General features: G+C 71.6%; 420 protein-coding genes, 7 pseudogenes and 1 riboswitch (2 of these 428 running past the window's edge). Of the genes and pseudogenes, 189 read left to right on the forward strand and 238 right to left on the reverse strand.

Annotation, left to right across the window (positions count from 1 at the left end; translation table 11 throughout):
- Positions 1-940, forward strand: the 3' portion of a protein-coding gene (locus OG990_RS11580; protein ID WP_406080352.1) for a sensor histidine kinase. Its footprint begins 191 nt before the window's first position; only the last 940 of its 1,131 coding nucleotides appear in the window; its start codon lies beyond the left edge, outside the window; the stop codon is at positions 938-940.
- Positions 937-1,599, forward strand: coding sequence for a response regulator (locus OG990_RS11585; protein ID WP_406080354.1), 663 nt, complete (start codon positions 937-939; stop codon positions 1,597-1,599). The genes OG990_RS11580 and OG990_RS11585 overlap by 4 nt, the downstream gene beginning before the upstream one ends.
- A gap of 25 nt (positions 1,600-1,624) precedes the next feature.
- On the opposite strand, the gene OG990_RS11590 is transcribed toward OG990_RS11585, so the two are convergent.
- From OG990_RS11590 to OG990_RS11600, 3 genes are all read right to left on the reverse strand, one after another.
- Complete coding sequence (locus tag OG990_RS11590) at positions 1,625-1,996, reverse strand: metalloregulator ArsR/SmtB family transcription factor (RefSeq protein WP_328416840.1); 372 nt, start codon at positions 1,994-1,996, stop codon at positions 1,625-1,627.
- A 16-nt stretch (positions 1,997-2,012) separates the two neighbouring features.
- The gene (locus OG990_RS11595; protein ID WP_406080356.1) at positions 2,013-2,906 is read right to left on the reverse strand and encodes an MHYT domain-containing protein; all 894 of its coding nucleotides are present in this window, start codon (positions 2,904-2,906) and stop codon (positions 2,013-2,015) included.
- Positions 2,907-3,070: 164 nt separating this feature from the next.
- Positions 3,071-5,872 (reverse strand): DEAD/DEAH box helicase, encoded by a 2,802-nt coding sequence (locus tag OG990_RS11600; protein WP_406080358.1) that lies wholly within the window; start codon positions 5,870-5,872, stop codon positions 3,071-3,073.
- Positions 5,873-5,958: 86 nt separating this feature from the next.
- On the opposite strand from OG990_RS11600, the gene OG990_RS11605 reads away from it, so the two are divergent.
- On the forward strand, positions 5,959-6,729 hold the full coding sequence (locus tag OG990_RS11605) for an HAD family hydrolase (RefSeq protein ID WP_386991274.1): 771 nt from the start codon (positions 5,959-5,961) through the stop codon (positions 6,727-6,729).
- A 50-nt stretch (positions 6,730-6,779) separates the two neighbouring features.
- Here OG990_RS11605 and OG990_RS11610 read toward each other — a convergent pair whose 3' ends face one another.
- On the reverse strand, positions 6,780-7,634 hold the full coding sequence (locus OG990_RS11610; protein WP_328416846.1) for a LysR family transcriptional regulator: 855 nt from the start codon (positions 7,632-7,634) through the stop codon (positions 6,780-6,782).
- Between the two features lie 70 nt (positions 7,635-7,704).
- Here OG990_RS11610 and OG990_RS11615 point away from each other — a divergent pair, with 70 nt between their 5' ends.
- The gene (locus OG990_RS11615; protein WP_328416848.1) at positions 7,705-8,619 is read left to right on the forward strand and encodes an EamA family transporter; all 915 of its coding nucleotides are present in this window, start codon (positions 7,705-7,707) and stop codon (positions 8,617-8,619) included.
- On the opposite strand, the gene OG990_RS11620 is transcribed toward OG990_RS11615, so the two are convergent.
- The 6 genes from OG990_RS11620 to OG990_RS11645 all read right to left on the reverse strand — a co-directional run bounded on the left by OG990_RS11620 (position 8,582) and on the right by OG990_RS11645 (position 13,482).
- On the reverse strand, positions 8,582-9,520 hold the full coding sequence (locus OG990_RS11620; protein ID WP_406080361.1) for a diacylglycerol kinase: 939 nt from the start codon (positions 9,518-9,520) through the stop codon (positions 8,582-8,584). The two genes, OG990_RS11615 and OG990_RS11620, sit on opposite strands and share 38 nt — an antisense overlap.
- A gap of 168 nt (positions 9,521-9,688) precedes the next feature.
- A complete protein-coding gene (tatC, locus tag OG990_RS11625) occupies positions 9,689-10,642 on the reverse strand; it encodes a twin-arginine translocase subunit TatC (RefSeq protein WP_328416852.1) in 954 nt (317 codons plus the stop codon).
- A gap of 18 nt (positions 10,643-10,660) precedes the next feature.
- The gene (gene tatA / locus OG990_RS11630; RefSeq protein ID WP_252414657.1) at positions 10,661-10,954 is read right to left on the reverse strand and encodes a Sec-independent protein translocase subunit TatA; all 294 of its coding nucleotides are present in this window, start codon (positions 10,952-10,954) and stop codon (positions 10,661-10,663) included.
- Between the two features lie 182 nt (positions 10,955-11,136).
- A complete protein-coding gene (locus tag OG990_RS11635) occupies positions 11,137-11,382 on the reverse strand; it encodes a hypothetical protein (RefSeq protein WP_328416858.1) in 246 nt (81 codons plus the stop codon).
- Between the two features lie 10 nt (positions 11,383-11,392).
- Positions 11,393-12,487 carry a helix-turn-helix transcriptional regulator gene (locus OG990_RS11640; RefSeq protein WP_406080362.1) on the reverse strand — a complete coding sequence of 365 codons (1,095 nt, stop codon included), beginning with the start codon at positions 12,485-12,487 and terminating at the stop codon, positions 11,393-11,395.
- Positions 12,484-13,482: a WYL domain-containing protein gene (locus OG990_RS11645; protein WP_328416862.1), complete on the reverse strand. Its 999-nt coding sequence runs from the start codon at positions 13,480-13,482 to the stop codon at positions 12,484-12,486. Before OG990_RS11645 ends, OG990_RS11640 begins: the two co-directional genes overlap by 4 nt.
- A 127-nt stretch (positions 13,483-13,609) precedes the next feature.
- On the opposite strand from OG990_RS11645, the gene OG990_RS11650 reads away from it, so the two are divergent.
- Complete coding sequence (locus OG990_RS11650) at positions 13,610-14,629, forward strand: cation diffusion facilitator family transporter (protein ID WP_406080363.1); 1,020 nt, start codon at positions 13,610-13,612, stop codon at positions 14,627-14,629.
- A gap of 60 nt (positions 14,630-14,689) precedes the next feature.
- The gene (locus tag OG990_RS11655) at positions 14,690-15,775 is read left to right on the forward strand and encodes a DUF3866 family protein (RefSeq protein ID WP_406080364.1); all 1,086 of its coding nucleotides are present in this window, start codon (positions 14,690-14,692) and stop codon (positions 15,773-15,775) included.
- Positions 15,776-15,992: 217 nt separating this feature from the next.
- Here the strand turns inward: OG990_RS11655 and OG990_RS11660 are convergent, their stop codons facing one another.
- The 4 genes from OG990_RS11660 to rfbA form a co-directional block, all read right to left on the reverse strand.
- Positions 15,993-16,187 (reverse strand): hypothetical protein, encoded by a 195-nt coding sequence (locus OG990_RS11660; protein WP_355604758.1) that lies wholly within the window; start codon positions 16,185-16,187, stop codon positions 15,993-15,995.
- Between the two features lie 67 nt (positions 16,188-16,254).
- Entirely contained in the window at positions 16,255-17,613 is a 1,359-nt protein-coding gene (pafA, locus tag OG990_RS11665; RefSeq protein ID WP_328416871.1) for a Pup--protein ligase, read from the reverse strand.
- A gap of 68 nt (positions 17,614-17,681) precedes the next feature.
- On the reverse strand, positions 17,682-18,305 hold the full coding sequence (locus OG990_RS11670) for a dTDP-4-dehydrorhamnose 3,5-epimerase family protein (protein ID WP_328416873.1): 624 nt from the start codon (positions 18,303-18,305) through the stop codon (positions 17,682-17,684).
- Positions 18,302-19,189: a glucose-1-phosphate thymidylyltransferase RfbA gene (rfbA, locus tag OG990_RS11675; RefSeq protein ID WP_406080366.1), complete on the reverse strand. Its 888-nt coding sequence runs from the start codon at positions 19,187-19,189 to the stop codon at positions 18,302-18,304. The genes OG990_RS11670 and rfbA overlap by 4 nt, the downstream gene beginning before the upstream one ends.
- 87 nt (positions 19,190-19,276) lie before the next feature.
- Here rfbA and rfbB point away from each other — a divergent pair, with 87 nt between their 5' ends.
- The 6 genes from rfbB to OG990_RS11705 are packed head-to-tail and all read left to right on the forward strand — an operon-like array spanning position 19,277 to position 24,556.
- Positions 19,277-20,278, forward strand: a complete 1,002-nt coding sequence (gene rfbB, locus OG990_RS11680) for a dTDP-glucose 4,6-dehydratase (RefSeq protein ID WP_386991260.1) — start codon at positions 19,277-19,279, stop codon at positions 20,276-20,278.
- On the forward strand, positions 20,275-21,162 hold the full coding sequence (rfbD, locus tag OG990_RS11685) for a dTDP-4-dehydrorhamnose reductase (protein WP_328416879.1): 888 nt from the start codon (positions 20,275-20,277) through the stop codon (positions 21,160-21,162). The genes rfbB and rfbD overlap by 4 nt, the downstream gene beginning before the upstream one ends.
- Positions 21,159-21,530: a DUF2304 domain-containing protein gene (locus OG990_RS11690; protein ID WP_328416881.1), complete on the forward strand. Its 372-nt coding sequence runs from the start codon at positions 21,159-21,161 to the stop codon at positions 21,528-21,530. Before rfbD ends, OG990_RS11690 begins: the two co-directional genes overlap by 4 nt.
- Positions 21,523-22,224, forward strand: coding sequence for a glycosyltransferase family 2 protein (locus OG990_RS11695; RefSeq protein WP_328416883.1), 702 nt, complete (start codon positions 21,523-21,525; stop codon positions 22,222-22,224). Before OG990_RS11690 ends, OG990_RS11695 begins: the two co-directional genes overlap by 8 nt.
- Positions 22,221-23,531 carry a lipopolysaccharide biosynthesis protein gene (locus OG990_RS11700; RefSeq protein WP_406080369.1) on the forward strand — a complete coding sequence of 437 codons (1,311 nt, stop codon included), beginning with the start codon at positions 22,221-22,223 and terminating at the stop codon, positions 23,529-23,531. The genes OG990_RS11695 and OG990_RS11700 overlap by 4 nt, the downstream gene beginning before the upstream one ends.
- Positions 23,528-24,556, forward strand: coding sequence for a glycosyltransferase family 2 protein (locus tag OG990_RS11705; protein WP_328416886.1), 1,029 nt, complete (start codon positions 23,528-23,530; stop codon positions 24,554-24,556). Before OG990_RS11700 ends, OG990_RS11705 begins: the two co-directional genes overlap by 4 nt.
- A 95-nt stretch (positions 24,557-24,651) precedes the next feature.
- Here the strand turns inward: OG990_RS11705 and prcA are convergent, their stop codons facing one another.
- The 7 genes from prcA to arc all read right to left on the reverse strand — a co-directional run bounded on the left by prcA (position 24,652) and on the right by arc (position 32,861).
- The gene (gene prcA / locus OG990_RS11710; RefSeq protein ID WP_355615193.1) at positions 24,652-25,473 is read right to left on the reverse strand and encodes a proteasome subunit alpha; all 822 of its coding nucleotides are present in this window, start codon (positions 25,471-25,473) and stop codon (positions 24,652-24,654) included.
- A gap of 61 nt (positions 25,474-25,534) precedes the next feature.
- Entirely contained in the window at positions 25,535-26,374 is an 840-nt protein-coding gene (gene prcB, locus OG990_RS11715; RefSeq protein ID WP_406080371.1) for a proteasome subunit beta, read from the reverse strand.
- Positions 26,293-26,910 carry an endonuclease VII domain-containing protein gene (locus OG990_RS11720; RefSeq protein ID WP_406080372.1) on the reverse strand — a complete coding sequence of 206 codons (618 nt, stop codon included), beginning with the start codon at positions 26,908-26,910 and terminating at the stop codon, positions 26,293-26,295. Before OG990_RS11720 ends, prcB begins: the two co-directional genes overlap by 82 nt.
- 56 nt (positions 26,911-26,966) lie before the next feature.
- Positions 26,967-27,182, reverse strand: coding sequence for a ubiquitin-like protein Pup (locus OG990_RS11725; RefSeq protein ID WP_030332902.1), 216 nt, complete (start codon positions 27,180-27,182; stop codon positions 26,967-26,969).
- Between the two features lie 104 nt (positions 27,183-27,286).
- Positions 27,287-28,804, reverse strand: a complete 1,518-nt coding sequence (gene dop, locus OG990_RS11730; RefSeq protein ID WP_406080373.1) for a depupylase/deamidase Dop — start codon at positions 28,802-28,804, stop codon at positions 27,287-27,289.
- Between the two features lie 110 nt (positions 28,805-28,914).
- Positions 28,915-30,930 (reverse strand): hypothetical protein, encoded by a 2,016-nt coding sequence (locus OG990_RS11735; protein ID WP_406080375.1) that lies wholly within the window; start codon positions 30,928-30,930, stop codon positions 28,915-28,917.
- Between the two features lie 149 nt (positions 30,931-31,079).
- Positions 31,080-32,861 carry a proteasome ATPase gene (gene arc / locus OG990_RS11740; protein ID WP_121653287.1) on the reverse strand — a complete coding sequence of 594 codons (1,782 nt, stop codon included), beginning with the start codon at positions 32,859-32,861 and terminating at the stop codon, positions 31,080-31,082.
- Between the two features lie 178 nt (positions 32,862-33,039).
- Here arc and OG990_RS11745 point away from each other — a divergent pair, with 178 nt between their 5' ends.
- Positions 33,040-33,330 (forward strand): ferredoxin, encoded by a 291-nt coding sequence (locus OG990_RS11745; protein ID WP_386991246.1) that lies wholly within the window; start codon positions 33,040-33,042, stop codon positions 33,328-33,330.
- A 54-nt stretch (positions 33,331-33,384) separates the two neighbouring features.
- Here the strand turns inward: OG990_RS11745 and OG990_RS11750 are convergent, their stop codons facing one another.
- Genes OG990_RS11750 through OG990_RS11760 form a run of 3 tightly spaced genes read right to left on the reverse strand, consistent with a single transcriptional unit; the run spans position 33,385 to position 36,093 of the window.
- Positions 33,385-33,957 (reverse strand): hypothetical protein, encoded by a 573-nt coding sequence (locus OG990_RS11750; RefSeq protein ID WP_328416897.1) that lies wholly within the window; start codon positions 33,955-33,957, stop codon positions 33,385-33,387.
- Positions 33,958-34,003: 46 nt separating this feature from the next.
- Positions 34,004-35,005, reverse strand: coding sequence for a tRNA (adenine-N1)-methyltransferase (locus tag OG990_RS11755; protein WP_386991244.1), 1,002 nt, complete (start codon positions 35,003-35,005; stop codon positions 34,004-34,006).
- A complete protein-coding gene (locus tag OG990_RS11760; RefSeq protein ID WP_386991559.1) occupies positions 35,002-36,093 on the reverse strand; it encodes a site-2 protease family protein in 1,092 nt (363 codons plus the stop codon). The genes OG990_RS11755 and OG990_RS11760 overlap by 4 nt, the downstream gene beginning before the upstream one ends.
- Positions 36,094-36,222: 129 nt before the next feature.
- On the opposite strand from OG990_RS11760, the gene OG990_RS11765 reads away from it, so the two are divergent.
- The 5 genes from OG990_RS11765 (at position 36,223) to OG990_RS11785 (ending at position 42,274) form a co-directional block, all read left to right on the forward strand.
- Positions 36,223-37,137, forward strand: a complete 915-nt coding sequence (locus tag OG990_RS11765) for a RecB family exonuclease (protein ID WP_406080377.1) — start codon at positions 36,223-36,225, stop codon at positions 37,135-37,137.
- Between the two features lie 238 nt (positions 37,138-37,375).
- A complete protein-coding gene (locus tag OG990_RS11770) occupies positions 37,376-38,062 on the forward strand; it encodes a response regulator transcription factor (protein WP_328416903.1) in 687 nt (228 codons plus the stop codon).
- Positions 38,063-38,416: 354 nt separating this feature from the next.
- On the forward strand, positions 38,417-39,184 hold the full coding sequence (locus tag OG990_RS11775; RefSeq protein ID WP_328416905.1) for an ABC transporter ATP-binding protein: 768 nt from the start codon (positions 38,417-38,419) through the stop codon (positions 39,182-39,184).
- Positions 39,184-41,739, forward strand: a complete 2,556-nt coding sequence (locus OG990_RS11780) for an FtsX-like permease family protein (protein WP_355614025.1) — start codon at positions 39,184-39,186, stop codon at positions 41,737-41,739. The genes OG990_RS11775 and OG990_RS11780 overlap by 1 nt, the downstream gene beginning before the upstream one ends.
- Before the next feature lie 157 nt (positions 41,740-41,896).
- The gene (locus OG990_RS11785; RefSeq protein WP_328416908.1) at positions 41,897-42,274 is read left to right on the forward strand and encodes a carboxymuconolactone decarboxylase family protein; all 378 of its coding nucleotides are present in this window, start codon (positions 41,897-41,899) and stop codon (positions 42,272-42,274) included.
- A gap of 44 nt (positions 42,275-42,318) precedes the next feature.
- Here OG990_RS11785 and OG990_RS11790 read toward each other — a convergent pair whose 3' ends face one another.
- Both OG990_RS11790 and OG990_RS11795 read right to left on the reverse strand, forming a co-directional pair.
- Complete coding sequence (locus tag OG990_RS11790) at positions 42,319-42,972, reverse strand: HAD family hydrolase (RefSeq protein WP_386991557.1); 654 nt, start codon at positions 42,970-42,972, stop codon at positions 42,319-42,321.
- A 121-nt stretch (positions 42,973-43,093) separates the two neighbouring features.
- On the reverse strand, positions 43,094-43,897 hold the full coding sequence (locus tag OG990_RS11795; RefSeq protein WP_406080380.1) for a neutral zinc metallopeptidase: 804 nt from the start codon (positions 43,895-43,897) through the stop codon (positions 43,094-43,096).
- Positions 43,898-43,991: 94 nt separating this feature from the next.
- On the opposite strand from OG990_RS11795, the gene OG990_RS11800 reads away from it, so the two are divergent.
- Positions 43,992-44,369 (forward strand): hypothetical protein, encoded by a 378-nt coding sequence (locus OG990_RS11800; protein ID WP_328416910.1) that lies wholly within the window; start codon positions 43,992-43,994, stop codon positions 44,367-44,369.
- A gap of 4 nt (positions 44,370-44,373) precedes the next feature.
- Here the strand turns inward: OG990_RS11800 and OG990_RS11805 are convergent, their stop codons facing one another.
- Positions 44,374-44,583, reverse strand: coding sequence for a hypothetical protein (locus OG990_RS11805; protein ID WP_328416912.1), 210 nt, complete (start codon positions 44,581-44,583; stop codon positions 44,374-44,376).
- 279 nt (positions 44,584-44,862) lie between these two features.
- Here OG990_RS11805 and OG990_RS11810 point away from each other — a divergent pair, with 279 nt between their 5' ends.
- Complete coding sequence (locus OG990_RS11810; RefSeq protein ID WP_328426647.1) at positions 44,863-45,255, forward strand: YciI family protein; 393 nt, start codon at positions 44,863-44,865, stop codon at positions 45,253-45,255.
- Positions 45,256-45,267: 12 nt separating this feature from the next.
- Positions 45,268-46,509, forward strand: coding sequence for an RNA polymerase sigma factor (locus OG990_RS11815; RefSeq protein WP_406081730.1), 1,242 nt, complete (start codon positions 45,268-45,270; stop codon positions 46,507-46,509).
- Between the two features lie 50 nt (positions 46,510-46,559).
- On the opposite strand, the gene OG990_RS11820 is transcribed toward OG990_RS11815, so the two are convergent.
- Positions 46,560-47,660, reverse strand: coding sequence for an ionic transporter y4hA (locus OG990_RS11820; RefSeq protein WP_328416914.1), 1,101 nt, complete (start codon positions 47,658-47,660; stop codon positions 46,560-46,562).
- A 168-nt stretch (positions 47,661-47,828) separates the two neighbouring features.
- Here OG990_RS11820 and OG990_RS11825 point away from each other — a divergent pair, with 168 nt between their 5' ends.
- Together OG990_RS11825 and OG990_RS11830 are read left to right on the forward strand one after the other, a co-directional pair.
- Entirely contained in the window at positions 47,829-48,191 is a 363-nt protein-coding gene (locus tag OG990_RS11825; RefSeq protein WP_406080382.1) for a metalloregulator ArsR/SmtB family transcription factor, read from the forward strand.
- Positions 48,188-48,712: an SRPBCC family protein gene (locus tag OG990_RS11830; RefSeq protein WP_406080384.1), complete on the forward strand. Its 525-nt coding sequence runs from the start codon at positions 48,188-48,190 to the stop codon at positions 48,710-48,712. Before OG990_RS11825 ends, OG990_RS11830 begins: the two co-directional genes overlap by 4 nt.
- Here OG990_RS11830 and mug read toward each other — a convergent pair.
- Positions 48,709-49,284, reverse strand: a complete 576-nt coding sequence (gene mug / locus OG990_RS11835; protein WP_328416920.1) for a G/U mismatch-specific DNA glycosylase — start codon at positions 49,282-49,284, stop codon at positions 48,709-48,711. The two genes, OG990_RS11830 and mug, sit on opposite strands and share 4 nt — an antisense overlap.
- 104 nt (positions 49,285-49,388) lie before the next feature.
- Here mug and OG990_RS11840 point away from each other — a divergent pair, with 104 nt between their 5' ends.
- From OG990_RS11840 to OG990_RS11850, 3 genes are all read left to right on the forward strand, one after another.
- Positions 49,389-50,129, forward strand: coding sequence for an SAM-dependent methyltransferase (locus OG990_RS11840; RefSeq protein WP_406080386.1), 741 nt, complete (start codon positions 49,389-49,391; stop codon positions 50,127-50,129).
- A 122-nt stretch (positions 50,130-50,251) separates the two neighbouring features.
- Positions 50,252-51,082: a CPBP family intramembrane glutamic endopeptidase gene (locus tag OG990_RS11845; protein ID WP_406080387.1), complete on the forward strand. Its 831-nt coding sequence runs from the start codon at positions 50,252-50,254 to the stop codon at positions 51,080-51,082.
- Between the two features lie 27 nt (positions 51,083-51,109).
- Entirely contained in the window at positions 51,110-51,772 is a 663-nt protein-coding gene (locus OG990_RS11850) for a class I SAM-dependent methyltransferase (protein WP_406080389.1), read from the forward strand.
- Between the two features lie 19 nt (positions 51,773-51,791).
- Here OG990_RS11850 and OG990_RS11855 read toward each other — a convergent pair whose 3' ends face one another.
- The 4 genes from OG990_RS11855 to OG990_RS11870 form a co-directional block, all read right to left on the reverse strand.
- Positions 51,792-52,376: a hypothetical protein gene (locus OG990_RS11855; protein ID WP_406080391.1), complete on the reverse strand. Its 585-nt coding sequence runs from the start codon at positions 52,374-52,376 to the stop codon at positions 51,792-51,794.
- Positions 52,377-52,477: 101 nt separating this feature from the next.
- Positions 52,478-53,302, reverse strand: a complete 825-nt coding sequence (locus OG990_RS11860) for a phosphatase PAP2 family protein (protein WP_406080392.1) — start codon at positions 53,300-53,302, stop codon at positions 52,478-52,480.
- A 175-nt stretch (positions 53,303-53,477) separates the two neighbouring features.
- Positions 53,478-55,121, reverse strand: coding sequence for an MDR family MFS transporter (locus OG990_RS11865; protein WP_406080393.1), 1,644 nt, complete (start codon positions 55,119-55,121; stop codon positions 53,478-53,480).
- Positions 55,118-55,585 carry a MarR family winged helix-turn-helix transcriptional regulator gene (locus tag OG990_RS11870; protein ID WP_406080394.1) on the reverse strand — a complete coding sequence of 156 codons (468 nt, stop codon included), beginning with the start codon at positions 55,583-55,585 and terminating at the stop codon, positions 55,118-55,120. The genes OG990_RS11865 and OG990_RS11870 overlap by 4 nt, the downstream gene beginning before the upstream one ends.
- Before the next feature lie 109 nt (positions 55,586-55,694).
- Between OG990_RS11870 and OG990_RS11875 the strand changes: the two genes are divergently transcribed.
- The 4 genes from OG990_RS11875 to OG990_RS11890 all read left to right on the forward strand — a co-directional run bounded on the left by OG990_RS11875 (position 55,695) and on the right by OG990_RS11890 (position 60,217).
- Positions 55,695-56,315 (forward strand): TetR/AcrR family transcriptional regulator, encoded by a 621-nt coding sequence (locus OG990_RS11875; protein WP_406080395.1) that lies wholly within the window; start codon positions 55,695-55,697, stop codon positions 56,313-56,315.
- Between the two features lie 245 nt (positions 56,316-56,560).
- The gene (locus tag OG990_RS11880; protein ID WP_406080396.1) at positions 56,561-58,132 is read left to right on the forward strand and encodes an MFS transporter; all 1,572 of its coding nucleotides are present in this window, start codon (positions 56,561-56,563) and stop codon (positions 58,130-58,132) included.
- A gap of 70 nt (positions 58,133-58,202) precedes the next feature.
- Positions 58,203-59,183, forward strand: coding sequence for an Lrp/AsnC family transcriptional regulator (locus OG990_RS11885; protein ID WP_406080398.1), 981 nt, complete (start codon positions 58,203-58,205; stop codon positions 59,181-59,183).
- A 113-nt stretch (positions 59,184-59,296) separates the two neighbouring features.
- Positions 59,297-60,217 carry an NAD-dependent epimerase/dehydratase family protein gene (locus OG990_RS11890; RefSeq protein WP_406080399.1) on the forward strand — a complete coding sequence of 307 codons (921 nt, stop codon included), beginning with the start codon at positions 59,297-59,299 and terminating at the stop codon, positions 60,215-60,217.
- 191 nt (positions 60,218-60,408) lie between these two features.
- Here the strand turns inward: OG990_RS11890 and OG990_RS11895 are convergent, their stop codons facing one another.
- Entirely contained in the window at positions 60,409-60,849 is a 441-nt protein-coding gene (locus OG990_RS11895) for a VOC family protein (protein ID WP_406080401.1), read from the reverse strand.
- A gap of 292 nt (positions 60,850-61,141) precedes the next feature.
- Here OG990_RS11895 and OG990_RS11900 point away from each other — a divergent pair, with 292 nt between their 5' ends.
- From OG990_RS11900 to OG990_RS11930, 7 genes and pseudogenes are all read left to right on the forward strand, one after another.
- Entirely contained in the window at positions 61,142-62,431 is a 1,290-nt protein-coding gene (locus tag OG990_RS11900) for a DUF6236 family protein (RefSeq protein ID WP_406080402.1), read from the forward strand.
- 102 nt (positions 62,432-62,533) lie between these two features.
- Complete coding sequence (locus OG990_RS11905; RefSeq protein WP_406080404.1) at positions 62,534-62,827, forward strand: hypothetical protein; 294 nt, start codon at positions 62,534-62,536, stop codon at positions 62,825-62,827.
- Between the two features lie 83 nt (positions 62,828-62,910).
- Positions 62,911-63,426: a hypothetical protein gene (locus tag OG990_RS11910; protein WP_406080405.1), complete on the forward strand. Its 516-nt coding sequence runs from the start codon at positions 62,911-62,913 to the stop codon at positions 63,424-63,426.
- Between the two features lie 913 nt (positions 63,427-64,339).
- On the forward strand, positions 64,340-65,524 hold the full coding sequence (locus OG990_RS11915; protein ID WP_406081731.1) for a low temperature requirement protein A: 1,185 nt from the start codon (positions 64,340-64,342) through the stop codon (positions 65,522-65,524).
- A 404-nt stretch (positions 65,525-65,928) separates the two neighbouring features.
- Positions 65,929-66,320: pseudogene (locus OG990_RS11920) on the forward strand (hypothetical protein).
- Positions 66,317-67,054 carry a DUF2637 domain-containing protein gene (locus OG990_RS11925; protein WP_406080407.1) on the forward strand — a complete coding sequence of 246 codons (738 nt, stop codon included), beginning with the start codon at positions 66,317-66,319 and terminating at the stop codon, positions 67,052-67,054. Before OG990_RS11920 ends, OG990_RS11925 begins: the two are co-directional and overlap by 4 nt.
- A gap of 157 nt (positions 67,055-67,211) precedes the next feature.
- Positions 67,212-68,495 (forward strand): hypothetical protein, encoded by a 1,284-nt coding sequence (locus OG990_RS11930; RefSeq protein WP_406080408.1) that lies wholly within the window; start codon positions 67,212-67,214, stop codon positions 68,493-68,495.
- A 75-nt stretch (positions 68,496-68,570) separates the two neighbouring features.
- Here the strand turns inward: OG990_RS11930 and OG990_RS11935 are convergent, their stop codons facing one another.
- From OG990_RS11935 to OG990_RS11960, 6 genes are all read right to left on the reverse strand, one after another.
- The gene (locus OG990_RS11935; protein ID WP_406080410.1) at positions 68,571-70,397 is read right to left on the reverse strand and encodes a hypothetical protein; all 1,827 of its coding nucleotides are present in this window, start codon (positions 70,395-70,397) and stop codon (positions 68,571-68,573) included.
- A 223-nt stretch (positions 70,398-70,620) separates the two neighbouring features.
- Positions 70,621-71,457 carry a hypothetical protein gene (locus OG990_RS11940; protein ID WP_406080411.1) on the reverse strand — a complete coding sequence of 279 codons (837 nt, stop codon included), beginning with the start codon at positions 71,455-71,457 and terminating at the stop codon, positions 70,621-70,623.
- Positions 71,454-75,512 carry an AAA domain-containing protein gene (locus OG990_RS11945; RefSeq protein ID WP_406080412.1) on the reverse strand — a complete coding sequence of 1,353 codons (4,059 nt, stop codon included), beginning with the start codon at positions 75,510-75,512 and terminating at the stop codon, positions 71,454-71,456. Before OG990_RS11945 ends, OG990_RS11940 begins: the two co-directional genes overlap by 4 nt.
- A gap of 337 nt (positions 75,513-75,849) precedes the next feature.
- The gene (locus OG990_RS11950) at positions 75,850-76,344 is read right to left on the reverse strand and encodes a hypothetical protein (protein ID WP_406080413.1); all 495 of its coding nucleotides are present in this window, start codon (positions 76,342-76,344) and stop codon (positions 75,850-75,852) included.
- Entirely contained in the window at positions 76,338-76,712 is a 375-nt protein-coding gene (locus OG990_RS11955; protein ID WP_406080415.1) for a hypothetical protein, read from the reverse strand. The genes OG990_RS11950 and OG990_RS11955 overlap by 7 nt, the downstream gene beginning before the upstream one ends.
- Positions 76,709-79,117 carry an AAA family ATPase gene (locus tag OG990_RS11960; RefSeq protein WP_406080416.1) on the reverse strand — a complete coding sequence of 803 codons (2,409 nt, stop codon included), beginning with the start codon at positions 79,115-79,117 and terminating at the stop codon, positions 76,709-76,711. Before OG990_RS11960 ends, OG990_RS11955 begins: the two co-directional genes overlap by 4 nt.
- 299 nt (positions 79,118-79,416) lie before the next feature.
- On the opposite strand from OG990_RS11960, the gene OG990_RS11965 reads away from it, so the two are divergent.
- From OG990_RS11965 to OG990_RS11980, 4 genes are read left to right on the forward strand one after another with little or no spacing between them, the layout of a single operon-like run.
- Positions 79,417-81,303, forward strand: a complete 1,887-nt coding sequence (locus OG990_RS11965) for an SAM-dependent DNA methyltransferase (RefSeq protein ID WP_406080418.1) — start codon at positions 79,417-79,419, stop codon at positions 81,301-81,303.
- A gap of 20 nt (positions 81,304-81,323) precedes the next feature.
- Complete coding sequence (locus OG990_RS11970; protein ID WP_406080419.1) at positions 81,324-82,940, forward strand: N-6 DNA methylase; 1,617 nt, start codon at positions 81,324-81,326, stop codon at positions 82,938-82,940.
- Positions 82,912-84,123, forward strand: coding sequence for a hypothetical protein (locus tag OG990_RS11975; RefSeq protein WP_406080420.1), 1,212 nt, complete (start codon positions 82,912-82,914; stop codon positions 84,121-84,123). The genes OG990_RS11970 and OG990_RS11975 overlap by 29 nt, the downstream gene beginning before the upstream one ends.
- 24 nt (positions 84,124-84,147) lie before the next feature.
- Positions 84,148-87,363 (forward strand): type I restriction endonuclease subunit R, encoded by a 3,216-nt coding sequence (locus tag OG990_RS11980; protein WP_406080422.1) that lies wholly within the window; start codon positions 84,148-84,150, stop codon positions 87,361-87,363.
- A 274-nt stretch (positions 87,364-87,637) separates the two neighbouring features.
- Here the strand turns inward: OG990_RS11980 and OG990_RS11985 are convergent, their stop codons facing one another.
- The 6 genes from OG990_RS11985 to OG990_RS12010 all read right to left on the reverse strand — a co-directional run bounded on the left by OG990_RS11985 (position 87,638) and on the right by OG990_RS12010 (position 93,643).
- Entirely contained in the window at positions 87,638-88,366 is a 729-nt protein-coding gene (locus tag OG990_RS11985; RefSeq protein ID WP_406080424.1) for a BTAD domain-containing putative transcriptional regulator, read from the reverse strand.
- Between the two features lie 152 nt (positions 88,367-88,518).
- Positions 88,519-89,418 (reverse strand): hypothetical protein, encoded by a 900-nt coding sequence (locus tag OG990_RS11990; RefSeq protein WP_406080426.1) that lies wholly within the window; start codon positions 89,416-89,418, stop codon positions 88,519-88,521.
- A 427-nt stretch (positions 89,419-89,845) separates the two neighbouring features.
- Positions 89,846-90,514, reverse strand: coding sequence for an N-acetyltransferase (locus OG990_RS11995; protein ID WP_406080428.1), 669 nt, complete (start codon positions 90,512-90,514; stop codon positions 89,846-89,848).
- Between the two features lie 28 nt (positions 90,515-90,542).
- Positions 90,543-91,217, reverse strand: coding sequence for a GPP34 family phosphoprotein (locus OG990_RS12000; RefSeq protein ID WP_406080430.1), 675 nt, complete (start codon positions 91,215-91,217; stop codon positions 90,543-90,545).
- A 9-nt stretch (positions 91,218-91,226) separates the two neighbouring features.
- Complete coding sequence (locus OG990_RS12005) at positions 91,227-92,240, reverse strand: acetamidase/formamidase family protein (protein WP_406080432.1); 1,014 nt, start codon at positions 92,238-92,240, stop codon at positions 91,227-91,229.
- Positions 92,237-93,643: an APC family permease gene (locus tag OG990_RS12010; RefSeq protein ID WP_406080434.1), complete on the reverse strand. Its 1,407-nt coding sequence runs from the start codon at positions 93,641-93,643 to the stop codon at positions 92,237-92,239. Before OG990_RS12010 ends, OG990_RS12005 begins: the two co-directional genes overlap by 4 nt.
- Before the next feature lie 325 nt (positions 93,644-93,968).
- On the opposite strand from OG990_RS12010, the gene OG990_RS12015 reads away from it, so the two are divergent.
- The 4 genes from OG990_RS12015 (at position 93,969) to OG990_RS12030 (ending at position 98,109) form a co-directional block, all read left to right on the forward strand.
- Positions 93,969-95,306 (forward strand): helix-turn-helix domain-containing protein, encoded by a 1,338-nt coding sequence (locus tag OG990_RS12015; RefSeq protein WP_406080436.1) that lies wholly within the window; start codon positions 93,969-93,971, stop codon positions 95,304-95,306.
- A 34-nt stretch (positions 95,307-95,340) separates the two neighbouring features.
- Positions 95,341-96,216 carry a DMT family transporter gene (locus OG990_RS12020; RefSeq protein WP_406080438.1) on the forward strand — a complete coding sequence of 292 codons (876 nt, stop codon included), beginning with the start codon at positions 95,341-95,343 and terminating at the stop codon, positions 96,214-96,216.
- Positions 96,217-96,364: 148 nt separating this feature from the next.
- Positions 96,365-97,018 (forward strand): HAD family hydrolase, encoded by a 654-nt coding sequence (locus tag OG990_RS12025; protein ID WP_406080440.1) that lies wholly within the window; start codon positions 96,365-96,367, stop codon positions 97,016-97,018.
- A 71-nt stretch (positions 97,019-97,089) separates the two neighbouring features.
- Complete coding sequence (locus OG990_RS12030) at positions 97,090-98,109, forward strand: tryptophan--tRNA ligase (RefSeq protein WP_406080442.1); 1,020 nt, start codon at positions 97,090-97,092, stop codon at positions 98,107-98,109.
- Here the strand turns inward: OG990_RS12030 and OG990_RS12035 are convergent.
- The 4 genes from OG990_RS12035 to OG990_RS12050 are packed head-to-tail and all read right to left on the reverse strand — an operon-like array spanning position 98,102 to position 101,832.
- On the reverse strand, positions 98,102-99,187 hold the full coding sequence (locus OG990_RS12035; RefSeq protein ID WP_406080444.1) for an FAD-dependent oxidoreductase: 1,086 nt from the start codon (positions 99,185-99,187) through the stop codon (positions 98,102-98,104). The genes OG990_RS12030 and OG990_RS12035 overlap by 8 nt on opposite strands.
- A complete protein-coding gene (locus OG990_RS12040; protein ID WP_406080446.1) occupies positions 99,144-100,040 on the reverse strand; it encodes a hypothetical protein in 897 nt (298 codons plus the stop codon). Before OG990_RS12040 ends, OG990_RS12035 begins: the two co-directional genes overlap by 44 nt.
- Entirely contained in the window at positions 100,037-101,029 is a 993-nt protein-coding gene (locus tag OG990_RS12045; RefSeq protein ID WP_406080448.1) for a hypothetical protein, read from the reverse strand. Before OG990_RS12045 ends, OG990_RS12040 begins: the two co-directional genes overlap by 4 nt.
- Before the next feature lie 20 nt (positions 101,030-101,049).
- A complete protein-coding gene (locus OG990_RS12050; RefSeq protein WP_406080450.1) occupies positions 101,050-101,832 on the reverse strand; it encodes a hypothetical protein in 783 nt (260 codons plus the stop codon).
- 462 nt (positions 101,833-102,294) lie between these two features.
- Between OG990_RS12050 and OG990_RS12055 the strand changes: the two genes are divergently transcribed.
- Entirely contained in the window at positions 102,295-102,858 is a 564-nt protein-coding gene (locus tag OG990_RS12055) for an NUDIX hydrolase (protein WP_151491843.1), read from the forward strand.
- Here the strand turns inward: OG990_RS12055 and OG990_RS12060 are convergent.
- A complete protein-coding gene (locus tag OG990_RS12060) occupies positions 102,855-104,228 on the reverse strand; it encodes a helix-turn-helix domain-containing protein (protein WP_406080452.1) in 1,374 nt (457 codons plus the stop codon). The genes OG990_RS12055 and OG990_RS12060 overlap by 4 nt on opposite strands.
- Before the next feature lie 448 nt (positions 104,229-104,676).
- Between OG990_RS12060 and OG990_RS12065 the strand changes: the two genes are divergently transcribed.
- The 4 genes from OG990_RS12065 (at position 104,677) to OG990_RS12080 (ending at position 108,624) form a co-directional block, all read left to right on the forward strand.
- On the forward strand, positions 104,677-105,552 hold the full coding sequence (locus tag OG990_RS12065) for a replication-relaxation family protein (RefSeq protein ID WP_406080454.1): 876 nt from the start codon (positions 104,677-104,679) through the stop codon (positions 105,550-105,552).
- A gap of 426 nt (positions 105,553-105,978) precedes the next feature.
- Positions 105,979-106,227, forward strand: a complete 249-nt coding sequence (locus OG990_RS12070) for a hypothetical protein (RefSeq protein ID WP_387194344.1) — start codon at positions 105,979-105,981, stop codon at positions 106,225-106,227.
- Between the two features lie 86 nt (positions 106,228-106,313).
- Entirely contained in the window at positions 106,314-107,996 is a 1,683-nt protein-coding gene (locus OG990_RS12075; protein WP_406080456.1) for a recombinase family protein, read from the forward strand.
- Between the two features lie 247 nt (positions 107,997-108,243).
- Entirely contained in the window at positions 108,244-108,624 is a 381-nt protein-coding gene (locus OG990_RS12080; protein WP_073837923.1) for a VOC family protein, read from the forward strand.
- Between the two features lie 864 nt (positions 108,625-109,488).
- Here OG990_RS12080 and metH read toward each other — a convergent pair.
- Positions 109,489-112,989: a methionine synthase gene (gene metH, locus OG990_RS12085; RefSeq protein ID WP_406081733.1), complete on the reverse strand. Its 3,501-nt coding sequence runs from the start codon at positions 112,987-112,989 to the stop codon at positions 109,489-109,491.
- Between the two features lie 275 nt (positions 112,990-113,264).
- On the opposite strand from metH, the gene OG990_RS12090 reads away from it, so the two are divergent.
- From OG990_RS12090 to OG990_RS12115, 6 genes and pseudogenes are all read left to right on the forward strand, one after another.
- The gene (locus tag OG990_RS12090; protein WP_328416948.1) at positions 113,265-114,134 is read left to right on the forward strand and encodes a PAC2 family protein; all 870 of its coding nucleotides are present in this window, start codon (positions 113,265-113,267) and stop codon (positions 114,132-114,134) included.
- A 145-nt stretch (positions 114,135-114,279) separates the two neighbouring features.
- Positions 114,280-115,071, forward strand: coding sequence for a GntR family transcriptional regulator (locus OG990_RS12095; RefSeq protein ID WP_328426651.1), 792 nt, complete (start codon positions 114,280-114,282; stop codon positions 115,069-115,071).
- A gap of 179 nt (positions 115,072-115,250) precedes the next feature.
- Positions 115,251-116,471, forward strand: a pseudogene (locus OG990_RS12100) (IS30 family transposase); the annotation flags it as partial.
- Between the two features lie 256 nt (positions 116,472-116,727).
- Positions 116,728-117,183 (forward strand): hypothetical protein, encoded by a 456-nt coding sequence (locus tag OG990_RS12105; protein ID WP_406079112.1) that lies wholly within the window; start codon positions 116,728-116,730, stop codon positions 117,181-117,183.
- A gap of 2 nt (positions 117,184-117,185) precedes the next feature.
- Positions 117,186-117,800: a transposase gene (locus tag OG990_RS12110; RefSeq protein WP_406079111.1), complete on the forward strand. Its 615-nt coding sequence runs from the start codon at positions 117,186-117,188 to the stop codon at positions 117,798-117,800.
- Between the two features lie 14 nt (positions 117,801-117,814).
- Positions 117,815-118,006, forward strand: a pseudogene (locus OG990_RS12115) (transposase); the annotation flags it as partial.
- 119 nt (positions 118,007-118,125) lie between these two features.
- Here the strand turns inward: OG990_RS12115 and OG990_RS12120 are convergent.
- A complete protein-coding gene (locus OG990_RS12120; RefSeq protein ID WP_406078358.1) occupies positions 118,126-119,412 on the reverse strand; it encodes an IS256 family transposase in 1,287 nt (428 codons plus the stop codon).
- Positions 119,413-120,045: 633 nt separating this feature from the next.
- Between OG990_RS12120 and OG990_RS12125 the strand changes: the two genes are divergently transcribed.
- On the forward strand, positions 120,046-120,705 hold the full coding sequence (locus tag OG990_RS12125) for a C39 family peptidase (RefSeq protein WP_406078957.1): 660 nt from the start codon (positions 120,046-120,048) through the stop codon (positions 120,703-120,705).
- Between the two features lie 99 nt (positions 120,706-120,804).
- Here OG990_RS12125 and mshC read toward each other — a convergent pair whose 3' ends face one another.
- The 4 genes from mshC to OG990_RS12145 all read right to left on the reverse strand — a co-directional run bounded on the left by mshC (position 120,805) and on the right by OG990_RS12145 (position 124,350).
- Positions 120,805-122,043 (reverse strand): cysteine--1-D-myo-inosityl 2-amino-2-deoxy-alpha-D-glucopyranoside ligase, encoded by a 1,239-nt coding sequence (gene mshC / locus OG990_RS12130; protein WP_406080459.1) that lies wholly within the window; start codon positions 122,041-122,043, stop codon positions 120,805-120,807.
- 66 nt (positions 122,044-122,109) lie between these two features.
- Complete coding sequence (locus OG990_RS12135; protein ID WP_406080461.1) at positions 122,110-122,928, reverse strand: SCO1664 family protein; 819 nt, start codon at positions 122,926-122,928, stop codon at positions 122,110-122,112.
- Positions 122,925-123,509: a DUF3090 domain-containing protein gene (locus OG990_RS12140; protein ID WP_109819168.1), complete on the reverse strand. Its 585-nt coding sequence runs from the start codon at positions 123,507-123,509 to the stop codon at positions 122,925-122,927. Before OG990_RS12140 ends, OG990_RS12135 begins: the two co-directional genes overlap by 4 nt.
- Positions 123,510-123,627: 118 nt before the next feature.
- Positions 123,628-124,350, reverse strand: a complete 723-nt coding sequence (locus OG990_RS12145; protein WP_406080463.1) for an MSMEG_4193 family putative phosphomutase — start codon at positions 124,348-124,350, stop codon at positions 123,628-123,630.
- Between the two features lie 163 nt (positions 124,351-124,513).
- On the opposite strand from OG990_RS12145, the gene OG990_RS12150 reads away from it, so the two are divergent.
- The gene (locus OG990_RS12150; protein WP_406080465.1) at positions 124,514-125,242 is read left to right on the forward strand and encodes a YoaK family protein; all 729 of its coding nucleotides are present in this window, start codon (positions 124,514-124,516) and stop codon (positions 125,240-125,242) included.
- Positions 125,243-125,280: 38 nt separating this feature from the next.
- Here the strand turns inward: OG990_RS12150 and OG990_RS12155 are convergent, their stop codons facing one another.
- The 12 genes and pseudogenes from OG990_RS12155 to OG990_RS12210 all read right to left on the reverse strand — a co-directional run bounded on the left by OG990_RS12155 (position 125,281) and on the right by OG990_RS12210 (position 137,229).
- The gene (locus OG990_RS12155; protein ID WP_406080467.1) at positions 125,281-126,942 is read right to left on the reverse strand and encodes an ammonium transporter; all 1,662 of its coding nucleotides are present in this window, start codon (positions 126,940-126,942) and stop codon (positions 125,281-125,283) included.
- A gap of 26 nt (positions 126,943-126,968) precedes the next feature.
- On the reverse strand, positions 126,969-127,994 hold the full coding sequence (gene yut, locus OG990_RS12160; RefSeq protein WP_406080470.1) for an urea transporter: 1,026 nt from the start codon (positions 127,992-127,994) through the stop codon (positions 126,969-126,971).
- A gap of 19 nt (positions 127,995-128,013) precedes the next feature.
- Positions 128,014-128,931, reverse strand: coding sequence for an urease accessory protein UreD (locus tag OG990_RS12165; protein WP_406080472.1), 918 nt, complete (start codon positions 128,929-128,931; stop codon positions 128,014-128,016).
- A complete protein-coding gene (ureG, locus tag OG990_RS12170) occupies positions 128,928-129,557 on the reverse strand; it encodes an urease accessory protein UreG (RefSeq protein WP_355607874.1) in 630 nt (209 codons plus the stop codon). The genes OG990_RS12165 and ureG overlap by 4 nt, the downstream gene beginning before the upstream one ends.
- A 66-nt stretch (positions 129,558-129,623) precedes the next feature.
- The gene (locus OG990_RS12175) at positions 129,624-130,301 is read right to left on the reverse strand and encodes an urease accessory protein UreF (RefSeq protein ID WP_355607871.1); all 678 of its coding nucleotides are present in this window, start codon (positions 130,299-130,301) and stop codon (positions 129,624-129,626) included.
- 21 nt (positions 130,302-130,322) lie between these two features.
- Complete coding sequence (ureE, locus tag OG990_RS12180) at positions 130,323-130,886, reverse strand: urease accessory protein UreE (RefSeq protein ID WP_406080474.1); 564 nt, start codon at positions 130,884-130,886, stop codon at positions 130,323-130,325.
- A 60-nt stretch (positions 130,887-130,946) separates the two neighbouring features.
- Complete coding sequence (locus OG990_RS12185) at positions 130,947-132,665, reverse strand: urease subunit alpha (protein ID WP_386991178.1); 1,719 nt, start codon at positions 132,663-132,665, stop codon at positions 130,947-130,949.
- Between the two features lie 171 nt (positions 132,666-132,836).
- Positions 132,837-133,172 (reverse strand): annotated as a pseudogene (locus OG990_RS12190) (urease subunit beta); the annotation flags it as partial.
- Positions 133,173-133,208: 36 nt separating this feature from the next.
- Positions 133,209-133,511 carry an urease subunit gamma gene (locus OG990_RS12195; RefSeq protein ID WP_355607863.1) on the reverse strand — a complete coding sequence of 101 codons (303 nt, stop codon included), beginning with the start codon at positions 133,509-133,511 and terminating at the stop codon, positions 133,209-133,211.
- A 191-nt stretch (positions 133,512-133,702) separates the two neighbouring features.
- Positions 133,703-135,148: a sugar porter family MFS transporter gene (locus tag OG990_RS12200; protein WP_406080478.1), complete on the reverse strand. Its 1,446-nt coding sequence runs from the start codon at positions 135,146-135,148 to the stop codon at positions 133,703-133,705.
- Positions 135,149-135,343: 195 nt separating this feature from the next.
- On the reverse strand, positions 135,344-136,180 hold the full coding sequence (locus OG990_RS12205; protein ID WP_328416961.1) for an undecaprenyl-diphosphate phosphatase: 837 nt from the start codon (positions 136,178-136,180) through the stop codon (positions 135,344-135,346).
- A complete protein-coding gene (locus tag OG990_RS12210; protein ID WP_406080480.1) occupies positions 136,177-137,229 on the reverse strand; it encodes an LLM class F420-dependent oxidoreductase in 1,053 nt (350 codons plus the stop codon). Before OG990_RS12210 ends, OG990_RS12205 begins: the two co-directional genes overlap by 4 nt.
- Before the next feature lie 187 nt (positions 137,230-137,416).
- Between OG990_RS12210 and OG990_RS12215 the strand changes: the two genes are divergently transcribed.
- Entirely contained in the window at positions 137,417-138,388 is a 972-nt protein-coding gene (locus tag OG990_RS12215) for an aldo/keto reductase (protein WP_328416966.1), read from the forward strand.
- A gap of 13 nt (positions 138,389-138,401) precedes the next feature.
- Here the strand turns inward: OG990_RS12215 and OG990_RS12220 are convergent, their stop codons facing one another.
- Genes OG990_RS12220 through OG990_RS12230 form a run of 3 tightly spaced genes read right to left on the reverse strand, consistent with a single transcriptional unit; the run spans position 138,402 to position 140,706 of the window.
- A complete protein-coding gene (locus OG990_RS12220) occupies positions 138,402-139,307 on the reverse strand; it encodes a hypothetical protein (protein ID WP_406080483.1) in 906 nt (301 codons plus the stop codon).
- Positions 139,308-139,327: 20 nt separating this feature from the next.
- Positions 139,328-140,377, reverse strand: coding sequence for a hypothetical protein (locus OG990_RS12225; protein WP_355607856.1), 1,050 nt, complete (start codon positions 140,375-140,377; stop codon positions 139,328-139,330).
- Entirely contained in the window at positions 140,374-140,706 is a 333-nt protein-coding gene (locus tag OG990_RS12230; protein ID WP_406080485.1) for a hypothetical protein, read from the reverse strand. The genes OG990_RS12225 and OG990_RS12230 overlap by 4 nt, the downstream gene beginning before the upstream one ends.
- A 94-nt stretch (positions 140,707-140,800) precedes the next feature.
- On the opposite strand from OG990_RS12230, the gene OG990_RS12235 reads away from it, so the two are divergent.
- From OG990_RS12235 to OG990_RS12245, 3 genes are all read left to right on the forward strand, one after another.
- Entirely contained in the window at positions 140,801-141,220 is a 420-nt protein-coding gene (locus OG990_RS12235) for a YbaB/EbfC family nucleoid-associated protein (protein WP_406080487.1), read from the forward strand.
- On the forward strand, positions 141,217-141,999 hold the full coding sequence (locus tag OG990_RS12240; protein ID WP_406080489.1) for an SseB family protein: 783 nt from the start codon (positions 141,217-141,219) through the stop codon (positions 141,997-141,999). The genes OG990_RS12235 and OG990_RS12240 overlap by 4 nt, the downstream gene beginning before the upstream one ends.
- Positions 142,000-142,119: 120 nt before the next feature.
- Entirely contained in the window at positions 142,120-142,311 is a 192-nt protein-coding gene (locus tag OG990_RS12245; RefSeq protein WP_252414786.1) for a DUF5703 family protein, read from the forward strand.
- An 89-nt stretch (positions 142,312-142,400) separates the two neighbouring features.
- Here the strand turns inward: OG990_RS12245 and OG990_RS12250 are convergent, their stop codons facing one another.
- Both OG990_RS12250 and OG990_RS12255 read right to left on the reverse strand, forming a co-directional pair.
- Positions 142,401-143,063 carry a hypothetical protein gene (locus OG990_RS12250; protein WP_328426653.1) on the reverse strand — a complete coding sequence of 221 codons (663 nt, stop codon included), beginning with the start codon at positions 143,061-143,063 and terminating at the stop codon, positions 142,401-142,403.
- 58 nt (positions 143,064-143,121) lie between these two features.
- Positions 143,122-144,444, reverse strand: a complete 1,323-nt coding sequence (locus OG990_RS12255; protein ID WP_386991167.1) for a M20/M25/M40 family metallo-hydrolase — start codon at positions 144,442-144,444, stop codon at positions 143,122-143,124.
- Positions 144,445-144,618: 174 nt separating this feature from the next.
- Between OG990_RS12255 and OG990_RS12260 the strand changes: the two genes are divergently transcribed.
- From OG990_RS12260 to OG990_RS12270, 3 genes are all read left to right on the forward strand, one after another.
- The gene (locus tag OG990_RS12260) at positions 144,619-145,221 is read left to right on the forward strand and encodes a hemerythrin domain-containing protein (RefSeq protein WP_406080492.1); all 603 of its coding nucleotides are present in this window, start codon (positions 144,619-144,621) and stop codon (positions 145,219-145,221) included.
- An 85-nt stretch (positions 145,222-145,306) separates the two neighbouring features.
- Entirely contained in the window at positions 145,307-146,278 is a 972-nt protein-coding gene (locus OG990_RS12265; protein ID WP_406080494.1) for a LysR family transcriptional regulator, read from the forward strand.
- 71 nt (positions 146,279-146,349) lie between these two features.
- Entirely contained in the window at positions 146,350-146,595 is a 246-nt protein-coding gene (locus OG990_RS12270; protein WP_328416986.1) for a hypothetical protein, read from the forward strand.
- A 53-nt stretch (positions 146,596-146,648) separates the two neighbouring features.
- On the opposite strand, the gene OG990_RS12275 is transcribed toward OG990_RS12270, so the two are convergent.
- Both OG990_RS12275 and OG990_RS12280 read right to left on the reverse strand, forming a co-directional pair.
- Positions 146,649-146,999 carry a DUF3140 domain-containing protein gene (locus OG990_RS12275; protein ID WP_328416988.1) on the reverse strand — a complete coding sequence of 117 codons (351 nt, stop codon included), beginning with the start codon at positions 146,997-146,999 and terminating at the stop codon, positions 146,649-146,651.
- Positions 147,000-147,207: 208 nt separating this feature from the next.
- Positions 147,208-149,760, reverse strand: a complete 2,553-nt coding sequence (locus OG990_RS12280) for an ATP-dependent Clp protease ATP-binding subunit (protein ID WP_328416992.1) — start codon at positions 149,758-149,760, stop codon at positions 147,208-147,210.
- A gap of 141 nt (positions 149,761-149,901) precedes the next feature.
- Here OG990_RS12280 and OG990_RS12285 point away from each other — a divergent pair, with 141 nt between their 5' ends.
- From OG990_RS12285 to OG990_RS12305, 5 genes are all read left to right on the forward strand, one after another.
- Positions 149,902-150,294 carry a hypothetical protein gene (locus OG990_RS12285; RefSeq protein WP_328416994.1) on the forward strand — a complete coding sequence of 131 codons (393 nt, stop codon included), beginning with the start codon at positions 149,902-149,904 and terminating at the stop codon, positions 150,292-150,294.
- A 153-nt stretch (positions 150,295-150,447) separates the two neighbouring features.
- Positions 150,448-150,708 carry a hypothetical protein gene (locus OG990_RS12290; RefSeq protein ID WP_130400840.1) on the forward strand — a complete coding sequence of 87 codons (261 nt, stop codon included), beginning with the start codon at positions 150,448-150,450 and terminating at the stop codon, positions 150,706-150,708.
- A gap of 6 nt (positions 150,709-150,714) precedes the next feature.
- Positions 150,715-151,743: a hypothetical protein gene (locus OG990_RS12295; RefSeq protein WP_406080498.1), complete on the forward strand. Its 1,029-nt coding sequence runs from the start codon at positions 150,715-150,717 to the stop codon at positions 151,741-151,743.
- On the forward strand, positions 151,736-154,411 hold the full coding sequence (locus OG990_RS12300; RefSeq protein WP_406080500.1) for an FtsK/SpoIIIE domain-containing protein: 2,676 nt from the start codon (positions 151,736-151,738) through the stop codon (positions 154,409-154,411). Before OG990_RS12295 ends, OG990_RS12300 begins: the two co-directional genes overlap by 8 nt.
- Positions 154,408-155,073, forward strand: coding sequence for a hypothetical protein (locus OG990_RS12305; RefSeq protein WP_406080502.1), 666 nt, complete (start codon positions 154,408-154,410; stop codon positions 155,071-155,073). The genes OG990_RS12300 and OG990_RS12305 overlap by 4 nt, the downstream gene beginning before the upstream one ends.
- 166 nt (positions 155,074-155,239) lie before the next feature.
- Here the strand turns inward: OG990_RS12305 and OG990_RS12310 are convergent, their stop codons facing one another.
- The gene (locus tag OG990_RS12310) at positions 155,240-156,514 is read right to left on the reverse strand and encodes a cupin domain-containing protein (protein ID WP_406080505.1); all 1,275 of its coding nucleotides are present in this window, start codon (positions 156,512-156,514) and stop codon (positions 155,240-155,242) included.
- Positions 156,515-156,523: 9 nt separating this feature from the next.
- Positions 156,524-156,829, reverse strand: coding sequence for a hypothetical protein (locus tag OG990_RS12315; RefSeq protein ID WP_328417002.1), 306 nt, complete (start codon positions 156,827-156,829; stop codon positions 156,524-156,526).
- 156 nt (positions 156,830-156,985) lie between these two features.
- On the opposite strand from OG990_RS12315, the gene OG990_RS12320 reads away from it, so the two are divergent.
- Positions 156,986-157,774 (forward strand): DUF72 domain-containing protein, encoded by a 789-nt coding sequence (locus OG990_RS12320; protein WP_406080507.1) that lies wholly within the window; start codon positions 156,986-156,988, stop codon positions 157,772-157,774.
- Between the two features lie 34 nt (positions 157,775-157,808).
- Here OG990_RS12320 and OG990_RS12325 read toward each other — a convergent pair whose 3' ends face one another.
- Both OG990_RS12325 and OG990_RS12330 read right to left on the reverse strand, forming a co-directional pair.
- Positions 157,809-158,237 (reverse strand): DUF2267 domain-containing protein, encoded by a 429-nt coding sequence (locus OG990_RS12325; protein ID WP_328417005.1) that lies wholly within the window; start codon positions 158,235-158,237, stop codon positions 157,809-157,811.
- Entirely contained in the window at positions 158,230-158,415 is a 186-nt protein-coding gene (locus OG990_RS12330; RefSeq protein WP_328417007.1) for a hypothetical protein, read from the reverse strand. The genes OG990_RS12325 and OG990_RS12330 overlap by 8 nt, the downstream gene beginning before the upstream one ends.
- A 142-nt stretch (positions 158,416-158,557) precedes the next feature.
- On the opposite strand from OG990_RS12330, the gene OG990_RS12335 reads away from it, so the two are divergent.
- Positions 158,558-159,037 carry a hypothetical protein gene (locus OG990_RS12335; protein ID WP_406080510.1) on the forward strand — a complete coding sequence of 160 codons (480 nt, stop codon included), beginning with the start codon at positions 158,558-158,560 and terminating at the stop codon, positions 159,035-159,037.
- 22 nt (positions 159,038-159,059) lie between these two features.
- On the opposite strand, the gene OG990_RS12340 is transcribed toward OG990_RS12335, so the two are convergent.
- The 8 genes from OG990_RS12340 to OG990_RS12375 all read right to left on the reverse strand — a co-directional run bounded on the left by OG990_RS12340 (position 159,060) and on the right by OG990_RS12375 (position 164,194).
- Positions 159,060-159,932 (reverse strand): DUF72 domain-containing protein, encoded by an 873-nt coding sequence (locus tag OG990_RS12340; RefSeq protein WP_328417011.1) that lies wholly within the window; start codon positions 159,930-159,932, stop codon positions 159,060-159,062.
- Positions 159,933-159,980: 48 nt separating this feature from the next.
- Positions 159,981-160,379 (reverse strand): TraR/DksA C4-type zinc finger protein, encoded by a 399-nt coding sequence (locus OG990_RS12345; RefSeq protein ID WP_203178243.1) that lies wholly within the window; start codon positions 160,377-160,379, stop codon positions 159,981-159,983.
- Positions 160,380-160,543: 164 nt separating this feature from the next.
- On the reverse strand, positions 160,544-161,188 hold the full coding sequence (locus OG990_RS12350; RefSeq protein WP_406080513.1) for a uridine kinase: 645 nt from the start codon (positions 161,186-161,188) through the stop codon (positions 160,544-160,546).
- 41 nt (positions 161,189-161,229) lie between these two features.
- A complete protein-coding gene (locus OG990_RS12355) occupies positions 161,230-161,835 on the reverse strand; it encodes a winged helix-turn-helix domain-containing protein (RefSeq protein WP_328417016.1) in 606 nt (201 codons plus the stop codon).
- A 259-nt stretch (positions 161,836-162,094) separates the two neighbouring features.
- Complete coding sequence (locus OG990_RS12360) at positions 162,095-162,664, reverse strand: winged helix-turn-helix domain-containing protein (RefSeq protein WP_406080515.1); 570 nt, start codon at positions 162,662-162,664, stop codon at positions 162,095-162,097.
- A 51-nt stretch (positions 162,665-162,715) separates the two neighbouring features.
- Entirely contained in the window at positions 162,716-163,204 is a 489-nt protein-coding gene (locus tag OG990_RS12365; protein WP_406080517.1) for a rhodanese-like domain-containing protein, read from the reverse strand.
- A gap of 46 nt (positions 163,205-163,250) precedes the next feature.
- Positions 163,251-163,706 carry a cysteine dioxygenase gene (locus tag OG990_RS12370; protein ID WP_386991137.1) on the reverse strand — a complete coding sequence of 152 codons (456 nt, stop codon included), beginning with the start codon at positions 163,704-163,706 and terminating at the stop codon, positions 163,251-163,253.
- A 110-nt stretch (positions 163,707-163,816) separates the two neighbouring features.
- Positions 163,817-164,194, reverse strand: coding sequence for a signal peptidase I (locus tag OG990_RS12375; RefSeq protein ID WP_328417023.1), 378 nt, complete (start codon positions 164,192-164,194; stop codon positions 163,817-163,819).
- 62 nt (positions 164,195-164,256) lie between these two features.
- Between OG990_RS12375 and OG990_RS12380 the strand changes: the two genes are divergently transcribed.
- Both OG990_RS12380 and OG990_RS12385 read left to right on the forward strand, forming a co-directional pair.
- Positions 164,257-164,649, forward strand: coding sequence for an ankyrin repeat domain-containing protein (locus tag OG990_RS12380; protein WP_406080519.1), 393 nt, complete (start codon positions 164,257-164,259; stop codon positions 164,647-164,649).
- Positions 164,650-164,681: 32 nt separating this feature from the next.
- Complete coding sequence (locus OG990_RS12385) at positions 164,682-165,638, forward strand: DUF3500 domain-containing protein (RefSeq protein WP_406080521.1); 957 nt, start codon at positions 164,682-164,684, stop codon at positions 165,636-165,638.
- A gap of 27 nt (positions 165,639-165,665) precedes the next feature.
- Here OG990_RS12385 and OG990_RS12390 read toward each other — a convergent pair whose 3' ends face one another.
- From OG990_RS12390 to OG990_RS12420, 7 genes are all read right to left on the reverse strand, one after another.
- Positions 165,666-166,424, reverse strand: coding sequence for a class I SAM-dependent methyltransferase (locus tag OG990_RS12390; RefSeq protein WP_406080523.1), 759 nt, complete (start codon positions 166,422-166,424; stop codon positions 165,666-165,668).
- Positions 166,425-166,537: 113 nt separating this feature from the next.
- On the reverse strand, positions 166,538-167,029 hold the full coding sequence (locus OG990_RS12395; RefSeq protein WP_328417030.1) for a DUF2231 domain-containing protein: 492 nt from the start codon (positions 167,027-167,029) through the stop codon (positions 166,538-166,540).
- A 120-nt stretch (positions 167,030-167,149) separates the two neighbouring features.
- A complete protein-coding gene (locus OG990_RS12400) occupies positions 167,150-167,890 on the reverse strand; it encodes a GAF and ANTAR domain-containing protein (protein ID WP_328417032.1) in 741 nt (246 codons plus the stop codon).
- Positions 167,891-168,080: 190 nt separating this feature from the next.
- Complete coding sequence (gene secA2, locus OG990_RS12405) at positions 168,081-170,372, reverse strand: accessory Sec system translocase SecA2 (RefSeq protein ID WP_406080526.1); 2,292 nt, start codon at positions 170,370-170,372, stop codon at positions 168,081-168,083.
- An 86-nt stretch (positions 170,373-170,458) separates the two neighbouring features.
- Positions 170,459-172,210, reverse strand: coding sequence for an ABC transporter ATP-binding protein (locus OG990_RS12410; RefSeq protein WP_355607777.1), 1,752 nt, complete (start codon positions 172,208-172,210; stop codon positions 170,459-170,461).
- Positions 172,211-172,262: 52 nt separating this feature from the next.
- Positions 172,263-173,351, reverse strand: a complete 1,089-nt coding sequence (locus OG990_RS12415; RefSeq protein ID WP_406080528.1) for a zinc-binding alcohol dehydrogenase — start codon at positions 173,349-173,351, stop codon at positions 172,263-172,265.
- Positions 173,344-174,354, reverse strand: a complete 1,011-nt coding sequence (locus tag OG990_RS12420; protein WP_386991127.1) for a Gfo/Idh/MocA family protein — start codon at positions 174,352-174,354, stop codon at positions 173,344-173,346. Before OG990_RS12420 ends, OG990_RS12415 begins: the two co-directional genes overlap by 8 nt.
- Positions 174,355-174,577: 223 nt before the next feature.
- Here OG990_RS12420 and OG990_RS12425 point away from each other — a divergent pair, with 223 nt between their 5' ends.
- From OG990_RS12425 to ctaD, 5 genes are all read left to right on the forward strand, one after another.
- On the forward strand, positions 174,578-175,561 hold the full coding sequence (locus OG990_RS12425) for a glucosyl-3-phosphoglycerate synthase (RefSeq protein WP_328426655.1): 984 nt from the start codon (positions 174,578-174,580) through the stop codon (positions 175,559-175,561).
- A gap of 49 nt (positions 175,562-175,610) precedes the next feature.
- Positions 175,611-176,768 carry a glycosyltransferase gene (locus tag OG990_RS12430; RefSeq protein ID WP_406080530.1) on the forward strand — a complete coding sequence of 386 codons (1,158 nt, stop codon included), beginning with the start codon at positions 175,611-175,613 and terminating at the stop codon, positions 176,766-176,768.
- A gap of 87 nt (positions 176,769-176,855) precedes the next feature.
- Complete coding sequence (locus OG990_RS12435) at positions 176,856-177,314, forward strand: DUF4383 domain-containing protein (RefSeq protein WP_406080532.1); 459 nt, start codon at positions 176,856-176,858, stop codon at positions 177,312-177,314.
- A 108-nt stretch (positions 177,315-177,422) separates the two neighbouring features.
- Positions 177,423-178,151 (forward strand): ATP-binding protein, encoded by a 729-nt coding sequence (locus OG990_RS12440; RefSeq protein WP_386991121.1) that lies wholly within the window; start codon positions 177,423-177,425, stop codon positions 178,149-178,151.
- Between the two features lie 124 nt (positions 178,152-178,275).
- Positions 178,276-180,270 carry a cytochrome c oxidase subunit I gene (ctaD, locus tag OG990_RS12445; RefSeq protein ID WP_386991120.1) on the forward strand — a complete coding sequence of 665 codons (1,995 nt, stop codon included), beginning with the start codon at positions 178,276-178,278 and terminating at the stop codon, positions 180,268-180,270.
- A gap of 76 nt (positions 180,271-180,346) precedes the next feature.
- Here the strand turns inward: ctaD and OG990_RS12450 are convergent, their stop codons facing one another.
- Positions 180,347-181,489 (reverse strand): SigB/SigF/SigG family RNA polymerase sigma factor, encoded by a 1,143-nt coding sequence (locus OG990_RS12450; RefSeq protein ID WP_406080534.1) that lies wholly within the window; start codon positions 181,487-181,489, stop codon positions 180,347-180,349.
- 222 nt (positions 181,490-181,711) lie between these two features.
- Positions 181,712-183,124, reverse strand: a complete 1,413-nt coding sequence (locus OG990_RS12455) for a hypothetical protein (protein ID WP_406080536.1) — start codon at positions 183,122-183,124, stop codon at positions 181,712-181,714.
- Between the two features lie 245 nt (positions 183,125-183,369).
- Here OG990_RS12455 and OG990_RS12460 point away from each other — a divergent pair, with 245 nt between their 5' ends.
- Positions 183,370-183,600, forward strand: a complete 231-nt coding sequence (locus OG990_RS12460; RefSeq protein WP_406080538.1) for a CDGSH iron-sulfur domain-containing protein — start codon at positions 183,370-183,372, stop codon at positions 183,598-183,600.
- Positions 183,601-183,605: 5 nt separating this feature from the next.
- Here the strand turns inward: OG990_RS12460 and OG990_RS12465 are convergent, their stop codons facing one another.
- From OG990_RS12465 to OG990_RS12475, 3 genes are read right to left on the reverse strand one after another with little or no spacing between them, the layout of a single operon-like run.
- Positions 183,606-184,697, reverse strand: a complete 1,092-nt coding sequence (locus tag OG990_RS12465; RefSeq protein ID WP_406080540.1) for an iron-containing redox enzyme family protein — start codon at positions 184,695-184,697, stop codon at positions 183,606-183,608.
- A 50-nt stretch (positions 184,698-184,747) separates the two neighbouring features.
- Positions 184,748-186,502 carry a thiamine pyrophosphate-binding protein gene (locus tag OG990_RS12470; protein WP_355607754.1) on the reverse strand — a complete coding sequence of 585 codons (1,755 nt, stop codon included), beginning with the start codon at positions 186,500-186,502 and terminating at the stop codon, positions 184,748-184,750.
- A complete protein-coding gene (locus OG990_RS12475) occupies positions 186,495-187,619 on the reverse strand; it encodes a Vms1/Ankzf1 family peptidyl-tRNA hydrolase (protein WP_406080542.1) in 1,125 nt (374 codons plus the stop codon). The genes OG990_RS12470 and OG990_RS12475 overlap by 8 nt, the downstream gene beginning before the upstream one ends.
- 142 nt (positions 187,620-187,761) lie before the next feature.
- Between OG990_RS12475 and OG990_RS12480 the strand changes: the two genes are divergently transcribed.
- Both OG990_RS12480 and OG990_RS12485 read left to right on the forward strand, forming a co-directional pair.
- Positions 187,762-188,310: a hypothetical protein gene (locus tag OG990_RS12480; protein WP_355607909.1), complete on the forward strand. Its 549-nt coding sequence runs from the start codon at positions 187,762-187,764 to the stop codon at positions 188,308-188,310.
- 48 nt (positions 188,311-188,358) lie between these two features.
- On the forward strand, positions 188,359-189,219 hold the full coding sequence (locus OG990_RS12485; RefSeq protein ID WP_406080544.1) for an alpha/beta fold hydrolase: 861 nt from the start codon (positions 188,359-188,361) through the stop codon (positions 189,217-189,219).
- Between the two features lie 58 nt (positions 189,220-189,277).
- Here OG990_RS12485 and OG990_RS12490 read toward each other — a convergent pair whose 3' ends face one another.
- A complete protein-coding gene (locus tag OG990_RS12490) occupies positions 189,278-189,616 on the reverse strand; it encodes a DUF3817 domain-containing protein (protein WP_328426663.1) in 339 nt (112 codons plus the stop codon).
- A 182-nt stretch (positions 189,617-189,798) separates the two neighbouring features.
- Between OG990_RS12490 and OG990_RS12495 the strand changes: the two genes are divergently transcribed.
- On the forward strand, positions 189,799-191,277 hold the full coding sequence (locus OG990_RS12495; protein ID WP_406080546.1) for a glutamate--cysteine ligase: 1,479 nt from the start codon (positions 189,799-189,801) through the stop codon (positions 191,275-191,277).
- Between the two features lie 24 nt (positions 191,278-191,301).
- On the opposite strand, the gene OG990_RS12500 is transcribed toward OG990_RS12495, so the two are convergent.
- Entirely contained in the window at positions 191,302-191,874 is a 573-nt protein-coding gene (locus OG990_RS12500; RefSeq protein WP_406080548.1) for a GNAT family N-acetyltransferase, read from the reverse strand.
- A 139-nt stretch (positions 191,875-192,013) separates the two neighbouring features.
- Between OG990_RS12500 and OG990_RS12505 the strand changes: the two genes are divergently transcribed.
- Positions 192,014-193,102 carry an LD-carboxypeptidase gene (locus OG990_RS12505; RefSeq protein WP_406080550.1) on the forward strand — a complete coding sequence of 363 codons (1,089 nt, stop codon included), beginning with the start codon at positions 192,014-192,016 and terminating at the stop codon, positions 193,100-193,102.
- A gap of 26 nt (positions 193,103-193,128) precedes the next feature.
- Here the strand turns inward: OG990_RS12505 and OG990_RS12510 are convergent, their stop codons facing one another.
- Positions 193,129-193,632 (reverse strand): DUF6584 family protein, encoded by a 504-nt coding sequence (locus tag OG990_RS12510; protein ID WP_386991106.1) that lies wholly within the window; start codon positions 193,630-193,632, stop codon positions 193,129-193,131.
- 95 nt (positions 193,633-193,727) lie between these two features.
- Here OG990_RS12510 and OG990_RS12515 point away from each other — a divergent pair, with 95 nt between their 5' ends.
- Positions 193,728-195,539, forward strand: a complete 1,812-nt coding sequence (locus OG990_RS12515) for a hypothetical protein (protein WP_406080552.1) — start codon at positions 193,728-193,730, stop codon at positions 195,537-195,539.
- A gap of 63 nt (positions 195,540-195,602) precedes the next feature.
- On the opposite strand, the gene OG990_RS12520 is transcribed toward OG990_RS12515, so the two are convergent.
- The 4 genes from OG990_RS12520 to OG990_RS12535 form a co-directional block, all read right to left on the reverse strand.
- A complete protein-coding gene (locus OG990_RS12520; protein WP_328417067.1) occupies positions 195,603-195,989 on the reverse strand; it encodes a DUF2267 domain-containing protein in 387 nt (128 codons plus the stop codon).
- 131 nt (positions 195,990-196,120) lie between these two features.
- Complete coding sequence (locus tag OG990_RS12525; protein WP_406080554.1) at positions 196,121-197,431, reverse strand: alpha/beta fold hydrolase; 1,311 nt, start codon at positions 197,429-197,431, stop codon at positions 196,121-196,123.
- 87 nt (positions 197,432-197,518) lie between these two features.
- Positions 197,519-200,335, reverse strand: coding sequence for a M48 family metalloprotease (locus OG990_RS12530; RefSeq protein WP_406080556.1), 2,817 nt, complete (start codon positions 200,333-200,335; stop codon positions 197,519-197,521).
- Between the two features lie 45 nt (positions 200,336-200,380).
- Positions 200,381-200,848: a hypothetical protein gene (locus tag OG990_RS12535; protein WP_406080558.1), complete on the reverse strand. Its 468-nt coding sequence runs from the start codon at positions 200,846-200,848 to the stop codon at positions 200,381-200,383.
- A gap of 130 nt (positions 200,849-200,978) precedes the next feature.
- On the opposite strand from OG990_RS12535, the gene OG990_RS12540 reads away from it, so the two are divergent.
- The 5 genes from OG990_RS12540 to OG990_RS12560 all read left to right on the forward strand — a co-directional run bounded on the left by OG990_RS12540 (position 200,979) and on the right by OG990_RS12560 (position 203,639).
- A complete protein-coding gene (locus OG990_RS12540; protein ID WP_406080559.1) occupies positions 200,979-201,167 on the forward strand; it encodes a hypothetical protein in 189 nt (62 codons plus the stop codon).
- 146 nt (positions 201,168-201,313) lie between these two features.
- Positions 201,314-201,754: a GNAT family N-acetyltransferase gene (locus tag OG990_RS12545; RefSeq protein WP_406080560.1), complete on the forward strand. Its 441-nt coding sequence runs from the start codon at positions 201,314-201,316 to the stop codon at positions 201,752-201,754.
- 239 nt (positions 201,755-201,993) lie between these two features.
- Complete coding sequence (locus OG990_RS12550; protein WP_406080561.1) at positions 201,994-202,272, forward strand: hypothetical protein; 279 nt, start codon at positions 201,994-201,996, stop codon at positions 202,270-202,272.
- Positions 202,273-202,284: 12 nt separating this feature from the next.
- Entirely contained in the window at positions 202,285-202,950 is a 666-nt protein-coding gene (locus OG990_RS12555) for a family 43 glycosylhydrolase (RefSeq protein WP_406081735.1), read from the forward strand.
- Between the two features lie 191 nt (positions 202,951-203,141).
- The gene (locus OG990_RS12560; RefSeq protein ID WP_406080562.1) at positions 203,142-203,639 is read left to right on the forward strand and encodes a GNAT family N-acetyltransferase; all 498 of its coding nucleotides are present in this window, start codon (positions 203,142-203,144) and stop codon (positions 203,637-203,639) included.
- Between the two features lie 534 nt (positions 203,640-204,173).
- Here OG990_RS12560 and OG990_RS12565 read toward each other — a convergent pair.
- From OG990_RS12565 to OG990_RS12575, 3 genes are all read right to left on the reverse strand, one after another.
- Entirely contained in the window at positions 204,174-205,112 is a 939-nt protein-coding gene (locus OG990_RS12565; protein ID WP_406080564.1) for a cyclase family protein, read from the reverse strand.
- A 401-nt stretch (positions 205,113-205,513) separates the two neighbouring features.
- Complete coding sequence (locus tag OG990_RS12570) at positions 205,514-205,717, reverse strand: helix-hairpin-helix domain-containing protein (RefSeq protein ID WP_406081736.1); 204 nt, start codon at positions 205,715-205,717, stop codon at positions 205,514-205,516.
- 143 nt (positions 205,718-205,860) lie between these two features.
- Positions 205,861-206,286 (reverse strand): helix-turn-helix domain-containing protein, encoded by a 426-nt coding sequence (locus OG990_RS12575; RefSeq protein ID WP_328417088.1) that lies wholly within the window; start codon positions 206,284-206,286, stop codon positions 205,861-205,863.
- A 115-nt stretch (positions 206,287-206,401) separates the two neighbouring features.
- Between OG990_RS12575 and OG990_RS12580 the strand changes: the two genes are divergently transcribed.
- The 3 genes from OG990_RS12580 (at position 206,402) to OG990_RS12590 (ending at position 210,636) form a co-directional block, all read left to right on the forward strand.
- Positions 206,402-207,121, forward strand: coding sequence for a DsbA family oxidoreductase (locus tag OG990_RS12580; protein ID WP_328417090.1), 720 nt, complete (start codon positions 206,402-206,404; stop codon positions 207,119-207,121).
- A 103-nt stretch (positions 207,122-207,224) separates the two neighbouring features.
- The gene (locus OG990_RS12585) at positions 207,225-207,830 is read left to right on the forward strand and encodes an isochorismatase family protein (RefSeq protein ID WP_406080565.1); all 606 of its coding nucleotides are present in this window, start codon (positions 207,225-207,227) and stop codon (positions 207,828-207,830) included.
- Between the two features lie 556 nt (positions 207,831-208,386).
- Positions 208,387-210,636: a hypothetical protein gene (locus OG990_RS12590; protein ID WP_406080566.1), complete on the forward strand. Its 2,250-nt coding sequence runs from the start codon at positions 208,387-208,389 to the stop codon at positions 210,634-210,636.
- Between the two features lie 7 nt (positions 210,637-210,643).
- Here the strand turns inward: OG990_RS12590 and OG990_RS12595 are convergent, their stop codons facing one another.
- Positions 210,644-211,735 carry an IS630 family transposase gene (locus OG990_RS12595; RefSeq protein ID WP_406077147.1) on the reverse strand — a complete coding sequence of 364 codons (1,092 nt, stop codon included), beginning with the start codon at positions 211,733-211,735 and terminating at the stop codon, positions 210,644-210,646.
- Between the two features lie 166 nt (positions 211,736-211,901).
- On the opposite strand from OG990_RS12595, the gene OG990_RS12600 reads away from it, so the two are divergent.
- Entirely contained in the window at positions 211,902-212,399 is a 498-nt protein-coding gene (locus OG990_RS12600; RefSeq protein ID WP_406080567.1) for a hypothetical protein, read from the forward strand.
- Between the two features lie 46 nt (positions 212,400-212,445).
- On the opposite strand, the gene OG990_RS12605 is transcribed toward OG990_RS12600, so the two are convergent.
- The 3 genes from OG990_RS12605 to OG990_RS12615 form a co-directional block, all read right to left on the reverse strand.
- Positions 212,446-213,096 (reverse strand): TMEM175 family protein, encoded by a 651-nt coding sequence (locus OG990_RS12605; protein WP_406080568.1) that lies wholly within the window; start codon positions 213,094-213,096, stop codon positions 212,446-212,448.
- 87 nt (positions 213,097-213,183) lie between these two features.
- Positions 213,184-214,011 carry a DUF1963 domain-containing protein gene (locus OG990_RS12610; RefSeq protein ID WP_406080569.1) on the reverse strand — a complete coding sequence of 276 codons (828 nt, stop codon included), beginning with the start codon at positions 214,009-214,011 and terminating at the stop codon, positions 213,184-213,186.
- 340 nt (positions 214,012-214,351) lie between these two features.
- Positions 214,352-214,747: a VOC family protein gene (locus OG990_RS12615; RefSeq protein WP_406080570.1), complete on the reverse strand. Its 396-nt coding sequence runs from the start codon at positions 214,745-214,747 to the stop codon at positions 214,352-214,354.
- Positions 214,748-214,960: 213 nt separating this feature from the next.
- Between OG990_RS12615 and OG990_RS12620 the strand changes: the two genes are divergently transcribed.
- Both OG990_RS12620 and OG990_RS12625 read left to right on the forward strand, forming a co-directional pair.
- The gene (locus OG990_RS12620; protein ID WP_406080571.1) at positions 214,961-215,551 is read left to right on the forward strand and encodes an SMI1/KNR4 family protein; all 591 of its coding nucleotides are present in this window, start codon (positions 214,961-214,963) and stop codon (positions 215,549-215,551) included.
- Positions 215,552-215,619: 68 nt separating this feature from the next.
- On the forward strand, positions 215,620-216,603 hold the full coding sequence (locus OG990_RS12625; RefSeq protein ID WP_406080573.1) for a hypothetical protein: 984 nt from the start codon (positions 215,620-215,622) through the stop codon (positions 216,601-216,603).
- Between the two features lie 67 nt (positions 216,604-216,670).
- On the opposite strand, the gene OG990_RS12630 is transcribed toward OG990_RS12625, so the two are convergent.
- The 5 genes from OG990_RS12630 to OG990_RS12650 form a co-directional block, all read right to left on the reverse strand.
- Positions 216,671-217,579, reverse strand: a complete 909-nt coding sequence (locus OG990_RS12630; protein ID WP_406080574.1) for an XRE family transcriptional regulator — start codon at positions 217,577-217,579, stop codon at positions 216,671-216,673.
- A gap of 23 nt (positions 217,580-217,602) precedes the next feature.
- Positions 217,603-217,908 (reverse strand): helix-turn-helix domain-containing protein, encoded by a 306-nt coding sequence (locus tag OG990_RS12635; RefSeq protein WP_406080575.1) that lies wholly within the window; start codon positions 217,906-217,908, stop codon positions 217,603-217,605.
- Entirely contained in the window at positions 217,895-218,065 is a 171-nt protein-coding gene (locus tag OG990_RS12640) for a hypothetical protein (protein ID WP_406080576.1), read from the reverse strand. The genes OG990_RS12635 and OG990_RS12640 overlap by 14 nt, the downstream gene beginning before the upstream one ends.
- 128 nt (positions 218,066-218,193) lie before the next feature.
- Entirely contained in the window at positions 218,194-219,384 is a 1,191-nt protein-coding gene (locus OG990_RS12645; protein WP_406081737.1) for a helix-turn-helix domain-containing protein, read from the reverse strand.
- A gap of 208 nt (positions 219,385-219,592) precedes the next feature.
- Positions 219,593-222,460, reverse strand: a complete 2,868-nt coding sequence (locus OG990_RS12650) for an NACHT domain-containing protein (protein ID WP_406080577.1) — start codon at positions 222,458-222,460, stop codon at positions 219,593-219,595.
- A gap of 603 nt (positions 222,461-223,063) precedes the next feature.
- Here OG990_RS12650 and OG990_RS12655 point away from each other — a divergent pair.
- The gene (locus tag OG990_RS12655) at positions 223,064-224,155 is read left to right on the forward strand and encodes an IS630 family transposase (protein WP_406077147.1); all 1,092 of its coding nucleotides are present in this window, start codon (positions 223,064-223,066) and stop codon (positions 224,153-224,155) included.
- Positions 224,156-224,430: 275 nt separating this feature from the next.
- Here the strand turns inward: OG990_RS12655 and treZ are convergent, their stop codons facing one another.
- From treZ to glgX, 3 genes are read right to left on the reverse strand one after another with little or no spacing between them, the layout of a single operon-like run.
- On the reverse strand, positions 224,431-226,155 hold the full coding sequence (treZ, locus tag OG990_RS12660) for a malto-oligosyltrehalose trehalohydrolase (RefSeq protein ID WP_406080579.1): 1,725 nt from the start codon (positions 226,153-226,155) through the stop codon (positions 224,431-224,433).
- Entirely contained in the window at positions 226,155-228,476 is a 2,322-nt protein-coding gene (treY, locus tag OG990_RS12665; RefSeq protein ID WP_406080580.1) for a malto-oligosyltrehalose synthase, read from the reverse strand. Before treY ends, treZ begins: the two co-directional genes overlap by 1 nt.
- A 1-nt stretch (position 228,477) precedes the next feature.
- The gene (glgX, locus tag OG990_RS12670) at positions 228,478-230,595 is read right to left on the reverse strand and encodes a glycogen debranching protein GlgX (RefSeq protein ID WP_355607670.1); all 2,118 of its coding nucleotides are present in this window, start codon (positions 230,593-230,595) and stop codon (positions 228,478-228,480) included.
- 330 nt (positions 230,596-230,925) lie between these two features.
- Between glgX and OG990_RS12675 the strand changes: the two genes are divergently transcribed.
- On the forward strand, positions 230,926-232,329 hold the full coding sequence (locus OG990_RS12675; RefSeq protein ID WP_406080583.1) for a glycosyltransferase family 4 protein: 1,404 nt from the start codon (positions 230,926-230,928) through the stop codon (positions 232,327-232,329).
- Positions 232,330-232,540: 211 nt separating this feature from the next.
- Complete coding sequence (locus tag OG990_RS12680; RefSeq protein WP_406080584.1) at positions 232,541-233,185, forward strand: maleylpyruvate isomerase N-terminal domain-containing protein; 645 nt, start codon at positions 232,541-232,543, stop codon at positions 233,183-233,185.
- Positions 233,186-234,016: 831 nt separating this feature from the next.
- Here OG990_RS12680 and OG990_RS12685 read toward each other — a convergent pair.
- The 9 genes from OG990_RS12685 to OG990_RS12725 all read right to left on the reverse strand — a co-directional run bounded on the left by OG990_RS12685 (position 234,017) and on the right by OG990_RS12725 (position 245,478).
- Entirely contained in the window at positions 234,017-235,300 is a 1,284-nt protein-coding gene (locus OG990_RS12685) for a citrate synthase (protein ID WP_328417136.1), read from the reverse strand.
- A gap of 173 nt (positions 235,301-235,473) precedes the next feature.
- A complete protein-coding gene (locus tag OG990_RS12690; RefSeq protein ID WP_406080585.1) occupies positions 235,474-237,534 on the reverse strand; it encodes a sulfatase-like hydrolase/transferase in 2,061 nt (686 codons plus the stop codon).
- Entirely contained in the window at positions 237,527-238,957 is a 1,431-nt protein-coding gene (locus OG990_RS12695; protein ID WP_406080586.1) for a class I SAM-dependent methyltransferase, read from the reverse strand. Before OG990_RS12695 ends, OG990_RS12690 begins: the two co-directional genes overlap by 8 nt.
- A gap of 17 nt (positions 238,958-238,974) precedes the next feature.
- Complete coding sequence (locus OG990_RS12700; RefSeq protein ID WP_328417142.1) at positions 238,975-239,124, reverse strand: hypothetical protein; 150 nt, start codon at positions 239,122-239,124, stop codon at positions 238,975-238,977.
- Positions 239,125-239,390: 266 nt separating this feature from the next.
- Positions 239,391-240,620, reverse strand: coding sequence for a glycosyltransferase (locus tag OG990_RS12705; protein ID WP_406080588.1), 1,230 nt, complete (start codon positions 240,618-240,620; stop codon positions 239,391-239,393).
- Positions 240,617-242,842 carry an ArnT family glycosyltransferase gene (locus OG990_RS12710; protein WP_406080589.1) on the reverse strand — a complete coding sequence of 742 codons (2,226 nt, stop codon included), beginning with the start codon at positions 242,840-242,842 and terminating at the stop codon, positions 240,617-240,619. The genes OG990_RS12705 and OG990_RS12710 overlap by 4 nt, the downstream gene beginning before the upstream one ends.
- Positions 242,843-242,886: 44 nt before the next feature.
- Positions 242,887-244,338, reverse strand: coding sequence for a sensor histidine kinase (locus tag OG990_RS12715; protein WP_406081739.1), 1,452 nt, complete (start codon positions 244,336-244,338; stop codon positions 242,887-242,889).
- 49 nt (positions 244,339-244,387) lie between these two features.
- Positions 244,388-245,134, reverse strand: a complete 747-nt coding sequence (locus OG990_RS12720) for a response regulator transcription factor (RefSeq protein WP_328417148.1) — start codon at positions 245,132-245,134, stop codon at positions 244,388-244,390.
- Between the two features lie 113 nt (positions 245,135-245,247).
- Positions 245,248-245,478 carry a hypothetical protein gene (locus tag OG990_RS12725; protein WP_328417150.1) on the reverse strand — a complete coding sequence of 77 codons (231 nt, stop codon included), beginning with the start codon at positions 245,476-245,478 and terminating at the stop codon, positions 245,248-245,250.
- A gap of 199 nt (positions 245,479-245,677) precedes the next feature.
- Here OG990_RS12725 and OG990_RS12730 point away from each other — a divergent pair, with 199 nt between their 5' ends.
- The 3 genes from OG990_RS12730 (at position 245,678) to OG990_RS12740 (ending at position 248,266) form a co-directional block, all read left to right on the forward strand.
- The gene (locus tag OG990_RS12730; protein ID WP_406080590.1) at positions 245,678-246,625 is read left to right on the forward strand and encodes a serine/threonine-protein kinase; all 948 of its coding nucleotides are present in this window, start codon (positions 245,678-245,680) and stop codon (positions 246,623-246,625) included.
- A gap of 70 nt (positions 246,626-246,695) precedes the next feature.
- On the forward strand, positions 246,696-247,121 hold the full coding sequence (locus tag OG990_RS12735; RefSeq protein WP_328417154.1) for an OsmC family protein: 426 nt from the start codon (positions 246,696-246,698) through the stop codon (positions 247,119-247,121).
- Between the two features lie 299 nt (positions 247,122-247,420).
- On the forward strand, positions 247,421-248,266 hold the full coding sequence (locus tag OG990_RS12740) for a hypothetical protein (RefSeq protein WP_406080592.1): 846 nt from the start codon (positions 247,421-247,423) through the stop codon (positions 248,264-248,266).
- 19 nt (positions 248,267-248,285) lie between these two features.
- Here OG990_RS12740 and OG990_RS12745 read toward each other — a convergent pair whose 3' ends face one another.
- From OG990_RS12745 to OG990_RS12765, 5 genes are all read right to left on the reverse strand, one after another.
- Positions 248,286-248,825 (reverse strand): ATPase, encoded by a 540-nt coding sequence (locus OG990_RS12745; protein WP_355607642.1) that lies wholly within the window; start codon positions 248,823-248,825, stop codon positions 248,286-248,288.
- Positions 248,826-248,937: 112 nt separating this feature from the next.
- Positions 248,938-249,384 carry a response regulator gene (locus OG990_RS12750; protein ID WP_328417160.1) on the reverse strand — a complete coding sequence of 149 codons (447 nt, stop codon included), beginning with the start codon at positions 249,382-249,384 and terminating at the stop codon, positions 248,938-248,940.
- Between the two features lie 67 nt (positions 249,385-249,451).
- A complete protein-coding gene (locus tag OG990_RS12755; protein WP_328417162.1) occupies positions 249,452-249,799 on the reverse strand; it encodes an STAS domain-containing protein in 348 nt (115 codons plus the stop codon).
- Positions 249,800-249,915: 116 nt separating this feature from the next.
- A complete protein-coding gene (locus OG990_RS12760) occupies positions 249,916-250,956 on the reverse strand; it encodes a B12-binding domain-containing protein (RefSeq protein WP_406080594.1) in 1,041 nt (346 codons plus the stop codon).
- Positions 250,957-250,958: 2 nt separating this feature from the next.
- Positions 250,959-252,722, reverse strand: coding sequence for a SpoIIE family protein phosphatase (locus tag OG990_RS12765; RefSeq protein WP_406080596.1), 1,764 nt, complete (start codon positions 252,720-252,722; stop codon positions 250,959-250,961).
- A gap of 229 nt (positions 252,723-252,951) precedes the next feature.
- Between OG990_RS12765 and OG990_RS12770 the strand changes: the two genes are divergently transcribed.
- Entirely contained in the window at positions 252,952-253,290 is a 339-nt protein-coding gene (locus tag OG990_RS12770; protein WP_328417168.1) for an STAS domain-containing protein, read from the forward strand.
- A gap of 76 nt (positions 253,291-253,366) precedes the next feature.
- Here OG990_RS12770 and OG990_RS12775 read toward each other — a convergent pair whose 3' ends face one another.
- Positions 253,367-253,681 carry a hypothetical protein gene (locus OG990_RS12775; RefSeq protein ID WP_328417170.1) on the reverse strand — a complete coding sequence of 105 codons (315 nt, stop codon included), beginning with the start codon at positions 253,679-253,681 and terminating at the stop codon, positions 253,367-253,369.
- 199 nt (positions 253,682-253,880) lie between these two features.
- Here OG990_RS12775 and OG990_RS12780 point away from each other — a divergent pair, with 199 nt between their 5' ends.
- From OG990_RS12780 to OG990_RS12790, 3 genes are all read left to right on the forward strand, one after another.
- Positions 253,881-254,858: a DUF2267 domain-containing protein gene (locus OG990_RS12780; protein ID WP_386991033.1), complete on the forward strand. Its 978-nt coding sequence runs from the start codon at positions 253,881-253,883 to the stop codon at positions 254,856-254,858.
- 190 nt (positions 254,859-255,048) lie between these two features.
- Positions 255,049-255,843: a spermidine synthase gene (locus OG990_RS12785; RefSeq protein WP_406080597.1), complete on the forward strand. Its 795-nt coding sequence runs from the start codon at positions 255,049-255,051 to the stop codon at positions 255,841-255,843.
- Between the two features lie 103 nt (positions 255,844-255,946).
- Positions 255,947-257,047, forward strand: a complete 1,101-nt coding sequence (locus tag OG990_RS12790) for an AI-2E family transporter (RefSeq protein ID WP_406080598.1) — start codon at positions 255,947-255,949, stop codon at positions 257,045-257,047.
- A 20-nt stretch (positions 257,048-257,067) separates the two neighbouring features.
- On the opposite strand, the gene OG990_RS12795 is transcribed toward OG990_RS12790, so the two are convergent.
- Together OG990_RS12795 and OG990_RS12800 are read right to left on the reverse strand one after the other, a co-directional pair.
- On the reverse strand, positions 257,068-258,369 hold the full coding sequence (locus OG990_RS12795; RefSeq protein WP_328417178.1) for an NAD(P)/FAD-dependent oxidoreductase: 1,302 nt from the start codon (positions 258,367-258,369) through the stop codon (positions 257,068-257,070).
- Positions 258,370-258,463: 94 nt separating this feature from the next.
- Complete coding sequence (locus OG990_RS12800) at positions 258,464-260,620, reverse strand: glycogen debranching N-terminal domain-containing protein (protein ID WP_406080600.1); 2,157 nt, start codon at positions 260,618-260,620, stop codon at positions 258,464-258,466.
- A 118-nt stretch (positions 260,621-260,738) separates the two neighbouring features.
- Between OG990_RS12800 and OG990_RS12805 the strand changes: the two genes are divergently transcribed.
- Complete coding sequence (locus tag OG990_RS12805) at positions 260,739-262,187, forward strand: M20/M25/M40 family metallo-hydrolase (protein ID WP_406080601.1); 1,449 nt, start codon at positions 260,739-260,741, stop codon at positions 262,185-262,187.
- 117 nt (positions 262,188-262,304) lie between these two features.
- On the opposite strand, the gene OG990_RS12810 is transcribed toward OG990_RS12805, so the two are convergent.
- Positions 262,305-262,832, reverse strand: coding sequence for a GNAT family N-acetyltransferase (locus OG990_RS12810; protein WP_406080602.1), 528 nt, complete (start codon positions 262,830-262,832; stop codon positions 262,305-262,307).
- 118 nt (positions 262,833-262,950) lie between these two features.
- Positions 262,951-263,673, reverse strand: a complete 723-nt coding sequence (locus tag OG990_RS12815; protein WP_406080603.1) for a VOC family protein — start codon at positions 263,671-263,673, stop codon at positions 262,951-262,953.
- A gap of 238 nt (positions 263,674-263,911) precedes the next feature.
- Here OG990_RS12815 and OG990_RS12820 point away from each other — a divergent pair, with 238 nt between their 5' ends.
- Genes OG990_RS12820 through OG990_RS12830 form a run of 3 tightly spaced genes read left to right on the forward strand, consistent with a single transcriptional unit; the run spans position 263,912 to position 265,383 of the window.
- On the forward strand, positions 263,912-264,253 hold the full coding sequence (locus OG990_RS12820) for a metalloregulator ArsR/SmtB family transcription factor (RefSeq protein WP_168509396.1): 342 nt from the start codon (positions 263,912-263,914) through the stop codon (positions 264,251-264,253).
- A 3-nt stretch (positions 264,254-264,256) separates the two neighbouring features.
- Complete coding sequence (locus OG990_RS12825; RefSeq protein WP_328417189.1) at positions 264,257-264,763, forward strand: SRPBCC family protein; 507 nt, start codon at positions 264,257-264,259, stop codon at positions 264,761-264,763.
- Positions 264,763-265,383, forward strand: a complete 621-nt coding sequence (locus OG990_RS12830; RefSeq protein WP_406080606.1) for a dihydrofolate reductase family protein — start codon at positions 264,763-264,765, stop codon at positions 265,381-265,383. Before OG990_RS12825 ends, OG990_RS12830 begins: the two co-directional genes overlap by 1 nt.
- Positions 265,384-265,438: 55 nt before the next feature.
- Here OG990_RS12830 and OG990_RS12835 read toward each other — a convergent pair whose 3' ends face one another.
- The gene (locus tag OG990_RS12835) at positions 265,439-265,630 is read right to left on the reverse strand and encodes a DUF1737 domain-containing protein (protein WP_328417193.1); all 192 of its coding nucleotides are present in this window, start codon (positions 265,628-265,630) and stop codon (positions 265,439-265,441) included.
- Between the two features lie 60 nt (positions 265,631-265,690).
- Positions 265,691-266,068, reverse strand: coding sequence for a VOC family protein (locus OG990_RS12840; protein WP_355607603.1), 378 nt, complete (start codon positions 266,066-266,068; stop codon positions 265,691-265,693).
- A gap of 162 nt (positions 266,069-266,230) precedes the next feature.
- On the opposite strand from OG990_RS12840, the gene OG990_RS12845 reads away from it, so the two are divergent.
- Positions 266,231-266,821 carry a carboxymuconolactone decarboxylase family protein gene (locus tag OG990_RS12845; protein WP_406080608.1) on the forward strand — a complete coding sequence of 197 codons (591 nt, stop codon included), beginning with the start codon at positions 266,231-266,233 and terminating at the stop codon, positions 266,819-266,821.
- Positions 266,822-266,926: 105 nt separating this feature from the next.
- A complete protein-coding gene (locus OG990_RS12850) occupies positions 266,927-267,571 on the forward strand; it encodes a hypothetical protein (protein ID WP_406080609.1) in 645 nt (214 codons plus the stop codon).
- A gap of 32 nt (positions 267,572-267,603) precedes the next feature.
- Here OG990_RS12850 and OG990_RS12855 read toward each other — a convergent pair whose 3' ends face one another.
- The 5 genes from OG990_RS12855 to OG990_RS12875 form a co-directional block, all read right to left on the reverse strand.
- Positions 267,604-267,897, reverse strand: a complete 294-nt coding sequence (locus tag OG990_RS12855) for a DUF6510 family protein (RefSeq protein WP_328417201.1) — start codon at positions 267,895-267,897, stop codon at positions 267,604-267,606.
- A gap of 32 nt (positions 267,898-267,929) precedes the next feature.
- Positions 267,930-268,694 (reverse strand): ferredoxin reductase, encoded by a 765-nt coding sequence (locus tag OG990_RS12860; protein WP_355607898.1) that lies wholly within the window; start codon positions 268,692-268,694, stop codon positions 267,930-267,932.
- A gap of 7 nt (positions 268,695-268,701) precedes the next feature.
- Positions 268,702-269,301: a sulfite oxidase-like oxidoreductase gene (locus OG990_RS12865; RefSeq protein ID WP_328417203.1), complete on the reverse strand. Its 600-nt coding sequence runs from the start codon at positions 269,299-269,301 to the stop codon at positions 268,702-268,704.
- Between the two features lie 76 nt (positions 269,302-269,377).
- Positions 269,378-270,400, reverse strand: a complete 1,023-nt coding sequence (locus OG990_RS12870; protein ID WP_355607594.1) for a TerC/Alx family metal homeostasis membrane protein — start codon at positions 270,398-270,400, stop codon at positions 269,378-269,380.
- A 216-nt stretch (positions 270,401-270,616) separates the two neighbouring features.
- The gene (locus tag OG990_RS12875; RefSeq protein WP_328417207.1) at positions 270,617-271,027 is read right to left on the reverse strand and encodes a DUF2267 domain-containing protein; all 411 of its coding nucleotides are present in this window, start codon (positions 271,025-271,027) and stop codon (positions 270,617-270,619) included.
- A 161-nt stretch (positions 271,028-271,188) separates the two neighbouring features.
- Between OG990_RS12875 and OG990_RS12880 the strand changes: the two genes are divergently transcribed.
- Entirely contained in the window at positions 271,189-271,461 is a 273-nt protein-coding gene (locus OG990_RS12880) for a DUF2795 domain-containing protein (protein ID WP_355607589.1), read from the forward strand.
- Between the two features lie 42 nt (positions 271,462-271,503).
- Positions 271,504-272,172 carry a DUF1345 domain-containing protein gene (locus OG990_RS12885; protein WP_328417211.1) on the forward strand — a complete coding sequence of 223 codons (669 nt, stop codon included), beginning with the start codon at positions 271,504-271,506 and terminating at the stop codon, positions 272,170-272,172.
- A 262-nt stretch (positions 272,173-272,434) separates the two neighbouring features.
- On the opposite strand, the gene OG990_RS12890 is transcribed toward OG990_RS12885, so the two are convergent.
- From OG990_RS12890 to OG990_RS12905, 4 genes are all read right to left on the reverse strand, one after another.
- A complete protein-coding gene (locus tag OG990_RS12890; protein WP_386991012.1) occupies positions 272,435-273,106 on the reverse strand; it encodes a hypothetical protein in 672 nt (223 codons plus the stop codon).
- A 103-nt stretch (positions 273,107-273,209) separates the two neighbouring features.
- Positions 273,210-274,181 carry a pirin family protein gene (locus tag OG990_RS12895; RefSeq protein WP_406080612.1) on the reverse strand — a complete coding sequence of 324 codons (972 nt, stop codon included), beginning with the start codon at positions 274,179-274,181 and terminating at the stop codon, positions 273,210-273,212.
- Positions 274,182-274,370: 189 nt separating this feature from the next.
- Positions 274,371-274,928: a hypothetical protein gene (locus OG990_RS12900; protein WP_406080613.1), complete on the reverse strand. Its 558-nt coding sequence runs from the start codon at positions 274,926-274,928 to the stop codon at positions 274,371-274,373.
- A gap of 953 nt (positions 274,929-275,881) precedes the next feature.
- The gene (locus OG990_RS12905; RefSeq protein ID WP_406080614.1) at positions 275,882-276,193 is read right to left on the reverse strand and encodes a MazG-like family protein; all 312 of its coding nucleotides are present in this window, start codon (positions 276,191-276,193) and stop codon (positions 275,882-275,884) included.
- Positions 276,194-276,383: 190 nt separating this feature from the next.
- Between OG990_RS12905 and OG990_RS12910 the strand changes: the two genes are divergently transcribed.
- Positions 276,384-277,751, forward strand: a complete 1,368-nt coding sequence (locus tag OG990_RS12910; RefSeq protein WP_406080615.1) for a hypothetical protein — start codon at positions 276,384-276,386, stop codon at positions 277,749-277,751.
- A 97-nt stretch (positions 277,752-277,848) separates the two neighbouring features.
- A pseudogene (locus OG990_RS12915) lies at positions 277,849-279,477 on the forward strand (alkaline phosphatase D family protein).
- A gap of 67 nt (positions 279,478-279,544) precedes the next feature.
- Here OG990_RS12915 and OG990_RS12920 read toward each other — a convergent pair.
- The 5 genes from OG990_RS12920 to OG990_RS12940 all read right to left on the reverse strand — a co-directional run bounded on the left by OG990_RS12920 (position 279,545) and on the right by OG990_RS12940 (position 283,853).
- Positions 279,545-280,258 (reverse strand): hypothetical protein, encoded by a 714-nt coding sequence (locus tag OG990_RS12920; RefSeq protein ID WP_386991006.1) that lies wholly within the window; start codon positions 280,256-280,258, stop codon positions 279,545-279,547.
- A gap of 253 nt (positions 280,259-280,511) precedes the next feature.
- On the reverse strand, positions 280,512-281,636 hold the full coding sequence (locus OG990_RS12925; RefSeq protein WP_406080616.1) for a DUF3626 domain-containing protein: 1,125 nt from the start codon (positions 281,634-281,636) through the stop codon (positions 280,512-280,514).
- Positions 281,620-282,087 carry a VOC family protein gene (locus OG990_RS12930; protein ID WP_406080617.1) on the reverse strand — a complete coding sequence of 156 codons (468 nt, stop codon included), beginning with the start codon at positions 282,085-282,087 and terminating at the stop codon, positions 281,620-281,622. Before OG990_RS12930 ends, OG990_RS12925 begins: the two co-directional genes overlap by 17 nt.
- Before the next feature lie 51 nt (positions 282,088-282,138).
- The gene (locus OG990_RS12935) at positions 282,139-282,768 is read right to left on the reverse strand and encodes an MBL fold metallo-hydrolase (protein ID WP_355612499.1); all 630 of its coding nucleotides are present in this window, start codon (positions 282,766-282,768) and stop codon (positions 282,139-282,141) included.
- Positions 282,765-283,853: an S-(hydroxymethyl)mycothiol dehydrogenase gene (locus OG990_RS12940; RefSeq protein WP_355612496.1), complete on the reverse strand. Its 1,089-nt coding sequence runs from the start codon at positions 283,851-283,853 to the stop codon at positions 282,765-282,767. The genes OG990_RS12935 and OG990_RS12940 overlap by 4 nt, the downstream gene beginning before the upstream one ends.
- A 188-nt stretch (positions 283,854-284,041) precedes the next feature.
- On the opposite strand from OG990_RS12940, the gene OG990_RS12945 reads away from it, so the two are divergent.
- Positions 284,042-284,461 (forward strand): hypothetical protein, encoded by a 420-nt coding sequence (locus OG990_RS12945; protein WP_406080619.1) that lies wholly within the window; start codon positions 284,042-284,044, stop codon positions 284,459-284,461.
- Between the two features lie 86 nt (positions 284,462-284,547).
- Positions 284,548-285,735, forward strand: a complete 1,188-nt coding sequence (locus OG990_RS12950) for a low temperature requirement protein A (RefSeq protein WP_386990994.1) — start codon at positions 284,548-284,550, stop codon at positions 285,733-285,735.
- Between the two features lie 23 nt (positions 285,736-285,758).
- On the opposite strand, the gene OG990_RS12955 is transcribed toward OG990_RS12950, so the two are convergent.
- Both OG990_RS12955 and OG990_RS12960 read right to left on the reverse strand, forming a co-directional pair.
- The gene (locus OG990_RS12955) at positions 285,759-286,658 is read right to left on the reverse strand and encodes an SDR family NAD(P)-dependent oxidoreductase (protein WP_406080620.1); all 900 of its coding nucleotides are present in this window, start codon (positions 286,656-286,658) and stop codon (positions 285,759-285,761) included.
- A gap of 74 nt (positions 286,659-286,732) precedes the next feature.
- Complete coding sequence (locus OG990_RS12960; RefSeq protein ID WP_406080621.1) at positions 286,733-288,232, reverse strand: flavin-containing monooxygenase; 1,500 nt, start codon at positions 288,230-288,232, stop codon at positions 286,733-286,735.
- 112 nt (positions 288,233-288,344) lie between these two features.
- Here OG990_RS12960 and OG990_RS12965 point away from each other — a divergent pair, with 112 nt between their 5' ends.
- A complete protein-coding gene (locus tag OG990_RS12965; protein ID WP_406080623.1) occupies positions 288,345-289,010 on the forward strand; it encodes a TetR/AcrR family transcriptional regulator in 666 nt (221 codons plus the stop codon).
- 1 nt (position 289,011) lies between these two features.
- Here the strand turns inward: OG990_RS12965 and OG990_RS12970 are convergent, their stop codons facing one another.
- Positions 289,012-289,470, reverse strand: coding sequence for a hypothetical protein (locus OG990_RS12970; protein WP_328417245.1), 459 nt, complete (start codon positions 289,468-289,470; stop codon positions 289,012-289,014).
- Positions 289,470-289,949, reverse strand: coding sequence for a hypothetical protein (locus OG990_RS12975; RefSeq protein ID WP_406080624.1), 480 nt, complete (start codon positions 289,947-289,949; stop codon positions 289,470-289,472). Before OG990_RS12975 ends, OG990_RS12970 begins: the two co-directional genes overlap by 1 nt.
- Positions 289,950-289,993: 44 nt before the next feature.
- Here OG990_RS12975 and OG990_RS12980 point away from each other — a divergent pair, with 44 nt between their 5' ends.
- The 7 genes from OG990_RS12980 (at position 289,994) to OG990_RS13010 (ending at position 299,243) form a co-directional block, all read left to right on the forward strand.
- On the forward strand, positions 289,994-290,986 hold the full coding sequence (locus OG990_RS12980; protein WP_406080626.1) for a helix-turn-helix transcriptional regulator: 993 nt from the start codon (positions 289,994-289,996) through the stop codon (positions 290,984-290,986).
- Between the two features lie 105 nt (positions 290,987-291,091).
- Positions 291,092-291,724, forward strand: a complete 633-nt coding sequence (locus tag OG990_RS12985; protein ID WP_328417251.1) for an ATP-binding cassette domain-containing protein — start codon at positions 291,092-291,094, stop codon at positions 291,722-291,724.
- On the forward strand, positions 291,721-293,001 hold the full coding sequence (locus tag OG990_RS12990; RefSeq protein ID WP_406080627.1) for a hypothetical protein: 1,281 nt from the start codon (positions 291,721-291,723) through the stop codon (positions 292,999-293,001). Before OG990_RS12985 ends, OG990_RS12990 begins: the two co-directional genes overlap by 4 nt.
- Positions 292,998-294,764, forward strand: a complete 1,767-nt coding sequence (locus tag OG990_RS12995; RefSeq protein WP_328417255.1) for a hypothetical protein — start codon at positions 292,998-293,000, stop codon at positions 294,762-294,764. The genes OG990_RS12990 and OG990_RS12995 overlap by 4 nt, the downstream gene beginning before the upstream one ends.
- The gene (locus tag OG990_RS13000; protein ID WP_406080628.1) at positions 294,761-297,139 is read left to right on the forward strand and encodes a tetratricopeptide repeat protein; all 2,379 of its coding nucleotides are present in this window, start codon (positions 294,761-294,763) and stop codon (positions 297,137-297,139) included. Before OG990_RS12995 ends, OG990_RS13000 begins: the two co-directional genes overlap by 4 nt.
- A 68-nt stretch (positions 297,140-297,207) precedes the next feature.
- Positions 297,208-297,825, forward strand: a complete 618-nt coding sequence (locus tag OG990_RS13005) for an ATP-binding cassette domain-containing protein (RefSeq protein ID WP_406080629.1) — start codon at positions 297,208-297,210, stop codon at positions 297,823-297,825.
- On the forward strand, positions 297,822-299,243 hold the full coding sequence (locus OG990_RS13010) for a DUF6297 family protein (RefSeq protein WP_406080631.1): 1,422 nt from the start codon (positions 297,822-297,824) through the stop codon (positions 299,241-299,243). The genes OG990_RS13005 and OG990_RS13010 overlap by 4 nt, the downstream gene beginning before the upstream one ends.
- A gap of 96 nt (positions 299,244-299,339) precedes the next feature.
- Here the strand turns inward: OG990_RS13010 and OG990_RS13015 are convergent, their stop codons facing one another.
- Positions 299,340-299,984, reverse strand: a complete 645-nt coding sequence (locus OG990_RS13015; protein ID WP_355612464.1) for a dihydrofolate reductase family protein — start codon at positions 299,982-299,984, stop codon at positions 299,340-299,342.
- A gap of 100 nt (positions 299,985-300,084) precedes the next feature.
- Positions 300,085-301,569, reverse strand: coding sequence for a PLP-dependent aminotransferase family protein (locus tag OG990_RS13020; protein ID WP_406080632.1), 1,485 nt, complete (start codon positions 301,567-301,569; stop codon positions 300,085-300,087).
- A gap of 62 nt (positions 301,570-301,631) precedes the next feature.
- On the opposite strand from OG990_RS13020, the gene OG990_RS13025 reads away from it, so the two are divergent.
- Together OG990_RS13025 and OG990_RS13030 are read left to right on the forward strand one after the other, a co-directional pair.
- Positions 301,632-302,243, forward strand: coding sequence for a LysE family translocator (locus OG990_RS13025; RefSeq protein ID WP_406080634.1), 612 nt, complete (start codon positions 301,632-301,634; stop codon positions 302,241-302,243).
- 7 nt (positions 302,244-302,250) lie between these two features.
- Entirely contained in the window at positions 302,251-302,997 is a 747-nt protein-coding gene (locus OG990_RS13030; protein WP_406080635.1) for a B3/4 domain-containing protein, read from the forward strand.
- On the opposite strand, the gene OG990_RS13035 is transcribed toward OG990_RS13030, so the two are convergent.
- Positions 302,964-303,566 (reverse strand): MBL fold metallo-hydrolase, encoded by a 603-nt coding sequence (locus OG990_RS13035; RefSeq protein ID WP_406080636.1) that lies wholly within the window; start codon positions 303,564-303,566, stop codon positions 302,964-302,966. The genes OG990_RS13030 and OG990_RS13035 overlap by 34 nt on opposite strands.
- Before the next feature lie 18 nt (positions 303,567-303,584).
- Positions 303,585-305,117 carry a multicopper oxidase family protein gene (locus OG990_RS13040; protein WP_406080638.1) on the reverse strand — a complete coding sequence of 511 codons (1,533 nt, stop codon included), beginning with the start codon at positions 305,115-305,117 and terminating at the stop codon, positions 303,585-303,587.
- A 156-nt stretch (positions 305,118-305,273) separates the two neighbouring features.
- Here OG990_RS13040 and OG990_RS13045 point away from each other — a divergent pair, with 156 nt between their 5' ends.
- Positions 305,274-305,702: an archease gene (locus OG990_RS13045; RefSeq protein WP_406080639.1), complete on the forward strand. Its 429-nt coding sequence runs from the start codon at positions 305,274-305,276 to the stop codon at positions 305,700-305,702.
- Positions 305,703-305,741: 39 nt separating this feature from the next.
- On the opposite strand, the gene OG990_RS13050 is transcribed toward OG990_RS13045, so the two are convergent.
- Positions 305,742-307,160: an RtcB family protein gene (locus OG990_RS13050; RefSeq protein ID WP_406080640.1), complete on the reverse strand. Its 1,419-nt coding sequence runs from the start codon at positions 307,158-307,160 to the stop codon at positions 305,742-305,744.
- Between the two features lie 70 nt (positions 307,161-307,230).
- Here OG990_RS13050 and OG990_RS13055 point away from each other — a divergent pair, with 70 nt between their 5' ends.
- The 3 genes from OG990_RS13055 (at position 307,231) to OG990_RS13065 (ending at position 310,268) form a co-directional block, all read left to right on the forward strand.
- Positions 307,231-308,037: an SDR family oxidoreductase gene (locus OG990_RS13055; RefSeq protein ID WP_406080642.1), complete on the forward strand. Its 807-nt coding sequence runs from the start codon at positions 307,231-307,233 to the stop codon at positions 308,035-308,037.
- Positions 308,038-308,184: 147 nt separating this feature from the next.
- Positions 308,185-309,288 carry a DUF5919 domain-containing protein gene (locus OG990_RS13060; RefSeq protein WP_406080643.1) on the forward strand — a complete coding sequence of 368 codons (1,104 nt, stop codon included), beginning with the start codon at positions 308,185-308,187 and terminating at the stop codon, positions 309,286-309,288.
- Positions 309,289-309,371: 83 nt separating this feature from the next.
- Positions 309,372-310,268, forward strand: coding sequence for a pentapeptide repeat-containing protein (locus tag OG990_RS13065; protein ID WP_406080645.1), 897 nt, complete (start codon positions 309,372-309,374; stop codon positions 310,266-310,268).
- A 32-nt stretch (positions 310,269-310,300) separates the two neighbouring features.
- On the opposite strand, the gene OG990_RS13070 is transcribed toward OG990_RS13065, so the two are convergent.
- Entirely contained in the window at positions 310,301-310,822 is a 522-nt protein-coding gene (locus OG990_RS13070) for a MarR family winged helix-turn-helix transcriptional regulator (RefSeq protein WP_406080647.1), read from the reverse strand.
- A 5-nt stretch (positions 310,823-310,827) separates the two neighbouring features.
- Here OG990_RS13070 and OG990_RS13075 point away from each other — a divergent pair, with 5 nt between their 5' ends.
- Together OG990_RS13075 and OG990_RS13080 are read left to right on the forward strand one after the other, a co-directional pair.
- Positions 310,828-312,048, forward strand: coding sequence for an MFS transporter (locus OG990_RS13075; RefSeq protein ID WP_406080649.1), 1,221 nt, complete (start codon positions 310,828-310,830; stop codon positions 312,046-312,048).
- 39 nt (positions 312,049-312,087) lie between these two features.
- On the forward strand, positions 312,088-312,324 hold the full coding sequence (locus tag OG990_RS13080) for a preprotein translocase YidC (RefSeq protein WP_328417285.1): 237 nt from the start codon (positions 312,088-312,090) through the stop codon (positions 312,322-312,324).
- 18 nt (positions 312,325-312,342) lie between these two features.
- On the opposite strand, the gene rnhA is transcribed toward OG990_RS13080, so the two are convergent.
- From rnhA to OG990_RS13095, 3 genes are all read right to left on the reverse strand, one after another.
- A complete protein-coding gene (gene rnhA / locus OG990_RS13085) occupies positions 312,343-312,819 on the reverse strand; it encodes a ribonuclease HI (protein WP_328417287.1) in 477 nt (158 codons plus the stop codon).
- Positions 312,820-312,903: 84 nt separating this feature from the next.
- Positions 312,904-314,187, reverse strand: coding sequence for a lycopene cyclase family protein (locus OG990_RS13090; RefSeq protein WP_406080652.1), 1,284 nt, complete (start codon positions 314,185-314,187; stop codon positions 312,904-312,906).
- Between the two features lie 42 nt (positions 314,188-314,229).
- Positions 314,230-315,501 (reverse strand): MFS transporter, encoded by a 1,272-nt coding sequence (locus OG990_RS13095; RefSeq protein WP_406080653.1) that lies wholly within the window; start codon positions 315,499-315,501, stop codon positions 314,230-314,232.
- Positions 315,502-315,875: 374 nt separating this feature from the next.
- On the opposite strand from OG990_RS13095, the gene OG990_RS13100 reads away from it, so the two are divergent.
- From OG990_RS13100 to OG990_RS13110, 3 genes are all read left to right on the forward strand, one after another.
- On the forward strand, positions 315,876-316,361 hold the full coding sequence (locus tag OG990_RS13100; RefSeq protein WP_328417293.1) for a hypothetical protein: 486 nt from the start codon (positions 315,876-315,878) through the stop codon (positions 316,359-316,361).
- A gap of 89 nt (positions 316,362-316,450) precedes the next feature.
- Positions 316,451-317,062 carry a class F sortase gene (locus tag OG990_RS13105; RefSeq protein ID WP_406080655.1) on the forward strand — a complete coding sequence of 204 codons (612 nt, stop codon included), beginning with the start codon at positions 316,451-316,453 and terminating at the stop codon, positions 317,060-317,062.
- A 110-nt stretch (positions 317,063-317,172) separates the two neighbouring features.
- Complete coding sequence (locus OG990_RS13110; RefSeq protein WP_328417297.1) at positions 317,173-318,279, forward strand: magnesium and cobalt transport protein CorA; 1,107 nt, start codon at positions 317,173-317,175, stop codon at positions 318,277-318,279.
- A 22-nt stretch (positions 318,280-318,301) separates the two neighbouring features.
- Here OG990_RS13110 and OG990_RS13115 read toward each other — a convergent pair whose 3' ends face one another.
- Complete coding sequence (locus OG990_RS13115) at positions 318,302-319,015, reverse strand: MBL fold metallo-hydrolase (RefSeq protein ID WP_328417299.1); 714 nt, start codon at positions 319,013-319,015, stop codon at positions 318,302-318,304.
- Positions 319,016-319,098: 83 nt separating this feature from the next.
- Between OG990_RS13115 and OG990_RS13120 the strand changes: the two genes are divergently transcribed.
- The 4 genes from OG990_RS13120 (at position 319,099) to OG990_RS13135 (ending at position 321,633) form a co-directional block, all read left to right on the forward strand.
- On the forward strand, positions 319,099-319,866 hold the full coding sequence (locus OG990_RS13120) for an SGNH/GDSL hydrolase family protein (RefSeq protein ID WP_406081740.1): 768 nt from the start codon (positions 319,099-319,101) through the stop codon (positions 319,864-319,866).
- A 47-nt stretch (positions 319,867-319,913) separates the two neighbouring features.
- The gene (locus tag OG990_RS13125; RefSeq protein WP_406080657.1) at positions 319,914-320,333 is read left to right on the forward strand and encodes a YchJ family protein; all 420 of its coding nucleotides are present in this window, start codon (positions 319,914-319,916) and stop codon (positions 320,331-320,333) included.
- Between the two features lie 200 nt (positions 320,334-320,533).
- Entirely contained in the window at positions 320,534-321,250 is a 717-nt protein-coding gene (locus OG990_RS13130; RefSeq protein WP_328417303.1) for a hypothetical protein, read from the forward strand.
- Positions 321,247-321,633 carry a VOC family protein gene (locus OG990_RS13135; protein ID WP_328417304.1) on the forward strand — a complete coding sequence of 129 codons (387 nt, stop codon included), beginning with the start codon at positions 321,247-321,249 and terminating at the stop codon, positions 321,631-321,633. Before OG990_RS13130 ends, OG990_RS13135 begins: the two co-directional genes overlap by 4 nt.
- Positions 321,634-321,685: 52 nt before the next feature.
- Here the strand turns inward: OG990_RS13135 and OG990_RS13140 are convergent, their stop codons facing one another.
- From OG990_RS13140 to OG990_RS13155, 4 genes and pseudogenes are all read right to left on the reverse strand, one after another.
- Positions 321,686-323,059 carry an MFS transporter gene (locus OG990_RS13140; RefSeq protein ID WP_406080658.1) on the reverse strand — a complete coding sequence of 458 codons (1,374 nt, stop codon included), beginning with the start codon at positions 323,057-323,059 and terminating at the stop codon, positions 321,686-321,688.
- Between the two features lie 209 nt (positions 323,060-323,268).
- Positions 323,269-324,237 carry a mechanosensitive ion channel family protein gene (locus OG990_RS13145; RefSeq protein ID WP_328417307.1) on the reverse strand — a complete coding sequence of 323 codons (969 nt, stop codon included), beginning with the start codon at positions 324,235-324,237 and terminating at the stop codon, positions 323,269-323,271.
- Positions 324,238-324,280: 43 nt separating this feature from the next.
- Positions 324,281-325,194: pseudogene (locus OG990_RS13150) on the reverse strand (SPFH domain-containing protein).
- A 361-nt stretch (positions 325,195-325,555) separates the two neighbouring features.
- Positions 325,556-326,026 carry a DIP1984 family protein gene (locus tag OG990_RS13155; RefSeq protein WP_406080660.1) on the reverse strand — a complete coding sequence of 157 codons (471 nt, stop codon included), beginning with the start codon at positions 326,024-326,026 and terminating at the stop codon, positions 325,556-325,558.
- Positions 326,027-326,213: 187 nt separating this feature from the next.
- Here OG990_RS13155 and OG990_RS13160 point away from each other — a divergent pair, with 187 nt between their 5' ends.
- From OG990_RS13160 to OG990_RS13190, 7 genes are all read left to right on the forward strand, one after another.
- Positions 326,214-327,344 (forward strand): peptidoglycan-binding protein, encoded by a 1,131-nt coding sequence (locus tag OG990_RS13160; protein ID WP_406080661.1) that lies wholly within the window; start codon positions 326,214-326,216, stop codon positions 327,342-327,344.
- Positions 327,345-327,479: 135 nt separating this feature from the next.
- Entirely contained in the window at positions 327,480-327,893 is a 414-nt protein-coding gene (locus tag OG990_RS13165) for a VOC family protein (protein WP_328417314.1), read from the forward strand.
- A gap of 61 nt (positions 327,894-327,954) precedes the next feature.
- The gene (locus tag OG990_RS13170; RefSeq protein WP_406080663.1) at positions 327,955-329,529 is read left to right on the forward strand and encodes an FMN-binding glutamate synthase family protein; all 1,575 of its coding nucleotides are present in this window, start codon (positions 327,955-327,957) and stop codon (positions 329,527-329,529) included.
- Between the two features lie 57 nt (positions 329,530-329,586).
- The gene (locus OG990_RS13175; RefSeq protein ID WP_328417318.1) at positions 329,587-330,111 is read left to right on the forward strand and encodes an N-acetyltransferase; all 525 of its coding nucleotides are present in this window, start codon (positions 329,587-329,589) and stop codon (positions 330,109-330,111) included.
- Positions 330,108-330,620, forward strand: a complete 513-nt coding sequence (locus tag OG990_RS13180) for a GNAT family N-acetyltransferase (RefSeq protein WP_406080665.1) — start codon at positions 330,108-330,110, stop codon at positions 330,618-330,620. Before OG990_RS13175 ends, OG990_RS13180 begins: the two co-directional genes overlap by 4 nt.
- An 82-nt stretch (positions 330,621-330,702) precedes the next feature.
- Complete coding sequence (gene dinB / locus OG990_RS13185) at positions 330,703-331,890, forward strand: DNA polymerase IV (protein ID WP_406080667.1); 1,188 nt, start codon at positions 330,703-330,705, stop codon at positions 331,888-331,890.
- Between the two features lie 109 nt (positions 331,891-331,999).
- Entirely contained in the window at positions 332,000-332,353 is a 354-nt protein-coding gene (locus tag OG990_RS13190) for a hypothetical protein (RefSeq protein WP_406080669.1), read from the forward strand.
- An 84-nt stretch (positions 332,354-332,437) separates the two neighbouring features.
- Here OG990_RS13190 and OG990_RS13195 read toward each other — a convergent pair whose 3' ends face one another.
- A complete protein-coding gene (locus OG990_RS13195; RefSeq protein ID WP_406080671.1) occupies positions 332,438-333,109 on the reverse strand; it encodes a transglycosylase family protein in 672 nt (223 codons plus the stop codon).
- A riboswitch (cyclic di-AMP (ydaO/yuaA leader) is annotated at positions 333,109-333,278 on the reverse strand. Its footprint overlaps the gene before it by 1 nt.
- 288 nt (positions 333,279-333,566) lie before the next feature.
- Complete coding sequence (htpG, locus tag OG990_RS13200) at positions 333,567-335,483, reverse strand: molecular chaperone HtpG (protein WP_406080673.1); 1,917 nt, start codon at positions 335,481-335,483, stop codon at positions 333,567-333,569.
- A gap of 234 nt (positions 335,484-335,717) precedes the next feature.
- Here htpG and OG990_RS13205 point away from each other — a divergent pair, with 234 nt between their 5' ends.
- Complete coding sequence (locus OG990_RS13205; protein ID WP_406080675.1) at positions 335,718-336,416, forward strand: SDR family oxidoreductase; 699 nt, start codon at positions 335,718-335,720, stop codon at positions 336,414-336,416.
- Between the two features lie 72 nt (positions 336,417-336,488).
- Here OG990_RS13205 and OG990_RS13210 read toward each other — a convergent pair whose 3' ends face one another.
- The gene (locus OG990_RS13210) at positions 336,489-338,246 is read right to left on the reverse strand and encodes a M28 family peptidase (protein ID WP_406080676.1); all 1,758 of its coding nucleotides are present in this window, start codon (positions 338,244-338,246) and stop codon (positions 336,489-336,491) included.
- A gap of 317 nt (positions 338,247-338,563) precedes the next feature.
- On the opposite strand from OG990_RS13210, the gene OG990_RS13215 reads away from it, so the two are divergent.
- Entirely contained in the window at positions 338,564-341,458 is a 2,895-nt protein-coding gene (locus OG990_RS13215) for an ATP-binding protein (RefSeq protein ID WP_406080677.1), read from the forward strand.
- A gap of 34 nt (positions 341,459-341,492) precedes the next feature.
- On the opposite strand, the gene OG990_RS13220 is transcribed toward OG990_RS13215, so the two are convergent.
- Together OG990_RS13220 and OG990_RS13225 are read right to left on the reverse strand one after the other, a co-directional pair.
- Entirely contained in the window at positions 341,493-342,242 is a 750-nt protein-coding gene (locus OG990_RS13220; RefSeq protein ID WP_406080678.1) for a hypothetical protein, read from the reverse strand.
- Positions 342,239-342,742 (reverse strand): SigE family RNA polymerase sigma factor, encoded by a 504-nt coding sequence (locus OG990_RS13225; protein ID WP_406080679.1) that lies wholly within the window; start codon positions 342,740-342,742, stop codon positions 342,239-342,241. The genes OG990_RS13220 and OG990_RS13225 overlap by 4 nt, the downstream gene beginning before the upstream one ends.
- A gap of 138 nt (positions 342,743-342,880) precedes the next feature.
- Here OG990_RS13225 and OG990_RS13230 point away from each other — a divergent pair, with 138 nt between their 5' ends.
- Positions 342,881-343,723 carry a DUF3152 domain-containing protein gene (locus tag OG990_RS13230; RefSeq protein WP_406080680.1) on the forward strand — a complete coding sequence of 281 codons (843 nt, stop codon included), beginning with the start codon at positions 342,881-342,883 and terminating at the stop codon, positions 343,721-343,723.
- 13 nt (positions 343,724-343,736) lie between these two features.
- Here OG990_RS13230 and OG990_RS13235 read toward each other — a convergent pair whose 3' ends face one another.
- The 4 genes and pseudogenes from OG990_RS13235 to OG990_RS13250 form a co-directional block, all read right to left on the reverse strand.
- The gene (locus tag OG990_RS13235; protein WP_406080681.1) at positions 343,737-344,393 is read right to left on the reverse strand and encodes a hypothetical protein; all 657 of its coding nucleotides are present in this window, start codon (positions 344,391-344,393) and stop codon (positions 343,737-343,739) included.
- A gap of 124 nt (positions 344,394-344,517) precedes the next feature.
- Positions 344,518-345,207 carry a S1 family peptidase gene (locus OG990_RS13240; protein WP_406081742.1) on the reverse strand — a complete coding sequence of 230 codons (690 nt, stop codon included), beginning with the start codon at positions 345,205-345,207 and terminating at the stop codon, positions 344,518-344,520.
- An 18-nt stretch (positions 345,208-345,225) separates the two neighbouring features.
- Positions 345,226-345,633, reverse strand: a pseudogene (locus tag OG990_RS13245) (snapalysin family zinc-dependent metalloprotease); the annotation flags it as partial.
- Positions 345,634-345,873: 240 nt separating this feature from the next.
- The gene (locus OG990_RS13250) at positions 345,874-346,821 is read right to left on the reverse strand and encodes a DUF5937 family protein (RefSeq protein ID WP_406080682.1); all 948 of its coding nucleotides are present in this window, start codon (positions 346,819-346,821) and stop codon (positions 345,874-345,876) included.
- Positions 346,822-346,931: 110 nt separating this feature from the next.
- On the opposite strand from OG990_RS13250, the gene OG990_RS13255 reads away from it, so the two are divergent.
- From OG990_RS13255 to OG990_RS13295, 9 genes are all read left to right on the forward strand, one after another.
- Positions 346,932-348,194: an MFS transporter gene (locus OG990_RS13255; RefSeq protein ID WP_406080684.1), complete on the forward strand. Its 1,263-nt coding sequence runs from the start codon at positions 346,932-346,934 to the stop codon at positions 348,192-348,194.
- Positions 348,195-348,347: 153 nt separating this feature from the next.
- Positions 348,348-348,926, forward strand: coding sequence for a hypothetical protein (locus OG990_RS13260; RefSeq protein ID WP_406080686.1), 579 nt, complete (start codon positions 348,348-348,350; stop codon positions 348,924-348,926).
- Positions 348,927-349,015: 89 nt separating this feature from the next.
- Complete coding sequence (locus OG990_RS13265) at positions 349,016-349,696, forward strand: response regulator transcription factor (RefSeq protein ID WP_328417342.1); 681 nt, start codon at positions 349,016-349,018, stop codon at positions 349,694-349,696.
- Positions 349,697-349,709: 13 nt separating this feature from the next.
- Positions 349,710-351,209 carry an ATP-binding protein gene (locus tag OG990_RS13270; RefSeq protein ID WP_406080688.1) on the forward strand — a complete coding sequence of 500 codons (1,500 nt, stop codon included), beginning with the start codon at positions 349,710-349,712 and terminating at the stop codon, positions 351,207-351,209.
- Entirely contained in the window at positions 351,206-352,117 is a 912-nt protein-coding gene (locus OG990_RS13275) for a Gmad2 immunoglobulin-like domain-containing protein (protein ID WP_406080690.1), read from the forward strand. Before OG990_RS13270 ends, OG990_RS13275 begins: the two co-directional genes overlap by 4 nt.
- A 53-nt stretch (positions 352,118-352,170) precedes the next feature.
- Positions 352,171-353,115, forward strand: coding sequence for an inositol-3-phosphate synthase (locus OG990_RS13280; protein WP_406080692.1), 945 nt, complete (start codon positions 352,171-352,173; stop codon positions 353,113-353,115).
- 133 nt (positions 353,116-353,248) lie between these two features.
- Complete coding sequence (locus OG990_RS13285) at positions 353,249-353,878, forward strand: TetR/AcrR family transcriptional regulator (protein ID WP_355613291.1); 630 nt, start codon at positions 353,249-353,251, stop codon at positions 353,876-353,878.
- 35 nt (positions 353,879-353,913) lie between these two features.
- A complete protein-coding gene (locus OG990_RS13290) occupies positions 353,914-355,407 on the forward strand; it encodes an MFS transporter (RefSeq protein ID WP_406080694.1) in 1,494 nt (497 codons plus the stop codon).
- A gap of 105 nt (positions 355,408-355,512) precedes the next feature.
- Positions 355,513-356,304: a maleylpyruvate isomerase family mycothiol-dependent enzyme gene (locus tag OG990_RS13295; protein ID WP_406080695.1), complete on the forward strand. Its 792-nt coding sequence runs from the start codon at positions 355,513-355,515 to the stop codon at positions 356,302-356,304.
- Between the two features lie 51 nt (positions 356,305-356,355).
- On the opposite strand, the gene OG990_RS13300 is transcribed toward OG990_RS13295, so the two are convergent.
- Positions 356,356-357,555 carry an RtcB family protein gene (locus OG990_RS13300; RefSeq protein ID WP_386990896.1) on the reverse strand — a complete coding sequence of 400 codons (1,200 nt, stop codon included), beginning with the start codon at positions 357,553-357,555 and terminating at the stop codon, positions 356,356-356,358.
- A 381-nt stretch (positions 357,556-357,936) separates the two neighbouring features.
- Positions 357,937-359,937 (reverse strand): GTP-binding protein, encoded by a 2,001-nt coding sequence (locus OG990_RS13305; protein ID WP_406080696.1) that lies wholly within the window; start codon positions 359,935-359,937, stop codon positions 357,937-357,939.
- A 199-nt stretch (positions 359,938-360,136) separates the two neighbouring features.
- Between OG990_RS13305 and OG990_RS13310 the strand changes: the two genes are divergently transcribed.
- Positions 360,137-361,096, forward strand: coding sequence for a helix-turn-helix transcriptional regulator (locus OG990_RS13310; RefSeq protein WP_406080698.1), 960 nt, complete (start codon positions 360,137-360,139; stop codon positions 361,094-361,096).
- Here OG990_RS13310 and OG990_RS13315 read toward each other — a convergent pair.
- The 9 genes from OG990_RS13315 to OG990_RS13355 all read right to left on the reverse strand — a co-directional run bounded on the left by OG990_RS13315 (position 361,084) and on the right by OG990_RS13355 (position 371,169).
- Positions 361,084-361,545: a hypothetical protein gene (locus OG990_RS13315; RefSeq protein ID WP_406080700.1), complete on the reverse strand. Its 462-nt coding sequence runs from the start codon at positions 361,543-361,545 to the stop codon at positions 361,084-361,086. The two genes, OG990_RS13310 and OG990_RS13315, sit on opposite strands and share 13 nt — an antisense overlap.
- Positions 361,546-361,569: 24 nt before the next feature.
- Entirely contained in the window at positions 361,570-362,877 is a 1,308-nt protein-coding gene (locus tag OG990_RS13320; RefSeq protein WP_406080701.1) for an RICIN domain-containing protein, read from the reverse strand.
- Positions 362,878-363,088: 211 nt separating this feature from the next.
- The gene (locus OG990_RS13325) at positions 363,089-363,595 is read right to left on the reverse strand and encodes a DinB family protein (protein ID WP_328417365.1); all 507 of its coding nucleotides are present in this window, start codon (positions 363,593-363,595) and stop codon (positions 363,089-363,091) included.
- Between the two features lie 50 nt (positions 363,596-363,645).
- Positions 363,646-364,464, reverse strand: coding sequence for a M15 family metallopeptidase (locus tag OG990_RS13330; RefSeq protein ID WP_406080702.1), 819 nt, complete (start codon positions 364,462-364,464; stop codon positions 363,646-363,648).
- A gap of 30 nt (positions 364,465-364,494) precedes the next feature.
- Complete coding sequence (locus OG990_RS13335) at positions 364,495-365,520, reverse strand: acetylxylan esterase (RefSeq protein WP_406080703.1); 1,026 nt, start codon at positions 365,518-365,520, stop codon at positions 364,495-364,497.
- A 7-nt stretch (positions 365,521-365,527) separates the two neighbouring features.
- A complete protein-coding gene (locus OG990_RS13340) occupies positions 365,528-367,903 on the reverse strand; it encodes a glycoside hydrolase family 3 N-terminal domain-containing protein (RefSeq protein ID WP_406080704.1) in 2,376 nt (791 codons plus the stop codon).
- 97 nt (positions 367,904-368,000) lie between these two features.
- Entirely contained in the window at positions 368,001-368,864 is an 864-nt protein-coding gene (locus OG990_RS13345) for a carbohydrate ABC transporter permease (RefSeq protein WP_386990882.1), read from the reverse strand.
- 2 nt (positions 368,865-368,866) lie between these two features.
- Complete coding sequence (locus OG990_RS13350; protein ID WP_406080705.1) at positions 368,867-369,865, reverse strand: carbohydrate ABC transporter permease; 999 nt, start codon at positions 369,863-369,865, stop codon at positions 368,867-368,869.
- Complete coding sequence (locus OG990_RS13355; protein WP_406080706.1) at positions 369,862-371,169, reverse strand: ABC transporter substrate-binding protein; 1,308 nt, start codon at positions 371,167-371,169, stop codon at positions 369,862-369,864. The genes OG990_RS13350 and OG990_RS13355 overlap by 4 nt, the downstream gene beginning before the upstream one ends.
- A gap of 137 nt (positions 371,170-371,306) precedes the next feature.
- Between OG990_RS13355 and OG990_RS13360 the strand changes: the two genes are divergently transcribed.
- Both OG990_RS13360 and OG990_RS13365 read left to right on the forward strand, forming a co-directional pair.
- Positions 371,307-372,362 (forward strand): LacI family DNA-binding transcriptional regulator, encoded by a 1,056-nt coding sequence (locus OG990_RS13360; protein ID WP_406080707.1) that lies wholly within the window; start codon positions 371,307-371,309, stop codon positions 372,360-372,362.
- A gap of 222 nt (positions 372,363-372,584) precedes the next feature.
- On the forward strand, positions 372,585-373,622 hold the full coding sequence (locus tag OG990_RS13365) for a LacI family DNA-binding transcriptional regulator (RefSeq protein WP_406080708.1): 1,038 nt from the start codon (positions 372,585-372,587) through the stop codon (positions 373,620-373,622).
- A 142-nt stretch (positions 373,623-373,764) separates the two neighbouring features.
- On the opposite strand, the gene OG990_RS13370 is transcribed toward OG990_RS13365, so the two are convergent.
- The 3 genes from OG990_RS13370 to OG990_RS13380 all read right to left on the reverse strand — a co-directional run bounded on the left by OG990_RS13370 (position 373,765) and on the right by OG990_RS13380 (position 376,709).
- A complete protein-coding gene (locus OG990_RS13370) occupies positions 373,765-374,613 on the reverse strand; it encodes a peptidylprolyl isomerase (protein WP_406080710.1) in 849 nt (282 codons plus the stop codon).
- Positions 374,614-374,683: 70 nt separating this feature from the next.
- The gene (locus tag OG990_RS13375; protein WP_406080712.1) at positions 374,684-375,928 is read right to left on the reverse strand and encodes a D-alanyl-D-alanine carboxypeptidase family protein; all 1,245 of its coding nucleotides are present in this window, start codon (positions 375,926-375,928) and stop codon (positions 374,684-374,686) included.
- 10 nt (positions 375,929-375,938) lie between these two features.
- Entirely contained in the window at positions 375,939-376,709 is a 771-nt protein-coding gene (locus tag OG990_RS13380) for a MerR family transcriptional regulator (protein ID WP_406080713.1), read from the reverse strand.
- Positions 376,710-376,873: 164 nt separating this feature from the next.
- On the opposite strand from OG990_RS13380, the gene OG990_RS13385 reads away from it, so the two are divergent.
- The gene (locus tag OG990_RS13385; RefSeq protein ID WP_406080714.1) at positions 376,874-379,168 is read left to right on the forward strand and encodes an ATP-binding cassette domain-containing protein; all 2,295 of its coding nucleotides are present in this window, start codon (positions 376,874-376,876) and stop codon (positions 379,166-379,168) included.
- 250 nt (positions 379,169-379,418) lie between these two features.
- Here OG990_RS13385 and OG990_RS13390 read toward each other — a convergent pair whose 3' ends face one another.
- The 5 genes from OG990_RS13390 to OG990_RS13410 all read right to left on the reverse strand — a co-directional run bounded on the left by OG990_RS13390 (position 379,419) and on the right by OG990_RS13410 (position 384,710).
- Positions 379,419-379,838, reverse strand: a complete 420-nt coding sequence (locus OG990_RS13390) for a protein-tyrosine phosphatase family protein (RefSeq protein ID WP_328417388.1) — start codon at positions 379,836-379,838, stop codon at positions 379,419-379,421.
- Positions 379,839-380,501: 663 nt separating this feature from the next.
- Entirely contained in the window at positions 380,502-381,059 is a 558-nt protein-coding gene (locus tag OG990_RS13395) for a hypothetical protein (RefSeq protein WP_328424600.1), read from the reverse strand.
- A 977-nt stretch (positions 381,060-382,036) separates the two neighbouring features.
- The gene (locus OG990_RS13400) at positions 382,037-382,681 is read right to left on the reverse strand and encodes a response regulator (protein ID WP_406080716.1); all 645 of its coding nucleotides are present in this window, start codon (positions 382,679-382,681) and stop codon (positions 382,037-382,039) included.
- Entirely contained in the window at positions 382,672-383,832 is a 1,161-nt protein-coding gene (locus OG990_RS13405; RefSeq protein ID WP_406080717.1) for a sensor histidine kinase, read from the reverse strand. Before OG990_RS13405 ends, OG990_RS13400 begins: the two co-directional genes overlap by 10 nt.
- Positions 383,833-383,924: 92 nt before the next feature.
- Entirely contained in the window at positions 383,925-384,710 is a 786-nt protein-coding gene (locus OG990_RS13410; protein WP_328417394.1) for a DedA family protein, read from the reverse strand.
- An 82-nt stretch (positions 384,711-384,792) separates the two neighbouring features.
- Between OG990_RS13410 and OG990_RS13415 the strand changes: the two genes are divergently transcribed.
- Genes OG990_RS13415 through OG990_RS13425 form a run of 3 tightly spaced genes read left to right on the forward strand, consistent with a single transcriptional unit; the run spans position 384,793 to position 386,853 of the window.
- Positions 384,793-385,491, forward strand: a complete 699-nt coding sequence (locus tag OG990_RS13415) for a carbon-nitrogen hydrolase family protein (RefSeq protein ID WP_406080719.1) — start codon at positions 384,793-384,795, stop codon at positions 385,489-385,491.
- A 19-nt stretch (positions 385,492-385,510) separates the two neighbouring features.
- Positions 385,511-386,341 (forward strand): MOSC domain-containing protein, encoded by an 831-nt coding sequence (locus tag OG990_RS13420; RefSeq protein WP_406080721.1) that lies wholly within the window; start codon positions 385,511-385,513, stop codon positions 386,339-386,341.
- A gap of 17 nt (positions 386,342-386,358) precedes the next feature.
- On the forward strand, positions 386,359-386,853 hold the full coding sequence (locus tag OG990_RS13425) for a VOC family protein (RefSeq protein ID WP_328417399.1): 495 nt from the start codon (positions 386,359-386,361) through the stop codon (positions 386,851-386,853).
- Here OG990_RS13425 and OG990_RS13430 read toward each other — a convergent pair.
- Positions 386,837-387,175 carry a DUF1330 domain-containing protein gene (locus OG990_RS13430; protein ID WP_328417400.1) on the reverse strand — a complete coding sequence of 113 codons (339 nt, stop codon included), beginning with the start codon at positions 387,173-387,175 and terminating at the stop codon, positions 386,837-386,839. The two genes, OG990_RS13425 and OG990_RS13430, sit on opposite strands and share 17 nt — an antisense overlap.
- Before the next feature lie 40 nt (positions 387,176-387,215).
- Positions 387,216-387,584 (reverse strand): nuclear transport factor 2 family protein, encoded by a 369-nt coding sequence (locus OG990_RS13435; RefSeq protein ID WP_406080723.1) that lies wholly within the window; start codon positions 387,582-387,584, stop codon positions 387,216-387,218.
- Between the two features lie 140 nt (positions 387,585-387,724).
- Between OG990_RS13435 and OG990_RS13440 the strand changes: the two genes are divergently transcribed.
- Complete coding sequence (locus tag OG990_RS13440; protein ID WP_406081743.1) at positions 387,725-388,537, forward strand: helix-turn-helix domain-containing protein; 813 nt, start codon at positions 387,725-387,727, stop codon at positions 388,535-388,537.
- Between the two features lie 55 nt (positions 388,538-388,592).
- Positions 388,593-389,117, forward strand: a complete 525-nt coding sequence (locus OG990_RS13445) for a GNAT family N-acetyltransferase (protein WP_406080724.1) — start codon at positions 388,593-388,595, stop codon at positions 389,115-389,117.
- Positions 389,118-389,131: 14 nt separating this feature from the next.
- Here the strand turns inward: OG990_RS13445 and OG990_RS13450 are convergent, their stop codons facing one another.
- The 8 genes from OG990_RS13450 to OG990_RS13485 form a co-directional block, all read right to left on the reverse strand.
- The gene (locus OG990_RS13450) at positions 389,132-389,764 is read right to left on the reverse strand and encodes a histidine phosphatase family protein (protein WP_328417406.1); all 633 of its coding nucleotides are present in this window, start codon (positions 389,762-389,764) and stop codon (positions 389,132-389,134) included.
- A gap of 33 nt (positions 389,765-389,797) precedes the next feature.
- A complete protein-coding gene (locus OG990_RS13455) occupies positions 389,798-391,264 on the reverse strand; it encodes a serine/threonine-protein kinase (protein WP_406080726.1) in 1,467 nt (488 codons plus the stop codon).
- A 132-nt stretch (positions 391,265-391,396) separates the two neighbouring features.
- Positions 391,397-391,600, reverse strand: coding sequence for a hypothetical protein (locus tag OG990_RS13460; protein WP_328417410.1), 204 nt, complete (start codon positions 391,598-391,600; stop codon positions 391,397-391,399).
- Positions 391,601-391,602: 2 nt separating this feature from the next.
- Complete coding sequence (locus OG990_RS13465; RefSeq protein ID WP_328417411.1) at positions 391,603-392,646, reverse strand: LacI family DNA-binding transcriptional regulator; 1,044 nt, start codon at positions 392,644-392,646, stop codon at positions 391,603-391,605.
- Between the two features lie 123 nt (positions 392,647-392,769).
- Entirely contained in the window at positions 392,770-392,994 is a 225-nt protein-coding gene (locus OG990_RS13470) for a zinc-binding dehydrogenase (RefSeq protein ID WP_406081745.1), read from the reverse strand.
- Complete coding sequence (locus OG990_RS13475) at positions 392,991-393,833, reverse strand: SAM-dependent methyltransferase (RefSeq protein ID WP_406080727.1); 843 nt, start codon at positions 393,831-393,833, stop codon at positions 392,991-392,993. The genes OG990_RS13470 and OG990_RS13475 overlap by 4 nt, the downstream gene beginning before the upstream one ends.
- Positions 393,834-393,940: 107 nt before the next feature.
- Positions 393,941-394,822, reverse strand: a complete 882-nt coding sequence (locus OG990_RS13480; RefSeq protein ID WP_386992541.1) for a helix-turn-helix domain-containing protein — start codon at positions 394,820-394,822, stop codon at positions 393,941-393,943.
- A 146-nt stretch (positions 394,823-394,968) separates the two neighbouring features.
- The gene (locus OG990_RS13485; protein ID WP_328417417.1) at positions 394,969-395,208 is read right to left on the reverse strand and encodes a DUF397 domain-containing protein; all 240 of its coding nucleotides are present in this window, start codon (positions 395,206-395,208) and stop codon (positions 394,969-394,971) included.
- 267 nt (positions 395,209-395,475) lie between these two features.
- Between OG990_RS13485 and OG990_RS13490 the strand changes: the two genes are divergently transcribed.
- Positions 395,476-396,126, forward strand: a complete 651-nt coding sequence (locus OG990_RS13490; protein ID WP_328417419.1) for a GGDEF domain-containing protein — start codon at positions 395,476-395,478, stop codon at positions 396,124-396,126.
- A 24-nt stretch (positions 396,127-396,150) separates the two neighbouring features.
- On the opposite strand, the gene OG990_RS13495 is transcribed toward OG990_RS13490, so the two are convergent.
- From OG990_RS13495 to OG990_RS13505, 3 genes are all read right to left on the reverse strand, one after another.
- Positions 396,151-397,164 carry a phosphotransferase enzyme family protein gene (locus OG990_RS13495; protein ID WP_406080729.1) on the reverse strand — a complete coding sequence of 338 codons (1,014 nt, stop codon included), beginning with the start codon at positions 397,162-397,164 and terminating at the stop codon, positions 396,151-396,153.
- A 95-nt stretch (positions 397,165-397,259) separates the two neighbouring features.
- Positions 397,260-397,733, reverse strand: a complete 474-nt coding sequence (locus tag OG990_RS13500; RefSeq protein WP_328417423.1) for an SRPBCC family protein — start codon at positions 397,731-397,733, stop codon at positions 397,260-397,262.
- Complete coding sequence (locus tag OG990_RS13505; protein WP_328417425.1) at positions 397,717-398,061, reverse strand: metalloregulator ArsR/SmtB family transcription factor; 345 nt, start codon at positions 398,059-398,061, stop codon at positions 397,717-397,719. Before OG990_RS13505 ends, OG990_RS13500 begins: the two co-directional genes overlap by 17 nt.
- Positions 398,062-398,333: 272 nt before the next feature.
- Here OG990_RS13505 and OG990_RS13510 point away from each other — a divergent pair, with 272 nt between their 5' ends.
- Positions 398,334-398,600: a hypothetical protein gene (locus OG990_RS13510; RefSeq protein WP_406080732.1), complete on the forward strand. Its 267-nt coding sequence runs from the start codon at positions 398,334-398,336 to the stop codon at positions 398,598-398,600.
- Between the two features lie 22 nt (positions 398,601-398,622).
- Here the strand turns inward: OG990_RS13510 and OG990_RS13515 are convergent, their stop codons facing one another.
- On the reverse strand, positions 398,623-399,114 hold the full coding sequence (locus OG990_RS13515; RefSeq protein ID WP_328417429.1) for a type II toxin-antitoxin system PemK/MazF family toxin: 492 nt from the start codon (positions 399,112-399,114) through the stop codon (positions 398,623-398,625).
- 94 nt (positions 399,115-399,208) lie between these two features.
- Here OG990_RS13515 and OG990_RS13520 point away from each other — a divergent pair, with 94 nt between their 5' ends.
- From OG990_RS13520 to OG990_RS13530, 3 genes are read left to right on the forward strand one after another with little or no spacing between them, the layout of a single operon-like run.
- Positions 399,209-399,640, forward strand: a complete 432-nt coding sequence (locus tag OG990_RS13520; protein WP_328417430.1) for an OsmC family protein — start codon at positions 399,209-399,211, stop codon at positions 399,638-399,640.
- Entirely contained in the window at positions 399,633-400,148 is a 516-nt protein-coding gene (locus OG990_RS13525) for an NUDIX hydrolase (RefSeq protein ID WP_406080733.1), read from the forward strand. The genes OG990_RS13520 and OG990_RS13525 overlap by 8 nt, the downstream gene beginning before the upstream one ends.
- A gap of 50 nt (positions 400,149-400,198) precedes the next feature.
- On the forward strand, positions 400,199-401,443 hold the full coding sequence (locus tag OG990_RS13530; RefSeq protein ID WP_406080734.1) for a hypothetical protein: 1,245 nt from the start codon (positions 400,199-400,201) through the stop codon (positions 401,441-401,443).
- Positions 401,444-401,519: 76 nt separating this feature from the next.
- On the opposite strand, the gene OG990_RS13535 is transcribed toward OG990_RS13530, so the two are convergent.
- Entirely contained in the window at positions 401,520-402,008 is a 489-nt protein-coding gene (locus OG990_RS13535; RefSeq protein ID WP_406080735.1) for a YcxB family protein, read from the reverse strand.
- Positions 402,009-402,168: 160 nt separating this feature from the next.
- On the opposite strand from OG990_RS13535, the gene OG990_RS13540 reads away from it, so the two are divergent.
- The 3 genes from OG990_RS13540 to OG990_RS13550 all read left to right on the forward strand — a co-directional run bounded on the left by OG990_RS13540 (position 402,169) and on the right by OG990_RS13550 (position 404,646).
- Positions 402,169-402,759: a DinB family protein gene (locus OG990_RS13540; RefSeq protein WP_406080737.1), complete on the forward strand. Its 591-nt coding sequence runs from the start codon at positions 402,169-402,171 to the stop codon at positions 402,757-402,759.
- A 286-nt stretch (positions 402,760-403,045) separates the two neighbouring features.
- Positions 403,046-403,432 (forward strand): YciI family protein, encoded by a 387-nt coding sequence (locus tag OG990_RS13545; protein ID WP_406080738.1) that lies wholly within the window; start codon positions 403,046-403,048, stop codon positions 403,430-403,432.
- Entirely contained in the window at positions 403,432-404,646 is a 1,215-nt protein-coding gene (locus OG990_RS13550) for an RNA polymerase sigma factor (protein WP_406080740.1), read from the forward strand. The genes OG990_RS13545 and OG990_RS13550 overlap by 1 nt, the downstream gene beginning before the upstream one ends.
- Positions 404,647-404,727: 81 nt before the next feature.
- Here OG990_RS13550 and OG990_RS13555 read toward each other — a convergent pair whose 3' ends face one another.
- Positions 404,728-405,453: a TetR/AcrR family transcriptional regulator gene (locus OG990_RS13555; protein ID WP_406080741.1), complete on the reverse strand. Its 726-nt coding sequence runs from the start codon at positions 405,451-405,453 to the stop codon at positions 404,728-404,730.
- Positions 405,454-405,481: 28 nt separating this feature from the next.
- Between OG990_RS13555 and OG990_RS13560 the strand changes: the two genes are divergently transcribed.
- From OG990_RS13560 to OG990_RS13570, 3 genes are all read left to right on the forward strand, one after another.
- Positions 405,482-406,606 (forward strand): FAD-dependent oxidoreductase, encoded by a 1,125-nt coding sequence (locus tag OG990_RS13560; protein WP_406080742.1) that lies wholly within the window; start codon positions 405,482-405,484, stop codon positions 406,604-406,606.
- A gap of 90 nt (positions 406,607-406,696) precedes the next feature.
- Positions 406,697-407,365 (forward strand): HEAT repeat domain-containing protein, encoded by a 669-nt coding sequence (locus OG990_RS13565; RefSeq protein WP_406080743.1) that lies wholly within the window; start codon positions 406,697-406,699, stop codon positions 407,363-407,365.
- A 6-nt stretch (positions 407,366-407,371) separates the two neighbouring features.
- Positions 407,372-408,376 (forward strand): HEAT repeat domain-containing protein, encoded by a 1,005-nt coding sequence (locus OG990_RS13570; protein ID WP_406080744.1) that lies wholly within the window; start codon positions 407,372-407,374, stop codon positions 408,374-408,376.
- Positions 408,377-408,410: 34 nt separating this feature from the next.
- Here OG990_RS13570 and OG990_RS13575 read toward each other — a convergent pair whose 3' ends face one another.
- Together OG990_RS13575 and OG990_RS13580 are read right to left on the reverse strand one after the other, a co-directional pair.
- Positions 408,411-408,596 (reverse strand): DUF397 domain-containing protein, encoded by a 186-nt coding sequence (locus OG990_RS13575; RefSeq protein ID WP_355602672.1) that lies wholly within the window; start codon positions 408,594-408,596, stop codon positions 408,411-408,413.
- Positions 408,593-409,360, reverse strand: coding sequence for a DUF5753 domain-containing protein (locus OG990_RS13580; RefSeq protein WP_406080745.1), 768 nt, complete (start codon positions 409,358-409,360; stop codon positions 408,593-408,595). Before OG990_RS13580 ends, OG990_RS13575 begins: the two co-directional genes overlap by 4 nt.
- A gap of 213 nt (positions 409,361-409,573) precedes the next feature.
- On the opposite strand from OG990_RS13580, the gene OG990_RS13585 reads away from it, so the two are divergent.
- Positions 409,574-409,900, forward strand: coding sequence for a hypothetical protein (locus OG990_RS13585; protein WP_406080746.1), 327 nt, complete (start codon positions 409,574-409,576; stop codon positions 409,898-409,900).
- Between the two features lie 84 nt (positions 409,901-409,984).
- Here OG990_RS13585 and OG990_RS13590 read toward each other — a convergent pair whose 3' ends face one another.
- From OG990_RS13590 to OG990_RS13660, 15 genes are all read right to left on the reverse strand, one after another.
- Positions 409,985-411,046, reverse strand: a complete 1,062-nt coding sequence (locus OG990_RS13590; protein ID WP_406080747.1) for an FUSC family protein — start codon at positions 411,044-411,046, stop codon at positions 409,985-409,987.
- A gap of 260 nt (positions 411,047-411,306) precedes the next feature.
- Entirely contained in the window at positions 411,307-416,892 is a 5,586-nt protein-coding gene (locus tag OG990_RS13595; RefSeq protein ID WP_406080749.1) for an amino acid adenylation domain-containing protein, read from the reverse strand.
- Positions 416,889-420,005 carry a non-ribosomal peptide synthetase gene (locus OG990_RS13600; protein ID WP_406080751.1) on the reverse strand — a complete coding sequence of 1,039 codons (3,117 nt, stop codon included), beginning with the start codon at positions 420,003-420,005 and terminating at the stop codon, positions 416,889-416,891. Before OG990_RS13600 ends, OG990_RS13595 begins: the two co-directional genes overlap by 4 nt.
- Before the next feature lie 55 nt (positions 420,006-420,060).
- Complete coding sequence (locus tag OG990_RS13605) at positions 420,061-420,249, reverse strand: MbtH family protein (protein WP_406080753.1); 189 nt, start codon at positions 420,247-420,249, stop codon at positions 420,061-420,063.
- Entirely contained in the window at positions 420,249-421,202 is a 954-nt protein-coding gene (locus OG990_RS13610) for a TauD/TfdA family dioxygenase (RefSeq protein ID WP_355602684.1), read from the reverse strand. Before OG990_RS13610 ends, OG990_RS13605 begins: the two co-directional genes overlap by 1 nt.
- A gap of 23 nt (positions 421,203-421,225) precedes the next feature.
- Positions 421,226-426,700, reverse strand: a complete 5,475-nt coding sequence (locus OG990_RS13615) for an SDR family NAD(P)-dependent oxidoreductase (RefSeq protein WP_406080754.1) — start codon at positions 426,698-426,700, stop codon at positions 421,226-421,228.
- 14 nt (positions 426,701-426,714) lie between these two features.
- Complete coding sequence (locus OG990_RS13620; protein ID WP_406080755.1) at positions 426,715-430,239, reverse strand: amino acid adenylation domain-containing protein; 3,525 nt, start codon at positions 430,237-430,239, stop codon at positions 426,715-426,717.
- Entirely contained in the window at positions 430,236-432,578 is a 2,343-nt protein-coding gene (locus OG990_RS13625) for a lantibiotic dehydratase (RefSeq protein WP_406080757.1), read from the reverse strand. The genes OG990_RS13620 and OG990_RS13625 overlap by 4 nt, the downstream gene beginning before the upstream one ends.
- Entirely contained in the window at positions 432,575-435,706 is a 3,132-nt protein-coding gene (locus OG990_RS13630) for a thioesterase domain-containing protein (protein ID WP_406080759.1), read from the reverse strand. Before OG990_RS13630 ends, OG990_RS13625 begins: the two co-directional genes overlap by 4 nt.
- Positions 435,703-439,293 carry an AMP-binding protein gene (locus OG990_RS13635; RefSeq protein ID WP_406080760.1) on the reverse strand — a complete coding sequence of 1,197 codons (3,591 nt, stop codon included), beginning with the start codon at positions 439,291-439,293 and terminating at the stop codon, positions 435,703-435,705. Before OG990_RS13635 ends, OG990_RS13630 begins: the two co-directional genes overlap by 4 nt.
- Positions 439,294-439,614: 321 nt before the next feature.
- Positions 439,615-440,022, reverse strand: coding sequence for a DUF2267 domain-containing protein (locus OG990_RS13640; protein WP_386992114.1), 408 nt, complete (start codon positions 440,020-440,022; stop codon positions 439,615-439,617).
- Between the two features lie 66 nt (positions 440,023-440,088).
- The gene (locus OG990_RS13645; RefSeq protein WP_386992116.1) at positions 440,089-440,487 is read right to left on the reverse strand and encodes an NUDIX domain-containing protein; all 399 of its coding nucleotides are present in this window, start codon (positions 440,485-440,487) and stop codon (positions 440,089-440,091) included.
- 56 nt (positions 440,488-440,543) lie between these two features.
- Positions 440,544-441,899, reverse strand: a complete 1,356-nt coding sequence (locus OG990_RS13650; protein ID WP_406080761.1) for an MGH1-like glycoside hydrolase domain-containing protein — start codon at positions 441,897-441,899, stop codon at positions 440,544-440,546.
- On the reverse strand, positions 441,896-442,717 hold the full coding sequence (locus OG990_RS13655; RefSeq protein WP_406080763.1) for a TIM barrel protein: 822 nt from the start codon (positions 442,715-442,717) through the stop codon (positions 441,896-441,898). Before OG990_RS13655 ends, OG990_RS13650 begins: the two co-directional genes overlap by 4 nt.
- Entirely contained in the window at positions 442,714-443,754 is a 1,041-nt protein-coding gene (locus OG990_RS13660; RefSeq protein WP_406080765.1) for a zinc-binding dehydrogenase, read from the reverse strand. The genes OG990_RS13655 and OG990_RS13660 overlap by 4 nt, the downstream gene beginning before the upstream one ends.
- A 116-nt stretch (positions 443,755-443,870) precedes the next feature.
- Here OG990_RS13660 and OG990_RS13665 point away from each other — a divergent pair, with 116 nt between their 5' ends.
- From OG990_RS13665 to OG990_RS13685, 5 genes are all read left to right on the forward strand, one after another.
- Positions 443,871-445,265, forward strand: a complete 1,395-nt coding sequence (locus tag OG990_RS13665) for an ABC transporter substrate-binding protein (protein ID WP_406080766.1) — start codon at positions 443,871-443,873, stop codon at positions 445,263-445,265.
- On the forward strand, positions 445,262-446,221 hold the full coding sequence (locus tag OG990_RS13670) for a carbohydrate ABC transporter permease (protein WP_406080767.1): 960 nt from the start codon (positions 445,262-445,264) through the stop codon (positions 446,219-446,221). The genes OG990_RS13665 and OG990_RS13670 overlap by 4 nt, the downstream gene beginning before the upstream one ends.
- Positions 446,221-447,087: a carbohydrate ABC transporter permease gene (locus tag OG990_RS13675; RefSeq protein ID WP_328417487.1), complete on the forward strand. Its 867-nt coding sequence runs from the start codon at positions 446,221-446,223 to the stop codon at positions 447,085-447,087. Before OG990_RS13670 ends, OG990_RS13675 begins: the two co-directional genes overlap by 1 nt.
- Positions 447,088-447,196: 109 nt before the next feature.
- Positions 447,197-447,811 (forward strand): methyltransferase domain-containing protein, encoded by a 615-nt coding sequence (locus OG990_RS13680; RefSeq protein ID WP_328417488.1) that lies wholly within the window; start codon positions 447,197-447,199, stop codon positions 447,809-447,811.
- A gap of 55 nt (positions 447,812-447,866) precedes the next feature.
- Positions 447,867-448,472 (forward strand): class I SAM-dependent methyltransferase, encoded by a 606-nt coding sequence (locus tag OG990_RS13685; RefSeq protein WP_328417489.1) that lies wholly within the window; start codon positions 447,867-447,869, stop codon positions 448,470-448,472.
- 34 nt (positions 448,473-448,506) lie between these two features.
- Here the strand turns inward: OG990_RS13685 and eccB are convergent, their stop codons facing one another.
- Positions 448,507-449,892 (reverse strand): type VII secretion protein EccB, encoded by a 1,386-nt coding sequence (eccB, locus tag OG990_RS13690; RefSeq protein ID WP_406080769.1) that lies wholly within the window; start codon positions 449,890-449,892, stop codon positions 448,507-448,509.
- Positions 449,893-450,019: 127 nt separating this feature from the next.
- On the opposite strand from eccB, the gene OG990_RS13695 reads away from it, so the two are divergent.
- The gene (locus OG990_RS13695; protein ID WP_406080770.1) at positions 450,020-450,739 is read left to right on the forward strand and encodes a spermidine synthase; all 720 of its coding nucleotides are present in this window, start codon (positions 450,020-450,022) and stop codon (positions 450,737-450,739) included.
- Between the two features lie 149 nt (positions 450,740-450,888).
- Positions 450,889-451,065, forward strand: a complete 177-nt coding sequence (locus OG990_RS13700; protein WP_328417494.1) for a hypothetical protein — start codon at positions 450,889-450,891, stop codon at positions 451,063-451,065.
- 12 nt (positions 451,066-451,077) lie between these two features.
- On the opposite strand, the gene OG990_RS13705 is transcribed toward OG990_RS13700, so the two are convergent.
- Entirely contained in the window at positions 451,078-452,880 is a 1,803-nt protein-coding gene (locus OG990_RS13705) for an acyl-CoA dehydrogenase (RefSeq protein ID WP_406080772.1), read from the reverse strand.
- A gap of 164 nt (positions 452,881-453,044) precedes the next feature.
- Between OG990_RS13705 and OG990_RS13710 the strand changes: the two genes are divergently transcribed.
- Positions 453,045-453,404 carry the 5' portion of an MmcQ/YjbR family DNA-binding protein gene (locus OG990_RS13710; protein ID WP_406080775.1) on the forward strand. 63 nt of this gene lie beyond the right edge of the window, so the window shows 360 of its 423 coding nt (coding positions 1-360); it begins with the start codon at positions 453,045-453,047; its stop codon lies beyond the right edge, outside the window.

Genomic DNA, 453,404 nt, shown 5'->3' on the forward strand with positions numbered 1-453,404 from the left:
CCTGGCCGTCACCGGGCTGTGCGCGGTGGGTTACCAGGCGGTCGGTTTTGACGTGCCCGCCGTCGCGTTCCTGTTCGCGGTGTACGCCGCCGTACGGGCGGGCCACCGCGTCAGCACGGTGCTGGCGGCGGTGCTGATGCTGGCCGCTCTCCCGCTCGCGGCCCTCGCCCTGCCGCAGGACATGTCCGTGGCCGAGGCGCTCGCTCGCGCCCGGGGTGCCCTGGAGGTGGCCTGGCTGGTCGCCGCCGGTGCCGCGGGTGAAGCGCTGCGGCAGGCCGAGCGGCGGGCGGACGAAGCCGAGCGCACCCGGGAGGAGACCGCGCGCCGCCGCGCCGACGAGGAGCGGCTGCACATCGCGCGGGAGTTGCACGACTCGCTCACCCACCAGATCTCGATCATCAAGGTGCAGGCCGAGGTGGCCGTCCACCTGGCCCGCAAACGGGGTGAAGAGGTGCCGGAGGCGCTGCTGGCGATCCGGGAGGCCGGTCGCGAGGCGACCCGGGAGCTGCGAGCGACCCTGGAGGCGCTGCGCGACGACGACACGACCCCGCCGCATGGGCTCGACCATCTCCCGGAACTGGTGGAACGGGCCCGGTTGACCGGCCTGGACGCGACGTTGACGATCGGAGGGCAACGCCACGAGGTGCCGGCCGCGGTGGACCGGACCGCGTACCGGATCGTTCAGGAGTCCCTCACCAACATCGCCCGTCACGCGGCCGCCGCGACGGCGTCGGTCCGGATCGACTACCGTCCGGACGCCCTCGCGATCCGAGTCGACGACGACGGCGAGGCCACGCCGGACACCGCCCCGATGCCTGGCGTCGGGCTGCTCGGGATGCGCGAACGAGTCACCGCCCTCGGCGGTCGCCTGCGGGCGGAGCCGCGGAACGGGGGCGGCTTCACCGTCCACGCCGAACTCCCCGTGGGCCGCACGTCATGATCCGCGTACTGCTGGTCGACGACCAGCCGCTGCTGCGCAGTGGCTTCCGCGCGCTCCTCGACGTCGAAGACGACATCGAGGTGGTGGCCGAGGCCGCCGACGGCAGGGAGGGCCTGGCTCTCGCCAGGGAACACCTGCCCGACATCGCGCTCATCGACATCCAGATGCCGGTCATGGACGGCATCGAGGCGACCCGGCGGATCGCCGCGGACCCGACCCTGGCCCGGGTGCATGTCGTCATCCTGACCAACTACGGCCTCGACGAACACGTCTACCACGCGCTGCGCGCCGGCGCCGCCGGGTTCCTCGTCAAGGACATCGAGCCGGCGGACTTTCTGCACGCCATCCGGGTCGCCGCGCGCGGCGACGCGCTGCTCGCACCGTCGATCACCCGCAAGCTGATCAACCGGTACGTCACCGAGCCGCTCCACACCGGCGTCGGCGCGACGCTGAAAGGGCTGACCACCCGCGAACGCGAGACCGTCGCCCTCCTCGCGCAGGGCCTGTCCAACGACCAGATCGCCGAACGCATGGTGATCAGCCCGATGACCGCCAAGACCCACATCAACCGGGCGATGACCAAGCTCCACGCCCGTGACCGCGCCCAACTCGTGGTCCTCGCCTACGAATCCGGCCTGGTGGTCCCGCGCAACCGCTGACGCCCGCCGACCTCGGTGGTGGCGCTCAGCGGGTCTTCTTCGTTGCCCGCTTGCGAGGCGGCGTCAGCAGGTCGGCGATTGCCGCGATCGCGGAGGGCACAAGGCGGTAGTACGCCCAGACGCCGCGCTTCTCGCGCTCGAGCAGGCCGGCCTCGGTGAGGATCCGAAGGTGATGACTCACGGTCGGTTGGGAGAGGCCAAGCGGCGCGGTGAGGTCAGTCACGGACGCCTCGCCCTGCGGAGCGGCCTGGATCAGACTGAGCAGTCGCAGCCGGGCCGGGTCGGCGAATGCCTTCAGCACTCCCGCGAGCCGCTCGGCATCGGCGCGTTTGATCGGCTCGCCGGCCAGCGGCGAGATTGCAGGCATACCAGTTTTCGCAGCTCCCACGTCTTCCATCGTTTCACAGTCGGCGTCAGCGGGGCGGCATCTCCCGCCGGGACGGGAACGGCGTGCCGGGCTGACCGAGAGTGGATCGGGCGCGCAGCCCGACCGGGTCCGGGGCGGCGGTGGGCGGCGCGACAGCCGACTCCGGGGCCCGCCGGGCGTCCAGGTACGCGGCGGCGGCCCGGTCGTCGTCGGTCGGCGCGGCGAGCAGGGCGTAGAGCAGACCGACCACTCCGAAGATCACCGCCAACACGATTGGCACCAGCAGGGTGCCCATCCCGGTGCCGGCCACATCGGTCACGCCACCCTCAGCCTCGTGCTGGTGCACCGAGAGGGCGCTCATGCCGGTGAAGTGCATGCCGTTCACGGCGACGCCCATGACCAGCGCGGAAGCGAAGATCGCCAGCGGCCGGCGGACGCTCATGGCGAGCCACAGCGCGACGGTGGCCGCCACGACCGCGATCACCACCGAGAGCGCGACCCGGGTGGTGTCGTAGCCGAGGCTGCCGTTCAGGCGCATCGCCGCCATCCCGGTGTAGTGCATGGCGGCCACGCCGACACCGGTGAAGATGCCGCCGGCGACCAGCCGTACCGGGTTCAGCCGGCCGGTGCCCACGATGGCCAGACCGATGCCGACCGCCACCACGGCGATGACCGTACTGGCTGCGGTGAGCGGCACGTCGTACCGGATCCGGGTGCCGTCGACGGCGAAGCCGAGCATGGCCATGAAGTGCATCGCCCAGATGGCGGTGCCGCCGATGGCCCAGGCGGCCAGCAGCCCCCACCAGGCACGCTGGCCGGCGGTTCCGGCCGTACGGATACGCCCGGCGCAGATGAGCCCGAGGACCGAACCGAGGACGGACAGCGCGTAGCTCAGCGCGGGTGTGATCCACCCGTACTCAAAGTGATTGATCTCCGCCACGGCGGCCTTCTCCCCATTCGTTACCGGCGCGTACGGAAGCGCCCGGGCAATGATCGAGGGTGCCCGGAGCAGGCGCAACAGCACCCCGGGCCCAATTCGGGGGGTGCTGTTGCGGTGACCGTGTGATGCGTCGATTGCTCAGCGGCGATGACCGAAAGTGATGATCAGGCGGAGGTGTGGTAGGCCAGCACGCCCCGGTTGATGGCCGAAATCGCCTGCCGGGCGGTGGAGCGCAGCTCCGGCGACGCGCCGCCGGAGTCGGCAAGTTGACCGAGGAGATCGACCACCTGCCGCGCCCACCGGACGAAGTCACCGGCCGGCATCTCCCCGTCGATCTCGTGTCCGCTGCCGAGCACCTTGGCCAGCGCCTCGCCTCGGGCCCACCGGAAGACCGGCCAGGCGAAGCCGAGATCGGGCTCCCGGGTCGCGGTCAGGCCGCGCGCCGCCTCGTCGGCCTCGATCTCGCCCCACAGCTTCAGCGTCTCGTCCACCGCGTCGGCCACCGGCCCGCGGGGCAGCGACGCCCGCTCGTCGACGTCGCGGCGCGCCTCGAAGACCACCACGGACACCGCGGCGGCCAGCTCGGCCGGGGTGAGCCCGTCCCACACACCACGGCGCAGGCACTCGGCGACCAGCAGATCCGCCTCGGTCCAGATCCGGCCGAGCGTCCGACCGGCGTCGGTGACCGCGCCGTCGCGGGCGAGGTAGCCGCGCTCGGTCAGCAGGGCGACGATCCGGTCGAAGGTCCGGGCCAACGAGCCCGTACGCCCGGAGACCCGCTCGCGCAACTCCTCGGTGTCACGCTCCAGGCGCCGGCGCCGCTCCGCCCAGCGGGCGTGCTCCTCCCGCTCCGGGCAGGCGTGACACGGGTGGTTGCGCAGCTCGGTGCGGAGCTGGGTGAGCCGGTGGTCCTCGCCGGTCACCTGCCGGGAGCGGCCACCGCGTCGGCCGCCGTGCCGGTCCAGGCCGGTGCCGCTGACCTCGGCGGCGAGATCGCGCCGGGCGCCCGGCGAGCGGTGGTTGAAGTGCTTGGGCACCCGGATCCGGGCCAGCACCTCGGCCGGGGTGGTGAAGTCGCCGGGGCTGACCCGCCCGGCCCAACGGTCCTGGGTGAGCACCAGGGGCCGGGGCTCGCCGAACCCGCCGGTCGCCGGGTCCAGCACAACGGCCAGCCCGGCCCGCCGGCCCGACGGCACCCGGATCACGTCACCGATCCGCAGCCGCTCCAGAGACGCCACCGCGGCGGCCTTGCGCTGGGACTGCCCCTGCCGGGCGATGGCCTTCTCCCGGTCGGCGATCGCCACCCGCAGCGCGAAGTACTCGTCGAATTCGCCGTGGTGGCAGGCGGCCTCCGCGCCGTACGCCTCGATGGTCTCGGTGTTGCGCTGCACCTGCCGCGCCAGGCCGACCACCGACCGGTCCGCCTGGAACTGGGCGAACGAGGACTCCAGCAGGGCTCGGGCCGGCTCCGCGCCGACCGTGCCGACCAGGTTCACCGCCATGTTGTACGAGGGCCGGAAGCTGGAGCGCAGCGGGTAGGTGCGGGTGGAGGCGAGCCCGGCCACGTGCCGCGGGTCGGTCTCCGGGGACCACACCACCACGGCGTGCCCCTCGACGTCGATGCCGCGCCGGCCGGCCCGCCCGGTGAGCTGGGTGTACTCCCCCGGGGTCAGGTCGACGTGTGCCTCGCCGTTGTACTTGACCAGCCGCTCCAGGACCACGCAGCGGGCCGGCATGTTGATGCCCAGCGCGAGGGTCTCGGTGGCGAAGACCGCCTTGACCAGGCCCCGGACGAACAGCTCCTCGACGATCTCCTTGAACACCGGCAGCATGCCGGCGTGGTGGGCGGCCAGGCCGCGCTCCAACCCGTCGAGCCACTCCCAGTAGCCCAGCACCGACAGGTCCTCGCCGGGGATGGCGGTGACCCGGGACTCGACCACCCGGCGGATCTCGGCCCGCTCCTCGGGCGAGGTGAGCCGCAGCCCGGCGGCGAGGCACTGCTGCACCGCGGCGGCGCAGCCGGCCCGGCTGAAGATGAACAGGATCGCCGGCAGCAGACCCTCACGGTCCAGTCGGTCGACGATGTCCGGGCGCATCGGGCCACGCCAGCGCGGCCCGCGCCGGCCGGCGCCGGGTCCGGCGCTGCGCCCCTCCCCCAGCTCCAGGCGGCGGACGGTGTCGCGGGTGTAGCGCAGCAGCTCCGGGTGCACGTCGTGCTTGCGGGCGGCGTCGGCGTCGTGGAACAGGTCGAACATCCGCTTGCCGACCAGCATGTGCTGCCACAGCGGCACCGGCCGGTGCTCGCTGACCACCACGGCGGTCTCGCCGCGCACGGTGACCAGCCAGTCGGCGAACTCCTCGGCGTTGGAGACGGTCGCCGACAGCGAAACCAGGGTGACCGAGGCGGGCAGGTGGATGATCACCTCTTCCCACACCCCGCCGCGGAACCGGTCGGCGAGGTAGTGCACCTCGTCCATCACCACGTAGGCCAGCCCCTGCAGCGTGCTGGAGCCCGCGTAGAGCATGTTGCGCAGCACCTCGGTGGTCATCACCACCACCGGCGCGTCGCCGTTGATCGCGTTGTCGCCGGTGAGCAGACCGACCTGCGCGGCGCCGTACCGGGCGACCAGGTCGTGGTACTTCTGGTTGGACAGCGCCTTGATCGGCGTGGTGTAGAAGCACTTGCGCCGGACCGGTGGGGTCGCCGGATCGTCGGACGCCGCCGGGTCGCCGGGCCGCCCGCGCAGCGCCAGGTGTACGGCGAACTCCCCGACCACGGTCTTGCCGGCTCCGGTGGGGGCGCACACCAGCACCCCGCTGCCCCGCTCCAGGGACTGACACGCCTCCCGCTGGAAGTCGTCGAGGTCGAACCCCAGGTCAAGGGCGAACTCGTCCAGCGCCGGAAACTCTGAGGCCTGTGCGGCCCGGCGGCGCGCCGCGACGTACCGCTCGGCGGGGCTCGACATGGTTCCAAGATTAGTGCGTGCCGGGACAGGACACCCGACAAGGCCGTCTGGAGGCGCCGCCGGGGGCGGTCGGTAGGGTGCACGGCGTGCCGGACCATGCCGAACCGCCCCTGACTCGTCCGCCGGGCAGCGCCGAAGACGCCGCCGCCCCCCGGGCGTCCCGACGGCCCGTCAAGGCGGTGCTCTTTGACTTCCACGGCACCCTGGCGCAGGTGGAGGAGCCCCGACAATGGGTGCTGTCGGCCGCGGCGGCGTGCGGGGTCACCCTGGATCGGGTCCGGGCCACCTCGCTGGCCGACCGGCTGTTGACCGCCGGGCGAGCGGGCGGCCCACTGCCGGCCCGGGTGCCACCACGGCTGGCCGAGCTGTGGTCCGACCGGGATCTCTACGAGCACGCCCACCGGGGCGCGTACACGGGGCTGGCCGAGACCGTCGACGCGGGCATCGAGGGGTTCGCCGACGCCCTGTACGAGCGACTGCTGATCGCCGAGGGCTGGGTGCCGTACCCGGACACCGCCCCCACCCTGAGCGCGCTGCGCGACGCTGGCGTGCGGGTGGGGGTGGTCAGCAACATCGGCTTCGACCTGCGGCCGCTTTTCGACGCCTGGGGCTTGACCGGGCTGGTGGACGCGTTCGTGCTCTCGTACGAGGTGGGGCGGTGCAAGCCCGATCCGGCGATCTTCCTGCGCGCCTGCGGGATGCTCGGCGTCGACCCGGAGCAGACGCTGATGGTCGGTGACTCGCCGGCGGACGCGGGCGCGGTGGCCGCCGGCTGCGCGGTGCTGGTGCTGCCGGCCGCCGACCCCGGCCGGGAGAACGGGCTGGGCGCCGTGCTGGACCTGGCCCTGACGGCCTGAGCGCGCCTGATCGGCCCGGGCTCACCGGGTCATCACACCAGGCGGTGCGGTCAGCCGGCGACGACCTCGTGGGCGAGTGCGACCAGGTCGGCGACGCCCGGGTGTCGGGGCGGGTGCCGCCAGGCCAGCAGCACGGTGATGTCGGGAGCGTCGGTGAGTGGCCGGTACGCCACCGCCGGAGTGGGATACATCGCGGCGGTCGCGGAGGTGGTGACCCCGACCGCCCGACCGGCGCTGATCGCGGCGAGCCAGTCGTCGGTGTTCACCACCGGCACCACGGTCGCCGGCGCGGCGCCCGCCGGCCAGAGGTCGAGCGTGGTGGTGCCGGTGGCGGTGTTCACCGCGAGCGGCTGGTCGACCAGGTCGGCCAGGGTGAGCACGGCCCGCTCGGCCAACGGGCTGTCCGCCGGCACGGTGGCCAGCCGGGGCTCGGTGAGCAACCGCACGGTGCGTACGTCGGGCAGATCGACCGGCTGGCGCAGCACCGCGACGTCCACGGCGCCCCGGGCCAGCCCTGCGCTGCGGTCGTCGATGCGGAGCAACTCCAGCGGCGTGTCGGGGTGGGCGCGCCGCCACCGGCGCAGCAGGGTGACGGTGTGTCCGCCCAGCGCCGACCAGGCGTGCCCGAGCCGCAGCGGGCGCCCGGCGGCGTACCCCGGGTCCAGCACGTCGTCGACGGCCGCGACCGCGGCGGCGGCCCGGTCACGCAGCGACCGGCCGGCCGGGGTCAGGTGCAGATGGTGGGTGGACCGGTCGACCAACCGGATCCCCAGATGATCCTCCAGCTGGCGGAGCGTGCGCGACAGCGCGGGCTGGGTGACCCGGAGTCGCCCGGCGGCACGGGTGATGCTGCCCTCCTCGGCGATGGCCAGGAAGGCACGCAGGTGCCGCAGCTCCACGGTCATAACTGGGGAGAATAACCGCAGTGGAACCGGCATTTCCCTCCCCCGCGCCGCGTCCCCTAGCGTCGCCACCGTGACCGACACCCTGCTGCCCGACCGGCCGACACCCGCTCCCGCGCCGACCGGCCGAGCCGGTGGCGTCGGCGCGGTGGGCATGGTGCTCGGTGGGGCGCTGTCGGTGCAGTTCGGCTCCGCCGTGGCCGCCCTGCTCTTCCCGCGTAGCGGGGTGGCCGGCGCGGTGACCCTGCGACTGACGATCTCGGCCGTGCTGCTGCTCATCGTCTGCCGGCCCCGACTGCGCGGCCACGACCGGGCGGCCTGGGCTGCGGCGGGCGCGTTCGGGCTGGCACTGGCCGGCATGAACTCGCTGTTCTACCAGGCCATCGAGCGGATCCCGCTGGGCCCGGCGGTGACCCTGGAGGTGCTCGGCCCACTGGCGCTGTCGGTGTTCACCGCCCGCCGGCTGGCCAGCTGGTGCTGGGCGGGGCTGGCGCTGGCCGGGGTGGCGCTGCTCGGGCAGGGCGGCTTCGACCGGCTGAACCCGGCCGGGGTGGCCTTCGCGTTCGGCGCGGGCGCCATGTGGGCCGCGTACATCGTGCTCAGCGCCCGGGTCGGCAGCCGGTTCCCGGGCGCGGACGGGCTGGCCCTGGCGCTGACCCTCGCCGCGCTCGTCACCCTGCCCCTCGGCATCATCGACGGCGGCGCCGCGCTGCTCGACCCGGCCGTGCTGGCGCTCGGCACGGCCCTCGCGGTGCTCGCCTCCGGGCTGCCGTACACGCTGGAGCTGCTGGCGCTGCGCCGAATGCCCACGGCCACGTTCGCGGTGCTGATGAGCCTCGGCCCGGCCATCGCCACGCTGGCCGGTTGGCTGGTGCTGCGGCAGGCGTTGACCCTGTTGGAGTGCGCCGCCATCGTGCTGGTCATCGCGGCCAGCATCGGCGCGGTACGGGTCAGCGCAGCAGCCGCAGGGCGCCCGGCACGGCAGTGATCGTCACCGGCAGGTCCAGCGAGCGCTCGCCGTCGGCGTAGGTGGTGATGCCCTCGGCGGTCAGCTCCACCGTCCGTGCCCGGTACGTGCGGACCAGGGGGTGGCTGACGTGGGTGCCCTGGTAGATGCGCGGCTTGACCCGGATCAGGGTGCGCCGGTTGATCCGGCCACCCACCACCACGTCGAGCAGCCCGTCGGTCGGGTCGGCGTCGGGGCAGATCCGCATCCCCCCGCCGTAGGTCGGGCAGTTGCCCACCGCCACCAGCACCGCGTCCAACTCGTGCGGCTCGCCGTCCAGGCGCAGCGTGTACCGGCGGGGCCGCAACCGCGCCAGCTCGACGAGGATCGCCAGGTCGTACCGGCGAGGGCCACGCGGCCAGCGCATCCGATTGGCCCGCTCGTTGACGATCGCGTCGAATCCGGCCGCGAGGACCGCCCCGTACCAGCGCTGGACGCCGTCAGCGCCGGTCATCGAGGCGAGGTCGACGAGGTGGCTCCGGCCGGCGCGCAGCGCCTCGGCGATCACCGTCACCGCCGCCAGCGGATCGGCCGGGAAGCCGGTGTCGAGGGCGAAGTCGTTACCGGTGCCGGCCGGCACCGCGCCGAACGGCACATCGGTGCCGGCGACAGCCTGCAGCGCCCGGTGCACGGTCCCGTCCCCGCCGACCGCGACCAGCGCACCGGCGCCGTCGGCTACCGCGGCGTGGCAGGCCGCCTCCGCCTCGCCGGGACTGGACGCCGACAGCAGCCGGACCGGTCGGCCGGCGGCGGACAGCCCGTCGAGCAGCCGGGGCAGCAGGGCGCGGTGCCGTCCCCGTCCGGCCGTCGAGTTGATGAGCACGGCGACGGGACCCCCGGTGTGCGGGCCGGGCGGGTGATCGTCTGCGGTCACGGGCAGCACCGTAACCGGTCGGATGCCCGCCGGTCACCGGGGGCGGCGACGTCACCATCGGTGCCGGCGTCCGCGCGCACGGTGCAGCGGGGGTGGCGGTCTCGTCGCCGGCACATGCGGCGACGCCGCCCCCGGGCAAGCGGGGACGGCGTCGGCGGACCGGGCGGCGCGGGGCCGTCAGGTCATGTCGTCGTAGCGACGTTCGATCGGGGCCGGTGGGGCGATCGGATCGGCTGCGCCGACCGGCGTGGCCATGTCGATCCGCTGCCCGGCCTCGACCGGCTCGGCATCGTGCTCCAGCGGCGACACCTCGTCGTCGTCGAGGCCGGCATAGACCTCCTTGCCGCGCCCCCGCCGGCGATCGTTGAGGAACGCGACCCCGACCGCGGCGAAGTAGAGCGCGGAGAGGCAGAGCGCCAGGGCGGTCATCCCGAACGGGTCCGGGGTGGGGGTCACCACGGCGGAGAAGGCGAAGAACACGAAGATCGCCACCCGCCACCAACCGAGCAGCTTCTTCCCGCTGGCCAGGCCCACGAAGTTGAGCATCAGCACGATCAGCGGGAACTCGAACGCCACCCCGAACAACAAGATCAAGTTGGTGACGAACGATATGTACCGGGTGACTTCCAGGTTGGTCGAGATGTCATCGCCGGACACATTCAGCAGGAACTCGAGGCCCTTGGTGGTGACGAAGAAGGCCAGCACCGCACCGGCGGCGAAGAGCGGCGCCGCCAGGGCCGTGAAGATGTAGGCATAGCGCCGCTCGTTGCGGTGCAGCCCGGGCGCGATGAACGCCCAGAGCTGGTAGAGCCAGATGGGCGCCGCGATGATCAGGCCCACCCACAGGCCGATCTTCAGGTTCAACAGGAAGACGTCCGCAACGCCGAGCTGGACGAACTTGCACTTCCCGCTGATCGGGTCCATCGACGCCGGAAGGTCGCAGTACGGCTTCGACAGCAGCACCCGGACCGGCGTCGCCAGCCAGATGCCGATGCCGAAGCCGATCAGGATCGCCAGCGAGGCACGGAACAGGCGGTTGCGCAGCTCGCGGACGTGCTCGATGAGCGTCATCGAGCCGTCGGCGGCCCGTTCGAAACTGCTTGGGCCGCGCTTACGCAGTGCGAAGGCCACGGTGCTCGGGCCTCTCGATCAGTTGTCGCGGACGCGGTGCACCGGGTCGACGACCGGCTGCTGCTGCGGCGGGGCCTGGTACGGCGCCTGCTGCGGCTGCCCGGCGTGCGGCGGCAGCGGCTGGTAGCCGGCCTGCGCGTCGGCCTTCTCGGCGAGGTCGCGGTCGTCATCCTGCAGGCTCTTGGTCTCGGCCTTGATGATCCGCAGCGAACGGCCCAGCGAGCGCGCAGCGTCGGGGAGCCGCTTCGCACCGAAGAGCAGGATCAGCACAACCACGAGAACCGCGATGTGCCACGGCTTGAGGGCACCCATGAGAAGCTCCAGTCGCTCTGTGTGTCCGGGGGGTGGTACGCAGCCCATCGTACGTGCGGATCGGCGGGACGCCACCCGCCGGGGGGTGATGGTCCGGCCCGGCCGGTGAAGTCTTGACCAACGCGGATGATCCGTCAACCACCCGCCGGGCAGCCGCTCGAGGCGCCGTGGACAGGGGTCGATCAGCCGCGCTTGGCCTTGATCACGGCGAGCCGCCGTTGGGCGGTGTCGAGTTGGCGCTGGACACCCTCGGCGCGCTGCTGCAGCGCCTCGGCGGTCTCCCGCAGCCCTTCGGCCTCGGCGGCCCGTCGCTGCAACGCCGCCGCGGCGCGGCGCAGCCGGGGCAGCCGGGTCAGCACCGGACGCACGGCCAGCGCGAGCGCCACGAGCGGGAGCAGCACCACCGCGAGCACGATCCATTTCAGCACGGCGGTCAGCCTACTGGGTGCGGCCGGCCACCGCCGGGTCGCCCGAGGGCGCGCCCGCCCGGTCGGACGGGCCAGGTGTCGCGGATTCGGGCGTCGCCTGGTCGGCCTCGGGCCGCCGGGGTGCGGCGGTGGGCACCGGCACGGCGTACGCGTCCAACGCGGCGGCCGCCGTCGCCCGGACCTGCTCAGCCAGCTCGACCGGGGCGACCACGGTGACGTCCGGGCCGAGGCCGAGCACGAACCGGCGGGCCCACCCCAGGTCGGTCACCCGCAGCGAGACCAGCCACTGGTCGCCGTCGCCGGCCTCCACCCGCTCGCACGGGTAGTACTCGGTGATCCACCGCTCGCTGCGGGCGATCCGCAGGGTGATCAGCGGCAGGTCGGGCGAGGGACGGAAGACACCCTCGGTGAGGTCGTGCGGGACGGCCTGCGGTGGCGCGGCGGCCGGCTCGTCCAGCTCGGTGATCGCGTCGATCCGGTCGGCCCGGAACAGTCGGACCGCCTCGGCGCGCCGGCACCACGCCTCCACGTACGCCCGGCCGCCAACCATCAGCATCCGCAGCGGGTCGATGACACGGTCGGTGGTCTCGTCCCGGGCCGCCGTGTAGTAGGTGATCCGCAGTGCCCGGCCGCCCTCTACGGCGGCGCGCAGCGCCTCCACCCGCCGGGTGTCCCCCGGCAGCCGGACCGCCACCGGCGCGCCCACCAGGTCCCCGGCGTCCTCGATCTTCGCGAGGGCCCGCTCGACGGCCTCCCGGTTGGCCACCCCGGGTGTCTCGGCGAGCATCCGAAGCGCCACCACGAGGGCCAACGCCTCGTCGGGGGTGAGCCGCAGCGGCCGGTCGATGCCGGCGTCGTAGGTGATGGTCACCCGATCGCCGTCGAAGGCCATGTCGATCAGGTCACCGGGGCCGTAACCCGGCAGCCCGCACACCCAGAGCAGCTCAAGGTCCTCGCGCAACTGCCGCTCGGTGACGCCCAGATCGCCGGCGGCCTCGGCGACCTCAATCCCCGGTCGCGCCAGCAGGTAGGGCACCAGGTTCAGAAGCCGGGCCAGGCGGTCGGCGGAGGCCCGGGAGCCGCCGCGGGCAGCCGGCCGGGTCACCGGGCACCCCCGGTGACAGCCAGGTCGTCGTGCCGGGCGGCGATCTCCTTGAGACGCTGGATGACCGCCTCGCGGACCTCCGGCGGGTCGAGCACCCGCACGTCCGGGCCGTACCCGACGAGGTGGCCGGCGATCCCGTCCGGGTCGGCGTACGGCAGGACCAGCCGGTCACCGTCCGTCCCGGCGGTCACCTCCACCGCCCAGCGGCGCAACCCGGCGGCCCGGCCCGGTGCGGCCAGCACGGTGGCCCGGCCGGTGCGCTCCACCGGGCCGGACCAGCGGGCCACGTGGCTGATCAGGTCGACGCCGGCCGGCGGCTGATATCCGCCGGCCGCGCCGGTCACCCGGACCGAGCCGACCACCCGGGACAGCCGGAAGCAACGGGTCGCCGCACGGTCGAGGTCGTGGCCGACCACATACCACCGGCCGCGCCAGCAGACCACGCCCCACGGCTGCAGCCGGCGGCGGCTGGGCGCGTCCCGGTCGGGCACCCGGTAGTCGAAGCCGACCTCGCGGCGATCCCGGGCGGCGGCGGTCAGCGGCGCGAACGCCGGGTCGACGGTGACCATCGGCTCCAGGCCCAGGGTGGCCTGCGGGTCCACGTCCACCCCGGCGGCGCGCAGCTTGGCCAGCCCGGATGACGCGGCGGCGGCGAGCCCGGCGTGCTGCCACAGCCGCGCGGCGATGCCGACCGCGGCGGCCTCGTCCGGTTCGAGGGGGATGTCGGGCAGCGCGTACTCGCGATGGGCGATCCGGTAGCCGGGCTCGGCGTCGAAGACGCTGGCCGTTCCGGTCTCCAGCGGCACGCCCAGCTCACGCAGCTCGGCCTTGTCCCGTTCGAACTTGCGCTGGAACGCCTCGTGGTCGCGCGCGTCGTCGGGATCGTGCTCGTAGCCGGGCACGGTCGCGGCGATCTGCGCGGCGGTCAGGAACCGTCGCGTGGACAGGAGGCAGATCACCAGGTTGACCAGGCGTTCGGTGCGGGTCCGCGACACGGGTAGACGCTAGCAGCCGACGCGCCCGGGACGTGCATCCGCGCGGGCGTGCCGCACATCTGTTCGGATCGGGGTGTCCGGGCCGGCAGCCCGGCGGGGTGTCGTCGCCGGTCATAGGGTGACTCTCATGGCGGAAGTGGGCGTCAAGGCGGAAGCGGGCGTCAAGACCGAGAGCGTCGGCACCGTGGTCGTCGCCGGCGCCGCCAACCTCGCCATCGCGGTGGCCAAGCTGATCGCCGGGCTGATCTCCGGCTCGGCCGCGATGCTCTCCGAGGCGGCACACTCGATCGCCGACACCACCACCGAGGTGCTGCTCTACCAGGCGCTGCGCCGGGGCGCCCGGCCCGCGGACACCCGGCACCCCTTCGGGTACGGCAAGGAAAGCTACGTCTGGGCGTTCTTCGCGGCCATGTTCACCTTCGTCGCGGGCGCCGGTTTCGCCGTCACCCACGGCGTCACCACCATCCTGGTGCACCAGCACAGCGGCGACTATCTGGTCTCGTACATCGTGCTGGGGGTGTCGTTCGTCATCGAGTCCATCTCGCTGGCCCGGGCCGTGCGGCAGGTCCGCCGCGAGTCCCGGCGCTGGAAGACCACTCCCCGGCGGTTCCTGCGGCTGACCGCCGACACCACCGTCAAGGCGGTCTTCCTGGAGGACAGCGCGGCGCTGATCGGTCTGCTGCTGGCCGGGCTCGGGGTCGGCCTGTCCGAGGCCACCGGCGACGAGGTGTGGGACGGCGTCGCGTCGATTCTGATCGGGCTGCTGCTGCTGACGGTCGCCGGGATCCTGGCCAGCAACAACCTGTCCCTGCTGGTCGGCCGCGCGGTCCCGGAGCGGCTACGCCGCGTGATCGAGCAGGAGATGGCCGGGCTGCCCGAGGTGGAGCGGATCGACACCCTGCTGACCATGCAGCTCGGCCCGGACGACATCCTGGTCGCCGCGAAGGTCGATTTCCGTGACGAGGCCACCGGCGCGGCCATCGAGGCCACCGCCGACGAGGCCGAGCGGCGGCTCACCGGGCGGTTCCCGGAGATCCGCTACGTCTTCCTCGACCCGACCCGTTCGCTGCCCGGCGCCTGCGGCCAGGCCCGAAACACCCAGGCCGGCCCGAGCCCGGACGCCGGCGGCGCACCCGACCCGACCTGAACCACGTCGCCGGACCACCCGGGCGCGGGACGCCGGGCCCGCGCGGCTAGCGTGCCCGTCATGGTGCGATGGCGGGCGGGGACGGTGGCGGCGCTGCGGCGGCAGTGGACCGGGGCGATGGAGCTCGACGTCGACCTGCCCGACGGCACCCGCATGCGGGCGCTGGCCTACCCGGAGTTGGTCGGCACGCCCGAGCCCGGCGACCGGGTGCTGCTCAACGTCGGTGCGCTGCTGATGGGGCTGGGCACCGGCGGGTACGCCCTGGTGGTGGCGCTACCGGACCGGCTGCCGCCCGACCCGCCGGCCTCCGGCGACACCCGCGACACCGGGCACCTCGTCAAGGCCCGCTACACCCCGCTGCAACCGATGCTGCTCGGCGTCGACGAGGAGGCGTCCCCGCACCGGGACCTCCTGGCCGACGCCGACGACCTGGGCGGGCTGCCGGTGGTCACCGCCGACCTGCACTCGGCTCTGCCGGCGATCCTGGCCGGCATCCGGGCCGACGCCCCGCACGCCCGGGTGGCGTACCTGCTGACCGACGGTGGGGCGCTGCCGGCCTGGTTCTCCCGCACCCTGGCCGGGCTGCGCGCCGACCTTGCCGGGACGATCACCGTCGGGCAGGCGTTCGGCGGCGACCTGGAGGCCACCACCCTGCACGGCGGCCTGCTCGCCGCCCGGTACGTGCTGCGCGCCGACGTGGCGGTGGTCGCGCAGGGGCCCGGCAACCTCGGCACGGGCACCCGGTGGGGCTTCTCCGGGGTCGCCGTCGGCGAGGCGGTCAACGCGATCGCCACGCTGGGCGGCCGGCCGGTCGGGTCACTGCGGATCTCCGCCGCCGACCCCCGCCCCCGGCACCGGGGCGTGTCCCACCACAGCCTCACCGCGTACGGCCGGGTGGCGCTCGCCCCGGCGGAGCTGGTGGTGCCCGACGACCTGGACCCGGCGCTGGCCGCCGAGGTGGACGCGGCGCTGGTCCCGCTGGCGGCCCGACACCGGATCGTCCAAGTGCCCGTCACCGGCCTCGACGCGGCGCTGCGGGCCAGCGCCGTGCCGCTGTCCACCATGGGCCGTGGCCTCGACGCCGACCACGCCTACTTCCTCGCCGCCGCGGCGGCCGGCCGCCACGCCGCCACCCTGCTGCCCTGACCCGGCCCGGTTCTGGGCCGGAGCGGGTCGGCCGTCGGTCAGCGCACCAGGGGGCGTTTGTCGCGGGGCAGGGCTTCGATCGGCCAGCGGTGGCCCCCCGGGGCCAGCCACCGGCACCGATGCGGAAGCGGCGTCGTCGCGGCAAGCCCGGCCAGGGCGGGGACGCCGGCGCGGTACGGAGTGTCGGCCGGCGGGACCGGCGAGGAAGCCCGTGGGATCAGGCGAGGAAGATCAGGGCGAGCCAGCCGCCCACGATGAGCACCAGCGCCAGGGCCAGCACCCACGTCGGCACGGTGTAATCGCCGCGCCGGTTGCGGTCGATCTCGGCGCGGATCTTGTCCCGGCGGCGTTCGACCCAGTTCTGCCGCTCGGTGCCGCGCTCGGGGCGGTCGGAAGGTCCAGAAGTCGTCATGGCGCGCCCAGCCTACCGAAAGCGCCGGCCCCGCCGGCGGACACCACCGCCGGGGCCGGCGCACCGGTCACATGCTGGCGATCAACCGCTCCACCCGCTCGTCGTACGCCCGGAACGGGTCCTTGCAGAGCACCGTGCGCTGCGCCTGGTCGTTGAGCTTCAGGTGCACCCAGTCGACGGTGAAGTCCCGCCGCTTCTCCTGGGCGTGCCGGATGAACTCGCCGCGCAGCCGGGCCCGGGTGGTCTGCGGCGGGGTCTCCTTGGCCTCGAAGATCTCCGGGTCGGTCGCCACCCGGTCCACCTCGCCACGGCGCTCCAGCAGCCCGTAGAGGCCGCGACCGCGACGCAGGTCGTGGTAGGCCAGGTCCATCTGCGCCACCCGCGGGTGCGACAGCGGCAGGTCGTGCTTGCGCTGGTAGCGCTCGATCAGCCGCAACTTGGTGACCCAGTCGATCTCCCGGGAGACCGGCTCCAGATCCCCGCTCTCCACCGCGTTCAGCACCCGGCCCCACAGCTCGACGACTCGCTTGGCGGCCTGGTCGCCGCCACGGCGCTCCACGAACTCGGTGGCCTTGGCGAGGTATTCCTGCTGGATGTCCAGCGCGCTGACCTCCTTGCCGGAGGCCAACCGGACCTTGCGCCGGCCGGTGATGTCGTGCGACACCTCCCGGATCGCCCGGATCGGGTTCTCCAGCGACAGGTCGCGCATCACCACCCCGGCCTCGATCATCCGCAGCACGATGTCGGCCGTGCCGACCTTGAGGAGCGTGGTGACCTCGTTCATGTTGGAGTCACCGACGATCACGTGCAGCCGCCGGTAGCGCTCGGCGTCGGCGTGCGGCTCGTCGCGGGTGTTGATGATCGGGCGGCTGCGGGTGGTCGCCGAGGAGACGCCCTCCCAGATGTGCTCGGCCCGCTGCGACAGGCAGTAGACCGCGCCGCGTGGGGTCTGCAGGACCTTGCCGGCCCCGCAGATCAACTGCCGGGTGACCAGGAACGGGATGAGCACGTCGGCGAGCCGCCCGAACTCGCCGTGCCGGGAGACCAGATAGTTTTCGTGGCAGCCGTACGAGTTGCCGGCCGAGTCGGTGTTGTTCTTGAACAGGTAGATCTCACCCGCGATGCCCTCGTCGTGCAGTCGCTTCTCCGCGTCGACGAGCAGACCCTCCAGGATCCGCTCGCCGGCCCGGTCGTGGGCGACCAGATCGGTCACCGAGTCACACTCCGGAGTGGCGTACTCCGGGTGCGACCCGACGTCCAGGTAGAGCCGGGCCCCATTGCGCAGGAACACATTGCTCGACCGACCCCAGGACACCACGCGACGGAAGAGATACCGCGCGACCTCGTCCGGGGACAGCCGCCGCTGCCCGCGATAGGTGCAGGTGACGCCGTACTCGGTCTCGAGGCCGAAGATTCGCCGCTCCATGAGGTGACATTAGCCGCCCGGAGGGCCGGTTCGTCACTGTCACAGCACAGGTCGTGCCCCGGGTGCGGTCACATACCGGCTGAGTGCGACATTCCGTCCGGTCCGATGCTCGCCACGAACCTCCGGCAGCTGTCGTACTCCGGCAACAGCCCGCGCTCGCGGGCCTGCGCCAGCGTCGGCGCCGCGTCGTCGCGGGCGGACAGTTGCGGGACGTCGGCCGGCCACTCGATGGCCAACTCCTCGTCCAGCGGGTGCACCGCGTGCTCGCCGGTCGGGTTGTACGTGGTCGAGCAGAGGTAGCTCAGCGTCGCGTCGTCGGTCAGCGCGCAGAAGCCGTGCCCCAGCCCCTCGCTGAGGTAGACCGCCCGGCGGTCGGTGTCGTCCAGCCGGACGCCCTCCCAGCGGCCGAAGGTCGGCGAGCCCACCCGCAGGTCCACCACCATGTCGAGCACCGCGCCCCGCACGCAGGTGACGTACTTGGCCTGCCCGGGCGGGACGTCGGCGAAGTGGATGCCGCGCACCACACCGCGCGCGGAGACCGACAGGTTGGCCTGGGCCAGCCGCAGCGGATGCCCCACCACCTCGGCGAGCCGGTCGAAGCGGTACCACTCCATGAACATGCCGCGCGGGTCACCGTGCTGCTGCGGGGTGATCTCCCAGGCGCCCTCGATGCTCAGCTCCCGGATCTTCACCAGACGCCCCCGTCGCCGCTCTTCTCGGCCAGCAGGCCGAGCAGGTAGTCGCCGTAGCCGCTCTTGGTCAGTGGCTCGGCCAGCGCGCGCAGCTGAGCGTCGTCGATCAGGCCGGCCCGCCAGGCCACCTCCTCGACGCAGCCGATCTTCAGACCCTGCCGCTCCTCGACCACCCGGACGAACTCGGCGGCCTGCATCATCGAGGTGAACGTGCCGGTGTCCAGCCAGGCGGTGCCCCGGTCCAGCACGGTCACCGACAGCTCCCCGGTCTCCCGGTACACCTCGTTGACCGCCGTGATCTCCAGCTCGCCGCGGGCGCTCGGGGTGAGCTTGCGGGAGATGTCGACCACACGGTTGTCGTAGAAGTACAGGCCGGGCACCGCGTAACGGGACTTCGGCCGGGCCGGCTTCTCCTCGATCGAGAGCACCCGACCGTCGGCGTCGAAGTCGACCACGCCGTACTCCTGCGGGTTGGCCACCTGGTAGGCGAAGACGCGACCGCCGATCGGGTCACCGTGGCCGGCGAGCTGCCGACCCAGGCCGACGCCATGGAAGATGTTGTCGCCGAGGATCAGCGCCACCGACTCGTCGCCGATGAAGTCCGCCCCGAGGATGAACGCCTGCGCGATGCCCTCCGGGCGCTCCTGGCTGACGTACTCCAGCCGCAGCCCGAACTGGCTGCCGTCGCCGAGCAGCCGACGGAACTGGCCCTGATCCTCCGGGGTGGTGATCACCAGGATCTCCCGGACCCCGGACATCACCAGGGTGGAGAGGGGGTAGTAGATCATCGGCTTGTCGAAGACCGGCATCAGCTGCTTCGACACCGCCCGGGTGATCGGCCAGAGTCGCGATCCGGTGCCACCGGCAAGTAGGATTCCACGCACCGGCGAAGCCTACCGGCACGAATACGGAACGTGCGCGGGGGTCGCATGCCCCGCGCGACGCGCGACTTGGCGTACACTTCCGGACCCGTGAGGATCCTCGTCACCGGCGGAGCCGGATTCATCGGGTCGGAGTACGTTCGCCTGCTGCTGGGCAAGCCCCTCGGCAGTGCCGACGGCGTGCCGCCGCTCGAGCCGGCGGCAGTGACCGTGCTCGACAAACTGACCTACTCGGGTAACCGGGCCAACCTGGCACCGGTACAAAACGATCCACGGTTGCGGTTCGTGCAGGGCGACATCTGCGACCCGGTCCTGGTCGACCAGGTCGTCGCCGACCACGACGTGATCGTGCACTTCGCCGCCGAATCACACGTCGACCGGTCCATCGCCGGCGCCGCGCCGTTCGTCACCACCAACGTGCTGGGCACCCAGACACTGCTCGACGCCGCGCTGCGCCACCGCACCGGCCGGTTCGTGCACGTCTCCACCGACGAGGTCTACGGCTCGATCGACGAAGGCTCCTGGACCGAGACCTGGCCGCTGGCCCCCAACTCGCCGTACTCGGCGTCCAAGGCCGGCTCCGACCTGCTCGCCCTGGCCTACCACCGCACCCACGGCATGGACGTGGTCGTCACCCGCTGCTCCAACAACTACGGCCCGTACCAGTTCCCCGAAAAGGTCATCCCGCTGTTCGTCACCAACCTGCTCGACGGCGGCACCGTCCCCCTCTACGGCGACGGCGCCAACATCCGCGACTGGCTGCACGTGCACGACCACTGCCGAGGCATCGCCCTGGTCCAGCAGAAAGGCCGCGCCGGCGAGGTCTACAACATCGGCGGCGGCACCGAGCTGACCAACAAGGAACTCACCGGCCTCCTCCTGCAAGCCTGCGACGCCGACTGGGACCGCGTCATCCCCGTCGCCGACCGCAAGGGCCACGACCGCCGCTACTCCCTGGACATCACCAAAATCCACGACGAACTCGGCTACAGCCCCAGCATCGACCTCGACCACGGCCTCGCCGACACCGTCCGCTGGTACCAGGAAAACCGCGCCTGGTGGGAACCCCTCAAGACCACCCCCACCGCATGACCCGACTACTCCTCACCGGTGCCGGCGGAATGCTCGGCCGGGACCTGGTCGCCGTGCTGGCGACCCGGCCCGATCTCAAGGTGACCGCCGCCACCCGGGCCGACCTGGACGTCACCGATCCCACCGCGGTCAGCGCCGCGGTGGCCGGGCACGACGTCGTGATCAACGCGGCGGCGTGGACCAACGTCGACGGCGCGGAGGCCGACGAGGCAGCGGCCACCGCCGTCAACGGCCAGGGCGTGGCGAACCTCGCGGCGGCGTGCGCGACCGACGGAGCCCGCCTGATCCAGGTCTCCACCGACTACGTCCTCGCCGGCGACGCGCACACCCCCTACCCGGAGGACGCGCCCACCGCGCCGGTCAACGCGTACGGCCGCGGCAAGCTGGTCGGCGAGCAGGCAGTCGCCCGGCTGCTGCCCGACACCGGGTACGTGGTCCGCACCGCCTGGCTGTACGGCGCGCACGGGCCGAACTTCGTGGCCACCATGCTCCGGCTCGCCACGCAGCGGGAGCACCTCGACGTGGTGGACGACCAGCACGGCCAGCCCACCTGGTCGTACGCCCTCGCCGAGCGGCTGGTGGCGCTCGGCGACGCGGCACTGGCCGGGCGCGCCGCCCCCGGCGTGTACCACGGCACCTGCGCCGGCCAGACGACCTGGTACGGATTGGCCCGGGCTGCGTTCGCGCTGGCCGGGCTGGATCCGGACCGGATCCGACCCACCACCAGCGACCGGTATCCGCGTCCCGCCCCCCGCCCGGCGTACAGTGTGCTAGGGCACAGCCGCTGGGCGGCCGCGGGTCTCCCGCCGCTTCCGGATTGGCACACCAGCCTGGTTGACGCGTTCGACTCCCCCGCTCCACCCGCCCCGTGGAAGGTCGCATGAAGCTCACCCTCGTCACCGGCCTGACCGGCCTACTGCTGCTCGGCACCATCGTCGAGTTGCTGCGCCGTCGTCAGCTGCGCGAGAAGTACGGCATGCTCTGGCTCGCCGTGCTGATCATCGTGATCCCGCTGTCCCTGTTCCCCCGGCTGCTCGACAACGTCGCCGAACTCCTCGGTGTCGCCTCCGGTGTCAGCCTGGTGCTTTTCCTCGGCATCGTCTTCCTGCTGCTGGTGTGCGTGCACCTGAGCTGGGAGGTCAGCGCCCTGGAAGAGGAAACCCGCACCCTGGCCGAAGACTTCGCCCTGCTCCGCGCGCAGATCGACGCGGACCGGGCGGCCCGAGACGAACTGGTGTCCAGCGATGGTTAACGGCAAGCGCACCTTGATCATCATCCCGGCACTCAACGAATCGGGCTCCATCGCCGACGTGGTCGGCGAGGTTCGCGGCGAGCTGCCCGGTGTCGACGTGCTCGTCGTCGACGACGGCTCCACCGACCGTACCGCGGCCGTCGCCGCCGCCGCCGGCGCCCGGGTCGCCACGCTGCCGTACAACCTCGGCGTCGGCGGTGCCATGCGCCTCGGCTATCGGTACGCACGGGACAACGACTACGACGTCGCCATCCAGATCGACGCCGACGGCCAGCACGACCCCCGGTACGTGCCGAAGCTCGTTGACCTGCTCGAGGACAGCGACCTCGTCATCGGCGCCCGGTTCGCCGGCGAGGGCGACTACAACGTCCGCGGCCCCCGCCGCTGGGCGATGGTGATGCTCTCCGCCGTGCTGTCCCGGGTCGCCCACACCAAGCTCACCGACACCACCTCGGGCTTCCGGGCCGCCAACCGGCGGGTCATCGAGATGTTCGCCAGCTGGTACCCGGCCGAATACCTCGGCGACACGGTGGAGACCCTGGTGCACACCGCCCGGCGCGGCTTCCGCATCCGGCAGGTGCCGGTCGCCATGCGCAAGCGGATGGCCGGCACACCCAGCCACTCCCCCGCGAAGGCAATGATCTATCTCGGTCGCGCGTTCGCCGTGCTCACGCTGGCGCTCATCCGCCGGTGATCCGTCGCCTGCTGCGCCTGATCCCGCCCGGCACCATCGCTGTTGGTGCCGGGCTGGGTCTCCTCGGCCTCGCCTCCTACGTCCACCTCGCGGTCGCCGGCCACAGCCTCACCGAGGCCGACTACTCCTCCCTGTCGGTGCTCTGGTCGATCGTCTTCACCCTCGGCATCGGCGTGTTCATGCCCGTCGAGCAGGAGGTCGCCCGGGTCGTCGCCGCCAGCCACAGCCAGGGGCTACCCCCGGGCCCGGTGCTGGCCCGCGGCGTCGCGGTGGCCGCCGTGGTGCTCGCCGTGCTGGTGCTGGCCGTCACCGCCGGCCGACAGCCGCTCGCCGACCGGCTCTTCGCCGGCGACGGCACCATGGTCACCGTGCTGGTCGGCGCGCTCGTCGCGATGGCCATCGCCTACTCCACCCGCGGCGTCCTCTCCGGCCTGCAACTCTTCCCCTGGTACGGCACCCAACTCGGCATCGACGGCGGGCTGCGCATCATCCTGGTCGCCCTGCTCGGGCTCGCCGGGGTGACCTCCCCGGTCTGGTACGGCCTGGTACTGGTCGCCGCCCCGCTGGTCAGCGTCCTGCTCACTCTGCCGCCGGTGCTCCGCACCATCGGCGGCGGCGTACCGGTGGCCTGGGCCACCCTGCTGCGTGGCCTCGGCCTGCTCACCGTCTCCAGCCTGCTCTCCCAGGTCGTGGTGAACATCGGCGTGATCAACCTGCAGTTGCTCGCCCCTTCCAACACCGCTGCCGCCGGCGCCCTACTCTCCGCCCTCGTGCTGGTCCGCATCCCGCTGTTCGTCTTCGGGTCGATGCAGGCGTCACTGCTGCCCGGCCTGGCCACCACCGCCACCACCGGCGACCGGGCCGGCTTCCACAGCCTGCTGCGCCGCGCGCTCGGCATCGTCACCGCGCTCGGCCTCACCGGAACGATCGGCGCCGTGCTGGTCGGCCCCTGGCTGGTACGCACTCTCTTCGACGCGCCCGACGTCCTCGGCCACGGCGACTTCGCCTGGCTTGGCGTCGCTACCCTCGCCTACCTGTGGGCCATGGTGCTCGGCCAGGCACTGCTCGCCCTCGACCGGCACCGGGCCCAGGCGCTCGCCTGGACCGCCGGCGTCGCCGCTCTGGTGGCCGTGACACTCGTCCCGGCCCCGGTGACCCTGCGGGTCGAATTGGCCTACGCCATCGGCTCCGTCGTCGTGGCCGCCACCATGGCGGTGCTGCTGCGAGACGGCACCCACCGCGCCCCCACCCCCACCCGGCCCCTCGACGAAGCCGTGGCCCCTGCCGTATCCGGAGGCATCCGATGACCCGCCCACAGGTGACCGCGGTGATGCTCGCCTACGGCGCCGAGCCGTACCTGGTCGACGCCGCCCGGGCAGTCCTGGCCAGCACCGACGTCGAGATCGAGCTGATCGTCGTCGACAACGGCTGCACCGGCGACGGCATCGACATCGTCAAGGGCTTCCCCCAGGTCCGCGTGGTCCGGCCCGAACAGAACACCGGCTACTCCGGCGGCTGCCGGGTCGGTGCCGCCGAGGCCACCGGCGACTGGCTCGCCTTCGTCAACTCCGACGCCATCGTCGCCCCGGACGCCCTCGCCAAGACCGTCGCCGTGGCCGCCGACCCCGGCGTCGGCGCCGCGATGGCCTCGATCCGGCTCGCCGATACCCCCGAGCTGATCAACACCTCCGGTAACCCGCTGCACTTCACCGGGCTGTCCTGGGCCGGTGGCAACGGCGAACCCGCAACCGCCCACGCCAGCCGCACCACCGTCCCCTCGCTCAGCGGCTGCTGCTTCGTGATCAGCCGACAGCGTTGGCAGGACCTCGACGGCTTCGCCGCCGAGTACTTCGCCTACCACGAGGACACCGAGCTCAGCCTGCGGCTCTGGCAGCGCGGCCTGCGCCTGGAGTACGTTCCGGACGCCGTCGTCCGGCACCACTACGAGTTCTCCCGCAACGACCTGAAGCTCTACCTGGTGGAGCGCAACCGGCTGGTCACCCTGCTCACCGCGTACCAGACCCGGACGCTGGTGGTGCTCGCCCCGATGCTGCTGCTCACCGAGGCCGCCATGCTCGCCGCCGCGCTCGCCGGCGGCTGGACCAAGCAGAAGACCCGCGGCTGGGGCTGGCTGTGGCGCAACCGGTCCTGGGTCGGCGCCCGCCGCCGTCAGCTCCAGAGCGAGCGCACCGTGCCCGACGGGGTGATCGCCGAGCTGATGACCGCCCGGGTGGCACCGTCGAACGTCGACTCACCCCCCGGGATGGGCGTTTTCAACGCGGTCGCCGCCGGCTACTGGGCCCTGGCCCGGCCGCTGCTCCAGCGCCGCTGACACCCCCGCCGGCAGACACCAGCGCCGCAGACACACTCCCGCAGACACGAGCGCCGGGGACCGCAAAGGCGGTCCCCGGCGCTTCTGTCACACGATCAGCGGTCGGCCTGACCCGGCCGATCCTCCAGGTCGGCGGAGCCCGCGGAACTGGTCGGCTTACCGGACTCCCCGGTCGGCACGCTCGGCGTGTCCGGCAGGTCGCCGGTCGACGGCGCCGTCTCCCCGTCCAGCAGTGCGGTCAGCGCGGCCCCGGTGATCCGTCGGAACGTCCGCCCGACCCGCTGGCGGTCCAGCACGGCCACCTCGAGCTGGTTCGCGGCGATCGTCCGGGCGGCACCGCCCTCCCCGCCGACGCTGCTCAGCGCCTGCACCGCGACCTTCACCGCCTCCCCGAGCGACATGTCCGCCCGGTGGTTCGACTTCAGCACCCCGGTGATCGCCTCGGCCTGGCCGCCCATCGCCATCCGCCCCGGCTCATCGTTGACCGAGCCGTCGTAGGTGAGCCGGTACAGCTCGTCGTCGGCGGCGGTGGCCCCGACCTCCGCCACGCAGATCTCCACCTCGAACGGCTTCGACTGCTCGGTGAAGATCGCGCCCAGGGTCTGCGCGAACGCGTTGGCCAACGCCCGGCCGGTGACGTCCCGACGGTCGTAGCTGAGCCCGTTCAGGTCGGCCATCCGCACGCCGGCCCGCCGAAGGTTCTCGAACTCGTTGTACCGGCCGACGGCGGCGAAGCCGATCCGGTCGTAGATCTCGCTGACCTTGTGCAGGGCGCTGGAGAGGTTCTCCGCGACGAAGAGCACCCCGCCGGAGTAGCTCAGGACCACCGCGCTGCGCCCCCGGGCGATGCCCTTGCGGGCCAGCTCGGAGCGGTCGCGCATGATCTGTTCGGGCGAGGCGTAGAACTGCATGGCCACGGCGGCGGTTCTCCTTACGGCGCGGTGCTGACGACTGCTGACTGGTGGGGGTGGACGGGGCTCAACCGCCCGGGTTCTCCATCCGGCCGGCGACCACGCCCTCGGCGATCGTCGCCGTCTCGGCGTCGGTGAGCCGGTGGGTGCCCTCGGCGGTCGCGGTCATCACCACCGGGTAGATCCGCCGGGTCAGGTCCGGCCCGCCGGTCGCGGTGTCGTCGTCGGCGGCGTCGTAGAGCGCCTCGACCGCGAGCCGGGTCGCTTCCGCGGCGGTGATGCCGGCCCGGAAGCGCTTCTTCAGCGCGGACTTGGCGAAGAGCGAGCCGGAGCCGATGGCGTCGTAGCCGGTCTCCTCGTACGGGCCGCCGGTCACGTCGAAGCTGAAGATCCGGCCGGCCTTCGCCGGGTCCGCGGCGGCCAGGTCGAAGCCGGCGAAGAGCGGCACCACCGCCAGCCCCTGCATGGCCGCGCCCAGGTTGCCCCGGATCATCGAGGCCAGCCGGTTGGCCTTGCCGTCCAGCGAGAGCATCGCGCCCTCGATCTTCTCGTAGTGCTCCAGCTCCACCTGGAACAGTCGCATCAGCTCGATCCCGATGCCCGCGGTGCCCGCGATGCCAACCAGCGAGTACGCGTCGGCCGGATGCACCTTCTCGATGTCGCGCTGGGCGATCAGGTTGCCCATGGTGGCCCGTCGGTCGCCGGCCATCACCACGCCGTCGGCGGCCGCGATGGCGACGATGGTCGTCGCGTGCGGCGCCAGGTCGGCGGCCATGCCCGGCGGCAGCGGCCGCCGACCGGGCAGCATCTCGGGGGCCGCCCGGCTCAAGAACGTGGTGAAGGAGGACGTCCCCGCGTTGGTGAACACATCTGGTAGACGCCCGGATGGATCAAAGCCCGCTGCCACGTGGTTCCTCTCAGGTACGTGATCGCCCTGGCCAGCCTCATGGGACTGTCACGGAACTGGCCAAGACCACCGTTGCAGTTGAAGCAGACTATCCCGCGCACCCATCCGGTGCGATGGCCGTGGTCCAGATGTTGCGGGTCCGCGCCGCCACAGATCGCGCAGACCCCGCCCTGCTCGGCCAGGAGCTCCTGAAACTCCTTCTCCCCGATGCCGTAGCGCCGCCGCAGGTGGTACTCGCGCGTGCCGCCATGCAGACGGAGCTTGCTCTCCTTGCCTCTCGCGTTGTGGCACGGCTTGCAGTAGCTGTGCCGGCCACTGGCACTGGTAGTGCGGGGAAAGTCGTCCAGAGCGTTGATCTGCTCGCAGTCCGGGCACCACTTCAGCCCCTCGCCGATCGGCACGGCGGCCTTGCGCTGCGCAGCGACACCCTGTTTGCGGCGGCTTGCCGCAGAGCGCGCCGCCGCGCAGGTCTTACAGTAAAACGCGAGCCCGTCGGCCCGACGCCGGTTGCGATGGAAACCCGCTGCGGGAAGCAACCGACCACATTGGGGGCAGACTTTGTCCGACACGTTGGACGAGTCGGACATATGCCTCACTGACCCCCTTTCTGCACATACCCTCTCACGAATTCTTCTGCGTTTTCCTCCAGGACGGAGTCGATCTCGTCGAGCAGGTCGTCGACGTCCTCGGTGATCTCGGCGTGCCGCTCGGCCACCTCGGGGTTGGCCTCGGTGGTGACGTCCTCGATCTCCTCGCCCTGGCGGGACTTGCCGGACTGCGACTGGCCGCCGCTGTCATGAGTGGCCATTGCTGCCTCCTCCACGATCGTCTGCGATGAACTTACCTCGCGCAGGCGACGAAAAGCCCGCCGCGCGCCGGCTTGCGGCACCCGACGGGCATCCGGACCCGCGCTCAGCCCCCGGTCAACGTCTCCAGCAGGTCCTTGGCGCTGGCACAGCGGTCGAACAGCGCTCCGACGTGCGCACGGGTGCCCCGCTCGGGCTCCATCATCGGCACCCGGACCAGCGACTCCCGGCCCACGTCGAAGATCACCGAATCCCAGCTGGCGGCGACCACCTCGGAGGCGTACTGGGCCAGGCAGCGGCCACGGAAGTACGCCCGGGTGTCCTCCGGCGGCTCGGTCATCGCGCTGCGCGTCTCGTCGTCGGTGAGCAGCGTCTTCATCGCTCCCCGGGTGACCAGCCGGTTGTAGAGGCCCTTCTCCGACCGGACGTCGGAGTACTGCAGGTCGACCAGCTGAAGCTTGTGCGAGCCCCAGCCGAGCTTCTCCCGCTCCCGGTAGCCCTCGAGCAGCCGCAGCTTGGCCACCCAGTCCAGCTCGTCGGCGCAGAGCATCGGATCACGGCCGAGCCGGTCCAGCACGCTCTCCCAGCGGTCCAGCACGTCGATGGTCTGCTCGTCGGCGTCGGTGCCGTACCGGTCGTCGACAAAGGACCGGACCCGCTCCAGGTACGCCCACTGCAAATCCAGTGCGGTGAGCCGGCGGCCGTCGCGCAGCCGCATCCGGTGCGACAGGGTGGGGTCGTGGCTGACCGCGCGCAGCTCGCTGACCGGGTCGGCGATGCCGAGATCGCCGCCGAGCGCCTTCTCTTCGATCATGGTGAGGATCAGCGCGGTGGTGCCGACCTTGAGGTAGGTGGAGATCTCCGAGAGGTTGGCGTCGCCGATGATGACGTGCAGCCGGCGGTACTTGTCGGCGTCGGCGTGCGGCTCGTCGCGGGTGTTGATGATCGGTCGCTTGAGGGTGGTCTCCAGACCGACCTCGACCTCGAAGAAGTCGGCGCGCTGGGAGATCTGGAAGCCGCTCTGCCCGCCGTCCTGCCCGATGCCGACGCGGCCGGCGCCGCAGACGATCTGCCGGGTCACGAAGAACGGCGTCAGGTACGCCACGATGTCGGCGAACGGGGTCTGCCGGCGCATCAGGTAGTTCTCGTGGGCGCCGTAGCTGGCGCCCTTGTTGTCGGTGTTGTTCTTGTAGAGGTGGATCGGCTGGCTGCCGGGGATGGTGGCCGCCCGGCGGGACGCCTCGGCCATCACCCGCTCGCCGGCCTTGTCCCAGCGCACCACGTCCCGAGGGGTGGTGACCTCGGGTGTGGAGTATTCGGGGTGGGCGTGGTCGACGTAGAGCCGCGCCCCGTTGGTGAGTATCACGTTGGCCAGGCCGAGGTCCTCGTCGGCCAACGCCTCGGCCGGATCGTACGCGGCCCCGGAGTAGGTGAAGCCGCGGGCGTCGCGCAGCGGCGACTCTTCCTCGTAGTCCCAGCGGGCCCGTCCGCCCCGGTTGAGTTCGGGGCGGGCCCCGTAGGCATTGACCACCTGCGACGAGGTGACCATCGGGTTGGCTCCGGCCTGGCCGGGCACGGAGATGCCGTACTCGACCTCGGTGCCCATGATCCGACGTACCGTCATGCGACCACTCGCTTCGCTCGCCCACGGAGCCGGCGTGCCCGCCGCTCACACCATCGAGACTAGTCTGCGTGGTGGCCGACCGCGCGGCCCTGCCGCACGGCGCGGCGCGGCTACCGCGGCCTGGCGGGCTTGAGCGGCACCAGCGTCAGACCCTCCCGAAGGGAGGGGTCGACCTTGAGTGCCCCATCGATGGCCAGCTGGGCGGCCGGGTCGGCCACGATGAGCCGCAGCGGGCGGGGAACGCGACGCAGGATCTCCGCGGTCCGGGCGGGCTCTTCGTAGATCGTGAAGTAGATGCCGGGCTCGGTCTGACCGCTGGTGCCCTGCATCGCGGACAGGAAGATCGACTCCCGGTATCCATGCGGGCCCTGCTTGTCCACCACCAGGGTGACGGTGCCGGGGATCGCGGGGTAGGCCCGGTAGGCGGCGGCGGTGACCGACGCGGGGCGGGTGATGGCCCGCACGTCGCGTCCGGCCCAGTCCTTCGCCCACGTGCCGTTGCTGCCGGTGCGGTGGAAGAAGCCGCCGGTCCAGCCGATCAGACCGGTGCCGGCGAGCAGCGCGATCGTCACCAGAGCGGCGGTGGCGACGGAGGGCAGTGCGCCGGTGATCGGGCGGCGTCGCGGCTCGGAATCGGTGCTCTCCGCGGGTACGGGCAGCAGTCGGGCGAGCGCGGCGGTGCCGATGATGAGCACGACGATGACGAGGTGCGCGGTCTTGCCGAAGTAGTAAGCGGGTTGGGTGCCGTTGGCGAGGTTCACGGCGGCCATGGCGGCGGAGAAGAGCAGGCCGACGGCCAGCACGACGAGGTAGCGCCGCCAGGTGGATTCGCCGCGGTTGGTCTGGACGAAGATGCCGGCGACGACGAGCGCACCGAGGCCGAGCATGGCGTTGTAGGTCTCGACCGGCGGTGTGCCGCCGGGGGCGGCGAGCGCCTCGCTCTGGCCGGCGACGAGCACGCCGAGCAGCGCGGTCAGCGGGGCCAGGGCGGCGGTGAACAACGCGATGATGGCGACGGTGCCGGGGCGGGTGCGCAGCCGGCGCCGGTCGGCGACCAGCCAGCAGAGCACCATGGCACCGATCGGGAACAGGAAGAGGTAGTAGCTGAAGCCGATGCCGATCAGCAGTGCCCCGACCAGGATGAGTTGCTCGCGGAGCCGGTGGAGGGGGCGGACGACGAGGGCGATCAGGATCGCCGAGAGGCTGAGCCCGAACGTCTCGCTGGGGTAGCCGGCGACCAGCAGCCGGGGCAGTTCGGTGCCGAGGACCAGCGCGGTGACGGCGATGATGAGGACCAGTCGGCGCAGCGGGTGCAGGGGGCCGGCGACGTGCTGAGCGGCCCAGATCAGCGCGATGAGCAGCATCCCGAAGGTGGCGAGACACCAGAGCACGTAGTGGTCCATCAGCGCCGGCCCGGTGGGTGCGTCGCCGGCGCTGCGCAGGAAGCCGTCGAGCAGCGCGGTGGTGAAGTGCCAGCCCTGCGGGTAGTGGACCAGGCCGGAGAAGATCTGCTCGCGGGCGGTGTCGGGGTCGAGGAAGAGGTAGCCGCCGAGGCGGCCGATCACGTCGAACAGAGCCGGGTGGCGTCCGTTGTCCTCGCCGACCATGGCGAGGTTGAGCCGCTGGCCGAAGCTGGTGGCGCGCAGGTAGGGAGTGGCGAGGTAGCCGGCGGCGAGGGCGGCGGCGGCCAGCGAGGCCAGGTCGGACCAGCCCGGGCGGGGCAGCCGGGGCGCCCGCCGGGACAGCGCGGCGGCCAGGGTCAGGACGGTGAGCGCCAACCCGGAGACCGGCACCGGGTGCAGGCCCCAGGGCCAGACGCTGAAGAGCAGGCCGGCGGCGCAGGTGAGGCCGGCCAGCAGGGCGAGGGCGAGCACCACCCGGTCGAGCAGGGTACGCCCGGAGCGCAGCAGGCTGGCCGTGCCGAACAGGACCAGCGGGGGCAACAGCCAGGCGGCGTGTACGGCGTTCGCGGCGAGCGGCACCAGCCAGCAGGCGACGAGCACGGCCAGCAGCGGGCCGATGCCGGGGCGCCGGGCGGCCGGCGGCGTGGGGGGGTTTACTAGCGGATCCGGCTTGTCCGTGCCACCCGGCACTGCTGGCATTTCCTTGGTGGCGTCGGCACGCACGGGAGTCCTCGTTCGATCGGTCGGAGAAGTCGCCGCAGTCTAGCTGGAACGGGCGGATCCGTTGGCCCGCCGGTACCGCGTCGCGTCGGGGTGGGCGTCGGACGCACGCAGCGGCGGCACCGGACAGGTCCGGTGCCGCCGCGGCGTGATCAGAGGTACTGGCCGGTGTTGCTGGCGGTCTCGATGGACCGGCCGGCCTCGGCGCCCTTGCCCCCGGAGACGAGCGTGCGGATGTAGACGATCCGCTCGCCCTTTTTGCCGGAGATGCGCGCCCAGTCGTCGGGGTTGGTGGTGTTGGGCAGGTCCTCGTTCTCCCGGAACTCGTCGACGCAGGCGTCGAGCAGGTGCTGCAGTCGCAGCCCCTTGCGGCCGGAGGTGAGGAACTCCTTGATGGCCATCTTCTTGCTCCGGTCGACGATGTTCTGGATCATCGCGCCGGAGTTGAAGTCCTTGAAGTAGAGGACTTCCTTGTCACCGTTGGCGTAGGTGACCTCGAGGAAGCGGTTCTCCTCGGTCTCCGAGTACATCCGCAGCACCACGGCGTCGATCATCGCCGCGACGGTGGCCTGGGGGTCGGCGCCGTGTTCGGCCAGGTCGTCAGGGTGTAGCGGCAGCCCGGAGAGGATGTACTTGGAGAAGATGTCCTTGGCCGCTTCGGCGTCCGGCCGCTCGATCTTGATCTTCACGTCGAGCCGACCGGGGCGCAGGATCGCCGGGTCGATCATGTCTTCCCGGTTGGAGGCGCCGATGACGATGACGTTCTCCAGCCCCTCCACGCCGTCGATCTCGCTGAGCAGCTGCGGGACGATCGTGTTCTCCACGTCGGAGGAGACACCGGAGCCGCGGGTCCGGAAGATCGAGTCCATCTCGTCGAAGAACACGATCACCGGGGTGCCCTCGCCGGCCTTCTCCCGGGCTCGCTGGAAGATCAGCCGGATGTGCCGCTCGGTCTCGCCGACGTACTTGTTGAGCAGCTCCGGGCCCTTGATGTTGAGGAAGAAGCTGGTGTGCTTCTCCTTGCCCTGCCGCTCGGCGATCTTCTTGGCCAGCGAGTTGGCCACCGCTTTGGCGATCAGCGTCTTGCCGCAACCCGGCGGGCCGTAGAGCAGGATGCCCTTGGGCGGACGGAGCTGGTGCTCACGGAACAGGTCCGCGTGCAGGAACGGCAACTCCACCGCGTCGCGGATCTGCTCGATCTGCGACTGGAGGCCACCGATGTCGGTGTAGCCGACGTCGGGCACCTCCTCCAGGACCAGCTCCTCGACCTCGCTCTTCGGGATCCGCTCGTACGCGTACGCCGAGCGGGGCTCGATCATGAGCGAGTCGCCGGCCCGGATCGCCGAGCCGATGAGCGTCTCGGCGAGGTGCACGATGCGCTCTTCGTCCGAGTGGGAGACCACGAGCGCCCGGTCACCCGGCCCGCCGCCTGGCCCCTCCAGGATCTCCTTGAGCATCACGACCTCACCGACCCGCTCGTAGCCGAACGCGTCGACGATGTTGAGCGCGTCGTTGAGCAGGACCTCCTGGCCGCGGCGCAGCTCGGCCACGTCCAGCGAGGGCGAGACGGCGACCCGCAGCTTGCGACCGCCGGTGAAGACATCCACCGTGCCGTCGTCGTGCTTGGCCAGGAAGACGCCGTAACCACTCGGCGGTTGTGCGAGGCGGTCGATCTCCTCCTTGAGCGTCACGATCTGCGTGCGAGCCTCCTTGAGGGTGCTCACCAGCCGGTCGTTGTTCTCGGTCAGCCGCGCCAACTGTGCCTGGGTGGCCGCCAGCCGCTCTTCGAGCTGCCGGACGTGTCGGGGGCTTTCGGTCAACTTGCGCCGCACCAGGGCGAGTTCCTCCTGAAGGAACGCGACCTGCGTGGAGAGATCGTGGGCTTCCTTCTCCCACCGTGCGGCGCGCGAGTCCGCGTCGTCGCTGCGTGCCACGTCCCACCTCCCCGGGGGGCTTGAACGTTCTGCCCTAACACTAGCCGCTATGAGGCCGATTCGGTCCCACGCAACACCCTCGTCACCGAACCTTGATCGCCAAGGGTGGCCTGGCGGGCCGGTACCGGCGTTCGGGTACCGTCGGAGCGTAGGACGCGAGAACATGGGGGGTGCACCGGTGGCCGAGGTCGCGACCGACCAGTTGCAGGTCTGGGTGGACCAGGATCTCTGCACGGGCGATGGGCTCTGCGTGCAGTACGCGCCAGAGGTGTTCGAGTTCGACATCGACGGCCTGGCGTACGTCAAGGGCGCCGACGGTGAGCTGCGGATGGCGCCGGGCAGCCGGGTCGACGTGCCCGAACACCTGCGACTCGAAGTGATCGACTCCGCGAAGGAGTGTCCGGGCGACTGCATCCACGTGGTGCGCGGCGACGGCGTCGAGGTCGCCGGCCCGGACTCCGAGGACTGAGCCACGCCGTCGTGGGGCCGGGCCGCGCGGCCCGGCCCCACGACGGGGTACGCCTCAGAGCATCGGGCGGCCGACCACCGAGGCGACCAGCCGGGCGAACTCCTCCAACCGGGCGATCTGCCCGGCCCCGCCGTCGTCGAGGGTCTTGCCGAAGCGCAGCGCGTCGTGCCGCGGCGTACCGGACATCTCCTCGCTCGGCGGCGCCTCGTCCAGCGAGGTGAGCAGCAGGTAGACGTCGATGCTGTCGACCCGGATCTCACCGCTGTCGGAGCGGGTGAGCCGACGCCGGCAGCCGACCTCGGTGACGGTGGAGACCGGCACCACCCGCAGGGACGACGTCATCGACCCCGGTGGCCCCTCCTCCGGCGGCACGTCCTCGCCGTGCCAGAGGATCAGCCGGCTGCCGTCGCAGACCACGACCTCCTGCCACACGCCGTTGACCTCGTTGACGAAGCGTTCCAGGGTGAAGCCGAGCACCGACGCGCCGCGCAGCACCCCACCGAGCGCCTCCAGGGCGACGTCCGGGTCGCGCAGGTAGGCCCGCGCCGCCGACTCCAGGTCCTGGTAGGGCGACCAGTCGGGAAACACCGCGGGCAGGTCACCGCCGCCGTAGCCCGGTCGGCTCATGCCGCCGCCTCCCCCCGCTCGGCGCCGCCAGCGCCCAGCTCATCGGTCACGGCCTGTCCTTCTCTCCCGTCGCGTCGGGATCCACACCTGCCGCCTGCGCGGCGGCGGCCTGTCGGGCCGCCTCCGCCTCGCGCAACACCTGTCGGCGCTGCACGTACGCCTCGGTGCCCTTGCTGGGCTTACGACGCCGGGGCGGCGCGGTGACCCCGGGGGCCAGCTTGCGCGCGGAGACCAGGAACGCGGTGTGCGCGATCATCCGGTGATCCGGACGGACGGCGAGGCCCTCGGCGTGCCAGTCGCGCACCAGCGACTCCCACGCCCTCGGCTCGGTCCAGCCGCCGCGCTCCCGCAGCGCCTCCACCAGCTCGGAGAGCTGGGGCGTAGTGGCCACGTAACCGATGAACACCCCGCCGGGCACCAGCGCCCGCTCGACCATGTCGAGGGTCTCCCAAGGAGTCAGCATGTCCAGGATGATCCGGTCGAAGCCGGTCTCCTGGCACTGCGCGACGTCGCCGACGTGCAGGTTCCATGCCGGGTGCGGCCCGTTGAAGAACGACTCGACGTTGCGCTTGGCGATCTGGGCGAAGTCGTCACGCAGCTCAAACGAGTGCAGCTCTCCCTCGGTGCCGACCGCGCGCAGCAGCGAGCAGCTGAGCGCGCCGGAGCCGGCGCCGGCCTCCAGCACCTTCGCGCCGGGGAAGATGTCGCCCATCGCAACGATCTGCGCCGAGTCCTTCGGGTAGATCACCTGAGCGCCGCGCGGCATGGACAGCACGTAGTCCGACAGCAGCGGCCGCAGCGCCAGGAACGCGGTGCCGCCGCCGGAGGTGGTCACCACACTGCCGTCGGGCAGCCCGATCAGCGCGTCGTGCGCCAGGATGCCGCGGTGGGTGTGGAACTCCTTGCCGGGCTCCAGCGTCACGGTGTGCATCCGCCCCTTCGGGTCGGTCAGCTGCACCCGGTCGCCGGGCCGAAAAGGCCCGCGGTGCACGGGTGTCAGCGCCGGGGTGGCGGCGTCGGCCGGGACGGTGGAGGGAGTTGCGGTCACGATGTCATCTTCCGGTTGGGTTCGAGGAGCTGCGCCAGGTCCGCGATGTGCAGGATGCCGACGACATCTTCGCCTGCGGTCACCACGTACTGCGCGCCTGGGTGGGTCTGCACGGCCTCCATCACCCGCTCCCCGTCCAGCCCGACCGGCAGCGCCGGGAGCGCGCCCAACGACCGGGCGACGGCGTCCACCGCCAGCCACGGGCGGCGCTCGGCGGGCACCGCCTCGGCGGCGACCGGGTCGACCAGCGCCACCGGCCGGCCGGTGGAGTCGGTGACCAGCAGCGCGGCGCCGGGTTGCCCGCCCTCGGTGCGCCGGCGCTGGGCCTCGGACAGCGGCGTGCCGGTGGTCACCGGCCAGACCGGCCGGGCCAGCCGGGACAGGTCGATCAGCGGGAACCGGCGGCTGACCCGGGCGGCCCGGATCGACTGCCCGGCGCCGCGCCAGAGGGTGACGGCGACCAGCAGCATCAGCGGCAGCGCCAACGGCGCCAGGTAGTCGGCCAGGGTGAGCAGGAGGACCAGGAAGGCGGTGCCGGCGGCGACCACGCGGCCCGTCCAGCCGGCGACCTCGGTGCCCCGGTGCCGGTCGCGGGTGAGCGCCCACACCGCGGCGCGCAGCGCCCGGCCGCCGTCCAGCGGCAGCCCGGGCAGGCTGTTGAACACCGCGACGATGACGTTGCTCACCGCGAGCTGGAAGGCCAGTTGGTGGGCCACGGTCTGCTCGGGCAGGGCGAGCGTGGCGGCCACCGCGAGGACGCCGAGCACCGCGGACACCGCCGGGCCGGCCAGCGAGACCAGCAGGTCGACCCGGGGCGTCGGGGCGTCCCGGTCCATCTCGGTGTAGCCGCCGAGCAGTTCCAGGGTGATCCCGCGCACACCGATGCCGTACCGCCGGGCGGTCAGCGCGTGGCCCAGCTCGTGCAGCAGCACCGAACCGAGCAGCGACACCACGAACCCGAAGCCGATCAGGTAGCCGCTGAGCTGCGACAGATCCAACTGCCGGCGGGCGAATTCGGCGTACAGCACCGCGACCAGCAGGGCGAGCAGGACCATGGAGCCGTTGAGGTGCAACGGCACCCCGAACACCCGGCCCACGCTCAGGCCGGAACGGCGGTCGGGCCGACGCGGCGGCCGGGATGTCTGCTCCATCGCAACGATGCTACGGACCGGGCGGGCGGCGGTCGGTGTCACACCGGTGCCCTAACGTTTGCGGACATGACGGCGGAACCGGTCACCACCCCACAGTCCCCCTCCCCGGCGCAGGTGCCGCCCACGGTGCGGGCCTCGCTGTCCCCGTCGCGGGCGGCTGATTTCAAGACCTGTCCCCTGCTCTACCGGTTCCGCAGCATCGACCGCCTGCCCGAGCGGACAACCGTCGAGCAGGCCCGGGGCACCCTGGTGCACGCAGTGCTGGAGCGACTGTTCGACCTGCCAGCGCCGGGCCGCACGCCGACCGCTGCCGGTGACCTGGTGGCCCCCCAGTGGGACCGGATGGTCACCGAGCAGCCGGAGCTGGCCGGCCTCTTCGAGGGCGCCGAGCCGGCCGGCCCGGTGGAGTTCCTCCGCTCCGCCGCCGCGCTGCTGGAGGGCTACTTCGCGGTGGAGGACCCGACCCGGCTGGAGCCGGCCGAGCGGGAGAGCCTGATCTCGGCGGTGGTCGACGAGGAGCTGCTGATCCGGGGCTACCTCGACCGGCTCGATGTGGCCCCGGACGGCGCGCTGCGGGTGGTCGACTACAAGACCGGTGGCGCCCCACGGGAGGCGTTCGAGGCGCGGGCGCTGTTTCAGCTGAAGTTCTACGCGCTGGTGCTGTGGCGTACCCGGGGGGTGGTGCCCCGGGTGCTGCGGCTGCTCTACCTGCGCGACGCCGAGGTGTTGGACTACACGCCCGACGCCGACGAGTTGGTCCGCTTCGAACGCACGGTGGTGGCGCTGTGGCGGGCGATCGAGCAGGCCACCGCCCAGCAGGATTTCCGGCCCCGGCCGAGCCGGCTCTGCGACTGGTGCAGCCACCAGGCGCTGTGTCCGACCTTCGGTGGCACCCCGCCGCCGTTCCCGGTCGCGGTGGCCAACACCGATCCGCTCCGCGACGCCCGGTCCGGTCCGGCGGCGCCGGGCGCCGACGAGTGACCTCCGGACGCGCCCGCCAGTCACCGTGAGGCTGGCCGCCAGCGGCATCCCCTGACCGCTCGCGCCGGCCGCCCCCCACCCCCGCGACACACCTCAGCCGGAAACCCGACCGGGCTCGTACCGCGCCGGTCGGGACGCGGCGACGAGCCGGCCTCTACGGTGGTCCGCGACGCACGGGCCGGTGTGCGCGAGGATGTCCGGTGCGGCAGCGGCGTCGGCGCGGCGACAGGGAGACGAGATGAGCGATCGGGTGGCCTCGGCGCGGCCGGTGCGGATCCTGCTCGCCGACGACCAGCCGCTGTTGCGCACCGGGTTCCGGATGGTGCTGGGCGCCGAGCGCGACCTGGACGTGGTGGCGGAGGCCGGCGACGGCCTGGAGGCGGTGGAGTTGTCCCGCCGGCTGCTGCCCGACGTGGTGCTGATGGACATCCGGATGCCACGGATGGACGGGGTGGCCGCGACCCGGGCGATCGTCGACGCCCGGCTGCCGGTGCGGGTGCTGGTGTTGACGACCTTCGACCTGGACGAGTACGTGGTAGGCGCGCTGCGCGCCGGCGCCAGCGGGTTCCTGGCCAAGGACGTCCCGGCCGAGGAGTTGATCGCGGCGATCCGCACGGTGGCCGGCGGGGACGCGGTGGTGGCGCCGCGGATCCTGCGGCGGCTGCTGGACCGCTTCGCCGACCTGCTGCCCGACCCGGCGGCGACACCGTCGTCGGCGCTCAGCGCGCTCACCGAGCGGGAACGCGAGGTGCTGGTGCAGGTGGCCCGAGGGCTGTCCAACGCCGAGATCGCGGTGGCGCTGTCGGTCAGCGAAACCACCATCAAGACCCACGTCGGGCACGTGCTGACCAAGCTGCGGCTGCGCGACCGGGTGCAGGCGGTGGTGCTGGCGTACGAGTCGGGGCTGGTCCGTCCCCGGGCGTAGCCCGCACCCGCCCGACTACCCCACCGGGCGTACTCGAAGATCCCTCCGCGGGGTGACGGCCAGGTTGCCGCGCTCACCTACCGTGACCGGAGATGGCTCGGCGCGGTTGACCCTCTCGTGGGGTCAGCTCCTAGCGTCGGGCCCGGCAGCGTTTCGCCGGTCGGAAAACAGGTCGACCGGCCGTCGGGTCAGGGGCAACCCTGAGTCGGCATGGGGGTGCACCCGCAGCGTGAAATCCGCGCCGGGTCACCCCATGGGCGGACGGGTCGGGCGCGTACAGCGCCGATGATGAGAACAGTCGCGCCGGACCAGCGGGGGCGGCGCGTATTGGCAGAGACGGAAGAGGTAGATGACGTGACCGCGACGGTAGGCCAGCAGGCGCAGGCCGCGGCCCGGGCGAACGACGTGTGGAAGGTGTACGGCAGCGGTGAGGCACAGGTCATCGCGCTGAGGGGGGTCAGCGCGGAATTCGAACGCGGCCGGTTCACCGCGATCATGGGCCCGTCGGGTTCCGGCAAGTCGACGCTGATGCACTGCCTGGCCGGTCTGGACTCGGTGACCCGGGGCACGGTGGAAATCGGCGAGACGACCGTCACGGGGCTGGGTGACTCCGGGTTGACGAAGCTCCGCCGCGACAAGGTCGGCTTCATCTTCCAGCAGTTCAACCTGCTGCCCACGCTGACCGCCAAGGAGAACATCCTGCTGCCGCTGTCGATCGCCGGGCGCAAGCCCGACCCGGCCTGGTACGACACGGTGATCGACACGGTCGGCCTGCGGGACCGGCTGGACCACCGGCCGGCGCAGCTCTCCGGCGGGCAGCAGCAGCGGGTGGCGTGCGCACGGGCGCTGGTCTCCCGCCCCGAGGTGATCTTCGCGGACGAGCCGACCGGCAACCTGGACTCCCGTTCCGGCGCGGAGGTGCTCAACTTCCTGCGCAACTCGGTCCGCGAGCACGGCCAGACCATCGTGATGGTCACCCACGACCCGACCGCCGCCGCGTACTCCGACCGGGTGGTCTTCCTCGCCGACGGTGAGATCGTCTCGGAGCTGATCGAGCCGACCGCCGAGACGGTGCTGGACACCATGAAGAAGCTGGACGCTCCGGCCGAGGTGGGCAACTGATGTTCCGGGCGACGCTGAAGAGTCTGCTGGCCCGCAAGGTCCGGCTGATCCTGTCCGGGCTGGCCGTGGTGCTCGGGGTGATGTTCGTCTCCGGTGCCTTCGTGCTCACGGACACGCTGGGCCGCTCCTTCGACTCGGTCTTCGCCGACGGCTTCTCCGAGATCGACGTGAACGTCACGGCGAAGCCGAAGGTCGAGGTCAGCGAGATCGAGGGCGAGCAGACCGCCACCCCGCTGCCCGCCGCCGTGGTGGACCGGGTCAAGCAGGTGCCCGGAGTGGCTTCGGCGACCGGCATCGTCAACGCCGACGGCGCCCGCGTGATCGGCAGCAACGGCAAGGTGGTCACCTCGTTCGGTCCGCCGCAGTTGGGCGAGAACTGGACCGGTGAGAGCGAGCTGTTGCAGCTGCGGGAGGGCCGCGGGCCGCAGGCCGACGATGAGATCGTCATCAACAAGTCGCTGGCCACCGCCGCGAAGGTGCAGGTCGGCCAGAAGGTCGGCGTGCTCACCGCGTTCGAGTCGAAGAAGCGGGACTTCACCCTGGTCGGCATCCTCGGTTACAGCGGTGACCGGGACTCGATCGGCGGGCTCAACGAGGTCTTCTTCACCACTCCGGTGGCGCAGCGACTGATGATCGGCGAGCCGGACGCGTTCAGCAGCATCACCGTGCGCACCGCCGACGGGGTCTCCGATGAGACGCTGCGCGACGACGTGGCCCGCACCCTGGGGGCGGATTACGAGGTGAAGACCGGCGAGCAGGTGGCCGCGGACGCCTCGGCCAGCCTGAAGGAGGGCCTGTCCTTCTTCAACAAGATCCTGCTCGGCTTCGCCGCGGTGGCGCTGCTGGTGGGCACCTTCCTGATCCTCAACACCTTCTCGATCATCGTCGCCCAGCGCACCCGGGAGCTGGCGCTGATGCGCGCGATCGGGGCCAGCGGCCGGCAGATCATCGGTTCGGTGGTGCTGGAGGCCATCGCGGTGGGGCTGATCGCCTCGGTGCTCGGCCTGGCAGCCGGCATCGGGGTGGGCGCGCTGTTGGCGTTCCTGTTCGGCAAGCTGGCCGGTGGCCTCACGCTGGCCGGGATCGGCGTGCCGGCGGCCGCGGTGATCGGCTCGTTCGCCGTCGGTCTGGTGATCACCGTGGTGGCGGCGCTGCTGCCGGCGCTGCGGGCGTCCCGGATCCCGCCGATCGCGGCGATGCAGGACGTGGCCACCCCGGACCGGCCGTTGACCAAGATCACGGTGGCCGGGTCGGTGATCACCGGCATCGGCGCGGTGCTGCTCTTCCTCGGGCTCAGCGGCAACGCCAGCGGTCAGACGCTGCCCACCATCCTCGGTGGGGTGCTGTTCGCCTTCATCGGCGTGGCGCTGCTGACGCCGCTGATCAGCCGGCCGGTGGTGGGCCTGCTCGGCGCGATCTTCTCCTGGTCGGTGCCGGGCAAGCTGGGCCGGCTGAACTCCGGGCGCAACCCGCGCCGCACCGCGATCACCGCAGCCGCGCTGATGGTCGGCATCGCGCTGGTCACCGGCGTCACGGTGATCCTCGACTCGGCCAAGGGCAGCATCAGTGCGCTTGCCGAGGACACCATCAAGGCCGAGTTGGTGATCTCCGGTGTGCAGGGCGGCCCACGGCCGCCGAGCTTCGACCCGGGGGTGCTGGATCGGGCCAAGGCCCTGCCGGGCGTGCAGATGGTCGACGGCGAGTACGGCGACATGGCGAAGCTCAACGGCGAGAGCACCTGGGTCGCGGCGAGCAGCGACGTCGCGTCGCTGCGGCAGATCTTCGGCGCGAAGCCCACCGCCGGTGACATCGACCGGCTCGGGCCGACCCAGATGCTGGTCAGCTCGGATACCGCCACCTCTCGGGACCTGACGGTGGGCTCGACGGTGAACGTGCAGCTGACCCGGGGCGACGCGCGGACGTACACAGTCAGCGGCATCTACGAGTCCTCGCAGCTGACCAACCCGGTGACCCTGCCGGCGGAGGCGGCGAAGGACTTCGCCATCCCCCAGCCCATCCAGGGCTTCATCCAGTTGGCCCCCGGCACCCGGGTCGCCGACGTGCAGCCGCAGGTGGAGGCACTGCTCGCGGACAGCCCTGAGGTGTCGGTGGCCGACCGGGCCGCGTTCATCAAGCAGCAGACCGGTCAGCTCGACGGGCTGCTCACCATGATCCAGATCCTGCTGGCGCTGGCCATCGTGATCGCCGTACTCGGCATCATCAACACCCTGGCGCTGTCGGTGCTGGAGCGGACCCGGGAGTTGGGTCTGCTGCGGGCGATCGGCCTGCGCCGGTCGCAGACCATGGGCATGATCACCGTCGAGGCGGTGGTGATCTCGGTGTTCGGCGCGCTGCTCGGCGTGGTGGTCGGCACCGGCCTCGGCGCCGCGGTGGTCGAGGCGCTCAAGGACGAGGGAATCACCGACCTGATCCTGCCCTGGGGTCAGATGGGGGTGTTCCTCGGTCTCGCCGCGATCATCGGGGTGGTGGCCGCGGTGCTGCCGGCGATCCGGGCGGCCCGGATCAACGTCCTGGGCGCGATCGCCCACGACTGACCGCCTACCCCGAGACCCCCGGCGCCGCTCGCGGTGCCGGGGGTCTCGCACGTTCGGCCTCGGCTGAATCGTCCTCCGGGCCGAGGCCGAGCTGCCACGATGGCGGTGCCGGCCGACCAGCGGCCCCGGGCGGCGGTGGCGAGCCGGGAAGGGTGACATGACCGATCAGGACGCGTACCAGCAGGCCCTGGACAACGCCGAGCGCCTGCTCGGTCAGCCGCTCGTGCTGCCGCTCGGCGCCGGCGAGCCCTCGGTGGGGCAGGATTTCCGCCGCCTGGCCACCGTGCAGACCTTCGGCGAGGCATGGCCCCGGGAGGGGTTGGACCTGCGCAGCCGTTGCCTGGTCTCGGTGGCGATCGCCGCCGCTCTCGGCACCCACGAGCCGTTGCGCGGTCAGCTGCGCATCGCCCTGCAATCGGGGGTGACCAGGGAGGAGATCGTCGAGCTGTTCATCCACCTGGCCGCCTACGCGGGCGCCGCGCGGGCGTTCGACGGCTACCAGGTGGTCACGGCGGTCTTCGCCGAGCGCCCCTGACCCGCGCCGGTCGCGGTCAGTCCGTCGCGGTCAGCCGGCCTCGGTCAGTCGGTCGCGCTGGCGCGGTTGACCAGCAGCGCGGCGAGCAGCTCCAGGTCCGCGCCGGTCAGGCTCTCCAGCTGACGTACGCCGGCCATGACGGGCAGCGCCTCCACGGGTACGGCCAGCACCGCCGCGCCGGCGGCGAGCGCGCTGGCCACCCCGGTCGGTGAGTCCTCGATCGCCACGCAGCGGCCGATCGGCACGCCCAGCAGCCGGGCCGCGGTCAGGTAGGGCTCCGGGTGCGGCTTGGCCGCGACGACCTCGTCACCGCAGACCACCGCGTCGAAGCTGTCCCGGCCCAGGGTGTCCAGGGCGATCTCGACCAGCGGCCGGCCGCTGGAGGTGACCAGCGCGGTGGGGATGTCGGCGGCCCGGACGGCGCGCAGCAGGGCGAGCGCCCCCGGACGCCACTGCAGCCCGGTGCGGAACAGCTCCAGGATCCGGGTGTTGATCCACGCCGCGCTGAGCGCCGGGTCACGTTCGGGCTGCCCCAGGTCGTCGTGCAGGATCCGCATCGAGTCGGCCATGCTGGTGCCGACGATCGACCGGCGGGCGGCGATGGAGAGTTCGCCGCCGTAGTCGCGCGCGAGTTCCTGCAGCGCGACGTCCCACAGCTTCTCGCTGTCGACCAGCGTGCCGTCCATGTCGAAGAGCACGGCGGCGGGGTGTTGGCTGCTCAGCGGATCCTCCAGGGTCGTGGCCGACACCGGCGATCCTGCCAGGGTCGGACGCGGCCGGTGGCGGCGGCGGCCGAAGGGGTGATCCGGGCAACCCCGGTCAGCCCAGGTCGCAGGCCTCCAGGGAGCGCTCGTAGCCGCGGAAGAACGACTCGGTGCGCTGCTCGGCGGTGCCGTGCGAGCCTTCCGCGAACCACGGCTGGTCCGGGTCGTCGCCGACCGCCGCCAGCCCTTCTCTGAACTCGTCCAGGTCACCCTCGGCCAGGCTCAGGGCGCCGGAGCGCACCGAGTCACCGAGGTACGCCCCGGCCATGCAGTCGGCCTGCAACTCCTGCTGGATGGTGAAGTTGTATCGGATGCCGAGCCGCACCTGGACGCCGTGGGCGTACTCGTGGCCGAGCAGGTAGAACACGAAGGCGTCACCGACCTGGCGGAACGCCGCCACCGACCAGGTGACGTCGTAGGCGATGAAGTCGCCCTGCGAGCAGTAGACCGCGTTGTTGCGCGGCAGCGGCTGGCCGCCGCAGGACACCTCACCCGCCCGCTGGTACGGGGTGATCCGGCGGATCGCCTGGAAGCTCTGCCCGGAGGCCTTGAACTGGGCCGCCCAGTACCGCTCGGCGATCGCCTGCGCGTCGGCGACGTCCTGCTCGAACTCGGCGACGCTGGTGGTGCTGTCGGCCCGGGTGGTGCTGGGCCCCGGCGAGGCCGCCGAAGGTCGCTCACCCTCCGGCTCGGCCAGCCCACCGCCGGCGCAGGCTGCCGACACCAGTACGGCGATCAGCAGGCCCGCCAGCGGACCCCACCCGTCGCGTCCTGACCGTGCCCCCACTGCGCCTCCCCTGGTCGTCGGTGCTGCGCTGGCAGTACCCCGACAACACGACCGTAACGCCCGCCACCACATTCACGCATGTCGGTGCCGGACGGTTCACATGTGCCGGACGGTTCACGGCGCGGACGTCGGGCGGCCACAATGGGCCGGGGCGGGTGTCCGTCCGGTGAGGAGGGTCGTGGTGCACGAGCTGGGCAGCCGTCTGCGCAGCCAGCCTGCCCCGGCGCACATCGTGTGGCGCTCGCTCAACGACCCGTACGAGGCCGGCAGCCGGCCCTGGTTGGAGTTGCGCGACGACGAGGTGCCGCCCCGGGTGGTGGCGGGCAACGCACCGGTGCTGGTGGTCTGGTCGTCGCTGTGGCCGCACCGGCCGCTCGACCGGATCCGGTTCGACCTGACCCCCCAGCCGCCGGGCCAGGGCTGCACGCTGCGCTGGACGCTCACCACGGACGGGGACCTGCCGGGCGAGAGCACCCTCGGGTATCTGCGGCACCGGCTCAACTATCTGATCAACGACCGGCTCCGGCTCTCCTACGGACAGTGACCCGTCAGCCGCTGCTGTCGCGCCCGCGCTGCCAGGTCTCGCCCTGGTCGCCGTGCCGCTCGGCCTCGTACCTCTGCTGCCTGGCCCGGGCGTCCCGGCCGGCGGCATCGTCGTCGGCGGAGCTCAACCGCCCCCGATCACGCCACACCACCACTCCGAACGCCCCACCCGCCACCACAACAAAAACCCCCACCACCACCCACACGGTAGTCATCCCCCCACGCTAACCACCCCCCGCCAACCCTCGCCCCCGCGCCCTCCCCCGCCCCGGGCACCCGCCCCGCGCGTCGATCATGAGGTTGTTGCCTCGTGGCGCGGCGTGTCGTGACGCTAACTTCATGATCGACGGGCGGTGAGGGGGGTAGAGCCGGCGGTGGGGGGCGGAAACCGATGGGGTGGGGTCGTAGTTTGTCCGGGTGGGGTTGGTGGTTTCGACGTCTCTGGTGAGGCGGCGCCGTCGTGGCGCCGGAACAGGAGGACCACCGTGAAGTACATGATCATGCTCTATGGCTCGCAGCAGGACTACGACGTGCTGTCCGGCCGGGCGACCGACCGGCCGGCCATGTCGGCCGAGCAGATCGCGGCCATGCACAAGCACATGGAGACGTACCACCAGGCGCTCGCCGAGTCCGGGGAGCTGGTCGACGCCCGGGGCCTCAGCGAGCCGGTGCACGCCCGCCGGGTGCAGGTGCGCGAGGGCGCTCCGGTGGTCACCGACGGCCCGTACCCGGAGACGCAGGAGGTGCTGGCCGGTTACACGATCGTGGAGTGCGCCAGCTTCGACCGGGCCACCGAGATCGCCGCCGGCCTGGTCGATCCGGACGAGCCGGGCGGGTACGTGGACGTGCGGCCGGTGCTGGACGGCGTCGAGGACCTGGCCGGCTGACCGGTGCCGGAGATCGTCCCGCCCGTCGAGGACCTGCTGCGCGAGCTGGCGCCGCAGGTCCTCGGCGCGCTGGTACGCCGCTACGGGCACTTCGACACCGCCGAGGACGCCGTCCAGGAGGCGCTGATCGCCGCAGCGGGTGGCTGGCCGCGCGACGGCGTACCGGAGAATCCCCGCGGCTGGCTGATCACCGTCGCGTCCCGCCGGCTGACCGACCTTCTGCGCCGCGAGCAGGCGCGGATGCGACGGGAGGACGTCGTGGCGCGGTGGGTGCTGCCCGAGCAGTGGCGCGCTCCCGCCGCCGACCGGCCGCCGGCGGACGCCGACGACACGCTCATCCTGCTGTTCCTGTGCTGCCATCCGGCACTCTCGCCGGCCTCGCAGATCGCGCTCACGCTGCGCGCGGTGGGCGGCTTGAGCACTGCCGAGGTGGCTCGCGCGTTCCTGGTGCCGGAGGCGACGATGACCCGGCGGATCAGCCGGGGCAAGCAGCGGATCCGGGACAGTGGGCTGCGGTTCGCCCCGCCCACCGGCCCGGAGCGCGCCGACCGGCTCGCCGCCGTGCTGCACGTGCTCTACCTGGTCTTCACCGAGGGGTACGCGCGCACCGCCGGCCCCGGTCTGCTGCGCGCCGACCTGACCGCCGAGGCGATCCGGCTGACCCGCCTGGTGCGTCGGCTGTTGCCGGACGATCCCGAGGTCGCCGGGCTGCTCGCGTTGATGCTGCTCACCGACGCCCGCGCACCGGCTCGGATCGGCCCGCACGGCGAGCTGGTGCCGATGGCCGAGCAGGACCGCGGCCGGTGGCGGGCCGACCAGATCGCCGAGGGGGTCGCCCTGATCACCGGGGCGCTGCCGCGCGGGGTCGTCGGGCCGTACCAGCTCCAGGCGGCCATCGCGGCCGTGCACGACGAGGCGCCCAGCGCGGCGGCCACCGACTGGGCGCAGATCACCGCCCTGTACGAGGTGCTGCTGGGCATCTCCGACAACCCGGTCGTGGCGCTCAACCATGCGGTGGCGGTGGCGATGAGCCGGGGCGCGCCCGCCGGGTTGACGCTGCTCGCCGAGCTGGCCGATGACGCCCGGTTGGCCGACGACCCGCGACTGCCGGCCGCCCGAGCCCACCTGTGGGAGCTGGTCGGCGAGCGTACCGCCGCTCGGGACGCCTACCGGACGGCGGCGGCGCGGTCGACGAACCTGGCCCAGCAGCGCTACCTGAACGCCCGCGCGGAGCGCCTCGCAGACGACGTTTGACTGAGCCGACGCCGGTCGCGGCCGTCGCTACGGCCGCGACGGTGGCCGGGTCAGGGGCTCGCGGCCAGGAAGACGAAGGCGGCCAGCAACACCAGGTGTACGCCGCCCTGCAACACGTTGGCCCGGCCCGGCACCACGGTCAGCACCGCGGTCACCGCGGTGAGCGCCAGCAGCGCGAGTTGGGTGCCACCGAGGCCGAGCAGCAGGGGGCCGTCCAGCCAGATCGAGGCGATCGCGATCGCCGGGATCGTCAGGCCGATGCTGGCCATCGCCGAGCCCAGCGCGAGGTTCAGGCTGATCTGCACCCGGTCGCGGCGGGCGGCGCGGGCCGCGGCCAGGGTCTCCGGCAGCAGCACCAGCAGGGCGATGATGACGCCGACGAACGCGTGGGGCAGGTTCGCCGCCGCCACCCCGGCCTCGATGGTCGGGGAGACGGTCTTGGCATCGCCGACAACCGCGATCAGCGCCACCAGCAGCAGCCCCAGGCTGACCAGCGCCGCGCGGGTGGTCGGCGGCTTGGCGTGCTCCTCCTCGTCGATCACCCGACCCTGGCTGTCGACCGGCAGGAAGTAGTCGCGGTGCCGACCGGTCTGCACCAGCACGAACAGCCCGTACAGCGCCAGCGATGCGACGGCGGCGAAGGCGAGCTGGGCCGGGCTGAACTCCGGGCCGGGCCGGGCGGTGGTGAAGGTCGGAATGACCAGGCTCAGGGTGGCCAGGGTGATCACGGTGGCCAGCGCCCCGCCGGTGCCCTCGGGGTTGAACACCGCCACCCGGCGGCGCAGCGCCCCGAGCAGCAGGGACAGGCCGAGGATTCCGTTACAGGTGATCATGACGGCGGCGAAGACGGTGTCCCGGGCGAGCGACTGGGTCTTCTCCGGTCCGCTGATCATCAGCGTGACGATCAGGGCGACCTCGATCACCGTGACCGCGACGGCGAGCACCAGGGACCCGTACGGCTCCCCCACCCGGTGGGCGACCACCTCCGCGTGGTGCACCGCCGCGAGCACCGCGCCGCCCAGCAGCACCGCGACCACCACGATGACGGGTCCGGGCAATTCTCGTCCCCAGGTGGCCATGAGCACCAGCACCGCGAGAACGGGTACGGCGACGGTCCAGTCGGACAGGCGGAAGCGACGGAGGGTGGCCATGCATAAAGAGTGCCAGGTCAGGTGATCATGTGCCCACCATCGACGCAGCGACGTCGGTGTCGGAAGTCTCCCTACGGTCAAGGGCCGTGATCAGCGACCGCCTTGATGCCACCCGAGCAGGGCTTCCTGCACCCACGGAAAACGTAACTCATAGGTTACGCTTTGGCGGTGGACGAGGTGGCCGCCGCGATCGCGGACCCGGTACGGCGCCGCATCCTGACCATGCTGCGCGACGAACCGCTGGCCGCGGGCGACATCGCCCAGCGGTTCACGATCAGCCGACCCGCGATCAGCCGACACCTCCGGGTGCTGCGGGACAGCGGGCTCGTCCGCGACGAGTTGGTCGGCCGAAACCGGATCTACCGGCTCGATCCCGGCCCGCTCGCCGAGCTGGTCGACTGGCTCGCCGAGCTCGTTGCCGCCGAGCGGTGGGAGCGGCGCCTCGACGCGTTGGAGACCGAGGTCTATCGCACCCGCCGAGAGCGCCGCAGTCGCGGCCCGGCGGAGCATCGAAGGGAGCACACGGCATGACGCGTACACCCGCCGGACGACTGTTCCGCACCGCCACCGGCCACGATCTCGTCCTCACCCGCACGTTCCGCGCCCCGGCGGCGGACGTGTGGGCCAGCCTGACCGATCCGGAGCGCACGGCCCGCTGGTTCGGCCCCTGGGAGGGCGACGCCGCGCCCGGCCGGACCATCCGGGTCCAGATGGCGTACGAGGAGCAGCAGCCCTGGTGTGAGGTCCGCATCGACGCGTGCGATCCGGAGCAGCGCCTCGCCGTGTCGATGGTCGACAGCTACGGGACCTGGTTGCTGGAGATGGCGCTGTCCGAGACCGACGGCAGCACCGAGCTGCGGTTCGTCCAACACCTGACCAGCGTGGAGGGCATCGCCGAGGTGGGCGCCGGCTGGGAGTACTACCTGGACATGCTCGTCGCCTCCCGGGACGGCTCCCCCCGTCCCGAATTCGACGAGTACCACCCCGCGATGCAGCCCTACTACCAGGCGCTTGCCGCCCAGGAGACGCCCGACGCCGCCCAGCACGCCTAGGCGCGGCGGCGCGTCTCCTGGTGCAGCGCCGCGAACTCGGCGGTCAACGCCGGCAGCGGGAAGTGCGCGTTCAGGCCACTGGGGTTGGGCAGGACCCAGACCCGGGCTGGGCCCAGCCGATCGGGCTGCGGGCCCAGCCCGGCCCGAGGCCGAGCGAAGGCGATCCGGTACGCGGTCACTCCGAGGATGGCCACCCACCTCGGCTGGTACCGCTCGGCCTTGATGGCCAACCCCGTCACCCCGGCCACCAGCTCCGCCGGCGTCAGCTCGTCGGCGCGGGCGGTGGCCCGGTTGCTCAGGCTGGTGATGCCCAGGCCCTGCCGCAGCAACTCATCGCGCTCCCACGGGTGCAGCTCCCGGTCGGTGAAGCCGGAACGGTGCAGGGCCGGCCAGAAGCGGCTGCCGCGCCGCGCGAAGTGCTCCCCCACGGCGGCCGAGTAGAGGCCCGGGTTGAATCCGCAGAACAGCACCCGCAGACCGGGACCGATGACGTCCACCAGTCCCCGGCCGGCCGCCGCCGCCACCTCCTGCGGCGTCGGCCGCCGGAACGGCCCCGACCCGCCCACGTCCATACCACCGATCCTGCCGGATGGCCCGACACCCGGTTACGGCTTCCGATGTCGCCTGGCACCGGACCCGGCGTGCGCCGTCGATCACGGCTTGACACCCTCAACGGATGCAGTCAACCGACGACCTCGCCGCCAGCCGCTACGCACGGATGCGCTGGAACACTCCCCTGTCCGAGGAGCACGCGGCGCTGCTGCTGCAACGACTCGACGTCCGCCCCGGCGCGCGCGTGCTCGACCTCGGCTGCGGCTGGGGCGAGCTGCTGCTCAGGGCGGTCGCCGCCGGCGGTGTGGCCCCGGTCGCGACGAGGGGCGTCGGCGTCGACACCGACGACGCCGCACTCGCCCGGGGGCGGCGGCTGGCCGCGGGCCGGTCCCTGAACCGGCACGTCGCCTTCGTGATGGGGGAAGCGGCGGCCTGGCAGGAGCCGGCCGACCGGGTCCTGTGCATCGGCGCCGCGCACGCCTTCGGCGGCACCGGCGCGGCCCTCGACGCGCTCGCCACCGTGGTGCGGCCAGGGGGCCGGCTGCTGTTCGGTGAGGCGTACTGGGACCGTCCCCCCACGACGGAGGTCGAGCAGATCTTCGGAACGGAGGTCACGGATCTTCCGGGCCTCGTCGAGGCCGCCCGCGAGCGCGGCTGGCGGGTCCTGCACGTGAGCACCGCCGACCAACGGGAGTGGGACGACTTCGAGTCCACCTGGCTCGCGGGCCGGCAGGAGTGGCTGCTGAGGTACCCGGAGGATCCCCGCGCGGCGGGGGTCCGCGCGGAACTCGACGACCGGCTGCGCCAGTACGTCGGTGGCTATCGCGGGGTCATTGGCCTCGCCTACCTCGTCCTCGGTCGCTGACGCCCGAACGGCACGTACGCCGGCTGCTGGCCCTGACCACGGTCTGCCTTTGACGCCGGTGGCTACGCTGCGCCTTGCGGAGCGGTCCGCCATGCCGGGCCATTGCTGGGAGCGAGCCTGACGTGTCTGGTACCCGGACGTCCCCCGACTCTCGTCTCGCCCTGCACTGGCGAATCCTCATCGTGTTCACCGGCACCGTGCTGGCGTGGCTGTTCCTCTACCACGGCCCCCTGCTCGGCCGCGACTACGACCGTCCGACCCATGTCGCGAGGGCCATCCTCACGACGGTGCTCGTCGTCCCCCTCGTGGTGGCTGCCCGCCGCCTGCTCGACCGCCGCCCCTGGACCGGCCTCGGGTTGCCCTCCCTGCGCACCGGCTGGCGGCGCCTGCTGCTCGGGATGGCCTGCTGGCTCATCCCCGCCGCCATCGGGTTCGCGCTCTGCCTCGGCTTCGGTTGGGTCGAGATCAGCCTGCGCACCTCCGCGACGGACGCCCTGCGCGTGGCGGCGCTGCTGGTCGTACTCGTCTTCCTGTACGAGGCGTTGCCGGAGGAGCTCGTCTTCCGCGGCTACCTCCAGCGCAACCTCGCCACCCGGTTGCCGGCCTGGCAGGCCGTCATCGGACAGGCCGTGTTGTTCACCCTGTTCGGGTTCCTCGTCGGTGCCGCCGCCTCCCTCGACAGACTCCTGCTCTTCTTCGTCTTCGCACTGCTCCTGGGCGGCTTCCGTGTCGCCACCGGCGACATCTGGGCGGGCATCGGCTTTCATCTGGCCTTCCAGACCGTCGCCCAACTGTTCGGAGAGGTGGGCGCCGTCTTCGACGTGACGGGATCCGACGTCCTGGGAGTCGTCGCCATGGGCGCCATACCGTTCTCGCTCGGCTGGATGGCCATGGAACGGCTCCACCGGAACCGCCTGAACTGGCAGGCACGGGATCCGGAGCCGATCCGTTGACGAGGACGCGAGGGAGAGGTGGCTACCGTGGGTGAGCTGGACGAGTTACTGCGTACGCAGGCCGCGTACTACCGGGCGCACGCCGGCGAGTACGACCTGGCGTACGAGACCAACGAGGAGTTGCGCTCGCTGGAGGTGCTGGCCGCAGGACTTCCTATCGGCGGGGATGTGCTGGAACTGGCGTGCGGTACCGGCCAGTGGACCCGACTTCTGGCAGCCCGTGGCCGGAGCGTGACCGCAGTCGACGCCGCCCCGGAGATGGTCACCAGGGCACGAGACCGGACCATCGGCCTGGACGTGGAGTTCATCGAGGCGGACCTCTTCGAATGGCGGCCGCCTCGTCGGTTCGACACGGTGTTCTTCGGGTTCTGGTTGTCCCACGTGCCGCCGGAGCGGTTCGGCGACTTCTGGAGGCTGGTGGGCGACGCGTTGGCCCCGGCTGGGCGGGCCTGCTTCGTCGACTCGGCCCCGGGTGACATGGCAAACGAGGATGTTCTCGCCGATCAGCCGGTCCCAGCGGTACGGCGTCGACTGGCGGACGGCGGCGCACATCGGATTGTGAAGGTGTTCCGCGACCCGCACGGTCTCACGCAGGAGCTGGAGGGGCTTGGTTGGTCGGCGCATGCGTGGCCGGTCGGGGCGACACTGATGGCTGGACTGGCCGCTCCACCGACGCCGGCCGAGGGGTGACCGGTCGGTTCGAGGGAGGTCAGGAGTCCGCTGGCACCCCGGCTTCGAGCTGACCGATCGTCGGTGCGAGGAGTTCGTTGAGTTCCCGAGTCAGCACCGTGACGGCTCTGCGCGCCGCGGTCGCCACGGAATCATCCGGACCGTCGGGAGCCGGCGGTAGATCATCGAGCGGGACCGGTGCGTCCACCTGAAGCATCGCGCGTAGATGCGGGCTGCGCGTCTGATCCTGCTCCGAGGGTGTCGTGTACTGGCCGAACAACTGGGGCCAGTCCCGCCAACCACGGTCGCGCTGCCACTGCTTGGTCCAGGTGAGCTCAGCCGGCCAGCGGGAAATCACCGTTACCGCGCAGACCATGCTTCCGTCCCACGGGCTTCGCGTGCAGGTCGCCGAGACGATCCGCCGGTGCCAGCGGACGAAGCCGGGTGACAGCTCGGTGGCCAGCCGCCACGCTGTCGCCGCGAAGGCGACCGGTGCGATGTCGCCCCAGGTGTCGGTGAACTCGTCGATCCGACCGAGCACCTCAGCCTCGTAGCGACCACGCCCGTCGGCGCCGCGCTCGCGGTCGAACTGCTCGTCCAGCCAGAAGGCGCGCGGTTCAGGCATCCTCATCCCCGTTCAGAGCCGTGGCGTCCATTGCTCCCGTCGGCCCGACCGTTTGCGCGGACCGCACGACGGTCGGACGGCCGTTTCGAGACACCCCAACGCTAGCGCCGGCCGCTGCTCGGCGCCGCCTCCTGGCCGGTCACGGTGTTCGAAGGACCGGCGTCGGCGCGCGGGGGCAGTTGGCCGGACGGCGCCTGCGGAACCCGCATGCGCTGGCGGGGCCATCTGGTCGGACGCCGCGTCGGCGGGTCGGTCGACTGGCGATCGGTGCGGGGCGTGGGCAGCACCAGGCAGACGACGGTGAGCAACATCGCTGCGACGATGCCGTCGAGCCAGTAGTGGTTGCCCGTACACACGACAACCAGCGAGGTGACGAGCGGGTGTGCCAACCACAGCCACCGCCAGCGCCGACCGGTCACCGCCATGAGCGCGATGGCGACAGCGAGTGCCCAACCGACGTGCAGCGAGGGCATGGCGGCGTACTGGTTGCTCAACGTGTCCGTGTCGGGTGGGCCGTAGACGGCGGGCCCGTATCGGCTGCCGGTGTCCACCATCCCGGTCAGGGCGGTCAGTCTCGGCGGCGCCAGCGGAACCAGGAGGTGCAGCACCAGTGCCGCCGCGGTGAGCCCGGCGAGCATCCGACGCGTCCAGAGATAGTGCGCCGGGTGTCGCACGTACAGCCAGATCAGACAGATGGCCGTGGCGGGGAAGTGCACGTACGCGTAGTAGCCGTTGGCCAGGTGCACCAACAACTCGTGGGAGAGCACGGGATGTTGGAAGGCGGCCTCGTTGGGCAGGTGGAACAACCGCTCCACCCGCCAGATCCATTCCCCGTTTTCCACTGCGGTCGATCCGCGGTCGGCCCCCGCCACCCGCGCCGCCTTGTAGACGAGGAACAGCGCGGCGACGAGCGCCAGCTCGCGCATCGCCCGACGCAGTGCAGCGGCTCGCCGCCCGGGTGCCGCCGGCCGCGCCGCTGACAGCTCCGCGATATCCACAGACTCCTCGATTCGGTGACGTTCACTCGTGCCGGGCCTCGCTGGACAGACCGGGGCCGCCGCCGTCCTCGGACGGCGGCGGCCCCGGGTCTTCGGCCCGGCGTCAGCGCCGGTGGGTCGCTCCGCCCTGCGCGGCGTCGACGTGCACCTGGTCGAAGGCGGGAGCGCCGTCGACCGCGTCGGCGGCGACGGCCGCCGACGTGGCGGCGTCCGGCAGGTCGAGGCTGGTCCGCAGGGTGACCGGCTTGAGCAGGAGCGCGGCGATGACGCCGACGACCCCGATGGCGGCGGAGATGAGGAAGATGTGTCCGGTGGCATCGCCGTACGCGGCCCGGACGATTTCCTGGATCTGCTCGGGCAGCGCGGTGATGTTGAGGTTGCTGCTGCCACTCCCGTTGCCGGAGGCGGGGATCCCGGCGGCGGCGAGGTCGTGGGTGATCTGGTCGCTGACCCGGCGGGCGAGGACGGCGCCGAGCACGGAGACGCCGATGGTGCCCCCGAGCGACCGGAAGAACGCGACGCTGGAACTGGCCGCGCCGATGTCCTTGAGCGTGACCGTGTTCTGTACGGCGAGAACGAGGTTCTGCATGGTCATGCCGACGCCGATGCCGACGATGAACATGGCGGCACCGACCAGGACGAGCGACGTCTCGTGGTCGATGGTGCCGAGCAGTGCGAACCCGGCGACGAGGAGGATCGAACCGGCGACGATGTACGGCTTGATCTTCCCGCTCTTGCTGATCAGCCGGCCGGCGACGATCGAGGAGCCGAGCACCCCGGCCATCATCGGGATGGTGAGCAGGCCTGCCTCCGTCGGGCTGTAGCCGCGCCCGATCTGGAAGTACTGGCCGAGGAAGACAGCACCGCCGAACATGGCCATGCCGACCGCGAGGCTGCCGAGAATGGCCAGCGCGGTGGTGTGCTGGCGCACGATGCCGAGCGGGATGACCGGCTCGGCCGCACGCGACTCGACCCAGACCGCCAGGGCAAGCAGGACGAGCGTGCCGCCCACCATGGCCGCGGTCTGCCAGGAGGCCCAGGCGAACGAGCTGTCGACGAAGGAGATCCAGATCAGCAGCAGGCTGACGCCGGCGGCGATCAGGCTGGCGCCCAGGTAGTCGATCTTGACGTTCTCGCGCCGTACGGTCGGCAGGTGCAGGGTGGCCTGGAGCAGGATCAGCGCGATGGCGGCTACCGGCACACCGACGAAGAAGCACCAGCGCCAGCCGAGCCAGGACGTGTCGACGATGAGACCGCCGAGCAGCGGGCCGCCGACCGTCGCGACCGCCATGACGCCACCGAGGTAGCCGTTGTAGCGGCCCCGCTCGCGCGGCGGGATCATGGCCGCGATCGCCACCTGGACGAGGGCCTGCAGGCCGCCGACCCCGATGCCCTGGAACGCGCGGGCGGCGATGAGCTGGCCGGCGCTCTGCGAGAAGCCGGCAATGACCGAGCCCAGCAGGAAGACCACGATGGCGACCTGGATGAGGACCTTCTTGTTGAACAGGTCGGCCAGCTTGCCCCAGATCGGGGTGGTCGCGGTCGCGGTGAGCAGGGTCGCGGTGACCACCCAGGTGTACTGGTTCTGCGAGCCGTTCAGCGATCCGATGATCTTCGGTAGCGCGGTCGATACGACCGTGCCGCTCAGCATCGCGACGAACAGCACCAGCAGCAGACCACTGAGCGCCTCCAGCGTCCGCCGATGGGTCATCGGCTCAGCGCCGGCCGTGATGGTGGGTGCGCTCATCGCGCGGCCTCCAGGTTGTCGTGGTTTCCGAGGGCGACCTCAATGTCGCCGGTGAACCGGCCGAGGGCGGCGCTCAGCGCGGCCAGCTCGTCGGGAGTCCAGTCGGCGAGCGCTCGTTCGAGCACCTCGCCGTACCAGCCGTGGGTGTCGGCCAGGGCGGCCTGACCGGCCGCGGTGACCGCCAGGAAGGTCGCCCGCTTGTCGGTGGGGTCGGGCCGCCGCTCGACCAGGCCGTGCGCGACGAGCGCCGCGACGGAGCGGCTGACGGTCGACGGGTCGAGCCGAGTGCGGTGGGCCAGTTCGCGGGCGTGGCAGCCACTGGAGAGCTGATCGATCTGCACGAGCATGCCGAGCAGGCCCGGCGGAATCGCCGGCCGCTCGTCGGCCCGGCGTTGCTTCAGCAGCCGAACGGTTTTGACCAGGTCGTACAGGCGAAGGCCGAGTTCACGAGCGCCGCTGTCCACGTCTGCTCCCACACGCGAGTTGGTTGCCGCAAGCAAGCATCTACCGATCTTGCCCACTAGGCAAGTTTGCACATTGAGAAGTCCGTCACCCCCACGTACTCTCGGAGCGATGGACGAGACCACCGGGCTGCGGGAGCGCAAGAAGGCGGCGACCCGCCTCGCCCTGCACGAGGCGGCCCTCCGCCTCGCCGCCGAACAGGGAATCGACGCGGTGACCGTCGAGGCGATCGCCGACGCCGCCAACGTCTCCCGGCGGACCTTCTCCAACTACTTCTCAGGCAAGGAACAGGCGCTCTTTCACGGCGACACCATGCGCCTGCACCGGCTGTTGCAGCTGATCCGCGAACAGCCCGTCGACGAGCCGCCGTGGACCGTGCTGAGCCGGGCAGCCGAGCGCCTCACCGAGGAGGTTTTCGGCGGGTCGGAGCCTTCCTGGCTGACCCAACGCCGGAAGCTACGCGGGCACCCCGGCCTGGCCCCACACCAGGTCGCGGCGTACGCCGCGATCGAGCGCGAGCTGGCCGCAGAACTCGCCCACCGGCTCACCGGCGCCGACGTTGCACTGCGCTCCCGCCTCCTGGCCGCGATCTTCCTGGCCATCCTGCGGGTCGCCGTCCAGCACTGGATCGAGCACCCGGGCGACCCGCTGCGGGAGACCGTCCGGACCGCGCTCGTCGCAGCCGCTCCCGCGGCGACCGCCGGAGGCCACCGGACCAGCACCGGCACCTAGCGCCGATCTTGGCCGATTCCCCCGCGCGGACGCCCCATGGACCGTCTCGCCGAGGGCTCCCGTCGCTTCGGTTCGCCCGCAGCTCCGGCTTCCGCTGAGCGTACGGGTGTCGGAAAACCCCGGATCACGGGGCGTACCCGTCGGTATTCCGGCATTCGGCGCGATCGGTTAGCGGTGCACCTCAAAGGCCCGGATGCTGACATGTCGGCCGGGCACTCGGTCCGCCGAAGAGGAGCTGCGCGTAGATGGCAACAACGGACAAGGCGTCGGGAGACCGGCTCGGCGCGACACTGATCATGGCATGCCTGGGGGTGTTCGTCGCATACCTGCCAGTGACGACAGTGTCGGTGAGCCTGCCAGCGATTCAACGCGGGCTGAACGCGTCGACCGCCGACCTGTCCTGGGTGTCGGACGCCTTCGTACTGCCGATGGCCGCCCTGATCCTGACCGCCGGCGTCTTCGGCGACGTTCACGGGCGCAAGAAGGTGTTCCAGGCCGGCCTGCTGTTCTGCGCGATCGGCGCGGCCGTCGCGCTGTCCGCACAGTCGATCGCGATGGTCTGGGTCGGCCAGGCGCTCGCCGGTGTGGGAGCGGCCGCTCTGCTGCCCGCCACGCTGGCGCTCATCAGCCACGCCGTGCCGGACCCGAGGAAACGCGGCAAATACATCAGCCTCTGGGCCACCTCCCTGATGCTCGCCCTCGCGCTCGGCCCCCTGCTGGCCGGGGCGATCCTCGAGCACGCGTCCTGGCGCTGGATCTACCTGCCGGCCATCCCGCTCGCGCTGCTCACCGCCCTGATCGCCACTCCGCTGGTGACCGACTCGCGGGCCCCGGGAAAGCGGCACCTGGACTGGCCGGGACAGATCACCGCCGCCCTGGCCATCGTCGCTCTGGTCTTCGCCGTCATCGAGGGCGGCGCCGGCTCGTTCAGCGACCCCATCGTGCTCCTGGCCTTCGCCGTGCCCGCGTTCAGCCTCGCCGCGTTCGTCGTGATCGAGCGGCGTAGCGACTCGCCGATGCTGAGCCCCGCCCTGTTCGCCAGCCGCGGCTTCAACGCCACCGCCGTGATCGCCATGGTCAGCTTCATGGGCGTGATCGGCAGCATCTTCGTGCTCAGCCTCTACCTCGGCCTGGTCCAGCAGCTGTCGACCATGGACGCGGCGCTGCGACTGCTGACCAACACGGCAGTGCCGGTCGTCGTGGGGCCACTGATCGCCCGCCTCATGCACCGCGTGCAGGTGCGCTGGCTGCTCAGCGCCGGCCTGTTCATCGCGGCGATTGCCCTGTACGTCCTCAGCACGGTCGACGCCGACACGTCGTTCGGGCAGCTGAGCTGGCGGCTCGCCCTGTTCGGACTGGGCCTCGGCGCGGTGCTGACCCCGATGACCGCCACCGCGGTCAGCTCCGTGCCGTTCCCGCTGGCCGGCATGGCCGCCGCGGGCAACAACGCGTTCCGCCAGGTCGGCGGCGCGCTCGGCCCCGCCGTCCTGGGCGCCCTGCTGACCAGCAAGGCGGCCAGCGCCCTGCCGGGTCACCTCACCGACGCCGGGGTCAGCGGGGAGCACCAGCAGGCCGCCACCGCGGCGATGGACGACAGCGGCTTCCAAGCAGTCGCCGCCGTCGACTACGGCGCTCAGCAGGACGGCGCGCTGAACGCCCTCAACAAGGCGTTCCTCGACGGCTTCCAACTGTCCCTGACCGTGTCGGCCACACTGATGGTCATCGCCGCGCTGGCCGCAATCGTCCTGCTGGGCCGCCCGCGCCCGGTGCGCGACCCGCAGCCTGCGGCCCAGCTACCAGAAACCGTCCCGGCCTGACCTCCCCAACCCACAGACGGCGGCGTCACCGGCTCTTACGCTGGTGACGCCGCCGACGATCAGGAAGACCGTGACCCGTCCCCTGGACCAGCTCGACCTGCAACTGCTGCAGGCCCTGCAACTCGACGGTCGCGCCCCGTTCAGCCGGATCGCGGCCGCCCTCGGTGTCTCGGACCAGACCGTCGCCCGGCGCTTCCGCCGCCTGCACACGAAGGTGGGCCTGCGTGTGCTGGGCATGGCCGACGAGAGCCGGCTCGGCCGCTCCAACTGGTTTGTCCGGCTGCAGTGCACCCCGGACATGGCCGAGCGGCTGGCCGACGCGCTCGCCCGCCGCCCGGACACGTCCTACGTCGCACTGATTTCCGGCGGCAGCGAGGTGGTCTGCGCGATGAAACCCCGCAGCCACACCGTCCGAGACGAACTTCTACTGGGTCGGTTGCCGCGCACCCAGCGGGTGATCGGATTCAGCGCGCACTGCCTGTTGCACCGCTTCTACGGCGGTCGCCTCGGCTGGCTGCAGAAGGTCAACGCCCTCACGACCGAGCAGGAGGCGGCACTTCGACCCCCACCGGTCGAGGCGGCGCCCGGCACCGTCACGATCGACGACACCGACGAGGAACTGCTTGCCGCGCTGTTCCGGGACGGCCGGGCCGGCCTCGCCGAACTGCAGACAGCATGCGGCCAGTCCGAGGACGTGGTGCGGCGCCGCCTCGACCGGCTGCGCGACAGCGGCGTCCTCTACTTCGCGGTGCAGTACTCCCCGGAACATCTCGGCCACGAGGTGGGCGCGCTGCTGTGGCTGACCGTGGCGCCGTCTGCGCTGGCCGAGGTGGGGAACGCGCTGGCCGAGCACGCGGAGGTGGAGTTCGCCGCCGCGGCCACCGGCCGGGTGAACATCATCGCGGCCGTCCGCTGCCGGGGCACCGAGGAACTGTACGCGTACCTGAACGACAAGATCGGCGCTCTGGACGGCATCCGTACCGTTGAGACCGCGCTGATCCTGCGCCAGATCAAGCAACTGGCACTCGCGCCGGGAGCCGTTCCGGACTGAAGAAAACCAGCAACGGTGCCAGCGGAGGCCAGAAGGTCTCCGGGCTTGGCCTGATTCCGCCGGATGCTGATCGTGCCTTGACAAGCGGTGGGCTCCACGGTGGACGATTCACCGTGCGAATTCTTGTGGTCGGTGGCAGTGGTCTGATCGGCGCCCATGTCGTGGACGTGCTGCGCGAGCGAGGTCATGCGGCGACCACGGTGGCGCGTACGGCCCATCCGGGTGTCGATCACCTGATCGACGTCTCGTCCGCCTCGATCGACGAGCTGCGAACGCTGCTCGCCGGTCATGACGGCGTCGTCTACGCCACCCGCACGGACGAGCAGCGACCGCTGCGTAAGCCGATCTATCCGGTGTTTCGCCGAGACAACGTCGAGCCGGTGGTGCGGCTGTTCACTGCCGCGCGCCTGGAAGGTCTCACCCGCGGGGTCGTCATGGGCTCCTACTACACCTACTACGACCGGCTGCACCCGCAGTGGCGCCTCGCGGGCCGCCACACGTACATCCGATGCCGGGTGGAGCAGGCCCGGGAGGGACGGGAGGCCGCCGGCCCCGATTTGCCGGTTGCCGTACTCGAGTTGCCCTTCGTCTTCGGCCGCGCCGGCGACCGGCTGCCAAACTGGGCGGGCCCACTGGACCGGTGGGCGCGGTCCCGTACACCCCTGGTCGCCCCCACCGGCGGGAGCGCCGCAGCCTCGGCACGCAGCGTGGCCGAGGTCGCGGTCGACGCTCTGGAGCAGCGCCGCGGTGCGGACATCCCGGTCGCTGACGAGAATCTCACCTGGAACGACATGATCGGGCGCATCGCCGAGGCGGTCGGCCGACGCCGCCGGGTCGCTCGCCTCCCGTCCGTCGCGGCAAGGGCCGCCCTACGGCTTGGCGGCGCGCTGCAGGCACTCAGCCGCAAGGAATCGGGCGTCAACCCTACCTACCTCTCCGACCTTTTCCTCGCTGAGCTGTTCATCGAGCCGACGACCGGCCGATCGCTGGACCCGGCGCTGCGCGACACCTTCCCCGACCACGGAGCCGCCTAGCATTCGGTCGGGTGGTTCGTCGCACCTCCACCGGCCGGGGTGCTCGTCGCAACTACCGGTGCGGCCCCGCACCACGCCGCCAAGATCCGCACAACTTCAGGGATGTGGGGGTCTCTGCCGCCTGTGAGGCCCCTACATCCCTGAAGTTGCTGCCGCAGCGGACCACGGCGGCACGCCACGGCAGGTGCCCCTCATCTGAGCTGTTCGGCCAATCCGACGACGATGCCCTCGGGGCCGCGGACGTAGCAGAGCCGATAGCTGTCCTCGTACTGCTCCAGCTCCCCGACGAGTTCGGCCCCGTGGGTGCGCAGGCGGGCAATCACGTCCTCGATGTCGTCGACGGCGAACATGATGCGACGAATGCCGAGCGTGTTCGCCGGTGCATCCTTCGGCTCGGCGCTGATCGCCTTCGGCGTGTGGAACATCGCCAGCTCGACTCGACCGTGACCGTCCGGGGTCCGCAGCATCGCGACGTCCTGTCGGACGCCATCGATCCCGATGACACGCTCCACCCAACGGCCCTCTATCGGCCCCTTGCCCTCCAACTCCATGCCGAGTTCGACGAAGAACGAAATAACAGCGTCAAGGTCTTCGACAACGATGAGGACGTTGTCCATCCGCTGGATCGCCATGCTGGATCTTCTCCCTGGTGTGGTACGGCCACCGTGACCGCATCCTCCCCTGAGACGGAGCCGCCCGGCCGTTCTCGACATCCTCTGCAACATCCTCGACGCGGCAGCGCCCGCCACGCTCCGGCCCGGGTGCGAAGAGCAGGTGCGCTCCCACGCACTCGTCATGGGTAAGTCGCGCGGCCCGCATAGGTTTCAGCGGCAAGCACAACGCCCGTCGCGCACGGGCACGCATGTCAGAGCTTCGATCGGGCTGCCTCTCCGGCTGTAGCGCCAAGAGGGCATTGTGGTACCTGTGAATGACGTTGCCCTCTACTTCCCGTACGTCAACCTGCCCGGCGACAGTTGGGTGAAGGCCGCAGCCCTGCACTGGCCCCAGCTCGGCCGAATCCGTCCACATGGCTACTACGGCCTGCGCGACTCCGACACGGTTAAGCGGCTCCGGGACGAACTCGACTTCGTCATCGACGTCCGACCCGCGCACGGAAGCCGCCGGTCCTGGATGAACGACGACCTCTTCGCGAGGACGGATGGCCGCAGGCTGGACACAGAGAATCAGATTGACGCATTGTTCTACGACTTCCTAAACCGACACAAGGACGAGCTGATACCTCGATACGGGGCCGAGGCGCTCGGTGTCAAGTCGCTTCGTACCCGGGATGTTTACGAGGAACTGCTGCCGCTCGATTCCCACTTAGAAAGGGTCCATCCAGGCAAGATGTCCTACAGGCTGGCGCAACGGCTGGCGGAGGACGGGTTGCTGGTGTCCCGAAGCTACCAATGGCGCCGCGCGTCCGACGGAAAGGTGCTCTATATCAACGACCTGGCGATGCACCCCCGCTTGGCCAGGGTCTACTTGGCGATCTTGGCCGACGTCGTCGCCCGCGAGAACGGAATGACGCCCGTCACCGATCAGCCACTGGTCTCTGCCGCCACCTCGGGCTGGACGATCGAGGCGATGGCACAGATTCTGCTCGCAGACGACACTGAGACGGCGCCGGATGGCCGGACGGACTACAGCCAGGTGTTCGCGGTGCTGGCTCTGCAGACCGTTCTTCCGCGCGACCTGGCCGAAGTGCCGGTCGAGCGGATCATCGAGGCGCGACGGAGGTTGCTGCCGCAGCTCATGCGCTATCGCGAATTCCTCGACTCGCTCACACCGGACTTCGTGGCAATCAGCGAGGTCCGGGACCCGGAGGTGCGGGCGGCCAAACTGCGCAACCATGTGGAGAGCAAGGTTGCGCACCCACTCGAAGAGATGGAACGTACGCTCGGTCGGCTTGGCCTGCTACCGGTCCGAGCCGTACTCAGTCTTCAGACGCTCGCACCGCCGGCGGCGTTGGGTGTGCTGGCCAACACAGTCCACCTGCCGGCAGTGATCACCAGCGCGGGCGTGGTCGCGGGGTGTCTGGTCGGGGCAGTAAGCGCTGCCCTCGACCAGCGAAGGCAGATCATCGCCGGCCATCCCGCTGGCTATCTGTTGGACCTGCGGCACGAACTGGGCCCCTCCGACACTGTTGCGCAGATCCGGTCCGCCCTTCGGCGGTCGGTGCCTGGACCACGACGCACCACAGTGGGCAGCTGAGCACGAACGCTGATGCCGGTCTCGGGACCTGCGTGAAGATCGGTATCCGGACCTGCGTGATACTCCGTCCCTTCCTGCGCGTTCGTCTGGCACGCTGTCCGCGTGACCGACGTGCCAGCCGAGGACATGGTCGAGGGACTAGCCGAACGCCTCAACCCCTACATGCGTCGGATCCTCGACGGCGGTGAAGATCCGCACGATGCCGTCGGCGAGCTGATGTGGACACTGCTCGAGCGGCCGCACTTCGAGCACCTCTGGGGCGTGGGCTGGTTGTACCGAATCTGGGGAGATCGTTCCGACATCGTTGATGCGTATCCCGCTGGCTACGGTCCTGACAGCGAAGCCATAGCGATTCGGGAGTTCAGGCACGCCGCTCAGGACTGGCTAGTGCGCTGACCAAGAACGTTCGCCGGGTTGAGGGCACGCCGTGCGGCGTCCCGCGCGGTCGGGCGGGTCGGGTTGTGAGGGAGACTGAGCCTATGCCGTCTCCACTGCCCGCCTATGCGGTGCCCGATGTCAAGCCCGTGGGCGGCACGGACGACCTGCGTAGGGTCTCGTACTTCGGCGACCAGCTCGCCACCTGTGCAGCAGTCACTGCGGTCCTCGACCGTATCCCGGCGGTCCTGACGACGATTGAGGAGGCGTGGGGGCGGGGGCACACCCTCACGATCACCCGCGCCGATTTCTGCGCTCAGCTCTCGGTCGGCACCTCCGACGGCCTGAACTGGGGGCTGGGCTTCGCCGACGAAGTGGGGTTACTCGTCCAGCCCAATCACGTCCCGCCCAGCCCCGAGTCCGACTCCGACGACCTGCTCGAGGAGGTGCTCGCCGCGCAGCTCGATGTCGACTCCGCCTACCACTACGACCGCGAGTACTTCGAGGTTCGCATGGCCCGGGTGCACCGGGCCGACGAGATGCTCGCCCGCTGGCTCGACGCGATCATCACCGCCCACCGTGCGTTCGCCGGCCGCCGGGGCATCGACCTGCCGTACTGAGCAGCAACCGAGCGTTTCCGGCGGCGACGGCCTGGCGGGGGCGTCCTGTCATCCCGTATGCCATCGATTCGCCCATTGGGGAGCGGGCCGCCGCCCGGCCCGTCAGGTCAAGCGAGCCTTGACGCATGTTCGGACGCTGGCAGGTGGATATGGCCTACCGCGATCACCTACTGACCGCGGCGAGCCGGGTGAAAGTACGGGTCAGAGCACTTGCCCCGACTATTTGGCGTTGTATTGGCTCCGCAGCCGGGCAAAGGCATCCGAACTGGACGAGACACGCTCTGACCTGGCCCGGGACTAGTCATGGGTGGTCATCAGTTGCTATCGCGGGCTTACGTTAGACGGCCTACAGACGGCATGATCTTGATACTGGGTCCAGCCATCGACGCCAGGCAGGCGGACTACTTGAAGACACCGATGACTCCAGTCACGGTGCCGACGACGAAACTGAGGGTTGCCAGCTTCGCTGAAGCTCCGGTCCAGATGCCTTTGGACTTCTGACGCCAGCCTAGAGACCACCAGTCACGCCCGTTCAGCTTGCGGCTGCCGGGGTGCCGCTATGGACCGGTGTTGACCGCTGCATCGGGCACGGCGACCGCTTCGGTGTGAAAGAACGATCGCGGCTCAACGGCATGCCAGGACGCGCTTGCACCGGCCGCGGCTTGCCACACGCCTCATACCACCGCACGGTCCGCTCCGAACCTCTTTGTCCGTACCTCGTTGCACACCGCCCGCAGGGTGCTACGACTGGCCGATAGGCGAAAACCGCAGCGCCCAGTCCAGCGCGCGCGGGTTGGTCCTCGCGCGCGGACCGTTCGCTCACCGTTCCGTGGCGCAGGGCGGCGCCTAGCGCACTGGACCGGTCGGCAGGACGGGGCGAATCGGTAGTGGGGACCGCGAGCTGAAGCATCTCCTGCACAAGGGTGAGGAGACGCACCGAGCGACGTTCCTGGAGCTCTTCTTCGACCTGGTCCTCGTCTTCGCGCTCAACCGGATCACCACTCGGGCGGTCGGGGATTTCGCCGCCGACCCCGGCACACTGGGCGTGATCTTTAGCGACGTCGGCAAGACCCTCGTCCTGCTGCTCGCCCTTTGGGCCATCTGGCACGTCACGGCCTGGACCACCAGCCGGTACAACCCCCGCCACGAGGCGATCCAACTCGTGGTCATCGTACGGCTGTTGGCCGCCATGGTGATGGGCGTGGCGATACCGGGGGCGTTCACCCACCGGGGCCTCGCCTTCGCCGCCGCCTACGTGACCGCACAGGTGTTCCATCCCCTGGTTTTAGCGATCATGCTTCGCGGTTCGGAGCGGCAGAATCTCAAGCTGCGGATGCTGATCACGTTCAGCGCCACCGGCATCTTGTGGATCGTCGGGGCGCTGGTGCCACCGGGGTGGGGCCGAGGAGCGCTTTGGGCGCTTGCCCTGGGCATCGAGTTCGGGGCCGCGCGATTCGGCTGGCCGGTGCCCGGCCTGGGCCGCTCTCCGCTTTGGAAATGGGAGATCCAGGGCGAGCATCTGGCCGAGCGCTACCAGTCGTTTTTCCTCATCGCCCTCGGCGAGTCGGTGCTGGTCATCGGCCTAACCTACAGCGACAACAGCTTCAGTGCCGGCCGGACGATCGCGTTCGCAGCGGCGCTGGCCACCACGGTGCTTATCTGGCGAATCTACTTCTACCGGGCCGGCCAGGTCCTGCCGGAGGCGGTGAGCAAGAGCAAGCAGCCGGCCAGGTTGGGCCGGTCGACCGCCGACTCACACATGATCATGCTAGCCGGCATCGTGACGACCTCCATTGGCTACGAACTCACCATCGACCATCCGTACGGGGAGGTGCCACCGCCCTGGCTCGCGGTGGTCCTCGGCGGGCCAGCGCTGTTCATGGTCGGTCGGTCGCGCTTGGAGTACGAGGTGTTCGGCCGAGTATCGCGCGCCCGGATCGTCGTGCTGGTCGTGTTGGTCGCTCTCTTCCCGCTGTTGATGCCGACGAGACCGCTGGTGGGACTCGTCGCCGCCGCCCTGGTGCTCGGCGGGGCGGCAGTCGCCGACTGGCGGCGGGCGCGAGGGGCGCCGCCCGAGCCAGCCAAACCAGGCAAATAGAACTCTGGCGTTTCTAGGGTGTTTGGACTGCCTGTCGCCCTACCTGAGCCGGCAGGACGTGCCCGTAGGTATCGGCCGTCATCCGGATTCTGGGGTGCCCTAGCAACTCCATCACCGTCCGCAGTTCCTCGCCCTAGTCGAGCAGGAACGTCGCGAAGGCGTGTCGCAGGTCGTGCAGGTGCAGCCAGTCCAGGCTCGCCAGGCTGCCTCGGCAATCGACCGGCTGTTGGGCGAGGAGGGGACGGCGTGACGGCTTGCTGCACGAATGGCTGTACTCGGGACCGAGATCAACCGGTGTTTGTGCTGGTGGGCCGGAGGTACCACCATGCGAACCACACCGCCACGATCGCCGGTGACCCGCTCCCACTGACTTTGCCCAGCTCACGGGCACCGGGCGGTGCCCGATGAACCCGGCCCAACCGTCCGACCCGCCAGTGCGGTTCGCCGATACGGAAGAGATCAACCCGTTCCAACTCCTTCTCGATCTTCATGACCATGCCGTCGCTCGGACGCCGGGAACCGGACTCGATGACGTCCTGACGGAGCTGGCGTGTCCGCTGCGGTTGTGTCCTGGTGGACTCGCTGGCAACCTTCGATGATCCACACCGCGCTGCGGGCGGGCATGGACCTGACGGACATCGCGAAAGCGACCGGTCTCGACGCGGGCGAAGTCGTCGACCGGTGGCGGCGATGGGTCGATGTCCAGACGCGGTTGGACATCGGTGGACGTCCGTCCGTGGACCCCGCCGAGGTTCAGGCCATCGAGCGACAGCTCGGGTCGGGGGTGGTTCGATGACGCCGACCCGGCTCGCCCGAGACGTGAGCACGGTGGCGGTGGCCGGGATTGCTGCCTGGTCGTCGTGGAGTCACATGGTCGCCGTGGCGTTGAGATTCGGTGAGCGTCCCGAGGTTGCCTACGTACTTCCGCTGTCGGTTGACGGGATGCTGGTTGTCGCGTCGGCGGCCATGGTCGAGGACAAGCGCGCCGGCCGGAGGGTGCGCTGGTCGGCCCGGACGGCTTTCGCGGTCGGGGTGGCGGCCAGCGTGGCGGCGAACATCGCCGCCGCCGAGCCGAGCCTCGGCGCTCGGATCGTGGCGGCGTGGCCAGCGGTGGCGTTGCTGCTGGTCGTAGAGATGCTGACGAGATCGCAACCGGCCCCACACAACGACCATCGAACGTCAGACGACACCCGCCCGAAGCAACCGCCGGGCTTCGACGCTACGTATACGCTGCCACCGCAGTCGCGCCCGTCGGACTTCGCGACTGAGGCGAAGCAAGCTCAGCAGGCTTGGGGCACCGACGGCCGGACGACGAGTCAGGTGGCGCCGCCCCTGCGGGGAACCGGGCGACGCAGGCGGATGACGGGGCGCGCGGAGCGGACGGCAGACGTCGTAGCCCGGCTGCGTGCCGAGCGTCCCCTGGCCAGCCTGGCGGAGTTGGCTCTGGCCGCAGGCGTGTCCGAACGTCATGTCCGACGCCTTGTAAAGGAAAAGATTGTGGACGGACAGCCGGCAAAGAGCTCACCTTGACGTGCTGATGACCTTGGAGCGGCCTCCCAAAATTCGGTTTACCCCTCTCCCGCCTTGCGAAATACGGCTTCGGGCCGCAACGGTCGGGACACGAAGAGTGGACCAAAGTCGCTACACTTCCCGGCTGTACCCAACGGCGACGGGGAGACGTGACGCGGTGCGCAAAGCAAATCTGGGCGTGTTCGGCGTAAGCCTGGGCGTCGTTGCCGCCACCATCGGCTGCGGAACCGCACCGGAGGCGCAACAGCCACCAGCCCAAGCGACCGCAAGCGCGCCGAGCGAGCGCCCGACCTTCGACCCGCCGCGCACCTTCGACACGACTGATGCCATCCCGCTACCTGACAGCGCGTCGTTGTCGAAGATCAACCTGGGGGGACAACGCGTCGAGTCGCTACCAGTGCTACTCGAAGGGAAGCGCGTCTGGATCTCATCGGTGGACCGGCTGGAAATCGTTGACGTCACCTCCGGCACGGTCACCGGCACGCTGCGACCCGCGCACGAGCCTGCGCTGTCGCCGTCGACGCAGAACCCGTTCGTCGGCGGCAACCCCGCCCAACCGCCGGTGCTGGCCGACCTCGGTGCGCAGCGCCGTGTGGTGACGGCTTTCGCCACCACCGCGCCCGGTCAAGGCACGACACCGCCGCGCCCGGTTATCGAAGTCCTCGCCGCTGATGCCGGCACCGGGCATGAGGCTCAACGCATCGAGATCGAGCCCAGTGACGACGACCAGCACACGTTGACCCGGAAGCACCCGGTCGTCGTCGGCGCGCACGGCCCCGTGGTCGTCGCCCAGGTCGGCACCGACACCGTCGCCGTGAACCTTGATGATCGACGCGAGGTCTGGCGCCGTCCGGACTTCAACCTCGGTGCCATCGCTAGCGATGTGGCGGTCGGTACCGACGCCAAGAGTGCAGTGGCACGTGCGCTCGCCATCGACAGCGGTGCCGAGCGCTGGCATACCGAGCCGGCAGAGACGATCGCCATCAAGCCGGGCAGCCCGAAAATCGTGACCGCGACCGGAGCGTCGCAAGGCCGCAAGCAGTTCTTCCGCCTCCTCGACGCCGCCACCGGCCGCCTCCTCGACGAGTCAAAGGCCACCAGCAGCACCGCCTACAACATCACCTGCCTACACGACGGCCGCAGCGTCACCATCTGCCAGAACCAACGCCAGGACTGGGCAGGCGCCTTCGACGACAGCGGGAAGTGGCTCTGGGAACTACCCGACAAGAAGGCAAACCGCATCGCCCCCACCGTCACGACCGCCTGGCACGGAGCCGTCTACGGCCGCACGGCGAACGGCCCCGTCATCCTCGACGGCCGCACCGGCGAGGACCGGGAAACCGCTCCCGGCCTCACGCCGTGGCTCGTCAACGAACACGCCGCAGTCGCCAGCCCACCGGATGCCAGCGGCGGGGTGAAGCTCTACCGCGCCACCAGCTGACAGGTGTACGACCCGAGCCAGCAGTGGATGCTCCAGCCCTCCATGTCGTGTCCAGCAATTAGCCTTCGCGTGCCGTCAGTTCGTCTGTCCGGTCGGTAGGTGCCGGCCGATGTAACCGACATAGATCCGGCCGCTCTGCGCCGTGTCGTCGTAGTAGTGCATCCGAGGGCTGATCATGGCGAACTGGACGATCTTGAAATGGGCTCCCATGAAGGCCTGTCCAACCGGAACGACGGAGGTTGGCACGGGCAGAACGCGCCTACTCCGGAACGTTGGGTTGGTTCGCACCTCCTCGCTTTCATCGCGGGCGTGCCGTCGCGTCGGCCATTCGTGGCAGCCATCAGGGGTGTGTTCAAGGAAGCCGTGCACGTCGCGGCCCCAGCGCCCGTCCGCCTTCGCCACTGCATAGTCATGAAGCACCAACAACGCGTCCCACGTCTTCGAAGCCCAGGCTCCCAGGGGGTCGTTGCTGTCGAGGTCCTCAGCGTGGTCAGGATCGCCGGTGAACACGACGTGCTTGAGCTTCGGTAGCCAACGGAGCAACTCGCCGAAGCTACCCGGCCGAGAGACATCCTCATCCGCCGGCTGCGCCGTCCAGGCCACCTCAGCTTGCCCCATCGAGGCCAGCCGATGGCGCAGCGTCCGTACGGTCTCCTCGGACCGGGTCAGAAGGTCGACCGCGTCGCGGTTCTCGATCTGCTCGTCATCCAGCTGCCATTTGACGTCGTGATACGCCTTCTGTGTCTCGTCGAGCTCCGCCTGGAGCTGCGCGAGTCGGGATGCGATGTCTTCCTGTGCCTCCTGCGACGACCGGCCGACCTCGATCAAACGCACGATCTCGTCGATTCGGTCGACGGTCAGATCATCGATGCCGACCTTGATCTTTAGGTAGTCAAGCAACATGCCTTGCTGCGCGTTGACGTCATCTTGGGGACGATCACTCTCGCGCGTCTCGACTGCCGTCGCCCGGGGCTGAGACGGAACGAGCGAACGCCGCTTCGAGCCGACATCCCCGAGCCGGTGCACCAACATGTCGTCGGCGAGGCGTTCCAGCATCCGGTGCACCCGCGCCACCGCTGCGGGTAGCGGCTGTTCGAGGGCCTGAAGTTGGGCGTTGGAGGCGAGTACGCGCGCGAGGCGGGGCTGTTCGTTGTCGTCGATGATCCGTTCGGCGCTCAGGACCCGGTGCCGCAGTCCGTCGACGACTGAGTCCGGCTGAACCTGGGAGCGATATGTCCGAAGCCGGCCGGGCAGTACGGCGTGGGCCTGGCCGAGCCGGTCGTTGAGCAACTGTGTGGCCTCCCCGTCCAGCACGTAGCACGAGGCCATACCGATGGTGAACCGAGTCAGGCTGGCGATCCGGTTCGTCCACGGGACTGACGGCAGCGAGCCGTCGTTGCCGGCGACGAAGACGACACCTCGCCGTTCGGCGTCAATGAGCGCCCGGTGGACCTCGTCGACTTCGTCGCCGCGGATGACGATTGGTCGCGTCGCGAGGCGGGCAGCACCGTCCCAAGCGTCGATGATATCGAGAGTTGGGGCAAGAAAGCGGGGAGTGCCTGCGAGACGGGGGTGGCTGCGTGGGTCCTCGCTGTCAGGGTCGGGAGATTCGATGTCAACCCAGGCCCACGCCGCACGCTCTCTCGCGTTGGGCGAATGTACGGTCAGCTGGGTGATCCACTGTCCGCCCGGCTTCGTCTCGACGATTCGTACGCGCGTTGACGTCGATCCGTCCTGCCCTTCGTGCTGCAGTAGCAGGGCCCTGACGTTGTCACCGATGGTCGCCCACCGGTTTTCACGGAGCGCAGAGGGATCCCAGCCCTTGAGGTCTGCGATCCACCGGTCGAGTTGTTCCCGAACCAGTGGCTGCAGATGGTTACGTTCGCGGTGGGTCGTGAACACAGACCTGAAACCGAGCATTGTGCCGTCCTAAGGGGTTACAGGCGAGAGGGCTCCGCCGTACGCGTCGCCGCACTCGCTCGATGCGGCCCCGCTGACCTCCGCCTGCCACTCCAGCACCTGGTCTTGGTTCGAAAACTGGAGTAGCAGCGGCGGTGTCGAGGTCGGCATCTGGACAAGGAGAGGTCAATCCGCTTGCTTGCTGGTCACCGAGATGAGCTTTTGATCATGATGCGGATTCCAGGTCGTTGAGAAGCGCGTGTACAGGCGCCCAGCACATCCGCACCGTGTCCAGGTCGGGCACGAGTCCGTACTCGATCTGGTGGCGGGGGTGGACAAAATTCCGGTAGTCCCGGACTTTCTCCATGAAGTCCTTCGCGTCGGTCTGGACCCATTCCTGTCGATGCGCGTACTCGAGAAGCAGGTGAAGGCCCGCTCGTTCGGCCGGAACCCGTCGGCCACCCCGGCCGACCAGGCCGTTCCTTCGCACCGTCTCGTCGCGATCAGTCACCACGACGTGCAGCAGCCCTTCGACGAAGCTGCCGATGCCGATGATCGCCAGCGCGTAGGCCCCGTTGTTCTGGCAGATCGACGCTTCGTCGGCGCGCGCCATAAGGACGTCGACCGCCTTGCTGTTCCCGGTTAGTCGTCGCACCCGCTCGTGGAGATCTGGCGGCGGCCCGTACAGGGGAACGTCGCTGCTCTGGCTGAGCTGCCCGAGCACGGGACGCCCGCCGATGTAGGTGATGGTGAGCTGTTCGGGGGCCAGGATGCGGTTCAGCTCCTGCGCGATCGGTTCGGCGGCCTCGACGCCGCCGTCGTACTCCAGAGGATCACCGATGCGACAGAGCAGCCGGTCGAGGGCGGCGGCATCGTCGGCATGGGAACTGAGTACTTCTGTCAGCCAGGGGATCCGCGGAGAGCCGTCGTACTGCGGATCGCCAGGCCACCGAACTCGGTGCAGGAACCGCTCGATCTGCGTACCGGTCCGCTCGTACGGACCATCGACGTCGCAGATCAGACGAGCGACGCGTTCCAGAGTGAGCGGGTCGAGGGCAATCATCGGGACACCTCCCGGTCGGCGCGCTGCTGCGCGATGTCGAGTGCTTCGGTCAGGCGCTGGAGGATGATTGAGCCCCGCTTGCGGAAGCCAAGTTCGCTCATGGCCTCTTGGAGGCGCTCATCCCGATCACGCTGAAGCTGGTCGCTCACCAGCCAGGTGCAGATCTGTACCAGCTGTTCCCGCGTGTAGTCGGTGATCCGCAGACCGATCGGCACGTCGGGGCGTGGGCCGCGGCGGGTCGCCGGCGGCGACGGTGGCTGATCGGGCCGGCGTGCCGGCGGTATGGGGTGGCTCCTCGCGGCGTTGTTGGCGCGGTCGACCGCCTGCTTCCAGCGGGCGATGAGTCGGACTGTCTGGCCTGCCGGATCCACGTACCAGTCGGTCGACCAGATGCGGTGGAACTCCCACCCGAGGCGCTCGAGGTGTTGCTGGCGCAGCCGGTCCCGGTCCCGGGCGCTGTGTGCCTGGTGGTACGAGTGACCGTCGGTTTCCACAGCGAGGACCATGCGGCCGGGCTGCTCTGGGTGGGCGAGGGCCAGGTCGATGCGGTAGCCGGAGACGCCCCACTGCGGCACGGCGTTGATGCCCTGCTGCTGGAGAGCCTTCAGGACGCTGCGTTCGAGGCCGTTGAGCTCGACCCCGTTGTGCTGTCGCGCGCCCAGGTCGCCGCCGAGGTCGACGAACTCCAGGTAGCGGCGGAGCAGTTCGGGTCCGCGGTTCCGTGTTGCCGCGGTCTGGTTCGGGTCCATGTCGTGGTGGGAGAATGCGCTCACCACGGTCATCCGACTCCGCGCTCGGGTGACCGCGACGTTGAGGCGCCGCTCACCGCCCTCCTGGTTGAGCGGTCCGAAGCGCAGCGGAAGTCGACCGTCTCTGGTCTTGGCGTAGCCGATACTCAGGATGATGGCGTCCCGCTCGTCGCCCTGGACGTTCTCCAGGCTCTTGATGAAGAACCGCTGGCTCGCGGCCCGGTCCTGGGAGAAGAAGTCGTCGAGGCGCTCATGCTCTCGGCGTCGGCTGCGCAGGGTCGCCTCGATCCGCAGGGCGTGCTTCTGCCCCATGGTGATGACGCCGAGGCTCTCGGTCGGTCGCTGCTCGGCGTGCTCGAGAATCAGCTCGACCGCCCGGTTGACCTCCTCCGTTGATGAACCGCTCTGCCCGGGGGCGACACGGCCATCCACCGTCTCCAAGCGCAGCGGGCTATCGACCTGCACGCCAGGGAACGTGACGAGGGACCGGTTGTAGATTTCGACGTTCGAGAACGCAATCAGGCGCTCGTCTCGGCTTCGGTAGTGCCAGGTCAAGCGGTACGGGTCCGAGATGAGGCCACCGAGGACGTCAAGAACGGACTCGTAGTCCTCGAGGCTCTCGTCGCCGAGATCATCGTCTTCGCCAGCCGGGCTCTGCTGAACGAGGCGCCGGAAGAACGGCGTGGGTGGGAGTTGCTTCGGGTCGCCGGCCACGACGAGCTGGGTGCCCCGCATGATCGAGGCGACCGCGTCGTGCGGCTCGATTTGGCTCGCCTCGTCAAAGATCACCACGTCGAACGACCGCTCGGGCGGCAGGATGCGGCTGACCACCAGTGGTGACATGGCCCAGCACGGGAACGCGGCGAGGAGCACCTCCGGGGCGCTGCTGAGCAGCTTCCGAAGAGAGAGGTGCCGGCTCTTCTTGGCCGCCTCCCGCCGGACGAGGCCGTTCTGGTCGGGATAGGCGTCTCGGGCCTTCCGCAGGTTCATTGCCACGTTGCGGCGCACGTGCCGGGCGGCCATCTCGATATGCCGGCTGTCCGCAGCGCGGAAGTCCTGGACCACCGCGGCATGCTGCTGCCCGACGAACTGACCGAGGTACGGGACCCGCATGCGCATCTCGTCGAGGACCACCTGCAACCAGGAGCGCAACAGGGTGTCGGCTGCCTCGCCGCTTGAGACCTGCCGGTGGGCCAGGTCATCGAGCATGTGGCTCAGCCCCAACGAGCGGAACAGCTGCTGCTGTTTGTTCAGGTCGGGCATCAGGAACAACGTCCCGCGGTCGGCATTCAACTCGGCGAGCGTGTTGGCCGCAGTGGTCGTGGTTCCACGCTCAAGGCCGTCGATCCGGGCACATGCCGCCACTGCGGCGAGGTGGTTACGCACCTGTGTGAAGGACGACATGCACAGGTCGGCGTCTGCCAGAGCAGTGGGTGCGCTGTCCTGACGGCTGAGCTTCCGCCACCGCTCACGCTGGTCCACTGCGGCGACCAGGCCCTGATACATCTCGGATCGCTTCCGGGGAGCGGCCGGACAAGTTTGCCGCAGCTCGCGGCGCAGTTGAAACCGGCGGAAGATACCGAGCGGCTCCGAGCGGCGCGGCCGGGATCGCCCAGGTGCTGTCGCATAGACGAAGTCGTCCAGATCCGGGCTGAAGACCTGCTCGCCGTAGCTGGCGATGGTGCGGTCGACCTCGCTGAGCAGGTCGAACAGATCCCTCCAGGCAGCGAGGTCGTCCGGCACGTCCAGCCCCGCCCGGTCGACCAAGTCCCGGATCTGGCGCTGCGCGCCCTGCAGGGCACCGGCCGCGAGCTCGTCGAGATGCACCAGCACCTTGCCGACATCGTCTGGAGTGCGGATGGCGGCCTTCGCCCACGGCGACTCCCCGCGCCAGATCCTCAGGCCGCCACGATCCACGAACGTCCGAAGGTCCTCCCGCGCGGACTCGAGCCTCGATCGGTCGAGGTTCCGCAGCTCGGATGCGCGCAAGTTGTAGCCGCTGACATCGAGAGTCGGAAGCGCGAGGAGCTGCTCGATGACCTGAAAAGCGCTCACCCCCCAGGGTTGCCGAACCTCGTGCAGCTCGGCCGGGTGCCGTTTCGCCGCGGCCCGGCGGCTGTGCAGGCGGCGATGCAACTCGTCGGTGTCGACGGGTGGTTCGGCACCGGCTTGGGTGAGGACGTTGGCGATGCGCTGGGCGACCTGCCGCTTGCTGATCTTGCGGTCGTGCAGGTCAAACACCAGATTGTCGAGCCCGACGTCGCCAAGGCGGTTCATCACCGCTTCGATCGCGGCCCGCTTCTCGGAGACGAACAGCACGCTGCGGCCCATCGCGGCCATGTACGCGATGATGTTCGCGATCGTCTGACTCTTGCCCGTGCCGGGTGGACCCTCGATGACCACATGCCGGCCGGCCAGCACCGCGTCAATCGCCGATTGCTGAGAGGAGTCCGCGTCGTGGACCAGGAACTCCTTGGCCGGATCGATCCGATCGACGCTGGAGCTGGACCCCTGAGCTTGTTCAGTGCGCAGCTGTTGCCGAGCGTCGCGGTCGCCCGCCATCGCGCCGATCACCGGATGTGATGCGAGCAGCTCGGCCGAGTTACGCAGGTCCTCGACCATGGGGAGCTTGTCGAAGGTGAAGACGCCGGCAACCACCGCGGGCTCGAGCCGGAGAGACAGGCCGCTGGGAGCGACTGCCTCGGCGATCAGCTGGTAGGCCGCGCTCAACTGCTGGTCCGGTTCAGCGATCTCGGACAACATCGCGCTCAGCTTCTCGCCCAGGGCGCTGATGTCCGCCTCCACGCCGTACTGCCGCTCCAGCGCGTACAGGAGGACGGGATTGATCTCAGGTGACTCTGACAGCTCCAGCGTGAAGTCATTCTCGGTCGCCGTCCTGCTGTCCAGCGCAAGCTGCTGCAGGATCAGCGGTGCCCGCAGCGGTTGCATCGGCACGGACCCGCGGGTGTACGGACCGACCATGCAGAGCAGGCCGCGGGTCACCCAACCGGCCTGGATGCCCTGCTCCTCCTCCAGCTCGACCAGCTTCCGGCGGAGGCTGCGGGCAGTGTTGCAGGCGGTGTTGTGCCGGTCCTGGTCCGGGAACAGCGTCCGTAGGCGAACCTTCTGTCCTCGGAGCAGGTCGGCGACCACGCCGGGAGCCGCGTCAGCGAGATCGAGGGTGGTGGTCTGTCGCTCCTTGAAGTAGAGCAGCGTGTTGCGCGGGCCGAAGTCGATCAGTTGGTCTGCCCACCGGCCAGCGGCCTGTTGAACGAGGTGGAGTACATCCGGTTGGGTCAACAGCATCTCGTCTCCAAGTCAGTCGACGTACGCCAATGCTGATCCGCCGGGCCGTCGGCCCGAGGCAAAGCCCTCCAGGATAGGGCGCATAACACGTTCATCTATGCATCCGATTTCCGACACCCGACGTCATCGGAACGACCTCTCTCAGCAACCTTCACCTCCGCGCCCGGAGCACCGCTGTGCCTTGTCGGCTCATCGAGCAGGCCGAAATGTTGCAGCGCCGCGCGGCTTGACGCAGCTGAAGCCCAACTCGAACAGGTGTTGCGTGCCGCGGAAGAGGCCGTAGCGCGCGATCCTCGCCGGGACTTGATCTTCGACGCATCGATGGGGGAAGTCAGGGTCAGCGGGAGACGGCGGCCGGCGGCTTCGGCGGCTCGTGAAAAAAGTTGGTGGCATCGACGGTGGCACTGACCAGGGCGCACGTCGTCGCGGTGAGGGCGAGCCAGAATGTCACGGTGCTCTTCCAGTCCTCGGCGATCTTCACGGTCACCACTTCGGTGACCTCGGTAGCCTCGGTAGACCGGCTTTGACGATTGCTCGGGTCTGGCTGACGACGCCAACCGAAGCGGGCAAAGAATTTGGCCCAGGTGTGGTTCGACCGGCCGCAGCCGAAGATCACCCCGTTGACCTTTCGTCCGCACCGGCCGCCGTTCTGGGTGGTCACGCCGCACGTCGTCGGCGCCTTCACGGCAAGCAGCCAGGCCGGGATGGCGATCGCGATCGACGCCGACCAGGCAAGGCTGATGAGATCGAGCGTGACGAGGTAGTAGACGACGCCGACGATGGCCAGCGCCTCAACGCCGAGGATCAGCATGGCCTGATCTCGCTTCAGCATGTCGGGGCCTCCGAGTGGTCAAGGAGCGCGACGAGGTCGAGGAGTTCGGCGCGGAGCCGGGTCAGCTCGGCTGCGGTGACGCCGAGTTCGTAGTGGTGGTGGTGACCGGCGCGGGACAGCGCCCACCACAGGTAGCTGGCCCGGCGCCCGAGGTCGGGGCCGGCGTAGTGGGCGAGCAGCAGCAGTTTCGGTCGCTGCACCCGGGTCTGTCCGATCTCGGGGCAGACTCGGGCCCAGTACCGGTCCATCGCTGCTTCCAGTTCGTGGCGAAGCAGCCAGGCGCACGCCCGGGGCCAGGCTCCGCGGGTGCCTCGGATGACGCTGCTGAGCATCCGGTCGGCGGTGGCGAGGTACAGGGACGTCGTCATCGCAACCGCCCCACGAGCGCAGCGGTCTTGGTGACCATCGCTCGGGCGGGCATGCTCCGGTGGCCGTGGACCGCGTCCGCCACCGCTTTGACCGTCCGGGTGGCCTGGGTGCCGTAGTCACGGTCGAGACGAGCGAAGAGCTCCGGGCGGGGTACGAGGCGGCCGAAGAGCCCGAGGCTGAGCCGGTCCTTGACCGTGTGCGCTCGGCTGAGTCCTTCCAGGATCTCCTGGTAGGGCGTGCCACGCCGGTGCTCGGCGGCCCGGTAGCGATCCATGCTCACCGACTCGATCGCGGACCGGCAGAACCCGGCGACCATCAGGTACTTCGCCTCGTCGGGGATGTCTGCGGCGACCAGGGCGCGGGCATCGTCGAGGTAGCGGTCCGCTGGGTCGCAGACCTTCCGGACCTCGACGATCGAGCCCTCGCGGCGAGTGACCTCCCGGACGTCGGCCTCGATGTCGAGGCGGCGGATCGCTTCCGGCAGCCGGTCGTCGTGCGTGAACACGATGACCTGCCGGGTCAGGGCGACCTCTCGCAACACCTCGGCCAAGCCGTCGATCTTGGTGGGGTCCATGCTCTGCACCGGGTCGTCGATGATCACGAACCGGTACGGGCTGGTCTCGGCGCAGGCGCGGGGCAGGAAGACCGCGAGGCCGAGGGCGTGCAGCTCACCCTGGCTCATCACCGCGAGCGCGTTGGTCTCGACGCCGTCGGCGGCCACGGGGAACAGGACCCGGCGGGTGTTGTTCACTCCTTCCATCTGCAGCCGGTGCAGCTCGACGTTGCTTTCCTGCCGCAGCTTCTGCCACACCCGGTCCGACTGGGCGACGAAGTTGCTCAGCCGGTCGGCCCGGATCGCCTTCTCGGCGGTGTCGAGAGCCGCACGAGCCTTGGTGAGCAGAGCCAGGGCCGGCGCCTCGGCGCGGACCACGGCCGCAGCGTCGACCCACCGGCGGATCGCGGCGCCGGGCTCGCGCCAGGCGTCGTGACGCTGGGCGAGCCAGCCGGCCGCCGCCTTCACGAGGGTGGTGTACGCCGCGACGACACTGTCCCAAGCGGCCCGATCGGGGCCGAGGCCGGCGAGAGCTTCGCGCATCGCCGCGCTCTCGCCGGGGATGTAGGGCGCCAGCGCGGCGGCGGCCGGGTCCAGTAGCCGGTGGATGTCACCGAGCAGCCCGTCGACCGTACGCCGGGCGTGCGCGTGAGCCTGCTGGGCCGCGCGTGCCGCCGCAGCGACCGCGGCAATCCTGGCGAGTTCCTCCTCGGCCTGCGTACGCCAGTCCTGGTCCAGGGTCCCGACGCGACACACCGGGCAAGGGCCGTTCCCGCGGTCGTGGTGCACGTCGAGCGCGGCCCGCAGCAGCCGAGCGCTCCGATCCGCGGCGCCGCTGTCGGTTGCGGTCGCCTCACGCATCGCCGCCGCAGACTCGGCGAGGGCATCCAGCGCTGCACCCAGGTCGGGCAAGTCCTGCTCGGCGAGCCGCCGGGCGGCTGCCGCTGCAGGCTCCTCCGACCTGGCGGTGTCGCCGCAGGCGAGTTCGGCCAGCCGGGCAAGGTTCGCGCGGAGCGGACGGGCCCCGAGCGCGCTCAAGGCGTCGCGAGCGCGGTCATCGTCGATCTGGCCGAGCTGTTCGCGTAGCTCGGTGAAGGCCACCTTGAGCGCCTTGGCCCGGTCGTCGTAGACCTTGCGCCGCCGCTGCAGCCGGGCATCGGTGTCGCGTAGCGGGCCCAGGCCGAGGATCGGCGCGATCGCGTCGTACAGTTCGGCCGGCTTGGCGGTGATGACCCGTTCGAGGTCGCGGGCAGACAGGAACGGCCGGTACCTAGCGGCCTGACCGATCCACTGCGGCACCTGACCGGGCGGCATCGCGGCGCCGCCCGTGGTCGTGGTGACCGTCGCGGAGGTCAGATCGGTGGCCCCGGCCGGCCAGGTGCGGTGGGTCGCCACCTGCTGGCCCGAGTCGAGCCGAAGGCTGAGGCGGATCTCCGATGCGCCGTCGTGATGCAGGTTCCGCCAGCCCTCGCGGAAGGCCGGCGGGCGCTGCGCCCAGCGCAGGGAGTCCTCGGTCAGCGCGTACTCGACGGCCTCGGCGATGCTGGACTTCCCGGAGCCGTTGCGGCCCACGAACACGGTCAGCCCGGTCTTGGGCAGCCGCCCGACCGTGACCTGCTGACCGATCCCGCGGAAGCCGGCAACCCGGACCTCTTCTAGGAATGCCTGCGGCGTTGCACCGCCCGCCTCACTCGGCTCGGGCGACGGCGGAAGGGCCTCACCTCGCAGTACGTCATCGAGAACCTGGTCGCCGTGGAAGGCGGCAAGAGCCAGGTCGCTAACCGGGCCGGGCACCTGGGACCGCTGAAAGCGGTCGGTGAGCTCCTGGTAGAGCGTGAGCGTGTCGTTCATCAGACCCCCTGATGTCGTTGGCGCATCGAGGGAACCGCAGATTGGTCGCCTACACTGCCCTACACACTGTTATCCCGGGATAACAGATCCACGTTCTTTTTCGACGCTCCAGGACTCGTACCGTGACCGCCAGAGCGAGGAGGTGAGCCATGGAGGCGGAGCTGATGTCGCAGCGCGAAATCGCGCAGCTCGCGCGCGTCAAAAGGCCTGCGGTCACGACTTGGCGCCGGCGGCACCCCGACTTTCCCGCTGCCGTTCCGGGCAACCATGGACAGCCCTTGTTTCCCGCCGAAGCGGTGGTGGCTTGGCTACTCCGGACCGGGCTCGGCAACGCCGACCCGGACAGCCTGCGCGCCGAGCGGTCCATGCACACGTTGGCGGCGTACGCCCGGCGGCACGGCGGCCGACGCACGATCGTCGTCCTCGGCGCTGCGCTCTGCCTCCGCCACCTCTCCAGCGAGGCACTGCCCGCCGATCCTCTGCCGCTGGCTCGACGCCTCGATCCCGATGACGAGTTTCTGCTGCACGAGCTGGCCGACGCCCCGGAACCGACCGGGCTCGCCCAACTGGTCGAGCAACTGATCGAGGGAGCCTTCGACCCCTGGCACAGCTGCCAGTTCCTGCTCAGCTCCGCCAACCGCCTCGGCTGGCCCGAGCTGACAGCGGATGCACTCACCCCGGAGACGGTGGCCCTAATCCGTCGGGTGGCCGACGTGCCGACCCGGCTGCGCGCCCATCGCGCCGTCACCATCGCCGACGGCAACGCGGGCGCAGGCGACCTCCTGACAGCGCTGGTAACCGATCAGGACCGCGACAATCTGCGATTCAACGCGGTCGTCGCCGACGAGGAACTCGCCCGCCTGGTGCGCCGACAGTTACTCCTCGCCGAGTTGCCCGAGTTCCAGTTCGACGTGCGCGCCGATGAGCTGAACGAGGAGTTCGCCGAACCGGACCTCATCGTCACTCGGCTCCCCTACCAGCCGGCGGAGAGCCGAGACGCCCTCGCCGACCTCGACCGGGTCGAAGCGATCGCTGATCTGCTCGGTCCGAGCCGCACGGCCATCGTCGTCGGCCCTGCCAGCAGCCTCGTTGACCAACTACGGGACGCGCCAGCGGCGTTGCGCCGGTCTGCGCTGCTGAGCAGCGGCATCGTCGAGGCAGTTGTGCAACTGCCGGGCGGCGTCTACCCGGCCAGGCCAGGTCATCGCGCCGCTCTGTGGCTGCTGACCCGAGACCCGCTCCCCACCACCAAGGGTCGCGTGCTGCTCGCCGACCTCAGCGGTCACTCGCTTGACCACACCACTGTCGAGTCCGCAGCCGAGGACGTCCTCCTCTGGCGCGCAGAGGGGCACCGCAGCGACGGCCACGACCCTCGGAACGGCCGAATCGTCCCGCTGGAGAGCCTGGACCTGCGTCGGGCTGCCGCGCTCCGGCCGCCCGGACCAGCGTCAGTTACCCTCCGCGCCCGCCTGGCCGCCGACCGCCCCGCACTCGTCGGCGAGGTCGAGGGGCGTCTCACCGAGGCTGAGCAAGAAGCCGTCCGGTACGGGAAGGAGAACGGCTTCCTGAACACCGGAGCGGTACAGCGCGAGGGAATCAGGCCGAAGGAGCTTTCTTGCGAGGCGCTCCGAACGGCTCGCCGGGTCCGCCCCCTCACCGGGCACCGCCTGAACCCCGAGCATGTCGGACCGCGAGGTCACCACCGGGTCATCGGCGCGGCGGAGGTACTCGCGCAGTCGTCCAAGCGCTGGATGGACCGGCTCACCCTCGCCGCGCAGTACCCGCAGGTCGCCCTCACCGAACCTGGTGACATCGTGGTCACCAGCGTCCCCCGGTTCGGGGTCCTCCTCGACAACGACGGCTTCTCGGTGATCGAGTTCCCCGCCAGAGGCCTGCGCATCTCATTTGGCGACCCGCTCACCCCCCGAGTGCTGGCGGCACTCCTGGGTACCGCCCGCAACATGACACGCAGCCCTGGTGCAGTGCGGGGCCCGAGACTGATGGACGCCACGATTCCCGACCTGGCCTGGGACGAGGCGGCCCGCCTGGACGACGTGCTGCGCCGTCTGGAGGAACGTGATGACCTGCTGCAGCGGCAGGCCGACCTATCGGCCACGTTGCGCGAACTCATCGTGACCGGCTTCGCCGACGGCACCCTCACGACTCTGTACGGTACGAACTCCTGAACGAGAGATCGGAACACACAGTGCCCCCACGCAAACGCGCCAACGGACAGGCCGAGCTGTTCGGCGTGTCCAGCACCAAGCAGATCCAGGACATCCTGTGGAAGGCCGCCGACAAGCTGCGCGGCTCCATGGACGCCGCCCAGTACAAGGAGTTCGTTCTCGGCCTGGTCTTTCTCAAGTACGTTTCGGACGCGTTCGCCGAACGCCGCACCCAGATCAAGGACAGCCTTTCCGGCATCCCGGAGAACCGCCACGCCCAGTTCCTCGACGATCGCGACGAGTACGCCAGCGCTAACGTCTTCTGGGTCCCTGAGACCGCTCGGTGGGACTACCTGGTGGAGAACGCGCCCACCGGCGTCGGCGCGCTGCTCGACGACGCGATGGATGCGATCATGCGAGAAAACCGTGCGCTGACCGGCGTTCTTCCCAAGATCTTTAATCGGGACAACGTTGACCAGAAGCGTTTGAAGGAACTCGTCGACCTCATCAGTGATGCCCGCTTCACCGGACACGGTGACCGGCCAGCCCAGGACGTGCTCGGCGAGGTCTACGAGTACTTTCTGGAGAGGTTCGCTCGTGCTGAGGGTAAACGGGCCGGCGAATTCCATACACCACCGAGCGTAGTGCGAGTCCTCGTCGAGGTATTGGAGCCTTACCAGGGCCGCGTCTACGACCCATGCTGCGGGGCCGGTGGCATGTTCGTGAAGTCAAAGAAGTTTATCGAGGCGCATGCCGGACGCGACCACACCGACGATATCGCCGTCTACGGTCAGGAGGCCAACGAACGCACCTGGCGACTGGCGAAGATGAACCTCGCCATCCACGGCATGGACCCCATCGGCATCGGCAACCGCTGGGCCGACACATTCGTCGACGACAAGCATCCGGACATGCGTGCCGACGTCATCATGGCCAACCCGCCTTTCAACATGAGCGACTGGGCCCGCCGCGAAAGCGACCTGCGCTGGCGTTTCGGCGCGCCGCCACAGAGCAACGCCAACTTCGCCTGGCTCCAGCACATACTCTCCAAGCTCGGCGACCGCGGTACCGCCGGTGTCGTCCTAGCCAACGGATCGATGTCCTCTAAGCAGTCCGGCGAGGGCGAGATTCGCCGAGCAATGGTTGAGGCGGACCTGGTTGCCTGCATGGTGGCCTTGCCACCGAATCTGTTCCGCAACACGGCTATCCCGGCCTGCCTGTGGTTCCTCACCAAGGATAAGTCCCCGCAGGGCGCAAAGGCACTCGCCGATCGGCGCGGAGAAGTCCTCTTCATCGACGCCCGCGCCCTCGGCATCATGGTCGACCGCACCGAACGCGTCCTCACCGACGACGACATCGCCAAGGTCGCCGACACCTACCACGCCTGGCGCGGTACCAAATCCGCCAAAACCAAGGGCCTGACGTACGAGAACCTTCCAGGCTTTTGCTACTCCGCGCGCCTCGATGAGGTTGCCGCCCATGACCACGTTCTCACCCCCGGCCGCTACGTCGGCGCCGTTGAGGCTGACGAAGACCTGGACGCCGAGCCAGTCGCTGACCGCATCGCCAGGCTCACCAAGGAGCTACACGCCCACTTCGACGAATCGTCCCGACTCGAGGCTCTCGTCCGTGAGCATCTTGGAGAACTCAATGTCTGACTGGCAAACGTTGGGCGAGGTGGTCACGCTCCAGCGAGGCACAACCTACTTGAGTCGGCGGCTTGGGGAACCGGGACCCGTTCTACTCGGGCTCGGTGCCATACAGCGCCATGGAGGTTTCAAAAAGGGGCAGTTGAAGACCTACGGCGGTGAATCAGCCGACAAACTACTTCTACGGCCCGGCGATCTTTTCCTATCCCTGAAGGATGTCACACAGGACGCCGCTCTACTTGGTGCCGTGGCGCGGGTGCCCACCTCGGTAGGTGTAGGGCGGCTAACCCAAGACACTGTGAAGCTGACGATTAAGGCCACCGACGTTCGAGCTGACTATCTTTACTGGGTTCTGCGAACACCGCAATATCGTGAGTACTGCCGCCAACACGCCATCGGCACGACCAACCTTTCTCTCTCACGAGAAGATTTTCTGAGCTACTCGATCCCGCCCGCGACCGCTGATCGAGTCAAGTTAATTATCCTTCTCGAGGCCATCGAATCCAAGATCGCGGTAAACGACCGCATCGCCGCGACCTATGACAGCTTATTTCAGGCCAAGTTCGTCGAACTCGGAACGGCAGAGGAGGGTGACTGCCCTGTGACTGAACTGGTCGATTTCAACCCCCGTACGCCACGCCCTTCTCAGGAGGACGCGGTCTACGTCGACATGGCGGCGCTACCCACACGCCAATCATCCATTCGCACCTGGACCCGCCGGCCCCCGAAGGGCGGCAGCCGCTTCCAGAATGGCGACACGCTGCTAGCCCGCATTACTCCCTGCTTAGAGAACCGCAAGACCGGCTACGTCGATTTTCTCAAGGAGAATGAGACCGGAGCCGGATCGACGGAATTTATTGTGATGCGTTCGAGGGAGGGGGTTCCGCCAGAGTTCTCTTATTTCCTCGCGCGAGATGAACGCTTTCGGGAGCATGCGATTCGAAAGATGGTTGGTTCATCTGGAAGGCAGCGAGTGAGTGCTGCCGAGGCGGCGCAGTTCTTCGTGCGTCGGCCGAATCTCGGCCGCCTATCAGCCTTTGGAGCCGAGGTGGGGGCTGCGTTCCGCCATCTGAAGTCCCTGATGGAGGAGTCGCGTGTCCTGGAACGCCTGCGCGACACGCTGCTGCTGGAGTTGATGTCGGGGCGGCTGCGAGTCAAGGACGCTCAGAAGGTTGCCGAAGAAGCCGTTTAGACCAAGAAGGTTTGCGGGGAGGGGTTGAGATTGGACGGGCGGATGAACGAAGCAGCCTGGGAGGCGCTCGCGCTTGAGCAGCTAGGCGAGCTCGGGTGGGAGCCAGCGGCTGGGAAGGACTTTGCTCCGGGGTCGGGGCAGCGGCGGGACTGGGCCGAACTGGTGCTTTTCGAGGACCTGCAGGCGGCGGTCGAGCGTCTCAACCCCGACCTGCCGCCAGCGGCGGTCAACGACACGGTGCGGGCCGCTACCGACGTCGCTTCGCGCGAGGCATTCGCTGAAAACCGGGAGGCGCACAAGCGGCTAGTCCACGGCATTCACTCGATCGTCTACACCGACTCGTTCGGTGCCGAGCACAACCCCACCGTGCGCCTGGCCGACCTGCAAAACCCCGGCCGTAACGTCTATCGGGCGATCAACCAGGTCACGATCATTGACGGTGAATGCCGGCGCCGGCTCGACATCGTTCTCTACCTCAACGGCTTGCCGGTCGCCATCATCGAGCTGAAGAACGCCGCCGATGAGAACGCCACCCTCACCGGCGCGCACGCCCAGCTCCAGACGTACCTCGCGGAGTTCCCGCTCCCCTTCCGGCATGCCGTGCTGTGCCTGATCTCCGACGGGATCACCGCGAAGTACGGGACCCCATTTACCCCGTACGAGCACTTCGCGCCGTGGAACATCGACGACGAGGGTAAGCCCGTCGATGCCACCGCTCCCGACTACGACGGTCCGGAGGCGCTGATCGTCGCCCTCTACGGGCTCTTTAACCAACGGCGCTTCCTTGAGCTCACTGAGGGATTCGTCAACTTCACGTCGGGGAGCAAGCGGATCGCCAAGGCACACCAGTACTTTGCGGTCATCCGGGCCGTCGAGTGCATTGTGCGGGCATCGAAGCGCGACGGAAAGGCGGGCTTCGTCTGGCACACCCAGGGCTCCGGCAAGTCTGAGGAGATGGTGTGCACTGCGGCGCTGACGGCGCGCCACCCCGCTCTGAAGAACCCGACCATCGTCGTGCTCACCGACCGCACCGACCTCGACGATCAGCTCTACGACACGTTCCAGGACAGCCAAGGTCTGCTCGGCCAGAAACCAATCCAGGCCGACTCCCGCGCCGAACTGCGAGACGAGCTGTCGCACCGCAACTCCGGCGGCATCATCTTCACCACCTTGCAAAAGTTCGGACGTACGAGAGAAGAGCGGGAGGCCGGGAGGCCGCATCCGCAACTCTCCGACCGGCGCAACATCCTGGTGATCGTCGACGAGGCGCACCGTAGCCACTACGACAGCCTGGACGGCTACGCTCGGCACCTGCGCGACGCGCTGCCGCACGCCACGTTCGTAGCCTTCACCGGCACCCCGATCGCCACCACCGAGGTGAACACTCGCGCCGTCTTCGGCGAGAGAATCGACTTGTACGACCTCAAGCGTGCCGTTGACGACGAGGCGACCGTGCGGGTTTACCATGAGCCCCGGATCATCCCGCTGGCGCTGTCACCGGACGTCGATCCGGACAGCATCGACGATCAGGTGGCGACGCTCACCGCCAGTCTGGACGACGCGGAACGGCGCAGGGCCGAGGCGTACGCGGCCACCATGAATACCATCTACGGTGCCCCCGACCGGGTCGAGACCCTTGCAAAGGACCTGGTCGAACACTGGGAGAAGCGACGCGAGCTCGTGCGGCCGCAGCTCGGCGGGCCGGGTAAGGCGATGCTGGTCTGCGCGACCCGGGAGATCTGCGTCCGCGTCTTTGACGCCCTCAAGGAGCTGCGGCCCGACTGGGCGGACTCGGCCGTCGACAAGGGCAAGATGAAGATCGTCTTCCACGGGGTGCCGAGCGACGAGGCGGAACTGCGCCCGCATCACCTGCGCCCGTCACAGCAGCGGACGGTCCAGGCTCGCGCCAAGGACCCGAACGACGAACTTGAGCTGCTCATCGTGCACTCAATGCTGCTCACCGGCTACGACGCGCCGCCGATCCACACCATGTATATGGACCGGCCGATGAAGGGTGCCAACCTCATGCAGGCGCTAGCCCGGGTTAACCGGCGTTTCCGGGAGAAGCAGGACGGGCTGCTGGTTGGCTACGCCCCGCTGACCGAGAACCTGCGGAAGGCCCTCACCGAGTACTCCTCCAGCGACCAAGAGGACCAGACCCTCGGTAGGGAGATCGACCGGGCGATCAGCGAGGTGCACAACGAGATCACCGTCATCGAGGCGATGTTGGCTCCGGTGAAGTGGCGTGCGATGCTCGATGACGAGACGCACCCGACCCGCTGGTTGCGAGCGGTACGGAAGGCCGCCAACTTCCTGCGTGACCCCCGGACCCCCGGCAACGTCGTCGAGCCCGGCACGAAGCCGCTGCACCAGCGTTTCCGCGGCTCGGCGGGCCGGCTGGAACGGTTCTACACGCTCTGTGCCACCAGCCGCGACTTCGTCGACCGTGCCGGTGACATCCAGCGCCTGCGCCGCGACATTCACTACTTCCGTGACGTCCGGGTCTGGATCGTCAAGGAGGAGGCCGCCGACCGCGGGGCCAAGGGCCTGCCCAACACGGCTCAGGTGGAGCGCTATCTGTCCCAGCTCGCCGCCGAGGTGGTTGATGCCGCCGACATCACCGACATCTACGAGGAGGCCGGCCTCGGCAAGCTCGACATCACTGAGCTCAACGGGGTCGCCTTGCAGCGCCTACAGAATTCGGAGACCCCGCACCTGGCCGCGTCGGCGCTGCGCCGGCTGATCGAGCGGAAGATGCGGGAGGTCACCAAGCACAATGTGGTTCGTCAGGAGCGGTTCTCCGCCCAGCTCGAAGACTTGATGAACCGCTATATGCGCCAGCAGTTGACCAGCGCGCAGCTAATCGTCGAGCTGGTCGAGCTGGCCAAGCAGGTGTCTGCGGACGCCCGGCGCGGCCAGCAGTTCGACCCCCCGCTCAACCACGCCGAACTGGCCTTCTACGACGCCGTCGCGCAGAATGGCGCGGCCACCGAGCTCATGGGTGTCGGGACCCTGGCGGAGATCGCCCGGCAGTTGGTCAAGTCGATCCAGTCGTCGATCACGGTGGACTGGTTCTCCCGTGAACCGGTACGCGCCAAGCTCCGCAGCCACATCCGCCGCCTTCTGGCTCGCTACGACTATCCGCCGGACCACGAGCGCGCGGCCGTCGACCTGGTCATTCGCCAAATGGAGACGTTCGCGAACGAGTGGGTTCCGGGAGGTCCGGCCTCGCAACGGTGACAGGATCGGGCGTCGTATGTCCCAGTCGATTGGTGGGGCTGCGCATCTCGCTGACGCCAAGTGGATGGTGGTCCGACCGACATCTGGCGATGGTCCTTATGGTGACTGACTGGTGTCGGTTCTGTCGTAATTTGCACCGATCTAGGCGTCAACCTTTTGGATGAATCTTGCAAGATCACAAAGTTGAGGCGTTCGTAGAATCTGACAGAAGCCGTTTTGGTTAGTGCAGAGACCTTCAGGTCGTTCGTGGCAGCGGCGGTGGTGAGGGCGGCAGTCAACCCAGCCGAAGACGGATGGTGGCAGCGGCGGCGGCCAGGATTTCGTCGTCCGGGTGGTGGTGGGCGGCGATGTCGAGGACGGCGTTGGCTTCGGTGGGGCTATCGGCGAGTGCCTCGGCGAGGTTGACGGCCGCGGTCAGGAACTCCCGGGATACGGCTTGCCGATGCCGGACGAGCCATAGGTATCCGGTGTTGGCGGCGAGGGGCCCGCGGTAGGCGGAGAATGCTCGGCGTAGGGCGGCAGTGCTAGCTGCCGGGCTGCTGGCGTGTTGGGCTGCGGTGATGGCGTCGCGCATGGTCCACAGGTCGACATCGAAGGCGTCGATATTGAGGGTGTAGTGGTGTCGGCGTAGCCGCAGGTAGACGTTGTCCCCGCTGATGGAGCGGAAGATCTGGCGCAGGTTGTAGGTGTACGTGTGCAGCCGCTGCGTGGCCAGGCGGTGCGGTGGCTCGGGGATGAGGTCGCCGCGGATGTCGTGCTGGTAGGCCGATCCTCCGCGCACGATTAGGTAGACGAGGAACTCCATCGCCTGTGGGCGGATGTGCTGTCCGTCGGGGACGCCGAGGATGGTAGGTGTGCCGAGCACCTGGACCCGGATCCGGTCCGCTCCGGCATCGGTCTGCCGGCCCGAGGGGTGGGCGGGGACGTGGACGCTCGGCGGTTCAGCGTTGTGACCGCCCTCGGAAGTGATGGCGGGAGGGTTCCCCGGTCGCGAGTCGTTCATGGCTGGGCTCCAGTGACCGCCCTCGAATCCGCTTGTGAGGACTCGTTGCTCATTGACGCAACGGTACAGATCCCGACGGCCTGCGGGTCAGGTCGGACGCGCACCAACTGCTCGACGGTCGGACACGTGACCGTCGGCGGTGCCGAACGGTCTCAGTCCTCCGCGTGGCTGTGCTGCCGCTGGTTTTCCGCGGCATCAAACTCGATGTCGGGGTGGTTGTGTCCGCGGTCTGCGCAGTGCCGCCACAGTTCGTGCAGGTGTTGAAGCATGCGGGCGGTGGCGGGGTGGTGGGGGTGGGCGCGGCGGTGCGTGGTGATGGTGTCGGCGAGGAGGTGTCGGGCGGCGCCGCAGTGGCCGAGGTCGCGCAGGACGAGGGCGAGGGTGGCCTGCGTGGCGAGGGTGGGGTGGGCGTCCGGCCCGACGGTGACGGTGAGTTGGTCGGCGAGGTGCCGGTAGGCGTGGTACGCGCGTTGGTGATGTCCCGCCTGTCGGTGGGCGGTGGCGAGGGTGTGCAGAGTGGTGAGGACGGGCCGGGCGGAAGGTCCGTGCAGGTGCGAGTGACTGTGGTGGGCGTAGCTGGCCCAGCGGATCGCGGCAGCGGAGTTGCCCAGACGGATGAGTAACTCAGCTTGCAGGTGCGCGGCGTCGGCGAGGGCGGGGTTCGCGTCGGCGGCGGCTGGGTCGACGCCGGCGAGGGCATCGCGCAGGACCTCGCGGGCGCGCACGGGGTCGGTGGCGGCGAGGGTTCGGGCTGAGCGCAGCCGTTCGGAAAGGGCCGGCGTGGCGTGGCCCGCCGGGGCGAGGGCGACGCGCCACGTGAAGCGCAGGTCGGTGGCGGTGTGCCCGGCGGTGATGCGGGCGAGGACCCGGCCCACGTGCGCGGCGGCGAGGTTGGCGCTCTTGGGGTGGCCGGTGGCGGTGACGATGGCGGGTGTGTGGCGCAGGACCGCACGACCGACGGTATTGGCGACAGCGGCGGCGTCGAGTCCGCGCGGCCGACAGTTGCCCGGGCATTGGTAGACGAGCCGGTCGCCGTCAGGAGTGCTCGTCATGGGTTGTTCGCAGGTGCGGCAGAGCAGAAGTTCGGCTGACAGAACAACCCGTGACGGGTCTTCGAACGGCTGGGCCTCGGGCGGAGGGGCGGGCGGGGCAGCGCTGGTGGTTCGGGTCCTGCTGACCCAGTCCTGCACGAGACGCCGGTCGAGGTTCAGCTCGCGGGCAACCGCGGAGATCGGGCCGCGGTGCCCGTTGTCGCGTGCGGCGGCCACCCGTTGGACGGCTGCGTCGATGAAGTCGTGAGAGTACTTGCGGGGATAGGCCATCGGCTCGACGTTCCTCGGACAGCTCGTTGATGGTCGGACGTGGGTGGCGTTCACCGCTTGGCCAGCCTGGCGGGAAGGCCCGGCCACGACGACAGGCGTCGACAGCTCGGGCGAAATGCGGGCGTCATGCGCGGCGGCATCCCCTGCCGCTGAAACCTCAACGTCGTGCCGCTGAGGGAGCGGCACTTGTCTGATCGGCTGCGGCGGGGCGGGCACGGTTGGTGGGCCAAGTGTCGGAACTGCGGTCGGGATCGCGGCGCATCGGGCACAGCGTCAACCCGTCGGGCAGCCTGATCGGTGGTCGTGGGGTGTAACCGTGGAGGGTGTACAGAATGTGGGCATCTGTAGTGGTGTCGGTCCAGGAGGGCAGGTCGATGCGGTCGAGTCGGCTGCGGTGGTGGGTGAGCATCGCCGTCGCCCGCCCCGCGCCTCGAGCGTCGGGGTGCACGGCGAGGAACGCCAGGTGGTAGTGCGGCTCGTTGGGCCGAGGCTCGGCCAGCAGGGTGTCGAGCTGGTCGAAGCGGTGGGCGTGGGGGCCGGCGGCGTCGGTGAGCCGGTGGCGGTAGTTGGCCGGTGGTGGGATGGGCCGGTAGCGGTGGAAGCCGACGGTGGCGGCGTTCAGGTCGTCGGTCACGTGGCTGTCGCCGTAGAACATGGCGTGTTCCACCCAGATCGCCAGGACATCGGTCAGTACCCGGCACCGCACGGCCGGGTCAGGTACGAGCCACGCGGCGAGCGGGGTGGGATGCAGGGCGGCAGCGATCAGCGCCGCGACAGGTTCCTTGTCTGCCCAGCGGGCGGCACGGATGCGCATGTCAGTGTCCATCGGTTCGGTCTCCTTGTCCCTCGGGTGGCTAGCGGTAGGCGGCGGTGGCGAGGTCACCGACGGCAGCGTCGACCGCGGCGGTGATGTCGCGTACCTGCCAGTGGTGCTGGGCGGCGATAGCCCGCAGTTGAGCGGTGAGGGCGGCGGTGTCCTCGTCGAGGTAGAGGTGTTCGGTCAGGCCGAGGACGGCGACGAGGCCGGCGAGGGCGGCGGTGTGGTTGTCGGGCTGGTCCCGACCGACGGCGAGGTACCGCAGCCGGGCCCGGGCGACGACGGCCCATTTGGTGTCGGTGGCGAGGTAGCGGTCGCCGCGGGCCAAGCCGCCAAGGCGGCGATGCGTGGTGTGGCGCAGGATGCCGCCGGCGTGCAGGCCCGCGCGGGTGCGTTCGTACAGATCGTCGGCGAACCAGGTCAGCCATCCCCGCAGCGTCGGGGCGGGGTTGGCATAGCGGACGGAGGCGATGGCGGTGTCGGCGATCAAGTCGCCGACGGGCCGGTCCAGGTGCAACCACAGCCGCTGTTGCCCGCCCGGGCGACCGTCGTCGAGGGCGATCCGTCCGGCCAGGAACAGGTCAGTCAGGACCGCGGCAGCCATGCCGAGAGCGAGGGCCTGGCGGTGGACGTGGGGTTGGCCGGTGTCGTCGTTATGGCCGAGCAGGAACAACTCGTCACGCAGCGGCAGCTGAGGGATCGACGCGGTCATCGCCGGCTCCTATCGCAGCCCGGCGGCGCGCTGCCTCAGGCGGGCATGGACCCTGCCGTAGGCGGCGGTTGGGGCCGGGAGCAGCGTCTTGTCGAGGGCGGCGAGGACCGTGTAGTTCGGGTCGCACACGTTGCCGATCGGCGCCCGCCCGGCCTGCGACACCAATTGGTAGGCATCGAGCTGCTCCAAGCCGGTGAGGTCACTCACCCAGCCGACCAGGTCGCGGTGCGCGATCCGGTACGCGTCCTCCAGGGGACGGGCGCAGCCGACCGACATGATCTCCCGGTCGGTTTCCAGCCGGGGCCACACGGAGCCCGCGCCTTTGATGACCTCGATGACCAGCGTGGTGGTCGTGGCGATCTCCACCCCGACCCCACAGGCTTCACCCTCGCCCTGGCGGGCGTGCCCGTCGCCGAGCGCGAGCATCGCCCCATGCACGTTCACCCCCAGGTAAAGGGTGCTCCCGGCGCGCACCTCGGGGGTGTCAAGATTCCCACCATGCGCGTCGGGGACGATCGTGGCGCGGGCCTCGAACCCGCCCGGCGCGACGCCGATCGTGCCGATCATCGGGTCCAGGGGCAGGTCGACGCTGTGGTCACTGCCCGTGGCATGGAAGCGGACCGTTCCGGCCTGCCGGTCGAGGTCGTACACCCACACGCGCTCCTCGAGCGGCGGCTGCAAGGTGGCGGTGTGCGAGGTCGAGGTGAGGGCTCCGAAGTGCGGGAATGTCGACGAGACTCCCCAGTCCCGGGCGGGCTCGATGGCGGCGAGGTGGACCGCGAGGGTGTCGCCGGGTTCGGCGTCCTCGACGAAGAACGGTCCGGAAGCCGGGTTCAGGTACGGCATCCGGCACACCCGCGACGGCAAATCCGCCGGCCCGCGCACGAGACCGCCGAAGCAGTCCTCCGTGAACACTCGCAGCACGTCGCCGGAGCGGACGTGGGCCACCGGCATTCGGCCGCCGAAGGTGTAGGCCAACTCATCGCGAGCCGGACGGTAAGTGATCGTGTCCATGCCGGTCACACCCGTTCCACGTGGCGGGCCTGCGGCTGCGCGGGCGCCAGACCCGACAGCGCGGGCCGGCGGCCGGCCAGGTACAGGCCGGCGAGAACGACCATGCCGAGGGCGAGCCAGGCCAGGCCGAGGCGCTGCGCGGCGATGTTCGCGTTGACCACCACGTAGGCGAGGATCGCGAACCCGATCCCGGGCATGACCAGGTGCGCCCACCAGTTGCCGCTGCGCTGGCGGATGAGGTGGTGCACGACCACGGATACGTGCAGGACCAGGAAGGCGACCATCGCCCCGAAGTTGATCAGCGACGACAGAAGGGTGATCCCGTCGACGCGGGTGGCCATGTAGAGGCCGAGGGCGAGAGACACGGCGCCGGTGAGCAGGGTGGCGTTGAGCGGCACGTTGCGGCGGATCGACACCTTCGCCAAGAAGGCGGGCAGTTGCCGGTCGCGGGCCATCGCGTACAGCAGGCGTGAGGTGGCGACCTGCGCGACCATCGAGTTCGGCAGCCCCCAGGCGATGGCCGTCGCCACCGCGCACAGGGTCGCCAGCCAACTCCCGCCGGCCACGGCGGCGGCGTCGTAGAACGCGGTCCCGCTTGGGTCACCGTTCGCCAGGAGACCGGCTGGGTCGGGGACGAGCATCGCGGCCAGCCACGTCTGGACGATGAACAGCACCCCGGCCAGGATCAGGACGGCGGCCATCGCGCGGCCGATCTGCCGGGAACCGCCCTTGGTCTCCTCGGCCAGCATGCTGATCCCGTCGAAACCGAGGAACGACAGCACCGCGATCGACACCGCGCCCGCGACGAGCGACCAGGTGAAGGTGTCGGCGTTGTAGAACGCCTCCCAGCTGAACCGGCCCCTGCCCGAGGCGAGGGCCCAGCCGGCAATGGCCAAGAAGATCGCCAGGACGATCAACTCGCCGACGAGCATGGCCCGAGTGACCACCGCGGTCATCCGGATCCCGACCGAGTTGACGACCGTGTTGACCGCCACGAACCCGAGCAGCCACAGCCACACCGGCACCGACGGGACCGTGGCGTGCATCGCCATCGACGCCACCAGGTACAGCAGGCCAGGCACGAGCACGTAATCGAGGAGGATCACCCAGCCGGCCAGGAAACCCACCGGCGGGCTGATGCCCCGACCGGCGTAGTTATAGACGCTGCCGCTCATGGGGAACGCCTTGACCATCTGCGCGTAGGAGAACGCGGTGAACACCAGCGCCACCACGCCGATCGCGTACGCCAGGGCCGCCATCCCACCGGAGCCGGCATAGACGCTGCCGAAGATCGCCATCGGCGCGATCGGCACCATGTACACCAGGCCGTACGCGACCAAGTCTCGGAAGCGCAACCTCCGGGCCAACTCCTGGCGGTAGCCGTAGCGAGCTAATTCGTCCTGCTCGTACATCAGTGATCCTCTCTATTGAGATCAACTACACGGACACGGCGCTTCGTGGCGGCGGTCGCGGGAACTTGGTTGAGCGCGACGTCATCCGCACCCGCATTGCGGCCGTTTCTGGATCGCGTGCCGCTAGGCAATGCCCTGTGAACAGGCGATCCGCGTTGTGATCGAGGGTCGCGTCCGGGGCGGGAAAGATCGACCCCCGTTGGTGGGGACCACCGACTCACCGGTACTCCACGGATCACGGGGAGTGCTCGCGCGGATGGCTTCCGTCACAGCGATGGTGATCGCTAACGTGCAACCCACGGCGACCAGGAGGCGGAGGCGGGGGATGGCGAGAAGCGCGCGTAGCTATCAGCGGGAGGCCGACGAGCTTCGCGCCAGCGGTTGGACGTACCGGCAGATCGCCTCGCATTGGCGGCAGCGGTACCGCTTCAACCCGCGAGTGGCCTTCCGCCTCGCTCACGGCCTGACGCAGGCCGATGTGGCGCAACGGTGGAACGAGCAGTGGCCCGACGCGGACGCGCCGAAGACCGCCAAGCAGATTTCTTACTGGGAGATCTGGCCGGGTTCGGCGGGCCGGGCCCCGTCGTTGGACACGTTGAACAAGTTGGCCTTCCTCTACCGGTGCGCCGCCGGCGAGCTGCTCGGCGGGGAGGACCACAGCCACCTCGATACGGCGGTCCTGGGCGCGAGCGAACCGGAGACACACGCCGGTCGGTCGACCAGCGAGCGCCCCACGGGCGCTCCGTTGCCCACCGGCGCGGTCCTGACCCGAGTCACCAATCGGATCGTTGAGGACTTCGAGATCCTCACCGACACCTACCGGCGCCTCGACTACCGAGAAGGCTCAGGCCGGGTGACCGCGGACGTTGGCGCTCACCTGCACCGGATGCTGGAGGTCAGCAACCGCACGACCAACACCAGCACCCACCACAGGCTGCTGCGCGCTGCCGGCGACGCCGCCCAACTCGCGGCCTGGTTCGCCATCGACGCCCAGCGCTACCAGCAGGCGCACGGGTACTGCCGGCTCACGATTTCGCTCGCGGAGAAGGCGAATGACCGCGCCCTGCACTCCTACGGTCTCGGCGTTCTCAGCCAGATCCACCTGCATCGCGGGGACGGCCGCACCGCCCTCAGCCTGCTGGGCACCGCCCGCGAGGTCGGCGGACAGGGCATCCCGGCCGCCGTCAACTCCTGGCTGGGTGAGGCCACCGGTGAGGCGTACGGATTCCTCGACGAGCCCCGCCGGGGCATGACCGCGCTGTCCGAGGCTGAACGGGTCTTCGACGGCGTCAGCGTTGACAACACACCTGCCTGGCTGAGCTTCTTCAACGCCGACTGCCACGCCGCCCGACTCAAGGGCCGATGCCTCACCCGGCTGAACCGCCCCACCGAAGCGACTCGCTCCCTGTACGAGGCACTAACCCTGCTACCCGCCGACTTCGTCCGGGAGCGCTCGGGAACATTCATCGACCTCGCCAGCGCGTACACACAGATGAACCAGATCGAGCAGGCCTGCCACGCCGCCACCCAGGCCGACGTCCTCGCCCGACGCACCGGATCCGAACGCGACCGTAAACGCCTCCGCCAACTCTTGGTCGACCTGCTGCCCTGGACTGGGCTCGACTGCGTGCAGAGCCTCTACCGGCAGGTGCTGATTAACTAGGACGCGTGCGCACGCCGACACGCCCCGACCCGCTGTGACCCGCCGCTCCTGGATCGAACTGGTCACCCTGTCCGCCCTCTGGGGCGCGGTCTATCCGCTCATCACCGTCGCCCTGCGCGACCTCTCGCCAACGCTCGTTGTCCTCGGGAGAGTGTTCCTCGCGGCGCTCCTCCTGCTTCCCCTCGCGGTACGCCGGGACGCCCTTTGGCTGATCTGGCGTAATCCTCGGGCGATCATCGAGACGGTGCTCGTGCAATCCACCGCGCCACTGTTGCTACTCACCTACGGGCAGCAGTACGTCTCGGCCAGCGTCGCCGGCATCCTCGTCGGCGCACAACCCCTGTTCGTCGCGCTCATCGCCCTCCGCTATGCGCCCGACGAACGCCCACAAGGCTGGAAGGGCCTGACCGGCATCATCCTCGGCCTGGTCGGCGTGGTCATGCTCTTCGGCATCGACCTGCGCGGAGGCCGCATGGCGCTGATCGGCGGCGCGCTCATCCTCGTCGCGGCCGTGTGCTACGCCGCTGGCGCGATGATGATCCACCGCCGGTACACCGAGGCACCGCCCCTCGGCGTCGCCACTTCCGCCATGCTCGTCACCACCGCAGCCGTGGTCGTTCCGGCCTCCGCGACGATCCCGACGCGGCTACCCGGAGCGGAAGCGACAGGTGCCCTCCTCGTCCTCGGGATCGTGTGCACCGGCGCGACGCTCGCCCTGTTCTACGCGCTCATCACCCGCGTCGGCCCCGCCCGCGCCGCCCTGGCGTTCTACCTGTCACCCGCTTTCGCCGTCGCCTTCGGCGTGGCCTTCCTCCGCGAGCAGATCAGCGTGTTCGCAATCCTCGGGCTCGCAGCGATCGTCGTCGGGTCCGTGCTCGCCGCACACCGCAGAGAGCCGACACCAGCGTAAAACCCTCTCCCAACCCTCGGTACAGGCGATTCGCCCCGCGTTGCCGGAGCCTCAGGGCATCGGTTGGCGCTGTCCTCGCATCTCGCCGCGGGACCGCTCGACGGGGAAGAATCGAGGTGTGAAGGGTGATCGCGAAGCGGGCAGCGAAGTGACCCATGGACGTCGGCCCGACCTCGTCATCTTCGACTGTGACGGGGTGCTCGTTGACAGCGAGTCGATCGTCGCGGGTGTGCTGGCGGAGCAGCTACGGCAGCTCGGCGTGGAGATCACCGACGCGGAGTGCGAGCGGGAGTTCGCGGGCTTGGCCCAGGACAGGGCCACTGATCGGGTCGTCGCGCTACTGGGCACCTCCGCCCCGGTGGGATGGTTCAACTCGCTCACGCGCTCTGTTGACGAGGCCCTTCGTGCTCGGGTACGTCCGGTGCCCGGCGTGCTGGACGTGATCCGCCTGCTGGATTTTCCGTTCTGCGTAGCGTCGAACGGGCGGGCCGAGAAGGTGGCCCTCACGCTGCGGACGAGTGGACTCGCGGGTTACTTCGAGGACAGGATCTTCACCGCCGCCGACGTCATGCGGGGCAAGCCGGCCCCGGATGTCTTCCTCCTGGCGGCCGAGCGGCTGGGCGCCGACCCACGGCGCTGTGTGGTGGTAGAGGACAGCGAGTCCGGGATCGCCGCTGCTCGGGCGGCGGGTATGCGGGTACTCGGCTTCGTGCCGGCGAGAGATCGGACGCTCGATGGCGCTGACGCGCTCTTCAGCAGCATGGCGGACTTGCCGAGAATGCTCTTCTTGCCGACCAACTGACAGGTCCATCCACCGCTCGCCAAGGCCGACAAGGACATCGACCAGACTCGGCCGCATAGTAATGTCGGGGTATGGGTTCTACGGCGCGTAAGGTCTCGCTGACGGGCATCAAGCCGACGGGCGAGCCGCACCTGGGTAATTACGTCGGTGCGATCCTGCCCGCGCTCGACTTGGCGGACAGCTACGAGTCGATGTATTTCATCGCTGACTACCATGCGCTCACGACGGTCCGTGATCCTGCTCTGTTGCGGCATTACACCCGGTCGGTCGCGGCGACCTGGCTGGCCGCGGGCTTGGACCCGGACCGGACTACCTTCTACCGCCAGTCCGACATCCCGGAGATCTTCGAGCTGGCGTGGGTGATGTCCTGCATGTCCGCGAAGGGGCTGATGAACCGGGCTCACGCGTACAAGGCGGCGCGTGACCGCAACCGCGAGGCCGGTAGGGAAGACCTCGACGCGGGCGTGAACATGGGTCTGTTCAACTACCCCGTGCTCATGGCTGTCGACATCCTGATCGTCGAGGCTGACGTGGTGCCGGTCGGCCGCGACCAGCTTCAGCACGTCGAGTACGCCGCCGACATCGCGGGCTCGTTCAACAGCATCTACGGCGACCGGTACAAGCTGAAGATCCCGAAGCCCGTCGTGCCCGAGGAAGGGACCGCGCACACGCTGCCCGGCACTGACGGCCGGAAGATGAGCAAGTCGTACGGCAACACGATCCCGCTGTTCGCCCCGGAGCCGGCCCTGAAGAAGGTCATCCGTCGGATCACGACAGACAGCGTCCCGGTAGAGGCACCCAAGGAGCCGGACTCCTCTTCCGTGTTCACGCTCTTGGAGCGGTTCGGTGACCCCGCCGTGGTCGCCGAGACCAGGGCTCGGCTGATCGCGGGCGGAATGGGCTGGGGGGAGGTCAAGGCGCAGCTGACCGAGGCGTTGAACGATCGGTTCGCGCCGATGCGCGACCGGTACGAGGCGCTCGTGGCTTCGGGTAGCGAGCTTGACGACCTGCTGGCGCATGGTGCGGACAAGGCCCGCAAGCAGACCCGGCCGGTGCTTGAGCGGGTCCGCGACGCCGTCGGAATCAGCTGAGCTGACGTTCCTGTTCGAGGGCGTTGACGACGCGTTCGGCGCAGTGCCACGCGGTGGTCCACTTGCCGGGCACCGCGACGACCAGGTTGGGGGCTCGACTCCAACCAGCGGGGGGATCACGAAGATCCGCCACGAAGCTGGTCGGAGCAGCGCGAGTTGTCACAGGTTCGCAGACAGTTCCCCATTGCAGGCTGAGATCGGCATCTGACCGGTGCAGCCCGCGCCGGACGAGCGCCGCCCGGATCCGCGCGTACTCGATTTCGTCCGTGCCGTACTCGCCGTTGACGCTTGGCAGGCCGACGCGGGCGTCGGCGTGGTCGGGGCTGATGGCCAGTAGGTCTCCGTCGAGCCAGTAGGTCAGGGCATCCGGTCGGGCACCGGCGTGCCGACTCCACGCGATGCGACGTTGCCGGAGCGTGTGCGCGATGCCCGCCCGAGCCAGCAGGTCGGGAGTGTCGGCACCGGCTGCCAACACGACCAGGGCGGGGCTGTCGCTGAGGTCGGGGACGGTCACCAGCGTCGTCTCCTGGTTGCGTCTCAGCGTGGTCCGGCGCTGCGACAGCAGCGACACCCCGCAGTCGTGCGCGAATGCTCTGGTGCGGGCGTGCAGGATGTCGAGGTTGACGCTGAAGTCCGGGATACGAAAGGCGGCGGCAGCGGGAGGATGAGCCGCCCTCGCGGGTGAGCGGTCCGGGCTGATCTCCTCGACATCGATGCCGATGTGCTGCCAGGCAGTGCGGTACGTGTGCACGGCCTCGGTCTCGGCGAACAGGGCGTAGCCATGCGGCTCGCCTACCAGGGCGGGGCGGAGTAATTCGTCTGGCCAGTCGTTCCTGTACTGCCAGCAGGCCTCGGCGACGTCAGGTAGAACCGGTGCCAGGACAGCGCCGGAGTGCAGTTGTCCGAAGTTCGCCAAGGACGCTCCGGGACGGCCGTCGCCTACGCAAAGGACGTCGAACCCGCGCCGGGCGGCGGTCGTGGCGATAGCCAAGCCGCACAGCCCGGCACCGACGACCAAGACCTTTCTCCTCGAATCAGGCATGAGGTGGCACGCCTCCTCCGTCGGGACGATGGACATCGCGATCTCGGAGAACCGTGACGTGGTAGCGGTCGGCGAAGCGGCGGACGAGCTCCGCGGGTGCGACGTGATGGTCGACTCGACGCCGGATGCGAGCTGGAGACCAACGCAGCCGTCCGCGAGCGGCGCTCCGGTGGGCTTGCATGCTGTCGCGTTCGGTCAGCAGGCACCGGAGGTGAGCCATCAGCACCGCCGACGTCGCTGCGCCGCCCCGCCCGTCACTCGTGGCCGGGTGGTCACCGACAAAGCTGGGCACCTGGACGACGAATCGGGAGCTGAGCGGCGCGCTTGCCGCCACATGGAGCTGGTGCGCGGCGTGGTCGTACGACCACGCCGGCCAGCACGGTGAAGCTGCCTCTTCCTCGCCCGTGCGCAACACGGGGAGCAGCAGTGCCACACCGGGTAGACCGGCGCTGGCGTACGTGATGACCTGACGCCGTTTCGCCAGCCCGTAGGGCGTCTGGTACAGGCCTGGGGCGAGAACGGCGGTGGTGCTGGCAGCGACCAGGTGGGGCTGGGCGGCGCACTCCCGAAGCCGATCCCGCAACCGCAGCACAGTGTCGGTCGCGGCTCGAACGCTGCGCCGCATGCCCTCGACACCGCTGCGGTCGAGGACCAGGTCGATAACGGCCACCCGCTTCGGACCACCGCATCGCAGACCGACGGCGTTGACGACCCTCGTCTGGTCCGCACAGTTCGTGAGGTCAGCGGAGATCCACTCAGCGGCGCTCGGCTTGCCGATGCCGGGTGAGCGTGCCACCGCGATCGTGTCGATGCCAGCGGCCGACAGCAGCGGCACCAGCTGACGGCCCAGGCGCCCGGAGGCGCCGAGGAGCACCACCGCAGTTGTCACGAGGCGGACTGCTTCCACAGCGTGGCGTACCGGTTGAAGGTCGCACAGAACTCGGCTCGGATCTCGTGCCACGGGCCTGGCTGGGCCTCGCGGTGCGCGAACGCCTCGCGGGCGGCAGCGGCGGAGGTGGCATCCCACCCGCTGGCAAGCTCGATCGCGGAGAGCACCGCGGGTTGGCTCGTCTGATCGTCGCGCATCACCCGCTCGGCCACTTCGTGGGGCGACATGTTGAGGTGGATGCTCGACGCCGGAATGCTCTTGGACATCTTGGGGTAGCCGGCGAGCCCTTCGAGCACACGGAAGTACAGCGCGCCGATGTTCCCGGTCCAACCGAGGCCCAACTCGCGGGCGTTGGCCTGACGTTCGAGGACGAGGCGGGCGAGGTCGGTGAAGTACGCCTCTTCCATGCCGGAGACCATGAGGACGTGCTTGGCGCCGTGGTCGAAGGGGCCGAGTACGTCGGCCACGGTGTACAGCGAGTCGGTGACCACTCCGATTTCGCTGCCGAGCAGGCCGTGGTCGGCGTACAGCTCCAGCAGGCTCTCGCGGTGCTCCTGGAAGTCGGCCCGGGAGAGGTATCGGGCGATGCGTCCGGCGCGCACGAGGTTGGCGTGGTCAAGGTGGGACCGCAGGTCGGTGGCGTCGCGGTCCAGCCCGAGTGCGATGAGGAAGGCGAACATCTGGTCGCGGACCTGGACCAGGGTCGACCAGGCGACGTTGCGGGAGTTCCACGCGCCGAGGTCGGAGATGATGACCGTCATCGGCGCGTGTAGCTGCCGCTGAAGTTCCACCGCGCCGAGCATGACCGACAGGGTGCCGGCGGTCGGCGCGTTCGTCGGGCCGAATCCGGTGACGATGGCCATCGAGTCGCGTACGTCAGGGTCCAGGACCGGTACGGCGCCGTCGTTGTGGGTGAAGCGGATCGCGGCCGGTCCCAGGTGTCCGGCGACGGCCTCGGCGGTGTGCTGGTCCATCGAAATGGCTGGCATCTGCCCTCCTTGATGTGGGGTTATCGGCTCTCGGACAGCCTCGTGAGCAGGCGCATGGCTTCACCAGATCGCCGGGCGTGCCGCACCCGCTGGAGCGAGTCCTTGGCGGCTGCACCGGAGTCGACGATGAGCGCGGCGTTCAGCTCGACAAGGCGGGTGGCGGGTGTGTCGCCGGCGGGTGCGAGTGCTTCGGCGGCGAGTGCGGCATTGCCTGCGTGGGTCGGTCGATGAGCAACGGCGGCGCGCCACTCCCTCGTGGGAGCATCGTTCGCGCGGATGGTCGCGCTCAACAGTCCGGAGGTGATGCATGCGAGGTGCGCGTTGCCGACGCCGCAGTACTCGTCCACGGTCTCGCCGTCGGTGAGGTCGGTCGAGACGACCGCCCCGGCGGGGATGTCGGGCCGGATGCTCTGAAGGGCGCGTGCTGACAGCTCCACGTCGGTGTGGGCGAGGCCGAACAGGAAGCGGGATGCCCGCACGCACAGCGTCGCCACCGGCATGAAGAAGCTCGCGGGGTTGATGGTGTCGAAGACGCCGTCATACCTGGCCGCGTACCGGGGGCAGAACAGCGGGTAGGAGACGAAGGCGATGTTGGTCTTCCGCATCGCGTCCGGGATGCTCGCCAGGTCAGCCACGGGCCTGATCCGGAGGACGTCGAGGATGTCAGCGGCGCCCGAGATCGCGGACACCGACCGGGAGACACCCTTGACAACGGGGGTGCCGGCTGCGGCGGCGAGGATCGCCGCAGCGGTGCTGACGTTGAAGGTCTTGAACTGTTCCTTGCCGCTGCCGGCGACGACCACCGTGTCGTCTGGCACGTCGATGGGTCGCGTGACGTGTCTGCGGAGCACAGGGTCGAACTCGACAACCTCAGTCCACCAGTCGAGCAGATCCGGCGCGCTGAGGTGAGCGTCTCGGATCAGTCCGGTGCACCATCGGCGCCATCGCTCGTTCGAGGTGGGCGACCTGTCGTGGAGGAAGGAGCGGAGCACGTCCCGGCTGTATCTGGGCGCGGTGCCGTCTGTCCCTGCGGTGGTCTTGGCTGCCGTGGCGCTGGTCATCTGCTATCTCCCGTCGAGGGGCGGCAGGACTGACGAATGCACCGGGGTCGGGCCACCTGACCCGTCGCATGTGACCACCACATCCGTCGATCAGTAGCCTCGCGCCAACGGAGCGTGAGAGGGGCGGTGCCGGTGTCAGCCGGTGTCAGCCGACGCTTCTGCCCGGACAAGCAAGGACACCGATGGCTGATTTAGGGTGATGCCATGACCACGGACGCCCGACGGGCCAGCGAGTGGACGATTCACGGCGAGCGCGTTATCGACGACACGCGACGCGCGGTACTCAGCGTCGCCGACGTGGAGTTACCGGATGGCGTGCGTTTCGAGCAGTACGTACTGCGTGTCCCGGCTGCCGCGATGGTGGTTGTTCTCGACGACGCCGACCGGGTCCTGATGATGTGGCGGCACCGATTCATCATCGACCGCTGGGTGTGGGAACTTCCCGGCGGTTACCTCGACCCGGATGAGGATTCGGCCGTGTGCGCAGCCCGGGAGGTCGAGGAGGAGACAGGGTGGCGACCGAAGAGCATGGAGCCGCTGGTCGCCTTCCAGCCCATGGTGGGGACCATCGATCAACCGAACGTCGTCTACCTCTCCCGAGGTGCCGAGCCCACTGGCGCGGCGCCGGACATCAACGAGACCGAACGGCTCGGATGGATCCCGCTGTCGGAGGTTCAGCAACGCATCGACGCGGGCGAGATCGTTGGCGCGGGCTCGGTCACCGGTCTGCTCGCCGCTCTGCTCGCCAAGGCATCCGGGCGAATCTAGGCCGATCGCAGAAGCGGCTGGACCCGCTCGTTGAACTCGTTGACGGCAGATAGCCCCTGGTAGGGGCTGAGCCGATCGGCTAGGTCGGCCAGGTAGTCCCGCGCTCGGCGAGAGCTCAACTGCTCTGCTGCCGTAGCCGCCTGCACACCTACGACGGCAGCCTGTTCGGGTTCGCCGGACTGCACGTGAGCCACCGCCAGGAGCGCGAGATTGAATTGGCGTCCGCGGGCGTAAGCCTGGCCGTCCATGTCGAGCGAGCGGACCGCGAAGCGTGCCGCTGTCTTCCCCTGCCCCAGGGCGGTGAAGCAGTGCCCGAACTTCGCCGACAGGTACGCCTCGTCGAAGTAGCCAATCCACTGCGGGCCGCTGCCGCGGTCGGCGCGGTCGAAGGCGCGCTCGGCCCGGTCGAGCGCGGCGGCACACGCCGCCTCGTCGCCCCCGACCGCGTGGCCCTGCGCCTCAAGTACCGCCGACTCCGCCTCAATCGCCGTGACGCCGGCCTGAATCGCCATCAGCCCGGCCGCACGAGCCAGATCCACCGCCTCCGCCGAGGCACGGAGGTAAGCCGCCTGGTGACTCATCGCCGCCAGGATCTCCGCGCCCAGCGGTCGATCACCCGCTGAGGCGGCCAGTCGCAACGCCTGCACCATGTATCGCTGCGCGAGCCCGTGCATGCCGGCGTCGTACGACGACCAACCGGCCAGCTGCGTCGCCTCGGCAGCAGCGGACATCAGGGCTCGGCCTGTTCGTTGGTCGTATCGGCCGCGTAGCAGCCCAGCCACCTCGGTGTCGAGAAACCGCACCACACTGTCTCGGACCCGCGTCCCGCCGTACTGGTTGTCCAGCGACCGGTAGACGCCGGTAATGCGCCGCACCGCTTCGATTTCCGGTTCCCCGACGAGGCGCTCACCAGCGCTTGAGGGTCGCTCGTCCAATGGCGCGGTCAGCCAGCGCACGGCTGGTGAAAGAAACGCCGCCGCGCTGAAGCCGACGCCTCGGAGCAGATCCCGCCGTTGCATATCGTCCCGCCACAGCTCGGTCGCCACGGCAACACCGCGTTGCCAATCCGCTGCGAACTCTAGCCCCGGGATCACGGTCGGACCGGAGGTAACCGCGGCTGCTGACGACTCACCAGCGTCGGCTGACACCACCGATGCCAACGCGAGTAGCTCACCGCCCGCGCCCAACGCCGCCTCAAGAAGCGCCAGCACGGATGGGCTCGGACGCTTCAGACCGGCCTCCAGATCCCACAGGTAGCCGTGAGAGCAGTGGATCTGCTGACCAAGCCGACGAAGCGACAGGCGCCGCTTCAACCGCAGCGCCTTCAGACACGTCCCGAACGCTGGATCGATCGCTTGCCGCCCAGGCATGGCATGCAACCCCCGAAAGTCGGTCGGCTGGACACGTGCGGCTACATCACTTCAATCGATGGACGCTACCTCTTCGGACAGCGACCGCGCGAAAGCAATCGGTTACCACCCCGCCAGGCGTGGACCTGGCTCGGCCGACCCACGTTGCCGTACGGCCCGAACTCCTATCGAAAGGCTCTATCTGCGATGTCCGCAATCATCTGCTCGAACGGGTCAGCAAACCTCGCTGACCCATCCGCACCTGATCGTCTCCACATGGACAGCGACGGGCTTGACCTCCCGTTGCGGGTCCGGCCGACTCTCCCACTTGGCGTCCCGCTTCAACAGGACCCCCGAACGGACCCTCTGGTTCGGCTCACAGCCCAGGTCAGGGCCGCTGTCAGCGCCGTCTGTCATGATGCGACAGACCCTCCGACTGGGTCTCTCCCCCCTGGGATGGTGATGGCGCATGCCTGATCAGCTGCTTCGGGTGCAGGCCCAGCTCACCGGCCGCGACCTCGTCCTGCTCGGCTGGCTGGCCGATCACGGTGTTCTCACCTCCTTCCAGATCGCCAATGCCCTTTTCCCCTCGGTCGATTACGCCCAGGAACGCCTGCGGGCCCTGATGCAGAAATTGGGGGTAGTGGACCGGTTCCGGCCGCAGAAGCCCGACGGCGGCTCCTACCCCTACCACTACGTGCTGGCGCAACTCGGCGTCGAGGTCGTCGCCGCGCAGCGCGGCGACGACCTGCCGCGCAGGGACCAGGCCCGGCGGAAGCGTTGGCACCTGACGAGGCGGGCGAACCTGCCGCATCTGCTCGGGGTCAACGGCTTCTTCACCGCCCTGGCCGGTCACGCCCGCACCCATCCCGGCAGCGAGTTAACGCGCTGGTGGCCGGCTGGACGTTGCCAGCAGACGGGGGCCTTCGCCGAGCCCGACGACGACGTCGCGGCCCGCGCCTATACGCCGAGGTCGCGGCCGGATGGGCACGGCATCTGGGTCGAAGGCGACCGCAGGGTGCCGTTCTTCCTTGAGTACGACCTCGGCACCGAACGGCCGCTGTCCCGACTGGTCGACAAGATCGACGGCTACCGGGAACTCGCGCACGCCACCGGCCGGATCTGGCCGGTGTTGTTCTGGCTGCACTCCCCGGAACGGGAGCGGCACCTACATCAGGAACTCGCCGCCGCCGGGACCATCTACCCGGTGGCTACCGCCGTGCACGCCGAGGTCACTGGCGTCACCCCGGCCGAGGCGATGTGGTGGCTGCACCGCTACCGCGGGGCGTCGATGCGTTTGGCCGACCTCCCTGTCGGAGGCAGCCGCAGCGAACAGGCCGGCTGACCCACAGCGGCGGACCCATCCCCGGTGACCGGACACGCGCCCACACAGGCGGCGACAAGGGCCATCCCACCGTTGATCAGGCGGCCCCGCGGCGCGCGTGCGAGCGGTAGCTGTCCGCGCCTTTCTCCCGTCGAGGAAGGGCCGACGGTACCTCTGCTCTCGCCACGACAGCAAGCCTTCGAAACTGTCAGCCGCTCTCCGACCCCTGCGTGAGTTGTCGTGAGTCGCTGACAGTCCGAATCGTCTGCCGGTGACAGCGCTGCGAGCTATCGTCCGCGCCCCTCACGCCAGGCAGCCGTGACCGCCGCCAGTGGGCTCTCCCGCATCAATCGGATCATCGCGCGCATTCGCGCATTCGCGCAGGAAAGGAAACCGCATGAACGAAGGACTCCGACCCCAGCAGCGACACACGCTTTTCGGAGGACCGTGGCCACCGCGCCCCATGACGACGAAAATGCCGTCCGGAGCTATCCTGACGACCCGTATTCCGGTACCGCCACCAATAACGGCGGTGCGAGAACCACCTCGACCGGCGGAAAGGAAACGACGATTCCGATGCGTATCGCACGCGTCGATACCATTCCCATGACCGCCGAAGACCTCGACAACGCCGCCGAAGCCCTCGCCGTCCTACTCAACCAGTTCTGGCGCGAACACCCCGACCTCGCCGCCTGAAACCCTCGCCCGACACGGGCGGCCACCCGCGCGTGGGCCGCCCGTCGGCCGAGCCACCCCGACCCCCGCACGGAGGAACCACCCTCATGTCAGGCAAGCCCACCCCCACCAGCGCACCGAAGCGACGCGGCCGACGCGCCCCCACGAGCACCCAGCCCGACAGTTCGACCGGCCCGTGCCGGGTGTGCATCTACATCCGGCGCTCCACCGACGACGAGCACCAGCCCTTCAGCCTGCTCGCCCAACGCACCGCCCTGCGTAAGTACGTCGAGAGCCACCCCGACTGGGTCATCGTCTGCGAATTCGAAGATGACGCCTCCGGCGCCACCACCGACCGCCCCGGCTTGAAAAAGGCACTCGACGCCGCGAAAGCCGGCATGTTCGACGTCCTACTCGTTTACCGAGTAGACCGATTCAGTCGAAGCCTCGCTCACTTCATCGATCTCGCCGCCACCCTCGACGCCGCCAACGTGCGATTCTCCTCCGCCACCGAACCCGTCGACACCGGCGGTGCGATCGGTCGCATGATGCTGCAATTCCTCGCCGTGTTCGCCGAATTCGAACGCAACATGATCATCGACCGGGTGAAGAGTGGCATGACCGCGAAAGCCAGCAAAGGCCAATGGGCCGGCGGCAACCGCCCCTACGGCTACCTCGTCGACCGCGACACCCAACGCCTGGTGCCCCACCCAGACGAGGCACCCATCCTGCGCGACATCTTCCACCTCTACACGCGCGACCGTCTCGGCACCCGCGCCATCGCCACCGAGTTGAACTCCCGCGGCGTCCCCAACCGCACCGGCAAAAAATGGTCCGGACACACCATCAACCGGATCCTGGACAACCCCGCCTACCTCGGGGACATCGCCTACCGCGACATCCTCGTCCCCGACGCCCACGACGCACTCATCGACCGGGACACCTTCCGACGAGCCCACGACATCGCCAACGCCCGAGGCGACGTCCAAACCCAGCGGGCCATGTCCGACTCGGACTACTACCTCACCGGCCTGTTGACATGTCCGCAGTGCGGACAGCGCTACATCGGCACATCCGCCAAAGGCCGGACCCGCCGCTACCGCTACTACACCTGCTTCACCCGCACCCGCTACGGCAAACACGCCACCTGCACCGCACCCCGGCTCCCCGCCGACGACCTCGACCACATGATCCTGCGGGCCCTGCACGACTTCTACACCACCGCCGAACCCGTCCTCGCCGCCATGATCGACCGCGCCCACGCCCAACACGACACCACCAGCGACGACCGGCGAGCCGAACTCACCGCCATCGCCCACCAGATCACCAGCACCGAAAACGCGATCGACCGCTACCACGCGGCGTTCGAGAACGGCACCATGGACGACGCCACCGCCGGCCCCCGCATCCGCGAACTTCGCCAACGGCTCGCCCAACTCCAGGCCCGGCACACCGAACTCGACGCCGGCCTGACATCGCAGCCCGAACCCCCGCCGCCCGGCACCATCGCCCGCATCCGCGACCACCTCAGCACCATCATGACCAGCGGCACCGCCACCGAACGCAAAGCCGCCATCGAGGTACTCATCGCCGAAGTCCAACTCACCGACCAGGGAGTCGTACCCGTGTTCAAGATCCCCACCGACACGACAATGCCCCCGCCCGAAACGGACGGGGGCACCTCAGGAGTACCACCGGTTCGCACAATGGTGCGGTCGGTGGAGCCCAGGGGACTCGAACCCCTAACCCCTGCCTTGCAAAGGCGGCTCCACACAGTTGATGCTTGCTGATCAATGCCGACGACTGGTGTTGTCGTCCGGGACTTTGCTGTCCCGTACCAACGGTTGACGGCTGTTGTCGCGCGTCTCGCTGACTTCCTGCTGACTGACGACCGTCAGGGCTCAGCCCGACGGGCACCCTCGTCCAGCCCCGCTCGCCTCGCCCGGTACGATCGCGGGCTTGTTCACACTGCAGGGAGCCCATGATATCCGCGTGCGGCCGCCCCGGCAGTTCCCATGCTGAGAGTAGGTTTCGTCAATGGCATGCCGTATCGGTGAGCTCGTGCTCAAGTGCCGCGACCCCGAGGTGCTGGCGCGGTTCTGGTGCGAGGTCCTGGACTTCATAGTGCTCGATCGCGAAGAGGGGGTCTACATCGAGATAGGCCCGCGCGAAGGGTTCGGCGGCCCGCAGCCGACGATCTTCCTCATCCGCAACGACGAGCCGAAGAACGGGCATGCCCGGCTGCACATCGACGTCAACCCCACCGACCGCGATCAGGACGCCGAGCTCGAGCGCCTCCTGGCCGCCGGGGCCAAACTCGTCGACATCGGTCAGCCTGCGGATGCGTCCTGGCACGTCCTCGCCGATCCAGAAGGCAACGAGTTCTGCCTGCTCAAGCGCCGCCTCGACCCACTCTGACGGCCCTTGCCCAAACGATCGACGCAGCCGCCACCCCGCAGCCGCCGACAAGATCTGGCGACCCCATCAATAGCTGGGGGGCCGGGTGGATGCTCGACCCGCCCCGTGTCGCATGCGTGTTGGTGAGGCATTGACCCAGCCAGCGGAACCTCGCCATCCCGTCGCCGCCGACCCGCCCTTGTGGGAGCGGGCCGCCGTCGGGGCCGCCACGTCAAGACGGCCTTGACGCACGGACGGACGCTGGCGGTCCCGGCGGCGGTCTGCTCGGCTCGCCCCGGGTCTTCGGCGGTGGGATGGCGCTACCGTAACCACTCACGGACCGCGACCCGCCGGCGGAGCCCCGGCCATCCTGGAGCCGGAGCGCCCCCGCCGGAGGCGCCCTAGCCGCAACCCTGCGGCCGCCGCCAGCTCGCCGACGCGGCCGGCGTGCGCTCCCTTACGCCGCGCGGGCACGTGGCCGCGCGGCCCGGCCGGCTGCCGGCCCACCCCTCACTCGTCAACGATCTGTCGTTCTGCGGCGGCCCACCGGGCTTCCCGCTTTCCGCGCCAGCCGCCGGGCGTCAGGCGTGACGGCCGCAGAGCGACAGCGGCGCGGCCGGCGCGCGCCCAGGCGGCGGCGCGTGCGGCCCGTCAAGGGCCGCCTTGACCTACCTCGGCCACGCCGACCCGGGATTCACTCTGCGGACCTACACACACCTGCTGCCGACCAGTGAGGACCGTACGCTCCGGGCCATTGATGCGGCGTTCGGTGAGGACCAAGCCGCCGAGGACGGCCCGGAAGCCGTTGACGGCCTGGAGACGGCATGATCATGGTTCAGCGGCCCTCTGGACGACCTAAATTGCAGGTCAGCGCACCTGCGGCCGTCACTTGGCGTTGAAGTAGCTGGCCTCCGGGTGGTGGACCACGATGGCGTCGGTGGCCTGCTCCGGCATGAGCTGGAACTCCTCGGACAGCTCCACCCCGATCCGCTCCGACCCGAGCAGCTCCACGATCTTCGCCCGGTCTTCCAGGTCCGGACAGGCCGGGTAGCCGAACGCGTACCGGCAGCCCCGGTAGTCGTTGCGCAGCAGGCCGGCCAGGTCCGCCGGGTCGCCATCGGCGATCGTGCGACCGTCGGGCAGGGTCAGCTCGGCGCGGATGCGCCGGTGCCAGTACTCGGCGAGGGCCTCGGTGAGCTGCACGGAGAGCCCGTGCACCTCCAGGTAGTCGCGGTACTCGTTGCGGGCGAACAGCTTGGCCGCGTACTCGCTGACCGGCTGGCCGACGGTGACCAGCTGCAACGCGACCACGTCGAGCTGGTCGCCCTTGGGCCGGAAGAAGTCCGCCAGGCAGAGCCGCCGCTCCTGCCGCTGCCGGGGGAAGGAGAACCGGGCCCGCTCCGCGTGCCCGTTCTCGTCCAGCACCACCAGGTCGTTGCCTTCGGAGTACGCCGGGAAGTAGCCGTACACCACGGCGGCCTCCAGCACCTGGTCGGCGATCAGCCGGTCCAGCCAGTAGCGCAGCCGCGGGCGGCCCTCGGTCTCCACCAGCTCGTCATAGGACGGTCCGTTGCCGCCCCGGGCGCCGTTCAACCCCCACTGCCCACGGAAGGTGGCCCGCTCGTCAAGCAGCGCCGCGTAGTCGGCCATCGGCACACCCTTGACCACCCGGGTGCCGAAGAACGGCGGGGTGGGCACCGCCACGTCCTCGGCCACGTCGGAGCGGACCGACGAGTCGTGCAGCTCCGGCAGCGACTCGGTGACCATCGACCGCTGCCGTTCCCGGCGGGCCCGACGGGCCGCCAGGGCCGCTTCGCGTTCCGGGTCGATCACCGGGGCGCCGCCGCGCTTGGCGGTCATCACCCGATCCATCAGGGACAGCCCCTCGAACGCGTCCCGCGCGTAGTGCACCTGCCCGGGGAACATCGACCGCAGGTCGTCCTCGACGTACGCCCGGGTCAGCGCCGCACCGCCCAGCAGCACCGGCCAGCGCTCCGCGACGCCGCGGGTGGCCATCTCGGCGAGGTTCTCCTTCATGATCACGGTGCTCTTGACCAGCAGCCCGGACATGCCGATCGCGTCGGCCCGGTGCTGCTCGGCGGCGTCCAGGATGGCGCTGATCGGCTGCTTGATGCCGATGTTCACCACCTCGTAGCCGTTGTTGGACAGGATGATGTCGACCAGGTTCTTGCCGATGTCGTGCACGTCGCCGCGTACGGTCGCCAGCACGATGCGGCCCTTGCCGCCGTCCTCCGCGGTCTCCATGTGCGGCTCCAGGTAGGCCACCGCGGTCTTCATCACCTCGGCGGACTGGAGCACGAACGGCAGCTGCATCTGCCCGGAGCCGAACAGCTCGCCGACCACCTTCATGCCGTCCAGCAGGATGTCGTTGATGATCGACAGTGGGGCCCGGCCGCCGGCCATCGCGGCGTCCAGGTCGGCCTCCAGGCCGTTGCGCTCACCGTCGATGATCCGCCGCTTGAGCCGCTCGTCCAGCGGCAGCGCCGCCAGCTCCTGCGCCCGGCTGGCCCGGGCGCTGGTCACGTCGACTCCCTCGAAGAGTTCGAGGAAGCGCTGCACCGGGTCGTACCCCTCGCGGCGCCGGTCGTAGACCAGGTCCAGGGCGACCTCGCGCTGCTCGTCAGGAATCTTCGACATCGGCAGGATCTTGCTGGCGTGCACGATCGCCGAGGTCAGCCCGGCCTGTACGCACTCGTGCAGGAACACCGAGTTGAGCACCTGCCGGGCCGCCGGGTTGAGCCCGAAGGAGATGTTCGAGATGCCCAGGGTGAAGTTGACCCCCGGGTATTGGCGGGCGATCTCCCGGATCGCCTCGATCGTCTCGATGCCGTCGCGGCGGGTCTCCTCCTGCCCGGTGGCGATCGGGAAGGTCAGCGCGTCGATCAGGATGTCAGCGCGGTCCATCCCCCAGCGGCCGGTCAGGTCGTCGATCAGCCGCGCCGCGACCCGGACCTTCCACTCCCGGGTACGCGCCTGCCCCTCCTCGTCGATGAGCAGCGCCACGACCGCCGCGCCGTGCTCGCGGACGATCGGCATCACCCGCGCGTAGCGGGAGTCGGGACCGTCGCCGTCCTCGAAGTTCACCGAGTTGACGACGCACCGGCCGCCGAGCATCTCCAGCCCGGCCTCGACGACGCCCGGCTCGGTGGAGTCCAGCATGATCGGCAGCGTTGACGCCGTGGCGAACCGGCCGGCCAGCTCCCGCATGTCCTGGGTGCCGTCACGGCCGACGTAGTCCACGCACAGGTCGAGCAGGTGCGAGCCGTCGCGCGCCTGACTGCGGGCGATCTCCACGCAGGCCCGCCAGTCCCCGGCGAGCATCGCATCCCGGAACGCCTTGGAACCGTTGGCGTTGGTCCGCTCCCCCACCATCAGCACCGACGCGTCCTGGGCGAACGGCACCGGGTGGTAGACCGAGGAGACGCCCGCCTCGTGCTGCGGCTCGCGGGCCGTGGCGCTGACGCCGTGCAGCCGCTCGGACAGCACCCGGATGTGCTCCGGGGTGGTGCCGCAACAGCCGCCGACCAGCGACACGCCGTACTCGGTGATGAACCGCTCCAGCGCGTCGGCCAACTCGACCGGAGTGAGCGGGAAGTACGCCCCATCGGCGGTCAACACGGGCAGGCCGGCGTTCGGCATCACCGACAGCGGGATCCGTGAGTGCTGCGACAGGTACCGCAGGTGCTCGCTCATCTCCGCCGGGCCGGTGGAGCAGTTCAGCCCGATCAGGTCCACCCCGAGCGGCTCGATCGCCGCCAGCGCCGCACCGATCTCGCTGCCCACCAGCATGGTGCCGGTGGTCTCCACGGCGACGTGGCAGATGATCGGCACCGGCTGGCCCAGCTCAGCCATCGCCCGCTTCGACCCGACCACCGCCGCCTTGACCTGGAGCAGGTCCTGGCAGGTCTCGATGATCAGCGCGTCCGCGCCGCCGACGATCAACCCCGCGGCGTTCTCCTGGTACGCGTCACGCAGGGTGGCGTAGGCGGCGTGCCCGAGGGTGGGCAGCTTGGTGCCCGGACCGATCGAGCCGAGCACGAACCGGGGTCGCTGCGGGGTGCTGGCCGCGTCGGCGGCCTCCCGGGCGATCCTGGCCCCCGCCTCGGACAGCTCCCGGATGCGGTGCGGGATGTCGTACTCGGCGAGATTGGCGAGGTTGGCACCGAACGTGTTGGTCTCCACGCAGTCCGCGCCGACGGCCAGATAGGCGTCGTGCACCCCGCGCACCACGTCCGGCCGGGTGACGTTCAGGATCTCGTTGCAGCCCTCCAGCCCGTCGAAGTCGTCAAGCGTGAGGTCCGCGGCCTGCAGCATCGTGCCCATCGCACCGTCGGCGATGAGGATCCGGTCGGCCAGCACATCCATCAACGAAGTCCGCACCCGTTCAGGTTAGTGCGGGCTCCGCCGTACCAACTGCCCTCCACCCCCGATCCCATATTGTGTCAGGGGGATCACCTGTCCAGTTCGCCACTGTATGACCGCTTGACGGTCTGCCCGACCGGCGCGGCCGACGGGCCGCACCCCCGCCCGCCACGTAGGCTGACGGACGTGAAGCACAACAGGGACACCGCCGTGCCCGACGGCTCGATGACCGGGTGCGGTCCCGGTGCCGGCCGCGACGAGCAGGGTGAGGTGACGGCGTGACCGAGTTCGACGGACTGCCGGTGCTGCGGTCCCCGGTGGCCATCGCCGCGTTCGAGGGCTGGAATGACGCCGCCGACGCGTCCACCGCTGCCGTCGAGCACCTCGAGCAGGTCTGGAACGCCCGGCAGGTCGCCGAGCTGGATCCGGAGGACTTCTACGACTTCCAGGTCAGCCGCCCCACCATCACGATGGCCGACGGGGAGACCCGTCGGGTGGAGTGGCCGACGACCCGGTTCATGGTGGCCAGCCCGGAGGGCACCGAGCGGGACGTGGTGCTGATCCGGGGCATCGAGCCGAGCATGCGCTGGCGGACGTTCTGCGAGCAGGTGCTGGAAATCTGCCACAGCCTTGAGGTGGAGCGGGTGGTCCTGCTCGGCGCGCTGCTCGCCGACGTGCCGTACACCCGGCCGCTGCCGATCAGCGGCAGCGCCTCCGACGCCGAGGCCGCGGAGCGCTACCAGCTCACCCCCACCCGGTACGACGGGCCGACCGGCATCGTCGGCGTGCTGCACGACGCGTGCACCCGCGCCGAGGTGGACGCCGTCTCGTTCTGGGTACACGTGCCGCACTACGCCAACAACCCACCCTGCCCGAAGGCCACCCTCGCCCTGCTGCACCGCGTCGAGGAGGTCGTCGACCTGCCGGTGCCGATGGCCGACCTGGCCGAGGAGGCCGCCGAGTGGGAGCAGCGGGTGCGCAGCGCCGCCGAGCAGGACGCCGAGCTCGGCGAGTACGTCCGTGAGTTGGAGGAGCGGGTCGGCGACGAGGGGATCACCCCGCTGACCGGTGACGAGATCGCGCAGGAGTTCGAGAAGTACCTGCGGCGCCGGGGCGGCTCGGCCGGCCCCACCGCCGGTTCCTGGTAGCGACTCCCACCCCGTCTCGTGCGGGCCCCGGACCTGGGTCCGGGGCCCGTTTTCGTGTTTGCGGTCCTGTTTTGGCGTGTCTGGGATGGCGGCGTCACACCCGCTAAGGCATCCTAGGAACCTAGCTGTGATCAAGGAGGCGGATGTGCAGATCAACCCCGGGGCCGCCGAGTTCCCGCACCGGCAGATCGCCACTCAGCTCAAGGCCCAGGTCCGCCGCGGCGACTGGGGGCCGGGCGAGCGACTGCCGTCCATCCCGGCCATCGCCGAGATGTTCGGCGTCGCCAAGCAGACCGTGCAACGCGCCGTCGACCAACTGCGGGTCGAGGGCATCCTGATCACCAAACCCGGATCCGGTACGTACGTTCGGGGCACCCGCCGCCGGCTCAACCGGCTCTCCCGCGGCCGGTACGGCGGCTTCCGCGGCTACCACACCGATTTGGCGGCCCGGTACCGCCAGCAGCTCGTCTCGGTCGGCCGCTCCCCCGCCCCCGCCGAGGTGGCCGACGCGTTCGGGGTGCCCGACGGCACCGACCTGCTCTGCCGTCGGCACCTGGTACGCACCGACGACTCCCCCGTCGAGGTGGGCGCCTCCTGGTTCCTGCCCGCCGACACCGCCGGCACCTCGCTGGAGCGCGCCGAGGCGTTCGGTCGACCGCTCTACCAGGAAGCCGAAGAGGCCACCGGGAGGCGCTACGTCTCGGCCACCGACACGATCAGCGCCCGCCAGCCCAGTCGGGAGGAGGCCGAGACCCTCCAGATCCGGCCGGACACGCCGGTGCTGCACCTGCTGCACGTCGCCTACGACGGTCACCGCAAGCCGATCGAGGTCGCCCAGGCCACCTGGCCCGGCCCGATGACCACCCTCACCGAGGAGTACCAGGTCCCCGGCCCCACCCCCGACCCGGAACCCGACCCCGGCCTGGTCCTGGGCTGACCCTCGCAGACCGGCCTTTCGCCCGCGCGCCGCGCGCCGTCCGTCGATCCCGGCCTCCCGGCCGCTAGCCCGGTTGGAAGACCAGCAGCCGCGCGCGTCAACGACGGGGGCCATCCGCACTGTTGAGCGTGAGGCGGATTCCAGTGGTCGTCGCAACACCTCGATCAAGGGGTGTGCGAATGGGGAGACCACCGGGCTGGGTGACCGCGATGACGGGTCGACCGGCGATGCGGTCACCAGGACGGCCGGACCTGAACGCCAGGGATGTCCAGCGACAGTTCTGGCGGCGGATCGCCGAAGGCTTGTCGAGCGAGGAAGCCGCGCTGGCCTGCGGTGTGTCGCAGCCGGTGGGCGGACGGTGGTTCCGTCACGGTGGCGGCATGCCGCCGCTGTGTCTCAAGCCGCCGTCAGGCCGGTACCTGTCGATCGCCGAGCGGGAGGAGATTGCGCTGCTCAAGGCCCAGGACAAGGGCGTGCGTGAGATTGCCCGGCTCATCGGCCGTGATGCGTCGACGATCTCGCGGGAGCTGCGCCGCAACGCGGCCACCCGTTGCGGTCGGCTGGAGTATCGGGCCTCGGTCGCGCAGTGGCATGCCGAACGCCGCGGCCGTCGGCCGAAGGTCGCCAAGCTCGCCGCTAACCAGCGGCTGCGCGACTATGTTCAGGAACGGCTTGCCGGGGCGGTCACTGACGGCGAGGGCCGGCCGATTCCAGGTCCGAACGTGCCGTGGAAGGGACGCCGCCACGGACGTCGCGCCGACCGTCGCTGGGGCACCGCGTGGAGCCCGGAGCAGATCAGCCGCCGGCTGCGGCTGGACTTCCCCGATGATGAGTCGATGCGGATCTCGCACGAGGCGATCTACCAGTCGCTCTACGTTCAAGGCCGCGGCACGCTGCGCCGGGAGCTGACGGCGTGCCTGCGCACCGGACGAGCTTTGCGGGTGCCGCAGGCCCGGACCCGCAGGCGGGGCCAGCACTTCCTCAGCCCCGAAGTCATGATCAGTCAACGGCCGGCCGAAGCCGACGACCGCGCTGTCCCGGGGCACTGGGAAGGCGACCTGATCATCGGCCTGCAACGGTCCGCGATCGGCACGCTGGTCGAGCGCACCACCCGCTTCACGATGCTGCTGCACCTACCCCGCATGGAAGGACACGGCCAGCAACCGGTCGTGAAGAACGGCCCGCCGTTGGCCGGACACGGTGCTGAGGCGGTCCGCGACGCGATCGCCGGCCAGATCACCACCCTGCCCGAGCAACTACGCCGATCGCTGACCTGGGATCAGGGATCGGAGATGACCCAGCACGCGCGGCTGCGCCTGGACACCGGGATCGAGGTCTACTTCTGCGACCCCCACAGTCCATGGCAACGCGGAACCAACGAGAACACTGTGAGTCTGTTGGTGGCCCGGGAGGGTCAGACCGGCAGGCTGGTGCCGGCTGCATGAGGTGACTCTCGAGAACACTGGCCACCGACAGGTGTGCCTTGCGTTGGACCCGTCCCCCGAGCAGCCGACACCGGCCTGACCCACTCGTCTTGGCTTGATCAGGAGCTTGTCCGCCCGCAGGCGTGACTCCTCACAGTGCTGCCGCGACAGGTGACCTCTCCCAGGTCGGCGTCGACCGGCGCTCGCCCTCGGGAAGGACAACCGGATGGTAATGCTGGCAGAGCACTACGACTTCGTCATCGGTGGTGACCCCGACCGCGACACGATCGACCTGGCCATCCTCGACACGGTCACCGGCGGGGTCCGTGGCCACCTCGCCGACCGAGCGGATGGACCCGGCTACCTGCGGCTCTTGGCCTGGGCCCGCGAACACGCGCCCGGCCGTCGGGTCTGGGCGCTGGAGGGCACCGGCAGCTTCGCCGCCGGACTGGTCATGGTCTTGGCCGAAGCAGGCGAAGACATCGTGGAGATCACCGGTGGAAAGCGATCCCGCGGCGCGAAGAACGACCGTATCGACGCAGTCCAGGCCGCTCGAACCGCATTGGCCAGGAAGACCAAGCCGCGCCCCGTGAACGGGGCCTGCGTGAAGCGCTGCGTCAGATTCTCGTTACCCGGCAGGCAGTCCTGGTCAGCCGAACCAAAGCGATCAACGAACTCAAGAGTCTGATCGTGGTCGCGCCCGAGCATCTACGCGCACAGTTGCGAGGGCTTCGACTGATCAAGCAACTGGCCCGCGTCGAACAGCTCCGCAGCCCCGCTGGCGCGAGCGTCGAGCACCGGATCACGATTCTGACCCTGCAGTCGATCACCGCCCGGATCCGGTTCCTACTCGCCCAGACCGCCGAGCTCGACCCCGAGTTGCTCGCCCTCGTCAAGAGCCACCCCGCGGGCCCGGTCCTGCTCGCCGAACCCGGCGCCGGTCCGGTCGTCGCCGCCCAGCTGCTGGTGAGCTGGTCGCACCGCGGCCGGGTCCGCAGCGAGGCCGCGTTCGCCACCCTCGCCGGCGCCGCCCCTCTGGAGGCCAGCAGCGGGCAACGCACCCGCCACCGGCTCAACCGCGGCGGGGACCGTGACCTCAACCGCGCCCTCCATACGATCGCGATCACCCGCCTACGCTGCCACCAAGAGTCACGCGACTACGAAGCCAACCGCACCGTCCAGGGCAAAACCCACCGCGACGTCCGTCGCAGCCTCAAACGCATCCTTGCCCGCCGGCTCTACCGCCGCATCCAAGCCGCGACCCGCCAGCCGACACCCTCCACCAACCTCCCGCACGGAGCTTGACAAACATAGGAGCGTCCAACGGTCTGCTACGGCAGTACTTCCCCAAGGGAACCGACCTATCCCGACACAGCATCACCGACCTCGACGCCGTCGCCGCCGCCCTCAACAGCCGGCCACGAAAGGCCCTGGGCTGGAAGACCCCCGCAGAAGCCCTCGACGATCACCTAAGATCTATCCAACAAGCCGGTGTTGCAACGACTCCTTGAACCTAAGTGATACCTCAGAGTCATATTGATACCTCACAGTCATCACGCTCAAAAGCACGCACCCGCCCGGCGCGCGGCGGCGGGGGCTGTCTCGCTAACGGTGTTTCCGGCGATCTTGGTTAGTAGGTTTCAGCGGCTGGGAAGCGGTCGCTGAAGGTGATGGCGAAGGCGTTCAACGCGGGTTTCCAGCGCATCGTCCATCGGGTTCTTCCTGCTCCGGTGGGATCCAGGGACCGGGTCACCAGGTACAGACACTTCAACGCGGCCAGCTCGTTCGGGAAATGCCCACGGGCTTTGACCGCTCGGCGGTAGCGGGCGTTGAGGGACTCGATCGCGTTGGTCGAGCAGATGACCGTGCGGATTTCGAGGTCGTAGTCGAGGAACGGGATGAACTCGGCCCAGGCGTTGTCCCACAACCGGATCACCGCGGGATACCGCCCGCCCCACTTGTCGGCCAGGTCGTCGAACGCGGCCCGGGCCGCGGTGGCGTTGACCGCGGTGTAGATCGGCTTGATGTCCCGCTTCAACTCGTCCCAGTACCTGCGTGAGGTCAGCCGGAACGTGTTGCGGATCAGATGGATGATGCAGGTCTGCACCACCGTGCGGGGCCACACGTTCGTGACGACCTCCGGCAGGCCTTTCAGGCCGTCGCAGACGAGGAAGAACACGTCCTTCACGCCCCGGTTGCGCAGGTCGGTCAACACGCTCATCCAGAACTTCGCACCCTCACCACCCGTGCCGGCCCACAGCCCGAGGATGTCCTTCTCCCCGTCGAGGGTGACCCCGATCGCGGCGTAGAACGGCCGGTTCGCGACCTGCCCATCGCGGACCTTGACCACGATGGCGTCGATGAACACGGCCGCGTAGATCTCATCCAGGGGCCGGTGCGACCAGTCGGTCATCTCCTCGATCACCTTGTCAGTGATCCGGGAGATGGTCTCCTTGCTGACCGAGGCGCCATAGATCTCGGCGAAGTGCGCGCTGATCTCCCCAGTCGTCAAACCTTTGGCATACAACGACAACACCACCTCGTCGACCCCCGACAGGCGGCGCTGCCGCTTACGGACAATCTGGGGCTCGAACGTGCCAGCCCGATCCCGCGGCACATCGATTGGCACCGGCCCCGATGCGTCGGTCAGCACCGTCTTCGGCCTGGTGCCGTTGCGGATGTTGCCCGCGCCGACGCCGGCCGGATCATGTTTCTCGTAGCCGAGGTGCTCGGTCATCTCCTCGTTCAACGCGGTCTCCAGGACCGTCTTGGTCAACTGCTTCAGCAGCCCATCCGGGCCGGTCAGCGACAGGCCCTGCTCCTTCGCGGCCCGCACCAACTCGGCCGCGGCTTTCGCCTCCGCCGACGGCTCGGGCCGCTTCTTACGTCCAGTCTGGTCGTTCAGTGTCGCGGTCATCACGGCACCCTCCTCACCAGGCACAACGCCCGGCAGGTCAGGCCGGAAACACCTTTAGATCCACAGACCCCGGCGGCGGCCTCCTAGGTCTGCGCACTTCCGGGAAAGTGTGGCCTCGGCGCGCCGGGAGGCGCACTTTCCCGGAAAGCGCGCGGCTTGACGCCGGTCGACGTGGGCTGCCACGTGGGTGTGGTGTCCGGTTCGGGATGCGAGGCCCGACGGGGTGCACGCGCTCGGGTAGATCGCCGGTTGGGTCCCGGTTGTGGGGCGGACGGGTGGGATGGGGTTGTCGGCCCGTGGCGGGCTGGGGGTGTCGTCCCGTTTGGGGTGGGTCGTCCCGTGGTTGGGGCCACCCTCAGCGTGGAATCGGGGGCCGGCCCGGGTCGTTATACCTGGCATGCGACCGTGGCCCCCTGGCCCGGTGCGCGGCAGCCGCCGGGAACACCCGACCGGCCGCCCCGGTTACATCCCCCTGTAGCCAGCCGCCAGGAACACCCGCCAGGCCGGCACGGTTACATCCCCGGAACCCCGAGCAGGTCCCCCCGGATCGCCGGACCGTTCCCCCCTTCTTGAACTTCCTTGACGCGGCACCCCCCTGCCGCGTGCACCCCCGATGCAGAGGAGCACGCCATCATGCGTACCGATCTGATTCGTAAGACCGCTCTGACCGCTGCTGGACTCGCCTTCACCGGCGGCGCCATCGCCGGCCCCGTCACCGCCGCTTACGCCGCGTCGGATGCCAAGCCCGCTACGCAAACCCAGTCGGACCGGAAGTCGTCGGGTGAGCGTCAGCTGGGTGTGCGCTACGAGGCGCAGCCGAACTTCTACTACTGCGGTCCCGCCGCCGCCCGCAACGCCCTGTCCGTGCAGGGCAAGGACATCAGCGTGGACGCCATGGCCAAGGAAATGGGCACCACCGAGGCCGGCACGAACTCCATCAACGACATCACCCCGGTGCTGAACAAGGAAACCGGTAAGAACGACGCCTACCGCAGCGTCGAGATCAGCACCCCCGCCGCTGACGGCAAGCAGACCGACAAGCTGCGCGCCGACGTGGTGAAGACCGTGGATGACGGTCGGGCTGTGGTGGCGAACATCGCCGGCACCAGCGTCGACGTCGACGGCACCAGCCACTCGTTCGAGGGTGGGCACTACATCAGCGTCGTGGGCTACCGCGACAACGGCAACATCGTCAAGATCGCCGACTCGGCCGATCCGAACCAGGCCTCCTACGAGGTCACCGTCGAGCACCTCGCCGACTGGATCGCCACCCGCGGCTACGCCACCAGCTGACCTGAAGCAACCAACGCGAAGGGCCGGACCCCGGTAGGGGTCCGGCCCTTCGTCACGTCCAAGTCAGGGACAGGCGCCCGCGCGGGGGCCGGGCAGGTGTTAGAGGCGGATGCCGAGGAGGGCATCCACGGTGTTGGCGAAGAGGGCCGGGGCGTCGGGGTCGTCGGCTGCGCCGGCGAGGGTCGCGTCGGCCCATCGGTCGGCAACCGCCAGGGCACCAGGTGTGTCGAGGTCGTCGGCGAGCCGCTCGCGTACCCCGGCCAGCAGCTCGGCACCGGACGGCCCGGCGGGCGCGGCGGCGGCCCGCCGCCAGCGGCCCAGCCGCTCCTGCGCCGCGCTCAGCAGCTCGTCGGTCCAGGTGCGGTCGCTGCGGTAGTGCCCGGAGATCAGCGCCAGCCGGATCGCCATCGGGTCGAGCTTGTCGGCGCGCAGCCGCGAGACGAAGACCAGGTTGCCCCGGGACTTGGACATCTTCTCGCCGTCCAGGCCGATCATCCCGGCGTGCACGTAGTGCTGGGCGAACGGCGCCTGGCCGGTCAGCCGCTCGGCGTGCGCGGCGGACGCCTCGTGGTGCGGGAACAGCAGGTCGTTGCCGCCGCCCTGCACGTCGATCCGGTCGCCGAGCAGGTTCAGCGCGATCACCGCGCACTCGATGTGCCAGCCCGGGCGGCCCGGGCCCAGCTCCCCGCCCGGCCAGGACGGCTCACCCTCGCGGGCGCCGCGCCACAGCAGCGGGTCCAGCGGGTCGCGCTTGCCGGCGCGGTCCGGGTCCCCACCGCGCTCCGGGAAGATCTCCAGCATCTGCTCGCGGGTCAGGTTGGACTCGTAGCCGAACCGGGGCGTGGAGGAGATGTCGAAGTAGACGTCGCCGGTGCCGTCGTCGAGCCGGTACGCGGCCCCGTCCTTGAGCAGCACCTCGACCTTGTCGGCGATGTCCGGGATCGACTCGACCGCGCCCACGTAGTGCGCCGGCGGGATGATCCGCAGCGCCTCCATGTCCTCCCGGAACAGGGCCGTCTCGCGCATCGCCAGGACCACCCAGTCCTCGCCGTCCCGGGCGGCCCGCTCCAGCAGCGGGTCGTCGATGTCGGTGACGTTCTGCACGTAGCGCACCGGGCGGCCGGCGTCGCGCCACATCCGCTGCACCAGGTCAAAGGTGATCATGGTGGCGGCGTGGCCGAGGTGGGTGGCGTCGTACGGGGTGATGCCGCAGACGTACATGCTTCCCGCGTCGACCGGCTCACTGGGGTGGACACCCTGCCGCGCCGAGTCGTACAACGCCAACGGCTCGCCCCTGCCCGGCAGCCGTGGCACCTCGTGTCCCGCCCAAGACTCCATGACCTCAGCCTAGCCAGCCCTAAGGCGACCCCGTGCCGCCCCACGGGTGATCAAGATGACAGTGGATCACATGGGCGGCCAGGGCACCGCCGGCCAGTCCTCCGGCGGCTGCGGGAAGCGGGCGGTCTGGCGCAGCCCGTCGACGCGGGCGGCCAGCTCGGCGATCTCGCTGATCGTCAGGTGGTCGGCCAGCTCCGCGCCGAGCGCTCCGGCGACCTGCCCGGCGAGCCCGTCGAGCATCTCCACGGCATCCGCCGGCAGCTGCTTCCCGGCCCAGCCCCAGAGCACCGTGCGCAGCTTGTCCTCGACGTGGAAGCTCACCCCGTGGTCCACGCCGTAGATCCGGTCGTCGCTGCCGACGAGCACGTGGCCGCCCTTGCGGTCGGCGTTGTTGATCACCGCGTCGAGCACCGCGAGCCGGGCCAGCCGGGGGTCTTCGGCGTGCGCCAGCACGTACGCGGCGCCGTCGTCGTCACGGGCCGCGGCGATCGGGAACCAGCGCGGTGGCAGCTCCTCGGCGGGCACGAACCCGACCAGCGGCTCGGCGTCCGCCGGCTCGTCGATCCAGAGCTGGCAGGAGCCCGGGCCGAACGGGCCGTCCCGCAGCACGGTGGGTGGCACCAGGTCCCAGCCGGTGGCCCGGGACACCAGGTACGCCGAGACCTCCCGGCCCGCGAGGGTGCCGTCCGGGAAGTCCCAGAGTGGGCGCTCGCCACGGACCGGCTTGTAGACGCAGCGGGCGGAGAGCCCGTCCAGCGTCAGGATGCCGCGGAGGGTGGTGTTCGACGCGTCGACCAACCGCCCCTCCAGGTCGAGCGTGCCGTCGCGCAACAGTCGCAGCGCGGCGTCGCCGTCCTGGCGAGGCTGGAGGCCGGACGAGGTCACCGGTGATAACCGTTGTGCCGCGGGCAGAGGTGCCCGGCGGGGTCCAACGGCTGGCCGCAGAGCGGGCACGGAGGCCGGCCCGCGTTCACGACTCGCCGGGCCCGCTCGATGAACTGGCGGGTGGCCTGCGGGGTGAGCCGAACCCGGAGCCGGTCCAGGTCCTCGTCGGGCTCGTCGTCCTCGTCGTCGTCCTCGTCCTCGTCGTCCTCGTCGCCCAGCTCGACTTCGGCTTCCACCTCGCCTGCGGCGATCGCCTCGATCACCACGGTCGCGGTGTCCACGTCGAAGGCCAGCCCGAGGGTCCCGACCCGGAACTCCTCGTCGACCGGAGTGTCCAGTGGCTCGTTGTCGCCCACGACCGGCGCCAGCTCGGGCAGGTCCACCCCGAAGCGCCGTTGCGCCTCGGTGAGTAGCTCCTCCAGCTTCTCGGCGAGCAGGGACACCTGGACCTTCTCCAGCGCGACGCTGACCAGCCGGCCGCCGCCACGGGCCTGCAGGAAGAACGTGCGCTCCCCCGGCGGCCCGACGGTCCCGGCGACGAACCGCTCCGGCGGTTCGAAGGCGTGCACCTGGTGGGTCATACCCACGACCCTATCCGGCCCGCCATGGCATCGCGCACCCCACCGACGCGAATCACCGCGCGGCCCGCCGCGCCCGGCGCACCGGGCCTCGCACCCGGGCGTGGCGGACGCCGGCCGGTCACCGGCCCGCCCCCGCGCCGCCGCCGACCGGCGCGTCGGAGTCGGCCGCGCCGGCCGCCCGCGCCGCCCGGCGGCGCCGCTTGCTCGGCGGCGGCACCAACCCGGCCAGGTCGCCCCCGGTGTCGTTGAGCCGCACCAGGAACGGCCGCAGCGTGGTGTACCGGATCGCCGTCACCGACGCCGGGTCGGCCACGATCCGCTGAAAAAGATCCAGGTGTACGCCGAGTGCGTCGGCCACGATCGCCTTGATCACGTCGCCGTGGCTGCAGGCCAACCAGATTGCCTCCGGACCGTGCTCGGCCGTGACCCGGGCGTCCCAGGTCCGCACCGCCGCGACCGCCCGTGCCGCCATCGCCGCCATCGCCTCCCCCTCCGGGAAGACCGCGGCGCTCGGGTGCTGCTGGACGACCGGCCAGAGCGCCTCCTTGGCCAGTTTCTTCAGTGGCTGACCCTCCCAGGCTCCGTAGCCGCACTCGATCAGCCCCTCCTCTACCACCGGGGCCGCCTCGGGCAGCGCCAGCTCCATGGTCTGCCGGCACCGGATGAGCGGGCTGGTCACCACCGCCGCAAGCGGCACCGGCCGCAGCCGCTCGCCGACCGCGGCCGCCTGGGCCCGGCCCGTCTCGTCCAACTCGACCGGCTGGCGGCCGGCCAGGCCGCCGTCCGCGTTCGCGGTCGTCCGGCCGTGTCGCAGAAGCAGAAGGGTCGCCACGGAGACCACCCTATGACCTGCGCCCGACCGGGGGCGCCGCCCTCCGGCGTGCGCCATGTCCGCGCCGCCCGGTGCCGTCTCGGCGCGAAAACGACAGGAGGCGCCAACACACCGGTAAAATACCTAATGCCTGGCTTGTCCGGGTCCTCGCCTGGAGGGTGTGTGGACTGCGATGGGGGACTCGGCATCCGCGCGGCCCTCGATCACGTCGGACCCGCAGGACGTGTACCGGGAGTTCCGGCACCCGATCCTGGTCCTCGCCGTCACCACCGGCATCGCCGGCTTCGTGGACGCCTTCGCCTTCCTGCGCTACGGCGCATTCGTCGCCAACCAGTCGGGCAACGCCGTCCTCCTGGGCATCGGCCTGGCCGGAAGACACGCCGCCTGGCCCGAGTCCGCGGCCTCACTGATCGCGTTCGCCGCCGGGACGGGCGTGGTCTCACAGGTACGAGCGGCACGGAGCCGGTGGTCGCCGTCCTTCCGGGGGCTCGCCTGCGCCGTGGTCACGATGGCGCTCTGGGCGGCGCTCAACGCCCTGCTCCACCACGGTCGGCAGGGCGGGCTGCCACGGATCGCGCTGGCCGCCGCCGGCGGCTTCGCCATGGGCGCGCTGGCGACACTGTTCGTCCGCACCGCCGGGATCGCCACCGCCATCACCTACCAGTCGGGCACGGTGGCGAAGATCGGCGAACGCATCGAGCGGTGGCTCGCCGGGCCGGGCACCGGCCGGCGGCGGGCCAGACAGGGCACCTTCCTCGGGCTCCTGGCACTGACCTGCTACGCCGCCGGCGGTGGCCTCGGAACGGTGGCGCAGGGACAACCGCTCTGGGTGCCGGCCTGGGGGGCGCTCGCCCTGTCCACCCTGTCGCTCCTGGTCCGCTCCGGGCGGTCCGCGAGGTGATGGAGGCTGGCATCGCCCGCGTACCGACGTGCACCGGCTCAGCGCACGTCCGTCGCGAGTTGGACGTCCTGCACGAAGCACTCCGACCGCTCGGCGCCGTACCGGCCCAGCACGTCCAGCACCGCGGACACCGCCTCGCGCTCCACCACCACCTCGACCCGCGCCCGGCCCACGAGATCCTGGTCCTGCCAGTAGCCCCGGGGCAGCGATCGGGCGGTCGGTTCGGCGGTGGAGACCGTGGCGTCGAAGACCACGATGGAGGTGGCTCCCGCTTCGACCAGGGCATCTCGTAGCTGCCGCGTGGTCGGCAGCAGCGTCGGATCGACCGTCGCGGTGACCAGCCGGGGGTTCTGGACCGGCCGGGCGGGTCGTTCGGCGCCGCGCTCCCGTCCAGGCTGGCGCCGGCGCTGCGGTGCGCCGATGCCGTTGAGACCTGCCACGCCACCCAGGTGGTACGCGTCGGCGTCCTGCTGGGCATGGTCGAGGTTGTCCTGCACCTCGGCGGGGGCACGGAGCCCGATGACGGCCTGCACGGCGGCGGCGATCGCCCAACTGAGCACGAAGGAGAAGACCACCACGCTGACCACGCCGACGATCTGGTGCCAGAGCAGGGATCCGCCGCCGCCGAAGAAGAGACCGTCCTTGCCGAGCGGGTTGACGCCGCTGTCGCCGAAGAAGCCGACCAGCAGCGAGCCGAGCATGCCGCCGACGAAGTGGACCGCGAGGACGTCCAGCGCGTCGTCGAGCCGGAGCAGGTACTTCAACCGCAGCGCGAAGTGGCAGACGATTCCGGCGATCGCTCCGATGGCGATGGCGGAGATCGCGTTGACGTACCCGGCGGCGGGGGTGACCGTCGCGAGCCCCGCTACGGCACCGGAGACGCCGCCCACCACGGTGCTGTGGCCGTCCTTCACCCGCTCGGCCACCAGCCAGACGAGCATGCCGGCCGCGGCCGCGAGATGGGTGTTGATCACCGCCTGGGCGGCCAGCCCGTTGGCCTGGAGTCCGTCCCCGCCGTTGAAACCGAACCAACCGAACCAGAGGATGCCGGCCCCGAGGATGGTCAGCGGGATCGAGTTGGGCGGGGAGGCGGTCCGTGGCCAACCACGGCGGCGCCCGACGACCAGCAACGTGCCCAGCACGGCGGCTCCCGCCGAGGCGTGGACCACCATCCCACCGGCCCAGTCCTGGGTGCCGAACCGGGCAAGCCAGCCGTCGGGGTGCCAGAGCCAGTGCGCGACCGGTGCGTAGACCACGATGGACCAGATCGCCAGGAAGGCGACCCAGCCGGCGAACTTCAACCGGCCGGCCGTGGCCCCGGTGACGAGCGCTGGGGTGATCACCGCGAACATCATCTGGTAGGCGACGAACGCCAGGGTCGGAATGGTCACCTGGCCGGCGACCACGTGCAGGTGTGGCGCGGGCGGGACCTTGAGATCGGTCAGGCCGAAGAGTTCGAGGTTACCGAAGAGGCCGGTGCCGGCGTCGTCGCCGAAGGCGATGGTGTAGCCCACCAGCACCCAGGTCAGGCTGACGACCCCCAGCGCGATGATGTTCTGCTGCAGCATCGCGAGCACGTTGCGGGTGCGGACCATTCCGCCGTAGAAGGCAGCCAGGCCGGGGGTCATGAACAACACGAGGCCGGTGCACACCAGCACCCAGGCGGTGTCGCCCGGGTTCACCGCGTCCTGAGCGAGCACGGAGCTCACCTCTCCTCTCGGTACGGTCAGACGGAGCGCTGCACCGTCGAGACGACGGTCTCCTTGGCGCGTTCGTGATTGGGCACCGGCGCGAAGTGCCGCTTGGGCAGCAGCAGCAACCAGGTGGCGATGTTGAACGGCCCGGTCAGCACAGGGATGGCCAGCGGGGTGAGGACGGTCGCCAGGGCCATCTGGACGAAGAGCGTCAACGCGATCCCGAAGAGGGTGTAGACGGTCACCAGCGCGCCGGGGCGGTGCAGCACCGCGCCCACGGCGATCGCCGTCAACACCGCGTTGAAGCCGAACAGGCCCTTGTCCAGCGAGGTCGCGTCGGCGCCGAACCAGAGCGCCAGCAGGGTCGCGCCGACGGCGCCGACCACCGCGAAGAGCGCCGACCAGCGGGAGTTGACCAGCAGCGCGACCAGGATGATCAACCCGCTGACCCAACTGTTGGTCAGATAGACCTGGGACACTCCGCGGAGAAAGGTGGGGACGAGGTCCCAGTCGAAGCGGCCACCGACCAGCGGCCCCTCACCGGGAAACATCGGCTTCAGGTTGGTCAGCACGGTGAACCGGTCGAACTGGTACGCGGCCAACAGCAGCACCCAGGTGGTCAGCACGAACGGCATCGTGAACGCGGTCAGGCCCCAGGTCTTGAAGATCGCGTTCAGGGCCAGGGTGACCACCGTCGTGGCCGCCGCGCCGAGCACCAGGTAGAGCCACATGAGCGGCCGGTCATCGAGAAATGTCGGGACGGCGATCCCGGTCAGCAGCGGGCTGAAGCCGAACAGCCCCTTCCGCAACGAGGCATTGTCCACCCGGAGGGCGACGGCCGTGGCGGTGCCGACGACGAGACCGAGGACCGCTCCCCCGAAGATCCGTGGTTGCCCGTTCTCGAACGCCCCCCAGGCCACCGCGACGAGGATGAGCAGGCCGGTGAGCGGGTTGTTCTGCAGCACGACCTGTGCGGCGCCCCGCAGGCAGGCGTCGACGAACCCGACCAACGGGTTGCGGTCACCCAGCCTGTCCCAACCCTCGGTCACGCTCGTCACGGCAGTCTCCTTCGCTGCGTCATCGCCAGCTGAACGCTGGCGGGAAGGTCCGCCCGGTCACCTCTTCGCGGGCGGCCACGCAGAAGGCGCGTACGGCGGCACGAACCGGCTCCGTCTCCTGCCCCAGGACCTTGAAGATGAGCCCCGCGTCGTTCGGCAGCCGACTGACGGCGCTGGTCAGCGGCGTCGCCTCGTCCCAGACCGGTGTCGAGGTCCGGTCGAAGACGCGGGCGGCCCGCTCGGGGTTGGTGAGCAGCACGACGTTGCCGAAGATGTGGAAGCGATCCATGACCCCGACCCGCGCCACCGGGAACTGCCCGGGGGTCACCACGAACTTCTCCACGAACAACTGCCGGCCGTCGGGTCGCTCCGCGCGCAGCGAACAGGAGAAGAGGTCGTAGGCGAAGAGTTCGCCGTCGCGGTAGTACTTCCGGCCGGGCTGTAGGACTTCGCCGTAGAGCATGGTGGCGCTCTCCGGCAGCCGCACCTGGGTGTCGGTGATGAACCGGCTGCCCCGGTACGGGATCACCGGCTCCGGAAGGAACTCGAGGTAGGCGTCCTCGGAGAGGGTGAACCGCTGGATCTGCGAGCCGTAGTTCGCGTCCATCTCCTGGATCTTGGTGGCGGCCTGGGTCACCAGGTGCGCCTGGCTGCCGGGTGCCAGGTCGACGTCCATCCGCAGGCGGTCGCCCTGCAGCACGCCGCCGGAGGTGGTGAGGATCATGACGCAGGGCAGCTCCGGCATCTCCTCGTCCCAGTAGAGCGCCCGCTGGACCAGCAGCGGTGACTGCCGGTAGAGATCGTGCAGGATCGTCCGGTCTCCGCGTCGCTCGAACCCGAGGCGCAGCACACCGACCTTGCCATTGGACGCGGCGGGCAACTGGGCCGGTTGGTCCTGGTACGGCTCCAGTTCCCGCGCACTGTCCAATGTGATCATGCGACCACTTCGGCGTCGAAGAGGGCGTTGCGGCGGATCAGCGAGACGAGCTCGTCGATGCCCTCGCCCGTCTTGCAGTTGGTGAACACGACCGGCTTGCCGTTGCGCATCATGTCGGCGTCGCGCGCCATGACGTCGAGATCGGCGTCCACGTAGGGCGCGAGATCGGTCTTGTTGATGACGAGGATGTCGGACTTGGAGATCCCCGGGCCGTTCTTCCGCGGGATCTTGTCGCCGGCCGCGACGTCGATGACGTAGATGAAGTAGTCGACCAGCGCGGGGCTGAACGTGAGGGTGAGGTTGTCCCCGCCGCTCTCGATCAGCACCACGTCGCTGTCCGGGAACCGGGACTCCATGTCCTCCACGGCGGCCAGGTTCATGCTCGGGTCCTCCCGCACGGCCGTGTGCGGGCAGGCCCCGGTCTCCACCCCGAGGATCCGTTCCTCCACCAGGACCCCGGTCAGGGCGCGTCGTACGTGCTTCGCGTCCTCCGTGGTGACGACGTCGTTCGTGATCACCAGTACACGCAGTCCGTTGTCCACGAAACGGGGCACGACAGCCTCGATGATCGCGGTCTTACCGCTGCCCACCGGGCCGCCGACGCCGATACGACTTGCCGACTTCATGATGTGACCTGTCCTTCTGGGAGACGTTTTCAGGTTCGGGAAGGTGTGGATCGCGGAAGTCGGCTCTCAGCTCATGAACATCCGCACGTGGACGTGCTGGTGCGCGGCGGCCAGGACATCGGTATGGGGCCCGAAGGTCTGCATATCGTCGAGGTCCGCGGTGCGTACGTCGCGGTAGTCGTCGGTGACCTTCTCGTTGACCGCGAAGAGGATCGACTGCGCGTCGAGGTGGTCGACCCGCATCAACCGGATCGCGGCACTGAGCACCGTCGAGGCCGCGCCGTACTGGTGGGCCGCGAAAGCGTCCTCTTCGGGCACCCCGAGGTCGGCGAAGACCACCCCGAGCGCGACCGGATAGGTGACCGGCGCGCCGGTCGCCGACTCGCTGAGCCGCTTCTTGAGCAGGGTCTCCCCGACGATCCGGGTCGCGGCTTCGGCCAGCTTGCGCCCCATGCGTACGGACATGATCCGCATCTCTTCGTTGATCTTGCGCAGGTGGACGGCTTCGTCCGCGCGCCGGATCCGGTCAAGGTCCCCGTTGGTGGCGGCACGGTGCCCGACGAGCAGGGCGACACCGTCCCCGGTGGCGGCGAGCCGGGTGACCGTCCGGACGTAGTCCTGGAGGGTCGTCCGGTCGTGGACCACGCCGTGTTGGACGGCCATCTCCAGGCCGTTGGAGAAGGAGAAGGCGCCGACTGGGAAGACCGAGTCGCCGAACTGCAACAGCTTCAGGGTTTCGTCCATGGTGCGCACGTCCGGCCCCATTCAGTTGAGGTCGGCGGAGAGATGGGAGTGCGGCGTCGAGTCGGCGCCACCGAACAACCGCCGCGACTCGTGCGGCGCGAGATACGCGATGACCTCGGTGCCGGGGACGAACTCGTGGGTGATCCCGGTGAACGCGTGGGTGCGCATCACCGAGTCCATGACCTTGCGGTCCACGGTCAGCGGGACGTACATCCTGGTGCCCTTGACCACGGCTGGCCAGTGCTGGTTGCCGATGGCGTGACCGAGTTCGACGGCCGAGCGGATGAGCAGCTCGGCCGACTCGCCGCGCAACTTGTCGAGGTGGACCACCATCACCTCGCCCAACTGCACCCGGGCCACCACCGCCGTGGCAGTCAGGTCGTCCCAGGCGAGGACATCGCCGTCGCGCAGCCGGACGCCACGTGCCAACGCGACCGACAGCTCCGCCCCGGAACTGGTCATCTTGCGGATGCGGCTCTTCTGGGCGTCCCACTGGTCGAGGACCAGGTCGTCGATGCGCGCTTCCCGGAGGCGGAGCGTCCAGTCCGGCTCGTTCATGTTGCCCAGCACCGTCTCAACGAGCACGGGCCTCTCCTTTCGGTCGGTGTGCCGGGACCAGGCGGGGGCGAGACGGTCCCGACGGTGTCAGCTGAAGAAGTAGAGCTGGCTCAGGGGCAGAGTCCTGGCCGGTGGCACGGTCGCGTGGACGCCGTCCATCTTCACGGCGAAGGTCTCCGGATCGACTTCGAGCTTCGGAGTCCGGTCGTTGCGGACCATGTCCCGCTTGGTGAGGCCCCGGGTCCGGTACACGGGCATGACCTGCCGTTGCAGGCCGAGCTGCTCGGCGACGCCGGACTCGTGCGCGGCCCGGGACACGAAGGTCACGCAGGTCTTGGCGAGCTGGCTGCCGAACGCGGCGAACGACGGCCGGTAGTAGACCGGCTGCGGCGTCGGCAGCGAGGCGTTCGGGTCACCCATGATCGACCAGGCGATCATGCCGCCCTTGAGGACCAGCTTCGGCTTCGTACCGAAGAAGGCCGGCTCCCAGAGCACGAGATCGGCCATCTTGCCCGGCGTGACCGAGCCCAGCACGTGCGAGATCCCCTGGGTGATCGCCGGGTTGATGGTCATCTTGGCCACGTACCGCAGCACCCGGAAGTTGTCGTTGGCGCTGGAGTCCTCGGCGAGCTTGCCGCGGACCGTCTTCATCTGCCCGGCGAGCTGGATGGTCCGCAGCCAGGTCTCGCCCACCCGCCCCATGGCCTGCGAGTCGCTCTGCATCATCGAGATGACGCCCTCGTCGAGCAGGACGTCCTCGGCCGCGATCGTCTCCGTCCGGATCCGGCTCTCCACGAAGGCCACATCCGAGGGGACCTGCGGGTTGAAGTTGTGGCAGACCATGATCATGTCGTACAGCTCGGACTGGCTGTTGATGCCGTAGGGCACCGTCGGCGTGGTCGAGCTGGGCAGCACGTTCATCTGGCTGGCGATCTTGATGACGTCCGGTGCGTGTCCACCACCGGCGCCCTCGGTGTGGAAGGTGTGGATCGTCCGACCCTCGAACGCGGCGATGCTGTCCTCGAGGTAGCCGCTCTCGTTGAGGGTGTCCGTGTGGATGCTGACCTGCACGTCGAATTCGTCGGCGACGTCCAGGCAGGCCCGGATCACCGCCGGCGGCGCACCCCAGTCCTCATGGATCTTGAAGCTCGGCGCGCCGGCCATGATCTGTTCCACCAGCGGCGCGCGGCCGGTGCTGTTGCCCTTCGCCATCAGGCCGATGTTGATCGGAATGGTCTCGAACGCCCGCATCATCGCGTGGATGTTCCACGGACCGGGGGTGATGGTGACGCCGTTGGTGCTGTCGGTCGGGCCGGTGCCGCCTCCCCACAGGGTGGTCACGCCGTTGCTCAGGGCGGCGTACGCCTGGAACGGGGTCACCAGGTGCACGTGCGTGTCGATGCCCCCGGCGGTCAGGATGAGGTGCTCGCCGGAGATCGCCTCGGTGCCCGGACCGGTCACCAGCTCGGGGGTGACCCCGTCCATGATGTTCGGGTTGCCCGCCTTGCCGATGCCAGCGATCTTGCCGTCCTTGACACCGACGTCGGCCTTGATCACGCCGAGAGTCGCGTCGACGACGGTCACGTTCGTGATGACCAGATCCAGGCCACCCTGGGCGTTGGTGTACTGGTTGTTGACCCCCATGCCGTCGCGCAGCGTCTTGCCTCCGCCGTACATCACCTCATCGCCGAGGACCCGGAGATCCTTCTCGATCTCGATGTGCAGGTCGGTGTCGCCGAGCCTGATCTGGTCGCCCGTCGTGGGGCCGTACATCCCGGAATACTCTTGCCGCGAAATCTGGCTCATCGAATCATCTCTCCTGCCCGAGGCTGGCAGCCCTGCGGGATAGTCGATCTACTGTTTCTTGCCCTTGGGGTTGTCCTGCTCCGGGCCGAACTTGAAGCCCCGGGTCTTGGCGTTGTGGATCGCCTCGGTCCGGTCCGGCCGGTAGCTGGGAGTCGACTCGCTGCCGGTCCACCCCTGCACCAGGCCGTTGAACCCGTACACGCGCTGCTGGCCGCCGAAGGGAATGAGCTGCACCGTCTTCTTGTCGCCCGGCTCGAAGCGGATGGATGTCGTCGCCGGGATGTTCAGCCGCCTCCCGAAGGCCGCCTCGCGGTCGAAGGCGAGCATCCGGTTGGCCTCGAAGAAGTGGAAGTGTGAACCGATCTGGATCGGCCGGTCACCGGTGTTCTGGACGACGACTTCGGTGACCGGCCGACCCGCGTTCAGCTCCAGCGGCTGGTCGCTCAGCACGTAGCCGCCGATGGGTCGCACGTGCTTCGAGTTGGGGCCGGGATGCTGCTTGGCCATGTCCTGCTCCGCCTTCCTGGAGATCGCGTCCTGCGCCTATCGGATCGGTGAGTGCACCGTGACCAGTCGCGAGCCGTCGGTGAAAACCGCCTCGACCTGGATCATGGGCAGCATGTCCGGCACGCCCGGCATCACGTCGTCGGCGCTGAGCGTGCTGCGCGCCTCGTTCATGACCTCTTCGACGGTCTTGCCGTCCCGGGCACCCTCCAGCGCGGCGGCGCAGATCACCGCGACGGCCTCGGGGTGGTTGAGCTTGACCCCCCTGGCCTTCCGGGCGTTGGCGACGATGGCCATCGAGAGAATCGTCAGCTTGTCGAATTCCTTCGGTGTCAGATGCACTGTCCTGGTCCTTCGCGACTGTCGGTCGGGAGCCGCCAGGCCGCCGAGCGGACTCGCCACAGGGCGAGCGCTGACACTCGACCCAATATGGCCTTCTTTGTCCGAGAGACCCGTTATGGGCGGCTTCGGATCGAACGTACGCTTCAGCCCTGCGCCGCGGGTCAGAAGCCGAGAATCGCGCCCGCCGTCGTTCAGGCAGACCGGTCGTCGGCCCGGTGCGGGCGACGACCACGACCGGTCTGCCACATCTGTTGGATCTCTTCGAGGGTCCTGCCCTTCGTCTCCGGCAGGTATCGCCAGATGAACAGGAAGCCGAGCACACAGGTGCCGGCGAAGAGCGCGAACACACCCGACCTCCCCAGGGCATCGAGCATGCTCAGGAAGAACTGCGTGACGAGGTACTCGGTGCCCCAGTGCGTAGCGGAGGCGATCGCCACGCACCGGCCTCGGATGCGACCCGGGAAGATCTCGTTGATGACAGTCCAGGCGGTCGGTCCGATCGACATGGCGTAGAACGCCACGAACATGACCACGCCGACCAGCAGGAAGATGCCCGCGTCGGTGGGATGGTGCCCCGTCGCTCCGGCCGTCTGCGCCGCCGGGTCCATCTTCGCGAAGCTGACGCTGACCACCGCGAGCGAGACCGCCATGCCCAGCAGCCCGACCAGCAGCAGCGGCCGACGACCGAGCCGATCCAGAAAGGCGACCGCGACCAGCGTGAAGAGGGAGTCGACGCCGCCGATCGCCCAGGTGGTCGCGGCCAGTTGCGCCTGCGGGGTGTGGAACCCGGCGGCCGAGAAGATCGGGTCCGCGTAGTAGATGATCCCGTTGATCCCGGTCAGTTGTTGGAACAGGGCCAGGCCGACACCGAGCGCCAACGGGCGCCGCCACCGTGTCGAAAGCACCTCCCGCCAGCCCGCCTTGCCGGCCGTGAGGCTCTCCTCGATGGCGTGCAGCCGCTGGGACACCTTCTGCTCCGGGACGGTCGCCTTCAGCGACGCCTCCGCCCGGCGCTTGTCCCCCCGTCCGAAGTACCAGACGGCCGAGTCGGGGATCACGGTGGTGACCAGGGCGAGGGCCACCCCCAGCAGCATCGCCGCCCCCAACAGGTAACGCCAGGAGGTGCCCGCCTCGAACAGTTCGTCGGCCAGGTAGCCGATGAAGATGGCGAAGGTGGTGGAGAACTGGTAGACCGCCAGGAGGCTGCCGCGGATCCGTTCCGGCGCGGCCTCCGCCGCGTACATCGGCCCGGCGACCGAGGCCACCCCGATGCCCACCCCGAGGATCAACCGCGCACCGAACATGACCCCGATCACGGGCGCGGACGCCTGCAGGACCGTGCCCACCGCGAACGTGGCGGCGGCGACCCAGAGTGCTCCCCGGCGACCGATCCGGTCCGCGAGGTGACCACCGAGCAGCGCGCCCATCAGCGCCCCGGGGGTCACCCAGCTCGCGGCCACCTCGACGGCGAAGGTGTTCGCGTGGAAGGTCTGGCGGATGTCCCGGAGCGCCCCGCTGATGACGCCCTGGTCGTAGCCGAAGAACGCGCCGGAGAGCACGACGATCGAGACGACCGCGACGAGGTTGCGTCTCGGTGGCCTCCCCCGCCCGCGCGTCCCGCCGGCGCTGGCAGTCACGGTCGCCCCCCTCTGACGCGAGCCACCGGCAGGTCCCATCCGGGAGACAGCCCGATATCGAGAGGATAGGTGCGCTAGATCTGACTTGTGTCGAATGACCGAAAGGCCGGGTACGGTCACGGCTGCCGGCCCCGACACGGACCGGCCCCCGTTCCCTCTGCGGGGACGGGGGCCGGAGCCACGACTACTGCTGGATCAGGTGGCGCTGATGGTGCCCGTCATCAGCAACGCGAGCACCAGAGTGCCCAGCGCGACCCGGTACAGCACGAAGACGTACAGGGTGTGGTGGGCGACGTAGCGCAGCAGCCAGGCGATGGCCGCGTAGCCGATGCCGAACGCGATCACCGTCGCCACGATCATCTGAGCGACGGAGGGCGCGGACGTGCCCGGGGCGGACGGCTCGAAGACGTCCCCGAGGCTGAACACGCCGGACATCACCACCGCCGGGATGGCCAGCAGGAACGAGTACCGCGCCGCCGCCTCCCGGGTCAGGTTGAGCAGCAACCCGGCGGTGAGCGTGCCCCCGGAGCGGGACACCCCCGGGATCAGCGCCATGGCCTGGGCGAAGCCCATCACCACGCCGTCCTTGAGCCGGAAGTTCTCCAGGGTGCGGGTCTGCCGCCCCCAGTACTCGGCGAACGCCAGCACGAACGCGAACACGATCAGCGTGGTCGCCACCACCCACAGGTTGCGCCCGGCCGTCTTGATCTGGTCCTTGAACAGGAAGCCGAGAAGCCCGATCGGGATCGAGCCGACGATGACGTACCAGCCCATCCGGTAGTCGAGGCTGGAACGGACCGACTTGTCCCTGATGCCGACCAGCCAGGTCCGGGTGATCCGCCAGATGTCCTTGGCGAAGTAGATCAGCACGGCCGCCTCGGTGCCGAGCTGGGTGACCGCGGTGAACGACGCCCCGGCGTCGCGGTCGAAGAAGATCGCCGAGGTGATCCGCAGATGCCCCGACGAGCTGACCGGAAGGAACTCCGTCAGGCCCTGGACGATGCCCAGGACGATGGCCTCGACCCAGGTCACTCGCCGACTCCCGAGAGGTCGAGCGCCTCGGCGACGGTACGCAGCGTCTGCACGCCGCTGTCCCGGTCGGCCACGAACAGGGTCACCGACAGGGTGGTGACGCCCGCGGCGGCGTACTCCCGCATCCGCTCGGCGATGCGCTCCTTCGGGCCGAGCAGCGAGGTGCGGTCGATGAACTCCATCGGCACCGCCGCGGCCGCGTCGCGCTGCCGCTTGGCCAGGTACAGGTCCTGCACCTCGCGGGCGGCGTCGCCGTAGCCCATCCGGGTGGCGAGCTGGTTGTAGAAGTTCTGCTGCCGGCTGCCCATCCCGCCGACGTACAGCGCGGCGTACCAGCGGACCAGCTCGGCGCAGGACGCCACGTCGTCGCCCACGACCACCGGCACCGAGGGCACCACGTCGAAGCCGGCCAGTTCCTTGCCGACCTTGGCCCGCCCGGCGGTGACCGAGGCGAGCTGCTCATCGGCGAACTCGGGCGCGTAGAACACGGCCAGCCAGCCGTCGGCGATCTCGCCGGCCAGCTCCAGGTTCTTCGGGCCGACCGCGGCCAGGTAGATCGGGATGTGCTCGCGGGGCGGGTGGAAGCCCAGCCGCAGCGCCTTGCCGGGGCCGTCCGGCAGCGGCAGTGTGTAGTGCTCGCCGTCGTACGCCACCTCCTTCCGGGCGATGGCCAGCTTGACGATGTCCACGAACTCGCGGGTCCGGGCGAGGGGCTTGGCGAAGCGCACACCGTGCCAGCCCTCGGAGACCTGCGGGCCGGAGACACCCAGGCCGAGCCGGAACCGGCCGCCGGAGAGCGCGTCGATGGTGGCCGCCGTCATCGCGGTGGCCGCCGGCGTACGAGCGGGGATCTGCATCACCGCGGCGCCCACGTCGATCCGTTCGGTCTGGCCGGCCATCCAGGCGAGCATGCTGGGCGAGTCGGAGCCGTAGGCCTCCGCCGCCCACACCACCGAGTAGCCGAGCCGGTCCGCTTCCTGGGCCAGCGCCAGGTGGTCTGCTGGCGTGCTCCACGCCGTCTGGTAGCCGAGGCTGAGCCCGAGTCGCAATGGTCCTCCCCCATTCGTGGCACAGGTCGCACCAGGTTACGCAATGCCGATAACAGACCCGATCACCGGCTCGACACCAATGATCCCTCGTCCGTCGAGGTACCCGCCGAGGGCGGAACCGGCAGAACCGGCAGAGATGACGGGAGCGAGGATATCGGTGGCGGCGGGTTCGAAATAAGGTTCACCCATGCAACAACGACCGCTCGGCCGAAGCGGGCTGGCGGTTTCCCGGCTCGCGCTCGGCACCATGACCTGGGGCCGGGACACCGACGCCGACGATGCGGCCGCCCAGCTGAAGAGTTACCTGGACGCGGGCGGCAACCTGATCGACACCGCCGACGTGTACGGCGACGGGGACGCCGAGTCGGTGATCGGCTCGCTGCTGGGCACCCTCGTTTCCCGCGATGACCTGCTGATCGCCACGAAGGCCGGGTTGCGCCCGGGCAGTGGCCGGCGCCGCGACGGCTCCCGAGGGCACCTGCTGCGCACCCTGGACGCGTCGCTGCGCCGGCTCGGCACCGACCACGTCGACCTGTTCCAGGTGCACGGGTACGACCCGGACACCCCACTGGAGGAGACCCTGGCGGCGCTGGACCACGCGGTGGCCAGCGGCAAGGTCCGCTACGTCGGCGTGTCGAACTTCTCCGGCTGGCAGACCGCGCGGGCCGCCGCCTGGCAGACCGCCTGGCCGGGCCGGACGCCGGTGGTCGCCGCCCAGGTGGAGTACTCGCTGCTGGAGCGGGGCGTGGAGCGGGAGGTGCTGCCCGCGTGCGACGCGCTCGGCCTCGGCGTGCTGCCCTGGTCGCCGCTGGGTCGGGGGGTGCTCACCGGCAAGTACCGGCACGGGCGTCCGGCCGACTCCCGGGCCGCCTCGCCGCACTTCGAGCGGTTCGTCGCGACGTATCTGGAGCCCCGCTGCTCCAGCATCGTCGAGGCGGTGGCCACCGCGGCCGGCGGGCTGGGCGTGTCGCCGCTGGAGGTGGCGCTGGCCTGGATCCGCGACCGGCCGGGGGTGACCGCGCCGATCCTCGGCGCCCGGACCGTCGGGCAGTTGCTCGGTGCGCTCCAGGTCGAGCGGATCACGCTGCCTGAGGAGATCACCACCGCGCTGGACGACGTCTCGTCGGTGCCGATCGGCTACCCCGAGCGCGACAGCTGACCCACCCGCCGGTTCACGGCGTCGGGCGCTGGCCGGGAAGATCGCGGATCGCGGTCAGGAACCGGGACTGGTCGTCGCGCAGTGCGGGCTGGGCAATCCGGATCCACGAGCCGTCGTCGAAGAAGATGGTGGACGAGAACTGCACGAGCCCGGCCACGCCTCGCTCGGAGTCGACTCGGGCCACCCGGCCGCGCTCCACGCTCCACAGCACCCGTGGCTGGCGCCGGTCGGGCCGGTCGGCGTCGGGGCGGGACCCCATCCGCAGCAGGTGTAGGTGGGTGTCGGTCACCGCCAGCGGTGTGCCCGTGTTGCGCTCCAGGAAGAGCAGCAGGCTGCCGGCGAGGGTGGCGAGGTCACCGCTGAAGACGTACCGGCGCCGGTAGGCGATCTCGGCGAGCTGGTCGGCCAGCGGACGGTACAGGCTGAGCCGGAACAACGCCCGGAACGCCTCCTGCTCCTCGGTCAGCGGGATCGGCTCCCGCTGCACCGGCTGGTGTGGTGGGCCCGGCTCCGGCTCGGCCGCCTCCGGCAGGCCCACGGCGATTGCACCGGCCTTGCCGGGCAGCAGCACGCCCGCCGCCAGCCGGACCGGCGTCAGCACCGCGTCCACCCAGACCACCGGGTTGACGATGTTGAGCAGCCCGAACAGCACCGTGGGGTCGAGCGCCTCGGCCATCTCGCCGGCCACCCGGTCGGTGAGCTGTCGGCCGGCCTTGTGCGTCTCCGGGGTATGAACCGGGGCAAGCCCCACATAGCGGAGCTCCTGCCCCGGCAGCAACGGCGCGACGAGGGCACGCTCGGGCTCGTCGCTGGTGCGGAACTCGTCGCGCAGCTCGCGGGCCTTGTCACGGGCGACCCGCGCACCGCCGAGCACCGCGTCGGTGAACCGACCCAGCCGACCCCGCTGCCCTGACGTCACGCGTTACCTCCTCGATCGGCCTAACGGCCAGCGGGCGGCTGCCCGAAGACATTCTGGTCAATCCAGTCGGCGCCGCCCTGCACCGCCTGGTCGATCTGGTCGCCGACCTGGTCGCTGCCGGGAACGGAGAGCCCGGTGGTGAACGCGACCGACCCCCACGTGACGCCGTGCACGATCGAGTTCGGCACATTCCACGGCAGGTTGGTCGCCCAGTCCCGGGCGATGACCCGGGCGCCGTCGGCGACGCCGTGCGCCCGCAGCGCGCCGGCCCGTTCGAGGGCGCCCATGTCGAACGGCGAACCGGACTTGCCCAGCTTGTAGGTGCCCTTCGTCGGATCGAGGAACTTGTGGTGCCACTTGTCGGCCTTGCCGGCGGCGTGCCGCTTGTCGGCGTACTTCTGGCCGGTGCGCAGTTTCTTCTGCATGTCGACCAGCTTGTCGAGGTGGGCGCGCAGCTTGCGCAGGTACAGCAGGACCCGCTGGAGCAGGCGGATGACCTTCTGCAGGTGCGCCGCCAGCGGCCGGATGACCTTCAGCATCCGGGTGGCCACGATGAGGCCCCTGGTCACGGCCACGCCCACGCCGGCCGCCCAGGACGCCCCCATGGTCACCGGCGCCATCAGCAACGCCGTCACGAGCGTCACCAGGAGCCAGTTCACGAACTCGACGCATAGATCGACGAGCACGTCGTGCACGGTCTGCAGGCCGTCGGCGACGCCGCGCAGGTACTCGGCGGTCGCGGTGAACTGCTCGGCGACGTCGAGCAGTTGCTGTTCGACCTCGGCCATTCGTTGGCCGTACGCCTCACCGGCAGGCGAGCGCCACCCGGCCTGGGCGGCCTCGCGGGCGCCGCGGTGCCCCTGCGCCAGGTCGCGGACCTGCGCGCCCAGCGCGTCCCACTCGGCGGCCTTCGCGCGCAGGACGGCGGGCTCGCCGTCGACCATGTCGACGATCTGGATGAGCGGCCAGGCGAGGGTCCGGCAGACGCTGTTGACCGCGTCCTGCACCCCGGAGAGTGCGCTGTCCAGGCCGTTCCACAGTTGGACGGCGCTGCCGGCCGGCCCGCTCATCCGGGCATCCCCGCCTGGATGGCCTTGAACCCGGAGTCGAGGTCCTGCTCGGTGCGCTCGTACGCCTCGGCCGTGTCGGCCAGCGCGCTGGCGACCCGGCCGAACGCGGCCTGCGCGGCGGCGAACAGCTCCAGGCCGCCGCCGACCTGCTCGGCGTACTTGGCGCGGAGCATGTCACTGGCGAACGGCAGATGACCGAAGGCGCCCGACGGCACGTCGCCGGCCGAGGCGAGCTGACCCTCCAGCGCGGCGAGCGAGCTGGTGACCTGCTTGGCGGCTGTCTCCAGTCGACGGACCGCCTGCACGTCGACATCGATGTCCGGCGGCATGCCGTTCCTCCCCCATGTGTCGAGCGCACCGACGATACGATTCCCCGGCCACCGGGCACCACCCGGGTGCACCGTCCACGGGGGAGGGACCTCAATGGCTGACCCGATGTCCGCGTTCGACGCGCTCGCCGGGCGGATCGCCGACGTCGAGCGCCGGTTCGCGGGGCTCCGCGACGACCTGTCCGACCTGTCCGGCACCGCGACCGACGAGAGCGGGCTGGTCTCGGCGACCGTCGACGCCACCGGTGCGCTGACCGGCCTCACCGTCGCGCCCGCCGCCCTGCGCGCCGGCACCGAAGGGTTGGCGGAGCTGGTGCTCGACGCGTACCGGCAGGCCCGCACGGCGGCCACCGAGAACGTCGAAGAGCACACCGAGGGGTTGGACGTCGCGCTCGGCGCGGGCCTGACCGATCTGTTCGGCAAGCCCGGCGACTTCTCGGCGCTGGGCCGTCTGGAGGAGGCCGTCAGCCGGCTGGGGCGGCTGGACGACCGCCTGCCGGGCTCACCGGCGTGACCTCGCCGACCTGGCCGGAGATCGTCGCGCGGCTGCGGGACACGGTCGCCCGCTGCAGCCGCGACACCGACCTGGAGCTCTCCGCCGGTTCGCGGAGGATCAGGCTGCTGGTGCGCCGCGACGTCGTACGGGTGGTCTGCCCGGGCTACGACGAGGCACGCCTGGCCGCGCTCGGCTGGCACCGCCCGACCGGCGACGGGGACTGGTGGTACGAGGGGCCGCGCGCCGCGGAGCACCTGAAGCCGCTCAGCGTGTTCGTGGCCCGGACCGCCGCCGAGGTGCTGACCGACCGGCCGGGAGCGCTCTCCTGCCGGCCCGTGCGACCGGCCGCGGGCCCGACACCGGCGGCGCGGTCGGCCCCGCAAGCCACCGCCCTGCCGGCCACCGCCCCGGCACCCGCCGAGGCGGAGCCCGCGGTGGTGGCGCTGCTCGCAGCGGCCGCCGACCGGCGCGACCTTTCCGGATACCTCGGAGTGCTGGCCGGCGCCACGGTGTGCGTCCCGCTCGCCGGGGAACCGGCGGCGGACGCCGACTTCCCGTGGACGGTGGTCGGCGACGCGACCGGGGCGACGCTGCTGCCGGTCTTCACCTCCCCCCGGGCCCTCGCCGCGTTCGCCGGGGACGGCGTGCCGTTCGTCGCACTGCCCTGCGCCGAGCTGCTCGAAGATTGGCCGGACCCGTCGTGGGGGCTGGCGGTCGACCCGGGCAGGGCCCGGACGGTCGCCCTGGCCGCGCCGGCGCTGGCGGCCCTGCTCACGGCGAACGCCCCGCCCGGCTAGCGCCCGGCGCAGCGAGGAACACGCGGCGGCACCCAGGGTGGCACGAACCACCCACGGCAGCGGCGTCGGTCACCCCGCAGGGGGTGGCGAAGGGCCGCTGGGCTGGGCAGCATGGATGGCATGGACTACGAATACGCGCCGCTGCGGTTGCCGCCGAACGTCGACCGGTTGACCGCCGCGGCGCAGCTGGCGATCCAGGCGGAGTTCTCCGGATGGGAGTTGGCCCGGGTGCGGTTGTTCCGCGACGGCACCCGGCAGGTGGTGCTACGCCGGCGGCGGGTCAACCACCCGCAGCCGGGTCTGTCGTACTGAGGCCCGCCGAGCCGAGCCGGTGAACGGCCGGCCGACGGCACGTGCCCCGGGCCCGATCTACGCTCGATCGGGCCCGGGGGTGCTCGTCGCTAGTGCTGGTGCCCGGCGTGGTCGTGGTCGTCGTCGAGCTCCAGGAACGGGTGCTCGTCGAGCCTGCCGACCAACCGGTCGTCGGCCGCCGGCTGGAACGGACCGGCCGGGTCGTCGTCGTCGAACGACTCCAGGTCGACCGGGGTGCCCACCTCGCTGACCATGACCACCCCGTCGAGCGGCTCCAGCTCAGGGACGTCCAGCGCGCCGAGCGAGCCGTCACCGCTCTGCAGCAGCTCCAGCACCGCCTCGCCGACCCCCTCCACCGGCGCCGGCTCGTCGTCCTCGGGGGTGCCCTCGCGGCGAGCCACCTCGGCCACCCGCAGCAGCGCGGACACACTCGGCACCCGGTAGTCGCGGCGCTGGCGTACCGAGATCACCCGGGGGTGCGGGTCGCTGGCCTCGGCACCCTCGACACCTCCGAAGCGCTCGTCGGCCTCGTCCGGGTCGATCGAGTCGACATCCCACGGCGTCACCTCGCCGAAGGCGTCGAGCAGCCGCTCGTCGTAGGCGTAGGACGCGTTGTTCAACGCCACGTACGCCTGCCAGACGTCGTCGTCGTCGACGCGGCCCTGCGCGGCACGTACGGCGGCCAGGTGGTGGCGGGCCGCTTCGATCACCCGCTCGAGAGCGGCGTCCAGCTCACCGTGCTGGTCGGTCATGTGGGGCAGTCCCTTCACGATGGGGAGGTTGCGCGTCGGCTGCAGCTGCCGGACGCGGCTAGCAGGTGCGGAGGAACCGGTCGAGCACCCGCACGCCGAACTGTAGTCCGTCCACCGGAACCCGCTCGTCGATGCCATGGAACAACGCGGAGAAGTTCAGATCGGCGGGCAGTCGCAGCGGGGCGAACCCGAAACAGCGGATGCCGAGCTGGGAGAACGCCTTGGCGTCGGTGCCACCGGAGAGCATGTACGGCACCGGCCGCGCTCCCGGGTCCTCGGCCCGCAGCGCCGCCGACATGGCCTCGACCAGATCGCCGTCGAAGGTCGTCTCCAGCGCCGGCTGCCGCTGGACGTACTCGATGGCGATGTCCGGGCCGACCAGCTCGCGCAGCTGCCGCTCCAGCAGCTCCGACTGGCCGGGCAGGCTGCGGCAGTCGATGGTGGCGGTGGCCCGGCCGGGAATGACGTTGTCCTTGTAGCCGGCGTTCAAGCGGGTCGGGTTGGCCGTGTTGCGGATGGTCGCGCCGATGATGTTGGCGATCGGGCCGAGCTTGGCGATCGCCGCCTCCGGGTCCTCCGGGTCCAGCTCGACGCCGAGCACGTCGGAGACCTCCTCCAGGAAGGCCCGTACGGTGTCGGTGACCACCACCGGGAAGCGGTGCCGGCCGATCCGGGCCACGGCCTCGGCCAGGGCGGTGACGGCGTTGTCGTCGTGCATCATCGAGCCGTGCCCGGGGCGGCCCTTGGCGTGCAGCCGCAGCCAGTCGATGCCCTTCTCGGCCGTCTCGATGAGGTAGAGCCGCTGGCTTTCGTCGACCGAGTAGGAGAAGCCGCCGACCTCGCCGATCGCCTCGGTGCAGCCGTCGAAGAGGCCACGGTGGTTATCCACCAGGAAGCGTGCGCCGTAGTCGCTGCCCGCCTCCTCGTCGGCCGTGTACGCCAGCACGATGTCGCGCGTGGGCCGGACGCCGGTGCGCTGCCAGTGCCGCACCACCGCGAGCACCATCGCGTCGAAGTCCTTCATGTCGATCGCGCCCCGGCCCCACAGGTAGCCGTCGCGCAGCTCGCCGGAGAACGGGTGCACCGACCACTCGTCGGCGTCGGCGGGCACCACGTCCAGGTGCCCGTGCACCAGCAGCGCTCCCCGGCTCGGGTCGGTGCCGGGGATGCGGGCCACCACGTTCGCCCGGCCCGGAGCGGACTCGTGCAGCACGGACTCCACGCCGACCTCGGCGAGCTTCTCCGCCACGTACTCGGCCGCGCGGCGCTCGCCGACGCTGGTGTCGTTGTCCCCGGTGTTGGTGGTGTCGATGCGCAGCAGGTCGCGGCAGAGGTCCACGACCTCGGCGGTGGGGTCCGGTCGGGGGGAGTCGCTCGTCATCGCCTCTTCATACCAGCCCCACCGGGTCGGCGGGCCGGCGCACCGGCGCGGCGGACCCGGGCATCCAGACCGGCGGATGCGGGTGACGGTTTCGCCGGTCGCGGGATCGGGTACCGCCGCCGACGACCGCACGTTGCCTGCCGGAGCTTCCGCCCGCCAGTCGAGGAGGGCACCATGTCCGCCGTTCCCCTGCCGCCACTGCCGCCCACGCCCGAGGAGGGCTACCGGCCCGGTGGGCGCAGCATCGCCGACATCGTGGACCGGGAGCACCAGCAACTGCTGGCGCTGCTGGCCCAGTTGAACGGCCCCGACGCCACGCCGCAGGAGGGGCTGCCCGTGCTCACCGCCGCGCTGTCACGGCACCTCTCCGCCGAGGAGCAGTACCTGCTGCCGGCGGTGCGGTCCGCGCTGCCCGACGTAGCCGAGCGGGTGGACGCCGAGATCAACGCCGACGCCGCGCTGTTGGCCACCCTCAAGGGGTTGACCGACGAGACGCTGACCGAGGTCGCCGCGCGGGTCCGCCGGCACGTCGAGGGCGTGGGCAGTCTCGTCGCCGAGCTGCGCGCGGTGGCCACCGAGGAGGAGCTGATCCGGCTGGGCAACCGGCTGGAGATCGCCGAGGAGGCGGCGCCGACCCGGCCCCACCCGGGCACCCCGGCCACCCCGCCATGGAACCGGATCGTCGAGCCGGCGGTCGGGGTGGTGGACAAAGTCCTCGACGCGGTGACCCGGCGACCGACGTACCTGGCGGACCTGCCGGAGCCACCTCGCGACTGAGGCGCGGCGACACCAGCCATATATTCAATCTCACCGATCCGCCCGGACCCTTCCGCCGGCTGCGGCGTGGTCCTACCGTCACCGTATGAACCTGGAGCTGCGACACCTGCGGGTGGTCTGCGCGATCGCGGAGACGGGGAGCGTGACCAAGGCGGCGTCGGCGCTCGGCCTGGCCCAGCCGGCGCTCACCGCCCAGCTCCAGCGAATCGAGCGGACACTGGGCGGGCCACTGTTCGACCGGGACCGGCGCGGTGCCCGGCCCACCGCGCTCGGTGAGCTGGTGCTGGCCCGCGCCCGGGTGCTGCTACCGGCGATGAAGGGCCTGCAGGACGAGGCGGCCCGACTGGCCGGTGCCGGCGAGGCGCCCCGCTGGTACCGGTTCGGCGGGGTGAACAGCCCGATCCTGGGGCGGTTGGTGCACCGACTGGCCGCCGAGCAGCCACCCGCGCAGATCACCACGTACGCCTCCTGGTCGGTGGACGAGTTGGCGCAGCTGGTGGCCGGCGGCCGGCTGGACTTCGCGCTCACCGGGGTGTGCGGCGACGCCGTCCCGTCGGCCGAGTCCGGGCTGAGCTGGCGGGAGGTGGCCGTCGACCCCGTGCTGGTGCTGCTGCCGGAGACCCACCCGCTCGCGGAGCGCGACGAGGTGCGCCTGGTGGACCTGCGCCACGAGCAGTGGGTGGCCGCGCCGGGCGACGGCTGTTTCGGCGACTGCTTCGCCGCCGCCTGCGCCCGTGCCGGCTTCACCCCCCGCAAGCTGTACGAGACCGACGTGCGCGGCTGCGTGGACCTGGTGGACGCCGGCGAGGCGGTGGCGCTCTGCCAGGCGACGTTCCGCCCGGTGGCGGGGCTGGTCACCCGCAGGCTGGCCGGGATACCGCTGCGCTGGCGGCTGCTGCTGGGCTGGCACCCGGACTCCCCCGCCGCCCAGGGCGCCGAGCTGGTGCTGGAGACGGCCAAGGCGGCGTACACCGACTCGCTGGCCCCGCATCCCGCCTACCTGGCCTGGCAGCTGCGCAATCCCGGGTTCGGCGTCCGGCAGCCCAGCGGGGTGTGACCCGGGTGGGCAGGCGGTAATGGGCCGGCCGGTGGCGGTGCGAACCGCCGTTGGCCGGGTATCTGGCGGATATGACCGACCTCTACCCGCCAGCCGACGACCGGGAGCTGCTCCGCCAGGCGGCCGCCGCGCACACCGCCGCCACCCGCGAGGTGGAGGCGTTCCTGCGCCGGCTGCCGGAGGTGCCCGACCCGGCCGACGTCACCGAGTACGCCAACCTGCTCAGCCGGGAGGACCGGACCCGCGGCGAGCGGGACGCCGCCGCCGACGCGGCCGGACTGACCATCAGCAGCATGGAGCCCGACCAGGGCCAATAGCTTGACGCGACGGTGCCGTCCCTGCATGGGGACGGCACCGTCGGCGTGGCCGGTCAGCGTTCGACGAGGGGGTCGTGGCCCAGGTCGAGCAGGGAGTGCCGCCAGTCGTCGTCGGCGTTGCCGCGCGGTGGCTTCGCGTCCATCAGGCCGCGGATCCGGTCGATCGCCTCCCGCATCACCTCGATGTCCTCCGGTGTGAGGTCGACCTTGCGCTTGTTCAGCACCTTGAGGATCTCCCGACCCGGCTGTGGCAGGTCGAGGTCCGGGTTCGACCCGAACGACTCCTCGCCGGAACCCCGGGTCAGCAGCCAGGTGCGCAGCTGCTCCGACGGAACGTTGACCTCGGCGTGGAAGTCCTCCCAGAGCACTTCCACCTCGGGGTCGAGCCGAGCCTCGCGTACCATCAGGTCTCCTCTCCGGGCGGCGGCCCGGACGTCTCCGGGTCGTCCTGGTCGGTCTTCGGGTGCAGGCCCTCGGCCGGCACCCGCGTCCTTCTGGGGTTCGCGGTGGGCGGCGCCAGGATCGGGTCGGGATGGTCCTCCTCGTCCCGGGGTTCCGCGGACTCCGCGGGCTCGCGCGGTTTTTCGGGTTCCGGTCGCCGCGCCGCCCCGCTCATCGCGGGTGCGAGGTCGTGGCGGCGGTGTACCCCCGCTCGCCCGCGGTCACGTCGAAGGTGAGCTGGCCGTCGCGAGCGTCCACGATGACCTTCTGCCCGGGTGAGATCGCCGACTCCAGCAGCATCCGCGAAAGGTGGTTGTCCACCTCCCGCTGGATCACCCGGCGCAGCGGGCGGGCACCGAACTCCGGCTGGTAGCCGTGCTCGGCGAGCCAGTCGATGCCGGCGGCGGAGAACTCCACCTGGATGTCCTGGGCGTGCAGCCGGCGGCGGGTCTCCTCCAGCAGCAGTCCGGTGATCTGGCGTAGCTGCTCGGCCTCCAGCCGGCGGAAGATGATGACCTCGTCGATGCGGTTGAGGAACTCCGGCCGGAAGTTCTCCTGCAGGCGGCGCATCAGCCGCTCGCGCAGTTCGTCGCTCTCCTGCTCGCTGCCCGGCGCGCCGGTGCCGAACCCGACGCTGCGCTGGCTGCCCGTGATCAGCTCGGAGCCGAGGTTGCTCGTCATGATCAGTACGGTGTTCTTGAAGTTCACCGTGCGGCCCTGACTGTCGGTCAGCCGCCCGTCGTCGAGCACCTGGAGCAGGATGTTGAACACGTCGGGGTGGGCCTTCTCGATCTCGTCGAGCAGCACCACCGCGTACGGGCGGCGGCGCACCGCCTCGGTGAGCTGGCCGGCCTCCTCGTAGCCGACGTACCCGGGTGGGGCGCCGACCAGCCGGCTGACCGTGTGCCGCTCCTGGAACTCGCTCATGTCCACCCGGACCATCCGGTCCGCCTCGCCGAACAACGCCTCGGCCAGGGCGCGGCCCAGCTCGGTCTTGCCCACACCGGTCGGACCGAGGAACAGGAAGCTGCCCATCGGCCGCTCCGGGTCGGCCAGACCGGCACGGGAGCGACGGACGGCCTCGGCGACCGCGGTGACCGCGTCGTCCTGGCCGATCACCTTCTGGTGCAGGTGCCCCTCCAGGCGGAGCAGCCGGTCCCGTTCCTCCTCGGTGAGCTGGCTGACCGGGATGCCGGTGGCCCGAGAGACCACCTCCGCGATCTCCTGCGGACCCACCTCGGGCACCTGGGAGGTGCCGCCGTCGTCGCCGTTCGCGCGGCGCACCTGCTCCTCCAGCTCGGCGATCCGGTCGCGCAACGTCGAGGCCCGCTCGTACTGCTCGTCGGCGACGGCCTGTTCCTTGTCCCGGCGTACCTCGTCGAGTTGCTGCTCCAGCTCCCGCACGTCGGAGGCGGGGGTGCGGGTGCGCAGCCGGACCCGGGCGCCGGCCTGGTCGATGAGGTCGATGGCCTTGTCCGGCAGGAACCGGTCGGTGACGTACCGGTCAGAGAGCTCGGCGGCGGCGACCAGCGCCTCGTCGCTGAACCGCACCTGATGGTGCGCCTCGTACCGGTCGCGCAGCCCGCGCAGGATGGCGATCGTGTCGTCGACGCTCGGCTCGGGCACCAGCACCGGCTGGAAGCGCCGGGCCAGCGCGGCGTCCTTCTCGATGCTCTTGCGGTACTCGTCCAGCGTGGTCGCGCCGATCACCCGCAGCTCGCCGCGGGCCAGCGCCGGTTTGAGCATGTTGGACGCGTCCATCCCGCCCTCGCTGCCGGCGCCACCGGCCCCGACCAGGGTGTGGATCTCGTCCATGAAGATGATCAGCTCATCCCGGTGCGCCCGGATCTCGTCGATCACCTTCTTCAGACGCTCCTCGAAGTCGCCCCGGTAGCGGGTCCCGGCGACCAGGCCGGCCAGGTCGAGTTGGACCACCCGTTTGCCGAGCAGGGTCTGCGGCACGTCCCCGTCGCAGATCCGCTCGGCCAGGCCCTCCACGATGGCGGTCTTGCCCACGCCGGCCTCACCGATCAGCACCGGATTGTTCTTGGTTCGTCGGGAGAGGATCTCCACGGCCTGCTCGATCTCGTCGGCACGCCCGATCACCGGATCGATCTGGTCGGCGCGGGCCAGGTCGGTGAGGTCCTGCCCGTACTGGTCCAGGGTGGGGGTGCCGCGGTCGGGCTTCGGCCCGGTCATCGGCCCGCGCTCGGCGTTGGCGGCCTGCAACGACTCGGGCTGGATCCGGCCGGCGGCCAGCATCCGCCCGGCCGGCGACTCCGGGTTGAGCGGCAGCGCCATCAGGATGTGCTCGGGACCGATGTAGTTGGCGCCCATCGCCCGGGACAGCTGGTGGGCGTCCAGCAGCGCCCGCTTGGCCGCCGGGGTCAACGACAGGTTGGGCGGCACCTCTCCGCGCGGCGCGCCGTCGCCCCGCCCACCGAGCGCGTTGAGCAGGGTGTCCGGGTCGGCGCCGGCCCGGCGAACGAGGTCGCGCAGGGGTTCGCGTTGCAACGCCGCCCAGAGCAGATGGTCGGTGTCCAGGTCGCTGCTCTGCCGTTGCGCCGCCCGCCGGGCCGCGTCGGCGAGCATCTCCCGGGCGTCGGCCGTCATCAGCCGGGTGATGTCGACCCGGTGCGCAGGTCGGCGTCCTCCCTCACCCCGCCCGAAATACCGGGCCAGGAACTCATCCCACGGGTCGGAGCCGAAGTCACCGGGTCCCATTGTGTCTCCTCCGCAGTTGGGCGCGGCACGGTCGCCAGGGGCTACCCGGCGCTCGCCCTGACAAACGCCGCACGTGGGCGGCGCACCGACGTTGTGGAGTGGCGGCGGGACTGCGCCGGCCGGTAGTGGGAGGCTGGCGGCATGAATGAAACCCCGTTGCTGATCGTGGACGGCGCCAACGTCGTGGGCTCCCGCCCGAACGGGTGGTGGCGGGACCGGGCCGGGGCCGCCGCCCGGCTGCGCGACTCCCTCGCGCCGGTGGCCAGCACCGGGCTGCCGGCCCGGTTGGCCGCCCCGATCGAGGTGGTGCTGGTCCTTGAGGGGGCCGCGCGGGACGTGCCAGGCACCGACGGCGTCCGGGTGGTCTCCGCCGCCGGGTCGGGGGACGACAGCGTGGTCGAGCTGGTGGAGGCCGCCCCGCAGCGCCGCCGGCTGGTGGTCACCGCCGACCGGGAGCTGCGCGACCGGGTCACCGCCCTGGGCGCCGAGGTGTACGGCCCCCGGTGGCTACGCGACGCACCCGCCACGAGTTGACAAACTCTCGCACTGGGACTCCCACAGAACGGACTCCCGGCGCTTCCAGGTGACAACCGGACAGCCGGGCAGGAACACCGACAGGGCGGATGTTCTCCGACGGACGCCGATAGGCTCTAATGGAGACCTCCCCCGCCCCCAGGAGGTTCCGCCGTGGCGAGCGTCGCCGAGCTGAAGGCTGCCATCGATGTCGCCCTCCAACAGATCGGGGACGGGCAGACAGCCGTGCAGGCAGCCGGCGAAAAGCTGTCCGAGGCGCAGCAGACCCTGGCCGGCGCGCTGGAGGGCAGCGGGCACGAGACGGTGGAGGCGGCCCAGGCGTCGCTGACCCAGGCCAGCCAGGAGCTGGAGGAGTGTCTCGCCGCGACACTGGTCGCGGTGGAGCAGGCGCAGCTCTACGTCGCCACCCTGTAGGCCGCCGTGTCCATCATCGAGGACGTCGGTGGGCAGGTCCGAGCCGCCAGCGAGGAGTTTCCGGTGGGCCTGCTCGGGCAGGCGCTGGAGAAGTTCGGCCTGGCCGCCGAGCGGCTGCGCTGGGTACGGCAGGAGTCCGCCAACCCGATGGGGGTGCCGGAGCTGTCCGCCGCCACCGAGCACGCCGAGAGCGCCGGTTACGCGCTGCGGGTGGCGCAGGAGCAGCTGTCGGCGTACCTGACCGCGATCGGGCTGGGCGCGGACGGTGCGCCGGCGCCCCGCCCGCAGCCGCGCGAACCCCGACACGACACGCCGCCGGCGGGCGGCCCGACCACCGTGGCTCCGGAGCCCGCCGAGCAGGTCCGGCTGCGCCGCTGGTGGTCGGTGCGGGTGGCGGAGCTGACCGGGGGGCGTGACAGCGGCACCGACGAGCCCGACGAACGGCTGGACGATTCCCAGGAGCTGCTGCGCCGGGTCGTGCGCGGGGTACGCGCCGGCGACCGGGACCGGCTGCGCACCGAACTGCGCCGCGCCCCGGCCGACGTGGGGCTGGGGATGGCGGCACTGACGCCGCCGCTGCTGCGCGAGCTGGCCGGTGAGCTGCTGGGGCACCCGCCGCGCGCCACCGACCTCGGCCGGCTGCGCGGGGAGCTGGACGGGCCGGTCCGCGACCTGCTGCCCGGGCTGCCGCCGCCGGTGCTGGAGACGCTGCTGACCCGGGTGTGCCGGATGCCGCCGCCGCGCGACTCCGGCCAGCCGGCGCATGCCGCGGACTCGGCGGTGACCGCCGGGGTGGCGACCGGGCTGCTGCTCGCCCGGCTGGGCCGCGACCTGCCCACCACCAGCCCGCAGCCCACCGCCGACCCGCAGCCGGCCACCGTCGGGCAGTCCGGTGGCGCGGAGCAGCGCCCCGGCGGGGCGGTACGGCAGCCCGGCGGTGTCGGCCGGCAGCGCTCCGGTGCGCTGCCGCCACGCGCCGGCAGCCCGTGGCGGGCCGCGCCGGCACCGCAGCGCCGTCGGGGCTCCGATGGCTGACCGGCGCGGCCAACTGGCCGCCCGGGTCCGGGACTCTCTCGCCGAGGCGTTGGGCGCCACCCGTACCCGGCTGTCCGCGGCTCAGGCCGAGCTGACCGCCGGGCGGGAGCGGCTGGCCCGGGTCCGTCGGGCGGCTGCCGCCGTACCGGAGCGGGTGGGCGGCCAACGGGACCGTCGGCTGGCCGAGATCGACGCCCGGCACTCCACCCGGATCGCCGAACTGGCCCGCCAGGCCGCCGACGCCGCCCGCCGGGAGGCACCCGGCTGCGCCGGCGCCGACTGGCCGGGGTGGACGCCGACGCCGACCAGACGCGCCGAGCCGCCCGGAGCGCTGCGGATCGGCACAGTCCGGATCGACGACGTCGACCCGGTGCCCGCGCTGGTGCCGCTGCTCGACGCCGGGCACGTGCACCTCTCCGGGGACGACCGCACCGGCTGCGACGCGGTGGTCTCCGCGCTGCTGCTGCGGGCCGTCGGCCGCGCCGACCCGGGCGCGGTCCGGCTGATCGGGTACGACCCGGAGCACCTCGGCGGTGGCCTGGCCGGGTTCGCCCCGCTGGGCACCGCCGGGTTGCTGACCTTCGTCGGCCCGGGCGGGCTCGGCCCGCTGCTGGACGACCTGGTCGAGCAGATCCGCCGCATCAACGAGACCGTGCTGGCCGGCGAGCACGGCTCGCTGCGGGAACTGGCCGCGGCGACCGGCCGCCGACCCGAGCCGTGGCGGGTGGCCGTGCTGCTCGGCGGCGACGAACTGAACCGGCACGAGCGCGGCCAACTGGAGCGGGTGGTGCGGGCCGGCGCGGCCTGCGGGGTGCACCTGGTGGTCCGGGGCGTGCCGCTGCCGGAGGATCCTTCGGTGACCCGGGTGGTGGCCGAGGCGTCCGGCGCCTGGGTCGGCGGCCCGTCCGGCCTGCCGGTCCGGCTGGACCCGCCACCGCCGGCGACGCTGGTCACCGAGACCTGCCGGGAAACCGCCGCCCGGGTGAACGCCGGCCCGCCGCCGACGCCGTTCGCCGACCTGCTGCCGCCACCGGAGCTGATGTGGCGTGAGGACTCCTCCGGCGGGCTGTCCGCCCCGATCGGCGAGGGGCCACAGGGCCGGCCGGTGCGGCTGACGCTGGGCGACTACCCGCCGCACGCGCTGATCGGTGGGCCGTCCGGCACCGGCAAGACCAACCTGATCTTCGCCTGGATCGGCGCGCTGGCAGCCCGCTACTCCCCCGCCGAGCTGGAGTTCTACCTGCTGGACTTCAAGGAGGGCGTGTCCTTCGCCCGGTTCGCGCAGGGCCGACGCGACCCGAGCTGGCTGCCGCACATGCGGCTGGTCGGGATCAACGTCAACACCGACCGGGAGTTCGGGCTGGCCCTGCTGCGCTTCCTCGCCGAGGAGCTGCGTCGGCGGGCCGACGCGGCCAAGAAGCACGAGGTGACCAAGCTGGCCGAGCTACGCGCGGTCGACCCGACCGGCCACTGGCCACGGATCGTCGCGGTGGTCGACGAGTTCCAGATGCTGCTGGCCGGCCGGGACGTGGTCGCCCGGGAGGCGGCCGACCTGCTGGAGGACCTGGCCCGGCGGGGCCGGTCGCAGGGCATCCACCTGGTGCTGGCCTCGCAGGACGTGCGGGGCATCGAGGCGCTGTGGGGTCGCCCGGCGCTGGTCGCCCAGTTCACCCTGCGGATCGCACTGCCCAAGGCGTTGCGAATCCTCGCCGAGCGCAACGACGCGGCGCAGTCGCTGCCCCGCTGGCACGCGGTGGTCAACGCCGAGTCGGGCATGGTGGAGGGCAACGAGATCGCCCGGATCCCGTCGGCCAGCGACTGGGAGACGTGGAGCGGTTTGCAGAACCGCCTGTGGCGGATGCGTCCCCCGGACGCGGCGCCGGCCCGGCTCTTCGACGGCGACGCGATCCCCCGGCTGGTGGAGGCCCCGGACTTCCGGGCGCTCACCGCGCCGCCGGACGGGACCGCCCCGCGCAGCCCGGTGGCCCTGCTCGGCGAGATCATCGACGTGCAGGCCCGCTCGGCGGTGCTACGGCTGCCGCGCGCTCCTGGGCGCAACCTCGCGGTGCTGGGCACTCGGGTGGACGAGGCGTGCGCGGTGCTGGACGCGGCCGCTCGATCGCTGGCCCGCCAGCACCCGCCGGGGACGGCCCGGTTCTCCATCGCCTGCCTGGACTCCGACGCCGACCCGATGGCCCGAGCGCTCTACGACGACCTGGCCGACGACGCCGCCTGGTACGACGAGGAAACCGTCGGCGAGCTGATGGCCGAGACAGCCGACGGGCTGACCGGCCCAGGCAGCCCGCACTACCTGCTGCTGTTCGCGGTCGACGCGGCGGCCGGCGCGCTGGCCGCACGGTCGGGCGGGCGGACCGGCCTGGAGCAGCTGCGCCGGATCCTGCACGACGGCCCGGAACGGCGGACCCACGTGCTGGCCTGGTGGCGGGGGGTGGCCCGGATGCGCGCCGACCTGGGCGGGCCGGCCGCCCGCACCGACCAGATCGGCGCCTGGGTGGCGCTGGACGCGCACGGCGGCGAGCTGGGCGCATCGCTCTACCCGGGCACCGGCGGCCCCGACTGGTATCCCCGCCCGTGGCGGGGGCTCTTCTTCGACCGGGCGGTGCACCGCACCGGACAGGTGGTCATCCCCTATGGACCGTCCCGATGAACCAACCGGTGGCCAGTGAGACGTACGCGGCACAGCTGCGGCGGCTGGCGGAGCTGACCGCCCGGGTGCGCGAGCAGCGCGCCGAGGCGCACACCTGGTACGACCGGCAGTGCGAAGCCGCCGACCGGGCCGTCGCCGACGCCGTCGAACAGGTCCAGCGGGCCGAGGAGGAGTTGGTCGCCGCCCGGGAGGAGCAGGAACGGGTGGACGCCGAGGTGGCGCACCTGTGGCAGCGGCTACGCGAGCGGCTCGGCGCCGGCGCCCGCCGCCTCGGCGGCCCGCCCGCCCCGGCCAACGGCGGGGCCACCAACCCGGCGCTGCTGCTCAGCCGAGCCCGTGACCTGCTGGACCGGGCCGGGCAACCGGGCGAGCTGCCGGGTTCGGTGAACCCGCTGCTGGCGCTCTGCGGGGTGGCCGGCGCCGTGCTGGCGTACGCGCTGGGTGCCGGCGCCCGAGCGCTCGGCGTCGGGTACGGCGGCGATCTGGCGGTCGGGATGCCGGTGCTGGCGCTGGTGGTGACCCTGATCGGGCCGCTGGTCGGCGTGGTGCCGGCCCGGGTGCTGGCCGACCGCCGGCACGCGGTGCTCGGGCCCCGGCCGATCACCGTGGTGATCGGCGCAGGCCTGCTCACCACCGCGCTGCTGCTGATCCTCGGCCGCTGATCCGACAGCGCGCCGACCACCGAGGCCGCCTCGGTCCACAGAGGGCTGTCGAATAACCGACCGCCGGCGACGCAAATCGGCGCCGGAACTCCGATACGGTACGCGAAATGGTCAGCTAACACGCTCAAGATCGAGCTGGTCGGGGCCAGGACCGCCCAGGCGTTGGTCAGGCCGGAACCAGGACAGCCTCGCGCAGCAGCCGACGGGCCAGGGTGACCCGGTCGGCGTCGTCGGGCAGCCCGGGCAGGTCGCCGACGCGGGTGGCCACGCCGGTCAGCAGCGCGCGGGCCGCCGGCTCGCAGTCGGCGGGCAAAGTGATGGTGCGGTCGAACAGCCGCAGTGCCACCGTGTCGGGCCCGTGTGGCACGAGCTGCCAGCGCAGGCCCGGGCGCAGCGTGAGCCGGGAGTCGGCGTCCAGTGCGGCCAGCGCGCCGGCCTGGGCGAGCGGCCGGATCGGCGCCGGTCGGGCAGCCGGCCAGGAACGCTGGCGTAGCCGCGCCGCGACGGCGACCGGATCGGCGCGCAGCAGCCAGTCCCGCAGTACCTCCACGGTCTCGGTCAGCTCCGGCTCGATGGCGTCGGGGTCGGCGACGTCGGTGCCGAACGGCAGGCTGGCCCGCAGTCGCTGGTCCTCGACGGCCAGCGCGAGCAGCTCCTCGACCAGGGCGTAGCGGGTCAGTGCCCGGATGCCCACGGTCAGGTGCAGCGAGCTGGCGTCCTGCGCCTGCGCGCTGTGCAGCCAACCGCGCGGCAGATAGAGGGCGTCGCCGGGGGCGAGCACCACGTCGAGCGCGGCGGGACCCTGCGCGGTGGCCCCGACCTCGTCTGCGCGTCCGCCCCAGGGCTGCTTCTCCAGTGGGTCGGGCAACACCGGCGGGTGGATCCGCCAGTGCTTGCGGCCGTCGACCTGGAGCACGAACACGTCGTGGGTGTCGTAGTGGGTGGCGAAGCCCTGACTGCCCGCCGGGGTGAGGTAGGCGTTGATCTGCAGCGGTTGGCTCAGCGCGAGGCCCAGGTCGCGGGCGAAGTCGACCAGCGGCGGCCAGATCCGGTGCAGGCCCTGCAGCACCAGGGTGGCGCCGCTGGCGTACTGCTCCAGGACCCGCTCGTCGAGCACCTGGTCGCCGATCTCGGCGCCGGCGCCGCCGCCGCCGGTCCAGTGCGCCGCCGGGACCAACTGCCCGTCCTTGGCGACGCGCAGGAACGGGGTACGCAGACCGCGCCGGCTGAGCAGCTCGTCGGCGTCGGCGGGGCTGAACAGGTCGGTGAAGCCGGCCGTATCGGGCAGCTCGGCGGCGCGGGACAGCAGCGGCGTGCGGCCCCAGTGCGCGGCGGCGAACTTGGCCGGTTCGACCGAGACGCAGCGGGCAAGCGCCGCGGCGGCGGTCACGGACGGAACCGCCGGGCGGTGGTGGCCGCCCGGCGGGTCGAGGTGCGTCACGACGGCGCCTTACCGGGCGCTGCCGTCAGCGCCACCGTCCTGCTGGCCAGGGGTCGCACCGCCGTCGGCGGGACCCTCCGCGCTACCGTCCGCGCCACCGTCCTGCTGGCCAGGGGTCGCACCGCCGTCGGCGGGACCCTCGGCGCTGCCGTCCGCGCCACCGTCGTGTTGACCAGGGGTCGCACCGCCGTCGGCGGGACCCTCCGCGCTACCGTCCGCGCCACCGTCGTGCTGACCCGGCGTCGCACCGCCGTCGGCCGGGCCCTCCAGACCGCCGCCGCCAGTGGTCTGCATGTCGTCATCGTTGAGTGCCATTGGTACTCCCTCGGATGTGCCGCCCCGCCGTACGCCGGGGTCCGTCGTGCAGCGGGTGGTACCCCACTCGCGATCTTCTCTAACCCCACCGTAGACGTCGAACCGGGGCGACACGGGCGGTTCGCCGGCGGCGGGGGTCGGTGCCAGGATGGAGGGGTGATCCTGGTGGGCACGTCCGGCTGGCAGTACCGGGACTGGCGGGGCCACTTCTATCCGGAGCGGCTTCCGCAGCGACTCTGGCTGGAGCACTTCGCGACCGGGTTCGCCACCGTCGAGGTCAACAACGCCTTCTACCGGTTGCCCGAGCGGGACACCTTCGCCGCCTGGCGGGCTCGGACACCGGCGGATTTCTGCGTGGCGGTGAAGATGAGCCGCTACCTGACCCACATCAAGCGGCTGCGTGACCCGGCCGAGCCGGTGGCCCGGTTCCTGGGCCGGGCCACCGCGCTCGGTGACCGGCTCGGCCCGGTGCTGCTGCAACTGCCACCGAACCTGCGGGCGGACGTCGACGCGCTCGACGCGACGTTACGGCTGTTCCCGGCCGAGGTGCGAGTGGCGGTCGAGCCACGACACGCGTCCTGGTGGACCGACGCCACCCGGGCGGTGCTGGAACGCCGGCGGGCGGCGCTGGTCTGGGCGGACCGGCTGGGTCGCCCGGTCGCCCCGCTCTGGCGCACCACCGACTTCGGCTACCTGCGGTTGCACGAGGGGCGGGCTCGGCCCTGGCCCCGGTACGGCCGCACCGCGCTCGGCTCCTGGGTACGCCGGCTGGCCGATGTCTTCGACGCGGACGAGCCGGCGTACGTCTACTTCAACAACGACCCGGGCGGCGCCGCCATCGTGGATGCCGTCGCCTTCGCCGCGCTGGCCCGTCGGGCCGGCCACCCGGTGTCCCGGGTGCCGTCCGCGGCGCCGCGATCCGGCGGCGACCCGACCGACGGCTGAGCCCGCCCGACGGCTGTCGGGCGGGCTCACGGCGTCAGGGCATCATCCTGGCCAGGTCCTTGGGCATGGTGTCCTTCACGTCCTGCCACTCGCCCTGGGTGACGTGCCGGCGCAGCGTGTCCAACACCACCTGGGTCACCCGCTCCGGGCCGCCCTCCACGTCGTACGGGAAGCCCTGGCGGACCTCGTAGAGGAAGTCGTCCCGGTTGAGCTTGATCGGGACGTCCGAGGGGTTCCAGCCGTCGAAGTAGATCCCCCGGACCAGCACCGGCAACTGCTGGGCGAACTCCACGCTCTCGTTGACCGGCAACCGGTCACGCAGCAGGTGCAGCACCGTGCGCAACGCAGCGTACGACTGGTTGCGTTGGTCCTTCGGCCAGCCGTAGGCGCTCTCGATGTCCTTGAGAATCAGGTTCGTCTTGTCCAGCGAGGAGTCGAATGCCGAGATCATCTGCTCAGCCATCGGTCGACCCCCGTTCCGCGGTGTCCCACCGTCGTTCGTCGTTGCGACGCGGTGGCCCCACCGGCCCTCGTCGGGCCCGCACCGGGCTGCCCTGCGGCGCGCGCCGGGCGTTGTCGGCCGTACCGACCACGTGCAGGACGGCACCACGCCGTCTATCCGCCACCAGTCGAACCGTCATCCCCGTCACCTCCGTGTCGTCTCCGGCGTCAGCCACCCTTCGGCGGCCGTACCCACCGCGTCTACTCTCCCTGCGGGTCGGGTGACCCGGCCCCACCCCAATCGGGTGAGTCGACCCTGGTTAGCCCGGCGATAATGCGCGGATGTTCTACGGGGACCTCACAGCGTACGAGTACCTGGCCGAAGACGAGTTCACGGACAGGGAGTCCGGCTTCCGCAGCCTCAGCTTCCGCCCTTCGTACTTGCGACTGAACGTCGGGTGGCTGGAGGCCGGTAGGCCGTACCGGATGGGCCCGGTCCCGGAGGTGTTCGTCAAGAAGCTGGGCGATGTTCAGGCCGTGCAGTCGATGAACGTCTGCCTGGGGATGCATGAGTGCGATCTGTGCCCGCCGGACGAGATCCACGACGGGAACGGGGAAGTCCGTATCCCGGGGGCAGCTGGCGTCGCTTACGCCGCTCCCTTCCTGATCAGTCACTACGTCGCCGCGCATCACTACCAGCCGCCTGCGGTCTTCATCGACGCTGTCCTGGCTGTGGACCTTGACGCTTGGGCGACCGCCCGCTGGCCCGACGTCCCCTTCCCGTGGATTCCGGACGACGCGGAGCGTCTGGAGATCGAGTAGGGGTCGGCCGCCCTGGCGACGGTCAGTCGGTGTCGAGCAGTCCGGTCAGGGTCTTGGCGTTGGTCTGGGCGTAGTCGCGGTAGCAGTTGTTCATGAGCACGTGGGTCTGCCCGGCCTCGTCGGCCAGCTCGCGCAGCTTCGGCGCCCAGTCGGCCAGCTCCCGCTTGGAGTAGTGGTAGCCGAACTTCTCGTGGATGTCCTTGCTGGTCCACTTGTCGCTGTGGCCGTGGAAGCGCACCACCGCGAGGTCCGCGGTGGCGGCCAGCACCGGGGGCAGCGACGAGCGGTGGCCCTGCGGCATGTCCACGCAGACGTACGGGAGCCGGTGTTGCCGCAGGAAGGCCAGTGTCTCGTCGGCGTTGGCGCCGTCGAACCAGGAGGCGTGCCGGAACTCGTAGGCCGGTCGCAGCGGCGCGCAGCGCTTCGCCACCTCCAGCAGGTACTGCTTGTTGTCCCGCTTGATGGTGAACCAGGGTGGGAACTGGAACAGCAGGGCGCCCAGCTTGCCCGCCTCGACCAGCGGGTCCAGCGCGGACAGGAAGCGCGTCCACACCTCCTCGTACGCCTGCGCGGGCAGGTCGTCGGGGTAGACGTTCTTCTTGTCGGTCTCCGGCCGCAGATCCTTGTAGAGCGCGCTGACCCGGGTGGGATGCCCGGTGAGCAGGCTGAACGCCTTGATGTTGAAGGTGAAGCCGGCCGGGGTGCGCTCGGCCCAGAGCCGCGCGGTCGCCTCGGCGGGCGGCGCGTAGTAGGTGGCGTCCACTTCGACCAGCGGAAACTGCCGGGCGTAGTACACCAGCCGCTTCTCCGGGTTGTCGGCGGTCTGCGGATACCACCCCGAGTCCAGCAGTGTGCGGTCGGTCCAGGACGCGGTGCCCACGAGAATGTCACCCATGGGTGGAGTCCATCGCGTCGTGGACCGACCGGCAACCGCTGGCGTGGCTCAGGCTGCCCGCCGCTCGCGGGTCTGCTTGCAGGTCACGCAGGTGGTGGCGGACGGGAAGATCTCCAGCCGCTCCACCGGAATCGCCGCCGAGCAGCCTTCGCACCAGCCGTAGGTGCCCTCCGCGAGCCGGCCGAGGGCGTGCTCGTACTGGGCGCGGCGGTCGAGGATGGTGCGCAGCAGGGACTGCGCGGTGTCCCGCTCGGCGGTCTTGGTGCCGCTGTCGGCCTGGTCGTCGCCCGCGGTGTCGCCGACCTCCACCAGCCGCAGCACCTGGCTCTGCAGGACGGCCTGCTCGTATTCCGCGGTCAGTTCGTCGTAGCGCGCCTGGAGGGAGAGTCGGATCTGGTCGATCTCCGTCTGGGAACGGCCCGTACCGACCGTGTCGTGGACGAGCATCGCTGCCTGCCTTTCCTGGGCCTGGGGCTCAAGGTGAACCGGGATGCCGGCGGCGTCTGGCCCCGGTCACGGTCGTATCCGGTGCACGGGCGGTCACCCGTGCTCTGTGAGCCGGGCGAGTACCCGCCCGGGCAGGCGGTGAAACCGGCGATTTCCGGCCACTGTCAGCCGTCGGCGCCGGGCTCCACGAGCGCGGGGCGGCGGGGGTCGTCGGCCCGGACCACCACGTCGGCGAAGCTGGCCGGGACGACCTCCTCGGCGTACCGGTCGAAGGCCGGCAGGGTCCAGTCCTGGGCCGGTTCGGTTCGTCGGCGCAGCGCCGCTCCGGACAGCGCCAGGTGGACGGTGACGTCGAAGGGCAGGCCGCCACCGAGCAGCAACGCGCCACTGACCAGGACGACGCCGCCGGGTGGCAGGTCGACGTAGCGGGCGCGGCTGGCCCGGTCGGCGGTGGCGTCCCAGAGGGAGGGGAGCAGCCGACCGGTGCCGCCGGGGCCGGCCGGGTCGAGCACCTCCCGGCGCAGCCCGGCCTCGTCCACCCAGCCCTCGTAGTAGGCGTCCGGGTTCGACCGGCCGAACTCGAAGCGCAGCGACGCGGGCCGGAGGAAGTCGGCGGCACGTACGTGCAGCACCGGGTGGCCCCGGGCGCGCAACGGATCGACCAGTGCGGCGGCCAGCTCGTCCGGGCCGGCTGCCGGGGCGCCGTCCACCGCCACCCGTAGCCGCGCGGGCCCGGCGGTCGCGGCGTCGGCCAACCGGCCGGTCAGCTCGGTGACGAGCAGGTCGGGCGAGATGGGTCGGATGCGCACCGGACCATCCTGCCCCGCGCCGGGCGCGGCGGTGGCGCCGGTCAGCCGGTGCGGTCGATGGTGACCCGGGCGTCGTCGGCCAGGCGGTAGCCCACGCCGTAGACGGTGGTGACCAGGGGGACGTCCACGCCGACCTTGCCGCGCAGCCGGCGCACGTGCACGTCGACGGTACGGACGCCGGCGTGCTCGTAGCCCCAGACGGCGTTGAGCAGTTGCAGTCGGGTGAACACCCGGCGGGGGTGGGCGACCAGGTGCAGCAGCAGGTCGAACTCCAGCCGGGTCAGCGGCAGCGGCTCCTCGTCGCGCAGCACCGACCGGGACGAGGCGAGGATGTGCAGGGCGGGGATGGTCGGGGTGAGCGGCCGGGCCGGCGACCGGTTGGCCGGCACCGCCTCGGCGCGACGTTCGGCCGGAACGGAGCTGATGATCACGCCCTCGCCCCGCTCCAGGAGCTCACGGGCCGCCTCGAGCAGGCGGCGGGCCGGCGGGGTCAGCGACTCCTCACAGGCGAGCGGGATGGACAGCGTCACGGTGAGCACGGGCGCGGCGGTGTTCGCCGGGCGGCGTTGGCCGCCGGGAGGTCGACCGGGCACCGCGGGTTGGGACGTATGCCATCCGGCGCGCGACGAGGCGGGGCTGACCGACATGGTCCTCCTTGGCTGGGTCCGGGTATCTCCCCACGGCCCGGGACGCCGCTTCATCGATGCTTCCCGGCACCCGGGCGAGGGTCAAGAGGCGGCTGCGTTGCATGAATGTGACAATTGACGAACACATCGGAGCCGAGTGCTCGCTCTGCGTACGAAGCCAGATGATTACAGCAGAGCCGCCGAGATGACCCGATACGGGGGTCCCCGCCCGGTTCATCGTGGCTGGTCCGGTCACCTTCGGGCCGCCCCGGGCCCGTGCTCAGCGGCTGCGGTCCACGCTGATCCGCGCCTCGTCGGCCAACCGGTAACCCACGCCGTAGACGGTGGTGACGACCGGCGTGTCGGCCAGCTTGGCGCGTAGCCGACGGACGTGCACGTCCACGGTCCGGGCCACCGCGTGCTCGTAACCCCACACGTTGGACAGCAACTGGAGGCGGGTGAAGACCCGGCGCGGCCGCTCGGCCAGGAACAGCAGCAGCTCGTACTCGATGCGGGTCAGCGGGATGACCCGGTCGCCCCGGCGGACGATCCGCGAGCCGGCCAGGATGCGGACCTGGTCCGTGTCGTCGACGGCGGACGCCTCGTCGCCGGACGCCCCGGCGGTGGGGCTCGGGACCGGTCGCGGCGCCGGCGGGACGTCGTCGACGGTGCGCAGCCGACCCTCCCCCGACTCGGCCAGCTCGCCGAGCAGCTGCACCAGCCGGGCCAGCCGGGGGCTCAGCGGCCCCGGGGCGAGGTCGAGGGTGATGGTCAGGGTCGGGCCGGTGCGCTGGCGGGCGGGGCGAGCCGCCGGGCGGTGCGGGCGCGTGGGGATGGCGACGACGGACATGGTGCCTCCTGAGATGGCGGTACGCCCGCCACGCGCGGTGGGGCGTGGCGGTCAGCGGCGCGCCGGGCCGGCGGTGACCGGGGACGCGAGGGGGGACGCGCGGTGCAGCGCGGTCGGGCCGAGCGCCGGCAGGCCGGCGATCCGCCAGGCGGCGAAGCCACCGACCACGTCGGTGGCCCGGTGCAGGCCGATGTCCTGCAACGCGGCCGCGGCCAGCGACGAGGTGTAGCCCTCCTGGCAGAGGATCATCACCGGCACGTCGTAGTCGACCGCCTGCGGGAGCCGGGCCGGGCAGCGCGGGTCGAAGCGCCACTCCAACACGTTGCGCTCGATGGCGAGCGAGCCTGGCACGACGCCGTGCGCGGCCCGCTGGGCGGCCGGTCGGATGTCGACCAGCAGTGCCCCGCGCCGGTACGCGAGATGTGCGCGCTCCGGGTCCAGCCGGTCGAGCCGGGCACGCGCGGCGGCCAGGATCTCGTCGATGCCCCGGGAGCCCGGGGGCGGCACGGGGGCCGGACAGCGCTCGGCGGTTACCTGCATTCTCGGTTCCTTCCGATGATCGGGGTAGATCGTGGCTGCCCGCCGCTCACCAGGAGCGGCCGGCCTCGGCGACCTCGGCGACCCGCAGCCGCCCGTCGAGCAGGTGGTAGCGGGTCATCCGGACCAGCGCTGGCCGGTAGACGTGCACGCTGATCGCCGGCTCGGTGCCCCGGTTGGTCACCACGTGCACGTGCCGGGGGCCGAAGCGGCGACCGGTGCCGGCGGCCAGCAGGCGGGGATGCAACCGGCCACTGGCGACCGTCTCCTCGGTGAGCGCGCCAGCGACCACCCGGAACGCCCCGGCGGAGCCGCCGTGATCGTGCAGGTCGGTGCCCTGCCCGGGCAGCCAGCTCAGCGCCCACACCTCGTGGTCGGCACCGCTGGCGAGCCGGGCGTACCACCGCTCGTCGGGGTCGAAGCACAGCGGCACCGGCCAGTGGGCCTGGTCGACCCAGCGGGCGGCGACGGTGAGCAGATCGGGCTCCGGGCGGTGGTGGCTCATGGTGGTCCTCGCGGGTCGTTCGGCGGGTGCCCCCGTACTCTAGCCGTCAAACCCTATAGGTTTAGTAGGTAATTCCGACTGGTGGGACGCCGGCCTCGACGCGGCGACGCTCAGCGCAGGACCGGCGGATCCACCCGGTAGCCGGGCAGCGACGGCCACCGCACGGTCAGCACCACCGAGGCCGACTCGGCGTACCAGGAGTGGTCCACCCCGCGGGCCCACACCACGTAGTCGCCCGGCGCGGCCAACCGCACCGTCCGGTCCGGCAACTCCACCCGGAACCGCCCCTCGATCAGCACGAGCAGGCTGGTCCGCCGCTCCCCCGTCGCCCACCGCGAGCGGGCCTCCCCGGGCGGGTGCACACCCCACTTCACCTCGACGTCGGTGCTGTGCCGGATCTCCCCCGGCAGCGCGAAGTGCCCGAGCAGCCAACCCGCGTTGCCGGCACCGTCGACACCGGCGTTGCCCACGTACACCGTCTCACCCAACGGACCTCCCCCAACGCGCCGGCCGAGCAACCTATCAGGGCCCGGGCGACTAACCTGGACCGGTGACCGACGACCTCGACGCCGAGACGCTGGCGTTCGCGCACCGGATGTTCGACCTGGCGCGGGCGGGCTCCACCGAGGAACTGGCGGCGCAGCTCGACGCCGGGTTGCCGGTCAACCTGACCAACGACAAGGGCGACACGCTGCTGATCCTCGCCGCGTACCACGCCCACCCGTCCACGGTGGCCGCCCTGCTGGCTCGCGGCGCGGACCACAGCCGGACCAACGACCGGGGCCAGACCGCGTTGGCCGCCGCGGTCTTCCGCAGCAGCACCGAGGCGGTCCGCGCGCTGCTCGCCGCCGGCGCCGACCCGGCGCACGGCAACCCGTCCGCCGCGGAGACCGCGCAGTTCTTCGACCTGCCGGAGATGGCGGCGCTCCTGCGGGCCGGCTGACGCCAGCCCCGGCGGGCCGGTATACAGAGCCGATGGAAGATCCCCTGCCCGAGCAGATGCGCGCCGCCGCCACCGCGCTGCTGGCCGCGCTCGACCCGGCGGCCCGCGACCAGGCCGTGCGCCCGTTCGACGACGAGGCGGCCCGACGCTGGCTGGAGTACCGGCCCCGGCCCCGACCCGGTGCCTGCCTCGCCGAGCTGGACATCGCCGGGCGCAAGGCCGCGCACCGGCTGCTGGCCACCGCGCTCAGCCCGTCGGCGTACGCGCAGGCGATGGCGATCGTCGCACTGGAGGAGGTGCTGGACCGGGCCGAGGGCTGGCATCGCGGGCGACACAGCGGCGACTACTGGATCGCCGTGTTCGGCGATCCGGCGCGCGACGACCGCTGGGCGTGGCGGCTGGAGGGGCACCACCTTTCGGTGAACATGACCGTGGTGGACGACCAGGTCTCCCCCGCGCCGATCTTCTTCGGCGCCAACCCGGCGGCAGTCCGGTACGCCGGCCGCCCCGTCTCCCGGCCGCTCGGCATCGAGGAGGACCTGGCCCGGGCCCTGCTCGACGCGCTGGGCCCGGCCGAACGGGCCGCGGCGATCATCGCCGACGAGGCACCGGCGGACATCATCAGCGCCACCCGTGGCCGGGTCGACGCGCCGCTGGAGCCGCTCGGCGTGCCGGCCGACCGGCTGGGGCCGACCGGCCGGGCGCTGCTCGACCAGGTGGTCGCGCTCTACCTCGACCGGTTGCCGCCGGAGCTGGCCATCCGGGAGGCGGGCCGACTCGACGGCGGCCAACTGCACTTCGCCTGGGCCGGCCCCACCCGCCCCGGGCAGCGGCACTACTACCGGGTGCAGGGCGACGACCTGCTGATCGAATACGACAACACCACCGAGGACGGCAACCACGCGCACACCGTGCTGCGTCGCCCCGCCAGCGACTTCGGCGCCGACGTCCTGGCCGCCCACCACCAGACCCACCCCCACCCGCACTGACGGGTGGAGCGCGGGCTGGCGGGCGGGTCAGGGGCGGGTGGCCGCAATGAGGAAACGCTGGGCGTGGGCCACGAACGGGCCCTCGGTGGCGATCCGGTGGTGCAGGGCGAGCAACTGGGGGCGGTAGCGGTCCACAGTGAAGCCCGGCACCGTCCAGACGACCTTGCGCAGGAACCAGACCACCGCGCCGACGTCGTGGAAGACCGCCCGCAACGTGGCCCGGCGCAGGTCGACCACGCTCAGCCCGGCGGCCCGGGCGGCGGTCACGGCGTGCTCAGGGTGTCGCTGATCCGGCGGCGGCAACGGGCCGAGGATCGCCTCGCTCAGCTCGCGCATGGTGCCCGCCCCGATCTGCTGGGACAGGAACGTCCCGCCCGGACGCAGCACCCGGGCGGTCTCCGCCCAGTCGGTCCGTACGGGGTGCCGGCTGACCACCAGATCGAAGGAGGCGTCGCGGAACGGCAGTGGCGCATCCGGGGTGACCGCCACCACCGTCGCGCCGACCCGCCGCAGGGTGCCCCGGGCGACCTCGACGTTCGGCGGCCAGGCCTCGGTGGCCGTCAGCAGCCTCGGCGGCCGGGGGACCTCGGCGAGCACCTCGCCGCCGCCGGTGTCCACGTCCAGCGCCGCGTCGGCGCGCGCCATCCGGTCGGCTACCAGCCCGGCGTACCCCCAGGGCGGGCGTTCCTCGGTGGCCCGACCGGCCAGCCAGTCGAATCCCCAGCCGTCGACCGGCGCGGCGGCCGCCTCCGCGATCAGCTCGGCCACGTCACGCTCGTCGCTCATGGCGGACAGCCTGGCCGGCCGGTCACGCCGACGGCAACCGGTTTGCCGGACCTCCGGCGACCGCACGGGGTGCCCGACTGGAGCCTCGGGCGGGTGAGGCCGGGGCAGGTCGGTCAGGGGCGCGGGCGGGCGATCTCGACGGTGGAGCCGGCGAGCGTGTCCAGGCTGCCGGTCTCAGCCCGGCCGGCGTCGAACTGGCGCATCAGCCGGGCGCCGAGCCGTACGCCGACCCCGCCCACGGCCAGCGCGACCAGCTCGGTGACGAGGATCGCGACCGAGGCGCCACGCTGCGGGGCCTGTGCCCGGATCAGGCAGGTGACCAGGAACAGGCCGGCCATCGCCGCGTTCACCAGGTTGAAGGCGACGGCGGTGCGGCGGGTCCGGTCGACCGGCGCGTCCCACAGGTCGACCATGCCGGCCACCACGGTCAGCGCGGCGGCGAACAGCGCGGCGACACCGGTCCAGTAGCCGACCTCGCCGAGGAAGGCGGGCCCGCCGGCCACGTCGGTGAGATCGAAGACGGTCGCGCTGACGAAGAGCCCGAAGGGGAACGTCACCAGCATCGGTTGGATCGGGTGCCCCTGCACCCGCAGCCGGCTCTGCATCGGTCCTCCCCCTGGTCGGCGCAGCTCACGTGACCAGGTTGCTACCCGAGCCCGGCCGCGACGAAACGACGCCGCCCGACTCGCCGCCCGCCGGAAGAACGGGCACCGTCACCGGCCCGGTCAGTTGTCGCGCTGGCGGGAGACCGTCCGGACCAGCCGCTCGGCCACCTCACGCAGCGGGATCGCCAACGAGGACGCGGCGGTGCGCAGCACATCGAGGGCCTCGGCCGGCGTGCAGCCGCGCTGCGTCATGATCACGCCGACGGCCTGTTCCACCACCCCGTCCTGCAGCAGCGCGGCGTCCCACTCACCGGCGAGCGCGACCTGCCGGCCCCGGTCGCGGACCGCGGCCAGCAGCAGCCCGGCGTGCTCGGCGAGCAGCATCGCGGTCAACTGGTGCTGCGGGGTGAGCAGATCCGACGGTCCGGCGTACAGGTTGACGGCCCCGATCACCTGGTCGTCGATGTCCACCGGTGCGGAGATCACCCCGCGTACGCCGAGGTCGCGGGCCCGCGCCGTCCAGGCCGGCCAGCGTGGCTCACCGGCCAGGTCCACGGCGAGGATCATCTCCCGCCGCTGGATGGCGCTCATCGCCGGCGAGTCCGGCCCGTGCCGCAGGTCGTCCAGGCCGGCCAGCCGCTCGTCGGAGGCCGCCACCCCGGCCGGCTCGCCGGCACGCAGGACCGTGAAACCGCACCAGCGCACCCCGGCCACCGCGTCCCGGGTGACCCGGACCAGCGCCAGCAACGCCTCGTCAAAATCGGTCAGGGCGATCAGGCCGGCGGTCAACTCCCGCAGCAACGCGGCAGTCTCCAGCACGCCGAGGCGCTCCGCCACCGGCTCCCGCATGTCCAGGTTCACCGGTCCGCAGCCCCCGTACGCCCCCGCGCGCTTCCAGCCGACGTCATCACCTGTGTCACCGTCTGCTCTCTCCCGACTTGACCGACCCGGGCTACTACCCTCGCAAACCAGGGTCGAAACGGCGTAAATCGGGGCCCCTGCGACGCGCGGACGCGCGACAGGGGCCCCGACAGCCGCAGGCCCCGACGCGTCAGCGCGCGGCTCCGCTGAGCCGCCGGCCGATCGAGGCGATCAGCCGGTCGAGCTCGGAGCCGAACGGGTTGTCGTGCACCAGGTAGGTCCACGTCGCGGTCGGGCGGACCAGGGTGCCATCATCAGGCTGCCAGTCCTCGTCGAATTCGGTCTCGGTGAAGGTGGCGATGGTGCGGGCCTCGATCTCCGGGAACAGGTTGTTGAACGCCGGCACGGCGGCCCGGTGGAACTCGTCCAGTGGGTCGAGCCGGCCCAGCGCGCGCAGGTGCACGCCCTCGCGAACCTCGGACAGCTCGGCCAGGTGCTCGGCCCAGAGGCGATCCACGTGGTAGAGCGCGATGGCCCGGGCCGCCCGTGCGAGCAGATCCTCGTCCATCTCGCCGGCCTTCTCGGGCATCTTGTCCAGCAGCATCAGCGCGGCCACGTCACTGGTCAGCAGCCGCTCCCGGCGCTCGGCGAGGGCCTTGCGCTGCTGCTCGATCACCACGCTGTAGCGCCAGGTGTTGCGGTGGATCTCGTGGTTGACACCCTCGGCGACCCGCTGGGCGTGCTCCACCGCGTAGTCCACCTGCTCGTCGGTGACCAGGCCGTCGGCGTTCATCCGCGGCGACGCCGGCACCGCGTCGGCGGCGTGCCGGATGACCAGGTCGTCCTCCAGGCTGACGAAGAAGACCGACCCACCCGGGTCGCCCTGCCGGCCGGCCCGGCCGCGCAGCTGGTCGTCCACCCGGCGGCTGTCGTGCCGGCCGCTGCCGATCAGGTACAGCCCGCCCAGCTCGGCCACCCGCTCCCGGTCGGTCTGGTCGCTGCCGCCGAGCCGGATGTCCACGCCCCGGCCGGCCATCTGGGTGGAGACGGTCACCGCGCCGTACGCGCCGGCCTCGGCGATGATCGCCGCTTCCTCGTCGTCGTTCTTGGCGTTCAGCACCACGCAGGGCACCCCGGCCGCGTTCAGCCCGGCGGCCAGCCCCTCGGACTCCTTGACGTCCAGCGTGCCGACGAGCACCGGCCGCCCCTCGGCGTGGCAGCGCCGGATCTCGTCGATCAGCGCCTCGTCCTTCTCCGCCCGGGTCGCGTAGATCCGGTCCGGCTCGTCCTCGCGGACGCACGGGGTGTTCGGTGGGATCACCGCCACCTCAAGGCCGAAGAACTCCCGCAGCTGGTCACCGACCAGCACCGCGGTCGCGGTCATCCCACAGACCTTCGGGTAGAGCGCGATGAACGCCTGGATGGCGATGGTGCCCAGCACCTCGCCCTCGGCGGTGGCGTCCAGGCCCTCCTTGGCCTCCACGGCCGCCTGGAGCCCGTCCGGCCAGCGGCGGCGCTGGGCCACCCGGCCGCGCATCTCGTCGATCAGCTCGACCGAGCCCTCCCGGACGATGTAGTCCACGTCACGGTGCAGCAGGGCGTGCGCGTGCAGCGCCACGTTGACCGCGGAGAGCTGCGCGACGTGGTCCTCGTCGTACAGGTCGATGCCGAGCTTGGCCTCGACGGCGGCCAGGCCGGCGGCGGTGAACGCCACGCTGCGCCCGTCCTCGGCGACCGTGTAGTGCCGGCCCTTGCGCAGCCCGCGCATCAGCGCGGCGGCGGCGTGCACCGGGTCCTGCTCGCCCGGCACCGCGCCGGCGAGGACCATCGGAACCCGGGCCTCGTCGATCATGATCGAGTCGGCCTCGTCGACGATCGCGGTGGTCAGCGACGGCTGCACCCGGTCGGCCACGTCGGTGACCAACTGGTCGCGCAGGTAGTCGAAGCCCGCCTCGCTGACCGAGACGTAGGTGACGTCACAGGAGTACGCGTCGCGCCGCTCCTGCGGGGTGGACGCCTCGTTGACCCAGCCGACGGTCAGGCCGAGCAGGGTGTAGACCGGCTCCATCCACTGCGCGTCGCGGCGGGCCAGGTAGTCGTTGACGGTGAGCACGTGCACCGGCCCGTTTCCGAGCCGAACGTGCCCGTACGCGGCGATCGCGGCGGTCAGGGTCTTGCCCTCACCGGTGGCCATTTCGGCGACCTTGCCGGAGAGCAGCGCCATCGCGCCCAGCAGCTGCACGTCGTACGGCCGCTGGTCGAGGCCACGGCGGGCGGCCTCCCGGCCGACCGCGCAGATCTCCTCGTAGCCGACCGTGTTGCCAGCGGCCTCGGTCAGCGCGGCGTCGTCCAGCGCGGCGAGGTCATCCTCGCGCGCCTCGATCGCCGGCAGCAGCTTCTCCAGCGGAGCAAGCTCCACGGTCGTGCCCGGGCGCTGGAGGAACCGCCGGAACTTGCTCTTGAACCGTTGCGACACACCCATGAGCGGCAACGGTACGCGATTCGAGCCGGCTCCTGCGGCCCGACCGGTCGGGCGGTCGCCGGCATGTCGAACCCGACGCCGCCGGGTCAGCCGACCAGCAGCTGGTGGGTGGCCAGCTCCCGGTAGAGCGGGTCGGTGGCGGTCAGCTCGGCATGGGTGCCCACGGCCACCACCCGGCCGCCGTCGAGGACGACGATCTGGTCGGCGTCGACCACGGTGGCGAGCCGGTGCGCCACGATCAACAGCGTCCGGCGGACGGCCACCGCGTCGATGGCGCGGCGCAGCGCCGCCTCGTTGCGCGCGTCGAGGTTGCTGGTCGGCTCGTCGAGCAGCAGCACCGGCGGGCCGGCCAGCAGCGCCCGGGCGATGGCCAGCCGCTGCCGCTCACCCCCGGAGAGCAGCACCCCGCCCTCCCCCACCTGGACGTCCAGGCCCTGCGGGGAACGGTGGGCCAGATGAGCCAGGTTGACCTTGTCGAGGACCTCGTGCAGCCGGTCGTCGGCGGCGTCCGGCGTGGTGATCAAGAGGTTCTCCCGGAGTGTGCCGGCCAGCACCGGGGCCTCCTGCTCGACGTAGCCGAGCCGGGCCCGCAGCGCGTCGCGGGGCAGCTCCCGCACGTCGCTGCCGTCCAGCCGGACCGCGCCGGCGCTCACCTCGTAGAAGCGCTCGACCAGGGCCAGCAGGGTCGACTTGCCGGCGCCGGAGGGGCCGACCAGGGCGGTGCGGGTGCCGGTGGGCACCGCGAAGCTCACCTCGTGCAGCACCGGCTCGCCGCCCGGGTAGCCGAACCCCACCCGGTCGAACTCGATCATCGGGGCGGGGCCGCGGGGTTTCGCCGTGGCACCCACGGCCACCGGCCGGTCCGCCGCTCCCTCCGCCGGCACCGCCAGGATCTCCTCGATCCGCTGCAACGCGCCCAGGCCGGTCTGCAACTGGGTGTACGCGTTCAGCACCTGGGCCAGCGGCAGGGCCAGGAAGAACAGGTACATGACGAAGGCGACCAGATCCCCGACGGTGATCGCGCCGGCGGCCACCCGGGCCCCGCCGATGCCGAGCACCAGCAGGAACGCGCCCTGCACGGTGACCGAGCCGATGGGCCCGACCACCGCCTGCACCCGGGCCACCCGCAGCCCCGCCCCGTACGCCGCCCGGGCGCTGCCGGTGACGGTCTCCGTCTCCCGGGCCTCGGCCCGGCTGGCCCGGATGGTCCGGGCCGCCGAGATGGCCCGCTCCACCGACGAGGTCATCTCGCCGATCCGCTCCTGGGCGGCGCGGGCCAGCGCCCGGACCCGCCGGGCGAAGGTGGCCGCGAAGCCCAGCCCCAGCCCCACCCCGAGCAGGGTGACACCGAACAGCAGCGGATCGAGCAGCACCATGGCAATGCCCGCGCCGAGCACCATGACCGCCCCGGTGACCGTCTCGAAGAGCCCGGAGGTGACCACCGCCCGCAGCAGGGTGGTGTCCGAGCCCACCCGGGAGAGCAGGTCGCCGGTGCGCCGGCGGTCGTACTCGGCGATGGGCAGCCGCAGCAGGTGCCCGGCCAGCCGCCGCCGGGTGCCCAGCACCAGCCCCTCGGCCGTGCGTTGCAGGAGGTAGTTGCGCAGACCACCGATCGCCGCGCCGAGCAGCACCAGCACCACCAGCACCGCCACCAGCCGGGACACACCCAGGCCGTCGCTCACCCGGTCGAGCACCGACCGGGTGAGCAGCGGCTGGGCCAGTGACGCTCCCGCCCCGGCCAGCGACAGCACGCCCACCACGGCGAGGGTGCCGCGGTGCTCACGCAGGTACGGCAGCAGGGCGGTCAGGCCGACGGGCCGACCCTCACGGGTGCTCATGGCCGGAACGGTAGCCCGCCCCGTCACCCGGCGAGCGCGCTCCGCCGGCAGGTCAGCCGGCCAGCACCACCTGGAGCTCCTGGCGACGCCGCTCCGCCAGGTCGGTGAGCAGGGTGGGCGCCTCGTCGAACGGCACCACCGCCGAGACCAGGTGCTTGCGGATCACGTCGCCGTACGCCCGGAGCAGGTCGATGGTCTCGGCGGAGAGCCGCTCCCGGTCCCAGGTCGGCGCGAGCCCCCGCGGGACCCGGCCGATCTGCGCGCAGCGCAGCGACAGCCCGTTGTGGTGGAACTCCTCGCCGAGCCGGACGGCGTCCGCACCGCCCTGGTAGAAGGCGAGGTCGATGACGGTGCCCTGCGGGCGCAGCAGCCGCAGCGCGAGTTGCAACGCCCACGCCTGCCCCCGGCACTGGAACACCACGTCGGCACCCCGGTCGCCGACGGTGTGCCCCCACCGGGTCTTGAGCACCGTCGCCGGGTCGTCCGCCTCCGGGTCGAGGGTCTCCAGGCTGAGCGCCTCGGCGACCTGGCGACGCTGCGGGGTGGGGTCGAGCACCACCACCGAGGCGGCGCCGTGCCGCCGGGCGAGCAGCGCGGTCAGCAGCGCCACCACACCGGCACCGACCACCGCGACCCGGCGGCCACGCACCCCGTCACCGAGCGAGCGGACGTCGGCGCCGTGCAGGTCGGCGGCGGCGTGCAGCAGGCCGTTGGCGCAGATCGGGCCCATGTGGGCGACGTAGATGCCGAGCAGCGGGTCCAGGTCGTCGGGGAGCGCGACGAACCGCTCGGCGACGGGATCGGCCAGCCAGCCGGTGCGGTGCCCGTAGGTCATCGCGCCGACCGTGCCCACCGCGACCGCCGGGGTGGCGCTCTCCACCACCCGGCCGACCTGCATGTAGCCCAGCCGGGTCACCGGGTACGGGGTGCTCGCGTCACCCGGCTGGAAAAGCCCCAGATCGGCGTTCCACGTCACGTTCAGGTACGGGTTGGTGCCCTTGACGTAGCTCAGTTCGGTGCCGGCGGAGACACCGCTGAACAGCGTCTCGACCCGGAAGGTGCCGGGGCGCAGCGGTGCGGCGTCCTGCTCGACCAGCTCCACCCGGCCGGGGCCGGCGACCACCACGACCTTGTCACGCATCGACCGTCACCCCGCTGGAGAGCACCGCCGGCTCGACCGGGGCGGCGAGCCGGATGGTCCCGCCGGTGCGGGCCGAGTCGGCCACCGCGAGAGCCAGTCGCTGGGTGCCCAGCGCCTCGGCGTACGGGACGCGTACGTCGTCGCCGATGCCCCGCACCGCGTCGATGAAGGCCCGGTCGACCGCCACCCGGGCGGCCTCCGGGTCGGCCGGGACGTGTCGCTCGCCGTCGGCGTCGCGGATCAGCAGGCCGTCCTCGGTGAGCGACAGCGCCAACCCGTCGGCGAGGATCTCCAGCCCGGCCCGGTGCTTCCAGCTCAGCACGCAGGCCGCACTGAGCGTGCCGACCGCACCGCTGGCGAACCGCAGCGTGGCGGTGGTCACCGAGTCGATGTCCGCGCCGTCCACCGGGGGCGGTGTGCCGTTGCCGTACGCGGTGACCTCGGTGACCTCGCCGGCCAGCGTCCGGATCAGGTCCAGCACGTGCGCGGCCTGCTCGACGACCGGGCCGCCGGAGCGGTCCCGTCGTGACCACCAGGCCACCGGTGGGACCTTGTCCAGCCAGGCGCCGCTGACCATCCGCACCGGACGGTCCGCGAGCAGCTCACGGGCCTGATCGAGAAAGCTCAGGTAGCGCCAGTGGTGCCCGACGGCGGTACGCAGCCCACGCCCCGCGACCAGGTCGGCGATCCGTTCGGCGGTGGCCAGGTCGACCGCGACGGGCTTCTCCACGAACATCGGCACCCCGGCGTCGATCACCGCCTCCTCGGCCGGGCCGTGCGCGAACGGCGGCACGCAGACGTACACCGCGTCCGGGCCGGCGGCCAGCAGCTCGGCGACGTCGGCGTAGGCCCGTCCGCCGTGCTGCGCGGCCAGCGCGGTGGCCGCCTCCGGGGCCACGTCGGTCACCCCGATCAGCTCGACGTCATCGAACCCGCCCAGCACGCGGGCGTGCCGCTGTGCCACTCCGCCGGCCCCCACGAGACCAACCCGGCATCTGCGCATTCCACAACCTTTCCGAGAACGTTTCTACTTCGATGGGAGCAGTCCCCCGGTGTGTGCGCAATCAAACGTTCATCCCCCGGGAACCCGACCGCGTCACCCTTGTGATCAAGCTGTTGCCCTGGGAACGGTTAGCGCGTGGTGGCGAGTGGGAACTACCACCCTCGGCTATTTCCACGCACGAACGGAGGGGGTGCCCGTGCGGGATACGACCGTGTCACCGGTAGTGGAGGCGTGGGCCACGTACCGAACCACGTCGGCGGCGGACTGGCCGGCACGCCGGCTGCTGCGCGCCAAGGGAGAGAGCCGGGTCAGTGTGGTGCTGCCGGCGCGCAACGAGGAGTCCACCGTCGGCGCGATCGTGTCGACCATCCGGGAGCACCTGATGGATCGGGTCGCCCTGGTCGACGAGCTGATCGTGGTGGATTCGCGGTCGACCGACCGCACCGCGCAGGTGGCCCGGGCCGCCGGCGCGGAGGTGGTCAGTCAGGACGAGATGACCCGGGGGCTGCCCCGGCTCAGCGGCAAGGGCGACGCGCTCTGGGCCGGCCTGGCCGCCGCCGAGGGGGACGTGGTGGCGTTCATCGACGCCGACCTGCGGGAGTTCCGGCCGCACTTCGTGAGCGGCCTGCTCGGCCCGCTGCTGACCGACCCGTCAGTAGATTTCGTGAAGGGCTTCTACCACCGGCCGCTGGTGAGCGCCGTCAGCGTGGAGCAGGACGGCGGCGGCCGGGTGACCGAGCTGATGGCCCGACCGCTGCTCAACCTCTTCTGGCCCGAGCTGGCCGGCTTCGTGCAGCCGCTCGCCGGCGAGTACGCCGGCCGGCGCGAGGTGCTGGCCCAGGTGCCGTTCGTCTCCGGGTACGGGGTGGAGACGGCGATGCTGATCGACCTGCTCGACCTGGTCGGTCTCGACGCGTTGGCGCAGGTCGACCTGGGTGAGCGCAAGCACCGGCACCAGGACACGGCGGCGCTCGGGCGGATGTCCGCGCAGATCATGTTGACCGCCTGGTCCCGGTTGCAGCGGCGCGGCTGGGCGAGCCCGGGCATGTCACCGGAGGCGCTGCTGACCCAGTTCCGGCGGGGCGGCTCGGACACGCTGCCGAACCTCGACCGGGAGATCGTGGTCAGCGACGTGTCCATCGAGGAGCGCCCGCCGCTGGCCGAGCTGCGCCACCGGTTGCCTAGCCGACGGGTGGCCGCGGCGTGACCGCCCGGGCGTACCGGCCGGGCGCGCGTGCACGGCAAGGCCGCATCCGATGAGCCTCACCGTGCTGATGAACGCCGGTCCGTGGCTGTCCGTGCCGCCGCCCGGCTACGGCGGAATCGAGAACGTGGTCGCCACGCTGGTGCCGGAGCTACGGCGACTCGGCGTACGGGTGGTGCTCGCCTCGGTGGAGACCAGCACCCTGCGGGTGGACGAGAAGATCTCGGTCTTTCCCGACGGGCAGTTCGCCGCGCTGCAACGGCCGTACAACCAGGTCTGCGGGATCGCCCAGGCGCACCTGGCCGGGGTGGTCCGCGAGCTGCACGCCCGCGACGACATCGACCTGGTGCACGACCACGTGGAGGCGGTCGGGCTGGCCACCCTCGCGGCGATGGGGCCGACCGGCCCGCCGACCCTGCACACCCTGCACTGGGACCTGGCCAAGCACCCCGCGCTCTACGGCACCCTGGACGGCGGCGACCGGGTCCGGGTCAACGGGGTCTCCGCGTCGCAGTTGGCCCGCGCCCCGCGCGCATTGCGGGAGCACTCGGTGGGGCACGTGCACCTGTCGACCCCGCTGGCCGTGGACGCCGACCGGCGACCCGCTCCGGAGAAGGGCGACCACCTGCTGATCCTCGGCCGCGTCAACCCGGGCAAGGGGCAGGACGTGGGCGCCCGGCTCGCCCACCGGATCGGTATCCCGCTGGTGCTGGCCGGGCCGGTCGGCCCGTACCACCGGCCGGCCGAGCTGGCCGCGGCCGGCGACGAGGCCCGGCAGAACCCGGACGTACGATTCTTCCTCGACGAGGTGGCGCCGCACGTCGACGGTGACCTGGTTCGCTGGGTCGGCACCGTGGCCGGTCAGGAACGCGACGACCTGCTCGCCAGCGCCCGCGCGTCGCTGTTCCCGCTGCGCTGGGAGGAGCCGGGCGGCACCGCGGTGGTCGAGTCGCTCGCCCTGGGCACGCCGGTGGTGGCGACCGCCCGGGGCTGCCTGCCGGAGCTGATCGAGCACGGCCGCACCGGGCTGCTCACCGCCGACGAGGAGGAGCTGGGCGAACTGGTGCTCGCCGCCGAGCTGCTCGACGCCGACGAGTGCCGGCGGGTGGCCGCGCAGCGGTTCACCCCCGCCGTGATGGCCCAGCGTTACGTCGAGCTCTACCAGCGGGTCCGCGACCTGGCCGGCGCCCCGCGGCTGCAACCGGCTTGATCTTCGCCCGTTGCCGTCGACGTTTGCCGTCGACGGCAACGGGTAGCCGGCACCGCTCATGCCCGCCGCGGCAGCGAGGAGCCGGTGATGATCGGACCGATGGCGCACTCCCGGGCCCGCCCCAACCCGGCTGACGGCAAGCCGCCGGTACGCCGTGCGGCGGGCACGGTGGGGGTGCTGTTCCTGCTGATCGGCGTCCTCGGCTTCGTGCCGGGGATCACCAGCGGCACGGCCGACCTGAGGTTCGCCGGACACGGCTCGGGTGCGTACCTGTTCGGCGCGTTCCAGGTGTCGGTGCTGCACAATCTGGTGCACCTGCTGTTCGGGGTGGCCGGCCTGACCCTGGCCCGCACGGTCAGCGGCGCCCGGACGTTTCTCGTCGGCGGCGGCGCCATCTACCTGGTGCTCTGGCTCTACGGGCTGGCGGTGGACCACGACACCGGGGCGAACGTGCTGCCGGTCAACGACGCCGACAACTGGCTGCACCTCGGCCTCGGCGTCGGCATGATCGCACTGGGCGTGCTGACCGGACGGGCCCGTGGGTGACCCGCTCCCCCCGACCGAGACCTGCCTCGCCCTACCGGTCGGTCCGGTTTGATCCGACACGGGGTCGGGTAGTTCGCAGATCCCGACCGACCAGCGAATTGAGGGCTCATGTCCAGCCGGATCACCTGCGAGGTGCGTGACACGGCACCGGTGGCGGTCGTCCAGCTCGCCGGCTCGTTGGATGTGGGCACCATGCGGACGGTGCACGAGGCGCTGGACCGGGTGCTGGCCACCCAGCCGGACGCACTGGTGGTCGACCTTGCCGAGGTCACCGTCCAGGACCGGTTGGCGCTGTCCGTCTTCGCCGCGGCGGCCCGCCGGGCCGAGGAGTGGCCGGCGGTGCCGGTGGTGCTCTGCGCCCCACCGCCGACCGCCGCGCGCTGGCTGGCCGAGACGTCCGCGTGCCGGGTGGTTCCGGTGTCCCCCGACTGCGCGGAGGCGACCCGGATGGCGGGCGCCGCCAGCGCGCCCCGGCTGCGGATCCGTCTGGAGCCGGCGGCTGAGGCCTGCCGGCGTGCCCGGGAGATGGTCGCCGAGGCGTGCGCGCGGTGGAATCTTCCCGACGCGGCCGGCCCGGCCGCGCTGGTGCTCAGCGAGCTGGTCGGCAACGTGGTCCGGCACGCCGGCACACCGATGCAGGTGACGGTGACCCTGCGCCGGCCGTACCTGCATCTGGCCGTGGTGGACGGCAGCCGGGCGGCGGCCCGGCCGGCGTCGGCGGACTCGCGCGCCGAGGGTGGGCGCGGGCTGATGCTGGTCCGGGAGTTGGCGCAGCGGTGGGGCAGCGTGCCGGCCGGCCACGGCAAGGCCGTCTGGGCGATGCTGCCGGCGACCTGACCGTTCGGGGTGGTTCCGGCGGTACCGGCGATCTGACCGAAATTACCGCTCCCGCCTGGTTACATGGTGAGAGGGTCGGGTAGGCACGCCCGTCCTTTTCGTCATCACGACGGGGTGAGCAGCCATGCCGAAGCGGGTAACCACGGAACCCGGTCGCGATCGAGGTCCGGCAATCCTGGCACCGGCCCGGTTCGGGGGCTTCCCTGGACCACGGCGGCCACCGATCCCCGGAAACTCTCTGATCAAGTTCCTCGCCACCACCGACCACAAGCAGATCGGCCTGCTGTACCTGCTGACCTCCTTCGCGTTCTTCGTGCTGGCCGGGTTGCAGGCCATGCTCATGCGCGCCGAGCTGGCCCGCCCGGGGATGCAGATCCTCTCCCCGGAGCAGTACAACCAGCTCTTCACCTCGCACGGCGCCGTGATGCTGCTGCTGTTCGCGACGCCGGCGGCCTTCGGGTTCGGCAACTTCATCGTGCCGATCCAGATCGGCGCGCCCGACGTGTCGTTCCCCCGGCTCAACGCGCTGGCCTACTGGCTGTACCTGTTCGGCGGCCTGATGGTGATCGGCGGTTTCCTCACCCCGCAGGGCTCGGCGGACTTCGGGTGGACCGCGTACACCCCGCTGAGCGACGTCGAGCACAGCCCCGGCGTGGGCGCGAACATGTGGGTGATGGGCCTGGTCATCTCCGGGCTGGGCACCATCCTCGGCGCGGTCAACCTGATCACCACGATCCTGACCCTGCGCGCACCCGGAATGACCATGTTCCGGATGCCGATCTTCACCTGGAACATGCTGTTCACCAGCGTGCTGGTGATCCTGGTCTTCCCGCTCCTGGCCGCCGCACTGCTGGCGCTCTTGGCCGACCGGCTGCTCAACGCGCACGTCTACGACGCGGCCACCGGCGGCCCGATGCTCTGGCAACACCTGTTCTGGTTCTTCGGCCACCCCGAGGTGTACATCATCGCGCTGCCGTTCTTCGGCATCGTCACCGAGATCATCCCGGTCTTCTCCCGCAAGCCGCTCTTCGGCTACACCGGGATGGTGCTGGCCACCATCGCGATCACCGTGCTGTCCATGACGGTCTGGGCGCACCACATGTTCGCCACCGGCCAGGTGCTGCTGCCGTTCTTCAGCGTCGTCAGCTATCTGATCGCGGTGCCCACCGGCGTGAAGTTCTTCAACTGGATCGGCACCATGTGGAAGGGCCAGCTCACCTTCGAGACACCGATGCTGTTCTCCATCGGCTTCCTGGTCACCTTCCTGCTCGGCGGGCTCACCGGGGTGCTCCTGGCCAGCCCTCCGGTGGACTGGCACACCCACGACACCTACTTCGTCGTGGCGCACTTCCACTACGTGGTCTTCGGCACCGTGGTCTTCGCCCTCTTCGCCGGCTACTACTTCTGGTGGCCGAAGATGACCGGGCGGCTGCTCGACGAACGGCTGGGCAAGGCGCACTTCTGGACCATGTTCATCGGTTTCCACGGCACCTTCCTGGTGCACCACTGGTTGGGCACCAAGGGCATGCCCCGCCGGTACGCCGACTACCTGCCCACCGACGGATTCACCACGCTGAACACGATCTCCACCATCTTCTCGTTCATCCTCGGCGTGTCCACCCTGTTCTTCATCTACAACGCGTGGAAGTCCTGGCGGTACGGGGCGATGGTGACGGTGGACGACCCGTGGGGCTTCAGCAACTCGTTGGAGTGGGCCACCACCTGCCCACCGCCGCTGCGCAACTTCGACCGGATGCCCCGGATCCGCTCGGAGCGTCCGGCGTTCGACCTGAAGTACGGCCCGCTCGTCGCCGACCTGGGTCGGGACCTGCCGCAGCGCACCACGAAGCCCCCGCAGCACTTCGCCGACGAGCTGCACATGGAGCATCACGTGCCAGAGTCGCCCGCCGCCGAGGGCGCGCACGGCGCCCGCGATGCGACCGAGTACCAGCCGGCGCCGCAGTCCGGCGCCCGGCCGGTGGATGTGCCGGAGCCCGAGGGCGTGCGTCGGCCGAGCTTCGAGGAGAGCGACGCGCCGCAGTACCGCACCGACGAGCCGAAGCCGCACGAGCGCTGGCGGCACCCGCACAGCGACGATGGTGACACCGAGGAACGCTGATCGGGAGTACGCGACAGAGGGCCGACACCCGCCGGGTGTCGGCCCTCGTCATGCCGGTACGCGTGCCCGGTTCCGGTCAGTCCCGGGCGGGTGCCAGGCCGGCGGCGGTGAGCGAGCGGCGTACCGCGGGCTGGACCCGGGTCAGCCGCAACGGCACCCCGGTCCGCTCCGCCGCGTCCCGCCCGGCCATCAGGGCCGCGATCCCGCCGGCGTCGAAGCCACCCGCACCGACCAGGTCGACGACCACCTCGCTCGGCTGGCCGGTGACCGCCTCCAACATCGCCCGGCGCAGCTGGTCCGCGCCGTCCCGGTCCACCTCACCGCCGACCTCGACCACCACCCGGTCACCGTTCTGCTTCACCGAGATCCGGGTCTTGCCCGGGTCCGGTTCGGCAACGCCGTTCTGCCAGGGCGGCGGCGCGTCGGCGAGCATCGCCTGGCGCAGCCAGGTCAGCGCCCGCGACAGCAGCCGGGAGACGTGCATCTGCGAGATGCCGAACCGGGCGGCGATCTCCGCCTGGGTCTGGTTGCCGTAGAAGCGCATGGCCAGGATCCGCCGCTCACGCCAGGGCAACCGGTGCAGCAGGCCGCTCACGGTCACCCGGTCATCGACCGATTCCAGCGCATTGTCCGACTCTCCGACCAGGTCACCGAACTCCGCGGAGCTCTCCCCGCCCACCGGTGCGTTGAGCGAGGCCGGGCTGTAGCCGGCCGCCGACTCCAGCGCGGCGAGGATCTCCTCCTCCGGCGTCTCCAGCCGGGCCGCCAACTCGGCCACCGACGGCGCCCGGGACAGCTCGCTGGTCAGCGCGGCGGTGGCCTGCCCCACTTCGAGGATCAGGTCGCGCAGCCGGCGGGGCACGTGCACGCCCCAGGTGCGGTCCCGGAAGTGCCGTTTGATCTCACCGACGATGGTGATCGCGGCGTACGCGGTGAAGGAGCCCCGTTCCGGGTCGTACCGGTCGACGGCGTTGACCAGCCCCAGACGGGCCACCTGCTCCAAATCCTCCAGCGGCTCCCCACGGCCCCGGTACCGGCGGGCCAGCCGGCCGGCGAACGGCAGCGCGAAGCGGACCAGGTCGTCCCGTGCCTCCTGCCGCCGCTCCGGTGGCAGCCCCTCGATCCGGGCCGCGTACGCCAGCGCTGCCGCATCGAGATCCTCCAGACCTCGATCGGTGGGTGGTGGTGTGGTCGTGGTCGTGCTCGTCTGTCCGAACATCCGCGCCTCCCTCAGGAAGGTCCCCCGCCCGGATCGGGAAACCGGTCGTGCGCGTGGTCGAGCCACGCACCGGGCCGGAAAGTGGGTCAGTGACTGGGATGCCAGCGGGCGACAACGCCTCTGCGCAGCGCAATCAGACCGTCGCAGCCAGCGATGTTCCCGCTCCGTAGGTACTCAATCACGGGACCCCGGGTTCGCGAGGAAGTTTCGGCGTGCTCCGCCTCAGGAGATCAGCAACCCCTGGTGGCCGCCGCTGTCGCGGAGCACGGCCAACGCCTCGGCGACCCCCAGCGGAGGCGGCACGGGCAGGTCGTACGGCTGGGCACGCAGCACCTCGGTGGCCCGGCGGGTGGGCACCGAGGTGACCGGGTAGCCGCGGGCGGCGGTCCGGTCCAACGCCCGACGCCGCCGGCCGAACCCGGCCACCGCCAGCCACTGCGGCAGCCCGGCCAGGGCGGGCGAGCGCACGCCGGGCGGCTCCGGCAGCACGTCCACCGAGCTGAACACCTCGCTGCCGGCCAGCCACCACTCGGCCTCGTCGACGCTGCGCCGGGTGGCGTTCTCACACCAGTACGGCACCATCCCCGCCCGCACCACCTGAAACGGATCGAGCAACCGACCGCACTCCACCACCAATCGGTCACCGGTCTTGCCGGCGCCGCGCAGCCAACTCCGGTACAGGTCGGCCACCCCGGCGCTCAGCGCGCCCGGCCTCGGCACCAGCACCCGGTGCAGCGGGTGCTGCCGGCGGGCCGCCCAGTCCCGCGCGGCCAGTTCGAAGCCCGAGTCCACGCCGTGCTCGGCGTACCCGGACGGGGCGGACACCTCCGGCGGCTGCCACCGGGTGGCGTCCCCACCGACGGAGCGCAGCACCTGCCGCAGCGCGTGGCTGTCCGGGTGGAAGTCCACCGGGTCCAGCCCGCTGGCCGGGCAGCCGACCTGGAAGCTGTGCCCGGGGCCGTGCTCCAGCACCGGCCAGGTCCGCGCGTCGCGCACCAGCAGGACCGGGGCTCCGGGGGTCAGCCGGTCGGCCAGGAACTGCGCGTACGCCGCCGGTAGCGCCCGCCAGCGGGCCGCCAGCGACACGGTCGCCCCGGTCAGCGGGCCGCGACTGGCCGGGCAGTGCACCTGGCGCAGATGCAGGTCGGCGTTGCCGGCGAGCAGCCGAGCGGCGAGTGCCGCGCCGTGCTCCAGAGCCGCCCCGGCTCGGTCAACCGCGCCGTCGGTCCAGTGCACGGACATCTCGAATCCGGCCGGCAACCACGGCACGCCGAGGGCCACCGCGAGGTGTGCCGCCGCGCCGTGCGGCGAGCCGAGCAGCACTCCGGGGTAGCGGCCACGGGGGTACTGGTCGACGAACCAGCGGGCCACCCGGGCGGAGTCCACCTCGTCGACCTGGGGCACGGTGAGCGCGACCCGACCGGCGGCCCGGCTGACCGCGGCGCGGCGGACCGGCTCCGGGGCGCCGGGGAACCGCGACACCGGTCCGGCCTGCCCGAGGTCGGCGCAGTCCACCCCGCGCAGCGCCCGCGCGGTGGCGGCGACCAGCACCCGGGCGGCGCTGCCCACGGCCACTACCCGGTCACCGGACAGACCGGCGCCGTCGGCCACGAGCCCCTTGTGCACCTTGTGCACCGGCCCCACCTTGCCTCGTTCGCTCACCACGCGGCCCGGCTTCCCGTCCCGATGGGGTTCAAACGGGGCATCACCCACCCAGGGGCACGAATCCCACAGGTCCGACGGGTGCGCCGGCCATCACCGGCGTTCGGCGACGATCGCCCTGGCACGGCGGGAGCGGGTCGCCCGGGCGATCGGACCCCGGGTGGCCCGGACGACGACTTGGGGGTTTCGCCGGGGCCAGGTCGGGCACTTTCGGGCCCATGCACACCGAGCACACCAGCGAGCCTGCCGCCGCCACGATCACCCCGTACCAGGACGGGCCGCTACTGGTCCGCGGCGACTTTGCCCTGGTCACCCCGGACGGCGAGCGGATCGACGCCCGCCGTGGCACGGTGGCGCTGTGCCGGTGCGGCAAGTCGGCGCTCAAGCCGTTCTGCGACGGCACCCACAAGATGGTCAACTTCCGGGCGGGCACCGCCCGGGAGGGCTGACCGCGCTACGCCACTCCGGCCAGCGGTCCCCCGGTCGCGGACGGCCACGCGGTCGCGGGCACCGAGATGGTCCGTGGGGCGGGTGCCCGCAGCGAGCTGCGGCCGGCGGCCCAGTTGTCCAGCAGGTGCGCGGCGAACAACCGGTCGACCGCGAGCGCGGCGGCCGCGCCGAAGAGCACATCCACGGCCAGCGCCGGCTCCACCCGGACGAGGCCGCCGCAGAGGTCGTGCACGGCGATCTGCTCGTGCACCGCGTCGGCCTCCACGTGCTCGTCGTAGAAGCGGGTGGCCACCTCGTCCAGGCCGAGCCGGCGCAGCCCGTTGCCGTACCGGCGGTTCGGCAGCGACGAGGTCATCTCGAACGCCGCCAGGTGACCGAGGAGCGCGCCGCGCAGCCGTCGGTGCAGCCCGAACAGCGACATCAGGTTGTTGGTCGCCAGCGTCACGGCGGGAACCGCGTCCAGATGAGCGCCGTAGCCGGTGTCCATACCCAACCGGTCGAGCGTGCGCCTGAACAGCTCGGCGTGCATCCGGTTCAGCTGGCCGTTGCCGTACTCGTCGGTCTGGATCTCCACGAGGGCGGCCTTGGCCGGGCCGCCGAGGCGGGGCAGCGCCCAGCTGTGCGGGTCCGCCTCCCGCAGGTGATAGACCGAGCGGTGGGCGACGAACTCGCGGAACTGGGTGAGGTCGGCGCGCCGTTGCAGGGTGGCGGCCAGCGGCGGGCCGTCGTCGGCGGCGACCAGCTCGGTCAGCCCGACCGTGACGCCGCCGGGTGGCACCGACGGTGCGCCGACCAGCCGGCGCAGCGCCGCCTCGAAGGGCCGCTCGGCGCGTGCCCGCACGGCCAGCAGCGTCGGCTGCCACTCCCAGCCCTCGTCCACCCCACGCCAGCCCCGGTAGTGCAGCTCGTAGCAGAGGAACAACGTCAGTTGCAGGTCCTCGTCGGTGAGCGGGTCCGCTGGGTCCAGGTCAGCGCCGAGATCCATCGGAAGGTCGTGTGGCGGTCGCCGCAGGGCCTCGGTCACCGCCGTGGACAGCGGGCCGCGCGGCCGCGGAAGCGGCGCGGGACCGTAGCGGCGGTCGGTGGGCTGCGGCATTGGACCTCCAGGCGTCGTCGGGCGGGTACTGATGCCCCGACGGAACGCGCCTAAACGAGGCCCTCCGCGTTCACGGTGAGCTCCACCTGCTCACGGACCCTCCGGGCGGCGTCCCCGTTGGCGTACAGGCCGCGCAGGTCGGCGAAGGCCGGCTCCGGCGGCGCCAGCGACACCGCGGGGTCGACCACGGCCTCCAGTACGCACGGGCGGTCCGCGGCGAGCGCCTCGTCCCAGGCCGCGCCGACCAGTTCCGGGCGGTCCACCCGGACGCCGTGCAGTCCGAGCAGCCGCGCCCAACCGGCGTACGGCACGTCGGGACGACGCTGGGCCGGGTCGGCTGACGGCTGCCGCCCGCCGCCCATGCCGGACTGGTCGCGGTTGTTGAGCACCAGCACCACCAGCCGCGGATCCCGCCACTCCTGCCAGTGGTGCGCCACGGTGATCAGCTCGGCGAGCCCGTTGAGCTGCATGGCACCGTCGCCGACCAGCGCGATGACCGGCTGGTCGGGGTCGGCGAGCTTGGCGGCCAACGCGTACGGCAGGGCGCACCCCATCGAGCCGAGGGTGCCGCACAGCTGCGCGTTCACCCCGGGCGGCAGGACCAGGTGCCGGGCGTACCAGTAGAGGACCGAACCGACGTCGACCGCCACGGCGCCGACGTGCGGGACCCGGGCGGACAGCTCCTGGAGTACGAGCTGCGGGTTGACCGGTTCGGCCGACGCGGCGGCCCGGTCGGCCGCGGTGGTTCGCCACCGGTCCACCGAGCTCTCCACCGTGGCGCGCCAATCCTCGTGGGGCCGCTCGGGTATCCGGTCCAGCAGCGCCCGCAGCGTCTCCGCGGCGTCGCCGACCAGCGGCACGTCGGCCGGGTACCGGCTGCCGATCCGCCGGCCGTCGATGTCGATCTGCACGGTGCGGGCCTGGTCGGGCATCGGGAAGTAGTCGGTCCACGGGTCGTTGGTGCCGACCATCAACAGCGTGTCGCAGCCGCCCATCAGCTCGGCGGCGGCCATGGTGCCGACCTCGCCGAGCACCCCGGTGTGGAAGGGCAGTCGCTCGTCGAGCACCGGCTTGCCCAGCAGCGAGGTGGCCACCCCGGCACCGAGCCGGTCCGCCAACTCGATGATCTCCTCGGCCGCGCCCCGACCACCCTGGCCCACCAGGATCGCAATGCGCTGGCCGCCGCCGAGCAGTTGCGCGGCGGCGTCCAGGTCCACCTCGTGCGGCAGCACCCGGGCCAACGACTCGCCCGGAGTCGCCGAGATCACCCCCACCGCGTTCGGCTGCAGGTCGGACACCATCGCCTCCTGCAACTGCCGGGGCAGCACGACACAGGTCGGGCTGCGGGTCGCCGCCGCCGTGCGGAACGCCTGGTCCAGCAGCGCCGGTACGTGCTCGGGGCTGCGGCCGTACTGGACGAACTGGTTGCACACGTCGGCGAAGAGCCGGCTCAACCCGATCTCCTGGTGCGCCCCGCCGAGCGGCCCGGAGATGTCCTCGCCGACGATCGCCACCACCGGCGTGCTGTCCAGCTTGGCGTCGTAGAGCCCGTTGAGCAGTTGCACCGCGCTGGGCCCCTGGGTGGCCAGGCAGACCCCGATGCCGCCGGTGAACTTGGCGTGCCCGGTGGCCATGAACGAGGCCGTCTCCTCGTGCCGGGCCGGGATGAACGCCGGGTCGCCGCCGGTACGGTCGAGCGCCTCGACCAGCGGGGCGATCGCCGCACCCGGGAAGCCGAAGGCGCGCGGCACGCGCCAGGCCAGCAGCCGCTCCACCACCAGGTCGGCGACGCTGCGCTCAGCCATTGCCGCGCCCGGGCGTGCTGGCATCGACGTACCGCAGCACCGCGCCGACGCCGTCGGTGAGCTCGGGTGCCTCGTCCGCGCCCAGCACGGTCAGCGCCGCGTCGGTGCCGACCAACGCCCGGACCAGCGCCGCGTCGGCGCGTACCCGCTGCGGGTCGGCCACCGACATCGCGGACAGCTGCCCCGGGTCGACGGCGATCTCGGTCGGCTCCGGGCCGATCCACAGCTCACCGTTGGCCGACGGGTCGTCCACGATCAGCATGGTGTCGACCTGGTTGCGTTGCAGAGCCCCGACGACCGCGTCGAGCCCGGCACCCACGTCCTCCTGCACGCCGAACCGGTCCAGTGCCGCGGTGATCCGCTGGTCGGCGACCTCCGCGATGGTCTGCACGGTGAGGTCGTCCAGCAGGGTCTGGTCGGAGCCGCCGGCCCGCGAGCCGGCATCGGTGCGGACCACTACGTCCTGCCAACGCTCGGGCATCTGGGCGGCGATCACTCCGGTGGCCCGGACGTCGCCGGCGACCACCACCACGTCCGCGCCGACCTTGTCGGCCAGCTCCACGGTCGCCGCGGTGACGTCACCGGCGTTGTGGTGCCACGCCTCCATGGCCGCCCGTTGGTAGCGCGACTGGGACCAGCCACCGGGCTGGACCCGGCGCAGCGGGAAGGACTCCCGGCCGGTGATGTGCGCCCGTCGGGGCACCCCGCCCGCGCTGACGGCCATCGCGTCGGCGCCGGTGCGGTCGGCAAGCACCCGCACCCACGCCACCTGCTCGCCACGCTGTGCGAGCAGCGGCATCACATGTGGCAGTGGCGCGTAACTGGCCAGGTCGCGCACCGGTGGCGCGGAGAGGTACTCGGAGAGCACCACCCGGCCACGGGTGGCGAAGACCGCGAGGCCGTAGTCGCCGACCATCGGGTCGTGCCCACGGACAACCCGGTCCAGCGCGGCGACGGTCGCCTCGTCGGCGCCCTGGTCGGTCAGTTGACGCGCCAGGGCACGCCAGCGCAGGGCCAGCGCCTCGTGGGCGTCCTCCGTGTCGGCGGAGGCGTCCAGGTACACCGAGCACCACGGCCCGGGTCGGTCGTAGAGCGGGCGCAGGAAGGACAGCTGCATGCTCGACCCCTTTCCAGCTCGACCCCCCGCTTACCCGGGTCGCCCGGGATGTCACCTCGCGGCCGTGAGCCCGTGACCAGGTTTCATTCACGTCGTTCAACCGAGGACATCGATACGATCAGTGAACGGAAGCGGACTCTCGGTGGTGGGAATGGACAGCGGACTCGATACCCGACGCATCGTGCACCCGACGGATCGGATCGTCACCGGGCGGTTGATCCGCCTGCTCGACGGCTACACCCGCGAGGTACGCATCGGCCAACCGGTGCTGGTCGCGGTGCTCGCCGCGGCCGCGTTCGCCCGGCTACCCGCCCTGCTGCTGCGCTCGCTCTTCTCCGCTGGTGGCGGCGGCACCCGGCGGCGCTGGAAGGAGCTGAAGCAGGGCCCGGAGTACCTGGTCACCCCGGTGCGGCTGCGCAACACCGCCGGCCAGCTCTGCGAGGTGGAGCTGCACGGCCACCTGCCGCAGAGCGCCCTGCACCCGGCGGACCACGTGCAGCTCACCCTCCGCCCGCAACGCGACCCGGAGCTACCGCCCCGGATCGAGCGGATCGTCAACCTCACCACCGGGCAGCTGCTCACCCCGCGTACCGCGACGCTCTGGTCGCACCTCGGCCCACCGCTGCTGTTGCAGGCGGTGCTGGGCGCGCTGCTGCTCGCCGGCGTGGCGGCCTGCTCCGCGCTGACCTGACCGGCCGGCCGGGTTTCCGGGCCCGGCCGGGCGGGCACCGGCTTCGGCATGTTTCCTGGATTCACGCTTGAGGAGATCCACGTCGGCCCGGTACGCCTGCGGGTACGCCACGGCGGGTCCGGCTCGCCGGTCGTGCTGCTGCACGGCCATCCCCGTACCCACGCCACCTGGCACCGCGTGGCGCCGCTGCTCGCCGAGCGGCACACCGTGATCTGCCCGGACCTGCGCGGCTACGGCGGTTCGACGAAGCCGGCGGAGACCGCCGACCATTCCGGGTACGCCAAGCGGGCGATGGCGGGCGACGTGGTCGCGCTGCTCGACAAGCTCGGTCACCAGCGGGCCGCGGTGATCGGCCACGACCGTGGCGCGTACGCGGCGATGCGCACCGCGCTGGACCACCCGGACCGGGTCAGCCGGCTCGGCGTGCTCGACGGGATCCCGATCGGTGCCGCGCTGGACACCTGCGACGCCCGGTTCGCCGCCCGGTGGTGGCACTGGTTCTTCCTGGGCCAGACCGACAAGCCGGCGGAGCGGGTGATCAACGCAGACCCGGACGCCTGGTACGGCGGCTCCCCCGCCGAGATGGGCGAGGAGGCGTACGCGGACTACTCCCGGGCGATCCACGACCCGGCGACGGTGCACGCGATGTGCGAGGACTACCGCGCGGGCCTGGGGCCGGATCGGGCCGTCGACGACGCGGACCGGGCCGCCGGGCGGAAGATCGGCTGCCCGGTGCTGTTCGTGTGGGCCGAACGTGACGACATGGTGGACCTGCACGGAGACCCGGCGGCGATCTGGCGGGAGTGGGCCGACGACGTACGGGCCACCTCGATCGACTCGGGTCACCACATGGCCGAGGAGGCGCCGGAGGCGCTCGCTGCCGTACTCGCCGACTTCCTGGCCGACTGACCGCTCAGCGCGACCGGCGGCTCAGGTCGCCTGACCGCTCAGCGCGACCGGCGGCGGGTCAACCGACCGGGGCGGGCTCGCGCACCGGCTGACGGTCGGTGCCGAGCATCCCCCGGCGGCGGGCCCAGCGCTCGAAGACCAGGGTGGCGAACGGCGGCACCGCGCAGGCCAACGCGACCACCGTGGCCGGCAGGCTCCACCGGTGCAGTCGGGCCACCACCAGCACCAGCAGGGCGTACGCGACGAACAGGCCGCCGTGGATCGGACCGAAGATCTTGACGCCCAGCTCGTTGTCCGGCGGGCCGTACTTGACCGCCATGCCGACCAGCAGGGCCAGCCAGGAGCACGCCTCGGCGATCGCCGCCGCGACGAAGAGCCCGGTCACCTTCTCGCGCATACCCACGCCACCACCTCTCGGGCGGCAATGCTATCGGTGCGGACCGGGCGCACCCGAGCAGACCGCCCGGACGCGACAGGGATCACCAAGCCCGCCGGTGGGTAGGAAAAGACCATCGGGTCTTCCCCCGCCCGCCGGGGACGTGCGAGGTTAGGGGGACCAGCGGTGACAGGGTGGTGACCATGGGCGAGGACGTCGGCGTACGGACCTTCAGTCGGGAGGACCGGGCCCGCTACCGCGAGAAGGTCCGCAGCTGCCTGGACGTCTTCGCCGAGATGCTGCGCGAGTCGCGGTTCGACATCGACCGGCCACTGACCGGGCTGGAGATCGAGCTGAACCTGGTCGACCAGGAGTCGAATCCGGCGATGCGCAACGCCGACGTGCTGGCGGCCATCGCGGACCCGAGCTTCCAGACCGAGCTGGGCCAGTTCAACATCGAGATCAACGTGCCGCCGCGCCGGCTGACCGGCACCGGCACCGCCGAATTCGAGGAGAACGTCCGGGCCAGCCTCAACGCCGCCGAGGAGAAGGCCCGTGCGATCGGCGCGCACATGGTCATGATCGGCATCCTGCCGACGTTGCGTCCGGAGCACCTGACCGCCGAGACACTCTCGGCCAACCCCCGCTACAAGCTGCTCAACGAGCAGATCTTCGCCGCCCGGGGCGAGGACCTGCCGATCGCCATCAGCGGGGTGGAACGGTTGGCGGTCACCGCCGACACGATCACCCCGGAGGCGGCCTGCACCAGCACACAGTTCCACCTCCAGGTCAGCCCGGCCCAGTTCGCCGACTACTGGAACGCCGCCCAGGCGATCGCCGGCCTCCAGGTGGCGCTCGGCGCGAACTCACCGCTGTTCTTCGGCCGGGAGCTGTGGCGCGAGACCCGCATCCCGCTGTTCCAGCAGGCCACCGACACCCGGTCGGAGGAGATCAAGGCGCAGGGCGTACGGCCACGGGTCTGGTTCGGCGAACGCTGGATCACCAACGTGTTCGACCTCTTCGAGGAGAACGTGCGTTACTTCCCGGCGCTGCTGCCGGTCTGCGACCCGGAGGACCCGGCGCAGGCGTTGGCCGCCGGTGAGGTGCCCAAGCTCGCCGAGCTACGGCTGCACAACGGCACCGTCTACCGGTGGAACCGACCGGTGTACGACGTGTCGCGCGGCCGGCCGCACCTGCGGGTGGAGAACCGGGTGCTGCCCGCCGGGCCCACCGTGCTGGACACCATCGCCAACGGCGCCTTCTACTTCGGGCTGGTGCGCGCCCTGGCCGAGTCGGACCGGCCGCTGTGGTCGCAGATGTCGTTCAGCGCCGCCGAGGAAAACTTCACCAGCTGCGCCCGGTACGGCATCGACGCGCAGGTCTTCTGGCCCGGCCTCGGCTACCTGCCGGTGACCGAGCTGGTGCTGCGCCGGCTGCTGCCGCTGGCGCACCACGGCCTGGACCAGTGGGGCTTGGATCCGGCCGAGCGCGACCGGCTGCTCGGCATCATCGAGCAGCGCTGCCTGACCGGCCGCAACGGCGCGAGTTGGCAGGTGGAGACGCTGCACCGGCTGGAGACCGCCGACCACCTGGACCGGCCGGCGGCGCTGCGCGAGGTGGTCCGGCACTACGTGACGCTGATGCACAGCAACCGGCCGGTGCACGAGTGGCCCATCCCCTGACCCGGCACGGCCCCTGAGTCGCGGTCACTGCGCCGGGCGGTCCCATGGCGACGGGTCGTCGCGGAGTCTGCTGTAGAGGTACCCGTCGCGCCACCGGCCGGCCCGGAACTCGCAGGCCCGCACGACTCCTTCGAGCTGGAAGCCGGCCTTCTCCAGGGACCGCTGCTCGGCGACGTTCTCCGGGTGGGTGCCGGCCTGGACGCGCTGCGCCGGGGTGTGCTCGAACAGGTAGTCGCAGAGCAGTGCCTGTGCCCGCCAGCCGATGCCCCGGCCTCGCCACGCCGGCAGCAGGACGATCCCGATCTCCCAGTACGAGGCCCGGCCGCCGTAGCACCCCGAGAGGTAGCTGACGAAGCCGGCGGGGGCCCGCTCCGGCTCGACCTCGACGACGAGCCGTCCGTCGTCCGCGCCGAGCCAGCCGTCGACGGCGAACCGCCGGGCCGGCGCACCCGGGTCGCGGAAACCGGACCAGTCCAGCCCGACGAGACCCGGCTCGGTGCAGAACCGCCGGAACATCGCCAGGTCGGCCGAGGCGACCGGCCGCAGTCGAACGGTGAGATTGCCCGTCCGGGAAGCCGGAGTGTCACCACTCTCCATTGCCGACACGGTAGCCGCCCCACGCTGGCCCGGCCGCCCCGTCGCGCGACGTTCCGTGCCCTCCTTTGTGGACCCCCAGGGTCATCGACGTTTGTCGTAGGCTGGTGCGGCTCGACATCGACCTGGTGACGATGAAGGGATGCCTGTGGACACTTCCGAGACAGACCACACCCCGGCCCCGAGGTCCACGAGCGGAGCCCTGTCCCGCCGGCACATGCTGCGTGCCGGGGCAGCGGCTGCCGGCAGCGCGTTGATTGTCGGCACGTCCGAGGCAGCGCAGGCCGCGCCGGGTGGCCCGAAGCGGGCGTTGCGGGCGCCGGTGCTGGTGCCCGGCGACCGGGTCCGGGTCGTGTCACCCGGAGGCACTCCCAACCCCGCGAACATGGCCCGCGGCATCGAGATCCTGCGGAGCTGGGGTCTGGAGGTCGAGTTGGGCGAGCACGTCTTCGCCAAGTACGGCTATCTGGCCGGCACCGATGCGCAGCGGCTGGCCGACCTGAACGCCGCGCTCAACGACCGGGGAGTCCGTGCGGTCTTCGCCGCCCGTGGTGGCTACGGCACCCAGCGGATCGTCGATCGCATCGACGTGGCTGGCATCCGCCGCGATCCCCGGGTGGTCGTCGGGTTCAGTGACATCACCAGCATCCATGGCAAGCTCTGGCGCGACGCCGGGCTGGTCACCTTCTACGGTCCCATGGTCAACTGGAGCGACAGCCGCACCGGGCCGGAGTCGGCCGAGGCACTACGCCGGGCGGTGATGACCACCGCACCCGTCACCATCACCAGGGATCCCGCCGAGACGGCCGCCCCCGTCCTGGTGCCGGGACGGGCGACGGGTCCCCTGCTCGGCGGCTGCCTGACGTTGATCTCCACATCGTTGGGTGCCGGTGACGCCCCGAAGTTCGACGACGCCATCCTGTTCTTCGAGGACGTGGACGAGGCGCCGTACAGCATCGACAGGATGCTGACCGAGCTACGCCGGGTGGGCGTGCTGTCCAGGGTCGCCGGGGTGGTCATCGGCCAGATCACCAACAGCGTCGGTGCACCCGACGAGTGGGACGCGGTGGCGATGTTGACGGACCGCCTCTCCGACCTTGGCGTGCCGGTCCTGGGCGGGCTCCGACTGGGTCATGGCAACGGGCAACTCACCATTCCGCTCGGTTCGCGGGCCACGATTGATGCGGAGGCGGGGACCCTGACGGTGGAGCCCGGAGTCCGTCCGCGCTAGGTGGAATGGAGGGCGTCCCGCCGCGCCTACAGCGCCCACCGGATCACGGTGACCAGCCCGAGGACGGTCAGAGTCAGGACGATCAGGCCGATCACCGTTGCCACCAGGCAGGGCAGGGCCTCGCTCCACGCGCCGGGGACCTGACGGGGTCCGGCCTCCGTCCAGGTGACCGGGCCCTGACCTTCCTGTCCAGCCTGCTCGACCAGCCGACCGAACCGTGCGCGTGCCACCGGCCCGAGCTTGTCGGTGGGGTCAGCGTTCACCTTCAACACGAGCAGCCGCCGCCAGGCACCCGGGTGAGCCCTCTCGAATGCGCCGATCTCCTCCACGGCGGCGTCCTCGTCGAGGAACCCCCAACGCCCGGCCTCGACCACGTTGCCCACCTGCCGGTACAGCGCGGCACGCTGCGCCCGCAGCTCCAGGTCGTCGGGGTACGCGGCGGTCAGGCTCGCCAGCCGCTGCATCGCTGGGTGGACGTGCCCGCGCCGCAGATCGGCCTCGACCTTCGCCAGCACGTGATCTTTCGCCATGGCGGTCATTCTCAGCGGCCACCGCCACAACCGAAAGCCCATATCCGCGTAGCGGCGCGGACCGCTGGGCGCACTTCTCGTTGATGATGGTTGCCATGACGTCAGTGGGCGCCCAGCGGGTGCGGGATGCGAACGGCGGAACGCAGAGTCCATTGGAGCAGCGGCTGATCGAGTCCGTCGCCCACGGCGCGGTGCTCGACCTGGCCGGTGACGGGCCGGTCGACGAGGCAGCGATGCGGTCCTGGGGCGATGACCGCACGATCTCGGCTTCGGTCATCCGTGAGCTGGTCCGCGGCCGGCTGGTCAGCGAGCCCGACCCACATGGCCTGCGGCTGCGCGGAGCCCGGATCGTCGGCCAGATCGATCTGGAGAACATCACCAGTGACCTGGCGCTGGAGCTGCGCGACTGCCTGCTGCCCAGCGGCGTGAACCTTCGCAACGCCCGCCTGTCAGCGGTCGCACTGACCGGGTGCCGCATCGAGCAGGCGCCCGGTGCCGCGGACGCGGCACTCGACGCCACACGCTGTGCCGCGTGGGTGATGTCGCTCAGGAAGAGCACGGTCACCGCTGATGCGGTCGCCGGCACCGTTCGTCTCGCCGCCGCACGCGTCGGCACGTTGGACTGCCGTGGAGCGCGGTTGGAGAACAGCACCGGATCTGCCCTGGACGCCGACGGCCTCCAGGTCGACCAGAGCGTGTTCCTGAATGACGGATTCACCGCCACCAGCCCCAGCGTGCGAGGCACCATCCGGCTGCTCGGCGCCCACATCGGCGGCCAGCTCAACTGCGGTGGAGCACGGTTGGAGAACACCGCCGGCCCGGCACTCAACGCCGACAATCTCCGGGCCAACCAGGACGTGCTGCTGTCGAACGGCTTCATCGCCACCAGCGCCAGCGAGCAGGGCACCATCCGGCTGCTCGGCGCGCACATCGGCTCGTTGAGCGCGAGCGGTGCGCGGCTGACGAACACCGCCGGACCGGTCCTCGACGCCGACGGCCTCACCGTTGACCGGGACGTGGCCCTGGACAGTGGTTTCACCGCCACCAGCGCCAGCGAGTGGGGCGGCATCGGCCTGTCCGGCGCCCACATCGGCGGACTTCTGGCCTGCGGTGGGGCGCGCCTGGAGAACACGACCGGCCCCGCCCTCGACGTGAACGGCCTCCGGGTCGACCAGGACGTGCTCCTGGATGACGAATTCAGCGCCACCAGCGGCGGTGACGAGGTGGTGGTGCTGGTGCTGGCCGGAGCGAGGATTGGTGGGGCCCTTTGCCTCGACAGCGATCGGGTGACGCGCACGGCACCGGGCCCGGGACCGCTGATCGAGTTGGACGGGCTCACCTACAGCGGCCTCCCGCGGCCCACGTCACTGCGGCGCTGGTTGACCCTGCTGCGCGAGGGCACCCCCCGTTACAGCGCCCAGCCCTACCAGCACCTCGCCGCCGCGTACCGCGCCGCCGGCCACGACCGCGACGCCCGCACCATCCTCATCGCCCAACGCCGCGACCAGATCCAGCGCGCCGGACTGACCGCCTCCGAGCGCGCCTGGGGTCGCCTCATCGGCATCACCCTCGGCTACGGCTACCAGCCCTGGCGGGCCCTGCTCCTGCTCCTCGCCACACTGGCGATCGCAGTGACCCTCAGCGTCCTCGGCGGCCACCACGGCGGCCTGGCGCAGAAGCCCGTGACCAGCGGAGCAGCCACCACCTGCACCACCATCGACCAGATCGGCGTCGGCCTCGACCTCGGCACCCCAGTGCTCAAGACCGGCGCCCGTGACCGCTGCCAACCCACCGACACCCCTGCCGGCCAGACCCTGACCATCGCCGGCTGGATCCTGCAGCTGCTCGCCTGGAGCTTCGCCACCCTCTTCATCGCCGGCTTCACGAGCGCGGTCCGCAAGACCTGAGCACACGCTGACCTGCTCCGGTCACCTGTGCGCCGTCACTCGGGTCGCATCCGCGGGCGGTACTCAACCGCGCGGGGTGGGAACACCGAAGAGATCGATGATGCCGGCGGGAAGCTGGGCGAGCAGGTCATGACGCTCGTCGTCATCGAGCGCCTCGGCGACGGTACGCAACACCGCCTGGGCGTGCTGACGCACCTGGTCCGCGTCCGCGCACTGCTCCCGATCGCCGACGTGTTTCAGGAAGTCGCCGATGTCCCACTGGCGGCCCCGTGGATTACGGGTGACCGACGGGTTCAGCCGCTCCGGTAGCTGTGCCGCGAGGTGGTCGGCCTCCCGTCCGGCGAGCCGTTCGCCGAGCACCGACAGGACAGCCTGTACGGACCGCACGGCCTCATTCTCGCCGAGGCCCCCGCGCCGCCGTACCGTGGCGATCAACTGCTCGTACTCCATGACCCGCTCCTTCCGTCTCCTCGACCGGCCGTCAGGCCTGCCAGCGGACGAACGGGGCGAGTTCCCAGGCTCCCTGGCCGCAAACGAGGTCACCCGCCGACCCGGGCTTTCAGCCGTCGGCCGGCGGGACCTCATATCTCGCCACGAACCAGGCGGATCAGCCGGTCGAGGACGCGGCCCTCGCTCACCCGTAGGCCGTCGTGTTCGTACTCGTTGGTGATCCAGGGGCGTAGACCGCGCACCGATCGCGCCGTGGCCAACGAGTCGTCGGTGTCGACGTACATGTCGTCGTGGTAGACGGCGGCGACGACGGGCACCTCGTTGCGGGCCAACTGCTGCGGGTCGTACAGGTCCGGCCACTCCTCGCGCCGCGCCAGCAGCTCCGCCGTCTCGCGCAGCGGGGCCAGTGCCGGATCGCTGGCGAACATCCACGGGTAGATCATCTCGCCGGTCAGCAGCACCGGTCGGTCGTCCGCCAGCGCCCCGTCGGCGTCGAACTGCGGGAACTCGGCCCGTACCGTCTCGGCCGCCCAACCGGTGGCACCCGGTGTCACCGACCGCTGGCCGTAGATCGACTCGTGCAGCAGCGCGTAGAGCGGGCGGCTCGCGTACGAGAGATGGCCCTGGACCTCGGCGAGGAACGAGTCGGAGAGTTGACCGGCGGGCACCCCCGGCAGGAAAGCGTCTTCGAGCAGGTAGTGCAGGGTGTGCGTACCGTTGCCGGTGCCCAGCGTGGTGCCGATCGCCTGGAACGCCTCGGCGGTCAGCAACCCGCCGCCGGGCAGCCGCACCTCCCGCTCCCGGAGGTGCCGCACGACGGCGCGAACGGTCTCGACGTCCTCCGGATAGCGCGCGTAGTGCGCCTCGACCTTGCGCTGCACGCGCGGGTACGCGGACCGGTAGACCTCGTGCGCGCTGCTGCGCAGGCCGGGGAGGCCACCGGTCACGAAGGCCTCGCGGACGCCTTCCGGCGCGTACGACAGGTAGGTGAGGGTGCAGAAGCCGCCGTAGCTCTGGCCGAGCAGGCTCCACCGCCCGTCCTCGCCGAGGAGTTCCCGGCGGATCAGCTCGCAGTCCCGGACGATCGAGTCGGCCCGGAAGTGCGCCAGATACCGGGCCTGCGCGGTCGCGTCGCCGCGCAGTGGCAGCGTCTGCCGATTGGCGGGGGTGGAGCGGCCGGTGCCGCGCTGGTCCAGCAGCAGCACCCGGTAGTCGTCCAGCGCCCGGCCCAGCCAGCTGTCACGGCCCACTGGCCGCGGTGACCGCCCGCCTGGGCCGCCCTGCAGGAAGAGCAGCCAGGGCAGCGACTCGTGCGCCTTGCCGACAGCGACGACCTCGCGGGCGTACACCTCGATCTGTTCGCCGGCCGGGTTCGCGTGGTCGAGCGGTACCCGGAAGCTGTGGTCGGTGATGGCGGTGCCTGGGTGGCGGTAGGTCGGCACGGTTCCCTTCCCGTATTCGCTGGCCACGGGCCGGTTGGCCGGGGTCCGCCCATCTTATGATCCGGTGGATCCGATGCCAGACGGTGGCTATCCCATGGCCTTCCCGGTCGCCTTCGTGAATTCAAGCAGCCTGTCGGGAGCGTTCTCGGAGAGCTGTCGCACTGCGATGGCGTACGCATTCGACCCGCCGCCTTTGATGACGCTGTCGAACTCCTTCGAGCAGGTCGCCGCGTTCGTCTCGGCGTGGGTGAGGAACTCCTCCCACAAGTCCTGAAGGGACGATTCCGGAACGCGGAAGAACCGATCGGCCTCGTCGACGTGGGTGAGCAGGCTGTCGCAGGTGTCCGCTATCCGGTGGAGCCCGTCGGGAGTACGTTCCTCGTTAGGGGTTTTGCGGTATTCGTCGAGGATGTCGTTGATCACGTCGAGATCGGTGACGAACCGCAGGATCAGATCCCGGCCGCCTTGGTTCATCCACTCTCGCACCTGTTCCGCCACGAGTTCGCGGGGTCGCTCGCCGTTGGACTGAATCCATCCGTCGAGCAACTGGTAGTTGGTGTTCGACGCCAGGTTCAGGTAATGGATATCTCGCCATCCCGAGAGTGGGAGGGCGATGATGAAGATGACCGCGAGGAAGCACGCCTGCACTGCCCGCCTGGGCCGCTTCGGAGGTCGGGTGCCCTCCGGCATGGTGACACCGCTCTTTCGGGTCGCGAAGCGGTCGGAAAGAGCGCCGAGCATCGCAGCGGCAAGGGCCGTCAGCGCGCATGCCGCCACCACGATGTTGAACACCATGGAGATTTCACCCCAGGCGAGATTGCCGCGCCAGGCACAGGTCGTCTCGAAGGTGTTCATCGGGCCGAGGCAGCCGTCGACGGAGGTGAGGAGCACAAAACCCGCCGCACCGATCCACAGTGCGATGTTGGTCGAGGCGAGCGTGTTGATCAGGCGCAGTTCCGTTCGGCGGGCATTCGCCGATACGGCGGCGATCACCCCTCCGCCGAACAGCCCTGCGGCGCAGTAATAGTAGTAGTACGAGTATTCGATGTCCCCTGAAGAGACCGTTTCCCAGAGTCTGCTGCGGTTGAGCGCCAACTTGACGGCCACCAAGCAGATCAGGCCAGCGACGCCTCCGATCACTGCCGGTTTCATCGAAGACGGTTGGGGCTCGATGCCGCGGTCCACGAGAGGTCCGACGATCCGCGGAAGGACGGCGATCGTCCAGAGGATCGCGATTCCCGTGAACAGGAAGGGTCCTGCGGTCGCCATCAGCGCAGGGCTCAGGGCGAACAACATCGTGGTCGTGACCGATTCGGCCTCGCCTCCCTTCGCGACCACGATCTTCGACCACTCGTCATACAGGGCTTGCCTGTCCAAATTGATGTAGAGGCCGTAGAAGAATCCGGAGAAATACTTCCACGTCATGAGGAGGACCGCCAGCACGAGCCACGAGGGGACGAGGATGGCGGCCAGTCGGGCCCAAGCGGTGCCTTCGGGGCGGGTGGCGGCCCACTGCCTTTCGACTTGCGACACCCACCAGCCGAACAACACGCTCATACAGAGGAGTACGAGGAGGAATTCCGGGTGTGGCGGGATTCGCGTGAGCGAGAACGTACTGTCGACGAACGGGCTTCCGAGGATCAGACCCGACCCGAACCAGAGGCCGACGCCGACGCCTGACGGTGGGCGTTCACCGGAATCGGCCGACCGCGCCACCGCCTGCCACAGGTAGATGCCGATGATCGCGGCAGCCGGCGCGGAGCAGACCAGTGCCGCCGACACGATCGAGGCCAACTGTGCGGCTCCGCCCTCGTTCAGTGCCACGATGAGCCGGTAGAAGATGAGCGTCGTCGCCAGGCCGGTGAGCGCCAGGGCGAGCGGGCGGATCCTCAGCAACGTCGAAGGGTCGGAGGCCGATGCTCGTCGTGCGCTCCATTCTGGATGGACGCGCCACAGGCCGAGGAACGCCTCAAATGCGCGCTCGCGCTTGGTCGAAGGCTCCGAGTCCTCGGTGACCAGCCATTTCGCCGGATCGGCCTCCCACTCAACGGATCGCAGGTCGGCTCGGATCTCCCGGCTGCGCAAGACCTCCGTCCTCGACAGGTAGATGAGGGCAGCCATCACGCCCGTGGAGGCGATGTTGGTTGCATGGATGCCAACGAGGTTATGGGCCCACGGGAATTCCCGGGTGATCTCGATGATGCTGTGAACCCGGATCGCCACATAGGGGAGCAGGACGAGCCAGAGGAAGACGCGCCACATCGATATCACCAGGTAGGTAATTGTTATGTCGCGGTTACGGATGTGCGCGAACTCGTGGAGGATAACCGCCCGGAAGGTCTCGGGTGCGGAACCATGGCGGTGGACCAGTCCCCCGTTGATTCTGAGGATCGGCCGTCGGCTGTCGCCGAACACCACCGCGCTCATCGACATCGCGGTCGGATCGGTCACGACCTTCGGCAGGCGGGAGAGGTCGGCCTCCCTCGACAGCGACAACAATCTCCGCTCCACCCGCTGATCGCTGTCCACTTGATCGAGCTCGACATAGCGGCTCGGCCGGGATTTCCACTTGGGCAGCGTCTTGAAGAGGCAGAAGGTGGCGAACAGCAGGAGCAGGATCCACAAGACCCCGAGCCATATCGACGGTGCGGGGTATTTCTCCAGGCAGGCCTGGAGTGCCTCGTTGTTCCGGCTGAGATTGTCCATGGCATTCGCGACGCTGTCGAGCTCGGTGTTCACCCCGGCTGCCCGGAAGCACGCGCGACGATCGGTGTCGCCGCCGAGGATGTTGCGGGCCTCCAGGACCATCGCCCCGGTGCTGATCACCAACAGGGCGACGAGTTGGATAAATCGCAGTGTGGTGCTCGCGTCGACATGCGGCAGGAATTTTCGCGGGGAGTTCACAGGATCAGCCTCCGTCCAGGGTTCGCGGACGGATTCCGTTCACGACTATGCGGAACCCAGGAGGTCGTCCGGTCGGTCCATGGTCAGGCGCCGGTGGATGGCATCGGCAATGGCGACCGCCTCATCCTCGGACAGTCCTCGCTTCTTGGCTTCGCTCAACGCGGCTTGATAGATGGTCTTTTGCTGCTCTGACGTGAAGTCGGGAATCGACGTCTTGGCGGGCCGCCGCTTGAGTCGGGATCTGACCCATTCGCTGCTGCGTTCTGCCAACGAATCGGTCGCGCCCTTGGCGGCCTGTTCGAGCACGACCCAGACCACGGGAGTCGCCAGGAGCGCTATTTCGCCGAGCCCGAATCCGAGCGGCTCTCTCTTGGGGCCGCGATTGCGGAACTGTCGTGACACGGTTCGCTCGTCGAGCAAGCCCAGGCCCTTCACGACAGGCAGTTCAGCCGGAGCGAAATCCGCAATCACGTCGCGGACGACTTCATGAAGAGTGCCGAGGGTGTCAGGCATCGAGCGGATCCAATGCTAGGGGGGCGGCGGATCCACAGTGATTCGCCCACTTGGCCCCTGGATTCTACTTTCTGGACCGGCCATACGCCACCATGGACCCGGATCAGCGTCCCTTTACCGACCTGTCGGCGTGAAGCTCCCGCTGGCGTTGGCGGAGCTGGGATTGATCGATGAGTACGAGTTCGTGGTTCATCCCAGGCTTGCGGGCCACGGGCCGACATTGTTCGCGGGGATGTCGAAGCATGTCGACTTGAAGCTCGTGAGCCGGCTGGAGTTCGCCTCGGGGGCGGTGGCGATGCGGTACGAGCCGAGAAGGTAACCATCGGGCTCGTTAGCCCGAGCCGACCACACCGTGGAGCCCAGGTTCGCGGCTCTCGAATACTTGCTCCCCCAGTACTCCGCGCCACCGCTAGCGGCGAGGGGCCGTCCAGGATCCGACCACGTCGCAGCAGTAGCTTTGCGATCATGAGGGACTGGGAGCTACGGCCGGCTTCGGTGGCCGACGTCGAGGCGGTGGCCGAGTTGCGGGCCGTGGTGCTTCGGGCGGATCTGGAGCGGCTCGGGCGGTACGACGAGCAGCGGGTGCGCCAGCGACTGCGGGACGGGTTCGCGCCGACGCACACCTGGGTGATCGAGGTAGGCGGCGCGTTCGCCGGCTGCGTGTCGCTGCGTCCAGCCGAAGACGCCCAGTGGCTGGAGCACTTCTACCTGGCCCCGCACCTGCAGCGCAGCGGCATCGGTGCCGCGGTGCTGCGCGGGCTGCTGGAGCAGTGCGACCGCGATGGCAGCCTGGTCCGGCTGAACGTGTTGCAGGGTAGTCCGGCCCGCCGGCTGTACGAGAGGCACGGATTCACGGTCGAGACCGAGGACCCGGTGGACGTGTTCATGGTGCGCAAACCATCGTGACCAACACCGCATGCGCCTTGTCCTGCATCGATGGATGTCGGTTGCTGTCCTTCTGAGCCGCACGACTAAGTGGACCCATTGCTGCAGTGTCGACGTGGGTGGTGACGTTGTGGCAACGTCATCCCGGAAAGCGAGTTCACGCTGTCCACTCCGGCCGCTGCCGAGGCCGGCCGACCGGGATCCGACATGACCGGGGCCGACCACCCGCCGGCTCATCCAGAGGACAAGGAGTCCCGATCGTGAACGTCAGAAACCGGACCCGCCCGCGACTCCTCTCCATCCTGCTGGCCGCTGTGCTCGCCACCGGTCTGTCCGTTCCCGGCGCCGGACCGGCGGTCGCCGGGCAGACCAGTCTGCGGGCCGCCGACCCGAGCGTGATCCGCGTCGGCAGCACCTACATCTCCGTCCAGTCGCTCAACGGCGGGATCGCCGTGCGGCAGGCAGCGTCAACCGACGCGCTGGCCGCCGCACCCGCGCGGCAGGTATGGACGGACAGCCGCAACCTCGGTGAGGTCTAGGCCCCGGAGATCATCACCGATGGCGGCCGCTACTACATCTACTTCTCCGCCGGACGCGGCACCGCACACCGGATGTACGCGATCAGCTCGGCGTCGCCGGCCAGCGGCTACACGGCCGAGCGGCAGCTCGCGCTGCCCGGCGGCAAGTGGGCCATCGACGGCAGCCTGTTCACCTTCAACGGGCAGCGGTGGTTCGTCTGGTCGGGGTGGGCCGGCGACACCAACATCGAACAGAACATCTACCTCAGCCGGATGAGCGACCCGGTCACCCCGACTGGCAACCGGTACCTCATCTCCCAGCCGCGGGAGAGCTGGGAACGCGTCGTCGGCAACCCGTACATCAACGAGTCCCCCGAGGCGATCAAGGACCCGAACGGGCAACTGCACATCGTCTACTCCGCCAACGGCAGCTGGAGTGACCAGTACTGCCTCGCCGACCTGCGGCTGCGGGCCGGCGGCGACCCGACGTACGTGTGGGATTGGTACAAGTCGAACGGCTGCCTGTTCGGCTCGAACCGGGCCACGATGATGGCCGGCTGGGATCCCACTCTGTACGTGAACGGGCCCGGCCACCACAGCTTCGTCCTGCTCAACGGCGACATCGCCACGAGCCCACCCGCCGGGCCGAGGTTCCCGCTGATGTTCCACGCCGTGCCCAAGGGCACCCCGTACTCCTAGGAGAACCGGTACTGGTACACCGGCACCTTCTGCTGGTGGGGCAACACCACCTACCGCCGCGCGAACGTGCCCGGCCCGACGACCGACACCGGGTTCAGCATCAAGTTCTTCGAGTGATCCGCCGGCCGACAGGACCTGTCCAGCCGTCCGCCTGAATCATCCCGCGCCGACCGGCTGTAGCCTCCGCCCTTATGAGCTGGCTTCCTGATGACTTCATCCACCCCGTGCACGTACCCGTGCCCAACACCGCGCTTCACCTGCGGCCGATCCGGGAGGCGGACACCGCGCTCGACTACCCCGCCGTGATGGGCTCCCGAGAGCGCTTGTGGGAGATATTCGGCCCGGCCTGGGCTTGGCCCCCGGCGACGATGACCTACGACGAGGACCGTATCGACCTGCTGCGCCACGCGAAGGAAATAGCCGCACACGAGTCGTTCAACTACGCGCTGCTGGACGAGGAGGAGACGGCGCTCCTCGGCTGCGTCTACATCGACCCGCCCGAGCGCACCGGCTCCGACGGCGAGGTCTCCTGGTGGGTGGTGGACGACCTGGTCGGCAGCGAGGCGGAGAGCGCGCTCGACGCACTGGTGCCGCAGTGGATCGCCGCCGACTGGCCCTTCCAACAGCCCCGTTACCTGGGCCGCGACATCACCTGGCAGGACTGGCTCGCGCTGCCGCGCGCCTCGTGACACGTCCAAGGGTGCCAGGTGTCGGCGTCCGCGGTGTGAACCGCGGTAGTCAGCTCCGGCTCCTATAGTGGCGCGCATGACTTTCGGGACCACCCAGGCAGTCGACCTATTCCGCGCAGAGGCCGCGAGGCGGAGCATTCCTCCGGCCGAGGTGGAGCGGTGGATGAGCGGTGTCCTCCGCCCGTGCGGGCAACTGGGCCCGGACATCGACGGGCCGGTGGTGGGCCAGTGGGGCGGCAGCCCGACGCTTCCGGTCGACATGCCTCACCCCCCGGATGGCTCCTACGACCCCAACTCCGGGGAGTCCGACCGTGTCAACTGGGCGATTCGGCAAAGGCGATCTGGCCGCACTGAAGTTCGACGGGGTACAGATCTTCACTGACGGAATGTGACCCGATAACGAGGACGGTAGGACCCCGCGACGGCGGTGCAGATCGTGCACTCGTCGCGGCGTAGTGCGCGGGATATCGAGCATCTCGGGTCGGCGCATGACGACGGGCCGTTCATGGCATCGCACCCCCTCGTGAACCGCGGTCAGAATGTGGCGATCGGGTTGACCGGGCTGCCGGAGGTACCGGCGAAGCGGACCGGCGCGACTGCGAGGTGGAAGTCCCACTGGCCAAGCTCGGCAGCCGTAGTCGCGCACACCTCCAGGTCGCAGTTGTCGAGCAGCCACAGACCCATCGCGACGAGACCCACGGCGTGAACCGGCATCAACACGTCTTCGTACCCCGACGGCTGAACGTCCTGGGGGGTGTCAGCGCCGATCAGCGCGACGCCGCGTTCATGTAGCCACGGCAGGCAGGACGCGTGCCAGCCGGCCTGCGTGAAACCGCTGGCCGCACCGGCCTCGTGCCGGACGCGGCCATAGCCGGTCCGCAGGAGTACCGCATCGCCGGATCGCACCCGTACACCCTGGCGACGCTCGGCCTCCTCGAGATCGTCGGGAAACACACCCTGCCCCGGTTCCAACCACGGCACATCGCGGGCCCTCGCAACGTCCAGCAGGACACCACGCGTGATGATCCCGTTCGCCGCCGCCGTGACGGCCGCCCACGCCGATCCCGTTGCGGCGTCGACCAACGAGTGCGACCGCCCGTTGTACATCGTGCCGTCCCAGAAGATGTGGCACGGCGAGTCGACGTGGGTGAGGGTGTTGCCGTGGAACGTGATGCCGAGCCGCTCGGACGAAAAGCCCCAGCGCCGGTCGGCATGGAAGCCGGGCACCGGCATGTTCTCCGCACCCGGCATGTCGGCGGCGCACGGGCACGTCGTCGTCGACCGCTCCATGTCCGCCGGTACGGCAACCTCCCACGCGCAGGACACGCTCCTGCCGTGGCGCACGGCCCGCGCCGCCGCCAGCCGGACGTCGTCGGTGATGTGGTTCAGAGTTCCGCGCTCGTCTTCGTCGCCCCACCGTCCCCAGTTCGACAGCGTGTTGAAGTACTCGAGCACGTCGTCCTGTGTGGGCATCGGTCGCCCTGCCGTCATCCCAGCATCGACTCCTCCGGTCACGCGGTTCGAGGCACCGCAGGTAGGGTATCCCGCCGCTGGATACCCGACGACCTTGCACCGCCGGCGCCGCGATCACCCAAGGTGCGCACTAATTTGAGCCAACGGACCTCAGCCCGTTGTCAGTCCTCGGGTTGCCAGCTCGCTGAGCGAAGGGTTGCCGCCGAGCGCCGCGCGAGCCACCGCCGGCTTGCGCAGCTCGAACACCTCCACCATGAACGTCGGCGATTCGGACCGTTGCTTGATCCCGTCGACCTCCTGCCGGTCAGGGTTGAACGGCAGCGTCCGCCACTGACTCGCGGTTTCCTCCCAGCCAGAGGAGATGGCCTTGGCCAGGCCGGTCGTGAGGTGACGTCGAGTTTCTAACCCAGACTCAGGTTGTGCTGCTTGAGCGCACTCTGGATGATTTCGAGCGCTTTCGGCCCCATGCCGTGCAGCTTGGCCAGTTCGGCGCGCGGCACTCCTGCAAGGTCACGCAGGGCCGTGTAGCCAGCGTTGTCCAAGGCCCGCGTCGCTGGTACACCGATCTTCGGCAGGGTGTCGAGGGAGGAATTCACGCTCTTCATCATGTCGCGTCCAGCCCATGGCTGCACCGTTCTCGCCTGGCGCGCGCCGCGATCAGCCGGACACGCCTCCGGAGGCAAAGGGTCGCGTCAGACGTACGGTGGCCGTCCTCGTACCCACGCCAAAGCCACGTGACGTTGGAGGCTTACGTGACGTTGTCGTACTCCGTCTGGTGGCGGCGGATTTCGGCATGGTGGTCGGCGGACCAGGCCGCCAGGGCCAGGACGGTGGAGAGCAGTGACGTGCCCAGTTCGGTGAGGGCGTACTCGACGCGGGGCGGGACTTCGGGGTAGGAGGTCCGGGTGACGAGGCCGGTGCGCTGCAGGTGCTTCAAGGTCAGCGTGAGCATGCGCTGAGAGATGCCGGGGATCGCGTCGCCCAGGTTCGAGTAGCGGATGGGGCCGTCGGCGAGCGTACCGATGATCAAGACGCTCCACTTGTCGCCGACGAGGTCCAGGACCTCGCGGATGAAATCGGCGTCTTCGTCGTTCCAGTGCGCACAGGGCCCTGGCGCGGCCCGGACGTTCGCCCGGACGTTGGTTCGCCTCCGTCGAAGATCCCCTGCACTCATACCCGCTCCCCCTCCGTCAGCCAGTTGCTACGCACATGAATGTACCTTTTGTGGCTCTCCGATTCTAATGCATGATCTGGCTACGAACAGCCAGTAAGAAACGAGGAGGAGTGCCATGAAGATCGAGTTCTGGTCAGACATCGTCTGCCCGTACTGCGGGCTGATGGATCACCGGCTCCACCAGGCCCTGGACCGGTTCCCGGATGGCGATCAGGTGCAGGTGATCCACCGGTCGTTCCAACTACACCCCGACCTGCCACGGGAGGGTGTCAGTCAACGAGAGTTGATCAAAATGGCCGGGGCCCCCGCGACGACCGTGGACCGGGTCCTGCGGCCGATCGAGCGGGCAGCCAAGGCGGAGGGCCTGACGCCCTACCGCGCGGTCGACCGCACGCTCGGGCCGACCGACCTGGCCCACGAGCTGCTCGCCTACGCGACCGACCAGGGCCGCGGAGCCGAGATCTGGACGGCGATGTTCCGCGCGCACTTCGGGCAGGCCCGCAAGCTGTGGACCGCCGGCGAGGTTCTCGACTTCGCCGCCGAGGTGGGCCTGGACCGCGCCGGGGCCGCCGAGGCCCTGCGTAGCCGCCGCTACCGCGCCCGCGTGGCGGCCGACCAGCGCGAGGCACAGCGCCTCGGGGCCCGCGGCGCGCCGTTCCTCGTGTTCGATGGCCGCTTCGCCGTTCCCGGGGCGATCGGCGTCGACGACCTGCTCGCGGTCATCGCCAAGGCGTGGGCCGAGAGCCATCCCACGCCACAGCCGCTGCCGGTTGTCGCTGATGCCGAGGGCATGTGCGCCCCGGACGGGTGCGCGGTACCCGACCGCACCATCTGAGCCGCGGGCGACGGATTCCCCGCGCTACCAACCCGAGCCGACCGCTCGGGGCAACAGACACGGACCCACGAGGGTTCGCCATCCCGAATTGGAGTTACCAGCCATGTCCGATCTGAAGGCGCAGGACAGTGCTCTGATCCTGATCGACCACCAGGTCATCTCGATGGGGTTCATCAAGACCCAGTCGCCCGACGTCGCCAAGTTGAACAGCATCACCCTTGTGAAGGCCGCGAAGGTCCTCGACATCCCCAACGTCTGGACCAGCAGCACCGAGGACGACAACCAGGACTGGTGGATGCCCGGGCTGGAGGAGATCAACCCAGAGGCCTACGCGAACCGGATCAAGCGCACCGGCATCATCGACTCCTGGGACGACCCGAACTTCGTCCGGGCCGTCGAGGCCACCGGCCGCCGGACCCTGATCATGGCCGGCACCACCCACGACGGCTGCCTGATCTACACCGCCCTCAGCGCCAAGCGGGCCGGATACGAGGTCTACGCGGTGCTCGACGCCGGAGGATCAGTGTTCCAGACATCCGAGGAGGCGGCGCGACTGCGCATGATGCAGGCCGGCGTCATCCTGACCACCACCGCCGCAGTCCTCGGCGAACTCGCCAAGGACTGGGCCACTCCGCATGGCCAGCAGATTCGTCAGATTCTGGCCGACAACTTCAAGACCGTACTCGGTGGATTTGGGTTGGCGAAGTAGGCGCAGCGCCCCAGCGGGCCCGGCGGCAGGCTGCGTGCAGCCCGCGCCGGGCCCGCTTTCATGGGCGGCGCAGAGCGATCAGCCGCCGATCATGCGGGCGGGCACCACACCGGCCAGCGTCGTCAGTCGCGCCACGCCGGCCGGCGCCGGGTGACCCCGGGCGACGTCGGCGATCACGGTACGCGCCAACGGCCTGCACCGAACCTCAGCCGGCGCAACATTTTCCGCGTCGACCAGCGCGCGTGCGGCTCCGCGCAGGTCACCAACCTGGAGGTACGCCCGCGCGGCATCGATCAGATCCGGATGCCTGTCCGCCGTCGGACCTCAGCCAAGATCGATGGCTGGTGGCGTACCGCTCACGATCGCCTGCCATATCGAGCCGCAGCGGATGTCACTTTAACCCGCCATACATATAGGCGTGCATGCATAGGCGGCTAAGTCCGGCGGGACCTCGGACAACGATGTCGGTGGATATTGTTGCGAAATCTTTGTTCGGGACGCATAGACGGAGGTGTCGGTGAGGCACAGAAGACGATGGCGCTCAAGACTTGCCGCTGTGGTTGCGGCACTGGTCGCCGCACAGGTGGCGCTCGTCGCCGCCCCGGCGTCGGCAGAGGAGAAACGCCTGTGGGAGGTGGAGGTCGCCAAGATCCCCACCGCCAAGTACACCCGCGACGCCAAGGTCTACATCACCGAGTCCCTCCAGGCCCTCCGGCCATACGTGGACGGCGGGCTGGGAGACAGCCGGATCGCCCCGGTGCTGGCGGACATCGAGAGCCGGTATTTCGACGGCGCCCGGCTCAAGAGCGCCGCCGACGGTGCGACGGTGTTCGACAACCTCCAGCATCTGGAATCGTTCCTCAAGAGCCGGCTCTCCGGTGCCAGCCCGCCCAACGGCGAGGCTGAGCAGGCACATGTGATTGCGCTGGTGGAGACTCTGTCCGGGTTGCGCCTGCTGGCGGACGCCGCGATCCAGGACGCCGAGGCGACGATCGGGCCGTTCCGGGCCAGCCCGCCGCCCGCGCCCGCCCCAGCTGGGCTGGCCGAGGCTTTCGCGGACCTGGATGCGGCCAAGGCCAGCCTCGCCAAGGCCGACACGATGCTGGTCAAGGCCAATCCGGAGCCGGCGACGGTCCACGCATCGAAAGCCTGGGACGACGGCTTCCGCGTGTTGACCCGGCTGGGCATCACCTACAACGGCGACCACGATGGCGACGGAGTCGTCGATGTGGTGGAGCTGCGGTTCGGGTCCAGCCCGCTGCTGGTCGACTCCGACGGTGACGGGTTGACCGACAAGTTCGAGATCACCGAGTTGGCTGGCTGGACCCGGCCCAACGCGGTCGACACCGATCAGGACGGGGTCGCCGACGGCGCGGAGGACGTCGACGGCGATGGGCTCACCAACCTCGACGAGCAGCGGCTCGGTACCTCGCCCACCGACCCGGACACCGACGGCGACGGTGCCACTGACGGTGCCGAGGTGGCCCAGGGCAGCAATCCGCTCGTGGCCGACCAGCCACGCGCTCCGCCGACACCCGGCAACGTCCCGCCGATCGTCCCCACCCCCACTGACACCGACACCGACGGCGACGGCCTGCCGGACCTCGTGGAGGAGGACGGCCTCACCGATCCCGCCAACGTCGACACCGACGGCGACGGGCTCTCGGACTTCACCGAGGACGACCTCTCGATCAACCCACGCGTTCAGGACACCGACGGGGATGGTCTACGCGACGACTACGAGGTCGCCAACGCCGAATCCCAGGGCCTCGACCCTGGCCGATTCGACGAGCAGATCAGCAAGTGGACGTACGTTTCCGACTTCCTGCTCGGCATGTTCGCCGGCGACTTCGCCGAGAAGGACTCGATGGCGTGGCTCGCCGGCAACCTGTGTAGCGGCGGGCTGAGCGTCATCCCGGTCGTCGGCTGGATCCTCGGCGGGCTCGCCGACATCCGCGACACGATCGCCGCGCTCATCCACGGCGAGTGGGTCAGCGCGGGTCTCAGCATCCTCGGCGTCGTCCCCTACGTCGGTGACGCGGTCGCGATCCCCGCCAAGGTCGCGAAGTTCGTCCTCAAGTACACCCACCGCCTCACGCCAGCGGCCCGGTTCGTCGCCAAGTACGACAAGATCCCCGACACCGTCAAGGAGCTCACCTACGAGCTCATCATGCCGGAGGTCTGGGCAGCCCTCGTCGAACCGGAGGGTCTGGCAGCAGCCGCCAGCAGAATCAGCAAGAGCAACTTCAATCGGCTGCTCAGTGGTGAGCGCACCGACCTCCAGAAGATCCACTTCGCGCTCAAGGCGGTGGGCAGCAACGGGCAGAATCTGCACGTCCCCGGCCCCGACGTCAGGTGGGCCACGGGCCGTAACGACGGTCAGAACATCTTCGTCGACGAACTCATGGGCTACCGTGACGACACCACTCGCGGCCGGCCCCAGCTCTGGCTGCGGCAGGCCGGCGAGCCAGGGCAGTTCGAGCCCAGCGGCCGGTCGACCGACTATGGCGAGTACAGCCCTGAGGGCTGGGTCATCCACGAGGTCAAGACCGGCGTCCCGACCGAGCACGACCGCCACAACCTCATCCAGTGCGATGAGGACAAGTGGTACTCCGACCCGGCCAACCAGGACAAGATCCTGGAGGACAACAAAATCAACCCGCAGTTCCGAAACACAAAGATCAAGGGAGCCCACTGGCACTTCATGCCACATGGTGGGTATAACTCACTCGGCCCATCCGATCTTGTGCTGGATTGCCTGAAGAAGAACAACATCCCCTTCACCATCCACTTCCCGCTGAGCTAGTGCCTCGTCATGCAGCCTTGAACGGGTAATCCGGGTGGCGGATCTTGGAGTTGGTGGCATATCCGGTTTTTGGTCGGGCGTGCTGGTTGCGCCATCGGATGTAGTCGCCGATGGCGGCGTCCTGCTCGGCGTGGGTCCGGTGGTCGGTGCCGTTGAGCGCGAAGTACCGCACGGCGGCGAACTCGGCTTCGATCCAGTTCAGCCAGGACGCGTAGGTCGGCAGGAACACCAGCTCGACCTGGTTGGCTTCGCACCAGGCGCGGACCTCGGGGTGCTTGTGCGGGGAGAAGTTGTCCAGGATGACGTGCAGCGTCTGGTCGGGCCAGCGGCGGCGCAGGGTCTTGAGGAAGCTGAGGAACTCGCGCCACCGTTTGCGGTCGCGGATGCGGTAATGCAGCCGGCCGGTGGCCAGGTCCAGGGCGGCGATCATGTGCCGGACCCCTTGGTCGCGGGTGTAGGTGGCCCGCAGCCGCACCGGCTCGCCCTGCGGTCGCCAGGCCCGGCCGGGGCGGGGTTGCAGGTTCAGCGGCCCGAACTCGTCGACGCAGATCACGCGCCCGTCGGCAGGTGGATGGTCGTAGAGGTCCAACACGCGGCGCATCTTCGTAGTGAAGTCGGGGTCGGTGCTGGCCTTCCACGTCTTCGTGGCCTGCCAGGACACCCCGCGCTCGTGCAGGATCCGCCGGACGGTCTCCACGCTGATCGTGCTCACGCGGCCGGTGTCGATCAGGTAGTCGCGCAGCTTGGCAAGTGACCAGCAGGAGAACGGCCGGCCGAGGAAGCGGGGGTCGCACCGGGCGATGACGCAGATCCAGTCCCGGGTCTGCTCATCGATCCGTCTCGGTGCGCCCCCGCTCCATTTTGGGTCCAGCGCGTCGAACCCCCGCTCGTTGAACGCGTGGATCACGTCCCGCACGTAGTCCTCGGTCACCTTGAGCAGGTGGGCGATGTCCGGCGCCGGCTGCCCCTGGGCGGACATCAGCACCACGATCGCCCGTCGCAGCTTCACCGGATCCTTCGCCGTCCGACCGATGCGCTGCAACCGCTGCCCCTCGGCCATCGAAACCTGCCGGACGAACACCTCCGGGCGTCTACCCACTGGCCACCACCTCCCAAGAATCGTTGGGAGACAGCCTGCCCGACACGTCCTCAGAACCGACGGATTACACGATCAACGTTCAAAGACGAGGCACTAGCCGGGTTCCGTCGGGGGCCGGGCCGCCAGCCCGGCCCCCGACGCGTTCACCACAAAGGACCATGAACCGATGACATCTGAACTACCCGCGTACGCGGTGCCGGGCATCGAGTCCGAGGATCCCACCGGCGACCCGGGCTACTACTTCTACCGCGTCGACCGACTCGCCGGCTTCCCCCCGGTCGCCGCGGCCATCGGCCGCACCCCGAGCCTCATGCCGGCGATCTGCTCGGACGACAGCCAGATGCGGGAGGCGTTCGCCCAGAGCAGCGCCGCGCTCTGCCGGCAACTCTGGGTCGGTACTGACGACGGGCTGCACTGGGAGTTGAGCTTCGGCGACGGCGTGAAGTTCATCGTCGACACTGGAGACGAGCCCGTGGATCTCCTCCGGGACGCTCTCGTGGCGCAGCCCCGCGTCAGCTCCGTCGAACACTATTGCGACGAGAACTTCAAGGTCGAGACGACGCAGGTGCTGCGGGCCGACGAGGTGGCCGCCTACTTCATCGACACGGTCGTCACCGCCCACCGCGAGTTCGCCCGCCGCCAGGGCATCGACCTGCCGTACTGAGGCCAGCACGCGCGCTGAGCGCCACGATCGGATCATCAGGTTCGGTTTAGCCGCGCCGGTCGTTGGCCTTGTGGTCCTCGCCGTACTCGCCGCGGATGGGCAGGTAATAGGCGGGCAGGAAGCCGGCGATGATGGCGACGCCCGCGATCGGCACGAACGCCCCGACGAGGATGCCGGAGCCGATCCAGACCAGCGCGAGCGCGAATCGGCGGCCGATGGCCCGAACGCCGAACGGACCGAGGCTGGGGTCCAGCAGTTTCGCGCGGCGGAGATGGGCCCAAGTGATGTTGAACAGGGCGGCCGCCGTCCACAGTGTGGCGCCGTAGACGACGACCGCCGTACGCAGGCCCTGCTCCGCGCGTAATGCGCCGGCGAGTAGCGATGTGGAGAACGGCAGGAACGCGATGACCATCAAGAGCAACGTGTTGAGGAACAAGACCTCACGGTCGACGTGCCGGACGCGATCGAACATGACGTGGTGATTGACCCACACCTGCCCGATGAGCAGGAAGCTCAGCGCGTACGCCAGGTACGACGACCACAACGCCCCGAGGCCCCGCAGGAGATGCCCGAAGTCCTCCGGCGGTTGGATCTCCAGCACGAGAAGCGTCACGGCGATGGCGAAGACAGCGTCGCTGAAAGCCACCAGCCGGCCCGGATGACGCACGAGCTGCGGAGTGTCGCTTTTGGAAAGCATGCTCTATGCTATTTATCCGGTTCTGCCACGCTCGCCCGCAGCCCGCTCGTGGGCCAGGTGCGTCGAGGCACCCGGCCTGTCGTGCGCTCAGGGATTCCAGTCCACGACGGCGTACACGCCGTCGAAGCGCCGCGCGGCCAGTTCGTCGCGCTGGATCCCCCAGTAAAGGGCGGCACCGCCTGGCCTCATCTCCGAGCTGCACAAGAACTCGGCCAGCAGCACCCAGTCCTCGACGCGCGGTGAGGGGCTGCCGGAGCCCCTCCAGTAGCCCAACTGCTCCGCCTTTCCTGCGTACTCCGCGACGACTCCGAGAGGACCGTCATTTCCGCGGAAGTCGCAGGCCGAGGCGTGCCCACCAATCTGCACGCCGCCCCACTTGCTGCTGATGGGGGCCTTACTACTCCAATAATCGATCAGTTTGGGGTTGAGATGCGCCGGGGTGTGTGAGGGCAGGGAGACGTCGATCGTCAGGTGTATGTCGCCCTGTGGGTAACTTTGGCAAACCTCGAGAAATTCCTCGTCCTCGTCCTCGTCGAGTTCTTCGTCCTTCGGCGGTTCCTCGACGGCTACGCCAGCCGGGACGTATAAGGCCGAGCCCTGCGAGTAGTAATCGCCGCCTTCGGGATAGCCGAAGAGCAGCAGTTGACCGTCGGGCGGTAGTGGAAGATCCGTCGCCTGCCTGGGCAGGGCCGCGCAGTCGATGGTGGCGACGAGGGGATCTCCGGGAACCTGGGTGCCCCGGGGAACCATCGCGGTGCCGCCGAACCGGCCGACGACCGGCCCGTCTCCGCCGGGCGTCAGTGTCCCGCAGGGAATGGCGGTGGCGATCCATCGTTCGACATCGTCGGCCGGGAAGCCTTGTTGGAGTGCATCGGCGCGGATCTGCGCTAACTGCTGAGGCATGGTCAAAATCACGTGGGCAGCCTAGTACGGCAGCCCTTTGAGATAGCGCTGGTCGGGAGGGGTGGACGCAAGGCGGCCACCGCATGATCGTCTGTACCTTGTGGACATAAGGCCGGCTGCCCCTGGGCGGACATCAGCACCACGATCGTCCGGCGCAACTTCACCGGGTCCTTCGCGGTCCGTGTGATCCGCTGCAACCGTTGACCCTCGGCCATCGACACCTGCCGGACGAACACCTCCGGGCGTCTGCCCACCGGCCACCGCCTCCCACAGCGCCATACGTTGGGAGACAGCCTGCCCGACGGCTTCTCAGAACCGACGGATTACACGATCAACGTTCAAAGACGGGGCACTAGTTCTGCGGCGCCAGGGTGCGCAGGACGCAGAACTCGTTGCCCTCGGGGTCTGCCATGACCACCCAGTTTCGGTCTGCGCCCTGGCCCACATCCGTCCTGGTCGCGCCGAGGCCGAGCAATCTGGTCACCTCGTCCGCGGTGCTGCCGTCGATCGGGCTGACGTCGAGGTGAAGCCGGTTCTTTCCGGTTTTGCCCTCGGGCACCTGGATGAACACCAGGGTGGGCGACATCTGGCGGGCCCGAACATCCTCGATGGTCGGCACCCAGGAGCCGATCTCGACCTTGCCCTCGCTCCGGTCGATCACCTTGAAGTCCAGAACCTCGCACCAGAAGGCCGCCAGTCTCTCCGGATCGTGGCAGTCAACGGCCAACTCGGTGAACCTACTTGTCATGACTCTCCCTGATAGCGCGAACGGCGCTCAGAGTATGCCGCCCGTCCGACAGCTCTGAGATCCTCCTGACATGCCAACGGGCGGCGCCGAACCTCGGCCGGCGCGACGCCGACCAGCATGACCCTCCAGGCGGGGACCACCCAGGACCCAGGTGGTGAACACGGTCATCTCCAATGTCCCTGGTCCGTGAACTGCTGAGACAAAGGAACGACAATGAACTGGACAGACCGGATCGTTGACGCGACCAGGTGGCGTCAGGAGCCTTCCGGCGGCGACTGGGCCGACGTCGAATCCGAACTCGGGGTGACACTGCCGACCGATTACAAGGAGATCTACCGCCGCTTCGGACCGGGATCGTTCTCGGCATACCTGTACGTTCTGCCGCCGACCGCCGATCAAGGTTCGACGTCACTGCTCGGGACCTGGCGGAGGTATCGGCAGGACAACCGCAAGGGCGACATGATCGACCAGTTCCTCGCGCCCTACGGGCTGTATGAGCCGGACAAGGGACCGGGTCTGATCCGCTGGGCTTCGGACCAGACCGGGGGCGAGTACTTCTGGCTGGCTGACCGCTCGGTGGACGCCGACCGGTGGCCGTTGATTGTCCGAAAGGACCCGCTGGAGCCGTGGCACCGGCTCGATATGTCCTCGGCGGAATTCGTGTATCGACTGATTGCGGATCCAGAGTTCAAGCCCTTCACGGTCGCTGATCCGCCGCGGCGGGCGTTCTATCTACCAGCCGGACAAACCATTTCGAGCGCTGAGGAATGGGATGCCTTCACTGACCCGGACCGGGAGAGCTGACCTCGGGTGACACCACGGACAGATGAGTGCGCGCTACCCTCTGCCGCACGGTGACAGGGGGTGGACCGGTGGATCATCGGCTGCGCCGTGTTTCGATGCTGCTGCTCGGCGCGGTGCTGCTGGGCACGGTCGGCCTTAGCGTCGGTTCCTGGTACGGCGGCCGCGGCGTCACGCCGCCCACCTATGACCAGGCGCGGAAAGTGGCGGCGGAGGTGCTCCCCGATGAGGTGCCGTACGACTCGAACCAGGTCGTGAATGGCTCCCGGTTCGACGTCAACTTCGCTGCCGACGACTTCGGCTCGGGTCAGGTTGACTTCTGGTACCACGACCGCGCTGACTGCGCGCTGTCTGAGCAGTTGCGACGCAGCACCGCGAAGCAGGGGTGGCAGGGCCTCCGTCGCGTGCCGGGCTACCTGTGCGACGGCTGGCGGGCCGAGAGGGACGGGCTGACGGTCACGCTCAACCACTCGGCGAGCGGGTCGACGTTGACCGTCGCACCGGCCGTACCCAACGGGTTCCTCGCCGTCACGGTCGCTGGCGCCCTCCTCGGTGCCGCCGCCGGCGCGACGCTGTTCTGGCTGGTGGCACGGCAGCGTCCACCCGTACCCCTGCTGGTCGGCACCCTGGTGACGGTCGGCCTACTCCCAGGCGTCGCCGTCACCTGGATGATGACCACAAAGCTGCTCACCGAGCCTGTGTGGCCCGTCTGGCCGGCGCTCGCTCCCCTGCTGGTGCCGCTGTGGCTCGTGCTCCTGGCGGTGGCCGTGTACGTCCGCCCCAGGCGACAAACCCAGACCGACTCTGCCATCGGCTCTCCTGGCATGGACGCTGAAGCAGGTGCCAAGGCTGTGGTGGCTTCGCCCAGCGGCACACGGATGACGGTGACATTGGCTCTTGTGTGTGGCCTGACCCCCTTCGTGGTCGCTGCCGCCCTCATCCTTCTGTTCCTTCGAGCACAGCCCGCTCGTGCGGCGTCCGAGCCCGTTGTGCCGGGGCCTAAGGATGCGACGGTCAGCACTACGTCCGACACCTATTGGGCCGCCACAGACTAGGGAAGCAACCCAAGCGCCAACAGGGGTGGTTGATACCCGGCGACACGGCTCGTGAAGGCGGGGCCGGTTATCGGGTCAGGCCGACCAGCGTCGCCAGTCGCGCCACGCCGGCCGGCGCCGGGTGACCCCGGGCAACCTCGGCGATCACGGTACGCGCCAGAGGCCGGCACCGAACCTCGGCCGGCGCGACGCTGTCCGCGTCCACCAGGGCGCGTGCGGCGCCGCGCAGGTCACCAACCTGGAGGTACGCCCGCGCGGCATCCACCAGGTACGCGCCCCGGTACTCAGCCGGCAGCCGCCGCCACGCCTCCCGCCGGATCACGGTCGCGTGCCGCCGCACCGCCTCGACGGCGTCACCGCGCTGCGCCGCCAGCACCACCCGCGCCAGGTCGACGGCGATCGGCCCGAAACTGGTCCGGTGCGTGTCGTCGTACCCCCTGATTTGGGCGGCGACCCCCGCGGCCCGGTCGGTCAGCTCCTCGGCGCGGCAGCCGTCGCCGCAGCCGGCGGCGGCCAGGGCGGCCTGGAGCAGCAACGTCCCACCCACGGCCCACTCCCCCACCGGCCGCCGCGACCCGGGCGCGCCCTCACCTCGGTGATCATGAGGTTGACGGACGGTTTGATCTCCACGAAGCTCGCCAACCTCATGATCACCGAGGCGGGTGGGGGGTGGGAGGACGCGGTTTGCGGCGGTGAGCGTCGCGGCTAGGGCCAGGCGGTCCCGGCCCGACGCGCGCAGTGCCTGGCCGACCGACACGGCCGCCGTCGCCGCGAGGACTCGGGCGTCGCCCGCCACGGCCATGGCCCGGTCGGCGGCCAGCCACCCGAGGTCGGCCTCGCCGAGCTTCACCAGCACCGACGAGGTGATCCGGTACGCGTGCACCAGCAGCTCCGCTGACTGCGCGCCCTGGGCGGCATCGAGCAGGCCCGGCAGCACCCGCACCAACTGCGCGTAGTGCGCGTGTTGGTAGCTCAACCAGGCGTACCCGACCTGCCTTCTTACCTCTTCCGTCGTCCGGTCTGGCCCTTGCGGCGGGCGAGGGCGGTCCGGATGTCGTCCACCCCGTCCGGCGTGCCGGCCGGGGTGCTCCGAGGCTGGCCGAGCAGCACCTCTGGATCGACCCGCAGCACGTGGGCCAGCTCCTGGATAACCGAGTACCGGTCCAGGGCTCGGACGCCCCGCTCGACCTTGTCCACCCAGCTCTTCGACCTACGCAACCGGTCGGCGAGCATCTGCTGCGTCATCGACCGCCGCACCCGCCAGCGCGCCACTCGCCGGCCGATCGGCAGGTCATCGCTGGTCACGCCGCCACCGCCGGTCCGGGACCGCGCGGGTCGTGTCCTCCACCGGTACGCGCTCCGCCTCGGCCTGGGCCAGGAGGCGCTGTTTGGCGGCCTCCCGCTCGGCCACCTCCGACTGTTTGCCTTTGTTCTCCGGAGCGTCGTCGTTCTGACTGCTCATGCCCGCCTCCTCGGCAGAGGCCCAGCGGTGATGCTCAGGATCGACCACCGACACACCAGGCCAACGGGACGCGAGTTCGTCCCAAACCGGACAGTAGGGCGGATTGGTGATGGCGGGATTACTGCCAGTTATGCGGCCAGGTTGATGCCGATGCGACCGGCGAGCAGCCGCAGCTCGTCGGGGATGGCGCGGCGCTGAGCACGTTGTGCCAGCGTCACCACGGCATCGCGGGCGAGTGGGTTGATGGCGAACGGGACCGGTGCGGCCCGCTCAGCCTGCACGAATGCCGCCAGCGCCTCGGCGTCCCGGCGACCACCGTCCGCCAGCGCTCGGCCGACGTCGAGCCAGTAGGACTGCTGGCGGATGGATGCCGTGAGCACCTGCGGTCGGACCGTCCGGGACAGCTCGATCACACGGCCGGACTCGCCCTGCTCCGCGGCGATGGACATCTCCCAGAGCTGCACGTTGGTCGGCCCGAACCCACAGCCGTTGAACCCGGCACCATCTGTCGGATCCCCTAGCGTCGCCGCCTCGCGGGCTGCCTCGGCGAGATGGTCGCGAGTCACGTCCAGGCGGCCGCTCACTGCCGAGGTCAGCGCGGCAGTGAGGTGGAGCTGTCCGAGCACCTGTCGCACTCGCTCGTCGGCGGCGTCGGCTTGCAGCTCGGCCAGCGACCGGTCCGCAGCACGGGAAGCGAGTGGTGCGGATTCAATCGGCAGGCTTTGGGCGTAGGCGAACCTGGCCGCGCCGATCCACGCCGAATCTGCGGAGTCCTCGGCGACCGATACCGCGAGGCGGGCGGCGTTGAGGGCCAAGTGGCGATAGCCGAGGTTCCGCAGGCAGGTGGAGGCTTGGTAAGTGGCCTGGACGAGCACTATGCCGCCTACGGCGGCGGCTCCGAGTAGCAAGCTGGGGAGCATGCGAGCCATGGCCGGGTAGTTGCACGAGGTGCGGAGCCGATCGGTCCGGGCAATCTCGGCAGCCAGGCGATCCTTTGTGTAGGTCGACGGGCGGCGTTCGCCGTCCTCGATCTCGATCAGGGCCGACCAGATCGCCGGTACGCACTCGGCGGCGCTCTCGCGGGCCGGGTCACCGGACTCGGTGCCCTGGCCGAGCAGGTCGGCCACCGTGACCTGGAGTGCGGCAGCGAGAGCGACCAGAGTGGAGCGACGGTCGATGGTCTTCCTACCCGACTCGACCTGAGACACGTAGGACTGGGTGACGCCAGCGAGCCCGGCGAGGACGGCCTGAGTCATTCCGCCACGGCGCATCCGCCAGTAGCGAATCCTGGCTCCGATGGTGTCGGGCTTCACCGCCATGCTTTCACCCCCTCCCAGATCGAGGACGCGGACAGCTACCTCTACCCGCCCACGAGCGGACGGTACACCGTCCTTCCGATGACCGAGCGCCTCCGGGACATTCGCGACCGGCCGCCGCCAGACCCAAACCCTGACCCCATGCAACCGGTCGACGTCTTTGAGGAGACAATCGCCATCTACTGACAGAAACGGCGAATCATCGCGAATCTTAGCTGCGCGCAAGGAAAACAACTTCGTTGGGAGGCAGCTCGCCTCGCCGCCGCCATTCAAGCACACAAAGCTCGCTTGTTAGTTGAGCCAAGGTTGGGTGCCAATGCGCCCTCCGTTGGTTACCCTGGAAGAATCCTCGGCGCCCTTGAAGGGGAAGCTTGCGTGGACTGACAGGGGCGGAGTCGTGCATAGGTTCTCGTAACTCCAGAGCAGCTGACGCCGACGCGATGCGCGCAATCACAAGCAGATGCCTTATGTTCGAGGGGTCGAAATTTCCTACCTGCTGACCTTCGTCATTTTGGGCGACCGGCTCGCCGACACCCTTGTCTGATACCAATCCTCGTAGAATACCTGCTATCGCGGCAATGAGGCGAGGCGCGCCTGATTCTTCGTGCTGTATCCGTTGATGCCGCATTCCGCCGTACAATGCGTCGAGCTTTTTGAACATCTGTTCGACGCTCAAGGCGTTCTTCTGCAGAGGGTAGGCGAACATTGGCAGACCGGGCAGGTCGCTGCCAATCGCGCCAAGGGAGTTTCCGCGCCAATCATCGTATCGTATAGAAGCGGTGCTGTTCTTGCCCAGAATGGAATCCTTGACCGTCAGCGTAAGCTGGGAAGCACTGAGAGTGAATTGCACGTTGGGGGGCGGGGTGCGGAAATCCAATCCGCTGGCGAGGCTCACTAGCGCCGCAAATCTATGCGGGATATTTCGTTCAATCGCATACAACACCCGATGGTTCGGACTCTCATCATCACTCTCGTCTTCATGCGAAATGAATCGAAGGAAAGCGGCGGCGTCCTGGCGCAATTGATCTCGCACACGTCTTTCGAATTCTGGGACCGGCGGTAAATGCTCGGTAAAGAGGCCCGGGGCGTTAGCCGGACGCGAAGTCCAAATTGCGTGACCCGATGTTATCAACAGGTCGTCCGAGACGGCCATCCTCACTTCCTCGGATGTTGGCAGCCGGACCTCGCCCACGATGCTCGACGCCCACCGAACAAATTGCTGTACCTGCGATTCTCCATTGATAAGCGCTGGGCGCTGAGGGTCGCCTAGAAGAGCCGTGTCGGACCGCCGGGGGATTGACAACTTGTACTCTCTGACTGAAATCGGGGTCCTGCTGAGCCAGGCATCTTCCCTAGCTCGAACCGCTTCTCGCATGGTCCGTCCGAGTATTACCGTCGCCGCCATGATGCGAGACTCCGTGCTGCCAGTCGCCGCATTCGAGCTCAATGCCTCCTCAAGCTCTGCCCGCAGCTCCGGCGATAGTTCGCGCGCTTCATCTGCACAACCGACGGCAAGTTCGAGTGCCGCTTGGTTGGCGGCTTCCCTTAGGCAAGCTGCCACCACGGAATCAGCGCCCAGTTGTGCGACATATAGCAGGGTGGTTTCACGCCACCAAGGGTCGGTGACGCGCTCGACGAGCACTGACTCCAACTTCTTTTCAGCAATGTACCGCGAGCATAGAAACTCTTGAAAAGTGAGGTGAGGAAAAGCGTAGATTCCGGCCTCCTTTTCTAGGAGTAGTCCGCACTCGTCTCTAATGACTTGCAAGAAGTCGCGGGGATCAAGACGAATACTCATCCGCCCTAGATGCGGCGCGATAATTGTGGCTGCCTCCTCGGCCGTGATCCGGACTCGCCTCCTCTTCATCATCTCGAAGGCGAGGTGCTGAATCACATATTCTTTCTGATCAACGCTTAGGTCACTTGAGATCCGCTTCGCGTCCTGTCGTCGACCTAGAAGTACCTGGCATATCTCGCGATACAGTTCAGCGCGTGTACCCGGGAGCGCTCCACGGTAGTAGTGAACATGGGCGATCATTGTTAAAAGCAACGGGTTAACCGAAAGCGTGTGAAGATTGATATTTGAGCGCAATCGCCGCATCAAATCCTTGGCGCCATCCTGCGCTCTGAACGTAACCCCAGCATCGATTCGGCCTGCTCGTCGTCTTTCAGTGGCCAAATACCACTGATGAACAAACAGGTCGATCTGATGCTCAGTGAACGGGCGAACGCGAGCCGATGTAGCGCGACTGACCGGATACGATTTGTAACCATATGGCCTCGAGGTTACTACGAAATAGTTGTTTGAATAGATAGCGATTTGCCGGTCGACCCAATCAACAACTTGTCTCCGGTCTTGGGGCTCCACAACCTCATCCAGCCCGTCGAGCATGACTACGCACCGCCCCCTTTCGAGCTGTCGTTCGAACCAGCGGGGCGGGTCGGCTGCGGCTGGTGACCCCATAAGCGAAGACCTAAGCAGCGAAGCGACGGTAACGTCACTATTCTGAATGATGCTCTTAGTATGCTCCCTCAGGAATAGCAGAATCGGCATCTTCGCCCTCGGTGCCCCGAGGCGTCGGGCCTTTCTGCCTCGATGCAACATGGTCAAGGTCATATATTTGAGGAGCGTCGTTTTTCCGCTTCCCGGTGGACCTAGTATTGCCAGTGGGTCCGGTCGATTTCCGTGCCGGCGTAGCAGCTTCCACACGTGAAGCCGGATTCCTGGCAAGAATCGGTCAATTTGAGGCTCTCCTCCCTCAAGCAGACCGCTAGGTATTTCGTGTATGTGTTGCGGGAAAAGGCTGATGTCTACGAATACCTGATCCGCCGCAAGTGAGTATATCCCCCGTAGTGGAAGGCCCTTTAAATCCATGTCGAGGTACAGTTCACGCAGGTATCTCTGATATTTTCGGCCATATCGAGAGAATGTCCGTATGAGCCACTGATCGACTATGTTAACGAATCTGTCGGACCATCGCTTCTGGAGCTCCTGCATGATCTTCCCAAGGAAAATCCACAGAAAGAGAGCTACCTCCCAGACGATGATACCGCCAATTAGGATGGAGGGGTTATCCATGTAGCGATCCTTCAGAAACGCTACCCCTGCTGTCGGAGGCAGAACCGCAGCAAGAAACGCCGCAGCGAGTGCTGCTCGATTGGGTTGAGGCGGATTGGACACGTTTATCCTCGGACTCTAGCAGGGCTGTGGCCGGGGTTGCAGTCGATGTCGGAGGGACTCATCTCAGTAGATCAATCCGAGGGGCGGCTTCTTGGGGGACTTTTATTTGAGCCAAGACTGTGCTTCAAAAATCGGATCACGGCAACCAGAAGTACGACAATTCCGTCTCGGATTAGTGTCGACATTGCGACACAACCGTCGACGGCAATGTGGCTTCCAATCGGGCAGCATCTGACTCCGACCTGTGAGAACGTTGTCGTCGCGGACCTCTGCGACGGTGCCGGTCACATCGTCAGCCCGTACCGAGCAGCAGTCGACTAACGGGCCCAGACCGATCGGGTGAGGAGCTGCGGGAGGCCTCGGTGTTGCAGGCATGGGTTCAAGGCGACCTGAGGCTTAGGTGACTAGTGCCTCGTCTTTGAACGTTGATCGTGTAATCCGTCGGTTCTGAGGACGTGTCGGGCAGGCTGTCTCCCAACGATTCTTGGGAGGTGGTGGCCAGTGGGTAGACGCCCGGAGGTGTTCGTCCGGCAGGTTTCGATGGCCGAGGGGCAGCGGTTGCAGCGCATCGGTCGGACGGCGAAGGATCCGGTGAAGCTGCGACGGGCGATCGTGGTGCTGATGTCCGCCCAGGGGCAGCCGGCGCCGGACATCGCCCACCTGCTCAAGGTGACCGAGGACTACGTGCGGGACGTGATCCACGCGTTCAACGAGCGGGGGTTCGACGCGCTGGACCCAAAATGGAGCGGGGGCGCACCGAGACGGATCGATGAGCAGACCCGGGACTGGATCTGCGTCATCGCCCGGTGCGACCCCCGCTTCCTCGGCCGGCCGTTCTCCTGCTGGTCACTTGCCAAGCTGCGCGACTACCTGATCGACACCGGCCGCGTGAGCACGATCAGCGTGGAGACCGTCCGGCGGATCCTGCACGAGCGCGGGGTGTCCTGGCAGGCCACGAAGACGTGGAAGGCCAGCACCGACCCCGACTTCACTACGAAGATGCGCCGCGTGTTGGACCTCTACGACCATCCACCTGCCGACGGGCGCGTGATCTGCGTCGACGAGTTCGGGCCGCTGAACCTGCAACCCCGCCCCGGCCGGGCCTGGCGACCGCAGGGCGAGCCGGTGCGGCTGCGGGCCACCTACACCCGCGACCAAGGGGTCCGGCACATGATCGCCGCCCTGGACCTGGCCACCGGCCGGCTGCATTACCGCATCCGCGACCGCAAACGGTGGCGCGAGTTCCTCAGCTTCCTCAAGACCCTGCGCCGCCGCTGGCCCGACCAGACGCTGCACGTCATCCTGGACAACTTCTCCCCGCACAAGCACCCCGAGGTCCGCGCCTGGTGCGAAGCCAACCAGGTCGAGCTGGTGTTCCTGCCGACCTACGCGTCCTGGCTGAACTGGATCGAAGCCGAGTTCGCCGCCGTGCGGTACTTCGCGCTCAACGGCACCGACCACCGGACCCACGCCGAGCAGGACGCCGCCATCGGCGACTACATCCGATGGCGCAACCAGCACGCCCGACCAAAAACCGGATATGCCACCAACTCCAAGATCCGCCACCCGGATTACCCGTTCAAGGCTGCATGACGAGGCACTAGCTCACGCCTGGGACGACCGTATGGCGAAACGTAGCGACGAGCGATCGCCGCAGGTACCGTCCGGAGTGGCGACCGCCCGGCGAGAGGCCGGCCGAAGCAGTCGAGCCCACCTACGTGGAGTCGACGATGAATGGTCCCCACGGCTCAGCGCACCCTCGCCGCCCATAGGGCGCACACCGCTTCGAAGCGGCGCGTACTTTACTTAGCGGTTCTACAAGGAGAGCATGAAGCGCCGTAAAAGTTAAGTGCACGGACGCCCAGACGTTAGAGCGCCACGATCGCCGCCGTCTCCGCTGGCAACTGGATCCGGTCACGCATCACCGTGACACCCTCCCCCGTGGCCAGCAGCACCCGCCGCGCCACCCCCGGCAACGAGATCCCCTGCCCCCGCCCAGCCAGGTTCGCCACCACAAGCGTCTCCCCCCGCCGCATCAGCAGGAACTGGTCCCCATGCTGCACCGAAACCGCGTGCAACCGAGGATCAGACAGGTCCGGCAACGACCGACGCAGAGCGATCAGCCGCTGGTAGAACGACAACATCTCCCGATGCTCCGGCTTGTCCAGCTCCGCCCAGTCCAACCGCGACCGCACAAACGTCTGCGGATCCTGCGGATCAGGCACGTCCCTCTCAGCCCACCCGTGCGAGGCAAACTCCCGACGCCGCCCCAGAGCCACCGCGGTAGCCAACTCCGGCTCCGGATGCGACGTGAAGAACTGCCACGGCGTAGACGCCGCCCACTCCTCCCCCATGAACAGCATCGGCGTAAACGGCGCGGTCAACAGCAGCACAGCCCCCACGCGCAAGAGAGAGGGCGACAGCGAAGCCGAGATCCGATCACCGGTAGCCCGGTTGCCGATCTGGTCGTGGTTCTGCAGGTACGCCACCAGCCGGTGCCCAGGGACGCGCGGGTCCAGAGGCCGCCCGTGGTGGCGGTTGCGGAAGCTGGACCAGGTGCCGGCGTGGAAGAAGCCGCCGGTCAGCACGTCCGACAGGGTCTCCAGCGACCCGAAGTCCCCGTAGTAGCCCTGCCGCTCCCCCGTCAGCAACGTGTGCAACGCGTGGTGCGCGTCGTCGTTCCACTGGGCGTGCAGCCCGAAACCACCCGCCTCGCGAGGGGTGATCAGCCGTGGATCGTTGAGGTCGGATTCGGCGATCAGTGACAGCGGGCGGCCCAGGTGGGTGGAGAGCGCTTCGACCTCGATGGCCAACTCTTCGAGCAGCGGAACCGCTCGCGTGTCGGGCAGGGCGTGTACGGCGTCCAGGCGCAGGCCGTCGACGTGGTAGTCGCGCAGCCACATCAGCACGCTGTCGATGATGTAGCGGCGTACCTCGTCGGAGCGCGGGCCGTCCAGGTTGACCGAGCGGCCCCAACTGTTGCTCTGCTCGGCGAGGTAGGGCCCGAACCGCGGCGCGTAGGCCCCGGAGGGCCCGAAATGGTTGTAGACGACGTCGAGGATCACCCCCAGCCCCTTGGCGTGGGCGGCGTCGACGAGGCGTTTCAGGCCGTCCGGGCCGCCGTAGGGCTGGTGCGGGGCGTACCAGCAGACGCCGTCGTACCCCCAGTTGTGTTCGCCGTTGAAGGCGTTGACCGGGAGCAGTTCGATCAGGTCGACGCCGAGCGAGACGAGGTGGTCGAGGCGGTCGATGGCCGCGTCGAAGGTGCCCTCCGGGGTGAAGGTGCCGACGTGCAGCTCGTAAAGGATGCTGCCGGGCAGTTGCCGCCCGGTCCACGAGCTGTCGGTCCACTCGAAGGCGGCGTGGTCGTAGCGTCGGCTCGGCCCGTGCACTCCCGCAGGCTGCCATGGCGACCGGGGGTCGGGCAGCGGAGTCTCGTCGTCGTTCAGCAGAAAGGAGTAGTCCAGGCCGGCGTCGGGCACCTCGACCCGCCACCAGCCGTCGGCGGCGGCGCGCATCTCGTGGTCGGCGGCGCCGGCCAGGCGCAGCCGAACCCGGGTGGCGTCTGGCGCCCACACGGTGAATTCGGTCATCACGCAGCCTCCGCGGGATCGGTGGGAGGAGCCAGCAGTGCGACGGGATAGTCGGCCAGCAGATCGGCCAGGGAGGTCTCTCCGCCACTGTAGACCCGGCCGGTGAACAGGTCCTTCACCTCGTTAACGGGAAGCGACAGGAATGTGTCGCACCACCCACCGGCCCGCGCCAGGCCCAGCGGCAGGCGGGTCGCCACGGCGATCGCGCCACCCCGGTCGAACGCCACCACGTGCCGGCCCGCCGGCCCGTGCGCCGGCACCGGCCGGTAGCCGGTGAACAGCTCCGGGTGCGCCCGCCGCAGCCGCAGGGTCCGCGACACCACCAGCAGCTTCGCCGCGCCGTCGGTGTCGATCGGCGGCTGCCAGCCGCCGTCCAGACGCGCCAGCATCTCTCGGCGTACGTCGAAGTCGACCGGGCGGCGGTTGTCCGGGTCGACCAGCGAGTTGTCCCACAGCTCGGTGCCCTGGTAGGTGTCCGGCACCCCGGGCATGGCGAGCTGCACGAGCTTCTGCCCCAGCGAGTTGCACCAGCCGGCCGGGGTGATCGCCGCCGCGAGTTCGGTCAGCTCGTCGTGCAGGCTCGGGTCGTCGTACATCGCGTCGACCACGCCGTGCAGCGCCCGCTCGAAGACCGGGTCGGGGTCGGCCCAACTGGTCGAGGTCGCCGCCTCCCGGGCGGCCTTCTCGACGTACGCGTGCAGCCGCTCCCGTTCGATCGGCCAGGCGCCGACGGCGGTCTGCCAGAGCAGGTGGGCGAACGCCGGGTCGGGCAGCGGCGCGCACTCCATCCACGCGGTGACCTGCTCGCCCCAGCGGCCCGGCAGCTCGCTGAGCACGGCCATCCGGGCGCGGACGTCCTCGCTGCGCTTGGTGTCGTGGGTGGAGACGGTGGTCATGCTGGCTGGCCAGCGGACCTGCCGGGCGGTGGCGAAGCGGTGGAACTCCGCCGGCGGCACCCCGAAGTGGGCGGGCGTGCCGCCGACCTCGTTGAGCGCCACGAACCGGGTCCAGCGGTAGAACGCGGTGTCCTCCACGCCCTTGGCCATCACCGCACCGGTCAACTGGGGGAATCGCTGCGCCAGCTCGTCGTCGGGGTCGCGCAGCCGCCGGGTGACCGCGTCCAGGGCGGTGGTCAGGTCGGGGCGACGCCGGCCGGCCTCGGAGCGGGCGGCGGCGAGGTGCCGGGCGCCGTGCGGCGGGTAGCCCCGGTAGACCGGGAACGCGGCGGCCAGCTCGGCGAGCGCGGCCCGCGCCTGCTCGCTCGGCACCTCGGGGGCGAGCGCGGCCAGCCGGGTCAGCTCGGCGGCGAGCAGCCGGGTGGCGGCGGCCAGCTTGGTGTCGTGGGTCAGGTTTTCCCACGAGGTGTGCTGCCCTACGAGGCGGGTGTCCAGCACCGTGAAGTCGCCCTCGGCGTCGGGGTCGACGAAGAGCCCGTTGACCGCGGCGAGGGCGTCGTAGCCGGTGGTGCCGTCCACCGGCCAGTCCGGCAGCTCCTCGCCGTACTCCAGGATCTTCTCCACGATCAGCCAGGCCTCCGGCGCGGCCTCCCGCAACCGGGTCAGGTAGCCGCCCGGGTCGCGCAGCCCGTCCGGGTGGTCGACCCGGATGCCGTCGACCTCCCCGTCGGCGGCCCAGCGCAGGATCAGCTCGTGGGTGGCAGCGAACACCGCCGGGTCCTCCACCCGCAGCCCGGCCAGGCCGGAAACGGCGAAGAACCGGCGGTACGTCAGCTCGGCGTCGCCGCGCCGCCAGGAGACCAGCTCGTAGTGCTGCCGGTCGTGCACCTCGCGCGCGCTGCCGTCGCCGGTGCCGTCGGCGACCGGGAACCGGTGCTCGTGGTAGCGCAGCTCGGAGTCGACGAGCTTGAGGTCGTCCAGGGCGGCCGGGTCGTCGGCCAGCACCGGCAGCAGCAGCCGGCCCCGGTCCCAGTCGATGTCGAACCAGTCGGCGTACGCCGAGGCGCGACCCCGACGCAGCACGTCCCACCAGGCGGGGTTGGCCGGCGGTACGGCCACCCCGGCGTGGTTGGGCACGATGTCGACGACCAGGCCGAGCTTCTTGTCGCGCAGCGCGCGCAGCAGCCGCTGCCGACCGGCTTCACCGCCCAGCTCCGGGCTGACCGCCCGGGGGTCGACCACGTCGTAGCCGTGCGCGGAGCCGGGGGTGGCCGTCAGCAGCGGGGCGCTGTAGAGGTGGCTGACGCCGAGGTCGGCGAGGTAGTCGACGATCCCGGCGGTGGCGTCCAGGTCGAAGCCGGGACGGATCTGCACTCGGTAGGTGGCTGTCGTCTTCCTCTGCTCGGGGTGAGGGGGCACCGCCATCTCAGATCGTCCTCTCCAACACCACCAGGGAACGGTCCGGCACCCGGATGGTGCCGCCCGCGCTGATCACCGTGACGTCGTCCGGTTCGGGTTCGGCGGTGCTGATGACCCGTTCCCACTTCTGGCCGTACTCGCTGCCGGGCAGGGTGAAGTCCAGCGGCGCGTCGTGGGCGTTGAAGCAGAGCAGGAACGAGGCGTCGTGGTGGCGCTGGCCGTACTGGCCACGCTCCCGGATGCCCTCGCCGTTGACGAAGAGCGCCACCGAGCGGCCGAAGTCGTTGCCCCAGTCCTCGCCGGTCATCTCCCGCCCGTCCGGGGTGTACCAGGCCAGGTCGGGCAGCGGCCCGTCGACCTCGCGCCCGCCGACCGGCAGGCCGGTGAAGAACCGGCGGCGGCGGAACACCTGGTGCCGGGCCCGGAACGCGGTCAGCGTCCGGACGAACTCCAGTAGCTGGGAGTCGGCGTTGTCCCAGTCGACCCAGGCCAGCTCGCTGTCCTGGCAGTAGGCGTTGTTGTTGCCCCGCTGGGTGCGGCCCAGCTCGTCGCCGTGGCCGATCATCGGCACGCCCTGGGAGAGCATCAGGGTGGCCAGGAAGTTGCGCCGCTGCTTGGCGCGCAGGGCGAGCACCGCCTCGTCGTCGGTGTCACCCTCGACGCCGGAGTTCCACGACCGGTTGTGGCTCTCGCCGTCCCGGTTGTCCTCACCGTTGGCCTCGTTGTGCTTGTCGTTGTACGACACAAGGTCGTTGAGCGTGAACCCGTCGTGGCAGGTGACGAAGTTGATGCTGTGGAAAGGCCGGCGCCCGTCGTCCTGGTAGAGGTCGGCGGAGCCGGAGATCCGGGACGCGAACTCGGCCAGGGTGGCCGGCTCACCGCGCCAGAAGTCCCGCACGGTGTCGCGGTACTTGCCGTTCCACTCGGTCCACACCGGCGGGAAGTTGCCCACCTGGTAGCCGCCGGGGCCGACGTCCCACGGCTCGGCGATCAGCTTGACCTGGCTGACCACCGGGTCCTGCTGGACCACCTCGAAGAAGGTGGAGAGCCGGTCGACCTCGTAGAACTCGCGGGCCAGGGTGGCGGCCAGGTCGAAGCGGAAGCCGTCGACGTGCATCTCCTGCACCCAGTAGCGCAGCGAATCCATGATCAGTTGAAGGGAGTGCGGACTGCGCACGTTGAGGCTGTTGCCGGTGCCGGTGTAGTCGACGAAGTACCGGCGGTCCTCCTCGCTGAGCCGGTAGTAGCTGGGGGCGTCTACGCCCTTGAAACTCAGCGTCGGCCCGAGGTGGTTGCCCTCGGCGGTGTGGTTGTAGACCACGTCGAGGATGACCTCGATGCCGGCCGCGTGCAGCGCCTTGACCATGCCGCGGAACTCCTGCACCTGCTGGCCGAGCCGGCCCAGCGCGGAGTAGCCGTGGTGCGGGGCGAAGAAACCGATGGTGTTGTAACCCCAGTAGTTGCGCAGCCCGAGGTCGACCAGCCGGTGGTCGTGGATGAACTGGTGCACCGGCATCAACTCGATGGCGGTCACGCCGAGCCGGGTCAGGTACTCGATCATCGGCGGGGAGGCGATGCCCGCGTACGTGCCGCGCAGCTCCTCCGGGATGTCCGGGTGGCGCATGGTCAGCCCGCGTACGTGCGCCTCGTAGATCACCGAGTGGTGGTACGGGGTGCGCGGCGGCCTGTCGTTGCCCCAGTCGAAGTACGGGTTGACCACCACCGACTTCGGCATGAACGGCGCCGAGTCGGTCTCGGACATCCGCTCCGGGTGCTCCAGGTCGTAGTCGTAGACCGCCGGGTCCCACGTCACGTCACCGTCGACCGCCTTGGCGTACGGGTCGAGCAGCAGCTTGTGCGGGTTGCAGCGCAGCCCGTTCGCCGGGTCGTACCGCCCGTGGACCCGGTAGCCGTAGCGCTGCCCCGGCTCGATGCCCGGCAGGTACGCGTGCCACACGTAGGCGTCCACCTCACGCAGCTCGACCCGCCGCTCGGCGCCGGTGTCCCACTCGTCGAACAGGCACAGCTCGACCCGCTCGGCCACCTCGGAGAAGATGGCGAAGTTGGTGCCCATCCCGTTGTAGGTGGCGCCCAGGGGGTACCGCTCGCCCGGCCAGACCTGCATGTCGCTCCTTCAGACCGTGGTCATGTGCGCACCCGCGCCACGAGCGCACCGGCGTGGGCCGCAGTGCGCACGCCGGTAATGCCCGGCACTCCCACGCGCCAATCCATCCTTTCAGGGGATGCCCGGAATCCACCTGTCTGGCGCACGCCAAGCCCTCAGGTGTCTTCCGTCACCTTGTCCCCTCTCGAGGTGCGTTACGGCGCTCGATGGCCTTTGCTTGTCTGGGGACGCTCCCGCGCGTACCTCACTCGGCCCCTCGGCCACCCCACCACCTCCCGCTTCGCCGCCACTGACGCCGGCGCGTACCACCATGCATGGACGGAGATTGATGTGACGACCCTGCGGGTCGGCGAGCAGCTCGCTAACACCTCGGACCGGATCCACCGGCCCACCCTGACCTCCCGCCCCCAACTCCCGGCACAGGCCGGGCCGGGGGTCCCGCCGCAGACCCGTCGCATCCTGATGCTCTCGTGGGAGTACCCGCCGGTGCTCGTCGGCGGCCTCGGCCGACACGTGCACGCGCTGTCGGTGGCCCTGGCCGCCGCCGGCCACGAGGTCACCGTCGTCACCCGCCACGCCGAGGGCGCGCCGCTCGAGGAGTACGCCGATGGCGTCCGCATCCTGCGCGCCTCCGAAGACCCCGTCACCTTCCCCCTCGCTACCGGCTCCCTCCTTGCCTGGACCATGGCGTTCAACCACACCCTCACCCGCACCGCCCTGCGCGCCACCGAAGCCGGCACCTACGACGTCATCCACGCCCACGACTGGCTCGTCGCCCACACCGCGATGACGTTGCGCGACCACCTGGACATCCCGCTGGTGAGCACCATCCACGCCACCGAGGCCGGTCGACACCAGGGCTGGCTGCCGGAGGAGATGAACCGCACCATCCACGGCGTCGAGCACTGGCTCAGCACCGAGTCCGGCCGCGTGATCGTCTGCTCCGGGTACATGCGCGACGAGGTGAACGCCCTGTTCGGGGTGCCGGCCGACCGGGTCGACGTGGTGGCCAACGGTGTGGAGCCGCACCGCTGGAAGGTGCCGGCGCGCGAGGTGACCGCCGCCCGAACCCGGTTCGCCGGGGACGGCCCGCTGGTCACCTTCGCCGGCCGGCTGGTCTACGAGAAGGGCGTACAGCACCTGATCGCCGGCCTGCCGCGCCTGCGTGAGCGGCACCCGGGGCTGCGCGTGGTGATCGCCGGCGACGGCCCGTACCGCGCGGAGCTGGAGTCCGAGGTGCACCGCCGCGGCCTGGGCGGCATGGTCGCCATGCCGGGCTTCCTCGGTGGCACCGACCTGCCGGCGCTGATGGCCGCCTCCGACTGCTTCGCGGTGCCGAGCATCTACGAGCCGTTCGGCATGGTGGCCCTGGAGGGCGCCGCCGCTGGCGCGCCGCTGGCGGTCGCCGCCACCGGTGGCCTCGCGGAGATCGTCGAGCCGGGGGTGACCGGAATGACCTTCCAACCGCACGACCCCGACGGGCTCGCCGATGCCGTCGACGCGCTGCTGTCGGACCGCGACCGGGCCCGCGCCCTGGCCCGCCGCGCCCGCCGGATGGTGCACGACCAGTACGGCTGGGCGGCCATCGCCCAACGCACCGCCGCCAGCTACACCGGCGCCATCGCCAACGACGCTGCCTTCACCGCCCAGCGCGCCGAGCAGCGCATGTCCCAGGGCCGCGCCCTACCCGTCCTCCCCACCGGCAACCTGCTCGCCGCCGCCGGCCTGCGCTGACCGCCGGCCCTTGCCGCCGCTGTCATCGCCGCTGTTGCCACCATCGCGCTGATCGTCGTCCCGGTCGCTACCCGCGGCCCGGTGCTGCTCGCTGATCGACTCCGTTTCGCCGACATCGGGGTATCCCAGCACCGGGATGCCTCGATGTCGGCGCTCCGGCGCGGGGCGTTCGAGGTCAGTACCGGACTGCCGGGCCTGTCAGAATGCGCGCATGCCTCGTCTTGTCGACGCCCTGGATTCCGCCTTCCCGGTTGCCGCCTCGATCGCGCTGGACCTGATCCGGCGCTCCGAGGTGTCCGACCAGTGGTCGAGCCCGAGCGCACTGCCGCACCTGTCCGTGGGAGCTCTGGCGTGCCACCTGGGACGTCAGGCGGTCCGGGCGGCGGAACTGCTGCCGACCTCGACCGACCTGCCGCTCCTCGAGTCAGCCGACGACCACTACGAGCGGGCCGCCTGGGTGACCGCGGGGCCCCCGGACGAGGACTCGGTGGCCGCAAGCCTGGACGAAGCCGAAGCGACTCGGGGACCAGCGGACCTGCACGCCCGCTCCGTCCTCGCGCTGGAAGAGGTGGGCGACCTGCTCGCACGAGGGGCCGCCCGCGACGTCGTGCCGATCCCGTGGCAGGGCTGGTCCCTGCGGCGCAGCGACTTCCTGCTCACGCGCCAACTGGAGATCGTGGTCCACGCCGACGATCTCGCGGTGAGCGTCGGCGTGCCCACGCCGGCCTTTCCGGCGGATGTCTTCGATCCCGTGCGCGACCTGCTGGTGCGCTTGGCCGTGCGCCGTCACGGCCAGTCCGCGGTAATCAGCGCGCTGAGCCGCAGCGAGCGAGGGCAGGACATCTCCTCCTTCTGACGCGCCCAACACCTCAACGGCCGCCAGGAAAGCCGGCATGGTCCCCGCAGCCCGCGCCACCCACGCCTCACGGGGTTGCGCCGGGAGCTTCCCCGGCCCCGGCCTCACAGGCCTCATAGGCCCCACAGGCAGGCCCACAGGCAGGCCCCATACGCCCTGTAGGCCCTGTCGAGCTGCCCCAGAAATGGGGCGGGGTGAAGCATCCGGAGGCCCGAACGGAATGCGGATCGGCCGGAAAGCCCACGAAGGACCGGCACAGACTCTTGATCGACTCCGTTTCGCCAACATCGGGGTATCCCGGCGCCCGGAAGCCGCGATATCGGCGATACCGAGTCGATCAAGCTGCTCGACCCGGTGTGGCGGTCGGACCGCGCCCGCCCGCCCCACATTTGGGGCAGCTCGACAGGAGCGGACCGGGGCAGGGCGCCGAGCCGGCACGCGCCAGCGAAGACGGTGTTGGACAGGAAGTCGTCCTGGCCGGGGCGGCTGGCGGGGGCGGATGTGCTCGGGGCTGCCGCCGGGACGGCTGCCGCCGGGGCGGCTGGCCGGGGCGGCTGGCCGGGGCGGGCGGATGCGCTCGACGCTGCCGGCCGGGACGGCTGCGTCCAAGGCTGCCGGCCGGGACGGCTGCGCTCGGGGCTGGCGGCAGCGGCAGGCGGCAGGCGACGGCTGACGGCGGCGGCAGGCGACGGCTGACGGCGGCGGCAGGCGGCGGGCGGCGGCAGGCGGCAGGCGGCGGCAGGCGGCTGGGAAGGCGGCGGCTGGCGGCTGGAAAGGCGGCAGGCCGCCGACCCGGTGGGTCGACGGCCTGACGGTGGTGCGTCGTGGAGGTCAGCGCTCGGCGAAGGGGACGTAGTCCCGCTCGGCGGAGCCGACGTAGATCTGCCGCGGACGGCCGATCTTGGTCTCCGGGTCGTTGATCATCTCGCGCCACTGGGCGATCCAGCCGGGGAGCCGGCCGAGCGCGAAGAGCACGGTGAACATCTTCGTCGGGAAGCCCATGGCCTTGTAGATCAGGCCGGTGTAGAAGTCCACGTTCGGGTAGAGCCGGCGGGAGACGAAGAAGTCGTCGGCGAGCGCGATCTCCTCCAGCTCCATGGCGATGTCCAGCAGCGGGTCCGGCTTGGCCATCCGGCCCAGCACGTCCTGCGCGGCCTTCTTGACGATCGCCGCCCGCGGGTCGTAGTTCTTGTAGACCCGGTGGCCGAAGCCCATCAGCTTGACGCCGTCCTCCTTGTCCTTGACCTTGCGGACGAAGGACCGGACGTCGTCATCGCCGGCGTGGATCTGCTGGAGCATCTCCAGCACGGCCTGGTTGGCGCCGCCGTGCAGCGGGCCGAACAGCGCGTTCACGCCGGCGGAGACCGAGGCGAACAGGTTGGCGTTGCTGGAGCCGACCAGCCGGACGGTCGAGGTGGAGCAGTTCTGCTCGTGGTCGGCGTGCAGGACGAAGAGCATGTCCAGCACCTTCGACATCACCGGGTCGACCTCGTACGGCTCGGCCGGCACGCCGAAGGTCATCCGCAGCAGGTTGTCGACGTACCCCAGCGAGTTGTCCGGGTACAGCAGCGGCTGCCCGATGGACTTCTTGTAGGCGTACGAGGCGATGGTGGGCACCTTCGCCATCAGCCGGACAGTGGAGATCTCCACGTGCTCGGAGTCGAACGGGTCCAGGCTGTCCTGGTAGAAGGTCGAGAGGGCGCTCACGGCCGAGGAGAGCACGGCCATCGGGTGGGCGTCCCGGGGGAAGCCGTCGAAGAAGCGGCGCATCTCCTCGTGCAGCAGCGAGTGCCGCCGAATCCACTCGGTGAACTCGGCCAGCTGCTGCTCGGTCGGCAGCTCACCGTAGATGAGCAGGTAGGAGACCTCCAGGAAGGAGGACTTCTCGGCCAGCTGCTCGATCGGGTATCCCCGGTAACGCAGGATCCCCGCGTCGCCGTCGATGTAGGTGATCGCGGATGAGGCCGCCGCGGTGTTCACGAAACCGGGGTCGTACGTGGTCATTCCGGTTTCTTTCAGCAGCTTGCTAACCCCGACACCGGCGGGGCCCTCGACCGCGGGATGCACCGGCATCGACAGCTGCCCACCGGGGTGATCGAGCTTGACTTCCGTCATGTGGTTCCTCGCTTCGCCGGCAGATCTACGTTGAATTGCCTTCGCTTCTACCGTAATTGCGGCTTGGGGGACACTGCCCGCCGTGGTTCGCCGGTGAGGTATGCGTCACCCGATTCCCGACCGGGCAGCCGGGAAACCCTCCGTCCCGCCGTGCGGGACCTGGCGGAGCAGCTTCACGACAGGGCAAGGCGTCGGAGCGTACCGTCCGTCGCGACCTGGTAGACGTCGAGCTGGTTGGTGCCGGCCCGGAACAACTGGTCGTCGGTGAGCAGCGCGGCGAATCGGCGTCCGCCGGGATCGGTCGGCACCACCGGTACGACCGCGCCGATCCGGCCGTTGACGGCCACCGCCAGCAGGGTGCCGTCCGGGATCCGGTCCGGCACGTCCCCCCAGACCAGCGCCGGGAGGGTGCCGGTGTCCGGGTCCGTGGCCCGGAACGCGGCGAGGTCGGCCACCGTGGCGCTGCCGCCGGCCGGGCCGGCGTGGACCTCGGTGCCCACCAGCGGGTGCGGCGCCGGCAGGGGCGGCGGGGCGGGCACCCCGCCGGGGAAGGTGACCGGTTCGCCGGGGCGGTCGTAGAAGTGCTTCGTGCCCTCGGTGCGCGGGGCCTGCCGGGCGGAGCGTCCGTCGACCCGCCAGGGCAGCCGGATACCGGCCTGGTCGGCCACGGTCGGCAGCAGGTCGACGTGTTCCCAGTTGCGGTCGTCCACCCGGCCGGCCTGCTGCCCGGGCTCCTTGACGAACATCGGCACCCACGCCACCTCGCCGGCGGCGGCCTTGATCGCGTCCATGCCCCGGCCCTGGGCGCCCGCGCGGAAGCTCACCCCGTGGTCGGCGGTGACCACGACGAGGGCCTGGTCGTAGAGGCCGCTGGCGCGCAGCGTACGCAGCGTCTCGCCGATCAGCCGGTCGGTGTAGCCGAGCTGGGCGAGGTGGCGCTGCCGGGCCAGTTCGACCCAGCCGGTGCCGTCGTTGGGCAGGTCCTCGGGGGCGTCGTAACGCACTCCGGACGGCAGGTACGCCCACGGCGAGTGCGGCATCAGCAGGTGCAGGAAGTGCAGGGCGGGCCGGGGCTCCGGCTTCAGCCCGGCCAGGAAGCTGGTGAACCGGGCCGGCTGGTTGTCGTCCAGGCTGTCCCAGCGGAACTTCGGGTCCGCCGGCACCGGCTCGGCGGCGTCCAGGCCGGCCTCGGCCCGGGTCTGCTCCCGATAGGAGTCCTCCGGGTCGACGCGGGTGGGTGTCGGCCCGGCGACCTGGCCGAGCAGCTTGCCGGTCTCCCGGACCAGTACGCCGAGCCCCTGTTCCGGACTGACCGGCTGCTCGCAGCGGCTGGGCGGGCAGAGCCGGGTGATGCTCTCCTGGGCGTGGATGTCGTACAGGCCGCCGAAGGCGGTGAAGAGGTTGTCCGGGTACTGCGAGTAGTGCGGCGCGACCGACCGCGCCGGGTAGCGGCCGGTGAGCATCGCCGGCAGCGCGTTGGGAGTCCAGCCGCTGACGCCGGTGGCGTTGCGGTACCACGTCGACGCGCCGGCCAGCTCGGCGAAGTGCGGGAACCGGGCCGCGTCGATCCGACCGTCCGCGCCGAGCAGGCTGACCAGTGGCAGCTCGTCGAGGATCAGCATGACCACCGGAGGGTGCCCGCCCGGGCCCTGGGCGGTGCCGGCCGCGCCGCCGTCGCCGCGCGGCAACACCACCGCCGAGGTGGGTGAAACGAGCAGGAAGAGCGCCACGAAGGCCACCGGGCCGGCGGCGGCCAGTCGCAGCACCCGGCCCGGTGCCCGCCACCGCCGGTGCGCGACTGCGCCGGCCGCGCCGGCCAGCCCGGCGACCAGCAGCAGGGGTACGCCCCGCAGCGGCGTCGCGTGCCGGCCCACCTGCACGGCCAGCGCGGCCAGCAGCAGGCCGACCAGCCCGGTGTGGGTGAGCGCGCGGACGGTCCGGCCGGCCACCCGGCTGAGCGCGCCGAGCACCGCCACCGGCACGGTGGGTGCCACCGCCACCAGGGCCGTCAGCAGCAGGATCTGGCCCGGGTCGGCGCGGTGGAAGAGGAAGAAGTCGGGGCTGCGGCCGAGTACGTCCAGCAGCGGCTGGGTGACCACCAACCCGACCAGCGCCACCACCTCCAGCAGCCGGCCCAGCTCACCGCGCCAACCGCGGTCCCACCGCCCGGTGACCGGTTCCGCGGCCGGAGTGCCCGGCTGTGCTGGCGGGGGTGCGGGTGCTGGTTCAGCCACCCATCACCGTCCGGTAGAGCGTGCGGGTGCCCGAGGGCAGCTCCAACCGGTCGGCGATCCGGCCCCGGGCCGCGAGCAGCCGCTCGAAGGCGTCCCGCCGGTAGTTCGGAAAGAGGCCGTCGGGCTTGTTGGCCAGCAGCCGGAGGGCCATCGGGTCCTCCGGGTGGACGAACTCCACCACCACCGCACCACCCGGCGCGGTCAGCCCCACCAGCCAGTCGACCACCTCCGGCAGCGGCACGTTGCGCCCGATCGCCAGGTGGTGCACCACGGCCAGGGCGAGCACCGCGTCGGCGGACGCCCGCTCGGCGAAGCCGGCGCGCTCGGCACCTCGCCAGCCACCTCCGGGTGACGGGTCGGCCAGGTCCAGCACCAGCGGCAGGATCCGCCGCTGCCCCTCGGCCCGCAGCGCCCGGTACAGGTCGTCGACAACGGCCGGGTCCTGCTCGACGGCGACGACGTAGTCGGCGTGCTCGGCCGCGATCCGGGCGTACCGGCCGTCGTTGGCGCCAAGGTCGAGCACCAGGCGGGGGCGGACGCCGGCGGTCAGCGCGGCGGCCACGAACTGTTCCTTGGCCGCCCGGTCCCGCGCCGAGTAGCCGCAGGTGCGCTGGTAGTCGGCCCAGTGGCTGGCCGGCGGGCGCCGGTCCAGCCGGCGGACCAGTTTCTCGATGCCGCGCACGGTGGCCAGCAGCAGCTCCCGGGAGTAGCCGGCGGCCCGCAGTTGGGCTCGTACGTCGCTGGTGCTGGCCTCGGCGTGCCGCTGCTGCATCGCGCCGTGCAGGTGCAGGTGGGTCAGTACGCCCGGACGCAGCCGACGTGCCCCACCGAAGAGCGGACGGAGCTGGTCGGCCTCGATGCCGTCGACCCGGGCGCGCAGCAACGGCTGGAAGTCGACCCCCAGGTGGGCGGTGAGCAGCAGCGGGTAGAGCACGGTCTGGCAGAACTGCCGGTACCCGGCCCACGGCTCGCCGTCGCGCACCGGCTCGAAGGAGCCGATGTCGATGAAGACCGGGTCGGCGCCACGCCACTGCAGGTTGTAGGCCGAGCCGTCCTTGGTGGTGAAGCCGTCGGCGAGTGCGTCGCGCAGGATCTCCAGGTGCAGCAGCGCGGCGTCGCGCAGCATGGTGAAGGACCACTCGTACGGGTGGGAGACGAACGGGATGCGTTCGTGGCGCAGCACCGCCGCCCACGGTGCCCCGACCGCTGCGGGCACCAGCGCCGACGGTGCGTCCTCGGTGGGGCAGACCTTGCCCGCGGCCACCAGCGTGGGGAAGAACGCGCTGGCCGTCAGCGCCCGCCAGTGCTCGGCGGCCTGCGCGTCCAGCCCGCGCAGCACGTCGTCTCCGAGGTGGAAGACGCGGTTGGCCGGGTCGCGAAAGGAGGCCGGCTCGGGCCGTACCCCGGGGGGTGAGGTCGTCATCGCCGGGACGGGCCGGCTCACTGCTGGTCGGTGGGCTGGCGACGGAACCGGTCGACCAGCCGCCGCCAGTAGAGCTTGGCGGCGACCGCTGCGCCGGCCACCCCGCCCACGACCGCCTGCACGATCAGGCTGCCGGATCCCGCGTCCAGGTAGGCCAGATGGATCACCGACCGCTCCTTCCCCTCGCCCGTCTCGACACCGGCGTCCCGGGCATACAGCGGTGAGGCTTTTGACCCAGAAAGCCGGACTTGTCTGTCACCGTACGCCGATCGCCGACGCCGTATCGGCCACATCGGCGGACTCCCAGGCGGGCCACAGGGATGCGTCCGGCGGTGACCTACCCCGCGCCGGACGAGGACCCCGACGGGCGTCACACGCGACGCGTCGTCGAGGTCCTCGCGAAGGTGCTGGGCACGGCCCGCAGCTGACGGGGTCAGTTCCGCCGGTGGTGCATGCCGAGGCGCAGCAGCACGAAGCGCAGCACGGTGGCGGCCAGGTTCGCGGCCACCAGCACGGCCAGCTCCACCAGCCGGGTGGGTGCGGCGTCGACCGCGTGCAGCACAGCCAACGAACCGCTGGTCAGCGCCAGGCCGAGCGCGAAGGCCAGCAACCCCTGCACGTGGTGCCGGCCGGCGTGCCGGCGCCCGCTGATGCCGAACGTCAGCCGCCGGTTCGCGGCCGTGTTCGCCACCGCCGTCACCAGCAGCGCCAGCAGGTTCGCCGGCTGCGCGCCGAGCGCGCCCCGGGTGGCCACGAAGAGCAGCAGGTACGCCAGGGTGCTGGCCACCCCGACCGCGGCGAACCGGACCAACTGCCGAGGCAGACCGACCGGCACCTGTGCCGGCGACGCGGCCAGCGGTCCCCGGCCCACCTGCGCGCGCAGCTCGGTCAACGGCAGCGCGCCGGTCAACAGCGCCCGGCCCAGCCGACCCATCCCGCGCAGGTCGGCCAGCGCGGTGGCGACGATGTCGACGCGGCTGTCCGGGTCGTCGACCCAGTCCACCGGCACCTCGTGGATCCGCAGCCCGGCCCGCTGGGCGAGCACCAGCAGCTCGGTGTCGAAGAACCAGCCGGTGTCCTTGACCAGGGGAAGCAGCCCGCCGGCCACGTCCGCGCGGATCGCCTTGAACCCGCACTGGGCGTCGGAGAACCGGGCCGCCAGCGCCCCGCGCAGCAGCAGGTTGTAGGCCCGCGAGATGACCTCCCGCTTGGTCCCGCGCACCACCCGGGAGGTACGCGCCAGCCGGGTGCCGATCGCCAGATCGGAGTGGCCGGAGATGAGCGGCGCGACCAGCGGCAGCAGCGCCGCCAGGTCGGTGGAGAGGTCCACGTCCATGTACGCCAGCACCGGCGCGGACGAGGCGGACCAGGCGGCGGACAGTGCCCGCCCCCGCCCCTTGGCGTCCAGGTGCAGCACCTCGACGCCGGGCAGCTCACCGGCGAGCGCCTCGGCAACCCCGAGGGTGCCGTCCACGCTGGCGTTGTCGGCGATGGTGATCTGGAACGGGTACGGGAAGTGCTCGCTCAGGTGCGCGTGCAGCCGCCGTACGCACGGCCCGAGATCGGTCTCCTCGTTGTAGACCGGGATCACCACGTCCAGCACCGCGCCGATGGTGGTCGGCCCAACCTGTACGGCGGCCCGAGGTCCGCCGAGCGCGGTCATGCCGCGTCCTTTTCGGTGCTCAGGTCGTAGACGGTGACGCCGTCGACGGTCTGGGCCGTGAAGGTCTCGGTGACCCAGGCGGCGATCTCCTGCGAGGCGGAGCTGCCACCGTTGGCCCGGAAACCACCGTCGCCCACGAAGTAGTGGATCTCGCCGTCGGCGACGTAGCGCTGGAACTGCGCGAGGGTCGGCGACGGGTCGCTGCCGTTGAACCCGCCGATCGCCATCACCGGGTCGCCGGTGGCCAACTGGTAGCCGGAGGCGTTGTTGGAGCCGACGGTGGCTGCCACCCACGTGTAGTTGTCGCTGTCGTGCTCCAGCAGCTCGCGCAGCTCGGCGCTGGGCTCGCGGGTGTCGAGCAGCCCGCCCATTCCGCCGCCGGTCGAGCGACCCTGCCCGCCGCCCGGAGAGCCGGGAGTCTGCGCGCCGTTCCGGCCACCACCGGGGAAGCCCGGTGCCTGACCGCCGTTCTGGCCACCACCAGGGAAGCCCGGGGCCTGACCGCCGTTCTGGCCGTCGCCGGGGAGAGCGGGAATCTGGCCGCCGCCCGGCAGCTCCATGCCGCCGGGCGGTCGCCCGCCGGGGAAGCCGCCGCGGCCGAAGCCGCCCGCCACGTTCGGGCCGGCGGTCGGGATCGATCCGGTGTGCGGCGTGGCGGCGGTCTGCACCGCGTACGCCACCGGCCCCGCGAGGGCCGCCGCCGCACCCAGGCCCAGCACCACCGGCACCAGCCGACGGGGCAGCCGGTTGACCAGCAGGATCAGTGCCGCCCCGGCCAGGCCGGCGATCAGCACGGTGGTCCGCAGCCACGGGTACCAGTCGGGGCTGCGTCCGAGCAGCACCCACGCCCACCAGACGGTCACCGCCAGCGTGCCGGCGAGCGTCGCCGTGGCGGCCAGCGGACGCCACCGCTGCCGCCGGGTGCCCTCCGGGTCGGCAAGGGTCCCGTCAGGCGTTTCCTGCGTACCGGCGGGCAGCGGGCGGCGCTGCCGCCAGAGCAGCGTCACGCCGATGCCGACAAGCGCGCCGACCGCCGGAGCGAGCGCCACGGTGTAGTAGGCGTGGAAGATCCCGGACATGAAGCTGAAGATCAGGCCGGTGACCAGCAGCCAGCCGCCCCAGAGCAGCAGCCCGGCCCGGGTGCGGTCGGTACGGGCCGCCCGGCCGGCCACCAGCAGGCCGGCAACCAGCAGGATCAGCGCGGCCGGCAGCAGCCAGGAGATCTGACCGCCGATCTCGCCGTCGAACATCCGCAGCAGGCCGGTCTGCCCACCGAACGGACCGCCGCCACCGCCACCCGGGCGGCCCCCGCCGTCGCCGACGCTGCCCACCTCGTCGCCGGTGATCCGGCCGAGGCCGTTGTAGCCGAGGGTGAGCTCCAGGATGCTGTTCCCCTGCGACCCGCCGATGTACGGCCGTGCACTGGCGGGGACCAGCTCGACGATCGCCACCCACCAGCCGGCGGAGACCACTACCGCCAGGCCGGCCAGCAGCAACTGTCGGACCCGCCGCCACAACCCGGTCGGTGCCGCCAGTAGATAGACCCCGGCGAAGACCGGAATCACCAGGAACGCCTGGAGCATCTTGGTCAGGAAGCCAAAACCGACCAGCGCGCCGACCAGCACGATCCACCGGGTGCTGGCCGCCTCCACCGCCCGGACCGTGGCGTACGCCCCGGCGACCAGCAGCAGGACGAGCAGCGCGTCGGGATTGTTGAACCGGAACATCAGCGTCGCCACCGGGGTGACCGCGAGCACCGCGCCGGCGATCAGGCCGGCCGCCGGCCCGTACCAGCGCTTGACGGTCGCGTAGAGCACGCCGACCGAGGCGACCCCGCAGAGCGCCTGCGGAACGAGCATCGCCCAGCTGTTCAGCCCGAAGACGCGTACGGACAGGGCCATCAGCCACAGCGACGCGGGCGTCTTGTCCACGGTGATCGAGTCGGCCGCGTCCGACGAGCCGTAGAAGAGGGCCTTCCAGCTCACCGAGCCGGCCTGCACGGCCGCCGCGTAGAACGAGTTGGCCCAGCCGGAGGCGCCCAGCCCCCAGATGTAGAGCAGGCCGGTGGCCAGCAGCAGGACCACCAGCGCGGGCCGGGTCCAGGCCGGGGATCGGCGCGCCGCCGGCGGTGGGTGCTCCTGGTCCGGGCGCGTTGCCGGCGGTGGCGGACCCACTACGCCGGGATCGGCGGGTGCTGTCAGCAGGCTCTCGGTTCTGTCCATGCGGCAAGCCTCGGCGGCTGGCCTGGCCCGCCGCCGTGCGCCGACTATGCGTCAGCTGTGGGATTCGGCAACCGGACGGTGAACACTGTCCGGCCCGGGCGGCTGTCCACCGCGACCGTGCCGTGGTGGGCCTCCACGACCGCCGCCACGATCGCCAGACCGAGGCCGGTGCTGCCGTGCGCCCGGGACCGGGAGCTGTCGCCGCGCGCGAACCGCTCGAACATCTCCGGTTGCAGCTCCGCCGGCACTCCGGGCCCGTCGTCGGCGACGGTGAGCACGGCGGCGTCTCCCTCGACGGCCAATGTGGTGGTCACCATGGTTCCCGGCGGGGTGTGCACCCGCGCATTGGCGAGCAGGTTCGCCACCACCTGGTGCAGCCGGGCGGCGTCGCCGGGAACCCGGATCGCCACCTCGGGCAGGTCGAGCTGCCAGCGGTGTTCGGGGCCCGCCACGTGCGCGTCGCTGACCGCGTCGACCACCAGGGCGGTGAGGTCGACCTGTTCGACCGCGAGTGGGCGGCCGGTGTCCAGCCGGGCCAGCAGCAGCAGGTCGTCGACGAGTCTGGTCATCCGGGTGCTCTCCGACTCCACCCGGCGCAGCGCGCGCGCCACGTCGGTGGGGACCTCGTCGCGACCGCGTCGGGCTACCTCGGCGTACCCGCGGATCGCGGCCAGCGGGGTGCGCAGCTCGTGGCTGGCATCGGCGACGAACTGGCGTACCCGGGTCTCGCTGGCCTGCCGGGCGACCAGCGCGTCGGCGACGTGGCCCAGCATCCGGTTCAACGCGGCGCCGACCTGACCGACCTCGGTACGCGGATCGGTGTCCGCGGCCGGGACCCGGACGGCGAGCGCCACCTCGCCGCGGTCCAACGGCAGCTCGGTGACCCGGGTGGCGGTGGCGGCCACCCGGTTCAGCGGTCGCAGCGTGGCCCGGACGATCAGCGCGCCGGCACCCCCGGCGATGACCAGCCCGACGGCCGCCACCCCGGCCTGCGCGGCGATCATCCACCAGACGGTCTCCCGCACCCCGGCCAGCGGCAGCGCGACGACCCGTACCGTGCCGTCGCGGAACTGCCGGGCCACGGCCCGGTAGTCGCCGCGCGCACCGAGGTCGACGGTGCGCGGCTCGGCACCGACCGGCAGGTCAGCCAGCGCGGCGACCTCCTCGACCGGGACGGCCTCCTCGTCGGGAAAGGGATCCTCGCTGGACGGGCTGCGGGTCAGGGTGGAGGCGGCCGTCACCCGAGCGCCGGTGATGTCGGCGACCACGGTGCCGGGCGGTGAGCCGGGCGGAATGCTCGGCCCGGTGCCCGGCCAGGCCGGCCGGCCCGGGCGGTCGCCGCGCATGACGGTCGCGGGATCCAGTTGGGCGTCCAGTCGGTCGATCAGGAAGTGCCGCAGCGCCACCGTGGTGAGCCCGCCGATGGCGACGCTGACCAGCGCGAACAGCGCGACCAGGGCGAGCACCAGACGGGTACGCAGGGACCGGCCGGCCAGCCACCGGCGGGCGGCGCGTAACGGCCGGCGGTGCGGCCGGCCGGCGGGGTCACTCGGCGGGTTTGAGGACATAACCCGCGCCACGCAATGTGTGGATCATCGGCGCCCGGCCGGCGTCGATCTTCTTGCGCAGGTACGAGATGTACAGCTCCACCACGTTGGCCTGGCCGCCGAAGTCGTAGTTCCACACCCGGTCGAGGATCTGCGCCTTGCTGAGCACCCGGCGCGGGTTGCGCATCAGGTACCGCAGCAGCTCGAACTCGGTCGCGGTGAGGGTGATGAGCTGGCCGTCCCGGCGCACCTCGTGACTGTCCTCGTCGAGGCTGAGGTCGCCGACGGTCAGCACCGCCTCCTGCCGGGCGGCGATCGCGAAGCCGGAGCGGCGCAGCAGCGCGCGCAGCCGGGCGATCACCTCTTCGAGACTGAACGGTTTGGTGACGTAGTCGTCGCCGCCGACGGTCAGCCCGGCGATGCGCTCCTCGACCGCGTCCCGGGCGGTCAGGAAGAGCACCGGAACGGTGGGGGCGTGCTCGCGCAGCCGTCGCAGCACCTGGAAGCCGTCCAGGTCGGGCAGCATCACGTCGAGCACCACCGCGTCCGGCTGGAACTGCCGCGCGGCGCTCAGGGCCGCCATGCCGCTGCCGGCGCTGCGTACCTGCCAGCCCTCGTAGCGCAACGCCATCGACAACAGGTCGGTGAGCGTCGGTTCGTCGTCGACCACCAGCACCCGGACCGGTTCGCCGTCGGGACGGCGCAACTCGATCCGGTCCGGTGCGGCCTGCCCGTCCATGACCATGTCCCCCATCCTGGACACGACGTCTGTGCCACGCCCCTGCGTCGGCTGTGCGCCAGCTGTGCGGCCGGGCCGACGGTGGATGGGCGGCATGACCCGTCAGCCCCACCCGGAGGTCACTCGGACACCCCGAACGCGTCGGTCCGCACGAATCGCATACTCCAGCCGCCCGCGCCGTCCGGCTGGTCGCGTTCGTAGAGGTGGTCGGGGCCGGCCTGGGTCGGCCCGGTGCCATCCGGGTGTCGCATGATCCAGCGCGGTGGAGGGGCGCCGTCCGGCCCGGCCGGCAACAGCCGGACCAGGCCGTTGGCGGGCCCGCCGACGAAGCGTACGGTGACCTCGCTCATCGCGGCGTCCCCTCGGTGACCATGCCGGCACGTTCGGTGACACCGGCCCTGGCTCGCAAGCTACCGCACCGACCACCGCGCCGCAGCGGGTGCGCGGGCTCGACCCGTGAGCGATTCTCGTGGCGGTTTGCCCAGCTCGGAGGCGGGGTACCGCGACCGGAGGCAACCGCCGCTGGCGGGTAAGAGCGAGGAGCGATCGATGCGCACGTTGGACGGGCGGTATCAGCTCGAACAACGCATCGGCGTTGGCGGGATGTCCGAGGTGTGGCAGGCACACGACCAGGTGCTGGATCGGCCGGTGGCGGTGAAGCTGATCTCGCCCGGCTGGGACGGCCAGTCCGGCCCGGTGGAGCGGATCCGCGCGGAGGCCCGCTCGGCGGCCCGTCTGGTGCACCCGAACGTGGCGAGCGTGCACGACTTCGGCACCTCCTCCACGCTGCCCGGTCGCCGGGTGCCGTACATCGTGATGGAGCTGGCCGAGGGGGAAACTCTGGCCGCGCACCTGCGGGCCGGGCCGCTGGACTGGCGGATCTCGGTGCGGGTCTGCGCGGAGGTCAGCGCGGCGCTCGCCGCCGCGCACGCGGAGGGCATCGTGCACCGGGACATCAAGCCGGCCAACGTCATGCTCACCCCCGCCGGTGTGAAGGTGCTCGACTTCGGCATCGCCACCCCGGCCGGCGCGCCGGAGCCGTTGCCGGACGGGCTGCTGATGGGCACCCCGGCGTACCTGGCGCCGGAGCAGCTCGACGGAGCGCCAGCCACCCCGGCGGCCGACATGTACGCGCTCGGCGTCCTGCTCTACTACTGCCTCAGCGGCCGGCTGCCGTACCGGGCGGACACCCTCACCGAGTTGCTGGGCACCCGCCGCCGCCTGCCGCCGGACCCGCTGCCCGAGATCGACGGGCTCCCCCCGGAGGTGGCCGAGCTGTGCCGTTCCTGCCTGGCCGACGCCCCGGCGGAGCGCCCGACCAGCCTGGTGGCCGCACTGGTGCTGGCCGAGGCCGTGGACGCCCGGGTGTACGTGCCGATGGGAGTTCCCACCGCGCGCCACCCGGCCGCGACGTCGCCCTGGACCGAGCAGGCCGCGCTGGAGGCCACCGAGGCGGTGTCGACGCTCGACGGGCCGAACCGGGCCGGCGAGCCCTGACCGCAGGCCGCGCGGCGTTTCGCCGGGCGGCGGCCGGGTAGCCGGGCGGGTGAGCGACGGGAGGAACGCGATGCCGGACCCGAGTCCCTGGCTTCAAGAGGCCACCGCGACCGCTGAGGGCGGCCACGTACGCACCGACGACGGCGGGCTCTCGACCGCGCTGGCCTCGCCACTGGCAGCGCACTGCACCGGATTGAGGCCAGAGCAGTTGCTGGCCGCCGCCTTCGCCTCCTGCCTGCACCACGCTGCGGTGGAAGCGGCCGGGGAGATCACCGATGAGGCGCACACGGTCCAGGTGCGGGCCGAGGCGAAGCTGGGGCGCGACGACGACGGCCGGTACCGGGCCGACGTGCACGCCTCGATCTCGTCCGCCGGCCTGAGTCGTCAGCAACTGGCCGACCTGGTCGAGTACGCCGACCGGCTCTGGCCGTTCTCCAGCGGCGACAACAGCCGGCACCGGCTCACCGTCACCCCGGCGGAGAACGGCCGGCACTGAGCCAGGCGCCGACGCCGGCCCGCCCATCCACCGAACGGGCACGCCGGGACCTCCACCGTTCGGGGAGCAGGCACGCACCGTAAGGGTGATCCGCGACGGTCGGTCAAAACCGACGCCGACCGCCGCCGCCGCGACCGGCTTGGCCAGGCGAATCGGAAATACCCGGCTGGCCCGATCAGCGAGGTTGAGACGGCTAGCCAGCTTGCCATCCCTTATGGCGTGCAAGATCCGGGCAAATTGTGGCGCATGCCACTGTTCGGGCCGATGGCATCGGGCGACCAGGTCTCTAGCCTCGGCGAGTGCATGCCGACGACCCCTCCGACCAGAAGCTGACCAAGGCACTCCCGGCCACCCGGCCGGGCGACGCCGCATCAACCGAACGGACGATCGGCCGTCACCGGCTCCCCGATCCACCCCGCCGCGCCCTGCTGGGCTCAACCTCGGTCCGGGTGGCCCTGGCCACAGGTGTCACCTGCTGCCTCGGCCTGACCGCGGTCGCCACCGCCCGGGGCGCCGAGGACACCACCCGCCCCGTGGAGCCGCTGGCCGAGGCGGTCGCCGACCGCGCCGCCATCGCCGACGAACGCGCCTCCCGCTCGCTGGACCGTGACGCCGCCCCCATGCGGGTCAGCCCCAGCCCGGCGGCGAAGCCCACTGCCTCCCCCACCGTGCGCAAGGCGGCCAAGAAGCCGGTCAAGCCGCGCCGACCCCGACCGGTCGCCGGACTCGACCAGACTCAGATGGACAACGCCAAGATCATTGTTGACACGGGCCTGGAGCTGAAGATGCCGCGCCGCGCCCTGGTCGTGGCGCTGGCCACCGCCATGCAGGAGAGCAACCTCTACAACCTGGCCAGCGACGTGCTGCCCGAGTCGGCGGAGTACCCGCACCAGGGCAGCGGCTCCGACCACGACTCGGTCGGGCTGTTCCAGCAGCGACCCAGCAGCGGCTGGGGCACGGTGGCCGAGCTGATGCGCCCGTCGTACGCCGCGCGGGCGTTCTACACGGCGCTCAACGAGATCCCGGGCTGGCAGGACATGAGCCTCACGGCCGCCGCCCAGGCCGTGCAGATCTCCGGCTTCCCCGACGCGTACGCCCAGCACGAGGAGCGCGCGAGCACCGTCGCGGCGGCGCTCACCGCCTGAGCCGGGGCCGCATCGGGTGTCAGCGACTGCGGGCGCCGTCCCCGGTCGGCGGCTCCGCTCCCGCGTCCACGCCTCCGGCGGCCACCCGGGTCGCCGGCACGCCCGTACCGGCCGCCGCGGTCGGTGTGTCGGCGGGTACCGGCTCGACGGTCAACCCGCTGAGGATCTCGTCGACTTGCGCCTCGCGTCGCCGGCGGGCGTACAGCGCCGCCTCGAAGTCGCGCCGGGCCTGCATGGCCTCCGCGTACGCCCGCTCGCGCACCTGCCGAGCCTCGTCGCGGGCCTCGTCCAGCTCGAACCGGGCCTGGGCCAGGATCTCCGCCGCCTCCCGCTGCACCGCGTCTCCGGCGTGCCGGGCGACCGCGGCGTCGCCCAGGTCCAGCCGCTGGAGCAGCCCGCTGAGCCAGGTGGCCTCCTCGCGGATCTCGTCCCACTCCCGAGCCTCCCCGGCGGCGCCCTCCGCCCGCGCCGCCAGCCGGGACAACCGGATCCCCAGCTCATCCAGGCAGGAATCCACCTGCCTCTGGTCATAGCCGATCTCAACGACGGAGAACCTCATACTGTCGCCCCCCAGGCAGCTGCTGTTACTTCCCCACCTGGATCCTCGGCCGCTACGGGAGCGACCGAGGGTGTTCGGGAAAAATATTCAGCATCCGCGCGCGCGGAACGCGTCAGGCGCGCTTGGGTAGCACGACCACCCGGCCGAAGAACTCGTCGATCCGGCGCACCACGTCGTTGAAGTCGTCCAGGCCGATCGGCTTGGTGACGTACGCGTTGGCCTGCAGGGTGTAGCTGCCGACGATGTCGGTGTCCGCGTTGGAGGTGGTCAGCACCACGATCGGGATGGTCCGCAGGTCCTCGTCCTGCTTCACCGCACCGAGAACCTGCCGCCCGTCCATCCGCGGCATGTTCAGGTCCAGCAGGATGACGTCCGGCCGGCGGGCCTCCGCGTGCCGACCTTCGGCGCGGAGGAACTCCATCGCCTCCTCGCCGTCGTTGACCACGTCGATGACCTTCTCGACGTCCGAGTCCGCCAGCGCTTCCTCGATCATCAGCACGTCGCCCGGGTCGTCGTCGACCACCAGGATGCGTACCGGCTGCGGGCTCTCTGCGCCCATCACTACCTGCCTCGAGTCGACGGACGCGGGACCGACGGTCACCGCGCTGGCGGGGAAATCTAGCCCATCAGGAGGCGCTCTGGGACGCCGGGTCGGCCGTGTCGGGACGGTAGCGCAACACGTCGGCCAGACCGGTAACCCGCAACACCCGCTCGACCCGGCCGTTGGCGCCGGTGAGCCGCAACCAGCCCCCCTCGGCCGCGGCCCGGTTGTCCCCCCGGACGAACACGGCCATCCCGGTGGAGTCGCAGAACGCGAGGTCGGTGAGGTCGAGCAGCACCCGGTGCTCGCCGGCGTCGGAGAGCCGGTCGATCGCGGCGGCCAACTCGGCGGCGGTGCTCAGGTCCAGTTCACCGGCGAGCCGTAGGCAGACGACATCATCCTCGCGCCCGGCGTGCCTGACGCTGAACGTCACCGTTCTCCCCCTAGCCCCACCGCTGAGTGGACGTTTGCAGTGCGGCAAGTATACGCAGGGGCGTGCCGTCGGCCGAACGGCGCGGTGATCGATTGGGGATGCCGCCCGGCGGACGGTCAGCGGGCTGCGGCAGCGGCCAGGGCGGCCTGGCCCAGGGCCAGCGCGTGCACCGCCCGGGGGAAGTCGCGCAGCGCGGCGGCGTAGTGCGCCAGAGGCAGGTCCACCGCGGCGACGGGCACCCCGCGACTGGTCAGGATCCCCACCAACCACTCGGCGAACTCGGTGAACAGCGAGGCGTCGTCGACGTAGAGCGCGGCGGCCAGGAAGTCCACAACGTGGCCCAGGTCGCTCACGGTCGAGTCGAGCTGGGCGGCCGTGTAGGCCCGGGCCGCCGGGACCCGTTCCCGCAGATCGGCCAGGGCGCTGTCGATCAGCTCACCCCGGCGCCGGACCAGGCCGGCGTACTCGTCGTCGGTCAGGTGGGACAACTGCGCAGGCGGCACCCGACGCAGCGCCCGCTCGTCGGCGATCAACTCGGCCGCCGACGGCGCGTCCGGCGCCCAGGCCGCGCCGAGCCGGCGCGCCCAGCGGCCGTCCACGCCGAACCCGCGCCCGCCAACCACCACCGGTACGTCCGAGCGGCGGCACGCCTCGATCATCCGGTGCGCCTGCGGCAGCCGCATCGGCAGCGCGCAGGCCAGCGCGACCGCGTGCGCGTCGTGCCGGTGCAGGTACGACACCAGGTGCGCCGCGGGCACGCTGGCACCCAGGAAGGTCACCTGCCAGCCGCGCAGCCGCAGCACCTCGGCAACCAGCCGGGGTGGCAACGCGTGCCACTCACCGTCCATGCAAGCCACCACGACCCGCCCGCCGGCCGGACGCGGGTTGGCGTGCACGGCCACCGCCGCCACCACCCGCTCACTGATGTGGGTGGCCGCGTGTTCCTGGGCGACGCTCCACTCGTTGCGCGCCCACCGCTCGCCCACTTCCGCCTGGGCCGGCGCGACCAGGTCGAGCAGCACCCGCTCGGCCGGTACACCCGCGTCGAGCAGGCCGAGCGCCACGTCGATCGCGGCGTACTCGTCGGCGTCGGTGAGGCAGTCCAGGTAGCTGGGGTAGGCGCCGATCGGCTCGGCGGCGGCGGTCGGGGCGGTCACACTCAGGTCTCCCTCTGCTGGTCCGTGCCGGCGGGTGCGGGCACCGAGCGCAGGTGCCGCGACGGCCGCCTGCTCGGGCCGACCGCACGCACCGCCAGCACCGCGATGTCGTCGTGGTCGCCGTCCGCCAACCAGTCGCAGGTGACCTGCTCGACCCGCTCGGCCAGGGCGGGGGCCGGCATCCGCTCGCAACCGGCCAGCGCGGTGAGCAGCCGCTCCGGGCCGAACTGCTCGTCGCCACGACGGCCACCACGGGCCTCGGTCACCCCGTCGCTGTAGAGCAGGCAGGTCTCGCCCGGGGCCAGTTGGACGGTCACCTCGCCGACGCGCGGGTCGGGCACCACGCCGATCAGCATGCCGGTCAACGGCACCGACTCCACCTCGCCGGAGGCGCGCAGCACCAGCGGCGGCAGGTGCCCGCCGCCGGCCATGGTGAGGGTGAGACCACCGTCGCGCTGTGGGCGGGCCACGCCCAGCACCATGGTGGCGAAACGGCCCTGGCCGTGCGCCAGGGTCGTCTCCAGCAGCGCGTCGTTGAGCAGCCGCAGCAACCGCCCGGGATGCGACTCCACCCGGTGCAGCGCCTGCAGGCACTGGCGCAGCTGACCGGTGAAGACGGCCGCCTCGACGCCCTTGCCCGACACGTCGCCGAGGAAGAACACCGAACCGCCGTCGGGGAGCTGGTGCGAACCGTAGAAGTCGCCGCCGATCCGCAACCCCGCCTGCGCCGGCCGGTACGCGGTGCCCCACTGCACACCGACGGCCTCGGCCGGCTCCACTGGCAGCAGGCTGGCCTGCAGGGTGTCGGCCACCTCCGCCTGGTCGCGGTAGAGCAGCGCGGTGGTCAACGCCGCGCCGGCCCGGGCTGCGAAGGCGCGGACCAGCTCCATGTCGTCCTCGTCGTACCAGTGGGTGGCGCTGCGGGCGACCAGGAGCACCCCGACCGGGGCGTCCCGGCCCGGCAGCGGAACGACCCGGGCGGCGCTCTCGGCGTCGGTCAGGCCGGGGAGCCAGCCAGCGTCGACCGCCTGCTCCACCAGCCAGTCCAGCGCGTGCGGCTCGACCCCGGTCAGCCCTTCGGCGATGGCCACCGGCAGGTCGCCGCCGGCCAGCACGCCGCTGTCCACCAGCGGTGCCTCGTCGTCGGCCCGGGAGGCCCGCCACCAGCGGGCCCGTCCCAGGCGTGGGGCGAGCACCAGCACGGCCACCTCGGCCAGGGTCGGCACGGCGAGCCGAACGACCGCTGCGGCGGCCCGGTCTGGGTGCAGCGGGTTGCCCAGCTTGTCGCCCACCACGGCCAGGAAGGCCGAGCGGGCCCGCTCGGCGAGCAGCGCATCGGCGCGGCTGACGCTCTCGGTGACGTCCTCGACGTACCAGCAGCAGCGGCCGCCGGAGAGCGGCACCCGGCGGGCGGCGAGCCGGCGCCCGCGATGGGTGAAGCCGCCCGGCCTCCCGTCGCTCAGCCCGGGTACGCCGGCCACGGCGAGCAGCTCGCCGGGCACCACCTCGGGCAGCAGCCGCTCGGCCGCCGGGCTGACGTGTCGCACCACGCCGTCGGCGTCACAGACCACCAGGCCCTCGCGGAATTGCTCGACGACCTCGGACCAGTAGTCGGGCGCGGCCAGACCCGGGTCGGGGGCCAGCGGTGGCAGGGCGGTCACGGGCCGGGACGATGCGTCGGCGGACCACGCCGGGGCCGCTGTGGTGCTCGGCGTGGAGAGCCGTCCGTCGCCCGGGTCCCAGTCCCTGACGTCGGCGGTAGTCACCAGCTGAGCCTCACTCCTTGTCGTCCACCCGACCCGACCCGGAACGGGCGCCTGTGGTCGGCACTCTCCCGTCACCCTACGCCGGCACACCCCTGGCGGCACTGCACGGCAGCTGGCGGCCCGCGCCGCAGGCCCGACCGACCCGGCCCTGGATCGTTACGCTCGCCTCGTATCACCGGCCTGATGGCCCCCGGTTTGCGTTCGGCCCGTCGACTGGGAACATGAAGCGATGTCCCCCCAGCTGTTGACCATCGAGATGACCCGGCTCGACGCCGGAGGCGTCCGGCTGCGGCTGAGCGGCGAGCTCGACTACGACACCGCACCCGAGTTGGTCGCGGCTGCGGCCGAGCTGCACGGCGACGGCCACCAGCAGCTGATGATCGACCTGACCGGGGTGAGCCTCTGCGACTCCTCCGGGCTCAGCGCGCTGCTGATGGTGCACCGCGCCGCCGGCGCGATCCGGCTGATCGGGGTCAGCCGGCAGCTCCAGGCAATGCTGGACCGCACCGGGCTGGCCCAACTGCTGGCAGTGGAGCCCGTCGGCGACAACGTGCGCGCCATCGGCTGATCGGCGCCCACCGGGCCGCCCCGGGCAGGGGGTGGCCCCCGACCCTGGGACCTGGGGTCGGGGGCCGGAGGAATGTCTAGGGTGCGGTCATCGGCTGAAGCCGGGGTCCGCTGTCACGAAGCTCGCCGGTCGGCGCGGGGTCGACGTCCGCGGGTTCCCCCGAATCGGGCGTCTGGTACAGATAACGGACGAAGTCCCCACCCACCTCGTTGTCGTCCGCGCCCGGCCATTGGCCGATGCAGTCCATCCCGACCACTTCCCGACCCGTTCCGTCGGCTTCCTCCAGCAGCGCCCACAGACTCACCGGGTAGCACCGGGTGGCGTCGGGCGTGAGCTGCCAGCGGGCGTACCAGCCGGGTCGGGCGGGGACGATCTCGACGATCCGTTTCATGACGACCTTCCTTCCGCGTACCTCGGAAGAACTCCGGTCCTGGGCCGATCCTGCTGGTCGCGCGGGTGAGCGGCCCTCACCCGCGCCGGATGAAGCCCACCGAGTCCCGGCCGACCCGCCCGGCGGCGTCCGTTTCGGCTTCCGGGACGACGGGAAGGCGATGGGCGCACGCACGATCCCCAGCGAAAGGGGCGTCACCATGCGCAAGCAGATGGAGGGCGACAACCAGCGGCGCCGGGCGCTCGCCCGGCAGGCCCGCGAACAGGGCCGCCAGCCCAGCGAGTTCGGCGCCAGCCTGAGCGCCTCCAAGCAGCTCACCAGCCTGGACCAGGGCAAGCGGACCGGCCCAGCACCGGCCGGACGGCACAAGCCGGACACCACGCGCGGTGGACCGGCCCCGCCGGCAGTCGGAGCCGCCGAGAATCCCCGGCCGCAACCGTCCGCCGGGGCCGGCGCGACCGGGGTGAACAGCATGGGCTACCACGAACTGGTCGACGAGGTCCGGCGCCGGGCCGGGGTCGACTTCAAGACGGCCAAGGTGGGCACCGAGGCGACCGTCCTGGTCCTGGCCTTCGCCCTGGACGCGGCGGAGCGGCAGCTGCTGCTCACCGCGGTGCCGAACTCGCTGCACGACGTTCTGCCCGTCGACGGCATCGAGCGGCACCGGGACCTGCCTGGCTTCCTGGCCGAGGTGGGCCGGATCAGCGGCCGTACGCCGGAGCAGGCCCGATACCAGGCGGAGGCGACGCTCGCCGCGCTCGCCGACCACGACGGCGACCTGGTCGAGTCATTGCACGTGCCCGACGGCCTGCGGGAACTGTTGAACCCGCCGGAGGCCGGCGGCGGCATCGTCGGCGCCTCCACCACCACACCCACCCTGGACGCGGAACAGCTGCGGGCGGCCCTGGACGACCTGCCGTACTGGGCCGGCGACAGCGTCGCCCTGTACCGGGTGGTCGCGCTGCCGCCGGACAACCTGGACCGGGTGCTCGCCCGGCTCGACCAGCTGCGCCAGGAGACCGGCCGTGGCCCGAGCATCGGGCGCCCCGGAGACACGGCCGCCGTGCTGACCGTGCGGACCAACCAGGCCAACGGGGTGACCGCGCTGGACGTGGACCTCGCCCGCCAGATCGACGACGCGATCGACGAGGTGGGGGCCGGGATGGCCAGCGGCTGACCGGCCGCACCGGCGCACGCGGGCCGGCGGACGCGGGGCACCCCCCGCTCCGCCGGCCCGCAGCCGTGCCCGGCCGCGTCGACCCGGCCCGGCCCCGCTGCGGCACCGCCGTCACGGACCGGACGTCGCCCGGTGCCGGCTGGCCGGGCCACGATCGGCGCGCACCGGCGGCTCGGCTAGCGTGCCGGTCATGAACCGCGCCGCCGACCGGCTGGAGCTGGTCGGCGACCCGGTCCGCCGAACCGGGCGGACGCTGCTGTCCGCCGGCGTCGAGCAGTCGTACGTGGACGTCGAGGATCCTCGACACCTGCACTTCGAGTACGTCCGCCGGATCGCCTCGGCGGTGGAGCTGGCGGCACCGGCGGGCACCCCGCTGAGCGTTCTGCACCTGGGCGGGGGCGCGTTGACGTTGCCCCGCTGGCTGGCTGCCACCCGGCCCGGCTCCCGGCAGCGTGTCGTCGAGCGGGACCGGGCGGTGGTCGAGCTGGTCGCCCGGGAGCTGCCGCCGTTGCCGCCCGAGGTGGAGGTGGAGGTCGCCGACGCCCGGGACGCGGTCGCGGCCACCCCGGCGGGCCGGTACGACCTGGTGGTCGCCGACATCTACCGGGCGGCCCAGATGCCCCGGCACGTACGGACCGTGGAGTTCGCCGCCGAGGTGGCCCGGACCCTGCGTCCGGACGGGCTCTACCTGGTCAACGTCACGGACCTACCGCCCCTGGTCGGCACCCGTGCACAGGTGGCCACGCTGCGGGCGGTCTTCGGCGACGTGTGCGTGCTGGGCGACCGGCGAATGCTGCGTGGCCGGCGCTACGGCAACCTGGTGCTCGCCGCGACGCCCCGGCCCAGCGGGCTGCCGGTCGGCCGGCTGGCGGTGGCCGCCCTGCGCGACCCGGTGCCCGGCAGCCTGCTGCACGACGCCGCGCTCGATGCCTTCGTCGCCGGCGCCCACCCGATCACCGACGCCGACCAGCCGGGCCAGCCATGATCGGTTGACGCTCGGCGGTGGGGATCCCCCAACACTCACGCACCGCCGGGTGATGAGCGCGGGAGCTGGGTTTCCGGAGGTGGGCGCGGGGAAGGTGCGGCGGGTGAGCGACGCCGACACCCGGTTGACCGCCCGCCGGACGCTGATCGTGATCGGTCTGGTGCTGGCGACCGCGTTCGCGTTGGCCTTCGTGTACGCGACCCGCCGAGTGCTGGTCTGGGCCGTCGTGGCCGCCTTCTTCGCCGTCGCGCTCAAGCCGCTGGTGGACCGGCTGCAACGTCGCTTCGTGCGCCGGCGGGCGCTGGCCACGCTGCTGGTGTTCCTCGCCGCATTCGTGACGCTGTCGATCCTGATCGCCGTCATCCTGGTGCCGCTGCTGGACGAGCTGGAGCGGTTCGCCGAACGGGCGCCGGAGCTGCTGCGCGACGCGCGCGCCGGTCGCGGCCAGCTGGGGAGTCTGCTGGAGCGCACCGGTGCCCTGCGGTACGTCTCCGGGCACTCCGATCAGCTACGGGACTTCGGCGACCGGCTGCGCCAACCCGCGGTCGGCGTGCTGCGCGGCGTCGTGGAGACGGTCGCCGGGCTGGTCACGGTCATCGTGATGGCGTACCTCATGGTGTTGGAGGCGCCGCGGATCACCCGTGGCGTGCTGGTGGCGGCCGGGGACGGGCAGGCCGAGCGGCTACGCCGGGTGGGCCGGGAGGTCTCCCGCAGCGTCACCGGCTACCTCACCGGCAACCTGCTGATCAGCGTGATCTGCGGGTTGTTGACCTTCGTGGTGCTGACCCTCACCGGGGTGCCGTTCGCCGCCGTGATCGGCCTGCTGGTGGCGGTGGCCGACCTGATCCCGCTGGTCGGCGCGACACTCGGCGCGGTGATCGCGGCGGGAGCCGGCTTCGTGCACTCCCCCACCGCCGGGATCGTGGTGCTGGTCTTCTTCGTGGTCTACCAGCAGGTGGAGAACCACCTGCTCCAGCCGCTCATCCTGTCCCGCGCGGTCCGGCTCAACCCGCTGACCGTGCTGGTCAGCGTGCTGCTCGCGGCGGAGCTGGCCGGCCTGCTCGGCGCGCTGCTGGCCATCCCGGCCGCCGGCATCGTCCAGACCCTGCTGCGCGAGTACGGCCCGAGCCGCCTGCGCGCCACCCCGCCGGCCACAGCCACCGACCAGCGACGCCGACCGGCCGGTCCCGCCCGCCAGGGCTGACCGGCCGGATCGGGCGGTGCTCAGCGGGACCGGGCCGCGACCTCGGGTGAGGTGCTCTCCAGCGGAACCGCGTTCGCCGGGACCAGGCCGAGCTGGACCGCCGGCCGGGTCAGCGCCGCGTCCAACGCCCAGTCGGCGCCGACCCGGCTCCGGTTGCCCGGCATCGCCATCAGGTGGTACGCACGGGTGACCGCCTTGGCGGGCAGTCCGGCCAGCGGCACGTGCAACGGGTTCGCCGCCGCGTCCTTGCCGCCCAGGTCGACCACCCAGCCCAGGTCGTGGTGCTTGTACGGCTTGCGCTGCCCGAACCCGTACGACGCGGCGATGTTGTGCGCCGCGAGCTTGCCCTGCCGTTGGGCGTGCTGGGCGGTCATCGTGCAGACCTGGCCGGGGCGGGTCAGGTCGGGCACGGCGGCGGCATCGCCGCAGGCGTACACCTCGGGGTAGCCGGGGACGGTGAGGAACTCGTCGACCACCAGGCGGCCCTTCTCGGTACGCAGGCCCAACTCGTTGACGAACGGGTCGGGGCGTACCCCCACGCACCACACGAGGGTGCAGGTGGGTATGTACTCGCCGTCGGTGAGCTTCACCCCGTCGGCCGTCGCCTCGGCCACCGAGGTGCCCATCCGCACGTCCACCCCGCGCCGGTCGAGCACCTTGTGCGCGGTCTGCGACATCCGTTTGTCCAGCTCCGGCAGCACCCGGGGCGCGACGTCGAGCAGCATCCAGCGCGGGCGGACGGTGAGCCGGGGCCGTTGGGCCTGCAACGCGTCGGTGAACAACTGCCCGTGCGCGGCGACCTCGGTGCCGGTGTAACCGGCGCCGACCACCACGAAGGTGGATCGGGCCCGCTGCTCGGCCGGGTCCTCGGCCTGCTCGGCCAGCTCGATCTGGCGGACCACGTGGTCGTGCAGGTAGACCGCCTCGGGCAGGCCGCGGAAGCCGTGCGCGTACTCGGTCACCCCGGGGATGGGCAGCAACTTGTTGACGCTGCCCACGGCGAGCACCAACCGGTCGTACGCCAGCCGGTTCTTGTCCCCCTCCGGCTGGGTGAAGCCGACCCAGCGGTTCTGCAGGTCGACGTGATCCGCCTCGCCGATCACCACCCGTACGCCCTTCAGCGTCCCGGTCAGCGGCACCGCGATCCGCTTGGGCTCGACCACCCCGGCCGCCACCTCGGGCAGCAGCGGCAGATAGAGGAAGTAATCGGTGGAGTTCAGCACCACGATCTCGGCCCGGTCCCGGGCGAGCCGGCTCAACGTCTTCGCCGCGTGGTAACCGGCGAACCCGGCCCCCACGATCACCACACGAGGTTTCGTCATTGCGGGCCGTTTCCCGTCGAAGGCCGGGACAAACGTCGAACAACCGGGCCGGCGGGCGCGGTGGGCGAACGGGTGGCGCTGGCGGGCGAGAATGTCAGCTCGGCTGGAGCCGGACGTGGCCGGTGGTCCGCACCGCTTCCACCGCCCACAGTCGGCCGAAGGCGCGGACCCGCTCGGCGGTGATCCGGCCCAACTCTTCCGGAATGTCCGGATCGAGCATCAACCGTCCCTCGACCGGGTTGACGCCGAGCATGGCGCGGACCAGGGCCAGCGGGGTGCCGGCCGCCCACGCCTGCGGGCTGCACGCGGTCGGGTACGGCACGGCGAACAGCAGCCGCTCCCGCGGGTACCCGCTGAGCGCCTCGGGCAGCCGGTGGTCGAACTGCTCGGCCGCGTCCAACATCGCCAGGCTGATCCGGTTCGCCTCCGCCCGGTAGCCGTACCGGGCCAGGCCGAGCACGGCGATGGAGTTGTCGTGCGGCCAGACCGTGCCGAGGTGGTAGCCGAGGGCGTTGTAGAGCCGCTCCTCCCGGGACAGCGTGCGGATGCCCCAGCCGGAGAACATGTTCGGCGACATGAGCTGGCGTACCACCGCGCCGGCCCGCGCCGGCGGCACGATCCCGCTCCACAGCAGGTGACCCATGTTGGAGGTCTTCGCGTCGACCGGGTTCTTGTCGCCGTCCAGCGCGACCGCGTAGTAACCGCCCCGCTCCTCGATCCAGAAGTCCCGGTTGAACCGCTCGTACAGGGTGCCCGCCTCGTCACGCAACCGCCGCGCCAGGTCGGGACTGTCCAACGGCCCGTCGAACAGCTCGGCCAGCCGTAGCTTCGCGTCGTAGGTGTAGCCCTGCAGGTCGCAGGTGGCCAGCGGGAGCACCGGGATCCGGCCGTCGGCGAAGCAGATGCCGTCCGGAGAGTCCCGCCAGCACTGGTTGCCCAGCCCTTCCCGGGAACGGGTGGCGTACTCGACGTATCCGTCGCCGTCCCGGTCGCCGTAATCGTCGATCCAGCGCAGCGCGGCGAGCGCGTTGTCCCGCAGGTGACGCACGGTCTCCTGGTCGTGGGTCCACCGCCAGTACTCGGAGAGCAGGATCAGCCAGAGCTGGGTGGCGTCGGCGGTGCCGTAGTTGGGCGCGTACGGCTTGGCCCCGGTGCGGGTCAGCTCGCCGCTGCGCACCTCGTGCATGATCTTGCCGGGCTCCTCGTCGGTGAAGTCGTCGCACGCGTCGCCCTGGAGCCGGGCCAACGCGAGCAACGCCCCCTTGGCCAGCGCCGGCCCGGCGACCAGCGTCTGGTACGCGGTGATCAGCGTGTCCCGGCCAAAGACGGTGAGGAACCACGGCAACCCCGCACCGGGCAGCAGGATCCGCTGGCCCTTGACCTCCAGGTCGAGCCGCAGCGCGGCGATGTCGTCGCGGGACCTGCCCACCGTGCGTTCCAGGGCCTCGTTGTCGCTGCGCAACACCGCCCGGTCGCTGGTCCACCGGCGCCGCGGGTCGTCGGCCCGGCGGTGGATCACGTCGGCGATGTCACCCCGGACCGCCTCGACCACCCCGAACCCGGACGGCAACGGCACGTGCAGGTCGACCTTCCACTCCTGGCGCGGGTGCAGGTGCAGATCCCAGACCAGGTCGTCGCCCTCGATCCGGTCGGCCGGCACCGAGCAGCACACCCGGGTCTGCGCGGAGAAGTCTCCGTGGCGGTAGGAGAAGCACAGCTCGGACCCGTCGGCTGCGTGGTTGCGGGCGATCTCCGCGGACCGGTCCCGGACCACCGACTTGACCTCGAACAGGTCGGCGAAGTCGACGGCGACGGCCAGCCGCAGTTCCACCCGGACCGGCTCCGGCCGGAACGACGCCAGTTCCAGCCGCTCGTAAAAGCCGTCGCCGACGTAGCGCAGCCGCCGGAGGCTCAGACTGTCCGGGGGCAGCCCGGGCAGTTCCGGGTGGGTCAGCACGTACTGCGCCGAGTAGTGGTCGATGGTCGCGGCGCGCAGCACCAGCAGTTCGCCGCCGTTGAGGGTGACCGTCCAGCCGCTGACCAGCCGGGTGTCCAGATGCACGAGCCCACCGATGCTGCCCGGCGGCACGTCACCGGACGGGTTGGAGTACATGAACGTGGGCCCGCTGAGCACGGCGAGCGCGTCGTGGCCCAACTCGGGCGGCATGGCCCGCTGGTCACCGCCCTCCCCGGGCGCCTCCGCGAGCAGGCCCGGGTTCGGGTTCGTGGGGGTGGCGCGCACGACAGCCATACCACCCACCGTAGGAACGCCGAGCGCCACGAGTCATCACCCGGTTCGGGTGAAAGCCGTGGAACATCCACGTCCGGCGATGTAGACAGGTGCTGCCATCGATGGAGAAGATGCCGGAATGGGATCTGACGACACCGGCGACCGACCCACGAGGTCCACCCGCCGCACCTTCCTGTCCGCCTCGGCTGCCGCCACCGCGGCGACCGCCGCCAGCGTGGCGGTGCCCGCGCTCGCCGCGCCGGCCGCCGCCGACGCCCCGCCCACCGGCCCCGGCCGCCCGACCCGCCCCCAGCGGCCCGACCGTGAGCTGCGCGAACTGCTGCGCCAGGTCGACCCCCGGCGGATCGAGGCGATCGTGCGCCGGCTCGCCGCGTTCGGCACCCGACACACCCTCTCCAGCCAGGACGACCCGCAGCGGGGCATCGGCGCCGCCCGGGACTGGATCTTCGCCCGGATGCAGGAGTACGCGGCCACCTCCGGCGGCCGGATGAGCGTCGAACTCCAGTCGTACGTCCAACAGCCGGCCTCGCGGATCCCCACCGCGACCCGGATCACCAACGTGGTCGCCACCCTGCGCGGCCAGAGCTCCCCGAACCGCACCTACGTGGTGACCGGCCACTACGACTCCCGGGTCACCGACGTGATGGACGCGGTCAGCGACTCACCCGGCGCCGACGACGACGCCTCCGGGGTGGCCGTGGTCATGGAACTCGCCCGGTTGATGGCCACCCGGCCCACCGCGGCCACCATCGTCTTCGCCGCGGTCGCCGCCGAGGAGCAGGGGCTGTACGGCTCGGCGTACCTGGCCCAACAGCTCAAGGCGGCCGGCGCGGACGTGCATGGCATGTTCAGCGACGACATCGTCGGCAGCAGTACGGCCGACGACGGCACCCGCGACCCGTACGCGGTGCGGCTGTTCGCCGAGGGAGTGCCGACGGCGGAGACCCCGGCGGAGGCGAGCACCCGGCAGTCCGTCGGCGGCGAGAACGACTCACCGTCGCGGCAGCTCGCCCGCTTCGTCCGGGACGTGGCGGACAACGACGCCACCGGCATGCGGGTGCGGGTGATCTACCGGCGGGATCGCTACCTGCGGGGCAGCGACCACATCTCGTTCCTGCGGGAGGGCTGGCCGGCGGCGCGGTTCACCGAGCCGAACGAGGACTTCGCCCACCAGCACCAGGACGTCCGGGTGCAGGACGGGCAACAGTTCGGTGACCTCCCCGAGTTCTGCGACTTCGGGTACATCGCCCGGGTGGCCCGGGTCAACGGCGCGGCGCTCTGGTCGCTGGCCCAGGCGCCCGGCACGCCCAAGGCCGCGATCATCGTGACCACCGATCTGACCAACAACACGACGCTGCGCTGGCAGCGCGGCGACGAGCCGGACCTGGCCGGCTACGAGGTGCTGTGGCGGGAGACCACGGCCGCCGAGTGGCAGCGGGTGATCCCGGTCGGCGACGTCACCCAGGTCAGCATCGACCTGTCCAAGGACAACGTCTTCTTCGGCATCCGCGCGGTGGGCCGCGACGGCCTGCGCAGCCCGGTCGCGTTCCCCCGACCAGGTAGCTGAGCGGCGGGCGGCCGGGACGGTCCCGTTCGACCGCCCCGGTCGTCCCCTTGACGCCTCGCGACCGGCGAATTGGCGGCGCGACCTCCAGGCCGGCTGTGGAGCGGGACCGGCGGCCGTTCAGGTCGCCGTCGGCGCCGTGATCGCCCACCGCTCGTGGTCGCGCCACGCGCCGTCGATGAACAGGTAGTCCGGGGAGAAGCCCTCCAACCGGAAGCCCAGCTTCTGTGCGACCCGCCGGGACGGCTCGTTGCCGGGCTGGATGTTCGCCTCCAGCCGGTGCAGCCCGAGCGCGCCGAACGCGTGGTCGATGACCAGGGCGATGCCCGCCGAGGCGTGCCCGGTGCCGCTGTACGGCTGGAACGCCGCGTACCCCAGGTAGCCCCCGCGCAGCGCGCCCAGCACGATCCCGCTGATGTTCACGTAGCCGGCGATCTCGCCGCTGGCCCGGTCACAGACCAGGTAGCCGGAGCTGTCCCGACGCCGGATCCGACTCAGGTACCGGTCGTACTCCTCCGGGCTCTCCGGCGCGGCCAGCCACGGGTGGTGCAGCTCCCGGCTGCGCCGGGCAGCGGCGACGAACTCGTCGGAGTCGGTCGGTCGGGGTCGGCGGATCGCGGCGGGACCCCCGGTACGCAGGTATCTCACGGCCGACCACTCTGACCGACCAACCCGCACCCTGTCCAACCGCACACGCCCGCGCCGCCCGTGCCCCTGCCCGTGCCCGCCGCAAGGTCATGCTCGATGGCCGGGTGCGGCAACCTCGCTACCGGGGCGTCAACAGACCGAACTCGCCACCGTCGGGGTCGGCCATCGCCAGCCGGCTGGCGCCACCTTGGTCGGCGTCGATCCGCATCGCCCCGAGAGAGAGCAGACGTTCGACCTCCACCTGCCGATCACCGTCGAGAGGTGGAGCGAGGTCGTAGCGCACCCGATCCCGGCCTCCGTTCGGCATGAACGGTGGCCCACCCCACGTGATCTTCGGGCCGCCGCGCGGCGACTGGATCGCGGTCTCCTGGTCCTGATCCCAGACCAGCGGCCACCCCAGCGCCTCGCTCCAGAAGTACCCGACCTCCTGCGAACCGTCGCAGGACAGCGCACCGATGAACCCGCAGTCGGCCAGGAACTTGTTGCCCGGCTCGATGACGCAGAACTCGTTGCCCTCCGGGTCGGCGAGCACCACGTGCTCCTCCTCCGGGAGCTGGCCGATGTCGATGTGCCGTCCGCCGAGTTCCAGTGCCCTGGCCACCGTCTGCTGCTGCTCATCCAGGGAGCCGCTCGTCAGCTCGAAGTGCATTCGGTTCTGGACGACCTTCGGCTCCTGGCTCGGAACAAAGCGGATCCGGAAATCGGTGTCAGCACTGGGCAGGAGCATGACGCCGTCGTGCGGATCATCGACCATCTCCCGACCCAGGACCCCGGACCAGAACTGCGCGAGACGCAGTGGTTGGCTCGCATCGAAGCTGACCGCGAACAGTTGAGAAGTCATCGCTCTGCTCATCTCCGATCCACTGACTGACCGACGTCGAGAGGGAGCCCTGTCAGCCCTTGGAGCGGAAGCCTAGGGGTGAGCCGGGTCGCCCGCACCCGAGTATTCGGCAGTAGCCAGGGCATCCGCGATGAGCGTGTTTCCGCAGCCGCTGGCAAGGGTCACGATCGTCATCTGACAAGACCCGCCTGATTCCTCCTGGCTTGACGCATGCCGATATGGGTATACGATGGCGTCCATGGCACGAGCAGCGACGACGTCGGACGTCTTCAACGCGATCGCCGAGCCGCAGCGCCGGGAGATCCTGTTGCTGCTACGAGCGGGTGAGCGGCCGGTGACCGAGTTGGCCCAGGAGCTGGGGATGACCCAGCCGGGGGCGTCCAAGCACCTGCGGGTGCTCCGGGAGGTCGGGCTGGTGCGGGACCGCAAGGCGGGCAAGCAGCGCCTGTACGGCCTTGACGCCCGCGGGCTGCGACCGGTCCACGAGTGGACCGGCGGGTTCGAGCGGTTCTGGAACGAGAGCTTCGACCGGTTGGACGCGTACGTGCAGGACCTGAAGCAGGCAAGGCAGGAGGAGTAGCTGATGAGCGAGATGGGACGAGGAGCGCCAGCGCAGTCCGCGACGGCTGACCGGGAGATCGTGATCTCCCGGGTCATCGACGCCCCACGGGAGCTGGTGTTCGAGGCGTTCACCGAGGTGCGGCACCTGTCGCGGTGGTGGGGTCCGGAGGGGTTCACCACGACCACGCGGTCGTTCGAGTTCCGCGAGGGCGGAGTCTGGGACTTCGTGATGCACGGGCCGGACGGGACGGACTACCAGGAGTGGATCTCCTGGACCGAGATCGTCCCGCCGGAGGGGATCGCGCTGCTGCACGGTGAGTCCCGCGGCGACCCGAACGCCTTCGAGTCGGTCCTCACGTTCGCGCCCGACGGGGCGGCGACCCGGATCGAGATGCGCACGGTGTTCCCCACGAAGGAGCTGCGCGACGAGGCGGTCGAGAAGTACCACGCGATCGAGGGCGGCCAGCAGACCCTGAGCAACCTGGCTGCCTACGTCACCGAGAACGTTCGGAAGGGAGCTGAGGGCTGATGGCCGGGAAGGTGTTCTTCAGCGTGTCGATGTCGCTGGACGGTTTCATCGCGCCCGAGTCCCTCGGGGACTTGATGGGGCAGCAGTGGATGGAACTGCAGGCGTGGATCTTCCCGCAGCGGTTCCTCCGGGAGAACCTGAAGCTTGGCGAGGGCGGCGAGGAAGGGCGCGACAACGACATCGTGCGGGCGACGTTCGAGCGCACCGGCGCGAGCGTGATGGGCAAGCGCATGTTCGACGCCGGCGAGCAGGCGTGGCCGGAGGAGGCACCGTTCCACACGCCGGTTTTCGTCGTGACGCACGAGAAGCGTGACCCCTGGGAGCGGCCGGGTGGGACCACCTTCCACTTCGTCAACGATGGCATCGAGCCCGCGCTCGACCAGGCCCGCGAGGCCGCCGGCGACCGCGACGTCCGCATCGCCGGCGGCGCCGAGACGATCCTGGAGTACGTGAATGCCGGCCTGATCGACGAGTTCTCGATCGCGCTGTCGCCCGTGCTGTTCGGCTCCGGAATCCGCCTGTTCGAGGGCGTGGACGCGGCCCGCGTGGCCCTGGAGCCGGTCCGCGCGGAGCCCTCCCCGAGGGTGACGCACCTGACCTACGCCGTCCGGGAGCGGTAACTGTCTCGACCTCAGCGCTCCCCCACCGAGGTCAGCAGCGCGGTGAGATCCTCGACTATTCCTCGCCGACGGAGCGCGACAGCACCAACGCTTGAGCGGCGATGACGCGTTCACCGTTGAAGGTCAGCGCCGGAGACCCGTACAGCTGATAGCCCTGGTCGAGAAGGCCGCTGACGCGGGCGCAGAATTCAGCATCATCGGGTCCGGTGATGAGGCGGTAGCCGAGCGGCCCAGAGAGATCTGACACCGACGCATTGTGCCCGACCGGCTTTGCCTGAGCCCAGTCGCGGCTATCGCTCCGTGAGCGTCAGACGTCGGCTTCGAGGGCGAAGGTATTGCCGTCCGGGTCCTGGAACCACGCGATACGTCCACCACCGGCCCGAGCGGTGATCCCCTTGGCGTCGTGTTCGAACTGGTCGTAGCGGGTGAACTCGACGCCGGACGCGACAAGCTCGTCAACGATCTGGTCGAGGTCGTCGACGTACCACGTCGCCAGCGTCGCCGGGGTCTTCCCCGCAGTGACCGACTGGTACACATTCAGCGCCGGCCCGCCACCAGAACCATAGATGCGGCTGCCGTCGGCGATGGCGGCGCTGGGACCGGACCGCAGCACGGGCAGGCCCAGTTTGCCTTCGTAGAACGCGATCGCCTGCTGTATGTCGGACACGGCGATCGACGTTCTCACGTGATAGCTGCTCAATGGCATGAACCACTGTCTCACGTGGGCAGCGGGCCGGTTGAGCGATCCAAGCGGCGGCGGCCTCCACCGGACTGACCTCGCGTGTGCTGTCACAGCTCCACCCCGGCCGGTGTCTCCATGCCGAGACCCACCCGACGAGGAGGAGACATGACCAGCAACACCCGGATTCCCCAGGCCGAGATCACCGGCCTCTACGGCGCCGTCCTGAAAAGATTCAGCAGGAAGAAGTTCGGCGAGGTGCCGGAGGCGCTCGGCGTGCTGTGGCACCACCCGCAGGTGCTCAAGTTCGGCTTCAGCCTCAGCCAGAAGGCCGCAAAGTGGAACGAGTGCGACAAGGATCTGAAGTCCTACGCCCACATGGCGGTGGCTTCCCTGATCGGCTGCTCGTTCTGCCTCGACCTGGGGTACTTCATGGCGCACAACGAAGGGCTCGACGCGGCCAAGGCCCGCGAGGTGCCGCGCTGGCGGGAGTCCGACGTCTTCACGCCACGGGAGCGCGACGTCCTGGAGTACGCCGAGGCGATGTCGCAGACCCCACCGACCGTCACCGACGAACTCTCCGCTCGGCTGCTCAAGCAGCTCGGGGTGCCGGCGTTGGTCGAACTCACCGCCTGGATCGCGCTGGCGAACCAGGCCGCGCGTACGAACGTCGCCCTCGGCATCGAGGCCGCGGGTTTCGCGACCTCGTGCGGCCTGGCACCCCTGACACAGCCGGGCGGCGCCGCGTCGCGGGCATGATCGACGGTCCGTCGACTTCGCCCCGCGGACACACGTTCGCGGTCGCCTGACACCGGGCGCTGTCGGTGGCCGGGTCGGATCCGTTGCGGATGCGAGGATCGACCGGTGGATGACGAATTGTTGGCCGCGATGGCGCGGGTTCAGGACGCGTTCGTCCGGTACCCGCGCCGGAGGGTGCTGGACGGCTGCCCGCATTGCCGGGGCTCGGTGCTCGTCGACGATCACGACTTGTTCGCACTGACCATCAGCCTCGGCAATACGGTCGGCAGCCGCGACGACGTGAAGAGTCTGCTGCCGGTGCTGCTGGAGCGTCTGGTCATGTCAGGGGAGCTCGACCCGCACATCGTTTTCGGCAAGTTCTCCCACGAGGAGTGGCGTACCTGGCCACAGGTCGAGCAGGAAGCCGTCGACGGGTACCTCGACGCGGTGTGGCGGTCGGTGCTGGCAGGCCACCCGTCCCGGTTCGAGTCGTTTCTCGACGCGGTGACCTTCCTCGATGCGACCCTTCTCATCGGCGAGAGCACCGACCGGTTCCTTCACATCTGGGACGTCACGCTCACCGCATCGGCAGACCGTCACCTCGCCGAGACGGTGAACGGACTCAACTTCGCGGCCCAGAAGCCGAGCGCTCTTGGCGACTGGCTACGTCGCGACGCGACCCGCGACCGGCTGCACCGTGCGTTCGAGCGTGACCACAATTCGGCCTGGGCGGATGATCTCGCGCGGGCTTACGATCGCCTCCGCGTCTGAAGGGGCCGCGCTCGGTGAAGGCCCGCCTCGCGTCAGAGCGGGCCGGGGAACGTCTGCTCCATCGGCATCGGCACCTGGAGGAAGGTGGTGCCGCGCAGGTCCAGCCACGCCCGGTCGGGCCCGCGGACCAGCCGCAGCATCACCTCCTCGCAGGACGGGCAGCGTGCGACCAGGCCCGGGGCGTGCGAGAAGACGTGCAGGCTGGCCATCGAGCCGGTCATCCCGCAGTTATCGCAGCGACCCGTCGCGGTGCTCAGGTCGACGGCGAACAGCTCGCGCAGCGGGCCGTCGAGCATGTTGCCGTCCAGGTACGACATCTCGGTCATCGGGTCTCCTCGGCGTTGGGTGGGCGACGGGCTCAGCCGGTGGGGCCGAAGCGTTCGGTCTTCACCCGCCGCGACGGGTGGCCCAGCCCCACCAGCAGGTCGGCCACGGCCTCCACGAACCCGGTCGGACCGCACACGTAGGTGAGCGGTTCCAGGTCCGGCGGCCAGCCGTGGGTGTTCACGTCGGCCAGGCCGATCCGGTGCGGCTCGCCGCGCCAGCCCTCGGGCGCCTCGCGGGTGTACACGTACGCCACGTCCAGCCCGAAGTCGTCGCGGACCCGGCGGCGCAACTCGTCGGCGTAGATCACGTCGTCTGGCGTCCGCACCGAGTAGACCAGCCGGAACGGCACCCGGCTGCCGGTCTCCCGGCGCGCCCGGATCATCGCCATCAGCGGCACGATGCCGGAACCGCCGGCGACCAACTGCACCGGTGCGGTCTCCTCCGGCCGCCAGATGAACCAGCCGCCGAGCGGTCCGCGCACCTCCACCGGGTCGCCGGGACCAAAGACGTCGATCAGGTACGGCGACACCTCTCCGTCGTGCACCCGCTGCACGGTCACCTCGATGCGCGGGCCGCCGGGACCGTCCACCACCGGCCCGGCGATCGAGTACGACCGGGCCGCCTGGTAGCCGTCCGGCGCGGTCAGCCGCACGTCGACGTGCTGCCCGGGCAGGTGCCCCGACCACTCCGGCACCTCCAGCACCAGGGTCTGGGCGCTCGGCGTCTCGACCCGGCGCTCCACCAGCCGGCCCACCTGCCAACGGATCGGCGCGCGCGCCGGGGTGCCGGTCGCCACGGCGCGCTCAGTCACCCTGGTACCTCTGTTCGCGCCACGGGTCGCCGTAGTCGTGGTACCCGGCGGTTTCCCAGAACCCCGGCTCGTCCATCGTCTTGAGCCGGATGCCGCGCACCCACTTGGCGGACTTCCAGAAGTACAGGTGCGGCACCAGCAGCCGCGCCGGCCCACCGTGCTCGGCGGGCAGCGGCGCTCCGTCGAAGGTGTGCGCCACCCACGCCCGGCCGCCGCGCAGGTCGTCCAGCGGCAGGTTGGTGCTGTACCCGCCGTAGGAGTGCGCGAGTGCGAAGTGCGCGCCGGTGTCGACGCCGTCCAGCAGCACGTCCAGCGAGACGCCCTGCCAGGTGGTGCCGAGCTTGGACCAGTGGGTGACGCAGTGGATGTCGACCATCGGCGTCTCCTGCGGCAGCGCCATCAGCTCCTGCCACGACCACCGGTACTCGGTGCCGTTCTCCGCGGCGATGACGAACTCCCAGGTGTCCAGCGACACCCGGGGCGTCGGGCCGGCCGACAGCACCGGGAAGTCCTCGGTCAGGTACTGCCCAGGAGGCAGGGCCGGCTCCTGTGAGCGGGGCCGGCCCTGGAAGCCCGGTGACACGATTCCCATTGCACAGTCGTACCACCCGCGTCGGCCGGGGCGGGAGCTTTCCCGCGTACCCCCTCATCGCCCCGGCGCGGCGTGGTCAGTGCCGCTCCGCAACCACCTCGCGGTCCTCGGGCTGTCCACCCCGAGTGGCGCGCAGGCTGGTCATCGTGACCACCACCAACACGCCGATGATCACAACGAGCGAGGCCAGGGTGGGGATCTGCGGAACGCTGTCCCAGATGCCGTGCGCCCAGTGCAGACCCAGCTTGAGACCAATGAACGCCAGGATGATGGCCAGGCCGTAGCTGAGGTGCACCAGGCGGCTGAGCGCCGCGTGCAGGACGAAGTAGAGGGCACGCAGGCCGAGCAGGGCGAACGCGTTGGTGGCGAAGACGAGGTACGGGTCCTCGGTGATGCCGTAGACCGCAGGCACCGAGTCGACGGCGAAGACCACGTCGGTGGCGAGCACCGCGACCACCACCAGGGCGAACGGGGTGAGCGCCCGCTTCGCGCCCTGCCGGACGGTCATCCGGGTGCCGTGGTACTCGTCGACCACCGGCATGAACCTGCGGAGCAGCTTCACGGCACGCATGTTGTTGATGTCGACTTCCTGCTGATGCCCGGAGAGGGCATCGCGGAGCAGCTTCACCGCGGTGGCGATGAGGATGATCGCGAAGAGCAGGAAGGCGAAGTCGAGGGTCTGCAACGCGGCCGCGCCGAGGGCGATGAAGACGGCCCGCAGCACCAGCGCACCGGCGATGCCGTAGAGGAGCACTCGCTGGGCGAGCACAGCCGGCACCGCGAACGCGGCCAGCAGCAGCATGAAGACGAAGAGGTTGTCGACGGAGAGCGACTTCTCCACCAGGTAGCCGGTCAGGTACTGCACGCCCAGCTCGGAGCTGTAGCGGGCCCAGATCCAGCCACCGAACGCCAGCGGCAGGGCTATGTAGAACGCTGACCAGCCGATTGCCTCCCGCATGGAGACCTCGTGCGGGCGGCGGGTCACCAGGAAGTCCAGCACCAGCAGCAGGAGCACGCCGGCGATGGTCACCACCCACAGAGTGGGCGTGCCGATCGTCGTCAGCTCACTCGCGGCAGACAGATACGACACTTCGGTCATGGGGCCTCCTCGAACACCGTGTCATGTTCGAGGTCTCCTTCACCCACCGACAGGTGGACAACCACCCGAGGCGCGCCGGGCGCGCCGTACTGACCGGAATGGTTCGTGGGAAGTACTCCCCTCGCACGACAAGGTTAGGCCAGGCTCAATCCCCATGCCAAACCGGACATAGGTGGTTGCCCTGGCCAACCGCTGTGCACTTCCGGAGAGCCACCGTCAGCCGCGACGCAGGGTCGCGCCCGGGGCCATCGCCTGCTCGACCAGGTCCCGGTAGTCGCGCGGCAGTTGGGTCGCTACGTCGTCGAACTCCCCGCCGCTGATCGCCTCGCGCAGAGTCGTGAAGACCGCCCGGACCGCGTCGCGGGCGGCAGGCTCGTCCACACCGGCGCGCAGCGCGACCCGAGCGGCGAACTCGGCCGCCCCGAACCGGTCCGCCTGCTCGGTGCGCGGGCTCGGTTTCAGCACCAACTGCAACGGCTTGGGCAGTTGGACAGCCAGGTCCAACACCTCGCCACCGGTCAACCGCTCCGCGAGCGTCTCCAGCACGGCCCGGGTCAGCTCGACCGACCGCTCGGACGGTGCCCTGGTCCGCTGGGAAACCTGGTCGATGAAGGTGTCGTAGTTCATCGCGTACTCCCTCGGGTCGGGCTCGCGCCGGCGCCTGCGGGTACCCGCGGCGACGAGGCGGAAACGGCACCGATTCCTCCGCCGAACCGGGCGTGACCCGGCAGCGGGCGGGTAACCGCCGCCGGTCGTGACCACATCAATGCCCCGAGGGAGCTCCTGCCATGGCGAGCTACACCGAGGTCCTGCAGTACCTGTCGAGCCTGGACTACCCGGCCGAGAAGGCCGACGTGGTCCGCGAGGCCGAGCGGGAAGGGGCCCCGCCGGACGTGCTGAAGGCGCTGCGCGCCCTGCCGCCGGTGGACTACGCCAACGGCACCGAGGTGGCCCGGTCGGCAGGCATCGAGGCGGCCCCCGAGGTGGGCCCCGCCCAGCGGGCCGCGCAGGCCCGGGACAACAAGCCCAACCGGGTCTCGCAGCACCTGCGCGGCATCTGACCCGGCGGTGGCGGCCCCAACTCTGCCGCGCGGGCGGCGCGGATGACCAACACGGGTCCGCTGTCCCGACCACCGGACGGGCACACCCCGGCCGCGTTCCAGCTCGTCCTGGTGGGGGTGGTCGGCGCCGTCGCCGGTGGTGTCTTCGCCGTGGTGGTGTCGCCACCGCTCGCCCCGCTGGTCGGCTGGGACGCGGCGGCGCTGAGCTGGCTGGGGTTGGTCTGGCGCAGGCTCTGGCCGCTGGACGCCACCCGGACCTCCCGAGTCGCTTCGTACGCGGACTCCAACCGGGCCACCCGTGACGTGGTGCTCCTGATCGCCTGCACGGCGAGCCTGCTGGCGGTGGGGCTGGTGCTGGCCAGCGCGCACTCCGCGCCACCCGGGCCGGTCCGCGAACTGTACGGCGGGATGGGCGTGCTCAGCGTGCTGCTCTCCTGGCTGGTGGTGCACACCGTGTTCGCCGCCCGGTACGCCCGGATCTACTACACCGGCCCGGACGGCGGGGTGAACTTCAATCAGTCCGAGCCGCCCCGGTACTCCGACTTCGCGTACATGGCGTTCACCATCGGGACGACGTTCCAGGTCTCCGACACCAACCTGACCAGCAACGAGATGCGCCGCACGGCGCTACGGCACTCGCTGCTGGCGTACCTGTTCGGCGCGTTCATCATCGCCGTGACGGTGAACCTGCTGGCCGGTCTCGCCAAGTGAAAGTGAGTGCCCGCCCGACCTGACCCCGGATGCGACACGGGCGGTGGGCTGGAGCGCCGGGACAGGCGGGCGCCCCGGGGTCACGAACCGCGACCGGGGGCGCCACGCAAACCTGCCCAGGCGGTGAACCGCTCCCGAACCGGGTGCGATCACCAGGCGGTGGATGCCCACTCGAACCGAGCGGCCAGCACTGCCGGGTCCAACCATACGACAGAACATCCTCCGTACGGTCAGATTTTGGCTAACTGTGGGCCAGCGCACGTCATGGCCGTCCGGTCACCTCCGCGTACCGGTGCTCCAGGTCGACCCGGGCAAGTGCCCCCACCAGCCAGGCCAGCCGCTCCGACTCCCCACCGCCGGCCAACCCGGCCAGGTCGTCCGCGGACCGGCCCAGCCCGAGGCGGCGGGCCGCGGTCAACGCCCGCCGATCGGCCACCGGGGCCACCTCCCGCCACAGCGCCTGCGCCTCGCGCAGGAACAGGTCAACCACCTGGTCGTCCACCCCCGGCAGCTCGGCGAGCAGCGCCCGCTCCCGTGCCGGGTCGTGGTGCGCCATCGCGCGCAACCGCCGCAGGTCACCCCGGTACCGCTCGACGACCGTGCGAGCCAGGTCGCCCAGCACGTCGGCCAGCGCGTCCACGTCGCCGCGCTGGCCGCTGTCGCGCAGCACCCGCACCCGGTCCTGGTGCAGGGAACGGGCCAGCCGGGCGGCGCTGTCCCACCCCTCGTCGCGCAGTGCCCGCGCGCCGTCCAACGCCCGGCGGAAGTCGCCTCGGCGGGCCAGCAGCACCGAGAGGTAGAGCACCTGGAACAGGCTCGCCGGGTTGTTGGTGACCCGGAAGCCGTACTGCTCGGCGAAGCCCCGTCCGCTGCCGGCGAGCCGGCGGGCCAAGCGCTTCCGGTCCTCCATGGGAGTGATCAAACTGGTCGCCATGTCGGCGACTACCCGCGCCGCCGTCGGTCACACGCCGGCTGCCCGACCCACCACCTGGCCGCCCACTGACAGCCGGTGCTTCCGGCCGGGCCGGAGCGTGGCGTCAGCCGTGCAGACCGCCCGTGCGGTCGCGGGCCTTCAGCCGGGTGGTGGGCAGGGCGGGCGCCGGCAACGGCGGCGCGGGATCATCGGCGACCACGCCGAAGCGGCGCCCGGCCATCCAGTCCTCCCGGGCAGCCACGACCTCCTCGTGCGAGCGGCCGACGAAGTTCCACCACATCACCAGCGGCTCGTCGAACGGCGTCCCGCCCAGCAACAGCAACCGGGCGCCGGCCCCGCCCCGCACGGTCAACTCGCGGCGACCCGAACCCAGGTACAGCAACGCCCCCGGTTCGAACCCGACCCCGCCCGCCTCGGCAGAACCGTTCATCGCCAGCAGGGCGTACTCGAAGTCGGGCCGCAACGGCAGGGTGGTCGGGGCCGGCCCGCTCAGCTCCAGTTGCACACCGACCAGTGGCGTGTGCACCACCGCCGGGGACCGCTCACCGGCGAACTCGCCGACCAGCAGGGTGACGTCCAGCTCGCCCTCGCGCCAGCGCGGCAGGTCGGCGTGGTGGGCGAAGTCCGCCGCGCCGGCCCGCGCCGGGTCCGGCAACGCCACCCAGAGCTGTACGCCGTGCATCACCGGCGGATGCGTGGCCGGCGACCGCTCGGAGTGGGCGATCCCGTGCCCGGAGGTCATCACGTTCAGCTGACCGGGCCGGATCGGCTGGACGTTGCCGAGGCTGTCCCGGTGCAGAATCTCGCCGTCCAGCAGCCAGGTCACCGTCTGCAGGCCGGTGTGCGGGTGCGGCGGCACCTCCATGCCGGGCCGCTCCGCCACGTCGTCCGGGCCGAAGTGGTCCACGAAGCACCACGCGCCGACCATCCGGCGCGGGCGCTGCGGCAGCAGTCGCCGGACGGTCGTGTACCGGCCCAGCGGCACGTCGTGGCCGGGAAGCAGCACGCTGCTGGGATCGACGGCGGCCACGCCGGGCGGGCGGGTCTCCGCCAGCATTGATTCAGTACGCTCCACCGCCCGACTGTACGCTCGCGCCCACCCGCGCCAACGGCGCTTCCCACCCGCGGTCGCAGTGCGGTCGGGTGCACCCCACCCACTCCCCTTCCGGCGCGCGTGGTCGCCGACCAGAGATGGCGAAACGCCGCTGGCCGGCACCCCGGGTTGGGGGTGCCGGCCAGCGGTTCGTTCATGCTGTGCGGTGGGTCAGCTGTTCCAGTACTGGCCGACCAGGTCGGTGGCCTGCTTCTCCCACTGGGCGTAGGCGTCCGGGTAGGCCGACACCTGCACGGTCTGCGCGGCGTCGGTCAGCGGCATGTCCTGCCACCCGTCAACCTGCTTCAAACCCTTGAGGAACGCGGTGGTCGAGTACTCAGGATCGGTGATCTGCTCCGGCGTACCCCAACCCGAGCTCGGCCGCTGCTGGAACAGGCCCAGCGAGTCGTGGTCGTTCATGTCGCCGAGGTGGCCGAGGTTCTCCAGCTTCGACTCCTGCAGACTCGTCGCGATCGAGATGACCGCGGCCCGCTCCGGCAGACCAGCCTTCTTCGTCGCCGCGATGATCGCCTTCACGTTGGCGGTCTGCTCACCGTTCAAATCGATGCGCGACTGCTCACCCTGCGGCGAGACCGACTGCACCGCCACGGCGACGGGCTTGCCGTCGACGGGGGTGGCGGCGTGGGCGGCGATCGGACCGGCGAACACACCACCGGCGAAGGCCAGACCAGCAACAGACAGCACACTCTTACGCATGATCGTGTTCATGGGGGTAGCTCCTTCACGGGGGTAAACACCCAACCGACCGGGGGATCGGCGTTACCGGGTGCGAGCACCTCGTCCGGCGCTAACAAACAACAAGGGGAAAGTCTTTTCGGCGGCCTACGGGCGGGGGCTCGTGGCGCCGGGTCCATGTGTAACGACCGCCGGGCCGACATCATTCCGGGCCTGGCCCATCCGCCGGCACCCTGTCGAGGGGGTGCTGGTGCGGTCGTTCGGGGATCTGTAACGACCGGGCTTGGCCTGGCATTCCAACCGCGGGGGGTGGGGCGGCGGGCCGTGGTACTGCGATCGTCAGGGTATGTAACGACCCCGGGCCGGCCCCCATTCCGGCCGACGGGTGCAGCCGGTCACAGGCCAGAGACCCCCGATAACGGACATTCGGCGCCCGGATCGCCCACCGCTCCCGGCGTCAACCGGACATTCGGCGCGCTCGACAACCGCTCCCGTCGCAGCCGGACATTCGACGCGCGCCCGCCACCGTCCCGGCGTCAGCCGGACATTCGACGCGCGCTCGACAACCGCTCCCGGCGTCAGCCGGACATTCGACGCGCTCGGCCACCACTCCCACGGTCAGCCGGACAATCGACGCGCTCGACAACCGCTCCCGTCACAGCCGGACATTCGGCGCGGTCGGCCACCGCTCCCACCGTCATCCGGACAATCGACGCGCGCTCGACCACCGTCCCCGGCGCCAGCCCGGGCCGCCTGGCCATGGTCAACTCCAGATCGCCGACGTGGGGGCATCACCGCGTCGGGATACCGCGACATCGCCGACACCGGGTCGATCAACCCGAAACCTCGCGACCCGGCCCGGGGTCGACAACACCGGTGATACCTCACAGGCATATTTATGCCTCACAGGTATCACGCCAACAACAGCGACCACCGCGAGACGAGGGCTCGGGCTGGGGCCGCGGCCGGCGATCGGGACAGACCGGTCAGTCCGCGAGTCGGGAGCGGACCTTGGCAGCGCAGGAGTCCAGCGCCGTCTGCGCGTCCAGCCCCAGGCTCTCGATCGCCACCAACGCCGTGAAGGCGACATCGGCCAACTCCGCCGCCACGTCCTCGCGGGTATGGGTGACGCCCTTGCGCGGATTCTGCCCGAGGAGACCGATCCAGGCGGCCGACGCCTCCCCCGCCTCCTCGGTCAGCTTGAGGATGCGGCAGGTCAGCTCGGTCTGCCCGGTGCCGTTCGCCGCGTCCAACCAACCCCGCGACGCCCGCGCCGCTTCCCAGATCGACTCGTCCACGGCGACCAGTCAACCCGACCGATCCGCAGGGCCGCACAGCCGGGCCGCACAGCCGGGCCGCCCTGACTAGCCGGTCAGCATAGCCATTGACTCTGGTCGACGGCAGTCCTAGGTTCAGGGCGCTACCGGCCGGTAGGCATCCGTCCCGCCTGGTCGCCCCCCGGGCGACATCCGTCCGATGGGGAGCACGGTGCTGTCCTCACCCTTTCGTACCCTCCGCCGCCTGCTCGCCGCCACCGCGACGCTGACCCTGACGGTCGGGCTGGCTGGCGCGCTGCCGGCCAGCGCCGCCGACCGCGACCCGGGGGGCAACCAGCCGCTGCCCGGCTACACCATCGAGAATCCGCCGCTGGCACCGCTGGTCGTGGCCGGCAAACCCACGAAGGTACGCCAAGGCGTGCACCGCCACGCCGGATACATCATCGAGGTCCCCGCCCGGTGGAACGGTGACCTGGTGCTGTGGACGCACGGCTACCGTGGCCAGGGCACGGTGCTCTCGCCGGAGCCGCCCGGCTTCGGGCTGCGCCAGCGGCTGTTGGAGCAGGGATACGCCTGGGCGTCGTCCTCGTACGACCGCAACGGCTTCGACATCCGCTCCGGCGTGCTGGGCACCAAGGAGCTGGCCGACCACTTCGGACGGACGGTCCGCCGGCCACACCACACCTACCTCGCCGGGGTGTCGATGGGCGGGTACGTCATCGGCCGCTCGCTGGAGCAGTACCCCGGCTACTACGACGGGGCACTGCCCATGTGCGGGGTGCTCGGCGACCAGACGCTGCTCGACTTCTACCTCGACTACAACCTGGTCGCGCAGACCCTCGGCGGGGTGCCCGCCTACCCCACGCCGCCCGACTACCTGACCAACGCCGTGCCTCGGATCCAGGTGGCACTCGGCCTGGCCGGGCTCACCCCCACCGGGCCGGACACCACCACCGACCGGGGCAAGCAGTTGCGGGCGATCACGGTGAACCGGTCGGGCGGGCCGAGGCCCGGCGCGGACGCCGCGTTCGCGGTCTGGAAGGACTTCCTCTTCTCGATCAGCGTGACCAGCGGTGGCGACTCCCCCGCCCAACGGCCCGGTCAGCTCTCCACCAACCTGCTCACCCGCTACAGCCCGAACAGCCCGGTCAACGTCAACGCCACCGTTCCGCGGATCGCCCCGGAGAACGTTCGGCAGCGGCTCCTGCCGACACTGACCGAGGTGCCGCGGATCGCCGGCCGTCCCACCGCGCCGGTGCTCAGCCTGCACGGCCTCGGTGACCTCTTCGTACCGTTCAGCATGGAGCAGGCGTACGCCACCGACGTTGCCCGGCACGGCCGCAGCAAGCTGGTGGTGCAGCGGGCCATCCGGGCAACGCAGCACTGCGAGTTCAGCCCGGCCGAGGCGGGCGCCGCCTGGGACGACCTGATGTCCTGGGTACGCACCGGCAAACGCCCGGCCGGCGACACGGTGACCGATCCGGCGGTGGTGGCGCGTCCCGACTACGGCTGTCGGTTCAGCGACCGGGCCGCGTACGCCGCCGGTGTCGGCACCCGCCGTCTGTACGCGGCGTGCTGACCATGAGGCTGACCAAACGGAACCGCCGTCAACGGGTCGGCGAACAGTCGTCACCGGGGCAGCGCAGCGGGCATTGTCGACGGTAGACACATAGACCATGACGAACACCCTCGACCGTCGTACCCTCCTGCGCATGGCCGGCGCGTCCGCCGGCACCGCCGTCCTGGCCGGCGCCACCCTCGCCGGCAGCGGCCCCGCCCAAGCAGCCGACGGCGCCTTTCGGCACGGGGTCGCCTCCGGCGATCCGCTGCCGGACGGCGTCCTGCTCTGGACCCGGCTGACCCCGACCGCCGAGGCGCAGCCCGGCTCCGGCGTCGGCCCCGAGGTCGACGTGACCTGGCAGGTCGCTGCCGACCCGGACTTCACCGCGGTGGTGGCCGCCGGGACGCAGCACACCGGTCCGAGCCGGGACCACACGCTGAAGGTGGCGGTGACGGGGTTGGCCCCGGCGACCACCTACTGGTACCGGTTTGGTCACGCCGACGGCTGATCGCCGGCCGGGCGCACGATGACCGCGCCGCCCGTGGATGCCGAGATCGACCGGCTGCGCCTCGGCGTGGTGTCCTGCGCCAACTGGGAGGCCGGGTTCTTCGCCGCGTACCGGCACCTGGCAGAGCGCGGCGATCTCAACCTGGTGGTGCACCTGGGCGACTACCTCTACGAGTACGGTACCGGGGAGTTCGACGCGGGCGGCACCGTGGTCCGCGCGGTGCGGCCGGCGCACGAGGTGCTCACCCTCGCCGACTACCGGATCCGGCACGCGCTCTACAAGACCGACCCGGACCTGCAGGCGTTGCACGCGGCGCTGCCCTGGGTGATCACCTGGGACGACCACGAGGTGGCCAACGACCAGTGGTCCGGCGGCGCGGAGAACCACACGCCGGGCACCGAGGGGACGTACGCCGACCGGCTCGCGGCGGCCCGGCAGGCGTACCTGGAGTGGATGCCGGTGCGGGCCGGCGTGGACGGCGCGATCTACCGGCGGCTGCGGTTCGGGCGGCTCGCCGAACTGTCCATGCTGGACCTGCGCTCGTACCGCTCACAGCAGACGTCCGGCGCGGCGGTGGACGACCCGGGGCGCAGCCTCACCGGGGACGCGCAGATGTCCTGGCTCAAGGCGGGGTTGGCCGCGTCGACTACCCGGTGGAAGCTGGTTGGCAATCCGGTGATGATGGCCCGGGTCGACGTTGGGGCGCTGCCCGCCTGGCTGCTCGGCCCGCTGGGCACCCTGCTTGGCATCCCGCAGAACGGGGCGGTGCTCAACGCCGACCAGTGGGACGGCTACAACGCCGACCGCAACGAGCTGGTCGACCACCTGCGGGCCAGTGGCACCACCGACGTCGTGTTCCTGACCGGTGACATCCACACCTCCTGGGCCAACGAGGTGACCACTCGCTCCACGGGCCCGTCCGACCCGGCCGCGGCCGAGTTCGTGGTGCCCTCGGTGACGAGCGACAACGTCAACGACTTCCTCGGTCTGCCGGCCGGCAACGCGCTCAGCGCGCTCGGCGCCGGGCTGCTCCGCTCGACGAACCCGCACGTGCGCTGGACGGAGTTGGACGGGCACGGCTACGGCGTGCTGGAGGTGACCCGGCAGCGGTGCCGGATGGACTGGTACCACCTGGCGGATCGGACCCGCGCGGCCAGCACCAGCCGCTGGGTTGCCGGCTGGTCGGTGGGTACCGGCTCCGCGAAGCTGCGCAAGGAGGTCGCGCCGCTGGCCTGACCCCAGGCACGACGAAGCCGGCCGGTCCCCTCTCGGTAACCGGCCGGCGTGCGTTGGCGCTGTCGTGTCACCAGAGCTGCTGGACGACGTCCGCAGCCTGCTCCTCCCACTGCGCGTACGCGTACGGGAAGGCGGAGACCTGAACGGTCTGCGCGGCGGCGGTCAGCGGCAGCTCCTGCCAGCCGCCCACGTTCTTCAGCGCGCTGAAGAACGCCGTGGCGGAGTACTCCGGGTCGGTGATCTGCTCGGGCGTGCCCCAACCGGACGACGGGCGCTGCTGGAACAGGCCCTGCGAGTCGTGGTCGTTGGACGCGCCGAGGTGGCCGAGGTTGTACAGCTTCGACTCCTGCAGCGAGGTGGCGATGCCGATCACCGCGCCACGGTCGCCGACGCCGGTCTTCTTGGCCGCGTCGACGATCGCCTTGGCGTTGTCGAGCTGCGCGTCGTCGAGCGGGATGCGCGACTGGGCACCTTCGATGCCGTGCGGGATCAGTTCGTCGCGGCTCGGCTTGCCGGCCGGCGGCTTGCCGGTGGCGGAGCCGGTGGTCAGCCCGGACTCGACGGGCTGCTCCTCCTGGCGTGCCGAGGTGGCGGCGTTGCCGGTGGCGAGGTCGATGGCGGCGACAGCGCCCTGGTGCGGCCCGGAGGTGACCGGGGCTGCCGCGGTGGTCGGTGCGAGCGCCAGGCCGCCGAGGGCGGCAACACCCGCAACGCTCAGCGCGGTCTTGCGGTACGAATCCTTAGCGATGGCGGGGAGCCATCGAGTGAAGTCGACCTTCACGATGGTTGCCCTTTCGATCGTGCGGAGCGCTCCGGGGTGAACACTCCTCGGGAGATGACCGCGGAAAGGGTTTGGGCTCCGGCGGTACGGGGGACACAACCAGGTTCACGTGTCGGGCATTCCGGAAATGCCAGGGCCCGGGCGAGCTGCGGTCCCGGTCACTCCGCGCACCGGACGGTCGTGACGTCGACGACCCGGACGTGGGCAGGCAGGGCGAAACCGGACGGCCGTGACCTGCGGAACAATCGAGTCGTCAGTGGGCGTGCGGTGCGCCGTACCGGACCACGACGTGCCAGAGCTGCTTGAGGTGTTGGAGGGTGACCGCAGCCGGTCCCCGGTCCGCCCAGCGGTCCGGCTCGGCGACCACCGAGGCCGCTGCCCGACCGATCAGCGCGGCCTCCACCGGTTCGCCCGGCCGGGCGAACTCGCGGTGCAGCCGAGCTGCCAGCACCGGGATGTCCGGGCCACGGAACGCCGGATCGACCCGATCGACCGGTAGTGCGAAGCCCGGGTGCCACCGCAGCGGGAAGTCGTAGCGCCGGGCGATCAGCTCCAGCGTCGCGCCGACCGGGGTGCCGGCGAAGGACGGGTCCACCACCAGCGCGTCGACGTCCCGAGCGAGGTCGAGGGTGCCGTGAATCTGGGCTTCCACGTAGTCGTCCAGCGCCCGACCGGCCGAAGGCGGCGTGGTGGGCACAATCGGCCCGCCCAGCAGGGTCCGTACCAGTGTGCCGGCGTCCATCCCGGCCCGTCCCAGGCATTCGCCGGTGGCGACGGTGCTGGCCAGGAGCGCGGCGAGCACCGGTTCGAGTACGTCGGCGGTGCCCGTTGTCCGGGGGCCGAGGTGGCTGTCGCCGAGGCAGAAGGTGGCGCGGGCCAGCACGGCCGGGCGCAGCCGCAGGTGACAGGAGCCGAAGCGGGGACAGGCGCCGTCCGGATGGTCGAGCAGGTTCAGGCCGCCGTACGTCGGCCGATGCGCCGGCGCCGCCCCGGGGCGCTGGTACGCGCCGCCGAACATCCGTCGCTCCCAGCTGTCCCGGTCACCGCCGGGATACGCGCTGAGGCCACCGTTGGAGATCCCGGTGACGAACTGACTGCGGTAGACCCCGTCGGCGGCCAGCGCGGCGGCAACCGTCCGCCCGTCGGCGCACACCCGGTCGGGGTGGAAGTTGACGGTCAGCCGGCCGTACCTGACGACCGCGGCGAGCAGCTCGTCCGGCCGGTGGCCGACGTCGGCCGCGGCCAGCTCGCGAGCGACGGCCGCGAGCGCTGCGGGACGCTCGGCGAACGCCAGCGACCGCACGTACGCCAGCGCCGCCGCCTGCGCCGCAGTGAGAGCAACGGCGGGAGGCCCACCGGGCTCAGCCGTCGCTGTCACGTCCGGTGCCGAAGCCGTCCGCCCCGGTCCGCTCCTCCGGCGTACGCAGCTCCTGGAAGACGGTGATCTGGAGGTCGGCCGGGGCGTCGAGGCGGGAGTTGAGCGACTGCCAGGGCGTACGCGTGGGCGGCGCGATCTCGTTCGCCCCGGCGGCAACCAGACGGGCGGTGGTCGCGCGGGCGTCGTCCACCTCGAAGGCCACCCGGATGCGGGGCGCGACCTGTCGGCCCACCTCGATCTCGTCGATCATGCGCTTCTGCGCCGGGTTGGCGATCTCCAGGGTGGCGCGGCCGGCGTCCAGGATCACCACCCGGGCGTCACCCTCGCCGCTGAACGCCGCCTGCTCGGGCAGGCCGAGTGCGTCGCGGAAAAACGCGACGGCGGCCTCGTAGTCCGCTGCCTCCACCACAAGGCGCAGCTGACGGACGGCGGGCACGGGCTGCTCGGTCATGCGCGCGATCCTAACGCCGCGCTCACGAGCCCGATGATCAGCCGACCGGCCTCAGTGGCCCCGTGCCAGCCACTCCTGGAGGTGTGGAGCCTCCGCGCCGATCGTGGTGTCCTCGCCGTGCCCGGTGTGCACGACCGTCTCCGCCGGCAGGGTGAGCAGGCGGGTGCGGATCGACCGGACGATGGTGTCGAAGTCGCTGTACGAGCGGCCGGTGGCGCCCGGCCCGCCGGCGAAGAGCGTGTCGCCGGTGAACACCACGCCCAGCTCCGGCGCGTAGAAGCTGCACGCGCCGGGGCTGTGCCCGGGGGTGTGCAACACCTGCAGCGTGGTGCCGGCCACCTCGATGCTCTGCCCGTCGTGCACCTCGCCGTGCGGCGGCAGGTGGGGGTGGACCATGTCCCAGAGCACCCGGTCGGCGGCGTGCAGCAGCACCGGAGCGCCGGTGGCCTGGGCCAGCTCGGGCGCCACCCGGACATGGTCGTCGTGCGCGTGGGTGGCCAGGATCGCCCGGACCTTGCGGTCACCCACCAGGGCGAGGATCGCGTCCACGTCATGCGGCGCGTCCAGGATGACGCACTCACGGTCGTCGCCGAGCACCCAGACGTTGTTGTCCACCTCGAACGTCTGCCCGTCGAGGGAGAACGTGCCGGAGGTGACCGCGTGGTCGACCCGGGCGGTCACGGGAACACCACCACCGAACGGAGTACGTCGCCGTGGTGCATCCGGTCGAACGCGTTTTCGACCTGGTCCAACGCGATCTCCTCGGTGACGAACGCGTCGAGGTCGAGCCGGCCCTGCAGGTACAGCTCGGTGAGCAGGGGGAAGTCCCGACTGGGCAGGCAGTCGCCGTACCAGCTGGACTTGAGGGCGCCGCCCCGGCCGAAAACGTCCAGCAGTGGCAGCTCGACCTTCATCTGCGGGGTCGGCACGCCCACCAGGACCACCGTGCCGGCCAGGTCCCGGGCGTAGAACGCCTGCTTCCACGTCTCCGGTCGGCCCACCGCGTCGATCACGACGTCGGCGCCGAAGCCGCCGGTGGCGGCGCGGATCGCCTCGACCGGGTCGGTCTCGGAGGCGTTCACCGTGTGCGTGGCGCCGAACCGGCGGGCCCAGTCCAGCTTGCGGCTGTCGGTGTCCACCGCGACGATCGTCGTGGCGCCGGCCAGCGCCGCCCCGGCGACCGCCGCGTCCCCGACGCCGCCGCAGCCGATCACCGCGACCGAGTCGCCGCGGGTGACGTTGCCGGTGTTCATCGCCGCGCCCAGCCCGGCCATCACCCCGCAGCCGAGCAGGCCCACCGCGGCGGGTCGGGCGGCCGGGTCCACCTTGGTGCACTGTCCGGCGTGCACCAGGGTCTTCTCGGCGAACGCGCCGATGCCCAGCGCCGGGGTGAGCTCGGTGCCGTCGGTGAGGGTCATCCGCTGGCGGGCGTTGTGGGTGTTGAAGCAGTACCAGGGGCGGCCCCGGCGGCAGGCGCGGCAGACCCCGCAGACCGCCCGCCAGTTCAGCACCACGAAGTCGCCGGGGGCGAGGTCGGTGACACCCTCCCCCACCTGCTCGACGATGCCCGCCGCCTCGTGGCCGAGCAGGAACGGGTAGTCGTCGTTGATGCCACCCTCGCGGTAGTGCAGGTCGGTGTGGCAGACCCCGCAGGACTGGATCCGGACGATCGCCTCGCCGGGGCCAGGATCGGGCACCACGATGGTGGTGATCTCGACCGGCGCGCCCTTGCTGCGGGAGATGACTCCCCGGACTTCCTGGCTCACTTCGCCTCCTGCTGGTGGTGTGCGGCGGGGGCCGGGTGCCGGGCAGGCGGTTCGCGCCGAGTTCGACGGTGGGCCCCTGGCGAACCTACCGCGACCGCCACGGCCGGCCCAGTCGGCTGGTCGGCGGGTTATCGCGGGTCCCGGCGGGTACGCGGGCCGCAGTCGAGCCACGGCCACCGGGAGTGATCATGAAACTGGCGCATCTGCCGCTGCGGGTCAGCATCGGCGCGTTCGTCCTCAACTCGGGTCTGGGCAAACGGAACCTGGAGGGCGGTGCCGCCGAGGGCCTGCACGGGATGGCGGTCGGGGCTATGCCGCAACTCGCCCAGTTGGAGCCGGCGCGCTTCGCCAAGCTGCTGTCATACGCCGAGGTCTGCCTGGGGGCCGCGCTGCTCGCGCCGTTCGTCCCGGCCACCCTGGCCGGGCTCGGCCTGACCGCGCTCGGCGCGGGCCTGGTGCAGCTGTACCTGAAGACGCCGGGGTTGCGCGAGCCGGGCAGCCTACGCCCGACCCAGCAGGGCACCGGGCTGGCCAAGGACTCCTGGCTGCTCGGTGCCGGGCTGACCCTGGTGCTGGAGGGGTTGACCCACGGCCGGCGGCGCCATTGACCCGACCGTGCCGTGGGCCGGCGCGCCCGACGCCCATCGCCGAGGTCGTTATGGTGTTGGGCGACCCGGCGGCCTGAGGAGTTGCGTTGACCCAACCCCGTTCCGCGCGGCCGTTCTACCAGCCCATGAGGCCCCGTCGCCGGGACGAACCGCACCGCTCCTCGACCCCGTTGGAGCTGTTCTTCGACCTGTGTTTCGTGGTGGCCGTGGCGCAGGCGGCCAGCAACCTGCACCACGACGTCTCCGAGGGCCACCTCGGCCACGCGGTGACCAGCTACCTGATGGTGTTCTTCGCGATCTGGTGGTCGTGGATGAACTTCACCTGGTTCGCCTCGGCCTACGACACCGACGACGACGTCTACCGGATCACCACACTTGTGCAGATCACCGGAGCGTTGATCCTGGCGGCCGGGGTGCCGCGCGCCTTCACCGACGGTGACTTCAGCATCATCACCTACGGGTACGTGGTGATGCGGCTGGCAGCCGTCGTGCAGTGGAGCCGGGCGGCCGCCGGCGACCCGGCGCACCGTGCGGCGGCCCGCCGCTACGCGATCGGCGTCACCGTGGTGCAGCTCGGGTGGTTGCTGCGGCTCGCCCTGCCCGAGGAGTGGGGCATCGCGTCGTTCGTGCTGCTGGCGTTGGCCGACCTGCTGGTGCCGGCGGTGGCCGAGCGCCCCGGAATGACCCCGTGGCACCCCCGGCACATCACCGAGCGGTACGGGCTGTTCACCCTGATCGTGCTCGGTGAGGCGGTGCTGGCCATCTCGGTGGCGATCCAGACCGGGATCGACGCCGGCAACCACGGCCTCTGGTCGCTCGCGGCGGCCGGCGCGGTGATCGTGTTCGCACTCTGGTGGCTCTACTTCGACCGGTCGGTCGAAGCGCCCGACCAACTGCCGTACTCCCTGATCTGGGGCTACGGCCACTACCTGATCTTCGCTGCGATCGCCGCGGTCGGCGCGGGCCTGGCCGTGGCGGTGGACCACGAGCGGCACATCGGGCACCTCTCCGGGGTGGCGGCCGGCTACGCGGTGGCCGTCCCGGTCGCCGTCTACCTGCTCACCGTCTGGATGCTGCACATCCGCCGCCAGCAGCACGGCGCGGTGGTCGTGGCCTTCCCGGTTGTCGCGCTGCTGGCGCTCCTCGCACCGCTGGGGCCGGTGGCGGTGCATCTGATCGCCCTGCTGCTCTTCGCCCTGGTGACGCTCACCGTGCTGCTACGCCAGCGGGACACCCTGCCGACCCGGGCGCCGGCTGGCACCGACCCGGCCTGACCCGCCGCCGCACGATCGGACCGTCACCCGCCGGCCACGTCGCCAGCCGGCGTCGGGGCGGCGGTGGTCGGCGCGGCGGCGGTCGCCGGGCGGTCGACGCCCCGGTTCAGACCGGTGACCAGCAGCCGGTTGTACGAGGCCGGCAGGAGCCGGGCCAGCAGGTCGGGCATCTTCGCCGACCAGCCGATCAGCACCCGCCCCCGACGGCGCTCCACGCCGCGCAGGATCACCTCGGCGGCGCGTTCCGGCGCGATGGTGAGCAGCTTCTCGAACTGCGCCCGGCCGGCCGCGTACTCCTCCAGCAGGACGCCACTGCCGACCCGGGCGTTCTCGGTGATCCGGGTGCGGATCCCGCCGGGGTGCACGGAGGTCACCCCGATGCCGTCGTCGACCAGCTCGTGTCGCAGCGCCTCGGTGAAGCCGCGCACCGCGAACTTGCTCGCCGAGTAGGCGGTCTGCCCGGCCGGGGCGATCAGCCCGAACAGGCTCGACACGTTGACCAGGTGCGCACCGGGCTCCGCCTTCAGGTTGGGCAGCAGCGCGTGGGTCAGCTGCACCACGGCCCGGAAGTTGATGTCGATCACCCAGCTGAACTCGTCGTACGTCACCTGGTCGAACCGGCCGCCCAGGCCGACCCCGGCGTTGTTGACGAGCAGCCGGACCCGTGGGTGTCGCTGGCCGATCTCCGCGGCCACCCGGGCGGTGGCCGCCGCGTCGGCGAGGTCCACCAGGTAGGTGTGCAGCTCGCGGTCCGGGTGTTCGGCGCGGATCGCGGCGGTGACCGCATCCAGCCGTTCGGCGTCGCGGTCCAGCAGGACCAGGTCGCTACCCCGATCGGCCAGCGCGTGCGCCAGCGCGGCACCGATGCCGCTGGCCGCACCGGTGACCACAGCCGTTGCGCCAACGAAGGCGAATCTCCGCACGATCGGTGCTCCTATCCTGGTGGGTCCCGGCGACATGGCCGGTAGGGGGCGGGGTGGCGCCGGGACGGACGGGCTCAGCCGGCCCGGGGACGGACGGGCTCGGCCGGCTCGGCGACGGGGCGGGCGTGGGAGAACCGCACGCCCTCGTCGGTGAGCCGGCCGTGCCGCATCAGCAGCACGTCGCGAGCGTAGTTCTGGTACAGCCGCCACGGCGCGGTCGCACCCTGCTTGGGCAGCGCGTCGACGCTGCGCAGCACGTAGCCCGACCGGAGGTCGATGAGCGGCACCCGCTCGTCGTCGGGCGGCGGGAGCGGGGTGACGACCTGCTGGCCGGTGCGGTCCAGGTGGCGCAGCAGCCGGCAGACGTATCCGGCGACGAGGTCGGCCTTGAGCGTCCACGAGGCGTTGGTGTAGCCGATGGTCAGCGCGAAGTTCGGTACGCCGGAGAGCATCATGCCCTTGTAGGCGACGGTGCTGGCCAGATCGACCTCGGCGCCGTCCACGCTGAGCGTCAGGCCACCGAGGGCGAGCACGTTGAGCCCGGTGGCGGTGACCACGATGTCGGCGGGCAACTCGTCGCCGGACGCGAGTCGGACGCCGCGCGTGGTGAAGGTGTCGATGGTGTCGGTGACCACCGACGCCCTGCCCTGCTGCAGGACGGTGAACAGGTCGCCGTCGGGCGCCACGCAGAGCCGCTGGTCCCACGGGTCGTAGCGGGGTGCGAAGTGCCGGTCGACGTCGTACCCGACCGGCAGCCGGCCCTTGGCGGCCCGGCGCAGCAGCCGCTTCACCAGCCCGGGCGCACGCCGGCTGAGCTGGAAGTTGGCGGTGGACAGCAGCACGTTCTTCCAGCGCACCACCGGATACGCGGCCTTCGCCGGGAGCCAGCGCCGCAGGGCGTCGGCCAGCACGTCGCGCGACGGCATTGCGATGACGTACGTGGGTGAGCGCTGGAGCATGGTCACGTGGGCGGCCCGCTCGGCCATGGCCGGCACCAGGGTGACCGCCGTGGCGCCGCTGCCGATCACCACCACCCGTTTGCCGGTGTGGTCGAGGTCGTCCGGCCAGTGCTGCGGGTGCACCAGCCGGCCGGCGTACGCCTCGACGCCAGGCAGGGGTGGGGTGTAGCCCTCGTCGTAGCGGTAGTAGCCGGCACAGGCGAAGAGGAACGAGCAGGTCAACACGGCGGTCTCGGCGGTGTCGGTGCGCTGGGCGTGCACCGTCCAGCGGGCGGTGGCGCTGTCCCACTCGGCGCGCACCGCCCGGTGCTGGAAGCGGATGTGCCGCTGCACGTCGTACTCCCGGGCGGTCTCCCGGACGTACTCGCGGATGGCCGCGCCGTCGGCGATGGCCTTGGGATCGGTCCACGGCTTGAAGGAGTAGCCGAGCGTGAACATGTCCGAGTCGGACCGGATACCCGGGTAGCGGAACAGGTCCCAGGTGCCGCCGACGGCGTCGCGTGCCTCCAGCACCGCGTACGTCTTGTCGGGGCAGTCGCGGCGCAGGTGGCAGGCGGCGCCGATGCCGGACAGGCCGGCGCCGATGATGAGCACGTCGACGTGGTCGGAGGGCATCGCGTTCCTCCATCCGGGGCGGTGGACGGACCATATCCACCGTCATCGACAGCCGTCAACACCCTGTCGAGTGCCCTCGACAGGGTGTTGAGTACGGGTAGCATCAGCGGCCATGACGACCGCCCGTACCGGCGCCGGGAGGGCGACCCCGCGCGGTCGCCGCGCCGCCCGCTCCACCGGCGACGACCGGGAGATGGCGATCCTGGCCACCGCCGAGCGGCTGCTGGAACAGCGGGCGTTCGGTGACATCTCGATCGACGATCTGGCCCGGGGCGCGGGCATCTCCCGGCCGACGTTCTACTTCTACTTCCCGTCCAAGGACGCGGTGCTGCTGACCCTGCTGGACCGGGTCACCGAAGAGGCCGACACGGCCGCCGGAGACGTGCTGGTCCGGCTCGCCGAGGACCCCCGCGCCCGGTGGCGCGAGCTGATCCACCGGTTCCACGAGACGTTCGGCGCGCACCGCGCGCTGGTGCTCGCCTGCGCGCAGGTCCGTGGCACGAACGCCGAGGTACGCCGGCTCTGGGCGGCGGTGCTGGAGCGCTGGGTGCAGGCGATCGAGGCGGCCATCGTGGCGGAACGACGACGTGGCGCGGCCCCGGACGGGTTGCCCGCCCGGGACCTCGCCATCGCGCTCAACTCGATGAACGAGCGCGTCTGGTACGCCACCTTCGCCGGCGACGGACCGGCGGTCGCCGAGCAGGACGTGGTGGACGTGCTGCTCGACCTGTGGCTGGCCGGCATCTACCGGGACACCACTCCCCCACCGTCGACCTGATCTACTCCGCCGACTTGGCGAACGTCATGATCCAGTTGGTTTCCCAGGTGCGCTCGCCGTCGGTGGAGAACGCCTGCTCCCAGCGGGCGGTGGTCGCGGTGATCTCCGACCAGATGAACCGGCACCGGACCGGAAGCCCCTCATGCTGGTCGTCGGCGTAGAAGCGGCCGACCCCGTCGACGAAGCGGCCCACCATCGGCGGCTGCTCCAACTCGCCGCGATCGCTGTTCATCCAGTAGATCGACCATTCCTGGCGCGCCGGGTCGAAGATCCTTATCGTGGCGCCGGCCGTGCCCTTGGTCGGGAAGGTGATCTCGTCGAAGTGGCCGCCGCCGCCGAAGAAGCCGTGGGCGACCGACAACCCCGGAAACTCCTCCCACTCGTCGGAGCCGACCAGCCGCTTGCGCAGCCGTCGGTTGACCACGTTCCAGGTGCCCACAAAGAAGTCGAAGTCGCCCATCAGCGGCCCACCGGCCCTTCCGCTCGCGTGTCCTGCAGATAACCGGTCAGATCGGGGCTCTCCGGCACCAGCATGTGCCGGACCCAGGCGGCCCGCTCGTGCTCCAGCACCGCCAACTCCCAGACGCAGCCCACCGCGGGGCGGCGCAGTTCGACGAAGTGTGCCGGATCCTGGTCGGGGCAGTCCAGCGCCGGCTGCCCCGCCGCCGCGGTGCGGACCTCCACCACGTTGTCCCACACCCAGGTGTACGCCAGCAGGTACGCGCCGGTGTCCCCGCCCCGGTGCAGCACCACCCACCCGGCGGCCGGGGTGCCGTCGTCCGCCAGGTCGGCCAGCAGCGCGGGCAGCAGGTCGTACGCGGCCTTCTCCACCTCCGGCTCGATCGACTGCTCCGGCTGGTCGATGTGGTACCGCTTGAACTGCCGACCGTTCACCATGACCGGTCCCGGCGTTCGAAGTTCCTTGTCGCGAAATGCCATGCCGGGACGGTAGAACGACTCCCCTGACAGCTAGTGTCAGTGAAGTGCGAGCCAGTCGACTTCTCTCCGTCCTGCTGCTGCTCCAGTCGCACGGCCGGCTGACCGCCGCGCAGCTCGCCGAGCGGCTGGCCGTCTCCCCGCGCACGATCTACCGGGACGTGGAGTCGCTGCACGCCGCCGGCATCCCGCTGTACGGGGAAGCCGGGCACGCCGGCGGCTACCAGCTGGTCGACGGCTGGCGGACCCGGTTGACCGGGCTGACCGCCGAGGAGGCCGACCGGCTCTTCCTGGCCGGGCTGCCCGGGCCGGCCGACGAGCTGGGCTACGGCGACGTGGTGGCCGCGCTGCAACTCAAGCTGCACGCCGCGTTGCCGGCGCCGCTGCGCGACCGGGCCACCCAGCTCCAGCAACGCTTCCACCTGGACACGCCCGGCTGGTACGCCGACGGCGACGCCTCCCCCGAGCTGGCCCGCACGGCCGAGGCGGTCTGGCGGCAGCACCGCATCGAGGTGCGCTACCGCAGCTGGAGCGGCGAGGTGACCCGGGTGCTGGAGCCGTACGGGCTGGTGCTCAAGGGCGGCCGGTGGTACGTGGTGGCCGACCGGCCCGGCCGTGGCGCACCGGCGACGTACCGGGTCAACCAGATCCTCGCGCTGACCCCGCTGGCGGAGGAGTTCGAAAGGCCCGACGACTTCGACCTGCCGGCCTGGTGGCGGGCGCACGTGGTGCATTTCCGCGCCCGGCTGCACCGCGACGAGGCCACTGTGCGGCTCTCCCCGGCCGGCCGGGCGCGACTACGCGAGATCGGCAGCGACCCGGTGGTGGCCGCGGTGGACGCCAGCGCCGGGCCGCCCGACGCGCAGGGCTGGGTGACCGCCGCGCTGCCGATCGAGTCGCTCACCCACGCCCACGGTGACCTGCTGCGCCTCGGCGCAGACGTGGAGGTGTTGACCCCGGTCGCGCTGCGCGAGCAGCTGGCCGCCACGGCGGCCGGACTGGCCGCCCTGTACGCCCCCGCCGAGCAGCCGGTCCGCTGACCGCACGCCCCACCCGGCCAATCTTCTCCACAGTGGAAGATCCGAGGGGCATCGACTCTCGGCATGGTGTGCCACCCTGGGACGGGTCACCAGCGGTCACCGGAGGTGAGGGTCACGCTACGGCTACGCGCACTGGTCGCCGTCCCCGGCACCGGGCCGGTGACTCTCGACGTCCCGGCCGGCACGACGGCCGCCCTGGTGGCGCCACCCCGGGTCGGCACTGCCGTGGCCCGGGTGCTGGCCGGGCTCGCCGCCCCGGTCACCGGGCGGATCATGGTCGGCGACCGGGACGTCACCGCCCTGCCGCCGCCGCGCCGGCAGATCGGGTACGTGCCCGCCGGCGGCGCGCTGCTGCCACAGCTCACCGTGCGCCGCAACATCGAGTACGGCCAACGCAAGCGCGAACGGGTGCACGAGGTGGCCGACGACTGGACGGCCATCGTGGTGGACCGGCTCGAGTTGGCGCCGACGCTGGCCCTGCTGCCGCACCTGCTCTCCGACGCCCAGCGGTTCCGGGTGGCCCTGGCCCGGGCGGCGGTCTGCCTGCCCGAGGTGCTCGTCATCGACCTCCCGGCCGATCCGGCCGGCGGCAGCCGCCTCGGTGACCTGCTGCCCCGACTGTCCCCACCGGACGCACCGGGGGTGGCCGTGCTGGTGTGCACCGCCGATGCGGCCACCCTGGCCGAGATCCCGCGCCGGCACGAGCTGGTCACCGAGCCCGAGGGGATGCTCCGGTGACGCCGGCCGGCCGGGCCACCCGGCGTACGCTGCTGCGCGCCGCCGCGGCCGGCGCCGCGGCGACCGCGGCCGGCTGCACCGGCGGCACCCGGTCGGTGCAGGTGGCGGTGGTGTGGAGCGGCAGCGAGCTGGACCGGTTCCGCGAGGTCGTCGCGGGCTACCCCGATCCGGTGCACGTGGTCAGCGCCGGCAACGACATCGACGCGTTCCTGCGCGCCCGGCACCTCGCCGGCACCAGCCCGGATGTGGCGATCCTGTCCCGTCCCGGCCTGGTCACCGAGTACGCCCTGCGGGACTGGCTGAGCCCGGTGCGTGCGTCGCCCGAGTACGCGGTGCCCACCGGGCTGAGCGACCTGCTGGTGACCGAGGAGCAGCGCTACGGCGTCTGGGTGAAGGCGGCGCACAAGTCGCTGATCTGGCACCTGCCGTCGGAGCTGCGCACGCCGCCACGCACCTGGGACGAGCTCGTCGCGCTGACCCGCCAGCTCGGCGCGATCGCCCGACGCGGGTCCGGTCCGGCGCCACTGGCTATCGGCGCGGCGGACGGTTGGGTGCTCACCGACTGGTTCGAGAACGTGCTGGCCGACCTGGCACCCAACAGCTACGACGCCCTCACCCGGCGGGACGCCGACTGGCAGGGCCGACCGGTGCGCGACGCCCTGGACCGGCTCGCCGAGCTCTGGAGCATCGATGGCGCGTTTCCCGGTGGCGGGCGCCGCGCCCTGCTCACCCAGTACGAGGAGTCGGTGATCCAGGTGGTTCACTCCCACCGGGCGGTGATGGTCTTCGAGGCCGACTTCACCGCCGAGGTGGTCGGCACGTTCCGGCGCGACTCGGAGGAGCCGGCGACCATCCGGTTCCCGAGCGCCCGGCCGAGCGGCACCGGCCCACTGATCGTCGGCGGGGACGTGGCGGTGGCGTTCGCCGGCGGCCAGGGCGGGGTGGAGCTGGTCGAGTGGCTCACCCGGGCCGACTCGTTCCGGCCCTGGCTACGCGCCGGCGGCTACCTGTCACCCAACACCAGGATCCCCCTGGACGACTACGCCGACCCGGTCCGCCGCAGGCTCGCCGAGGAGATGCGCGCCCCCGGCACCCTGCGCTTCGACCTCTCCGACCAGCTGCCCGGCCCGTTCACCGGCTCCGACGGGGTGGGCATCTGGCGGATCATGCAGGACTTCTTCGCCGACGTCACCGACGGCGTGCCCGCCGCCGAGGCGGTCCGTCGGGCCACCGGGCAACTCGCCGCGGCGGCGCGCAGCGCGGGCGGCGGCCGATGACCCAGGTCCGGGTGCTCGGCGAGTTGGCGGTGCTCGACGACGTCGGGCCGCCCCGCCGTGGCCGGGCCTACCCGGCGGCCGGGGCGACCTCAGCGCTGCTGCTGCCCGCCATGGTGCTGCTCGGCGGGCTGGTGGTGTGGCCGGTGCTGCGAACCCTGCACGCCAGCGTCACCACCAACGGTCACTGGGTCGGCGCGGCACATTTCCGCACCGCGCTCGCCGCGCCGGGTACCGGCGCGGTGGTCGGCCGTACGGTGCTCTGGGCGGTGCTGGTGCCGGCGGTCGTGACGGCGCTGGGCTACCTGCTCGCCGCCGCGTCCCGCCGCTCCCAGGAGGGCGGGCTGGTCCGCCTGATCCTGCTGGTGCCGGTGGCGCTGCCGCTGGTCGTCACCGGGGTGACCTTCCGCCTGATGTACGACCCCGACCCGACCCGGGGCCTGGCCACGCTGGTCGCGGCGCGGGTGACCGGCCGGTCCGCCGAGGACGCCCCGCAGTTGCTCGGGCCGGGCCTGGTCACGGTGGCGCTGATGTCGGCGTTCGTCTGGGCCTGGGTCGGCCTGGCCGTGCTGGTCTTCCGGGCCGCGCTGGACGCGGTGCCGCCGAGCCTGGCCGACGCGGTCCGCGCCTACGGCGGCGGTCGACGCCATGTGCTGTGGGACGCGCAGTGGCGACCGTTGCTGCTGCGTACCGTCGCGGTGGTCTTCGCGCTGGTGGCGGTGGGGACCAGCCGCACCTTCGACCTGATCCTGGTGATGACCCCCGGCTCGGTGCGCGACGAGGCCGCCGTGCTCGCACTGCGGGTCTGGCAGACCTCGGGCGGCACCACCACCGGCGAGGGCGCCGCACTCGGTGTGGTGTGGCTGGTGGCGGTCGTCGGCGGGATCCTCGTGGCGGCGCTGTTCGTCCGGCAGGCGTGGCCACCGCCGCGCGCCGAGACGCCGCCGGAACCGGACCGGGCGCCCCCGCCCCGGCGGGTGTTCCGGCTGCTGGCGGCGGGTGCCGCGGTGGCCTGGCTGGTGCCGCTGGCGGTGCTGGTCGCCACCTCGATGCACGGGCGGGTGGACGCCGCGGCGCGCGGCTGGTGGGCGGCCGCGCCGGGGGTTGCCTCCTACCGTGACCTGGTCGCCAACACCGAGCTGTGGCGGACGCTGGCCTTCACGCTGCTGCTGGCCACCGTGGTGACCGCCACGGTGCTGGTGGTCGCGCTGCTGGCCGCGTACCCGCTGGCCTGGCTGACCGGGCCGGCCGCGCAGGCCACCGGGCTGCTGCTGCTGGCGGCCAGTGTCGTGCCGATCCAGGTCATCGCCGGGCCGGTCAACGAGGTGCTGGGCCTGGTGCTCTCCTCCGGCACCGCCCGCGGCCTGGCCCTGGTGCACGTGGCGCTGGGCGTGCCGTTCGCGGTGCTGGTGCTGCGCAACGCGTTCGCCGACCTGCCGTCCGAGCAGGTGCGCGGCGCCCGGCTGGGTGGGCGGCGCTGGTGGGGCACCCTGCGCCGGCTCGCCCGGCACAACCTGCCCGCGATGGTGGCGGTCTCCGTGCTGGAGTTCGTCCAGGTCTGGAACGACCTGGTGGTGGGCCTGCTGTTCAGCGGGCCGGAGGCGGCGCCGCTGGGGCTCTTCCTGGCCGGGCAGACCCGCGGCTTCGTGAGCAACAGCGGGTTGCTGGCCGCCAGTTCGGTGCTCGCCTCGGTGCTGCCGGTGATGCTGGTGGTGCTCGCCCGGCGGAAGCTCGTCGCCGGGCTGGTCTCCGGGGGCGTCCGGTGACCGGCCCCACGGGCGCCGGCCGGGGGCCGCGCTGGCCGGTGCTGATCGCGGTCGGCACGCTGGTCAGTGGGGTGCTCGGCAACCTGGCCAGCAACCTGCTCTCCGAGTTGGCGGCCAGCGTGCTCGGGCCGGCCAGCATCGTGCTGGTGGTCAGCGGCGGGGTCGGCTTCGTGGTGTTCGAGATGCGCCGGCGCCGAGCCGGTCGGGAGGTGAGCCAGGAGCCCACCGACGTCGTCGACGCACCGGCCACCGGTGCGTCGACGCTGCCCTATCCGGCCGGCTTCACCGGGCGCGCCGAGCACGTCGAGGCGGTGCTCGGGCTGCTCAGCCGGGAGCACGCGGTGGCCGTGCTGGGCCGGCGGGGGGTGGGCGCCTCCGCCTGCGCCGTGCAGGCGGCGAACCTGTGCCGGGCGGACTTCCCGGACGGGCAGTACTACCTCGACCTGCGCCGCGGCGGTCGGCTCCGCTCCGCCCGGCAGGTGCTCACCGCGCTGGCCGGCGTCCTGGGCACCACACCGCCGACCTCGGGCCGGCCGGACGCCCTCACGCTCGCCGCCGACGCGCTGCGCCGCCAGCTCGACGACCGCAAGATCCTGCTCGTGCTGGACAACGTCGACCGTCCCGAGCAGGTCCGACCGCTGCTGCCGCCCACCTCGCGGACCTGCCGGCTGCTGCTCGCCGGCGGCCCGGCGCTGAGCGGGCTGGAGGGCGTGGTCGCCCACTGGATCGCCGAGCCGGGCCCGGCCGAGGCGGTGGAGCTGTTCGCCGCCGCCGGTGGGGCGGCACCGGCCGCCCGGGCCCGCCGCGCCGACCCGCGTACCGACCCGGCGGTCCGCGAGATCGTCGAGCTGTGCGGGCAGCAGCCGCGCACGGTCCGGGCGCTCGGCTACCGCACCGCGCAGCACGGCTGGCGGCACGCCGACGTGCTGGACGTGCTGCGCCGCGCGGTGCAGACGCCTCCGCACCAGCGGGTCGCCATCTCGCCGGCGGCCCGGCTGGTCACCGAGCGGGACACCGCGTACCGGGCGTTGACCCGCGAGGCGCGTCGCCTGTACCGGCTGATGTCGCTGGCACCCGCGCCGGTGGACCGGCCGGCCATCGCCGCGTTGGCCGGTCGGCACCCGGAGCGGGTGACCGCGCTGCTCGACCAGCTGGCCGCCGCGGCGTTCGTGGTCGGCGCTCCCGGCGACCGGTACGAGATCCGCCCGCTGCTCGCCGGCAACGCCCGGCTGCACCTGCGGGACGCCGATCCGGCCGGGGCTCGGGTCGCCGCGCAGGCCCGGCTGACCCGGCACCTGGCGCGCCGGGCCGAGCGGCACACAGCCAACCTGGCCGTGCTCGGCTCCCCACCGGACCGGGAGTGGTCACTGCCGCTGGACGACGACCCGTACGGCTGGTTCGACCTGCACCAGGAGCTGCTGCTGGCGGTGGTCCGGGTGCCGGCCGGCGCCGCCGAGACGCTGCCCCGCCGGGTACGCCGGTGGTGGTTCCGGCTGGCCGTGGCGCTGTGCGGGTGGCTGGCGCACGTCGAGCGGCTGGACGAGTGGGAGCAGGTGTGCCGCACCGTGCTGGCCACCCCGACCGCTGACGACCGACCGGAGATCGCTGGGTGGGCGCACAACGAGCTGGGGGTGCTGCGCCGGCGCCGACACGACCCGCAGGGCGCCGCCGCGGCGCTCACCCTCGCGGTGGCCGAGCGGGGCCGGCGGGGCACCGCCCAGGCCCGGATGAACCTCGGCCTGGCGCTGCTCGACCTGGGGCAGCTCGACGACGCGGTGGAACACCTGGAACTGTCCCGCCGGCACCGCTCGGGAGCGGACCGGGCCGGGCTCGCGCTCACCGACCTGGGCCTCGGCGCGGCGCAGCTGGCCCGGGGGGACCTGGACAGCGCGCACCACCACCTCGTGCGGGCGGCGAACACCTTCCGGTCGGTGGGTGACGCTCGCGGCTACGCCGCAGCGCTGACCAACCTGGTGCTGGTGCACGCCGCCCTCGGCGAGCACCTGGACGCCGCGCAGGCGTGGCGCGCCGCGCTGCGCGAGTACGAGTCGGTCAGCGACCCGACCAGCCGGGCGGCGGCGCTGCTCAACGCCGGGGCGACGCTGCTGACCGCCGCGCCCGGGCAGGCCCGGGCGGCGTACGAGCTGCTGGCCGAGGGCCGGCGGCTGCGCGAGGAGAGCCGGCCCACCCTGGGGCTGGCCCGGACCCTGCTGTACCTGGGAGACGCCGCCGCCGAGCTGGGCGACCGGGCCGAGGCGCGGCAGCACTGGGCGGACGCGGCGGCGGTGGCCGAGGAGGTCGACGACGCCGAAGGGCTGGCCGCCGCCGACAGCCGGCTGGAGGACGGCACGGACCTTTCGCCGGCTGACCCGTGACCACCTGGCCGGCGTGATGTCGATCGCTCGCGTTGGGCGGTTGAACGGGTCTGCGAGAGTGTGTGATCGTGGATACGCTCTCGGTGCGGGGACTCAGCCGCAACTTCGGCAACCTGGTCGTGCTCGACGACGTGAGTTTCACGCTCCAGGCCGGCCGGATCGCGGTGGTGCTGGGCCCCAACGGCAGCGGCAAGACCACCCTCCTGCGCTGCGTGGTCGGCGCCGACCGGCCGGACGCGGGCGAGGTGCTGGTGCAGGGTCGCCGGGCCGACGAGACCGATCCCCAGGTGCGGGCGCTGGTGGCGGCCGCCCTGGACGACATCGACTTCTTTCCCGACCTGTCCGTGGTCGAGCACCTGGAGCTGGTCGCGTACGCCCACGGGGGTAATGCCGACCCGGTCGACGAGGTCCTGGCCGAGCTGGGTTTGGAGCCGGCCCGCGACCAACTGCCGGTGACGCTGTCCAGTGGGCAGCGCCGCCGGCTGGCGCTGGCGTCCTGCTTCGTGCGGCCCCGTCGGGTGCTGATCCTCGACGAGCCGGAGCAGCGGCTGGACGTGCGCGGCCGGCAGTGGCTGGCCGACCGGCTGCGCCGGGAGCGGGAGGCGGGCACCGCCGTGCTGCTGGCCTCGCACGATCCGGAGCTGATCGACGCGGTCGTCGACGAGCGGATCGAGATCGGCCGGTGACGGCCCCGCCGGCCACGGTCGCCGACGCGCCGGCCGGGGTGCCCACCGCCCGGCAGGTGCGCTCGCACCTGCGCCGGGCCCGCCGCCGGCACCACGACCACTCCCTCGGCGACGTGCTGGGCGACGCGTACGTCATGGTCCTCTTCGTGGGCATGTACGGCTGGTTCGCGATCAGCGCCAGCCGCGACATGCTGGATTCGCCCACGGTGGGGCGGGCCGACCCGGGGGTGCGCTGGTGGCTGGCGGTCGCCGCGCTGCTGGCCGCTGCCGGGCTCGCCTGGCGCGGCCTGCGCGCGCTCGGCCCGCTGCTGGTCACCCCGGCGACGCAGAGCTGGGTGACCAGCGCGCCGATCGACCGGCGGGCCTGGCTGGCGCCGCGCCTGGTCATCCTGCTGACGGGCGCGACGGCCGGCACCGCGCTGATCGGGCTGGCCGTGGCGGCGCTCGGCGGCGTCACCGACCTGGCCGTCCTGGGCTGGGCGGCGGCGGCCGGTGCGGGGTGGGGGGCGACAGCGCTGGCGTTCAGCGTGGTCGCCCAGGGCGGCCGACCGGGCCGGCGGTGGCCGACCCTCGCCGGGGTAGTGCCGCTGCTGGCGGCCGCCGCCGTCACGGCTCTGGTGGTCCTCGCCGGTCGTCTCGGCGACGGGCTGCCCCGGCCGACGGCGTCGCCGACCACCGCGCTGGTCGTCGTCGGGGTGCCCCTCGCGGTCGCCGCCACCGTCCTCGCGGTACGCGCGCTGCCCCGGGTGGACCGGGCCACGCTGACCACCGGCGCGCAGTTCGCCAACGCCGCGGCGACGGCCACCATCCTGCTCGACCCGAGCATGCTCGCCGGCCTGGTGGAGAGCCGGCGCTGGCGCCAGATCGGCCGGGTCCGCAGTCGCCGATTCCTGCCCGGCCCCGGCTGGTGGGCGCTGCTCCAGGCCGACGTGCGCCGGCTCCGCCGCCACCCCAGCGCCCTGCTGATCTGGACGGCGCTGATCCTCGTCCAGTACGCCGCCGCGCTCGCCCTGCCCGGCCTGGCCGGTGCCGCGCAGGTGGTGTTCGGCTACTTCGCCGCCGACCGGCTGACCGGCGGCCTCCGGTCGATCAGCCGGTCCCCCGGGTTGCGTCGGGCGCTCGGCGGCAGTGACGCCGCGCTGCGCGGGATCCACGTGATCGTGCCCGCGATCGGCACGGGGCTGTGGTGGCTGCTGACCATGCCGACCGTCGACGGTGGGCCTCCCTGGCTGGGGCCGGCGCTGGCGCTCGGGGTGGTGGCCGCCGCCTGGCGGGCCGGCACCCGACCACCGATCGACTACGGCGGGGCGACGGTGAACACGCCGTTCGGGATGATCCCGGTCGACCTGCTCCGCCAGGGCTCGCGGGGGCCGGCGCTGCTCGCCGTGCTGGTCCTGGTCCGCCTGTTCCTGGGCTGACCGGGCGGATCCGCCCGGTCAGCCCGGCGGCCCAGCCGAATGCCGACCTGGCGGATGCACCGCCGACCACACGGACCCACCTGGCGCGGGGCGGCTTCAGCCATCGCGCCCGGCACCGCGATCGGGTGCGCTCATGTCCCCCGTCCCGGGCGTGCCATCGGCGAGTCCGTAACGCAGGTACACGGTGCCCGTCGGACTGGCCACCGGCGGTTCGAGGAGTGTGACGTTCGTGGGCACCGCGCCACCGTCGAACACCTTCTTCCCGACGCCGAGCACGATCGGGTGCACCCAGAGGTCGAGACGGTCGAAGAGCTTCTCGCGCAGGAGGGTCTGCACCAGGTTCAGGCTCCCGACGACCTTCACGTGCTCGTGCCGGTCACGGATCTCGCGCACCGCGCCAGCCAGATCCGGGCCGAGCTGGGTGGACCCGGCCCACGAGAGGTCGGGCCTGCCGCGGGAGGCCACGTACTTCGGGACGCTGTTGAAGAGCGCGGCGATCTCGTTGTCCTCGCCGCCCTCCTGGTGCGGCCAGTAGGCGGCGAAGATGTCGTACGTCCGCCGGCCGAGCAGAAGGGCGTCCGTGCCCTCGTACGCGGCACCGACCTGGGCCCCGGCGACCTCGTCCAGCAGGGGCGCCTGCCAGCCGCCGAACGGGAACCCCACCGGGTCCTCCTCGGGGCCGCCGGGCGACTGCCCGACGAGGTCGAGGGTTGCGAACAGCTCGATGTGGATGAGGCCCATGCCCTACTCCCGATGCCGACGGATCTTGAAGCGCGCAGCACGGTGCCCTGCCTACGCCACCCGGCCGGGACGCCGACCGGCACTTCCCGCTCACGATAGGTCACCGGCCGGGGCGGAGGACGGAAGCGATCGTCGCGACGCCGTCCTCGATCTCGGTCGCCGTACGAGCCGCGTAGCCGAGCACCAGCCCCGGCCGGTACGGCCGCTGGCAGTGCCAGGACAGTGGTTGCACCTTCACCCCGCGCGCCAGCACGGCCGCCGCCAGCTCCGTGTCCACCACGGCGTCGTCCAAGGTGATCATCAGGTGCAGCCCGGCCGCCGCGCCGTGCACCGTGGCGGTCGGCAGGTGCCGGGCCAGCGCGGCGATCATCGCGTCCCGGCGGTGGATGTGCCGGCGGCGTAGCAGCCGCAGGTGCCGCTCCAGCGCGCCGGAGGTCATCAGCTCCGCCAGCACCAGCTGCGGCAGCACCGCGTTGCCCAGGTCGGCGTTGCGCTTGGCGGCCACCACCGCCGCCCGGTGGCGGGTCGGCACGAGCAGCCAGCCGACCCGCAGCGCCGGGGCGAGCAGCTTGGACACGCTGCCGGCGTAGCAGACCTGCTCGGGCAGCAGGCCGCGCAGCGCCGGCACCGGCGGCCGGTCGTAGCGGTGCTCGGCGTCGTAGTCGTCCTCGATGATCAGGCCGCCGGTCCGTGCCCAGTCGACGAGCTGGCGGCGGCGGTCGCCGTCGAGCACCACGCCGGTCGGGAACTGGTGCGCGGGGGTGAGCATCACCGCGGGCACGCCGCTGGCGGCCAGCTCGTCGACCCGCAGCCCGGCGTCGTCCACCGCGATGGGCGGGGTGTCCACCCGCCAGTTGTTGAGGTGCTGCCGTACGCCGAGCGAGCCGGGGTCCTCGACCGCGATCCGGTCGATGCCGGCCGAGCCGAGTGCCTGGGCGAGCAGCCCGAGCGCCTGGGACACCCCGGCCACGATGATCACCTCGACGGGGTCGACGGCGATGCCCCGGCTGCGGGCCAGCCAGACGGCGACGGCCTGGCGCAGCGCGGGGGCGCCACACGGGTCGCCGTAGCCGAAATCGGCCGCCGCGAGGTGGCGCAGCACGGTCCGTTCGGCGCGCAGCCAGTCCGCGCGGGGAAAGGCGGCCAGGTCGGGTACGCCGGGCGTCAGGTCGATGGTCGCGGTCGCCGCGCGTACCGCGTCGAAGATGTCGCTGCCCGGAGCTGGCGGGAAGAGCGCGGCTGGAGCCGGCGCGGCGGCCGGGGCGGGGGCCGGCGCGGCCGGTGCGGGCGGCGCGGCGACGACCACCGTCCCGGCCCGGCCCCGACCGGTGACGTGCCCCTCCTCGGTCAGCCGCTGGTACGCCTCGGTGACCACGCCCCGGGAGACGCCGAGGTCGGCGGCGAGCAACCGGGTGGCGGGCAGGCGGCCCCCGACCGGCACCCGTCCGTCGGCGATGGCCTGGCGCAGCCGGGCGGCCAGCCAGTCGGCGCGCCCGCCGGGCGGTGCGTCGGCGATGGTCAGGTGCAGAAAATCCGACCCGGCCGATATGGACCTCTCGGATGCCCTTGGTTTGGCCCTGCTCACCGGACCATCTTGGCAGCAGAGTGGTGATCAGGCAGCCCCGCCGAGCCCACCGGAGGACGACCGTGACAATCCCGTTCCTGGTCACCACGCTGATCGTGGTGGTCACCCCGGGCACCGGGGTGTTCTTCACCCTCTCCGCCGGCCTGTCCCGGGGCGCCCGGGCCGGCGTGCTGGGCGCGTTCGCCTGCACGCTGGGCGTGGTGCCGCACCTGCTGGCGGCGATGACCGGTCTCGCCGCGCTGTTGCAGACGAGCGCGGCGGCGTTCGAGGTGGTCAGGTACCTCGGCGTCGGGTACCTGCTCTACCTGGCCTGGTCGACCGTGCGGGACCGCAGCGCCTTCGCGGCGACCACCGCGACGCCGCCCCACTCGGCGGCCCGGGTGATCCTCTCCGGGGTGCTGGTCAACCTGCTCAACCCGAAGCCGACGCTGTTCGTCGTCGCGTTCCTGCCGCAGTTCGTGGACACCACCGCGCCGGGCTCGACCCGGTCGATGCTCGCGTGCGGGGCGGTGTTCATGCTGCTGACCTTCGTGGTGTTCAGCGGCTACGGCATATTCGCGGCCCGGCTGCGTGACCGGGTGCTGACCCGGCCGAGGGTCACCGACTGGCTGCGCCGGTCCGTCGCCGGCACGTTCGTCGCGCTCGGCGTGACGCTCGCTCTCACCGAACGATAGGAGTCCCGTGCAGTTCCAGCATTCCGCGCAGCTCCGCGCGGCGTACCCGGACCTGGTGGCCGGAGTGGTCCTGGCCACCGGCATCACCCCCACGGCGGACGTGGCGCAGCAGACCGCCGCGTACACCGCGGTCGCTCGCGATCGACTGGCCGGCGGCGCCGAGAGCGGGTTCCCGGAGATCCAGGCATGGCGGCGGGCGTACGCCGCCATGGGGCTGCGACCCACCCGGTACCGGTGCGCCGCGGAGGCGCTGCTGCGTCGGCTCCGGCTGGACGACGAACTGCCCCGGCTGCACCCGCTGGTGGACCTCTGCAACGCCGTGTCGGCCGCGTACGCGATCCCGGTCGCGGTGCTCGACCTGGACCGGGTCGACGGCGACCTGGTGGTCCGGCCGGCCCACGGCGACGAGGAGTACCTGAGCTTCGCCGGCGAGACCGAGCACCCCGACCCGGGCGAGGTGACCTTCGCGGACGCCGCCGGTCGCGCCCACGCCCGGCGCTGGACGAACCGGCAGAGCGGCTGGTCGGCCGTGCGGGCGGGCACCTCGTCGGTGCTGATCGTCGCCGAGGCGCTGCACTCCGACGCCGAGGCGGACGTGACCCGGCTGGTCGCCGCGCTGGTGGCGGAGCTGACCGAGGGATGGTCGGCACCGACGCGGGCCGCCGTGCTCACCGCCGCCGCACCCCGTTTCGACGTTCCGGCGGCCGGTGGCACGGCCGGTCAGGCGGTGTCGCCCGGGACGAGGTGGCGGTAGCCGGGGATCGTCTCGCCGAGCCAGCCGGCGACGCTGTCCAGGCCACGCTCGTTGATCTGCGCGTCGTGGATCGGGTACGCCCGATCGGCGCCCACCTCGCGGGCGAACCGGATCGCCTCGTCGAGGCGCAGCCAGGACCCCTGGGCCGGGACCAGCAGGGTGTGCACCGGCTCGTCCGGCACGTGCAGCGCGTCGCCCGGGTGGTAGAGCCCGTCGCCGATCAGGTAGCCGAGGTTGGGACAGTCGGGCTGGCCCTCGTGGATGGCGGCGTGCCGGCCGCCGTGCGCGCTGACCGTGATGCCGGCGGCGGTGAAGCGCTGCCCGGGGGCGACCCGGGTCACCGGCAGCGGGGCGAGGTCGGGCAGCCGGGCGCCCTCGGGGGCGTACACCGGGACGCCCAGGCCGGCCAGCCGCAGGACGTCCACGTGGTCGGTGTGCTCGTGGGTGACCAGCACCGCGTCCGCGCCGACCAGGGCACGCGGCTCGCTCCACGTGCCCGGGTCGACGACCAGCACCCCGCCGTCGTGCTCGACGCGGACGCAGGAGTGGGTGAATCGGGTGATCCGCATCCGGCGACCGTACGCCGGTCAGTCATGCTCCCCGTGGCCGCCATGTGCCGGCGGGCGGCCCGGCGCCTGGCCCGGGTCGACCACCACGAACTGGCCCATCATCCCGCTGTCCTCGTGCCAGAGCAGGTGGCAGTGGAACATGTAGGGCAGGTTCGGGTCACTGTGGTCGGTGAACCGCAGCACGATCCGCATCGGCTGGTGCGGTGGCAGGTAGATGGTGTCCTTCCAGCCGCCCATTTCGGGCGGTGGCGCGGCGCCGTCCACCGAGAGCAGTTGGAACTGCACGTCGTGGACGTGGAAGTTGTGCGGGGTGCCGTCGGAGTTGACCACCTCCCAGACCTCGGTGGTGTCCCGGGTGGCGGCGAAGTCGATCCGGTCCATCCGCATCGACCGGCCGTTGATGTCCCGCCCCTGGAACTCCAGCCGCCGGGTGGTGGCTGCGGCGGCGGGGTCCAACCGGTCCACCGGCACCAACGCGTCCGGCACCGGCGGTGACGGGGTCAGGGTGCCGGCCGCGCGCAGTTGCAGCACGTCGAACCGGTCGGCTCCACCCGCCGAGCGCCGGGCCAGCCCGCCGATGCCCAGATCGGGCGGGGTGCTGCGCAGCGTCACCCGCTCCCCCGGTCGGACGTCCACCACGATCTCGGCCCGCTCCCCCGGGGAGAGCCGCACCCGGGTGAGCCGGGCGGTCCGGGCCAGCAACCCGCCGTCGGTGCCGATCAGCGCGAACGACCGGTCGTCGGAGAGCCCGAAGTCGTAGGTACGCGCGGTGGAGGCGTTGAGCAGCCGCAGGCGGACCCGCTCGGTGCGCACGTCCAGGTAGGGGCCGACGGTGCCGTTGACCAGCACGGTGTCGCCGAGTGCGCCGATGCTGGCGATTGCGTTGCGGCTCTTGGTGAACTGACCGCTGCGGGAGAAGCTGCGGTCCTGCACGATCACCGGCACGTCGTCGACCCCGTAGCTGCGGGGCAGTGGCAGCGCCGCCTCCCGGTCGTCGTCGAGGATGAACATGCCGGCCAGGCCCCGGTAGACCTGCTCCTCGGTGGCGCCGTGCGGGTGCGGGTGGTACCAGAGGGTGGCCGCCGGCTGGTCCACCCGCCAGGTCGGCGACCAGGTGGCGCCGGGGCGGACCAGTTGGTGCGGGCCACCGTCCATCCGGGCCGGCAGATGCATGCCGTGCCAGTGCACGTTGGTCTCCTCGCCCAGCTTGTTGACCACGTTCACCCGCACCTGCTCCCCACGCTTGGCGCGCAGTGTCGGGCCGAGGAAGTCGCCGTCGAAGCCGGCGGTGCGGGTCAGCCGCCCATCGCCACGGAAGTCCCGCCGGCCGTCGCGGGCGAGCAGGTCGAAGACCCGGCGCCCCTGGTCGTCGAGCCGGGACTGCGCCAGCGGGGGTACGGCCAGCGGGCGGACGAAGTCCACCTCGCCAGCGGTGTCGGTGGTGCGGACCAGCGTCCAGGTAACCACGGCGACGCCGCCGCCGCAGAGCACCAGCACGCCGGCGAGCACGCCGATGAGCACCCGGACCAGGGGTCGTCGTCGGGTTGACACGGATCCACCTCCAGAAGATTGGCTACATGTAGCCTCTCTTCTTATGGACCCGACGGCCAGCCGGACGGGCCTCTTTCCGGGACCGGTCCGGGTTGTCCCCGAGGCGAATTCAGGCGGCGGGTCGGGTGCCGCGCCACGGGCGGGCATGATCGGGGCATGCAGCGCTCGACGCAACGGGGGCACCGGAGCGTGCCGCACACGGCCGACGTGCGGATCGAGGCGTGGGCGCCGGACCGCGAGGGGTGCCTGGCCGAAGCCGTCACCGCGCTGGTCGAGACGTTCGCCGACACCGCCGGTGCCCGGCCGCAGACCGACACCGAGTTCCGGCTGCCGCCCGGCGACGACGAGGACCTGCTGGTCGGGCTCCTGGACGAGGTGATCTTCCGGCTGGACACCGAGGGCACCCTGCCGCTGGACTGCGACGTGCGGCCAGCCGAGGACGGCGGCCTGGCGGTGCGCTGGCACTCGACCGGCACCGACGCGGTGGAGCTGGTCGGCGCGGTGCCGAAGGCGGTGTCGCTGCACGCGCTGAGTGTCGGCCCGGACGCCGCTGGCTGGGCCTGCGCAGTGACCCTGGACGTCTGAGCGCCGACGATCGGCGGTCCCGGGTCCCGCCCCGCGCGGTCAGCCCTTGACCACGCCGAGCGGCGTGAGCCGGGCGACCAGCCGGCACAACCCGGCCCCCCGGGAAGCCTCGACCACCGCCGAGACGTCCTTGTACGCCTCCGGCATCTCCTCGGCCAACCCCTTCCTGGACGCGCCGCGTACGGCCACGCCCCGCCCCTCCAGGTCACGCCGCACGTCCTGCCCCCGGGCGGCCCGGGTGGCCTCCCCCCGGCTGCGGACGCGGCCGGCGCCGTGACAGGTGGACGCGAAGGCCGGATTGCCGGCGACGCCGGTCAGCACGTACGACGAGGTGCCCATCGAGCCGGGGATGAGCACCGGCTGCCCGGCGTCGCGCAGGTCGCCCGGGAGATCCGGGTGCCCGGGCGGCAGCGCGCGGGTCGCGCCCTTGCGGTGCACGCAGAGCCGCCGGGTACCGCCGTCCCGCTCGTGTTCCTCGATCTTGGCGAGGTTGTGCGACACGTCGTAGACCAGATCCAGGCCGGTCCCGGCGACCCGGGCGAAGACCCGGCGGGCCGCCTCGGCGAGGAGCTGCCGGTTGGCCCGGGCGTAGTTCGCCGCAGCGGCCATCGCACCCAGGTAGGCCCGCCCCTCCGGCGATTCGACCGGCGCACAGGCCAACTGCCGGTCCGGCACCTCGATGCCGTGCCGGGGCATCACCCGTTCCATGATCCGCACATGGTCGGTGCAGATCTGGTGGCCCAGCCCCCGGGATCCAGAGTGGATCATCACGCAGACCTGCCCGAGCCGCAGCCCGAACGCCGCCGCGACCGGCTCGTCGTAAACCTCCTCGACGACCTGCACCTCCAGGAAGTGGTTGCCGGAGCCGAGGCTGCCCACCTGACCCTGCCCACGCTGCACGGCCCGGTCGCTGACCTGCTCCGGATCGGCCTCGGACACCACACCGCCGTCCTCGCAGCGGGCCAGGTCCCGGGGCACCCCGTGCCCCTGCTCGACCGCGTACCGGGAGCCGCCGCGCAGCACCGCGTCCAGCTCGGCCCGATCGGCGAGCTGCCAGACCGCGCCCCGACCCATGCCGCGCGGGACCGCCGGGTCCAGGCCGTCCATCAGCGCGTCGAGCACCCGGGAGAGCTCCGCCCGGTCCAGCTCGGCGGTGAGCAGTCGTACCCCGCAGGAGATGTCGAAGCCCACCCCGCCGGGCGAGACCACCCCGCCGTCGGCGACGTCGGTGGCGGCGACGCCACCGATCGGGAAGCCGTAACCCCAGTGCACGTCGGGCATGGCGTACGACGCGTCGACGATGCCGGGCAGCGTGGCCACGTTCGCCACCTGGTCCAGCGCGCGGTCCGTGCCGACCTCGGGCAGCAGCTCCGGCACGGCGAAGACCACCCCGGGCACCCGCATCGGTGCCGCCCGGTCGATCCGGAACCGGTACGGCGACTCCTGGACCAGTTCCATGCCCGGCGGCTACCCACCGGGTCCACTCGTACACCCGGTTGGGCCGGTCCGGTCGGGGTAGTGCGGGAGGATGCCCCAGCGATACCAGAACTACCCGAGGGCCGCCGTCGTCACCGGTGCGGACTCCGGCATCGGCAAGGCCTGCGCGGTCGCCCTGGCCGAGGCCGGCTTCGAGATCGGCATCACCTGGTACGGCGACCCCGACGGCGCCGATCGCACCGCCACCGAGGTCCGCGCCACCGGGCGGCGCTGCGAGGTCAGCGAGGTGGACCTGACCCGGCTGCCGGAGGCCGCGACGGTGGTGGACGAGCTGGCCGATCGGCTCGGTGGCATCGGGGTGCTGGTCAACAACGCCGGCACCGGCGCCTCGACGCCGTTCGTCGACACCGGGTGGGAGCAGTGGCGGGAGGTGCTGGCCGTCGACCTGGACGCGCCGTTCCTGTGCGCGCAGCGAGCCGCGCGGCGGATGCGGGCCGCCGGTGCCGGCGGGCGGATCATCAACATCACCAGCGTGCACGAGCACGCGCCCCGGGTCGGCTCGGCCGCGTACTGCGCGGCGAAGGGCGGGCTGGGGCTGCTCACCAGAGTGATGGCGCAGGAGTTGGCCGCCGACGGCATCACCGTCAACGCGGTCGCCCCCGGCGAGATCGCCACGCCGATGACCGGTCAGGAGGACGTCGACCCGTACACCCAGGAGCGGCCCGGCGTACCGGTGGGACGGCCGGGCGACGCCCGGGAGGTCGCCGCCGTGGTGGCGCTGCTCGCCTCCCCCGCCGCCAGCTACGTCACCGGGGCGTCCTGGCCGGTCGACGGCGGCATGCTGCTGATGGGCCCGCAGGCCGCCGCGTTGACCACCGACGACTGGCGGTCGGTCTGAGCACTGCCCGTTCACGGCGGACCTGCTCCGTGGATGAAACCGGCGGTCGCGAACGGGACAGCGCCCGGCAAAGCGGGCACGTATCCTCCGCATTCCGGTGATCAGCGGGCGGCCACGTGGGGCCGGCCGACGACGGAGGGGGACCGGATGCCCGAGTGGGCTGGTCGGGGCGGCCGGCAACGACGCGCCTTCGGCGTCGGTGGGACGCTGCTCGGGGTCGCCGCCCTGATGCTGCTGGCTGCCTGGCGCAGCACCGGCTTCCTCAGCGACCTGCTGCTCAACCTCGGCGCCAGCGTGGTGCTCGCGGCCATCTCGTACGTCATCTTCGACCCACTGTTCGAGGAGGCCCGCAAGGCGCGGGTGCAGGAGCACCTGAGCTTCGACCAGCAGGCGTTCGTGACCCGGCTGCAGCGCGCCGGCCGCCGGGTGCGGATCCTCGACACCTGGACGATCCTGCTGGAGCAGCGGCATCGCGAGGAGACACTGGCAGCGGTACGCGCGGCACTCACCAACGGCTCGCAGGTGCAGTTGCTCCTGCTCGACCCGGACTGCACCGCCGCCCAGCAGCGCTCTGAGGAGCTGGAACGGCAGCGGGTGAACGTGCCGCGGCAGATTCGCACCAACCTGCGCCACCTGGCCGCCTTCTCCGACGCCCTCGACCCCCGGCTGCGACACCGGTTGCAGGTCCGGCTCTACGACGCCTCCCCGTCGATCCAGCTCTACCAGTGGGACGGCCGGGCGCTGATCTCGTTCTTCCCGATCGGGAAGCTGTCGTTCAACGTGCCCCAACTTGAGGTGGACATGGACAGCCCGTGGGGTGGGTTCGTGCACGCCCGGTTCGAGGAGCTGTGGGAGCACGAGCAGGCGACCGTGAACCTGGAACAGTACTGGTCGGTGACCGTCACGCTGCGCCACGACGACTCCGACGTGGTCGAGGTGCAGGTGCCCTACGTGACGGTCGACGGCCAGCACTACATCGACTGCCGCGCGTTCCGCCTGACCCGGCCGCTGACCGTGCGGGCCGTGCTGCCACCCCGGGCACCCGGGGCCGCGCCGACGGTGTTCGCGCTGGCCGAGCTGGCCGACGGAGACCGTACGCCGGCGGCCACCGTGGCCCGGACCTTCGACCAGAAGTACGGGCCTGGCGACGGGGAGCGGGCGGTACGCCGGCTGGTGTCGCAGCCGTCGGGCGGCGGCCCCCGTACCCCGGCACCCCGCTCGACTCTGGCCGGCGACCCACACGGACGGTGACCCCGACCCTTCGGTCGCGGGGGTACGCGGGACAATGGTGGCCACGGCTCACCGCCGTGCCGATCGCCAGGAGGACCGTCCGCGTGTCGCACAGCCCCGCTCCCCCGCCCGGGCCGGCGCAGCTGAGCGCCGACTGTGAGCGCTGCTTCGGGTTGTGCTGCGTGGTGCCCGCCTTCGCCGCGTCGGCGGATTTCGCCATCGACAAGCCGGCCGGGCAGGCCTGCCCGAACCTGCGCCCGGACCACCGCTGCGGCATCCACACCGAGCTGCGGGATCGGGGGTTCCCGGGCTGCACGGTCTTCGACTGCTTCGGCGCCGGCCAGCAGGTCGCCCAGGTGACCTTCGGTGGGCGGGACTGGCGGGACGCGCCCGAGACGCTGCCGGCGATGGCTGCGGCGTTCACCGTGCTTCGTCCGCTGCACGAGCTGCTCTGGTACCTCACCGAGGCGTTGGCGCTGCGCCCACCGGCCGAGCTGCGCGCCGAGCTGGACCGCGCCCGCGCCGAGACGGCGGCGCTCACCGGTGGCGACCCGGCGCAGTTGCGCGCGGTGGACGTGGCGGCGCACCGGGAGCGGGTCAACCCGCTGCTGTCCCGAGCCGGCGACGCGGCCCGCGCCCGAGGCGGCGTGGCCGGCCCGGACCGCCGGGGCGCCCAGTTGCTCGGGGCGGACCTGCGCGGGGTCGACCTGCGCCGGGCCAACCTGCGCGGTGCGCTGTTGATCGGCGCCGACCTGCGCGGGGTCGACCTGGGGCTGGCCGACGTCACCGGCGCCGACCTGCGCGGGGCGGATCTACGCGGCGCGGACCTGCGGGCCACTCTCTTCCTGCACCAGGCCCAGCTGGACGCGGCGCGGGGTGACGCGCGCACCGCGCTGCCGGCGACGATCACCCGGCCGGCGCACTGGTCGGCGCTGGCGCTCACCCCGGTCCGCCGGCCATCCCGGGCCGCGGCCCCCGCCCGGCGCGGCCGACGCCGCTAACGATCGGTACGCGTCGCGCCCGGGGGTACGCCTCAGTCGCCGCTCCGCTCGCGGAAGCCGGCGTCGACCGGGCACTGCGGGCATCGGGTGCGGTCGCAGAGCCGGCAGAGGTGAGCCAGGCTGCGGGCGTCGGTCACCTCGTCGCGCATCAGGGCACGGGCGATGTCGGCGAGTTGGTGGCGTTGTTCGGCGGGCAAGGGGGCGAGCAGCGCGTTCAGCGCCTGGTCCCGGGCCTGCAGGACGCGGTCGGCCGCCCTCGCACCCTCCGGTGTGAGGTGCAGCGCCCGGCTGCGCGCGTCGGCGCCGGCCCGCCGCTCCACCCAACCCTGCTCACGCAGTCGACGGACCAGGTGCGCGGCACCGGGCTGACTGAGCCCCAGAACCTGACCCAGCCACTCGGCGGTCGCACCCGGCTGGTCCTTGAGGACGACGAGCGCCTCCGCGAGCGCGCCTCCGGCCCCGACCGACGAACTGACCGACGCGCGCATTCGGGAGCCGACGAGCAGGGCGAGTGCGCCGAGCAGGTTGGCCGAGCCATCCTCGGCTAGATTCATAAGTCATGAATTTACCCCGGCGGGCGTCGCTGCTCATCGTGTTGATGACCGTGGCGCAGCTACCGGTCGCGATGCGGCAACTGCTTGTCGTGCTGCTCGGTCACGAGAACACCGGCAGCTTCGCCACCGCCGGTGTGGCCAGCGCCGGCTGCGGCATCGGGCTGGCGGTCACCGCGCCACTGGTCGGCCGGCTGCTGGGCCGGCTCGGCAACCGGCCGGTGCTGCTGACCACCGGTGCCGTCCACCTGGTCACCCTGCTCGGGTTGGCGGTGGCCACGAACCCGGTGGCGTTCGTGGCGCTGGCCACCGCTGCCGGGCTGAGCACGCCGCCGGTCCTCGGCAGCGGGCGCGCGCAGCTCGCCCGGATGGTCCCCTCCCCCGCGCTGAGCCGTGCGTACGCCGTCAACGCGGTCGGGCAGGAGGTGCTCTACGTGGGCGGCCCGCTTGCGGTGACGCTGAGCCTGCTGGTCAGCGGTCCGGCCGGGGCGCTGCTGACCTTCGCCGCGATCGGCACCGCCGGGCTGGTCGGCACCGCCGCCGTGGTGCCCTACCGCGCCGTCGACGACCGGTCCGCCGAAAGCCGGCCCACGACCTCCGGCCGGGCAACCCGTCGCACCATCCTGAGCACGCACGTCGGCTACATGGCCGCCATCGGTGGCATGTGGGTGCTGGTCCCCGCCTTCGCCACCACGGTTGGGCACCCGGACCAGGCCGGACTGCTGGTCACCGTCTGGTCGGTGGGCAGCCTGGCCGGCGGCCTGCTGCTGGCCCGCAGGGGTCGACCCGGCAGCCCAGGCGGCGCGTACCTGGCGCTGGTGGGCACGTTGGCCGTGACCTCGCTGGCGCTGCTGCTACCCCGGACCGTGCCGCAGATGGCCGTCGCGCTGGCGGTCTTCGGGCTGGCGCTGGCACCCTTCCTCGCCGTCACCGACGAGCTCCTGGCCCGGTCCACCCCGGCACCCCAGCTCGCCGAGGCGTACGGCTGGTTGCAGACGGCCGGGCAAATCGGTCTCGCCGTCGGCTCAGCCACCAGCGGGGCGATCACCGACCACTTCGGCAACACCCCTGGCTTCCTGGTGGTGTCCGCAGCGCTGGTGCTCGCCTCGGCCATCGCGCTCACCCGCCGACGGACCCTGCGCCTGCCGGAAGCGCCGCCGGAAGCCACCGCGGCCGCGGAACCGGTGGCTGCGGCGGGGCGAGGTTTCGCCCGCGACGACGCCGGGTAGCCACCGCCGACGCGGAACGGCACCGACGGGGGGCACGGCGTGGGCTACCGAAAGCGTGACGGTGAGCTGCCGGCGGACCCGGCACATGCCGAGGACGAGGCCGGCCAGGTGCCGTTGGTGCAGGTCGAGGCGGACACCAAGGTCCCGCCGCCGGACGACACCGACGTGCCACCGGACATCGTCACCGAGGACAACAACTCGGGCATGACCGGCGGCTCCTCCGGCAGCAGCGGCGGCGGGTCGAGCATGCCCGGACATCCGGACGCGACCCGCTGAGGCGGTCTCGGCGCGGGATCAGCGACTGGCCAGCGCGGCCGCGCGCGCCTCGGTCATACCCTTGTTGGCCAGCCCGTCGGCCCGCTCGTTCTCCGGGTGCCCGTTGTGCCCCTTGACCCACAGCCAGGTGACCTGGTGCCGCTCGCAGGCCGCCTCCAGGCGCTGCCACAGGTCGGCGTTCTTCACCGGCTGCTTCGCGGCGGTCAGCCAGCCGTTGCGCTTCCAGGACGCCAGCCAGCTGGTGATGCCGTTGCGGACGTACGTGCTGTCGGTGTGCAGCTCCACAACGACCGGCCGGTTCAGGCTTTCCAGCGCCTGGATGGCCGCCATCAGCTCCATCCGGTTGTTGGTGGTCGGGGTGGCCTCGCCGCCGCACAGCTCCCGCTCATGGTCGCCGTAGCGCAGCAGCGCACCCCAGCCGCCGGGCCCGGGGTTGCCGCTGCACGCCCCGTCGGTCCAGATCTGCACGCCCCTGCCGGCCACCGCGTCCACCATGCCCGGCAACCTACCGGGCGGCGACGCCGTACCCCGCGCTCGGGTGACCGCCGCGCCGGCCTGGGACCGCTGATTCCCGGTGGGTCAGCCGGGCAGGGGGCCGGCGTCCGGTGCGGCGCCAGACGGCGGGGTGCCGACGACGGCGGCCGGGATGCTCGGCGCGGGTCGGGTCGGGCGCAGCCGGTCGCGGACCCGGTGCGCCGCGTCGCCTGCGGTGGCGGCGATCATCGGCAGTAGCCGCGTGGAGTTCATGATCGCGATCTCCTCGGCAGGGCTGGTGACGCCGTCGAGGAAGCGCAGCACCCGCTCGGCCGGGTTGCGGTCGAAGAGCCGGTCGAAGAACTCGGGACCACCGACCCCGCCCCGGTCGAGCGCGCGCAGCGCGACCGAGTCCATCCAGCGGTGCCGGCGCGGGTAGGCCGGCGCGGGCACCGGCGGCTGGCCGGCGGCGAGGGCGCGGGCCACCTGGTCGGCCTGGCGGTACATGGCGGAGAAGGTGAAGCCGGTGGACGGGCGGGTCGCGCCGCCGGCCGTGCCGAGGCGGATGACCCGGGTCGAGGGCCGGGCCGGGAACGGCGCGTCGGTCATCGGGATCACCCCGTTCTCCACCTCGCGCACCCGCAGCCCGCTCGGATCCAGCCCGAGCAGGTCGCGGTAGCTGGCCAGCGCCGCGTCGTACCCGACGTCGGTGAGCAGGCCCGGCGAGAACTCGGTGTACTCGACCAGGGCGTAGCGGTCGCTCACCGGCAACACGTAGCCGAAGGAGACGCCCCGGGCCGGCTGCGGGGTGCGGAAGTCCATCAGCACCGCCCGCGCCGGATCGAACGTCGGCCGGTCCGCCTCCAGCCACCACCCCCGGAAGTGCTGCAACCAGGTGGTCCGCCCGGGTCGTGCCGGTGGGCGGGGGCGGGAGTCCAACACCCAACCGGCGCGCACCGTGGGCCCACCGCCGGTGCGCACCACCACATGGGCGCCGTCGTCGGCCACGCTCTCGGCGGGGGCGACGATCCGGGTCGCGCCGAGCCGGTGCTCGGCCTCGGCCGCCCGGTCGTAGACCGGGCCGGAGCGGAGCATGGCGTACCGCAGCGGGGTCAGGTCCAGCACCCGACGCCGCGTCGGCGTGGCCACCTCGACCTGCTGCCAGCTCGCGCTGAGCAGCGGGTCCAGGTCGCTGTCCGGGTGGCCCCAGAACGCCCAGGTGCGGTCCTGGCCGCGTCGGCGCACCGGGTCGACGACCGCGATCCGCAGGTCGCGGACGCCGTGCCGGTCCAGCGCGGCGAGCAGCAGCGACGCGGCGCCGCCGCCGCCGAGCAGCGCGAGGTCGACGTCGAGCGGCGCGGATTCGGTCACCGCATCACGCTGCCACACCACCCGCCGGTTTCACGCGCCACCACCCGACGCGACGCGTGGTCAGCCCGCCCGGGCGGGCTCGGGGGCGGTCGGGGGCGGATCGGCGCAGGCGCGGGCCACCGCCGCGCGGTTGAAGACCCGCCAGGTGGCGGCGGAGACGCCGATCGCCACCACGAGTCCGACCCAGTACGGCGCGGTGATGCCGAACCGGGCGGCGAGCAGGCCGCCGAGCAGCGCGCCCACGCAGTTGCCACCCGCCGCCACGAAGAGCGTGGTGCTGGCCACCCGACCCTGCAACTCCGGTGGGGTGAGCCGTTGGCGCAACGAGTTCGCCACGATGTTCCACAGTGCGCTGTGCACGCCGAAGGCGAAGAGCGCGAACCCGACCACGATCGTGCTGCGCGACGCGGCCAGCGCCAGGTGCAGCCCTGCCTCGATCACCAGACCGATCCGGATCGTCCAGGTGGCGCTGGTCCAGGCGATGAGCCGGTCGCCGAGAAGCGCGCCGAGCACCCCGCCGCAGGCCATGCAGGTGAACAGCAGCCCGTAGCCGACGGACCCGAGCCGCAGCCGCTCGTCGGCGAGCAGCACCAGCACCGCCAGCGCGGCGGTCAGGGTCACGTTGAGCAGGCCGATCAGTACGGCCATCGTCCGCAGCAAGCGCTGGTGGGCCAGCCAGCGCAGCCCTTCCACGATCTCCCGGCGCATCGAACGGGTCCGCCGGGTGTTCGCGTCGGTGGCGGCGGCCCGGAAGTCGCCCCCGATCAGCGCCACCAGGACCGCGCTGAGGGCGTACGTGACGGCGTTGACCAGGAACGGGCTGCCCGCCGAGACGGCGAACAGGAAACCACCCAGCGGTCCGGCGAGCATGCCGTGCATGAGGGTGGTGCCGCCGCCGAGCCAGCCGTTGGCGCGCTCCAGCCGGTGCCGGGGCACCACGGTCGGCAGCATGGCCTGGCTGGCCGAACGGAACACGATCTCACCGGTGTTGACCACGAACAGCACCACGTACAGCAGCGCCACCCCAGCCCGGTCGGTCATGATCGCCGCAGCCAGCACGGCCAGCGCCACCACCCGGACCAGGTCGATGATGATCATCAGGCGGCGCCGGTCCATCCGGTCCACCAGCACGCCGCCGGGCAGGGCGAAGAGCAACCAGGGCAGCCAGGCCACCGCGGATGCCGCGGCCACCACGAGCGGGTCGTCGGTACGCGACGCGACAAACAGCGGCGCGGCGACGGTGGCCAAGCCGCTGCCCAGGGCGGAGAGCGTGCTCGCCGCCCAGAGCCGCGCGAACCGTGTCCCCAGTCCGGCAACCCTGTCCTGTGTCACGGGCACGGAACCTACCAGCGGCTCTCCCGTTCTCCTCCCCGATTTGTCCGTCGGCAGAACGGCGGCTGACGCGCAACGCCGCTGGCCGAGTGGGGGCAATCCCGTCGGCGCCGGCAATACCTCGCCATCGACCCAGCCGTGACAGCCCGGCCGGACGGACATCGACCGGGTCACCGGTGCCGGTCGGCCCGTCGAGGCGTTTCCGCAGCTCTCCCCGTCTTCGGGTGGACACGTGACGGCAACGAGGATTTCTCATTTTCACCGGATCGAGGACCCAACGGACCTAGTGTTGGTCACACCGGTGCTAGTCACGGAGATGGCCACCCGAACGACGTCCCACGCAGTCAGCGGACGAAATGTGAGGGAAGACGCGTATGAAGGTCTCAACAGCACTCTGTTCGGCGGCGCTCGGCGTAGGCCTCGGCACGCTCCTGCTGCCGGGCGCCGCACTGGCCGACACCACGGTGTCACCAGCCACCACGCCGGTCGGCGGGACCGTCGTGCTCACCGCGACGACCTGCAACCCGAAGTCGGGTGACGCCCTCTTCCGTGTCACCGGCCCCAACCGCGACCAGAACGTCCGGTCGACCACGGCCGCGGCCGGTGGCGGGCTGAGCGCCGAACTCTTCACCGCCGGCTTCACCCTGGGCACGTACACGGTGGCGGCCACCTGCGGCGACGGCAGCTCAGCCGGCAGCGCCACGTTCACCGTCACCCCGATCGGCGGTGCCCCGGCCGGCTCCGGCGGAGACAGCCGCGACAACGGCACTCTCGCCGCCGGTGGCACGCTGCTCGGCACCGCCGTCGCGGGCGCGGTCATCCTGCTTCGCCGACGCCGTCCGGTGTCCGCCGTCGCCTGACCGGCGACCCGCTCCATCCCTGAGGACGGGTGCCCGTGCCGGTGACACCGGCGCGGGCACCCCGACGATCCCGTACGGAGGTGCGCACGGTGTGGAGGCGGCGGACCCTTCCGGCGGTGGTCGCGCTGCTCGGCGTGACCGGGCTGGGGCTGATCACCGTCGGCCTCACCGCCGACCCGGCACGACCACCGCGACCGCCGGCCGACGCGCCGACCCGCACCCACCCCGCACCGGACCTGGCGCCACTGCCCCGCGCCGCGCCGGTCCGGGTGCAGATCCCGGCCATCGACGTACGCGCCGAGGTCGTCCCGGTCGGCGCGGACGCCGCCGGGGTGCTGGAGGTGCCACCACTGGACCGGCCCACCGTCGCCGGCTGGTACCGACACGGGGTCAGCCCCGGTGAGACCGGCAACGCCGTCCTGGTCGGGCACGTCGACTCCCCGGCCGGTCCGGCGGTCTTCTTCGACCTCGGTCGGCTACGCGCCGGCCAGCAGATCCAGGTCACCCGCGCCGACGCCCGAGTGACCACGTTCACTGTGGACGACGTCCGCGCGTACCCCAAGGACCGCTTCCCCAGCGGCCTGGTCTACGGTCCGGCGGACACCGCCGCGCTGCGACTGATCACCTGCGGCGGCCGGTTCGACGCCGGGACCGGCAACTACGTGGACAACGTCGTCGTCTTCGCCACCCGCACGGCCTGAGACCGCCGGCCCGCCTGTCGGGAGCCGGACCCCGCTCGGCAGAATGCGGTGGCACCATCCCCTCCGGGCACCTCGATCGGGGCGGTGCGCCGGCGGCGGGGAGGCACGCGGTGGATCAGCGACCGGTACGGGACCGAGCCGGCCTTGGCGTACGCGCCCTGGCCCGTCGACTGCTCGGTCGGGTCGAGACCGACTCCCCCACGGCACGCCGGTCCAACCCGGACGCCGTGGTCGACTGCGCCGTCTACGTCAACGGCCGGCGCGAACCCGGCCGTCCGCACTACGCCGACGCGTACGCCCGCGCCCGACACGGCCGCGACGCCTTCGTCTGGCTGGGGCTGCACGAGCCGGGCCCGGCGGTGCTCGCCGCGGTGGGCCGGACCTTCGGCCTCGACGAACTGACCGTCGAGCAGGCGCTCGCCGACGGGCACCGGCCCACCGTGCAGCGGCACGGGCCGGTCACCCTGCTGGTGCTCCGCACCGCCGGGTACGTGGAGCACGCCGAGCTGACCGACACCTCCGAGGTGATCGACACCGGGGACGTGATGGTGCTGCTCGGTGACCGGTTCGCCCTCACCGTGCGGCACGGCGCCGCCGGGGCGCTGCGCAGCGTCCGCGCCGACATCGAGCGCCGCCCCGCGCTGCTGGCCGCAGGGCCGTGGGCGGTGGCGTACGCGGTCTGCGCCCGGATGGTCGACTCCTACCTCGAAGTGGCCGGGCACGTGGAGCGGGACCTGGAACGGGTCGAGGAGTCGGTGTTCGCCCGCGACCGCTCCGTCGACATCCAGCACATCTACCAGCTCAAGCGCGAGGTGGTGGAGTTCAAGCGGGCGGTGCTGCCGTTGCAGGCGCCGATGCGCACGCTGCTCGACCCGGGCAACGACGGGCCGCCGCGTGCCCTGCACCGCTGGTTCGTCGACGTGGACGGCCGGCTGAGCCGGGCGGTGGATCGGGTGGCCGCGTACGACGACCTGCTCACCTCGATCGTCCAGTCCCGACTGGCACAGCTCGCCGTGGAGCAGAACAACGACATGCGCAAGATCGCCGCGTGGGCGGCCATCGCGGCCGCCCAGACCGGCATCGCCGGCGTCTACGGCATGAACTTCTCGCACATGCCGGAGCTGACCTGGCGCTACGGCTACGCCGGCGCACTCGCCCTGATGGCGTTGGCCGCCCTCGGCCTGTACCGCCTGTTCCGCCGCTCCGGCTGGCTCTGACCCGCCGGGGGCGCGGGACGGGTCAGTGGGGCTGGGAGAGGAGGAAGCTGCGGATCCGGTCGCGGGGACTGTCGGTCAGCTCGGGGCCGTGGGTGAAGGCGGCGATGTCGTAATCCAGCTCGCCGAGGACGTGCGCGGTCTGCTGGGTCAGCCGGAAGTCGTTGCACAGCCACTTCACCGGCCAGCGGACCCCGAGCACGTTGAACAGCGCGTCCCCGGTTATCAGCAGCCGGGTCGGCTCGTGCAGCAGCGACACGTGCCCCGGGGAGTGCCCGGGAGTGTGCACCACCCGCAGTCCGCCGCCGACGTCGATCAGATCGCCGTCGACCAGCGGCTGCGCCACCTCGACCGCGGGGAACCGGCCCCCGTCGACCCGGGCGAAGAACCGGCCGCCGGTCACCGCCGGGTCGTTGACCGGTTTGCGGCCCGCCTCGGCGTACGGCACGTCGGCCGCGTGCGCGGCGACCGGGGCACCGGTGCGGCGGGCCAACTCCGCCGCCCCGCCTGCATGATCGGGATGCGCGTGGGTCAGCACAATCCGGGTGACGTCCGCCGGCACCTTGCCGATCGCCGCCAGCCCGCGCACGATCCGGGCGGGCGCCCGGGTCAGCCCGCAGTCGATCAGCGTGACGCTGCCGTCGTCGTTCACGAAGGCGTACGAGTTGACAGCCGCGCGGCCCAGGGTGGGGATGCGCCAGACGTTCGGGGCGAGCGGCACGGCCGGAGATCGCGACATGTCGCGAGTCTAGGATCGACCGTCAACCATCCCTGCCCCAGCGGTACACCGGTGCGGGGCGGGCGGCTAACGTCGCCCGGGTGATGTGGCAGCGGTACGTGGCGATCGGCGACAGCACCACCGAAGGGCTCGACGATCCGGACGGCGCCGGCGGCTACCGGGGCTGGGCCGATCGGTTCGCCCTGGCGGTGGCCCGCGCGCAGGGCGGCCTGGAGTACGCGAACCTGGCCATCCGTGGCCGGACCACCGCCCGGATTCGCGCCGAGCAGCTCCAGCCCGCCCTCGACCTGGCCCCCGACCTGGCCACCGTGGTCGCCGGCATGAACGACGTGCTGCGCCCCTCCTTCGACGCGGAGCAGGTCGCCGAGCACGTCGCGGAGATGCAGCGGGCGCTGGTCGGGCAGGGCGCCACCGTGCTGACCTTCACCATGCCGGACCCGGCACCGGTGATGCCGCTGGCCCGGCCGCTGCGGGGCCGGATGCTGGCGCTCAACGCGGCACTGCGGGTGGTCACCACGCAGACCGGTGCCACCCTGCTCGACCTGGGCGCGCACCCGGTCTCCTCCGATCCCCGGCTGTGGAGCGACGACCGGCTGCACGCCAACAGCGCCGGCCACGCGCGGATCGCCGCCGCGCTGGCGTACACGGCGGGTCTGCCCGGGTTCGACGACTCCTGGACGCAGCCGTTGCCGCCGGTGTCACGGCGGCGCCGCGGTGAGGTGCTCGGCGCCGAGCTGGCCTGGACCCGCCGGCACCTGCTGCCCTGGCTGGTTCGGCACCTCTGCGGACGGTCGTCCGGCGACGACCGGGTCGCGAAGCGGCCGGTGCCGCTGCCCGTGCCGCTGGAGTAGCGACGGTCGGCGTCCGGGGCCGGTTGGCGGTGCGGCAGGATGGCGGCGTGGGTAAGGGTGCGGGGCGTCGGCGGGCGGACGCGACGACGGGACGGGCCTGCCCGTGCGGCTCCGGCCGGGTGTACACCGACTGCTGTGCCGAGGTGCACGGCGGCGTGGCGCACGCGCCGACCGCCGAGGCGCTGATGCGCTCCCGGTTCAGCGCCTTCGCCCTCGGCGACGCCGACTACCTGCTGCGTAGCTGGCACTCCTCGACCCGCCCGGCGCGGCTGGAGCTGGAGCCCGGGCAGCGGTGGACCCGGCTGGAGATCGTCGAGACCGAGCGGGGCGGCCTGCTCGACACCGCCGGCACCGTGACGTTCCACGCGCACTACCGGGACGCGGGTCGGCCGGGCACGCTGACCGAACGCAGCCGGTTCGTCCGCGAGGACGGCCGGTGGGTCTACCTCGACGGCGAACAGCCCTGACGGCTGCGCCGACGACCGGTTCGCGCGTAGGATGACGTCGGCGTAGTCCTGCGCCGCACCTCCCTCCCGGCGCTCACGCCGCCGGCCATGCGGAGGCAAAGGGGGCCTGAGCCCTCGGGACGTGGTGCCACATGCCCCACTCCGGCGGGGTCGACGGGAGCGTGAGTCCCGGTGACCGTGCCGTTGACCGGGAGCATGTGATGACCAACCAGAGATCGTTCAAGACCCGGGTCCGAGCCCGGATGGAGAAGACCGGCGAGAGCTACACCACCGCCCGCCGGCACCTGATCAATCGGACCGCCGCACCCACCGTCGCGCCGGCACCGGACGTGTCGCCGTCTCCGGCACCCGCCGCGGCGCAGACCGAGCGGATCGCCGACGACCTGATCCACGCGCGGACCGGCCGCGGCTGGGCGGAGTGGTTCGCCCTGCTCGACGCCGCGGGCGCCACCGAGCGGACGCACACCGAGATCGCCCGCCAACTGGTCGTCGAGCACGAGGTACCGGGCTGGTGGGCACAGAGCATCACCGTCGGCTACGAGCAGGAACGCGGCCTGCGCGCGCCCGGTCAGCAACGCGGGGGTGGCTTCTCGGCCAGCGCCAGCCGGACGGTGGCGGTGCCGGTACTGCGGCTGTTCGGGGCGTTCGCCGACGAGACGGCACGCGCCCGTTGGTTGCCCGACGTCGAGGTGCGCCTCCGTACCGCCACCGCGCCCCGCAGCTTCCGGGCCGACTGGGCCGGTGGTCCCACCCGGATCGTGGTCGGCTTCGAGGCGGTCGGCGAGTCGAAGGCCCGGGTCAGCGTCTCGCACGAGAAGCTGACGGGGGCCGAGCAGGCCGCGGAGCTGAAGGTGTACTGGCGGGAGCGGCTCGCCGCGTTGAAGGTACTGCTGGAGTCGGACGGAGACCACCGATGACCATGACGTTCATCAACCTGCCGGTGCGCGACCTGACCACCGCCGCCGAGTTCTACCGGGCGATCGGCTTCACCAGCGACCAGGCCAACCTGGACGGGGGCAACGTGCAGATCACCGTCTCCGACAGCACCCGGCTGATGCTGCACCTCCGCTCAGCCTTCGAGGGGTACACCGGGGTCGCCGCCACGGAGACGGCGACCAGCCGGGAGGTCATCGTGGGGCTGTCGGCGCATAGCCGGGAACGGGTCGACGAACTGGTCGACCGGGCGGTGGTGGCCGGCGGGGAGTCGGTCGGGCCGGGAGTGGACAACGGGTCGATGTACATGCGCGGCTTCCGGGATCTCGACGGCCACCAGTGGTCGTTCCTGCACCTGGCCGGCTGAGCGAAGGCCCGGCGGCGGCCCCTCCGGCCGCCGCCGGGGAGGCCGCCGCCGGTCAGACGGTCGTGGCGTTGTCGCTCGGAGGTTTGGTCGTGAACGAGCCCCGCCCGGCGGTGGGCCGGGCGTGCGACCGTCGGTGGCGGGCCACCAGCACCAGCGCCACGATGAGGTACGGCCCAGCCGTGACCGCGAACGCCACCGCGTTGCCGGCCGCTGTGGCGACCAGGCCGTAGCCGACGTAGGTCACGATGATCAGCACATCGGTGGCCATCCCGGCCAGCGAGGTGACCGTGGCGCGGCTGCTCCCGGTGATCTGGGCCTGGAGTCGCGCGTCGGCCAGCACGGTGGCCAGTTGCGCGGCCCCGAACGCCACTGCGAGCAGCACGAAGCCGGCCGGGTGCACGATGAGGGCACCCCCGGCCAGCGTGACGGCGACCACGCCCAGCAGGGCGGCGTAGCCCCGGCTGCTCAGCCGCTCACCCGCCGGGGCGAGCAACCCTCCGGCGGTGACACCGGCCCAGAGCAGCAGGAGCAGCAGCGGCACGACCTCCGCCCCGACGCCGGTGTCCAGGGCCAGCAGCGGGGTGTACTCGTCCAGCGCGCCCCAGTCGGCGGCCACCACCGCGACCAGCAGCACGGCGGCACGCACCGGCGGATGTGTACGGACCTGCGCCAACCCGGCCCGCAGCGCGTCCCGCCAACCCAGGTCGGCATCGTCGCCGTCCGCACCGACCAGCGGGACCGCCGGTGCCGCCACGGTCGACACCGGGTCGCGGTCCCGGGCCGCGGCGGCGGCCACCGGCGCCGCGACCCAGGCAGGGTCGTGCGGCGCGGCCGGGAGGTTGCGGTGCTCCGGGAATCGGGTGGCGACGGCGGCGGCGAGCAGGCAGGCGAGCACGCTGGCCAGACCGACCGCCGGGTACCCGCCGGCGGCGAGCACCGGGCCGGCGAGCACTCCGGTGACCAGTACGCCCAGCACACCCGCCGTCCGGGCCCGGCCGAGCACCCGGGCGTACCGGCCGACCGCGCCGAGCCGGTCCAACTCGGTCCACACCAGCGCCTCCAGTGCGCCGGAGGCCAACGCCCCGCCCGCGCCCCAGAGCAGGAACCCGACCGCGAACGCCGGGTACGACGGAACCAGCACCCAGAGCGCGAAGCCGGCGGCCGTCACCAGCGGAGCGAGGCACAGCAGGAGCCGGCGGGACACCGCGTCGGCCCAGGCGCCGGAGGGCACCTCGAACAGGATGCCGGCAGCCGACCAGATGACGAAGAGCGAGGAGACCTGCCCCACCGACAGCCCGGTGTCGGCGAAGAGCAGCGCGTACAGCGGGTAGAGCAGGACGAGGTCACTGAGGAACGCGTACCCGTAGAGGGTGACCGCGAGCCGGCGGACCGCCGGGTCGGGCACGCGCGAGGCGAGGTGGGTCATGAGGCCTTCCCGTGGGAGCGGAGACGGACACCGGACGTGCGGTGCCCGCGGTGGCCCACGGGATCGGCCTACGGCGTTGGATCAATGTCGCCAGGTCATGTCGGCGATGCTAGACCTGGTTCGCGGCGCCGGCCAGCGTTTTCGGGGTGCCCGACGACGCGAAGCGGGGCGGGCTCCCGAGGGAGCCCGCCCCGCTGTCCCGCACGGTGTCAGCGACGGTCCGGGTCCAGCGGCGGGATGACCGTGGTGGCCTCGATGTCGTCGCTGGTGCGCTGGCTGGGCGCCACGCGGTCGCCGCCGCTCACCACCTGGGTCGCGTCGGCGTCGACGCCGGGGCTCACCACCTGGGTGGCGTCGGGGTCGGCGGGCGGACGCACCACCTGGGTGGCCTCCGGGTCGGCGGACGGACGCACCACCTGGGTGGCCTCCGGGTCGGTGTCGACGGCCGACGGCCGGGCCAGCTTGGCCTCGGCGTCCCGACGGCCGGCCCGGTAGGCCCGGGCGTGCGTGGCGATCAGCTGCGACTCCTGCTCGGCGCGGGTCAGCCACGCCTCCCAGCGGCTCTGCATCGGACGGATCAGGCCGCCGCCGACCCCGACGACGAGGATGCCGCCGACGGTGGCCAGCACGGCGATCAGCACGGGGGTGGTGACCGCGGTGGCCACGCCGATCTGGTTCAGCGCGGCGATGACGCCGAGGCCGAGGATGAACACCGAGGCGATGCCGGCCAGCACCCGACCGTAGGAGAGCCCGCCGAGCGCTCCGCTGATGATGTCCTTGACGGCGTTGGCGATGGCAGCGGCGACCACCACGATGACGATCGCGACGAAGGCGCGGGGCAACCACGAGATCACCGCGGCGATCAGGTCGGAGATCGGGTTCGGTCCCCAGATGCCGAAGGCGAGCTGCAGGGTGAGCAGCAGCACCGCGTAGTAGACGAGCTTCGCCACGATGTCGCTGGCGTCGTACCGGGAGCGGCTCAGTGCCCGGCGGATGCCGCCGCGTTCGACGGCGCGGTCGAAGCCCACCCGCTCCAGGACCTTCTCCACGATCTTCAGTACGGCCTTGGCGATCAGCCATCCCGCCACCAGGATCGCCAGGAAGGCGACGGCCTTGGGCAGAAAGAGCATCACCGAGCGGAGGGCGTCGCCCACCGCATCGCTGACGTTGTCACTCATCGGGTTTCCTCCACGCGGGGCAGCCGGGACGGTCGGTCCCGACCTACCCCAGCTGCCGCGCGCGGAAACGCCGGCCGCTCAGCCCTGCGGCGTACCGGGGTGGTCGTCGCCCTCCTCGGCGGCGGCGGCAACGCCCTCCGTCACCGGCCCGAGATCCGGCGTCGCGGGTGTCACCGGCTGGCCCGGCCCAACCGCGTGTGGTGCCATCTGGTCGAAGAAGCGCAGCAGTTCGACCGGGAACGGCATGACCAGGGTGCTGTTCTTCTCGGCCGCCACGTCCACCACGGTCTGCAACAGGCGGAGCTGGTACGCGCCGGGTGTGGCCTCCATCGCCCGGGACGCGTCGGCCAGGCGCCGCGACGCCTGGAACTCGCCGTCCGCGGCGATCACCCGGGCCCGGCGTTCCCGTTCCGCCTCGGCCTGCCGGGACATCGACCGTTTCATCCCTTCGGGCAGCGAGACGTCCTTGACCTCCACCCGCTCGATGAGCAGCCCCCACGGCTTCTCGGTGGGCGCGTCGATGACGGACTTCAGCTCGGCGTTGACCCGTTCCCGGTCTCCCAGCACGGTGTCCAGGTCGGCCCGGCCGATCACCGAACGCAGCGCGGTCTGCGCGACCTGGAGCACCGCCGAGGGATAGTCGTGCACGTTCACCAGCGCCTTCACCGGGTCCACCACCCGGTAGTAGACGACCGCGTCGACGGTGAGCGTGACGTTGTCCCGGGTTATCGCGCCCTGTGCCGGTACGCCGATCACGGTGGTCTGCAGGCTGACCCGCGCCATCCGGTCGGCGATCGGGACGATCAGTTGCAGGCCCGGCTGGCGGACCCGCTCCAGCACCCGACCGAACCGGAACACGATGCCGCGTTGGTACTGCTGCACCTGCCGGACGCTGAGTGCCAACGCCAGCAGCACGACCACGACGACGATGACCAGGCCAACGACGGTGGCTCCCATGACATCCCGCTCCCCCGGAGGCGCCCACCTCCCCGGAGCGCCGGGTACCCGTTCCGTCCCCGGCCATGCCGCCGTTCGGGATCTGCCAGGATGACCCAGGCACTGGGCCTCATCTGGTCGTGTGCGACTGGCCGTCCCGCGGTGTGGAGTGCCCCGAGCCCACCCTCGCCGTCGTGGATCTGTACGTGGTGATGTGTCGTGCGTGCTGCACTGTCACCTGTCCTTGGTGCTGGGCTGCGTCGTGATCAGGGAGTTGAACCCCGCGCTGCCCTTCGCGCGCCAGGAGAGGGTGCCGGTTTGCAGCCGGCCCTGTGTGTACACACCTCCACGACGGCTACCTGCTCCACATCGTCTCCGCCGGTCAGTCCAGCAGGTCCGCCTCCCAGTTCGTACGCTGGATCTGCACCTCGAGTTCGCGCAGTTCCCGGGCCAGTTGGTCGGCGCGACCCCGCAGCTCCGCGACCGGCAGCGCGGCGAGCATCTTCAACTCTGAGCGCAACTGCCGGGCGTACTGGCCACGCCCACCGCCGGCGGCGGCGTCGGCGGAGCTCGTGATCGCGGCGTGCCGCAGGCGCAGGACGTCCCGCCGCGCCAACGCGTCGGTGAGCGTGCCGAGGTCGCCGACGGAGACCGTGGCGTTGGTCCGGTTGATCCGCCGGATCAGGGTCTCCAGCCCGTCGAGTACCTCGTCCAGCTCGATCAGGAGCGCCCCGGCATCCTCGGACGGCAGCTCACCCTCCTGGTACCGGGCGCTGCCGGTGATCCGGGTTCGCAGCTGTTCCACCCGTCGTACCGCATCGGCGCGATCTGCCAACGCCTCACCAAGCTTCATCTTCCACCCCCGAGTCAGCGCGGCCAGATTAGCCGAACTTTGATCTCCCGGCCGACCGGTTATCCCGCCGTCGACTCCGGTTCGGCAAGGTCTAGCGCCCTGGTGAGATTTGGCAATATCCTCCGGAGCACGTGCGGCCACTGGAGTTACTTTTCATCCCCCGCCGTCGGCCGCAGGAGGAGATGTCATGCACGTCGACCATTCCGAAGTGGATCGCCGGACGCTACTGCGGGCCGGTCTCGGCGCCGCCACAGTTGCTGTTGTCGGGAGTCAGCTCGCCCTCCCGGGCGCGGCGCAGGCCGCCCCCGGCACCGACCTGGACTGGATCATCAGCTGCGACGAGTGGGACGCCCGCCCGCCGAAGGATCCGCTGGCGGTCAGCGCCATCGCCACCAACAAGATCATCGTGCATCACATGGCCTTCCCGAACGTCACCGACTACTCCCGTGAGCAGGCGGTCAAGCTGGCCCACGACTGCCAGGACCTGCACATGGACGGCAACGGCTGGTCGGACACCGGCCAGCACTTCACTGTGAGCCGGGGCGGCTACGTGCTGGAGGGCCGTCGGGGCAGCCTGGAGCGGCTGGAGGTCGGCGACCGGCAGATGATCTCGGCGCACTGCCCGGGCGAGAACGGGCGGGCCATCGGGATCGAGAACGAGGGCACCTACGTCACGGAGACCCCGCCGACGGCGCTGACCGACTCGCTGGTGAAGCTCTGCGTCTCCATCTGCCGGCAGTACGGGCTGCACGCGCACGACATCTTCGGCCACTGGGACTTCCGTACCACGCAGTGCCCGGGCGCGGCCTTCTACCGGCAGTTCCCCACACTGCGCCAGCGGGTGTTCGCCGCCCTCGGCACCGACCTGGGCGACGTGCCGGCGCGCCGCTGGCCGGACCTGTGGCGCTTCGTCAACTCCCCGTCGGTCCGGGTGGTGCAGTACCTGCTCGCGTTCCGCGGCTACCCGGTGACGGTCAGCGGCACGTTCGACGCCGCCACCGTGACGGCTGTGCAGGACTGGCAGGCCCGTAACGGGATCCCGGTGGACGTGGACGCCACCCTCACCACGCCGACCTGGGAAACCCTGGTGCCCGAGTTGAACCAGCACGCCACCGGCCTGCCGGTCACCGCGGTGCAGGAAATCCTCGCCACCAAGGGGTTCGCCGTCACCGTCACCGGGGCGTACGACCACGCCACCCGAGCGGCGGTGAAGGACCTGCAGGCGCTGCACGGGCTGCCTCGCAACGGCAAGCTCAGCACGAGCACCTGGTGCACCGTCGTTGGCGGGACGGTACGGCAGTCGTTCCGGCACCGCTGATCCTCGGCCTGGTGGCGGCGTGGACGCGGTCCACGCCGCCACCAGGACCGACACCAGCGCAAACGTGGGCGCGCCTCGTTGTCCACCCCCCACCGGTCTGCGACGATGACGCCGACCAGGACCAAGGAGGGTGCTGTGCAGACGCGACTCAACCCGTACCTCAACTTTCCCGGCACCGCCCGCGGCGCGATGGAGTTCTACCACCGCGTGTTCGGCGGCGAGCTGACGATCAACACCTTCGGCGAGTTCGGCAGCGCCGAGCCGGGCCTGTCCGACCAGATCATGCACGCGCGGTTGGAGTCCCCCAGCGGCTTCACGCTGATGGCCTCGGACACGGCGCCCGGGATGAACCACGTGCCCGGCAGGAACATCGCGATCAGCCTCAGCGGTGACAACGCCGACGAGCTGCGCGGCTACTGGGACCAACTCTCCGCGAACGGGTCGGTGCTCGTGCCGATGGAGAAGCAGATGTGGGGCGACGAGTACGGCCAGTGTGTCGACCCGTACGGCATCGATTGGATGGTCAACATCGTCCAGCCGCAGGCCTGACCTGCGCGGCCTCGCCGGTGGATCGGTTTGGCCGACGACCCGGGCGGAAAGAGTGCGGGGCATGAGATGGGCCCGCCGAGCCGTACCTGCCGTCGCCGCCGCTGTCGCCGCGCTCGCCGCGCGGGACCTGATCCAGCGCGACCACGCGCTGCTGCGCAATTTTCCGGTGCTCGGGCGCGCCCGGTACCTGCTGGAAGCGATCGGGCCGGAGCTTCGGCAGTACATCGTGGCCGGCAACAACGAGGAACGGCCGTTCACCCGGGACCAACGCCGCTGGGTGTACGCGTCGGCGAAGCAGCAGAACAACTACTTCGGCTTCGGCACGGACAACGACATCGAGTACACCCCCGGCTACCCGATCATCAAACACCGCACCTTCGGCCGGGCCGTGCCGCCGTCGACACCGACCGCCGGGCACGACGTGCGGCTGCCCTGCGCCAAGGTGCTCGGCGCGGCCCGGGGACGGGCCCGCGCGTTCCGACCGGAGTCGGTGGTCAACATCTCCGGGATGAGCTTCGGCTCGCTCTCCGGCAACGCCGTCACGGCACTCAACCGGGGCGCGGCGCTCGCCGGGTGCCTGCAGAACACCGGCGAGGGTGGCCTGTCGCCGTACCACCGCAACGGCGGTGAGCTGGTCTTCCAGCTCGGCACGGCGTACTTCGGCTGCCGGGACAAGCACGGCCGGTTCAGCCTGGACCGGCTGAAGGACCTGGTCGCAAGCGCGCCGGTGCGGGCGCTGGAGATCAAACTGAGTCAGGGCGCCAAGCCCAGCCTCGGCGGGCTGCTGCCCGGGGCGAAGGTGTCCGCCGAGATCGCCGCCACCCGGGGCATCCCGGCCGGGCAGGACTGCGTCAGCCCGTCCCGGCACGCCGAGTTCTCCGACTGCGACAGCCTTCTCGACTGGGTGGAGCTGCTGGCCGCCGAGACCGGCCTGCCGGTCGGCATCAAGTCGGCGGTCGGCGACCTGGGCTTCTGGCAGGACCTGGCGACCCTGATGCGGGACACCGGCCGGGGCGTCGACTTCGTGACGATCGACGGCGGCGAGGGCGGCACCGGCGCCGCGCCCCTGATCTTCACCGACTCGGTGTCGCTCCCGTTCCAGCAGGGCTTCTCCCGGGTCTACAAGGTCTTCGCCGAGCACGACCTGCACGAACAGGTGGTCTTCGTCGGCAGCGGCAAGCTCGGCCTGCCGGACAACGCCATCGTCGCGTTCGCGCTCGGCTGCGACCTGGTCAACGTGGGCCGGGAGGCGATGCTGTCGATCGGCTGCATCCAGGCGCAGAAGTGCCACACCGACACCTGCCCCACCGGGGTGGCGACGCAGAACGCGTGGCTGAGCCGGGGCCTGGATCCCACGCTCAAGTCGGTTCGGGCGGCCAACTACCTGCGGACGCTGCGCCGGGACCTGACCAAGGTGGCCGAGGCGTGCGGCGTGGAGCACCCCGGCCTGATCGACACCGACGCGGTGGAGATCCTGGACGGCCGCACCGGCTCCACCCCCCTGCACAAGGTGTACGGCTACCGGCCGCAGTGGGGGCTGCCCTCGCCGGCCGACCGGGCGGAGATCGTCCGGCTGATGACCCCGGAGGCGCCGCAGGGCGGTAGCGCCCCGCCCTCCCCCACCGCCGTCGGTTGACCGGCGCCCGCCGATAACGCGTGGAACCGGCGCCCGGGGGCACCGTATCGTGGCGCGGTGCTGATCAGACGTGAGACGCCCGCCGATGTCGAGGCCATCCGCGCGGTGCACGCCGCCGCCTTCGCCGCGCCGGACGCCGGCGGTGGCGTACCGGTCGAGGCGACGCTGGTCGACGCGCTCCGCGCCGACGAGGGCTGGCTGCCCGCGTACTCCCTGGTGGCGACCGACCCCGACGGACAGGTGGTGGGGCACGTGGTGGCCACCCGCGGCCGGGTGGCCGGTCAGCCGGTGGCGCTCGGCCTGGGGCCGCTCGGTGTGCTCCCCGGCTGGCAGCGGCGTGGGGTCGGCACGGCGCTGATGCACGCGGTGCTCGGTGCGGCCGACGCCCGGGACGAGCCGCTGGTGGTGCTGCTCGGGCACCCCGACTACTACCCCCGGTTCGGGTTCCGGCCCGCCGTCGAGTTGGGCGTCACCCCGCCGCAGCCGTGGGGGCCGCAGTACTTCCAGGCCCGCCCGCTGAGCGCCTGGCGGGAGTCGATCCGCGGCGAGTTCCGCTACGCCGCCCCGTTCGACGACCTGTGAGCCGTCCGCTCATCCGGCGGCGGCGCGCCACCGACCTCGACGGATGCGTCGCGGCGCTGGCTCTGGTTCACCAGGCCGACCGGTACCCGCTGAACTGGCCCGCCGACCCGCACCGCTGGCTGCGCGAGCCTCGCCCGGCGCGCGCCTGGGTCGCCATCGACGACGGCGGGACCGTCGTCGGGCACGTGGCGGTGCAGCGGATGCCCGACCGGGCGGACGTGCCGCTCGCTCGGCCGACGGCCGAGGTGGCTCGCCTCTTCGTGCTGCCGGCCGCCCGTGGCATGGCGCTCGGCAGCGCACTGCTGGCCCGGACCCGGCAGTGGGCGGGCGAGCGCGGGACGGACCTGGTGCTCGAGGTGGCCGACGGCGACGCGGCGGCCGCCGCCCTCTACGAGCGCACCGGGTGGCGGCGCACCGGCACCAGCACGGCATCGTGGACCGCCCCGGACGGCAGTGCGGTGTCGATGCACCACTACACGTTGCCACCCGACGCGACGCCGGAGCGTTAGGGCACCGCGACACCGCCTGGCCGCGCCGTCGCGTTCGCCCAGCTCACTGTGGTGATCATCCGCGCCATGCGAACATATGTACGTGTCGTCCGGGGCCAGCATCCTGCACGCCGATCTGGACGCCTTCTACGCGTCGGTCGAGCAGCGCGACGACCCGCGCCTGCGGGGGCGGCCGGTGATCGTCGGTGGCGGCGTGGTGCTCGCCGCCAGCTACGAGGCGAAGGCGCGAGGCGTACGCAGCGCGATGGGCGGCCAGCAGGCGCGCCGGCTGTGCCCGGACGCGATCGTGGTGCCGCCCCGGATGTCGGCGTACACGGCGGCCAGCCGGGCGGTGTTCGAGATCTTCCGAGAGACCACCCCGCTTGTCGAGGGGCTCTCCATCGACGAGGCGTTCCTGGACGTCGGCGGCCTGCGCCGGCTGGCCGGGCCGCCGGCCGACATCGCCGAGCGGCTGCGCCGGGAGGTCCGCGAGCGGATCCACCTGCCGATCACGGTGGGCGTGGCCCGGACGAAGTTCCTGGCGAAGGTGGCCAGCGGGGTGGCGAAGCCGGACGGGCTGCTGGTCGTCGCGCCCGACGCCGAGCTGGCGTTCCTGCACCCGCTGCCGGTGGAACGGCTCTGGGGTGTCGGCCCGATCACCGCCGCGAAGCTGCGGGAACGACGGATCCGTACCGTCGGGGAGGTGGCCCGGCTCGGCGAGGCGGCGCTGGTGTCACTGCTCGGCGCCGGTGCCGGTCGACACCTGCACGCCCTGGCGCACAACCACGACCCCCGGGCGGTCCAGGTCGGCCGCCGGCGCGGCTCGATGGGCGCGCAGCACGCGCTGAGCCGTACGCCGCACCCGCCGGCAGAGCTGGACGCCATCCTGGCCGGCCTGGTCGACCGGGTCACCCGGCGAATGCGGGCGGCCGGACGGTCCGGGCGCACGGTGGTGCTGCGGCTGCGCTTCGGCGACTACACGCGGGCCACCCGTTCGCACACCGTAGGCAAGGCGACGGCGGACACCACCCCGCTGCTCGCCGCCGCACGGGCGCTGCTGCGAGCCGCACTGCCCGAGATCGACCGGCGGGGCGTCACACTGATCGGCGTCTCGGTGGGCAACCTGGACGACAACCCGGTCCAGCCCGAGCTGCCGTTCCACCGCGACCCGGGGGCGGAGTTGGACGCCGCGGTGGACGCTGTCCGCGACCGGTTCGGGTCGACGGCGCTGACCCGAGCGGTGCTGCTCGGCCGGGAGCCGGGCGTCGAGATGCCCCTGCTGCCGGACTGACCGAAGGGCGGTCGGCCTGCGATCAGAGACACATCGCAGCAGGTCGGCGGTTTAGCGGCCGGCTGATGGGGTGACTCTTGAGAGGAACAGCCTGACAGGGGGGACCACCATGCCCGACGACACCAGCAACCGTCCGAGCCGCCACGAGCAGCGTCCCGGCGACGTGACCGACCCGCTGCTCTGGCAGCTCGCGGTCGACGTGCTCAGCGCACACGAGCCGGACGAGGACGGCGCCTGCGGCAACCTGCTCTGCGCCGGCCAGCCGTGGCCGTGCGCCGCTCGCAGGAACGCTGAACAGTCGCTCCAGCTGTCCCGTGGTGCGACAGACGCACCGGCCACAGCCTCTGCCGAGCGGGGCGAGGACGGCACCGCAGACGCTGACTGGTCGGCGACGGACGCTCCGGCCCCGCGCCGCGCCTGGTCGGCCGGCTCGCGTCCAGGGGCGGCCGCCTCGGCCGCCTGACCACCACCTGCCGGGGCGCCCCTCCTCGACACACGCCTGCGGGCGCTCAACCGGACTCCGGTCGAGCGCCCGCGGGCTCGTGCGTCAGAGGCTGAGCCGCTGACCCGGGAAGATCAGACCCGGGTCGGCGCCGATCAGCTGCCGGTTGCCCTCGTACAGGGCCTGCCAGCCGCCCGCCACCCGGTGGGTCTGGGCGATCTCCGACAGCGTGTCGCCCGGCTTGACCAGGTACGTCTCGCCGCCCGTCGTCGGCGCGGTGCGCTGGTGGTTGCGGGTCGCCGGCTGCTCGCCACGCGACGACCGCTCCTGCGGCTTGGTGGTCTTCGTCGACGACTTCCCGGTGGACTTCGTCGACGACTTCCCGGTCGACTTCGTGGCGGAGCCGCCCGACGAGCCGCCCTTCTTGCCGCAGGTCGGCCACGCACCGATGCCCTGCCCGTCGAGCACCTTCTCGGCGACGGCGATCTGCTCACCACGGCTGGCCAGGTCGGCGCGGGCGGCGTACTTCTTGCCGCCGTAACCGGCCCAGGTGCTCTGCGAGAACTGCAACCCGCCGTAGTAGCCGTTGCCGGTGTTGATGTGCCAGTTGCCGCTGGACTCGCACTGGGCGATCGCGTCCCAGTTGACCGCGGCCTGGGCCGGGGCTGCCGGCCCGAAGAGGGCGACGGCCCCGGTGACCGCGCCGACGGCCAGCGTGCCGACGGCGACGCGGCGGGTGGTGACCCGTCGGTGACGGGGCGTGTATTCAGATGTCATGTGAGCTTCCTCCACGCCGACGAGGTGAGCTGTCGGGTTCGGGCCGAGGAGCCCGGCCGCGCGGTGGCGGCTTCACCCCGAGGTGACGTGCACCGAGGAACCTGGGTCCCCCGCTCCTGCCTGGATGACTGGCCGGCCGACCGGCGGCAGGATTTGGCGTACCGGTGGCGGTGTCCGCATCGACGAACCTGACCGACGTTAGGCACCGTCGGTGACGATCGCCCACCCCCTGTGAACTTCTTCACCGGGGCACGCGGGGCGGTCCACGCAGCGGTTGCGGGCGACCGGAGACTGTGCAGTGACCATCATGGACCGTTTCCGACCAGGTCGTTGTCTCAGGCGATGTGGCGGAGCGCGGGAGTGTTCGCCCGCTGGGAGCGCGGGTAGCGGGTCACCGTGCGGCCCGGCCGGCGGAGCCCGTTGATCGGGCGGCCCGCCGGCCGGACGGGTCAACCGGTCAGAGGGTGCGGGCCAGCCGGTCGGCGAGCGCCCGGGTGAACCGGGCCGGGTCGGCCAGCTCGCCGCCCTCGGCGAGCACCGCCAGGCCGTACAGCAACTCGGCGGTCTCGGTGAGAGCAGCGGAGTCGCCGCCCTGCTCGTGCGCCTTGCGCAGCCCCGCGACCAGTGCGTGACCGGGATTGATCTCCAAGATCCGCTTCGTGGACGGGATCTCGTGTCCCATGGCCCGGTACATCTTCTCCAGGGTCGGGGTGAGATCGTGCGCGTCGCCGACGACGCAGGCCGGTGAGGTGGTCAGCCGGGACGACAGGCGGACCTCCCGGACGCTCTCGGCCAGCGTGGTGCCCAGCCAGTCGAGCAGTGCGGCGAACTCCTGTCGCTGCTGCTCACGCTCGGCCTCGGCCTGCTGCTTCTCCTCGTCGGTGTCCAGGTCGACCTCGCCCTTGGCGATCGAGCGCAGCGGGCGGCCGTCGTACTCGCCGACCCGCTCGACCCACACCTCGTCGACCTGGTCGGTGAGCAGCAGCACCTCGTGGCCCTTGGCCCGGAACGCCTCCAGGTGCGGGGAGTTCTCGATGGTGGCCCGGGAGTCGCCGGTGGCGTACCAGATGTCGTTCTGGCCGTCCTTCATCCGTGCGACGTAGCCGGCCAGGTCGGTGGGCTCGGCCGGGTCGTGGGTGGAGGCCAGCGACAGGATCTCCAGCAGGGTGTCGCGGTTGTCGGTGTCGTCGATCAGCCCTTCCTTGACCACCGCGCCGAACTCGGTCCAGAAGGTGCGGTAGCGCTCGGGGTGGTTGACCTTGAGGTCCCGGACGGTGGCGAGGACCTTGCGGACCAGCCGGCGGCGGACGATCTGGATCTGCCGGTCCTGCTGGAGGATCTCCCGGGAGATGTTCAGCGACAGGTCGTGCGCGTCGACCACACCCTTGACGAAGCGCAGGTAGGTGGGGACCAGCGCCTCGCAGTCGTCCATGATGAACACGCGCTTGACGTAGAGCTGGACGCCGCGGCGACCCTGCGGGGCGAACAGGTCCAGCGGGGCGTGGCTGGGCAGGAACAGCAGCGCCTCGTACTCGAAGGTGCCCTCGCCCTTCATGTGCACGACCTCGAGCGGGTCGGCCCAGTCGTGGCTGACGTGCTTGTAGAACTCGTGGTACTCGGCAGCGTCGACCTCGTCGCGGGACCGCGCCCAGAGCGCCTTCATCGAGTTGAGGGTCTGCACCTCGCTGGTGGCGTCCGCGCCGTCGGCGCCGGGCCGCTCGACGCTCATCCGGATCGGCCAGGCGATGAAGTCGGAGTACCGCTTCACGATCTCCCGGATGGTCCACTCGGCGGTGTAGTCGTGCAGGTTGTCCTCGGTGTCGGCCGGCTTGAGGTGCAGCGTCACCGTGGTGCCCTGCGGCGCCTCGTCGACCGTCTCGATCGAGTACGTGCCCTCGCCGGCGGACTCCCACCGGGTGCCGCCGGTCTCGCCGGCCTTGCGGGTCAGCAGGGTGACCCTGTCGGCGACCATGAACGCGGCGTAGAAGCCGACGCCGAACTGGCCGATCAGGTCCTGCGAGGCGCGGGCGTCGGCGGACTCGCGCAGCTGGCGCAGCAGCTCGGCGGTGCCGGACTTGGCGATCGTGCCGATCAGCCCGACCACCTCGTCGCGGGTCATCCCGATGCCGTTGTCGCGCACCGTCAGGGTGCGGGCGTCCCGGTCGACCTCGATGGCCACGTGCAGGTCGTCGGTGTCGGCGGTGAGGTCCTTGTCGACCATCGTCGTCAGCCGCAGCTTGTCCAGCGCGTCGGACGCGTTCGAGATGAGTTCCCGCAGGAAGACGTCCTTGTTCGAATAGATCGAGTGGACCACCAGTTGGAGGAGCTGACGCGCCTCGGCCTGGAACTCCAACGTCTCGGCCTGGTTGCTCACACCGTCTCCCCTTTTCGGCTCATGCGGAGGTTCGCGGAAAGGATACGAGCCGTCACCGGCGGGGCCGTGCCCGCGTCCGGGTCGTATTCCCGATCCGGGCCGCGCCGGCCCGTGACATAGCTGACTTTGCTTAACCGAAGTCAGCTAGATACCGTCGGGTCGACCACAAGGCGGCCGAGCCTGACCACCCACCGTTCCGCCAGCACAGCGGGGCGCGACCCCTGGAGCAGTCCCATGAAGATCGCTGGAAGCACCGCCCTCGTCACCGGCGCCAACCGCGGCTTCGGCCGGCACCTGGCCGCCGAGCTCCTCTCCCGCGGCGCGACCGTCTACGCCGGCGCCCGCAACCCGGACAGCGTCGACCTGCCCGGCGTAACGCCGGTCCGGCTGGACATCACCGACCGCGCCTCGGTGGCCGCCGCCGCCGCGCTGGCCGGAGACGTGAACCTGCTGATCAACAACGCCGGCATCGAGACCGGAACGGACCTGCTGGAAGGCGACCTGGACCTCGTCCGACTGGAGCTGGAGACCCACTACTTCGGCAACCTGTCGATGGTCCGGGCGTTCGCCCCGATCATCGCGGGCAACGGCGGCGGCACGATCCTCAACGTGCTCTCCGCACTGTCCTGGGTGAGCTTCCCGAGCGTCGGGGCGTACAGCGCCGCGAAGTCGGCCGAGTGGTCGATGACCAACGCGCTGCGCGTCCAGCTCGCCGAGCGGGGGGTTCGGGTCGCCGGCCTGCACGTCGGCTACATGGACACCGACATGGCCGCCGCGGTCACCGCCCCGAAGTCCGACCCGGCGCTGATCGCGCGGATCGGGGTGGACGGCATCGAGGCCGACGCGTACGAGATCGTGACCGACGAGACCAGCCGGCAGGTGCAGGCCGGGCTCGCTGGCGGGGTGGCCGCGCTCTACCCGCAGCTCCCCTGAGTACGACACCACGGCCGTGATCGGGCCGCCGCCGGCTTCCCGGCGGCGGCCCGTCTTCGGGTACGCGGAGCGTCAGCTCGCCTGCAACGTCACGTCGTCGATCACGAAGCTGGTCTGCAACGAGGAGTCCTCGGTGCCGGTGAACGTCAGCGTCACCGTCTGCCCGGCGTACGCGGCCACGTTGAACGTGCGCTGGATGTACCCGGTGGCGGCGTTGAGGTTCGAGTACGTCGCCAGCGTGGTCGAGCCCACCCGCACGGTGAGCCTGTCGTACGCCGTGGAGCCGGTGGTCTCGGCGGTGTCGATGTGCAGCCAGAACGACAGCGTGTAGCTGGCACAGCCGGCCGGGACGGTCACCGACTGGGACAGGGTTTCGGTACGGGTACTGCCGTACCCGTTGAGCCACGCCTTGTACGACCCGGTCCGGGCCGGCTGGCTGCTCGAGTTGGTGATCACGCCGGAGGACGCGGTCCACGGCGTGGTGCCGCTCTCGAAGCCGCCGTTGCCGATCACCTGGCCGCCGGCGCAGCCACCGGTGCCGGTCACCGTCAGCGCGAGGCTGGCGCTGCGGGTGACCGAGCCGGTGCCGGTGACCGTGATGGTGAAGGTGCCGGTCGCCGCGCTGGCCGAGGCGGTCAGGGTCATCGTGGCCGAGCCGCCGGAGGTCACCGAGGACGGGCTGAAGGAGACGCTCACCCCGCTGGGCGCGCCGGAGGCCGAGAGGCTGACCGACTGCGCGGAGCCAGCGGTGGTGGCGGTGACCACCGTGGCGGTGGTGCTGGCGCCCCGGGCCACGGTGCGCGTGGTGGGGTTGACCGCGACGGAGAAGTCGTTGGTCGGGGTGCCCCCGCCCACGGCGAGCTGCCACAGCGCGTACGCGACGCCGTCCGCGGACCGGTTCAGCACGGTGGCGCTGACGTTGGCGGTGGTGTCGCAGGCCCGGTGGTAGCACGGGTCGTAGGCGGAGTTGGCGGTGCCGCCCCACTTGGCCGCCTGGGCGCTGGTCTTGCGGGCGCTGGCGCCCGCGGCGTAGCCCGAGGTGGGGATGCCGGCCTGCTGGAAGTAGTAGTCGTCGGAGCGGCCCTGACCCTCGACGTTCTCCTCCGGTTGCAGCCCCAGCGAGTCCCAGTACGCCTTCAGCGGCGCCGCCGTGGTGGAGGTGACCCGGTTGATGAAGTAGCCACCGTTGGTCGAGCCGACCATGTCGAAGTTGTAGTAGCCCTTGATGTAGCCCCGCTGGGTGGTGTTGAGCGAGTTGACGTAGAACCGGGAGCCGTTGAGCCCCTGCTCCTCGTCGGTCCACCAGGCGAACCGGACCTTCTTCGTCATGGTCGGGTTCTGCGCGGCCAGGACCAGCGCGTTCTCCAGCAGGCTGGCCGAGCCGGTGGCGTTGTCGTTGATGCCCGGGCCGGCCGAGACGCCGTCCAGGTGGGCGCCGAACATGACCACCTGGTCAGCCGGGCCGCCGGGCCACTCCGCGATCAGGTTGTTCGAGGGGTACGTGCAGCTGGAGCAGTACTGCTCGCTGACGGTGTAGCCGGCTGCCTGGAGTCTGGTCTTCACGTAGTTGACCGAGGCGGTGTAGCCGGCCGAGCCGGCCCGCCGGTTGCCGCCGTTACTGCTGGCGATGGAGCCGAACTGGGTCAGGTGCGCCTGGACGTTGGTGATGGAGATGTCCGGCGCCGCCAGGACGGCGGTGGGCGCGGCGATCGGCCGGGCCGCTGCCGTACCGGCGATGGGTGACGCGGTCGCCGGCTGGGCGGCCAGCGTCACCGCCATCCCGGTGAACACGGCGAGCGCGATTCCCGCGCTCAGCGTTCTGCCTCTCATGGGGGCTCCTCGGGGGTTGGAGAGATAACGGAGACACTTACAGATATCGATGTCTTCGGCATCGGTCGTTCGTCCGGAACCCCCACCGGTTCGGCGACATCCGGCGCACTGCCCAGCGGGCCGTCGGATGACACCGCGGGACCGGAACATCCCGTTTGACCGCCACCGCTCCGTACGCTGAGCGCACGCCGGCCCGGCGGTCGGTACGGCGGGGTGCCGGCGTCGGCACAGGTGAGGCGAGGTGCCAGGATGGGTGGATAACAGCAGCAGGGGTCGTCGGGCCCGGAACGGGGGCTGGCGATGGGACCTGGTCGAGCGTGACACAACCCACCACGGACCTGTTCGGCGGCGGCAGCGAAGCCGGCCGATTGATGGCGGAGCTGGACTGGTCCCGCACCCCACTCGGCCCGGTGACCGGCTGGCCGCAGAGCCTGCGGGCCGCGGTGCGGTTGGTGCTCTCCTCCCGCTACCCGATGCTGCTGCTCTGGGGTGACCGCTTCTCCCAGCTCTACAACGACGCGTACTCCGCGCTGATCGGCGACAAGCATCCGGCCGCCCTCGGCGACGACGTACGGGTGACCCTGGCCGAGGGCTGGGACGTGCTCGCTCCGCTGATCCAGCAGGCCATGGCGACCGGGGTGGCAAGCTGGGTCCCCGCCCTGCAGCTGCTGCTGGATCGCTCCGGCTACCGCGAGGAGGCGTACTTCAGCGTCTCGCACGCCCCGGCCCGCGACGATGAGGGCCGCACGGCCGGCGTGCTGACCGTCTGTAGCGAGGTCACCGAGCAGGTGGTCGGCGAACGGCGACTGCGACTGCTGCGCGACCTGTCCGTACGCGGCGACGGGCGCACCGTCGACGTGGACGCCACCTGCGCCCGGCTGATCGACGCGATCGACGGCCACCCGCTGGACGTGCCGTTCGCCGCGATCTACCTGCGCGACGGCGCGGTGCTACGGCGGACCGCCTGCGCCGGCGGCGGCCCGGGCCACGCCGCCGTGGCGGGCGCCCTACCGGCCGCCGTCGAGCTGACCGACCCGGCCCCGACCACCCACGCCTGGGGGCTGCCGGCCGCAGCCGCGGGCCGCTCCACCGAGGTGACCGCCGTCGCCGACCGGCTGGCGCTGCCGGCCGGCCCGTGGGACGACCCGGTCCGCACCGCGCTGGCGCTCCCGCTGCCCTCGGCCGACGAGGCCCAGCCGCTCGGCGTCCTCCTGGTCGGCGTCAGCCCCAGCCGCCGGTTGGATGAGGCGTACCGCTCCTTCTACCAACTGCTGGCCCAGCAGGTCTCGGTGGCGCTGCGCAACGCGCGGGCGTACGAGGAGGAGCGGCGCCGCGCCGAGACGCTGGCCGAGCTGGACCGGGTGAAGACCGACTTCTTCACCAACGTCAGTCACGAGTTCCGGACCCCGCTGACCCTCATGCTCGGTCCGCTGGCCGACGCGCTCGCCGACGGCGCCGCGCCACTGGCACCGGTGCAGCGGGAGCGGGTGGAGACCGCCTGGCGTAACGCCACCCGACTGTTGACCCTGGTCAACAGCCTGCTCACCTTCTCGGCCCTGGAGGCCGGGCGGGCCGGCAGCGACGCCCGGGTCATCGATCTCGCCGCCCTCACCGCCGAGCTGGCCGGCGTCTTCCGGGCCGCTGTCGAACGGGCCGGTCTGACCCTGGAGGTCGACTGCCCGCCGCTGCGCCAACCGGTCACGGTGGACCCGGTCAACTGGGAACGCATCGTCACCAACCTGATGTCCAACGCCCTGAAGTACACGTTCATCGGTCGCATCCGGGTGAGCCTGGAGGCCGACGACGACGAGGAGGTGCGGCTCAGCGTCACGGACACCGGCATCGGCATCGCCGAGCCGGAGCTGCCGAGGCTCTTCGAGCGCTTCCACCGGGTGCGGGGCACCCTCTCGCGCAGCCACGAGGGCACCGGCATCGGCCTGGCCCTGGTGCACGAGCTGGCCCGACTGGAGGGTGGCGAGGTCCGGGTGACCAGCCGGGTGGGCTTCGGCAGCACCTTCACCGTTGCGCTGCCCTGGTCGGCGGCACGCCGCACGGCAGTTCCCGGACCAGCGCCCGACGGTCGGGGCGACGCGGCCCGAGCCGCCGTCCACGAGGCGATGACCTGGCTGGCCGACCCGGCGGGCAGCGATGCGGAGCCCGCTCCGGCGCCCAGGCCGGCCGGGGACGAGCTGACCGGTGCGCGGATCCTGGTCGCCGACGACAACAGCGACATGCGGGCGTACCTGAGCCGGCTGCTCACCGGCCAGGGCTGGCGGGTCCGGGCCGTCACCGACGGCCGGCAAGCCCTCGACGCGATCCACCGCGAGCCGCCGGACCTGGTCCTGACCGACGCGATGATGCCGGTACTGGACGGCTTCGACCTGGTCCGCCGGCTCCGCGCGGACCCGACGACCCGGGCGCTGCCGGTGCTGGTGCTCTCCGCGCGGGCCGGCGGGGAGGCCAGCGTGGCAGGCCTGAACCTGGGCGCCGACGACTACCTGGTGAAGCCCTTCGCCGCGGCCGAGCTGATCGCCCGGATCCGGGCCGCCATCCGCGGCGCCCGCGCTCGCACGGCAGCACCAACCGACGCCGGCCGGGCGGACGCCGACGACACCCCGCCGGCAGTCGACACCACACCGACGCCGACGCGATCCACCGCCGTCGTGTCGGCTCCGGCGGCCCTCGAGCCGGCCGAACCCGCGCCAACTCAGCTGGGCGTCGGGCTGGCGGGCGACCCGGCCGACACCCACGCCCGGAGCGCCGCCATGGAACCGCTCGGCGACGCCTCCCTGGGGATGGCTCCGGTCCACCGGGACGGGCCGGACGGCGATGCCGTGGACGTCAGATGGACGTACCCCTCCACGGCCACCTCGGCCGCGGCGATGCGCCGCGACGTCCGGCTGGCGCTGGCCGATCTGGACGTCGACCCGGACGTGCTGGAGGATCTGCTGGTCGCCGCCTCCGAGGCGGTGAACAACGCCGTCGAGCACGCGCAGCGGCCCAGTCGGCCGGAGGTGCGGGTCGGGGTCGAGGTGGGCGCCGGCCTGGTCCGGATCTCGGTGCGCGACTTCGGCACCTGGCGGGATCGCCGGCCGGCGATGGACCGGGGACGGGGCGCGCTGCTGATGAACGCCTACGGCGACGTGCGGCTGGTCTCCACCGGCGAGGGGACGACGGTCACCATCGAACGCAGGCTGAACGACCCGGCCTGAGCCGCCCGCCACCCGCGCCCGCCGAGCAGCGGGGTCACAACCGGCGGTTGTTGACGTCTCGGGCCGCGATGCCGTCCAGCCGCTCCCCCGGAGTCAGATCGGACGGGTCGAACCAGAAGATCACCACCTTCTGGTCTCTGCTCCATCTGGCCAGCCGGGCGGCGACCTCCCGGCCGTCCACGGTGCCGATGATCCGCTGGGCCGGGCCGACGAAGTAGCCGAAGGTGGGCACCGGCGCGGTCGAGCCTCGCGAGTCGTAGCCGATCTGATGGAACCCGGGACTGCGGTCGGCCCCCTCCACGTCGTTGACCAGCAGGTCCGTGGTCAGCCTGCCGTCCGGGGCACGACGGCCGGCGGCCAGCCCGATGTCCACCCCGGGCTGGCGGGGCACCGACACCTGGACGAGGTAGTACACCCGCTGGTCGGCGCCGTGCCGGATCCCGCTGTCGATGACCTGACCCAGCGGCGACACCCTGCGGTCCACCGCGGTCGGCGGCGCGGTCCAGGGCGGGATCGGCGTCGGCGAAGAGCCGGCAGCCGACGGCGCGGGGACGGCCGCGACCGGCGGCGGACGCTCGACCGTCGGCGGGTCGCCCGGTCGGACGCCGACCACCAGCACGACGACGGCGGCCAACCCGACCGCCAGTGTCGCCGCCCCGGCCCCGGCGACCCGACGACGGATCCGCAACCGCCGCCCCTCGCGCATGACGGACGCCAGGTCGAGGGTCGCTCCGGGGCGCTCGGTCGCCCGCATGGCGTGACGGAGCCGCTCCAGCTCGCTCATCGGCACACCTCCTGACTGTCGGCCACCCGCGGCCCGGTGGCGCGCAGTTTCTCCAGCGCCCGCGAGCTGGTGCTCTTGACCGTGCCGACCGAGATGGCGAGTTCCCGGGCCACCTGCGCCTCGGGAAGGTCGAAGTAGTAGCGCAACACGACGATGGCCCGCTCACGGGGGCTGAGTGCGCCGAGGATGGCGGTCAACCAGCGCCGGGTGGCGACCTCGTCGGCCACGTCGTCCCGCCGCTGCTCCGGGATCTCCTCGGTCGGGTACTCCCGGATCGGGCGCCGCCACCCGTCCACCAGGTGGTTGACCAGGATGCGGCGGGCGTACCCGTAGGCGTCGTCGTCGCGGACCCGGGACCACGACGCGTAAGTGCGGACCAGGGCGGTCTGCGCGGCGTCCTCGGCCTGGTGGTGGTCTCCGGTCATCAGGAACGCGGCGTGCACCAGCCGCGCGGACGCCGCCCGCGCGAACTCCACGAACTCCGCGTCACCGCGCGCCACGCCGAACCCTCCCCCATGCCACAACGTTACGGACGGGCGAGGGCCACGAAAGGTTGAGTCTCCGAGAGATCAACTTTTCGGCCAGGTCACCCGTCTCCTCTCCCGCAGCGCCACAGACCGGCGCGCGAGGGGAGAGAAATGTCGACGAAGGCTACCCGCCGGAGGCACACGGCCTGCGCGGCGTCGCTGCTGGTGGCGCTGCTCACCGGCTGCGGCCTGCCGGCGTCCGGGCGGCCCGCGGTCGGCCCTGCCACGCCCGACCCGACCCACGGTGGGCAACCGCCCGCGGCGGGACCGGCCACGACCGGGCGACCGGCGGGAGCCGCCGGGAGCGCCGGTGTCGCGCCCGCGCCGGCCGTCGCGATCAGTTATCCCGCTACCGGCGGCAACCGCTGGTCGGTGGCACCTGCGGAGACGACGCCGGGGGGCGGCGACAGCGGCCGGCTGTTGCGGTACCGGGTCGTCGTGGAGCGCGACATCCGTGGCCTACCGGTCACCGACGTCGCCGCGTCGGTCTCCGCGACGCTGAACGACCCACGCGGGTGGACTGCCGGCGGGGCCTGGCGCCTGCGCCGGGTGGGCGCTGGCGCACCGGTCGACTTCACCATCTACCTGGCGACCCCCGGGACCCGCGACGCGTTGTGCCAGGACGTTCCGGACGGCTACACCTCCTGCCGCAACGGCGACCGGGTGGTGCTCAACGTGGCACGCTGGGTCGAGGCGGTGCCGGGCTACGGCGCCGGCCTGGCCAGCTACCGGCAGTACATGGTCAACCACGAGGTCGGGCACCGGCTCGGCCGGGGTCACGAGCGGTGCCCCGAGCGGGGCCGGCCGGCGCCGGTGATGCAGCAGCAGACGCTGGGGTTACACGGATGCGTGGCCAACGCCTGGCCGTACCCGCGCGGGGTTCACTACAGCGGGCCGATCGGGGCGTACCACGACGAGATCCCGCCGCGCGAGGGCGCCCGGCCGGCTCGCTGAGCCCCCACCACCCTCAGGGTCGGCGGCCGCGATCCTGATCGAGCCGCTCGTCCAGCCGGCCCAGTTCGTAGATGGCGTTGAGGTTGGTCGGCAGCCGGCTGATGTTGTCCGGCACCGGGCCGGGATCCGGCGTGGGAGCCGGCGTCGGGGCCGGTGCCGAAGCGCCGGCGACGGCCGGGGTGCCAGCGGTGCGCCGGCGAAGCAGGAGCATCAACGCCAGCACCGCGAGGACACCCGCGACCAGGAAGTAGTACGCGGGCACCAGCGGCCAGCCGCCCCTGGTCGGGGAGGCGAGCGTCGGCGGGGCGACCGGGGCGTCGCCCTTACCGTTCGGCAGCGGCACCGCGGCCGCCCGGTCGCCCCGACCGCCGGAGTGGCGGTCGGGCGCGGCGGACGCCCCGGGTGGCCGGGACCCGGCCGACGATCCGGCGGGCGTGGGGGCCGGGGCGGGCACCGCCGGGACCGACGGGTCGGCGGCCGGCGGCGGGCTCGGCGTGGGTCTGGGCGTCGGCGACGTACTCGGGGTGCTGCTGCCGCCGCCGAGCAGGTCGTCGACGATCTTCCCGACGCCACCGAGGAGTCCACTGACCGGGCCGGGGGTGGCCGAGGGCGACGGCGACGGCGTGGGCGTCAGGGCGAGGGTCAGCATGAGCGCGACGACGGCAGGCATGGGTCCACCTCGGATGGGTCGATGTGCCAGGCACGGTACCGCAGCGCGTGACGCGTGGGTGACCCGACGTCGCAGGGCGGAGGACGTGGTGTCGCGCGTCCTCCGCCCGAAGTGTCCGAACTGGTCAGACGAGCAGCCCTCCGACCTGAGTGTTGACCCAGGACCGGATGGACGGCAGGTCCACGTAGATGGACGGGCCGGTCGCGCAGGTGGAGTTGTTGTTGCCGGCGCGGCTGGTCGCGCCGATCAGGTTCCACGCCCCGTTGACCCGGCGCACCTGCGGACCACCGGAGTCGCCGTAGCAGGCGCCGGAGGTGCCGTTGGTGTTGTTGGTGCAGATCTCGTACGGGCCGTTGATGCCGGAGCACCGACTGTCGGCCACGATGGACGTGTCCAGCTCGTTGGCCACCGCCGGGGCAGACCCGCAGCCCGGGCGAGCGCAGGTCTGGCCCCAGCCGATGATCCGGGTGGCGGTGCCGACCGCGCCGGAGGTGGTGGGGATCGGAGCCGGCGCGTAGCTGACCGAGCTGGCCAGTTGCAGCAGCTTGACGTCGACGCTCGGGTGGTTGACCGCGCGGGTCACCCGGACCACGGTCCCGCCGCTGGTGCGGTTGACGCTGCCCACCCGGACCGAGGACGGCGTCGAGCAGTGCTTGGCGGTGACCGCCCAGTTGGCCTTGATCAGCGTTCCGGTGCAGCCGGAGACGTACACCATGAACGGGTAGTTCTCGTTGGCCGGCCGGCCGCCGACCACCGTCGGCCCGATGTCCGAGGCGCCACTCCAGGTGTACGTCGTGCTGGCCGGCGGGGCCAGGGTGCCGGCGAACAGCGAGTTCACCCGGGACGCCTCAGCCGCGCTGGGGTTCGCGTTGCGGCAGGAGACCGGGGCGCTGCTGCCGGACATCAGGTCGGAGCAGAGACCGGTGCGCCGGTCGGGCAGGCCCAGGATGTGGCCGAGCTCGTGGGCGGCGATCCGGTTGCGGTCGTAGCCCTGGTTGACGGCCGTGCGACCCATCCAGATCCGTCCCGAGCCGAGGCCGGTCGGCTGCGCCCGGGGCCAGCCGTCGTCGACGTAGATGGTGATGCTGGCCGGGGTGCCGGGCTGGAGCCGGACGGTGCTGACCCGGCTGTTCCAGATCTGCGCCGCCTGGTCGAAGTTGGTGCGGAACTCGCCGGTCCGGCTCGCGTCGTAGTAGACGGTCCGTACGGCGGCAGCCGGTGCGCCGGTGGTGAGCTGCACCCCGGCTGCCGCCAGGGTCGCCACCAGCACGGCCAGCGCCGTACGCAGCAGTTGTCGTCGGAACATCACGCACTCCCCTGCGGTCGTCCGGCGACCACCGGCCGCCGGTCATCGATGCAGGTCGATGTTAAAGCGATGGCGGTCAATGTACGGCATAGCGGAACCGTCATACCGCTTCCGCGCGAGCGCCGTGACTGAGGGCGGGCCGGTCGAGGAACACGACGGTCACGCCACTGCGGGTCAGGGGGCGTCCGCGCCGCTGGCGGCGATCAGCGTCTCGGCCGCGGTCGTACGGGCGTAGACCACGAAACGTCCGGCCCGGTGGGCACCCACCAGACCGGCGTCGCGCAGCGCGCTGAGGTGCTGCGACACGGTGCCTTGCGTGAGCCCGCAGCGATCGGCCAGCTCCAGGGTCGAGGCCGGCACCGCCAACTCGTGCAGCAGCGTGGCGCGCGTTCGACCCAGCACCCGCGCCAGACCCCGCCCGCGCGGGACCGGATCCCGCTCCCAGAGTGTCGCCAACGCCCGAGCGGGATAGCGCAGCACCGGCTGCCCTGGCGAGCCGAAGTTGGACCAGACCCGGGGGCCGGTGAAGATCGACGGGACGAGCAGCAGGCCCCGCCCGTCGAGTCGCACCGAGCCGGTCAGCACGATGTGATCCACCCGCAGCGTGTCGGCCTCCAGTCGGACGTACGGGTCGAGGTGGTTGAGCAGGCCGTGCACCCCGTCGGTAGCCATTCGCTGTGCGCCGAGCAGTACCTCGCGTTCCAGCAGGGTGCGCATCCGGGGCCAGTAGGGCGCGATGGCCACGTCGGCGTACGCCTGGATCACCTCGGCCAGCCGGGTCAGCCCGGCGACCGGATCGGTGTAGAGCGCGGCCAGCCGTGCCGAACGGGGGCCGGTCAGCGCGTCGAGACCCGCCCGCACCGCCTCGGGTGGGCTGGCGACGAGAGTGGCGAGTTCCACGTCGAGGGTGGGCTGCGAGGTGGCCGGGGGCGGGCAGACGAAGGGCGGAATGACCAGTGTCGGTATCTGCACCAGGTCGGCGAGGAGCCGCCAGTCCAGCCCGGCCAGGCGGGGTCGGACCCGCCCGGACCAGGGCAGGTGCTCCGGGAACAGGTGCGGCTGCTTGACGACCCGGACGCTGGCAATCACCTCCCACAGTGACGACACCGCGAACCGGGTCATCGCCAGATCCCGCGCTTCCAGCCCCACCAGCATCATTTGGTGCCCCCCGACAGATTCGGCGAGGATCAAATCTATCGGTCCCGCTCGCTGCGGCCGGCACCGTGGGCGGCATGACCACCGCCCCGACCACAACCGCCCTCGACCACCGCGCCGGCCCCTGGCCCCGCTCCTTCCGGCTGCTCTACGCCGCCGCCCTCGTCGACGGCATCGGCTTCCACGTCAGCCAACTCGCCGTGCCGGTGCTCGCCGTGTCCCTGCTGGCGGCCACTCCCGGTCAGGTGGGGCTGCTCGGCGCGCTGAGCACGGCCGCCTTCCTGGTGATCGGCCTGCCGGCCGGGGTCTGGGTCGACCGGTTGCCCCACCGTGCGGTGCTGGTCACCGCGGACCTGACCCGGGCGGCGCTGGTCGCGTCCGTGCCCGTGGCGTGGTGGGCCGGTTGGCTGAGCATCACGCAGCTCTACCTGGTGGTGCTGCTGACCGGGGTCGGCACCGTCTTCGCCGACATCGCCGCGCAGAGCTACCTGCCGGAACTGGTCGGCCGGAGCCGCCTGGTGGCGGCGAACTCCCTGCTGATGAGCACCAACGCGACGATGCAGATCGCCGGGCGCGGCATCGGCGGGCTGGTCGTGCAGGCGCTCACGGCGCCAGTCGCGATCGTGCTGGACGCGGTGGCCTTCGCGGTCTCCGGGGCGATCCTCTCCCGGATCCGCACCGACGCACCCCGCCGGCTCCCGTCCCGGGCTGCGGGCGGCTTCGCCCGGCAGCTCAGCGTCGGGGTCCGGCACGTGGCCGGCAACCCGCTGCTCCGCCCGCTCGCCCTCTCGACCGCGAGCATCAACCTGACCATGCAGCTCACCACGATCATGCTGCCGGTGGTCTTCCTGCGCGAGCTGCGGCTGGGTGCCGCCGTCCTCGGCCTCTTCCTGGGCGCGGGTGGGGTCGGCGCCCTGCTCGGCGCGCTGAGCGCGCGCCCCCTCGCCGAGCGGATCGGTCACGGTCGCGCGCTCTGGCTGCCCGGTCTGCTGGTCGCCCCGCTCGGCGGGCTGGTCGCGCTGATCGACACCGGGCCGATGCTCTGGCTGGCCGCGTTCGGCTGGCTGGCATTGGCCTGGCGGACCGGAGTCGGCAACGTCATCGGGGTGAGCCTGCGCCAGGGCAGCACTCCGGACGCGCTGCTCGGTCGGATGAACGCCGCCTTCCGGTTCCTGCTCACCGGGGCGCTCACCGTCGGCGCGGTGGCCGCCGGCCTGCTCGGCCAGTACGTCGACGTCCGCACGGCACTGGTGGTCGGCGCGGTCGCCAACGGACTGACCTGGCTTCCGGTGTTCTGCTCGCCACTGCGCACCCTGCACCGGCCGCCGGTGACCGACTGACCCGCACCGTCCACGGTGCCACCATCGACCGCTGTTACGTGGCTGTTACGCCGCAGCGAAGTGGCCGTGCCGGTACCGGAGCACGGTCGCATCGGAGGGTCACCGGCATCGCCGCCGCGACGTGGCCCCCGACCATCGGACGGAGGCACCACGATGAGGATCAGGAGCGCATTGACGGCGCTGGCGGTCGTGCTCGCCGGGCTGGTCGCCGGCGCGGGCAGCGGCGCCACGGCGAGCACCACCATGGCGGCGACCGGATCGCCGTACTGCGGGATCACCTGGGGCAGCGCGGACAAGGCGGCCGGCGCGCTGAGCAGCTCCCCGCTGATCGAGGTACGGACCGGCCGACACGACTGCTACGACCGGGTGGTGTTCGAGTTCGCCGGCCCGGTGAACGGCTACTCGGTCGGCTACGGCGAGACGTGGACCGAGGGCGAGGGGCTGGCACTGTCGCCGTACACGGCCGGAGGCGCCCTGCTGCGGGTCTCGCTGCGGGCACCGGCGTACGACGAGGCCCACCTGGGCACCGTGCCGTACCGGGTCGGTGAGCACGCCGCGAACCTGCTGCGTTACCCGACGCTGCGCGACGTCGTCTTCGGCGGCAGCTTCGAGGGCTACACCACCTTCGCCGTCGGCGTACGGGCCCGACTGCCGTTCCGCACGTTCGTGCTGGCCGGCCCCGGCGGGCACAGCCGGATCGTGCTCGACGTGGCGCACCAGTGGCAGGAGTGACCGGCACGGTGTCGGGGGTCCGGCCGGGCCCCCGACACCGACCGTTCCGCCAGGGCTGCGCACCGTCGCGGCGGGTCTACCCTCAGGTGGTGGAGGGCCGCGTGCTGGTGGTCGAGGACGATGCCTCCATCCGGGAGGTCACCGCCCTCGGTCTGCGCCGCGCCGGCTTCCGGGTCGACACCGCCGTCGACGGGCGGCAGGCCCTGGCGGCGTGGCGGGCCCACCCGGTCGACCTGATCGTCCTCGACGTCATGCTGCCCGGCCTGGACGGCCTGGAGGTCTGCCGGGAGATCCGGCGCACCAGCCAGGTGCCGATCCTGATGCTGACCGCGCGCACCGACACGCTCGACGTGGTGGTCGGGTTGGAGTGCGGTGCGGACGACTACCTGCGCAAACCGTTCGACCTGCCCGAGCTGGTGGCCCGGGTCCGCTCGGTGCTGCGTCGGGCGAGCGCGCCGGTCGCCTCCAGCACCATCGAGGTCGGCAGCCTCCAGATCGACCCGGGCAGCTTCGTGGTGCGACGGGACGGCCGGGAGGTGACGCTGACCGCCACCGAGTTCCGCCTGTTGCTGGAGCTGGCCCGCCGGCCAGGCCAGGTCTTCACCCGGGAGCTGTTGCTGGACCTGGTCTGGAACCACAGCTTCCTGGGCGACTCGCGGCTGGTCGACGTTGCGGTGCAGCGGCTGCGCGCCAAGGTCGAGGACGATCCGGCGCACCCACGGCTGGTCCGCACCGTGCGCGGTGCCGGCTACAAGCTGTCCACGGGCTGACGGGAGGTCGGCGATGGCCGGACGCGCGGTGCCTCCGGGCCGCCTGCGGCGCCGACTGACGATCGCGTTCGTGCTGGTCGCCGGGGTCTCCGCCGGGCTGCTGGCCGGTGGGGCGGGTCTGCTGCTGCGGCAGTCCTGGTTGGACGCCTCGCTGCACCAGGCCGCCGCCGACGCCCGCTACCAACTCGTCCTCGCCGGGCAGTTCCTGCCGCTGACCGACCAGCGCAGCACCGAGCTGCTCACCAGCTTCGAGGGCAGCGGCCGGCACGTGGTGCTCGTCGACGGCCCGGCCCGACCCTCGCACTCGGCGTACGCCCCGACCCTGGGCACCCGACTGCGAGCCACCGTCGCGGACGGACAGCTCGGCTACCAACGGTCCGCCCCGGCGGAGCGGCCCCGGCTGCTGGTGGTCGGCGGACGCATCCCCGGCTCGACCGCCGAGCTGTACGTGATCACGGTCGAGGACGACATCGCCGCCGACCTGGGTCAGCTGCGCAACGCGTTGCTGGCCGGCTGGGTGCTCGTGGTGCTGCTTGCCGCCGGGGTGGGGCACGCCCTGGCCCGTCGCACGCTGGAGCCGGTGAGCCGGGCCAGTCGGGCAGCCCGTGCACTCACCGAGGGTCTGCTCGCCACCCGCCTGCCGGTGCGCGGGCGCGACGAGTTCAGCGACTGGGCGGCGTCGTTCAACGAGATGGCCGAGGCACTGGAGTCGAAGATCGCCGCGCTGTCGGCGGCGCAGGCCCGGGAGCTGCGGTTCACCGCCGACGTCGCGCACGAGCTGCGTACCCCGGTGACCGCACTGGTGGCCGCGGCCTCGCTGCTGCGGGAGCACCTCGACCAACTGCCGGACGACGCCCGGCCGGCCGCACGGCTGTTGGTCGGCGACGTGGTCCGGCTGCGCCGGCTGGTCGAGGACCTGATGGAGATCTCCCGGCTGGACGCCGGGCGGGAGCGGCCAAGCGTCGAGCCGGTCGACGCGCCGGCGCTGCTGCGCGCGATCATCGGGGCGCGCGGCTGGTCGGAGCGGGTGGTGGTCACGGCCGACCCGGTCGCGCTACACACCGACCCGCGCCGGCTGGAGCGGGTGCTGGCCAACCTGGTCGCCAACGCGGTCGAGCACGGCGACGGCGAGATCCGGGCCACCGTGGCCGGGGCAGGCCCACTGGTCGTCTTCGAGGTCACCGACCAGGGGCCGGGCATCCCGGCCGAGCACCTGCCGCGCCTGTTCGACCGGTTCCACAAGGTCGACCCGTCCCGCTCGGCTCCGGGCAGTGGGCTGGGGCTGGCCATCGCCCGGGAACACGCCGCCCTGCTCGACGGGGTGCTGAGTGTGCGCAGCGAACCGGGCGCCGGCACCCGGTTCCGGCTGGAGCTGCCGGCCCGCGGGCCCCACCTCGGCGACGCCGGGAGGTGGCCCGCCGTCGCGCAGGCCGACGAGCGGTCCAGAGGCCACGCCGACGAGCACGCCGAGGGCGGGCGCACGGCGGGCACGGCTGCGGGCGGTGCGGGATGAGCCGGCGCCGTGCGGCCGCGGTGACCGCACCGATGCTCATCGCCGCGCTGCTCCTCGGCGGGTGCGGCACCCCCCGCTCCGGTGATCTCGGCCCGGCGCCCACCGCGGCACCGTCGAGTGCGGCACCCACCGGGTCCCCGGGGGACCCGACGCCCACCCCGCCGGCGGAACCGCCACCGTCACCCACCAGCGGTCCATCCCGCCCGCCGCCACCGGCCAGCACGAGCACGCGCCAGCCGGCCACGGTGACCATCGAGCTGTGGTACGTCCGGTCCGGGCAGCTCGTCCCGACCCGGCGGACCCGACCGGCCACCGTCGCGACGTCCCGACTGGCGCTGACCGAGCTGGCCGCCGGGCCCACGCCGGCGGAGGCCGCCACCGGGCTGACCACCCTGCTCCCGGCCGGCGTCGAGGTCACCCGGATCACCGACGGCGTGGCGACGCTGCGGCCCGTCCCGTCCGCCGACGACCCGGCGGGGCGCAGGCGGCTGCGCGAGGCGCAGGTGGTGTGGACGCTCACCCAGTTCCCCACCGTGCGGCAGGTCCGCTTCGGCGACGGGCCCCTGGTGGACCGTTCCGACTACTCGGGCCTGCTGCCGCCGATCGTGGTCACCGGACCGAGCGTCGGCGAGCGGGTCGGCGCCCCACTCACCGTCACCGGCACCGCCGACGTGTTCGAGGCCACGGTCAGCGTCCGGGTCCTGGACGCCGCCGGCCGGGAGGTTGCCGCCGGCTTCGGCACCGCCAGTTGCGGCAGTGGCTGCCGGGGCGCATACCGCGTGGTGGTCGGCTGGCGCACGGCCCGGGAGCAGCGCGGCACCATCGAGGTGTACGAGGTGTCCGCGCGCGACGGCTCACGGATCAACACGGTGGCCGTGCCGGTGATCCTCGCGCCCGCCGGGACCTGAGCCCGCACCGCCACGACCCCTCGCCCACGATCCGGTGAAGTACCGTCGCGTTCATGATCGAACGGGTGAGGGTCGCGGTGGCGGGTGTTGGTAACAACACGTCAGCGTTGGTGCAGGGGATTTCCTTCTATCGACAGACCGGCAGTCTGGTTGGTATCCGCCGGCCGGTCATCGATGGCCTCGGCGTGGACGACATCGACTTCGTCGCCGCTTTCGCCATGTCCGAGGGCAAGGTTGGCAAAGATCTGACCGAGGCGATCTTCCTGCCACCGAACAACTTTCCCCGTCTCGCGGCCGACCTGCCGCCGTCGGGTGTCCCGGTGACCAGGGGCCTGGTCGACGCCAGCGAGGTCGATCGTGTGGCGGCGGCGTTGACCGGGGCTGAGGTGCTGCTGTACTCGGCACCCAGCGGCCGCCCGGATACGGCCAGGGCCTACGCCGAGGCCGCCTGCCGGGCAGGCGTCGCCTTCATCAACACCACATCTGACGCGATCGGCCGCGATCCACTCTGGATCGATCGTTTCGAGGCGGCGGGTCTGCCGTTGCTCGGTGACGATCTGGCCAGCCAGTTCGGCACGTCGGTGGTGCACAACGCGCTGCTGCGGTTGCTGGAGGAGCGGGGTCTCACCCTGGCCAGTTCCTATCAGGTCAACCTGGGCGGTACCGAGGACTTCCGCAACCTGGCCGAGAACTCCAACACCAAGAAGCAGTCCAAGCTCAACGCCCTGTCGGCGGCGGACAAGGTGGAGATGGCCCCATTCGGGTATCTTTCGCAGCTTCGGTCGGAGAAGGTGGCACACCTCGGCATTGAGGCGCAGGGGTGGGGTGAGACTGCGGTGAGCCTTGACGTGAAGCTGAAGGTGCACGACCCGAGTGGCGCTGCCGGCGTCAACATCGATCTGATTCGCATCGCGGCGAGCGCGCTCCGCGATGGGCGCGGTGGTTATGCCACCGAGGCGTCGCCTCTGCTCAAGTCCCCGCCGGGCACGGCGATCTGACCGGGACACCTGCCGGACACCGGGCGGAAACGTAATCGTTTCGTCAGCCCGGTGCGACGCAGCTCATAAAACGCTGCACGATCACCCAACCGCGAACTAGGGTCAGTACGACATCGTTTCGCGGGGGGTCGGAATGCTTGGCGGTCAGCAGGTGGGCGCGGGCGCCGGGGTGCCGGCTGCCCGGGGCGCCCGATGCTCCGACAGCGACCTGTTCGCCGTGGTCATCGAGGTGCTGCGCCAGGTCGGCTTCGACCGGTTGACCATCGACGCCGTCGCCGCCCGCGCCCACGTCAGCAAGGCCACCATCTACCGGCGCTGGGACGGCAAGACCGAACTGGTCGTCGCCGCCCTGCGCCACCGGCAGGTGGGCGTACACAACCCGCCCGACACCGGCTCACTGCGCGGCGACCTGATCGAGTTGCTGCGCGCCACGGCCGCTGTCTGCGCGGCCGACTGCGACCTGATGCAGGCGTTGGCCTTCGCCATGCGGACCAATCCCGAGCTGGAACGCCTGGTCCGCCACCAGGTGCTGCCCGCCGGGCGGGTGGCCAGCACGGCCATCCTGGTCCGCGCCGCCGCCCGGGGCGAAATCCCGCCCGAGGCCGGTGAACGGGAGCTGTTCCACGAGCTGGCGCCCGCGCTCTCCATGTCCCGCATCGTCGCGTCCGGCCTACCCGCCGATGACGCGTTCCTCACCCAGGTCGTCGACCAGGTGCTGATTCCGGTGCTCCGCTACCAGCCCGACCGCCCGTCTCAGGCCTGATCCACACCAGCAACATGCACACGGAAGGCTTCACCATGCCCGGAACTACCTCGACCGCCCCCGGTGCGCCCGGCGCCGGGACGTCGATAGGCGCGCCGCACCCGAAGCGCTGGATCGCGCTGGCGATCATCGCGATCTCGCAGCTGATGGTGGTCCTGGACGCCACCATCGTGAACATCGCGCTCCCGCAGGCCCAGGCCGACCTCGGCATCAGCGACGCGAACCGGCAGTGGGTGATCACGGCCTACACGCTGGCGTTCGGCGGCCTGCTGCTGCTCGGCGGCCGGATCGCCGACTACTGGGGCCGCAAGCGGACCTTCCTGGTCGGCATGACCGGCTTCGCGCTGGCCTCCGCGCTGGGCGGTCTGGCCACCACCGGCGGGATGCTCTTCGCCGCCCGCGCGTTGCAGGGCGCCTTCGGCGCGCTGCTCGCCCCGGCCGCGCTGGCTCTGCTCACCGTCCTGTTCACCGAGGCCACGGAGCGCGCCAAGGCGTTCGCGGTGTACGGCGCGATCGCCGGCGGTGGGTCCGCGGTCGGCCTGCTGCTCGGTGGGGTGCTCACCGAGTACGCCGACTGGCGCTGGTGCCTGCTGGTCAACATCCCGGTCGCCGCGGTCGCCATCGCCTTCGCCCTACCTCTGGTGCCGGAGAGCCGGGCGCACGGCAACACCCGCTACGACGTACCCGGCGCGGTCGTCGTCACCGCCGGCCTGGTCTCCCTGGTGTACGGCTTCACCAAGGCCGCCGAGGACGGCTGGGACGCCGCCGCGACGCTCGGTTTCATCGCCGCCGGTGTGGCGCTGCTCGCCGCCTTCGTGGTGATCGAACTGCGCTCCAACCACCCGCTGCTGCCGATGCGGATCATCCTGGACCGCAACCGGGGCGGTGCGTACCTCGCCTCGACTCTGATCGGTGCCGGCCTGTTCGGCGCGTTCCTCTTCCTGACCTTCTACTTCCAGGTGGTGCTCCAGTACAAGCCGCTGGAGGCGGGGCTCGCCTCGCTGCCGGTCACCGCCGGCGTGCTGATCGCGGCGGGTGGGGCCAGCCAGTTGATGCCACGGGTGGGTGCCAAGCCGCTGATGGTCGGCGGTGCCGTGCTCGCCGCCGCGGCCATGCTGCTGCTGACCCAGATCGACGTGGACACCTCGTTCCTCACCCACCTGCTGCCCGCCCAGGTCATCCTCGGCATGGGCCTCGGGTTCACGTTCGTGCCGCTGTCCAGCCTCGCCCTGGTCGGGGTGCCGGAGCACGACGCCGGCGCGGCCAGCGCGACGCTCAACGCCACCCAGCAGATCGGCGGCTCGCTGGGCACCGCGCTGCTGAACACCATGTACACCAGCGCGGTCGCCGCGTACCTGGTCGGCCGGGCACCGAACCCGGTCAACCAGATCGAGGCGCTGGTACACGGCTACAGCGTGGCGTTCGCCTGGGGCGCGGCGCTGATCGTGCTCGCCGGACTGGCCACCCTGATCCTGGTCAAGGTGCGCAAGGAGGACGTCCCGACCGGTACCACCGTGCACATGGGCTGAGCCGACCGCCGTCGCCGGCCGGCCTGCTCCGACCCGGAGTGGGACCGGCCGGCGGCGGCGTCCGGTAGCGTCCCGACCATCACCGAAAATCCGTTGAGGAGACAAATGTCCACGGCTGCCGACCAGATCATCAGCGCTCTGCGCGCGGGCCACGAGGAGCTCGCCACGCTCGTCCGGGACCTCAAGGAAGACGACCTGCTGCTGCCGTCGGGAGCCAGCGAGTGGCAGGTGTCCCAGGTGCTCAGCCACCTGGGCAGCGGCGCGGAGATCAACCTCGCGACGCTGACCGCGGCTCGCACCGGCGCACCCGGCCCGGACGGCGACTTCAACCGCGGCGTCTGGCAGCACTGGGACGCGATGGCCCCGGCCGAACACGCCGCCGGGTTCCTCGCCGCCAACGAACGCCTCGTCGGGGCGTACGAGGCGCTGGACGCCGAGCGCCGGGCCTCGCTGCGGATCGACCTCGGCTTCCTGCCGGACCCGGTCGACGTCGCCACCGCGGGGCGGTTCCGGCTCAGCGAGTTCGCCCTGCACCAGTGGGACGTCGAGGTGGCGTTCAACCCGTTCGCGGCGGTGACGCCGGAGGCGGTGCCGCTGCTGCTCGACCAGGTCGGCGGCATGCTGGCGTGGACCAGCCGCCCACAGGAGCTGGCCGGCCGGGAGGCCACGCTGCTGGTACGACTGCAGGAGCCCGAGCAGACGTACGGGCTGCGGCTGGGCGAGCGGATCGAGCTGACCGACGCGCCGCGGCAGCCGGACGGCGAGCTGACCGCCCCGGCCGAAGCGTGGCTGCGGTTGGCCACCGGGCGGCTGGGTTCCCAGCACACCCCGGACGGGGTGCGGGTGGCCGGCCCGGTGAGCCTGGACGACCTGCGCCGGGTCTTCGCCGGCTTCTGAGGAGTTGCCGCGCGGGCCGGTCATCCCGGCCCGCGCGGCCCGTCGGCACGGTCAGCCCTTCACGCAGACCACCTGCTTGAGGTGCGCCACCACCTGCACCAGGTCCTCCTGCTGGGCCATCACCTCGGTGATGTCCTTGTACGCGCCGGGGATCTCGTCGACCACCCCGGCGTCCTTCCGGCACTCCACGCCAGCGGTCTGCGCGGCCAGATCTGTGGTGCTGAAGGTGCGCTTGGCCTGCGCCCGTGACATCCGCCGCCCGGCCCCGTGCGAGGCCGAGCAGTACGCGTCCGGGTTCCCCCGACCCCGCACGATGTACGACCCGGTGCCCATCGACCCGGGGATGATGCCCAGGTCGCCCCGGCCGGCCCGGATCGCGCCCTTGCGGGTGACCAGCACGTCCACGCCGTCGTAGCTCTCCTCCGAGACGTAGTTGTGGTGACATGAGATGGGCTCGTCGTAACCGACCTGCGGGAAGTGCTCGCGCACCACGCCGCAGAGCAGGGCCAGCATGACCGCCCGGTTGCGCCGCGCGTACTCCTGCGCCCACCACAGGTCGCGCCGGTAGGCGTCCATCTCCGGCGTACCGGTGAGGAACACCGCAAGGTCCCGGTCGGGCAGGTCGACGTTGTGCGGCAGCCGTCGCGCCACCCCGATGTGCCGCTCGGCCAGCTCCTTGCCGATGTTGCGCGATCCGGAGTGCAGCATCAGCCACACCCGTCCCTCGTCGGCACCACCCTGCTCCAGGCAGACCTCGATGAAGTGGTTACCCCCGCCGAGGGTGCCGAGCTGCCGCTGGGCCCGGGTCTCCAGCTGCGCCACCCGCCGGTCCAGCCCGGCGAACCGGCCCCAGAAGTCGTCCCAGCCGGCCTGCTCCAGACCACGCACCCGGCGCGGGTCGACCGCCTTGTCCCGCTGGGCGAAGCCGACCGGGATGGTGGCCTCGATCGCGGAGCGCAGCCCGGCCAGGTCGTCCGGCAGGTCGGCGGCGGTCAGCGAGGTACGGACCGCCGACATGCCGCAGCCGATGTCCACGCCGACGGCGGCCGGCGAGACGGCCTGCCGCATGGCGATGACCGAGCCGACGGTGGCGCCCTTGCCGAAGTGCACGTCCGGCATCACCGCGACGCCCTGCACCCAGGGCAGCGCGCCGATGTTGCGCAGCTGCCGGGCGGCCTGCGGCTCGATGGCGTACGGGTCGGTCCAGACCCGGACCGGTGCCCGGGTGCCGGCGAGGGGGGTGAATCCCATGGCGGTCTCCTTGTGTCGTGCCGGCACCAGCATCGCGCGGGGTGACCGGAAATGATTGCGCGCCAGACGGCCGGGCGCGGAAGCTCGTCGGATATGAAAAGGCCGCCCGACCCTCAGTGGGTGGGCGGCGGCGTCTGACGCGCTGGCGTCAGGGGTGACGCCGCCCCAACTGCCGGCCCTGACCGGGCTGGCCGAGACACCGGTACCGCGCGCCCGAGGGCAACCCGGCACCGGCACCTGGCGTGCGCCAGGTGGCTTTGGTGCGGTTGCGCTGCGACACGGCGTACTCCCCGGGCTCTGATCGGTTGACCTTGCGCCGATGACGCTAGGCGGGCCGGGACCGGTCCGCAATGGATATTGCGGCCGGCCCGGCCGCGCCCGCTACCGGCCGCCGACGACCCGGCGGGCGACCGCCAGCAGGTACTCCTTGCGGTCCAGCGGGTTGTGATCCCAGCGGAGTCGGGTGGGAGCCGGGCCGCGCACCGGCCGGTACCGGTCGAACGCGGTCTCCAACACGCCCTCGCCCCGGGTCAGCGCCGGAAGCCGGCGCTCCAGCGCGTGTACCCGGCCCGCCGGGATCTCCCCCTCCACCAGGTACGACGTGCCCTGGCCGGTGGTGTTGGTCGGCACCGCGTCCAGCCGGGCCAGCGCGGGAAGCAGGGTGCCGAGGATGTCACCCGGCGCCTCCAGCCGGAATCGGTGTACCGGCTCGTGGACCCGGGTGCCGGCCCGGGTGAGCGCGGCCATCAACACCAGCGGGGTGAGGTTGCGGAAGTCTCCCGCCGTGCTGGACATGCTCTTGTCGAAGGTGCCGTGGGAGTGGCTCTGCCGGGCCCAGTAGCCGGCGTGGGTCATCGTCACCTCGCAGTCGGGGACCTGCCAGCCGTGCGGTCCCTGACGCAGCGTCCGGTGCACGGTCTCCTCGACGGCGGCGAAGAAGGCCGGCGGCATCGATCCCAGCTCGACGCCGAGCCGGAAGCTCACCCCGGCCCCGGCCGGTGCGGGGGCCACCCGCAACCCGACGGTGGCCAGGAACGGGTTGGGCGCCACGGCGATCACCTCGACCGCCGCGCCGACGCCGCACACCCGCTCCACGTGCACCGTGCTGCTCTCCCGGAAGGTCACCGCCACTCCGAAGTCGTCGGCCAGGGTGGCCTGGATGACCTCCTTCTGCACCTCGCCATAGAGCGAGAGGGTCATCTCGTGCTGCCGGTCGTCCTGCCGCAGGTTGATCAGTGGATCCTGCTCGGCGAGCTGGCTCAGCGCGGCGTGCGCCGCGACCCGGTCGGCGGGCCGGGCCGGGACCACGACGGTCTCCAGAGTCGGCGGCGCGAAGTGCCGGTCCCCGTCGGCGCGCTCGTGGGGTGCGCCGACCGGGTCGCCGATCCGCGCTTCGGTCAGGCCCCACAGCCGGGCGATGTGGCCCGCGCCGACCGACGCCGCCGCGACGTCGGCGACGTCGGCGACGACGCGTACGGCGGTGACCAGGGCCGCACCGGCCGCGCCGACGCGGATCCGATCACGCACCCGGATCGTGCCGGCGAAGAGCCGGACCAGGGCGATCTTCTCCCCCGCCGGGCCGCGCTCGATGGCGAAGACGGTGCCGGAGACCGGGGCGTCGGCGTCGCCCCGAACCGTGGGCAACAGCTCGGTAATGCCGGCGATCAGCGCATCCACCCCGGCGCCGGTGATCGCCGAGCCGGCAAACACCGGATGGACCAGCGCCCGGCCGGTCCAGACCGCCAGCGCCCGGCGCAGCCGGGGGTACGGCAGTGCCGAGGTGTCCGCCACCCAGTCGGCGAGCAGCGCGTCGTCCTGCCCGGCGAGCAGGTCGAGCAGCCGGTCGGTGAACGTGTCGTCGGCCGGGCCGTACGGCGTGCAGTGGGCGTCCCGGGTGCCGGGCGCCGCCACCGAAGCCATCGCCACCACGGACGGGGTCAGCCTCTCCGCGACGGCCCGCAGCACCCGATCGGGGTCGGCCCCGGCCCGGTCGACCTTGTTCACGAAGATCAGCGTCGGGATGCGCAGCCGGCGCAGGGTGCGCATCAGCACGCGGGTCTGCGGCTGGACCCCCTCCACCGCGGAGATCACCAGTACCGCGCCGTCGAGTACGCCGAGCACCCGTTCGACCTCGGCGATGAAGTCCGGGTGCCCGGGGGTGTCGATCAGGTTGACGGTCACGTCGTCCACCACGAAGGAGACGACGGCGGAGCGGATGGTGATGCCGCGTTGTCGTTCCAACGCCAGGGAGTCGGTGCGGGTGCTGCCCGCGTCGACGCTGCCGATCTCGTCGAGCACACCGACGTCGTGCAGCAGTCGCTCGGTCAGGCTGGTCTTACCGGCATCGACGTGCGCCAGGATGCCGAGGTTGAGGGTTTTCACGCAGCGTCATGTCCTTCGGGTCGGTGACAGGTCCCTTCTGGTCGGACATCGACGCAGCGCGCATTACTACTCCCTGAAGGTTGGTGGCGGTTTCGGGTAGTTCAGCAGGCGGTCGCGGCGCCGGGCAACCGATTAACCGCGCTCCTGCGCGCGACATTGCGGAACATGGGCTTCCGCAATAGCTGGCAGACTCGCGGACATGGTGGAGACCTCCGTGCGGCTGCTGCGCCTGCTCACCCTGTTGCAGGGCCACCGCGACTGGTCGGGCACGGAGCTGGCCGACCGGCTGGCGGTCAGCACCCGCACCGTACGCACCGACGTCGAACGACTGCGGGTGCTCGGCTACCGGATCGAGTCACGCCCCGGGGTCGCTGGCGGCTACCGCCTCGGCGCCGGGTCCGCCCTGCCGCCGCTGCTGCTCGACGACGACGAGGCGGTGGCGGTGGCCGTCGGCCTGCGGGCGGCCGCGTCCGGCTCGGTGCGCGGTATCGAGGAGACCTCGCTGCGCGCGCTGGCCAAGCTGGAGCAGGCGCTGCCGTCGCGGTTGCGGCACCGGGTGGACGCCCTGCGCGCGGCGACGGTCTCCGCGGCCGCCGGCGGCCCGACCGTGGACGCCGAGACGCTCACCGCCGTCTCCACGGCCGTGCACCGCCAGGAGCGGCTGCGCTTCGACTACGCCGGGCACGACGGCACGGCCACCGTCCGGGACGTCGAGCCGTACCGGCTGGTCTACACCGGGCGACGCTGGTACCTGCTGGGCTGGGACACCGACCGGGCCGACTGGCGGACCTTCCGCGCCGACCGGATCCAGCCCCGGGTGCCGGGCGGTCCGCGCTTCACGCCCCGGGAGCCGCCGGGTGGCGACGCGGTCGCGCACGTGCTGCGCGGCGTCGGCTCCACGGCGTGGCCGCACCCGGCGCGGGTACGCCTGCACGCGCCGGCCGATCGGATGGCGCAGCGGATCCCCAGCACGGCGGGCCTGCTCGAGGCGATCGACGAGCACAGCTGCCTGCTGCACACCGGCGGGGAGTCGCTGAGCAACCTGGCCGCCTTCCTCGGCACCCTTGAGGTGGACCTCGACGTGCTCGACCCACCGGAGCTGCGCGACGTGCTGCGCGGCGTGGCCGCCCGGCTCGGCCGCGCCGCTCAGGTGTCGTAGCAGCCGTCCCAGGGCGGGTCGAAACCGAGGTCGTCGGGGACGAACTCGGCGTGGTCCTCGCCGTCGTAGTCCGCGGTTCCGTCGACCAGCCCGAAGACGTGCCCGTCGACCTCGACCTGGAAGAGCTTGATGGCGATGTCGTCGAAGACCCGGCCGGGCAGCGCGTCGAGCCACTCGACGAGCCGGGCCTCGGCCCGGTCGACGGAGGCCTGCTCGTCCTCGCTGGTGCCGGCGAACCAGATGTCCGAGTCGGTGTGCGCGCCGTCAGGGTCGAACCGGTGCAGCACGGCGTACCACCGCTTGTGGCGGTACCAGTCGTCCTCGGCGCCGCTGCCGTCCTCCAGGGTGGCCGTGACGGAGCCGAAGAACTGACCCTTGTCGTACCGACCGATGAAGCGGGTGCGGTAGTCGGGCTCGTACGCGATCGGTACGCGGTCGGGAATCGCCATGGCGGGCACGTTACTGCGCCGGGTCTATGGCTGCGGCACCAGCCGGAAGGACTGCGCGGCAGTGCCGTTGCAGGCGTACTGGATGAGCTGGACACTGTCCGCGGTGGACGCGCCCGGCACGTCGAGGCACTTGCCGCTGTTGCGGTTGACCAGGCGGTAGTAGCCGCCACCCTCCGACTCCGCCCGCCACTGCTGGTTGTTGCCACCGCTGTAGGACCAGAGCTGGATGGGTGCCGAGTCGGCGGTCGACACGTTGGTCACGTCGAGCACCTGAGCGCTGTTGTTGCGGTTGTTGACCCGCAGGTAGCCGCCGCTGGTCGGCGCGAACTGGTACTGCTGGGCGGTGCTGTTGTTGCAGGCGTACTGCTGGATGGCGGTGCCGTTGGTGCTGGCGGCGGCCCGCGCGTCCACGCACTTGCCGCTGGCCCGGTTGACCACGGTGTGCCAGGCCGTCGGCGAGATGGGGCCGGTCGGCGTGGGCGTCGGGGTGGGCCCGGCGCCGGCACCGGCGAGCCAGTGCAGACCGTCGATCAGCAGCCGGTTCTGTGGCTCACTGTCGAAGGTGGACGACAGCCCGGTGTTGGTGTTGTAGTCCATGGCGTTGTGGCCGAAGTTGGCGTAGAGCATCTTGTACCGCTTGTTGCTCCACACCAGCGGGTAGTAGCCGCTGTACCAGGACTGGTTGGGGTCGGTGCCGACCGGGAAGCTGGACGGGTCGATCGACGCGAGGATGTCGATGTCCGGGTTCTGCCGGAGGTCGTTGCTCCAGGAGTACCACTCGCTGATCGACGACGGGAAGGTCACGGGGAGCTGCCGGGTGGCCGGGTGGGTGCGGTTGTCGGCGCGCAGGGTGACCCGGGTGGGCCCCCACGTGTTCGACTGGAACGCGCCGGTGCCGAGGAAGGTGTTGTAGTACCAGCTCCAGCTCGACGGGTTGGTGTTGAAGGCGGTGACGTGGAAGCCCAGCCACGCGCCGCCGTTCTGCATGTACTGCTGGAACGCGGCCCGTTGCGCGGTGGGTGGCGCGTCGTCCAGGAACATGATGACCTTGTACTGCGCCAGGTTGGCGGTGTTCAGCAGGCCCCAGTTGGTGGTCGCCTCCCAGGAGAAGCCGTACTGGGCGGCCGCCTGCGGGAACCAGGCCCGGGCATCCCGGACGAAGTCGATGTGCGCGGCGTCCCAGGTGCCGTTGTAGAAGGCCAGGACTTTGAACGTCGGAGCGGCCTGCGCGGTACGCGAGGCGTTGACGGCGAGGCCGACGCTGAGCGCGACGACGAAGGCGACCAGCAGCGAGATGATCCGTCTGGTACGGGAGGAGAGTTCTGCGATCACCTGATCGTCCCTTCGGTGGTGGCCTGGGGACGCGCGCCGACGCGTCGACGTGAACCATCTGTATACAAGGTTTACAGATCGATGAAAGGTTATGCGTTCCGCTGCTCGACGTCAAACACCCCTGCGACTGTTGGTAGGCGTCGTTGGCCTGGTGTTGTTGCCATTCGCGGTGAATGCCGCGAATGACAGCCCGCGCGCCGTGGACGGGGGGTCAGACGCCGACGGTGCCGTCGATGCCCTCGCGCAGGAAGTCGGCGTGCCCGTTGTGCCGGGCGTACTCGTGGATCAGGTGCAGCATCACCAGTCGCAGCGACACGTCCTCGCCGGAGCGGGCGTTGTGGCCGGTCACGTCGAGCGACGGCGCGGCCCGCTCGATGCGGCGGGCGTGCTCGACCTCGCGCTGCCAGGCGTCGAACGCCTCGGCGCGGGTGGCGGAGCTGGCGTCGTACGCCTGCTGGTAGTCGCCGGTCGCCGACCAGACCAGCCCGACGTCCTCGCCGTCGATCACCCGCCGGAACCAGGCGCGTTCCACCTCGGCCAGGTGCCGGACCAGGCCGAGCAGGGACAGCGAGGAGGGCGGCATCGACTGCCGGCGCAGTTCCTCGTCGGAGAGGCCGTCGCACTTCAGGGCCAGCGTCGCGCGGTGGAAGTCGAGGAAGGCGCGCAGCGTCTCCCGCTCCCCACCGGTCACCGGGGGGCCGATCCGTTCGGTGGTCACGGCGTCGATCATGCCGGACGGCGTCGGCGGCGTCGGTGCCGGCCGGGTTGTCAGCCGACCGAGGAGCGGGCCACCGGCGCGGTGAAGTAGGTGTCCGGGTACGGCTCGTCGCGGAAGCTGTAGTGCCACCACTCGCGGTCGTAGTTCACGAACCCGCCGTCGGTCATCAACCGCTGCAACAGCCGCCGGTTGTCCCGGGCCGTGCCGGTGATCCCGGGGTCGGCCGTGTGCGCCCGGGTGTCGAAGCAGTCGAAGCCGGTGCCCATGTCGATGCTGTTGTCGGCGAAGCGCTGCCCGCGCGGCGCGGTACAGGCCACCAGCGGCTGACCCGACGCGTACGGGGGCTGGCTGGCGGCCGGCTCGTCGACCAGGGTCAGGTCCAGGGTGCTGCCCCTGCTGTGCGCCGTGGGCGCCCCGATGTAACCGTCGGCGAAGAGTCGGCTCTTCGCCACGTCCGGATAGAACTCGGCTTTCGTCTGTTGCTCGCCGGGGCGCTTCGCCCAGGCGACGAAGTCGTCCACCGCCGGCTGCGGGCGGTAGCAGTCGTACACCTTGAGGCTGTGCCCGCCGGCCAGCGCGGCATCCTGCACCCGGCGCAGTGCCTCGGCCGCCTGCCGGGTGAGCAGACACAGCGGCTCCTGGTAGGCGGTGATCGGCCGGCCGACGAAGTTGTGCGCGGTGGCGTACCGGATGTCGGCGTGGATGCGCGGGTCGAGGTCGGACAGCACCACGAACCCCGGCAGGCGGGCCGCGGCGGACGGGCCAGGGCTCACCGACGTCGACCCCGCACCCGTCGGCGCCGGACGGGGCTCCGGCCGCGAGCAGCCGCCGAGCAGCACGACCAGCGCGAGCACGGCGCCGCCGCCCACTCGCCCTGACCTGCGCACCCGTCCTGTCTATCAGCCCGACCGGAGCTCCGCGCCGGATCGACGTCCGACCGCCGGCCGAATCGGCTCGGTGCCCTCGGCCAGGTGCTCGCCGAGGAAGCGCAGCGCCGCCTCGTCGTCGTCGATCCCGCCGGCCTCGTGGCCGTTGTACCGCCACACCGACAGCTCGGTCGGCCCGGTGTGGGCGTTGACGGCCGCGTAGACCGTCGACGGGGGCACGATGTCGTCCATCAACGCCACCGAGTACCGCGTCGGCCGGCGGCAGCGCCGGGCGAAGTTCACCCCGTCGACGTACGCCAGGGTGGCCAGCACCCGCTCCTCGGCGTCCCGGTGGATCGCCAGGTAATCCCGGATCTCCCGGTACGGGCGGGCGTCGGTGGCGACGATCGCGCGCGGGATGTCGCAGAGGAACGGCACGAGGGCGACCACCGCCCGTACGCCGGGTGCCAGTGCGCCGGCCGCGAGCGCCAGCCCGCCGCCCTGGCTGTGACCGAGCACCGCCACCCGGGTCGGGTTGACCACCGGCAGGGTCCGGACGGCGTCCACCGCCCGGACCGCATCGGTGATCAGTCGGCGGTAGTAGTAGGTGCGCGGGTCGGCGATACCCCGGGTGGCCACCCCGGGCGCCTCCGGGCCGGCGGCACCGGGATCCGGGGTGGCACCCCGGCTCCAGCCCGAACCCTGCCCCCGGGTGTCCATCTGGAGGTGCACGAACCCGGCCGCCGCCCAGAGCAGGTTCTCCAGCGGGTGCCCCCGACCGCCGCCGTAGCCGGCGTACTGGACCACGGTCGGCAGCGCCATGCCGGCTCCGTGGGGCACCCGCAGCCAGCCCCGCACGGGTTGGCCGGCGAAGCCCGGGAACGTCACGTCGAACACGTCGATGCTGACCAGCCCGGTCGTCACCGGCTCGACCCGGACCGGCCAGCGGGCGTCCCGGGCCTCCGCCAGGGTGCCGGCCCAGAACTGGTCGAAGTCCGCCGGTTCCCGGACCGCGCTGCGGTAGCCGTGCAGCTGCTCCTCGGGCAGGTCGGTGTACACGTCGCGCTCAGTCGGTCGGGTGGGCCGTGAACGCGGGGTGCATCTGCCGGGTGTGGTCCACCTGCCGTACCGGCCCGGTCAGCTCGACGGTCGCCACCAGCCGCGGTTGCGTGCTGGACGAGGCGAGCCGCAACTCCAGCTCCCCCGGCTCGACCACCCGCCGCCCGTCCCGCCCGGTGAACGAGAGCAGGTCGGCCGGCACGGTCACCTCGATCCGGCGACTGGCGCCGGCCTCCAGCGGCACCCGTAGGTAGCCGATCAACCGCTGCACCGGCTGCACCACCGAGGCCACCGGGTCGTGCGCGTAGAGCTGCACCACCTCACTGCCCCACCGGGTGCCGCTGTTACGCAGCGTGAAGGCCAGCAGCAGCTCCCCGTCGGTCTCCGCCGTCGCCTGTTCGACCGTCAGCTCCGACCAGTCGAATCGGGTGTAGCTGAGCCCGTGCCCGAAGCCGTACGCGGGCGTGGGGTCGATGTTGGAGACGTCGCTGGCCTGGCCCAGCCGGGCGGCGAGGTAGGTGGTCGGCTGGCCACCCGGGCTGCGCGGCACACTGACCGGCAGCCGACCCTGCGGCTCGACCCGCCCGCTGAGCAGACCGGCGATCGCCGACGGCCCCTCCTCGCCCGGGAAGAACGACTGCACGATGGCCGCCGCCTCGTCGACCGCCCGGCCCAGCGCGTACGGCCGGCCGGCGATCAGCGTGACCACCACCGGGACGCCGACCTCCAGCAGCGCGTCCAGCAGCTGCTGCTGCACCCCGGGCAGGGCCAGCGACTCCGCGTCGCAGCCCTCACCGCTGGTGCCCCGGCCGAACAATCCGGCCCGGTCACCTAGGGCCGCGATGACGACGTCCGCGCCCCGGGCCGCCTCGACCGCCGGGGCGAACCCACCGGTCTCCGGGCCGTCGACGCTCGCGCCGGGCACGACCACGACCTCGCTTCCTGGAAACTCGGCGCGCAGCGCCTGCACGAGGGTGGGCAGCTCGATCCCGAGCGGCAGCTCCGGGTGGTGGGATCCGACGTGAACCGGGAACGAGTAGCAGCCCAGCACCGCCGTCGGGTTCTCGGCCTGCGGGCCGACCACCGCGATCCGCGCCGGCCTGGCCAGCGGCAGGACGCCGTCGTTGCGCAGCAGGACGACGGCCTGTTCGGCCACCTCGCGGGCGAGTTTCCGGTTGGCGGGTGGGTCCAGGTCGATGGTGCCCCGCATCGCCTCCGGGTCGGTGAGGTCGACGCCGGCGAGCGCCACCGGCACCGGGTCCCACCCGTCGTCGAGGAGCCCGAGCTGGGCCTTCTGCAGCAGCACCCGCCGCACCGCCCGGTCGATCAGCGCCTCGGCCACCTGCCCGGCGGCGAGGGCCTCGTGCAGCGGCTCACCGAAGGTCTTCACGGTGGGCAACTCCACGTCCACCCCGGCGGCGAGGGCCACGCCGGCCGCCTCGCCCCAGCTGCCGGCGACCCCGTGCAAGGTGCGCAGGAAGGCGATGCCGAAGTAGTCGGCCACCACCGTGCCGGTGAACCCCCAGGTCTCCCGGAGCAGGCCCGTGAGCAGTTCCTCGTCGGCCGCCGACGGCATCCCGTCGGTGTCGGTGTAGGCGTGCATCACCGACCGCGCGCCGCTCTCCCGGACCGCCATCTCGAACGGCGGCAGCATCACGTCCGCCCGCTCCCGCGGGCCCATGCCGACCGGTGCCAGGTTGCGCCCGGCGCGAGAGGCGGAGTAACCGACGAAGTGCTTGAGCGTGGCCACCACACCCGTCGACTCCAACCCCTGGATGTACGCGGTGGCGACCGTGCCGACCAGGTAGGGGTCCTCGCCGACCGTCTCCTCGACCCGTCCCCAACGGGCGTCGCGGACCACGTCGAGCACCGGTGCCAGTCCCTGGTGCACGCCGAGGCGGCGCAGGTCCGCGCCGATCAGACCGGCCATCCGCCGGATCAGTGCCGGGTCGAAGGTGGCGCCCCAGGACAACGGCACCGGGTACGCGGTCGCACCCCAGGTGGCGAAGCCGGCCAGGCACTCCTCGTGGGCGAGGGCCGGGATGCCGAAACGGTTCGCGGTGGTGATCCGCTGCTGGGTCCGCAGCAGGGAGAGCGCGCCGAGCGCCGGGTCGACCGGAGCGGTGCCGAACGGCCGGGTCAGCTGCCCGAGCCCGGTGTGCAGCAGCTCGTCGAGGTCGACCGGCTCCTCCATTTCGTGCTGGTGGGGCGCGACCTCACCGCCGTCGGCGGAGGCGCCCACCCAGACGCCGTACAGCTGGGCGATCTTCTCCGGCAGGGTCATCGCGGCGACGAGGGCGTCGACGCGGGTGGGCGGGTCGTAGGAGGGATCGTTCCAGATGGTGGTGCTCGGTTCGGTGTCCACGGTCACGTTGTCGGTCACTTTCCTCCGACGCCCATCGGCCCCCGTAGGAGGGACCGCTGGGCGAACAGGTAGACGGTTATGCGGTGTTTCGCGTCTCTGCGCGTACCGGTGCTGCTCAGCCCTTCACCGCACCCTGCAGGCCACCGACGATCTGCTTCTCGGCGAAGGTGAAGAAGAGAAGCGCCGGCAGCATCGCCAGCGAGGTGAACGCGAGGATTCCCGCGGTGTCGGAGGTGTACTGGCTGGAGAAGTTCTGCACGCCCAGCGGCAGGGTGTGCAGGTCGGCGTCGCCGAGCACGAGCAGCGGCAGGAGGAAGGCGTTCCAGCTCGCCACGAACGCGAGGACCCCGACGGTGACCAGCGCGGGCCGGGACAGCGGCAGCATGACCCGCCAGAGGAAACCGAGCCGGCCGGCGCCGTCGATCGCCGCGGCGTCCTCCAACTCGCGGGGTACGGCGGCCAGGAACGGACGCAGGATCACGATCGTGAGCGGCAGCGAGAAGGCGACCTGCGGGAGGATCACCGCGTAGTAGGAGTTGATCAGGTTGAGGTCACGCAGCATCAGATAGAGCGGCAGGATCGCCGCCCCGGCCGGGAAGAGCAGACCGAGGGTGAAGAAGGTGTAGAGCGTCTCCCGGCCGCGGAAGCTGTAGCGGGCGAGCACGAACGCGGCGCAGACGCCGAGCAGCACGACGGCGAGCGTCGTGCCCAGGGCGATCACCGCGCTGTTGAGCGCCTGCTGCCAGAAGTCGACCCGCGTCAACACCCTGGCGTAGTTGTCCCATACCCACGGGTCGGGCAGCCCGGCCGGGTCCGCGATGATCTGCGGGGTGGTGCGGAAGCCGCCGACGATCACGTAGACCACCGGGGCGATGGAGACGGCGGCGATCGCGAGGGCCAGCCCGTAGGTCAGCGGACTGCCCCACGAGAACGGACGGCGGTGCGGCGACGAGGGGGACGTCAGCGCGTTCTCGACCACGGTCAGTTCCTCCTTCCGGTGACGGCGCCCGCGATGTCGCGACGGAGGAGAAAGCGCTGGAACAGCAGCGCCGCGATGAAGGAGATGACGAACAGGATCACGGCCACCGCGTTGCCGTAGCCCCAGAGCCGGGCGAAGAAGCCGTTGTCCACCATGTACGTGGCCATGGTGGCCGAGGCGCCGAGCGACCGGACCGCGGGCACCGAGGTCACCCAGATCACGTCGAAGACCTGCAACGAGCCGATCATCGACAGGAACATCCAGATCCGGATCGTCGGGCCCAGCAGCGGGAGCGTGACGTGGCGCTGGGTCTGCCACCAGCTCGCGCCGTCGATCGCGGCGGCCTCGGTCAGCTCGGGCGGCACGTTCGACAGTCCGGCGAGCAGGAGAATGATCGCGAAGCCGACGTACTTCCAGGTGAGGACAACCAGCAGCGTCCAGATGACGATGTCGAGGTCGGCGAGCCACGCCTGCACCAGGCTGCCCAGGCCGATCTGCCGCAGCAGCACGTCGATGGTCCCGCCGCCGGTGAGGATCAACTTCCACATGATGCCGACGGTGACTTCGGCGAGGACGTACGGCACGAACACTAGGAGCCGGAACACGGTGCGGCCGCGGAAGCGACGGTTGAGCAGCAGGGCCACGGCCAGGGCGATGGGGCCCTGGAGCAGCAGCGACCCGAACACGATGATGGCGTTGTTGCGTAGAGCGTCCAGGAAGATCGGGTCCTGGAAGGCGAGGATGTAGTTGTTGAATCCGACGAACTCGGTGGGCGGCCCGACTCCGCGCCAGCGGAAGAGGCTGTAGTAGACCGCGAAGCCCATCGGCACCAGCACGAACATCACGTAGACGGCGACCGCCGGCGTGGTGAGCCCGATGATCTCGTACCACTTGCGTCTGGTCTCGGCAGCGCGGGACGACGGGCGTCGGGCGGCCGGGGGGCCCGCCGGCGGCACGGACGCGCCGCCGGCGGGGCTCAGGGTCGGGTTGGTGGAGGTCACTTCTTCGCGGCCGCCTTCATCGCCTCGACGACCTTCTCCGGGGTGCCGTTGCCCGCGAAAATGGCGATGACCGCGTCGTTCATCGCGTTGCCGACGGTGCTGCCGAAGGCCGTGTCCAGCCAGAGCTGCACATACGTCGCACCCGAGGTGGCCTCCAGGATGGACTTCAGGGCGGGGTCGGCCACGCCGGCCTCCGCACCCTTGGCTACGGGCAGGCCGGTGCCGGTCCCGGCGAAGCCCTTCTGCACCTCGGGGCTCACGATGTACTTGAGGAACTCGACGCACTCGGCCGGGGCGTTCTTGGCGCAGGCGAACCCGTCGCCGCCGCCGAGGGCCGCCTTCGGGTCACCGGCGGAGCCGGCGATCGCCGGCACGGGGAACCAGCCGAGGAACTTCGTGAGCGCTTCGGGATCCTCGGCGACGGTCTCCAGGGTGCCCCTGTTCCAGTCGCCCATCAGCTCCATCGCGGCCTTGCCGTTGGCGACCAGCCCGTTGGCGCTGGTCGGGTCGTTCTGGCCCGGCGTCGCAATGAAGTTCGGCTGGAACGGGTTGGTGCCGATGAAGGTCTTCAGGTCCTGGCCCGCCTTGACGAAGCACGGGTCGTCGAAGACCAGGTCGACGGACGCCTTCTTGAGCGTGTCGACCGAGCAGGCACGCAGCGCGAAGTTGTACCACCAGTGCGCGGCGGGCCACTTGTCACCGGCCCCCAGCGCGATCGGGATGACGTTGATGGCCTTGAGCTTCGTGACCGCCTGGTTGAGCTCCTCGAAAGTGGTCGGAGGAGCGGTGATGCCCGCTTTCGCGAACATGTCCTTGTTGTACCAGATGCCCTCAATCCCCATCCGGTACGGCAGGCCGTACTGCTTGCCGTTCACCTGCCAGATCTCGGTCGCGCTGCCGATGTTGGCGACCTCGCCCTTGACCTGATCGGTGAGGTCCTTGAGGTAGTCGGCCTCCACCTGCTCACGCATCTCGCCGCCGCCCCACGCCTGGAAGATGTCCGGCGGGTCGCTGGACAGCAGCGCGGCGGGGAGCCGGGTGCGCTGGAGTTGGTTGGTCTCGATCGCCTCGATCTGGACCGTGACGGTCGGGTGCAGTGCGGAGAAGTCCTTCGCGACCTTCTCCCAGTAGGTCTTGCCAGGCCCGTCCTGGGAGGCGTTGTGCCACCAGGTCAGGGTCACCGGGTTCTTGTAGAGCTCGTTCTCGGCGGGTGCCTCGCTGTCGCTGCCGTTACACCCGGCGACGAGCAGTGCGGTCGTCATCAACAGCGCCAGGGTGGCGCCCGCGCGGTGCTTCATCGCCATCGACACGTCTCCTCGACTAGCAGTGGCGGTACTTAGGTGCGGCGAGTTTTACAGTCACGTAACGGGGTGTCAACCGTTGTCGATAACGTTTTCTACCCCTCGCGACGAGTCCCAGGTGGCCCACTATCATCGTCGGCGTGACCTTCCCTGAGCGTGTCAAGATGTCGGACGTGGCCCGTACGGCCGGCGTCTCGGTGGCGACCGTGTCGAAGGTCGTCAACGGTCGCTACGGCGTGGCGCAGGCGACCGTGGAGCGCGTCCGGGAGGTCATCCACCAGCTCGGCTACGAGGCCAGCCTGGGAGCGCAGAGCCTGCGCAGCCACCGGACGAACGTCCTGGGCATCCTGGTCGCCGAGTTCGAGCCGTTCTCGACCGAGCTGCTCAAGGGCGCGTCGAAGGAGGTCGCCGGCACCGGCTACCAACTGCTGGCCTACTCCGGCGGCGACGGCGACGGCACGGCCGTCGGCTGGGAGCGGCGCTCGCTGGCCCGCCTGTCCGGGACGCTCATCGACGGGGCGGTGATCGTCACGCCGACGGTGGTCGAGACCAAGCAGGGCTTCCATGTCGTGGCCGTCGACCCCCACACCGGCCCGTCGGGGCTGCCTACCGTCGACTCGGACAACTTCGCCGGCGCGGTGCTCGCGACCAACTACCTGCTGTCGCTCGGCCACCGCCGCATCGGCCACATCAGCGGTCGCCCCGACCTCGAGTCGGCGCGCCTTCGCGAGGCCGGCTTCCGCCGAGCCATGGCCGACGCGGGCGTCGCGGTCGACGAACGACTCGTCCGCGTCGGCGGTTTCCGGGTCGAGAGCGCCGCCGCCACGGCCGCGGAACTGCTGGCACTGCCCGACCGGCCGACCGCCGTCTTCGCCAGCAACGACCTCTCCGCGATCTCCACGATGGACGTCGCCCGGACCATGGGCCTCACGGTGCCCGACGACCTGTCCGTGATCGGCTTCGACAACATCCCTGAGTCGGCGCTGGTCACCCCGCAGCTCACCACGATCTCGCAACCCCTGCAGCGCATGGGCGCCGTGGCGATGCGGCTGCTCATCGACCTCGTCGGCGGCGTCGAGCGCGACCCGCACGTCCGGCTGCCGACCGAACTGGTCGTCCGGTCTTCCTGCGGCCCGTACACGCCCTTTCCCGGGCCCGATCGGCCGCCGTCGGCAGCCGGTGGGGCGAGCGGCTGAGCGGCGAGGTCACGGGTGCTAGGCCGGGCCCGGCGACGCGCCGGCCCGTGCCGATCAGCCGGACTTCCGGGAATTCTCCGCAACTTCCCGAACACCGGCGGCGATGCGCCCTGTCGCCAGCCCTCGGTCCGTGCGGCAAGATGACCGATGGGACGGACACGCTGCTCCGGGGCATCCCGGTGCCGGCGTCCGGCCCGCCCCCGAAAGATCAAAGGAGACGCGGTGGACGCGGACGACGGACGCAGGGTGACCATCACCGCGATCGCACGGGAGGCCGGAGTGTCGGTGCCGACCGTGTCCCGGGTGCTCAACGGTCGGTCCGATGTGGCACCCGACACCCGGGAACGGGTCGAGGAGCTGCTGCGCCACCACGGCTACCGGCGCCGCAACAGCCGCAGCGTACGCCGCGCCGGTCTCGTCGACCTGGTCTTCAACGACCTGGACAGCCCCTGGGCCGTGGAGATCATTCGCGGGGTGGAGGACGTCGGGCACGGCGCCGGCGTCGGCACCGTGGTCTCCGCGATCCACCGGCAGCCCACCGCGGCCCGGCAGTGGTTGCAGAATCTGCGTACCCGGGCCACCGACGGCGTCATCTTCGTGACCTCGCACCTGAGCCCGCCGCTGCACGCGCAGCTGCGCCGCCTCAACGTGCCGGTGGTGGTCGTCGACCCGGCCGGCGTGCCGGCCATGGACGTGCCGACGATCGGTGCCACCAACTGGTCCGGCGGACTCGCCGCGACCGAGCACCTGCTCTCGATCGGGCACCGGCGGATCGGGTTCGTCGCCGGGCCCACGCACCTGTTGTGCAGCCGGGCTCGGCTCGACGGTTACCGGGCCGGCTTGGAGGCGGCCGGGGTGCCGGTCGACGACGCCCTGGTCTGCCCGGGCGACTTCTACCACGCCTCCGGGTTCGCCGCCGGCACGGCGCTGCTCGACCTCGCCGATCCGCCGACGGCCATCTTCGCGGCCAGCGACCAGATGGCCTTCGGCGTCTACGAGGCCATCCGGCGTCGGGGGTTGCGAGTCCCGGACGACGTCAGCGTGGTGGGCTTCGACGACCTGCCGGAGGCCCGCTGGGCTTCGCCGCCGCTGACCACCGTGCGTCAACCGCTGGTGGAGATGGGCCGACTGGCGGCGCGGACCGTGCTGCGGCTGGCTCAGGGCGAGGGTATCGACTCGCCCCGGGTGGAGCTCGCCACCGAGTTGGTCGTCCGGGACAGCACCGCCACCGCGCTGACCGGGTCACCCGACCGGTCGTGACGGTCGGAATCGGGTCGGACGCTGGTTCGGCGGTTCCGGTTCGGATCCCGAAAATTCCGGCTTCTTACGGCCCCAACGACGGCTAGTGGCCGGCGCGCCCTGGCGCGGTGAGCGACCTGGAGCCGCCCACCGCGCCGCACGGTCAGTGGTGGTGGTGCGAGCGGACGGCCCGGCGGATGTCCACCGGCAGTGCGGGTGCGCCGTCGACCGGTGCCGGGTCCTCGGCGGTCGGCGCCACTCCCCCGGCGGCGATCCGGTCCAGGGTGGCCAGCCCGGCCGCGTCGATCTCCCCGAAGATCGTGTAGTTGGGGCGCAGCGCGGAGTTGGCGTAGACCAGGAAGAACTGGCTGCCGTTGGTGTCCGGCCCGGCGTTGGCCATGGCCAGCACGCCCCGGGCGTACACCTTGCGTTCGCCGGTCGGGTCGGTGGGCGCCGGCGGCAGGTCGGTCGGCAGTTCGTCGCGGTACCGGTATCCCGGGCCGCCCTCGCCCGTGCCGGACGGGTCACCGCATTGCAACACGCTGAGCGTCGGGTACGCGGTCAGCCGGTGGCACATGGTGCGGTCGTAGAAGCGCTTGCGGACCAGGTGCAGGAAGCTCTGCACCGTGCACGGCGCGGTTGCCCGGTCCAGGGTCAACCCGATCGGCCCGTGGTTGGTGGAGAGGGTCACCCGGACGGTGCCCCGGTCCGGCGTACGCCGCGGGTCGGGCGGCAGTGGCACCGGCCGGGCCGCCGGCTCGTCGGGCGTCTCGGTGTACGCGCATGGGCCGTGCGTGGTGCGCGGCGGGCGGGTGGCGGCGTCGGCGGCTGCTGGCGGCGCGGCGGACGCGGTCACGGCGTCGACGGACGCGCCCGGCGCGGCTACGGCGGTGGCGGACGCGCCGACGACCAGCGCCCCGGCGAGCACCGTCACCCCCGCGAGGCGGGTCAGCGCGCGCACCGACCGGCGGGGTGTCGCCACGCCGGGCCGCGGTTCGAGTTCACTCGACACAGGGATCCTCCTGGACTCGTGGTGCCAGAAAGACCGGAGTCTATGGACGTCAGAGCCGGTTGTCGATCCGTCAGGGCAGCCGACGGCGGTGCCGCCACAACAGCCCGCCCAGCAGCAGCACCCCCGCGCCGCTCAGCGCGGTCACCGACCAGAGCCACCCCGACCCGGCGTGCACCGGACCGCTGGCCGCCGCCGGTCGAGGCGCACGGGGCGCAGCCAGCGCGGACGGCGAGGCCGACGGCGTGGCGGTCAGCTCGCCCGGCTCGACCAGCCCGCCGACCGCCGCATCGCGGGGCAGCGTGAAGCCCCAGTCCAACAGGGCCGCACCCTGCTCCCAACCGCGCTTCGGCGCCGGCTCGGCGCCCAGCAGGGTCACCACCAGCCGCCGCCCGCCGCGTTGCGCCGCGCCGACGTAGGTGTGCCGGGCCAGGTCGGTGAAGCCGGTCTTGCCGCCGAGCGCGCCCGGGTACCGGTAGATGAGCTGGTTCTCGTTCTGGATCTGGAAACCCTTGATGCGCTGCGCCGGCTGGGCCGGGATCTGCGCCTGCTCGGTGAGCGCGTACCGGCGGAAGTTCGGCTCGGCGAAGCAGGCCCGGGCGATCAGCGCGAGGTCGTACGCGCTGGTGAACTGCCCCTTGCCGTCCAGCCCGGAGGGGGTGACCGCGTGCGTCTGGAGCGCGCCGAGCCGGTGCGCCTGCTCGTTCATGGCGCGTACTCCGCCGGCCGCGCCGTCCGCCCCGCCGCCCAGCCGGGCCAGCGCGTTGGCCGCCTCGTTGCCCGAGTTGAGTAGCAACCCGAGCCAGATGGTCTCGACGGTGTACCGGCCGCCCTCGACCAGGCCGACGGCGGACGAACCGGGCTCGATGTTCATGTCCGCCGCGGTGACGGTGACTGTCTGCTTCGGATCCAGCCGGGGCAGCATCGTGGCCGCCAGCAGCAGCTTCTGCACGCTGGCCGGGGTGCCGTACTCGTGCGGGCCGCAGCCACCGAGCACCTGGCCGGTGTCCAGGTCGGCGACCAGCCACGAGGTGGCGGTGACCGCCGGTGGCGCGCCGGCGCCGGCCGGCACGACCAGTCCGCTGGTGGCCAGTCCGACTCCGCCGACCACCCGCTGCTCGGGCACGGCGGGCGGGGGCGAGGGCCGTGGCGGCCGGGACACCGCTGGCGCCGGCACCGTCGGGCACCGCACGGTCGTCGCGGCGGCGGAACCCGTGGTGGCGGTCGTAGCGGCGGCGGTCGTCGCGGGAGCGGCAGCGGTCGTCGCGGGAGTGAGCAGGACGGCGGACGCCGCGACCGTCAGCAGCGCAGCTTTCATGAGCTCGACCCTAGCCAACAAGATCCCCCGCCGGGACCGGATACCCGGCCGACCATCCGGCGGCATCCCGACCGCCCAGGTAGTCGTGCAGCGCGGCACTCCCCCGCAGCCGGCGCAGACTGCGCGCGTGCAGTTCCTGCTCACGGCGGGCCAGCTCGGCGCGGACCCGCTGGGCGCTGCCGGTGGTGCGCAGCTCGCCCAGCACCGCCCCGATGATCTCGAACGGGTAGGCGCCCCGGCGCAGCAGCGCGACGACCTGCGCGGCGCGCAGCTCGGCCTCGTCGTACACCCGGTATCTGGTGCCCGGCGTGCGAACCGGTCGCAGCAGGCCGCGCTCCTCCCACAGCCGCAGTTGCGAGGTCCGGACCCCGACCAGGGCGGCGACCTCACCGATGCGGGCGCCACGGCGGGGTACCGGCCGGGCTTGCGACGGGCTGGCCAGCACGGTCTCGAAAGCGCCGAGCACCCGGCGGATCTCGGCGCGCTCCCGGTCCAGCTCGGCGTGGCCGCCGTCGAGCGCCGCGAGGGCCGTCGGCAGGTCGCCCCGGTGCACGGCCGCCATGATCTCCCGGGTACGGCTCCAGCCATGCCCCTCGGCGAGCCTCCGCGCCACGGTCAGCGCCCGCGCGTGCTCGGTCGTGAAGATCCGATAGCCGCTCGCAGTGCGCCGCACTGGCGGCAGCACGCCCACCTCGACGTAGTTGCGCACCTGCTGCACCGAAATCCCTGCGGTGGCGGCCAGGTCCACCGCCCGCAGGCGGTCCTTGGGTGCGGAGTCCACGGCGGCCACCGTACCGGTTGCCACGTGATTTGAGACTTTGCGGGTCGTTCCGGCGTAGTCACCAGTGGAATCTCGGCAAAAGTCTCTACTAGGGGATGAATGAGACAATGTAATCCGTCAGCCCGGCGGGGTCCTTCCCCGCCACGATCTCGTGAAGGGTTCGCATGTCGCAGCCAGCATGGTCCGTCGCCGACAGCCACGACATGATCGAGGTACGCGGAGCGCGGGAGAACAACCTCGCCAGCGTTTCGGTCGACATCCCCAAGCGCCGGTTGACCGTCTTCACCGGTGTCTCCGGCTCGGGCAAGTCGTCGCTCGTCTTCGGCACCATCGCCGCCGAGTCCCAGCGCCTGATCAACGAGACCTACAGCGCGTTCCTCCAGTCGTTCATGCCGAACCTCAACCGGCCGGACGTCGACTCGCTGCGCAACCTCGGCGCGGCCATCGTGGTCGACCAGGAGCGGATGGGGGTCAACTCGCGCTCCACCGTGGGCACCGCCACCGACGCGTACGCCATGCTCCGGATCGTCTTCAGCCGGCTCGGCCAGCCGTCGGTGGGTGGTGCCGGGGCGTTCAGCTTCAACCTGGCCGAGGGGATGTGCCCGACCTGCGAAGGGCTGGGCCAGGTCTCCGACCTCGACGTGAGCGAGTTGGTGGACGTCGAGCGCTCGCTCAACGACGGCGCGATCACCGTGCCCAACTTCGCGGTCGACTCCTGGTACTGGCAGACGATCGTCGGGTCCGGTCTGTTCGACCCGGACACCAAACTCCAGGACTACACCGAACAGCAGTGGCAGGACCTGCTGTACAAGCCCTCCACGAAGATCAAAATGGGCAGCAACAACTGGACGTACGAGGGTCTGGCGGTCAAGGTCAAGCGGCTCTACCTGGCCAAGGACCGCGACTCGATGCAGGGGCACATCCGCGCCTTCGTCGACCGGGCGGTCACCTTCACCACCTGCGCGGACTGCGGCGGCACCCGACTCAACGCGGCGGCCCTGTCATCGCGGATCGCCGGGCGGAACATCGCCGAGTGCTCGGCCATGCAGATCAGCGACCTGGCCGCGTTCGTACGGGGCGTCGACGACCCGGCGGTGGCGCCGCTGATCGCCAACCTGCGCGATCTGCTGGACTCGCTGGTCGAGATCGGGTTGGGCTACCTCAGCCTGGACCGCGAGTCGGCGACCCTCTCCGGCGGTGAGGCGCAGCGGGTGAAAATGGTCCGGCACCTCGGCTCCAGCCTCTCCGACGTCACGTACGTCTTCGACGAACCGACCGTCGGGCTGCACCCGCACGACATCGCCCGGATGAACGACCTGCTGCTGCGGCTGCGCGACAAGGGCAACACCGTACTGGTGGTGGAACACAAGCCGGAGACCATCGCGATCGCCGACCACGTGGTCGACCTCGGGCCGGGCGCCGGCACCGACGGCGGCCGGATCTGCTTCACCGGGGACGTCCCCAGCCTGCGCCGCTCCGACACACTCACCGGTCGGCACCTGGACCACCGGGTGACCCTGCGCGACGAGGTGCGCCAACCGAGCGGGCAGCTCGCCATCCGCAACGCCGACCTGCACAACCTGCGCGACGTTGACGTGGACATCCCGCTCGGGGTACTCACCGTGGTCACCGGAGTCGCCGGCTCCGGCAAGAGCTCGCTGATCCACGGGTCGCTGCGCGGCCGGGCCGGGGTGGTGATCGTGGACCAGTCCCCGATCCGCGGGTCGCGACGCAGCAACCCGGCCACCTACAGCGGGCTGCTCGACCCGATCCGCGCCGCCTTCGCCAAGGCCAACGGGGTCAAGGCGGCGCTGTTCAGCGCCAACTCCGAGGGTGCCTGCCCGGCCTGCAAGGGGATCGGGCTGATCTACACGGACCTGGCCATGATGGCCGGCGTGGCGAGCGTCTGCGAGCGGTGCGAGGGACGGCGATTCACCGACGAGGTGCTCACGTACACGCTGCGGGGCAAGAACATCAGCGAGGTGCTGGCCATGCCGGTCACCGAGGCACACGCGTTCTTCCCCAGCGGGCCGGCGCACCTCATCCTCGGCCGGCTGGTCGACGTCGGGCTGGGCTACCTCAAGCTCGGCCAGCCGCTGACCACCCTCTCCGGCGGGGAGCGGCAACGACTCAAGCTCGCCATCCACCTGGCGGAGAAGACCAGCACGTACGTGCTGGACGAGCCGACCACCGGCCTGCACCTGGCCGACGTGGACCAACTACTGGCCCTGCTGGACCGGATGGTCGACGCCGGCAACACCGTGATCGTCATCGAGCATCACCAGGCGGTCATGGCCCACGCGGACTGGCTCATCGACCTGGGCCCGGGCGCCGGGCACGACGGCGGGCGAATCGTCTTCACCGGTACGCCGGCCGAACTGGTCACCCGGGGTGACACGCTCACCGCCGACCACCTACGCGAGTACGTCAAGGAGCCGACGGCGATCACCAAGGGGTAGGGGGCGAGCCGCACCCGGCGGGCGGGCCGTACCCGGCGGCCGAGCCGCACCCGACGGGCGGGCCGCACCCGACGGGCGGGCCGCACCCGACGGGCGCGCCGCACCCGACGGCCGAGCCGCACCCGACGGGCGGGCCGCACCCGACGGGCGGGCCGCACCCGACGGGCGGGCCGCACCCGACGGGCGGGCCGCACCCGACGGGCGGGCCGCACCCGACGGGCGGGCCGCACCCGGCGGGCAGTGGTGGTGGTCAGGCGACGCGGCGCAGCCAGCGCCGCTGCCAGGGTGTCTCCACCGCTTTCGGGTGGTAGCCCGCCCGGACCCACGGCACCGCCCGCTCGGCAGGCAGGCCGTCGAGGATCGCCAACGCGGCCAACGCCGTACCGGTGCGCCCCACCCCACCCCGGCAGGCCACCTCGACACGCTCACCGTCATGTGCCCGCCGCAGCGCCGCCCGCAGGGCGTCGAGGGCGTCCGCCCGATCGAGCGGTAGCCAGAAGTCGGGCCACCGGATCCGCCGGTACGGCCAGTCCGGCGCCGGACCGGGCGCCAACAGCAGGGCGAAGTCGGCGGGCGAGGCGACCGCACCGATACGGCGCCCGCGCACCGTCGCCCCGCTGGGCAGTACCAGCACACCCGACTGCTCGGACCAGATTTGCGCGACAGTCACCCCAGCATTGTGCCGGCACGGCCACCGAGCATGTTGCCGGCACGGCCACCGAGCATGGGGCCGGCACGGCCACCGAGCATGGGCCCGGCACGCGCACCGAGCATGGCCCGGCACGCGCACCAATCTTGGTACCACCGACGCATCGAGCATGGGCTGCCGGGCATGGGCTCGGCACGCGCACGCCCCGCATGGGCTCGGCACGCGCATCCGCATGGGCTCGGCACGCGCACCCCGCATGGGCTCGGCGCGCACCGCGCGTGGTGCCGCCGGACGCGCTGAGCGTGGGGCCAGCACGCGCACCGACGTGCCGCCACTGCGGGTGGGTACAGACAGCGCCGCCCCCGGCTGGTGGGCCGGGGGCGGCGCTGGTGTCGGTGTGCAGGTCGCCTCTCGGCGAGTGGCACGACGCGGCTCCAGCCGAACGGTGTTCCGCGAAGGCAATATAGGTGAGGCCCGGGGACACTGAGTCACACCGACACTGACCACAACCAGCCTCCGGCCGGCGATGTTCCCCGGGCGACACCCGACCAGCCGGGCCGAGATCTTGGACAGTTTCCGTTCACGCGTAACGGAAACTGTCCAAGATCTCGGCGCGGACATGCCGCTGGCCGGCACCCCGGGTTGGGGGTGCCGGCCAGCGGTTCGTTCATGCTGTGCGGTGGGTCAGCTGTTCCAGTACTGGCCGACCAGGTCGGTGGCCTGCTTCTCCCACTGGGCGTAGGCGTCCGGGTAGGCCGACACCTGCACGGTCTGCGCGGCGTCGGTCAGCGGCATGTCCTGCCACCCGTCGACCTGCTTCAAACCCTTGAGGAACGCGGTGGTCGAGTACTCAGGATCGGTGATCTGCTCCGGCGTACCCCAACCCGAGCTCGGCCGCTGCTGGAACAGGCCCAGCGAGTCGTGGTCGTTCATGTCGCCGAGGTGGCCGAGGTTCTCCAGCTTCGACTCCTGCAGGCTCGTCGCGATCGAGATGACCGCGGCCCGCTCCGGCAGACCAGCCTTCTTCGTCGCGGCGATGATCGCCTTGACGTTGGCGGTCTGCTCACCGTTCAAATCGATGCGGGACTGCTCACCCTGCGGCGAGACCGACTGCACGGCCACGGCGGCGGGCTTGGTGTCGACGGGGGTGGCGGCGTGGGCGGCGATCGGACCGGCGAACACACCACCGGCGAAGGCCAGACCAGCAACGGACAGCACACTCTTACGCATGATCGTGTTCATGGGGGTAGCTCCTTCACGGGGGTAAACACCCAAACCGACCGGGGGATCGGCATTGCAGGGTGCGAGCACCTCGTCCGGCGCTAACAACAAAGTCTTTTCGGCGACCTACGGGCGGGGGGCTCGTGGCGCCGGGTCTGTGTGTAACGACCGCCGGGCCGACATCATTCCGGGCCTGGCCCATCCGTCGGCACCCGGTGGAGCGGGGTGCTGGGGCGGTCGTTCAGGGGATCTGTAACGACCGGCGGGCCGAGGTCATTCCGGGTCGGCCGTCGGCACCGGGTCGAGCGGGTGCCTGGTGCGGTCGTTCGGGGATCTGTAACGACCGGGCTTGGCCTGGCATTCCAACCCCGGGGGTGGGGCGGCGGGCCGTGGTACTGCGATCGTCAGGGTATGTAACGACCCCGGGCCGGCCCCCATTCCGGCCGACGGGTGCAGCCAGTCACAGGCCAGAGACCCCGGATACCGGACATTCGGCGCCCGGATCGCCCACCGCTCCCGGCGTCAGCCGACATTCGACGCGCTCGACAACCGCTCCCGTCGCAGCCGGACATTCGACGCGCTCGGCCATCGGTCCCGGCGTCAGCCGGACATTCGACGCGCGCCCGGCCACTGTCCCGGCGCCAGACCGGGCCGGATGGCCATGGTCAACTCCAGATCACCGACGTGGGGGCATCACCGCGTCGGGATACCGCGACATCGCCGACACCGAGTCGATCACCCCCACGCCGCACCAGTGGTGCGAGGGTGCGTCAGATGCCCAGGTAACGCAACGCCGCGAGGCCCGCTGCCGGTAAGCGGACACCGAGCGCCACAGCGGGAATCGTGGCCATCAAGACGCCCCGAAAACCACACCACCCGAGACGGTGCTTGGCGGTGATCGACTCCAGATCGCCGACATGGGGGCATCACCGCGGCGGGATACCGCGACATCGCCGATACCGAGTCGATCACCCAGGCCGCAGCGGTAGGCGGACGCGTCAGGTGCCCAGGTAACGCAACACGGCGAGGATCCGGCGGCTGTAGCCGGTCACGTGGGCGAGGTCGAGTTTGTCGAAGATGGCGTTGACGTGCTTCTCCACCGCGCTCTGCGACACGTGCAGCCGCTGGGCGATGGCGGCGTTCGTGTGCCCCTGGGCCATCTCGTGCAGCACGTCCCGTTCGCGCGGGGTCAGCCGACCGAACGGGTCCGGCCGGTCGGAGCCGGCGACCACTTGCCGGACGACCTCGGGGTCGAGCGCGGTGCCCCCGGCGGCGACGCGGTCCAGTGCGTCGAGGAAGTCGTCCACCTGGGCGACCCGGTCCTTGAGCAGGTACCCGACGCCCTCAGGGCGGTCCGCGAGCAGCCGGCCGGCGTACCGCCGCTCCACGTACTGGGAGAGCACCAGGACGGCGGTGGTGGGCCATCGTCGGCGGATTTCCAGCGCGGCGCGTAGCCCGTCGTCGGTGTGCGTGGGCGGCATCCGGACGTCGGTGACGACCACGTCGGGACGGGACCGTTCGACCGCCTCGACCAGCTCGTCGGCGGTGCCGACCGCCGCGACCACCTCGTGGTCCTCCTCGGCGAGTAGCCGCGCCAGGCCTTCCCTGAGCAGCGTCGAGTCTTCGGCGAGGACTACCCGCACGGCAGCTCCGCGAGCACGGTGGTCGGACCGCCGACCGGGCTGGTCACCCGCAGCCGGCCGTCCAGCGCGGCGACCCGCCGGGCCAGCCCGGACAACCCGCGCCCGGCCGGGTCCGCGCCACCCACGCCATCGTCGTGTACGCGCATCCGGACCATCCCTTCCCGTACCCCGATCTCGACCGTGACCACGGTAGCGGCGGCGTGCTTCGCGGCGTTGGTGAGCGCCTCGCAGGCTACGAAGTACAGCACCGTCTCGGTCTGCCGCTCGGGGCGGACCGGCAGCTCGCAGCGGATTCGCACCGGCACCTCGGAGCGGCGGGCGACCATGGCGAGCACCTCGCCGAGGTCGCTGCCGTCCAGCGCCGACGGGTAGACCCGCCACGCCACCTCGCGCAACTCCTCGACGGCCCGCTGTACGTCCTCGTGTGCCTGGGCGAGTAGCGCGCGGGAGCGGTCGGCGTCCCGGGTGCGTCGGGCCCGGCCGAGCAGCATGCCGAGGGCGACCAGCCGCTGCTGGAGGCCATCGTGCAGGTCGCGCTCGATGCGCTGCCGCTCGGCGTCGACGGCGTCGATGACCCCGGCCCGGCTGGTGGTGAGCTCGCGGACCCGCGCCGCCAGCTCGGCCCGGCTTCCCGGGCCGAGCAGCCGCCGGGCCAGCCGAATGTCCAGCGCGGCGACGCTGACGATGGCCTGGACGTTGAGCAGCAGCAGCACCGCTCCGACGGCGACCTGGGCCAGCGCGTCGAGGGGGGTCAGCTCGCCGCGCACCGCCGCACGCAGCACGATCGCGGCCAGTACCACGCCGACGCCCAGCACGGCGTACGCCAACAGGCCGAGCACGCCGGGCACCAGCCGGGCGGCGAGGTAGCCGACCTGCCGCCGGGTCGCCGCGCCGACCGGTGCGGGCAGCTCACCCGCGGCGAGCAGCCCCGTCAGCCGGCGGCGTTCCACGCGCACCAGCAGTGCGGCGTACCGCTTCGTCAGGCCAGCGGCCCGGCGGCCGGCCGGGGGCGCGAGCGCGGACCCTGCGAGCGCGACGGCCGCGACGGCCAGGAAGACCAGCTCGACGGCGGCGGTCGCGGTCCCGGCGGCGACGCCGACTGGCAGCCGAATGCGGTGCCACCACCGGCCGGTCCGACGCTCTCCCGCCAATACCTGCTGCCCGCCCGACTGCCGGAGCCGACGCCACCACCGGCCGGACCGACGCTCCCCCACGACCACCTGACGCCCGCCCGACTGCCGGTCTAGCGCTCGTCCGAGGCCCACGAGCCGCTGCGGTAGAGAGTGCCGCGACCGCCCGGGTCGGGCACGCCGTGCCCCGCCCCCTGGTGGTCGAGGGGGGCCGGCTCGGGGTTGCGGGCGGCGCGACGGGCCCGCAGCACGCGAGACCCGACGAACCAGGCGACGGCCGCCACGACGGCCACGATCACCACGTTCTGGAACACGCCGACATACCCCTCGACGAGGTGCCAGTTGTCTCCGAGCAGGTAGCCGGCGAGCACGAAGGTGGTGTTCCAGATCAGGCTGCCCAGCGTCGTGTAGAGCAGGAATGTGCCGACGGGCATCCGCTCGACCCCGGCCGGGATGGAGATCAGGCTCCGGAAGATCGGGATCATCCGGCCGAAGAAGACCGCCTTCACGCCGTGCCGGAGGAACCACGCCTCGGTCCGGTCCACGTCGCTGAGCTTCAGCAGCGGCAACCGGGCCGCGATGGCGCGCATCCGGTCCCGGCCCAGCGACGCACCGATCAGATAGAGCGCCAGCGCACCCACCACCGAGCCCAGGGTGGTCCAGAAGATCGCACCGATCAGACTGATCCGGCCCTGCGCGGCGACGAACCCGGCCAGCGGCAGGATCACCTCGCTGGGGATCGGCGGGAACAGGTTCTCCAGCGCCACCGCCAGGCCGGCGCCCGGCCCGCCGAGTCGTTCCACCAGGTCACTGACGTAGCCGACCAAGCCATCCTGGGGCGGTCCGGCCTCAGCGATGGGGGTTCCGGTGGCGAGCACGGCGTGGGACGTTCGAATCATGCCCCCACGCTACGAAGTGATCCTGAGAGCCGACCATGGGGTCGACCACCCGGCCGCGCGGCCCGACCACAGCCCCGGGGGTGTGGAAAACCGCACCCCGCTACGGTTCGCTGTGGCGCAGCCACTGTGCGTACCCCGGGACGTCGCGGCGAACGCGCGGGCGCACGCCGCCGCAGTCCGCGCGGCGCGCGCCCGGGTGGTGCTCTTTCCGGAGCTGTCCCTGACCGGGTACGAGTTGAACGCCCCGGTCGTGCCCGTCGATGACCCCCGACTGACGCCGCTGGTCGAGGCGTGCGCCGAGACGGGCGCGCTGGCCCTGGCCGGAGCGCCGGTCGCCGGTGACCACATCGCCATGCTGGCGGTGACTGGCGCTGGCGTGACGGTGGCGTACCGGAAGATGTGGCTGGGCGACGTGGAGGCCCGCCGGTTCCGGCCGGGCGACGCGCCGGCCGTGCTCGACGTGGACGGATGGCGGGTGGGGCTGGCGATCTGCAAGGACACCGGCGTCGCCGCGCACGCGGCGCGGACCGCCGCGCTCGGGATCGACGTGTACGCGGCGGGCGTGCTGGAGTCGGCGAGCGACGCCGACGTGTCGGACCAGCGGGCGCACCGGATCGCCACCGCGCACCGGGTCTGGGTGGCGATGGCGAGCTTCGCCGGGTCGACCGGTGGCGGCTACACCGAAGCAGCCGGTCGGTCCGCCATCTGGTCGCCGAAGGCCGAGGTGTACGGCCGGACGGGCACGGAGCCGGGCGAGCTGCTCCGCGCCAGCCTCGACTGAACGCGGTTAGGGTGGGCCGGTGATCTCTGGGCGGCTGGTGCAGTTGCGGCGCTATCCGGTGAAGTCGTTGCTGGGCGAGCGATTGCCGGCCGCCGACGTGGGCGAGACCGGCGTCGCGGGTGACCGCGCGCTGGCCCTGCTGGATCGGGCCACCGGTCGGGTTGCCAGCGCCAAGCAACCGCACCGGTGGCACAACCTGCTCACCCTGCGGGCGGCCGGCACGGCACCCGACGCGGTGCGGATCACCCTGCCCGACGGCCGGCACCTGTCGACCGCGGAGCCCGACATCGACGTGGTGCTCTCCGCGACGGCGGGCCGTTCGGTGACGCTGGTCGACGCCGTACCGGCCGACGCCACGCTGCTGCGTTCCCACCCGGACGCGGTGCTGGCCGCCGGATTGGCGGACGAGGTCCCGGCGGACGAGAGCCGGCTCGGGTCAGCCGCGCCCGGCACCTTCTTCGACTTCGCCCCGATCCATCTGGTCACCACCGCAACCCTGGACCGGATCGCCGCCGACCTGCCGCCCGAGGCTGGGACGGTGGAACGCTACCGACCCAACCTGGTGCTCGACACGTCCGGGGACGCGTTCGCCGAGAACGGCTGGGTGGGCCGGGAGCTGCGGATCGGCCCGGCCCTGGTGCTCGCCGTGCTCGCCCTGACGCCGCGCTGCGCGGTGCCGACGCTGGCGCACGGCCCGCTGCCACGGGAGACCGAGGCGCTGCGGGTGCCGGCCCGGCTGAACCGGATCGAGCCGTTGCCGGGCCTGGGCCCGCAGCCGTGCGTCGGCGCGTACGCCCGGGTGGTCCGTCCCGGCCGGGTGGCGGAGGGCGATCCCGTCACGATCGGCTGATTCTCGCCCGCCAACTGATGACGCTCGGCGCGGCTCCGGCCGATGTCGTACGGGCCGGGCATCATCGCCACATGAGCACGCTCCCTTCTCGACTGTCCGTTGTCACGCTGGGCACGCGCGACATCGGCACGTTGCGCTCGTTCTACCGTTCGTTGGGCTGGCCCGAGCTGCCGTCTAGTGACGACGGTTGGTCGGCGTTCCTGCTCGGCGGCGTTCTGCTCGCGCTCTATCCGCTGCCCGAGCTGGCGGCCGAGGCGGCGCCCGGCGTGGCAGATCCGGCGGGCGGCTGGTCCGGCGTCACGCTGGCCTGCAACGTCGACAGCCGCGAGGCCGTCGACGCGGCCTTCGCCACGGCCGTCGCGGCGGGCGCCACCGTGGTCGCGGAGCCGACCGACCGGGCCTGGGGTGGGCGCTCGGGCTACTTCGCAGATCCGGAGGGCAACCGCTGGGAGCTCGCGTGGGCGGGCACGGCCCGTTTCGACGAGCGCGGTGCCCTCATTTCGTTCGGCTGAGTTCGGCGGCCATCTGCGCTGAGCTGTGGTTGGGCTCCACTCCGTCCACCAGGATGGCCTCGCCGGCGAGGTGCCTTGTCCGCAAGGGCTTGATCTCCTGATAGTTGCTGGAGTGATACCAGGAGCGAGCCGTGGGCAGGTCGGGAAATTCGATGATCACCACATCGCCCGGCCAGGTGCCTTCCATCACGTCAACGGTGCCGCCGTGGACGATGAACCGGCCACCGAAGGGGGCGAGGGTGGCATCGATACGCTCCAGATACTCCAACACGTCGGCGTGGATGGGTGCTCTGCGCAGGTGCGCAAGCGCGTACGCGGTCATGGGTTCTCCGTTCGTTACGGTGGTCGGCCCTGGAAGTCAATTACGCCGTCGGGACGCGGTCCAGGAAACCCAGGACCTGGGTCAGCCGTCCGTCCTCGTCGGTCGTTGCGACGTCGAAGCCCACGATCGGCGCCTCGACGTCTTCCGGCCCGAGCTCCCAGGTGAAGCGGACCTGGTTGTGGTGGCCGTCGACCGGTCCGGCCAACCGGAACGTCATGCCGGGGAACTGGTTCTGCACCGCGGCGATCGTCGCGTCGATCGCCTCCCGGCCCTCGGCGACGGCCAGTGGGTCGACGTAGCGGCCCTCGGGGGCCCACAGGTCGTTGATGTCCCGGCGCCGCCTCGCCGGATCGTTCTCGTTCCACATCGCGATATACCGCTCGGCCAGCTCATCGAAGGTGGTAGCCACGGATCTCTCCTTGCCCGCTAGGGATGGGGCGGGTTGTCGCCTCTGGAAGAAATGATCTCGGCGCCCTGGCGCCTTGTCGATTACGTCGCAGGTAATGGCCGGTGCGCCGATGCGGTCACTAGGGTCGGGGCGTGAGGACCATGACCAGGCCCGGGCGACCAGTCGGGGAGTTGCTGCGCGACTGGCGCCGAACTCGCGGAATGAGTCAGCTCGACCTGTCGATCGAGGCGGGAGTGTCGGCCCGGCATCTGAGCTTCGTGGAGACCGGGCGATCTCGTCCGAGCCCGGAGCTGATCCTGCGGCTGGCGGAGCAGCTCGACATGCCGCTGGCTGAGCGCAACACGATGCTGCTCGCCGGCGGCTACGCGCCCGCCTACTCCAGCCACGAGCTGAGCGATCCGGAACTGGATCCGGTACGTGCCGCCATACGACAGATCCTCGACGGACACAGCCCGTACCCAGCGCTGCTCGTCGACCAGCACTGGCAACTCGTCGATGCCAACCCTGCCGTCGCCCTGTTCACCGCCGGTGCCGAGCCCCGCCTTCTGACTCCACCGATCAACGTGCTGCGGCTCAGCCTGCACCCCGACGGCATGGCCCCGCGAATCCTCAACCTGCCCGAGTGGCGCGCCCACCTGCTCAACCGGCTGCGGCAGCAGGCCGTGACAACCAACGACCCGGTCCTGTACGACCTGCACGAGGAGCTTCGCGGCTACCCCGGCGGCAACGGCCACGGCGCACCGATCAGCGAGGCGGTTTCGCGCATCGTCATCCCGCTCCGGTACCGCCACAACGACCAGGAGATGTCCTTCTTCAGCACCACCACCCTCTTCGGCACGCCTCTGGATGTCACCGTCTCCGGGCTGGCCGTCGAGGCCTTCTTCCCTGCCGACTCGGCGACCACTGAAACGCTCCAGGCCCTCGCCACGTCGGGAGTCGGCACGGGCACGTGACACTTCACCACCGGCTCCGGTGTCGGTACGCCGCCCAGGCGGATACCGTCGCCCCATGCCCGACCTGATCGCTCCCACCGTCCGCCTGCACGCCGCCTGGCTCAAGGCGCATGCCGAGTGGGGTCCCGGCCTCCACGAGGACGGTTTCGGGCTGCGGCCGTCCGACGAGGTGCGCTCGCCTGACGAGTTCGCGGCCTGGGTGGGTCGGCTCGCGGACGAGTCGGACCCGGCGAAGCCGCTGGCCGCTGGACAGGTGCGGTGCACGTACCGATGGATCGTCGAAGGTGACGAGGTGCTCGGTGGGATCGCGCTGCGGCACGGGCTCGACGACTACCTGTTGCGGGTCGCCGGCCACATCGGTTACGGCATCCGGCCGTCCGCGCGCCGGCGTGGATTGGCCACCTGGGCGCTGGGCCGGATGCTCGATGAGGCACGGGCCCTCGGCCTGGATCAGGTGCTGGTCACCTGCGCCGTGGACAACGTCGCCTCAGCGAGGACGATCGAGCATCACGGCGGTGTCCTCGAGGACATCCGGGACACCGAACACGGCGCGGTGCGGCGGTACTGGATCAAGCTCTAGCCCGCCCTCGGCTGTCACACGCCCCCGGTGTCGCTGAAGCGTCGCAGGGTCCAGCGGGCCGGCGGCCAGCCGGCGGTATCGTCGTCCGTGGTCCATTCGGTGATCGAGGCTGCGGCCACCCCCAGGTCGAACGCCCGGTAGAGCGGCTGAGCGCCGAGCGCGTGGAACGCGCCTTCGACGGTCTCGGTGTGTCCGACCAGCAGCACCGTGGCACCCCGGTGTCGTTGTGCGATCTCCATGATCGCGCGGCTGACGCGGACGACCAACTCGGCCCAGCTCTCGTTGCCCTTCTCGAACGGCCGGAACACGCCCCCACCCTCCGCCGCGTAGTCGGCCTGGAACCGGCTGATCGGCAGACCGTCGGCGTACGGCGGCGTGTGCCAGGTGCACAGACCACAGTCCGCGACCGGATTGACGCCCAGCGCCGCGGCGATCGGCTGAGCGGTCTGGACGGCCCGGCGCAGCACGGACGAGTACACGGCGGCTGGTCTGTCGGCGGCAAGGTCCACGGCGAGCCGCCGGGCCAACTGACGTGCCTGATCGTGGCCCAGGTCGGTCAGGCCCCGGCAACCGTGCGGGCCGCCCACGATCCCCTCGACGTGGTGGATCGACTCGCCATGTCGTACGAAGATCAGCCGCGTCCGCATCGGACCATCATGCCAGCGGTGCTGGTAGATGTATCAGTCGTCCGTACGGCCGGTGGAAAAGCCGTTGGCCTGACTGAGCAGGGCATCGAGTTGTGCGCCCGTCCGCGCCGACAGCCGGTCCCGGTCCACCAACTCGGCGATGCGTTCCCGCAGCTCGGTGACGTGCTTGGCGCGGTCCTTCGAACGGCGGCTGAGGTCCTCCAGATCGTCGCGCAGATCCTCGGCGGTCCTCCGGTCGATCTCGTCGCGGGCCTGCGCCTCAGCGAGCACCGCGGCGAACGCGGTGGTTACCTGCCGCAGGCTGACCGGCACCTGCTGACCGATGGTCGGAGGCGCGGAGCTGCTGGCCGGCGGCGAGGATGGTGCCGCCGGCGTCGGCGACTGGCTGGTGGTTGACGGTGCCGGGGCGGTGGTCGACGGTGAGTCGGCGACCTGTGACGAGTCGGGCGAGCCGACGCTCTGGGCGAGCAGCGCGCCGAGACCGACCAGCGCCGCGAGACCGGCCGTGGCCAGCACAGCGAGGGGTCGTCGTGACCGGCGGCGGCGGGGCGGGGCGTCAGCCGGTGTGGGGTGGGGGCGGGCCGCCGAGCGGTCGATCAGGGTGGGCGGGTGGGCCGAGTGCGCTGACGGCAGGACGCGCAGCATCTCGGTGGGCGGCTCGACCGGCTGGCCGGCACCGAACCGGGTGGCGAGCTGTGCGGCGGTCGGCCGGCGGGCCGGGTCGGCGGCCAGGCAGGCGATGGTCAGCTCGGCGATGTCGGCTGGCAGGCCGGGCACCCGCAGCGGCGGGACCGGAGTGCCCCGCCGGTGCACCTCCAGCGCGTCCTCCCAGCTCTGCACGGGCAGCGGTGCCCACCCGGTGAGCGTGCGGTAGAGCAGCGCGCCGAGGGCGTACACGTCGCTGGCCGGGTCCGGAGGGCCGGCGGCCAGTCGCTCCGGTGCGAAGTAGGCAGGCGTGCCCATCAGCGGCTCGCCGGTCTGGCCGCCGAGCGGGTGGTGCGGCCCGCCGAGCGCGGCGATGCCGAAGTCGAGCACCTTGGCGCCGGTGTCGGTGAGCATGACGTTGCCCGGCTTGACGTCGCGGTGCACCACGCCGATGCGGTGCGCGGCGGCCAGCGCCGCGGCGATCTGCCCGGCCACCCGGACCGCCTCCGGCCAGGGCAGCGGGCCGGTCCGCAGCCGGTCGGCCAGGTTGTGCCCGTCGACCAGCTCCATCACCAGGTACGGCACCACCGCGCCGCCGGCCAGGGTCGCCTCGCCGTAGTCGTACACCTGGGTCACGTGCGGGTGGGTCAGCCGGGCGGCCGCGCGGGCCTCGCGCTGGATGGTGGCCCGCAGTTGCGGGTCGGCGGCGAGCTGCCCGGCGAGCACCTTGACGGCGACCGGCCGGCCGAGGACCTCGTCGTCGGCCCGCCAGACCTCGGACATGCCACCAAGGCCGATCCGCTCGTGCAGTACGTAGCGGTCGTGGAGACGGAGAGTGGGCGTGAACGGCGACATGGCCTCACCAGTCTGCCTGGCCGCGTCCCCCTCGACCACCCAGGGCGCCCGGTACCGGCCCACTCCTCACCTACGTACCGAAATGGGCCGGTCCGCGGGTGACGGCGGACCGGCCCCGGGCCGGCGGGTCGGCTAGGAGCAGGGGGTTGCGGCGGGCAGCGGTCGCGGCTGGATCCGGTCGGCGAGCCGGCGCAGGACGACGGCGGTGGCCCGCCGGGACGGCGCGAGCAACGGCGGCCGGACTCGCTCGACCTGGACCGGAGCATCCGGGCGGGCCGAGTTGACGTGTCGGTTCATCGCGTCGAGGGCGGTGATGTAGCCGGTCGAGTGTTCCATGGTCAACTCCTCGGGACAGGTCCGGTTGAGGCCCGGACGACGAGTGCGGTGGGCAGCAGCACGTGGCCGGCTGCGGTGTCCGCGGGCGGGTCGAGCAGTAGTTCGGCGGCGATCCGGCCCTTCTCCTCGGCCGGCTGCCGAACGGTGGTGAGGCCAGCAGCGGCGGCCTCGGGGATGTCATCGAAGCCGGTCACCGACACCGGCGGGCGCTCGCCAGCCGGCCGCTGGGCCAGGGCGTCCAGCACGCCGAGTGCGAGCACGTCGGAGCCGGCCAGCACGGCGGTCGGCGGTGTGGGCCCGTCGAACAGCCCGGCGACGGCCGCGGACGCCGCCTGGCGACTGTTGCCCGGAGCGTTGACCACGGTCAGCTCGGCCCAGTCGACGCCGACCTCGGCGAACGCGTCGGCGAACCCGGCGAGCCGGCCTCGGGTGGTCGGGTGTACCGCCTCGTTCACCCCGGACAGGGTGAGTCGGCCGGCCGGCGCGTCGGGCAACACGCCATCGGCGAGCAGGGCCACCCGGCGGTGGCCGAGGCCGGCCACGTGCGCGGCGACGCTGCGGGCCGCGGCCCGCTCGTCGATGCCGACGAACCGCTCGTCGGGGCCGGCGTCGTCGCGGGAGGCCGTGCTGACGTACGGCAGCCCGCGATCCCGGATCACGTCCAACGCCCACTCCTCGTCGGCGACGCAGTAGACGCAGAACCCGTCGACCGCAGCGTTTTCCACCGCCCGCCGGGCGTCGGTCTGCGCCGGGGGCAGCGGCACCAGCAACATGCTGGTGCCGTGCCGCTCTGCCGCGCTGCCGACCCCGGCGAGGAAGCGGACCGCGAACGGGTCGGTGAAGGCGTACGACAACTGCGAGGTGAACAGCACGCCGATCGATCCGACGAAGCCGCGGCGCAGGGAGCGGGCGGTGGGGTTGGGGCCCGGGTAGCCGAGCTGCCGGGCGGCGTCCAGGATCCGTTCGCGCAGCGCGGCGGAGAGCTGGTCGGGGCGGCTGTAGGCGTTGGAAACGGTGCTGCGCGAGACGCCAACGGCGTCTGCCACGGCTTGCAGGGTTGGCTTCACCGGCACCTCTCTGTATCGATCCAGTCTGTATCGATTCAGAGATTAGCCGGACCGGTCGGCGTCGGTCAATACCGTGCGCCGACCAATCCCGTCGTCGAGCCGTCAGGGCACCAGCACCAGACGACCCCGCACGCCCCCGGCGGCCAGCCGCTCGTGCGCCACCGCCACCTCGGCCAGTGGCAGCCGTCCGGCCAACCGCAGGCCGAACTGCCCGTTGTCGACCAGCGCGGACAGCTCGGTCAGCCGGGCGCCGTCGGCGTACACCTCCTGGACCACCACCCGGCTCCTGAACCGGGGACCGACGAGCGCGCCGCCCGACGGGGTCAGGGCAGGCGGGCCACCGCGCCGTACATGCTCACCTCGGTCGCTGAGGGGCGCGGCTGCGGCTCACTCTCGGCCCGCCACTCGGCGACCGAGGTGATGCCCGGCTCGACCACGTCGAGGTCGGTGAAGAAGCCGGTGAACTCGGCCCGGGTGCGCAGGTTGATCAGGCCGTGCGGGCCGCCGCCCTTGGCCGCCGCCCTGGCCTCCTCGGCGACCTGCGGGGGCAGGTACTCGTGGGTGGCGTGAGAGGCGGCCAGGTAGCTGCCGGCCGGCAGCGCGTCGAGCAGCCGCCGCACCAGCGCGTACGGGTCGTCGCCGTCCGGCACGAAGTGCAGGACGGCCACCAGCATGAGCCCGACCGGCCGCGACAGGTCGATGGTGCGCAGCAGCTCTGGATGGGTGAGGATCCGCTCGGGAACGCGCAGATCGGCGTCGATGTAGGCGGTGGCGCCGTCGGCGGAACTGGTCAGCAGCGCGCGGGCGTGGGCGAGCACGATCGGGTCGTTGTCCACATAGACCACCCGGGACTCCGGCGCGATGCCCTGGGCGACCTCGTGGGTGTTGTCGGCGGTCGGAATGCCGGTGCCGATGTCGAGGAACTGCCGGATGCCAGCCTCGCGGGCCAGGTAGCCCACCGCCCGCCCGAGAAAGCGGCGATTCTCCAGTGCGGAGATGCGGATGGTCGGGAACGAGGCCGCCATCGCGTCGCCGGACTCCCGGTCGGCCTCGAAGTTGTCCTTGCCGCCCAGCCAGTAGTTGTAGCGGCGGGCCGGGTGGGGCACCGAGGTGTCGATCCGGTCGCTCGGTACGCCGGCCGTCGCGCCGGGAGCATCGGTGGTCAAGGCTGCCTCCACGAGTCGGCACGCATCGACCGACATCATCTGTCCACTGTCACCGGTCGCCGACCATGTTAGGGCCACCCAGGCCGGAGCACCGCCCCGGTCGCCGGTCACGCTGGATAGAGATCCTCCAGCAGCCGTCCGAGGATCTCCGGGGTGCGCTCCGGCGGCTCGGCCTCGACGCACAGCCGCTCCATCGCCACCGCGTAGTAGTCCAGGTCGTCTCGCTTGTCCAGGTAGATGGCACTGGTGAGCTGTTCGATGTAGACGATGTCGGGCAGCTCCGGGTCACCGAAGCGCAGGATGGTGAACGCTCCCCCGGCGGCGGCGTGGCCACCGGCGGCGAACGGGATGACCTGGAGGCGGATGTTCGGCGACTTGGTCGCCTCGATCAGCGCGGTCAACTGGTCGCGCATCACCTCGGCGCCGCCGATCGGGCGGCGCAGCGCCGCCTCGTCCACCACGGCCCAGAGCTGTGGCGGGTGCTCCCGGTGGAGCAACTGCTGGCGCTGCAGTCGCAGGGCGACCCGCCGGTCGATCTCGGCCGAGCCGGCCGCGCCGTGCCCGAGCAGCACCACCGCCCGGGCGTACTCCCGGGTCTGCAGCAGGCCGGGCACGAACTGCACCTCGTAGCTGCGGATCAGCGCGGCCGCTGCCTCCAGCCCCAGGTACGACTGGAACCAGGTGGGCAGGACGTCGCCGTAGCGGTGCCACCAGCCGGGGCTGTTGGCGTCCCGGGCGAGTTTGAGCAGCGCCTCCCGCTCCTGCTCGTCGGTGACCCCGTAGAGGGTGAGCAGGTCCGACACGTCGCGTTCCTTGAACCCGACCCGGCCCAGCTCCATCCGACTGATCTTGGATTCGGAGGCCCGGATCTCCCAGCCGGCGCCCTCCCGCGTCACCCCGCTGGACTCCCGCAGCCGGCGCAGCTGGGCACCGAGCAGGATGCGCAGCACGGTTGGCCCGGTTGTCGGGCCGCCCTCGGCGGGAACCATCGTCACGTGCGGACCTCCGGATACCGATCCACGCGGTCGGGCACCCCGGCCCGACCGACGTGTAAGCATGCCATGGACCGACAGTGAGATGAACTCCTCCGGACCGGTGAATCAGTCCCGTCGCCGGGATGGTCCATCGGCAACGCTCAGTTGATGAGATGGTCGAAGTCGCCATCCCGAGCGCCGAGCACGAAGGCCGCGATCTCATCCACCGTGTAGATCAGCGCCGGCCCCTCCGGATGTCGCGAGTTGCGGACCGCGATGCCCGCTCCGCCGGGCAGTTCGGCGAGTTCGACACAGTTCCCGCTGGGGTTGCTGCGGCGACTCTTCTTCCAGCTCAGCGGAGGCAACTGATGGATCGGAACGCCATTCGGAGGCTGCTGCATGAGGGCGTCTTTCTGCTCACGAGCCCGCCGATGCCCGTGGGAGGAGCGGTGACGGCGAGGGGTGCGGTATCGACATTGGACGGTGCTGCACGTGCATCTGCTATTGCATCTGCACCGGACGGCGAGCATGATAACGCACGTGAACGGTGCCCATCCGTTTACGTTGAGTTACCCGAATGGGGCAACCATCAGGAGAAACTGGGCCCGACGCGGCGTGCGCGCCGCGCCGGCCGAGGGCTGGAGGCGGTCGCGGCGATGGGAGTGTTCGTGCCGGATCCGATGAGTGTCGCCTCCGGCATCTGCGCCGCGGGCGCGCTGCTCTCCTCCTGGCAGCTCCGCCGACGGGCGCTGCGCGCCGAGGCCGAGATCGAGCACCTCCAGGCCGAGCTCGCCGCCGAGCGGCACGCCGCCAGCCACGACCCGCTCACCGGGCTGCCCAACCGGCGCGCCTTCTACCGGCTCGCGGCCACCCTGCTCACCGACGCGGCCGGGCAGCCGTTGATCGCCATCGTGCTCGACCTGGACGACTTCAAGCAGATCAACGACCGGTACGGGCACGCCGCCGGCGACCAGGTGCTGATCTGCGTGGCCGAGCGGCTGGCCGGGTTCGCTGGCGACAACCTCGTCGCCCGCCTCGGCGGGGACGAGTTCGCCGGGCTGCTCGCCAGCCCGACCGTCGATCGGCGCTGGATCGAGCACGCCACCCGGCGGCTCAGCGAGACCCTCGCCGCCCCGATCCGACTGACCGGATGCAGCGTCCAGGTGACCGCCTCGGTTGGTCTCGCCCCGGTGACCGGCCCGGCCCAGCTCACCGATGCGCTCAGCCGCGCCGACGCGGCCATGTACCAGGCGAAGAGTCTCGGCGGCAGCAGGTCACCCCGGCAGCTCGTCGACATCGCACGTGTGGCCGAGTGCTGACCGTTCGGGGATCCGCGGGTGGGGTCAACGCACCTGGTCGAGGTCGCGCAGTGCCGCGTCGGCGAGGGTGACCAGGCCGACCGGCGACACCAACCCCCGCACGATCCCCGCTGACCGTGCCCGATCGGCCGCGCTGGCGCCGGTGTCCAACGCCTGGCGGGTCCAGTCGCTCAGGTCGTCGAGCGCGCGGACCGCGAGGAACCAGGCCAGGCGGGCCGGGTCGACGTCGACCCGGCCGTAGCCGGCGAGGACGGCCATCTCCTGCTCGGCGGTGATCGGTGCGAAGGCGAGCACCCCGCCGATGACGAACATCAGGTCACACTCGGGCGGGGCGAGCACCGCGTCGTCCCAGTCGATCAGCCAGACCTGCCCGTCCGGGCCGAGCAGCAGATTGCCCAGGTGCGGGTCACCGTGGCAGACCACGACCGGCCCGGCCGGGTCGGCGGCGCGGCGCTCGACCTCGCGGGTCAGGGCCGACACCCGGTCGGCCACCGCGGACCAGACGCCCGCCAGCTCGGCCAGCAGCGGGCCGGCGGGGTCGGCCGGGTCCGGGTCGCGCAACCGCTCGGCCATCGCGCGGGTCCCGGCCACGATCGCCGGGTACGCCGCGCCGCCGGCCGGCAGCAGCCGCATCAGCTCGTCGGTCACCGGCACCGCGTGCACCGCGGCCAGCAGCTCGCCGTACGTGCGCCAGTGCGCCTCGGTCATCGGGCCGTCGAGCGCCCGATGGTCCGAGACCCAGGGCACCACCGAGAGGCGGCGGCCGTCGCGGTCACCGCACAGCCGCCCGTCGCGGGTACGCAACGGCGCGGGAATGCCCGGCACCCCCTGCCCGGCCAGGTGCGCCGTCACGACCAGGCCGGCCGGGGTGCCGCCACCGCTCAGCTTGACCGCGTACCGGGCGCCGTCGGCGGCTCGCGCCAGCCACAGCCGGGCGTGCTGGTCGGCACCGTGGGTCACCTCGTCCATCGTGGTCAGGTCGAGGCCGAAGTCCGCGCGGACCCAGCCGACCACCTGCCGCGACGCGTCCTCGATCATGAGGACACCCTGCCATCGGCCGGGCCGCCGGCCCATCGAATTTAGACCGGCGCCGGCCCGGGCGTCGCCGCGCGCGGCACCCGGGCCCTACCGGCTCAGCGCAGCGTGGCGAGGTGCCGGTCCAGTGCGGCGTACGACTCGGCGGCGCCCTGCGCCATGCCGGAATCGGCCATGCCGTCGCGCTGCTCCTTGGTGTCGAACCGGGTCGTGCTGGTGATCACGGTGCCGCCGTCGCCCTCGGTGAAGACGATCGTCTCCACCGCCACCTGGCCCGGCATGCCCTCGAACTCGAAGGTCTGCACGATCCGCTCCGGTGCGGCGATCTCCCGGAACTCGCCGCGGAACGCGTAGTCGTTGCCGTCCTCGGCGTGTTCGACGAAGCGGTAGCTGCCGCCTTCCCGGAAGTCGATCTCGATGTCCAGCGGGTTGCCCCGCCCCCACCATTGCCTCAGGTGCTCGGCCTGGGTGTGCGCGGCGAAGACCAGCTCGCGCGGGGCGTCGAAAGAACGGGTGAGGGTGATCTCCCGGTCGGACGGGAGGTCGATCACGAGGTCACGGAGCTCGCTCATCACTGTTCTCCTTCAGATCGCGTAGGTAGTCGTCCAACCTGTCGTAACGGTCGTCCCAGAGCCGGCGGTACTGCTCGACCCATTCAGCAAGCGTGCGCAGCGGGGCCGGGTCGAGCCGGCATCGACGCCACTGCGCCTCACGGGTCCGCACGATCAACCCGGCGCGTTCCAGCACGTTGAGGTGCTTGGAGATCGCCTGCACGCTGATCGGGAACGGCTCCGCCAACTCGTTGACCGTCGCCTCGCCAGCCGCCAGCCGGGCCAGGATGGCCCGCCGGGTCGGATCGGCGAGAGCGGCGAACACCGCGCTGACCGGATCTGTTGTCATTAGTCGCTCTCAACCATCTGGGTTATCAACCGTTGGGTTGAATATACCGCTCACCGCGGTTCCGTCAACCCCGTCAGGAGAAGCCGGTCCGGCACCGGTGTGATTCGGACCGGCGCCGGGGTATGAGGTGGCGATCACCGATCGACGGCCGAGAGGAACCGACGTGGAGAGCATCCGCGCCCTCGTTCTCAACTGCACCCTCAAGCCGTCGCCGGTCCCGTCCAGCTCCGAACAGCTCGGTCGGGAGGTGCTGGCCGAACTCGCCATGCAGGGTGTGGACGGCGAGATGCTCCGGGTGGTCGACCACGACGTGCGGTTCGGGGTGTCGACGGGGGTTCAGCTGCGCCGGAGCCGGCGCCACCTACTGGGTCGGCGAGGCGCTGCACACACTGGACTACCAGGATGCCGGCCCCAAGCCCGACACCACCGGCCGCACCACGAAGACGCTGGCACTCAACAGCGCACACCTGGCCCGGCTGCTTGCCGAACAGCCGTACCCGCCGCCGGACGCGAAGGGCGCCGGCCGCGAGCCGGCCTGACGCCAGGTGCCGGGCGGGGCGGTCAGCGCCAGCCGTAGCCGGCGCGCAGGGCCTGCCCGACCCGGTCGAACCGAGGCCGGTCCAGCACGGCCCCCTCGCGGCGGATGCTGTCCTCGCGCATGGTGAGCACCCGGTCCAGCCGGACCCAGCTCGGCCGGTTGTCCCGGTCCCATTCACCGGGCCCGAGCGCGAACCAGTGCCGCTGCCCGTGCCGCTCGCTCTGGCTGGACAGCATCAGCCCGAACAGCGTCCGGCTGTGCCGCCCGACAACCAGCACCGGCCGGTCCTTGCCCTGCCGGGGGTCATCCTCGTACGGCACCCAGGTCCACACGATCTCGCCGGGGTCGGCTTGGCCGTCCCGCTCGGGGGCGTAGGTCAGCTCCCGCCGCTGCAACGCGCTCACCTGGCGCTGGCGGGCCACCTTCGCCGGGGCCGGACCGGACCGCCGGGGCGACGGGATCGCGGCGCCCACCCGTGAGATGCGCGCTGCCACATTCCTCAACAGACCAGCCACGGCGGGCAGCCTACCGGTCCCGCAGCGGCCGTCGAAGCGGGCGGTACTACGGCAGACTGGTGCGCGGCATCGCGACGACGCGGAGGTGCGCGCAGTGACCATCGAGGTACGTACCAGGAGTCTGCCCGGGGCGGTTACGGCACTCGGTTCCGCCGGGGCGTACACCCTGGTGGTGGACCGGCCGGTGGACGGCGGCGGTGGCGGGCTCGGGTTCAACGGGGGCCAACTGCTTTACCTCGCGGTCGCCGGCTGCGTCTCCAACGACCTGTTCCGGGAGGCGCGGGCGGCCGGCCTCGACCTGCACCGGGTCGAGGTGACGGTGCGGGGCGACTTCACCGGCGAACCGGCCGTGTCCACGGAGGTCCGCTACGACGTACGGGTCGAGGGCGACGCCCCTCCGGAGGTGCTCCGGGCACTGGTCGAGCGGGTGGACGCGATCGCCGAGATCCCCAACTCGCTGCGCGGTGGCACCCCCGTACGGCTGGGTCGCACCGAGATCGCCGGCGCCGGGCGTACCGATGACTGAGCTGCCACACGACCTGCCGATCCTGGAGCGCAGCGCGGTGCGGGTGGTGGTCCGCGACGGCGCCGACCGGGTGCTGCTGTTCCACACCCGCGACCCGGACCACCCGCGGCTGGGCACCTGGTGGGAGCTGCCCGGCGGTGGCATGGACCCCGGGGAGACCTACCGCGATACGGCGGTGCGGGAACTGCGGGAGGAGACCGGCATCGCGGTCACCGCCGACCAGGTGGGCCCGCCAACCTGGCGGCGGCGTGCGAGCTTCCTGCACCGCCAACTACGCCACGTCCAGGACGAGGTGGTCGTCGCGGTACGGCTGGACGGCCCCGGTCCGGACGTGGACGAGGCGCAGCGACTCGACTACGAGTTGGAGGACTACTTCGGCTTCCGCTGGTGGCCGCTGCCCGAGGTGGTGGGCAGCTCGGCCCGCTTCTACCCGGGACGACTCCCCCGGCTGATCACGCCCTTCCTGGCCGGCGAGGAGATCGACGAACCGTTCGAGCTGTTCTCGTGAACCGGGTCAGCGAGGATGCCGGACCGAGCGGCGGCGGGCAGAGTGGGGGCATGACGAGCGACCTGCACGGCCCGCTGTCCCGGTACGCCGAGAACCTGCACGCTCAGATCGGCGCCGAGCACCACGTCGCCTCCCCGCTCGGCGCCTGGCTGCTGCTCGCGCTCTCCGCCACGGCGGCGACCGACCCCCGTGCGGTCGACCGCAGAGCGGCCGACGGGTTGGCGGAGGCCCTCGGCACCGACCTGACCAGCGCGGCCGAGGTCGCCCGCGCGCTGCTGGACGCGCCGCATCCGCTGGTGGCGTCCGCCACCGCGCTCTGGCACCGGCCGGGGCAGGGCGATGGCGGACCGTCCGACTGGCGGGCCGCGCTGCCGGCGGCGACCGAGGTCGGCGCGCTACCCGACCAGGCCGGGTTGGACGCCTGGGCGCGTGAGAACACCCTCGGCCTGATCGAGACGTTCCCGCTGCGGGTCGGGCCGGACGTGGTGCTGGCCCTGGCCAGCGCGCTGGCCACCCGGATCTCCTGGGCCGACCCGTTCGAGGTCGCCGACGCTGACGCGCTCGGCGTCGACAGCGCCTGGGCGACCAAGCTGCGCCGGGCGCTGCGCAGCCCGGGCCACGGCCACCGGGCCGCCATCGCGACGACCCCGGGGGCCGGTGACGTGATCGTGCACGCCGCGCCAGCCCAGGCGACCGACGGCGCAGGGCTGGTCGTCGTCTCGGTGGCCGCCGCGCCGCAGGTGCCGCCGGCCGAGGTGCTGGCCGCCGCGTACCAGCTCAGCGCCGGCGCGGCCGACGGCGCCGAGCCGGCCGGTCGCCGCTCGCTGTTCGACCTGCCGCTCGGCGACACTTCGCTGTGGACGCTGCGCGAGGAGCGGGTACGGACCCGGGCCCGCGACGGCCGAGAGGAGCGCCACCGTGCGGTACTCCCCTGCTGGTCGGCCCGGAGCGAGCATGACCTGACGGCTCCGAAACTGGGCTTCCCGGCCGCGTCGGCGACGTTGGCGACCGCGCTGGCCCTGCCGGTGGAGACCTTCGAGGCGCGTCAGGCGGCGATGGCCCGGTTCGGCCGGTACGGCTTCGAGGCGGCGGCAGTGACCGGGATGTTCGGCCTGACCAGCCTGCCGCCGGAGGGCGTCGCCCGCACCGCCGAGTTGCGCTTCGGCCACCCGTACGCGGTGGTCGCGGTCGCCACCGATACCCGGCCGGACGGCACCACCGGGCCCTGGCACGGGGTGCCGGTCTTCTCCGGCTGGGTCGCCGACCCGGAGGAGCTGCCCGAGGCCGACGCGTGAGCCAGGGCGTTCCGTGCGCAGTGACGAAGCGCCGGCGGCCCGCACGCTTTGTGAGCGGCAGATGAGGTCACCGAAACTACAGCAGCCCACGTTTGGCCATATGGGCTCGCAACGTCTCGGCGTCCTCGGCGGACATCAACCGGCGTGGGATGACGGTCGCCGGCATCTGGCCGACGTACACGATCCAGAACTCCGGGGTATCCCTTACCTGGGCGACCCCGTCCCAGGCGATGCCCCCGGACTCCGAGCCGCTGCGCATCATGATGTTGTCATCGGTGATGTCGTAGCTGCCCTCGACAGCGTAACGACTGGAGCGGCGCCGGGCGCGCAACCGCACCCACGGCGAGTACAGCATCGACAGCAGGCCACCCACGACCATCGCAATCCACAGCGGTGAGATCTGCTCGCCCCACGCGAACCCCCGCGAGACGGCCAAACCGATCGCCCCGACCACCGCCAGCACCGCGCCGATATAGCCGAACCTGCGCAGCCGCACGCTGCTCAGCGCAGCGGCCACGCGGCCTGGGTAGGCGGGATCGGCTGGGACGTCAAAACGGATGTGCACGCCAGAACGATAGTGCCCTCACCCGCCGCCCGGGCAGCGCCTGACTTCCGCCCCGCTGGCCGGCCGCTTCGGCCTGAAGATGCTGACCGCTGCGGGCGGGCGCTGATCTTGTAGAGGACACCTCGCACGACGGCTCGGCGCATGAGGAAAACTGGCGGGCATGGCTGACTTGGGCGATGCGAAGGCCGCGCTGCACCACTACCTCCAGGCGACTCGCGAAGACCTGATCTGGAAGGTCGACGGGCTGAGCGAACGCGAAGCCAGAATGCCCCGCACCGCGACCGGCAACAACCTACTGGGAGTCCTCAAGCACTGCCTCAATGTCGAAGCCGGCTACTTCGGGCCTACCTTCGGGCGCGAATTCCCGACGCCTGAGGAACTGGTCCCCATGCAGGCGTTCGAGGAGGACCCGCAGGCAGACTGGTACGCGACGGAGGAGGAGACGAAGGATGGACTGATCGACCTGTATCGCCGTGTCGGGGTGTTCGCGGATCAGACGATCCAACAGCTACCGCTCGACGCGCCGGGACGGGTGCCGTGGTGGCGGCCAGGCAAACAGGCCGTGACGCTGCACAGGATCATCGTCCACGTGACCTGCGACCTCGGTCGTCACGCCGGTCACGCCGACATCATGCGCGAGCAGCACGACACGGCGATCGGCCTACGGCGGGAGAACACCAGCATCCCCGACGACTATGACTGGCCGGCGTACGTCACCAAGCTGACGAAGCTCGCTGACCGATTCGGATAGCCGCCCGGGTCCGTCGACACCGGCGCTGAGGTCAGCATCCACCGGCGACGTTGCGAGCGGCTGGCGATGTACCGGAGATCCGGGTGAGCGTCGCCGCCCTGCCGAGCTGCGACAATGAGCTTCCTGATCAGCCAGGCGTCCGCGTTGGCCAACGCTCAGGGGCCGGCCTGACGGGCGGGACGCGGGTGGGAAGATTTTTTTCCGGGGCCGTGTCGATCCGCGGGCCGCTCGTTCGACGTGTGGGGGCGAGGGCCGACGGGCGGCCCCGCCGGACGAGGAGAACGCGATGTCGAAGTACCTGCTGATCATGCGGGGCACCGATGAGACGAACGCGGCCATGATGGCTGGTCTCGACGAGATGATGGCCAAGACCGGCCAGTTCATCGAGGACATGATGAAGGCCGACGTTCTCGTCGCGGCGGAAGGGCTGGACGATCCGGGCCAGGGCGTCGTGGTCGACTTCAGCGGCGAGGCGCCGGTGGTCACGGACGGGCCGTACGGCGAGACCAAGGAACTGTTCGGTGGCTACTTCCTGCTCGATGTCGCCACGAAACAGGAGGCGGTCGAGTGGGCCAAGCGGGTCCCGGCGGTCCGCGGGTCCAAGATCGAGGTCCGGCGGGTGGCCGAGGCCGACGAGGTCCCGCAGGGCAGCGAGAGCAACGGCCAGATCTGATGGGTACGGCCGACGTCGAGGCCGTCTGGCGGATCGAGTCGGCCCGGATCGTCGCCGCGCTGACCCGGTTCACCGGCGATTTCGGGCTGGCCGAGGACGCGGCCCAGGAGGCGGTGGCTGAGGCGCTGGTGTCGTGGCCGCGTGCCGCTCCGGCCAATCCGGCCGGCTGGCTGATGGCCACGGCCCGGCGGCGGGCGATCGACGCGATCCGCCGCCGGGCCGCCCTTCAGCACCGATACGCCCTGCTGGCGGCCGACCCCGCGGTCGACGAAGAAGTCGACCCCGACAAGATCGACGACGACGTCCTGGCGCTGATGTTCGTCAGCTGCCACCCGGTGCTCTCCGCGGAGGCCCGGGTGGCGCTGACCCTGCGCGTGGTCGGCGGCCTGTCCAGCGAGGAGATCGCCCGCGCGTTCCTCGTACCCGTGCCGACCGTGCAGGCCCGCATCACCCGGGGCAAGAAGACGATCGCGGCGGCCGGGGTGCCGTTCGAACTGCCGGCGGCCGGCGAGCGCCGGGGCCGGCTGGGCGGCGTGCTCAGCGTCCTCTACGTGATCTTCACCGAGGGGTCGACGGCCACGTCGGGCGACCGGCTGCTGCGTCCCGACCTCGCGTACGAGGCGATCCGGCTGGCCCGCACGCTGGCCGCGCTGCAGCCGGACGAGCCGGAGGTGCACGGCCTGCTCGCGCTGTGCGAGCTGACGGCCGCGCGCTTCCCGGCCCGGACCGGCCCGGACGGATCGCCGGTCCTACTCGAGGACCAGGACCGGCGGCTCTGGGACTTCTCGGCGATCCGCCGTGGGCTGGCCGCGCTGGCCAAGGCATCGACTCGCGGCCTCGGCCCCTACGGTCTGCAGGCCGCGATCGCCGCCACCCACGCGTCGGCAGCCTCGGTCGAGGAGACCAACTGGGACCGGATCGTGGTGCTCTACGAGGCGCTCGGCCGGGTCGCGCCCTCCCCGGTGGTCGAGCTCAACCGGGCCGTCGCCGTGGCCATGGCCTCGGGTCCAGCGCAGGCCCTGGCCATCGTGGACGAGCTGATCGCCTCGGACCGGCTCCCCGGTTCGCATCTGGTTCCCACCGTGCGCGGTGAGCTGCTGACCCGCCTCGGCCGGCGACCGGAGGCACGCGCCGAACTGGAGCTGGCGGCCCGGCTGTGCGCCAACCAGCGCGAACGCTCAGTGCTGCTGCGTAAGGCAGCCGCGCTGGGCTGACTTCCCCAGCTCGGTCAGCCAGGATCCGAGCAGATGCGTTGTTTCCCTCCCCGCTTCGGCCGCTGGCCTCGGAGCAGTTGGTCACGCGCGGGGATGGCTGGTGATGCCGTCCAAGACGGTGGTCAGGTTGTGGTTGAAGGTTTCCTCGGCGTTGAGGTGGGCGCCGTCGATGACGAGCCGGGCGACGGTGGGGTACCGGCCGGTCTTCAACATGCGGGTGAGGTAAGGGCCGAGGCTGGCCTGCCAGGCGGCCTCATCGGTGCCGGTGGAACGGGCGGTGCGCCGCTCGGTGACCTCTCTGCGGACCGCTCCGATGATGAAGGCGTTGAGGGCGCTCAAAGCCCGCTGGAGATCGTCGATGCCGCGCACGCCGGGGGCCTGGCTCAACGCCGCCGCGGTCGCCTCGCCCACGGCGAGCGCGTGAGGTCCCAAGTGTGGCCTCCCGCCGAGCAGATCGGAAAACCACTCATGATCAAGGGCGGCGTCGCGGGTCGCGTGGGCGACGGCCAGTACCGTGGCGCGCCACTCGGAGTGCCGGCCGACCTCGGCGATCCGGGCATAGACGACGTCGACCATCAGATCGAGCAGTTCGGATCTGTTGGTCACGTAGTCGTAGAGCCGCATCGGGCCGACCCCCAGCTCTTTGGCGATCTTGCGAAGCGACAGTCCGTCGAGGCCGTACACGTCGGCTAGCCGGATCGCCGTAGCGGCGATCTTCTCGCGGCTCAACGGCACCGGCGCCGCTCGCGGCTGGGGCTCGGGCCGTTCCCAAACGGGCATCGGCGCGCTACCGTACGGCGTATCCATGAATACAGCGTACGCTAAGGGGACGAAGATGAGAATCGCGATTGCCGGTGGCGGCCTTGGCGGGCTGACGCTGGCACGGATCCTGCATCGGCACGGCATCGATGCGGTGGTGTACGAGCGCGAGGCAAGCCGATCCGCGCGATCGCAAGGCGGCACGCTCGACCTGCACCCGGAGTCCGGGCAACGGGCCCTGGCCGAGGCGGGCCTCACCGGCCGGTTCCGGTCGGAGGCGCGGCCCGAGGGCGAGGAACATCGCATCGTCGACCCGACCGGACGGACCCTGGTACACCATGAGCCGCAACCTGGCTCATTCTCCGGACGTCCCGAGATTGACCGGAGCGTACTGCGTGATCTTCTGCTCGATTCGCTCCCCAGCGGCGCGGTTGCGTGGCGACACCGGCTTGTCGCAGCGACGCCACGACCTGACGGAGGCTGGGGACTGACGTTCGACGGCGGCCACAAAATCGACTGCGACATCCTCATCGGTGCCGACGGCGCGCGCTCGGTTGTCCGGTCGCTGCTGACCGACGCGGAAACATCCTATGTGGCCACCTTTGCGGAGCTGAACATCTGCGACGTCGACCGGCGCCATCCCGATCTCGCCGAGCTGGTCGGCCCCGGGAACCTGTGGTGCATCGGGGTGAATCAGATCCTGGCGGCGCAACGCATCGGCGATGGCAGCCTCCGCGTCGGGATCTCGCTGCGCGCAGAGGATCGCCCGATCGACACATATCGCAGCAAGCGTGCTCTGCTGGACATGTTCGGTGGCTGGCACCCACGCCTCACCGCACTCATCGAGGCCGGCGACAGCGCGCCGACGCCGCGCAGGATCGAAGCGATGCCCATTGGTACGCGCTGGTCCAGCCGGCCGGGTATCACCCTCATCGGCGACGCCGCGCACCTCATGCCGCCGGTCGGCGAGGGCGCCAACCAGGCCATGCTCGACGCCGCCGAACTCGCCAGCCGACTCGCCGCCAACCCCGCCGACCCGGCCTCGGCAATTCAGGCGTACGAGGAGGCGATGTTCAGCAGGATCCACCCGATCGCCGAAATGTCCGCACGAGTCCAGGCGATGATGCTGTCCCCCACCGCAGCGGAAGACATCATCCGCTTCTTCACGCCCCGGCCCGCCGAACTGGCACCTGCAGACTGAGAACGCGCTGCGCCTGGCCATCGCACGGGGTGGTCCCGCTTGACCTTGACACAGTGACAAGCTCTTCACTGTGTCAGGGAGGTGGTCCCGATGACCGGGCCGAACGAGGACACGGACGCGATGCGAGCTCTCCAGGGGCTGGCGAACAGCAGCTCGTCGGTGCGGCTGCGGGCAGCGCTGGCGGTCGGCACGACCCCTGACCCCCGATTCATCGACAAGCTCATCGAACGCTGCGCGATCGAGCCCGACTTTCACGTACGCGAGATGCTGACGTGGGCACTCATCCGACACTCGTCAGCAGTGACGGTCCCAAGGCTCATGGACGAACTTCGCTCGGAGCGTGCGCAGGCACGAAGCCAGGCGTTGCACACGCTGTCCAAGATCGGAGATCGGCAAACGTGGCCAGCGATAACACGGGCGCTGCTGACCGACGCCGACGACGAGGTGGCGCGGAGCGCCTGGCGAGCAGCGGTCGTACTCGTGCCCGAAGGTGAAGAACCCGAGTTGACCGGAGTGCTGTCGACACAGCTCGGGCGCGGCAACCGTGAGACGCAGTTGAGCCTGAGCCGGGCGCTGATCGCGCTCGGTGAGGTGATCATGCCGACCCTGCGCGCCGCGATGACGGATCTCGACCCTCTCGTACGCGCGCACGCGATCGCCACGGAAGGGCTGTTGCGCGACCCGGATGCCGGATTCGAGTTCGCGATCGAGGAGGCGAAGCGCGTCGTAGCCCTCGGCAGGGCCGGCCAGGAGGGGTGACAGGCAGTGTTGATCGGTGAGGTGGCACGACGGTCCGGGGTCAGCGCCCGGATGCTCAGGCACTACGACTCGCTCGGTCTGGTGCGGCCGACGGTTCGTACCAACGCCGGCTATCGGGAGTACTCCAGCGAGGACATCCGGCGGATCTTCCATATCGAGAGCCTGCGGTCAGTGGGGCTGTCGCTGCGTGAGGTCGGGCGCGCGCTCGATGATCCCGGCTTCACGCCGTCCGAGCTCGTCGATGACCTCATCCGCCAGACGCGAAAGCGCATCGCAGCTGAGACGGAGCTGCTCACCCGACTCGGTCGGATCGGTGCCGCGGAACCCGCCGGCTGGGAGGACGTCCTCCAGGTCGTTGCCCTCCTCCAGGCACTGGGGTCGGAGAGTGCCGGGAAGCGCCAGCGCGCGGCCTTGTCCGCAGTCGAGGAGGTTCCGGTACCAGTGGAGGCACTGGTCGAGGCAGCACTGAGCGAGACGGACCCGAACGTCGCCGGAGCCCTTCGATGGGCTCTGGCGCAATCGGGGGGTGGCGGTTTGGCACTGCTGGCGGAGGGCCTCGGCTCACCCGTGGCCGAGGTGCGGAAGCGTGCCGTCCAGTCCATCGCCGAGATCCCGAACGGTGACGCGACCGCACTGCTGCGGGACGCCCTCGCGAACTCCGACATCGTGGTCCGCAGGTATGCAGCTCTGGCGCTCGGGGCACGTGGAGTAGCCGACGCGGTCCCGACGCTCATCGACATGGTCGTCGAGGAGACGAATGACGTCGATGCAGCCGACGCATTGAGCGCGCTGGCAAGTGACCCCGCGTTGGCGGATCAGATCGCTACCAGGCTCGTTGACCGTCTCGCCCACGGCACGGGTGAATCGTCTGTCCGTCGACGGCTGACACAGGCGCTCGCGGACATCCCGGGGATCACGACCGCACGCGCCCTCGCAGATCTGTCACATGACGAAGACCGTGCCGTTGCGCTTACTGCGACATACATTCTGAAGCTGCGCGACGCGCGGTAACGGACCGTCACGGTGTGCGGGAAGGCAGAAGCACCTACGGCCGCTCGGCGACCTGGGTGACGAAAGTGCGCCACGCCGTCGGGCTGAAGGCCAGGGTGCCGCCGTCGCGGTTCTTCGTGTCGCGGACCAGGACGACGCCGGGAAGGTTGTCGGCGACCTCCACGCAGTCGCCGCCGTTGCTGCCGCTCTTCGTGCTCTTGCGCCACCGCGCGCCGGTCATGTCCATGAGGCTGCCGCTTCTTTCAGGAGGTCCAGGGACCGCCCGCGGGGAAGGGCCTCGCCCCGTATGCGTTCCCACCGTCGCTCCAGCGTAGCAATCTCCGACGCCTGGTCGACGATCTGCGCGTGCGCCTGACTGTCCACATGCGCCACTCGCGTTCCGCCGGGCAGTTCGGCGAGTGTGAACGGCCCATTGAGCCCCGGGTAGGCTGCCGCCTCGCTCGGCACGACGTGGAGTTGAACGCTCGGCAGGTCGGCACAGACCAAGAGGTGAGCGAGCTGGGCAGCCATGAGCGCCCGGCCCCCGGCGACCGGGCGGCGGATGATCCCTTCGTCCAGCACCGCGATGAACAGGGGTCCGCGCTCACGGGTCAGGATCGCTTGCCGGTCGATGCGTGCCGCGACCAACTCGTCTATCTCGGCTGGGATCAGCGCCTCCCAAGCAAGCGTGGCGCGTGCGTACGCCTCGGTCTGGAGCAGGCCCGGAACCCAGGCGAGCTGGAACGCCCGCAGCGCGACTGCTTCACGCTCGATGTCGACCCACGGCCGGAACCACACCGGCTCACGGCGGTTGAGCACGTCCGGCCATAGTTCCAGCACGTCCTTCCGGAGGATCTGTGCTACCTCGGCACGGTGCCGGGTCTGCGGGATGCGCCCCGGGTTTGCCCACCGAGCGACGGTCTTCGGGTGCAGACCGATGCGACCGGCCAGGCTTTCGGCCGTCTCGCACGCCTCGGCGAGCGCCGCGACGAATGCATGGTTCATGCCCGCGTCCCTTCAGGAGCAAATGGTACGTACCGAAGAAATCATCTAACGCTGTGTGATTGTCACGCAACCCTCGGCAGGGTGCTGTGTAGACGGCGCGAGTGGTGGAGGCGACAGAAGCCCGCCGCCCGCGTTCGTGCCGGGGGCCCGGCCGACCCGACGGCGAGCACCGAGGCCGGGCCCCCTTCCCAACACCGGATGCGAGGGGAAGCCGTGCCGGACACACCGAAGACGCCCGACGCGAGGCCGAATGCCGAGGTGGCAGAGCGGACGATCCAGTCCGGTGACCTGCTGCGCCTGACCCGGGATGCAAGCCCGCAGTTCGTCCGGGCGGTCACCGTCCGCGTGATCCGCGTACTGGCCGACCGGCACACCTACCACGGTTGGCTGTGGATCGAGTGCTACGAGCTGGCCCCGCACGGCGACGCGGTAGCCCGCCGCGAGCTGTACCTGATGCCCGAGGGTGTGCGGTGGCTGACGGCCCCACCCGCCCCGGTCCGTCGGCGCCGGTCGGTCGTACCCCGGTGGGTGACGGTGTGACCCGCCGCCGGTCCCTCGCGGCCCGCCTGGCGCTGTCAGGCGTGTGGGATCGCCTGGCCGGGCCTCGGCCCGATGACCAGGCCGCTAATCATCGCCCGCGTGAACAGAATTCTCGCCGTCCTGCACTGCCTTCCGTACCTCGTCGTTCGCCGTTGTCGGGTCGTAGCCGGTGGCGCGAAGGAGGTCGCTGGCGGCGGTACGCAGTTGGGTCACCACCGCGTCGCCAAACTCGTCGACCCCCTGGGCTCGGGCTCGGCCAGCCTGGTGGAGGGCAGCGCACACCGCGTGGCGGGTCCTCTCGGTGGGGCGCCCGGCGCGATGCTCGCGGCGCAGCAGGTCGACCGCGTCGGCGAGTTGTCCGACGCTGGCGGGCAGGTCGGGCGGAATCGGCTCGTTGTACTGCAACGCCATCGCCGAGCGGCGGGCCACTCCCCGGCTGTGCTCGATGACTCGTTCCAGCAGCTGGCTCGCGCGCGCGAACCGCTCCACATCCTGACGGCGCAGCCAACGGGCCGGCGCGAGGCTGACCACCTCCTCGGCGCCGCTGAGTGCCTGGTGCATCCGATCGAGGTCCGGCCCCATGCCGCGGAGGGCGTCCAACGCGCGAACCGCCCGCTGCTGATCGCTCGTCGTCAGCGCTGCGGAAACCTCTCGCAACTGACGTGCGAGGCAGTGGAAGATCGGGGCCGCGTCACGGTCGAGGATCCGCATCGGGTTCAACGGCACCAGCAACGCGACGACCACGATGCCCACCACGCCGCCGACCATCGCCTCCACGATTCGCGGCCACTCCAGGTCCTTCTGAGCCGGAGCGAGGGCCGCGAGCAGCACCGCCGTGCCGCCGGCCTGGCCGACGGCAGCCCCACTGCGCCCGAACAGCACAAGCGTGGCGAGGATGGCGCATCCGACGATGAATCCGGTCTGCCAGAACCCGGTGCCCAGAAAGCTCAGCAGGAAGTCGGTGGTGGCGATGCCGAGCCCGACGCCGAGCAGCAGTTCGACCGTGCGGTGTGCGCGCTGCCCGAGTGAGGCGACGATCGTGCCGACCGCGGCGGAGGGGGCGAAGATCGGCGCGGGGTTGCCCAGCAGGTCGTGGCCGATCGACCAGGCCAGAGCCGCAGCGAGGCCCGCCTGCACCGAGATCACCAGGGCGGCTTCCAGTTGGCTCAGCCGCAGTCGTCCCGCCCGGCCACCTCGACCCCGAGCCCGAACAGCAGTTGCCTTCGCACGTGCCGCCAGCCGGTCGCGCCGTGTCGGGCTGGCGCCCGGCTGACGGCGGCCATCAGGATTCACCGAGCACTCGTACCACGGCGCAGCTCGGCAGGTCCGGCCAATCCCCAACATGATCTCTTACGCGATGGGTGCCACCGCAGTGCCGTGCGGCACCGCGGTGGCACCCGCACCCGTCACACCCCGACCGGTACCCGCTCCTCCTCGCGCTGCGCGGCGCGGGCCGCCAGCCGACGTTCCCGCTCCTGCGCGCCGATCAGGTCGTCGGGCAGCGAGTCCGGCACCTCCAGGTCGAAGCGGCGCAACAGCCGGATCGCGAAGCCGCCCAGGGTGATGAGGAACAGCGCCGCGCCGAAGCAGACGTACGCGAAGCCGATGCCCCGGCCCGGGCCGGTGCCGATCACGGCGCCCACCGAGCCGGCGAGCGCCCCGTCCGGGGCGAGCAGCGGCTCGAAAAGGCTGGTCGCCGCCGGGGCGAGCAGCGCGAAGCCGATCGGCAGCGTCGACCAGGAGATGGTCTGGTTGAGGCTGAACACCCGGCCGTGGAAACGCTGCGGCACCTTGACCTGGACGATGGTGGCGTAGATGGACTGCGCGGTGGTCATCGACATGGCCAGCCAGAACGCCCCGACGCAGATCATCGCGACCGACGCGTCCAGGCCGACCAGGACGCAGCCGAGGGCGGTGCCGAGGTTGCCGATCAGTACGCCGATCATGCGCCGGTGTCGGGGCCCGCCCCAGAGCGACATGAGCACGCCACCGGCGACCGCGCCGACCGCCTCGGCGAGAGCCACCTGGGCCACCTGCGTGGCGCTGCCGAAGGAGAGCACCAGCGGGGTGGTGAGCACCAGCGCGGGGGCCAGGAAGATGTTGCCCAGCGCGAAGTAGCCCAGCATCAGCCGGAAGCCGCGGTGCCGCCACGAGTAGCGCAGGCCGTTGGCGATCGCCACCAGCAGCCGCTCCTTGGGCCGCCAACCGAGCAGGTCGGGGAAGCGGACCAACGACAGGGTCACCACCGCGACCAGGTAGCTGACGACGTCCAGCAGCAGGATGCCCTTGAGGTCGATGGCGGCCAGCAGACCCGCGGCGAAGACCGGCATCAGCAGCATGCCGAAGCCGTTGGAGAGCTGGGTGATGCCCATCGCGTGCCCCAGGTAGCGCTTGGGCACCAGTTGCGGCACGGCCGACTGGAACGCGATGCGCTGGAACGACCCGGCCACCTGACTCAGCGCCACCAGGGCGTAGATGTGCCAGAGCGCCAGGTTGTCGGTCCAGAGCAGCGCGGCGAGCACGAGTTGGATCGAGCCGGCGCTGCAACTGGCGATCATCATGATCTTCCGCCGGCTGACCCGGTCGGTGATCGCGCCGGCCACCGGCAGCATCAGCACCCCGCAGACCAGCGCGAGTGCCCAGAGCAGACCCAGGTTGGCCACCGAGCCGGTGCGGGTGAACAGCCAGATCGGCAGGGCGAACGCGGTCAGGGCGGAGCCGGTGGTGGAGACCAACTGCCCGGCGGTGACCGCCACGAACCGGGCCATGCTCGGGCGGACCACCGGCTGCTCGGGACCGGTGATGTCGTCGACCCCGCGGGTGTCGGCCACTGCCCAGCCGGCGTCCTCACCGCGCGCCGCCGGGGTCAGGGCGGAGACGTCGCCGGCGGCGAGCGCCGGGTGCACCCTGGTGACGATCTCGGCCAACTCCTGCGCCCGGTACTTGAGGAAGAAGTGCCCGGCCTGGTCGAGCACGACCAGCGCCAGCCGGTCGCTGAGGAACTGCCACTCGGCGTACCGCTCGGTGTGGTAGTCGGTGACCGGGTCCTCCGAGCCGACCACCGAGATGATCGGGGCGCGCAGCTTCACCGCGCGCCGGTCGAGCAGGTCGGTGAAGTACTCCTCCGAGGCTCGGGAGTCGGCCCGCATGTTGCTGATGATCCGGTCAGCCTGCTCCGGGTCCAGCTCGTCGGTGTCCACCCCCATCGACTTGAGCCAGCTCGCGTAGTGCTTGTTGCTGCGCAGCTTCTCCAGTCGGGTGCGGACCGCCGCGAACAGTCCCTTCGGGCGGGCGAACGGGAACATCGCGCCGATGTAGAGCGCGGTCAACTCCCGACCGGCGGCCTCCACCTTGCGCGCCACCTCGGCGACGATCGCGCTGCCGACGCCGCAGTGCCCGTACAGGGCGAGCGGACCCTCGACGCGCTCCAGGATCTCCTCGGCGACCCGGGTGGTCAGCTCGTCGAAGGGCAGCGCGTCCTCGGTGAGCCCCACGTCGTGGCCGGGGATGGCCAGTGACCACAGCGCGTGCCCGGCCAGCAGCGCGTCCGCGAGGGGCTGGTAGACGATCGCGCTGCCGCCGCCGTACGGCACGCAGACGTAGGTGATCACCCGCTGCGCCGCCGGAATCGGCTTGGTCAGCTCGTAGAGCAGCCGGCGCGGCCCGTCGCCCTCGCCGCCGCCGGACATGAAGGTGGCCAGGTCGCGGATGGTCCGCTGCTGGAACAGGTCCATCACGCCGACCGGCTGCCCGCCGTGCTCGGCCTTGCGGATCCGGGCCACCACCTGGGTGGCGAGCATCGAGTGCCCACCCAGGTCGAAGAAGTCGTCGTCGATGCCGAGGGTGTCCACCCCGAGCACGTCGGACCAGATGCCGGCGAGCAGCCGCTCGGTGTCGTCGCGCGGCTCGACCAGCGCCACCGACGCGGCGCGGGTGACCACCGGCGCGGGCAGCGCCTTGCGGTCCAGCTTGCCGTTCGGGGTCAGTGGCAGCACGTCCAGGGTGACGAACGCGGCCGGCACCATGTACTCGGGCAGGGTCTCCTTCAGCGCCGCCTTGACGGTGTCGTGCTCGGCCGCGCCGACCAGGTAGCCGGTGAGCCGCTTGTCGCCGGGGGCGTCCTCGCGGACCAGCACCACCGCCTCGGTCACCCCCGGCTGGGCGCGCAGCGCGCTCTCGATCTCGCCCAGCTCGATGCGTAGCCCGCGCAGCTTGACCTGGTGGTCGATCCGGCCGAGGAACTCCAGCACCCCGCCGGGCGGGCCGCCAGCGTCGCCGCCGGTCGGGGTCACGTCGGCCGGCGCGGCACCGGCCCGGTCGTCCGCCTCGCCGGGTACGCCGGGCGCCACGCGCCAGCGGGCCAGGTCGCCGGTGCGGTAGAGCCGGGCGCCCGGCTCGGCGGCGAACGGGTCGGGGACGAACCGCTCGGCGGTCAGTGCCGGCCGGCGGTGGTAGCCACGGGCCAGTCCGATGCCGCCGATGTGCAGCTCACCGGCGACGCCGACCGGGCACGGGTTGCCCCGGGCGTCCAGCACGTGCAGCCGCAGGTTGCTGATCGGCGCGCCGATCGGCACGCTGGTCAGCTCGGCCAGCAGCGTCGGGTCGCACGCCCACGCGCTGACGTCGATCGCCGCCTCGGTCGGGCCGTACAGGTTGTGCAGACCGCAGCCGGGCAGCCGGGCGGTGAAGTCCCGGGCCGCGGCGACCGGCAGCTCCTCGCCGCTGCAGATCACCCGGCGCAGCGCGGTGGCGGCCTCGACGCCGTCCTCGGCGAGGAAGACGGTGAGCATCGACGGTACGAAGTGGGCGGTGGTGACCCGCTCGGAGATCAGCAGGTCGCGCAGGTAGCCGGCGTCCTTGTGACCGCCCGGCTCGGCCAGTACCAGCCGGGCGCCCTCCCGCAGCGGCCAGAAGAACTCCCACACCGAGACGTCGAAGCTGGCCGGGGTCTTCTGCAGGACCGCGTCGTCGGCGCCGAGACGGTAGGTGCGCTGCATCCAGTCGAGGCGGTTGACGATGCCCCGGTGGGTGTTCGGCACACCCTTGGGCCGGCCGGTGGAGCCGGAGGTGTAGATGACGTACGCCAGGTGGGCCGGGCCGGCTGTCGGCGTCGGGTCGGTGGCCGGCTGGTCGGCCCAGACCGACTCGTCGTCCAGGGCGAGCACGCTGGCGTCGGTCGCCGGCAGCACGTCGCGCAGGTGCTCCTGGACGAGCACCACCGGCGCGGCGGCGTCGGTGACCATGAAGGCCAGCCGGTCGGCCGGGTACTCCGGGTCCAGTGGCAGGTACGCGCCACCGGCCTTGAGTACGCCGAGCAGGCCGGCGACCAGCTCCACGGAGCGTTCCGCGCAGACCCCGACCAGGGTCTCCGGGCCTACTCCGCAGGCGCGCAGCCGGTGCGCGATCCGGTTCGCCGCCGCGTTCAGCTCGGCGTACGTCACCGAGCGGCCGGCGAACGTCAGCGCCACCGCGTCCGGCGTACGGGCGGCCCGCTCCTCGATCGGGGCGTGCAGGGTCTGCTGCCGGGGGAAGTCGCCGGTGGTGTCGTTCCACCCGGCGAGCAGTTCCCGCTCGGCAGGGGCGAGCAGATCCAGCGTGGAGACCGGCCGGTCCGGGACGGCGACCACGGCGCGCAGCAGGGTGGTCAGCCGGTGCGCCATCCGCTCGACGGAGGCCCGGGTGAACAGGTCGGTGTTGAAGACCAGCTTGCCCCAGAGCCCGTCGCCGGTCTCGACGGCGTGCAGCTCGAAGTCGAAGCGGGTGGCGCGCAGCTCCATCGGATGCCACTCGAAGCCGACCCCGGCGTCCTCGGCGACCCCGTCGAAGCGGCCCATCTCGTAGTTCTGCAAGACGAACATCGCCTGGAACACCGGTGAGCGGCTGACGTCGCGGGGCAGCCCCAGCTCGTGCACCACCCGGGCGAACGGCACCTCGGCGTGCTCCAGCCCGTCCAGCACCGCACGCCGGGTCCGCTCCAGCAGCTCGGTGAAGGTCGGGTCGCCGGCCAGCTCGGCGCGCATCGGCAGCATGTTGACGAACATGCCGACCACGTTCTCCAGCTCCGGTGCGGACCGACCGGCCACCGACGCGCCGACCGCGAAGTCGTCCTGCCCGGAGTGCCGGGCCAGGAACACCTGGTACGCGGCGAGCAGCGTCATGAACAGCGTGCCGCCGTAGGAGCGGGTCAGCGCCAGCAGCCCATCGGTGGCGGCCCGGTCCACAGTGAACTCGACGAAGTCGCCCCGGTAGGTCTGGGTGGCCGGACGGGGCAGGTCCAGCGGCAGCTCCAGCGGGGTGATCCCGGCCAGTCGCCCCTTCCACCAGTCCAGGTGCCGACGGGCGCCCGGACCGGCCAGCTCCCGCGCCTCCCAGACCGCGAAGTCGCCGTACTGCACCGGCAGGGCGGGCAGTTCCCCGTCGCGGTAGCCGGTGATCAGGTCGCGCAGCAGCACGTCCACCGACCAGCCGTCGCCGACGATGTGGTGCTGGCCGAGGAAGAGCACGTGCTCGGTCGGCGCCAGCCGGATCAGCAGAGCGCGCAGCAGTGGCCCGTTGGCCAGGTCGAACGGTTCCGCGGCGGCGTGGTCGACCAGCGCCTGAGCGGCGGCCTCGTCGACGGCGTCCAGCACGGTCAGCGGCACCTCGACCGCGTCGTCGAGCACCACGGTCGGCCGACCGTCTGAGTCGGCCGGGAACCGGGTGCGCAGGGACTCGTGCCGCCGGGTCAGGTCGGCCAGCGCGCGGCGCAGCGCCGCGACATCGAGCGGGCCGCGCACCCGCAGCGGCACCGCGATGTGGTACGCGGCCTCGCCAGGAGCGAGCTGGTCCATGAACCAGACCCGCTCCTGCGCGTACGACAGTGGCACCTCGGCGTCCGGCGGGCGGGGCGTGATCCGTTGCGCGGCGGGTGTGCCGCCCGACCGGCGGCGCAGCCGTTGGGAGATCAGCGCCTGTCGGGCGGCGTCGCGGGCCGGATCCTTCACGTCGGTCATGACGGGGTGTCCTTCTCCGCCGCGAGCAGCGCGGCGACCTCGGTTTCGGAGAGCTCGTCCAGTTCGGCGGCGATCCGCTGCTCGATCTGGGCGGCCAGGTCGGCCACCACTGGGCTGCTGAACAGCGCCCGCATCGGCAACTCCACGTCCACCTCGGCGCGGATGCGGGCCATCGCCCGCATGCCGCGCAGCGAGTTGCCGCCGAGGGCGAAGAAGTCGTCGAGCGCGCCGACCTTCTCCAGTTGGAGGATCTCGGCGTAGACCTCGGCGACCAGCGCCTCGGCGTCGGTGCGCGGGGCGAGGAAACCGTCGGCGGTCGCGGCGGCCGGTGCCGGCAGCGCGGCGGTGTCCAGCTTGCCGTTCGGAGTCAGCGGCAGCGCGTCCAACCGGACGAACGCGCCGGGCACCAGGTGCGCGGGCAGCTCAAGGGCCAACTCGGCGGCGAGCGCCGTCTCGTCGACCGGGCCGACCAGGTAGCCGACCAGCGTCGGCTCGCCGGTGTCGACACGGACCACCACCACCGCCGCGTCCACGTCCGGGCGGGCCCGCAGCACCGACTCGATCTCGCCCAGCTCGATCCGCATCCCCCGGATCTTGACCTGGTCGTCCCGGCGGCCCAGGTAGTCCAGCGTGCCGTCGGCCCGCCAGCGGGCCAGGTCACCGGTGCGGTACATCCGCTCCCCCGGCGGCCCGTACGGACAGGGCAGGAATCGCTCGGCGGTGAGCGCCGGGCGGCGCAGGTAGCCCCGGGCCAGTTGCGCCCCGGCCACGTACAGCTCACCGACCACGCCCGGCGGCACCGGGTTCAGCGCCGCGTCGAGCAGGTGGACCCGGGTGTTCCAGGTGGGCTGGCCGATCGGCACCGGCCCGGCGGGTACCGGGCTCCCGGGCGCGATCCGGGCCGCGACGCAGCCGACGGTGGCCTCGGTCGGGCCGTACTCGTTGATCACGGCCACCTCGGGGTGCGCCGCCCGCCAGCCGGCCAACTGCTCACCGGTCAGCGCCTCCCCACCGATCACCAGGTCGGTGGTGGGCGACAGCGCGTCGTCGAGCAGCGGCAGATGGCTGGGGGTGACCTTGAGGAAGGTTGGCGGCCCGCCGGCCCGGGCGGCCGGCGTGTCGATGCCGGCCAGCCGGACGGTGCCGCCGGCGGTGAGCGGGCCCAGCAGCCCGGTCACCGTCAGGTCGAACGAGACCGGCGAGTGCAGCAACGCGGTGCCGGCCAGGCCCGGGTAGGTGTCCCGGGCCCAGGCCAGGTACGCGGTGACCGCGCGGTGCTCGACCAGCACGCCCTTGGGTCGGCCGGTGGAGCCGGAGGTGTAGAGCAGGTATGCCGGGTGCTCCGGGCGCAGCGGCGCCCGGCGGTCGTCGTCGGTGAGGTCGGCGTCGTCCAGGTCGGCGGCGGTCGCCGGGTCCAGCACCAGTGCGTCGGCCGGGGCCAGCGCAGCCGTCTGCGCGGTGACCAGCACCAGCGTCGGCTCCGCGTCGGTCAGCAGATAGTTGATCCGGTTCGCCGGATAGCCGGTGTCCACCGGCAGGTACGCCGCGCCGGCCTTCAGCACCGCGAGGATGGCCACCAGCAGCTCCACCGAGCGGGGCAGCAGCAGCGCGACCCGGGTCTCCGGGCCGGCGCCACGGCCGACCAGCAGCCGGGCCAACCGGTTGGCCCGGGCGGCCAGCTCGGCGTAGCTCAGCTCCGTTCCGTCGCAGATCAGGGCGACCGCGGCCGGGGTGGCGGCGGCCTGCCGCTCCACCTCGGCGACCAGGGTGCTCGGGGCCACCTCGCGGCCGGTGCCGGTCCAGGTGCGCAGCAGGTCGCGTTCGGCGTCGTCGAGCAGGGGCAGCGCGGACAGCCGCGTCCCCGGGTCGGCGACAGCGGCGGTGAGCAGCCGCAGGTAGCGGGCGACGACCGTCTCGGCGGTGGCCCGGTCGAACAGGTCGGTGCGGTAGACCAGCCGGCTGGTGCCGCCGGTGATGTCGAAGGCCAGGTCGTCCTTGGTGGTGCCCAGCGGCACCGGGTCCAGGCCCGAGTCCGGGATGAGGTTCAGCGTGGTCTGGAACACCGGCTGCACCGACGGGTCGCGCTGCGGGGCGACCGCCTCGACGATCCGCTGGAACGGGACCTGCCCGTGCTCCATCGCGTCCACCAGGCCGGTACGCACCCGGCCGAGCAACTCGGTGACGGTCGGGTCTCCGGTCAGGTCGCAGCGCAGCGCCACCGGGTTGACGAACATGCCGATCAGCGGGGTCAGCTCGGCGGTGTCCCGGCCAGCGGTGGAGACGCCCACCACCACCTCGGGGTCGCCGGAGATCCGGGACAGCAGCGCGGCGAAGGCGGCCAGCAGCACCATGTACGGGGTGGCCGAGGTGCCGGAGGCGAGCTGCCCGACCCGGTCCAGCAGCCCGTCGGGGAGGTCGAAGCGCACCTCGTCGCCGGCGAAGCCGAGTTGGGCGGGGCGCGGCCGGTCCAGTGGCAGGCCGGTCAGCGCTGGCGCGCCGGCCAGGTGGTCGCGCCAGAAGGCGAGCTGCCGGTCCAGCTCGTCGCCGGTGAGTTGGCCGCGCTGCCAGACGGCGAAGTCGGCGTACTGGATGGGCAGTTCCGGCACGTCGGCAGGCGCGCCGGTCAGCGCGGCCCGGGCGAACGCGGCCACCTCGGCGTCGAACAGCACGGCGGAGTGGCTGTCGAAGACCGCGTGGTGCACCACGAACTGCAACCCGAGCTGTTCGCCGGAGAAGCGGACCAGCCGGGCCCGCCACAGTGGCGGGGAGTCCAGCGGGATCGGGGTCCGGGCCAGCTCGGTCATGGTCTCAGCGTGGCGCCGCTCCTGCTCGTCGGCGGGCAGGCCGGTCAGGTCCAGCACCGGCAGCTCCAGCGGCTCGACGGCCCGGACGACCTGCACCAGCGCGCCGTCGACCATCCGCAAATGGGTACGAAGCGACTCGTGCCGCTCGACGACCTGGGCGAACACCTCGACGGCTTGGGCCACGGTGACGCCGGCCGGGAACCGCCACGGCGCCGAGACGTTGTAGACCGGCGAACCGGTGTCGAGCTGGTTGGCCGTCCACACCCGCTCCTGGGCGAAGGAGGCCGGGAAGGTCCACTCGCTGGTCATCGTTGCTGCCTTCCGTTCGCGACTGCGGGGCTCCGCTTCGCTGCACTCCTCGCGCTCACTGGCTCGCCTCGCGTACCGAGCGGGGACGCATGTCGGTCCAGACGGTGTCGATGTGCGCCAGGCACTCCTCGCGGGTGCCGGCGAACCCAGCGTCGTGCCACCCCGCCGGGAACTCCCGGTCGGCCGACCAGATCGAGTACTGCTCCTCGTCGTTGCGCACGACCAGGAATCGGGGTTCGGCCATCACTGTGCTCCATCGGTGTCGGGGGTGTGCGGTTCGGCCATCGCGACGGCGATCTTGCGAGGGCCGGTGAAGGGCTCCCGGCCGTGCGCGGCGGTCATGTTGTCGACCACCAGCACGTCGTCGCGCTGGTAGTCGAAGCGGACGCTGGCGGCCCGGTAGGCGGCGCGCAGGTGGTCCAGGACGTCGGCCGGGATCTCGCCGCCGTCGCCGTAGTAGGTGTTCGATGGCAGCCCGTCGGCGCCGAACATGGCCAGCAGCCCTTCCTGAAGGTCCTTGGCGAGGCTGCTCACGTGGAAGAAGGTGGCGTGGTTGAACCAGCGGGGAACGTCCGAGCCGGGCCGGTGGTGCACGGCGTCGCGGACCGCCCGGGTACGCAGCCCGTCGCGACCCACCCACTCCAGCGTGATCCGGTTGGCCGCCGCGTACGCCTCCACCTCGGCCCGGTCGTCGGTGCCGAACACGTGCTGCCAGTTGGCGCCGAAGTCCTCGTGGAAGTTGCGCATCAGCATCCAGCGGCGGCGGACGAACTCCTCCCGTACCGCCGGGTCGATCTCCCGGTAGACGCGGCGGATGTCGGCCAGCGGGGTGGCGCCCAGCGTCTGCGGCGCCGTGATGCAGTAGAAGAACAGCGTCAACGGCCAACGGGCCTGGTACGAGTTCTCGTTGTGCAGGAAGATCTCCTCGTCCGGCGGGTAGTCGGTCGAGGTGTACACCCGGCCCTTGATGGCGTGCCGTGGCGAGGACCGCTCGGTGTAGGTCAGCGGCTCACCGGACAGTGCCCGGACCACCCGGTCGAAGCCGTCGACTCCGCCCACGTCGAAGCCGCGGAACAACAACCCGCCCTGCTCGGCCAGGGTGGCCCGCAGCTCGGCGCGGCGCTCGGTGATCAGCTCGGTCAGCGCCCGGCCGTCGGATTCGACGACGACGGGCAGCGTGGCGATCGTGTCGCTCATTGCTCTCTACTCCTGATTTCTCGTCACGCGCGGGGCAGTCGCGGAATGGCGGGGATCGGCGCCGGGCTGGCCGGCTCGTCGGTGGTGGTGGCGCGCAGTTCCTCGATCCGGGCGGCCAGCCCGGCCACGGTGGGGGTCTCGAAGAGGCTGCGCATCGGCAGTCGCACGCCGGTCGCCCTGCGCATCGCCGCGATCAGCTGCACCGCGACCAGGGAGTTGCCGCCCAGGGCGAAGAAGTCGTCGTCGATGCCGACCTCGGCAACCCCGAGCCCGTCCTGCCACACGCGGGCGATGGTCATCTCCAGCTCGGTGCCCGGTGCGGCGCTGCCGTCGCCGGATGGGGTCGGGGCGGCGACCGCGTCGTCCCCGGCGAGGTTGTCGGTGGTGACCCGGCCGGCACGGCGGCGGATGTCGTCGACCGTCCGGGTGGCGATGACCACCTGGGCGCCGAGGCCGGCGGTGAGGCTGCGGCGGAACGCCTCCGCACCGTCCACCGGGCGGATGTCCTCGGTCGAGATCGGCGCACCCGCCCCGGAATCCGCGGTGGACGGTCCGGCCAGGCCACCGGTGACCGCACCCTGGTCCACCCGGCGCAGCACGAAGTCGCTGATCGCGACCAGCTCCCGGCCGTCCGGGTCGCGCAGCGACAGATCGGCGGCGACCACCTCGTCGGTGCCGCCGGACCGGTGCCGCAGCTCGCTGGTGAACCGTGCCGGCAGCGTGTCGCGCACCACGATCCGGCCGTACGACAGCGGCAGGTAGGTGCCGCTGCCCTGACCCCGGCCGAACGCGGTGGCCACGTCCAGCAGCGCCGGGTGCAGCCCCCAGGCGGGCAGGTCACCGACGGCCGCGGCGGGCGCCTCGACCACCGCGAGTTCGGCGCCGTCGGCCAGGTGGTGCTCGCCCAGCGCCGCCCAGCGCGGCCCGAAGGTGAGCATGCTGGTCCGCCCCCGACCGAACGACGCGTCGTCGTCGACCCGTCGTCCGGCCGGGGTCGCCGGGTGGGCCGGCGGGGCCGGCTCGTCCGTCCAGCCGGCCGAGCCGCGCACGTGGGTACGCAGTCGGCCGCCGGCGAGACTCCGCACCGCGAAGTCGGTGCCGCCGTCGTCGGCCGGCGTCAGCTCCACCCGGTACTGGGCGATGGTGCCGTCGGGCACCGCGAACGGCTCCAGGAAGACCACATCGCGCAGCTCCACGGCGGCGCCCGGTCCGGGCGCGGGCAGCGCGGCGGCCACCGCGGCCCGCACCGACTCCAGGTGGGCGGTGCCCGGTATCACCGGCACGCCGCCGATCCGGTGCTCGTCGAGCAGCCAGTGGGTGTTGGCGGAGACCAGGCCGTGCAGCACGGTCTCCGCCGGCCCGGTGACCTTCGTGGTGAGCACCGGGTGGTCGACGGCGCTGGTGACCGTGTCGCGGCCGGCCGCCCGGAACCCGGTCGGCACGGCGGTCTCCACCGCCATGCCCACCTCGGCCCAGCCGCCCCAGTTCTGCGACAGCACCGGGGCCCGCCATCCCGCGCCGGAGCGGGCGTGCGCGTCCAGGAAGGCGTTCGCGGCGCAGTAGTCGACCTGCCCGAAGCCGCCGACCAACCCGGTGATGGACGAGCAGAACACCACGAAGTCCAGCGGCAGGTCGCCGAAGACCTGGGCGAGGGCGAGGGTGCCGGCGAGCTTCGGGGCGAGCACCCGCTCGGCCTCGGCCCGTTCCTTCACCTCGGCCATCCCGCCGCCGGGCAGGCCGGCCGCGTGCACGATGCCGTCGATGCCGCCGTACGCGACCGTCGCGGCGTCGCGGACCCGGCTCAGGTCGGCCGGGTCGGTGACGTCGGCGGCGAGCACCAGCACCTCGGCGCCGGCGGCCTCCATCCGTCGGATCGCCGCGATGGCCCGACCGGCGCGGTCGTCGCCGTGCACGGCGAGGTGATCGTCCCAGCGCTCCCGCTCCGGCAGCCCGGATCGGGCCAGCAGCACCAGCTTCGCCCGGGCCCGGGTGGCGAAGTCCTCGGCCAGGGTGATGCCGATGCCGCCGAGACCACCGGTGATCACGTACCGGCCGCCGTCGCGCAGTGCGCCCGGCTCCCCCTCGGCGTCGATCGTCACCTGCTCGACGCCGGACACCCAGCGACGGCCGCCGCGCAGGGCCACCTCCGGTTCCCGGGGACGGCGCAGCTCGGCGACCACCGCCGTGGCGTCGTCGTCGGTCGGGTCGGCGTCGACCAGCCGGACAGCCAGACCGGGCAGCTCGGCGGGGAGCACCCGGACCAGCCCAGCCAGCGTGGCGTGCTCGGGGCGGCGCAGGTCGTCGCCGCGTACGTCGCCGGTGCCGGCGGTGACCAGGTCCAGCGCGAGCCCGCTCTCGTCGCCGGTCAGGCCGGCGCCGGCGAGCGCCTGCACCAGGTGCAGGGCGCTGAAGAAGCCCAGCTCCTGGGCGGCCCAGGTGGCCGCGATGTCGGTGCCGGTCGGCGCGCCGTCCAGGGTGAACGCGTGCACCAGCCGCGTCGGCGATCCACCGTCGGCGGTGAGTGCGGCGACCAGCGCGTCGTGGTCGGCGCGCACGCCGGGGCGCAACCGGTAGCCGCCGTCGGCGGCGGCGAAGGAGTCGCCAGGGCGTACCGGCACCGGGTCGGCGCCGGCGGCCCGCAGGCCGGCGAGCAGCGCGTCGCCGCGCGGACCCGCGGTCAGCACCAGGCAGCGGCCCAACGGCCCGGCCGGCGGCAGCGGCGCGGCCTGCCGCCAGACCGGCACCGCGAACCACTCGGGCAGCGGGCGCGGGCCGGACTCCACCGGGGCTGCCGCGACCGGCTCCTCCGGGTCCGGGTCGATCCAGTACCGGCGGCGCTCGAACGGGTAGCTGGGCAGCGGCACCCGGCGGGCCGTCGGGTCGGCGTCGACGCGTACCGGCAGGCCGGCGCACCAGAGCGTGGCGGCAGCGCCGAGCAGGGTCGCGAGGTCGCCGGTGCTCTCCCCGGCGCCGGGCAGGCTGCCCAGCGGGGTGAGCGCGCGCTGCTCCGGCGCTCCCTTGGCGACCTGCATCCGGGCCAGGTTGGCCAACTGCCGGCCGGGACCGCACTCGACCAGCTGCCAGGTGCCGGCCGCCAGCAGGGTGGCCACGCAGTCGCCGAAGCGGACCGGCCGGCGCAGGTGCGTCGCCCAGTACGCCGGGTCGGTGGCCTGCTCGGCGGTGATCCAGGTGCCGGTGACGTTCGACAGGAACGGCATCGTTGGCGGGCGCAGCGGCACCGCGGCCATCAGCGCGGTGAACTCGGCGAGGATCGGCTCCATCATCGGGGAGTGGAACGCGTGCGAGGTGCGCAGCATCTTGGACTTGCCCTTGAGTGTCGCGGCGAACGCCTCGACGGCGGCGGTCTCGCCGGCCACCACGCAGGTGCCCGGGCCGTTGACCGTGGCCACCGAGAGCCCTTCGGGCAGCAGTCCTGCGACGACCGACTCGTCCAGCGCGACGGCGAGCATCGACCCGGCCGGCAGCGACTGCATCAGCCGGCCCCGGGCGGCGACCACCCGCAGCGCGTCCGGCAGGCTCAGCACCCCGGCCACGGTGGCCGCGACGTACTCGCCGATGGAGTGGCCGATCATCGCGGCCGGCCGGATTCCGGCGGCCTGCCAGAGTGTGGCCAGGGCGTACTCGACGGTGAACAGCGCCGGCTGGGTGTAGCGGGTCTGGGTGAGTTTCTCCCCCGCCGCCGGGTCCCGGCCGAGGATCAGGTCGCGCACGTCCAGGCCCAGGTCGGGGCGGAGCAGTTCGGCGCACTCGTCGACGACGGCGGCGAAGCGGGGCTGCTCGGCGTAGAGCTGCGCGCCCATCCCGGCGTACTGGGCGCCCTGGCCGGAGAACAGGAACGCCACCTTCGGGGCTGGACTGTTGGTCAATGGTTTCGGTCCGCGGACCGGGGCGCGGAGGGCGGCGACCGCACCCGGGAGGTCGGTGGCTACCACGGCACGGCGGTGCGGGTACGGGTGGCGGCCGACGAGCAGGGTGTGCGCGACGTCGGCAAGGTACGCCGGTCCGGCGTCGGCGGCGCCGTCCAGGTGGGCGGCGAGGCGCTGCACCGCGGCGTCCAGGGCGCTCGGGGTGGCTGCGCTGACCTGGAGCAGGTGCGCCGGGCGCACCCGCCGCTCGGTGCGGTACGCCGCTGGCGCCTCCTCCAGCACCACGTGCGCGTTGGTGCCGCCGATGCCGAACGAGCTCACGCCGGCCCGGCGCGGCCCACCGTCGGTGTCCCACTTGGTGAGGGTGTTCGCCACGTAGAACGGGGTGTCGGCGAATTCGACGGCCGGATTCGGCGTCTCGTAGTTGATCGTCGGCGGGATCAGCCCGTGCTCCATCGCGAGCACCGTCTTGATCACGCTGACGATGCCGGAGGGCTGGCTGAGGTGGCCGATGTTCGACTTCACCGAGCCGATGCCGCACCAGCCCCGCTCGTCGGTGTCCCGGGTGTACACGGCCGAGAGCGCAGCCACCTCGATCGGGTCGCCCATCGCGGTGCCGGTGCCGTGCGCCTCGACGTAGCTGATGCTGCGCGGGTCGACGTCGGCCATCGCCACGGCCTGGGCGATCGCCGCCACCTGCCCGTCGACGCTGGGCGCGGTGAAACCGACCTTGCCGGCACCGTCGTTGTTGATCGCGTTGCCGAGCACCACAGCGCGGATGGTGTCCCCGTCGGCGATCGCGTCGGAGAGCCGCTTGAGCAGGGTCACCCCGACGCCGCTGCCCCACACGGTGCCGTTGGCGGCGGCGTCGAACGGGCGGCACCGGCCATCGGGGGACGTGAAGCCGTCCATGCCGAGGTAGCCGACGTGCGGCAGCTCGATGTTCACGCCACCGGCGAGCGCCATGTCGCACTCGCCGTTGCGCAGCGCCTCGCAGGCCAGGTGGAACGCCACCAGCGAGGTGGAACAGGCGGTGTGCACGGTCAGGCTCGGCCCGCGCAGGTCCAGCCGGTACGACACGTTGGTGGCCACGTAGTTCGGCGAGTTCCCGGTGGCGATGGAGACCGCGCCGTGCGGGTTGCCGCCGACCCGCCGGTTGCGCAGCACGTTGCGGTTCAGGTACACGTTGCCGCCGGTGCCGGCGTACACCCCGATGGCGCCGTCGTAGCGGGCTGGGTCGTAGCCGGCGTCCTCCAGCGCGGTGTGGCAGGACTCCAGGAACAGCCGGTGCTGCGGGTCGGTCAGCTCCGCCTCCCGGGCGGTCATCCCGAACAGCGTGGCGTCGAACTCGTCGTAGCCGTCGACCAGCGGGGCACGGTTGACCCAGCCCGGGTCGTCGACCTCCTCGACGGTCGAACCCCGGGCGAGCTGCTCCTCCCGGGTCAGCTCGGTGACCGACTCCACCCCGTCGACGAGGTTGCGCCAGAACTCGTGGACGTCGGCCGCGCCGGGTAGGCGCGCGGCCAGGCCGACGATCGCGATCGGTTCGATGCCCTCGTGGGGCAGCTCGGTGACGTCGTCGGGTAGGTCGACTGCGATCGGGTTGCTCATCAGACTGTCCTTCGTCACGCGGTGCCGCCTGGGCGGCGGGGAGGGATACGGCGGGTACGGCTGCGGCGGGCGGCGGCGCGCAGGGCGGCCCGGGCCAGCTCCGGCCGGTCGGCGGCACCGTCGAGGCTGGCGGCGAGCGCCCGGACGGTGGGGTGGCGGAACAGGTCGAGCATCTTGATGGACCGGCCGGTGGCGGCGATCAGCCGGGCGTGCACGGCGGCGAGCGCGAGGGAGTGCCCGCCGATGTCGAAGAAGTTGTCGGTCACCCCGACCCGGTCGCGCTCCAACACCTCCCGCCAGATCCCGGCGATCAGCTCCTCGGTCTCGGTGAGCCCGTCCGGGCCGGCGGGCATCAGGGCCGGCGGAGGGCCGGCCGCGTCGCCACCGGCGACGGTCATCGCGCCGAGCTGCGGCACCCGCACGGTGGGTCGGGGCAGCGCGGCGGCCACCTCGCGGGCCGGCGTGTCCGGCGCGGCGGCCAGCGCGCCCACCAGCTCGGCCAGGTCGGCGAGCAGGTCGTCGATGCGGGCGGGGTCGAACAGGTCCGGGTTGTAGACCACCTCGACGCCGGTACGGCCGCCTGTCTGCACCACGTAGACGGTGATGTCGAACGGTGAGCCCGGTTTGGGCACCGGCACCGGCTCGGCGGTCAGCCCGGTCAGCGTCAACCGGGGCGGCGCGAAGTTGAGCACGTTGAACAGCACCTGCACCAGCGGCGCGCGGGCGGTGTCCCGGCCGACGCCGAGGGCCTCGACGATGCGTTCCAGCGGCGCCCCGGGGTGGGCAGTGGCCTCGTGCAGCTCCCCGGCACACCGGTCGACCAGCTCGGCGAAGCTCGCCCCGCCGGTGCGAACCCGCACCGGCACCGTGTCGATGAAGAAGCCGATCACGTCGTCGAAGGCGGCCAGCCGCCGGTCGGCGACGATCGCGCCGAGCACGTGGTCGTCGCCGCCGGTGAGCCGCGCGATCAGCTCACCGAAGGCGGCCAGCAGCACCGCGGCGACCGTGGTGCCACGCCGCTCGGCCAGCTCGCGGACCGCGCGGTCGGTGTCGGCGGACAGCCGGACGGCCGCCTCCACCCCGGCGTAGGTCTGCACGGCCGGTCGGGGCCGGTCCCGGGGCAGGTCCAGCACCGTCGGTACGCCGTCCAGGTGCGCGGTCCACCAGGCCAGGTCGGTCGCGCCGCGCAGCCGGTCCCGCTCGGCCCGCCACACCGCGTAGTCGGCGTACCGGGCGGGCAGCTCCGGCAGCGCCGGCGGCTGGCCGGCCACCGCCTGGGCGTACCCGGCGGCCAGGTCGTCGTAGCAGACCCGCTCGGACCAGCCGTCGAAGACGGCGTGGTGCCAGGTGGCGGCCAGCACATGCTCGGCCGGGCCGAGCCGGTAGACGGTCACCTGCCAGGGCGGCCCGGTGGCCAGGTCGAAGGGGTGCGCGGCGCCAGCGGCGAGCATCCGGGCCAGCTCCGCCTCCGGCTCGGCGCTGCCGGTCAGGTCGACCACCGGCACCGCCACGTCGGTCGGCTCGGCGCAGACCGCGTACGGCACGCCGGCGGTCTGCGAGATCCGCCAGCGCAGCACGTCGTGCCGCTCGGCGACGGCCCGCAGCGCCGCGCTGAGCGCGGCCGTGTCCAGCGGGCCGTGCAGCCGGTGCGCCACCGCGATGTTGTACGGCGCGCTGGACGGCGCGAGCTGGTCGACGAACCAGAGTCGGCGCTGCGGCGGGGAGAGGGTGGGCGGGTTGCCGGTGCTCAGTCCGTCGGCGCCGACCGGCGCGGCGGCCACCCGCTCGGCCAGTCGGCCGAAGGTGCGCTGGGTGAACACCTCGCGGGTGTCGAGCTGCCGGCCCAGCTCGGCGCGGAGCGCCGCGACCAGGCGCATCGCCGCGATGGAGTTGCCGCCAGCGGCGAGGAAGTCGGTCGCCGGCTCGGGTGCCGCGCCGAGCAGCCGGGTCCAGATGCCGGCCACCGCCGCCACCACGGACCCACCTGTGGCATCAGGCGTGCGGTCGTCCACAGTCGACGTGGTACGGGCGGCGGCGGCCAGCGCGCGCAGCGTCGGCCGGTCCAGCTTGCCGCTGACCGGGCTGACCGGCAGCGTGGCGTGACGCAGCACCCGGGCCGGCAGCATCGCCGTGGTCAGCCGACTGCCGGCGTACGCCCGCAGCCGGCCATCGTCGGGCGCGTCCGCCGGGCTGAGGAACGCGACCAGCTCGACGCCGGCCGGGCCGGGCACCGCCTCGACCGCCACCCCGGTCACCCCGGGCAGGTCGGCCAGCACGGCCTCCACCTCGCCCAGCTCGATGCGCTGCCCACGGATCTTGACCTGCCGGTCGACCCGGCCGAGGTAGACGATCCGGCCGTCCGGGTCGTGGCGCACCAGGTCGCCGGTGCGGTACAGCCGCTCGCCGGGCAGCCCGGAGAACGGGTCCGGGACGAACCGCTCGGCGGTCAGCGCCGGCTGGCCCAGATAGCCGTCGGCCAGCCCGGGCCCGCCGATCAGCAGCTCACCTGTCTCGCCCGGCGGCACCGGGTCCAGCGCGGCGTCCACCACGTACGCCCGGTGGTTGGGCAGTGGCCGGCCGATCGGCATCGGATCGGTCTCGGTGGCGCTCAACGGGCCGCTGACCGCCAGCACCGTCGTCTCGGTGGGGCCGTAGCCGTTGAGGAAGCGCCGCCCGGGTGCCCACCGGGCGACCAGCGCGGCCGGCACCGCCTCGCCGCCGCAGAGCACGGTACGCCAGTCGGGCAGCTCGGCCGGGTCCAGCATGGACAGGACGGTGGGCGTGATGAAGCCCCAGTTGACCTCGTGCGCGGCGATGAACCGGGCCAGCCGGACCGGATCGGCGCGGTCCTCGGCGCCGAGCAGCTGCACCGAGCCGCCGAGCAGCAGCGGCACGAACAGGTCCATGGTGGCCGCGTCGAAGCCGAGCGAGGCGATGCCGAGGCTGCGTACGTCGGCGCCGGCGCCGGTGAGCGCGACCACGCCGGTGACGAACTCGACCACGTTGCGGTGACTGGTGAGCACGCCCTTCGGTCGGCCCGTCGAGCCCGAGGTGAACAGCACGTACGCCGGGTCGCCCGGGCGGGCCGGGCAGGGCGTGAGTGGGGCCGGGCCGGGCAGCCCGACCGCCTCGATGCCGGGCGCGTCGCCGAACTCCGCCTCGGCGGCGTCGCCGACCACCAGGGACACGCCCGCGTCGGCGGCGATCCCGCGCAGCCGCCGACGCGGGCCTCCCGGCTCCAGCGGCACGTAGCAGCCGCCGGCCAGCAACACCCCCAGTACGGTGGCGACCAGCTCGGGCCGGCGGGCGCCACACACCCCCACCCGGGTCTGCCGGCCGACGCCCCGGGCACGCAGCGCGGCGGCCACCCCGGCGGCCAGGGACAGCAGCTCGGCGTAGCTGAGCCGGCTGTCCCACTGGCGCACCGCCACCGCGTCCGGTGTCCGGGCGGCCTGTGCGACCACCAGCTCGGCGATCGTCGCGTCCGGCCAGGGCAGCGGCTCGCCCCGTATCGCGCTGATGGACAGGATGTCGGTCACCGGTTCCCCCCGGGGTAGCTGCTCGGATCGGTGATCTGCAGGCGCAGCTCGCTGACGTAGGCGCGGCCCGCCGCGTCGGTCACCCAGCTGTCGGTCGGCGTCGGCAACAGCTCGCTGACCACGAGCGTCACGTCCGGCCCGCTGCGGGCGGCGGCGTCGACCATCGCGCACAGCGACTGGGCGTAGAGCGGGCCGGTCAGGTCGACGTAGCAGGGTTTGACCTCGGTGCCGACCTTCACGAACACCTGCTCGGGCAGGCCGAGCCGACCCCGCCAGCGGCGTACCGCGAGGAACCGCGCCGCCTCCCCGGTCACCCCGGCCAGGCCGCTCTCCTCGACCGTGGTCCGCCAGGTGCGTCGGGCCACGACCAGCCGGTCGATGGTGATCCTGGGCGTGTGCGGTGCCGGGTCGAGCAGCTTGAAGGCGTCCACCAGCAGCGAACCGAGCAGGTTGGCGAAGACCTCCATGAGCGGCCACCGGCTGCCGTCGGGCAGCACCACGGCCAGCCGGTCGCCGTCCGGCACCACCCGCACCTCGGTCGCCGGGACCAACCGGTCGACCTCGCCGCCCCGGGCGGTGTCGATGCCGAGCTGCCGGTCGGCGGGGCTGGTCAGCCCGTACGTGGTGCGGGTGGTGACGCGGGGGAAGCCCTCCGGGTAGAGCACCCGGACCCGGGCGGAGCCGAGGTCGGTGTCCAACCCGGCGCGCAGCGCCGCCGGGTCGGGGTGGAACGGCACGAACACCGCGCTGTCGAAGGTGGCGTTGGCCGGGTGCAGCTCGCCGAGCACGAGCAGGAACTCGCCCCGGTTCAGCGCGGCCAGGTCGGTGGCGCTGATCTGCACGTCCGGACTGTGGATCCGGGCCGACGGCCAGCCGGGCGCGCTCGCCGGGAACACCCGCCGGACCCGGTCGGCCAGCTCCACGCCGCGCAGCCGCAACTCGGGCTGCCCGGGTGGCAGCGCGGCCAGGTCGAACAGGTCCGCCCAGCGGGCGGTGAAGCCGGCGGTGGTGGCGGCCAGCGGACCGTCCTGGGCCATCAGCAGCCCCTGGGCCAGGGACCAGACGTCGGCCAACCGCACCGGCCCGTCGGCGCGCAGCTCCTCGTACAGCTCGGCGAAGATCCGCTCGCAGGCGGCGCCGATCTCGGCGGTCAGCCAGCGGGCCGCCTGGAGCACCACGGCCAGCGGCGTGGCGAGCGCGGCGAGCACCTCGGCGCCCACGCTGACGGTGAGGTCCCGGGCGCTCTCCTCGTAGGCGACCGTGCGGCCGACGTACATCTGACCGGCCTGCCGGGTGGCGGGTCGTCCGGTGACGGCGGTGAACTCCGCGTTCAGCACGGCCAGCGCGGCACCGAGCCGGTCCGGGTCTCCGGCGCTCGCGGCGACCTCGTCGCAGGCCGCGCAGAGCCGTTCGAAGCCGGCGCTCACCTCGGCGTGCAGCGCGAGATCGCCGATCGCGGCCAGCCTTTCGCGCAGCACCTGCTCGGCCCGGGGACTGATCGGCAGGCCGGCGTCCCAGGTCAGCAGGCCACGCTCGACCAGCCGGTCGAGCAGCAGGAAGCCGTCGGCATCGGTGCGCAGCCCGGCGTCGCCGTCCGCGCGGACCCGCTCGACCAGGCGTACGGCCGGGGTGCGCCCGTCGCAGGAGGCCAGCAACCGTGCGTCGAGGGCGGACAGCTCGACCGGCGGGTGCAGCGGCCGGTGCAGCCACCGACCCGTCACGCTCAGGTGCGGCGGCAGCGCCGGCGCCCACCAGCGGCGCACGGCCGGGTCGTCGGCGAGCCGGTCGGCGTACGCGATCAGCGCCCACGCCTCGAAGTGGACCTCGCGCCGGGACACCAGCCCCGGTCCCGGCCACAGCCGGGTCGCCGGGTCGGCGGGGTCGAAAGTGCCCCAGCAGACCGGGCCGAAGAACCCGATCGTCTCGGCCTTTCCGCAGTAGCGCTGCCAGTAGCGCAGCAGGCTCAGCTCGCGCTTGCGCCGCCGGACGTTGCGCACCATCGGGTCGGTCCGCAGCAGCCCGTCCAGGGCGATCAGCATCTCCGGGTTCTGCCAGGTGACCGCCTCACGCAGCAGCGGGTCGGCGGCGATCCGGCCGGCGGCCGCCGAGGAGTCGGCCAGCGCCACGGCGAACGCCTTGTCGAACATCTCGTCGGCACCGCTGCCGGCACTCGCCCGCCCGTCGGCGGTCTCCTCGGCGGCCAGCAGCGCATCGGCGGCACCGGCGGCGTCCGGGGCGGCGAAGGCGGCCAGTCCGTCGGCCGGGAAGCCGGCGGTGCGCAGCACCATGTGGCGCCACACCGACCAACCCGTGTCGCCCAGGGGCAGCAGGTGGTTCATCGGGCCGACTCCGACTCGTCGGTGTCCACGATGTGCAGCCGCAACTCGCTGAAGTAGCGCCGGCCGGCCGCGTCGGGCACCCAGGCGTCCTGCGCGGTGGGCAGCATCTCGCTGACCACCAGGGTCGTGTCGTCGCCGCCGTCCCGATCGGCCGCCCGGACCATCGCGCAGAACATGTTGGCGAAGGCGGGGCTGCTCAGGTCGACGAAGCACGGCTTGGTCTCGGTGCCGAGCTTGATGTACACCTGCTCCGGCAGGCCCAGCCGACGCCGCCAGTCCCGCACGGCCAGGAAGCGGGCCTGCTCCCCCGTCACCGCGCCGAGCCCACTCGCGCCGACGGTGGTCCGCCAGGTCTGCCGGGCCACCACCAGACGATCCAGCGTGATCCGCGGGGTGTACGGCGCGGCGGCGACGAGCTTGAACCCGTCCACGGCGTGCGTGCTGAGCAGGCCGGCGCAGACCTCGGTCAGCGGCCAGTGCTGCCCGTCGGCGCCGGTGACCACCAGCCGGCCGTCCTCATCCCGCACGGTCAGCGCCACGGTGGGCAGCACCCGTTCCGGCTCGGCGTTGGGCGCGGGCGCGAACGCCAACTGTCGGTCGGTCGGGCCGATCAGCGCCTCGGCGACCCGGCTGGTGCGCCGCGGCCAGTCGGTGGGAAAGAGCAGCCGGATCCGGTCCGGGCCGAGATCAGCCTCCAGCGCGGCGCGCAGCCGCTCGACGTCCGGATGCGCGGCGGTGAAGACGTGACAGTCGAACGACGACCAGGCGGCGTGCATCTCGCCGAGCACGACGGTGTAGTCACCGCGGGCCAGCGCGTCCGCGTCCGCCGCACAGATCTGCAGGTCGGGGCTGTGCAGCCGGGCGTTGGACCAGCCCGGCCGGACGGTCGGGAAGACCTCGTCGACCCGGGCGGCGAGGTCCGCCACGTCCAGCCGCACGTCGGTGCTGCCCGGTGGCAGGTCGGCCAGCCCGAACAGCCCGGCCCAGCGGGCGGCGAACTCGCTGGCCACCGCGTCGACCGGGCGCGGCCCGCTGCCCCAGAAGAGGCCCTGCACCAGGAACCACAGGTCGGACAGGGCCACCGGGGCCTCGCCGGCCTCGGCGCGCAGCTCGTCGTACAGCTCCCGGAACACCGCCCCGTACGCCTCGTCCAGCGCACCGGCCAGCCAGCGGGCGGCCCGCAGCAGCACGGCCAGCGGCGCGGCGATGTCGTCCAGCAGTGGCGCGCCGAAGACCACGTCCAGGTCCCGGCTGGTGTCCTCGTAGCAGAGCGTCCGGCCGGCGTACATCTGCCCGGCCCGGCGCTGCGCCGGCTGCCCGGTGAGGTCGGTGAACGTCTCGTCGAGCGCGTCCAGGGCGGCGCGCAGCCGGTCCGGGTCGCCGGCCGCGACGGCGACCGCGTCCCGCGCGGCGCACAGCCGGTCGAAGCCGGCCTGGGCGGCGGCCCGGGCCGGGGCGTCGCCAACCTCCGTGATCCGCTGCCGCAGCACCTCCTCGGCGGCGGGGCTCACCGGCAGGGCGGCGTCCCAGGTGGCCAGCTCCCGCTCCACCAACCGGTCGAGCAGCGCGTACCCGTCCTCCGGTCGGCGCAACCCGATGGCCGGGTCGGTGACCAGGTCGCGCGCCGGGCGGCGGCCGTCGGCGGCGGCGAGCAGCGCCGCCTCGACCGGGGTCAGCGGGACGGGCGGCCGGCCCGGACGGCGCACCTCCCGGCCGGCGAGGCTCAGCTGCGGGGCCAGCCGTGGCGCCCACCAGCGGCGAACCGCCAGGTCGCCACCGATCCGCCGCGCGTACTCGGTCAGCGCCCAGGACTCGAACCACACCCAGCGGCGGCGGGTCAGTGCCGCGCCCGCGCGCACCTCGGCGGCGACCGGCAACTCCGGGTCGACGGTGACCCAGCAGCTCGGGCCGAAGAACCCGACGGTCTCGTTCTTGCCGCAGTAGCGCTGCCAGTACTTCAGCAGGGCGCGTTCCCGGTCCCGCCGGCGGACGTTGCGGGGGGCGTCCGGGCCGCTCCGGACCAGCCCGTCCAGGGCGACCAGCGCGCCCCGGTTCTGCCAGGTGACCGCCTCGCGCAGCAGCGGGTCGGCAGCCAGCTCGGTGATCCGCCGTCCGGTGGTGGACACCGCCTCGGCGAACTCCTTGTCGAACAGTTCGGCGCCGACGCCGGTGGCCAGCAGCTCGTCCGCGGCGGCGGCGGCCTGCGGGGCGGCCAGCAGGGTCAGCCCGTCGGCCGGAAAGCCGGTGCTGCGCAGGATGGCGTCACGCCACACCGACCAGCCGGTGTCACCGAGCGGCACCCGGTGCCCGTCAGCCGTGCCGCTGGCGGCGGCGAGCGTCCCGGCCCGGCCCCGGTCGCCACCGACGGTGGCCCGGTCGGCTGCTCGGTCGGCGGTGAGCGCGGCGGCGGTCAGGTCGGCGCGGATCGCGGTGGCCAGCTCGGGCAGCGCGTCGTGGAGGAAGAAGTGCCCGCCGTCCAGCTCGTGCAGGGTGAATTCGGCGGTGGTGTGCTCCCGCCAGGCGGCGCTCTGCTCGCGGGTCACCGCCCGGTCGTTGCGACCGCTGAACGCGACGATCGGCACCGGCAGCGGCTCCTCGGGCTGGTACCGGTAGCCGTCCACCCGTTCGAAGTCGGCGCGCAGCAGCGGCAGGAGCAACTCGACCAGCTCGGGATGCTCCAGCACCCCGACGGGCAGCCCGCCGCCGGCCCGCAGCCGGCGCAGCAGCTCCTCATCGTCCACCCGGGACAGCCCGTCGAAGGCGCTGGGCTCGGTGACGTGTGGCGCGCGGGCGCCGCCGACGTAGAGCCGCAGCGGCAACGGGAGCCCGGCGCGGCGCAGCTCGCGGACCACCTCGAAGCCGAGCCGACCGCCCATCGAGTGGCCGTAGAGGGCGTACGGGCCCGCGGCCCGCCCGGCGATGGCGGTCGCCACGTCGACCACCCGGAAGCGGGGGTCCTCGCTGATCCGGTTCTCCCGGCCGGGTAGCTGCACCGGCAGCACCTCGATGTCGGGGCCGAACCGGTCCGGGAATGCGCGGAACGCGCTGGCGCCGGCGCCAGCGTAGGGCAGGCAGAACAACTGCACCGGCGCCGGATCGCGGCTGCCGGCGGAGAGGAACCAGTTCACCGCACACCTTTCTGAGGGGGGTCGATCCAGTACCGCTGCCGCTGGAAGGGGTAGGTGGGCAGCGAGGTGCGTCGGATGCCGCCGGCCGGGTGCAGGGCCGTCCAGTCGAGGTCCCGGCCGGCCACCCAGTCGGCGGCGAGCTCGCGCAGCGCACCGGCCGGGCCGGCCACCCGGGCGTCGGTGCTCAGCAGCTCGTCCAGCGCGGCGACCGCCGCGGCCGGGTCGGTGGCGATCACGGCCGCCCGGCAGCCGAACTCGCGCCGGCCCAACGCCAGCGTCGCGGCGACCTCGGCCAGGGTGGGGGCGGTGCCGGCCAGGTGCCGCCGCAGCCGGGTCAGCGCCGCGCGCAGCGCCACCGGGGTACGCGCCGAGACCGGCAGCAGCTGCGCGCCGGCCGGCCCGGCGTCGACCGGCTCGACCGGGGGCGGTTGCTCCACCACGACGTGCGCGTTGGTGCCGCCCAGGCCGAACGAGCTGACCCCGGCGACCCGGCGCGGCGCGTCCGGCCAGTCGCGCACCTTGGTCGGTACGTAGAACGGGCCGGCGGCCAGGTCGATCTCCGGGTGCGGGCGGGTGAAGTGCAGGTTCGGCGGGATGACGCCGTGCTGCACGGCGAGCACCGTCTTGATCAGCCCGGCGATGCCGGCGGCGGCGTCGAGGTGGCCGATGGTGGTCTTCACCGAGCCGAGCGCGCAGGTCTCGGCGGGCGCGGCGCCCTGGTACACCTCGTGCAACGCGGCCACCTCGATGGCGTCGCCGAGCGGGGTGCCGCTGCCGTGCGCCTCGATGAAGCGGACCTCGCCGGGTGCGACCTCGGCGGCGGCGAGCGCGCCGGCCACCGCGGCCGCCTGCCCGGCCGGCCCGGGCACGGCGTAGCCGGCCCGGTCGGCGCCGTCGTTGGTGACCGCCCAGCCAGGCAGGATCGCGAGGACCCGGTCACCGTCGGCCTGCGCGTCGGCGAGCCGGCGCAGCGCCACCACGCCGACACCGGAGCCGAAGCCGGCGCCCTGGGCGGCCTCGTCGAAGGCCCGGCAGCGGCCGTCCGGTGAGGCCAGGCCGCCGGGGGTGTGCCGGTGCCGGGGCCAGGTCACGCTCACACCGCCGGCCAGGGCGATGTCGCACTGGTAGTCGGCCAGGCTCTGCGCGGCGAGGCACACCGCGACCAGCGAGCTGGAGCAGGCGCTCTGCACCGCCACCGCCGGCCCGGTCAGACCCAGCCGGTACGCGACCTGGCCGGGCAGGTGGTCGGTGAGCTGCCGGCCGACCAGCCGGGCCTCCCAGTCGTCCGGGTCGACGTCGCCGACCACGGCCGGATTGTCCATGAGGTGGAACAGGAAGTAGCGGTTGACGGAGGTGGCGCCGTACACGCCGACCAGGCCGGGGAACCGGGCCGGATCGTGCCCGGCATCCTCCAGCGCCTCCCACGCGGTCTCCAGGAACAGCCGGTGCTGCGGGTCGGTACGGGCGGCCTCCCGCTCGCCGAAGGCGAAGAACTCCGCGTCGAAGTCGGCGACCCCGTCGAGCCGGCCGGTGGCCTTGACGTGCCGGGGGTCGGCGCGCAGCCCCGGGCCGACGCCCAGCGCGGCCAACTCCTCGTCGCTGTGATGGTGGATGGCATCCATGCCGGCGCACAGGTTCCACCAGAAGGTGGCCGCGTCCGGCGCGCCGGGGAACCGGCCGGCGAGACCGACCACCGCGATCTCGTCACCGGTGTACTCACGCACACCGACCGGCGCGGCGGACGGGCCGGCGGCGCTCGGCGGCGCGGTGGGCGGGGCCTGTGCCGTGACAACCGCCGGTGCCGGCAGGGCGGCCGAGGTCGGCAGGGCGCCCGGGGTCGGCAGGGTGGCCGGGGTCGGCAGGGCGGCGCCCGGGGTCGGCAGGCTCGCCGGTGCTGGCGGGTCGACCAGCCGGGCCTGGGCGGCGACCGTCGGGTGGTCGAAGAGCCGCAGCAGGGGCAGCCGGACGCCGAACCGTTCGGCCAGCCGCTGCTGCACCTGGCCCAGCAACAGGGACTGCCCGCCGACGTCGAAGAAGCTGTCGGTGCGGCCGACCGCGTCCCGGTCGAGCACGGCGCACCAGATGTCGTGCACGATCCGCTCGGTGGGGGTGGCCGGTAGGTCCCCGGCGGGCACGGCCCGGGCCGGGTCCGGCAGTGCCCGCTCGTCGACCTTCCCGCTGACGGTCAGAGGGAACTCCGCGACCGGCACGACGGCGCGGGGCAGCGCGTACTCGGGTAGTTGCCGGGCCAGGGCGGCCCGTAGCGCCGCCGGGTCGACCGGCGTCCCGGCCGGACGGACGTACGCCAGCAGCTCGCCGTCGCGCGCGATGGCCCGCACCTCGGCGATGCCCGGCTCGGCGGCGAGCACCGCCTCGATCTCGGTCAGTTCGACCCGGAACCCGCGCACCTTGACCTGCCGGTCGAGCCGGCCGAGACAGCGCAGCTCGCCGGTGGGCAGCAGCTCACCCAGGTCGCCCGTGCGGTACACCGGCACACCGTCGGGGTCGTGGCCGAACCGGTCGCTGTCCTGGTCGAGGTAGCCGGGTGCGAGGTGTCCACTGCGCACCACGATCTCGCCGTCCGGAGCCAGCCGCAGCGCGTACCCGGGCAGGGCGGTGCCGACCGGCAGCGGACCGGTGGCCGTGCGGTCGACGTCGGCCAGCGGCAGCGCGTACCGGGCGGCGAAGGTGAATTCGGTGGCCCCGTAGCCGTTGACCAGCACGCAGCCCGGTGCGAAGCGGCCCCGGGCGCGGGCGGCGTCGGTGTAGCTGGCCTGTTCGCCGCCGAGCAGCACCACCCGGACCCGGTCCAGCCGCTCGACGCCCGGGGTGTCCAGCAGGTACCGGTAGACGGTCGGGGTGGAGTGGTAGATCGTGACGCCGTGCCGGGCCAACTGCTCGGCGGCGTACGCCAGGCCGTGCCGGCGCAGGTCGACCGGGACGACGGCGGCACCGGTGAGGAGCGCCGGGTACAGGTCGGGGATGGCGGCGTCGAAGCTGAACGAGGCGAGCAGGCTGAGCCGGTCATCTGGCCGCAGGTCGAGGGTGGCGATCTGGTTGTCCACCACGTGCGTCAGGTTGCGGTGGCTCTGCCCGACCGCCTTGGGTCGCCCGGTGGAGCCGGAGGTGAACAGCACGTACGCGAGCGCGTCCGGGTCCACCGGCACCGGTCGCAGCGGCGCGGCCCGCACGTCGACGGCCGGGACGACCCGCAGGCCGGGCCGGTCGGCGGCGAGCCGCCGGGCCAGTTCGGTGTGCTCGCCACCGCAGAGCAGGACGGTCACCTCGGCACCGTCGAGCAGGTGTCGCAGCCGCTGCTCCGGGAACCCGGGGTCGAGTGGCACGTAGGTGGCCCCGGCGGCGAGCGTGCCGAGGATGGCGGCAATGGTGCCGGCACCGTGCCCGGTCAGCAGGCCGACCCGGACGCCGGGCCGGACACCGGCCGCGGCCAGCAGCTCGGCGTGCCCACCGGCCAGGCCGGCGAGACCGGCGTAGTGGAGCGGGCCGGTGTCGCCGAGCACGGCGGGATGGTCGGGGCAGGCGGCAGCGGCATCGCCGAAGCGATGGATCAGCGTCGAGGTGCCCATCTCAGGAGGCGCACACCGTCGCTCCACAACAGACGGACGCGCAGCAATCGACAGCCAAGATCATGATCCCCCCCAGGACGTCACAATGGAAGGAGCATATGGCTCGATGCATGCCGCGAAAGATCATCGACTAGAGTCGACCCGAAGGGGCTATCGACGACTCCGACGAGGGACGGCGAATATCGTCCGATCATCCCCCTGGCGCGGCGCGCAATTTTCGCCTAAAGCGTCAACCGGCAACCATTTTTCCGGTTGCATTTCATTTGCGCAGTGGAATTTCCCGGTCAATAGCACCTGGTCCGAATAGCGACATCAAAACGTTCAATCCCCGACAGATGGCGGCGCAACGGGCGCGACTCCGCCGTCCGGATCGCGCGGCAACCCCGCCACCATCTCCCGGAACTCCCGCACCGTGACCGCCTCGCGCAGCGTCGCGAACACCGCGCCCGTGCCGGCTCGGGCGGTCGCCTCGTCGACCCCGGCCCGCTCCCCCACCAGACGCAGAAACTCCGCCGGTCCGGCGGCCACCGGCGGCCCTGCCGCGGCTCGATCCGTTCCGCCCACATAGCCGTTCAGCTCGTCCGGGAGCTGTCCGGCCAGGTCGGCCGTCGGACAGCCGGTCACCCGTTCGGCCATCGTCTGGAGCACGGCACGAGCCACCACGGCGGCCTGCTCGGTTGGCAGCCCGGAGCGCCGGGACACTGCGTCGATGAAGCGGGGGAACCGCACGCCGCCCTCCTGTCCGCCACGGGACCCGCGCTTACCCGGGCGCGGTCGCGGCAAACGGCGACCCGGTCAGCGCAGCAGGCCCACGGCCCGCAGGTGGTCGAAGATGAGGTGGTCGACCGGCGAGGTGCGGTGCCGGTCGGCGTACCCGAGCCAGGCCGTCTCGGCGATCTCGTTGGCCGGCCGCAACTGCCCCTCGTATCCGGCCCGATAGCAGGTCATCCGCACGGTGGTGCCGGCCGCGTGGCCGTGCGCCTGGGCGCTGAACGTGCCCAGGTGCGCCGCACCGCCCACGTCGACCGTGACGCTCAGCTCCTCCTCGACCTCCCGGCGCAGGGTGTCCAGGTCGGTCTCCCCCGGCTCGCGCTTGCCACCCGGCAGGTACCACACGTCCTTGCCCCGGGACCGGGTGCTCAGCACCAGCCCGTCCTCGATGAGGATCCAGGCCACCTTGTCGATCTCGGACACGCCACCCCTCCCGCCGCTGGGACGGGCACGCTATCACCGGCACCAGCCGGAGCGGGTCACACCGCGTCGGGCGCGGGCTCCTCGGTCAGCAGGTCGAGCAGCAGCGCGGCGGTCCAGCTGAATGCCGGCGAGCCCAGCCCGGCACTGGTGTCCGGATGGAAGTACTCGTGGCAGCCGGCCCCGGCGACCAGACCGATCATCGACTGGCGCAGCCCGGCGGCCAGCTCGGGATGCCCGTGCGCGAGCAGCCCGCGCCGTACCAGCCACCCGACGTTCAGCCAGCTCGGCCCGCGCCAGTAGCGCAGCGGCTCGAAGTCCGGCGCGGTCCGGTCGTAGCTGGGCAGCGGTCGGTCCATCCGCCGAGCCACCCCGAAACGCGCCGACCGCGCCTCGACGACCAGCGCGTCGGCCTGCCGGGTCGGCAGGTCGGGCAGGATCAGCGGTGCCAGCCCGAGCACGGTACGGGCCGGGATGAGCCGGTCTGTGCGCAGGTCACGGGGGGCGAACGTACCTGTGGTCGGGTCGTACAGCCGGCGCACCACGGCCTCGGTGATCCGCGCGGCGCGGGCCCGGTGTGGCCCCGGGTCGGCGCCGACCAGCGCGGCGATCCGGGCCAGCGCGTGTTCGGCCGCCCCGAACGCCGCGTTGAACAGCGGGCACTCCACCAGGAACGGATGCCCGTCGGCCAGGTCCCGGTCGCGGTAGCCCCGGTCCCGGTAGGCGGCGACGATCGCCAGGTAGCGCGCGTAGTCCAGGTCCGTGGGGCGGTGCGCGGCGTCGGCGTGCGCGGTGTCGTGCCGGCGGTACGCGCGCATCACCGCCGCCTCGGCCGGCACGGCGGCCATCGGCTCGTCCCAGGCCGGGCTGTTGTCCAGACCGGACTCCCACGGGTGCACGATGCACACCAGCCCGTCGCCGGTCAGGTCCCGCCGGTCGGCCAGGTAGCGCTGCTGGGCGACCAGCGCGGGATAGAGCCGACGCAGCGCGGCCAGGCCGGCCGGATCAGGCGCCCGCCGGTACGCCAGCCAGGCGGCGAGCGCGTGCACCGGCGGCTGGACCAGGCCCGAGGTGTCGACGGCCGGCGCGCCCTCGGCGCTCGCCGAGCGCCACAGCTCCGGCCCCGGGAAGTACGCGCCGACCCGCATCGCCGGGTTGAACACGATGTGCGGCACCCGCCCGTCGGCCCACTGCGCCCGGAACAGGCTCGCCTGCTCACGCCACGCCCGCTCGGGACGGACCTGGGCCAGCCCGACGGCGATGAACGCGGAGTCCCAGCTCCACTGGTGTGGGTAGAGCGTGCGCGACGGCACGGTGTGGTCGTGCTCCCAGTTGGCGTCGAGCGTGGCGACCGCGAGCCGGCGCAGCCCGGCGAGATCGGCCGGACCGCCGGTGCGGGTCGGAACGGCGGTCATGCCGCGGCCCGTCGCGGCAGCGCGTGCCGCAGCACCGTGGCGGCCTGCTGGAGGGCGCGGACCGGGTCGCCACGCAGCCGACACTCCAGCGCCAGCCAGCCCCGGTAGTCCAGCTCCAGCAGGGTCCGCACCAGCGCCGGCCAGTCCAGGTGCCCGGCACCCGGCTGGTACCGGTTGGAGTCGCTGACCTGCACGTGCCCGAGGTACGGCGCGGCGGAACGCAGCGCCCGGGGCATGTCGTCCTCCTCGATGTTCATGTGGAAGGTGTCGGCGACCACCCGGACCGAGGGCAGCCCGACCGCCGCGCAGAGCGCGACCGCCTCGTCGAGCCGGTTGACCATGTGGTCCTCGTACCGGTTGAGGGGTTCCAGGAAGAGGCTGACCCCCTCGGCCCGGGCATGCTCGCCCAGCGCGCCGAGGGCGTCGAGGAGCACCTGCCGGTCGCCGGTCGGCTGACGCGGCGGTTCGAACGGCGGCAGCCGCCGGGAGAACATCCCCCAGGCCGCCGGGGTCATCGCCCCGACGCCGCCCAGCTCGGCGATCACCGACAACTGGGAGCGCAGGTTGCGCACCGCGTCGGCGGACCGGGCCGGGTCGAAGTCGCCGATGAAGTGGTCCATCTCGACGCAGACGGTGGGCATCACCACCCCGGCGGCGCGGGCCCGGCGCAGTTCGGGCAGCCGGCGGGCGAACGCGAGGTCGCCGCGCCCGCGCAGCTCGATGCCCTGATAGCCGAGGGCGGTGGCGAGGGCGTACTTCTGGATCAGGTCGGTGCCCGGCAGGAGCTGTTCCTGGCAGGCCAGCGCAATGGTGGTCATGAGAACCTCAACACCACTTGAAGGACGTCACCGGCGCCGCGGTCGAGCAGCGCGAGGGCGTCGGCGACCGCGCTGGCGTCGACGATGTGGCTGACCAGCGGCAACGGGTCGACGCTGCGCTCAGCCACCAGTTCCATGAAGGTCTGCGCCACCCGGTCGCCGGTCCACCGACCGGCCATGCTCGGCGCGGGGGTGGGTCCGGAGACCTGGGCGGCCACCAACTGGATGCGGTTGTGGTGGAACTCCTCGCCGAGGCCGAGCCCGTCGGCCTGGCCCTGGTAGAAACCGGCGGCCACGACGCGGCCGGCGTGTGCGGTGGACCGGATCGCCTCGTGCAGCGCCGGGTACGCCCCGGACAGCTCCAGGCAGACGTCCGCGCCCCGGCCGCCGGTGGCCCGGCGCAGCACGGCGGCGGCCGATTCGGCGCCGGCGTCCACTGCGGACCGGGCACCGTAGCGGGCGGCGTGCTCCAGCCGGTCGGGCATCCGGTCGACCGCCACGACCCGTGCGCCGGAGAGCACCGCGAGCCGGGTGGCGAGCAGCCCGATGACGCCCTGCCCGAAGACACCGACCCAGTCGCCGAGGTGCAGGTCGGCGGCGAGCACGGCGGTCAGCGCGATGGCGCCGGGCCGGGCGAAGACGGCGGCGAGCGGGTCCAGGCCGGCGGGCAACGGGTGGACCACCTCGGCGGCCAGTACGGCCTCGAGGCGGTGCCCCCAGATGCCCCACACCAACTGGCCCGGGTGCCGGTCGGTGACCTCCGGGGCCACCTCGACGATCTCGCCGACCTCCTCGTAGCCGAAGCCGATCAGCGGGTAGGGCACCGGGGTCTGCCGGGGTACGAACATCCGGGCGGCGTCGTCCCAGTCCTTGCTGAGCCGTGGATTGCTGCCCCGGTAGAGGGTCAGCTCGGTGCCGGCCGAGATGCCGGAGTAGCAGGTGCGGACCCGAACCTGGCCGGGGCCGAGCTGATCCGGCGGGCAGGGCTCGAGGCTGATCCGTCGAGGCCCGGCGAGAGAGACAACCCAGTTGCCCATGAGTCACATCCCGGTAGCACTGGGTTCCAGGATAGGCAAAAAATCGCTATATGTCTTGCCATTAATCAATCGAAGGCGTTGAATCCGGCATGTACCCTTCGAGAGGAGTGCCACCGATGTCAGCACCTCCGAGGCGGATACTCGCCACCACCTTGATCCTGGCACTTACCGCGTCCACCCTGCTGGCCTGCGGCGATGACGAGTCGGACAGCAGCAGCAAGAAGATCACCGTGTGGAGCCTGGAGGACGTGGCCGACCGGGTCACCGCCACCAAGGCGATCATCGCCGACTTCACCGCGAAGACCGGGGTCCAGGTTGAGCTCGTCACCGTCAACGAGGACCAGTTCCCCTCACTGATCTCGGCCAATGCCGCCGCCGGCGACCTGCCCGACGTGGTCGGCTCGGTCTCCCTGGCCGGCATCCGTACGCTCGCCGGCAACGAGCTGCTGCACGCCTCGGCGAACGCGGAGGTCGTCGACAAGCTGGGCCGGCAGACCTTCTCGCCGCGAGCGTTGGAGCTCACCTCGGACGACGGCAAGCAGCTCTCGGTGCCCAGCGACGGGTGGGGCCAACTGCTCGTCTACCGCAAGGACCTGTTCGCCGCCGCCGGCCTGCCCGCCCCCGACACGTACGAACGGATCACCACCGCCGCGGCGAAGCTGAACACCGGCGGCGTCGCCGGGATCACCGCGGCGACCGCCCCCAGCGACGTGTTCACCCAGCAGACCTTCGAGCACCTGGCGCTGGCCAACGGCTGTCAGCTCACCGACAACTCCCGCGCCGTCGCCCTGGACTCACCACAGTGCGTCGAAGCGTTCCGCTTCTACGGCGACCTGATCCGGAACAGCTCGGTGAAGGGCGCCCAGGACGTGGACACCACCCGCGCCACCTACTTCGCCGGCAAGGCCGCCATGGTGGTCTGGTCGCCGTTCATCCTCGACGAGCTGGCCGGGCTGCGCAACGACGCCAAGCCGACCTGCCCGCAGTGCCAGGCCGACCCGGCGTTCCTCGCGAAGAACAGCGGGTTCGTCACCGCGATCAAGGGCCCGAACGGCACCGAGCCGGCCCAGTACGGCGAGATCAGCTCGTGGGCGGTGCTGGACGGCGCGGCGACCGACCCGGCGAAGTCCTTCGTGGAGTACATGCTCAGCGACGGCTACCCGCGCTGGTTCGGCATGTCCCCCGAGGGCCGCTTCCCGGTGCGCAAGGGCACCCAGGCCGAGCCCGAGGCGTACCTCACCGGCTGGAACACCAGCCAGGCCGGCGTGGACGTGAAGAAGCCCCTTGCCGACGTGTACGGCGAGGAGGTGCTCGCCACGCTGCGCCGCAGCCCGGACACCTTCCAGCGCTGGGGGCTCACCCAGGGGCAGGGAAAGCTGGTCGGCGCCATGCTCGGCGAGTTGCCGGTGCCCAAGGCGTTGAACGACGTCATCTCCGGCAAGTCCGACGCGGCGGCCGCCGCCGGTCGGGCCAAGAAGGACGTCGAGGCGATCAAAGCGGGCGTGAATTGACCACCACCGCGCCCGGCACCGGCCGCTCCCCCACCCGGGAGCGGCCGGTGCCGGTCCGCCGCCGCCGACCACTGACCCTGCGCCGCCGCGAGTCCCGCGCCGGGCTCGCGCTGGTCGCCCCGACCCTGCTCGTCACCATCGCGGTCATCGGCATCCCGATCGTCTGGACCGTGGTGCTCGCCTTCCAGCGGGTCCGGCTCGCCACGCTGCGCAAGACCGGGCTGTTCGGCGAGTTCACCATGGACAACGTCGACCGGGTGCTGCACACCCCCGGCTTCGCCGACACGCTGTGGATCACCCTGCTCTACAGCCTCGGCGGCACCGTCGGGTCGATCCTGCTCGGCCTGGTCGCCGCCCTGGTGGTCCGCCGGCCGTTCCCTGGCCGCACCCTGGTCCGGGCATCCATGCTGCTGCCGTACGTGGCGCCGGTGGTCGCGGTGACGTTCGTCTGGCAGGTGATGCTCGATCCGCAGCTCGGCATCGTCAACGCCTGGGGCCAACGGTGGCTCGGCTGGGACGCCCCGGTGCCGTTCCTGTCCCAGGATTCGACCGCGCTGGCCACGGTCGTCGTGTTCGAGGCGTGGCGGTACTTCCCGTTCGCGTTCCTGTTCCTGCTGGCCCGGCTACAGGCGGTGCCCGGCGAGTTGGAGGAGGCCGCCCGGGTCGACGGCGCCACCCCCACCCAACGCTTCCGGTACATCCTGCTGCCGCAACTGCTGCCGGTGATCGCCCTGCTCGGCGTGCTGCGCTTCATCATGACGTTCAACAAGTTCGACGACGTCTACCTGCTCACCGGCGGCGCGGCGGGCACCGAGGTGGTCAGCGTGCGGGTGTACGAGTTCCTCACCGCCCGGACCGACATCGGCGCCGCCGCCGCGCAGGCGGTCGTGCTGGCTGTGGTGCTCATCGTGTTCGTGCTGATCTATCTGCGCTTCTTCGGACGGAGGGTGGGCTGATGGACCGCGACGTGGTCGAGACGGTGAGCCTGCGCTGGCTGCGCCGCCTGGTGATCGCCGTGTTCCTGGTGGTCACCGTCTTCCCCTTCTACTACATGCTGGTGCTCTCGGTGCGCCCCATCGAGCGGCTGCTGCTCGACCCCGGCTCGCTGATCGTCGGCTTCGGCGAGCTGACCGTGGCCACGTACGCCGAGGTGCTCAAGGCCACCGACGACGGCGGCCAGGGGTTCCTCACCTTCATCCGCAACAGCGGTCTGGTCGCCGTGGCGGCGACCCTGCTCACCCTGGTCGTGGCGATCCCCGGGGCGTACGCGGTGGCCCGGCTGCGGTTCTTCGGCCGGCGGCAGGTGGACTTCCTGTTCCTGGCCGTCTACCTGTTCCCGTCGATCGTCATCGCGATCCCGCTGTTCGTGGTCTTCACCCGGGCCGGGCTGCGCGGCTCACTGTTCGGCCTGGTGCTGGTCTACATCTCGCAGACGCTGCCGGTCTCGGTCTACATGCTGAAGAACTACTTCGAGACCATCCCGGTCAGTCTGGAGGAGTCCGCCGCCATCGACGGCGCCGGTCGGCTCGGCATCATCCGCCGGGTCAGCCTGCCCCTCGCCATGCCGTCGATCATGGCGGTTGCGCTCTACGACTTCATGATCGCCTGGAACGAGTTCCTCTTCGCCCTGCTGTTCCTGGTCGACAAGCCCGACCGGTGGACGGTGTCGCTGGGGCTGTCCCTGCTCTCCGACGGGGTGGAGGTGCCCAAGACGGTGTTGATGGCCGGGTCGGTCGTCCTCACCCTGCCCATCGTGATCCTCTTCTTCGCCAGCGAGCGGCTGCTCACCGAGGGGCTGACCAGCGGCGCGGAGAAGGGCTGAGCCAACCGGCGTCATCGGCCGCTAAACATGCCGGCCGATGGCTCTGGTTTCTCGCGCCCGGCATCCGTACCATCGGCAAGTCCGTAAGCGCGAAGCCGAGGGGGCCGCGATGAGGCAGAGCGAGCCAAGCCGGCCGACCGATACGGCCGGCGAGGACTACACCGAACGGCTGCAACGACTCGGGGGTGCCCGCTGGAAGCGGCTCCTCGACGTGCAGGCGCCCTACCGGTGGAACCTGCGCCGGCTACGGCTGGGGCACACCCTCGACGTCGGCTCCGGCCTCGGCCGTAACCTCGCCAACCTGGACGGCAACGGCGTCGGGGTGGACCACAACCCCGCCTCGGTGGAGCACACCCGGGCGGCCGGCTTCGAGGCGTACACGGTCGAGGAGTTCTTCGGCGGCCCGCACGCCCGTCCGGGCGCGTTCGACTCGCTGCTCGCCGCGCACCTCCTGGAGCACCTGCCCGCCGAGCAGGCGCGGGAGGTCGTCTCCTCCTACCTGCCGTACGTGCGCTCCGGCGGGACCACCGTGTTCATCACCCCACAGGAGCGCGGGTACGCCAGCGACGCCTCGCACGTCCGGTTCGTCGGCTTCGACGAGGCGGCGCAGATCTGCCGGGAGCTGGGCCTGACCGTCACCCGGCAGTTCTCCTTCCCGTTCCCCCGGGCGCTGGGGCGGGTCTTCACCTACAACGAGTTCATCACCGTGGCCCGGGTGCCCTGACCCCTGCTCCCCGGGTCGCCCGCCGCGTCCCCGCAGGCCCGGTTACGGTGGCCACATGGCCAACCCGACCCGCTGGGCGACCGACACCGGCCCCGAGCACTCGCAGTGGTACATCGACCGGTTCCGGAAGCTCGCGGCTGAGGGAGCGGACCTGGCCGGTGAGGCCCGGCTGGTGGACACGCTGGTCCCGCCCGGCTCGCGGATCCTCGACGCCGGCTGCGGCACCGGCCGGGTCGGCGCCGCGCTGGCCCAGCGCGGGCACACCGTGGTCGGGGTGGACGCCGACCCGGCACTGGTGGTCGCCGCCCGCACCGACCACCCCGGCCCGCTGTGGCTGGTCGCCGACCTCGCCGAGTTGGACCTGCCGGCGGCCGGCGAGGCCGAGCCGTTCGACGCGGCGGTGCTGGCCGGCAACGTACTCGCTTTCGTAGCGCCCGGCACCGAGCCGGAGGTGCTGCGGCGGCTCGCCGCGCACCTGCGCCCGGACGGCGTGCTGGCGGTGGGCTTCGGCACCGAGCGCGGTTACCCGCTGACCGCCTTCGACGCCGACGCGGTCGCCGCCGGGCTGCGCCTGGAGCACCGCTTCGCCACCTGGGACCTGCGCCCGTGGCGCGACGACGCGGCCTTCGCGGTCACCATCCTGCGCCGCCCGGCCGCCTGACGCCCGACCCGGCTCCCGCCACGTCGCCCGACCGTCAGGCGGGGGCTGCGACGGCCCGCGCGGCGGCCGGGTCCAGGGTCGCACCGGCCGGCACCAGGCTGACCAGGCCCGCCGGCAGCCGCAGTGGGCGCACGTCGCGGTAGCCGAGCATCGGGAGCACGTCCCGGTCGGCCAGCACGTACCGCCGGCCCAGGTCGGTGACCACGGAGACCGCGCCGCCGGACGCGCCGGGCGCCGCGGCGGCCTCGACCACCGCGCCCCGGCCCGGCTCCACGACCACGTGATCGGCCAGCACGGTGCCGCCGGCCGGCACGGTGCGCGGCACGGCGGCCAGGTCCGGCAGCGGTACGCCCCACCGCACCTCGCTGGCGCCGTCGTCGCCGCTGACCCGGGTGCAGAGCGCCGCGTCGTCCCCGGCCGCCAACCGGGGCGGGGCTGGCGGCGGGGCGGTCGGACCGCTCGGGGCGAGATCGGGCACCGTGGGCAGTGCGGCGAACCGGCCCAGCGTCATCGGCTCCGGCTCGTCCTGGCTGGTGCTGGCCAGCAACAGCCCGGCCTGCAACTCGGTGATTCCGGCAAGCCCCGCGTCGAGCGCCACGGCGTACTGCCGGCCGCCGCCGGAGTTGCTCACCAGGTAGACCTGGCCGATCGTGGCACCCGGCACCCGAGTGGCGGGCCCGCCCAGGCCGGGCAGGGCGAGCGGGGCCAGGTCGAGGCCGGCGGGTAGCGAGTTGAGCAGGGCGGGCGCCACCGGCACCGCCCGGGCCCGGGTGGTGGCCAGCGCCGCCAGCACCCGGCTGGGATCGCGGATCAGGTAGCGCCGCTGATGCCAGACGAGGTGCAGACCGCCGTCGGGGCCGCGCAGCAGCAGCGCGTCGTCGCCCAGCGGCCGGCCGCCGGCGGGCTCGGTGCCGATCATCAGCGCGGAGCGGGGCGCGTCGTCGCCCGCGCCGGCCGGGATCGTCGAGCAGACCGTCCACGCTCCGGTGGCCAACCGACCCGGGGCGGGCAGCGAGTCCGGCGCGTCGGCGATGCCCAGCGGCAGCCCGCGCGGCACGCCGTCGATCGAGCGCCGGGAGACCAGCACGGTCTTCGATCGGTCCGCGCCGACGATCAGCAGCGCCGAGGCGTAGTTGAGCACCGGGTGCAGCTTCTGCTCGCGGTAGACGAACCGGGCGCCGGACTCCTTCTCCACGATCACGGCGCCCGCGTCGCGCCAGCCGCTGCCGCCCCCGGCGAACAGGCCGTAGAGCGCGAAGCCGCCCAGCCCGATCGCCGCGACCAGGACGCTGGCCAGGCCGGCGCCGGCCAACCGCCGGAACGGCGACTGGGCCGGGTCGGTCTCCCGCATCACCAGGGCGGCGACCGCCCGCTGAACGCTGAACTGGTAGGAGTGCAGCTGGTCCTGCCGCGACGGCATGGGGTCCCTCCCGGTGGATCGGCCGGCCACAGGATATGCGTTGCGTCGATGTCCCGTGGACCCTGCGTGGCGGTGACCGTGCCGACCGGTACCATCCGGGGACGAATCTGGCGGCGAGAGGGCACCCGTGGGCGCGCGTTTCGAGGAGCTGGCCTGGCGGGAGACCCCGATCGGCGCGATCAGCCTGCGCCGGCGCCGGGACCCGGCGCTCCAGGTCGAGGTGTACGAGGTCAAGCTCGACGACGAGTTCCTCATGTCCAGCCTCTTCCCCGTCGCGGAGATCGAGCTGGCCCGGCTGGGTCTGGCCGAACTGGCTGGTGACACGCTCGACGTGGTGGTCGGCGGCCTCGGGCTGGGCTACACCGCCTGCGCGGCGCTGGATGACCCGAGGGTGCGTTCACTGCTGGTGGTCGAGGCGATCGAGGACGTGATCAACTGGCACCAGCGTGGGCTGCTGCCGTTCGCGGCGGGGCTCGCCGAGGACCCGCGTACCCGGTTCGTGCGGGCCGACTTCTTCGCGGCGGTGGCCGGCGACGCCGGGTTCGACGCCGAGGCACCCGGGCGGCGGTTCGACGCTGTCCTGCTCGACGTCGACCATTCCCCGCGCAACGTCCTGCACCCCAGCCACGCCGCCTTCTACGAGCCGGCCGGGCTGCGCCGGCTGTCCGCCCTGCTACGCCCCGAGGGCGTCTTCGCGCTCTGGTCGGACGACCCGCCGGACGCCGAGTTCACCGCAGCGCTCACCGAAGTGTTCGCGACCGCGCGGGCGCACGTCGTGCCGTTCGCCAACCCGCTGACCGGTGGTCAGTCCGCCAACACCGTGTACGTCGCCCGCACCGCGGGCTGAACCGGCCCCGCGCACACCGCACGCTGAACCGGCCCGCCCGCACCGCACGCTGGGCTCGGCTCCTCGTGCTTAGCGGGCATGGTGTCGGCCGGATGGGGAACGTGGCGCGGGGGTCGCCGCATGGGCGCGGCCGGTCACGGGAGGTCGAGATGCGTGCCATGCTCTGGGTCGTCGGCGTGGTCGCCGGCGTGCTGATCCTGCTCGGGCTGATCCTCGAGGCGGTCCGCTGGCTCATCATCATCGGCCTGATCGCGCTGGTCGTGGTGATCGTGCTGGGCGTCATGAAGGGACGGCAGGCGATGAGTCACCAGGGCCGGCGGCGGTGAGGCCGGGCCCGCTCAGAACCAGTCCGCGCGCATCTCCAGCGTGGTCCGGTCCCGGCTGTCCAGCAGGTCCAGCTGCGGGCCGGTACGCGGCAGCTCGACCGTGAAGAAGTAGCGGGCGGCCTGCCGCTTTCCGGCGTGGAACGCGTCGCCGGACCCCTCCGGTGGCAGGGCCAGCACCTGCTCCAGCCACATCCACGCGATCACGACGTGCCCGACCGCCTCCAGGTAGACGCTGGCGTTGGCCAGCGCGAGCACCGGGTCACCGTCGGCCCAGAGTCGGCGGGTGACCGCGACGACCCGGTCCACCGCGCCCGCCAGCCGGTCGGCCAGCTCGGCGGCCTCGCCGCCGACCTGTCGGGCCCGGTCGAGGGTGTCGCGGATCGTCCCGGTCAGCAGGACCAGGCCGGCGCCGTCGTGCATGGTCACCTTGCGCCCCAGCAGGTCCAGCGCCTGGATGCCGTGGGTGCCCTCGTGGATCGGGTTGAGCCGGTTGTCCCGGTAGTGCTGCTCCACGTCGTGATCGCGGGTGTAACCGGCCCCGCCGAGCACCTGGATCGCCAGATCGTTCGCGGTCAGGCACCACTGCGAGGGCCAGCTCTTGGTGATCGGGGTGAGCACGTCCAGCAGCAGGTGCGCCCGCTCGCGATCGGCCTCGGCGGGGGCGGTCTTCTCCTCGTCGAGCAGCCGCGCGCAGTAGAGCACCAGTGCCAGCGCCCCCTCCACGTAGCTCTTCTGCGCCAGCAGCATCCGCCGTACGTCGGGGTGGTCGATGATCGGCACCTGCGGCGCGGCCGGGTCCTTGCCGCCGACCGGCCGACCCTGGGGCCGCTCCCGGGCGTACGCCAGGCTCTTGAGGTAGCCGGTGTAGCCCAGCGCGGTGGCGCCGGCCCCCACCCCGATCCGGGCCTCGTTCATCATGTGGAACATCTGGGCCAGTCCCTGGTGCGGCGGGCCGACCAGGTGACCGACCGCGCCGGGACGGCCGGCCGGGGTGTGCCCGCCGTCGCCGAAGCTGAGCAGGGTGTTGGTGGTGCCCCGGAAGCCCATCTTGTGGTTGAGCCCGACCAGCACCACGTCGTTGCGGTCGCCGAGCGACCCGTCCGGCCCGACCAGCACCTTTGGCACGATGAACAGCGAGATCCCCTTCACCCCGGGCGGCCCGCCGGGGATCCGCGCCAGCACCAGGTGGACGATGTTCTCGGCCAGTTCGTGATCGCCGCCGGAGATCCACATCTTGGTGCCGAAGAGGCGGTACGTACCGTCCGGCTGTGGTTCGGCGCGAGTGGTGATGTCGGCCAGCGAGCTGCCGGCGTGCGGCTCGGACAGGCACATGGTGCCGAAGAACCGGCCCTCCAGCATGGGCCGCACGTACGTGTCGACCTGCTCCGCGCTGCCGTGCGCCAGCAGCAGGTTGGCGTTGCCCAGGGTGAGGAACGGGTACGCCGAGGTGGAGACGTTGGCGGCCTGGAACCAGGTGAAGCAGGCGGCCGCGACAACGTGCGGCAGCTGCAGGCCGCCGACCGAGGCGTCCAGCCCGGCCGTGAGCAGACCGGTCTCGGCGAAGCTCTCCAGCGCCGCCCGGACCTGCGGGATCAGCCGCACTCGCTGCCCGTCGAAGGTGGGCTCGGCGAGGTCGGCGGCGCGGTTGTGCGGGGCGAACTGCTCGGTGGCCACCCGCTCGGCGAGATCCAGGGCATCGTCGAAGGTGTCCCGGGAGTGCTCGGCGTACCGGGGGCGCTCGACAAGCTTGGACACCTGCAGCCAGTCGTGCAGCAGGAAGTCCAGGTCGCGGCGGGAGAGCAGGGTGGACGGCACGGCACTCCTCATCGGGCACGGGAGTGGGTCGGTCCGGGGCGCTGCCCGGCGGCGCCCGTGCCCATCCTGGCGGATCGGCCGGATGGACACCACCGGCACCGACGGGCCGGGCAACCATCACGAACCCGGTGATCTGTCGTACCGGCCCACTAGGGTCGCTGACCGTGACCGAACCCGGAGACGTCCCGCCCGAGGTCCTCGACCGGCTGCGGCCGATCTGCCTCGGGCTGCCGGAGAGCTACGAGGAGCCAGCCTGGGTGGGCACCCGCTGGCGGATCCGCAAGCGGACCTTCGCCCACGTGCTCACCGTCGACCCCGACCACCAGGTCGCCCACGCGCGCGCCGCCGACGTCGACCGGCCGACCTGCCTGCTGATCTTCCGGTCGCCGCCCGACGAGATCGCCGGGCTCGTCGCCAGCGGGCACCCCTTCTACAAGCCGGCGTGGGGCCCGACCGTGCTGGGCATGGTCGTGGACGACGACACCGGCTGGGACGAGGTCGCCGAGTTGCTCACCGAGAGCTAC

Origin of the sequence: Micromonospora sp. NBC_00858, from assembly GCF_045207365.1 — a bacterium.
In the GTDB taxonomy this organism is placed as follows: Bacteria; Actinomycetota; Actinomycetes; order Mycobacteriales; family Micromonosporaceae; genus Micromonospora.

What these genes read in the sequence shown, in the direction of transcription:
- OG990_RS11585 (WP_406080354.1), top strand. Translation starts at nt 937, where the DNA reads ATGATCCGCGTACTGCTGGTCGACGACCAGCCGCTGCTGCGCAGTGGC.
- OG990_RS11590 (WP_328416840.1), bottom strand. Translation starts at nt 1,996, where the DNA reads ATGGAAGACGTGGGAGCTGCGAAAACTGGTATGCCTGCAATCTCGCCG.
- OG990_RS11600 (WP_406080358.1), bottom strand. Translation starts at nt 5,872, where the DNA reads ATGTCGAGCCCCGCCGAGCGGTACGTCGCGGCGCGCCGCCGGGCCGCA.
- OG990_RS11610 (WP_328416846.1), bottom strand. Translation starts at nt 7,634, where the DNA reads ATGACCGTGGAGCTGCGGCACCTGCGTGCCTTCCTGGCCATCGCCGAG.
- tatA (WP_252414657.1), bottom strand. Translation starts at nt 10,954, where the DNA reads ATGGGTGCCCTCAAGCCGTGGCACATCGCGGTTCTCGTGGTTGTGCTG.
- OG990_RS11650 (WP_406080363.1), top strand. Translation starts at nt 13,610, where the DNA reads ATGGCGGAAGTGGGCGTCAAGGCGGAAGCGGGCGTCAAGACCGAGAGC.
- OG990_RS11655 (WP_406080364.1), top strand. Translation starts at nt 14,690, where the DNA reads ATGGTGCGATGGCGGGCGGGGACGGTGGCGGCGCTGCGGCGGCAGTGG.
- OG990_RS11660 (WP_355604758.1), bottom strand. Translation starts at nt 16,187, where the DNA reads ATGACGACTTCTGGACCTTCCGACCGCCCCGAGCGCGGCACCGAGCGG.
- pafA (WP_328416871.1), bottom strand. Translation starts at nt 17,613, where the DNA reads ATGGAGCGGCGAATCTTCGGCCTCGAGACCGAGTACGGCGTCACCTGC.
- rfbD (WP_328416879.1), top strand. Translation starts at nt 20,275, where the DNA reads ATGACCCGACTACTCCTCACCGGTGCCGGCGGAATGCTCGGCCGGGAC.
- OG990_RS11690 (WP_328416881.1), top strand. Translation starts at nt 21,159, where the DNA reads ATGAAGCTCACCCTCGTCACCGGCCTGACCGGCCTACTGCTGCTCGGC.
- OG990_RS11695 (WP_328416883.1), top strand. Translation starts at nt 21,523, where the DNA reads ATGGTTAACGGCAAGCGCACCTTGATCATCATCCCGGCACTCAACGAA.
- OG990_RS11705 (WP_328416886.1), top strand. Translation starts at nt 23,528, where the DNA reads ATGACCCGCCCACAGGTGACCGCGGTGATGCTCGCCTACGGCGCCGAG.
- OG990_RS11725 (WP_030332902.1), bottom strand. Translation starts at nt 27,182, where the DNA reads ATGGCCACTCATGACAGCGGCGGCCAGTCGCAGTCCGGCAAGTCCCGC.
- dop (WP_406080373.1), bottom strand. Translation starts at nt 28,804, where the DNA reads ATGACGGTACGTCGGATCATGGGCACCGAGGTCGAGTACGGCATCTCC.
- OG990_RS11750 (WP_328416897.1), bottom strand. Translation starts at nt 33,957, where the DNA reads ATGAGCCGACCGGGCTACGGCGGCGGTGACCTGCCCGCGGTGTTTCCC.
- OG990_RS11765 (WP_406080377.1), top strand. Translation starts at nt 36,223, where the DNA reads ATGACGGCGGAACCGGTCACCACCCCACAGTCCCCCTCCCCGGCGCAG.
- OG990_RS11770 (WP_328416903.1), top strand. Translation starts at nt 37,376, where the DNA reads ATGAGCGATCGGGTGGCCTCGGCGCGGCCGGTGCGGATCCTGCTCGCC.
- OG990_RS11780 (WP_355614025.1), top strand. Translation starts at nt 39,184, where the DNA reads ATGTTCCGGGCGACGCTGAAGAGTCTGCTGGCCCGCAAGGTCCGGCTG.
- OG990_RS11785 (WP_328416908.1), top strand. Translation starts at nt 41,897, where the DNA reads ATGACCGATCAGGACGCGTACCAGCAGGCCCTGGACAACGCCGAGCGC.
- OG990_RS11795 (WP_406080380.1), bottom strand. Translation starts at nt 43,897, where the DNA reads ATGTGGTGGCGGGCGTTACGGTCGTGTTGTCGGGGTACTGCCAGCGCA.
- OG990_RS11805 (WP_328416912.1), bottom strand. Translation starts at nt 44,583, where the DNA reads ATGACTACCGTGTGGGTGGTGGTGGGGGTTTTTGTTGTGGTGGCGGGT.
- OG990_RS11810 (WP_328426647.1), top strand. Translation starts at nt 44,863, where the DNA reads ATGATCATGCTCTATGGCTCGCAGCAGGACTACGACGTGCTGTCCGGC.
- OG990_RS11820 (WP_328416914.1), bottom strand. Translation starts at nt 47,660, where the DNA reads ATGGCCACCCTCCGTCGCTTCCGCCTGTCCGACTGGACCGTCGCCGTA.
- OG990_RS11830 (WP_406080384.1), top strand. Translation starts at nt 48,188, where the DNA reads ATGACGCGTACACCCGCCGGACGACTGTTCCGCACCGCCACCGGCCAC.
- mug (WP_328416920.1), bottom strand. Translation starts at nt 49,284, where the DNA reads ATGGACGTGGGCGGGTCGGGGCCGTTCCGGCGGCCGACGCCGCAGGAG.
- OG990_RS11840 (WP_406080386.1), top strand. Translation starts at nt 49,389, where the DNA reads ATGCAGTCAACCGACGACCTCGCCGCCAGCCGCTACGCACGGATGCGC.
- OG990_RS11855 (WP_406080391.1), bottom strand. Translation starts at nt 52,376, where the DNA reads ATGCCTGAACCGCGCGCCTTCTGGCTGGACGAGCAGTTCGACCGCGAG.
- OG990_RS11860 (WP_406080392.1), bottom strand. Translation starts at nt 53,302, where the DNA reads ATGCGCGAGCTGGCGCTCGTCGCCGCGCTGTTCCTCGTCTACAAGGCG.
- OG990_RS11865 (WP_406080393.1), bottom strand. Translation starts at nt 55,121, where the DNA reads ATGAGCGCACCCACCATCACGGCCGGCGCTGAGCCGATGACCCATCGG.
- OG990_RS11875 (WP_406080395.1), top strand. Translation starts at nt 55,695, where the DNA reads ATGGACGAGACCACCGGGCTGCGGGAGCGCAAGAAGGCGGCGACCCGC.
- OG990_RS11880 (WP_406080396.1), top strand. Translation starts at nt 56,561, where the DNA reads ATGGCAACAACGGACAAGGCGTCGGGAGACCGGCTCGGCGCGACACTG.
- OG990_RS11895 (WP_406080401.1), bottom strand. Translation starts at nt 60,849, where the DNA reads ATGGCGATCCAGCGGATGGACAACGTCCTCATCGTTGTCGAAGACCTT.
- OG990_RS11910 (WP_406080405.1), top strand. Translation starts at nt 62,911, where the DNA reads ATGCCGTCTCCACTGCCCGCCTATGCGGTGCCCGATGTCAAGCCCGTG.
- OG990_RS11925 (WP_406080407.1), top strand. Translation starts at nt 66,317, where the DNA reads ATGACGCCGACCCGGCTCGCCCGAGACGTGAGCACGGTGGCGGTGGCC.
- OG990_RS11940 (WP_406080411.1), bottom strand. Translation starts at nt 71,457, where the DNA reads ATGATTGCCCTCGACCCGCTCACTCTGGAACGCGTCGCTCGTCTGATC.
- OG990_RS11945 (WP_406080412.1), bottom strand. Translation starts at nt 75,512, where the DNA reads ATGCTGTTGACCCAACCGGATGTACTCCACCTCGTTCAACAGGCCGCT.
- OG990_RS11950 (WP_406080413.1), bottom strand. Translation starts at nt 76,344, where the DNA reads ATGCTGAAGCGAGATCAGGCCATGCTGATCCTCGGCGTTGAGGCGCTG.
- OG990_RS11955 (WP_406080415.1), bottom strand. Translation starts at nt 76,712, where the DNA reads ATGACGACGTCCCTGTACCTCGCCACCGCCGACCGGATGCTCAGCAGC.
- OG990_RS11960 (WP_406080416.1), bottom strand. Translation starts at nt 79,117, where the DNA reads ATGAACGACACGCTCACGCTCTACCAGGAGCTCACCGACCGCTTTCAG.
- OG990_RS11985 (WP_406080424.1), bottom strand. Translation starts at nt 88,366, where the DNA reads ATGAACGACTCGCGACCGGGGAACCCTCCCGCCATCACTTCCGAGGGC.
- OG990_RS11990 (WP_406080426.1), bottom strand. Translation starts at nt 89,418, where the DNA reads ATGACGAGCACTCCTGACGGCGACCGGCTCGTCTACCAATGCCCGGGC.
- OG990_RS11995 (WP_406080428.1), bottom strand. Translation starts at nt 90,514, where the DNA reads ATGGACACTGACATGCGCATCCGTGCCGCCCGCTGGGCAGACAAGGAA.
- OG990_RS12000 (WP_406080430.1), bottom strand. Translation starts at nt 91,217, where the DNA reads ATGACCGCGTCGATCCCTCAGCTGCCGCTGCGTGACGAGTTGTTCCTG.
- OG990_RS12010 (WP_406080434.1), bottom strand. Translation starts at nt 93,643, where the DNA reads ATGTACGAGCAGGACGAATTAGCTCGCTACGGCTACCGCCAGGAGTTG.
- OG990_RS12015 (WP_406080436.1), top strand. Translation starts at nt 93,969, where the DNA reads ATGGCGAGAAGCGCGCGTAGCTATCAGCGGGAGGCCGACGAGCTTCGC.
- OG990_RS12030 (WP_406080442.1), top strand. Translation starts at nt 97,090, where the DNA reads ATGGGTTCTACGGCGCGTAAGGTCTCGCTGACGGGCATCAAGCCGACG.
- OG990_RS12035 (WP_406080444.1), bottom strand. Translation starts at nt 99,187, where the DNA reads ATGTCCATCGTCCCGACGGAGGAGGCGTGCCACCTCATGCCTGATTCG.
- OG990_RS12045 (WP_406080448.1), bottom strand. Translation starts at nt 101,029, where the DNA reads ATGCCAGCCATTTCGATGGACCAGCACACCGCCGAGGCCGTCGCCGGA.
- OG990_RS12055 (WP_151491843.1), top strand. Translation starts at nt 102,295, where the DNA reads ATGACCACGGACGCCCGACGGGCCAGCGAGTGGACGATTCACGGCGAG.
- OG990_RS12060 (WP_406080452.1), bottom strand. Translation starts at nt 104,228, where the DNA reads ATGCCTGGGCGGCAAGCGATCGATCCAGCGTTCGGGACGTGTCTGAAG.
- OG990_RS12065 (WP_406080454.1), top strand. Translation starts at nt 104,677, where the DNA reads ATGCCTGATCAGCTGCTTCGGGTGCAGGCCCAGCTCACCGGCCGCGAC.
- OG990_RS12075 (WP_406080456.1), top strand. Translation starts at nt 106,314, where the DNA reads ATGTCAGGCAAGCCCACCCCCACCAGCGCACCGAAGCGACGCGGCCGA.
- OG990_RS12080 (WP_073837923.1), top strand. Translation starts at nt 108,244, where the DNA reads ATGGCATGCCGTATCGGTGAGCTCGTGCTCAAGTGCCGCGACCCCGAG.
- metH (WP_406081733.1), bottom strand. Translation starts at nt 112,989, where the DNA reads ATGGATGTGCTGGCCGACCGGATCCTCATCGCCGACGGTGCGATGGGC.
- OG990_RS12105 (WP_406079112.1), top strand. Translation starts at nt 116,728, where the DNA reads ATGCTGGCAGAGCACTACGACTTCGTCATCGGTGGTGACCCCGACCGC.
- OG990_RS12120 (WP_406078358.1), bottom strand. Translation starts at nt 119,412, where the DNA reads ATGACCGCGACACTGAACGACCAGACTGGACGTAAGAAGCGGCCCGAG.
- OG990_RS12125 (WP_406078957.1), top strand. Translation starts at nt 120,046, where the DNA reads ATGCGTACCGATCTGATTCGTAAGACCGCTCTGACCGCTGCTGGACTC.
- mshC (WP_406080459.1), bottom strand. Translation starts at nt 122,043, where the DNA reads ATGGAGTCTTGGGCGGGACACGAGGTGCCACGGCTGCCGGGCAGGGGC.
- OG990_RS12140 (WP_109819168.1), bottom strand. Translation starts at nt 123,509, where the DNA reads ATGACCCACCAGGTGCACGCCTTCGAACCGCCGGAGCGGTTCGTCGCC.
- OG990_RS12150 (WP_406080465.1), top strand. Translation starts at nt 124,514, where the DNA reads ATGGGGGACTCGGCATCCGCGCGGCCCTCGATCACGTCGGACCCGCAG.
- OG990_RS12165 (WP_406080472.1), bottom strand. Translation starts at nt 128,931, where the DNA reads ATGATCACATTGGACAGTGCGCGGGAACTGGAGCCGTACCAGGACCAA.
- ureG (WP_355607874.1), bottom strand. Translation starts at nt 129,557, where the DNA reads ATGAAGTCGGCAAGTCGTATCGGCGTCGGCGGCCCGGTGGGCAGCGGT.
- OG990_RS12175 (WP_355607871.1), bottom strand. Translation starts at nt 130,301, where the DNA reads ATGGACGAAACCCTGAAGCTGTTGCAGTTCGGCGACTCGGTCTTCCCA.
- OG990_RS12185 (WP_386991178.1), bottom strand. Translation starts at nt 132,665, where the DNA reads ATGAGCCAGATTTCGCGGCAAGAGTATTCCGGGATGTACGGCCCCACG.
- OG990_RS12215 (WP_328416966.1), top strand. Translation starts at nt 137,417, where the DNA reads ATGCAACAACGACCGCTCGGCCGAAGCGGGCTGGCGGTTTCCCGGCTC.
- OG990_RS12225 (WP_355607856.1), bottom strand. Translation starts at nt 140,377, where the DNA reads ATGAGCGGGCCGGCCGGCAGCGCCGTCCAACTGTGGAACGGCCTGGAC.
- OG990_RS12230 (WP_406080485.1), bottom strand. Translation starts at nt 140,706, where the DNA reads ATGCCGCCGGACATCGATGTCGACGTGCAGGCGGTCCGTCGACTGGAG.
- OG990_RS12235 (WP_406080487.1), top strand. Translation starts at nt 140,801, where the DNA reads ATGGCTGACCCGATGTCCGCGTTCGACGCGCTCGCCGGGCGGATCGCC.
- OG990_RS12245 (WP_252414786.1), top strand. Translation starts at nt 142,120, where the DNA reads ATGGACTACGAATACGCGCCGCTGCGGTTGCCGCCGAACGTCGACCGG.
- OG990_RS12250 (WP_328426653.1), bottom strand. Translation starts at nt 143,063, where the DNA reads ATGACCGACCAGCACGGTGAGCTGGACGCCGCTCTCGAGCGGGTGATC.
- OG990_RS12255 (WP_386991167.1), bottom strand. Translation starts at nt 144,444, where the DNA reads ATGACGAGCGACTCCCCCCGACCGGACCCCACCGCCGAGGTCGTGGAC.
- OG990_RS12260 (WP_406080492.1), top strand. Translation starts at nt 144,619, where the DNA reads ATGTCCGCCGTTCCCCTGCCGCCACTGCCGCCCACGCCCGAGGAGGGC.
- OG990_RS12265 (WP_406080494.1), top strand. Translation starts at nt 145,307, where the DNA reads ATGAACCTGGAGCTGCGACACCTGCGGGTGGTCTGCGCGATCGCGGAG.
- OG990_RS12270 (WP_328416986.1), top strand. Translation starts at nt 146,350, where the DNA reads ATGACCGACCTCTACCCGCCAGCCGACGACCGGGAGCTGCTCCGCCAG.
- OG990_RS12275 (WP_328416988.1), bottom strand. Translation starts at nt 146,999, where the DNA reads ATGGTACGCGAGGCTCGGCTCGACCCCGAGGTGGAAGTGCTCTGGGAG.
- OG990_RS12280 (WP_328416992.1), bottom strand. Translation starts at nt 149,760, where the DNA reads ATGGGACCCGGTGACTTCGGCTCCGACCCGTGGGATGAGTTCCTGGCC.
- OG990_RS12285 (WP_328416994.1), top strand. Translation starts at nt 149,902, where the DNA reads ATGAATGAAACCCCGTTGCTGATCGTGGACGGCGCCAACGTCGTGGGC.
- OG990_RS12300 (WP_406080500.1), top strand. Translation starts at nt 151,736, where the DNA reads ATGGCTGACCGGCGCGGCCAACTGGCCGCCCGGGTCCGGGACTCTCTC.
- OG990_RS12305 (WP_406080502.1), top strand. Translation starts at nt 154,408, where the DNA reads ATGAACCAACCGGTGGCCAGTGAGACGTACGCGGCACAGCTGCGGCGG.
- OG990_RS12315 (WP_328417002.1), bottom strand. Translation starts at nt 156,829, where the DNA reads ATGGCACTCAACGATGACGACATGCAGACCACTGGCGGCGGCGGTCTG.
- OG990_RS12325 (WP_328417005.1), bottom strand. Translation starts at nt 158,237, where the DNA reads ATGGCTGAGCAGATGATCTCGGCATTCGACTCCTCGCTGGACAAGACG.
- OG990_RS12330 (WP_328417007.1), bottom strand. Translation starts at nt 158,415, where the DNA reads ATGACGGTTCGACTGGTGGCGGATAGACGGCGTGGTGCCGTCCTGCAC.
- OG990_RS12335 (WP_406080510.1), top strand. Translation starts at nt 158,558, where the DNA reads ATGTTCTACGGGGACCTCACAGCGTACGAGTACCTGGCCGAAGACGAG.
- OG990_RS12340 (WP_328417011.1), bottom strand. Translation starts at nt 159,932, where the DNA reads ATGGGTGACATTCTCGTGGGCACCGCGTCCTGGACCGACCGCACACTG.
- OG990_RS12345 (WP_203178243.1), bottom strand. Translation starts at nt 160,379, where the DNA reads ATGCTCGTCCACGACACGGTCGGTACGGGCCGTTCCCAGACGGAGATC.
- OG990_RS12355 (WP_328417016.1), bottom strand. Translation starts at nt 161,835, where the DNA reads ATGTCGGTCAGCCCCGCCTCGTCGCGCGCCGGATGGCATACGTCCCAA.
- OG990_RS12360 (WP_406080515.1), bottom strand. Translation starts at nt 162,664, where the DNA reads ATGTCCGTCGTCGCCATCCCCACGCGCCCGCACCGCCCGGCGGCTCGC.
- OG990_RS12365 (WP_406080517.1), bottom strand. Translation starts at nt 163,204, where the DNA reads ATGCAGGTAACCGCCGAGCGCTGTCCGGCCCCCGTGCCGCCCCCGGGC.
- OG990_RS12370 (WP_386991137.1), bottom strand. Translation starts at nt 163,706, where the DNA reads ATGAGCCACCACCGCCCGGAGCCCGATCTGCTCACCGTCGCCGCCCGC.
- OG990_RS12385 (WP_406080521.1), top strand. Translation starts at nt 164,682, where the DNA reads ATGGAAGATCCCCTGCCCGAGCAGATGCGCGCCGCCGCCACCGCGCTG.
- OG990_RS12390 (WP_406080523.1), bottom strand. Translation starts at nt 166,424, where the DNA reads ATGAGCGACGAGCGTGACGTGGCCGAGCTGATCGCGGAGGCGGCCGCC.
- OG990_RS12395 (WP_328417030.1), bottom strand. Translation starts at nt 167,029, where the DNA reads ATGCAGAGCCGGCTGCGGGTGCAGGGGCACCCGATCCAACCGATGCTG.
- secA2 (WP_406080526.1), bottom strand. Translation starts at nt 170,372, where the DNA reads ATGGGTGTGTCGCAACGGTTCAAGAGCAAGTTCCGGCGGTTCCTCCAG.
- OG990_RS12410 (WP_355607777.1), bottom strand. Translation starts at nt 172,210, where the DNA reads ATGAGCACCCGTGAGGGTCGGCCCGTCGGCCTGACCGCCCTGCTGCCG.
- OG990_RS12415 (WP_406080528.1), bottom strand. Translation starts at nt 173,351, where the DNA reads ATGCGTGACAAGGTCGTGGTGGTCGCCGGCCCCGGCCGGGTGGAGCTG.
- OG990_RS12420 (WP_386991127.1), bottom strand. Translation starts at nt 174,354, where the DNA reads ATGCGCAGATGCCGGGTTGGTCTCGTGGGGGCCGGCGGAGTGGCACAG.
- OG990_RS12430 (WP_406080530.1), top strand. Translation starts at nt 175,611, where the DNA reads ATGAGCCTCACCGTGCTGATGAACGCCGGTCCGTGGCTGTCCGTGCCG.
- OG990_RS12435 (WP_406080532.1), top strand. Translation starts at nt 176,856, where the DNA reads ATGATCGGACCGATGGCGCACTCCCGGGCCCGCCCCAACCCGGCTGAC.
- OG990_RS12440 (WP_386991121.1), top strand. Translation starts at nt 177,423, where the DNA reads ATGTCCAGCCGGATCACCTGCGAGGTGCGTGACACGGCACCGGTGGCG.
- ctaD (WP_386991120.1), top strand. Translation starts at nt 178,276, where the DNA reads ATGCCGAAGCGGGTAACCACGGAACCCGGTCGCGATCGAGGTCCGGCA.
- OG990_RS12450 (WP_406080534.1), bottom strand. Translation starts at nt 181,489, where the DNA reads ATGTTCGGACAGACGAGCACGACCACGACCACACCACCACCCACCGAT.
- OG990_RS12460 (WP_406080538.1), top strand. Translation starts at nt 183,370, where the DNA reads ATGCACACCGAGCACACCAGCGAGCCTGCCGCCGCCACGATCACCCCG.
- OG990_RS12465 (WP_406080540.1), bottom strand. Translation starts at nt 184,697, where the DNA reads ATGCCGCAGCCCACCGACCGCCGCTACGGTCCCGCGCCGCTTCCGCGG.
- OG990_RS12470 (WP_355607754.1), bottom strand. Translation starts at nt 186,502, where the DNA reads ATGGCTGAGCGCAGCGTCGCCGACCTGGTGGTGGAGCGGCTGCTGGCC.
- OG990_RS12475 (WP_406080542.1), bottom strand. Translation starts at nt 187,619, where the DNA reads ATGCAGCTGTCCTTCCTGCGCCCGCTCTACGACCGACCCGGGCCGTGG.
- OG990_RS12485 (WP_406080544.1), top strand. Translation starts at nt 188,359, where the DNA reads ATGTTTCCTGGATTCACGCTTGAGGAGATCCACGTCGGCCCGGTACGC.
- OG990_RS12490 (WP_328426663.1), bottom strand. Translation starts at nt 189,616, where the DNA reads ATGCGCGAGAAGGTGACCGGGCTCTTCGTCGCGGCGGCGATCGCCGAG.
- OG990_RS12495 (WP_406080546.1), top strand. Translation starts at nt 189,799, where the DNA reads ATGGGCGAGGACGTCGGCGTACGGACCTTCAGTCGGGAGGACCGGGCC.
- OG990_RS12500 (WP_406080548.1), bottom strand. Translation starts at nt 191,874, where the DNA reads ATGGAGAGTGGTGACACTCCGGCTTCCCGGACGGGCAATCTCACCGTT.
- OG990_RS12505 (WP_406080550.1), top strand. Translation starts at nt 192,014, where the DNA reads ATGCCTGTGGACACTTCCGAGACAGACCACACCCCGGCCCCGAGGTCC.
- OG990_RS12510 (WP_386991106.1), bottom strand. Translation starts at nt 193,632, where the DNA reads ATGGCGAAAGATCACGTGCTGGCGAAGGTCGAGGCCGATCTGCGGCGC.
- OG990_RS12515 (WP_406080552.1), top strand. Translation starts at nt 193,728, where the DNA reads ATGACGTCAGTGGGCGCCCAGCGGGTGCGGGATGCGAACGGCGGAACG.
- OG990_RS12520 (WP_328417067.1), bottom strand. Translation starts at nt 195,989, where the DNA reads ATGGAGTACGAGCAGTTGATCGCCACGGTACGGCGGCGCGGGGGCCTC.
- OG990_RS12535 (WP_406080558.1), bottom strand. Translation starts at nt 200,848, where the DNA reads ATGCCTGACACCCTCGGCACTCTTCATGAAGTCGTCCGCGACGTGATT.
- OG990_RS12545 (WP_406080560.1), top strand. Translation starts at nt 201,314, where the DNA reads ATGAGGGACTGGGAGCTACGGCCGGCTTCGGTGGCCGACGTCGAGGCG.
- OG990_RS12560 (WP_406080562.1), top strand. Translation starts at nt 203,142, where the DNA reads ATGAGCTGGCTTCCTGATGACTTCATCCACCCCGTGCACGTACCCGTG.
- OG990_RS12565 (WP_406080564.1), bottom strand. Translation starts at nt 205,112, where the DNA reads ATGCCCACACAGGACGACGTGCTCGAGTACTTCAACACGCTGTCGAAC.
- OG990_RS12570 (WP_406081736.1), bottom strand. Translation starts at nt 205,717, where the DNA reads ATGAAGAGCGTGAATTCCTCCCTCGACACCCTGCCGAAGATCGGTGTA.
- OG990_RS12575 (WP_328417088.1), bottom strand. Translation starts at nt 206,286, where the DNA reads ATGAGTGCAGGGGATCTTCGACGGAGGCGAACCAACGTCCGGGCGAAC.
- OG990_RS12580 (WP_328417090.1), top strand. Translation starts at nt 206,402, where the DNA reads ATGAAGATCGAGTTCTGGTCAGACATCGTCTGCCCGTACTGCGGGCTG.
- OG990_RS12585 (WP_406080565.1), top strand. Translation starts at nt 207,225, where the DNA reads ATGTCCGATCTGAAGGCGCAGGACAGTGCTCTGATCCTGATCGACCAC.
- OG990_RS12600 (WP_406080567.1), top strand. Translation starts at nt 211,902, where the DNA reads ATGACATCTGAACTACCCGCGTACGCGGTGCCGGGCATCGAGTCCGAG.
- OG990_RS12605 (WP_406080568.1), bottom strand. Translation starts at nt 213,096, where the DNA reads ATGCTTTCCAAAAGCGACACTCCGCAGCTCGTGCGTCATCCGGGCCGG.
- OG990_RS12615 (WP_406080570.1), bottom strand. Translation starts at nt 214,747, where the DNA reads ATGACAAGTAGGTTCACCGAGTTGGCCGTTGACTGCCACGATCCGGAG.
- OG990_RS12620 (WP_406080571.1), top strand. Translation starts at nt 214,961, where the DNA reads ATGAACTGGACAGACCGGATCGTTGACGCGACCAGGTGGCGTCAGGAG.
- OG990_RS12640 (WP_406080576.1), bottom strand. Translation starts at nt 218,065, where the DNA reads ATGAGCAGTCAGAACGACGACGCTCCGGAGAACAAAGGCAAACAGTCG.
- OG990_RS12645 (WP_406081737.1), bottom strand. Translation starts at nt 219,384, where the DNA reads ATGGCGGTGAAGCCCGACACCATCGGAGCCAGGATTCGCTACTGGCGG.
- OG990_RS12650 (WP_406080577.1), bottom strand. Translation starts at nt 222,460, where the DNA reads ATGGATAACCCCTCCATCCTAATTGGCGGTATCATCGTCTGGGAGGTA.
- treZ (WP_406080579.1), bottom strand. Translation starts at nt 226,155, where the DNA reads ATGACCGAATTCACCGTGTGGGCGCCAGACGCCACCCGGGTTCGGCTG.
- treY (WP_406080580.1), bottom strand. Translation starts at nt 228,476, where the DNA reads ATGGCGGTGCCCCCTCACCCCGAGCAGAGGAAGACGACAGCCACCTAC.
- glgX (WP_355607670.1), bottom strand. Translation starts at nt 230,595, where the DNA reads ATGCAGGTCTGGCCGGGCGAGCGGTACCCCCTGGGCGCCACCTACAAC.
- OG990_RS12680 (WP_406080584.1), top strand. Translation starts at nt 232,541, where the DNA reads ATGCCTCGTCTTGTCGACGCCCTGGATTCCGCCTTCCCGGTTGCCGCC.
- OG990_RS12685 (WP_328417136.1), bottom strand. Translation starts at nt 235,300, where the DNA reads ATGACGGAAGTCAAGCTCGATCACCCCGGTGGGCAGCTGTCGATGCCG.
- OG990_RS12695 (WP_406080586.1), bottom strand. Translation starts at nt 238,957, where the DNA reads ATGACGACCTCACCCCCCGGGGTACGGCCCGAGCCGGCCTCCTTTCGC.
- OG990_RS12705 (WP_406080588.1), bottom strand. Translation starts at nt 240,620, where the DNA reads ATGACCGCGCTCGGCGGACCTCGGGCCGCCGTACAGGTTGGGCCGACC.
- OG990_RS12710 (WP_406080589.1), bottom strand. Translation starts at nt 242,842, where the DNA reads ATGGACAGAACCGAGAGCCTGCTGACAGCACCCGCCGATCCCGGCGTA.
- OG990_RS12720 (WP_328417148.1), bottom strand. Translation starts at nt 245,134, where the DNA reads ATGGTCATGGACGGGCAGGCCGCACCGGACCGGATCGAGTTGCGCCGT.
- OG990_RS12725 (WP_328417150.1), bottom strand. Translation starts at nt 245,478, where the DNA reads ATGAGCGAGGTCACCGTACGCTTCGTCGGCGGGCCCGCCAACGGCCTG.
- OG990_RS12730 (WP_406080590.1), top strand. Translation starts at nt 245,678, where the DNA reads ATGCGCACGTTGGACGGGCGGTATCAGCTCGAACAACGCATCGGCGTT.
- OG990_RS12735 (WP_328417154.1), top strand. Translation starts at nt 246,696, where the DNA reads ATGCCGGACCCGAGTCCCTGGCTTCAAGAGGCCACCGCGACCGCTGAG.
- OG990_RS12745 (WP_355607642.1), bottom strand. Translation starts at nt 248,825, where the DNA reads ATGAGGTTCTCCGTCGTTGAGATCGGCTATGACCAGAGGCAGGTGGAT.
- OG990_RS12750 (WP_328417160.1), bottom strand. Translation starts at nt 249,384, where the DNA reads ATGGGCGCAGAGAGCCCGCAGCCGGTACGCATCCTGGTGGTCGACGAC.
- OG990_RS12770 (WP_328417168.1), top strand. Translation starts at nt 252,952, where the DNA reads ATGTCCCCCCAGCTGTTGACCATCGAGATGACCCGGCTCGACGCCGGA.
- OG990_RS12775 (WP_328417170.1), bottom strand. Translation starts at nt 253,681, where the DNA reads ATGAAACGGATCGTCGAGATCGTCCCCGCCCGACCCGGCTGGTACGCC.
- OG990_RS12780 (WP_386991033.1), top strand. Translation starts at nt 253,881, where the DNA reads ATGCGCAAGCAGATGGAGGGCGACAACCAGCGGCGCCGGGCGCTCGCC.
- OG990_RS12785 (WP_406080597.1), top strand. Translation starts at nt 255,049, where the DNA reads ATGAACCGCGCCGCCGACCGGCTGGAGCTGGTCGGCGACCCGGTCCGC.
- OG990_RS12795 (WP_328417178.1), bottom strand. Translation starts at nt 258,369, where the DNA reads ATGACGAAACCTCGTGTGGTGATCGTGGGGGCCGGGTTCGCCGGTTAC.
- OG990_RS12800 (WP_406080600.1), bottom strand. Translation starts at nt 260,620, where the DNA reads ATGGCTGTCGTGCGCGCCACCCCCACGAACCCGAACCCGGGCCTGCTC.
- OG990_RS12805 (WP_406080601.1), top strand. Translation starts at nt 260,739, where the DNA reads ATGGGATCTGACGACACCGGCGACCGACCCACGAGGTCCACCCGCCGC.
- OG990_RS12815 (WP_406080603.1), bottom strand. Translation starts at nt 263,673, where the DNA reads ATGACTTCTCAACTGTTCGCGGTCAGCTTCGATGCGAGCCAACCACTG.
- OG990_RS12820 (WP_168509396.1), top strand. Translation starts at nt 263,912, where the DNA reads ATGGCACGAGCAGCGACGACGTCGGACGTCTTCAACGCGATCGCCGAG.
- OG990_RS12825 (WP_328417189.1), top strand. Translation starts at nt 264,257, where the DNA reads ATGAGCGAGATGGGACGAGGAGCGCCAGCGCAGTCCGCGACGGCTGAC.
- OG990_RS12830 (WP_406080606.1), top strand. Translation starts at nt 264,763, where the DNA reads ATGGCCGGGAAGGTGTTCTTCAGCGTGTCGATGTCGCTGGACGGTTTC.
- OG990_RS12845 (WP_406080608.1), top strand. Translation starts at nt 266,231, where the DNA reads ATGACCAGCAACACCCGGATTCCCCAGGCCGAGATCACCGGCCTCTAC.
- OG990_RS12855 (WP_328417201.1), bottom strand. Translation starts at nt 267,897, where the DNA reads ATGACCGAGATGTCGTACCTGGACGGCAACATGCTCGACGGCCCGCTG.
- OG990_RS12865 (WP_328417203.1), bottom strand. Translation starts at nt 269,301, where the DNA reads ATGGGAATCGTGTCACCGGGCTTCCAGGGCCGGCCCCGCTCACAGGAG.
- OG990_RS12870 (WP_355607594.1), bottom strand. Translation starts at nt 270,400, where the DNA reads ATGACCGAAGTGTCGTATCTGTCTGCCGCGAGTGAGCTGACGACGATC.
- OG990_RS12875 (WP_328417207.1), bottom strand. Translation starts at nt 271,027, where the DNA reads ATGAACTACGACACCTTCATCGACCAGGTTTCCCAGCGGACCAGGGCA.
- OG990_RS12880 (WP_355607589.1), top strand. Translation starts at nt 271,189, where the DNA reads ATGGCGAGCTACACCGAGGTCCTGCAGTACCTGTCGAGCCTGGACTAC.
- OG990_RS12885 (WP_328417211.1), top strand. Translation starts at nt 271,504, where the DNA reads ATGACCAACACGGGTCCGCTGTCCCGACCACCGGACGGGCACACCCCG.
- OG990_RS12890 (WP_386991012.1), bottom strand. Translation starts at nt 273,106, where the DNA reads ATGGCGACCAGTTTGATCACTCCCATGGAGGACCGGAAGCGCTTGGCC.
- OG990_RS12900 (WP_406080613.1), bottom strand. Translation starts at nt 274,928, where the DNA reads ATGAACACGATCATGCGTAAGAGTGTGCTGTCTGTTGCTGGTCTGGCC.
- OG990_RS12930 (WP_406080617.1), bottom strand. Translation starts at nt 282,087, where the DNA reads ATGACCGAGCAGCCCGTGCCCGCCGTCCGTCAGCTGCGCCTTGTGGTG.
- OG990_RS12945 (WP_406080619.1), top strand. Translation starts at nt 284,042, where the DNA reads ATGAAACTGGCGCATCTGCCGCTGCGGGTCAGCATCGGCGCGTTCGTC.
- OG990_RS12960 (WP_406080621.1), bottom strand. Translation starts at nt 288,232, where the DNA reads ATGCCCTCCGACCACGTCGACGTGCTCATCATCGGCGCCGGCCTGTCC.
- OG990_RS12965 (WP_406080623.1), top strand. Translation starts at nt 288,345, where the DNA reads ATGACGACCGCCCGTACCGGCGCCGGGAGGGCGACCCCGCGCGGTCGC.
- OG990_RS12970 (WP_328417245.1), bottom strand. Translation starts at nt 289,470, where the DNA reads ATGGGCGACTTCGACTTCTTTGTGGGCACCTGGAACGTGGTCAACCGA.
- OG990_RS12975 (WP_406080624.1), bottom strand. Translation starts at nt 289,949, where the DNA reads ATGGCATTTCGCGACAAGGAACTTCGAACGCCGGGACCGGTCATGGTG.
- OG990_RS12995 (WP_328417255.1), top strand. Translation starts at nt 292,998, where the DNA reads ATGACCCAGGTCCGGGTGCTCGGCGAGTTGGCGGTGCTCGACGACGTC.
- OG990_RS13015 (WP_355612464.1), bottom strand. Translation starts at nt 299,984, where the DNA reads ATGGGCCTCATCCACATCGAGCTGTTCGCAACCCTCGACCTCGTCGGG.
- OG990_RS13035 (WP_406080636.1), bottom strand. Translation starts at nt 303,566, where the DNA reads ATGCGGATCACCCGATTCACCCACTCCTGCGTCCGCGTCGAGCACGAC.
- OG990_RS13045 (WP_406080639.1), top strand. Translation starts at nt 305,274, where the DNA reads ATGCAGCGCTCGACGCAACGGGGGCACCGGAGCGTGCCGCACACGGCC.
- OG990_RS13050 (WP_406080640.1), bottom strand. Translation starts at nt 307,160, where the DNA reads ATGGAACTGGTCCAGGAGTCGCCGTACCGGTTCCGGATCGACCGGGCG.
- OG990_RS13055 (WP_406080642.1), top strand. Translation starts at nt 307,231, where the DNA reads ATGCCCCAGCGATACCAGAACTACCCGAGGGCCGCCGTCGTCACCGGT.
- OG990_RS13060 (WP_406080643.1), top strand. Translation starts at nt 308,185, where the DNA reads ATGCCCGAGTGGGCTGGTCGGGGCGGCCGGCAACGACGCGCCTTCGGC.
- OG990_RS13070 (WP_406080647.1), bottom strand. Translation starts at nt 310,822, where the DNA reads ATGAATCTAGCCGAGGATGGCTCGGCCAACCTGCTCGGCGCACTCGCC.
- OG990_RS13075 (WP_406080649.1), top strand. Translation starts at nt 310,828, where the DNA reads ATGAATTTACCCCGGCGGGCGTCGCTGCTCATCGTGTTGATGACCGTG.
- rnhA (WP_328417287.1), bottom strand. Translation starts at nt 312,819, where the DNA reads ATGGTGGACGCGGTGGCCGGCAGGGGCGTGCAGATCTGGACCGACGGG.
- OG990_RS13100 (WP_328417293.1), top strand. Translation starts at nt 315,876, where the DNA reads ATGAAGGTCTCAACAGCACTCTGTTCGGCGGCGCTCGGCGTAGGCCTC.
- OG990_RS13115 (WP_328417299.1), bottom strand. Translation starts at nt 319,015, where the DNA reads ATGTCGCGATCTCCGGCCGTGCCGCTCGCCCCGAACGTCTGGCGCATC.
- OG990_RS13120 (WP_406081740.1), top strand. Translation starts at nt 319,099, where the DNA reads ATGTGGCAGCGGTACGTGGCGATCGGCGACAGCACCACCGAAGGGCTC.
- OG990_RS13130 (WP_328417303.1), top strand. Translation starts at nt 320,534, where the DNA reads ATGACCAACCAGAGATCGTTCAAGACCCGGGTCCGAGCCCGGATGGAG.
- OG990_RS13135 (WP_328417304.1), top strand. Translation starts at nt 321,247, where the DNA reads ATGACCATGACGTTCATCAACCTGCCGGTGCGCGACCTGACCACCGCC.
- OG990_RS13140 (WP_406080658.1), bottom strand. Translation starts at nt 323,059, where the DNA reads ATGACCCACCTCGCCTCGCGCGTGCCCGACCCGGCGGTCCGCCGGCTC.
- OG990_RS13145 (WP_328417307.1), bottom strand. Translation starts at nt 324,237, where the DNA reads ATGAGTGACAACGTCAGCGATGCGGTGGGCGACGCCCTCCGCTCGGTG.
- OG990_RS13155 (WP_406080660.1), bottom strand. Translation starts at nt 326,026, where the DNA reads ATGAAGCTTGGTGAGGCGTTGGCAGATCGCGCCGATGCGGTACGACGG.
- OG990_RS13160 (WP_406080661.1), top strand. Translation starts at nt 326,214, where the DNA reads ATGCACGTCGACCATTCCGAAGTGGATCGCCGGACGCTACTGCGGGCC.
- OG990_RS13170 (WP_406080663.1), top strand. Translation starts at nt 327,955, where the DNA reads ATGAGATGGGCCCGCCGAGCCGTACCTGCCGTCGCCGCCGCTGTCGCC.
- OG990_RS13190 (WP_406080669.1), top strand. Translation starts at nt 332,000, where the DNA reads ATGCCCGACGACACCAGCAACCGTCCGAGCCGCCACGAGCAGCGTCCC.
- OG990_RS13195 (WP_406080671.1), bottom strand. Translation starts at nt 333,109, where the DNA reads ATGACATCTGAATACACGCCCCGTCACCGACGGGTCACCACCCGCCGC.
- OG990_RS13205 (WP_406080675.1), top strand. Translation starts at nt 335,718, where the DNA reads ATGAAGATCGCTGGAAGCACCGCCCTCGTCACCGGCGCCAACCGCGGC.
- OG990_RS13210 (WP_406080676.1), bottom strand. Translation starts at nt 338,246, where the DNA reads ATGAGAGGCAGAACGCTGAGCGCGGGAATCGCGCTCGCCGTGTTCACC.
- OG990_RS13220 (WP_406080678.1), bottom strand. Translation starts at nt 342,242, where the DNA reads ATGAGCGAGCTGGAGCGGCTCCGTCACGCCATGCGGGCGACCGAGCGC.
- OG990_RS13230 (WP_406080680.1), top strand. Translation starts at nt 342,881, where the DNA reads ATGTCGACGAAGGCTACCCGCCGGAGGCACACGGCCTGCGCGGCGTCG.
- OG990_RS13235 (WP_406080681.1), bottom strand. Translation starts at nt 344,393, where the DNA reads ATGCCTGCCGTCGTCGCGCTCATGCTGACCCTCGCCCTGACGCCCACG.
- OG990_RS13250 (WP_406080682.1), bottom strand. Translation starts at nt 346,821, where the DNA reads ATGACCCGGTTCGCGGTGTCGTCACTGTGGGAGGTGATTGCCAGCGTC.
- OG990_RS13255 (WP_406080684.1), top strand. Translation starts at nt 346,932, where the DNA reads ATGACCACCGCCCCGACCACAACCGCCCTCGACCACCGCGCCGGCCCC.
- OG990_RS13260 (WP_406080686.1), top strand. Translation starts at nt 348,348, where the DNA reads ATGAGGATCAGGAGCGCATTGACGGCGCTGGCGGTCGTGCTCGCCGGG.
- OG990_RS13270 (WP_406080688.1), top strand. Translation starts at nt 349,710, where the DNA reads ATGGCCGGACGCGCGGTGCCTCCGGGCCGCCTGCGGCGCCGACTGACG.
- OG990_RS13275 (WP_406080690.1), top strand. Translation starts at nt 351,206, where the DNA reads ATGAGCCGGCGCCGTGCGGCCGCGGTGACCGCACCGATGCTCATCGCC.
- OG990_RS13280 (WP_406080692.1), top strand. Translation starts at nt 352,171, where the DNA reads ATGATCGAACGGGTGAGGGTCGCGGTGGCGGGTGTTGGTAACAACACG.
- OG990_RS13285 (WP_355613291.1), top strand. Translation starts at nt 353,249, where the DNA reads ATGCTTGGCGGTCAGCAGGTGGGCGCGGGCGCCGGGGTGCCGGCTGCC.
- OG990_RS13290 (WP_406080694.1), top strand. Translation starts at nt 353,914, where the DNA reads ATGCCCGGAACTACCTCGACCGCCCCCGGTGCGCCCGGCGCCGGGACG.
- OG990_RS13295 (WP_406080695.1), top strand. Translation starts at nt 355,513, where the DNA reads ATGTCCACGGCTGCCGACCAGATCATCAGCGCTCTGCGCGCGGGCCAC.
- OG990_RS13300 (WP_386990896.1), bottom strand. Translation starts at nt 357,555, where the DNA reads ATGGGATTCACCCCCCTCGCCGGCACCCGGGCACCGGTCCGGGTCTGG.
- OG990_RS13310 (WP_406080698.1), top strand. Translation starts at nt 360,137, where the DNA reads ATGGTGGAGACCTCCGTGCGGCTGCTGCGCCTGCTCACCCTGTTGCAG.
- OG990_RS13315 (WP_406080700.1), bottom strand. Translation starts at nt 361,545, where the DNA reads ATGGCGATTCCCGACCGCGTACCGATCGCGTACGAGCCCGACTACCGC.
- OG990_RS13355 (WP_406080706.1), bottom strand. Translation starts at nt 371,169, where the DNA reads ATGGCGATGAAGCACCGCGCGGGCGCCACCCTGGCGCTGTTGATGACG.
- OG990_RS13375 (WP_406080712.1), bottom strand. Translation starts at nt 375,928, where the DNA reads ATGAAAGCTGCGCTGCTGACGGTCGCGGCGTCCGCCGTCCTGCTCACT.
- OG990_RS13385 (WP_406080714.1), top strand. Translation starts at nt 376,874, where the DNA reads ATGTCGCAGCCAGCATGGTCCGTCGCCGACAGCCACGACATGATCGAG.
- OG990_RS13395 (WP_328424600.1), bottom strand. Translation starts at nt 381,059, where the DNA reads ATGAACACGATCATGCGTAAGAGTGTGCTGTCCGTTGCTGGTCTGGCC.
- OG990_RS13410 (WP_328417394.1), bottom strand. Translation starts at nt 384,710, where the DNA reads ATGATTCGAACGTCCCACGCCGTGCTCGCCACCGGAACCCCCATCGCT.
- OG990_RS13425 (WP_328417399.1), top strand. Translation starts at nt 386,359, where the DNA reads ATGACGCTCGGCGCGGCTCCGGCCGATGTCGTACGGGCCGGGCATCAT.
- OG990_RS13430 (WP_328417400.1), bottom strand. Translation starts at nt 387,175, where the DNA reads ATGACCGCGTACGCGCTTGCGCACCTGCGCAGAGCACCCATCCACGCC.
- OG990_RS13440 (WP_406081743.1), top strand. Translation starts at nt 387,725, where the DNA reads ATGACCAGGCCCGGGCGACCAGTCGGGGAGTTGCTGCGCGACTGGCGC.
- OG990_RS13445 (WP_406080724.1), top strand. Translation starts at nt 388,593, where the DNA reads ATGCCCGACCTGATCGCTCCCACCGTCCGCCTGCACGCCGCCTGGCTC.
- OG990_RS13450 (WP_328417406.1), bottom strand. Translation starts at nt 389,764, where the DNA reads ATGCGGACGCGGCTGATCTTCGTACGACATGGCGAGTCGATCCACCAC.
- OG990_RS13455 (WP_406080726.1), bottom strand. Translation starts at nt 391,264, where the DNA reads ATGTCGCCGTTCACGCCCACTCTCCGTCTCCACGACCGCTACGTACTG.
- OG990_RS13460 (WP_328417410.1), bottom strand. Translation starts at nt 391,600, where the DNA reads ATGGAACACTCGACCGGCTACATCACCGCCCTCGACGCGATGAACCGA.
- OG990_RS13480 (WP_386992541.1), bottom strand. Translation starts at nt 394,822, where the DNA reads ATGGTTCCCGCCGAGGGCGGCCCGACAACCGGGCCAACCGTGCTGCGC.
- OG990_RS13485 (WP_328417417.1), bottom strand. Translation starts at nt 395,208, where the DNA reads ATGCAGCAGCCTCCGAATGGCGTTCCGATCCATCAGTTGCCTCCGCTG.
- OG990_RS13495 (WP_406080729.1), bottom strand. Translation starts at nt 397,164, where the DNA reads ATGATCGAGGACGCGTCGCGGCAGGTGGTCGGCTGGGTCCGCGCGGAC.
- OG990_RS13500 (WP_328417423.1), bottom strand. Translation starts at nt 397,733, where the DNA reads ATGAGCGAGCTCCGTGACCTCGTGATCGACCTCCCGTCCGACCGGGAG.
- OG990_RS13505 (WP_328417425.1), bottom strand. Translation starts at nt 398,061, where the DNA reads ATGACAACAGATCCGGTCAGCGCGGTGTTCGCCGCTCTCGCCGATCCG.
- OG990_RS13525 (WP_406080733.1), top strand. Translation starts at nt 399,633, where the DNA reads ATGACTGAGCTGCCACACGACCTGCCGATCCTGGAGCGCAGCGCGGTG.
- OG990_RS13530 (WP_406080734.1), top strand. Translation starts at nt 400,199, where the DNA reads ATGACGAGCGACCTGCACGGCCCGCTGTCCCGGTACGCCGAGAACCTG.
- OG990_RS13540 (WP_406080737.1), top strand. Translation starts at nt 402,169, where the DNA reads ATGGCTGACTTGGGCGATGCGAAGGCCGCGCTGCACCACTACCTCCAG.
- OG990_RS13545 (WP_406080738.1), top strand. Translation starts at nt 403,046, where the DNA reads ATGTCGAAGTACCTGCTGATCATGCGGGGCACCGATGAGACGAACGCG.
- OG990_RS13550 (WP_406080740.1), top strand. Translation starts at nt 403,432, where the DNA reads ATGGGTACGGCCGACGTCGAGGCCGTCTGGCGGATCGAGTCGGCCCGG.
- OG990_RS13555 (WP_406080741.1), bottom strand. Translation starts at nt 405,453, where the DNA reads ATGGATACGCCGTACGGTAGCGCGCCGATGCCCGTTTGGGAACGGCCC.
- OG990_RS13560 (WP_406080742.1), top strand. Translation starts at nt 405,482, where the DNA reads ATGAGAATCGCGATTGCCGGTGGCGGCCTTGGCGGGCTGACGCTGGCA.
- OG990_RS13565 (WP_406080743.1), top strand. Translation starts at nt 406,697, where the DNA reads ATGACCGGGCCGAACGAGGACACGGACGCGATGCGAGCTCTCCAGGGG.
- OG990_RS13575 (WP_355602672.1), bottom strand. Translation starts at nt 408,596, where the DNA reads ATGACCGGCGCGCGGTGGCGCAAGAGCACGAAGAGCGGCAGCAACGGC.
- OG990_RS13580 (WP_406080745.1), bottom strand. Translation starts at nt 409,360, where the DNA reads ATGAACCATGCATTCGTCGCGGCGCTCGCCGAGGCGTGCGAGACGGCC.
- OG990_RS13595 (WP_406080749.1), bottom strand. Translation starts at nt 416,892, where the DNA reads ATGACCGACGTGAAGGATCCGGCCCGCGACGCCGCCCGACAGGCGCTG.
- OG990_RS13600 (WP_406080751.1), bottom strand. Translation starts at nt 420,005, where the DNA reads ATGACCAGCGAGTGGACCTTCCCGGCCTCCTTCGCCCAGGAGCGGGTG.
- OG990_RS13605 (WP_406080753.1), bottom strand. Translation starts at nt 420,249, where the DNA reads ATGGCCGAACCCCGATTCCTGGTCGTGCGCAACGACGAGGAGCAGTAC.
- OG990_RS13610 (WP_355602684.1), bottom strand. Translation starts at nt 421,202, where the DNA reads ATGAGCGACACGATCGCCACGCTGCCCGTCGTCGTCGAATCCGACGGC.
- OG990_RS13615 (WP_406080754.1), bottom strand. Translation starts at nt 426,700, where the DNA reads ATGAGCAACCCGATCGCAGTCGACCTACCCGACGACGTCACCGAGCTG.
- OG990_RS13625 (WP_406080757.1), bottom strand. Translation starts at nt 432,578, where the DNA reads ATGAACCACCTGCTGCCCCTGGGCGACACGGGTTGGTCGGTGTGGCGC.
- OG990_RS13635 (WP_406080760.1), bottom strand. Translation starts at nt 439,293, where the DNA reads ATGGGCACCTCGACGCTGATCCATCGCTTCGGCGATGCCGCTGCCGCC.
- OG990_RS13650 (WP_406080761.1), bottom strand. Translation starts at nt 441,899, where the DNA reads ATGACCGCCGTTCCGACCCGCACCGGCGGTCCGGCCGATCTCGCCGGG.
- OG990_RS13655 (WP_406080763.1), bottom strand. Translation starts at nt 442,717, where the DNA reads ATGACCACCATTGCGCTGGCCTGCCAGGAACAGCTCCTGCCGGGCACC.
- OG990_RS13660 (WP_406080765.1), bottom strand. Translation starts at nt 443,754, where the DNA reads ATGGGCAACTGGGTTGTCTCTCTCGCCGGGCCTCGACGGATCAGCCTC.
- OG990_RS13665 (WP_406080766.1), top strand. Translation starts at nt 443,871, where the DNA reads ATGTCAGCACCTCCGAGGCGGATACTCGCCACCACCTTGATCCTGGCA.
- OG990_RS13675 (WP_328417487.1), top strand. Translation starts at nt 446,221, where the DNA reads ATGGACCGCGACGTGGTCGAGACGGTGAGCCTGCGCTGGCTGCGCCGC.
- OG990_RS13680 (WP_328417488.1), top strand. Translation starts at nt 447,197, where the DNA reads ATGAGGCAGAGCGAGCCAAGCCGGCCGACCGATACGGCCGGCGAGGAC.
- OG990_RS13685 (WP_328417489.1), top strand. Translation starts at nt 447,867, where the DNA reads ATGGCCAACCCGACCCGCTGGGCGACCGACACCGGCCCCGAGCACTCG.
- eccB (WP_406080769.1), bottom strand. Translation starts at nt 449,892, where the DNA reads ATGCCGTCGCGGCAGGACCAGCTGCACTCCTACCAGTTCAGCGTTCAG.
- OG990_RS13700 (WP_328417494.1), top strand. Translation starts at nt 450,889, where the DNA reads ATGCGTGCCATGCTCTGGGTCGTCGGCGTGGTCGCCGGCGTGCTGATC.